The organism is Bradyrhizobium yuanmingense (genome assembly GCF_025200905.1).
Classification (GTDB): Bacteria; Pseudomonadota; Alphaproteobacteria; order Rhizobiales; family Xanthobacteraceae; genus Bradyrhizobium; species Bradyrhizobium yuanmingense.
This window is the reverse complement of record NZ_CP104173.1, coordinates 1872541-2333913: the sequence shown is the minus strand read 5'-3', so window position 1 is coordinate 2333913 and position 461373 is coordinate 1872541. Positions and strand designations below refer to the sequence as shown.

Annotated in this window: 411 protein-coding genes, 1 tRNA gene, 5 pseudogenes and 1 riboswitch (2 of these 418 cut by a window edge); of the genes and pseudogenes, 184 read left to right on the top strand and 233 right to left on the bottom strand. The window is 64.8% G+C overall.

Annotation, left to right across the window (positions count from 1 at the left end; translation table 11 throughout):
- The 7 genes from N2605_RS10880 to N2605_RS10850 all read left to right on the top strand — a co-directional run.
- On the top strand, window positions 1-102 hold the end of the coding sequence (locus N2605_RS10880; RefSeq protein ID WP_109144402.1) for a tripartite tricarboxylate transporter TctB family protein. The gene continues 390 nt to the left of window position 1, outside the view; only the last 102 of its 492 coding nucleotides appear in the window; its start codon lies off the left edge, out of view; its stop codon occupies window positions 100-102.
- Window positions 103-105: 3 nt separating this feature from the next.
- Window positions 106-1617, top strand: coding sequence for a tripartite tricarboxylate transporter permease (locus N2605_RS10875; RefSeq protein WP_036023147.1), 1512 nt, complete (start codon window positions 106-108; stop codon window positions 1615-1617).
- A 94-nt stretch (window positions 1618-1711) separates the two neighbouring features.
- A complete protein-coding gene (locus tag N2605_RS10870; protein WP_036006010.1) occupies window positions 1712-2026 on the top strand; it encodes a nucleotidyltransferase family protein in 315 nt (104 codons plus the stop codon).
- Window positions 2027-2368, top strand: coding sequence for a HepT-like ribonuclease domain-containing protein (locus N2605_RS10865; RefSeq protein WP_260346547.1), 342 nt, complete (start codon window positions 2027-2029; stop codon window positions 2366-2368).
- A 27-nt stretch (window positions 2369-2395) separates the two neighbouring features.
- Window positions 2396-3382 (top strand): methylmalonyl Co-A mutase-associated GTPase MeaB, encoded by a 987-nt coding sequence (meaB, locus tag N2605_RS10860; RefSeq protein WP_260346546.1) that lies wholly within the window; start codon window positions 2396-2398, stop codon window positions 3380-3382.
- A complete protein-coding gene (locus tag N2605_RS10855) occupies window positions 3379-4026 on the top strand; it encodes a pyroglutamyl-peptidase I (RefSeq protein ID WP_225149880.1) in 648 nt (215 codons plus the stop codon). The genes meaB and N2605_RS10855 overlap by 4 nt, the downstream gene beginning before the upstream one ends.
- Before the next feature lie 207 nt (window positions 4027-4233).
- Complete coding sequence (locus N2605_RS10850; RefSeq protein ID WP_260346545.1) at window positions 4234-5604, top strand: TIGR03808 family TAT-translocated repetitive protein; 1371 nt, start codon at window positions 4234-4236, stop codon at window positions 5602-5604.
- Here the strand turns inward: N2605_RS10850 and N2605_RS10845 are convergent.
- From N2605_RS10845 to N2605_RS10830, 4 genes are all read right to left on the bottom strand, one after another.
- Window positions 5601-6362 (bottom strand): TIGR03809 family protein, encoded by a 762-nt coding sequence (locus tag N2605_RS10845; protein ID WP_225152756.1) that lies wholly within the window; start codon window positions 6360-6362, stop codon window positions 5601-5603. The genes N2605_RS10850 and N2605_RS10845 overlap by 4 nt on opposite strands.
- 545 nt (window positions 6363-6907) lie before the next feature.
- Window positions 6908-8617, bottom strand: a complete 1710-nt coding sequence (locus tag N2605_RS10840; protein ID WP_260346544.1) for a S8 family serine peptidase — start codon at window positions 8615-8617, stop codon at window positions 6908-6910.
- 16 nt (window positions 8618-8633) lie between these two features.
- Entirely contained in the window at window positions 8634-9329 is a 696-nt protein-coding gene (locus N2605_RS10835) for a hypothetical protein (protein WP_036006022.1), read from the bottom strand.
- Complete coding sequence (locus tag N2605_RS10830; RefSeq protein ID WP_036006024.1) at window positions 9326-9895, bottom strand: sigma-70 family RNA polymerase sigma factor; 570 nt, start codon at window positions 9893-9895, stop codon at window positions 9326-9328. Before N2605_RS10830 ends, N2605_RS10835 begins: the two co-directional genes overlap by 4 nt.
- Window positions 9896-10332: 437 nt before the next feature.
- Between N2605_RS10830 and N2605_RS10825 the strand changes: the two genes are divergently transcribed.
- Together N2605_RS10825 and N2605_RS10820 are read left to right on the top strand one after the other, a co-directional pair.
- The gene (locus tag N2605_RS10825; RefSeq protein ID WP_260346543.1) at window positions 10333-11490 is read left to right on the top strand and encodes a GGDEF domain-containing protein; all 1158 of its coding nucleotides are present in this window, start codon (window positions 10333-10335) and stop codon (window positions 11488-11490) included.
- A 63-nt stretch (window positions 11491-11553) separates the two neighbouring features.
- A complete protein-coding gene (locus N2605_RS10820; RefSeq protein ID WP_260346542.1) occupies window positions 11554-12657 on the top strand; it encodes a DUF2336 domain-containing protein in 1104 nt (367 codons plus the stop codon).
- Window positions 12658-12766: 109 nt separating this feature from the next.
- Here N2605_RS10820 and N2605_RS10815 read toward each other — a convergent pair whose 3' ends face one another.
- Window positions 12767-13405, bottom strand: a complete 639-nt coding sequence (locus tag N2605_RS10815) for an NrsF family protein (protein ID WP_109144411.1) — start codon at window positions 13403-13405, stop codon at window positions 12767-12769.
- A 2-nt stretch (window positions 13406-13407) separates the two neighbouring features.
- A complete protein-coding gene (locus N2605_RS10810; RefSeq protein ID WP_036006032.1) occupies window positions 13408-13953 on the bottom strand; it encodes a sigma-70 family RNA polymerase sigma factor in 546 nt (181 codons plus the stop codon).
- A 290-nt stretch (window positions 13954-14243) separates the two neighbouring features.
- Here N2605_RS10810 and N2605_RS10805 point away from each other — a divergent pair, with 290 nt between their 5' ends.
- From N2605_RS10805 to N2605_RS10785, 5 genes are all read left to right on the top strand, one after another.
- The gene (locus tag N2605_RS10805) at window positions 14244-14900 is read left to right on the top strand and encodes a hypothetical protein (RefSeq protein WP_225113498.1); all 657 of its coding nucleotides are present in this window, start codon (window positions 14244-14246) and stop codon (window positions 14898-14900) included.
- A gap of 109 nt (window positions 14901-15009) precedes the next feature.
- Window positions 15010-15789 (top strand): enoyl-CoA hydratase, encoded by a 780-nt coding sequence (locus N2605_RS10800; RefSeq protein WP_036006037.1) that lies wholly within the window; start codon window positions 15010-15012, stop codon window positions 15787-15789.
- Window positions 15790-15976: 187 nt separating this feature from the next.
- Window positions 15977-17407, top strand: a complete 1431-nt coding sequence (locus tag N2605_RS10795; RefSeq protein WP_260346541.1) for a TolC family outer membrane protein — start codon at window positions 15977-15979, stop codon at window positions 17405-17407.
- Window positions 17408-17432: 25 nt separating this feature from the next.
- A complete protein-coding gene (locus tag N2605_RS10790) occupies window positions 17433-17990 on the top strand; it encodes a P-loop NTPase family protein (protein ID WP_260346540.1) in 558 nt (185 codons plus the stop codon).
- 52 nt (window positions 17991-18042) lie between these two features.
- Window positions 18043-19005, top strand: coding sequence for an amidohydrolase family protein (locus tag N2605_RS10785; RefSeq protein ID WP_225188184.1), 963 nt, complete (start codon window positions 18043-18045; stop codon window positions 19003-19005).
- A 3-nt stretch (window positions 19006-19008) separates the two neighbouring features.
- Here the strand turns inward: N2605_RS10785 and N2605_RS10780 are convergent, their stop codons facing one another.
- The 3 genes and pseudogenes from N2605_RS10780 to N2605_RS10770 all read right to left on the bottom strand — a co-directional run.
- Window positions 19009-22125 (bottom strand): efflux RND transporter permease subunit, encoded by a 3117-nt coding sequence (locus N2605_RS10780; RefSeq protein ID WP_260346539.1) that lies wholly within the window; start codon window positions 22123-22125, stop codon window positions 19009-19011.
- A gap of 29 nt (window positions 22126-22154) precedes the next feature.
- Window positions 22155-23405 carry an efflux RND transporter periplasmic adaptor subunit gene (locus N2605_RS10775; RefSeq protein WP_225171805.1) on the bottom strand — a complete coding sequence of 417 codons (1251 nt, stop codon included), beginning with the start codon at window positions 23403-23405 and terminating at the stop codon, window positions 22155-22157.
- A 145-nt stretch (window positions 23406-23550) separates the two neighbouring features.
- A pseudogene (locus N2605_RS10770) lies at window positions 23551-23766 on the bottom strand (CoA transferase); the annotation flags it as partial.
- Between the two features lie 90 nt (window positions 23767-23856).
- Here N2605_RS10770 and N2605_RS10765 point away from each other — a divergent pair.
- Window positions 23857-24144 (top strand): hypothetical protein, encoded by a 288-nt coding sequence (locus N2605_RS10765; protein ID WP_057027154.1) that lies wholly within the window; start codon window positions 23857-23859, stop codon window positions 24142-24144.
- 200 nt (window positions 24145-24344) lie between these two features.
- A complete protein-coding gene (locus N2605_RS10760; RefSeq protein WP_260346538.1) occupies window positions 24345-25115 on the top strand; it encodes an SDR family NAD(P)-dependent oxidoreductase in 771 nt (256 codons plus the stop codon).
- Between the two features lie 166 nt (window positions 25116-25281).
- On the opposite strand, the gene N2605_RS10755 is transcribed toward N2605_RS10760, so the two are convergent.
- The 3 genes from N2605_RS10755 to N2605_RS10745 are packed head-to-tail and all read right to left on the bottom strand — an operon-like array spanning window position 25282 to window position 31023.
- Window positions 25282-28746 carry an error-prone DNA polymerase gene (locus tag N2605_RS10755; protein ID WP_260346537.1) on the bottom strand — a complete coding sequence of 1155 codons (3465 nt, stop codon included), beginning with the start codon at window positions 28744-28746 and terminating at the stop codon, window positions 25282-25284.
- Window positions 28743-30338, bottom strand: coding sequence for a Y-family DNA polymerase (locus N2605_RS10750; protein ID WP_260346536.1), 1596 nt, complete (start codon window positions 30336-30338; stop codon window positions 28743-28745). The genes N2605_RS10755 and N2605_RS10750 overlap by 4 nt, the downstream gene beginning before the upstream one ends.
- Window positions 30235-31023: an ImuA family protein gene (locus N2605_RS10745; protein ID WP_225127263.1), complete on the bottom strand. Its 789-nt coding sequence runs from the start codon at window positions 31021-31023 to the stop codon at window positions 30235-30237. Before N2605_RS10745 ends, N2605_RS10750 begins: the two co-directional genes overlap by 104 nt.
- A 162-nt stretch (window positions 31024-31185) precedes the next feature.
- On the opposite strand from N2605_RS10745, the gene N2605_RS10740 reads away from it, so the two are divergent.
- Window positions 31186-32421, top strand: coding sequence for a putative DNA modification/repair radical SAM protein (locus N2605_RS10740; protein ID WP_036006068.1), 1236 nt, complete (start codon window positions 31186-31188; stop codon window positions 32419-32421).
- Window positions 32421-33863: a UdgX family uracil-DNA binding protein gene (locus N2605_RS10735; protein WP_260346535.1), complete on the top strand. Its 1443-nt coding sequence runs from the start codon at window positions 32421-32423 to the stop codon at window positions 33861-33863. Before N2605_RS10740 ends, N2605_RS10735 begins: the two co-directional genes overlap by 1 nt.
- Before the next feature lie 104 nt (window positions 33864-33967).
- Here N2605_RS10735 and N2605_RS10730 read toward each other — a convergent pair whose 3' ends face one another.
- A complete protein-coding gene (locus N2605_RS10730; RefSeq protein WP_036023104.1) occupies window positions 33968-35140 on the bottom strand; it encodes a M20 aminoacylase family protein in 1173 nt (390 codons plus the stop codon).
- Window positions 35141-35311: 171 nt separating this feature from the next.
- On the opposite strand from N2605_RS10730, the gene N2605_RS10725 reads away from it, so the two are divergent.
- A complete protein-coding gene (locus N2605_RS10725; RefSeq protein WP_260346534.1) occupies window positions 35312-36931 on the top strand; it encodes a GMC family oxidoreductase in 1620 nt (539 codons plus the stop codon).
- A 13-nt stretch (window positions 36932-36944) separates the two neighbouring features.
- Window positions 36945-37826 carry an alpha/beta fold hydrolase gene (locus N2605_RS10720; protein ID WP_036023102.1) on the top strand — a complete coding sequence of 294 codons (882 nt, stop codon included), beginning with the start codon at window positions 36945-36947 and terminating at the stop codon, window positions 37824-37826.
- Between the two features lie 38 nt (window positions 37827-37864).
- Here N2605_RS10720 and hpnO read toward each other — a convergent pair whose 3' ends face one another.
- On the bottom strand, window positions 37865-39256 hold the full coding sequence (hpnO, locus tag N2605_RS10715) for an aminobacteriohopanetriol synthase HpnO (RefSeq protein ID WP_036006078.1): 1392 nt from the start codon (window positions 39254-39256) through the stop codon (window positions 37865-37867).
- 141 nt (window positions 39257-39397) lie between these two features.
- Between hpnO and N2605_RS10710 the strand changes: the two genes are divergently transcribed.
- On the top strand, window positions 39398-40060 hold the full coding sequence (locus tag N2605_RS10710; protein WP_036006080.1) for a DUF2147 domain-containing protein: 663 nt from the start codon (window positions 39398-39400) through the stop codon (window positions 40058-40060).
- Here the strand turns inward: N2605_RS10710 and hpnN are convergent.
- The gene (gene hpnN / locus N2605_RS10705) at window positions 40028-42616 is read right to left on the bottom strand and encodes a hopanoid transporter HpnN (protein WP_109144425.1); all 2589 of its coding nucleotides are present in this window, start codon (window positions 42614-42616) and stop codon (window positions 40028-40030) included. The genes N2605_RS10710 and hpnN overlap by 33 nt on opposite strands.
- 457 nt (window positions 42617-43073) lie before the next feature.
- On the opposite strand from hpnN, the gene ispH reads away from it, so the two are divergent.
- Complete coding sequence (ispH, locus tag N2605_RS10700; RefSeq protein WP_036006084.1) at window positions 43074-44000, top strand: 4-hydroxy-3-methylbut-2-enyl diphosphate reductase; 927 nt, start codon at window positions 43074-43076, stop codon at window positions 43998-44000.
- Window positions 44001-44036: 36 nt separating this feature from the next.
- Window positions 44037-45197, top strand: coding sequence for an adenosyl-hopene transferase HpnH (hpnH, locus tag N2605_RS10695; protein ID WP_036006086.1), 1161 nt, complete (start codon window positions 44037-44039; stop codon window positions 45195-45197).
- A 165-nt stretch (window positions 45198-45362) separates the two neighbouring features.
- Here hpnH and N2605_RS10690 read toward each other — a convergent pair whose 3' ends face one another.
- From N2605_RS10690 to N2605_RS10665, 6 genes are all read right to left on the bottom strand, one after another.
- Window positions 45363-46112, bottom strand: coding sequence for a phosphorylase (locus N2605_RS10690; RefSeq protein ID WP_057027145.1), 750 nt, complete (start codon window positions 46110-46112; stop codon window positions 45363-45365).
- Complete coding sequence (shc, locus tag N2605_RS10685) at window positions 46109-48061, bottom strand: squalene--hopene cyclase (protein WP_036006090.1); 1953 nt, start codon at window positions 48059-48061, stop codon at window positions 46109-46111. Before shc ends, N2605_RS10690 begins: the two co-directional genes overlap by 4 nt.
- Before the next feature lie 64 nt (window positions 48062-48125).
- Window positions 48126-49382, bottom strand: coding sequence for a hydroxysqualene dehydroxylase HpnE (gene hpnE, locus N2605_RS10680; RefSeq protein WP_225113510.1), 1257 nt, complete (start codon window positions 49380-49382; stop codon window positions 48126-48128).
- Window positions 49382-50221 carry a presqualene diphosphate synthase HpnD gene (hpnD, locus tag N2605_RS10675; protein ID WP_057027142.1) on the bottom strand — a complete coding sequence of 280 codons (840 nt, stop codon included), beginning with the start codon at window positions 50219-50221 and terminating at the stop codon, window positions 49382-49384. Before hpnD ends, hpnE begins: the two co-directional genes overlap by 1 nt.
- Window positions 50211-51095 carry a squalene synthase HpnC gene (gene hpnC, locus N2605_RS10670; RefSeq protein ID WP_109144429.1) on the bottom strand — a complete coding sequence of 295 codons (885 nt, stop codon included), beginning with the start codon at window positions 51093-51095 and terminating at the stop codon, window positions 50211-50213. Before hpnC ends, hpnD begins: the two co-directional genes overlap by 11 nt.
- 190 nt (window positions 51096-51285) lie before the next feature.
- Window positions 51286-51519 (bottom strand): hypothetical protein, encoded by a 234-nt coding sequence (locus N2605_RS10665; protein ID WP_025035011.1) that lies wholly within the window; start codon window positions 51517-51519, stop codon window positions 51286-51288.
- 458 nt (window positions 51520-51977) lie between these two features.
- Between N2605_RS10665 and N2605_RS10660 the strand changes: the two genes are divergently transcribed.
- Complete coding sequence (locus tag N2605_RS10660) at window positions 51978-52475, top strand: hypothetical protein (RefSeq protein WP_036006098.1); 498 nt, start codon at window positions 51978-51980, stop codon at window positions 52473-52475.
- Window positions 52476-52566: 91 nt separating this feature from the next.
- A complete protein-coding gene (locus N2605_RS10655) occupies window positions 52567-53400 on the top strand; it encodes a hypothetical protein (RefSeq protein ID WP_036006100.1) in 834 nt (277 codons plus the stop codon).
- Between the two features lie 21 nt (window positions 53401-53421).
- On the opposite strand, the gene N2605_RS10650 is transcribed toward N2605_RS10655, so the two are convergent.
- The 4 genes from N2605_RS10650 to N2605_RS10635 form a co-directional block, all read right to left on the bottom strand.
- Window positions 53422-55788: an efflux RND transporter permease subunit gene (locus N2605_RS10650; protein ID WP_225113511.1), complete on the bottom strand. Its 2367-nt coding sequence runs from the start codon at window positions 55786-55788 to the stop codon at window positions 53422-53424.
- Window positions 55789-55996: 208 nt separating this feature from the next.
- Window positions 55997-56782, bottom strand: coding sequence for an ethanolamine ammonia-lyase subunit EutC (eutC, locus tag N2605_RS10645; RefSeq protein ID WP_225152741.1), 786 nt, complete (start codon window positions 56780-56782; stop codon window positions 55997-55999).
- Between the two features lie 6 nt (window positions 56783-56788).
- The gene (locus tag N2605_RS10640) at window positions 56789-58375 is read right to left on the bottom strand and encodes a B12-binding domain-containing radical SAM protein (RefSeq protein WP_225152740.1); all 1587 of its coding nucleotides are present in this window, start codon (window positions 58373-58375) and stop codon (window positions 56789-56791) included.
- A 148-nt stretch (window positions 58376-58523) separates the two neighbouring features.
- A complete protein-coding gene (locus N2605_RS10635) occupies window positions 58524-59906 on the bottom strand; it encodes an ethanolamine ammonia-lyase subunit EutB (protein ID WP_260346533.1) in 1383 nt (460 codons plus the stop codon).
- A 235-nt stretch (window positions 59907-60141) separates the two neighbouring features.
- Here N2605_RS10635 and N2605_RS10630 point away from each other — a divergent pair, with 235 nt between their 5' ends.
- A complete protein-coding gene (locus tag N2605_RS10630; RefSeq protein ID WP_260346532.1) occupies window positions 60142-61881 on the top strand; it encodes a methyl-accepting chemotaxis protein in 1740 nt (579 codons plus the stop codon).
- A 214-nt stretch (window positions 61882-62095) separates the two neighbouring features.
- On the opposite strand, the gene N2605_RS10625 is transcribed toward N2605_RS10630, so the two are convergent.
- The 8 genes from N2605_RS10625 to N2605_RS10590 form a co-directional block, all read right to left on the bottom strand.
- Window positions 62096-62389 (bottom strand): hypothetical protein, encoded by a 294-nt coding sequence (locus tag N2605_RS10625; protein ID WP_225127281.1) that lies wholly within the window; start codon window positions 62387-62389, stop codon window positions 62096-62098.
- Window positions 62390-62545: 156 nt separating this feature from the next.
- Window positions 62546-63760, bottom strand: a complete 1215-nt coding sequence (locus N2605_RS10620; protein ID WP_260346531.1) for an acyl-CoA dehydrogenase family protein — start codon at window positions 63758-63760, stop codon at window positions 62546-62548.
- A 295-nt stretch (window positions 63761-64055) separates the two neighbouring features.
- Window positions 64056-65267 carry an ABC transporter substrate-binding protein gene (locus N2605_RS10615; RefSeq protein ID WP_260346530.1) on the bottom strand — a complete coding sequence of 404 codons (1212 nt, stop codon included), beginning with the start codon at window positions 65265-65267 and terminating at the stop codon, window positions 64056-64058.
- Window positions 65268-65490: 223 nt separating this feature from the next.
- Window positions 65491-66066: an HdeD family acid-resistance protein gene (locus tag N2605_RS10610; RefSeq protein ID WP_036006124.1), complete on the bottom strand. Its 576-nt coding sequence runs from the start codon at window positions 66064-66066 to the stop codon at window positions 65491-65493.
- A 144-nt stretch (window positions 66067-66210) separates the two neighbouring features.
- Complete coding sequence (gene folE / locus N2605_RS10605) at window positions 66211-66837, bottom strand: GTP cyclohydrolase I FolE (RefSeq protein ID WP_036006126.1); 627 nt, start codon at window positions 66835-66837, stop codon at window positions 66211-66213.
- Window positions 66838-67004: 167 nt separating this feature from the next.
- A complete protein-coding gene (locus N2605_RS10600; protein WP_260346529.1) occupies window positions 67005-67898 on the bottom strand; it encodes an alpha/beta fold hydrolase in 894 nt (297 codons plus the stop codon).
- A 133-nt stretch (window positions 67899-68031) separates the two neighbouring features.
- Window positions 68032-68859: an HD domain-containing protein gene (locus N2605_RS10595; protein ID WP_036006127.1), complete on the bottom strand. Its 828-nt coding sequence runs from the start codon at window positions 68857-68859 to the stop codon at window positions 68032-68034.
- 208 nt (window positions 68860-69067) lie between these two features.
- Entirely contained in the window at window positions 69068-69967 is a 900-nt protein-coding gene (locus N2605_RS10590) for a LysR family transcriptional regulator (protein ID WP_225113516.1), read from the bottom strand.
- A 150-nt stretch (window positions 69968-70117) separates the two neighbouring features.
- Between N2605_RS10590 and N2605_RS10585 the strand changes: the two genes are divergently transcribed.
- The 5 genes from N2605_RS10585 (at window position 70118) to N2605_RS10565 (ending at window position 75244) form a co-directional block, all read left to right on the top strand.
- On the top strand, window positions 70118-71269 hold the full coding sequence (locus tag N2605_RS10585; protein WP_260346528.1) for an ABC transporter ATP-binding protein: 1152 nt from the start codon (window positions 70118-70120) through the stop codon (window positions 71267-71269).
- Complete coding sequence (locus tag N2605_RS10580) at window positions 71262-72209, top strand: carbohydrate ABC transporter permease (RefSeq protein ID WP_425248841.1); 948 nt, start codon at window positions 71262-71264, stop codon at window positions 72207-72209. The genes N2605_RS10585 and N2605_RS10580 overlap by 8 nt, the downstream gene beginning before the upstream one ends.
- The gene (locus N2605_RS10575; protein WP_225174846.1) at window positions 72206-73042 is read left to right on the top strand and encodes a carbohydrate ABC transporter permease; all 837 of its coding nucleotides are present in this window, start codon (window positions 72206-72208) and stop codon (window positions 73040-73042) included. The genes N2605_RS10580 and N2605_RS10575 overlap by 4 nt, the downstream gene beginning before the upstream one ends.
- A 28-nt stretch (window positions 73043-73070) precedes the next feature.
- On the top strand, window positions 73071-74351 hold the full coding sequence (locus N2605_RS10570) for an ABC transporter substrate-binding protein (protein WP_057027126.1): 1281 nt from the start codon (window positions 73071-73073) through the stop codon (window positions 74349-74351).
- A 68-nt stretch (window positions 74352-74419) separates the two neighbouring features.
- A complete protein-coding gene (locus tag N2605_RS10565) occupies window positions 74420-75244 on the top strand; it encodes a phosphodiesterase (protein WP_225146053.1) in 825 nt (274 codons plus the stop codon).
- A 142-nt stretch (window positions 75245-75386) separates the two neighbouring features.
- On the opposite strand, the gene N2605_RS10560 is transcribed toward N2605_RS10565, so the two are convergent.
- Window positions 75387-75974, bottom strand: coding sequence for a helix-turn-helix domain-containing protein (locus N2605_RS10560; protein WP_051056896.1), 588 nt, complete (start codon window positions 75972-75974; stop codon window positions 75387-75389).
- Window positions 75975-76648: 674 nt separating this feature from the next.
- Between N2605_RS10560 and N2605_RS10555 the strand changes: the two genes are divergently transcribed.
- From N2605_RS10555 to N2605_RS10545, 3 genes are read left to right on the top strand one after another with little or no spacing between them, the layout of a single operon-like run.
- Window positions 76649-77275, top strand: coding sequence for a (2Fe-2S)-binding protein (locus N2605_RS10555; RefSeq protein ID WP_036006185.1), 627 nt, complete (start codon window positions 76649-76651; stop codon window positions 77273-77275).
- A gap of 2 nt (window positions 77276-77277) precedes the next feature.
- Window positions 77278-78255, top strand: coding sequence for an FAD binding domain-containing protein (locus tag N2605_RS10550; protein WP_036006148.1), 978 nt, complete (start codon window positions 77278-77280; stop codon window positions 78253-78255).
- Complete coding sequence (locus N2605_RS10545) at window positions 78252-80363, top strand: xanthine dehydrogenase family protein molybdopterin-binding subunit (RefSeq protein WP_225146054.1); 2112 nt, start codon at window positions 78252-78254, stop codon at window positions 80361-80363. The genes N2605_RS10550 and N2605_RS10545 overlap by 4 nt, the downstream gene beginning before the upstream one ends.
- 74 nt (window positions 80364-80437) lie before the next feature.
- Here N2605_RS10545 and N2605_RS10540 read toward each other — a convergent pair whose 3' ends face one another.
- The 8 genes from N2605_RS10540 to hpaR form a co-directional block, all read right to left on the bottom strand.
- The gene (locus tag N2605_RS10540; protein ID WP_225146055.1) at window positions 80438-81316 is read right to left on the bottom strand and encodes a transglutaminase family protein; all 879 of its coding nucleotides are present in this window, start codon (window positions 81314-81316) and stop codon (window positions 80438-80440) included.
- Window positions 81313-83826, bottom strand: a complete 2514-nt coding sequence (locus N2605_RS10535; protein ID WP_109144443.1) for a circularly permuted type 2 ATP-grasp protein — start codon at window positions 83824-83826, stop codon at window positions 81313-81315. The genes N2605_RS10540 and N2605_RS10535 overlap by 4 nt, the downstream gene beginning before the upstream one ends.
- 27 nt (window positions 83827-83853) lie before the next feature.
- Window positions 83854-87123 (bottom strand): transglutaminase family protein, encoded by a 3270-nt coding sequence (locus N2605_RS10530; protein WP_225146057.1) that lies wholly within the window; start codon window positions 87121-87123, stop codon window positions 83854-83856.
- A gap of 292 nt (window positions 87124-87415) precedes the next feature.
- Window positions 87416-88720, bottom strand: coding sequence for a methyl-accepting chemotaxis protein (locus N2605_RS10525; protein ID WP_225146058.1), 1305 nt, complete (start codon window positions 88718-88720; stop codon window positions 87416-87418).
- Window positions 88698-89216 (bottom strand): PAS domain-containing protein, encoded by a 519-nt coding sequence (locus N2605_RS10520; RefSeq protein ID WP_036006163.1) that lies wholly within the window; start codon window positions 89214-89216, stop codon window positions 88698-88700. Before N2605_RS10520 ends, N2605_RS10525 begins: the two co-directional genes overlap by 23 nt.
- Window positions 89217-89460: 244 nt before the next feature.
- Window positions 89461-90984, bottom strand: coding sequence for a UxaA family hydrolase (locus tag N2605_RS10515; protein ID WP_225146059.1), 1524 nt, complete (start codon window positions 90982-90984; stop codon window positions 89461-89463).
- A gap of 97 nt (window positions 90985-91081) precedes the next feature.
- On the bottom strand, window positions 91082-91858 hold the full coding sequence (locus N2605_RS10510) for an HpcH/HpaI aldolase family protein (RefSeq protein WP_100230151.1): 777 nt from the start codon (window positions 91856-91858) through the stop codon (window positions 91082-91084).
- Between the two features lie 116 nt (window positions 91859-91974).
- A complete protein-coding gene (gene hpaR / locus N2605_RS10505) occupies window positions 91975-92493 on the bottom strand; it encodes a homoprotocatechuate degradation operon regulator HpaR (protein ID WP_057027114.1) in 519 nt (172 codons plus the stop codon).
- Between the two features lie 111 nt (window positions 92494-92604).
- Between hpaR and hpaH the strand changes: the two genes are divergently transcribed.
- From hpaH to N2605_RS10475, 6 genes are all read left to right on the top strand, one after another.
- Entirely contained in the window at window positions 92605-93411 is an 807-nt protein-coding gene (hpaH, locus tag N2605_RS10500; RefSeq protein WP_036006171.1) for a 2-oxo-hept-4-ene-1,7-dioate hydratase, read from the top strand.
- Between the two features lie 29 nt (window positions 93412-93440).
- Window positions 93441-93839, top strand: a complete 399-nt coding sequence (locus N2605_RS10495; RefSeq protein WP_109144448.1) for a 5-carboxymethyl-2-hydroxymuconate Delta-isomerase — start codon at window positions 93441-93443, stop codon at window positions 93837-93839.
- On the top strand, window positions 93832-95370 hold the full coding sequence (gene hpaE, locus N2605_RS10490; protein WP_036023037.1) for a 5-carboxymethyl-2-hydroxymuconate semialdehyde dehydrogenase: 1539 nt from the start codon (window positions 93832-93834) through the stop codon (window positions 95368-95370). The genes N2605_RS10495 and hpaE overlap by 8 nt, the downstream gene beginning before the upstream one ends.
- A 134-nt stretch (window positions 95371-95504) precedes the next feature.
- The gene (gene hpaD / locus N2605_RS10485) at window positions 95505-96488 is read left to right on the top strand and encodes a 3,4-dihydroxyphenylacetate 2,3-dioxygenase (protein WP_036023035.1); all 984 of its coding nucleotides are present in this window, start codon (window positions 95505-95507) and stop codon (window positions 96486-96488) included.
- A complete protein-coding gene (locus N2605_RS10480; protein WP_260346527.1) occupies window positions 96488-97357 on the top strand; it encodes a fumarylacetoacetate hydrolase family protein in 870 nt (289 codons plus the stop codon). The genes hpaD and N2605_RS10480 overlap by 1 nt, the downstream gene beginning before the upstream one ends.
- A 25-nt stretch (window positions 97358-97382) precedes the next feature.
- The gene (locus N2605_RS10475; protein WP_225145130.1) at window positions 97383-99008 is read left to right on the top strand and encodes a thiamine pyrophosphate-dependent enzyme; all 1626 of its coding nucleotides are present in this window, start codon (window positions 97383-97385) and stop codon (window positions 99006-99008) included.
- Here N2605_RS10475 and N2605_RS10470 read toward each other — a convergent pair.
- The 5 genes from N2605_RS10470 to N2605_RS10450 all read right to left on the bottom strand — a co-directional run bounded on the left by N2605_RS10470 (window position 98986) and on the right by N2605_RS10450 (window position 103999).
- A complete protein-coding gene (locus N2605_RS10470; protein WP_260346526.1) occupies window positions 98986-100227 on the bottom strand; it encodes an MFS transporter in 1242 nt (413 codons plus the stop codon). The genes N2605_RS10475 and N2605_RS10470 overlap by 23 nt on opposite strands.
- Window positions 100228-100280: 53 nt before the next feature.
- On the bottom strand, window positions 100281-100934 hold the full coding sequence (gene alkB, locus N2605_RS10465; RefSeq protein ID WP_260346525.1) for a DNA oxidative demethylase AlkB: 654 nt from the start codon (window positions 100932-100934) through the stop codon (window positions 100281-100283).
- 9 nt (window positions 100935-100943) lie between these two features.
- Window positions 100944-101690 (bottom strand): 2OG-Fe(II) oxygenase, encoded by a 747-nt coding sequence (locus N2605_RS10460; RefSeq protein WP_260346524.1) that lies wholly within the window; start codon window positions 101688-101690, stop codon window positions 100944-100946.
- 280 nt (window positions 101691-101970) lie between these two features.
- Window positions 101971-102657: a DUF2848 domain-containing protein gene (locus tag N2605_RS10455; protein ID WP_260346523.1), complete on the bottom strand. Its 687-nt coding sequence runs from the start codon at window positions 102655-102657 to the stop codon at window positions 101971-101973.
- A complete protein-coding gene (locus N2605_RS10450; protein WP_260346522.1) occupies window positions 102650-103999 on the bottom strand; it encodes an amidase in 1350 nt (449 codons plus the stop codon). Before N2605_RS10450 ends, N2605_RS10455 begins: the two co-directional genes overlap by 8 nt.
- 176 nt (window positions 104000-104175) lie before the next feature.
- Between N2605_RS10450 and N2605_RS10445 the strand changes: the two genes are divergently transcribed.
- The 3 genes from N2605_RS10445 to N2605_RS10435 all read left to right on the top strand — a co-directional run bounded on the left by N2605_RS10445 (window position 104176) and on the right by N2605_RS10435 (window position 106835).
- Window positions 104176-104589 carry a Zn-ribbon domain-containing OB-fold protein gene (locus N2605_RS10445; RefSeq protein ID WP_027558650.1) on the top strand — a complete coding sequence of 138 codons (414 nt, stop codon included), beginning with the start codon at window positions 104176-104178 and terminating at the stop codon, window positions 104587-104589.
- Between the two features lie 4 nt (window positions 104590-104593).
- Entirely contained in the window at window positions 104594-105733 is a 1140-nt protein-coding gene (locus N2605_RS10440; RefSeq protein ID WP_260346521.1) for a thiolase C-terminal domain-containing protein, read from the top strand.
- A gap of 187 nt (window positions 105734-105920) precedes the next feature.
- Entirely contained in the window at window positions 105921-106835 is a 915-nt protein-coding gene (locus N2605_RS10435) for an SDR family NAD(P)-dependent oxidoreductase (protein ID WP_109144458.1), read from the top strand.
- Between the two features lie 70 nt (window positions 106836-106905).
- Here N2605_RS10435 and ppc read toward each other — a convergent pair whose 3' ends face one another.
- Window positions 106906-109704, bottom strand: a complete 2799-nt coding sequence (ppc, locus tag N2605_RS10430; RefSeq protein ID WP_260346520.1) for a phosphoenolpyruvate carboxylase — start codon at window positions 109702-109704, stop codon at window positions 106906-106908.
- A gap of 1225 nt (window positions 109705-110929) precedes the next feature.
- On the opposite strand from ppc, the gene N2605_RS10425 reads away from it, so the two are divergent.
- The 3 genes from N2605_RS10425 to N2605_RS10415 all read left to right on the top strand — a co-directional run bounded on the left by N2605_RS10425 (window position 110930) and on the right by N2605_RS10415 (window position 114114).
- Window positions 110930-112036 carry a TRAP transporter substrate-binding protein gene (locus tag N2605_RS10425; RefSeq protein WP_036006206.1) on the top strand — a complete coding sequence of 369 codons (1107 nt, stop codon included), beginning with the start codon at window positions 110930-110932 and terminating at the stop codon, window positions 112034-112036.
- Between the two features lie 93 nt (window positions 112037-112129).
- Window positions 112130-112693 carry a TRAP transporter small permease subunit gene (locus N2605_RS10420; protein ID WP_085968941.1) on the top strand — a complete coding sequence of 188 codons (564 nt, stop codon included), beginning with the start codon at window positions 112130-112132 and terminating at the stop codon, window positions 112691-112693.
- A 26-nt stretch (window positions 112694-112719) separates the two neighbouring features.
- Window positions 112720-114114, top strand: coding sequence for a TRAP transporter large permease (locus tag N2605_RS10415; protein ID WP_225127319.1), 1395 nt, complete (start codon window positions 112720-112722; stop codon window positions 114112-114114).
- 73 nt (window positions 114115-114187) lie between these two features.
- Here the strand turns inward: N2605_RS10415 and N2605_RS10410 are convergent, their stop codons facing one another.
- From N2605_RS10410 to N2605_RS10400, 3 genes are all read right to left on the bottom strand, one after another.
- Complete coding sequence (locus N2605_RS10410; RefSeq protein WP_025034957.1) at window positions 114188-114592, bottom strand: YccF domain-containing protein; 405 nt, start codon at window positions 114590-114592, stop codon at window positions 114188-114190.
- Window positions 114593-114763: 171 nt separating this feature from the next.
- The gene (locus tag N2605_RS10405; protein ID WP_260346519.1) at window positions 114764-116308 is read right to left on the bottom strand and encodes an acyl-CoA synthetase; all 1545 of its coding nucleotides are present in this window, start codon (window positions 116306-116308) and stop codon (window positions 114764-114766) included.
- A gap of 140 nt (window positions 116309-116448) precedes the next feature.
- Window positions 116449-117258: a crotonase/enoyl-CoA hydratase family protein gene (locus N2605_RS10400; protein WP_260346518.1), complete on the bottom strand. Its 810-nt coding sequence runs from the start codon at window positions 117256-117258 to the stop codon at window positions 116449-116451.
- 116 nt (window positions 117259-117374) lie between these two features.
- On the opposite strand from N2605_RS10400, the gene N2605_RS10395 reads away from it, so the two are divergent.
- Both N2605_RS10395 and N2605_RS10390 read left to right on the top strand, forming a co-directional pair.
- On the top strand, window positions 117375-118247 hold the full coding sequence (locus N2605_RS10395) for an SDR family oxidoreductase (protein WP_036023013.1): 873 nt from the start codon (window positions 117375-117377) through the stop codon (window positions 118245-118247).
- Between the two features lie 297 nt (window positions 118248-118544).
- On the top strand, window positions 118545-120122 hold the full coding sequence (locus N2605_RS10390) for a fatty acid--CoA ligase (protein WP_260346517.1): 1578 nt from the start codon (window positions 118545-118547) through the stop codon (window positions 120120-120122).
- 142 nt (window positions 120123-120264) lie between these two features.
- Here the strand turns inward: N2605_RS10390 and N2605_RS10385 are convergent, their stop codons facing one another.
- On the bottom strand, window positions 120265-121539 hold the full coding sequence (locus tag N2605_RS10385; protein WP_260346516.1) for an acyl-CoA dehydrogenase family protein: 1275 nt from the start codon (window positions 121537-121539) through the stop codon (window positions 120265-120267).
- A 210-nt stretch (window positions 121540-121749) separates the two neighbouring features.
- On the opposite strand from N2605_RS10385, the gene N2605_RS10380 reads away from it, so the two are divergent.
- A complete protein-coding gene (locus N2605_RS10380; RefSeq protein ID WP_036016254.1) occupies window positions 121750-122529 on the top strand; it encodes an enoyl-CoA hydratase-related protein in 780 nt (259 codons plus the stop codon).
- 252 nt (window positions 122530-122781) lie between these two features.
- On the opposite strand, the gene N2605_RS10375 is transcribed toward N2605_RS10380, so the two are convergent.
- From N2605_RS10375 to N2605_RS10365, 3 genes are read right to left on the bottom strand one after another with little or no spacing between them, the layout of a single operon-like run.
- Entirely contained in the window at window positions 122782-123159 is a 378-nt protein-coding gene (locus N2605_RS10375) for a DUF6285 domain-containing protein (RefSeq protein ID WP_260346515.1), read from the bottom strand.
- A gap of 3 nt (window positions 123160-123162) precedes the next feature.
- Complete coding sequence (locus N2605_RS10370) at window positions 123163-124149, bottom strand: phosphotransferase family protein (protein ID WP_036023006.1); 987 nt, start codon at window positions 124147-124149, stop codon at window positions 123163-123165.
- On the bottom strand, window positions 124146-124934 hold the full coding sequence (locus N2605_RS10365) for an enoyl-CoA hydratase/isomerase (protein ID WP_225132208.1): 789 nt from the start codon (window positions 124932-124934) through the stop codon (window positions 124146-124148). The genes N2605_RS10370 and N2605_RS10365 overlap by 4 nt, the downstream gene beginning before the upstream one ends.
- 166 nt (window positions 124935-125100) lie before the next feature.
- Between N2605_RS10365 and N2605_RS10360 the strand changes: the two genes are divergently transcribed.
- From N2605_RS10360 to N2605_RS10345, 4 genes are all read left to right on the top strand, one after another.
- A complete protein-coding gene (locus N2605_RS10360) occupies window positions 125101-125880 on the top strand; it encodes an SDR family NAD(P)-dependent oxidoreductase (RefSeq protein ID WP_036044683.1) in 780 nt (259 codons plus the stop codon).
- A 106-nt stretch (window positions 125881-125986) separates the two neighbouring features.
- The gene (locus N2605_RS10355) at window positions 125987-126367 is read left to right on the top strand and encodes a VOC family protein (protein ID WP_036023004.1); all 381 of its coding nucleotides are present in this window, start codon (window positions 125987-125989) and stop codon (window positions 126365-126367) included.
- Window positions 126368-126743: 376 nt separating this feature from the next.
- On the top strand, window positions 126744-128021 hold the full coding sequence (locus N2605_RS10350) for an acyl-CoA dehydrogenase family protein (RefSeq protein WP_260346514.1): 1278 nt from the start codon (window positions 126744-126746) through the stop codon (window positions 128019-128021).
- 69 nt (window positions 128022-128090) lie between these two features.
- The gene (locus N2605_RS10345) at window positions 128091-128705 is read left to right on the top strand and encodes a flavin reductase family protein (protein ID WP_036023002.1); all 615 of its coding nucleotides are present in this window, start codon (window positions 128091-128093) and stop codon (window positions 128703-128705) included.
- A gap of 188 nt (window positions 128706-128893) precedes the next feature.
- On the opposite strand, the gene yghU is transcribed toward N2605_RS10345, so the two are convergent.
- Window positions 128894-129766 carry a glutathione-dependent disulfide-bond oxidoreductase gene (gene yghU / locus N2605_RS10340; protein WP_036023001.1) on the bottom strand — a complete coding sequence of 291 codons (873 nt, stop codon included), beginning with the start codon at window positions 129764-129766 and terminating at the stop codon, window positions 128894-128896.
- Window positions 129767-130051: 285 nt separating this feature from the next.
- Here yghU and N2605_RS10335 point away from each other — a divergent pair, with 285 nt between their 5' ends.
- Together N2605_RS10335 and N2605_RS10330 are read left to right on the top strand one after the other, a co-directional pair.
- Entirely contained in the window at window positions 130052-131185 is a 1134-nt protein-coding gene (locus tag N2605_RS10335) for a nitronate monooxygenase (protein WP_260346513.1), read from the top strand.
- A gap of 123 nt (window positions 131186-131308) precedes the next feature.
- Window positions 131309-132817 carry an acetyl-CoA acetyltransferase gene (locus N2605_RS10330; protein WP_225139547.1) on the top strand — a complete coding sequence of 503 codons (1509 nt, stop codon included), beginning with the start codon at window positions 131309-131311 and terminating at the stop codon, window positions 132815-132817.
- 141 nt (window positions 132818-132958) lie between these two features.
- Here N2605_RS10330 and N2605_RS10325 read toward each other — a convergent pair whose 3' ends face one another.
- From N2605_RS10325 to ltnD, 6 genes are all read right to left on the bottom strand, one after another.
- Window positions 132959-134653 carry a methyl-accepting chemotaxis protein gene (locus tag N2605_RS10325; RefSeq protein WP_260346512.1) on the bottom strand — a complete coding sequence of 565 codons (1695 nt, stop codon included), beginning with the start codon at window positions 134651-134653 and terminating at the stop codon, window positions 132959-132961.
- A gap of 229 nt (window positions 134654-134882) precedes the next feature.
- Window positions 134883-136571 (bottom strand): methyl-accepting chemotaxis protein, encoded by a 1689-nt coding sequence (locus N2605_RS10320; protein WP_225146076.1) that lies wholly within the window; start codon window positions 136569-136571, stop codon window positions 134883-134885.
- Window positions 136572-136815: 244 nt separating this feature from the next.
- Entirely contained in the window at window positions 136816-138507 is a 1692-nt protein-coding gene (locus tag N2605_RS10315; protein WP_074447503.1) for a methyl-accepting chemotaxis protein, read from the bottom strand.
- Between the two features lie 168 nt (window positions 138508-138675).
- Window positions 138676-139950: a 3-oxo-tetronate kinase gene (otnK, locus tag N2605_RS10310; protein ID WP_260346511.1), complete on the bottom strand. Its 1275-nt coding sequence runs from the start codon at window positions 139948-139950 to the stop codon at window positions 138676-138678.
- Window positions 139947-140729: a 2-oxo-tetronate isomerase gene (gene otnI / locus N2605_RS10305; RefSeq protein WP_260346510.1), complete on the bottom strand. Its 783-nt coding sequence runs from the start codon at window positions 140727-140729 to the stop codon at window positions 139947-139949. The genes otnK and otnI overlap by 4 nt, the downstream gene beginning before the upstream one ends.
- A 13-nt stretch (window positions 140730-140742) precedes the next feature.
- Entirely contained in the window at window positions 140743-141660 is a 918-nt protein-coding gene (gene ltnD, locus N2605_RS10300; protein ID WP_225149915.1) for an L-threonate dehydrogenase, read from the bottom strand.
- A 106-nt stretch (window positions 141661-141766) separates the two neighbouring features.
- On the opposite strand from ltnD, the gene otnC reads away from it, so the two are divergent.
- Window positions 141767-142441, top strand: coding sequence for a 3-oxo-tetronate 4-phosphate decarboxylase (otnC, locus tag N2605_RS10295; RefSeq protein WP_260346509.1), 675 nt, complete (start codon window positions 141767-141769; stop codon window positions 142439-142441).
- Window positions 142442-142621: 180 nt separating this feature from the next.
- On the opposite strand, the gene N2605_RS10290 is transcribed toward otnC, so the two are convergent.
- The 6 genes from N2605_RS10290 to N2605_RS10265 all read right to left on the bottom strand — a co-directional run bounded on the left by N2605_RS10290 (window position 142622) and on the right by N2605_RS10265 (window position 148220).
- On the bottom strand, window positions 142622-143326 hold the full coding sequence (locus N2605_RS10290) for an ABC transporter ATP-binding protein (RefSeq protein WP_061878149.1): 705 nt from the start codon (window positions 143324-143326) through the stop codon (window positions 142622-142624).
- Window positions 143310-144041, bottom strand: a complete 732-nt coding sequence (locus tag N2605_RS10285) for an ABC transporter ATP-binding protein (protein ID WP_036004935.1) — start codon at window positions 144039-144041, stop codon at window positions 143310-143312. The genes N2605_RS10290 and N2605_RS10285 overlap by 17 nt, the downstream gene beginning before the upstream one ends.
- Entirely contained in the window at window positions 144038-145021 is a 984-nt protein-coding gene (locus N2605_RS10280; protein ID WP_260346508.1) for a branched-chain amino acid ABC transporter permease, read from the bottom strand. Before N2605_RS10280 ends, N2605_RS10285 begins: the two co-directional genes overlap by 4 nt.
- Window positions 145021-145854, bottom strand: a complete 834-nt coding sequence (locus tag N2605_RS10275; protein WP_240538114.1) for a branched-chain amino acid ABC transporter permease — start codon at window positions 145852-145854, stop codon at window positions 145021-145023. The genes N2605_RS10280 and N2605_RS10275 overlap by 1 nt, the downstream gene beginning before the upstream one ends.
- Window positions 145855-146070: 216 nt before the next feature.
- Complete coding sequence (locus tag N2605_RS10270) at window positions 146071-147315, bottom strand: ABC transporter substrate-binding protein (RefSeq protein ID WP_260346507.1); 1245 nt, start codon at window positions 147313-147315, stop codon at window positions 146071-146073.
- An 89-nt stretch (window positions 147316-147404) separates the two neighbouring features.
- Window positions 147405-148220 carry a putative hydro-lyase gene (locus N2605_RS10265; protein WP_260346506.1) on the bottom strand — a complete coding sequence of 272 codons (816 nt, stop codon included), beginning with the start codon at window positions 148218-148220 and terminating at the stop codon, window positions 147405-147407.
- A gap of 120 nt (window positions 148221-148340) precedes the next feature.
- On the opposite strand from N2605_RS10265, the gene N2605_RS10260 reads away from it, so the two are divergent.
- The 5 genes from N2605_RS10260 to N2605_RS10240 all read left to right on the top strand — a co-directional run bounded on the left by N2605_RS10260 (window position 148341) and on the right by N2605_RS10240 (window position 153356).
- Window positions 148341-149258, top strand: a complete 918-nt coding sequence (locus N2605_RS10260) for a LysR family transcriptional regulator (protein ID WP_260346505.1) — start codon at window positions 148341-148343, stop codon at window positions 149256-149258.
- Between the two features lie 31 nt (window positions 149259-149289).
- A complete protein-coding gene (locus N2605_RS10255; RefSeq protein WP_260346504.1) occupies window positions 149290-150540 on the top strand; it encodes a Zn-dependent hydrolase in 1251 nt (416 codons plus the stop codon).
- 12 nt (window positions 150541-150552) lie between these two features.
- Window positions 150553-151464 (top strand): NAD(P)-dependent oxidoreductase, encoded by a 912-nt coding sequence (locus N2605_RS10250; RefSeq protein ID WP_260346503.1) that lies wholly within the window; start codon window positions 150553-150555, stop codon window positions 151462-151464.
- Between the two features lie 11 nt (window positions 151465-151475).
- The gene (locus tag N2605_RS10245) at window positions 151476-152549 is read left to right on the top strand and encodes a malate/lactate/ureidoglycolate dehydrogenase (RefSeq protein WP_260346502.1); all 1074 of its coding nucleotides are present in this window, start codon (window positions 151476-151478) and stop codon (window positions 152547-152549) included.
- A 165-nt stretch (window positions 152550-152714) separates the two neighbouring features.
- The gene (locus N2605_RS10240) at window positions 152715-153356 is read left to right on the top strand and encodes a suppressor of fused domain protein (RefSeq protein WP_225174843.1); all 642 of its coding nucleotides are present in this window, start codon (window positions 152715-152717) and stop codon (window positions 153354-153356) included.
- Window positions 153357-153490: 134 nt separating this feature from the next.
- Here the strand turns inward: N2605_RS10240 and N2605_RS10235 are convergent, their stop codons facing one another.
- Window positions 153491-154564 carry a tartrate dehydrogenase gene (locus N2605_RS10235; RefSeq protein ID WP_260346501.1) on the bottom strand — a complete coding sequence of 358 codons (1074 nt, stop codon included), beginning with the start codon at window positions 154562-154564 and terminating at the stop codon, window positions 153491-153493.
- Window positions 154565-154716: 152 nt separating this feature from the next.
- Here N2605_RS10235 and N2605_RS10230 point away from each other — a divergent pair, with 152 nt between their 5' ends.
- Window positions 154717-155493, top strand: coding sequence for an SDR family oxidoreductase (locus tag N2605_RS10230; RefSeq protein ID WP_225155524.1), 777 nt, complete (start codon window positions 154717-154719; stop codon window positions 155491-155493).
- Between the two features lie 116 nt (window positions 155494-155609).
- The gene (locus N2605_RS10225) at window positions 155610-157028 is read left to right on the top strand and encodes an amidase (protein WP_260346500.1); all 1419 of its coding nucleotides are present in this window, start codon (window positions 155610-155612) and stop codon (window positions 157026-157028) included.
- Window positions 157029-157142: 114 nt separating this feature from the next.
- On the opposite strand, the gene N2605_RS10220 is transcribed toward N2605_RS10225, so the two are convergent.
- The 3 genes from N2605_RS10220 to N2605_RS10210 all read right to left on the bottom strand — a co-directional run bounded on the left by N2605_RS10220 (window position 157143) and on the right by N2605_RS10210 (window position 160973).
- Complete coding sequence (locus N2605_RS10220; RefSeq protein WP_260346499.1) at window positions 157143-158483, bottom strand: extracellular catalytic domain type 2 short-chain-length polyhydroxyalkanoate depolymerase; 1341 nt, start codon at window positions 158481-158483, stop codon at window positions 157143-157145.
- A 196-nt stretch (window positions 158484-158679) separates the two neighbouring features.
- Window positions 158680-159789: an amino acid ABC transporter permease gene (locus N2605_RS10215; RefSeq protein WP_260346498.1), complete on the bottom strand. Its 1110-nt coding sequence runs from the start codon at window positions 159787-159789 to the stop codon at window positions 158680-158682.
- A 2-nt stretch (window positions 159790-159791) separates the two neighbouring features.
- Complete coding sequence (locus N2605_RS10210) at window positions 159792-160973, bottom strand: amino acid ABC transporter permease (RefSeq protein ID WP_260346497.1); 1182 nt, start codon at window positions 160971-160973, stop codon at window positions 159792-159794.
- Between the two features lie 87 nt (window positions 160974-161060).
- On the opposite strand from N2605_RS10210, the gene N2605_RS10205 reads away from it, so the two are divergent.
- The 4 genes from N2605_RS10205 to N2605_RS10190 all read left to right on the top strand — a co-directional run bounded on the left by N2605_RS10205 (window position 161061) and on the right by N2605_RS10190 (window position 165116).
- Window positions 161061-161933, top strand: coding sequence for a MurR/RpiR family transcriptional regulator (locus N2605_RS10205; protein ID WP_074447505.1), 873 nt, complete (start codon window positions 161061-161063; stop codon window positions 161931-161933).
- A gap of 3 nt (window positions 161934-161936) precedes the next feature.
- Window positions 161937-163286, top strand: a complete 1350-nt coding sequence (locus N2605_RS10200) for an aspartate aminotransferase family protein (RefSeq protein WP_225127351.1) — start codon at window positions 161937-161939, stop codon at window positions 163284-163286.
- Between the two features lie 12 nt (window positions 163287-163298).
- Window positions 163299-164309, top strand: a complete 1011-nt coding sequence (locus N2605_RS10195) for an amino acid ABC transporter substrate-binding protein (RefSeq protein WP_225127352.1) — start codon at window positions 163299-163301, stop codon at window positions 164307-164309.
- 168 nt (window positions 164310-164477) lie between these two features.
- Window positions 164478-165116, top strand: coding sequence for an aspartate/glutamate racemase family protein (locus N2605_RS10190; RefSeq protein ID WP_225134095.1), 639 nt, complete (start codon window positions 164478-164480; stop codon window positions 165114-165116).
- Here N2605_RS10190 and N2605_RS10185 read toward each other — a convergent pair.
- Window positions 165113-165760: a TetR/AcrR family transcriptional regulator gene (locus N2605_RS10185; protein ID WP_260346496.1), complete on the bottom strand. Its 648-nt coding sequence runs from the start codon at window positions 165758-165760 to the stop codon at window positions 165113-165115. The two genes, N2605_RS10190 and N2605_RS10185, sit on opposite strands and share 4 nt — an antisense overlap.
- 138 nt (window positions 165761-165898) lie before the next feature.
- Between N2605_RS10185 and N2605_RS10180 the strand changes: the two genes are divergently transcribed.
- The 4 genes from N2605_RS10180 to N2605_RS10165 all read left to right on the top strand — a co-directional run bounded on the left by N2605_RS10180 (window position 165899) and on the right by N2605_RS10165 (window position 169383).
- Complete coding sequence (locus N2605_RS10180) at window positions 165899-166108, top strand: ferredoxin (RefSeq protein WP_018648108.1); 210 nt, start codon at window positions 165899-165901, stop codon at window positions 166106-166108.
- 56 nt (window positions 166109-166164) lie between these two features.
- Window positions 166165-167388, top strand: a complete 1224-nt coding sequence (locus N2605_RS10175) for a cytochrome P450 (protein ID WP_036025735.1) — start codon at window positions 166165-166167, stop codon at window positions 167386-167388.
- A gap of 86 nt (window positions 167389-167474) precedes the next feature.
- On the top strand, window positions 167475-168134 hold the full coding sequence (locus N2605_RS10170) for a sulfite oxidase-like oxidoreductase (protein WP_036004844.1): 660 nt from the start codon (window positions 167475-167477) through the stop codon (window positions 168132-168134).
- A 25-nt stretch (window positions 168135-168159) separates the two neighbouring features.
- A complete protein-coding gene (locus N2605_RS10165) occupies window positions 168160-169383 on the top strand; it encodes a bifunctional alpha/beta hydrolase/OsmC family protein (protein WP_260346495.1) in 1224 nt (407 codons plus the stop codon).
- Between the two features lie 10 nt (window positions 169384-169393).
- Here the strand turns inward: N2605_RS10165 and pdxR are convergent, their stop codons facing one another.
- A complete protein-coding gene (gene pdxR / locus N2605_RS10160; protein ID WP_260346494.1) occupies window positions 169394-170839 on the bottom strand; it encodes a MocR-like pyridoxine biosynthesis transcription factor PdxR in 1446 nt (481 codons plus the stop codon).
- 83 nt (window positions 170840-170922) lie between these two features.
- Here pdxR and N2605_RS10155 point away from each other — a divergent pair, with 83 nt between their 5' ends.
- Window positions 170923-171837, top strand: coding sequence for a DMT family transporter (locus tag N2605_RS10155; protein ID WP_225114444.1), 915 nt, complete (start codon window positions 170923-170925; stop codon window positions 171835-171837).
- Here N2605_RS10155 and N2605_RS10150 read toward each other — a convergent pair.
- The 16 genes from N2605_RS10150 to N2605_RS10075 all read right to left on the bottom strand — a co-directional run bounded on the left by N2605_RS10150 (window position 171816) and on the right by N2605_RS10075 (window position 185773).
- Complete coding sequence (locus N2605_RS10150; protein ID WP_036004835.1) at window positions 171816-172871, bottom strand: YeeE/YedE family protein; 1056 nt, start codon at window positions 172869-172871, stop codon at window positions 171816-171818. The genes N2605_RS10155 and N2605_RS10150 overlap by 22 nt on opposite strands.
- Window positions 172872-172873: 2 nt before the next feature.
- Window positions 172874-173875 (bottom strand): quinone oxidoreductase family protein, encoded by a 1002-nt coding sequence (locus tag N2605_RS10145; RefSeq protein ID WP_260346493.1) that lies wholly within the window; start codon window positions 173873-173875, stop codon window positions 172874-172876.
- Between the two features lie 64 nt (window positions 173876-173939).
- The gene (paaK, locus tag N2605_RS10140) at window positions 173940-175271 is read right to left on the bottom strand and encodes a phenylacetate--CoA ligase PaaK (RefSeq protein ID WP_036025742.1); all 1332 of its coding nucleotides are present in this window, start codon (window positions 175269-175271) and stop codon (window positions 173940-173942) included.
- Between the two features lie 39 nt (window positions 175272-175310).
- Window positions 175311-175760, bottom strand: a complete 450-nt coding sequence (gene paaI, locus N2605_RS10135; protein ID WP_225146092.1) for a hydroxyphenylacetyl-CoA thioesterase PaaI — start codon at window positions 175758-175760, stop codon at window positions 175311-175313.
- A gap of 101 nt (window positions 175761-175861) precedes the next feature.
- A complete protein-coding gene (gene paaE / locus N2605_RS10130) occupies window positions 175862-176944 on the bottom strand; it encodes a 1,2-phenylacetyl-CoA epoxidase subunit PaaE (protein ID WP_260346492.1) in 1083 nt (360 codons plus the stop codon).
- A 2-nt stretch (window positions 176945-176946) separates the two neighbouring features.
- The gene (paaD, locus tag N2605_RS10125) at window positions 176947-177447 is read right to left on the bottom strand and encodes a 1,2-phenylacetyl-CoA epoxidase subunit PaaD (RefSeq protein WP_370143314.1); all 501 of its coding nucleotides are present in this window, start codon (window positions 177445-177447) and stop codon (window positions 176947-176949) included.
- Window positions 177441-178217, bottom strand: a complete 777-nt coding sequence (paaC, locus tag N2605_RS10120; protein ID WP_260346491.1) for a 1,2-phenylacetyl-CoA epoxidase subunit PaaC — start codon at window positions 178215-178217, stop codon at window positions 177441-177443. Before paaC ends, paaD begins: the two co-directional genes overlap by 7 nt.
- 13 nt (window positions 178218-178230) lie before the next feature.
- Window positions 178231-178518, bottom strand: a complete 288-nt coding sequence (paaB, locus tag N2605_RS10115) for a 1,2-phenylacetyl-CoA epoxidase subunit PaaB (RefSeq protein WP_015687593.1) — start codon at window positions 178516-178518, stop codon at window positions 178231-178233.
- Between the two features lie 9 nt (window positions 178519-178527).
- On the bottom strand, window positions 178528-179520 hold the full coding sequence (gene paaA / locus N2605_RS10110; protein ID WP_193760390.1) for a 1,2-phenylacetyl-CoA epoxidase subunit PaaA: 993 nt from the start codon (window positions 179518-179520) through the stop codon (window positions 178528-178530).
- A 75-nt stretch (window positions 179521-179595) separates the two neighbouring features.
- Window positions 179596-180462: a phenylacetic acid degradation operon negative regulatory protein PaaX gene (gene paaX, locus N2605_RS10105; protein WP_036025750.1), complete on the bottom strand. Its 867-nt coding sequence runs from the start codon at window positions 180460-180462 to the stop codon at window positions 179596-179598.
- Window positions 180463-180590: 128 nt separating this feature from the next.
- Entirely contained in the window at window positions 180591-181361 is a 771-nt protein-coding gene (locus N2605_RS10100) for an esterase/lipase family protein (protein WP_260346490.1), read from the bottom strand.
- Between the two features lie 200 nt (window positions 181362-181561).
- Window positions 181562-182848 (bottom strand): DUF445 domain-containing protein, encoded by a 1287-nt coding sequence (locus tag N2605_RS10095; RefSeq protein WP_260346489.1) that lies wholly within the window; start codon window positions 182846-182848, stop codon window positions 181562-181564.
- A 195-nt stretch (window positions 182849-183043) separates the two neighbouring features.
- Window positions 183044-183499, bottom strand: coding sequence for a phasin (locus tag N2605_RS10090; protein ID WP_260346488.1), 456 nt, complete (start codon window positions 183497-183499; stop codon window positions 183044-183046).
- A 224-nt stretch (window positions 183500-183723) separates the two neighbouring features.
- The gene (locus N2605_RS10085) at window positions 183724-184317 is read right to left on the bottom strand and encodes a GNAT family N-acetyltransferase (protein ID WP_225127366.1); all 594 of its coding nucleotides are present in this window, start codon (window positions 184315-184317) and stop codon (window positions 183724-183726) included.
- Entirely contained in the window at window positions 184314-185396 is a 1083-nt protein-coding gene (locus N2605_RS10080) for a PHA/PHB synthase family protein (RefSeq protein WP_260346487.1), read from the bottom strand. The genes N2605_RS10085 and N2605_RS10080 overlap by 4 nt, the downstream gene beginning before the upstream one ends.
- The gene (locus N2605_RS10075; RefSeq protein WP_036004795.1) at window positions 185393-185773 is read right to left on the bottom strand and encodes a hypothetical protein; all 381 of its coding nucleotides are present in this window, start codon (window positions 185771-185773) and stop codon (window positions 185393-185395) included. Before N2605_RS10075 ends, N2605_RS10080 begins: the two co-directional genes overlap by 4 nt.
- Before the next feature lie 162 nt (window positions 185774-185935).
- On the opposite strand from N2605_RS10075, the gene N2605_RS10070 reads away from it, so the two are divergent.
- Window positions 185936-186850 (top strand): alpha/beta fold hydrolase, encoded by a 915-nt coding sequence (locus N2605_RS10070; RefSeq protein WP_260346486.1) that lies wholly within the window; start codon window positions 185936-185938, stop codon window positions 186848-186850.
- On the opposite strand, the gene N2605_RS10065 is transcribed toward N2605_RS10070, so the two are convergent.
- From N2605_RS10065 to N2605_RS10040, 6 genes are all read right to left on the bottom strand, one after another.
- Window positions 186847-187521 (bottom strand): polyamine aminopropyltransferase, encoded by a 675-nt coding sequence (locus N2605_RS10065; protein WP_109144507.1) that lies wholly within the window; start codon window positions 187519-187521, stop codon window positions 186847-186849. The genes N2605_RS10070 and N2605_RS10065 overlap by 4 nt on opposite strands.
- A gap of 139 nt (window positions 187522-187660) precedes the next feature.
- On the bottom strand, window positions 187661-190897 hold the full coding sequence (locus tag N2605_RS10060) for a bifunctional cytochrome P450/NADPH--P450 reductase (protein ID WP_260346485.1): 3237 nt from the start codon (window positions 190895-190897) through the stop codon (window positions 187661-187663).
- Between the two features lie 159 nt (window positions 190898-191056).
- Window positions 191057-192052 carry an alpha/beta fold hydrolase gene (locus tag N2605_RS10055; protein WP_260346484.1) on the bottom strand — a complete coding sequence of 332 codons (996 nt, stop codon included), beginning with the start codon at window positions 192050-192052 and terminating at the stop codon, window positions 191057-191059.
- 10 nt (window positions 192053-192062) lie between these two features.
- Window positions 192063-193613 carry a WS/DGAT/MGAT family O-acyltransferase gene (locus N2605_RS10050; RefSeq protein WP_260346483.1) on the bottom strand — a complete coding sequence of 517 codons (1551 nt, stop codon included), beginning with the start codon at window positions 193611-193613 and terminating at the stop codon, window positions 192063-192065.
- A gap of 45 nt (window positions 193614-193658) precedes the next feature.
- Window positions 193659-194459, bottom strand: coding sequence for an esterase/lipase family protein (locus N2605_RS10045; RefSeq protein WP_036025771.1), 801 nt, complete (start codon window positions 194457-194459; stop codon window positions 193659-193661).
- Window positions 194459-194716 carry a DUF6489 family protein gene (locus N2605_RS10040; RefSeq protein WP_036025773.1) on the bottom strand — a complete coding sequence of 86 codons (258 nt, stop codon included), beginning with the start codon at window positions 194714-194716 and terminating at the stop codon, window positions 194459-194461. The genes N2605_RS10045 and N2605_RS10040 overlap by 1 nt, the downstream gene beginning before the upstream one ends.
- A 321-nt stretch (window positions 194717-195037) precedes the next feature.
- On the opposite strand from N2605_RS10040, the gene N2605_RS10035 reads away from it, so the two are divergent.
- The 12 genes from N2605_RS10035 (at window position 195038) to N2605_RS09980 (ending at window position 208761) form a co-directional block, all read left to right on the top strand.
- Window positions 195038-196633 carry an ABC transporter substrate-binding protein gene (locus tag N2605_RS10035; protein ID WP_036025774.1) on the top strand — a complete coding sequence of 532 codons (1596 nt, stop codon included), beginning with the start codon at window positions 195038-195040 and terminating at the stop codon, window positions 196631-196633.
- A 104-nt stretch (window positions 196634-196737) separates the two neighbouring features.
- Window positions 196738-197718: an ABC transporter permease gene (locus N2605_RS10030; protein ID WP_036004888.1), complete on the top strand. Its 981-nt coding sequence runs from the start codon at window positions 196738-196740 to the stop codon at window positions 197716-197718.
- A gap of 10 nt (window positions 197719-197728) precedes the next feature.
- The gene (locus N2605_RS10025; protein ID WP_225139584.1) at window positions 197729-198700 is read left to right on the top strand and encodes an ABC transporter permease; all 972 of its coding nucleotides are present in this window, start codon (window positions 197729-197731) and stop codon (window positions 198698-198700) included.
- A 13-nt stretch (window positions 198701-198713) separates the two neighbouring features.
- Window positions 198714-199700 carry an ABC transporter ATP-binding protein gene (locus tag N2605_RS10020; protein ID WP_057027053.1) on the top strand — a complete coding sequence of 329 codons (987 nt, stop codon included), beginning with the start codon at window positions 198714-198716 and terminating at the stop codon, window positions 199698-199700.
- The gene (locus N2605_RS10015; RefSeq protein ID WP_036025780.1) at window positions 199697-200686 is read left to right on the top strand and encodes an ABC transporter ATP-binding protein; all 990 of its coding nucleotides are present in this window, start codon (window positions 199697-199699) and stop codon (window positions 200684-200686) included. Before N2605_RS10020 ends, N2605_RS10015 begins: the two co-directional genes overlap by 4 nt.
- 87 nt (window positions 200687-200773) lie before the next feature.
- Window positions 200774-202579 (top strand): gamma-glutamyltransferase family protein, encoded by a 1806-nt coding sequence (locus N2605_RS10010; protein WP_260346482.1) that lies wholly within the window; start codon window positions 200774-200776, stop codon window positions 202577-202579.
- Between the two features lie 9 nt (window positions 202580-202588).
- Window positions 202589-203299 (top strand): DUF1028 domain-containing protein, encoded by a 711-nt coding sequence (locus N2605_RS10005; RefSeq protein WP_057027050.1) that lies wholly within the window; start codon window positions 202589-202591, stop codon window positions 203297-203299.
- Window positions 203296-204285 carry an ABC transporter ATP-binding protein gene (locus N2605_RS10000; protein WP_260346481.1) on the top strand — a complete coding sequence of 330 codons (990 nt, stop codon included), beginning with the start codon at window positions 203296-203298 and terminating at the stop codon, window positions 204283-204285. Before N2605_RS10005 ends, N2605_RS10000 begins: the two co-directional genes overlap by 4 nt.
- Window positions 204285-205391: an ABC transporter ATP-binding protein gene (locus N2605_RS09995; protein ID WP_260346480.1), complete on the top strand. Its 1107-nt coding sequence runs from the start codon at window positions 204285-204287 to the stop codon at window positions 205389-205391. Before N2605_RS10000 ends, N2605_RS09995 begins: the two co-directional genes overlap by 1 nt.
- 22 nt (window positions 205392-205413) lie before the next feature.
- Window positions 205414-206922, top strand: coding sequence for an ABC transporter substrate-binding protein (locus N2605_RS09990; protein ID WP_260346479.1), 1509 nt, complete (start codon window positions 205414-205416; stop codon window positions 206920-206922).
- Between the two features lie 10 nt (window positions 206923-206932).
- A complete protein-coding gene (locus N2605_RS09985; protein WP_025034874.1) occupies window positions 206933-207874 on the top strand; it encodes an ABC transporter permease in 942 nt (313 codons plus the stop codon).
- 2 nt (window positions 207875-207876) lie between these two features.
- Window positions 207877-208761, top strand: coding sequence for an ABC transporter permease (locus N2605_RS09980; protein WP_260346478.1), 885 nt, complete (start codon window positions 207877-207879; stop codon window positions 208759-208761).
- A 21-nt stretch (window positions 208762-208782) separates the two neighbouring features.
- Here the strand turns inward: N2605_RS09980 and cnbZ are convergent, their stop codons facing one another.
- The 9 genes from cnbZ to N2605_RS09935 form a co-directional block, all read right to left on the bottom strand.
- The gene (gene cnbZ / locus N2605_RS09975) at window positions 208783-209529 is read right to left on the bottom strand and encodes a 2-amino-5-chloromuconate deaminase CnbZ (RefSeq protein WP_260346477.1); all 747 of its coding nucleotides are present in this window, start codon (window positions 209527-209529) and stop codon (window positions 208783-208785) included.
- A 9-nt stretch (window positions 209530-209538) separates the two neighbouring features.
- Window positions 209539-210789, bottom strand: a complete 1251-nt coding sequence (locus N2605_RS09970; RefSeq protein ID WP_036004735.1) for an adenylate/guanylate cyclase domain-containing protein — start codon at window positions 210787-210789, stop codon at window positions 209539-209541.
- A complete protein-coding gene (locus N2605_RS09965) occupies window positions 210786-211175 on the bottom strand; it encodes a response regulator (RefSeq protein ID WP_025034870.1) in 390 nt (129 codons plus the stop codon). Before N2605_RS09965 ends, N2605_RS09970 begins: the two co-directional genes overlap by 4 nt.
- On the bottom strand, window positions 211172-213766 hold the full coding sequence (locus N2605_RS09960) for an ATP-binding protein (RefSeq protein WP_260346476.1): 2595 nt from the start codon (window positions 213764-213766) through the stop codon (window positions 211172-211174). The genes N2605_RS09965 and N2605_RS09960 overlap by 4 nt, the downstream gene beginning before the upstream one ends.
- Window positions 213767-213897: 131 nt before the next feature.
- The gene (locus tag N2605_RS09955) at window positions 213898-216993 is read right to left on the bottom strand and encodes a MexW/MexI family multidrug efflux RND transporter permease subunit (protein WP_036025801.1); all 3096 of its coding nucleotides are present in this window, start codon (window positions 216991-216993) and stop codon (window positions 213898-213900) included.
- 69 nt (window positions 216994-217062) lie between these two features.
- Complete coding sequence (locus N2605_RS09950) at window positions 217063-218256, bottom strand: efflux RND transporter periplasmic adaptor subunit (protein ID WP_036004727.1); 1194 nt, start codon at window positions 218254-218256, stop codon at window positions 217063-217065.
- Window position 218257: 1 nt separating this feature from the next.
- The gene (locus N2605_RS09945; RefSeq protein ID WP_063822469.1) at window positions 218258-218959 is read right to left on the bottom strand and encodes a TetR/AcrR family transcriptional regulator; all 702 of its coding nucleotides are present in this window, start codon (window positions 218957-218959) and stop codon (window positions 218258-218260) included.
- Between the two features lie 135 nt (window positions 218960-219094).
- Window positions 219095-219685 carry a thiamine pyrophosphate-dependent enzyme gene (locus N2605_RS09940; RefSeq protein ID WP_225184534.1) on the bottom strand — a complete coding sequence of 197 codons (591 nt, stop codon included), beginning with the start codon at window positions 219683-219685 and terminating at the stop codon, window positions 219095-219097.
- The gene (locus N2605_RS09935) at window positions 219682-220224 is read right to left on the bottom strand and encodes a phosphonopyruvate decarboxylase (RefSeq protein WP_036004713.1); all 543 of its coding nucleotides are present in this window, start codon (window positions 220222-220224) and stop codon (window positions 219682-219684) included. Before N2605_RS09935 ends, N2605_RS09940 begins: the two co-directional genes overlap by 4 nt.
- A 105-nt stretch (window positions 220225-220329) precedes the next feature.
- Here N2605_RS09935 and N2605_RS09930 point away from each other — a divergent pair, with 105 nt between their 5' ends.
- Window positions 220330-221550 (top strand): cytochrome P450, encoded by a 1221-nt coding sequence (locus N2605_RS09930; RefSeq protein WP_260346475.1) that lies wholly within the window; start codon window positions 220330-220332, stop codon window positions 221548-221550.
- Window positions 221551-221781: 231 nt separating this feature from the next.
- Window positions 221782-222996, top strand: a complete 1215-nt coding sequence (rocD, locus tag N2605_RS09925; RefSeq protein WP_260346474.1) for an ornithine--oxo-acid transaminase — start codon at window positions 221782-221784, stop codon at window positions 222994-222996.
- Between the two features lie 281 nt (window positions 222997-223277).
- On the opposite strand, the gene N2605_RS09920 is transcribed toward rocD, so the two are convergent.
- Window positions 223278-223421 (bottom strand): hypothetical protein, encoded by a 144-nt coding sequence (locus N2605_RS09920; protein ID WP_260347552.1) that lies wholly within the window; start codon window positions 223419-223421, stop codon window positions 223278-223280.
- A 200-nt stretch (window positions 223422-223621) separates the two neighbouring features.
- On the opposite strand from N2605_RS09920, the gene N2605_RS09915 reads away from it, so the two are divergent.
- The 3 genes from N2605_RS09915 (at window position 223622) to N2605_RS09905 (ending at window position 229018) form a co-directional block, all read left to right on the top strand.
- Entirely contained in the window at window positions 223622-225121 is a 1500-nt protein-coding gene (locus tag N2605_RS09915) for a Spy/CpxP family protein refolding chaperone (RefSeq protein WP_260347435.1), read from the top strand.
- Between the two features lie 101 nt (window positions 225122-225222).
- Window positions 225223-225609, top strand: a complete 387-nt coding sequence (locus N2605_RS09910; protein ID WP_260346473.1) for a YybH family protein — start codon at window positions 225223-225225, stop codon at window positions 225607-225609.
- A 37-nt stretch (window positions 225610-225646) separates the two neighbouring features.
- The gene (locus N2605_RS09905) at window positions 225647-229018 is read left to right on the top strand and encodes an AAA family ATPase (protein WP_260346472.1); all 3372 of its coding nucleotides are present in this window, start codon (window positions 225647-225649) and stop codon (window positions 229016-229018) included.
- Between the two features lie 558 nt (window positions 229019-229576).
- Here N2605_RS09905 and N2605_RS09895 read toward each other — a convergent pair.
- From N2605_RS09895 to N2605_RS09855, 9 genes are all read right to left on the bottom strand, one after another.
- Window positions 229577-230440: a sugar phosphate isomerase/epimerase family protein gene (locus N2605_RS09895; RefSeq protein WP_225123670.1), complete on the bottom strand. Its 864-nt coding sequence runs from the start codon at window positions 230438-230440 to the stop codon at window positions 229577-229579.
- Window positions 230440-231630, bottom strand: a complete 1191-nt coding sequence (locus N2605_RS09890) for a dihydrodipicolinate synthase family protein (protein WP_260346471.1) — start codon at window positions 231628-231630, stop codon at window positions 230440-230442. Before N2605_RS09890 ends, N2605_RS09895 begins: the two co-directional genes overlap by 1 nt.
- Window positions 231631-231759: 129 nt before the next feature.
- Window positions 231760-232911 (bottom strand): Gfo/Idh/MocA family protein, encoded by a 1152-nt coding sequence (locus N2605_RS09885; protein WP_260346470.1) that lies wholly within the window; start codon window positions 232909-232911, stop codon window positions 231760-231762.
- Complete coding sequence (locus tag N2605_RS09880; RefSeq protein ID WP_260346469.1) at window positions 232908-234302, bottom strand: enolase-like domain-containing protein; 1395 nt, start codon at window positions 234300-234302, stop codon at window positions 232908-232910. The genes N2605_RS09885 and N2605_RS09880 overlap by 4 nt, the downstream gene beginning before the upstream one ends.
- 4 nt (window positions 234303-234306) lie before the next feature.
- A complete protein-coding gene (locus N2605_RS09875) occupies window positions 234307-235137 on the bottom strand; it encodes an ABC transporter ATP-binding protein (protein WP_162131154.1) in 831 nt (276 codons plus the stop codon).
- Between the two features lie 14 nt (window positions 235138-235151).
- Window positions 235152-236144: an ABC transporter substrate-binding protein gene (locus N2605_RS09870; RefSeq protein ID WP_225184541.1), complete on the bottom strand. Its 993-nt coding sequence runs from the start codon at window positions 236142-236144 to the stop codon at window positions 235152-235154.
- Window positions 236145-236201: 57 nt separating this feature from the next.
- Window positions 236202-237011: an ABC transporter permease gene (locus tag N2605_RS09865; RefSeq protein ID WP_036025834.1), complete on the bottom strand. Its 810-nt coding sequence runs from the start codon at window positions 237009-237011 to the stop codon at window positions 236202-236204.
- 324 nt (window positions 237012-237335) lie between these two features.
- Entirely contained in the window at window positions 237336-238043 is a 708-nt protein-coding gene (locus N2605_RS09860; RefSeq protein WP_192893462.1) for a TetR/AcrR family transcriptional regulator, read from the bottom strand.
- A gap of 174 nt (window positions 238044-238217) precedes the next feature.
- Window positions 238218-239066, bottom strand: coding sequence for a VOC family protein (locus N2605_RS09855; RefSeq protein WP_260346468.1), 849 nt, complete (start codon window positions 239064-239066; stop codon window positions 238218-238220).
- A gap of 211 nt (window positions 239067-239277) precedes the next feature.
- On the opposite strand from N2605_RS09855, the gene N2605_RS09850 reads away from it, so the two are divergent.
- Window positions 239278-240171, top strand: a complete 894-nt coding sequence (locus N2605_RS09850; RefSeq protein ID WP_057027031.1) for a sugar kinase — start codon at window positions 239278-239280, stop codon at window positions 240169-240171.
- Window positions 240172-240177: 6 nt separating this feature from the next.
- Window positions 240178-241086 (top strand): ribokinase, encoded by a 909-nt coding sequence (locus N2605_RS09845; protein ID WP_260346467.1) that lies wholly within the window; start codon window positions 240178-240180, stop codon window positions 241084-241086.
- 161 nt (window positions 241087-241247) lie between these two features.
- On the opposite strand, the gene N2605_RS09840 is transcribed toward N2605_RS09845, so the two are convergent.
- Window positions 241248-242465 carry an NAD(P)/FAD-dependent oxidoreductase gene (locus N2605_RS09840; RefSeq protein WP_036004678.1) on the bottom strand — a complete coding sequence of 406 codons (1218 nt, stop codon included), beginning with the start codon at window positions 242463-242465 and terminating at the stop codon, window positions 241248-241250.
- Window positions 242466-242692: 227 nt separating this feature from the next.
- Here N2605_RS09840 and N2605_RS09835 point away from each other — a divergent pair, with 227 nt between their 5' ends.
- A complete protein-coding gene (locus N2605_RS09835) occupies window positions 242693-243487 on the top strand; it encodes an enoyl-CoA hydratase/isomerase family protein (protein ID WP_260346466.1) in 795 nt (264 codons plus the stop codon).
- A gap of 12 nt (window positions 243488-243499) precedes the next feature.
- Here N2605_RS09835 and N2605_RS09830 read toward each other — a convergent pair whose 3' ends face one another.
- Window positions 243500-245212 (bottom strand): IlvD/Edd family dehydratase, encoded by a 1713-nt coding sequence (locus N2605_RS09830; RefSeq protein WP_260346465.1) that lies wholly within the window; start codon window positions 245210-245212, stop codon window positions 243500-243502.
- A 220-nt stretch (window positions 245213-245432) separates the two neighbouring features.
- Here N2605_RS09830 and N2605_RS36370 point away from each other — a divergent pair, with 220 nt between their 5' ends.
- The 3 genes from N2605_RS36370 to N2605_RS09820 all read left to right on the top strand — a co-directional run bounded on the left by N2605_RS36370 (window position 245433) and on the right by N2605_RS09820 (window position 247730).
- Entirely contained in the window at window positions 245433-245765 is a 333-nt protein-coding gene (locus N2605_RS36370) for a hypothetical protein (RefSeq protein WP_311735366.1), read from the top strand.
- On the top strand, window positions 245723-246358 hold the full coding sequence (locus N2605_RS09825; RefSeq protein ID WP_311735365.1) for a hypothetical protein: 636 nt from the start codon (window positions 245723-245725) through the stop codon (window positions 246356-246358). Before N2605_RS36370 ends, N2605_RS09825 begins: the two co-directional genes overlap by 43 nt.
- Before the next feature lie 478 nt (window positions 246359-246836).
- Window positions 246837-247730 (top strand): hypothetical protein, encoded by an 894-nt coding sequence (locus N2605_RS09820; protein ID WP_311735364.1) that lies wholly within the window; start codon window positions 246837-246839, stop codon window positions 247728-247730.
- 56 nt (window positions 247731-247786) lie between these two features.
- Here N2605_RS09820 and N2605_RS09815 read toward each other — a convergent pair whose 3' ends face one another.
- Window positions 247787-248200, bottom strand: a complete 414-nt coding sequence (locus N2605_RS09815) for a hypothetical protein (RefSeq protein ID WP_260346463.1) — start codon at window positions 248198-248200, stop codon at window positions 247787-247789.
- A 185-nt stretch (window positions 248201-248385) separates the two neighbouring features.
- Window positions 248386-249522, bottom strand: coding sequence for a LysR family transcriptional regulator (locus N2605_RS09810; RefSeq protein WP_311735363.1), 1137 nt, complete (start codon window positions 249520-249522; stop codon window positions 248386-248388).
- Here N2605_RS09810 and N2605_RS09805 point away from each other — a divergent pair.
- From N2605_RS09805 to N2605_RS09790, 4 genes are all read left to right on the top strand, one after another.
- Window positions 249430-250242 (top strand): SDR family NAD(P)-dependent oxidoreductase, encoded by an 813-nt coding sequence (locus tag N2605_RS09805; RefSeq protein WP_036004628.1) that lies wholly within the window; start codon window positions 249430-249432, stop codon window positions 250240-250242. The genes N2605_RS09810 and N2605_RS09805 overlap by 93 nt on opposite strands.
- A gap of 30 nt (window positions 250243-250272) precedes the next feature.
- Window positions 250273-250806 (top strand): YkgB family protein, encoded by a 534-nt coding sequence (locus N2605_RS09800; protein WP_082641336.1) that lies wholly within the window; start codon window positions 250273-250275, stop codon window positions 250804-250806.
- Between the two features lie 162 nt (window positions 250807-250968).
- Entirely contained in the window at window positions 250969-251421 is a 453-nt protein-coding gene (locus N2605_RS09795; protein ID WP_225155493.1) for a carboxymuconolactone decarboxylase family protein, read from the top strand.
- A gap of 43 nt (window positions 251422-251464) precedes the next feature.
- Window positions 251465-251875 carry a cupin domain-containing protein gene (locus N2605_RS09790; protein ID WP_057027025.1) on the top strand — a complete coding sequence of 137 codons (411 nt, stop codon included), beginning with the start codon at window positions 251465-251467 and terminating at the stop codon, window positions 251873-251875.
- A 7-nt stretch (window positions 251876-251882) separates the two neighbouring features.
- On the opposite strand, the gene N2605_RS09785 is transcribed toward N2605_RS09790, so the two are convergent.
- Window positions 251883-252707, bottom strand: coding sequence for an NAD-dependent epimerase/dehydratase family protein (locus N2605_RS09785; RefSeq protein ID WP_057027024.1), 825 nt, complete (start codon window positions 252705-252707; stop codon window positions 251883-251885).
- Between the two features lie 90 nt (window positions 252708-252797).
- Between N2605_RS09785 and N2605_RS09780 the strand changes: the two genes are divergently transcribed.
- A complete protein-coding gene (locus N2605_RS09780) occupies window positions 252798-253775 on the top strand; it encodes an SMP-30/gluconolactonase/LRE family protein (RefSeq protein ID WP_260346462.1) in 978 nt (325 codons plus the stop codon).
- A gap of 35 nt (window positions 253776-253810) precedes the next feature.
- Here the strand turns inward: N2605_RS09780 and bla are convergent, their stop codons facing one another.
- The 3 genes from bla to N2605_RS09765 form a co-directional block, all read right to left on the bottom strand.
- On the bottom strand, window positions 253811-254692 hold the full coding sequence (gene bla / locus N2605_RS09775; protein WP_260346461.1) for a subclass B3 metallo-beta-lactamase: 882 nt from the start codon (window positions 254690-254692) through the stop codon (window positions 253811-253813).
- A 123-nt stretch (window positions 254693-254815) separates the two neighbouring features.
- A complete protein-coding gene (locus N2605_RS09770) occupies window positions 254816-256246 on the bottom strand; it encodes an aldehyde dehydrogenase family protein (RefSeq protein WP_128263508.1) in 1431 nt (476 codons plus the stop codon).
- Between the two features lie 249 nt (window positions 256247-256495).
- Window positions 256496-258859: a transketolase gene (locus N2605_RS09765; protein WP_260346460.1), complete on the bottom strand. Its 2364-nt coding sequence runs from the start codon at window positions 258857-258859 to the stop codon at window positions 256496-256498.
- Between the two features lie 132 nt (window positions 258860-258991).
- Between N2605_RS09765 and N2605_RS09760 the strand changes: the two genes are divergently transcribed.
- Together N2605_RS09760 and ppk2 are read left to right on the top strand one after the other, a co-directional pair.
- Window positions 258992-259453, top strand: a complete 462-nt coding sequence (locus N2605_RS09760; RefSeq protein WP_036004597.1) for an Lrp/AsnC family transcriptional regulator — start codon at window positions 258992-258994, stop codon at window positions 259451-259453.
- A gap of 91 nt (window positions 259454-259544) precedes the next feature.
- Complete coding sequence (gene ppk2 / locus N2605_RS09755) at window positions 259545-260465, top strand: polyphosphate kinase 2 (protein ID WP_036037707.1); 921 nt, start codon at window positions 259545-259547, stop codon at window positions 260463-260465.
- A gap of 5 nt (window positions 260466-260470) precedes the next feature.
- Here ppk2 and N2605_RS09750 read toward each other — a convergent pair whose 3' ends face one another.
- From N2605_RS09750 to N2605_RS09715, 8 genes and pseudogenes are all read right to left on the bottom strand, one after another.
- Window positions 260471-261550, bottom strand: coding sequence for a zinc-binding dehydrogenase (locus tag N2605_RS09750; RefSeq protein WP_260346459.1), 1080 nt, complete (start codon window positions 261548-261550; stop codon window positions 260471-260473).
- Between the two features lie 56 nt (window positions 261551-261606).
- A complete protein-coding gene (locus N2605_RS09745) occupies window positions 261607-262548 on the bottom strand; it encodes a DMT family transporter (RefSeq protein WP_057027221.1) in 942 nt (313 codons plus the stop codon).
- A 187-nt stretch (window positions 262549-262735) separates the two neighbouring features.
- Window positions 262736-263576, bottom strand: a pseudogene (locus N2605_RS09740) (aldo/keto reductase).
- A gap of 200 nt (window positions 263577-263776) precedes the next feature.
- Entirely contained in the window at window positions 263777-264673 is an 897-nt protein-coding gene (locus N2605_RS09735; protein WP_225134242.1) for an SMP-30/gluconolactonase/LRE family protein, read from the bottom strand.
- 217 nt (window positions 264674-264890) lie between these two features.
- A complete protein-coding gene (locus N2605_RS09730) occupies window positions 264891-267593 on the bottom strand; it encodes a nitrate reductase (protein WP_036025864.1) in 2703 nt (900 codons plus the stop codon).
- Between the two features lies 1 nt (window position 267594).
- Window positions 267595-268812 (bottom strand): NAD(P)/FAD-dependent oxidoreductase, encoded by a 1218-nt coding sequence (locus tag N2605_RS09725; RefSeq protein ID WP_074447509.1) that lies wholly within the window; start codon window positions 268810-268812, stop codon window positions 267595-267597.
- 10 nt (window positions 268813-268822) lie between these two features.
- Complete coding sequence (locus N2605_RS09720) at window positions 268823-269251, bottom strand: globin family protein (RefSeq protein WP_036004577.1); 429 nt, start codon at window positions 269249-269251, stop codon at window positions 268823-268825.
- 129 nt (window positions 269252-269380) lie between these two features.
- Complete coding sequence (locus N2605_RS09715; protein WP_036025866.1) at window positions 269381-270772, bottom strand: MFS transporter; 1392 nt, start codon at window positions 270770-270772, stop codon at window positions 269381-269383.
- A 96-nt stretch (window positions 270773-270868) separates the two neighbouring features.
- On the opposite strand from N2605_RS09715, the gene N2605_RS09710 reads away from it, so the two are divergent.
- Complete coding sequence (locus N2605_RS09710) at window positions 270869-271102, top strand: hypothetical protein (protein WP_141697547.1); 234 nt, start codon at window positions 270869-270871, stop codon at window positions 271100-271102.
- Window positions 271103-271111: 9 nt separating this feature from the next.
- Here the strand turns inward: N2605_RS09710 and N2605_RS09705 are convergent, their stop codons facing one another.
- The 3 genes from N2605_RS09705 to N2605_RS09695 form a co-directional block, all read right to left on the bottom strand.
- A complete protein-coding gene (locus tag N2605_RS09705) occupies window positions 271112-271906 on the bottom strand; it encodes an ABC transporter ATP-binding protein (RefSeq protein WP_036004558.1) in 795 nt (264 codons plus the stop codon).
- Window positions 271907-271917: 11 nt separating this feature from the next.
- Window positions 271918-272814, bottom strand: coding sequence for a nitrate ABC transporter permease (gene ntrB, locus N2605_RS09700; protein ID WP_074447510.1), 897 nt, complete (start codon window positions 272812-272814; stop codon window positions 271918-271920).
- A gap of 64 nt (window positions 272815-272878) precedes the next feature.
- Window positions 272879-274198: a CmpA/NrtA family ABC transporter substrate-binding protein gene (locus N2605_RS09695; protein ID WP_036025871.1), complete on the bottom strand. Its 1320-nt coding sequence runs from the start codon at window positions 274196-274198 to the stop codon at window positions 272879-272881.
- A 675-nt stretch (window positions 274199-274873) separates the two neighbouring features.
- Between N2605_RS09695 and N2605_RS09690 the strand changes: the two genes are divergently transcribed.
- A complete protein-coding gene (locus tag N2605_RS09690; protein WP_036004575.1) occupies window positions 274874-275713 on the top strand; it encodes a formate/nitrite transporter family protein in 840 nt (279 codons plus the stop codon).
- Between the two features lie 60 nt (window positions 275714-275773).
- The gene (locus N2605_RS09685; RefSeq protein ID WP_260346458.1) at window positions 275774-277510 is read left to right on the top strand and encodes a bifunctional protein-serine/threonine kinase/phosphatase; all 1737 of its coding nucleotides are present in this window, start codon (window positions 275774-275776) and stop codon (window positions 277508-277510) included.
- 75 nt (window positions 277511-277585) lie between these two features.
- On the opposite strand, the gene N2605_RS09680 is transcribed toward N2605_RS09685, so the two are convergent.
- Complete coding sequence (locus N2605_RS09680; RefSeq protein WP_057026771.1) at window positions 277586-278455, bottom strand: SDR family oxidoreductase; 870 nt, start codon at window positions 278453-278455, stop codon at window positions 277586-277588.
- A 102-nt stretch (window positions 278456-278557) separates the two neighbouring features.
- Between N2605_RS09680 and N2605_RS09675 the strand changes: the two genes are divergently transcribed.
- Window positions 278558-279448 (top strand): LysR family transcriptional regulator, encoded by an 891-nt coding sequence (locus tag N2605_RS09675; RefSeq protein WP_225139620.1) that lies wholly within the window; start codon window positions 278558-278560, stop codon window positions 279446-279448.
- A 16-nt stretch (window positions 279449-279464) separates the two neighbouring features.
- On the opposite strand, the gene N2605_RS09670 is transcribed toward N2605_RS09675, so the two are convergent.
- The gene (locus tag N2605_RS09670; protein ID WP_225155483.1) at window positions 279465-280382 is read right to left on the bottom strand and encodes a dioxygenase family protein; all 918 of its coding nucleotides are present in this window, start codon (window positions 280380-280382) and stop codon (window positions 279465-279467) included.
- Between the two features lie 160 nt (window positions 280383-280542).
- Between N2605_RS09670 and N2605_RS09665 the strand changes: the two genes are divergently transcribed.
- Window positions 280543-281817, top strand: a complete 1275-nt coding sequence (locus tag N2605_RS09665; RefSeq protein WP_036004538.1) for a serine hydrolase domain-containing protein — start codon at window positions 280543-280545, stop codon at window positions 281815-281817.
- A 50-nt stretch (window positions 281818-281867) separates the two neighbouring features.
- On the opposite strand, the gene N2605_RS09660 is transcribed toward N2605_RS09665, so the two are convergent.
- From N2605_RS09660 to N2605_RS09650, 3 genes are all read right to left on the bottom strand, one after another.
- Window positions 281868-283187, bottom strand: coding sequence for a TRAP transporter large permease (locus N2605_RS09660; RefSeq protein ID WP_260346457.1), 1320 nt, complete (start codon window positions 283185-283187; stop codon window positions 281868-281870).
- A complete protein-coding gene (locus N2605_RS09655; protein ID WP_036025883.1) occupies window positions 283184-283699 on the bottom strand; it encodes a TRAP transporter small permease in 516 nt (171 codons plus the stop codon). Before N2605_RS09655 ends, N2605_RS09660 begins: the two co-directional genes overlap by 4 nt.
- 82 nt (window positions 283700-283781) lie before the next feature.
- Complete coding sequence (locus N2605_RS09650; protein ID WP_036004529.1) at window positions 283782-284780, bottom strand: TRAP transporter substrate-binding protein; 999 nt, start codon at window positions 284778-284780, stop codon at window positions 283782-283784.
- Window positions 284781-285051: 271 nt separating this feature from the next.
- Between N2605_RS09650 and N2605_RS09645 the strand changes: the two are divergent.
- The 7 genes and pseudogenes from N2605_RS09645 to N2605_RS09615 all read left to right on the top strand — a co-directional run.
- A pseudogene (locus N2605_RS09645) lies at window positions 285052-285331 on the top strand (hypothetical protein); the annotation flags it as partial.
- Window positions 285332-285528: 197 nt separating this feature from the next.
- Window positions 285529-286350, top strand: a complete 822-nt coding sequence (locus N2605_RS09640) for a FadR/GntR family transcriptional regulator (protein WP_036025887.1) — start codon at window positions 285529-285531, stop codon at window positions 286348-286350.
- A 154-nt stretch (window positions 286351-286504) separates the two neighbouring features.
- Complete coding sequence (locus tag N2605_RS09635; RefSeq protein WP_225149946.1) at window positions 286505-287326, top strand: ABC transporter permease; 822 nt, start codon at window positions 286505-286507, stop codon at window positions 287324-287326.
- Entirely contained in the window at window positions 287323-288129 is an 807-nt protein-coding gene (locus N2605_RS09630) for an ABC transporter permease (protein ID WP_036004520.1), read from the top strand. The genes N2605_RS09635 and N2605_RS09630 overlap by 4 nt, the downstream gene beginning before the upstream one ends.
- A complete protein-coding gene (locus tag N2605_RS09625; RefSeq protein WP_036025889.1) occupies window positions 288126-288884 on the top strand; it encodes an ABC transporter ATP-binding protein in 759 nt (252 codons plus the stop codon). Before N2605_RS09630 ends, N2605_RS09625 begins: the two co-directional genes overlap by 4 nt.
- Window positions 288881-289213 carry a hypothetical protein gene (locus tag N2605_RS09620; protein WP_036025891.1) on the top strand — a complete coding sequence of 111 codons (333 nt, stop codon included), beginning with the start codon at window positions 288881-288883 and terminating at the stop codon, window positions 289211-289213. The genes N2605_RS09625 and N2605_RS09620 overlap by 4 nt, the downstream gene beginning before the upstream one ends.
- A gap of 4 nt (window positions 289214-289217) precedes the next feature.
- Window positions 289218-290273, top strand: coding sequence for an ABC transporter substrate-binding protein (locus N2605_RS09615; RefSeq protein WP_036037747.1), 1056 nt, complete (start codon window positions 289218-289220; stop codon window positions 290271-290273).
- Window positions 290274-290352: 79 nt separating this feature from the next.
- Here the strand turns inward: N2605_RS09615 and N2605_RS09610 are convergent, their stop codons facing one another.
- The 4 genes from N2605_RS09610 to N2605_RS09595 all read right to left on the bottom strand — a co-directional run bounded on the left by N2605_RS09610 (window position 290353) and on the right by N2605_RS09595 (window position 293773).
- Entirely contained in the window at window positions 290353-291897 is a 1545-nt protein-coding gene (locus N2605_RS09610) for a peroxidase family protein (protein WP_225112664.1), read from the bottom strand.
- Between the two features lie 255 nt (window positions 291898-292152).
- Window positions 292153-292425, bottom strand: coding sequence for a hypothetical protein (locus tag N2605_RS09605; protein WP_036025895.1), 273 nt, complete (start codon window positions 292423-292425; stop codon window positions 292153-292155).
- Window positions 292426-292568: 143 nt separating this feature from the next.
- A complete protein-coding gene (locus tag N2605_RS09600; protein WP_036004503.1) occupies window positions 292569-293300 on the bottom strand; it encodes a cytochrome c biogenesis CcdA family protein in 732 nt (243 codons plus the stop codon).
- Window positions 293301-293506: 206 nt separating this feature from the next.
- Window positions 293507-293773, bottom strand: coding sequence for a hypothetical protein (locus N2605_RS09595; protein WP_025034806.1), 267 nt, complete (start codon window positions 293771-293773; stop codon window positions 293507-293509).
- 485 nt (window positions 293774-294258) lie between these two features.
- On the opposite strand from N2605_RS09595, the gene N2605_RS09590 reads away from it, so the two are divergent.
- The 3 genes from N2605_RS09590 to N2605_RS09580 all read left to right on the top strand — a co-directional run bounded on the left by N2605_RS09590 (window position 294259) and on the right by N2605_RS09580 (window position 296828).
- Complete coding sequence (locus N2605_RS09590) at window positions 294259-295308, top strand: LysR family transcriptional regulator (protein WP_036025896.1); 1050 nt, start codon at window positions 294259-294261, stop codon at window positions 295306-295308.
- 29 nt (window positions 295309-295337) lie between these two features.
- Complete coding sequence (locus N2605_RS09585) at window positions 295338-295709, top strand: helix-turn-helix domain-containing protein (protein WP_020608151.1); 372 nt, start codon at window positions 295338-295340, stop codon at window positions 295707-295709.
- A 297-nt stretch (window positions 295710-296006) separates the two neighbouring features.
- Window positions 296007-296828, top strand: coding sequence for an enoyl-CoA hydratase (locus N2605_RS09580; RefSeq protein ID WP_225112665.1), 822 nt, complete (start codon window positions 296007-296009; stop codon window positions 296826-296828).
- A 33-nt stretch (window positions 296829-296861) separates the two neighbouring features.
- On the opposite strand, the gene N2605_RS09575 is transcribed toward N2605_RS09580, so the two are convergent.
- The 8 genes from N2605_RS09575 to N2605_RS09540 form a co-directional block, all read right to left on the bottom strand.
- Entirely contained in the window at window positions 296862-297941 is a 1080-nt protein-coding gene (locus N2605_RS09575; RefSeq protein ID WP_260346444.1) for an isocitrate/isopropylmalate dehydrogenase family protein, read from the bottom strand.
- A gap of 133 nt (window positions 297942-298074) precedes the next feature.
- The gene (locus N2605_RS09570; protein WP_260346443.1) at window positions 298075-299142 is read right to left on the bottom strand and encodes an alcohol dehydrogenase; all 1068 of its coding nucleotides are present in this window, start codon (window positions 299140-299142) and stop codon (window positions 298075-298077) included.
- Window positions 299143-299217: 75 nt separating this feature from the next.
- Complete coding sequence (locus N2605_RS09565) at window positions 299218-300189, bottom strand: ABC transporter ATP-binding protein (RefSeq protein ID WP_074447511.1); 972 nt, start codon at window positions 300187-300189, stop codon at window positions 299218-299220.
- Window positions 300186-301178, bottom strand: coding sequence for an ABC transporter ATP-binding protein (locus N2605_RS09560; RefSeq protein WP_057026784.1), 993 nt, complete (start codon window positions 301176-301178; stop codon window positions 300186-300188). The genes N2605_RS09565 and N2605_RS09560 overlap by 4 nt, the downstream gene beginning before the upstream one ends.
- Window positions 301175-302047: an ABC transporter permease gene (locus N2605_RS09555; protein WP_036004454.1), complete on the bottom strand. Its 873-nt coding sequence runs from the start codon at window positions 302045-302047 to the stop codon at window positions 301175-301177. The genes N2605_RS09560 and N2605_RS09555 overlap by 4 nt, the downstream gene beginning before the upstream one ends.
- Window positions 302034-302984 (bottom strand): ABC transporter permease, encoded by a 951-nt coding sequence (locus N2605_RS09550; RefSeq protein ID WP_260346439.1) that lies wholly within the window; start codon window positions 302982-302984, stop codon window positions 302034-302036. The genes N2605_RS09555 and N2605_RS09550 overlap by 14 nt, the downstream gene beginning before the upstream one ends.
- A 7-nt stretch (window positions 302985-302991) precedes the next feature.
- A complete protein-coding gene (locus tag N2605_RS09545) occupies window positions 302992-304527 on the bottom strand; it encodes an ABC transporter substrate-binding protein (RefSeq protein ID WP_109144553.1) in 1536 nt (511 codons plus the stop codon).
- 130 nt (window positions 304528-304657) lie between these two features.
- Complete coding sequence (locus N2605_RS09540) at window positions 304658-305854, bottom strand: CaiB/BaiF CoA transferase family protein (RefSeq protein ID WP_225139628.1); 1197 nt, start codon at window positions 305852-305854, stop codon at window positions 304658-304660.
- Window positions 305855-306045: 191 nt separating this feature from the next.
- Between N2605_RS09540 and glgA the strand changes: the two genes are divergently transcribed.
- A complete protein-coding gene (glgA, locus tag N2605_RS09535; RefSeq protein ID WP_260346436.1) occupies window positions 306046-307461 on the top strand; it encodes a glycogen synthase GlgA in 1416 nt (471 codons plus the stop codon).
- Between the two features lie 141 nt (window positions 307462-307602).
- Here the strand turns inward: glgA and N2605_RS09530 are convergent, their stop codons facing one another.
- From N2605_RS09530 to N2605_RS09520, 3 genes are all read right to left on the bottom strand, one after another.
- On the bottom strand, window positions 307603-308550 hold the full coding sequence (locus N2605_RS09530; protein WP_192893281.1) for an oxygenase MpaB family protein: 948 nt from the start codon (window positions 308548-308550) through the stop codon (window positions 307603-307605).
- 90 nt (window positions 308551-308640) lie between these two features.
- The gene (locus N2605_RS09525) at window positions 308641-309786 is read right to left on the bottom strand and encodes a patatin-like phospholipase family protein (RefSeq protein WP_260346433.1); all 1146 of its coding nucleotides are present in this window, start codon (window positions 309784-309786) and stop codon (window positions 308641-308643) included.
- Between the two features lie 58 nt (window positions 309787-309844).
- Window positions 309845-310669: a 3-hydroxybutyrate dehydrogenase gene (locus N2605_RS09520; RefSeq protein WP_260346432.1), complete on the bottom strand. Its 825-nt coding sequence runs from the start codon at window positions 310667-310669 to the stop codon at window positions 309845-309847.
- Between the two features lie 180 nt (window positions 310670-310849).
- Between N2605_RS09520 and N2605_RS09515 the strand changes: the two genes are divergently transcribed.
- Window positions 310850-311737, top strand: coding sequence for a LysR family transcriptional regulator (locus tag N2605_RS09515; RefSeq protein ID WP_225127450.1), 888 nt, complete (start codon window positions 310850-310852; stop codon window positions 311735-311737).
- Between the two features lie 187 nt (window positions 311738-311924).
- Here N2605_RS09515 and N2605_RS09510 read toward each other — a convergent pair whose 3' ends face one another.
- Window positions 311925-312641, bottom strand: coding sequence for a peroxiredoxin-like family protein (locus tag N2605_RS09510; RefSeq protein ID WP_036004431.1), 717 nt, complete (start codon window positions 312639-312641; stop codon window positions 311925-311927).
- 273 nt (window positions 312642-312914) lie between these two features.
- Between N2605_RS09510 and N2605_RS09505 the strand changes: the two genes are divergently transcribed.
- Both N2605_RS09505 and N2605_RS09500 read left to right on the top strand, forming a co-directional pair.
- Window positions 312915-313394 (top strand): cupin domain-containing protein, encoded by a 480-nt coding sequence (locus N2605_RS09505; protein WP_036004428.1) that lies wholly within the window; start codon window positions 312915-312917, stop codon window positions 313392-313394.
- A gap of 222 nt (window positions 313395-313616) precedes the next feature.
- On the top strand, window positions 313617-314819 hold the full coding sequence (locus tag N2605_RS09500) for an MFS transporter (RefSeq protein WP_036004473.1): 1203 nt from the start codon (window positions 313617-313619) through the stop codon (window positions 314817-314819).
- Here N2605_RS09500 and ccoS read toward each other — a convergent pair.
- The 10 genes from ccoS to N2605_RS09450 all read right to left on the bottom strand — a co-directional run bounded on the left by ccoS (window position 314816) and on the right by N2605_RS09450 (window position 324350).
- Window positions 314816-314983, bottom strand: a complete 168-nt coding sequence (gene ccoS, locus N2605_RS09495) for a cbb3-type cytochrome oxidase assembly protein CcoS (RefSeq protein ID WP_008550618.1) — start codon at window positions 314981-314983, stop codon at window positions 314816-314818. The two genes, N2605_RS09500 and ccoS, sit on opposite strands and share 4 nt — an antisense overlap.
- Window positions 314983-317172 carry a cation-translocating P-type ATPase gene (locus N2605_RS09490; protein WP_036004422.1) on the bottom strand — a complete coding sequence of 730 codons (2190 nt, stop codon included), beginning with the start codon at window positions 317170-317172 and terminating at the stop codon, window positions 314983-314985. Before N2605_RS09490 ends, ccoS begins: the two co-directional genes overlap by 1 nt.
- 11 nt (window positions 317173-317183) lie before the next feature.
- Window positions 317184-317669 carry a FixH family protein gene (locus N2605_RS09485; RefSeq protein ID WP_036004419.1) on the bottom strand — a complete coding sequence of 162 codons (486 nt, stop codon included), beginning with the start codon at window positions 317667-317669 and terminating at the stop codon, window positions 317184-317186.
- 15 nt (window positions 317670-317684) lie between these two features.
- A complete protein-coding gene (ccoG, locus tag N2605_RS09480; RefSeq protein WP_036037795.1) occupies window positions 317685-319151 on the bottom strand; it encodes a cytochrome c oxidase accessory protein CcoG in 1467 nt (488 codons plus the stop codon).
- A 121-nt stretch (window positions 319152-319272) separates the two neighbouring features.
- On the bottom strand, window positions 319273-320148 hold the full coding sequence (ccoP, locus tag N2605_RS09475; RefSeq protein ID WP_225143672.1) for a cytochrome-c oxidase, cbb3-type subunit III: 876 nt from the start codon (window positions 320146-320148) through the stop codon (window positions 319273-319275).
- Window positions 320149-320154: 6 nt separating this feature from the next.
- On the bottom strand, window positions 320155-320319 hold the full coding sequence (locus N2605_RS09470; RefSeq protein ID WP_025034779.1) for a cbb3-type cytochrome oxidase subunit 3: 165 nt from the start codon (window positions 320317-320319) through the stop codon (window positions 320155-320157).
- Between the two features lie 13 nt (window positions 320320-320332).
- On the bottom strand, window positions 320333-321067 hold the full coding sequence (gene ccoO, locus N2605_RS09465; protein WP_260346413.1) for a cytochrome-c oxidase, cbb3-type subunit II: 735 nt from the start codon (window positions 321065-321067) through the stop codon (window positions 320333-320335).
- Window positions 321068-321079: 12 nt separating this feature from the next.
- Window positions 321080-322729, bottom strand: coding sequence for a cytochrome-c oxidase, cbb3-type subunit I (gene ccoN, locus N2605_RS09460; protein ID WP_036004408.1), 1650 nt, complete (start codon window positions 322727-322729; stop codon window positions 321080-321082).
- 321 nt (window positions 322730-323050) lie between these two features.
- Complete coding sequence (locus tag N2605_RS09455) at window positions 323051-323476, bottom strand: CBS domain-containing protein (protein WP_036004405.1); 426 nt, start codon at window positions 323474-323476, stop codon at window positions 323051-323053.
- Window positions 323477-323516: 40 nt separating this feature from the next.
- A complete protein-coding gene (locus N2605_RS09450) occupies window positions 323517-324350 on the bottom strand; it encodes a universal stress protein (protein WP_225155465.1) in 834 nt (277 codons plus the stop codon).
- Window positions 324351-324568: 218 nt separating this feature from the next.
- On the opposite strand from N2605_RS09450, the gene fixL reads away from it, so the two are divergent.
- The 4 genes from fixL (at window position 324569) to N2605_RS09430 (ending at window position 327968) form a co-directional block, all read left to right on the top strand.
- Window positions 324569-326086: a sensor protein FixL gene (gene fixL, locus N2605_RS09445; protein WP_225127465.1), complete on the top strand. Its 1518-nt coding sequence runs from the start codon at window positions 324569-324571 to the stop codon at window positions 326084-326086.
- Window positions 326087-326089: 3 nt separating this feature from the next.
- On the top strand, window positions 326090-326707 hold the full coding sequence (gene fixJ, locus N2605_RS09440; protein ID WP_225112679.1) for a response regulator FixJ: 618 nt from the start codon (window positions 326090-326092) through the stop codon (window positions 326705-326707).
- A 43-nt stretch (window positions 326708-326750) separates the two neighbouring features.
- Window positions 326751-327167 carry a response regulator transcription factor gene (locus tag N2605_RS09435; RefSeq protein ID WP_225127469.1) on the top strand — a complete coding sequence of 139 codons (417 nt, stop codon included), beginning with the start codon at window positions 326751-326753 and terminating at the stop codon, window positions 327165-327167.
- Window positions 327168-327269: 102 nt separating this feature from the next.
- Window positions 327270-327968 (top strand): helix-turn-helix domain-containing protein, encoded by a 699-nt coding sequence (locus tag N2605_RS09430; RefSeq protein WP_036004466.1) that lies wholly within the window; start codon window positions 327270-327272, stop codon window positions 327966-327968.
- Between the two features lie 43 nt (window positions 327969-328011).
- Here N2605_RS09430 and N2605_RS09425 read toward each other — a convergent pair whose 3' ends face one another.
- From N2605_RS09425 to N2605_RS09410, 4 genes are read right to left on the bottom strand one after another with little or no spacing between them, the layout of a single operon-like run.
- Window positions 328012-329325: an MFS transporter gene (locus tag N2605_RS09425; RefSeq protein ID WP_260346410.1), complete on the bottom strand. Its 1314-nt coding sequence runs from the start codon at window positions 329323-329325 to the stop codon at window positions 328012-328014.
- Between the two features lie 23 nt (window positions 329326-329348).
- Window positions 329349-329870: a PRC-barrel domain-containing protein gene (locus N2605_RS09420; RefSeq protein WP_260346409.1), complete on the bottom strand. Its 522-nt coding sequence runs from the start codon at window positions 329868-329870 to the stop codon at window positions 329349-329351.
- Window positions 329871-329888: 18 nt separating this feature from the next.
- On the bottom strand, window positions 329889-332093 hold the full coding sequence (locus N2605_RS09415; RefSeq protein ID WP_260346408.1) for an amylo-alpha-1,6-glucosidase: 2205 nt from the start codon (window positions 332091-332093) through the stop codon (window positions 329889-329891).
- 58 nt (window positions 332094-332151) lie between these two features.
- Window positions 332152-333915 carry an ABC transporter ATP-binding protein gene (locus tag N2605_RS09410; protein WP_036025953.1) on the bottom strand — a complete coding sequence of 588 codons (1764 nt, stop codon included), beginning with the start codon at window positions 333913-333915 and terminating at the stop codon, window positions 332152-332154.
- 274 nt (window positions 333916-334189) lie between these two features.
- On the opposite strand from N2605_RS09410, the gene N2605_RS09405 reads away from it, so the two are divergent.
- Window positions 334190-335260 (top strand): glycosyltransferase family 4 protein, encoded by a 1071-nt coding sequence (locus tag N2605_RS09405; protein ID WP_036004379.1) that lies wholly within the window; start codon window positions 334190-334192, stop codon window positions 335258-335260.
- Between the two features lie 241 nt (window positions 335261-335501).
- Here the strand turns inward: N2605_RS09405 and N2605_RS09400 are convergent, their stop codons facing one another.
- The 3 genes and pseudogenes from N2605_RS09400 to N2605_RS09390 all read right to left on the bottom strand — a co-directional run bounded on the left by N2605_RS09400 (window position 335502) and on the right by N2605_RS09390 (window position 338512).
- A complete protein-coding gene (locus tag N2605_RS09400) occupies window positions 335502-336743 on the bottom strand; it encodes a TRAP transporter large permease (RefSeq protein ID WP_050991772.1) in 1242 nt (413 codons plus the stop codon).
- A 303-nt stretch (window positions 336744-337046) separates the two neighbouring features.
- Window positions 337047-337280, bottom strand: a pseudogene (locus N2605_RS36420) (TRAP transporter small permease); the annotation flags it as partial.
- Window positions 337281-337741: 461 nt separating this feature from the next.
- Window positions 337742-338512, bottom strand: a complete 771-nt coding sequence (locus tag N2605_RS09390) for a methyltransferase domain-containing protein (RefSeq protein WP_260346407.1) — start codon at window positions 338510-338512, stop codon at window positions 337742-337744.
- 182 nt (window positions 338513-338694) lie between these two features.
- Between N2605_RS09390 and N2605_RS09385 the strand changes: the two genes are divergently transcribed.
- A complete protein-coding gene (locus N2605_RS09385) occupies window positions 338695-338883 on the top strand; it encodes an SDR family NAD(P)-dependent oxidoreductase (RefSeq protein ID WP_425248840.1) in 189 nt (62 codons plus the stop codon).
- A 244-nt stretch (window positions 338884-339127) separates the two neighbouring features.
- Here N2605_RS09385 and N2605_RS09380 read toward each other — a convergent pair whose 3' ends face one another.
- The 4 genes from N2605_RS09380 to N2605_RS09365 form a co-directional block, all read right to left on the bottom strand.
- Window positions 339128-339745 (bottom strand): DsrE family protein, encoded by a 618-nt coding sequence (locus N2605_RS09380; RefSeq protein ID WP_081494513.1) that lies wholly within the window; start codon window positions 339743-339745, stop codon window positions 339128-339130.
- A gap of 24 nt (window positions 339746-339769) precedes the next feature.
- Entirely contained in the window at window positions 339770-340399 is a 630-nt protein-coding gene (locus N2605_RS09375) for a hypothetical protein (protein WP_074447514.1), read from the bottom strand.
- The gene (locus tag N2605_RS09370; protein ID WP_260346406.1) at window positions 340396-341439 is read right to left on the bottom strand and encodes a TAXI family TRAP transporter solute-binding subunit; all 1044 of its coding nucleotides are present in this window, start codon (window positions 341437-341439) and stop codon (window positions 340396-340398) included. The genes N2605_RS09375 and N2605_RS09370 overlap by 4 nt, the downstream gene beginning before the upstream one ends.
- A 62-nt stretch (window positions 341440-341501) precedes the next feature.
- On the bottom strand, window positions 341502-343112 hold the full coding sequence (locus N2605_RS09365) for a coiled-coil domain-containing protein (protein WP_260346405.1): 1611 nt from the start codon (window positions 343110-343112) through the stop codon (window positions 341502-341504).
- Window positions 343113-344191: 1079 nt separating this feature from the next.
- Here N2605_RS09365 and N2605_RS09360 point away from each other — a divergent pair.
- The 4 genes and pseudogenes from N2605_RS09360 (at window position 344192) to N2605_RS09345 (ending at window position 347946) form a co-directional block, all read left to right on the top strand.
- Window positions 344192-344851, top strand: a complete 660-nt coding sequence (locus N2605_RS09360; RefSeq protein ID WP_260346404.1) for a hypothetical protein — start codon at window positions 344192-344194, stop codon at window positions 344849-344851.
- Window positions 344852-345292: 441 nt separating this feature from the next.
- Window positions 345293-347033, top strand: a pseudogene (locus tag N2605_RS09355) (SulP family inorganic anion transporter).
- Between the two features lie 191 nt (window positions 347034-347224).
- Window positions 347225-347656: a pyridoxamine 5'-phosphate oxidase family protein gene (locus N2605_RS09350; protein WP_036004340.1), complete on the top strand. Its 432-nt coding sequence runs from the start codon at window positions 347225-347227 to the stop codon at window positions 347654-347656.
- Between the two features lie 14 nt (window positions 347657-347670).
- Window positions 347671-347946 carry a hypothetical protein gene (locus tag N2605_RS09345; protein ID WP_260346402.1) on the top strand — a complete coding sequence of 92 codons (276 nt, stop codon included), beginning with the start codon at window positions 347671-347673 and terminating at the stop codon, window positions 347944-347946.
- Between the two features lie 156 nt (window positions 347947-348102).
- Here the strand turns inward: N2605_RS09345 and cax are convergent, their stop codons facing one another.
- The gene (cax, locus tag N2605_RS09340) at window positions 348103-349206 is read right to left on the bottom strand and encodes a calcium/proton exchanger (protein WP_225188056.1); all 1104 of its coding nucleotides are present in this window, start codon (window positions 349204-349206) and stop codon (window positions 348103-348105) included.
- A 423-nt stretch (window positions 349207-349629) separates the two neighbouring features.
- On the opposite strand from cax, the gene N2605_RS09335 reads away from it, so the two are divergent.
- The gene (locus N2605_RS09335; protein WP_036004335.1) at window positions 349630-351018 is read left to right on the top strand and encodes an MFS transporter; all 1389 of its coding nucleotides are present in this window, start codon (window positions 349630-349632) and stop codon (window positions 351016-351018) included.
- 4 nt (window positions 351019-351022) lie between these two features.
- Here the strand turns inward: N2605_RS09335 and N2605_RS09330 are convergent, their stop codons facing one another.
- Window positions 351023-352627, bottom strand: a complete 1605-nt coding sequence (locus tag N2605_RS09330; protein ID WP_260346401.1) for a B12-binding domain-containing radical SAM protein — start codon at window positions 352625-352627, stop codon at window positions 351023-351025.
- Between the two features lie 356 nt (window positions 352628-352983).
- On the opposite strand from N2605_RS09330, the gene N2605_RS09325 reads away from it, so the two are divergent.
- The 7 genes from N2605_RS09325 to soxA all read left to right on the top strand — a co-directional run bounded on the left by N2605_RS09325 (window position 352984) and on the right by soxA (window position 359013).
- Complete coding sequence (locus N2605_RS09325) at window positions 352984-353433, top strand: (2Fe-2S)-binding protein (RefSeq protein ID WP_036004329.1); 450 nt, start codon at window positions 352984-352986, stop codon at window positions 353431-353433.
- Between the two features lie 12 nt (window positions 353434-353445).
- Entirely contained in the window at window positions 353446-355632 is a 2187-nt protein-coding gene (locus tag N2605_RS09320) for a xanthine dehydrogenase family protein molybdopterin-binding subunit (protein WP_225134181.1), read from the top strand.
- Window positions 355633-355736: 104 nt separating this feature from the next.
- Window positions 355737-357008 (top strand): NAD(P)/FAD-dependent oxidoreductase, encoded by a 1272-nt coding sequence (locus N2605_RS09315; protein WP_225139648.1) that lies wholly within the window; start codon window positions 355737-355739, stop codon window positions 357006-357008.
- Window positions 357001-357447, top strand: a complete 447-nt coding sequence (gene soxX / locus N2605_RS09310) for a sulfur oxidation c-type cytochrome SoxX (protein ID WP_036004323.1) — start codon at window positions 357001-357003, stop codon at window positions 357445-357447. Before N2605_RS09315 ends, soxX begins: the two co-directional genes overlap by 8 nt.
- 5 nt (window positions 357448-357452) lie before the next feature.
- Complete coding sequence (locus N2605_RS09305) at window positions 357453-357920, top strand: SoxY-related AACIE arm protein (protein ID WP_260346400.1); 468 nt, start codon at window positions 357453-357455, stop codon at window positions 357918-357920.
- Window positions 357920-358237, top strand: a complete 318-nt coding sequence (soxZ, locus tag N2605_RS09300; RefSeq protein WP_260346399.1) for a thiosulfate oxidation carrier complex protein SoxZ — start codon at window positions 357920-357922, stop codon at window positions 358235-358237. Before N2605_RS09305 ends, soxZ begins: the two co-directional genes overlap by 1 nt.
- Window positions 358234-359013: a sulfur oxidation c-type cytochrome SoxA gene (gene soxA / locus N2605_RS09295; protein ID WP_260346398.1), complete on the top strand. Its 780-nt coding sequence runs from the start codon at window positions 358234-358236 to the stop codon at window positions 359011-359013. The genes soxZ and soxA overlap by 4 nt, the downstream gene beginning before the upstream one ends.
- 53 nt (window positions 359014-359066) lie before the next feature.
- On the opposite strand, the gene N2605_RS09290 is transcribed toward soxA, so the two are convergent.
- The 3 genes from N2605_RS09290 to N2605_RS09280 all read right to left on the bottom strand — a co-directional run bounded on the left by N2605_RS09290 (window position 359067) and on the right by N2605_RS09280 (window position 362723).
- Window positions 359067-360734: a regulator gene (locus tag N2605_RS09290; RefSeq protein WP_260346397.1), complete on the bottom strand. Its 1668-nt coding sequence runs from the start codon at window positions 360732-360734 to the stop codon at window positions 359067-359069.
- A gap of 9 nt (window positions 360735-360743) precedes the next feature.
- Window positions 360744-361442: a cysteine hydrolase family protein gene (locus N2605_RS09285; RefSeq protein ID WP_225139651.1), complete on the bottom strand. Its 699-nt coding sequence runs from the start codon at window positions 361440-361442 to the stop codon at window positions 360744-360746.
- Window positions 361443-361769: 327 nt separating this feature from the next.
- Window positions 361770-362723, bottom strand: a complete 954-nt coding sequence (locus N2605_RS09280) for a hypothetical protein (protein ID WP_057026814.1) — start codon at window positions 362721-362723, stop codon at window positions 361770-361772.
- Window positions 362724-362886: 163 nt separating this feature from the next.
- Between N2605_RS09280 and N2605_RS09275 the strand changes: the two genes are divergently transcribed.
- Window positions 362887-366363, top strand: coding sequence for an indolepyruvate ferredoxin oxidoreductase family protein (locus tag N2605_RS09275; RefSeq protein WP_260346396.1), 3477 nt, complete (start codon window positions 362887-362889; stop codon window positions 366361-366363).
- A 56-nt stretch (window positions 366364-366419) separates the two neighbouring features.
- On the opposite strand, the gene N2605_RS09270 is transcribed toward N2605_RS09275, so the two are convergent.
- The 3 genes from N2605_RS09270 to N2605_RS09260 all read right to left on the bottom strand — a co-directional run bounded on the left by N2605_RS09270 (window position 366420) and on the right by N2605_RS09260 (window position 369586).
- Window positions 366420-367439, bottom strand: a complete 1020-nt coding sequence (locus tag N2605_RS09270) for a S1C family serine protease (protein ID WP_036037885.1) — start codon at window positions 367437-367439, stop codon at window positions 366420-366422.
- A gap of 91 nt (window positions 367440-367530) precedes the next feature.
- On the bottom strand, window positions 367531-367980 hold the full coding sequence (locus N2605_RS09265) for a gluconate 2-dehydrogenase subunit 3 family protein (RefSeq protein ID WP_036037887.1): 450 nt from the start codon (window positions 367978-367980) through the stop codon (window positions 367531-367533).
- Window positions 367981-367987: 7 nt separating this feature from the next.
- Complete coding sequence (locus tag N2605_RS09260) at window positions 367988-369586, bottom strand: GMC family oxidoreductase (RefSeq protein WP_036037888.1); 1599 nt, start codon at window positions 369584-369586, stop codon at window positions 367988-367990.
- A gap of 201 nt (window positions 369587-369787) precedes the next feature.
- On the opposite strand from N2605_RS09260, the gene N2605_RS09255 reads away from it, so the two are divergent.
- Window positions 369788-370576: a thermonuclease family protein gene (locus N2605_RS09255; protein ID WP_109144585.1), complete on the top strand. Its 789-nt coding sequence runs from the start codon at window positions 369788-369790 to the stop codon at window positions 370574-370576.
- A gap of 221 nt (window positions 370577-370797) precedes the next feature.
- On the opposite strand, the gene cyoD is transcribed toward N2605_RS09255, so the two are convergent.
- Genes cyoD through N2605_RS09235 form a run of 4 tightly spaced genes read right to left on the bottom strand, consistent with a single transcriptional unit; the run spans window position 370798 to window position 374645 of the window.
- Window positions 370798-371184, bottom strand: coding sequence for a cytochrome o ubiquinol oxidase subunit IV (gene cyoD, locus N2605_RS09250; RefSeq protein WP_036026014.1), 387 nt, complete (start codon window positions 371182-371184; stop codon window positions 370798-370800).
- Complete coding sequence (locus N2605_RS09245) at window positions 371181-371822, bottom strand: cytochrome (ubi)quinol oxidase subunit III (RefSeq protein WP_036026017.1); 642 nt, start codon at window positions 371820-371822, stop codon at window positions 371181-371183. Before N2605_RS09245 ends, cyoD begins: the two co-directional genes overlap by 4 nt.
- Complete coding sequence (gene cyoB / locus N2605_RS09240; RefSeq protein WP_225127606.1) at window positions 371822-373822, bottom strand: cytochrome o ubiquinol oxidase subunit I; 2001 nt, start codon at window positions 373820-373822, stop codon at window positions 371822-371824. The genes N2605_RS09245 and cyoB overlap by 1 nt, the downstream gene beginning before the upstream one ends.
- Window positions 373812-374645 (bottom strand): cytochrome ubiquinol oxidase subunit II family protein, encoded by an 834-nt coding sequence (locus N2605_RS09235; protein WP_225127494.1) that lies wholly within the window; start codon window positions 374643-374645, stop codon window positions 373812-373814. Before N2605_RS09235 ends, cyoB begins: the two co-directional genes overlap by 11 nt.
- A 243-nt stretch (window positions 374646-374888) precedes the next feature.
- Between N2605_RS09235 and N2605_RS09230 the strand changes: the two genes are divergently transcribed.
- Window positions 374889-375689: an SDR family NAD(P)-dependent oxidoreductase gene (locus N2605_RS09230; protein ID WP_036037896.1), complete on the top strand. Its 801-nt coding sequence runs from the start codon at window positions 374889-374891 to the stop codon at window positions 375687-375689.
- A gap of 157 nt (window positions 375690-375846) precedes the next feature.
- On the opposite strand, the gene N2605_RS09225 is transcribed toward N2605_RS09230, so the two are convergent.
- A complete protein-coding gene (locus N2605_RS09225) occupies window positions 375847-377160 on the bottom strand; it encodes a PQQ-dependent sugar dehydrogenase (protein WP_425248853.1) in 1314 nt (437 codons plus the stop codon).
- 263 nt (window positions 377161-377423) lie between these two features.
- Here N2605_RS09225 and N2605_RS09220 point away from each other — a divergent pair, with 263 nt between their 5' ends.
- The 3 genes from N2605_RS09220 to N2605_RS09210 all read left to right on the top strand — a co-directional run bounded on the left by N2605_RS09220 (window position 377424) and on the right by N2605_RS09210 (window position 379967).
- Window positions 377424-378614: a urate hydroxylase PuuD gene (locus N2605_RS09220; RefSeq protein WP_260347430.1), complete on the top strand. Its 1191-nt coding sequence runs from the start codon at window positions 377424-377426 to the stop codon at window positions 378612-378614.
- A 143-nt stretch (window positions 378615-378757) separates the two neighbouring features.
- Complete coding sequence (locus N2605_RS09215) at window positions 378758-379615, top strand: VOC family protein (protein ID WP_260346395.1); 858 nt, start codon at window positions 378758-378760, stop codon at window positions 379613-379615.
- Window positions 379616-379691: 76 nt separating this feature from the next.
- Entirely contained in the window at window positions 379692-379967 is a 276-nt protein-coding gene (locus N2605_RS09210; RefSeq protein ID WP_036004252.1) for a hypothetical protein, read from the top strand.
- Here the strand turns inward: N2605_RS09210 and N2605_RS09205 are convergent.
- Window positions 379964-381001 (bottom strand): L,D-transpeptidase family protein, encoded by a 1038-nt coding sequence (locus N2605_RS09205; RefSeq protein WP_036004263.1) that lies wholly within the window; start codon window positions 380999-381001, stop codon window positions 379964-379966. The two genes, N2605_RS09210 and N2605_RS09205, sit on opposite strands and share 4 nt — an antisense overlap.
- Before the next feature lie 177 nt (window positions 381002-381178).
- Here N2605_RS09205 and N2605_RS09200 point away from each other — a divergent pair, with 177 nt between their 5' ends.
- Entirely contained in the window at window positions 381179-382141 is a 963-nt protein-coding gene (locus N2605_RS09200; RefSeq protein ID WP_036004248.1) for a lytic transglycosylase domain-containing protein, read from the top strand.
- A 43-nt stretch (window positions 382142-382184) separates the two neighbouring features.
- On the opposite strand, the gene N2605_RS09195 is transcribed toward N2605_RS09200, so the two are convergent.
- Complete coding sequence (locus N2605_RS09195) at window positions 382185-383249, bottom strand: DUF1236 domain-containing protein (RefSeq protein WP_036004245.1); 1065 nt, start codon at window positions 383247-383249, stop codon at window positions 382185-382187.
- Window positions 383250-383355: 106 nt separating this feature from the next.
- Between N2605_RS09195 and N2605_RS09190 the strand changes: the two genes are divergently transcribed.
- Complete coding sequence (locus tag N2605_RS09190; protein ID WP_036004242.1) at window positions 383356-383814, top strand: NUDIX hydrolase; 459 nt, start codon at window positions 383356-383358, stop codon at window positions 383812-383814.
- An 11-nt stretch (window positions 383815-383825) separates the two neighbouring features.
- Here the strand turns inward: N2605_RS09190 and N2605_RS09185 are convergent, their stop codons facing one another.
- A complete protein-coding gene (locus tag N2605_RS09185) occupies window positions 383826-384809 on the bottom strand; it encodes a Bug family tripartite tricarboxylate transporter substrate binding protein (RefSeq protein ID WP_225112708.1) in 984 nt (327 codons plus the stop codon).
- Between the two features lie 428 nt (window positions 384810-385237).
- Between N2605_RS09185 and N2605_RS09180 the strand changes: the two genes are divergently transcribed.
- Together N2605_RS09180 and N2605_RS36365 are read left to right on the top strand one after the other, a co-directional pair.
- Complete coding sequence (locus tag N2605_RS09180; protein WP_036026057.1) at window positions 385238-385882, top strand: hypothetical protein; 645 nt, start codon at window positions 385238-385240, stop codon at window positions 385880-385882.
- The gene (locus N2605_RS36365) at window positions 385879-386148 is read left to right on the top strand and encodes an HGGxSTG domain-containing protein (protein WP_081494512.1); all 270 of its coding nucleotides are present in this window, start codon (window positions 385879-385881) and stop codon (window positions 386146-386148) included. The genes N2605_RS09180 and N2605_RS36365 overlap by 4 nt, the downstream gene beginning before the upstream one ends.
- 113 nt (window positions 386149-386261) lie before the next feature.
- On the opposite strand, the gene N2605_RS09175 is transcribed toward N2605_RS36365, so the two are convergent.
- A complete protein-coding gene (locus tag N2605_RS09175) occupies window positions 386262-386444 on the bottom strand; it encodes a hypothetical protein (protein ID WP_036004233.1) in 183 nt (60 codons plus the stop codon).
- Window positions 386445-386616: 172 nt separating this feature from the next.
- The gene (locus N2605_RS09170; RefSeq protein ID WP_036004230.1) at window positions 386617-386841 is read right to left on the bottom strand and encodes a DUF3606 domain-containing protein; all 225 of its coding nucleotides are present in this window, start codon (window positions 386839-386841) and stop codon (window positions 386617-386619) included.
- A gap of 344 nt (window positions 386842-387185) precedes the next feature.
- Between N2605_RS09170 and N2605_RS09165 the strand changes: the two genes are divergently transcribed.
- The 5 genes from N2605_RS09165 to N2605_RS09145 all read left to right on the top strand — a co-directional run bounded on the left by N2605_RS09165 (window position 387186) and on the right by N2605_RS09145 (window position 393785).
- Complete coding sequence (locus tag N2605_RS09165) at window positions 387186-388427, top strand: MFS transporter (RefSeq protein ID WP_260346394.1); 1242 nt, start codon at window positions 387186-387188, stop codon at window positions 388425-388427.
- Between the two features lie 67 nt (window positions 388428-388494).
- On the top strand, window positions 388495-389688 hold the full coding sequence (locus N2605_RS09160; protein ID WP_036004226.1) for a M20/M25/M40 family metallo-hydrolase: 1194 nt from the start codon (window positions 388495-388497) through the stop codon (window positions 389686-389688).
- Window positions 389689-389955: 267 nt separating this feature from the next.
- The gene (locus N2605_RS09155; protein WP_260346392.1) at window positions 389956-391158 is read left to right on the top strand and encodes a calcium-binding protein; all 1203 of its coding nucleotides are present in this window, start codon (window positions 389956-389958) and stop codon (window positions 391156-391158) included.
- Between the two features lie 166 nt (window positions 391159-391324).
- Entirely contained in the window at window positions 391325-392410 is a 1086-nt protein-coding gene (locus N2605_RS09150) for a mandelate racemase/muconate lactonizing enzyme family protein (protein ID WP_260346391.1), read from the top strand.
- A 226-nt stretch (window positions 392411-392636) separates the two neighbouring features.
- Window positions 392637-393785 carry an amidohydrolase gene (locus N2605_RS09145; RefSeq protein ID WP_260346389.1) on the top strand — a complete coding sequence of 383 codons (1149 nt, stop codon included), beginning with the start codon at window positions 392637-392639 and terminating at the stop codon, window positions 393783-393785.
- 1 nt (window position 393786) lies between these two features.
- On the opposite strand, the gene N2605_RS09140 is transcribed toward N2605_RS09145, so the two are convergent.
- Window positions 393787-394011, bottom strand: coding sequence for a hypothetical protein (locus N2605_RS09140; protein ID WP_260346387.1), 225 nt, complete (start codon window positions 394009-394011; stop codon window positions 393787-393789).
- 90 nt (window positions 394012-394101) lie between these two features.
- Between N2605_RS09140 and N2605_RS09135 the strand changes: the two genes are divergently transcribed.
- Window positions 394102-394824, top strand: coding sequence for a DUF72 domain-containing protein (locus tag N2605_RS09135; protein ID WP_260346386.1), 723 nt, complete (start codon window positions 394102-394104; stop codon window positions 394822-394824).
- Between the two features lies 1 nt (window position 394825).
- On the opposite strand, the gene N2605_RS09130 is transcribed toward N2605_RS09135, so the two are convergent.
- Entirely contained in the window at window positions 394826-396013 is a 1188-nt protein-coding gene (locus N2605_RS09130) for a CaiB/BaiF CoA transferase family protein (protein WP_260346385.1), read from the bottom strand.
- A 182-nt stretch (window positions 396014-396195) separates the two neighbouring features.
- Between N2605_RS09130 and N2605_RS09125 the strand changes: the two genes are divergently transcribed.
- Window positions 396196-396438 (top strand): hypothetical protein, encoded by a 243-nt coding sequence (locus N2605_RS09125; protein ID WP_156446846.1) that lies wholly within the window; start codon window positions 396196-396198, stop codon window positions 396436-396438.
- Window positions 396439-396704: 266 nt separating this feature from the next.
- Window positions 396705-397592: a VOC family protein gene (locus N2605_RS09120; protein WP_260346384.1), complete on the top strand. Its 888-nt coding sequence runs from the start codon at window positions 396705-396707 to the stop codon at window positions 397590-397592.
- A gap of 30 nt (window positions 397593-397622) precedes the next feature.
- Here the strand turns inward: N2605_RS09120 and N2605_RS09115 are convergent, their stop codons facing one another.
- Genes N2605_RS09115 through N2605_RS09090 form a run of 6 tightly spaced genes read right to left on the bottom strand, consistent with a single transcriptional unit; the run spans window position 397623 to window position 403491 of the window.
- Window positions 397623-398672, bottom strand: a complete 1050-nt coding sequence (locus tag N2605_RS09115; protein WP_225155435.1) for a LacI family DNA-binding transcriptional regulator — start codon at window positions 398670-398672, stop codon at window positions 397623-397625.
- Window positions 398669-399313: a ThuA domain-containing protein gene (locus N2605_RS09110; protein WP_036004213.1), complete on the bottom strand. Its 645-nt coding sequence runs from the start codon at window positions 399311-399313 to the stop codon at window positions 398669-398671. The genes N2605_RS09115 and N2605_RS09110 overlap by 4 nt, the downstream gene beginning before the upstream one ends.
- 10 nt (window positions 399314-399323) lie before the next feature.
- Window positions 399324-400421: a Gfo/Idh/MocA family protein gene (locus N2605_RS09105; protein WP_260346382.1), complete on the bottom strand. Its 1098-nt coding sequence runs from the start codon at window positions 400419-400421 to the stop codon at window positions 399324-399326.
- Between the two features lie 21 nt (window positions 400422-400442).
- The gene (locus N2605_RS09100; RefSeq protein ID WP_225139671.1) at window positions 400443-401288 is read right to left on the bottom strand and encodes a carbohydrate ABC transporter permease; all 846 of its coding nucleotides are present in this window, start codon (window positions 401286-401288) and stop codon (window positions 400443-400445) included.
- On the bottom strand, window positions 401281-402222 hold the full coding sequence (locus N2605_RS09095) for a carbohydrate ABC transporter permease (protein WP_225139672.1): 942 nt from the start codon (window positions 402220-402222) through the stop codon (window positions 401281-401283). The genes N2605_RS09100 and N2605_RS09095 overlap by 8 nt, the downstream gene beginning before the upstream one ends.
- Window positions 402223-402225: 3 nt before the next feature.
- Window positions 402226-403491, bottom strand: coding sequence for an extracellular solute-binding protein (locus N2605_RS09090; RefSeq protein WP_260346380.1), 1266 nt, complete (start codon window positions 403489-403491; stop codon window positions 402226-402228).
- A gap of 161 nt (window positions 403492-403652) precedes the next feature.
- Here N2605_RS09090 and N2605_RS09085 point away from each other — a divergent pair, with 161 nt between their 5' ends.
- Both N2605_RS09085 and N2605_RS09080 read left to right on the top strand, forming a co-directional pair.
- Complete coding sequence (locus tag N2605_RS09085) at window positions 403653-404411, top strand: SDR family NAD(P)-dependent oxidoreductase (protein ID WP_260346378.1); 759 nt, start codon at window positions 403653-403655, stop codon at window positions 404409-404411.
- An 809-nt stretch (window positions 404412-405220) separates the two neighbouring features.
- Window positions 405221-405499, top strand: a complete 279-nt coding sequence (locus N2605_RS09080; protein ID WP_036026108.1) for a hypothetical protein — start codon at window positions 405221-405223, stop codon at window positions 405497-405499.
- A gap of 514 nt (window positions 405500-406013) precedes the next feature.
- Here N2605_RS09080 and N2605_RS09075 read toward each other — a convergent pair.
- From N2605_RS09075 to N2605_RS09035, 9 genes are all read right to left on the bottom strand, one after another.
- Window positions 406014-406727, bottom strand: coding sequence for an ABC transporter ATP-binding protein (locus tag N2605_RS09075; protein WP_036004155.1), 714 nt, complete (start codon window positions 406725-406727; stop codon window positions 406014-406016).
- Window positions 406708-407439 (bottom strand): ABC transporter ATP-binding protein, encoded by a 732-nt coding sequence (locus N2605_RS09070; protein WP_036004179.1) that lies wholly within the window; start codon window positions 407437-407439, stop codon window positions 406708-406710. Before N2605_RS09070 ends, N2605_RS09075 begins: the two co-directional genes overlap by 20 nt.
- A 32-nt stretch (window positions 407440-407471) precedes the next feature.
- Window positions 407472-408461: a branched-chain amino acid ABC transporter permease gene (locus N2605_RS09065; RefSeq protein WP_225155736.1), complete on the bottom strand. Its 990-nt coding sequence runs from the start codon at window positions 408459-408461 to the stop codon at window positions 407472-407474.
- 16 nt (window positions 408462-408477) lie between these two features.
- Window positions 408478-409347, bottom strand: a complete 870-nt coding sequence (locus N2605_RS09060) for a branched-chain amino acid ABC transporter permease (RefSeq protein WP_225150007.1) — start codon at window positions 409345-409347, stop codon at window positions 408478-408480.
- On the bottom strand, window positions 409347-409505 hold the full coding sequence (locus N2605_RS09055; RefSeq protein ID WP_157783994.1) for a hypothetical protein: 159 nt from the start codon (window positions 409503-409505) through the stop codon (window positions 409347-409349). Before N2605_RS09055 ends, N2605_RS09060 begins: the two co-directional genes overlap by 1 nt.
- 64 nt (window positions 409506-409569) lie before the next feature.
- Window positions 409570-410745: an ABC transporter substrate-binding protein gene (locus N2605_RS09050; protein WP_128263617.1), complete on the bottom strand. Its 1176-nt coding sequence runs from the start codon at window positions 410743-410745 to the stop codon at window positions 409570-409572.
- A gap of 31 nt (window positions 410746-410776) precedes the next feature.
- Window positions 410777-412219, bottom strand: coding sequence for a glutamine synthetase family protein (locus N2605_RS09045; RefSeq protein ID WP_225123766.1), 1443 nt, complete (start codon window positions 412217-412219; stop codon window positions 410777-410779).
- A 33-nt stretch (window positions 412220-412252) separates the two neighbouring features.
- On the bottom strand, window positions 412253-413611 hold the full coding sequence (locus N2605_RS09040; protein WP_036026089.1) for an aromatic ring-hydroxylating dioxygenase subunit alpha: 1359 nt from the start codon (window positions 413609-413611) through the stop codon (window positions 412253-412255).
- 56 nt (window positions 413612-413667) lie between these two features.
- The gene (locus N2605_RS09035; RefSeq protein WP_425248839.1) at window positions 413668-415353 is read right to left on the bottom strand and encodes an amidohydrolase; all 1686 of its coding nucleotides are present in this window, start codon (window positions 415351-415353) and stop codon (window positions 413668-413670) included.
- Between the two features lie 289 nt (window positions 415354-415642).
- On the opposite strand from N2605_RS09035, the gene N2605_RS09030 reads away from it, so the two are divergent.
- The 3 genes from N2605_RS09030 to N2605_RS09020 are packed head-to-tail and all read left to right on the top strand — an operon-like array spanning window position 415643 to window position 417984.
- Window positions 415643-415894, top strand: a complete 252-nt coding sequence (locus tag N2605_RS09030) for a 2Fe-2S iron-sulfur cluster-binding protein (protein WP_225150123.1) — start codon at window positions 415643-415645, stop codon at window positions 415892-415894.
- Window positions 415891-417129, top strand: a complete 1239-nt coding sequence (locus N2605_RS09025) for an NAD(P)/FAD-dependent oxidoreductase (protein ID WP_260346373.1) — start codon at window positions 415891-415893, stop codon at window positions 417127-417129. Before N2605_RS09030 ends, N2605_RS09025 begins: the two co-directional genes overlap by 4 nt.
- A gap of 60 nt (window positions 417130-417189) precedes the next feature.
- Window positions 417190-417984 (top strand): IclR family transcriptional regulator domain-containing protein, encoded by a 795-nt coding sequence (locus N2605_RS09020; RefSeq protein WP_036026095.1) that lies wholly within the window; start codon window positions 417190-417192, stop codon window positions 417982-417984.
- Between the two features lie 28 nt (window positions 417985-418012).
- On the opposite strand, the gene N2605_RS09015 is transcribed toward N2605_RS09020, so the two are convergent.
- Window positions 418013-418354 (bottom strand): 5-carboxymethyl-2-hydroxymuconate Delta-isomerase, encoded by a 342-nt coding sequence (locus N2605_RS09015; RefSeq protein ID WP_036004140.1) that lies wholly within the window; start codon window positions 418352-418354, stop codon window positions 418013-418015.
- Window positions 418355-418574: 220 nt separating this feature from the next.
- A tRNA-Gln gene (locus N2605_RS09010) sits at window positions 418575-418649 on the bottom strand.
- 243 nt (window positions 418650-418892) lie between these two features.
- Here N2605_RS09010 and N2605_RS09005 point away from each other — a divergent pair.
- On the top strand, window positions 418893-420671 hold the full coding sequence (locus N2605_RS09005; protein WP_260346371.1) for an acyl-CoA dehydrogenase family protein: 1779 nt from the start codon (window positions 418893-418895) through the stop codon (window positions 420669-420671).
- Between the two features lie 107 nt (window positions 420672-420778).
- Here N2605_RS09005 and N2605_RS09000 read toward each other — a convergent pair whose 3' ends face one another.
- Entirely contained in the window at window positions 420779-422011 is a 1233-nt protein-coding gene (locus N2605_RS09000) for an MFS transporter (protein WP_036026102.1), read from the bottom strand.
- Window positions 422012-422241: 230 nt separating this feature from the next.
- Between N2605_RS09000 and N2605_RS08995 the strand changes: the two genes are divergently transcribed.
- The 7 genes from N2605_RS08995 to N2605_RS08965 all read left to right on the top strand — a co-directional run bounded on the left by N2605_RS08995 (window position 422242) and on the right by N2605_RS08965 (window position 430612).
- Entirely contained in the window at window positions 422242-423903 is a 1662-nt protein-coding gene (locus tag N2605_RS08995; protein WP_260346369.1) for a bifunctional metallophosphatase/5'-nucleotidase, read from the top strand.
- Between the two features lie 122 nt (window positions 423904-424025).
- Window positions 424026-424955 carry a histone deacetylase family protein gene (locus tag N2605_RS08990; protein WP_260346368.1) on the top strand — a complete coding sequence of 310 codons (930 nt, stop codon included), beginning with the start codon at window positions 424026-424028 and terminating at the stop codon, window positions 424953-424955.
- 73 nt (window positions 424956-425028) lie between these two features.
- The gene (locus N2605_RS08985) at window positions 425029-425280 is read left to right on the top strand and encodes an exodeoxyribonuclease VII small subunit (protein ID WP_008132970.1); all 252 of its coding nucleotides are present in this window, start codon (window positions 425029-425031) and stop codon (window positions 425278-425280) included.
- A 628-nt stretch (window positions 425281-425908) separates the two neighbouring features.
- Window positions 425909-427837 carry a 1-deoxy-D-xylulose-5-phosphate synthase gene (gene dxs, locus N2605_RS08980; protein ID WP_036004129.1) on the top strand — a complete coding sequence of 643 codons (1929 nt, stop codon included), beginning with the start codon at window positions 425909-425911 and terminating at the stop codon, window positions 427835-427837.
- Between the two features lie 218 nt (window positions 427838-428055).
- Complete coding sequence (locus N2605_RS08975; protein ID WP_036026115.1) at window positions 428056-428610, top strand: nucleoside 2-deoxyribosyltransferase; 555 nt, start codon at window positions 428056-428058, stop codon at window positions 428608-428610.
- Window positions 428611-428637: 27 nt separating this feature from the next.
- Window positions 428638-429372 carry a TlyA family RNA methyltransferase gene (locus N2605_RS08970; protein WP_260346320.1) on the top strand — a complete coding sequence of 245 codons (735 nt, stop codon included), beginning with the start codon at window positions 428638-428640 and terminating at the stop codon, window positions 429370-429372.
- Entirely contained in the window at window positions 429365-430612 is a 1248-nt protein-coding gene (locus N2605_RS08965; protein ID WP_260346319.1) for a class I SAM-dependent RNA methyltransferase, read from the top strand. Before N2605_RS08970 ends, N2605_RS08965 begins: the two co-directional genes overlap by 8 nt.
- Window positions 430613-430618: 6 nt before the next feature.
- Here N2605_RS08965 and N2605_RS08960 read toward each other — a convergent pair whose 3' ends face one another.
- The 5 genes from N2605_RS08960 to N2605_RS08940 are packed head-to-tail and all read right to left on the bottom strand — an operon-like array spanning window position 430619 to window position 435552.
- Window positions 430619-431470, bottom strand: coding sequence for an ABC transporter permease (locus N2605_RS08960; RefSeq protein ID WP_260346318.1), 852 nt, complete (start codon window positions 431468-431470; stop codon window positions 430619-430621).
- Between the two features lie 2 nt (window positions 431471-431472).
- The gene (locus N2605_RS08955; RefSeq protein WP_260346317.1) at window positions 431473-432321 is read right to left on the bottom strand and encodes an ABC transporter ATP-binding protein; all 849 of its coding nucleotides are present in this window, start codon (window positions 432319-432321) and stop codon (window positions 431473-431475) included.
- Window positions 432318-433364 (bottom strand): ABC transporter substrate-binding protein, encoded by a 1047-nt coding sequence (locus N2605_RS08950; protein WP_225112637.1) that lies wholly within the window; start codon window positions 433362-433364, stop codon window positions 432318-432320. Before N2605_RS08950 ends, N2605_RS08955 begins: the two co-directional genes overlap by 4 nt.
- A 41-nt stretch (window positions 433365-433405) precedes the next feature.
- A complete protein-coding gene (locus N2605_RS08945; protein WP_260346315.1) occupies window positions 433406-434620 on the bottom strand; it encodes a CaiB/BaiF CoA transferase family protein in 1215 nt (404 codons plus the stop codon).
- Window positions 434617-435552, bottom strand: coding sequence for a hydroxymethylglutaryl-CoA lyase (locus N2605_RS08940; protein WP_036004099.1), 936 nt, complete (start codon window positions 435550-435552; stop codon window positions 434617-434619). Before N2605_RS08940 ends, N2605_RS08945 begins: the two co-directional genes overlap by 4 nt.
- On the opposite strand from N2605_RS08940, the gene N2605_RS08935 reads away from it, so the two are divergent.
- Window positions 435529-436551: a GntR family transcriptional regulator gene (locus N2605_RS08935; RefSeq protein WP_225143588.1), complete on the top strand. Its 1023-nt coding sequence runs from the start codon at window positions 435529-435531 to the stop codon at window positions 436549-436551. The two genes, N2605_RS08940 and N2605_RS08935, sit on opposite strands and share 24 nt — an antisense overlap.
- An 84-nt stretch (window positions 436552-436635) precedes the next feature.
- Window positions 436636-437715, top strand: a complete 1080-nt coding sequence (locus N2605_RS08930) for an Acg family FMN-binding oxidoreductase (protein WP_260346314.1) — start codon at window positions 436636-436638, stop codon at window positions 437713-437715.
- Here the strand turns inward: N2605_RS08930 and N2605_RS08925 are convergent.
- Window positions 437712-438311 (bottom strand): hypothetical protein, encoded by a 600-nt coding sequence (locus N2605_RS08925; RefSeq protein ID WP_260346313.1) that lies wholly within the window; start codon window positions 438309-438311, stop codon window positions 437712-437714. The two genes, N2605_RS08930 and N2605_RS08925, sit on opposite strands and share 4 nt — an antisense overlap.
- Window positions 438312-438422: 111 nt before the next feature.
- On the opposite strand from N2605_RS08925, the gene N2605_RS08920 reads away from it, so the two are divergent.
- The gene (locus tag N2605_RS08920) at window positions 438423-439262 is read left to right on the top strand and encodes a nucleotidyltransferase domain-containing protein (protein ID WP_260346312.1); all 840 of its coding nucleotides are present in this window, start codon (window positions 438423-438425) and stop codon (window positions 439260-439262) included.
- A gap of 4 nt (window positions 439263-439266) precedes the next feature.
- Here N2605_RS08920 and N2605_RS08915 read toward each other — a convergent pair whose 3' ends face one another.
- Both N2605_RS08915 and N2605_RS08910 read right to left on the bottom strand, forming a co-directional pair.
- The gene (locus N2605_RS08915; RefSeq protein WP_225143580.1) at window positions 439267-439902 is read right to left on the bottom strand and encodes a hypothetical protein; all 636 of its coding nucleotides are present in this window, start codon (window positions 439900-439902) and stop codon (window positions 439267-439269) included.
- A 191-nt stretch (window positions 439903-440093) separates the two neighbouring features.
- Window positions 440094-440957, bottom strand: a complete 864-nt coding sequence (locus tag N2605_RS08910; protein WP_036004084.1) for a DUF1194 domain-containing protein — start codon at window positions 440955-440957, stop codon at window positions 440094-440096.
- A 303-nt stretch (window positions 440958-441260) separates the two neighbouring features.
- Window positions 441261-441337, top strand: a riboswitch (Fluoride riboswitch).
- A gap of 118 nt (window positions 441338-441455) precedes the next feature.
- On the opposite strand from N2605_RS08910, the gene N2605_RS08905 reads away from it, so the two are divergent.
- The 3 genes from N2605_RS08905 (at window position 441456) to clpS (ending at window position 443517) form a co-directional block, all read left to right on the top strand.
- Window positions 441456-442658: an MFS transporter gene (locus N2605_RS08905; RefSeq protein ID WP_260346311.1), complete on the top strand. Its 1203-nt coding sequence runs from the start codon at window positions 441456-441458 to the stop codon at window positions 442656-442658.
- A gap of 28 nt (window positions 442659-442686) precedes the next feature.
- Entirely contained in the window at window positions 442687-443070 is a 384-nt protein-coding gene (gene crcB, locus N2605_RS08900) for a fluoride efflux transporter CrcB (RefSeq protein WP_225143576.1), read from the top strand.
- A 141-nt stretch (window positions 443071-443211) separates the two neighbouring features.
- On the top strand, window positions 443212-443517 hold the full coding sequence (gene clpS / locus N2605_RS08895) for an ATP-dependent Clp protease adapter ClpS (RefSeq protein ID WP_036004073.1): 306 nt from the start codon (window positions 443212-443214) through the stop codon (window positions 443515-443517).
- A 42-nt stretch (window positions 443518-443559) separates the two neighbouring features.
- Here the strand turns inward: clpS and N2605_RS08890 are convergent, their stop codons facing one another.
- The 4 genes from N2605_RS08890 to fabI all read right to left on the bottom strand — a co-directional run bounded on the left by N2605_RS08890 (window position 443560) and on the right by fabI (window position 447513).
- Window positions 443560-444750 (bottom strand): adenylate/guanylate cyclase domain-containing protein, encoded by a 1191-nt coding sequence (locus tag N2605_RS08890; protein ID WP_260346310.1) that lies wholly within the window; start codon window positions 444748-444750, stop codon window positions 443560-443562.
- Between the two features lie 62 nt (window positions 444751-444812).
- Complete coding sequence (gene aroC / locus N2605_RS08885) at window positions 444813-445901, bottom strand: chorismate synthase (RefSeq protein WP_036004068.1); 1089 nt, start codon at window positions 445899-445901, stop codon at window positions 444813-444815.
- A gap of 184 nt (window positions 445902-446085) precedes the next feature.
- Window positions 446086-446685 (bottom strand): histidine phosphatase family protein, encoded by a 600-nt coding sequence (locus N2605_RS08880; RefSeq protein ID WP_036004064.1) that lies wholly within the window; start codon window positions 446683-446685, stop codon window positions 446086-446088.
- Between the two features lie 12 nt (window positions 446686-446697).
- The gene (gene fabI, locus N2605_RS08875; RefSeq protein ID WP_018648668.1) at window positions 446698-447513 is read right to left on the bottom strand and encodes an enoyl-ACP reductase FabI; all 816 of its coding nucleotides are present in this window, start codon (window positions 447511-447513) and stop codon (window positions 446698-446700) included.
- A gap of 172 nt (window positions 447514-447685) precedes the next feature.
- Here fabI and N2605_RS08870 point away from each other — a divergent pair, with 172 nt between their 5' ends.
- Complete coding sequence (locus N2605_RS08870; RefSeq protein WP_036004059.1) at window positions 447686-448174, top strand: RNA polymerase sigma factor; 489 nt, start codon at window positions 447686-447688, stop codon at window positions 448172-448174.
- A gap of 106 nt (window positions 448175-448280) precedes the next feature.
- Window positions 448281-449051, top strand: coding sequence for an anti-sigma factor family protein (locus N2605_RS08865; RefSeq protein ID WP_036004055.1), 771 nt, complete (start codon window positions 448281-448283; stop codon window positions 449049-449051).
- Window positions 449052-449451: 400 nt separating this feature from the next.
- On the opposite strand, the gene N2605_RS08860 is transcribed toward N2605_RS08865, so the two are convergent.
- A complete protein-coding gene (locus N2605_RS08860) occupies window positions 449452-450414 on the bottom strand; it encodes a DnaJ C-terminal domain-containing protein (protein WP_036004047.1) in 963 nt (320 codons plus the stop codon).
- Between the two features lie 166 nt (window positions 450415-450580).
- Window positions 450581-450988: an RT0821/Lpp0805 family surface protein gene (locus N2605_RS08855; RefSeq protein WP_036004044.1), complete on the bottom strand. Its 408-nt coding sequence runs from the start codon at window positions 450986-450988 to the stop codon at window positions 450581-450583.
- A 113-nt stretch (window positions 450989-451101) separates the two neighbouring features.
- Between N2605_RS08855 and pdxH the strand changes: the two genes are divergently transcribed.
- Both pdxH and N2605_RS08845 read left to right on the top strand, forming a co-directional pair.
- Window positions 451102-451743: a pyridoxamine 5'-phosphate oxidase gene (gene pdxH / locus N2605_RS08850; protein ID WP_036004041.1), complete on the top strand. Its 642-nt coding sequence runs from the start codon at window positions 451102-451104 to the stop codon at window positions 451741-451743.
- Window positions 451744-451769: 26 nt separating this feature from the next.
- Complete coding sequence (locus N2605_RS08845) at window positions 451770-452522, top strand: SDR family NAD(P)-dependent oxidoreductase (protein ID WP_036004050.1); 753 nt, start codon at window positions 451770-451772, stop codon at window positions 452520-452522.
- A gap of 213 nt (window positions 452523-452735) precedes the next feature.
- Here N2605_RS08845 and N2605_RS08840 read toward each other — a convergent pair whose 3' ends face one another.
- Together N2605_RS08840 and N2605_RS08835 are read right to left on the bottom strand one after the other, a co-directional pair.
- Window positions 452736-452954, bottom strand: coding sequence for a hypothetical protein (locus N2605_RS08840; RefSeq protein WP_035696491.1), 219 nt, complete (start codon window positions 452952-452954; stop codon window positions 452736-452738).
- Window positions 452955-453158: 204 nt separating this feature from the next.
- A complete protein-coding gene (locus tag N2605_RS08835) occupies window positions 453159-454136 on the bottom strand; it encodes a magnesium transporter CorA family protein (protein ID WP_036004038.1) in 978 nt (325 codons plus the stop codon).
- Window positions 454137-454475: 339 nt separating this feature from the next.
- On the opposite strand from N2605_RS08835, the gene N2605_RS08830 reads away from it, so the two are divergent.
- The gene (locus N2605_RS08830; RefSeq protein ID WP_036031037.1) at window positions 454476-455156 is read left to right on the top strand and encodes a L,D-transpeptidase; all 681 of its coding nucleotides are present in this window, start codon (window positions 454476-454478) and stop codon (window positions 455154-455156) included.
- A gap of 36 nt (window positions 455157-455192) precedes the next feature.
- On the opposite strand, the gene N2605_RS08825 is transcribed toward N2605_RS08830, so the two are convergent.
- The gene (locus N2605_RS08825; RefSeq protein WP_260346307.1) at window positions 455193-456275 is read right to left on the bottom strand and encodes an extensin family protein; all 1083 of its coding nucleotides are present in this window, start codon (window positions 456273-456275) and stop codon (window positions 455193-455195) included.
- A 65-nt stretch (window positions 456276-456340) separates the two neighbouring features.
- On the opposite strand from N2605_RS08825, the gene N2605_RS08820 reads away from it, so the two are divergent.
- Window positions 456341-457969, top strand: coding sequence for a fatty-acid--CoA ligase (locus N2605_RS08820; RefSeq protein WP_260346306.1), 1629 nt, complete (start codon window positions 456341-456343; stop codon window positions 457967-457969).
- Between the two features lie 253 nt (window positions 457970-458222).
- Window positions 458223-459077 carry a DUF1499 domain-containing protein gene (locus N2605_RS08815; protein ID WP_036004020.1) on the top strand — a complete coding sequence of 285 codons (855 nt, stop codon included), beginning with the start codon at window positions 458223-458225 and terminating at the stop codon, window positions 459075-459077.
- Between the two features lie 70 nt (window positions 459078-459147).
- On the opposite strand, the gene N2605_RS08810 is transcribed toward N2605_RS08815, so the two are convergent.
- Both N2605_RS08810 and N2605_RS08805 read right to left on the bottom strand, forming a co-directional pair.
- A complete protein-coding gene (locus N2605_RS08810) occupies window positions 459148-460065 on the bottom strand; it encodes an MBL fold metallo-hydrolase (protein WP_260346305.1) in 918 nt (305 codons plus the stop codon).
- 163 nt (window positions 460066-460228) lie between these two features.
- Window positions 460229-461373, bottom strand: the 3' portion of a protein-coding gene (locus N2605_RS08805; protein WP_260346303.1) for an acyl-CoA dehydrogenase. Its footprint extends 70 nt past the window's final position; 1145 of the gene's 1215 nt are visible here — the last part of the coding sequence; its start codon lies off the right edge, out of view; it ends in the stop codon at window positions 460229-460231.

Genomic DNA, 461373 nt, shown 5'->3' with positions numbered 1-461373 from the left:
GCGCTGCCGCTCGCGATGCTCTCGCCGTTCGCCATTCATCTCATCTTCGGCAAGCTGCTCCGCGTGCCGCTGCCGGTTGGCCTGCTGCCGACGCCCTGGTGATCGATGTTGAAGACCCTGATTGATGCGTTCGCGCTGATCTCCACCTGGGAGGTCATCATCTCCATGTTCGCAGCCTCCGTGTACGGGCTGGTGATCGGCTCGCTGCCGGGCCTGTCGGCGACGATGGCGACAGCCCTGCTCGTCCCCGTCACCTTCTATCTGTCACCGATCGCGGCGATCGCGACCATCGTGGCGGCGTCCTCGATGGCGATCTTCTCCGGCGACATTCCCGGCGCGCTGCTGCGTATCCCGGGCACGCCCGCATCCGCGGCTTACGCGGATGAAGCCTACGCCATGACGCGCAAGGGCCAGGCCGAGCTCGCGCTAGGGGCCGGCGTCTGGTTCTCCGCGGTCGGCGGCATCGCCGGCGTGCTGTCGCTGATGATCCTGGCGCCGCCGCTGGCCGAGATCGCGCTGTCGTTCTCGACCTTCGAATATTTCTGGTTGGCGCTGCTCGGCCTGATGTGCGCCACCTTGGTGGCGCGTTCCTCCCCGGTGAAGGCGATCGCCGGCATGTTCATCGGCCTGCTCGTCGCCTGCATCGGCATCGAGAATCCCGGCGGCATCCCGCGCTTCACCTTTGGGCTTACGGACCTGTTCGGCGGCATCGAGCCGATCCCGGCCCTCGTCGGCGTGTTCGCGGTGGCGCAGGTGATGCGCGCGATGCTGACGCCCGAGCCGCCGCCGCTGCCGCGGCGCAAATTCGGAAGCATCATGGCCGGCCAATGGAAGCTGACCAAGCTCTATCGCTGGCAGATGACGCGCGGGAACATCGTCGGCATCATCATCGGCGTGCTGCCCGGCGCCGGCGCCGACATGGCCGCCTGGGTCTCCTATGCGATGTCGAAGCGTTTCTCCAAGGAGCCGGAAAAGTTCGGCACCGGCCATGTCGAGGGCCTGGTCGAGGCCGGCGCCAGCAACAATGCCAGCATCGCCTCCGGCTGGGTGCCTTCGCTGCTGTTCGGCATCCCCGGCGACACCATCGCCGCGATCGCGATCGGCGTGCTCTACATGAAGGGCCTCAATCCCGGCCCGACGCTGTTCACCGAGAAGGCGTCGAGCATGTACGCGATCTACCTGATGTTCATCATCGCGAATATCCTCATGATCCCGCTCGGCATCGCGATGATCCGCGTCGCCACCTACATCCTGCTGGCACCGCGCTCGGCGATCATGCCGATCATCATGCTGTGCTGCGCGGTTGGCTCGTTCGCGATCGGCAACAACATGTTCGGCGTCGTCACCGTCGCCGCCTTCGGCGTGATCGGCTATGTCATGGAGACGAACGGCTATCCCGTCGCCGCCATGGTGCTCGGCATCGTCATGGGCACCATGGTGGAGCAGGCCTTCGTCACCTCGCTGATCAAGTCGGACGGCAGCATCTTGCCGTTCTTCGAGCGTCCGGTCGCGGCCATCCTCGCCGCGATGGCGATCGGCGCGCTGCTCTGGCCGGTCATGGTGTGGATATGGCGCAAGGTGAAACAGCCGCAGACCGCCGCGGCAACGACCCGGTGATATCGGGCGGGCGGCCCTCGCCTGACCCGCCGGGGCAGGCCGAGCAGGCCCGCTATCGCTGGGCCGGGCCCTCGCCCTGTGCTAATGTCCGGCCATGACCGAGGTCGCAGACATTCCACTCCAGACGATTGTCGGAAAGCTCCGAGAGCTTGCTCCCGCCTTGAGGGCTGCGGGCATCAATCGCCTGTTCCTGTTTGGGTCCCGAGCGCGCGGCGACGCGCGCCCCGACAGCGACCTCGATGTTCTGGTCGAGACGACCCCGCATGGGCAAGAGCCACGTTTCGATTACTTCAAGGCTGTAAAACTGATCGAGGATCACATCGGCCTCGAAACTCAAATATCGATGCGAAACTTACTGAAGCCCCGCATGGCAGAACGCATCGCCGACGATTTGGTCGAGGTGTTCTGAATGCCGCCCACCGTCGAGGACCGGTTGCGAGACATTCTCGAGGTCATTGTCGAGATCGAGGCGTTGCTTGCGGGCTATGACTTCGCGCGATTCACCGCCGACAAGACCAGCCGTATGGCCACTGAACGCTATTTGGAAGTCATTTGCGAGGCCGCACGGCGGTTGCCCGACGAGATGAAGAAAGATGCGTCGAGCATAGATTGGCAAGCAATGGTGAATTTCGGCAATCGTTTGCGTCACGCCTATCATGCAACGGATGTTGGGATTGTATGGGCGACCGTTCAAGATCATCTCTCTCCATTGAAATCTTTCGTCGAAGGGCGCGTGCGACCGTCGAGTTGACGTGGACTCGCGCGCCCATAAGCAATGATGACTGTTCCCAAATCCACCGACATCAGATCCCTCGCCCGTGACCTTCGCTCCGGCAGCCGCGCGGCGCTGGCGCGGGCCATCACGCTGGTGGAGAGCCGGCGCGGCGACCATCAGGCGCTGGCCCGGGAGCTGGTGCAGATGCTGCTGCCGGACACCGGCAAGGCATATCGCGTCGGCATCACCGGCTCGCCCGGCGTCGGCAAATCCACCACGATCGATGCGTTGGGTACGTATCTCATCGAGCAGGGCCACAAGGTCGCGGTGCTCGCGGTCGATCCGTCCTCGGCGCGCAGCGGCGGCTCGATTCTCGGTGACAAAACGCGGATGGCGCGGCTGTCAGCCTCGAACGACGCCTTCATCCGACCCTCGCCGTCCTCGGGCACGCTTGGCGGTGTCGCGGCGAAGACGCGCGAGGCGATGCTGTTGTGCGAGGCCGCGGGCTTCGACGTCGTGCTGGTGGAAACCGTCGGCATCGGCCAGTCCGAGACCGCCGTGTGCGACATGACCGACTTCTTCCTCGCCCTGATGCTGCCGGGCGGCGGCGACGAGCTGCAGGGCATCAAAAAGGGCTTGGTCGAGCTCGCCGACATGATCGCGATCAACAAGGCCGACGGCGACAATTTGAAGCGCGCCAAGATCACCGCGGCCGATTATCGCGGCGCGCTGCATATTCTGGCGCCGCGGTCCGAGCATTGGCATCCGCCGGTCGAGACCTATTCGGCGCTGACCGGCGATGGCATCGCAAAGATCTGGCAAAAGATCCTGGATCACCGTAAGGCGATGAACGCCTCCGGCGATTTCGCCGCGCGGCGGCGCGAGCAGCAGGTGAAGTGGATGTGGTCGATGCTGGAGCAGCGCATGCTGGCGCGGCTGCGCAGCGAGGCCTCGGTGCGGAGCAAGGTTCGAAAGATCGAGGCCGAGGTCGCCGATGGCCATCTCACGCCGGCGCTCGCCGCCGAGCAGATGCTGGAGTTGCTGCAATGAGCGACAAGCTCCGCATTCTCCTCACCGGCTTCGGTCCGTTTCCCGGCGCGCCCCATAATCCGACCCAGCCGCTGGTGGCGCGGCTGGCGCAGTTGCGCCGGCCCGCGCTCGACGATGTCGTGCTCTCGAGCCACATCTTCCCGGTCACCTATGCCGCGGTCGACCGGCAATTGCCCGACGTGCTCGCTGCGCAAAAGCCCGACGCGCTGCTGATGTTCGGCCTCGCCGCCCGCACGCCTTACCTGCGCATCGAGACGCGGGCGCGCAACGCCGTCACCATGCTCTGGCCCGACGCCGCCAACACCCACTCGACCAAGCGCGGTATCGCCGGTCATGCCGACGCGATGATGTTCGGCCCGCACACCGCAAGGCTGCTGCGCGCCGCGCGCCTCACCGGCATCGACGCCCGCCCCTCGCGCGACGCCGGCGCCTATCTCTGCAACTACTTAAGCTGGCGCGCGATCGAGCGCGTGAAGGCGGGCGGACCCAGGCTTGCGGCGTTCATCCACATTCCCCTGCTCGCGCGCAGCGGCGGCGTGCGCCGCAAGGGCGCAGCCCGCATCACGCTCGAGGAGCTGGTGGATGCGGGGGAAGCGATGCTGATGGAGATGGTGCAGTTGGCGCGCAAGGCGCGCGCTTCGTAGGGTGGATTAGCGAAGCGTAATCCACCTCATCTCCATCAACGGTTCCACACTCGCGGTGACATGGTGGGTTGCGCCTACGGCTAACCCACTCTACGCACCGTCTTTTGCGTAAACATTTAACCCTACCGCGAACAATCCTCACGGTCCTCGCCCTGCTGCGCTACGAAACCGCTGCGGACACCTCCCGCGTCCGCCGGAGGACGCGTCATGAACCTCAATCGCCGTCATCTCATCGGGGCTTCGACCGCGGGCATTGCCGGTGCGCTGGCCATGCCGGCCGATGCCGCGCGCGCCGCGCCGCTGACGTCGCTGCTCGGCCGCGAAGCCACGCAATATGGTGTGCGGCCCGGCAGCAGCGAGGACCAGACCCGCGCGCTGCAGCGTGCCATCGACGATGCCGCGCGGGCGCAATTGCCGCTCGCCTTGCCACCCGGCGTGTACCGGACCGGTCTGTTGCGGCTGCCAAACGGCGCGCAGCTGATTGGCGTGCGCGGCGCGACCAAGCTCGTCTTCACCGGCGGCGCCTCGGCGATCCAGAGCGACGGCTCCGATGCGATCGGCCTCACCGGCATCACCTTCGACGGCGGCGGCATCCCGCTGCCGACACGGCGCGGCCTGATCCACGCCCTCGGCGGGCGCGACGTGCGCATCAGCGAATGCGCTATCACGAGCTCGGGCGGCAGCGGCATCTGGCTCGAGCAGGTCGCGGGCGACATTTCCGGCAATATCTTCACCGACATCGCGGTGACAGCGGTCGTGTCGTTCGACGCCAGGGGCCTCAGCGTCTGCCGCAACACGATTCTCGGCACCAACGACAACGGGATCGAGATCCTGCGCACCGCGATCGGCGATGACGGCACGCTGGTCGCCGACAACCGCATCGAGAACATCAAGGCCGGCCCCGGCGGCTCGGGCCAGTTCGGCAATGCCATTAACGCCTTTCGCGCCAGCAACGTGATCGTGCGCGGCAACCGTATCAGGAATTGCGACTATTCGGCGGTGCGCGGCAACTCGGCTTCGAACATCCACATCAGTGGCAACAGCGTCAGCGACGTGCGCGAGGTCGCGCTCTATTCCGAGTTCGCATTCGAGGCCGCGGTGATCGCCAACAACATCGTGGACGGCGCGGCCGTCGGCGTCTCGGTCTGCAATTTCAACGAGGGCGGCCGCATCGCGGTGGTCCAGGGCAACATCATCCGCAACCTGATCCCGAAGCGGCCGATCGGCACCGCGCCCGACGATGATGCCGGCGTCGGCATCTACATCGAGGCGGATTCTTCGGTGACCGGCAACGTGATCGAGAACGCGCCGTCCTACGGCATCGTCGCCGGCTGGGGCAGATATCTGCGCGACGTCGCGATCACGGGCAACGTGATCCGCAAGGCGCTGGCCGGCGTCGGCGTCTCCGTGCTGCCGGGCGCCGGCACCGCGCTCGTCAACAACAACATGATCTCCGAGACGCCGCGCGGCGCCGTGGTCGGCCTCGATCACGCCCGCGCGGTGACGTCGGATCTATCCGGCGACGGCGCACAACGTTTTGCGCAGCTGGTGGTCGGCGGCAATGCGGTGCGGCGCTAGAAGGCGTTCCGCAGCAGCGGGTACTTCGCTTCCAGGCCGTCGAGGCTGAAAGTGAATTCGACGACGCGCTCGGGGGCGGCGACGATTTCCTCGGCGGGCGGGGCGAACTGCGGCAGGAGCGCCGCCATCGCTGCGGGCGCGGTCTTCGGCGGCTTCGCGGCAGGCACCGGCGGCCTCACTTCCGGCGCGGCGAATGGCCGTGTTGCGGCCGGCTCCGCGAGCGGCGATCTCACGGCAGGCGCAGTGAACGGTGCCTTCGCAGCGGGTGCCCTCAGCGGCGGCATCTCGGCAGGCGCGGTGAACGACGGCCAAGCTACGGGCATAGCAAGCGGCGCGATCGGGGCTTCGGTGATCTCCGCGAGCACGTCGGGCTTCGGATCGAGCCTCACCGGCATGACGGTCTCGGGAGCGATGTGAACGGCCTTGGGCTGCATCGTTTGCGCCTGCTGCTCGCGCGGCGCCATGCGAGGCATCGTCGCCGGCGACCAACCGAATGCCGGCGTCACGCTCGCAGCCGCCTCGGCGACGTCCGCCCCCGTCGCAAGGGCGCGCCAAGTCTGGACGGCGCGCTTGGCTTCCTGGATGTTTTCGAGGAAGGCGATCTCGGAATGATAGCGGCGCCAGCGGCCGGTCTCAAACATCTCGGAGAGATGTTGCAGGCGCTGCTCGGCGAGAGCGCACCAGCGCGCTGCGATTTGGCGGCTGCCGGCCGCGTCGCGAACGAACTCTTCGCGAGCAAATTCTTGGCGATGTGTCATGAACCAGCCCGTCAGGAGAAAACACGGACGCGGGGGACGCAACGCACACGAATCAATCTAGACGCGACATGAATATTTTGTGGAAAAGTTTTGACTTGTCCAGCAACGACGCGGCATTCGTCGTCAAACACCGTAGTCGTGCGGTGATTTTCCGTGTTTTCGAGTCAAGCTTCGCACAAGCATGACGGAGTTGCGGCGGGACTCGCTCGCGACGGCGACCGAGGCCACGGCGACCTTCAACTGCAAGCTGAACGGATGCGAAGCTTCGAAAAATCGGACGCCAGAATCTTGTCTTGACGCGTTTTCTTCACGCGAACCGGCACCCACTTCGCTCGAAAACGCTCTGAAAAGAAGAGACCCGTCCGGGGGGACAACCGGACGGGTCGAGCCATATGGGCGCTTGGGGTGGATGGGCGCTCGCGCCTGATATGACTGATGGGGAGGGATGACCGCTCCCACATCAGTTGGTCGGGGCAGCGGGCTGAACGTTCAATCCGGGGTTCGCTTTTTTGACGCCGTCCCGTCGCGCAGATTTGTCGCGACCGCTATCGCGCCGCCGGCCTATCTGCCTGAGAAACCGCGGATTTATCCTCCGCGCTCGACAACGAAGGCTGCTCGATCGCGCGTATGCCCGGCTCGTCGCGACGCTTCGGAGCATCTTCACGTTTTGTTGTACCGGAGGCAGCAGCGACCGGCGTCGCGCTGTCGGCAGGAACAGCCATGACGGCGGCAAACGCGTCGGCCTGGCCGTCGCCGAAGAGGTCGTCGCGCCCGGGAGAGCCGAGGTCGCGTGCGGTCTTCACCAGCGTCATGCGCAGCGCTTCCGGCTTGAGTGTGTGGTTGCGCTCGAGCAGCAGCGCAGCGACGCCTGAGACATAGGCGGCCGAGAACGAGGTTCCCGACGTCACCTGGTATTTGCCGTCGGGTGCCGGCAGGAAGATGTCGACGCCGGGGGCGGCCACTGCGATGTAGTTGCCGCGGTTGGAGGCGGCGAACAGCCTGTCCTGCCGATCCGTCGCGCTGACCGCAATCACGTTGGGGTTGGCCGCCGGATAGAGCGGCGGCGATTTCGCGCCGGCATTGCCGGCGGCCGCGATCAGCACGAGACCACGCGCGGCCGTCGCCGCGATCGCGCGCTCGATCACCGCGTCCTTCGGACCCGCAAAGCTCATGTTGACGATCTGCGCGCCGTGCTCGGCGGCGTAATTCAGGGAACGCAGGATGATATAGGACGAGCTCTCCGCACCGCCATTGGCACCGCCGAAGGCGCGGATGGCGATGATGCGGGCCTCGGGGGCGCTGCCCATCAGACGGGCATGGGCCGCGATCGCCCCTGCGATGCCGGTGCCATGGACGTGCGGCCCTTCGGCACTGCCGAGCGCGTCGAAATTGTCGGCGACGGAATTGGCGAGCTCGGGATGCCGGGCGTCGATGCCGGAATCGATTACGGCGATTGTGACGTTGGCCCCGTGCGCCAACGTATGCGCCTGCGGCAGGCGCAGCTTTGCCAGCGCGTATTGCGCAGGATCGCCCTCGGTGGCGGCCGACGATTTCTGGTCCTGGAGCACGTAGCGGAAGTTCGGCTGCAGCGAGCGCACGCTGCCGTCGGCCGCGAATTCGCGCCGCACGGTCTCATAGGGCCGGCCGTCGGCGATGCGGAACAGGCCGAACGTGGCTCCGATCAGCGGGAAATTCTCGGAAGCGAGGCGGGTCAGGCCGTGGCGACGCGCCAGCTCGTCGGCCTCGGCGGTCGACAGCGCGCCGTCGATCTCGGCGACGAATTCGCCTGCGAAGCTGCGCGAGGTCGCAGCGACCGGCGCGTTGTTGCCGCGCCCTTTGCCGGCGCTCTTCTTGCCGGATTTTCCGGTGCCCTCGCCGCCCGCGTTCGGCTGCGCCAGACATTCGCCGTCGGCACCGCGATGGGCCGCGGTGCAGGCCGGATAGAGGTTCGGCGAGTAACGCGCATGGGGCAGCACCGGCGTCGTCGGCCGGATGCGCGGCGTCGTGGGAATGGTTGCCATCGTCCGCGGGCCGCGGCCAACGCTCACCGCGCGCGCAGCGATGTTCGGGCTGACCCGCGGGTTGATGTTCGGAGAGACGGTCGGCGTGCGCGAGGGAACGCTGATCGTCGGCGTGCGCATGATCGCCTGCGCCTGCGCAACCTCCACGCCGAAACAGGAGGCGACCAGAAGCGCAACGCCGACGGATGAAGCGCGGGCCCCAGTGCGCACCCTGCTCTCGGATTTGCCCGTCATTGGCTCGGCGGCGCGCCTAGGGCGCCGCGACGGCGAGGTTGACGAACTTCTCGCGCTGCATCCTGCCGAGCAGCGAAGCGAGCTCGTCCTGGCTCATCGCCTTGTCGAACTGGAGGCGGAACATGCCGCCCTTGGCATCGCCGATGATCGAAGCCTGGTAGCTGTCGAGCAGCGCGGTGATGTCGGCGACGCGCGCCTCGGGGGTGAAGCGCACCAGCGCGCGCGCCGGCGCGGCGGCGCTACCAAGCTCGCGCGTGATCGGTGCGCTGGTCGAGAGCGAAGCGGTTTGGAAGGTCGCCGGCTGGTTCTTCATCAGCACGGCGCCGATGATGCCGGCCTGCAGCACGAGCGCGACGGCACCGAGGCTCGCCGACCACGCCAGCGTGCGCGGCGACAAGCTCGCGAAGAAGGTCGAGATACGCGCCGACAGCGGCAGCGAGCCGCTCGCCCTCGCCGGCTCGGCATCGATCGCGGCGAACAGCTTCTGCATCGCGCGCGCCGACGGAGCGCCCAGGCTCTCGTTCAGATGAATGGTCTCTTCGTACTCGCCGCGGATCGCCGCATATTGCTTCGCCAGGTCCGGATCGCGCGCCAGCGCTTCCTCGACACGGCGCGCATCGCGCGCGTTCAGCGTGCCGGCAGCGTGCCAGGGCAGCAGCAGTTCAATTTCACTGGGCTCTTGCTCCAGCATCTTCTTGCTCAAAGCCATCATGGCCAGCCTCGCTCGACGCCGGCTGCCTTCAGCAGTTCGGCCAGTTTCTTGCGCGCATAGAACAAGCGCGTCTTCACAGTGTTCTCTGGTATCCCGACGATTTCGGCCACCTCTTCCACGGACTTCTCGTGGTAGTAGACGAGATCGACGATTTCCCGATGATCCGGCGAGAGGCCCGTCAGACACTCCCGCAACGCCTCACTGGTATCCTTCTTCTGCACCACCGTTTCCGGATCGTCGGACGTATCCTCGATCGCGTTGGCGGCGTCTTCGTCCAGCTCGAAATCCTTCCTGCGCCGGAGCGCAGACAGGGCCTTGAATCGGGTGATTGCCAGCAGCCAGGTGGAAACGGCAGATCGGCCCTCGAATTTGCCCGCTTGACGCCAGACGTCGAGAAACACCTCGCTGATGAGGTCTTCCGCCGCCTGCTCGTCCCGCACGAGCCTCAGCCCGAACCGGTAAACCCTGACATGGTGCCGCCCGTACAGCACCTGCATGGCGAGCCGGTCACCTTGAGCGATCCTGGCGATCAGGATCTCGTCTGAAGCCGCCTGTGTCGCGCTCAATGGCCGTCTCGCAAGGTTGGTCGGGTCGATGCGGTGGCCGGTTCGATGTGGGGGGCAAAATTGTTGAACCTACCGCAGTCATACGGGGGCTTGTGTGAGCTACCCCACATCCGGGCATTTTTCTTGTCCCACCCGTGGTGGTCAGCGTCGCTCATCCGAATCGGTACCATAATACTGCGATATTCCCTGCGGAATGCCTGCCCGGACATAGGCAGCCCGGCCTCATCCGGTTCCATAGCAGCCCCGCACCACCTTTGTCGCGCCAAGCCTCGCTTCGGCTCGACCGCAGCGCACACGATGCGTGATCATCGGTAAAATTCTCACGCTAGATGATCGCCTTGTTCCCTGCTGCACGGTTCGGATTCGATTTCAAAGGATACCAAACCTAAAGGCTTGCCACGTAGGTTTTTACGCTGACATCCACCATTGGCGGGACCATGGGTACGGCCGCGACGTCCTTTCCGGAGAGGAATGCCGCAGAGGTCGCGGATCTCGTCCTTGCGCCCGAGACGACGGCGCCCGAGGTCAGGGCGCGCCGCGTCTGGCAGCGTCGCCAGATGTATATCGGCCAGGTCGCGAGCTACTCGCTGGGCGGCGCGGTCCTGCTGCTCTACGCCTATGACGGCGCGGTCTCCATGGCCGTTCCGACGCTGTTCTGGCTCGGCGGCCTTCTGATCATCGGGACTTTCACGGTGCTGTCGGAGGCAGGTTTCGGCGACCGTTTCGACGATCATTACCTCACCGTCTATCAGATCTCGCTGCATATGGCGCTGCAACTGGTGTTCCTGCTCGCGGTGCCCACCATCGGGGTCGCGTTCCTTGCCGTATTGTTTCTGATCTTCGCGTTCGGCACGCTGCGGATGACGTCGAGCCAGGCCATGCTCACCTGGGGCCTCGCCACCTGCGGGCTCACCGTGGTTTTCCTGGGATCGGACCTGCCGATCGGACTGCCGGTCGCGACCCGGTTGCAGCGGACCGCCTCGATGCTCTGCTTCGTGCTGGTGATCGGGCAGTGCGCCTTCCTCGGCCTGTTCGGCGCCACGTTACGCAAGATCCTGTACAAGCGCAGCATCGAATTGAAGGCCGCCTATCGACGCATCGAGGAACTGGCCGAGCTCGACGAGCTCACCGGCTCCTACAACCGCCGCTGCATCATGCGGCTTCTCGACACCGAGATCGAAAAGTCGCGGCGGGCATCCACGCCCTTTGCGATCGTGCTGATCGATCTCGACTGGTTCAAGCGCATCAACGACGCTTACGGCCATCCCATTGGCGATGAGGTGCTGCGCACCTTCGCGATCACCATTTTCGCCAACATCCGCCCGGCCGACAGTTTCGGCCGCTACGGCGGCGAGGAATTCCTGCTGCTGCTGCCGGATACGTCGGGTGACGTCGCGCTCCGCACGCTCCAGCGCTTGCGCGGCATCGTCGCCGATCTCGACTGGGGCGCGTTCTCCCCCAGCATGCGGGTGACCATTTCCGCGGGCGTCGTGACGCTGCGCGACGTCGATACTGCCGACACGTTTCTCGCGCGCGCCGACAGCGCGCTCTATTCCGCCAAGGCGCGAGGGCGCAACTGCATTGCAACGAGCTGACCGATCCATTTTCCTCCGGTGCGACGGAAGCCGCTGCCGGGCCGAACGCTCCAGGACAGAGCAATGAGATCCAATTCCGCAAGACCATCCGAAAGCCTGCTCGAGGAATTGCAGGCCGCCCTCTCGCACGGCACCGTCGCGCGCCGGTTGGAGACGCTCCGCCGCGTCACCGATCTCTTCGTGGGCAACGCGGTCGACTATTCCGACGACCATATCCGCGTGTTCGACGACGTGTTCCAGTGCCTGATCGAGCAGATCGAGACGTCGGCCAAGGCGCTGCTCGCCGAGCGGCTCGCGCCGATCGCAGCTGCGCCGCCGCAGATCATCCGCACGCTCGCGCTCGACGAGGTGATCGAGGTCTCCGGCCCCGTGCTGTCGAAGTCGGAGCGGCTGGATGAGGCAACATTGGTCGAGATTGCGCGCACCAGGAGCCAGGCGCATCTCAAGGCGATCTCGCTGCGGCGGACGCTGTCGGAAGCGCTGACCGACGTGCTGGTGGCGCGGGGCAATGAGGACGTGGTGCAGTCGACGGCCGGCAATCCGGGCGCGCGGTTCTCGGAGGAGAGTCTCGCCGACCTCGTCATCCGCGCCGAGCGCGACCACGACCTCGCCGGCTGCATCGGCCTGCGGCCCGACCTGCCGCGCCATCACTATCTGAGGCTGGTCGCCAAGGCATCCTCGAGCGTGCGCAGGAAGCTCGCGACTGCGCATCCCGAGCTCGCGGACGAGGTGTCGAGGGCCGTCGAGGAAGCGGCCCAACGGGTTCGCGCCGTCGCCAGGACGAAACAGACGGAGATGGCTCGCGCGCTGGTGAAGTCGCTGCACGAGGACGGCCGCCTCAACGAGCTCCAGGTCGCCACCTTCGCCGAGCAGGGCAAGTTCGACGAGACGAACGCGGCGCTGGCCGCGCTCGCGGGGATCGCGGTCGAGACGGCGGAGACCATGATGATCGAGAGCCGCACCGAAGGCGTGATGATCCTCGCCAAGGCCGCGGGCATGCAATGGTCGAGCGTGCGCGCCATCATCGCCTTGCGCGAGAAGCTCTCCGGCGGGTCGCAGACCGACATGCTGAAGCTGCGCGACACCTATGAGGCGCTGCGCTCATCGACCGCGCAACAGGTGCTGCGCTTCCACCGCATGCAGTTGCACGCGACGCCGGCGGCATGAAGCCGTGCGCGCTAAAGCGCGATGAGATTTTGAATCGTCATCGCGCTTTAGGTTGTTGGTTGCGCATGATCTTTCCGGAAAACCGCTTCGCACTTTTCCGGATCATGCTTTAATACCGCAACACCCTCGATCCCACCGCCGCGCCGATCGCCGTCACCAGCGCGGTCGCGAGCGTGTACCAGGTCGCGACGAACAGCGGGGAATCGTCGGTGCAGTGCGAGGCATAGAGGGTCGCCGCAAGTCCCGCCGACACCAGCCCTGCGAGCGCTCCGGCGAGCGCGGGACGAGACGGCGCGCCGTGGCGCAGGCCGAACAGCGCCCCCGCAAGCAGCGGCAGCGCCATTGCGGGGATCGCGACCATGCAGACCCTGGAGTTCTTACCCACCAGGCGCATCGTCATCGGCATCGCCGGCGCCATCATCGCCTCGCTGCCAATCGCCACGGCGAGCAGCCCGACGGGAAGCAGCAGCAGCCAGCCCCAGCCGCGCAGCAGGGCTTCGGGACGCGACAAATGAAGGCTGACGATGATGGCGGGGATCGCGAGCGACAACGTCACCGCGAACTTCATGTCGAAGAACGGGTTGCGCATGGCGCTCATGACGTCGGCGCGCACGCCGAAGAACGTCACAAAGATCAGGATCGACAGCGGCGCAGCCACCAGCAGCGCCATGCTCAGCACGGCGCCGACGCGGGGCGCGCGATGCGGATTGTCGGCGGCGAGCGAGCGAATGAGTTGATCGGTGTCCATGATCAATGGTCCCGCAATTTGGCGGTCAGCGCCGCAAGTCCGCGATGCAGCGCGACCCGGACCGCACCCTCGCTCATCGACAACCTTGCCGCCGTATCCTTGATCGAGGCGGCCTCGACCGCGATCGATTGCAGCACGTCGCGCTGACGCTGCGGCAGGGTTCCGAGCTGGGCGGCGACCTCGCCGGCCGAAGCGGTGTCCTGCGGCGCCTCGCCCGGCAGCGTCTCGGCGAAATCGTCGATGTTGACGAACACGCGCCTGCCGCGCCGCCGGAGCGCATCGATCAGCTTGTTGCGGCCGATCGCAAACAGCCAGGGCGCGAAGGGGGCTTCGCTGTCCCAGGTATGCCGCTTCAGATGTACCGCCAACAGAATCTCCTGCACGATATCCTCGGCCTGGTCGGGCGGCTGACCCGCCCGCGCCAAGCCACGCCTCGCGGCGGCCCGCAGCACCGGCGCGACTGCCTTCAACAGACGATGATACGCCGCATCATCGCCAGCCATGGCCGACCGCATCAGGCCGGTCCACTCGTCCTCACGTCCGCGCACGCGCGCCCCTCACCATGCAATTCGGCCGCTCTTTCAATTTGTTACGCGGGCGCCAAACCTATCACGAATTCGTGATCAAGATCCGGGCCGCGCGACCGATGCGGCCGCAAACATCTGCGACGGCTCTTAACACCGATCGGTGCGTCCTGCATCGGGCGGGCGGCTGCCGGAGGGATCTGCCGCGTTTTTGCCCGGTGTAGCCCGAAGATTCCCATTTTCTGCCCCGCTGTCGTCACGCCCCGGGGTCTCTGTTCGCTGCCGGGACGGGCGGAATTGGGGAGATCGTCGACATGATGAAAACCAGCGCGCGCGCGGCCCTGATCGTTTTGGCCGGGCTTGTCTTGCTATCCGGGGGCCTCGCACAGGCGGCCCCGAACTCGGCCGCAGGCAACAAATCGGAGAGCGCCGACAAAGGGGCCGATACGGCCAAGCACCGGCGCCAAGACTCGCGCCGCACCGACAGCAGGAAGACGGGGCAGAAATCCGAGGACAAGGCCGACAAGAAGGACACGGCGGCCAAGCCCGACGAGGCCAAGAACGACAAGACCGACAGTCAGGTCCCGGCCTCAAGCCAGCTGGCCCCGGAGGTCGCCAACGCCAATGCGCAGCTCGCCGCCGACACGCCGACTGCCGCGGCAGCCTCCGCGATGACGAACCGCGCCAACGACAACGTCCAGGCAGCCGCCGATAATACCAGCACCGAGAACCCTCAAAGCCAGGTCGTCGCGCCCGATCAACTCAACGACATCGATCGGGCCTTGCAGGAGACCCCGCCGCCGCAGAAGGCGGTGATCGCCGCAACCGAGGCGCAGCCGCGGCCGGCGCCGGTGATGGCCAGCAGCCAGCAGAGCTCGGCCTGGGACCAGAGCTCCCTGATCGGCAAGATCTTCATCGGCGTCGGCACATTGCTGACCCTGGCCTCCGCCGCGCGCATGTTCATGGCCTGATGGCCGGTTCCGCCGGGACGCGACCCCGCGCGCGTCCCGCGTCCGTCCCCCTTGAAGGCATCCGCGCCAGCGGGCACATTGCCCGCTCAATCGAAAGCGTGGGTGGAGCATGAGCACGTTCGAACACATCATCGTCGAGAGCGTCGGCGCGGTCGGCATCGTCAAGCTGAACCGGCCGAAGATGCTCAACGCGCTCTCGTTCGGCGTCTTCCGCGAGATCGCAGCTGCGGTCGACGATCTCGAGGCCGATGACGCCATCGGCTGCATCGTCGTGACCGGCAACGAGAAGGCCTTTGCCGCCGGCGCCGACATCAAGGAGATGCAGCCCAAGGGCTTCATCGACATGTTCTCCGAGGATTTCGCCGCGATCGGGGGCGACCGCATCGCGCGCTGTCGCAAGCCAACCATCGCCGCGGTCGCCGGCTACGCGCTCGGCGGCGGCTGCGAGCTCGCCATGATGTGCGATTTCATCATCGCCGCCGACACCGCGAAGTTCGGCCAGCCCGAGATCACGCTCGGCACCATTCCCGGCATCGGCGGCACCCAGCGGCTGACGCGCGCGATCGGCAAGTCCAAAGCCATGGACCTCTGCCTCACCGGCCGGATGATGGACGCCGCCGAAGCCGAGCGCTCCGGCCTGGTCAGCCGTATCGTACCCGCCGACAAGCTGATGGACGAGGTCATGGCGGCCGCCGAGAAGATCGCCGCGATGTCGCGCCCTGCGGCCGCGATGGCCAAGGAAGCGGTGAACCGCGCCTTCGAGACCACGCTCTCCGAAGGCATGAGCGTCGAACGCAACCTGTTCCATTCGACCTTCGCGCTCGAGGACCGCTCGGAGGGCATGGCGGCGTTCATCGAGAAGCGCAAGCCTGTGAACAAGAACCGGTAGCGCACGAGCCGGTCAGGCCGGTGTAAGGCTCTGGCGCTTTCCCGCGCACAGCCTGTGACGCGCCTGCAACAAGCACGGAATACATGGGAGTTTTGCCCGCGGCAGTTTGCCTGCGGGACCTCGGCTGGCTAAACAGTTAAGAGGCCATCGTCGGCGGGGGCGGACAGCCGGGGTTAAGCGAGATTACATGATTGGGCGTACCGCCAGAGCTGGTCGCGGGGTGACGCGACGTCGATCGAGCGCGGGTCATGCGCTTGCGACATGGACCACGCTGGCGTTCTCGTGCGCCCTTCCCTCCGCGGCATGGGCCGAAGCACTGCCGGACGCCTTGGCAAAAGCGTATCAGACCAATCCGCAGCTCAATGCCGAGCGTGCGCGCCAGCGCGCCACCGACGAGAACGTGCCGCAGGCGCTGGCCGGCTACCGGCCGCAGATCGTGGCGAGCCTCAGCGCCGGCCTGCAATCGGTGCGCAATCTGTTGCCGGACAACACCATCCAGACCGGCAATCTGAAGCCCTGGATCATCGGCGTCACCGTGACGCAGAGCCTGTTCAACGGCTTCCGCACCGCCAACGGCGTGCGGGCCGCCGAGCTCCAGGTGCAGTCGGGCCGCGAAGCGCTCCGCAACGTCGGCCAGGGCGTGCTGCTCGATGCGGTCACCGCCTACACCAATGTTCTCGCCAACCAGTCGCTGGTCGAGGCGCAGCGCTCCAACGTCGCCTTCCTGCGCGAGACGCTCTCCGTCACCCAGCGCCGGCTCAATGCCGGCGACGTCACGCCGACCGACACCGCGCAGGCCGAGGCCCGCCTCAATCGTGGCCTTGCCGATCTCAACGCGGCCGAGGTCGCGCTTGCGGTCAGCCAGGCCACCTATGCGCAGGTGATCGGCAATGCGCCCTCGCAGCTCAGGCCTGCCGAGGCCGTCGACCGCTATCTGCCGAAGAGCCGCGAGGATGCCGTGACGATGGCGATCCGCCAGCATCCGGCGGTGATGGCCGCCAGCTTCGACGTCGATGTCGCCTCCACCAACATCCGCATCGCCGAAGGGACGCTGCTGCCGAGCGCGACGATCCAGGGCAGCGCCAGCAAAAGCCGCAACAACGACCCGGCGCTCAGCACCCTCGCCGAGGACCAGGCTTCGATCGTCGCCAATGTCACCGCGCCGATCTACGACGGCGGCCAGGCCGCGGCGCAGACTCGGCAGGCCAAGGAGATCACGGCGCAGAGCCGGCTCGTGCTCGACCAGGTGCGCAATCAAGCGCGTACGGCGGCGGTCAGCGCCTGGGTTGCCAACGAAGGCGCCAAGATCACGGTCTCGGCCTCGGAGTCCGAGGTGAAGGCGGCCACCGTCGCGCTGCAGGGCGTGCAGCGCGAGGCCGCCGGCGGCCAGCGCACGACGGTGGACGTCTTGAACTCGCAGGCCGACCTGATCCAGGCCAAGGCCCGCCTGATCGGCGCGCAACGCGACCGCGTGATCGCCTCCTACACGCTGCTCAGCGCCATCGGCCATCTCGACGTCAAGACGCTTAACCTGAACACGCCGGATTATCTGCCCGAGGTGCACTACCACCAGGTCCGCGACGCTTGGCACGGCCTGCGCACGCCGTCGGGGCAGTAGCCTCAAATCTCTCTGGTGGAGGCCGATGAAAAGCCGCCGCATCCATCTGATGGGAGCCTCGGGCTGCGGCGTGACCGCGATCGGTCGTGCGCTCGCCGGGCAGCTTGCGCTGCCGCATCACGACAGCGACGACTATTTCTGGCTGCCCACCGTGCCGCCCTATCGGACGACCCGCCCGGCCGCCGACCGCCTGCGCCTGATGCACGAGATGTTCTTGCCGCGTCTCGACTGGGTGCTGAGCGGGTCCGTCACCGGCTGGGGCGAAGAGCTCGTTTCGTACTTCGACCTGGTCGTCTTCGTGAGCGTGCCGCGCGAGATCCGGATGATGCGACTGCGCGCCCGCGAGGCCGCCCATTTCGGCGCTGATGCCGTCGCGCCGGGCGGCTGGCGCCATGGCGAGACCGAAGACTTCGTCGAATGGGCCTCCCATTACGAAGCCGGCGATCGCGAAGGCCGCAGTCTCGCCAAGCACGAAGCGTGGCTCTCGGGCCTGCCCTGCCCGGTCGTGCGCGTGGACGGCTCACGTCCGCTTGCGGAGCTTGTCGAGCAGCTATGCAGCGAAGCGGAGCGGTTGCCCGGTTGATGTGATATTCTCCTCCCACTCGCCGATAAAAAAACAAACCGGGAGAGAAACCGTGCTCAGCCGACGGAGCGTCCTGCTTGCCTCCCTTGCGGCCGGAGTAGCCATGACCAGCAAAGCCCATGCCCGCGCGGCGCAGCCTGCGACGCCGATCAATTTCGATTTGCCGGCGCATGCCTGCGACTGCCACACCCACATTCATGGCGATGTCGAAAAGTTTCCGTTCTTCACGGGCCGCGTCTATACGCCGGAGCCGGCTTCGCCGGAAGAAATGGCGGCGCTGCACAAGGCGCTGCATATCGAGCGCGTGGTGATCGTGACGCCGAGCGTCTACGGCACCGACAATTCGTCCACACTGTTCGGCATGAAGGCGCGCGGCGAGACCGCGCGCGGCGTCGCCGTAATCGACGACAAGACGCCGGAGAGCGCGCTCGATACAATGCACCAGGACGGCTTCCGCGGCATCCGCCTCAATCTGGCGACCGGCGGCGTCAATGACCCCAATATCGGCCGGCCGCGCTTCACCGCCGCCGTCGAGCGCATGAAGGCGCGCGGCTGGCACGTGCAGCTCTACACCACGCTGGCCATGATCTCCGCGATCAAGGACCTCGTCGAGACGGCGCCGGTGCCGGTCGTGTTCGACCATTTCGGCGGCCTTCACGCTTCGCTCGGGCTGGAGCAGCCGGGCTTCTCCGACCTCGTCGCGCTGGTGAAGTCCGGCAAGGCCTATGTGAAGATCTCGGGCGCCTATCGCTCGTCGAAGCTGGCGCCCGACTATCAGGACATGGTGCCCTATGCCCGCGCGCTGATCGCGGCCAATGCGGACCGCATCGTCTGGGGCACCGACTGGCCGCATCCGGATTCGAGCCGCGTCGAGGGCCGCAAGCCCACCGACATCGCGCCGCTCTATCAGATCGACGACGGCCGCCTGCTCAACCAGCTTCCGGTGTGGGCGCCGGATGCCGAGGTGCGCAAGAAGATCCTGGTCGACAATCCGGCGCGGCTCTACGGGTTCTGACGGTCAGCGCGCGCGGCGGGAGAAGAAGGAGATCAGCACCGGCAAGGTCACCAGAATCACGACCGGCGCCAGCATCATGCCGGTGACGACGACGACCGCGAGCGGCTTCTGCACCTGCGACCCGATGCCTTCCGACAGCGCTGCCGGCAGGAGGCCGACGCCCGCGACCACACAGGTCATCAGCACGGGCCGGAGCTGCAGCTCGCCGGTGCGCACCACCGCGCTCATGCGGTCCATGCCCTCTTCGATCAGCTGGTTGAACTGCGACAGGATGATGATGCCGTCCATCACCGCGATGCCGAACAGCGCGATGAAGCCGATCGCCGCGGAGACGCTGAACGCGGTGCCCGAGATCAAGAGGCCGAGCACGCCGCCGAAGATCGCCATCGGAATCACGCTCATCGCGAGCAGTGTGTCGGTCATCGAGCCGAAATTAAACCAGAGCAGCACGCCGATCAGCGCCAGCGAGATCGGCACCACGATCGAGAGCCGCCGGATCGCGTCCTGGAGGTTGCCGAACTCGCCGACCCATTCCATGTGCGAGCCCGGCGGCAGCTGCACCTGCGCGGCGATTTTGTCCTGCGCCTCGCGGATCGCGCTGCCGAGATCGCGTTCGCGCACCGAGAACTTGATCGGCAGATAACGCTCCTGCTGCTCGCGATAGATGTAGGCCGCACCCGAGACGAGGCTGATGGTCGCGACCTCGCTTAAGGGGATCTGCGTGACGGAGCCGTTCGGCCCAGGCGCACCGATCCGCAAATTCTGGATCGCCTCGGCGCTGCGGCGGTATTCCGGCGCGAGGCGCACGATAATCGGGAAGTGGTGGTCGCTGCCGGGCTCGTAAAGATCTCCGGCGCTGTCGCCGCCGATCGCGACCTTGATGGTCGCGTTGATGTCGCCAGGGGCTAGGCCGTAGCGCGCAGCCTTGACACGGTCGATGTCGATCTGGACGGTCGGTTGGCCCAGCGAGGTGAACACCGCAAGGTCGGTGACGCCCTGCACGGTCGACAGCACCTGCTTGATCTTGTTGGCGGTGTCGGTGAGCGCCTGAAGGTCGCTGCCGAACAGCTTGATCGAGTTCTCGCCCTTCACGCCGGAGACGGCTTCGGAGACGTTGTCCTGGAGATATTGCGAGAAGTTGAACTCGACGCCGGGGAAGCGATCGTCGAGCTGCTTGAGCAGCTGCGCGGTCAGCTCTTCCTTGTCGCGGGTACCGGGCCACTGGCTCACGGGCTTCAGCGGCGCGAAGAACTCGGCGTTGAAGAAGCCGGCGGCGTCGGTACCGTCGTCGGGACGGCCGTGTTGCGACACGACGGATTCGACCTCGGGCCGGGCGCGGATCACCTTGCGCATCTCGTTGACGTAGCTGTTGCCTTCCTGCAGCGAGATGGTCGGCGGCAGCGTGGCGCGGATCCAGAGGTTACCCTCCTCCAGCTTCGGCAGGAATTCGAGGCCGAGCAGCCGGGCGAGCGCGACCGTCATCAGCACCAAACCGACCGCGGCGCCGAGGACGATGTTGCGGTTGGCGACCGCCCAGTTCAGCACAGGCATGTAGAGCCGGTGCAGGATCAGCATCACCTTCGTCTCGGTCTCCTCGACATGCGCCGGCAGGATGATCGCGGACAGCGCGGGAGTCACGGTGAAGGTGGCAAGCAGGCCGCCGGCCAGTGCGTAGGCATAGGTCCGCGCCATCGGTCCGAAGATGTTGCCCTCGACGCCAGAGAGCGTGAACAGCGGCAGGAACGCCGCGATAATGATCGCCGCGGCGAAGAAGATCGATCGCGAGACGTCGGCCGCCGCGCTGAGGATGGCATGGCTCTTCATGCCGAACAGCGTCTCGGGCGACATATGCTCGGATTCCGACATCGGTGTCGTTTGCGTCAGGCGGCGGAAGATCGCCTCCACCATGATCACGGTGGCATCGACAATGAGACCGAAATCGATCGCACCGACCGACAGAAGGTTGGCCGATTCCCCGCGCAGCACCAGGATGATGACCGCAAAAAAAAGCGCGAACGGGATGGTGGCGCCGACGATCAGCGCGCTCCGGAGATCGCCGAGGAAGATCCACTGCAACAGCACGATCAGCAGGATGCCCACCACCATGTTGTGCAGCACGGTGTGGGTGGTGAGCTCGATCAGGTCGCCGCGGTCGTAGATGCGCTCGATGCGCACGCCGGGCGGCAGGATGCTGGAGTTGTTGATGGATTGAACGAGCTCGTGGACGCGCCTGATGGTCGGCGAGCTCTGCTCGCCGCGCCGCATCAGGACGATGCCCTGCACGATGTCGTCGGAATCGTCGAGGCCGGCAATGCCGAGACGTGGCTTCTGACCGACGGTGACGGTGGCGACGTCCTTCACCAGCACCGGATTGCCGCCGGTCTGCGCCACCATGGTATTGGCGAGGTCGTCGATCGAGCGGATCAGGCCGACGCCGCGCACCACCGCCGATTGCTGGCCGATATCAACGGTGTTACCGCCGACATTGACGTTGGAATTGCCGACCGCCTGCAGCAGTTGCGGCAACGTCAACCCGTTAGCGACCAGCTTGTTGAAGTCGACCTGGATCTCGTAGGTCTTGCTCTTGCCGCCCCAGCCGGTGACGTCGATGACTCCCGGCACGGCGCGGAAGCGGCGCTGCAGGATCCAGTCCTGAATGGTCTTGAGGTCGAGCACGCTGTAGTTCGGCGGCCCGACGAGACGGTAGCGGAATATCTCGCCGATCGGGCTGAGCGGCGAGATCTGCGGCTGCACGTTGCCGGGCAGCGGCGCAAGCTGAGCCAGGCGGTTCAAGACCTGCTGCAACGCCTCGTCATAGGTGTAGGCGAAGGAGAACTGGATCTTGACGTCGGAGAGGCCGTAGAGCGAGATGGTACGGATGGTCGTGACGTTCTTCAGACCGGCAACCTGGGTCTCGATCGGGATCGTGATGTAGCGCTCGATCTCTTCCGCCGACAGGCCCGGGCTCTGCGTCACGATGTCGACCATCGGCGGAGTCGGATCGGGATAGGCTTCGATGTTGAGCCGGTTGAACGCGATCAAGCCGCCGATCAGCACGGCGACGAACATGCCGACCATCAGGAAACGCCGGTTGACGGCAAGGGCAACGAGACGATCCATTCAGGTCTTCAATTTTCTTGGGTCGTCGATCAGCTGCCGGACGCCGCGCGGTCGATGAACAAACTGCCTTTGGTGACGATCTGCTCGCCGGGTTTCAGATTGCTGGTGACCTCGACGAGGTTGCCGTTGATGAGACCGATCTTGATCTGGCGCAGCTCGACCGACTTGTCCTCGCGCGCGACCCAGAGGCGGACCTTGTCGGCCTCGTAGATCAGCGCATGCTTCGGCACCGCCGGCGCGGCGCGGTCGCCGGCCGAATAGATCGTGACGTTCGCGAACATTTCCGGCTTGAGCAGCCCGTCCTTGTTGTCGATCGTGGCGCGGACCTGCAGGCGGCGGGTGGCGGGGTCGATCGCGGCAGCAACGTAGTTGATCTTGGCGCTGAACGGACGGCCCGGCAGCGCCATCACATTGACGGTGATGTCCTGCCCGATGCACACCGCGGCCGCATCGCTCTCGCGCACGAAGGCCGTGAGCCAGACCGTGGAGAGGTCGCCGACCACGAAGACCGGATCGCTGGCGCCGGAATTGACGTATTGGCCCGGGCCGATCTTGCGTTGCACGACCGTGCCGGAGATCGGCGAGTAGATCGTGATCTCCCGATCGATGACGCCCTTTTCCTGGAACGTCTTGGTGGCTTCGTCGGTGAAGCCGAGGATGCGCAGCTTGTTGCGCGCGGCTTCCAGCGCCGCCACCGAGGAGCGCATGTCGTTTTGCGCCTGCACCTGGGCCGCTTCCGCCTGCTGGTAATCCTTGAGCGGAATGGCATGGCCCTCGTAGAGGTCCTTGGCGCGCTTGAACTGGATGTCGGAAAGCTCGAGCGCCGACTTCGCCTTGTTCTGCGAGGTCATCGCCGCGATGAAATCGTTCTGGGCCTGCACGGTGTCGGCGGCCTCGATCGTAAACAGCGGTTGCCCTTGCTTCAGCGTCTCGCCGGGCTTGGCGAGCAGCTTGGTGACACGGCCTGCATAAGGCGAGAACACCGGCGTCGAACGATCCTCGTCGACCGCGACCTTGCCCTCGGTGACATACTCGGCCCGGAAGCTCCTGGCGGCGACCGGTTCAATCGTCAGCGTCGCCCATTCGGACGGTGTCGGCGTGAAGGTCTGCGCGTTCCTGCGCGACTGGCTGGAGATCTCGGAGTGCTTTTTTGCCTTCGGGCCCGAAGAGAACAAGCCGTACGCTCCGACACCGGCGCCGGCGACAGCTAGTAAAACTACGGATGCGATCACCCGTTGTTTTGCAATCACGTGCAATCGCTTGGTAATCTCAACTGCCATGGGGCCCGGTCGTGTCTGCGACGATCTCGGCAAATGATTGCCGCATCGGTCGCGCTAATAGTGCCGAATTGGGAGTTCAAACAACCTAAAAAACGCGTCGGCCCTTTCCGTTTGCGTTAAAATTCTGGGACTTGTCAGCTTCATGTCAGCTTCGGCCCGGCCATTGTGCCGAATGACTGCCGAGCGGCATCGCCGGACGGCTCCAATGCGCCGGCGTCTTCGACAGCCGAGCGGAATGCTGCACCGCCTTCAACGTGCCGAAGCCAGATTGCATGTGCTCTATGAACGCAGCATGTACGGCCTGTCCCGGGACATCGGGGGTATTCAATCCGCCCTCGAGCCGACCGAGATTCCACAGCCAGAATGTCGGCGGGGCTCTGCATCGCTGCTTCTCTCCCCGCTCATTTGCTGTACTTTTCGCGACCGTGTCATGATCGCAGAAAGGATTGCAATGGCCGCCATCGATCCCCTCATCGCAGGTGCCGTGTTCATCGCGACGGCGGCCACCGACGCCGTCTATGTCATGTTCACTTCGGCCGTGATCGCGCGCAAGCGCATCCCTGCGGCGAACTGGAGCGCGGTCTGGTACCTGCTCTCCTCTTATGCCGTGATCAGCTACACCGAGAACGCCTTCTACGTTGCCTTTGCCGCAATCGGCTCCTGGGCCGGCGCCTATGCTTCGTTGACCTTCCTGCACCGCCCGCCCGGCGGCCCGCCGGTGGGAGCGGCGCCGGAGTGAAGTCTCTCTGCGTCATTGCGAGGAGCCCTTGCGACGAAGCAATCCAGGATCCTTCCGCGGATGCATTTCTGGATTGCTTCGCGGAGCCTGTCATCGGGCCGCGCTTTGCGCGGACCCGGTGGCTCGCAATGACGACGTGGAGGCTTCTGGGCGCCTCGCGAAACAGCTACACTCGCAGCACCAACAAAAAGGAGCCAACAATGGATCTCGGTCTCAAAGGCAAGAACGCCGTCGTGCTCGGCGGCACGCGTGGCATCGGGCGGGCGATTGCGGCGACGCTGGCCGGCGAAGGCGCCAATGTCGCGGTGTGCGCGCGAAACGCCGATCAGGTTGCGGCCACCGTCGCGGAGCTGAAGGCGGGCGGCATCCGCGCCACCGGCGGCGCGGTCGACGTCACCGACGGCGCGGCGCTCAAAAGCTGGATCGAGGCTGCAGCAAAAGAGCTCGGCGGCATCGACCTGCTATTCTCCAATGCCGGCGCAATGGCGCAAGGGCACGATCCGGCGTCCTGGGAGCAGAATTTCCGCCTCGACCTGCTCGGCGCCGTGCATGCCTTCGACGCCGCCCGACCGTTCCTCGAGACAAGCGGCGCCGGCAGCGGCGATGCGGCCTTCGTGATCATCTCGTCGATCTCCGCGGCGCAGGCGGACACGGCCAGCTCCTACGGCCCGATCAAGGCCGCGCTGATCCACATGGCCAAGGGACTGGCGCGGCAATACGCGAAGAAGAAGATCCGAGTGAATGTCGTGTCGCCCGGCACCGTCTATTTCAAAGGCGGCGTCTGGGAGATGATCGAGAAGAACATGCCGGAGCGGTACCAGGACGCGATGAAGCGCAACCCGACCGGCCGCATGGCAACGCCGCAGGACATCGCGAGCGCGGCGGTGTTTCTGGCCAGCCCGGTGTCGGGATTCACGACGGGTTCGAATTTCGTCGTGGACGGCGCGATTTCGAACAGGGTGAATTTTTGAGGGCAGCTTGCCGAGCTCTCTCTCCTCCGTCATGGCCGGGCTTGACCGGCCATCCACGCACTGCTGCGCACTCCGAAAGACGTGGATGCCCGGGTCAAGCCCGGGCATGACGACTGAGAATGAGGCGCAATCATCGCAACAAACGTCGGCAGCAGCCCGCGCTCGCTCAATGAAAATCCCGCGAGGGCGGCAGGATACGGACGTTGCGGGGGTGACGGATTTTTTGCGCGGGCATGTCCGTAAGCGCGCGAGGGTCTTCGTTCAGCGGTTCGACCACGGTGGCGCCTGCGGGCAGCGGATGCTTGCGGCCGAGCGCATCGTTGGCCAATCCGACCAGATCGTGCGAGCGATCGATCATGCGCTGGGCGATGAGATGCGTCACCTTCTCCGGGCTGCTCTGGATGTAGCCTTCGACCAGGATGAGGCGCGCGCCCATCACTTCTTTCCGGTACTGCTCCATGATCTTGGGCCACACCACGACATTGGCGATGCCGGTTTCGTCCTCCAGCGTCATGAACACGACGCCGCTGGCGCTGCCCGGCCGCTGCCGCACCAGCACTACGCCGGCGCAGCGGACGCGGCGCCGCTCATTCTCATGGCTGATCTCCTTGCAGGCGACGATACGCTCGCGCGTAAACATCTGGCGCAGGAATTCCATCGGATGGCCCTTCAGCGACAGGCGGATGGTCTGGTAGTCCGCGACCACCTGCTCGGCGCGCGGCATCGCCGGCAGCGGTTTTGCGCCTTCGTCCGGCTGCTCGCGCGCGGTCGCCGCCTCGAACAGCGGTAGCGGCACGTCGTCGGGCAGCCGCCGCACCTGCCACAGCGCTTCGCGGCGGTCGAGCCCGAGCGAGCGGAACGCATCGGCATCCGCCAAGAGGATCAGCGCGCGCTTGGGCAGACCGGTGTCGCGGGCGAAATCCTCCAGCGAGGTGAAGGGACGACGGTTACGCGCGGCGACGATGCGGTCGGCCCAATCGGGTACTCTCTCCACACCGTCATTCCGGGGCGACGCGTCAGCGTCGAGCCCGGAATCCATTCCTCCGCCAGGCGTATGCGACGCGATGGATTCCGGGTTCGCGCTACGCGCGCCCCGGAATGACAGCTGAGAGCGTTTCAGCCTCTCTTCATCCTCGTCCAGCCAGTGGAATCCATCGATCTGGCGAAAGCCGAGGCGCACGGCGCAGAATTTGCCGCTTCCCTCCTCCAGTGTGTTCTGCGCAAAGCTGTAGGACACGTCGATGTCGCGCACCTCGACGCCGTTCTTGCGGGCGTCGCTGACGATCTGCGCCGGCGCATAAAAGCCCATCGGTTGCGAATTCAACAGACCGCAGCAGAAGGCGTCGGGATGGTAGTGTTTCAGCCACGACGAAATGTAGACCAGCTGTGCAAAGCTCGCGGCATGGCTCTCCGGAAAGCCGTAAGAGCCAAATCCCTTGATCTGGTCAAAGCAGCTTTTGGCGAAGTTGGGATCGTAGCCGCGCGCCACCATGTTGCCGATCAGCTTCTCCTCATATTGGCCGATGGTGCCGACATTGCGGAAGGTCGCCATCGAGCGGCGCAGGCCGTTGGCTTCCTCGGAGGTGAAATGCGCGGCCTCGATCGCAATACGCATCGCCTGCTCCTGAAACAGCGGGACACCGAGCGTCTTGTGCAGCACCTTGTAGAGTTCGTCCTTGTCGCCATGCTCCGGTGACGGCGAGGGATAGCTCACCTTCTCGAGTCCGTTCCGCCGCCGCAAGTAAGGATGCACCATGTCGCCCTGGATCGGCCCGGGGCGCACGATCGCGACCTCGATGACGAGATCGTAGAAGGTCCGCGGCTTCAGCCGCGGCAGCATGTTCATCTGGGCGCGGCTCTCGACCTGGAACACGCCGAGCGATTCCCCGCGGCACAGCATGTCGTAGACCCTAGGGTCGTCCTGCGGGACGCTCGCCAGCACAAGACGCTCGCCCTTGTGCTGGTCGATCAAGTCAAAGCACTTGCGGATGCAGGTCAGCATGCCGAGCGCCAGCACGTCGACCTTCATCATATGAAGCGCATCGACGTCGTCCTTGTCCCATTCGATGAAGGTGCGGTCGTCCATCGCGGCATTGCCGATCGGCACATAGGTGTCGAGCCGGTCCTGGGTCAGCACGTAGCCGCCGACATGCTGGGAGAGATGGCGCGGGAATTCGATCAGCTCGGTCGCAAGCTCGACCGCGAGGTTGATCATGGGATTGCCGGGATCGAGTCCGGCCTGCCGGACCTGCATGTCGTTGAGGCCCTTGCCCCAGCTGCCCCAGACGGTGTCGGCGAGCGCGGCGGTGACGTCCTCGGTCAGGCCGAGCGCCTTGCCGACGTCGCGGATGGCGCTGCGCGGGCGATAATGAATGACGGTGGCGATGATCGCGGCGCGGTGGCGGCCGTAGCGGCGATAGACATATTGCATCACCTCCTCGCGGCGCGAATGCTCGAAATCGACGTCGATGTCGGGCGGCTCCAGCCGCTCCTTGGAGATGAAGCGCTCGAACAACAGGTCCACCTTGGTCGGGTCGACCGAGGTGATGCCGAGCACGTAGCACACGGCCGAGTTCGCCGCCGAGCCGCGGCCCTGGCACAAAATGTTCTGGCTGCGCGCGTAGTGGACGATATCGTGCACGGTGAGAAAGTAATGCGCGTATTTCAGCTCGGCGATCAGCGCGAGCTCCTTCTTCAGGGTCGCGCGCAGCTTGTCGTCGATCTTGCCGCCGAAATATTTGTCGACGCCCGCCCAGGTCAGGTCCTCCAGATGCCCCTGCGCGGTCTTGCCCGGCGGTACCGGCTCGTCGGGATATTGATACTTCAGCTGATCGAGCGAGAACTCGATTGCGTCCGCAAAGCGCATGGTCTGCGCAATCGCCTCGGGAAAATCGCGGAACAGCCGCGCCATTTCACGCGGCGTCTTCAGGAAGCGCTCGGCATTGGCCTCTAACTTCCGCCCAATCGCCTCGATCGTGGTCTTTTCCCGGATGCAGGTCAGCACGTCCTGGAGCGGACGGCGGCGGGGATCGTGATACAGCACCTCATTGGTTGCGAGCAGCGGCACCTTTGCCTTTGCGGCGAGATCATCGAGCCGCAAGAGGCGACGCTTGTCGTCGCCGCGATAGAGCAGGCTCGCCGCCAGCCACACGCCCTCGGCACGGCTCGCCTTCAGCTTTGCGAGGACATCCAGCGCCCGCGCCAGCTCGAAACGATGCGGCAGCGTCAACACCAGGAGCTGGCCTTCCGAGAATTCCAGGAGATCGTCAAGCCTGAGATGACACTCGCCCTTTTCGATCCGCGTGATGTCATCGCCACGCTTGCCCCTTGTCAGGAGCTGGCACAGCCGGCCATAGGCCGCGCGATCGCGTGGATAGACCAGGATGTCGGGCGTGCCGTCGATGAAGACGATGCGAGCGCCGATCAACAGTTTCGGCTTGTGCAGCACCTCGTCATTGTCGAGCTCCTGATAGGCGCGCACCACGCCGGCAAGCGTGTTGTGGTCGGCAATGCCGATCGCGGGAATCCCGAGCTTGCTCGCCTGATGCACATAGGCGCGCGGATCCGAGCCGCCGCGCAGGAAGGAGAAATTGGTGGTGATGCCGATCTCGGCATAGCTAAGCGTATTCATGCGAAGAGACCGTGCACATACCAGCCGGGAGACGCAGGCTTGCAGTCACCGTCGAACACCTCGCCTTCATAGAGACCGTCGCGAAAGATCCAGAAGCGCAGGCCTTCGGCATCCTCGATGCGGAAATAATCCCGCGTCAGCTGCTTGCCGTCCTGCCGCCACCATTCCATCGCGATGCGCTCGGGCCCCTCTACCCGCACCACCGCATGCAGCGCGCGCCGCCAGGTGAATTGATGCGGCGGACCGTCTGGCACGGTCGCGAACGGCACCTTGATCGGCTCCGGCTTGTCGAACAGCCGCAAGGGACGCAGCGGCGGCTCGCTCGCGACGCGCGCCGGCCATTCGGCCTGCATGGCAGCAGCGAGATGATGCTGCGCCGATGCGGCCAGCACCGCGCTTTCGGGGATGTGGGTATCCTGCGGCAGGTGCACGACGACACGCCTGCCGCCGATCCGCGCGGCGATGCGGTCGATCAGCGCCGCGAGTTCGTCATTGTCGTGGACATGGGCATCGAGATCGCGCTGCTCCTGCACCACGATCTCGGTGCGGCTCGCCGACAACCGCACCATGTCGAAGCCGAAACCGGGATCGAGGGGATCGGCGAGGGCATCGAGCCGCTCGCGGAACAAGCGGTCGACCACGGCGCTTCGCGTCACCGGACGCCCGGTCTCGACCGTAATCGTACGCACCACACCATCGGTGCGGAAGAACGCCGCTTCAAGCCGCCGCGCGCCTTTGCCCTGCTTCTCCATGGATGCGATCAACGTGTCGGCGAGCCGCGACAGCGTCATCGCGATCATGGTGTCGGTTGCGATCGGCTCGGCAAAGCGCTTCTCGACGATGTAATCGGGCAGCGGTTTGCGCGGGCTGATCGGCGCATCACCCTGCCCCAGCGCATGGGCGAGCAGCGTGGAGAAGCGCGCGCCGAACCGCGCCGTGATCTCGGAGGCGCTGCGCGAGGCGACGTCGCCGATGGTCTTCAGCCCGGCACGGCGCAGGCCGGTGGTGATGGCTTCACCCGCACCGAGCGCGGAGACTGGAAACGACCTGATCGCCTCCGCCTCGCCGCCATCGGCCACGATGGTGCCGGATACCTGCCGCGTCAGCGTGCGGGCGCAGACCGAGGTGCCCGCGATCGCCGCGCTGACGGCAAAGCCTTGCCGGTCGAGCGCCCGGACCAATGTCCGCAACAGCGCGGCCTCGCCGCCGAACAAATGCGCACAGCCGGTGATGTCCAGGAACAGCCCGTGCGGTGGATCGAGCGCCACCAGCGGCGTGAAGCGGTCGCACCAATCGGCGATGTCGCTGAGCGTCTTCGTATCGGCCACGGTATCGGCGTCGAACACACGCAAATCCGGGCACATCGCCCGCGCATTGGCCAGCGGTTGGCCGATATACAGGCCGAGGCGCTCGGCGGCCTCGTCCAGCGCATGGATCACCAGCGCATTGTTGTCCTTGATGACGACAATGCTCGGCTCATGGTTGGTTTTACCCAGCCCGGCGCTGCCAAGGAACCGCTGGATCCTGTCGATGGGCAGGCGCGGCAGCCACAGGCTGAGGATACGTCGACGGTTCACTGAACTGGCACTCATCACAATTCCATTCCATGATCCACCGGCCGCAGGGGCCATGACGATTGCGCAAGAGCTCGGCATCGAACACCGGCGCGCCCCAGGCACTCCACACCGAGTCCGGCGGCGAATGCGCCGCACGCAGCATCCATCGTGTCTCCGCGGTCGAAGGCAGCGGCTGCGCGGCCATCCGCAGCAAGAGGCCGGTGACACCGGAGCCTTGCGCGGCCAGCGTCAGCTTGCGGCTCGCCACCAGATCGAACTGCCTGGTCTCGCCCCAGAGCTCAAGCACGACGGCGCCGAGCGCATCGCAGGCGAGCGCATCGGCCGAGGTGCGCAACGCGCTCTCGACATCGGCGGCGCGCACCATCACCACAGGGCGCGGATCGAGGCCGAGCTCGGCAAGCCCACTCATCGACAACGCACCGGTTTCGAACTCCGAAAAATCCTGCCGCACCCACAATAGCGGCCGGCACGCGCTCACGCGTCGCGCAAGGCCCATGACAAAGCCCGTCGCGGCCGCGCCCTGACGCCCCTCACAAAACACCTCGTGGATCGCCGCGCGCGCGAGCCCGCCCTTCAGCGCGGCGTCGGCCGCGCCATGGCCGAGCGCGATGCGATCGCGCGGATGCACGACCTCCGCCGTCTCGATGCGCTCGATCTGGCTACGCAAGGTCGCAAGCGCGCTCATACGTGCGCCGCTCATGCTCGCCGCTCCTCAGAGGTGATTGCCGATGGCTCTCAAAAAGAGAACCAGCGGCTGGCTCATTTGTTCATGATATGTTCTAATATAAAGCTAACGGCGCCGGCAGAGTCAATCGAATTGGCGCATCCAAAGATTCATGAGCGGAATCAAAGAGATTCAAACATGGACGTACAACGCAAGCTGGAGATTCTGGCGGACGCCGCCAAATACGACGCATCCTGCGCCTCCAGCGGTACCGAGAAGCGGGATTCCAGCGACGGCAAGGGCATGGGCTCGACCGCGCCGGGCATGGGCATCTGCCATTCCTACGCGCCGGACGGACGCTGCATCTCCCTGCTCAAGGTGCTGCTGACCAACGCCTGCAATTACGATTGCCTTTATTGCGTCAACCGCGCCTCCTCGAATGTCCCACGCGCCCGCTTCACCATCGACGAATTGGTCAGGCTCACGCTCGACTTCTACCGGCGCAATTACATCGAGGGCCTGTTTCTCTCCTCCGGCATCATCCGCAGCCCTGATTACACGATGGAGCAAGTGGTGAGCGTCGCGCGAAAACTGCGCGAGGAGCATCATTTCCGCGGCTACATCCATCTGAAGACCATTCCCGAGGCCGACGACGCGCTGATCGCCGAGGCCGGCAAATATGCCGACCGCCTTTCGATCAACATCGAGATGCCTGAGGAGACGAGCCTGCAGCAATTCGCGCCGGAGAAGGACGTGCGCGCGATCCGCCGCACCATGGGCCGGCTGCGGCTGAAGCTGGACGAGGCCGAGGAGAGCCGCAGCGCCAAGACGAAGGCCAAACCGCAGCGCTTCGCGCCCGCCGGACAAAGCACGCAGATGATCGTCGGCGCAGATAGCGCCTCCGATCACACCATTCTCCACACCAGCGCCAATCTCTACGGCGCCTACCGGCTGCGGCGCGTCTATTACTCCGCCTTCAGCCCGATCCCCGATGCCAGCCGCGCGCTGCCCCTGCGCGCGCCGCCGCTGCTGCGCGAGCACCGGCTCTACCAGGCCGACTGGCTGATGCGGTTCTACGGCTTCGACGTTGGCGAAATCGTCGACGACAGCGCGATGCTGCCGCTCGACATCGATCCCAAGCTGGCCTGGGCGCTGCGCCACCGCGACCGCTTCCCGCTCGACGTCAACCGCGCCAGCCGCGAGGAGCTGCTGCGCGTTCCGGGCTTCGGCACCAGGACGGTCGAACGCATCATCGCGACGCGGCGCACCACCACGATCCGCCTCGCCGATCTCGCGCGGCTGCATGTGCCCCGCAACAAGGCGCTGCCGTTCATCGTCCTCAGCGATCACCGCCCCTCACCGCATCGTCTCGATGCCGCCGGGTTGATCGAACGGTTCAAGCCGAAAGCAACGCAACTGGGATTTGGCTTCTGATGCAGTACATCATGCTCGACACCGAAACCGATTACGACGGCTGGCGCAAAGCCGCGCGCAGCCTCGTGCTCCATCACGTGCCGCCCGGCGCGGTCACCTGGACCGTGCAGGGCCACGAAGCCGAGCTGTTCGCACCGTCCTCGCCGTCTCCGATCCTCGAGGTGAACGACGGCACGTTCACCGTCTCGGCAAAATTCGTCGAGCTTGCCAAGGCGGCGATCCTGCATCGCGACGGCGAGCGCTTTGCGATCCTATATCGCCTGCTGTTCCGGCTGAAGGACAATCACGATCTCATTGAGGTCGCGACCGACCCCGATGTCGCGCTTGTCACGGCCATGGCGAAAGCGGTCTATCGCGACGAGCACAAGATGCATGCCTTCGTGCGCTTCCGCGAGATCGGCCGGGAACGCCAGGCGCACTACGTCGCCTGGTTCGAGCCGGAGCATCACGTCGTCGAGCTCGCCGCGCCGTTCTTCGCCAAGCGCTTTGCCGACATGCCCTGGTCGATCCTGACGCCGGACCTCTGCGCGCATTGGGACGGCCATGCGCTCTCGTTCACGCCGGGCGTCAGCAAGAGCGAGGCGCCGGGCGAAGACCGGCTGGAGGAAACCTGGCGGCGCTACTATGCCAGCATCTTCAATCCGGCCCGGCTCAAGGTGAAGGCGATGCAGGCCGAGATGCCGAAGAAATATTGGAGGAACCTGCCCGAGGCTTCGATCATTAAGCCCTTGATCGAGGACGCCGAGCGCATGACCGGCGCCATGATCGCCAATGCCGCAACCGATCCGCACAAGCCTCAGAAGCGGCCGGAGGCTCCGATGAAACGCAAGTCAGCTGCCGACGATCTCGAAACGCTCCGCGAGGAGGCCGCGCATTGCCGCGCCTGCCATCTCTACAAGGACGCGACACAGACCGTGTTCGGCGAAGGGCCGAAGAATGCCAACATCATGCTGGTCGGCGAGCAGCCCGGCGACAAGGAAGACCTCGCCGGCCATCCCTTCGTCGGCCCGGCCGGGCAAATGCTCGATCGCGCACTGGAGGAGGCCGGCGTCGACCGCAAGAAGGTCTATGTCACCAACGCGGTGAAGCACTTCAAATTCGTGCCGCGCGGAAAGATCCGCCTGCACCAGAAGCCGAACACACCTGAGATCCGGGCGTGCCGGCAATGGTATGAGCGGGAAGTTTCGACAATCCAGCCCGATCTCATCGTGGCAATGGGCGCCACTGCCGCGCAGAGCGTGTTCGGCAAGATCACCCCCATCGGCAAGAACCGCGGCCGGCTGATCGAGCTTCCCGAAGGCCGCAAGGCGCTGGTGACCGTGCACCCGTCCTATTTGCTGCGACTGCCTGATCCCGAAGCCAAGGTTCTGGAATATCGGCGCTTCGTCGAAGATCTGAAGATCGCCGCCGGCCTGCAGAAGAAGGCCGCACGGGCTGCGTGAATACAGTGGGAAATGGCTTCACGCCGTTGTCGACGATCCGATTTCTCAAATAGACAAGGACCCGTGGAATGCACGGGCCCTTCATCTGTGCTTCGGACCCGGTCCTACGACGCCGCGAGCTGCTCCTCGACCAGCTTCACCCAATAGGACGTGCCGTAGACGATCGCCTCGTCGTTGAAATTGTAGGCGGGATGATGCAGGCCGGCGCTGTCGCCGTTGCCGCAGAAGATGAAGGCGCCGGGCCGCGCTTCCAGCATGTAGGCGAAATCCTCGCCGCCCATCAGCGGCGCCATCTCGTGGACATGGGCCTCGCCCGCGACCTGCGTGGCGATGCGCCGTGCCACTTCGGTCTCCGCCGCATGATTGTTCACGACCGGATAATTGCGCTTGTAGTGCAGGTCGATCTTGGCGCCGGTGATCTGCGCCATGCCCGCCACGACTTCATGCACGCGCTTCTCGACCAGCTTGCGCACCTCCGGCGACAGCGTGCGGATGGTGCCTCTCAGGGTCGCAGTCTGCGGAATGACGTTGCGGGCGTTGCCGGCGTGGAATTCGCAAATCGATACGACCGCCGATTCCAGGGGATCGACGCTACGCGAGACGATCGACTGCAGGGCCGTGATCACCTGCGCGCCGACCAGCACGGAATCGACGCATTTGTGCGGACGCGCGGCGTGGCCGCCGACACCCTCGATCATGATGTCGACTTCGTCGGTCGCCGCCATGATCGGGCCCGGCCTGATCGCGAACGAGCCGACCGGGATGCCCGGGCCGTTGTGCATGCCGTAGACCTGCTCGATGCCGAACCGCTCCATCAGGCCGTCCTTGACCATGGCCGCGCCGCCGGCGCCACCCTCCTCGGCGGGCTGGAAGATCACCACGGCATCGCCGGCGAAATTGCGCGTCTCGGCGAGATAGCGGGCCGCGCCGAGCAGCATCGCGGTGTGGCCGTCATGGCCGCAGGCGTGCATCTTGCCGGGGATCTTGGAGGCGTAAGGCAGATTGGTCTGCTCCTCGACCGGCAGCGCGTCCATGTCGGCACGCATGCCGATCACCTTGAGCCCCTCGCCGGTTGGCTTGTTGCCCTTGATTACGCCGACGACGCCGGTCTGGCCGAGACCGGTCACGACTTCGTCGCAGCCGAACTCCCGCAACCGGTCAGCAACGAATGCTGCGGTGCGGTGGACATCGTACAACAGCTCGGGGTGCTGATGGATGTCCCGCCGCCAGGCCTGGATATCGGGTTGAAGGTCGGCGACGCGGTTCACGATGGGCATGGAAGGTCTCGAACTGTTGGAAATGCAGGTCTGTCTACCATGCAAGCGTCGGTCCACCCAACCGCCGCCAATCGGGGTCTAGCCCTGTTCACCCGGCATGGCCGGGCTTGTCCCGGTCGGCTGCGTCTGCCTATTAACGGAAAGCAAAGAGACCATCCGGGTGGAAGCAGAATGCCGAGGCGGCTTGAAGGTGAGTTTGACTACATTGTCGTCGGAGCCGGCACCGCGGGCTGCATCGTCGCCAACCGGCTGTCGGCTGTCCCAGGCAACCGCGTTCTCATCCTTGAAGCTGGTGGCGACGACAACTGGATCTGGTTCCATATCCCGGTCGGCTATCTCTTCGCCATCGGCAATCCGCGTTCGGACTGGATGTTCAAGACCGAGGCCGAGCCCGGTCTGAACGGCCGCTCGCTGGCCTATCCGCGCGGCAAGGTGATCGGCGGCTGCTCGGCAATCAACGCCATGATCTCGATGCGCGGACAGGCTGCCGACTACGATCATTGGCGTCAGCTTGGCCTGACCGGCTGGGGCTATGACGACGTGCTGCCGTTGTTCAAGCGCCTCGAGGACCACTTCCTCGGCGCCAGCGAGCATCACGGCGCCGGCGGCGGCTGGCGCATCGAGGCGCCGCGGCTGTCATGGGCCATTCTCGACGCGGTCGGTGACGCCGCCGAGGAGATGGGCATCAAGCGCATCCCGGATTTCAACACCGGCGACAACGAAGGCACCAGCTATTTCCACGTCAACCAGAAGCGCGGCCGGCGCTGGTCCTCGGCGCGCGGCTTCCTCAAGCCGGCCTTGAGGCGCCCCAATCTGCGGCTCGAGAAGCACGTGCTGGTCGACCGCCTCATCATCGAGCAGGGCCGCGCCGTCGGCGTGCGCTTCATCCAGAACGGCGAGATCATCGAGGCGCGCGCAAAGCGCGAGGTGGTGCTCTCGGCAGGCTCCATCGGCTCGGTGCAGGTGCTGCATCGCTCCGGCATTGGACCGGCCGACTGGCTGTCGCCGCTCGGCATCGACATCGTCATGGACAAGCCCGGCGTCGGGCGCAATCTGCAGGATCACCTGCAGCAGCGCGCGATCTACAAGGTCGAGGGCGTGCGCACGCTGAACGAGACCTATTACAATCTGTTGCGCCGCGGCCTGATGGGGCTCGACTACGCTTTCCGCCGCCGCGGCCCGCTCACCATGGCGCCGTCGCAGCTCGGCATCTTCACGCGCTCCGATGCGACGCGCGCCCGCGCCAACATCCAATTCCACGTGCAGCCGCTCTCGCTCGACAAGTTCGGCGATCCCCTGCACCGTTTCCCTGCGATCACGGTGAGCGCGTGCAATCTGCAGCCGACCTCGCGCGGCACCGTGCGGTTGCGCGCGACAGCGCCTGACGAGAAGCCGATCATCGCGCCAAATTACCTGTCGACCGACGACGACCGCCAGGTCGCCGCCGACGCCATTCGCACCACGCGGCGCCTGATGCAGCAGAAAGCGCTGGCCAAATATCGCCCCAGCGAATATCTGCCCGGCCCCTCCGTCGGCGACGACGATGCCTCCCTCGCAAAAGCCGCCGGCGACATCGGCACCACCATCTTCCATCCCGTCGGCACCGCGAAGATGGGCACGGCGAACGATCCAATGGCGGTGGTGGACGAGCGGTTGCGATTCTACGGCCTCGACGGCCTGCGCATCGTCGATGCCTCGATCATGCCGACGATCACCTCGGGCAACACCAACACGCCGACCGCGATGATCGCTGAGAAGGGCGCCACGATGATTCTGGAGGATGCGAAGTAGCATCCCATCGCTCATGATCGATCCGCACCGTTTCTCAATCGGTCCCGCCGACGCAGAGATCGCCATGCTGCAATGGGGCGACAGCGGCAAGCCGCCTGCCCTGCTCGTACACGGCACCGGCTTCGTCGCCGACGTCTGGCACGAGGTCGCGCGCGAGCTCGCATCGACCTACACCGTCTATGCCCTCGACCGACGCGGTCATGGCGCAAGCCACAAACCCGGCGCCTATCACTTCCTTGATTACGCCGACGACATCTGCCGGGTGGTCGATACGCTCGATCTCCGCGACATCTACGGGATCGGCCACAGCGCGGGTGCGACCGATCTCCTTCTCGCGGCGAAACTCCTGCCCGGTCGCTTCGCACGCCTGTTCGTGATGGAGCCGACCGTCATGGACCCGCGCGCGGCGCGCTCCGGAGGATTGAGCGAAGAATCGCTCGCCCGCGTGCAGGGCACGCTACGCCGACGCGCCGAGTTCGACAGTCCCGACGCAGTGTTCGAACGTTACCGCGCAGCACCGGCGTTTGCGGATTGGACCGAAACCTCGCTACGGACGTATGTGCGCCACGGCTTCGCGCCCCTGGATGACGGCCGCGTCCGGCTCTGCTGCACGCCCAAAATCGAAGCCGCGATCTTGCTTCCCATCTACGAGGCGATGGAGCAGGTCTACATTGGGGATGCCCGCGGCAATCCGTTCGCGATGCTCAGCGAGATCGACTGCCCGGTGCGCGTCACGACAGCGGCGAAGTCGGGTCCAATCTACAAGGAGATGGCGCGACGCGCTGTGTCGCTGATCCCGGGTGTGACCACACGGGTTTTCGAGAATGCCGGCCACTGCGTCGCGCAGGAAGTGCCGGAGCACGTGGTGGAAGCCGTGCGCGAGTTTGCCAAATAAGGTTCGGCCGCGGACCGAGGCGGCCTGAGCGAACGTCTCTAAGCCGACCTGCGCACCGCGTTGTCCACCAGCGTCTTGCCGAGCGACCAGATCGCACCGGGGACCTTGTGGCTGCCGGCGATGACGTCGTCGAAGGCGCGCTCGATCCAGGCGCAGTCTTCCTCGGTGATCGTGAGCGGCGGCAAGAGCTTGATGGTGTGGCTGCCGTGGCCGGCGACTTGCGTGAGGATCTTGTGATCCTTGAACAGCGGCACGGTGATGAGCTGGCAGAACAAGCCCTTGTTGGCGGTCTCCAGCACGTTCCAGGAGGCCCGCAGGCGCAGCGACTTCGGGGGGCCGAATTCGATACCGATCATCAAGCCCTTGCCGCGGACTTCCTTGAGCAGCTCGTAGCCTGGCACCATGCGCGTCAGCGCGAGGCGCAGCTCGGCGCCGCGCTTGGCGGCCGCATCGATCAGCTTCTCCGATTCCATGACGTCGAGCGTGGCTATGCCCGCGGCCATCGCGAGGTCGTTCTTGGAGAAGGTGGAGCCGTGCACCACCGCGCGGTCCATCTGGTTGAAGATCTTGTCGAAGATGCTCTTGCGCGTCAGCACGGCGCCGACCGGCACGTGGCCGCCCGACAGCGACTTCGACAGCAGCACCATGTCGGGCTCGACGTTCCAGTGCTCGACCGCGAGGAAGCGGCCGGTGCGGCCCATGCCGGTCTGGATCTCGTCGGCGACGAACAGCGTGCCGTATTTCTTGCAGAGCGCGGCCGCGCCGGGCAGGAACTCGTCAGTGGGCATGTTGACGCCCTTGCCCTGGATCGGCTCGACCACGAAGGCTGCGACCTCGCGCGAGGCCAGCGCCTTTTCCAGCGCCGCCAGGTCGTTGAACGGGATCGCGGTGCAGCCCGGCAGCAGCGGCTCGAAGCCGGTGCGGAAATTGGCATCGCCGGTCAGCGACAGCGCGCCGTAGGTCAGTCCGTGATAGCCGTGCGCGCAATAGACGATGCCGGGACGCCCCGTCGCGCCGCGCGCGAACTTGATCGCGGCCTCGACGCATTCGGCGCCGGAATTGGCGAAGAACGCCTTGTCGAGATAGGGAACGTATTTCAGGAGGCGCTCAGCCAGCACACCTGCGAGCGTCGAGACGTCGAATTGGACGAGGTTGGGCAGGTCGGCATCGAGCACGCTCTTGAGCGCCTCGCGCATGACCGGATGATTGCGCCCGATCGCAAACACGCCGAAGCCGGACAACAGGTCGAGATAGCGCGCGCCCTCACGGTCGTAGAGATACTGCCCATGCCCCTTCTGAAAGCCGACATCGTAGCCGATGGTCTTGAGAACCCGGACGAACTGCTCGTTCAGATACCGGTTATGCAGGGTGCTGCGCTGGGCCTGACGGTCCGCGAATAGCTGAGACATGTCTGGATTTGGGCTGTGCATCCGCTACATACTTCGGTTGAGGGCCGTCTCGTCAACTGAAAACGGACCGTTACTGAAAACGGTCTGTGCGGCCTTTTGCCCTTTTTCGGACCATCTTCGCAAGCACAGCTTTAGACCATGTTGCACTGCCAAGGAACACACATGCGTTTGGCCCTTTACACCGGACTAATACTGGCTGGCGGTTACGCCGGCCTGACGCCCGCGCTCGCCGCGGATCCGACCGGCGACTGGCGGGTCGCCGACGGCGTTGCCAACATTCGCGTCGCCCAATGCTATGGCAGCATGTGGGGCGCGGTTTCCTGGGAAAAACAGCCCGGCGGACGCGACGAGAACAATCCGGACGCCTCGAAAAAGAACAGGCCGACGCTCGGCATGGCAACCCTGATCGACATGAAGAAGAAGCCCGGCGTCGATCAGTGGGAAGGACAGGTCTACAACGCCAAGGACGGCCAGCTCTACAGCGCGACCATCACGCCGGCCGGTCCCGACCAGCTCGAGATCAAGGGCTGCGTCATGGGCTTCCTCTGCGGCGGCGAAACCTGGACCCGGGTCGGCCCGCCGATCCCTTCGAGCCCTGCCAACGCAATGGCCAAGGGCGCAGCGAAATCCAGCGGCACTGCGCCGAAGCCCCAAGGGGGGCAAGCGGGGCAAGGGGCCCAAGCAGCCCAAGCCGGGAGCGGCACCACCACGCCTGCGCCCGCAGCTCCCAAGGCCGCCGGCGCAGCCAAGCCCGGTCAGAAGGGCGCCGCCGACCCGGTCGGCGACATCTGCCTACTCGCTGAGATTGCGGGGTTTGCCCATTAGGGCCGGCTGGAACAGCAGCACGGCGGCGAGCGTCGTCACCAGCGACAGTGCCAGCAGCTTGCCCATGCTGGACGTGCCGGGATGGCTCGACAGCCACAGGCTGCCGAACGCGGTCGCGGTCGTCAGCGCGCTGAAAAAGATCGCGCGCGTCAGGCTGGTCTGGAGCAGGTTCGTCCTGCCCGAGCGCCAGGCCACGACATAATAGATCTTGAAGGCGACGCCGACGCCGAGCAGCAGCGGAAGCGCGACGATGTTGGCGAAGTTGAGCGGCAGGCCGATCAATACGCAGATCTCGAGCGTCACCGCGCCGGCAACCAGCAGCGGCACCAGCGTCATCAGCACGTCGACGAAGCGGCGCAGCGTGATCCACAGCAGGAGCCCGATCACCAGCAGCGCATAGATGCCGGCGTGGATGAACGCCTTCACAACGGTGTCACCGGATTTCAGGATCGAGACCGGACCGCCGATCGCAGTCGGCTCGGCCTGGAGCACCGCCGCCGCGAATTTGCGCAGCGTATCGTTGTCGTTGGGATCGCCCTTGGGCAGCGCCTCGACGCGGATGATGCCGTCCTTGCTCTTCCAGGCGCTGACGAGATCGGGCGGCAGCGAGCTCAGGGTGACGGGACCTGCCTGCATCGCGTTCCTGAGCTGGTCGAACACGATCTTCAATGGCGCGACGAACACGTCCTGCGCCTTGTTGCGCGTGGCCTCGTCGCCGTTGGCGAGCTTCTCGAGCGCGTCGGCAAGACGGCGCGAGGCAACAGCGCCCGGGCCCTTCGCGTCGCCCGCGGTCCGGCGCAGATTGTCGACCGACGATTTCAGCGATTCGACATTCTCCTGGTCCGTCGGCGCCGCGTCGATCTGATCGGGGTTGAGCGCCGGATTCAGCACCTTGGCGCCCTGCGCGATGAGCTTCAGCTTCGGCGGCTGGTCCTGCGGCACGAAGCTGTCGAGCGACATCACCCTGAGCACCTCGGGCACCTTCTCCAGCTTCGCCTCGACCTGCCTTGCCTGCTCCTCGGACGTGGTCATCACGTTGATGGCATTGGCACCAGTATTGGGGTCCTTGCGCAGATCGAGGAAGGTGGCGATCGACTCGGCGTGCGGATTGCGCAGGTTCATCGGGTTGAAGTCGAACTTCATGAAGTAGAGCAGCGGCAGGCCGCCGAGCGCGAGCAGCAGCGTGCCGCCGACGATCAGCACCCGATGCTTTTCCAGGAAGTGATCGAGCGGCGCCAGGAAGGCGTACCCGACAGGCTCCGGCTCGCCGGGCGGGTTCAAAAGCTTGAGCAGCGCCGGCAGCACGGTGATCGACGAGATGAACGCCACCAGCATGCCGACGCCGGCGATCTGGCCGAGCTCTGCGATGCCCTTGTAGTCGGTCGGCATGAAGCAAAGGAAGCCCGCGGCCGTCGCCATCGCCGCCAGCGACAGCGGCACCGCCGAGCGCTTGGCTGCCAGCACCAGCGCGCCCGCGAGATCATCGTGCTTGTAGCGCTCCGAGCGGTAGCGGACGCTGTACTGGATGCCGAAGTCGACCCCTAAGCCGACGAACAGCACCGCGAACGCGATCGACAGCAGGTTGAACGATCCGACCATCATCAGGCCGGCCGCTGTCGTGATCGCCAGACCGACGAACAGATTGACGAACACCGCGAAGATGATCTTCGACGAATGCAGCGCGAGCCATAGGATGACCAGCACGACGAGAATCGTGCCGACGGCGTTGACGACCGCGCCCTCTTGAACGGTCGCGTATTCCTCGTTGGCGATCGGCACCGGACCGGTCAGCCGCACCCGCGCTTGGTATTTGCCAGCAAAATCCAGATCCGCCGCCGCTTTCCGGATCGCGTCGGTCGCATCCTTGCCGGGCTCCAGCGCGTTGTAGTCGAGAATCGGCTTGAACTCGATAAAGGTGCGCTTGTCGGAATCCTTGAGCGGCTCGTCGCTGACGAGTTCGCGCCAGGAGAAGCTGGCGTTGCCCTTGTTGAGCACGGTCTCGACCGTCTGCGCGATCAGGTTGAAGGGCCGCTCGGTGCTATCGAGCTTGACCTGGCCCCGCTTGACGCCGGCAAGGCCGGTCTCCAGCGCCCCGGTCAGGCCGCGGATCGAGGGATCGCCGGCCATGATCTCGATCAGCGGCGCGGCGGCTTCGAACTGGCCGGTGATCTTGCCGACCTCCTCGGTCGGCAGGAACAACAGGCCGTTCCGCTCGAAGAACGCGCCGCTGCCGAGCTGCTGCATCGAGTGGAAGTTGGTCCTGTCGTCCTTCAGCCTGGCATAGAGCGCGTCTGCCGCGGCGCTCGCCATTTCCGGCGTCCTGGCCTCGACCACAGCGAGGATCATTTCGTTCTGATCGAACGCCTTGTCGAATTGCTGGTCACGCTGCCGCCAGTCCAGATTTTGGGCAATCAGCGAGTTGATATCGGTGTTGATGGCGAAGTGGCGCGCAGCGTAATAGCCCGCCCCCACCGACAGCAGGAGCCCGAGAACGACGACGAGGGAGGCAAACCGGGTGCAGGCCCTGACGATGGCAACGACGACGCTTTGCAGCACTTCTTTTCTTTCTGCGGTTAACAGCTTGCCGGAAACGCCCGCTGTTTATCGGAGTTCCCGGCCGAAACCTATTGCTGTTTTGGGTGGTTCTCGCCGCCAGAAGGTTCGAGGTAAACGGCGGGAGACCGTGGCAAAATCATGCGGGGCGGCCGGTATAGCCAGGGAGTTGAGGCGGGAACGTGACGAAGGACTATGCAGGAATGTCGCGCACGCAGGCACACCGCAATCCCCTACTAAAATACCTCATAGACGCCTCCCTCAGCGGTTCCACCTTCCCCTACCGCCGATTTTTTGACACAAAGTATTGCGCCTCCATGCGCCGGAGCCGTCCACAGGGGTGGGTGGCTACCGCAGGCGCGAACCAATGGTGCGGATATTGCAACTCATTGGTCAGTATCGGAGTGCCGCTTGGGGACTGCAAAGAGCGGATTGGTGCAACTTGCGTGATGGGCGTCCAATGGAAGTTTATCTGGCGCAACCGCGCGGCTTCTGCGCGGGGGTGGTACGAGCAATCGAAATCGTGGAGCGGGCGCTGGAGAAGTACGGCCCGCCCGTCTACGTGCGCCATGAGATCGTGCACAACAAATACGTCGTCGAGAGCCTGAAGGCCAAAGGAGCCATCTTCGTCGAGGAACTCTCCGAGGTACCGCCGAAGGCGGTGACGGTGTTCAGCGCGCATGGCGTCGCCCGCAGCGTCGAGGAAGAGGCCGTCGCGCGCGACCTTCCGGTGCTCAATGCCACCTGCCCGCTGGTAACGAAAGTTCACAATCAGGGGAAGCGCTACATCGGCAAGGGCCGCACCCTGATCCTGATCGGCCACGCCGGCCATCCCGAGGTCGAGGGCACGATGGGCCAGGTCCCCGGGCCGGTGCAGCTTGTCCAGAGCGTTGAAGAGGTTAAGGCGCTGACCCTGCCGGCGGATACGCCAGTGGCCTACATCACCCAGACCACCCTGTCGGTCGACGACACCAAGGACATCATCGCGGCCCTTCAGGCCCGCTTTACAGACATTCAAGGTCCGGATATCCGGGATATCTGCTATGCGACACAGAACCGCCAATCTGCGGTAAGGGACTTGAGCAAGCTGGTCGACGTGATCTTGGTGGTGGGCGCTGCCAACAGCTCGAACTCGAACCGGCTCCGCGAAATCGGCACCGAGGCCGGCGTCGCGAGTTATTTGATTGCCGACGGCAGCGAGCTCAATCCGGAGTGGTTGAAGGATGCCAGGACCGTCGGCGTCACGGCCGGCGCTTCGGCGCCCGAGGTACTCGTGGATGACGTGATCGAAGCGATGCGGCGGATCGGACCGGTAAAGGTCTCGGTGTTGCCGGGCCGCGAGGAAAACATCGAATTCCGGCTTCCGGCCCAACTGGCCGCGAGCTGACCCACCCGAATTGAAAAGCCCAGAAAGAAACCTGTAATGGCTATCCCGTTCTTCAAGGAAATGCGTATCGGCGGCTATTTGCTCAAGCAGAAACTGCTTGGCCGCAAGCGCTATCCGCTCGTGCTGATGCTGGAGCCGCTGTTCCGCTGCAACCTCGCCTGCGTCGGCTGCGGCAAGATCGATTATCCCGATGCGATCCTCAACCGCCGCATGACGGCGCAGGAGTGCTGGGACGCCGCCGACGAGTGCGGCGCGCCGATGGTCGCTATTCCCGGCGGCGAGCCGCTGATCCACAAGGAGATCGGCGAGATCGTGCGCGGCCTCGTCGCGCGCAAGAAGTTCGTCTCGCTCTGCACCAACGCGCTGCTGCTGGAGAAGAAGCTCGATCTGTTCGAGCCCTCGCCTTATCTGTTCTTCTCGGTGCATCTCGACGGCCTGCGCGACCACCACGACAAGGCCGTGTCGCAGAAGGGCGTGTTCGACCGCGCGGTGTCGGCGATCAAGGCGGCCAAGGCGCGCGGCTTCACCGTCAACGTCAACGCCACCATCTTCGACGGCCACCCGGCCGAGGAGATCGCCAAATTCCTCGACCTCACCACCGAGCTCGGCGTCGGCGTCTCGATGTCCCCGGGCTACGCCTATGAGCGCGCGCCGGACCAGGAGCACTTCCTCAACCGCACCAAGACCAAGAAGCTATTCCGCGACGTCTTTGCGATGGGCAAGGGCAAGAAGTGGAATTTCATGCATTCCGGACTGTTCCTGGACTTCCTCGCCGGCAACCAGGAATACGAATGCACCCCGTGGGGCATGCCCGCGCGCAACATCTTCGGCTGGCAGAAGCCCTGCTACCTGCTCGGTGAAGGCTACGCGAAGACCTTCAAGGAGCTGATGGAGACCACCGACTGGGATTCCTACGGCACCGGCAAGTACGAGAAGTGTGCCGACTGCATGGCCCATTGCGGCTACGAGCCCACGGCTGCGACCGCAGCGCTCAACAACCCGCTGAAGGCGATGTGGGTGGCGCTGCGCGGCGTGCGGACGAGCGGCCCGATGGCGCCGGAGATCGACCTCTCCAAGCAGCGCCCGGCGCAGTACATCTTCTCCGAGCAGGTCCAGAAGAAGCTCTCGGAGATCCGCAAGGACGAAGCTGCGGCTGCGCAGGCGAAAGCAGCGCAGAAGGCGTCGACGGCGGCGTAAAGCGCAGAGCCCGTAGCCCGGATGGAGCGCAAGCGAAACCCGGGATGGTCTCTCCAAGGCCCCGGGTTACGCTTCGCTCCGTCCGGGCTACGAACGTCGAAACAAAAAGGCCCGGACGCCAATGGCGACCGGGCCCTTTCTTTATTCTCAGATCGAAGCCCCCGCTCACGCCGCCTTCGACACCAAGGCCTCGCTCTCGACGAACTCCGTCCCGATCAGATAATCGCGGCAGCCGCGCAACGACCGCAGGGCGCGGTTGAAGTCGATGCCGGTCGAGACCAGGGCATGCAGCGTTGCCGGATTGCGCACGATGCCGCGCAGCACGGCTCCGAGGTCGATCTGGCCGTTCGGCTTGATCGCCGCGCGGGCGAGCGCCGGCAGCGCGCGGTGGGCGGGGTCGCTGATGACGCGGACGGCGGCGAAGGGCAGCCCGGCCTCGGCGGCGTATGCCGCGGCGATGTGGCTTTCCATGTCGACCGCGGCGGCCCCGGTCTCGGAGTGCAGGGCCGCCTTGCAGGCGCGCTTCGTGACCACTTCCTCGGCACCGGCGAGGCTGCCGCGCACCACGCGGCGGCGACCGGAGGTCAGGCGCTCGATCAGGTCGTCGCCGAGCGACAGGCCAGCGGCCCAGCGTGTGTCGCCGGAGAGCACCTCGGTCGCCAGCACGACGTCGCCGGAGCGCAAGCTTGGGTCGAGCCCGCCGGCCACGCCGAACGAGATCACGCCGCGAATCGTCTCAGGATCCACCACCGTCAGAAGCGCCCGCAACTGGGTCGGGCTGCTGGATGAACAGATGACAGCCATTCCGGGCCCGGCCGCGATGCGGGCCTCCTGAACCAATCCGGTCACGATCAGTATCGGCCGCGGGTCGATGGCCTGACCCGCGGTAACATAGTCCCCCGTCCCCAAAGTCACATTCCGACCCCTACCACCCTGCTGTTGGTGTTCCGCAAGTTCCGATACCGCGCCAACGCCCACAGCGGAAAGAACTTTGGGTAACCATGATAACGTAGATAGAACACGCGGGGGAAGCCTGTGGCGGTGTACCGCTGCTCGTCCCACAGTCCTTTTTTGTCTTGTGTTGCAATCAGGTACTCCACCCCGCGGGCAACGGCCGGGTGATCAACCTCGCCTGCCGCCATCAGGGCAAGCAAGGCCCATGCCGTTTGCGAGGCGGTCGAGGGGGCGGCCTCCCAGCCCTTGTAGTCGAGCCGGTAGCTGACGGCGTCCTCGCCCCAGCCGCCGTCGTCGTTCTGGATCGAGGTCAGCCAGGCCGCCGCCTTGCGGATCATGGGGTCCTTGTGGTCGACGCCGGCCATGTTGAGGGCGCACAGCACCGACCAGGTTCCATAGATGAAGTTCATACCCCAGCGGCCGTACCAGGACCCCTCCGGGTGCTGGGTCTTCCGCAAATAGGCGACCCCGGCGGCCACCTGCTTGCTGGTCTTGGCGGTCTCACCGAGCTGGGCCAGCATCGAGATGCATCGCGCCGTGACGTCCTCAGTCGGCGGATCGAGCAGCGCGCCATGGTCCGAGAACGGGATGTTGTTGAGGTAATATTCGAGGTTGTTGACGTCGAAGGCGGCCCAGCCACCGTCGTCGCTCTGCATGCCCTCGATCCACTCCCGGCCGCGGGCGATCGCGTCGTCATAGCCGGCCGCACCGTGCTCCCGGCGCATGCGGTCCATCGACATCACCACGACGGCGGTGTCGTCGAGATCGGGGTAATGGGCATTGTTGTATTGGAAGGCCCAGCCGCCCGGGCGCACGTCGGGCCGCTTCACCGCCCAGTCGCCCTTCACCTCGAGCTCCTGCCTCGGAATCAGCCAGTCGAGGCCCTGCTTGGCGGCCGGCACCGCCTTGTCACCGCCGGCCTCCAGCAGCGCATGCGCGGTGAGCGTCGTGTCCCACACCGGAGAGACGCAGGGCTGGCAATAAGCTTCGTCGTCCTTGATGACGAGCAACTTGTCGATGCCCCGGCGCGTGATCGCGCGTGGCGGGAAGTTCTCGTCCTTGCCGAGGGCGTCGTACATCATGACGATGTTGGCCATGGGCGGGTAGATCGCGCCCATGCCGTCCTCGCCGTTGAGCCGTTCCTCGGTGAAGGCGAGCGCGGCGTCGATCGCGCGCTTGCGCAGACTCTTCGGAAACAGCGGCTCGATCACGCGCAGGATCGCATCGAGCGAACGAAACAACAGAAACCAGGCCATGCTCTGATGCGGCGCCTTGGCGGTCATGCCGATCGAGCGCGGATCCTGCAGGAACAATTCGTCGATGCCGACGCCCTTCGGATTCCTCGCGCGCGGCTTCAGCGCGGCGATCACCATCAGCGGCACCATCGTGGTGCGCGCCCAGTAGGAGATCTTGTTGAGGTGGAACGGCGACCAGAACGGCAGCAATACGATCTCGATCGGCAGCACCGGCACCGCGCGCCAGGTCACGACACCGAAGGTCGCGAGAAGGAAGCGGGTGAAGACGTTGCTGTTGATCGCGCCGCCGCGGGCATGGATTGCCTCGCGCGCCCGCACCATATGCGGCGCGTCGATGGAGTCGCCGATCATCTTCAGCGCGAAGTACGCCTTCACGCTGGCGCTCATGTCGAACTCGCCGTCATGCACCAGCGGCCAGCCGCCATGGGCGCCCTGGATGCGGCGCAGGTAATTGCCGATCTTGGCCTCGAGCACGGTATCGACTGGCTCGGCGAGATAATGGCGCAGCAGAACGTATTCGGCCGGAATCGTGCAGTCGGCCTCGAGCTCGAACACCCAATGGCCATCGGATTGCTGGAAGCCGAGGAGGCCCTGGGTCGCCGACGCAATGCTCGATTCCAAAGCTTCGCGGCTGGTCGCGGTCACGGAATCCATGTCGCTCGATTGCTCCGATAGTCGATTGAAAGTTGACCGGGAGAATTGCCCGTCGGGCCGCCTTTCAGGATCCTTTGGCGGCCAGAACCAGATCGGCGGCGCGGTCACCCGACCGGACCGATCCCTCGATGGTTGCTGGCAATCCCGTAGCAGTCCAGTCGCCGGCGAGGAACAGGTTTTTCAGCGCAGTGACCGGCCCGGGACGCAGGGCGTTCTGGGCCGGCGTCGCCGCAAATGTGGCGCGGCGCTCGCGCACGATCTGCCAAGGAGGCAGCTCACCGGAGACACCGCCCGCCTCGCAGACCTCGTTCCAGATCGTCTGCGCCAGTTCCTCGCGCGGCATGTCGACCAGGCGGTCGCCATTGCTGATGGTCACCGAGAGCCGGTTCGGGAACGCGAACAGCCATTCCACCACGCCGCCGATCACGCCGAGGATGGGCGCCGAGCCCGGCGGCGGCTCAAAGCGGAAATGCGCGTTCACAATGGCGCGGAATTCGGTCGGCGTCTTCAGCCCCGGGAGCAGGCTAGCGGCCGCGCGCGGCGGCACCGCCATCACGACGACATCGCCCGCACCGAGCTGGATCAAATCCTCGCCGCCGAAATTCAGCGCGGTCACCTTGCCGTCCGTGCTGACGAACGAGCGCAGCTCGTGGCCGAGCTGAACGCTGTGACCACGCTCCTGCAGAAACTTCACGGCGGGTTCGATCAGAACCGCGCTGAGACCGTCGCGCGCGATCAGCGGACGACAGGCCTGCCCGCCCGCAAGCAGCGTCTCCCGCACGATCGCGCCGGCGAGCCCGGCCGAGCCCTCGGGCGGATCGACGTTGAGAGCTGCCAGCAGCAGCGGCTGCACCAGGCGCTGATAGAGGATGCCCTCGGTCGGAATCGACTTGCCGACCAGCGTCTCCTCCGACGCCCAGATCAGTGGCGCCAGCTTGAGATAATCGGAAAGGCCGGTGTCGGGCACGCGGCGGCTTTCGTCGAGCACCCAGGTCGGCCACCGGCCATCGCCGAGATCGATCTGCCAGCGCTGCCCGGTTTTGACATCGACGAACGGAAATTGCGCCCGCTCGGGGCCGACCAGGCCCGCCTCGGTGCCGATCGCGCGCGCATAGGCGCGCGCATGGCTGTTGCCCGACAGCAGCAGATGATTGCCGTTGTCGATGGTGAGATTGGTGGCGCCGTCGAAATAGGACCGGCAGCGGCCGCCGGCCTGGTGCGTCGCCTCGTGCACGGCGACCTTGAAGCCGGCATTGGCGAGCCGCACGGCGGCGGAGAGGCCGGAAATTCCAGCGCCGATGATGTGAGCTGTGTTTTGCATCAGATGAAAGCGTAACGGAGCAGGATCAGGATGCGCGTGATCTTCGACACACGGACCGGCTCGCGCGGCGCGGTGAAGCCGCGCGCGATCAGGAGGTCCAGAATGGAATGGTAGTATTTCGACATGATCCGCGGCGCGCGCACGGCGCGGCGCCTGTTGCGGTTCATGATCTCGTCCGACTTCTCGAAGTGCACCTTGGCGCGCTGCGCCAGCGGCATGCAGACCTTCGGCAGCGCGCGCTCGGCGATCACGCGGTTCGGATCATCAGAGGTGATGCCGGCATGCAGCAGCGCCTCGCGCGGCAGATAGAGCCGGCCAAGGCCGGCGTCCTCGTCGATGTCGCGCAGGATGTTGGTGAGCTGCAGCGCGCGGCCGAGGTGGTGCGCGAGCAGGATGCCGTCTTCCTCGGGCATGCCGAACACGCGCACCGACAGCCGCCCCACGGCGCTGGCGACGCGGTCGCAATACAGATCCAGCGTCGCCATGTCGGGCGCACGGATGTCCTGCGGCACGTCCATCTCCATGCCGTCGACGATGGCGAGGAAATCCTCGCGCTTGAGCCCGAAGGTCTTCACCGAGGCGACGTAGTCCTTCAGCCGCGGCGGCGGATGGCCCTGATAGAGCGCGTCAATATCGTTGCGCCATTCCTGAAGTGCGGCGAGCCGCTCGTCGCGCGGGCCGTCGGAATCGGCGATGTCGTCGACCTGGCGGCAGAAGCTGTAGATCTGAAACATCGCTTCGCGCTGATCACGCGGCAGGATGCGCATCGCGGCATAGAACGAGCTGCCGGATGCGGTCGAGCCGTAATTGGCGCCGGGCGTGGTCGCCTCAAGCGTCATGGGCAGTCCCCGGTCTGGAAATGGCCTTGCGACGGATCGCACGGCGGCCAACTTCGCCGATGATCCCGGCGAGGCTGAAGGCGAGCAGCTCGAATTTGTTCAGATGCACGCGCTCCCGCAAGGGATCGCGTACCTTGAGCAAGCGCACGATGCGGTCGGCATAGGCCTGGATGACGGAGACGTCGACGCCGAGACGGAAATCCCGGATCTCGGCTGCGAGCGACCTGCCCTCTCCGAGCAGCACCTCGTTGCGTGCGGCGAGCGACTGCAGGCAGGCCAGCATCGCCGGCGGCGACTGCGCGAGACCGAGTTGCTCGACGGAGGCGCCGTGCGCTGCCAGCGCATCGCGCGGCAGATAGACGCGGTTGAGCTCGCGATAATCCTTGCCGCAATCCTGCAAGTGATTGTTGATCTGAAGGCCCGCGCAGAGCGCGTCCGAGGCGGCCCATGTCGAGGTGCTCTCGCCGTGAACGTCGAGCATGAAGCGGCCGACCGGCATCGCCGAGTAGCGGCAATAATGGATGACCTCGTCCCAGGTCTCATAGCGCAGCTTGGTCACGTCCATGCGGAAGGCGATCAGCACGTCGAGCGCATGACGTGGCGCCATGCCGCGCTCGGCCAGCGCGCGGCGCAAGCTGACGGCCTCAGGCTGGGTGTCACCCTTGCCGAGCAGTTCCGCCTCGAGCAGATCGAGATAAGCGAGCTTCTGGTCGGGGGGGAGCGTGGCGTGATCGGCGATGTCGTCCGCGGTGCGGACGAAATTGTAATAGGCCAGGATCAGGGCGCGATGACGCGGATGAATGATCCAGGACGCGACGGGAAAATTCTCGTCGCGGTCACCCTTGCCGGATCGCAATTCGCTCGCAGAGGTCATCGAGGGCTGGTTTACAATCGTTTGGACAGGAAGGGCTTTTTCGCTCGGGCGGGCTCACGCCGGCGACGCCGCCGCGGCCCCCATATAGGGGAATACGGCCGCAAAACCAATCCTGTCCGTCGATGGCTGCCCCTTCGAATTGGGCCCGGAAAAGCGGCCGAGGGCCGCCTTTCTAGGCCAATGGCCGAGTTTATTGATTGTGGTTCTTCAGCACCTGGTCGCAGGCCTGCGAGATCTTGGCCCGGTTCTCCTTGAGGCAGGCCAGGATGGTGAAATCGCCCTGGTCGATGACCGGGCGGCAGAACTTCTGCACATCGCGGGTGCAGGCCTTCTGCTCGGCGTCCGTGCCACGCCCTTGTTGGGCGAACGCTGCCGTCGAAAGGGAGGCCGACAGCAGGGTGAGAGCGACGAGAAGATTGCGCATTGTATTCCTTCATTCTGACGGCAGAATCGCACCGATCCCGGACTGCGCAGGGCGGATGGCCGGAACGGATTGGTTCTGATGGCAAGTCGCCGCTTGTAGCGGCCTCAGGGAAGGCACAAGCACTGGCAAATGCGGCCAAATTGGCGCCGCCCCCGCCGAATCAGGTCTTCCCCGCGCCTTCATTGACAGATGTAAGGGATTGATACTACATCATAATTCGGGAGCATTGCGTTTTAATGCAGACCTGTTGCCGCGCTGCATCTCTTCGCCCGTCCTCGGCTGCCGGAAACATGACGAAGCGCGGCAAATCGCGGCCCCTGGAAGCACGGCGCGGCCGCGTGAACCGCCGTCTCTGGCCGCCGGGCTTTGAACCTGCGACTTGCTCGGAGCACTAAACTTTCGATGTGGCGAGACGTTCTCGATCGAAGCGAACGTCGTTCCAAAGCGGGATATTCGAGATGACATTCTTTTGGCGATCTGGACTGGCAATCAGGGCGGCCGGCATCGGGGTGGCGCTGCTCTTCTCGGCATCGGCAAGCCACGCACAGTCGTCCGGACCGTTTGCCGGCTTCGACGGCGCGTGGACCGGAACCGGCACGGTGTCGCTGTCCGACGGCTCCACCGAGCGCATTCGCTGCAAAGCGGACTATAAGGTCGCCGGCAGCGGCCTCAACTTGAAGCAGGCGCTGAGCTGCGCCTCCGACAGCTACAAGTTCAACCTCACCAGCGACGTGACGAGCCAGGGCGACCGCATCTCCGGCAACTGGAGCGAGTCCAGCCGCAACATCTTCGGCAATCTCCAGGGCACCGCCGGCGGCGGCCAGATCGAGGTCTTCGTCGAGGCCAACGGCTTTGCCGCCAACCTGTCGCTGCGCACCAACGGCACCAAGCAGACGGTGCAGATCTCGTCCAAGGGCGAGATCCGTGGCGTCAACATCACGATGACGAAGGGCTGAAGGCCTTTCGCACGCAATGAGGAACATGCCCCCGGTTCTCGCGAGCCGGGGGCTTTTTGCTGACACGAACTGACCGGCTGGATTTGCTGAGATGGACCCGATCCGCAGACATCTGCTGAAGGCCGCCGGGCTCTTCGTGGCCAGCCGCGCCTTCGCCAGCGATCAGCAGGGAGCGAACATGCAGCCTTCGTCCGTGAAGCCGCGTCACGTACTCTGCTTCCTCGGCAAGAATGAAAGCCTGCTGCATCCGCCCAAGGCGGTGGCGAAGACGATCGCCGATTTCGGCTTCGAGATCGACCGCACCTATTCGCAAGCCAAACCCGATCCGCACATGGAGCGCTCTTTCGGTGTGTGCTGGGACCGCGTCTTTCCGAAAGCGTGGTCCGAGGCGGACGAAATGGCCGTACTCAATCACAAAGCGGTCCTCTACGTGCTGAGCCCGCCGATGGAGCAGCACAAGACGGTCGCCTATTCAGCTGCCGCCTTGCGAATTGTCGAGGAGATGATCGAGGCCGGCGCCACGGCCGTGAAAGGAGAAAGCGCGGGCGTTGCCCACGGACTCACGCGATGGCGGCAACTGGCCCGCGAGTGCAAGGCCGCCGCAAACACGAACCAGGGCCTTACCGTCACGCCAGCGATGGGCCGATCCTGTCGCCTCGCCTTCGCCAAGCGTCCGCTTGCCGGCGACACCTACAACGAAAGCGTCGGCTTCCACCTCGTCGGACTGCCGGAAATCTATGTCGCGCGATCGCGCGGCAGCGACCGTAACGCAGCGAATCTGATGGACGAAATCGCGGACGCAATGGCCGAGCGCGGCATCGAGGCAACGCTGCGCGACCGCAAGCTCGCGCTGTCGCGGGAGCAGGACTACGCCGAGGGCGACTTCAAGTTCAATCCTTACGGAATCGTTCGTATCGGCGCGTGAGGGCGGTCCGGCGCCGGCCCCTCAGATCGCCTGCTTGTCCGCGCCATGCAGCTTGGCGTGCAGATTGATTAGCCACATCGCCGTCGGCCGGAGGATGAAGAGATCAGCGACCAATGCCATCACCATCGAGAAGGCGCTGAGCCAGCCGAACAGACGCAGCGATGGCAGGTCGGAGAACACGGTGACGACAAGGCCGCAGGCGAGCACCACCGTGGTCAGGATCAGCGCAGGTCCCACCAGCACGGTGGCCCGCTCCACCGCGAGCGCCGAGCCGACACCCGGCTTGTTCTCCAGCCGCAGGCGGTTGAGGAAGTGGATGGTGGCGGAGAGGCCAAGTCCGAACGAGACGGTCAGCGCGACGACGCTGGCGAATTGCAGTCCCTCGCCCATGGCCCACAGCACCGTGCCCGACATCACCACCGGGAAGATGCCCGGCAGGATGCAGGCGAGTGTCACCACCCAGGAGCGGAAGGCGAGGCCGATGAAGATCGCGACCAGCGCGAATTCGATCGTGAGGCCGTGGTTCAGCTTCTCGATCATGTTGGCCGAGTTACGCGCGGCGATGGCGGCGAGACCCGTCACGGCGATCTCATAGCCCGGATGCTTCTTGCGAACGGCGTCGAGCTCCGAATCGAGCTTGTCGACGATCGGCAGGAGCTGGCTGGAATCCTTGTCCGGCACGCGGCCGGCTACCACGACAGCGTCCTGCTCGGCGTCGATGAAGCGGCGCACCAGGTGCTCGGGGATGACGCTGACATATTCCTTCAGCGTCGCGACGTCGGCACTGCCGGCCTTCTCCGCCAGCCAGCGGCGCAGCGTCTCCAGCGACCACACGTTACCGACCCCTGCGGACTTCTCGACTGTCGCGTGCACCTCGGCGATCGTCTGGAGCGTCTGCGGCGAATAAAGCGATTCACCCTTCGGGAACACGATCAGCACGTTGACGGGATTGGCGCCGGTCAGCTTGGCGTCTAACCGGTCGCTGGCGGCAACCGCCTGGCGCTTGTCCGGCACCTGGTCGGCGAGCCGGTAGCGCGGCTCCAGATTGGCATAGATGACGCCGAGGCCGCCGACGAACAGCACCGCCAGCAGGCTGAACAGGCCGGGCCGGCCGACCATGCGCACCGCAATCCAGTAGCAGAAATTGCGCAGCGCCTGTACGCCGGCATCAGCGCCCTGGAACTTGACTGCAAAGATCTTCTCGTTGCGCACGAACAGCACGCCGAAGACAGGCACCAGCGACAGCACCGCGACCAGCGCGATGATGGTGGCGGCAAGGCCCGCCTCGCCGAACTTGCGGATCAGGTCGGAATCGGAGAATTGCAGCGCGATGAAGGAGATGCCGGCGGTGCCATGCGTCAGCACGCAGGCCGGGCCCACCACCAGCACCGCGTTCTTGAACGCGGTGAACTTGTCCTGGCCCGCGATCAGCCTGTCGCGCGCGGCGAAGGTCAGCTGCATCGAGTCGGAGAAGCTGATCACCATGATGAGCGGCGTCATCACGTTCAGGAACATGTTGAGGTTGAAATTGGCCCAGCCGAGCGCGCCTAGCGCCAGCAGGATAGCGATCATCGGCGGGAATGCCGCCGCGATCATGAACGAGATCTTGCGGAAGAAGATGATGGCGATGATGCAGCCGGCGAGGATGCCGAGGATGTTGTAGGTCAGCCCGTCGCGCTCAACCGCGTTGCGGATCTCGAGCTGCATCACCGGGACGCCGGAGAGCTGCACGTTGAGGCCGGTGTCCCCGAGCGTCTCCTTCATCAGCGCACGGATGTCGGCGACGGTCTTGGTCAACTTGTTGGAAGCGACCACCTCCGGATCGAGCGACAGCACGACCAGCGCCAATGTGCCGTCCTCCGACAGCAGCTTGCCGCGGATGATCTCGTTGTTCTTGACGGTCTCGATGAACTTGTCATAGGCCGCGCCCTCCGGTAGCTCGGGCGGGAACAGGGCCGCCGGCAGCTTGCCGGGGGCCGGCGCCTGGCGCGCCGAGAACAGCGAGACCAGCCCGCGCGTGCCTTCGACCAGCTGCAGGTCGGTGACGAAGTCGCGCAGCTTCTCGAGGTTGCTGCGTTCCAGGAGGGTCTTGCCCTCGACCACGACGAGGACGTCGAACTCCTCCGCCGGGAATTTCTTGGTGACCTCTTCGTACTGGCGAAACTCGCGGGTGTCGGAGCGGAACAGCTGCGACAGCGAATCGTCGATCTTGATCCGGTAGATGCCGAACACCGCGCCGACGATCAGCGCGAGCAGGACGATGCAGGAGACGATCGGGGCCCGAACGGCGATCAGCCCGAGACGCTCCAGCCCGAAGGCGATGGAGGACGTAGATCCCTGCTCGACCTTGTCGACATGAACCTCACTCTCGCTGTGCTTTTCGAGCATGCCTTATCCAGTTCCTAAATCGGCTCGGCCTGTGAGCTTATCGCGCGCCGCGAACGGCTTGAAAACGCCATACCAATGGGAGGCTTGCCCTTTGAAAATGCGCGGAAAATCGCCGGCAGGGGTTTAGCAGGTCGACAGGTCTTTTCGCAAGCAGGCCCGGCGCGGCCGAATCGATCAGAAAAGTGGCGATCCGAGCCTGGAATGACCGTCATCCCGGCGAGGATGTGCCAATCTGGCGCGGCGCGCGGTCCGCACTCTCGTCCTTCAGCGCCACGCCGGTGATCTCCCGGGCCAGCCCCTCGCGGACCAGCCAGGCGATCTTGAACGCCGCCTCCTCGTGGCTCAACCCGGCGTGGTGGATGTTGGAGACGCAATTGCGCTCGGCATCGGTGCGGCCGGGCCTCGGCGCAAAGGTCAAATAGGCGCCGAGGCTGTCGGGCGCGGACAGGCCGGGCCGCTCGCCGATCAGCATCGCGACCATGCGCGCACCGAGAATGGCGCCGATCTCGTCGCCGAGCGCGACGCGCGCGCCCGAGGCGACGACGACATGGCGAACCGCGACAGCATCCCCCTGTGCAAGCGAATGCAACAGGCGCCTTGCCACGATCGCCGCATGGCTATGGACCGCCGCCGCGGACAGGCCGTCTCCGATCACGACCGCGAGCTGGCACGGCGCCGAGATGCTTCGTGCCAGACGCTGAGCCGAGCCGGGGTCGAGCTGTCGTCCCAGATCCGGCCGCCGCAGATAGTCGCCGCGATCGACCGCCCGGCTCCTGACCTCGGTCACCGCAACACCGAGTGCGTCGAGATCGGCGATGAGACGCGGCGTGTCGAAGGCCGCATGCACAGCATCGCGCGCGCGGGCATGGTCCAGCGTGAAATCGAGCAACGCTCTCGTCGGCAGGCTCGCGCCGCTGCGCCCCAGCGCGACGCGCGCAGGCGTAAACGAGCGCAAATCGAGGGTCGGACGGCGCGGCAGGGCCGGGTCAGACATGTGGCATCATTCGGCGGGCACGGAGGCCTCGCGCAGCCGGATCGAATAGTTCGAGGCGTTCTGCTTGCCGCTGGAGGCCGCGCGCGCAAAGGTGATGAGATGGTGCGCGACCAGCGTGCAGCCGATCAGGCCTTCGATGTCGCCGCGCTTGATGCGGCCCAGCGCGAACTTCCAGAACACGCGCCTATAGTCGCCGAGCACGCCGACCTTCCAGAAGATGTTGCGCAGTATGACGAGGCCGCGCCGGATGCTGCGCCAGGTCTTCATCTCGTCCGGCACCGGTACCTTGAGCCGGTTCACATAGACGTGGTCGCATTGGTGCTGATAGCGCGCGTAGACCTTGTCGGGCGCGTAAGCGACTGCCATGGCGTGCTTCCAGGACGCGACGACCTCGTCATAGGGCAGCAGGAAGTCGACGTTGGAATCGCGGCCATCGTCCTCGACCAGCCGCCCCTCGCGCTCAAGCCGGTCCCATAGCGGCGTCTTCGGCAGCGCCTGCAGCAGATTGATGGTGAGCAGCGGAATCCGGGACTCCTCGACGAAGGCGAGCAGCGCCTCCGAGGTGTTCGGCTTGTCGGTGTCGAGCCCCATGATGATGCCCGAGACCACCTCCATGCCATAGGAGTTAATGGTGCGCACGCCCTCCAGGATCGGGACCATCATGTTGTGGTCCTTCTGCATCGCCTTCAACGCGTCGGGATCCGGCGTCTCGATGCCGCAGAAGATGGTGATGAAATAGGCCTCGCGCATCTTCTCGAGGATCTCGGGGCGCTTGGCGATGTTGAGCGTCGCCTCGCAAGCGAGCCGCACCACGTAGCCGGTCCGCTTCTGCCACTCGATCAGGTGCGGCAGCAGGTCCATGGCCGCCTTGCGGTTGCCGATGAAATTGTCGTCGACGAAATAGACCGTGTCGGTCATGCCGCATTCGCGCAGGCGGTCGAGCTCGGCGATGATCTGCTGCGGCGTCTTGATGCGCGGATTGCGGCCGTAAAGGCCGGGGATGTCGCAGAACTCGCACTGGTAGGGACAGCCGCTGGAATATTGGATGCTGCCGAGGAAGTACTTCTTCACGTCGGCGAGCTCGTAGGCCGGGATCGGAAACTCCGTCATCGGCACGCGGTCCTTGGTCGTGAGCACGACCTGCTGTTCGGGCCGCGAGGTGCCGCGCGACAGGATCTCGATCAGCTGGTTGGTGGCATCGCCGAGCTCGCCGACATGCAGATAATCGAAGGACGGGTAATAGTCGGGACAGGCGCTGACAGAAGGCCCGCCGAGCGCGACCGGCAGATCGAACTCATGGGCGCGGCGGCAGATGTCGTTCATCTGCTGGCGCTGGATGTGCATGCCGCTGACGAAGACGGCTTCCGCCCATTCGAACTCCTCCCTCGTCGTGCGGCGCAGGTTCTCGTCGACGAATTTGACCTGCCATTCCTTCGGAAGATAGGCGGAGATCAGCAGCAGCCCTTGCGGCGGCATGAAGGCGCGGACGCCATCGGTCAGGGGATAGGAATGCTCGAACGTGCCGAAGGACGAGGTGTAGCGCGGAAACACGCAGAGAATCCGCCGGGACGTTCCGTTACTTTCAGCTCGCATCAAAGCTCCCCCGCCACACTCAACCGATGGTGCGGAAATTGCCAGCCCGACACATAGCGTAATGCTGTCGCCGGAATTTCTCAATATTGTGGCGTAAGCATAATTCCGAGAGGCGCCGATGGTTTCCCAACCGAGTTGACCTTCCGCCTCATGCGATCAGCCGCGCGGCAAAATCGGGCAGCAGGCCTGCATCGCCGGCAATCCGGAAATCGGCACCTGCAATGCCCGAGCGCGCCAGCCAGTCGTCGAATTCCGGCGCGCGGCGCAGCGCGAAGACGTCCCTGACATAGAGCGCGTCGTGAAAAGACGTCGACTGGTAGTTCAGCATGACGTCGTCGGCACCGGGAACACCCATGATGAAGGTGACGCCGGCGGCGGCGAGCAGCGTCAGGAGATTGTCCATGTCGTCCTGATCTGCCTCGGCGTGGTTGGTGTAGCAGATGTCGACCCCGAGCGGCAGGCCGAGCAGCTTGCCACAGAAATGATCCTCCAGCCCGGCGCGGATGATTTCCTTGCCGTCGTAGAGATATTCCGGGCCGATGAAGCCGACCACGCTGTTGACCAGCAGCGGAGCGAAGGCGCGGGCGACCGCATAGGCGCGCGCCTCGCAGGTCTGCTGGTCGACGCCGTGATGGGCGCCCGCTGACAGCGCCGAGCCCTGGCCGGTCTCGAAATACATCAGGTTCCGCCCGACCGTGCCGCGCGACTGCGACAGCCCGGCCTCTTGCGCCTCCTTCAACAGTGCGAGGTCGATGCAGAAGCTGCGGTTGGCGGCCTCGGTGCCCGCGACCGACTGGAAGACGAGGTCGACCGGCACGCCCTGCCCGATCAGCGACAGCGTCGTCGTGACATGGGTCAGGACGCAGCCTTGCGTCGGGATCTGCAGCCGCGCGATGATCTCGTCGAGCAGCCGCAGCAATTGCGCGATGACGGCGGGGTCATCGCTGGCGGGATTGATGCCGATGCAGGCATCGCCCGCCCCCAGCAGGATGCCGTCGAGGATCGAGGCGGTGATGCCCCTTGCATCGTCGAAGGGATGGTTCGGCTGCAGGCGTGTGCTCATCCGCCCCCTCAGGCCGATAGTGTTGCGAAAGGCGGTGGTGACCTCGCATTTCCGCGCCGCCAGGATCAGATCCTGGTTGCGCATCAGCTTCGACACCGCGGCCGCCATCTCCGGCGTGATGCCGGGCGCCAGCTTGGGCAGGATCTCGGGCGTTGCGGCGTCCGACAGCAGCCAGTCGCGGAAGGCGCCGACCGTCAGCGATGCCACCGGCGCGAACGCCTTGGCGTCATGGCTGTCGATGACGAGGCGGGTGACCTCGTCGGCCTCGTAGGGAACGACGGCTTCCTGCAGGAACTGGCCGAGCGGCACATCGGCGAGCGCCATCCGCGCGGCGATCATCTGCTCGGAGCTGGCAGCGGCAATGCCGGCCAGCCGGTCGCCGGAGCGCGGGGGTGTCGCCTTGGCGAGCAGGTCGCGCAGGTCAGGGAAGCTGTAGGTCGTGGCGTCGATGCTGTGGCGGTAGACCAAGGGTCTCTCCGGGGTTGCTCGGCCAACGGCCGACTCCAAGACTATCCCAAAAGACTATCCTGAAACTAAACCTTCGGATCAAGACGCTGAAATGACTTGCCTTTCCTTCGACCAAGGACGGAGGCGGCCAGGCCGCGCGTTAACGAGGCGTCCATCTTCGTTCTGCATAGTTTTGCAACAATTTGCCTGACCCCGTTCACCGGCCGGTCAGGCCAATCCGGGCTCCTTGAACATCATGACATCCGACCGATCTGGGAATGCCGCCAAGCCGGCAGGCCGCTTCACGCTTGCCAGCAAGCTCTATGCGATCTTCGCGCTGTTCGCGCTGCTCACGGCAGCGATCGCGATCTTGTCCGACTACAACAGCCGCCGCAGCGCGGACCTCGCAGTCGCGATTGAGACGGCCAATGCCGCCGCGCTGAACGTCGAGCGGGTCAACTCCCTCGTCTATGCGGTGGTGATGGAATCGCGCGGCATCTACATGTCGACCGAGCCGGCCGTGGTGAGGAAATACGGCGACGGTCTGCTCAAGTTCAACGCCCAGATCCTCGACGTCGTGAAGCGCTGGGAGACCATCGTCAAGGCCGACGATGCCGAGCAGTTCGCGACCTTCAAGAAGCGCATTGAGCAGTTCGTCGAGTTCCGCAAGGAGCTGGTGCGGCGCGGCGTCGAGATCAACGCGGCAGCGGGCCGCGAATGGGGCGACAACGACGCCAACCGCAGCGTCCGCTCGGCGCTGAACAAGGACCTCGAGGCGCTGTCCAAGGTCTATGCCGAGCGCGGCAGGCAGATCGCGCAGCAGACCGAGACCGCCCGCACATTGTCGTTCATCCTCACCTGCCTCGGCGGCGTGGCGCTGGCCCTCGTCGTCGCTGGCATCGTCATCATTGCCCGCTCGATCGCCCGGCCGCTCGCCGCGATCACCGCAACCATCAAGCAGGTCGCCGACGGCGCCGCCGATGTCGTGGTGCCGCACTCCGACCGCGCCGACGAGATCGGCGCGCTGGCCCGCGCCATCCAGGTGTTCCAGGACTCGATGGGGCGCAACCGCAATCTCGCCTCGCAAGTGTCGCAAGACGCCGCCGCGCGCGAGGAGCGCGCCCGTCACGTCGAGCGGTCCGTCGAGCAATTTCGCGAGGCGATCGGCGCGATCATGCGCGGCCTCAGCGACAACGCCTCCGTCATGCGCGAGACCGCGCAGACCATCACGCGTGTCACTGCGGATGCGAGCAGCCGCGCCGGCACCGCGGCGAACGCCACCGAGCAGGCCTCGCACAACGTCACCGCGGTGGCGGGCGCAGCCGAGGAGCTTTCGGCCTCGGTGGTGGAGATCGGCCGCCAGGTGCGGCAGAGCGCCGGCGCGGTCGAGCAGACCGGCCAGCGCACCGAGAAGTCGATCTCCGAGATCGAGAGCCTCGCTGCAGCCACGCAACGCATCGACGGCGTGCTCAACCTGATCCAGGCGATCGCCGAGCAGACCAACCTGCTCGCGTTGAACGCCACCATCGAGGCGGCGCGCGCCGGCGATGCCGGCCGCGGCTTTGCCGTCGTCGCCCACGAGGTGAAGGCGCTCGCGGGCCAGACCGCCAAGGCCACGGCCGAGATCAGCGAGAACGTCGCAATGATCCAGGCCTCGACGCGGAACGCCGTCGACGCCGTGCGCGAGATCGGCGGGGCGGTGCGCGAGATCAACGAGGTCACGTCCGCGATTGCCGGCGCCGTCAGTCAGCAGGACCAGGCCACGCGCGAGATCTCCTCCAACGCGCAAAGCGCTGCCCAAGGCAACGAGACGCTGGTGGCGAACATCACCTCGCTGCGCGATGCCATCGGCGAGACCGATACCGCGGCGGCTTCGGTGTTCACCGCAGCCAGCAGCCTGACCGAGACGGCGCAGACGCTGTCGCGGGAGGTGGAGACGTTCTTCCAGAATCTGCGCGCGGGGTCGGCGGACGGTCGCATCGCCAAGGCGGGGTAGCGGCCCGCCTGGCGCCGCGAAAACGGTCGCTCCAGCAAAAACGGAAAAACAACCCCATGCACAGTAGACGGGGGTCAGCTTTTTCAATGGCTTGGCGGCCCGGCGCGAAGCCCTGCTGTTGTTACGGACCGATTTTGACTCGTCGGGCAAAACAGGGGCATGATGTCAGCATGCCGAGCGTGGCGCCTGTGCCGCGGCTGGCAACCGAACGGGGTTACCGCTCCGAACCCGATCGAGCGACCAAGATCCGGACGCGGCCGCCGGCATCCTCGAGCTCGCGGTAACGACTTAGTTCGGCCTGGAGCTCCGGATCGGACCTTGCCCAGGCCAGCCAGTCGAACGGGACCGCGCTGAGCAGCCGGGTATCCACGAGGATCACATCCGGACGACCGGCGCGCAGGTCCGCGAGCAAGTGCCGCCGCTCGAAATCGATGATGCTGTCCAGTCTTGCGCGCTCGCCTTCGGCATCGGACGTTTTCTCGCGCAAAAGCGATCTGTGCTCTTTCACCTGGGTGAACCCGCCATGGCGTGCAGGGTCACTCTCGGTCAGCAGTTACTATCGTACTACACTGATCTGAGGCCATACTGCATCGCGGCCAAAAGACTTGCCCGTCGCGGCGCTTCGAAGCGCCGCCGATGCGCAATCCGGCCAAGGGCCACGGCGCTACCCCATCACCCCGCCGCGCCTGATCAGCTCCTTGCCGACGGCCGCGAGATGCACTTGGTCCGGCCCGTCGCCGATGCGGATGAAGCGGGCGTAGACGTAAGCCCGCGCGAGGAACGTGTCCTGCGAGACCCCGGCGGCGCCGTGGATCTGGATGGCGCGGTCGATGACGCGGGCGGCCATGCTGGGGACCACGATCTTGGCCGCGGCGATCAGGTCGCGCGCGGCCTTGTTGCCCTCGCGGTCCATCTTGTCGGCGGCCTGCAAGGTAAGCAGGCGGGCTTGCGCGATCTCGCAGAAGGAATGCGCGATGTCCTCGCGCACCGAGCCCTGCTCTGCGAGCGGCTTACCGAAGGCGACGCGCGAGACCGCGCGCTGGCACATCAGTTCGAGCGCACGCTGGGCGCAGCCGATCAGGCGCATGCAATGGTGGATGCGGCCGGGGCCGAGCCGGCCTTGCGCGATCTCGAAGCCGCGGCCCTCGCCGAGCAAAATGTTCTCGGCGGGCACGCGGACGTTGTCATAGACGATCTCGGGATGGCCGACCGGCGCATCGTCATAGCCGTAGGTGAGCATGTCGCGGACGATGCGCACCCCACGCGTATTCTTCGGCACCAGGATCATGGATTGCTGGCGATGGCGGTCGGGATGGTCGGGTGCGGTCTTGCCCATCACGATCAGGATCTCGCAATCCTCGTTCATCGCGCCCGAGGTGAACCATTTGCGGCCGTTGATCACGTAGTCGTCGCCGTCACGCCGGATCTCGCACTGGATGTTGGTGGCGTCGCTGGAGGCGACCTGCGGCTCCGTCATCGAGAAGCCGGAGCGGATGCGCCCCTCGAGGAGCGGCTTCAGCCAGCGCTCCTGCTGCGCCTTGGTGCCGTAGTTTGCGAGCACCTCCATGTTGCCGACATCGGGCGCGGAGCAGTTGAAGACCTCGGGCGCCCAGAGGATGCGGCCCATGATCTCCTTCACCGGCGCGTATTCGAGATTGGTCAGACCCGGCCCGTGCTCGCCGGACAGGAACAGGTTCCAGAGCCCCTGCTCGCGCGCCCGCCGCTTCAGATCCTGAAGGACTTGCGGAGTCTTGTAGCGTGAAGCTTCCGGCTTGACCTGCTCGTAGTAGAGCTCCTCGACCGGCTCGACATGGGCCTGCATGAACTGGCGAACGCGGTCCTGGAGCTCCAGCGAACGGGCGGAGTGGTGAAAGTCCATGGTGGTCTCCTGTTCGCTACATTTGAGGTCGTCATGCCGGGCTTATCCCGCCTGCGCGGCCGAAGCCGCTTCGGCGAGGCGAAGGCCCGGGCATCCACGTTCTTCGTGCCGCGGGGAAATGCGTGGATGGCCGGGACAAGCCCGGCCATGACGTGATGGAGACATCAGTCTCGTAGGGTGGGCAAAGCGAAGCGTGCCCACGCTCTTTCTCGGTCATCATTGATAGATCGTGGGCACGGCGCAAGTGCGCCTTTGCCCACCCTACGATTTCGCATCCGCCGCGAGAACCCGCCTCTCACGTCCCGCGCAACAGCTCGCTTGCCACCACCCAGTCGTTGCCGTCGAACTGGAGCATGTAGCCGTCCTTGATCGGGCGGAAATCCTGCGGCGTGGTGTTGAGGGTGATGCCGGGCATCAGGAGCGACAGCGGCACGTTCTTCAGATTCACGGCCTGCGCCATGATGTTCTCGCGCGTCAGATTGTCCTTGCACTGCTTCAGCAGCGCCACCAGCGCCTCGGCGACGGTGTAGCCATAGAGGCCGGCGACGTTGTTGATGTCGGCATTGGGCAGGCGCTTCTTCATGAAGTCGATATAGGCCGTCATCGCCGGATCGTCCTTCGGCGCCTCGACGAACGGCTTGAGCGCGCCAAGCGACAGCACACCCTTGCCAGCCTCCAGGCCAGCGGGCGCCATCACGGTAGCCTTGTTGGCGCAGCCGGAGGCCAGAAAGCGCGTCGGCTGCCAGCCGACCTCGTGCGCCTTGCGGATCGCCTGCGCGCAGGCGCGCGGCGTCACCGAATAGATCATGAAGACGTCGGCCTTGGTATTGGCGAGCGTCAGGACCTGGGAATCGACGGTGGGATCGGCGACCTCGAAGCTCGAGGCCATCGCGATCGCCTTGTCGGCGTCGGCACCGAGCGCCTCCTTGACGCCGCGAAGATATTCCTTGCCGGCGTCGTCGTTCTGGTAGAGCACCGCAAAGCGCGCATTCGGGTTCCTGGCGCGGGCATAGGCGACGTCGATCGCAGCCTCGCTGGTGTAGTTCGGCGCCCAGGGCAGCGCGATCGACCAAGGCATGTTGGCGGGATCGTTCCACTTCGAGGCCGAGCTGATCAGGAAGATCTGCGGCACCTTGTTGCTGTTGAGATATTTTGCGATCGCCGAGCTCGGCGCCGTGCCCATGGTGGCAAAGATGAAGGCGACGCCGTCGCCTTCGACGAGGCGCCGCGCGGCTTCCATGGTCTTGGGCGGCGAGAAGGCATCGTCGAGCGAGATCAGGTTGAGCTTGCGGCCGCCAACGCCGCCCTTCTCGTTGATCTCATCGAAATAGGCGGAGATCACCCGTCCCGTGATGCTGAGCGGCGATGCCGGGCCGCTATAGGGCATAGTGTTGCCGATCTTGATCTCGGTGTCGCTAACTCCAGGACCGTAGGATTTTTGCGCGGAGACAGGAGCGGACAAGCAGGCGGCAGCCAGCGCTGCGGCCAGGGCCAAAGCGGCTTTCATGGTTTCTCCCCAATGATTGTCGCCGCGGCGAAACGACCGCGCGGCGCGCTGCTTCTTGTCAGCGCGTCAGATCAGCGGAGTTCATCAAGATGGTCTTGCGTCGAGTTGCTGATGGCATCGCCTGAAGCGCGACGAGATTTTGATGAATCGCCATCGTGCGTCAGGTTGTTCTTGACGCATGAGCTTTCCGGAAAACCGCTTCGGCACTTTTCCGGATCATGCTTTAGCCGCGCCGCTTCAAGGCGAAGCCCAAGCTGACCCATCCGGCACCGGCCATGATCAGGTCGATGCCGAGGAACAGGCCGAGGATGTAGACGCTGTTCACCGGCCAGCGCACCAGGATCAGCAGCCCGAGCAGCAGCGTGACGACGGCCGACACCGCCACCCAGCCCCACGGGCTTTCGCGCTTCATGCTGAAGGCGAGAAACAGCCTGACCGCGCCGGAGGCCAGCAGCGAGGCGCCGAGGAACAGCGTGAGCAGAACCGCGGCGAAGAGCGGGTTCGCGAAGGTGAGGAAGCCGGCAACGATGTAGAGCACACCGAGCAAGGCCCAGATCAGGAACTTTCCCCAGCTCTTCATCTGGAATGCGCCGATCACCTCGGTGACGCCGGCGACGATCATCATTGCGCCGACCACGATCACGCTCGCCACCGTTGCCATCACCATGCTGCCGAGCGCGACGAAGCCGGCAATCAGGTAGACGACGCCGAGCGCGACGATCCAGCCCCATTTGGCGTGTAGCGCAGCCATTCCCGAGCCGAGACCGGACGGATGAGACGTATCTGACGCAGTTGTCATGGGCCACTCCTGCATGCGAAGCCCCCGGGCACACGCCATGATAGCACGCACCCGACCGAGACAACACCCAGCAGAGCAGACCTCGCCTGCCGCAACCTTGACGCAAATCAAGATCGAATGTGGCGGGTCAGCGCCGAGCGCAGGTCAATCGTCCGAACTGGCGAGCCCCAGCAGTTCCTGGCGCGTCAGCGCATTGTCGCGGAACACACCCAGCATACGGCTGGTGACGAGATCGGTCCCGGGCTTGTGCGCGCCGCGCGTGGTCATGCAGTGATGCGTCGCCTTGATGATGACGCCGACGCCTTCGGGCTTGAGCACGTCGTTGATGGTGTTGGCGATCTGTGCGGTCATCTTCTCCTGGATCTGGAGCCGTTTTGCATAGACGTCCACCACGCGTGCGAGCTTGGAGATGCCGACGACGCGCCCCTGCGGAATATAGGCGACCCAGGCGCGACCGACGATCGGCGCCATGTGGTGCTCGCAATGACTCTCGAAGCGAACGCCGCGCAGGACGATCATCTCGTCATAGCCCTCGATCTCCTCGAAGGTCTTTTGCAGGATCTCGGTCGGATCCTGCGCGTATCCGGAAAAATACTCTGCGAACGCGCGTGCAACGCGAGCAGGTGTCTCGCGCAAACCGTCGCGCGCGGGATCATCGCCGGCCCAGCGGATCATGGTCCGGATCGCCTGTTCGACCTCCGCCCTGTCAGGCCGATCGGACGGCGTCTGCGCCACGGCGACACGTTCCAGCTTGCGCACTTGTGACTTCATCAAGCTTCTCCCCTGCAACGAGCCCGCATATGGAAGCGGGCCCACAGCTTGGACCGCCGCAATCGGAAAAGGTTCCTGAAAGTCGGGGAAATTTGGGGAACGGATGGATGGCCTAGTGCCGACCCGCCAATCCCCTCATGATGAGGTGCGCCGAGCCTCGGGGCCGCCTATGACGCAGCCGCTTTCCGCACGTCGATCACGGCCTGCGCCCATTCGGCGGGCCGCTCCTGCGGCAAATTGTGACCGGCATCGGTGAAGACGCGCCGCTCGAAAAATCCCTCGAACTTGCGCGCGTGGTGGGCGGTGCCGGAATTGACGCCGTCGCTGTCGCCGTCGATCGCGATCGTCGGGACGCGGATCGTCGGCTGCGCGGCGAGCTTTGCCTCGATCCCCGCATAGGCGGGATCGCCGGCCACCAGCGCGTAGCGATGGCGGTAGGAATGGATCACGACGTCGACGAAATCAGGATTGTCGAACGACACGGCGCTCGTGTCGAACGTTGCGTCGTCGAAGACCCATTTCGGCGACCACATCGTCCAGAGCTGACGGGCAAAGCCGCGGCGGTTGCGCTGCAGCGCGCGGCGGCCGCGCTCGTTGTGGAATAAATATTGATACCAGAACGCCGCCTCCTCCGGCGGCGAAGCCGGCTCCATGGCGAGGGCGATGTTCTGGATATTGTAGGAATTGCCGGAGACGAGACCGACCACGCGCTCCGGATAGAGCGCCGAGACCACACAGGCGGCACGCCCGCCCCAATCGTAGCCGCCGACGACGGCGCGCCTGATACCGAGCGCATCCATGAAGGCCAGGAGATCGGCACCTAACGCCGCCTGCTCGCCGGAGCGCAGCGTCTCAGCGAAGCGAAACCGCGTCGGCCCGTACCCGCGCAGCCAGGGCACCAGCACGCGTGCGCCGGCCTCGGCGAGGATCGGCGCGGTCTCGGCATAGGCGTTCGCGTCATAGGGAAAGCCATGCCCCATGACGCAGGGCCAGCCGTCCGGCGCACCGTATTCGCGATAAGCGATGTCGAGGATATCAGTGGTGATGGTTTTTTGTTGCATGATTTGCTCACGGATGATCTCGTTGCGCAGAGCTCTTGTAGCCCGCATGGAGCGAAGCGCAATGCGGGGACGCCTGTATCCGCGAATCCCGGATTTCGCTTACGCTCCATCCGGGCTACGGGCTACAAGGGGTCTATTTCTGCGGACCGGACAGCGAGATGTCACGTTCGGCGCGGAACACGTTGCTGTAGAGGTTGGCGATCCATTGCCGGCCGATCTCGGTCTTGTTGAGATAGCCGATCTCGGTCTGGATGTGCGGAGCAACGCTGTTCCAATAGAATTGCGGGTAGCGGTTCACGATGTCGGCGGGCGAGTCGTAGCCGAGCTGGCGGTTGATGCCGACCTCCTCGAACTCGTAATAGAGCGCGTTGGCCTTGCGCAGATAGTTGGGATCGCCGAGCTGGCCGATGAAGTCGGCCGCACGCAGGATCGAGGCTTCGTCGTCGTATTCCTGGCCTTCACGGGCGGGAAAGCGCGTCCCCTCGATGGCGCGGGCAACGCGCTCCGGATCGACTCCCGGGATATGGCGGAGCCGCCGCGTCACATACAGCTTCGAACGGTCGACGTGGTACATCATCAGGCTCGCGTCCGACGCGCCGCGCGGCAACGAGATCTTGGTTTCGGCCGCATCGATGACGAAACCGTCGGCGTCGTCCTCCTCGAACAGCCCGCGGACATAGCCGATGTCGTGGGCGAGGCAGGCGATCAAGACATGAACGTAATCTTCCGCCGAAAGATGGGTATGAAGGCTTCGGCCGCGGAGGATCGCCTGGGCGGCCAGGGTCACCAGCATCGTATGCTCGATATTGTGGTAGAGCGCATCGCTGTTGCCGATGCATTCCATCGCGGTACGGGTTGCGCTGGCAACGATGCTTGCGGAAGTCTCATCGTACCGGCGGCGCATGAAGTTGCCGAGGAACTGCTCCAGCGATTCAGCTGCCAGTCTGGGTAAGGTTATCATGGACGCAGCCCCGTCCGCCGCTGGTATCCCATGCCATCTCCCGACGTCTCATTCTTGTCGTCGACGCAGGGGGAGCATAGCCCATCTTGGGCCGGGTAACCAAACTTCGGGACGGAAAATACGCAAATACCTTACCGTCCCGCTGCGCAACATCACGGTTGCCGTCACAGTTCAGCACAACCCAAAGCGGCGGGAAGGCGGCCGCCGCTCAGGGCGCGGCCAGGATATCGGCGCCGTCGGCCGGGCGCGAAAGGCTTCGGGCCAGGTAGAACAGCTCGACCAGCTTGCCGCGCTTGCCCGCCAGCGAGAAGATGTATTCGGGCGACTCCGCCTCGATTTCCGCGATCGCCACCTTCGCGATCCGGTCGATGCGGCTCGAGCCGTGCTCCCAGACGAAGCCGACGCCAAGCCGGTTGGCGACCGCCTCCAGCATCCCCTCGCGCGTATTGACGATGATCGCCGGACTGGCGCGCAGGTTGAGGGCGCGAAACGCCCGGTCGACGGCGCGCTGGGTCGCGGAATCCCGGGTCCGGAACACCAGCGGATATTGCATGAGGCCGGCGATGGACACGCGCGACTGGCGGCTGAGGTCGTGAACGGGATGGCAGATCGCAACGACGCGCTGCTGCACGCAGGGCTCGCGCCGGAAGCGGTTGTCATGCGGCACCTCCGGCAATACGGCGACGTCGACGCGCTGGTCGACCACCGCGGCCATGATCGCCGACCAGCTGCCGATCTCGATGTTGATCTGGATCTTCGGATAGAGGTTGCGGAACGCCGCGATCAACGCCATGCCGGGCATGGCGTTGCCGAGCCCGATGCGAAGCTCACCTCCCGTGAGCTCGTCGCGCTGCTGCAGGATGGCGAGCGCATCGGCTTCGACCGCCTGCATGCGGCTCGTCGCGGCATAGAGCCGCCGGCACAGCGATGTCGCGATCAGGGTCTGGCCGTGCCGGTCGAACAGCGCCACCCCGAACTCGGCCTCCAGATCCCGCACCAGCTGCGCAACGGCCGGCTGCGACACCCCGAGCCGCCTTGCCGCAGCGGCAAAGCTGCCGGTCTCGAACACCGCATTGACCGCCCGGACACGCGACGACGTCAACGCCACGACAACAACCCCAAGATGATATTCCCCGTCGGACCGGGCGAAAGCAAAACCTGGGATGACCATAAGGAAGGCCATTGACCGTTATGTGAATGTCAGACGCGCTTCCTACTCCTCATGCGCCGCAAACGGGCCAGCAGGGGATCAGCGCGCATGGCGCAAATCGAACTTTCCGCAATCCGCAAGTCCTTTGACGGCACCGACGTCCTGAAAGGCATCGATTTCCGCATCGCCGACGGCGAATTCATCTCGCTGGTCGGCCCGTCCGGCTGCGGCAAGTCGACCCTGCTTCGCATCATTGCCGGGCTCGAGCCGCAGAATTCCGGCGAGGTCCGCATCGACGGCCGCCCCGTGGACGGCATTCGCCCGAGCGCGCGCAACCTCGCGATGGTGTTCCAATCCTATGCGCTTTATCCGCATTTGAGCGCCTTCGACAATATCGCGGTGCCGCTGCGGATGCGGCGCCTCTCCGCGATCGAGCGACTGCCGCTACTGGGTGCGCTGCTGCCGGGCCGGCGCGCCAAGGAACGGCACATTCGCGCCGACATCGAAGGCATCGCCGAGCAGCTCGACATCAGCCCATTGCTGCGGCGCAAGCCCGGACAATTGTCCGGCGGACAGCGGCAACGCGTCGCGGTCGGACGCGCCATGGTGCGCGAGCCGCTGGCCTTCCTGTTCGACGAACCGCTCTCCAATCTCGACGCCAAGCTGCGCGTCCACATGCGCGCAGAGCTCGCCGAGCTGCATCGCCGCCTCAAGGCGACGTTCGTCTACGTCACGCACGACCAGGCCGAGGCGATGACGATGTCGAGCCGGATCGCCGTCATGATGGGCGGTGAGCTGATCCAGGCCGGCACGCCGGCCGAGATCTACAACGAGCCCGGCGACATCCGCGTTGCCGAATTCATCGGCAGCCCCAAGATCAACGTTCTCCCCGGCCGGATCCGAAAGGACGGCGGCGTCGATGTGCTGGGGACCGCCTTGAAACTTACGTGCAATGCGGCGGCCGGCGATTGCCGCATCGGGGTCCGTCCGGAGCGGATCGAGCTCGGCACCGGGCCGTTCTCCGGAACCGTCGTTCACCTGGAGAATCTCGGCGCCGAGGCCTTCGTCCATCTCGCGGTCGAAGGCACCGGGTCGCGCCTGATCGCGCGGCTCGCGGACGTCAAGCATTTGCCGGCGATGGCAAGCTCCGTCGCCTTCGGCTTCGCACCTGACGCGGTGCGGATGTTCGATCCGGCCGGGAAACGGATCGAGCTCAGAGTGGAGCAGGCCGAGCGCATCCGTGAGCCCGCCCATGTCTGACGGCTCCATGACGATCGGGGCGACCATCGCTCCCACGGGCACGACGAGGCGCAGGCTGCCGGCCCATGGCAGCCGACGGACCCATACCGCCTACGCGCTGGTGACCCCGGCCGCCGCGCTCATGCTGGTCATGCTGCTCGGTCCGCTCGCCGGCGTGATCGCTCTCTCCTTCACCGATTATCAGCTCGGCGCGCCGCATTTCTCCTGGATCGGGCTCGCCAACTACCAGGACCTGTTCGCCGACAAGGTGTTCTGGACCGCACTGCGCAACACGCTGACTTACGTCGTGATCGTGGTGCCCGGCGCCGTGATCGCCGGCCTTGCGATCGCGCTTCTGATCCAGAGCGGCACCAGTCTGCGCAGTCTCTACCGGACGATCTATTTCCTCCCCGTGATGGCGACCCTGATCGCGATGGCGGTGGTGTGGGAATTCATGCTGCATCCACAATTCGGCCTGGTGAACGGGCTGCTCCGCGGCGCAGGCCTGCCGGCCTTCGCCTGGCTGCAGGACCGCAACACCGCGCTCTATGCGCTGTGCGCGATCGGCATCTGGCAGGCCGTCGGCTTCAACATGGTGCTGTTTCTCGCCGGCCTCGTCTCCATTCCCAAGCAGCTTTACGAAGCGGCGGAAATCGACGGTGCCTCGAGCGGCTGGGCACGCTTCCGCCTCGTGACCTGGCCGATGCTGGGGCCGGTCACGACCTTCGTCGTCGTGATCTCGGGCATCCGCTCGTTCCAGGTGTTCGACACCGTGCACGTCTTGACCAAGGGCGGCCCGTCGAAGTCCACGGAGGTGCTGATCCACAGCATGTACACGGAAGGCTTCGAGTTCTTCCGCTCGGGCTACGCCGCGGCGATCACCGTGGTCTTCCTGGTCTTCGTCCTCCTGCTCACGCTGATCAAATCGAGGCTCTCCGATCGCGGCGTGCACTACACATGAGCAACGCGCATCCCATCCCGTTCCGGGCGATCCTCCGTCACGTGCTGCTGATCGCGGGCGCCGCGCTCATGCTGGCCCCCTTCATCTGGATGATCTCGACCGCCTCCAAGCCGCAGACCGAGATCTTCTCCGGCGAATTGCACCTGATCCCCTACCGGTTCGCGCTGATGGAAAACCTGCGCGAGGCCTTCGCCAAGGCCAATCTGCTGCGCTTCCTGCTCAACGGAATCATCGTCACGGTCTCGATCTTCGTGCTGCAGGTGATGGTGGCGCTGCCGGCGGCCTACGCGCTGGCAAAACTTCGCTTCCTCGGCCGCGAGACGCTGTTCGCGCTGGTGCTGTTCGGGATCCTGATCCCGCCGCAGGCGACCGCGATCCCGGTCTTCCTGCTGCTGCACAAGATCGGCCTGCTCGACAGCTATGCCGCACTCGTCCTGCCCTTCACGATCTCGGTGTTCGGCATCTTCCTGATGCGCCAGTTCTTCAAGACCGTGCCCGACGATCTCGTCGACGCCGCGCGCATGGACGGCATCTCCGAATTCGGCATCGTCTGGCGGGTGATGCTGCCGGCCGCGATTCCCGCAGTGACCGCCTTCGGCATCTTCTCCGTAGTCGCGCATTGGAACGACTATTTCTGGCCGCTGATCGTGCTCAACAGCGAGCATTTGCGCACGCCGCCGCTCGCGGTCGCCCATTTCCGCAACAGCGAGGCCGGCACCAGCTACGGCCCGCTGATGGCGGCGGCGATGGTGATCATCGCGCCGCTCGTCATCGCTTTCCTCTTTGCCCAGCGCCGTTTCATCGAGGGCATCACCCTCACCGGGATCAAGTAGCCACGTCACCTCAAACAAGGAGTCTATCATGCTGAAGACCATCATCGCCGCGGCGGCTCTGTCGCTTGCGGCCGGATCTGCGCTCGCGCAGACAAAGACCGAGATCGTGATGCAATATCCCTATCCGGAGCTGTTCACCGAGACGCACAAGCGCATCGCCGAGGAATTCGCCAAGGTGCGCCCGGAGATCAAGGTCACGATGCGGGCGCCTTACGAATCCTACGAGGACGGCACCCAGAAGGTGCTGCGCGAGGCCGTGACCAATCAGATGCCTGACGTCTCGTTCCAGGGCTTGAACCGCATCCGCGTCCTGGTCGACAAGAACATCCCGGCCGAGCTCGACGGCTACATCGCCGCGGAGAAGGATTTCGACAAGCAGGGCTTCCACCAGGCGATGTTCGACATCGGCACCGCCAGCGGCAAGGTCTACGCCCTGCCCTTCGCGATCTCGCTGCCGATCGTCTACGTCAACCTCGACCTGGTCAAGCAGGCCGGCGGCGACGTGAACAATCTGCCGAAGAGCTGGGACGAGCTGATCGCGCTGGCCAAGAAGATCAAGGCGCTCGGCAACGACACCAACGGCGTCACCTATGCCTGGGACATCACCGGCAACTGGCTGTGGCAGGCGCCGGTGTTCGCGCGCGGCGGCACCATGCTCAATGCCGACGAGACCAAGGTCGCGTTCGACGGAGCGGAAGGCAAGTTCGCCATCAATACGATCGCGCGGCTCGTCAACGAGGCCGGCATGCCCAATCTCGACCAGCCGTCGATGCGCGCGGCGTTCGCGGCCGGCAAGACCGGCTTCCACGTCACCTCGACCTCGGACCTCAACAAGGTCACGCAGATGACCGGCGGCAAGTTCGCGCTGAAGACGATTCCGTTCCCGGACGTCGCCTCCACCAAGGGCAGGCTGCCGGCCGGCGGCAACGTCGTGCTGATCCTCGCCAAGGACAAGGCCAAGCGCGATGCCGCCTGGGAAGCGGTGAAATTCTGGACGGGCCCCAAGGGCGCCGCGATCATGGCGGAGACCACCGGTTACATGCCGCCGAACAAGGTCGCCAACGAGGTCTATCTGAAGGACTTCTACGTCAAGAACCCCAACAACTACACCGCGGTCAGCCAGCTCGCGCTGCTCACCAAATGGTACGCCTTCCCCGGCGACAACGGCCTGAAGATCACCGACGTGATCAAGGACCATCTCAACTCGATCATCTCGGGCGCGCGCGCCAAGGAGCCGGAGGCCGTCCTCGCCGACATGACGGCTGACGTGCAGAAGCTGCTGCCGAAGACCACAGGCGCGGCGCGCTGACCATCCTCACATCCCCCGGCACGGGACGCCCTCGGCGTCCCGTGCCGCCTCGATGACCGGAGCTGGCGATGAAACTGCTGCATCTGAGCGACATTCACCTGACGGCGCCCGGTGCGACCATCGGCGGCCGCGATCCGCGCGTCAATTTCGAGCGGGCGCTGGCGCATGCGCTGCACGATCATCACGACGCCGAATTGATGGTGATCACCGGCGACCTCTCGGATTGGGGCGATCTCGCCGATTATCAATGGCTCAAGCAGCGCCTCGACGCATATCCGCTGCCGGTGCGGCTGTGCATCGGCAACCACGACCGGCGCGCCGCCTTCCTGAGCGTGTTCCCCGACCTCGCCGACGAGAACGGCTTCGTCCAGGGCATCCACGATACGGCTGCCGGCCGCTGCCTGTTCCTCGACACCGCCCATCCGGAAACGCACGCCGGCCGCTATTGCGACGATCGTCTCGGCTGGCTCGAGGCCCGGCTTACCGAGCATGACGGGCCGTTCCTGCTTTTCATGCACCATAACCCGATGCCTGTGCATCTCGTCCCGTTCGACCAGATCGGCCTGATCGACGAGGCTCCATTCCGGCATCTCGTCAGTCGCCACCGGGCCAAGATCCGCCACGTCTTCTTCGGGCATTGTCACTTGCCGCTTGCAGGCTCGATTGCAGGCGTCCCCGTCTCGTCGCTGCGGGGCACCAACCATGCGAGCTTCCCGCTCTTCTCCGAGACGAAGCTGCTGAGCGCCTGCGACCTGCCGCAATCCTACGGCGTCGCATTTTTCGGGGAGGACTATGTGACCGTGCACATGGTGGAATACGGCTACGACGGTCCGATCCGCATCCAAGGTTCGCCCGACTACAAGGCCTGGGATCGCGAGACCATGGTGCGGTGACGGCGAGCGCCGACCCTTTCCAGGGGCGCGTATTCATAAGCCCGCGCTGCACTCCTTGGAGAGTCCGCTCCACCTCGATAGCAGCGCGCTGGCGTCCTCGCCCGGGTCGGAGATGGGCCAGAAGCTGACATCCGATGTGAGGCTACAAGGATCGGCGGAAATTTCGCGGCGTCGTGCCGACAATTCTGCGGAAAGTCTGGGCGAAAGCCGACGGCGTTGAATATCCGACTGCGAGCGCAACTTCACTGATCGATAGATTTGGATCATTCAGCAGGCGTTGTGCAAGCAACATGCGTTGCCGAGTTAGCCAGACATGCGGCGTCAATCCTGTCGAGAGACGGAACGCCGAGCAAAAATGATAGCGGCTGCGGCCGACCAGGGACGCTAGTTCGTCAAGGCCGATCGGCTTGTCGAGATGCGCCAGCATGTATTCGGTCACACGCCTGAGCTGCCAGCGCGCGAGCCCGCCGCGAGTATAAGCGAGGCTCTGCGGCAGCTGCACTATGCTGTGCGAACGCAATAGCTGGATGCAGAGTAGGTCAACCGCGCGATCGACCAGCAACTTTGCCGAAGGATCGACAATGACGTCGGGGTCGCTGAGGATTGCAAGAAGCTGTGAGGTCACAGCGTCTTCGCTGCCGACGCGTGGCGCCAGCTCTACCTTGCCTCGCCCACCGATGAGTGTTCGGCAATGCTCCAGTCGTTCGTTGGTGAGATAGACATGGGACACGTGGAGCGGTCCTTCAACTTCCCAATCTCCATCATGCCGGTCGGGAATCACAGTGATAGAATTCGGCCGCAGCGGGGCAGAGAGCCGCCGTCGCTCAACCGTCCACGCACTGTGCTGAGGCTCTCCATAGTAGGTGCCGACAAGGTGTCCGGGCATGCCTGGGGCATAGCCATAACGCGTGCCACGAACAAAACGATGAGTGAGTTGTGTGCCGCAGTTTAACTGGATGGGTGCCAAAGGCGGCGGGGCTTCCGATAGCAGCCGGACCATCGTCTGAAAAGGATTTCGATCAGGCATCGCTTTGGTTATGTCATATTTGGCCGCACCCGCGACAGGCGCTTCATCGACATACCATGTTTCACGACATGGCGGGAATGGAAGCTGCGGTCGAAATGTCGCAATGTCTGGCTGATTGCACAAATAGTGCGCATGATTGACTTCGCGGTATCGAGACAACTCCGATGGCAAGTGGCACGTGGGTTGGGCTTGATCTCATTGCGCCCGGTCTACCACTCACAGCTGGGCTGCCTTGGCCGCGATGGGCGAGAAGCAGAGTCCACAGGCGCGGGCGCCACTTCGTCGCAAGATTGCGATAGTCGCCGCAATATCGGAACGGTGCGTCCGTCGGGATCATGGCCTACTGGGCCGGATCATCCGAGGGGATCCCGACCACCATGACAAACCAAGAACCGTTCGCCGCCGGCGCTGCTGAGACCGAAAGCACGCGGGGCGGAGTATCGCGCCGTTCGCTCCTGCTGACTGTCGGCGGAGCGGCTTCCATGGCGGTGGTGCCCCAGGTTACCGCGCAACCCGCATCCGAAAGCAAGCCCGCTGCATCGACGGCACGGGTTCGTCTGAACGTGAACGGAACGAGACAGGAGCTCGACTTGGATACGCGGCAATCCCTGCTCGACCTTCTGCGCGAAGATCTCGGTCTCACCGGTACGAAGAAGGGCTGCAATCAGGGCGCCTGCGGCGCTTGCACCATCCTGCTCAACGGCAGGCGGGTCGTGTCGTGTCTGACGCTGGCTGCGATGCACGACGGGGCCATTGTCGAGACGATCGAGGGTCTCGAGAAGAATGGTGAGCTTCATCCGCTCCAGAGCGCATTCGTCGAGCACGACGGCTTGCAGTGCGGCTTCTGTACCCCCGGGCAGATCATGTCGGCCGTCGGCTGCATCGCCGAAGGCCATGCGGGCTCGCCGGAGGACATTCGGTTCTGGATGAGCGGCAATATCTGTCGCTGCGGGGCGTATCCCGGGATCGTCGCCGCCGTTGCCGACGCCGCCAAGAGGGTCTGACCATGCTCCCGTTCACGATCGAGAAGGTGACCTCCATCGAGGCCGCCGTCGCCGCCGCATCCTCCGGAGGCCGCCTCATCGCCGGCGGCACGACATTGGTCGATCTCATGCGCGACGAGGTGGAGCAGCCACAGCAGCTCGTCGACATCAATGCGCTTCCGCTGTCCGGTATTCGCGTCGACCGGTCCGACCTCGTCATCGGCGCGCTCGCGCGGATGGCCGACATCGCCGCCCATTCCGATGTTCAGCGTCTTTACCCGCTGATCTCCGAGAGCCTGATCGAGGGCGCCTCGCCGCAACTGCGCAACATGGCCTCGATCGGCGGCAACCTGCTCCAGCGCGTGCGCTGCCCCTACTTTCGGATGCTCGACGCATCCTGCAACAAGCGCAGCCCTGGCTCGGGTTGCGCCGCACGCGACGGCCTGAATGCCGGTCACGCCATTCTCGGCACCAGCGATCACTGCGTGGCGACGCACCCCTCGGACGTTGCGGTCGCGCTGGTCGCGCTCGATGCCACTATGCGGGTCAGGGGGCCGAAGGGCGAGCGCACTTTCCCGGTCGAGGAGCTGTTTCGCTTGCCCGGCGACACTCCCCATCTCGAACACACGCTGCTGCCGGGCGAGCTCATCGTTGAAGTGCGGGTCCCCGGGGGGCCTGATAGCCGCCGGGCGCGCTATCTCAAGGTGCGCGACCGCGCGTCCTACGAATTTGCGCTGGTCTCCGCGGCAGCGGCGCTCGACGTCGTGGACGGCGTGATCCGCGGCGCGCGGCTCGCGGTTGGCGGGGTCGGCACCCGACCTTGGCGCATGCGCGCGGTGGAAGCGGCGCTGATCGGCAAGGTACCGGGCCGGCAGGTGTTTGAGGCGGCCGCCCGATCGGCGTTGGAAGGGGCCCGCCCGCTGTCCGGCAATCATTACAAACTCGAACTCCTGCCGCGGACGATCGTCCGCGCCTTCGAAATGACGGGAGGAATTGCATGACCATCAGCGTCATCGGACAGCCGCTGCCCCGCGTGGATGGCCGTGCCAAGGTCACGGGCTCCGCGCGGTACGCGGCCGATTTTAATCAGCCCGGCCAGGCCTATGCCGTGATCGTCAGCGCCACAATAGGGCTTGGACGAGTGACCGGCGTGGACAGCGCGGCGGTCGAGAAGATGCCGGGCGTTCTCGCCGTCCTCTCGCATCTCAACGCGCCACGCCTGGCGTACCGCCCGCACAAGAGCTACATCGATCCGGCGACGGGCGAGCGGCTGCATGTGCTGCAGGACGACCATGTGCGCTTCCACGGACAGCCGGTGGCGCTCGTCGTTGCCGCAACCATTGCGCAGGCGGAGCGCGCCGCCGCGGCGCTGCGCCTCACCTACAAGGCCGAGCGGCCAATCATCGATTCCGCAGGTCCCGAAGCCCGTCCCATCGTGCCCGAGGCTGGCAAACAGCCGGACGCCCGGCTGCCCGCCGACAAGGCGCGCGGAAGTGCGGATAAGGCCCTGGCCGACGCGCCGGTGAAGGTCGATGAGACCTATGACATCGCGCGCGAGAACCACAATCCGATGGAGCCGCATGCGACGATCGCCAGCTGGAACGGCGACCGCCTGACGCTTTGGAGCAAGAGCCAGTTCGTCGTCAACGAGCAGGCCGAGATCGCGGCGATCTTCGGTCTGTCGCCCGAAAAAGTGACGGTCATCTGCCCGTTCATCGGCGGGGCCTTCGGGACCTCGCTCAGAACCTGGCCCCATGTGACGCTCGCGGCCATGGCCGCCCGGCACGTGGGGCGCCCGGTGAAGCTCGTCCTGACGCGTAAGCAGATGTTCTTCACCACCGGACATCGGCCGCGCACGGTGCAGAGGATCGCTCTCGGCGCCACGGCGGACGGAACGCTCATCAGCGTGGTGCACGAAGGCACGGGCGAGACCAGTCGCTACGAAGAATTCATGGAAGCTCTGACCTCGGTCACGACGTTCCTCTACTCCTCGCCCAACGTGCGGACGCGCTACCGTCTGGTCCCGCTCGATACCGGAACGCCAAACCACATGCGTGGCCCTGGCGAGGCCAGCGGCGTTTTCGCGCTCGAATGCGCCATGGACGAGTTGGCTTATAAGCTCCGCCTGGATCCGATCGATCTGCGGCGCCGGAACGAGCCGGAGATCGACGAGGGAGAAAACAAGCCCTTCTCCAGCCGATCGCTGATGAAATGCTACGATCTCGGGGCCGAACGGTTCGGCTGGTCGCGCCGTACGCCCGAACCGCGCTCGATGCGCGACGGCCGCCTGCTGATCGGGATGGGAGTAGCCTCGGCAAGCTATCCGGCCTTTCACGCGCCGGCCACCGCGCGGGCGCGGCTGCTTCGGGACGGGACAGCCGAGGTCGAGATCGCGGCCAGCGACATGGGTCCGGGCACCTATACGTCGATGACGCAGGTCGCCGCCGAGACTCTCGGGCTCCCTGTCGAAAAGGTGCGCTTCAGCCTTGGTCGCTCCGATTATCCGCCTGCCCCATCCCACGGCGGCTCTTGGACCATGGCCTCGGTGGGCTCCGCGATCCGCGCTGCCTGCATCGCCGTGCGAGAACAGGCCGCGAAGAGCCGGAACGATCGGCCGATCGAAGCCACGGCGTCGTCTCAACGGGATCCCGAGGCTGCCGCCAGGTTCTCGATGCACTCGTTCGGCGCCGTCTTCGTCGAGGTCGCCGTCGATCCCGACGTCGGCACGATCCGCGTTCGCCGCGCGGTCGGCGCCTATGGCATCGGCCGCGTCGTCAACCCGCGTCTCGCCCACAGCCAATGCACCGGCGGCATGGTCGGCGGCATCGGTATGGCGCTGATGGAGTGCACCGTTCTCGACGCGCGCGACGGCCGGCCGGTCAACGCTCACATGGCCGACTACCTGATGCCCGTCAACCTGGACATTCCCCAGATCGAAGCGCACTTCGTCGAGGAGGCTGATCCGCACGTCAATGAACTCGGGGTCAAGGGTCTCGGCGAAATCGCCCTGGTCGGTATCGCCCCCGCGATCGCAAACGCCGTCTTTCATGCGACCGGCAAGCGCGTCCGCACCCTGCCGATCCGAATCGAAGACGTGCTGACCGCTTAGCGCTGTAAAGAGGGTGGCATACGCCACTCCTGGGCATGTGGTTGTTCTGCATCGAAGAGGCTGACGTACCCACCCTACTCCACCAGCAGCACGTCGACGGCGACGCCGAGCTTCTGCTTGGGCGAGCCGACGATGATGCCGTCGACCGGCGAGACGTCGGAAAAATCGCGTCCCATTGCGAGCACGATGTGATCGTTGCCGATGAGGAGATCGTTGGTCGGATCGAGATCGACCCAGCCAAGCTCGGCCCCGCACCAGAGCGACACCCAGGCATGGGTGGCGTCGGCCCCTTGCAGCCGCGGCTGGCCCGGCGGCGGAATGGTGCGCAGATAGCCGCTGACATAGGCCGCCGGCAGGCCGAGCCCGCGCAAGCCAGCAATCATGACATGGGCAAAGTCCTGGCAGACGCCGTGACGCTTGTCGAAGACTTCGTCGAGCGGTGTCGAGATCACGGTCGCCTTCGGATCGTAGCGGAATTCGCCGCGGATGCGTCGCATCAGGTCGACGGCGCCGGTGAGGATGCCCACGCCGGGCGGAAAGCTCACCCCGGCGTAGGCGCTGACCGGGCGCAGCACCGGCACCAGGGGGCTGGCAAAGACATAACCGACCGGCGAGGACGGCCCGAGGCTGGTGGCTTCGAACGCGATGTCGCGGACGCTCTCCCAGGGCGGGCTGACCGCATCGCGCGCCGGCGGTCGGCGCGAGATCGAAACCCGCGAGCGCGAGTCGATGCGCAGATTGCGATGCGCGGCTTCGATCGTCACGCTCTCGGTCAGCGTGCCGAAGAAGTCGCGCCGCACATTGCGCTCGGCCGGGCGCGGTTGGATCTCGACCTCGTGCGAGATCAGCTCCTGGCCGACGCCGCTTCTGGGCTCCAGCCGCAGCGTGCAGCGGGCGAAGCTGACGGGATTCTCGTACTCGTAGGTGGTGACGTGGCGGATGTCGTAGATCACGCCAGCCCCGTCAACTTTTCCGGCCGGCTGGCATTGGGACCGTGCGGGAAGTAGTGCTGCCCGATCGCCTCGCCGAGGCTGAGCAGATCCTGCTCCAGGGCGAACAGCGTCTTGACCTCGAGCTTCTCGGCCTCGGCGGTCGCGAGCATCGCCTGCATCGCCACGGCGAGACGCTGCGGTTTCTCGATCAGGCCATGCTCCTTCAGGCTCGGCAGCGCCGCAATGTGCTCGTTCAGCGTCGTCACCTGAAACGCCACCGAACGCGGATTGTAGCCGTCGAGCACCGCGAGGTCGCGCACCGGGGCCAGAATGGGCGCCAGCAGATAACGCGAGCGGTAGGTGATCTGGCAATCCACCAGCGTCAGCAGGATGTCGAGATCCTCGTCGCCGGCCTCGTCATAGGCGAACTGGCGGGTGAAGCGCGTGGTGTTGATGGCGCGCTCGATGCGGCGGCCGATATCGAGAAAGCGCCAGCCCGCGGCGCGATTCATATTCTCCTGCGCGAGCCCTGCGAAGCTCGCCAGCTCCTGCAAGGTCAGCTCGGCGGCGCTCAGCACGCTGTCGTCGTCCTCCACCTCGATGGCGAGGCGCTCGGCCATCTCGGTGATCACCTGCCAGGCATCGGGCGACAGCCGCTCGCGCAAGGAGGTCGCCGTGCGCTGCGCCGCCCTCACCAGCGACAGGGCCGAGCCGAAACGCTCCGCGCCCTGCAGCGCTTCGGCGACGATACGCCCCGCGGCCGTGCGCGAGGATTGCGAGACCGCGCCCCAGGCGACAAGGAGGCGCTGGATGCGTTCGGCCGATTGCACCGAGGCCGCCGTGCCCTTGTTCGGCCCGCTCGGCGAGCCCAAAGCGCGCACCAGCCGCAGCGTCGCCTCGGCGCGCTCGAGATAGCGGCCGAGCCAGAACAGATTGTCGGCGGCGCGGCTCGGCAGCACGCCAGCGATGCGGCGGATGCGCACCTTGTCGGTCGCCGGCAGGAGCGTCGCGGTCGCGACCTGCTTGTCGGAGACGACCCAGACGTCGGCGGCGCGCGCGCCGTCGCCCATCGACACCGCGCGCGCGTCCGGCTGCTCGGCGATGCGGCAGAAGCCGCCGGGCATGATGGCCCAGCCGTCCGGCGTGGCGGCGGCGAACACGCGCAGCACGAAGGGCCGCGGCGTGAGCTGCCCGTGCTCCCACACCGGCATGGTCGAGAGCCGCACCACCTCCTGGCCGACATAGTCCATGCCGCGCGCGCTGATCGCATCGATCAGACGCTGCCGTCCGCTCGCGTCGAGCTCGCTCGCGAGCACCGGACCATTGCTGTCGAAACCGGGAACGCCGCGCCGATAGGCGCCTTCGATCGCGACCTCGTCGAGCCGCGCCAGCACCTCGTCGCGCGCCACGCGCTGGCCGCACCACCAGGTCGCGATGTGCGGCATCTTCAGGTCTTCGCCGAGCAGGCGACGGCTGAGCGCCGGCAGGAAGCCGAGCAGCGCCCGGGCCTCCAAAACGCCCGAGCCCGGCATGTTGGCGACGACGACGCCGTCCTTGCGCAGCACGTCGATCAGGCCGGGCACACCGAGCCGCGAGGAGGCATCGAGCTCGAGCGGGTCGAGCGAGTTGGAATCGACCCGGCGCAACAGCACATCCAGCCGCTTCAGGCCGGCGACGGTGCGGATGTGGACGCGGTCGTCGCTGACCGCGAGATCGTCGCCCTCGACCAGCAGGAAGCCGAGATAGCGCGCTAGCGTCGCGTGCTCGAAATAGGTCTCGCTGAAGCTGCCGGGGGTGAGCACGCCGATCCTGGGCTCGTCGCGATCGGCGCGCGCGCGCAAGCTGTCGCGGAACGCCTCGAAGAACGGCGCGACGCGCGGCACGTTCATCGACTTGTAGAGATCGGAGAAGGCGCGCGACAGCACCAGGCGGTTCTCCAGCGCGTAGCCCGCACCCGATGGCGCCTGGGTGCGGTCGCCGAGCACCCACCAGCGGCCGTCGGGCCCGCGGCCGACATCGGCGGCATAGATCGAGAGATAACGTCCGCCGGGCGGCGGCACGCCGCAGACCGGACGGAGATATTCGGGACTGCCGGCGATCGCCGCGGCCGGGAGCGCGCCTTCGGCCACGAGGCGCCCCTCGCCATAAATGTCGCGCAGCACGCGCTCGAGCAGCTCGGCGCGCTGGGTGATGCCGGCGCAAAGCTGCTGCCAGTCGGCCTCGTCGATCAAAAGCGGCAGATGGCTGATCGACCAGGGCCGGTCGGCGCTATCGCCGGGCGCGCGGTAGGTGACGCCGGCCTCGCGGAGATGGCGATCGGCCATGCCGAAGCGGCGCTCGATCTCGTCGGGCGCCAGCGCGCCGAAGGCGTCGAAGAAGCGGCTCCAGACCGCGCGCGGCGCACCGTCGGGCCCCAGAAACTCGTCGGGGATGCCGGGCAGGCGGCTATAGTCGCGGACCCACTGCGCAATCCGCTGCTGGGCATTTGCCCTGCCCGCCTGGTCGTTGTCTTCGGCTGCGCCCTCGCCCATGGGCCTTTCCCTCCCCCACCATCATACTCATTGCAGGAGCGGGGTCCGCAAGTCGAGGGTCAGCGGAAATTCATTTGTGCGTTCCTCAGGCGGCGGCTGCATCGGACCCGGGGTGTGGCCGTGGTCCTGGAAGCGCGCCAGCCGCCGGGCCTCGGCCTCGTAGGTATTGACCGGCTTGGTGTCGTAGTTGCGCCCGCCAGGATGGGCGACGTGGTAGACGCAGCCGCCGAGCGAGCGGCCGTTCCAGGTATCGATCAGGTCAAAGGTCAGCGGCGCGTGCACGGGGATGGTCGGGTGCAGGCCGGAGGCCGGCTGCCAGGCCTTGAAGCGGACGGCAGCCACAGCCTCGCCGGAGCGGCCGGTCGGGGTCATCGGCAGGCGGCGGCCGTTGCAGGTGACGACGTGGCGGCCCTCGACGAAGCCTTCGGCCTTGACCTGGAGCCGCTCGACCGAGCTATCGACATAGCGCACGGTGCCGCCGGCCGAGCCCTCCTCACCGAGCACGTGCCAGGGCTCCAGCGCCTGCCGCAGCTCCAGCGTCACGCCGCCATGGTGGATGCGGCCGAAAGCGGGAAAGCGGAATTCGAGCTGGGCCAGATACCATTCCGGCTCGAACGGATAGCCCGATTGCTTGAGCTCGCCGAGCACATCGAGAAAATCTTCCCAGATGAAATGCGGCAGCATGAAGCGGTCGTGCAGCGCGGTGCCCCAGCGCACGAACTTGCCGCTCAGCGGCTCACGCCAGAACTTTGCGATCAGCGCGCGGATCAGGAGCTGCTGCGCCAGCGACATGCGTGGATCCGGCGGCATTTCGAGCGCGCGGAATTCGACGAGGCCGAGCCGCCCCGTCGTTCCTTCCGGCGAATAGAGCTTGTCGATGCAGATCTCGGCGCGGTGGGTGTTGCCGGTGATGTCGACCAATAGATGCCGGAACAGCCGGTCCACCAGCCAGAGCGGCGTCTGGTAGCTGGGCGGCGGCACGTGCGAGAGCGCGATCTCGAGCTCGTAGATGCTGTCGTGGCGCGCCTCGTCGATGCGCGGCGCCTGGCTGGTCGGGCCGATAAAAAGACCGGAGAAGAAATAGGACAGCGCCGGATGGCGCTGCCAATACAGCACCAGGCTCTTCAGAAGATCGGGCCGGCGCAGGAACGGCGAGTCCTGCGGTGAGGAGCCGCCGACCACGACGTGATTGCCGCCCCCGGTGCCGGTGTGACGGCCGTCGACCAAGAAACGGTTGGCGCCGAGGCGGACCTTGGCCGCATCCTCGTAGAGGCCGGTGGTGATCTCGACCGCATCGCGCCAGCTCTTGGCCGGCTGGATGTTGATCTCGATGACACCGGGGTCGGGCGTCACCTTGATCACCTCGATGCGCGGGTCGAACGGCGGCGGGTAACCCTCGATATGGACCGGAAGCTGCATCTCCTCGGCGGTGTCTTCCAGCGCCGAGATCAGCTCGAGATAATCCTCGATGCGCTCGACCGGCGGCATGAAGGCGCAGATCAGGCCGTCGCGGATCTCCACGGCCATCGCCGTGCGCACGGGTATAGCGGTGTTGAGATGCTCGGGGGCCGTACGCGGCGGCGATGGCGGACGCGCCATGCGGGTGAACACCGGCAGCCTGCCCCGCGGCTCCATCGGATCCTGCTCGACGATGTAGGGATATTGGTTGGGCGGGACGTGACCGAGCGAGCCGATCGGCAGGCGCAGGCCGAGCGGTGAATCGCCCGGCGTCAGGAACAGATGATTGCGCCGCAGCGGCCAGCGTTCGCTGCGCCAGCGCGGAGGTGCATTCCAGCGCTGGATCGGCAGCACGAAGCCGCGCGGCGTATTCAGGCCCTGGTCGAACACCCGCGCCATGCGTGCGCGCGCTTCGGGATCGGACAGCTTGGAATCGGTGGGATCGACATTGACCGGAAGCTCCGCTTCCTTCTGCAGCCAATAGGCGGGATCCTCATAGGCCGGCATGATGTAGCCGAGGTCGACGCCGAGCCGCGCCGCCGTGCCTTCCATGAAGGCCTCGGCATCCTTGACCTCCGGTCTCCTGGGATTCTCGATCCTGGCGATGAGGTCGGCGTTCTTCCAGATCGGCACGCCGTCCTTGCGCCAATAGAGGCCGAAGGCCCAGCGCGGCAGGCTCTCGCCCGGATACCATTTGCCCTGGCCGTAATGCAGCAGCCCGCCCGGCGCGAAGCGCGTGCGCAGGCGGCGGATCAGATCGTCGCCGAGCGTGCGCTTGGTCGGACCGACGGCCTCCGTGTTCCACTCGCCGGCCTCGAGATCGTCGACCGAGACGAAGGTCGGCTCGCCGCCCATGGTGAGGCGCACGTCCGCGCTGGCGAGATCGCCATCGACCTGCTCGCCGAGATCGTCGAGGCGCGCCCAGGATTCGTCGGAGAACGGCTTTGTGATGCGCGGCGCCTCGCGGATGCGCCTCACGCTCATGTCGAAGGAAAACTCGACCTCGGCAAAGCCGGCCCCACCAGAGATCGGCGCCGCCGAACGGTAGTGCGGCGTGGCTGCGACCGGGATGTGCCCCTCGCCTGCGAGCATGCCCGAGGTCGCGTCGAACCCGATCCAGCCTGCACCCGGCAGATAGACCTCGGCCCAGGCGTGCAGATCGGTAAAATCGTTCTCGACTTCCGGTGGCCCCTCGATCGGATCGATGTCGGGACGGATCTGGACCAGATAGCCCGAGACGAAGCGGGCGGCGAGCCCGAGATGGCGCAAGGTCTGGATCAAGAGCCAGGCGGAGTCGCGGCATGAGCCTGCGCCGGAGACAAGCGTCTCCTCCGGCGTCTGCACGCCCGGCTCCATGCGGATGATGTAGCGGACCTTCTTCTGGATCTCGCGATTGAGGTCGACCAGGAGATTGACGGTGTTCGGGGCCTCGTGCGGGATGGTGTCGAGGAACTTGGCGAACAGGCGATCGGGCTTGATGGTCTCGAGATAAGGCGCGAGCTCCGTCTTCAGATCCTTGGGATAGTCGAACGGAAAGCTGTCGGCATACGGCTCGACGAAGAAGTCGAACGGGTTGACCACCGTCATCTGCGCCGTGAAGTCGACCTCGAATTTCAGCTCGGTGGTCTTCTCCGGAAAGACGTAGCGCGCCAGCCAGTTGCCCTGCGGGTCCTGCTGCCAGTTCACGAAATGATTGGAAGGCGTGACCTTGAGCGAATAGCTCAGGATCGGCGTGCGCGTATGCGGCGCCGGCCGCAGCCGTATCGTCTGCGGGCCAAGGTCGATCGGGCGGTCGTATTTGTAGTGCGTGACGTGGTGTAGCGCGACGTAGATCGACACGGGATGCGGTGCTCCAGCAGCTTTTTTGAGCAGAACACCTGAGGTCAGCGCGATCAAGCACTAACAACGGGCACGGGGTGCCTAGGTAAGATGCGGAGCGGGTGATGGTGGTTGTTATTGGGCCGCGCCGGCGAGGCTCTTCCCTTCTCCCCTTATGGGAGAAGGTGGCGCGAAGCGCCGGATGAGGGGTCTCTCTCAACCCGCAAAACCGCTCGTGAGGATAGAGACCCCTCACCCGGCTTCGCTTTCAGCGAAGCCACCCTCTCCCACAAGGGGAGAGGGTTTGAAAGCCCTACGCCGCCGAGGTCAGCCTTTGCAGGAATTGGGTCACTTCGCGGCGGAGCGTCTCGACTTCGCCGTGGACGCGTTCGGAGGCGTGGTTGACGCGTGCAGCGACGCGGCCGGTGTCGGCGGCGGCCTCGCTGATGCCCGTCACGTTGGAGGAGACCTGCGAGGTGCCGGCGGAGGCTTCGTGAACGTTGCGGGCGATCTCGCGCGTCGCCGCGCCCTGCTGCTCGATCGAGGCGGCAATCGAGGCAGTGATGCCGTTGATCTCGGCGATGGTCTGCGCGATCGCCTCGACGGCCGCGACCGAATTGGTGGTCGATTGCTGCATCTCGCCAACCTTGGCGCTGATCTCTTCGGTCGCCTTGGCGGTCTGGTTGGCGAGGCTCTTGACCTCTGAGGCGACCACCGCGAAGCCGCGGCCGGCGTCCCCTGCCCGCGCCGCCTCGATGGTGGCGTTGAGCGCGAGCAGGTTGGTCTGCGAGGCGATCTCGCTGATCAGCTTGACGACGTCGCCGATCTGCATCGCGGCGTCCGCAAGGCTCCGGATCTCGCTGCCGGCGCGATTGGCTTCGTTCACCGCCCGTCCCGTGCTCGCGGTCGAGCCGGCCACTTGGCGATTGATCTCGGCGATCGACGATGCGAGCTGCTCGGCGGCGCTGGCGACAGTGGCGACGTTGCGCGAGGCCTGGTCGGACGCGGAGAGCACGCCGGAGGTTTGCAGGCTGGTCTTCTCCGCCGCCGCCGCCATCTGGCCGGCATCTGATTCGAGATCGGTCGCGGCGCCCATCAGCGTGCCCGCAACCTGATCGAGATGCGTGCCGAACTGCCGCGCGAGGCCGGCGATCTCCTCGACGCGGCGGCCGAGACTGTCGGTGCCGGCATTGATGACGGTCGCCGAGCGGCGGAACGAGCCGGGCAATCCGCGCGCCAGGATCTTGCGGAAATACTTGCCGCGGCTGGCATACTCCATCGATGCCGAAGCTTCCCGCTGGAACGCATCGGTAATGTCGAGCATGTCGTTGACTGATCTCTGGATGGCGCCGATGCGCCCGGCCTGCCGCTCACTGAGGATGCGCGCCTCGAGATCGCCGCCCGCCGCCTTGCGGCACACAGCGGCGACCTCGTCGACGGCAACCGCGGTGCGGTGCTGGCACCAGACGACATAGCCGGAGAGCGCGATCGTCGCGCCGAGAGAAGCGGCACTCGCGATCCCGGTCATGCCGAGAAGCGAGAGAACGAACGCAAGGACGGCAAGACCACACGCGAGCGCGGTTGCTCCCTGCGCCTTAGAGAGAGAGCACAAATTCATCGTAACCGACACCCTGTTGCTTGAGCAGGCCGACCATCGCCTCGAAGCTCGCCTGCATGCCCTCCTTGGCGTTGGCATGCCGCGCCTCCTCAGTGCACAGCGTCTTGTAGATCGGCTTGATGCGCTCGATCTGCGCGGGATCCGGCTTGCGACGGTTGGAGTGATAGCCGACGATGTTGCCGCGCTCGTCGAATGTCGGCGTGACGTGGGCGAATACCCAATAGTGACTGCCGTCCTTCGCCAGGTTGACGACGTAGGCGAAGATCTCCTGCTTGGACTGCAGCGTGTCCCAGAGCAGCTTGAAGACGGCGCGCGGCATGTCGGGATGGCGGATCAGGCTGTGGGGCGCGCCCATCAGCTCCTTCCACGAGTACTTCGCCATGCGGATGAAGACGTCGTTGGCGTAGGTGATGCGGCCTTTGAGATCGGTCTTCGATACGATCAGCTCCTCCTCACCGAGGAGATTTTCCACCCCAGTGGGACGTATCGCTTGCATCGGCTCGATCCTCAAATCACGCCGGCCCCACCACGCTGTGAAGCCGCATCGCCTCCTGTCTACGGCAACAGTGTTAACCAGATGTAAGCCGGGAACTTCTCACGGGAGGCGCCCACCTCCGTATCATTACTTAGCGAACGGCCGTTGCATTTCGGATCGCCACACGCGTCCCAATTCCGGTTGCGATCATCGGATACCGGCGGCGCTTGATTGGGTTGCGCGGCGATGCTCGCGCGACGCGCGACTACATCGTCGCGCCGAGCACCCAGGGCGCGAACTCGGCGCCGCCGAAATCGAAGCTCTCGCTCTTGGTCGGCTGGCCCGAGGCGGTCTTGAGGATGAGATCGAAGATGCGCTGGCCGCATTGTTCGACGCTCTCCTCGCCTTCGAGGATGGTGCCGCAATTGACGTCCATGTCCTCTTCCATGCGCCTGTACATGGGCGTGTTGGTGGCGAGCTTGATCGACGGCGCCGGCTTGCAGCCGAACACACTGCCGCGGCCCGTGGTGAAGCAGACGAGGTTGGCACCTCCTGCGACCTGCCCGGTCGCGGCCACGGGGTCGTAGCCGGGCGTGTCCATGAACACGAACCCCTTCTTGGTGACGGGCTCGGCGTAGCGCAGCACCTCGACGAGATTGGTGGTGCCGGCCTTCGCCATCGCGCCGAGCGACTTCTCCAGAATGGTGGTAAGGCCGCCGGCCTTGTTGCCGGGGCTCGGATTGGCGTTCATCTCGGCGCCTTCGCGCGCGGTGTACTCATCCCACCAGCGCATCAGGTCGACCAGCTTCTCGCCGACCTCGCGGCTGACGGCGCGGCGCGTCAAGAGATGCTCGGCGCCGTAGGTCTCCGGCGTCTCCGACAGGATCACGGTGCCACCGTGACGCACGATGAGGTCGCTGGCTGCGCCGAGCGCAGGATTGGCCGATACGCCGGAATAGCCGTCCGAGCCGCCACATTGCAGCGCCACGGTGAGCTCGCTCGCCGGCACCGTCTCGCGCTGGACCTTGTTGGCGTCAGTCAGCGCCTCGCGCACGAAGGCGATGCCGGCTTCGACCGTCTTGCGGGTGCCGCCGACCTCTTGGATGTCCATCGCGCGCAGGCGGCCGGCAAGCTTCTGCTCTTCCATCAGGCCGCCGATCTGGTTCACCTCGCAGCCGAGACCGAGCACGATGACGTGGGAGAAATTGACGTGCCGGGCATAGCCGCCGAGGGTGCGGCGGAGCAATGCAAGCGGCTCGTTCTGCGTCATGCCGCAGCCGGTCTTGTGGGTCAGCGCGACCACGCCGTCGACGTTGGGGAAATCGGCGAGCGGATTGTCGCCGGTGAAGGGATTCTTCTTGAAGACGTCGGCGACGAGGCTCGCGACATGCGCGCTGCAATTCACCGAGGTGAGGATGCCGATATAATTGCGCGTCGCGACGCGGCCGTCCGGACGGCGGATGCCTTCGAAGGTCGCCGGCAGGTCGAAGTTCGGCGTGGGCTTGACGTCGGCGCAATAGGCATAGTCCTTGGCGAAATCACCCATTCCGCAATTCTGCACGTGCACGTGCTGGCCCGGCGCAATCGCTTGCGTGGCAAAGCCGATGATCTGACCGTAGCGCCTGATCGGCTCGCCTTCGGCGATCGGCTTGATCGCGACCTTGTGGCCGGAGGGAATGCGATCGACCGCGGTCACGCCGTCGGCCACCAATGTGCCCGGCGGCAAGCTCGCGCGCGCGATCACCACACCATCATCGGGATGCAGGCGGATGACGGGGCTGATGGTCATGGCGGGTCTCCTTTGGAGGCGAATAGCGAATGGCGAGTGGCGAATGGAAAAGGGAGTAGCCCTATTCGCTACTCCCCATTCGCCATCCGCGAGTTTCTCAGGCCTTGCCGCCCGATTCCTTGCGGGTGGCGTTCACCTGCATCTTGGCGTAGGTCGTCATCAGGCCGACTTCATTGGACAGCGTCACCAGCTTGAAGCCCATGTTGATCGCGCGCGCCGCGCCTTCGGCGCCGCTGCAATGGATGCCCGGGTTGAGGCCGCGCTTGCCGCACTCCTTGATGATCTTCTCGTAGATCGCGAGAATCTCGGGCTCGCTGCGGTCGAGCTTGGGCTCGAGGCCATAGGAGAAGCCGAGATCGGACGGGCCGATATAGACGCCGTCGATGCCTTCGACGTCGAGGATCGCTTCCATATTCTCGACGGCGGTCCGCGTCTCCATCATCGGCAGCAGCACGATCTCGTCGTTGGCCGTCTTCTGATAGGAGCCGGCGGTGCCGTACATGCCGGCGCGGATCGGGCCGTTGGAGCGCACGCCCTTGGGCGGATATTTCGAATAGGAGACCAGGTTCCGGGCTTCCTGCGGCGTGTTGACCATCGGGCAAATCACGCCATAGGCGCCGCCATCGAGCACCTTGCCGATGATGCCGGGCTCATTCCAGGGCACGCGGACCATCGGGGTGACCGGATGCTTGTCCATGGCCTGGAAGCACTGCACCATCGAGAGATAGTCCTGCACGCCATGCTGCATGTCGACCGTGACGCTGTCGAAGCCGCATTGCGCGATCATCTCGGCCGAGAAGCCGGAGGGAATGGCAAGCCACGCGTTGACGACCGCCTTGCCCGACTTCCAGATCTCTTTGACTTTATTGGCCACGTTGCCTTTCCTTCCCTGTTGCTCTCACTTCGCCGCGGATCGGGTTGGGCCGCACTTTGAGCGAAAAAAAGCGTCAATGTCCATGGCTCTCGCCGCGCACGCACGCATATCAGGGTTCATCCCTCCGCGAGGGTATCATCGGTGCTGCCGAGCCCCGCAAGGCTCCGTTCGAGTTCGCCGAGCATCTCCTGCAATTCGGCGAGCTTGCGGGCGCCGAAACGCCGCGTGATCTCGGCATAGATCGCCTCCGACGTCGGCGCGACCGAGGCCATCAGCTTCAGCCCCTCCTTCGAGATCGAGACCATGCTGCGGCGCTGGTCCGCTTTCGCCGTCTTGCGCTCGATCAGGCTGCGCGCCTCGAGGTCGCGCAGGATGCGCGACAGGCTCGGCCCGAGCAGGAACGCGGTGCGCGCGAGTTCCGTTACCTCGACCGCCTCGATCGCCGCCAGCGCCCGCAGGATGCGCCATTGCTGCTCGGTCAGGCCGTGCTCGCGCAGCGAGGGACGAAACTGCCGCATCACAGCTTCCCGGGCCCGCAGCAGCGACATCGGCAGCGAACGCGAGAAATCGCGCATCGGCACCTGGCGCGTAGCAGGCGGGTGACCGTTGACGGGATCGGCGGATTTCTTCGTCATGACGCCCTTTCAAGCCGCAAAACGTTTGCAGTGCAGCAAGCCGAATTTGTGTTTGACGCATTCACTTAACATGTTAAGTATCTCGCGGCACCACGATTTGTAAGATCACAAATGGCGCTTTCCAACGACGATATCCAAGCTTGTGCGAGGCGTCTGCACCAGGCGGAGAAGACCCGCACGCAGATCCGGCAGCTCTCGCAGGACTTCCCGGACATCAGCATCGCGGAGGCCTACGCGATTCAGAAGGCCTGGGTGGACGTCAAGATCGCCGAGGGGCGCGTGGTCAAAGGCCACAAGATCGGCCTGACCTCGAAGGCGATGCAGAGCGCGCTTGGCATCGACGAGCCGGATTCCGGCGTGCTGCTCGACGACATGTTCTTCGCCGATGGAGGTTTGGTGCCGACCGAGCGCTTCATCGCGACGCGCGTCGAGGCCGAGCTCGCCTTCGTCATGAGCAAGCGCCTTTCTGGGCCCGACTGCACGCTATTCGACGTGCTCAACGCCACCGACTTCGTGGTGCCGGCGCTGGAGATTTTGGATACACGGATCGAGCGCGTCGATCCCAAGACCAAGGCGACGCGAAAGATCTTCGACACCATCGCCGACAATGCGGCGAATGCCGGCATCGTGCTCGGGGGGCGGCCGATCCGCCCGCTGGATGCTGACCTGCGCTGGATCGGAGCGCTGTGCTTCAAGAACGGCCAGCTGGAAGAGACCGGCCTTGCCGCCGGCGTGCTCAACCATCCCGCGACTGCCGTCGCCTGGCTCGCCAACAAGATCGCCCCGCTTGGGCTGGCGCTCGAGCCGGGCCAGGTCGTGCTCGCCGGCTCGTTCATCCGTCCGATCGAGACCCGCAAGGGCGACACAATCCAGGCCGATTATGGCGCCTATGGCTCGGTGAGCTGCTACTTCGCGTAGAACGAACGAAGACAGGGAGTGAAACCGCGATGCCGCATTTCACCATCGAATATTCGGCCAATCTCGACGGCCACCTCGACATCGCCGCGGTGTGCGAGGTCGTGCGCAAGGCAGCTAGCGAGTCCGGTATCTTCCCGCTCGGCGGCATCCGCGTTCGTGCCATCCGCTGCGAGCACTATGCGATTGCGGATGCAAAGCAGGATTACGGCTTTCTCGACATGGTGCTGCGCATCGGCGAGGGCCGCGACCTGCCTACCCGCCAGAAGGCCGGCGAGCACGTCTTCCAGGCGCTCTCGAGACATCTCGATCCCGTCTTCGCCGCCAGCAAGTTCGCCCTGTCGTTCGACATGCAGATCAACGACAAGGACACCAGCTGGAAGCGCAACAACATTCACGACGCCCTGAAAGCGGAGGCCGCTCATGGATAAGCCCACGCCGAAAGCCGATCTGTTCCAGGCCAACCGTGACCGCCTCGCGCCGCTTTTGAAGACTCTACGCGCGGACGGCATTGGCCACATGATCGACGGCAAGACCGTCGCCTCGATCTCCGGCGAGACGTTCGAGACCAGGTCGCCGGTCGATGGTGCCGTGCTCGCCAGTGTCGCGCGGGGCAAGGCCGAGGATATCGACGCGGCGGCGACTGCGGCTGCGCTCGCCTTCAAGTCCTGGCGCGACATGGGTCCGGCCATGCGGAAGAAGCTGCTGCATCGGGTGGCCGACGCCATCGAGGACAACGCCGACGACATCGCCGTGCTCGAATGCATCGACACCGGCCAGGCCTATCGCTTCATGGCCAAGGCCGCGATCCGCGCCGCCGAGAATTTCCGCTTCTTCGCCGACAAATGCGCTGAGGCGCGCGACGGCCTCAACACGCCGAGCGACGAGCATTGGAACGTCTCCACGCGGGTGCCGATCGGCCCGGTCGGCGTGATCACGCCATGGAATACGCCATTCATGCTCTCGACCTGGAAAATCGCCCCGGCGCTTGCGGCCGGCTGCACGGTCGTGCACAAGCCGGCCGAATGGTCGCCGGTGACGGCCTCCATTCTCGCCAGGCTCGTCAAGGAAGCCGGCGTCCCCGACGGCGTGCTCAACACCGTGCACGGTTTCGGCGAGGAAGCGGGCAAGGCGCTGACCGAGCATCCCGCCATCAAGGCAATCGGCTTCGTCGGCGAGAGCGCGACCGGCTCGGCCATCATGATGCAGGGCGCGCCCACGCTGAAACGCGTGCATTTCGAGCTCGGCGGCAAGAACCCGGTGATCGTGTTCGACGACGCCGATCTCGACCGCGCGCTCGATGCCGTCGTGTTCATGATCTACTCGCTCAACGGCGAGCGCTGCACCTCTTCCAGCCGCCTGCTGATCCAACAGAGCATCGCGAAAGAATTCGTGGAGAAGCTGACGGCGCGGGTGAAGGCGCTCAAGGTCGGCCATCCCCTCGATCCCGCCACCGAGATCGGGCCGCTGATCCATGAGCGGCATCTAGCAAAGGTCTGCTCGTATTTCGACGTGGCGCGCCAGGACGGCGCGACGATCGCGGTCGGCGGCAAGGCCTATGACGGGCCCGGCGGCGGGCATTATGTCGAGCCGACACTGGTGACCGGGGCGCACGGCAAGATGCGGGTGGCGCAGGAGGAGGTGTTCGGGCCGTTCCTCACCGTGCTGCCGTTCCGCGACGAGGCGGACGCGGTCGAGATCGCCAACGACATCCGTTACGGTCTGACCGGCTATGTCTGGACCAATGACATGGGACGCGCGCTGCGCGTTGCCGATGCGCTGGAGGCCGGCATGATCTGGCTGAACTCGGAGAATGTCCGCCACCTGCCGACGCCGTTCGGCGGCATGAAGGCTTCAGGCATCGGGCGCGACGGCGGCGATTATTCGTTCGACTTCTACATGGAAACCAAGCACGTCTCGCTGGCGCGGGGCACGCACAAGATTCAGAAGCTGGGAATTTAGCGGCGGTGTCATTCCGGGGCGGCTCGAAGAGCCGAACCCGGAATCCATCGAGCAGCAGAGTTGGTGGATGAATGGATTCCGGGTTCGTGCTTCGCACGCCCCGGAATGACGAAGCCGAGAGAGGGGAAACGCACATGCCGGTACCGCAACACGTCTTCGAGCCGCCGTTCAACATCATTCGCTCGAGCCACGTCGTGCTCGACGTCACCGATTTGAAGCTGAGCCGCGAGTTCTACGAAAGCATGGTCGGCCTGCATGTCGAGGACGCGGACGACGAGGTCGTGTACCTGCGCGCGGCCGAGGAGCACCAGCATCACTCCCTGGTGCTACGGAAAGCCGCCGCGCCGGCTTGCGCCCGGCTCGGCTTCAAGGTCGGCAACGACAAAGATCTCGACAAGGCCGCCGCGTTCCTGTCCGAGAACGGCCTCGCCTACGCCTTCGTCGACCAACCGTTCCAGGGCCGCACGCTGCAATTCACCGATCCCTTTGGCTTTAGAATCGAGCTCTACGCGGCGATGGAGCGGCGGCCGCATCTCTTGCGCCGCTACGACCTCTATCGGGGCTGCCACCCGCAGCGGCTCGACCATTTCAACGTCTTCGCCGCCGAAGTGCAGGACACCATGGAATTCTACGCCCGGCTCGGCTTTCGCCTCACCGAATATGCCGAGGAGGACGGGCCGGACGGGCGCATCGCCGCGGCCTGGATGCATCGCAAGGGCAATGTCCACGATTTCGCCATCACCAACGGCAAGGGTCCGCGGCTGCACCATTTCGCCTATTGGACGCCGACGGCGATGAACATCATCCATCTCTGCGACGTCATGGCTTCGCGGGGCTTCGTGAAGAACATCGAACGCGGTCCGGGACGCCACGGCATCTCGAACGCGTTCTTCCTCTATGTGCGCGATCCCGACGGACACCGCCTCGAGCTCTACACCAGCGATTATTTCACCGGGGACCACGACCACGAGCCGCTGCGCTGGTCGCTGCGCGATCCGCGCCGTCAGACGCTGTGGGGCGCCCCTGCCCCGCGTTCCTGGTTCGAGCAGGGCTCGCCGTTCACGGGGCAGGCCGTGCGCGAGCCGAAATTCGTGGCCGATGTGCTGGTGGCGGATTGATGAAGCTGCCTCGTCTCGCCACCTATTCCGTCAAGGGTGATGTCAGCTATGGCGCCGTCCTGGAGGGCGGCATCGTCGATCTCTCCGCGCGTCACGCCAGAGACTATCCCACGCTGCGCGAGGTGATCGCTGCGGGCAAGCTGATCAGCTTTGCCGAAGAGGCCGCCGGCCGCAAACCGGATCACGCGCTCACTGAGATCACCTGGCTGCCGCCGGTCCCGGCGCCGGAGAAGATCATCTGCATCGGCGTCAACTATCCCGACCGCAATGCCGAGTACAAGGACGGCCAGGAGGCGCCGAAATATCCGAGCATGTTCATGCGCTCGCCCCGCTCCTTCGTCGGCCACGACACGCCGCTGGTGCGCCCGCGCGCCTCCGCGCAGCTCGACTATGAGGGCGAGATCGTGCTGGTGATTGGCAAGCCAGGCCGGCATATCCCCGAAAGCACAGCGCTCGATCACATCGCGGCGCTGACACTGTGCAACGAGGGCTCGGTGCGCGACTGGCTGCGCCACGCCAAGTTCAACGTGACGCAAGGCAAGAACTTCGATTCCAGCGGCAGCCTCGGCCCGTGGCTCGTGCCCTACACGCGGGAATCGCAGGTCGCCGACATCAGGCTCACCACGCATGTCAACGGCGAGCTCAGACAGGATGATCGCACCAACCGGCTGATGTTTTCGTTCCGCTATCTCCTGAACTATATCTCGACCTTCGCAACCCTCGTCCCCGGCGATATCATCGTCACGGGCACGCCGACCGGCGCGGGTGCGCGGTTCGATCCGCCGCGATATCTGAAGCCCGGCGACATCGTCGAGGTCGAGGCCGAGGGGATCGGACGCTTGCGCAACGGCGTGGTCGACGAAGCCTGAACAACAAGCGAAATGGAATAGCCAAATGACCAGCCTCACCGGCGGCGAAGCGATCGTAAGCGGGCTTGTCGCCCACGGCGTCGACACCGTGTTCGGCCTGCCCGGCGCGCAGGTCTACGGCCTGTTCGACGCCTTCCACCAGGCCCAGCTCAAGGTGATCGGCGCGCGGCACGAGCAGGCCTGCGGCTACATGGCATTCGGCTATGCGCGCTCCAGCGGCCGGCCCGGCGTGTTCAGCGTGGTACCCGGCCCGGGCGTGCTCAATGCCAGCGCGGCGCTGCTCACCGCGTTCGGCTGCAACGAGCCGGTGCTGTGCGTCACCGGCCAGGTGCCGACTTCGTTCCTGGGCAAGGGTCGCGGCCATCTGCATGAGATGCCGGACCAGCTCGCGACGTTGCGCACCTACGTGAAATGGGCCGAGCGCATCGAATATCCGGCCAACGCGCCGACGGTCGTCGCGCGCGCGTTCCAGGAGATGATGTCGGGACGGCGCGGCCCCGCCTCGGTCGAGATGCCCTGGGACGTCTTCACGCAGCGCGCCGACGCGGCGCCTGCGAAGGTGCTGGAGCCGCTGCCGGCGCCGCAGCCCGATCCTGATATGATCAAGCAGGCCGCCGCGCTCATCAGGACCAGCAAGGCGCCGATGATCTTCGTCGGCAGCGGCGCGATCGAAGCGGGTGAGGAGATCCTCGAACTCGCCGAGATGATCGATGCGCCCGTGGTCGCCTTCCGTAGCGGCCGCGGCATCGTCTCCAATGCGCACGAGCTCGGGCTCACCATGGCCGCGGCCTACAGGCTGTGGCCGAACACCGATCTCATGATCGGCATCGGCACGCGGCTGGAGCTGCCGACCATGTCGCGCTGGCCGTATCGGCCCGCTGGCCTGAAGTGCATCCGCATCGACATCGATCCGGTCGAGATGCGGCGGTTCTCGTCCGACACTGCGATCGTCGCCGACGCCAGGGCCGCGACCCGCGATCTCGCTGCCGCCGTGGGCAAGGCCGGCTACAGCAAGACCTCCGGACGGCGCGGCACGATCCGCGAGGCCACCGCGGCCGCGCAAGCCGAGATCCAGCGGGTCCAGCCGCAGATGGCCTATCTCAACATCCTGCGCGAGGTACTGCCGGCGAACGCGATCGTCACCGACGAACTATCGCAGGTCGGCTTCGCCTCCTGGTACGGCTTTCCGGTGTACCAGCCGCGCACCTTCATCACCTCGGGCTACCAGGGCACGCTCGGCTCGGGTTTCCCGACCGCGCTCGGCGCCAAGGTCGCCAATCCCGACAAGCCGGTGGTGGCCATCACCGGGGACGGCGGCTTCATGTTCGGCGTGCAGGAGCTTGCCACCGCCGTGCAGTTCAACATCGGCGTGGTGACGCTGGTGTTCAACAACAACGCCTACGGCAATGTCCGCCGCGACCAACGCCAGCATTTCGATGGCCGCGTAGTGGCGTCCGACCTCGTCAATCCGGATTTCGTAAAGCTCGCGGAGTCCTTTGGCGTGACTGCTGCGCGCGTCACCGCGCCGGAGCAGTTCAAGGCGGCGATGGAGAAGGCGCTTGGCCACGGCGGGCCGGTGCTGATTTCCGTCGAGGTGCCCAGGGATTCCGAAGTCAGCCCGTGGGCCTTCATTCACCCGCCGAAGCCTTGAGGCCGGACCTTCCCTGCAGCCGCGCGGCTGCAATCACCAGCAGACCGGCGCCTGCGACCGACCAGCAGGCGACCGGCGCCCAGTGCAGCAGCGGCGCGTATTCCGGCATCTTCTGCAGGCCGCCGGCAACCGCCGCCATCCGCGCGAAGGTGCCGAGGGCAAGCGCGGAGAAGACGAGGCCCGTGACCTTGCCTTCCGCGCCGGTCGAGCCGATCGCGAGCGCAGCCGAGACCGCGCTCATCAGCATGCAGCCCCAGGCAGCTCCGGCGAGAAATTGCGCGGCGATCAGCGTGTTGAGGTTGCCGGCGAATTCGGCCGCCGCAATCGCCACCGCACCGACCAGGCCGGCGGCGCCCATCACGACGAGGCCGCCGCGATGCTTGACGACGAGGCTTGCCGGAAACATCGCGATGTTGAAGCCGATCCAGAACACCGGCATCAGCCATTGCAGGTCGCCGGGAGCTGCAAAGCGCAGATAGAGCGGCGCGCTGTTCATGGCAAAGTGCAGCTGGTAGCCGAGTGCGAGCGCGACCATCGCGACGATGAAGGCGATCGGGACGAGACCGAGCGGCTCTGCCGCTTCGTCCGGTGTGGGCGGAACGGTGTCGCGCGCCACGTCATGCTCGATCCTGGACAGCCCGAGCGCGGTCAGGAGCAGCACCACGCTGGAGATCACGAACGGTAACCGCGCATCGTGCTCGCGCAGCACCACGCCGAGATAGGGCGAGACCGCCCCGGCGGCACCGTAGCCGAGCATGGCGAGCGCTGCGAGGAACGGCACCTGCGGCTGGGCGCGGTATTTGCCGAGCAAGGTCAGCGGCGGCGCCCGCAACGCGGAGGACGTGATCGACCAGATCACGATCAGCGCAATGAACCAGCCCTGCGCCGCCGCACCGGCTCCGGCAACGAACGGCAGCGCGACGAAGGCGCCGCAGGAGACCGCGGCCACGACGGCGACGAACAGGCCGAGCCTGCCGACATGGGGCGCGAGCCTGTCGGCGGCTACTCCCATCGCGGTGTCGGCAATGGTGAAGATCGCCTGATCCAGCATCAGGATCAGGATCACGGCGGACGGCGCGATGCCGACCTCGGCCGCTAGCTTTGGCAGGTAGACGACATAGGTCGTCCAGCCCAGCGTGAACGCCAATTGCAAGCCTGCGAGATAAAGCCCCGTGCGGTTCGCCGTGCCCGTGCCGGCCGAGCTCTGTGTGGTGGTCATGTCGCCGCCTCCCCGCCCGAAGCTTAGACGAGCGAAGGCGGCGAGGAAACGCGTTAGCGCGTCCTGCGGAAGGTCAGATTGATCCGCTTCCGGCCGAGCAGCGGATGCTCGCCGTCGGCGAGCGGCGCGACGCCGTGATAGGCGAGCCTGCTGGCCCCGCCCCAGACCACGACGTCGCCATGGACGAGGCGGAAGCGGCGCGGCTTGTCGGCGCGCGCAAGGCCGCCGAACAGGAAGGTCGCAGGCAGGCCGAGCGAGACCGAGACGATCGGCGCGGAATAGTCCAGCTCGTCCTTGTCCTGATGGAGCGACAGCCGCGTGCCCGGCTCGTAACGGTTGACGAGGCAGGCATCGGGGGCAAAGCCTTCAAAGCCGCCCTGCTCCGCGGCGCGGCGGGCGAGATCGGTCAGCAGCGGCGGCATCGCCGGCCATGGCGCACCGGTGCGCGGATCGATCGGGTCGTAGCGATAGCCGGTGTGATCGGTGATCCAGCCGCGCTCGCCGCAATTGGTCATCGCCACCGACATCAGATGGCCGCCCGGCGTCGTCATCCGCCGGAACGGCGATTGCGCCACGATGGCGCGCACCGCGTCGATCAGCTCGCTCTCGATCGGCTTGACGAAGCCGCGCAGCAGCACGGCCCCATCGGCGATGTTTTCGCGCGACGGTTGGGCTTCTGCGACGCTATCGAACAAATCAGCCGTCAACGGCTCCGCTCATTTGGCATCGTGAAAAATCACCCCCAGCGTGTGGCGCCGGCCGGACCTGATCCGGCTGACGCCGTGGCGGAGATTAACGCGGTAGGTGCCGCGTGTCCCCTGCACCGGACGATGATGCACAGCGAAGGCGACCGCGTCGCCCTGTGCCAGCGGCACCACCTCGGGCCGCGACTGCATGCGCGGACGCTGCTCGGTCAGCACGAACTCGCCACCGGTGAAATCGCGTCCGGGCTCGGAGAGCAGGATCGCGACCTGGAGCGGGAACACGTGCTCGCCATAGAGGTCCTGGTGCAGGCAATTGTAGTCACCGGCCTCATATTGCAGCAGCAGGGGCGTCGGCCGCGTCTGCCCGGCGTCGTGGCAGCGCTTCAGGAACGCCGCGTGTGCGGCGGGATAGCGGATATCGATCCCCATCGCCTCGTTCCAGCGATTGGCGACGGCTTGAAGGTGCGCGTAGAGCGCCGGGCGAAGCTGCGCGATCAGATCGGGCAGCGGATAGGCGAAGTACTTGTACTCGCCGCGGCCGAAGCCGTGGCGGCCCATGACGATGCGGCTGCGGAAGTACGCATCGTCCGGGTAGAGCGCGGCGATGGCGCGGCATTGGTCCGGCGTCAGCAGGTTCTTCAGGACGGCGCAGCCCTGGGTGTCGAGCTCGGCGGTGATCTGCGGCCAGTCGAGGGCGTCGACATGGGCGGCGAGGTTGGGAACGGAGTCTGGTGCGGAAACGCGTTTCGCGATGGCCATAGCAATCATCCCATTCACATCCGTCATTCCGGGGCGCGACGAAGTCGCGAGCCCGGAATCCATAACCACGATCGGGAGTATGGATTCCGGGCTCGCGCCCAAGTGGGCGCGCCCCGGAATGACGGGAGCGGGAGTCGCAGATCCCGGGCGCCACAACCACCCGATTTCCGATGATCGTCTCCCCGTCATCGCGAGGAGCCCTTGCGACGAAGCAATCCAGACTGGTTCCGCGGAGAGAGCCTGGATTGCTTCGCTTCGCTCGCAATGACGCCGAGAGAGATCAGCCCCTCACCGGCAGCGTCACCAGGTCATAGCCGTGCCTGATGGTCCGCTTCAGCACGGGGTCTTCCAGCTCGAAGTCGAATCGATCCGCCGGGCGGATTCCGCCCTTGGCGGCGAACGTGCCGCCGAACATGGCGCAGCCGTCGGGGAACTTGCCACCGTCAAAGCCGCGCGCGATGAGGTCGGCGACCGGCAGCATCGCATCGAGCGTGCCCTCCTGGTAGAGCACGCGCTCGCCCTTGATGGTGGCATAGGAGCGCAGGATCATCTTGTCCCAATGGCCGATGACGTCCTCGAGCTCCCAGAGCGTCGAGGCGATCGGCTTGTCGCACATCTGCTTGGACACGGTGACGTTGTAGGCCTCGACCTTGCGGTCGGTGTGATCGGAGCCGCAGCCGACGAAGATGCGGCCCTGCCAGCCGATGAGCACGAATTCGACCTCGCCGGAGGAATCGCCACCGGTGCATTCGATGCTGTCTTCCTGGGTCAGCCGCCGCGCCGAGGCGCGGTAGTAGATCGGCGTCGAGGCCGGGCGGGCGATGCCCATCTCCTCCAGCTCGGCGATGTGCTTGTCGCGCGCGACCGCGTCGCGGCCGGTCCAGCCGGCGATGACCAGCTGGTCGATCGCCAGCGTCAGCGGCGTGGTGGTGTCCTGGGCATCGACGGTGAAAGTCAGATCAAACACGAATGACGGCCTCCATGCCGGCAGCAAGCTCGAAGATACGGCGGTCCGAGCCGCCTGCGCCCGCCAGCATCAGGCCGACGGGAACCTCGCCCTCGCGATGACAGGGCAGCGAGATGGCGCAACCGTCGATCAGGTTGATCAGGCTGCAATTGCGCAAGGCGCGGATGTTCTCGCGGGTGAACGCCTGATCGTCGGCGAGGTCGGCGATCTTCGGCGGTGTGTTGGGCGTGGTCGGCAGCACCAGCGCGTCATAGGGCGCGATGCGCGCATTGACGCGCGCGATCAGCGAGCGGCGTTCGTTGAGCAGGTCGATGTAGTCGGCCGCGCTCTGCGCCTCGCCGCGCATGATGCGCACCGCGACCCTGGGATCGTAGACGTCGCCCTTGGCCGTGATCAGATAGCGGTGCCAGGCATAGCTCTCGGACGCCGCGAAACCGCCCTTCGCGTTCATCGGACCGACGTCATGGAACTCCGCCATCTCGATACGCTCGACGATGGCGCCGTGATCGGACAGCGTCTTCAGCGCGCGCTCGAAGGTCTTGGCCACCTCTGCGTCGAGGTCGTCGAGCGCGATCGTGGTGGGCACCGCGAGGCGCATGCCCTGGATCGGCCGCGGCCTCAAGGCGACGATCGGCTCGCCCGCGAGCACGGCATCGAGTATGGCACAGCAGCTGACCGATCGCGCCAGCGGCCCGATGCTGTCGAGCGAGAACGACAGCGGCACCGAGCCGTCGAGCGGCACGCGGCGCTGCGTCGGCTTGTAGCCGACGATGCCGTTGAAGGCGGCCGGAATCCGGCAGGAGCCGCCGGTGTCGGTGCCGAGCGCGCCATGCGCCATGCCGTCGAGCACGGACACCGCCGCGCCGGCGGACGAGCCGCCGGGCACGTGGCCTACGGACCGGTTCCAGACCCCCTTCGGCGTGCCAAAATGCGGATTGATGCCGATGCCGGAATAGGCGAACTCGGTCATGTTGGTGCGGCCAATCACGACGAAGCCGGCCTTGCGCAGCCGCGCCACCGTCGCGGCATCGTGCTCGGCAGGGGCTGAGTCATCCAGCGCGCGCGAGCCGGCGCGCGTCACCTGGCCCTTGATGTCGAACAGATCCTTGATCGAGACCGGGATGCCCGCATAGCGCGACGGCGCCGCCTTGGCCTTGCGCAAGGCATCCATCGCATCGGCGGCGGCGAGCGCGGCGTCCTTGTCGACATGGATGAAGGCGCGCTGGCCCTCGCCCGCGGGGTCGGCGATCCTGGCGAGGCAGGCCTCGACCAATTTGCGGGAGGTGATGCGGCCGCTTTCGAGGTCTTCGGCAAGCTGCGCCAGTGTCGGAAAATCAGGCATGTCTGTCTCACGGAATATTTCGCGCGCAATCTATAGCGCTGGCTCAGCTCGACACAAGCATTGTGCGCATGATGGCATGCATGCGCATTGCTGGACCGTTGACGCGCCATGGTCGATTGTCGCATCAAGTTCGAAACCGGCGGGCGCGAGGCCTGTCTTTGGGAGGAGCCGCCCACATGGCCGAACCGCAGCGCGCGCGACCGAAACCGACGCCGGAGACCCAGCATTTCTGGGACGGCACCAAGGCCGGCGAATTGCGCCTGCAGCGCTGCGATGCCTGCGCCCATGTCTACTTCCCGCCGCGTCCGTTCTGCCCCTCCTGCGCCTCGCGCAAGGTCAGCATCTTCAAGGCCAGCGGCAAGGGCTTTCTCTACAGCTACGTGATCAACCATCGTCCGGCCGCGCCGGGCTTCACGCCGCCTTACGCCATCGCGGTGGTCGAGCTCGACGAGGGCCCGCGGATGATGAGCAACATCATCGACTGCCCGCAGACCCCCGAGGCGCTCGAACTCGACATGAAGCTCGAGGTCGCGTTCCAGGAGCTCGACGACAAGATCACCCTCCCCGTCTTCCGCCCGGCGAAGGGGTAAGGCCATGCGCAAGAACCAGGTTGCCGTCGTCGGCGCGGCCGAGACCACCGAGCTCGGTGTCATTCCCAGCGCCTCGCAGCTCCAGCTGCACGCGGATGCCGCGCTCAACGCCATTGCCGACGCCGGACTGAAACTGTCCGACATCGACGGCTTTGCCACCGCGGTCGAAACGCCGCAGCAGGTCTGCCACTATCTCGGCATCAAGCCGACCTGGGTGGACGGCACCTCGGTCGGCGGCTGCTCCTTCATGCTGCATGTCCGCCACGCCGCGGCGGCGATCGAGGCGGGTCTCTGCAAGACGGTGCTGATCACCCACGCCGAGAGCGGCAAGTCGATGATCGGCAAACTGCCGCGCTCGACGCCGGCCGATAGCCTCAACGGCCAGTTCGAGGCTCCTTTCGGCGTCTACGGCCCGCCCAGCATGTTCCCGATTCCCGTGCTGCGCTTCATGAAGACCTACGGCATCACCCACGAGCAGCTTGCCTCAGTGGCGGTGGTGCAGCGGGAATGGGCGACGAAGAATCCGCGCGCGATGATGAAGGAGCCGATCACGGTCGCCGACGTCCTCAACTCGCGCATGATCGCCTATCCGTTCCGGCTTCTGCAGTGTTGCCTCGTCACTGACGGCGGCGGCGCGCTGATCCTGACCTCGGCCGACCGCGCCAGGGATTTTCCGCGCAAGCCGGTCTACATCATGGGCACCGGCGAGAGCGTCGAGACGCCGATGGTCAGCCAGATGGAGACGTTCAACTCCTCGCGTGCGTTCAAGACCGCCGGGCCGCTGGCGTTCAAGGAAGCCGGCATCGCCCACGGCGACGTCGACCATCTCATGATCTACGACGCGTTCGCGCATCTGCCGCTGTTCGGCCTCGGCGATCTCGGCTTCATGCCCTATGAGGAGACCGGCCAGTTCATCGCCGACGGCAACACGCGTCCCGGCGGGAAACTGCCGCTCAACACCAATGGCGGCGGCCTGTCCTACATGCATTCGGGCATGTACGGCATGTACGCACTGCAGGAGAGTGTGCGTCAGATGCGCGGGATCGCGCCGGCGCAGGTGCCGAACGCGAAGATTTCGGTGTGCCACGGCGTCGGCGGCATGTTCGCGGCGAGTGGCACGATCGTGTTTACGAACGAGAGGTAATGCGCCGCTCGCCTCTCCCTCTCCCCGTTCTTACGGGGAGAGGGTTGGGGTGAGGGGCCTCTCTCCACGGATGAGATGGCCGCGAGACCTGTACCCCCTCACCCGGATCGCATCTTCGATGCGATCCGACCTCTCCCCGCAAGCGGGGCGAGGTAAGAAACGCCGGAACGCATAGCGGAGAACCCACATGAGCAAATCACTGCAAGACAAGGTCATCATCGTCACCGGCGCAGGCCGAGGCATCGGGCGCGAGATTGCGCTTCTGTGCGCGGCCGAGGGCGCCAAGGTCGTCGTCAACGATCCCGGCGGAGCCGCCGACGGCGCCGGCGCGAACGCGGCGCCTGCCGAGGAGGTGGTCGAGGAGATCAAGAAGCGCGGCGGCACGGCGGTCGCCAATTTCGAGAGCGTCGCGGAAGCCATTCCCGCCAGCAAGATCGTGAAGACCGCGACGGATCATTTCGGCCGGCTCGACGGTGTCGTCAACAATGCCGGCATCCTGCGCGACATGATCTTCCACAAGATGAGCGTGGAAGCGTTCGAAGCCGTCATCAAGGTACATCTGATGGGCTCGTTCTACGTCAGCCACGCCGCAGCGCGCATCTTCCGCGAGCAGGAGTCGGGCTCGTTCGTGCACTTCACCTCGACCTCCGGCCTGATCGGCAACTTCGGCCAAGCCAACTACGCCGCGGCCAAGCTCGGCATCGTCGGGCTGTCGAAGTCGATCGCGCTCGACATGGGCCGCTTCAACGTCCGCTCCAACTGCGTCTCGCCGTTCGCCTGGACCCGCATGATCGGCACCATCCCGACCGAGACCGACGCCGAGAAGGCGCGCGTCGAGAAGATCAAGCAGATGGGCCCGGAGAAGATCGCGCCGCTCTGCGGCTACCTGCTCGGCGATTCCGCCAAGGACGTCACCGGCCAGATCTTTGGCGTGCGCATGAACGAGATCTTCCTGTTCAGCCAGAACCGTCCGATCCGCTCGGTGCAGCGGAGCGAAGGCTGGACTCCGCAGTCGATCGCGGAACACGGCATGCCGGCGCTGAAGGGCTCGTTCTACAAGCTCGATCGTTCGGCCGACATCTTCACCTGGGATCCGGTGTGAGATTGCGCGAATAGGGAGTGGCGAATGGCGAATAGGGTTTCTATTCGCTACTCGCCATTCGCAATTCGCCCTACCCCGTATTCCGCAAGCCCGCCGAAATCCCGTTGATCGTCAGCTGGATCCCGCGCAGCACCTGCTCGTCGGGGTTCTGCGCGCGGTGCTCTCTCAAGAGCTCGACCTGCACGTGGTTGAGCGGATCGAGATAGGGGAAGCGGTGGCGCACGGAGCGCTCCAGCAGCGGGTTGCCCTGGAGCAGCCGGTCCTGGCCCATGATGTCGAGCAGCGTCTCGATGCAGGAATGCCATTCGCGGCGGATGCGGCCAAAGATTTTTTCGCGCAAGGCTTCGTCCGGCACCAGTTCGGCATAGCGCGAGGCGATCGCGATCGAGCTCTTGGCCAGCACCATGTCCATGTTCGACAGCAGCATGCGGAAGAACGGCCATTCCTGGTAGAGCTCTTTCAGGAACGGCATGCCCTGCTCTGGATGCTCCGCGATCCACTGCTCGACCGCGCTGCCGAAGCCGTACCAGCCCGGCAGCATCAGGCGACATTGCGCCCACGAGAACACCCAGGGAATCGCGCGCAGATCCTCGATCGCGCGGGTCTTTTTGCGCGAAGCCGGACGGCTGCCGATGTTGAGCGTGGCGATCTCGTTGATGACGGTGGACGACCAGAAGTACTCGACGAAGCCTTCGGTCTCGTAGACGAGGCCGCGATAGGCCTTGAAGGCGAGGTTCGAGAGTTCGTCCATCGCGGTCAGATATTCGCGGCGCGGCGCGCTCTGGCGCGGATGCAGCAGACTTGCCTCCAGCGTCGCCGCGGCGAGGATTTCCAGATTGTTGCGGCCGACCTCGGTGTTGGAATATTTCGACGAGATGATCTCGCCCTGCTCGGTGATGCGGATCTGGCCGTTCACCGCGCCGCCGGGCTGCGCGATGATGGCGTCATAGCTCGGCCCGCCGCCGCGCCCCACCGAGCCGCCGCGGCCGTGGAACAGGCGTAAGCGCACGTGGTGCCGCTCGAACACTTCGACGAGGCCGATCTCGGCCTTGTAGAGCTCCCAGCCCGAGGTGACGAAGCCGCCGTCCTTGTTGCTGTCGGAGTACCCAAGCATGACCTCCTGCACGCTGCCGCGGCTGTCGACGAGCCGGCGGTAATCGTGCAACGACAGCAGGCGGTCCATGATGCTGCTCGAAGCCTGCAAATCCTCGATGGTCTCGAACAGCGGCACGATGTTGATGGCGCTGCGGCCGGAGGGATGGACGAGGCCGACCTCCTTCAGGAGCACGGCGACCTCGAGCATGTCCGACATGCCCTTGCACATCGAGATGATGCATTGAGGAATGGCGTCCGAGCCGAATTTCGCATGCGCTTCCGCGGCGGCATGGAACACGTTGAGCTCGCCCATCGTCTCGTCGCTGTATTTGACGAAGGGCGAGACCAGCGCGCGCGTCGAGCGCAATTCGTTGGTCAGCAGCGAGATGCGAGCGTCCTCGCCAAGCGCGAGATAGGACATGCCGGGATTGGCGGCGTCGATCAACTCGGCGATGGTGCGCTCGTGGACGGCCGAGTTCTGGCGAATGTCGAGCCGGGCCAGGTGAAAGCCGAAGCAATCCACCGCGCGGCGCAAGAGCCGCAGCCGGCCGCGCGCGATGACGCGGGCGTTGTTGGAGATCAGCGAGCGATGCAGCACGTCGAGATCGGCCAGCAGCTCCCTGACGCTCTCGTAAGGCGCCGCTTTGCCGACAGGCCGGCGCGTGATCTCGACTTCGAGCTTTTCGGCCGTCGCGGTGAGGCGGGCATAGATGCCTGAGACTGCCAGGCGATAGGGCTCGCCGCTCCGGTGCGGCGAGGTGTCCGGCGAACGCTCCGCAAGCGTGCGCAGCTCCTCGGAGACGTCGGCGAGATGGGCTGCGATCGACAGCTCCGCGCCGAGCACGTGCAGCTCGTTGAGATAGAACTGCATCACCCGGCTCGACTGCAGCCGCAGCGTGCCGCGCATCACGTCGGCGGTGACGAAGGGATTGCCGTCGCGGTCGCCGCCGATCCAGCTGCCCATGCGCAGGAACGAGGCAAGCTCGCCGGCCGCCTGCTCGCCGCTCTCCTCCAGCCGATCCTCCAGCGCGTTGATGAGCCGCGGCACCTCGCGCAGGAAGGTGTAGTCGTAGAACGACAGGCCGTTGGCGACCTCATCCAGCACGGTGAGCTTGGTCCGGCGCAAGAGGTTGGTCTGCCACAGCGTCAGCACCTCGCGGCGGAGCTGCTCGTCGCTGGCAGCCGCCTCCTCCGCGGTCAGTGCAACCCGCTCGCGGCGATCGAGCAGGGCTGCGATCTCCATCTCGCGGTCCATGGTGCTCTTGCGGCGGACCTCGGTCGGATGCGCGGTCAACACCGGGCTGACCAGCGCGGTCTTGAAGAAGTTGCGGAGCTGGTCGGGACCAATGCCCGCCGCCTTGGCGTGCGCCAGTGTCTCCGCCAGCACGCCGGAGCCGCCATTCTTGGCCGCCGCGCGCGCGCGCATCTGACGGATGTTGTTCTGGTCCTCGGCGATGTTGGCAAGGTGCGAGAAATAGCTGAAGGCGCGGACGATCCGCACCGTCTCGGAGGTCGACATGCTGTCGAGGATCTGCTCGAGCTCGCGGCGGGCGAGCCGGTCCTCGTCGCGGTGGAACCTGATCGAGGTCTGCCTGATGCGCTCGACCAGGTCGAACACGTCGGCGCCCTCCTGGTCGCGCACGGTGTCGCCCAGAATGCGCCCGAGCAGGCGGATATCGTCCCGCAGCCGGGCATCGGCCTCCATCGCCTGGACATCCTCAGGGCGGTTGGGGCGCTGCTCAGTGCTGTCGGATGGTACGGTCTGGAGGGACATGGCTCGCTCCCCTGCTCGCGCCCTTGGCGGCCCGGTCCGGCGGAGTGTGCGATACTTTTCTACCGCAGTGCAAGATGAAGTTGGGGCGACGCACCGTGGATCGGAGTGCGACGACCTCGTGTCCCGGACAAGCAGCAACGCCTTCGAGCGTTGCTGCGCCGAGCGGGGACCCAGGAGCCTCAGAGCACATCGCCGCAATGGGCCCCGGCTCTGCAGCGCACCACGCCGCGAAGGCGCGGCGCACTGCGCTGCGTCCGGGGCACGAGAAAATAGCTAGTCGTATAATAGGCATGCCTTCGCGGTCTCGCGGCGCAGGCGCCCGAAGTTTTGCTTTCCGTTTCGCCCTCATCGAGAAGCAAGGGCGCAGGGAAGGCCGGGCGCCAGCCGGCACCCAAGGTCCGCACGCGACAAGACGCACGCGGGGTGACCACAGGTGATGCCGGAACATCCCGGCCTTCCCTGCGCAATGGTTTTACGGCTTATGGCGCGCTCTCCCCGGGGAGCGATGCACTATTGCCCCCCGTCGCCTTGCGGATCACTGATGCGCGCACCCGGTCGGGCCGCTTCACCACCGCAAGCCTTGACGCACAGACCCCGGGCGTCAGGACCACACGCTTTTGCCGTCCGCGGACGTCTCTCCCGGACTGTCGGAAGCTCGCGCGTGCTCGCCCCCAATGCCGAAAAGCAACGTTGTGACCACACCGTGTCGTGCCGCGGATCGCGATGGCTCACGGGTTTGCCCGCCCTGCCATCCCGTCACGCGCCGGCGCTGCCGCGTCCATCGCATCCTGGCCTACGTATCGTGACGATCGCGAAACGTCCCTTTGACGAGCCGGGATGTGCTGCGGTTTACCCGAAACAGCGAATTCGGTCAATCAGAATATTTGCACTCCCGCCACTTGACCTGCATTGGCGTGTTTTGCCCGTCGGGCAACGCGAGGCATGGTGTGCGCCGCATCGCCTGGCCGCGTCCCGCCGCAGCCAAAGGCGCCCCCGGCGTCTGGTTTGCCACCGACAGCCCGCGCAACAAACGAATGAGGTTCGTGGCCAAGAGCTGACGTCTCGACCATGTCCAATTCCAGCGCTTGCTACGGCCAGAAAGCAAGATGACAACTTGCGGCGATGGTGGCAGAATGATGACAGACGTGGTTTGAAGACTTGGCGACCAAGAACAACGAAGAGAATAGTTCGCCGCGGTCACGTTGTCCAAGGGAGGAGATGGCTCATGAAACGCATGTTTCTGGGACTGGTCGCCGTTGCCCTGATCGCTTCGGCGTTTGTCGTATCCACCACAACAGTCATGGCGCAGACGAAGGTGTTGAAGATGCAGGCCACATGGCCGGCGTCGCTCACGCTCTATGACAACTTCACCTATTTCGTCGATCGAGTGAACAAGCTGTCAGCCGGCGCGCTGAAGATCGAGGCGATGCCCGCCGGCCAGGTCGTGCCGGCGTTCGAGGTGCTGGACGCAACCAACAAGAAGGTGCTCGACGGAGCGCATGCGTGGGCCGGCTACTGGACCGGCAAGAACAAGACCGCGATCCTGTTCACCGGCGGTCCCGGCGGCACCTTCGGCATGGACTTCATGGACGTGATGGGTTGGCTCTATCACGGCGGCGGCCTCGAGCTTTACAACGAGTTTTATCAGAAGGAGCTCAAGCTCAACCTCGTCGTGTTTCCAATCCTGCCTGCAGGGCCGCAGGCGTTCGGCTGGTTCAAGAAGCCGATCCAGACGGTCGAGGACATGAAGGGCATGAAATGCCGCCAGACCGGCATGGCCGGCGAAGTGTGGCAGGCGCTCGGCTTCACGGTGGTCAACATGCCGGGCGGAGAAATCATTCCCTCCGCGCAACGCGGCGTGATCGATTGCGCCGAATGGGTCGGCGGCATCGAGGACATGCAGCTCGGCTTCCACAACGTCTGGAAGTATCACTATTCACCCGGCTTGCATGAGAACGTGACGGTCGGCGAGCTCGTCATCAACGGCGATGTGTGGAAGGAGCTCAGCCCGCAACATCAGGAGATCATCAAGTCGGCGGCCAACGAGACATTCCTCGTCTGGTGGACCAAGTGGCAGCGCCAGAACGCCGATGCGCTGATTGAGATGCAGCAGAAGCACGGCGTACAGATTCTCCGCACGCCGACGGAGATCCTGCTGGCCTTCATCAAGAAATGGGACGAGATCGCGGCCGCCGAGGGCGCCAGGAACCCGTTCTTCAAGAAGGTGCACGACTCGCAGAAGGCGTATGCCAGCGCTGTGGTGCCGTACAAGAGGTCTTACTTCCCGCCATACTCCTTCATGGCGAACTACTATTTCCCAACCGAGAAATAGGACTCCTCCGAGGGCGGCCGATTTGACCGCCCTCAATTCGCACGCAGGCGGCCTGCTTTGCGCCGCACGAATGATCGGCGAAAGGGGCGAGGCATGGCTGAGATAACAGGCGGGCAGCCACCGGCGCTTCTGGCTATCATCAGGATGATCGACGGCTTCACCGACCGGACCGGCACGATCATCTCGTGGCTCTCGGTGCCGCTGGTTCTCGCCGTCGCCTATGAGGTTGGAGCGCGTTACCTGTTCAACGCGCCGACCATATGGGCCTACGACGCAACCTACATGCTGTACGGCTCGCTCTTCATGCTTGGCGCCGCTTACGCGCTGCACAAGGGTGCTCATATCCGTACCGACTTCTTCTGGGAGAAGTTCTCGATCCGTAGGAAGGGCTGGATCGATACGATCTCCTATGTCGTCTTCTTCTTCCCGAGCCTGATCATGCTGTTCCTGATCAGCTGGAACGAATTTCACTACGCCTGGCTGATCAACGAGACTTCGGACCAGACTCCCTGGCGGCCCGTGCTGTGGCCGTTCAAATTCGTCGTGCCGCTCGCCTGCCTCCTGCTGCTGGTCCAGGGCGTGTCCGAGTTGATCAAGAGCATCTACATGGCGCGCACCGGCGTCGAGCTGGAGCATAAGGAGAAAGTCGAGATATGACCGCAGAAGCGCTCATCGGCCTCATCATGCTGCTGGTGCTGCTGGGCGCGATCTTCATCGGTGTGCCGATCTCGTTCACGTTGCTGTTTCTCGCCTTCTCGTTCGGCTACTGGGGCATGGGCGGGACGGTCTTCGAGCTTGGTTACTTCCAGACCATCGGCATGATGAAGGAAGAACTTCTCGCCGCCGTACCGCTGTTCATCTTCATGGGCTTCATCACCGAGCAGGCGGGACTGATGGAGCGCCTTTTTACGGCGTTCCGCATGCTGCTTGCGCCGGTGCGCGGCGCACTCTTCCTCGTCGTCATCCTGACCTCGACCGTGTTCGCGATGGCGACAGGCATCGTCGGCGCAGCCGTCACCGTTCTTGGCATCATGGCATCGCCGATCATGACGAAGGCGGGCTATGATGCCAAGCTTTCAGCGGGCACCATCACGGCGGGCGGCACGCTCGGTATTCTCATTCCCCCGTCGGTCATGCTGATCGTGATGGGGCCGGTGCTCGGGGTTTCGGTCGCCGATCTCTATGCTGCAGCCTTCGGACCGGGCTTTCTGCTGGCCGGCGTCTACATCATCTATCTGATGGGCCGCTCCTTCATCAATCCCAAGCTCGGGCCGCCAGTGCCAAAGGATGAGCGGATCTACTCCGCTGGATACATTGCACGCGAGGTGGCCGTCGGAACGCTGCCGCTGCTCGGGCTCATCACGGCGACGCTCGGCTCGATCATCGGGGGGCTTGCGACGCCGACGGAGGCCGCCGGCATCGGCAGCGTCGGCGCGCTGATCCTGGCCATCGCATATCGCAGGTTCTCGCTCAGCGGACTGCAACGGGCGCTGATCTCGACGATGGCGACGTCGAGCATGGTCCTCCTGCTGGCGGTCACGTCGAACATTTTCGGTGCGGTGTTCGCCCGCCTTGGCTCAGCGAACTGGATCACCGAGACGATGCTCGGCCTGCAGTTGCCGCCGAGCCTCATGCTGATTGTCGTGCTCCTTCTCATTTTCCTGCTGGGGTGGCCGTTTGAGTGGCCGGCCATCATCCTGGTGTTTCTGCCGATCTTCTATCCTGTCGTGAAAGGCATGGGCATCGACCTCATATGGTTCGGAGCGTTGGTTGCGGTGGTGCTGCAGACCGCTTTCCTGTCGCCGCCCGTCGCCATGTCAGCGTACTATCTCAAGCAGGTGGTCAAGGGCTGGAGCCTCGGAACGATCTACGCTGGCATGTTCCAGTTCATGGTGCTGCAGGTGATCTGCGTTGGCCTGATGATTGCCTTCCCCGGCATTGCGACCTGGTTCCCACACACGCTGCATGAAGCATCTCGCAGCCAGGTGATCCCGGAGGAGTACAGAAAAATCCTGGAACAGCAGAAACAAGCACCGTCCCTGGAAGACGAGGACTGGTTGACACCAAAAAAGAAGTAGCCCGCGTGATTGAATCCGCGACGGCGCCGCACGGCTCCGCTCTGCCGCCGAACGCCGACGTTGAGGCAACGTCCTAAGCCGGCACGATCACCTTGCCGATCGGCCAGAGCGCGATGCCGGCGAGCTTCAGATGGGCCCAGGCGAAGGGGATGCCGATGATGGTGACGGCGAGGACCAGCGCGGTCAGGAGGTGACCGAGTGCCAGCCACCAGCCGGCGAGCACGAACCAGACGATGTTGCCGATCACCCCGAGCGGGCCGGTGCCGATATCCTCGACGCCGGTGACATCGTAGCGGTTGACCGCCCGGGAGCCGAACGGCAGCAGCGTGTAGACGGCGATGTTGAACGCCGCCCGCGCCCAGGGCAGGCCGATGATGGTGATCGCCATGACGATCGCGGCGATCAGCCAGCCGAACGCCATCCAGGCGCCGCCGATGAGGATCCAGAGGATGTTGAGCAGGATGGAAACGGGGGCCATGGGACGATCCGGAGGTGGATGATCCCATCCATATAGGCTCGGAATTTGTTCGTGCCAGGACGCTTCCAGCGCGCGGGGCGTAGCCCGGATGGAGCGAAGCGTAATCCGGGATGATCTTTCCACGGCGAGAGATCCCGGATTACGCTTCGCTCCATCCGGGCTACGAAGTAGCTAGATCTTCCGGCCCGCCTGCTCCCAATAGGGATCGCGCAGGCGGCGCTTGAAGATTTTTCCGGAATCTTCGCGCGGCAGGCCGGTGCGGATCTCGATGTGCTTGGGCACCTTGTAGTCGGCCAGATGCGCCTTCAGCGCGGCGCGGACATCGGAAGCAGCGAGCGTGACCCCGGGTTGCGGCTCCACCACCGCCATCAGCGCCTCGCCGAACTCGGCGTCGGGGATGCCGAACACGGCGCAATCATGCACGCCGGGCACCGCATGCAGCACGGATTCGATCTCGGCCGGGTAGATGTTGACGCCGCCTGATATCACCATGTCGCGCTTGCGGTCGCAGATGAAGACGTAGCCGTCTTCATCGATATAGCCGACGTCGCCGGAGGTGATGAAGCCGTCGCGGTCGATCTCGGCGCGCTTCTCCGGCTTGTTGTGATAGGTGAAATCGGCCATCTCGGCCATGCGCGAATAGATCTCGCCGATCTCGCCGACCCCGAGCACGCGTCCGTCGTCGCCGACGAAGCGCAGCTCGGCGCCCGGCGAGATCCTGCCGACGGTGCCGGGCTTCTTCAGCGCATCCTCGGAGGTTGCGAAGGTCACGGCGCTGGATTCGGTCGAGCCGTAGAACTCGTAGATCACCGGCCCCCACCATTCGATCATGGCGCGCTTGACGTCGGCCGGGCACGGCGCGGCGGCGTGGATGACGTGGCGGAGCGAGGAGACGTCGTACGTCCTGCGCACCTCCTCGGGCAGCTTCATCAGGCGGATGAACATGGTCGGCACCATGAAGATGGTGTCGATCTTGTAGTGCTCGATCGCCTGCAGAAATTCCTCCGCCTCGAAGCGCGGCATCAGCACCAGGACGCCACCGAGCTTGCCGGCGCGGATGCCGAACGAGTTCGGCGCGGAATGATAGAGCGGCCCCGGCAGCAGTGCACGGGCGCCGGGCTTAAGCCCATAGATCATCGCACGCATGCGCTCACCGGCAGCCTGCTGCTCCGGCGTCGGCGCGTTGCGGCGGACGCCCTTGGGATGGCCTGTCGTGCCCGACGTGTAGATCATGTTCATGGGCTGCGGCACGATCGGGCCGTCATAGGGCGGGTGTTGCGCAAGCCAGGCTTCGAAATCGATCGCGAAGTCCGGCTTCGTCAGATGATCCGGATCGATCTTGTAGTTGGAGCGGATTTCCGGCGGCGTCGGCACACTGAGCGCGGTGACTCCCTCAGGAATCGCATCGCGCAAACCGTGCAACATGTCGGCATGAGCGATCAGCACGGCGGCGCCGGAATCCTTCAGGATGTAGGTGATCTCCTCCGGCTTGAAGTGCCAGTTGATCGGCACACCATAGGCGCCCAGCCGCATCGCGGCGTAGGAGGCTTCGAGGAAGGCGATGTCGTTGCGCATCAGCATGCAGACGCTATCGCCCTGGCGGACGCCGATCTTGGCGAGGCCGGAGGCGATGCGGTCGGCGCGCTCAGTGACCTCGGCGTGAGAGCGGCGGCGCTCGCCGGAGACGATGCCGAGGAAGGGGTGGGTTTGGCTCATTGTTGTTTTTCTTTGTTGTTGTTTGTGCCGTCATTCCGGGTCGATGCGCAGCATCGAACCCGGAATCCATTTCACAGCGAACGATGCGGCTCGACGGATTCCGGGCCTGCGCCTACGGCGCATCCCGGAATGACCCAAAGCTAATCCGCAAAATTCGGCGCGCGCTTCTCCAGGTTGGCGCGCACGGCCTCGGTCTGGTTGGGGCTGCCGATCAGCTTCTGCTGCTCGACGGATTCGGCGAGCAGCGCCGGGCCCGGATCGACCGAGAGATTGTTCAGCATCCGCTTGGCCGCGCGGATCGCATCGGGGCTTTTCCCTGCGATCTCGCGCGCGACATCAAGCGCCGCAGCGCGCGGATCGTCGCAGATGCGCGTGGCGAGGCCGTAAGCCAGCGCCTCCTGCGCCGAGAAGATCCGCCCGGTGTAGGTGAGATCGCGCAGGATGTCATCGCGCACCAGCGAGGCCAGGATCGGCGTGCCAGCCATGTCGGGCACGAGGCCCCATTTGATCTCCATGATCGACATGCGCGCATCCGAGCTGAGAAAGCGCATGTCGGCGCCGAGCGAGAGCTGGAAGCCGCCGCCGAAGGCGACGCCGTGCACGGCCGCGATCACAGGCATCGGTAGCTGGCGCCAGCCCCACACCGCCTGTTGCGCGAAGTTGGCCTTGCCATATGTGCGCACCGTGAGATCGCGATTTTCGCCACCCGGAATTCCGTTGCCACCCTTCTCCTTCATGGCGGCAAAACGCCCCATGTCCAGCCCGGCGCAGAAGGCGCGGCCTTCGCCCGAGAGCACGACGGCGCGCACGCCCTTCGCCTTCGACAGCCGGTCGGTTGCGGCGACGAGGGCCTCGAACATGGGCTGATCCAGCGCGTTCATCTTGTCGGCGCGCACCAGGCGCACGTCGGCAACGCCTTCCGAGATCGAGATCGAGACGCGATCGTCCATGGACGAATTCTCCCCTAGTTCTTGCCTGTTCTTGTTCAGTGCCGCTTTACAGGACGCCGGCGGCCGGATTTAGTCAATCGACCAATTAACTGACAATCGCGACAGAGGAAACAGCCATGTTCAAGGAAAATCTTCTGGCGGGCCGACGCATTCTCGTGACCGGCGGCGGCACCGGTCTCGGCAAATCGATGGCGGCGCGCTTTCTCCAGCTCGGCGCCGAGGTGCACATTTGCGGTCGGCGCAAGATCGTGTGCGACGAGACCGCAACCGAGCTGATGGATCTCTACGGCGGCCGCGTCACCAGCCACGGCGTCGACATCCGCAACGCGCTCGCAGTCGAGGAGATGATCGAGAGCATCTTCCGCGATGGCCCCCTCACCGATCTCATCAACAATGCGGCCGGCAATTTCATCTCGCGGACCGAGGAGCTCTCGCCGCGCGGCTTCGATGCGGTCGCCAACATCGTCATGCATGGCACGTTCTACGTGACACATGCGGTCGGCAAGCGCTGGATCGCCTTGAAGCAGCCCGGCAACGTCGTCTCGATCACCACGACCTGGGTGCGCAACGGCTCGCCTTACGTGGTGCCCTCGGCGATGAGCAAGTCGGCGATCCACGCCATGACGATGTCGCTTGCCACCGAATGGGGACGACACGGCATCCGCCTCAACACCATCGCCCCGGGCGAAATCCCGACCGAGGGCATGAGCAAGCGCATCAAGCCCGGTGACGAAGCCGGCGCGCGCACCAGGGCGATGAACCCGATGGGCCGGGTCGGCACCATGGAGGAACTGCAGAACGTCGCGGTGTTCCTGATCTCCGGCGGCTGCGACTGGATCAACGGCGAGACCATCGCCATGGACGGCGCCCAGGCGCTCGCCATGGGCGGCAACTTCTACCAGCTCCGCGACTGGAGCGACGACGACTGGAAGACCGCGCGCGAGAGCATCATGGCGCAGAACGAGAAGGACCGCGCGAAGCGGGGATGACGGCGCATTGCAAATGCGCGGACATGTAAGGGGCTGACGTTTTCACCACGCCCCCAGTTGTCGTCCCCGCCTAGTGCGCAAAGCGCACGGGGGCGGGGATCCATAACCACAGGGAGCAGTCGTGGCGCGAGACAGGTAACTGCGTGTCTTCGCCAAACAACTTCCTGTGGCTATGGGTCCGGATCTGCGCGCGCTTGAGGCGCGCGCTTGTCCGGGACGACAGCGGAGCCCATCTTGTCTTCACCGGCGGATGACGCCACACTCCCGGGCATAAAAACAAACGCCTGCGGGAGAAACATGTCCACACAGAAACTGGCGAACCTCGCCGACATGGTGCGCGAGCGTGCAAAGAGCCGCGGCAGCGCCATCGCCTATGAATTCGAGGGCCGCACCACCAGCTTCGCCGAGTTCGACGCCAAGTCCAACAAGGTCGCGAACGCGCTCCTCGCGATGGGCGTGAAGATGGGCGACCGCATCGCCTATCTCGGCAAGAACAGCGACATCTATTTCGAGCTCCTGATGGGTGCGATGAAGGCTGGCGTCGTGATGGCGCCGGTGAACTGGCGGCTGGCAGGGCCCGAGGTCGCCTTCATCGTCTCGGATTGCAGGGCGCCGGTGCTGTTCGTCGGGCCGGAGTTCATCACTCAAGTGCGCCAGATCCGGGAGCAGATACCAAGCGTGCGCACCGTCATCACCACCGAGGGCGGCGCGCCGGAATGGCCGGATTTTACGGCATGGCGCGATGCGCAGAGCGGCGATGATCCGAAGGTGCCGATCGACACCACGGACATCGCGATCCAGCTCTACACGTCGGGCACGACGGGCAAGCCGAAGGGCGCGATGTTGTCGCATGCCAACTTCCTCAACCTGGTGCAATCCGGCAATGCCGAGGACAAGCCGGAGTGGAACCGGTGGTCGACCGACGATGTCTCGCTGGTGGCGATGCCGATCTTTCACATCGGCGGTTCGGGGTGGGGCGTCATGGGGCTCTATCACGGCGCCCGCGGCGTGATCGCGCGCGAGTTCGACCCGACCAAGGTTTTGGATTTCTTCGAGCAGTCCGCCATCACGAAACTGTTCATGGTGCCGGCGGCGATGCAGTTCGTGGTGCGGCAGCCACGCGCCAGGACGGTCGACTTCTCGCGGCTGAAATACATGCTGTACGGCGCCTCGCCGATTCCCGCAGCGCTGCTGAAGGAATGCATCGAGGTCTTCAAATGCGGCTTCGTGCAGCTCTACGGCATGACCGAGACCACCGGCACCATCGTCGCGCTGCCGCCGGAGGATCACGTCGAGGGGCTGGAGCGGATGCGCTCGGCCGGCAAGGCGCTGCCGGGCGTCGAGATCGCGATCCTGGATCCGGAGGGCAAGCCGCTGCCGCCGCGGCAGGTCGGCGAAATCGCAACGCGCTCGGGCTCCAACATGGCCGGCTACTGGAACCTGCCGGAGGCGACCGCATCCACGCTGCGCAGCGACGGCTGGCTGCGCACCGGCGATGCCGGCTACATGGACGAGGACGGCTATCTCTACATCCATGACCGCATCAAGGACATGATCATCTCCGGCGGCGAGAACATCTATCCGGCCGAGGTCGAGAGCGCTCTGTGCGACCACCCCGATGTCGCGGAAGCCGCCGTGATCGGCGTGCCTGACGACAAATGGGGCGAAGCCGTGAAGGCGATCGTGGTGATGAAGCCGGGCAAGCAGGCGACTGCCACCGAGATCATCAACTTCACCCGGACGCGCATCGCCGGCTACAAGACGCCGAAGAGCGTGGAATTCCTGCCTGCGCTGCCGCGGAATCCGTCTGGCAAGATCCTGCGGCGGCAGCTGCGCGAGCCGTATTGGGCGGGGAAGGATCGGCGGGTGAATTGATCCGCGGTGCCGTAGGGTGGGTTAGCCGTAGGCGTAACCCACCTCTTTGCAATCCACGCGGATGGCGCTGGTGGGTTACGCCCTGCGATCGCGCTTCGCGCAATCGCAGCGCTAACCCACCCTACGATAGCAGTGCGAGCCTCTAATGCTTCCCCGGCCCCATATAGCCGAATAAGAACCCCGCCACTTTCCGCATCTGGATCTCCTCGCTGCCTTCGGTGATGCGATATCTCCGGTGGTGGCGGTAGATGTGCTCGAACGGCTTGTGGCGTGAATAGCCCATGCCGCCATGGACCTGCATGGCGCGGTCGGCGGCCTCGCAGCAGAGGCGGTTTGCCCAATAATTGCACATCGAGACCCGGTCGGACAGGGTGCGCTCGATTTGCTCCTCGTCGAGCTGGTCCATCTCCCAGGCGGTCTTGCGGATCAAGAGGCGCAGCATCTCGGCTTGCGTGGCGAGCTCGACCAGCGGGAACTGGATCGCCTGGTTCTCGGCCAGTGCCTTGCCGAACGGTTTGCGCTCACGCGCGTATTTCACACTCTCGTTGATGCAGTAGACCGCGGCGCCGAGTGAGCTTGCCGCCTGGCGAATGCGGTTCTGGTGCACGAAGCATTGCGCCAGCGACAGGCCGCGGCCGACCTCGCCGAACAGCGCATCCTCCGGCACGAAGACGTCGGTGAAGCTGACGCGCGGATGGTCGGTCGGCATGTTGAAGGTCCACATGTACTCCTCGACCTTCACACCATGGGTCTTCGCCGGCACCAGGAAGCAGGTGACGCCGCGGGCGTCGCCATCGTTGCCGCTGGTGCGCGCGAACAGCGCGCAGTGCGTGGCGACATGCATGCCTGTCGTCCACATCTTCTCGCCGTTGATGATCCAGCCCTTGACGTTGTCGCGCGTGGCTGCCACCGCGCGCGTCTCCATGTGGGTGGCATCCGATCCGTGATGCGGCTCGGTCAGGCCAAAGGTGATGCGGTACTTGCCCCTGATCGAGCCGTCGATCATCGCCTTCTGGTCGTCGCGGCCGTAGCGGTCGAGCATGGTGACGACGGGGAAGTTGCCGACGATGGAATGCTCGTTCTGGAGGTCGTTATGCAGGCCGAGGCCCTTTGCGGCAAAATGCTCGCGGATCACGGCCATCCAGAGGTTGGAGCCGTCCTTGCCGCCATATTGCTTCGGCACAGGAAAGCGCAAATGCCCGGCGGCATCCGCAAGATCCTTGGCCTTGCGCAGCAGCGCCTCCCATTCGTGACGCGGCAGGCCGCCATTGTCGAAATCGGTGCGCGCCCATTCGCGGCGATGGTCGAAGAAGCGGATGTTGTCGTCGGCCCGTTCCAGCGGCTTGATCTCGCGTTCGATGAAACGGTCGAGCTCTCCGAGATAGGCGACGAGATCGGCAGGCAATGAGAAATCCACAGGTTCTCTCCCGGATTGATTTTATCGTTTTGCGTTAAGGCGCTGGGCGCATTCTTGCTTGGTGCGATTAAGGTGAGAAGAGCGCGTGCAAGTCAAGCAAGCCGAGATGTGAGGAGCGCAAGGCGCGCCCGCGCAATTCGATGGTGCTCTGGCGCACCCGCACGGTAGTATGGCGCCAATATTCTTCGAAAGAAAATCCGGGAGCGCGCGATGGAGCTGAAATTCTCAAAGGTGGAACGCAAGGGGCCGATCACGATCGTGACGCTGTCGCGGCCCGAGGTCTACAACGCGCTGCACACCGATGCGCACTTCGAGCTTCAGAAGGTGTTTGACGATTTCTCCGCCGATCCCGAGCAGTGGATCGCGATCGTCACGGGCAGCGGCGATAAGGCGTTCTGCGCCGGCAACGATCTGAAGTGGCAGGCAGCGGGGGGAAAACGCGGCTGGGACAAGGGCGGCTTCGCCGGCCTCACCTCACGCTTCGACTGCGACAAGCCGATCATCGCCGCGGTGAACGGCGTTGCCATGGGCGGCGGCTTCGAGATCGCGCTCGCCTGCGACCTCATCATCGCCGCGGAGAACGCGACCTTCGCCCTGCCCGAGCCGCGCGTCGGCCTTGCCGCGCTCGCCGGCGGCTTGCACCGGCTGCCGCGCCAGATCGGACTGAAGCGCGCCATGGGCATGATCCTCACCGCGCGCCATGTCAGCGCCAAGGAAGGGCTCGAGCTCGGTTTCGTCAACGAGGTGGTGCCGCAGGGCGAGGCGCTCGCGGCCGCGCTGCGCTGGGCCGAGATGATCGCCAAGAATTCGCCGATGTCGATCCGGGCCTCGAAGCAGGCGATTCAGAAGGGGCTTGGCGTGTCGCTGGAGCAGGCGATCGCGGAGCAACGGGACTATCCGGCCGTGCAGGCGATGGTCGCCTCGCAGGATTATATCGAGGGCCCGAAGGCGTTTTCCGAGAAGCGGCCGCCGAAATGGGTGGGAAAGTAGGAAACGGGTCTCCCCACTCGTCATTCCGGAGCGCGCCGACAGGCGCGAGCCCGGAATCCATTGAGCGACAGAACGTGCGGATGAATGGATTCCGGGTTCGTCGCTTCGCGACGCCCCGGAATGACGGCGGAGAGAGGAGCGCCCCCTCTCTCAACACTGTCATTGCGAGCGTAGCGAAGCAATCCAGGCTGCCCAGCAGAGACAGTCTGGATTGCTTCGTCGCAAGGGCTCCTCGCAATGAGGGGGAGAGACCTACCCGCTTCGTCCTAGTTCGCGCTTGTACGAGGCATAATTCGGCTGATCGACCGCCAGCTTGTCCATCGTGGTTGCCCACAGGTGCTCGGCGAAGCCTGGGGTCGCGAGATCCATCTCCCCGCTCGCGATGCGATGTGCGAGAACACGGTTGAGCTCCATGACCGAGCCGTCGATGCCGAGCAGCGCGCGCAGGCGCTCCACCTCCTTCGCATCGCTTCCCTCCTCCCGCGTCAGCTGCCGCGTGACGAGGTCGAGGATGTTGATGGCGACGCGCAGCTTGAAGGCTTGGTGGCCGGAGATCAGCGGCGTGATGTCGCTGCGGAGGAAATCGGCGACTGCCTTGGTCAGCTCGATCGGGGTCGGCTCGTCCTGCATGTGTCAGCTCCCGCGCGGCGCCAGAAGCCGCAACAGATCGATCTCGGTCTCGCTGGCGCGGCGGCCGATCATGGCGCGCTCCATGGAATGGTCGGGCCCCTCGCGAAAGCGCTGCATCATGCCGCCGCACATGATGCCCCAGCGCAGCGTGCCCATCACTTCCCAGAACTTGACGCGCTCAGGGTCGACCTTGCGGCCCGAAGCCTCGTAACCGGCGAACAATTCCTCGCGCGAGCCAAAGCCGCCGACGGGCTTGTCGATCTCGCCGAAGCGCCAGGAGTTCACGCAGACCCAGCCGAGGTCCTCCATGGGATCGCCGAGATGGGCGAGTTCCCAGTCGAGCACGGCGCGAACGCCATCCGCGCCGATGATGAGATTGCCGTTGCGGAAATCGCCGTGCACCAGCGTGGTCTCGACTGAGGGACCCGGATCGTGGTCGCGGAGCCAGCGCAGCGCCAGCTCGAACACGGGCTTGGGCCAGTTCAGGCTGCGATAGTCGCGCTCGAACTCGGCGATCTCCTGGGTCGCGCCCCTGCTGCGCAACGCAGGCAATTTGTCCTGCGGCAGCCGATGCAGACCTGCGAGAATGCCGCCGATCTGCCGCGCCAGACGCGGCCGCGCCGCCGCATACTCTTGATCGCGAAGAATCTTGCGCGCGATGGTCTCGCCCTCGACGCGCTGCATGATGAAGCCGGTGCCGAGATCGTCCTCCGGCACCAGCACATGCAGGACGCGGGGCGACGGCACGCCGGCCTCATAGGCGAGCTGCATCAGCTGCGCTTCCGCGGCAAGACCGGCCGCGCGGGTCGGCGCGGCGCCATAGCCCTTTGGTGAGCGCCGCAGGATCGCGCCGATCGGCCCGTCGGGATGGGAGATGTCGAAGCGCCAGGTTTCCTGGCTGGCGCCGCCGGAGAGCTTTGCCGCACAGGTCGCGCCGGTCGCCCCTTTGCACCAGCGCTGGACGCTGCGTGAAAGCGCCGCCTCGATCATTTGCCCTTGAACTGCGCGGGCCGCTTCTCGAGGAAGGCGCCGACGCCCTCGCGGAAATCCTCGGTGTCGCCGGCGCGGAGCTGGCACTGGAATTCCAGATTGAGCTGATCCTCGAAGGAATTTTCCGGGCTGTCCCAATAGAGCTTGCGGATCAGCGACAGCGCCACGGTCGGCCCGCTGGCGAGATCGCGCGCCAGCTTCATCGCTTCCTCCATCAAGACGCCGTCATCATAGACGCGGTTGACAAGGCCCCATTCCAGCGCCTTCTCGGCCGGCAGGCGCTCGCCCATCAACGACAATTCGATCGAGCGCGCGCGGCCGACGAGGCGCGGCAACAGCCAGGTCGAGCCGCAATCCGGCACGAGGCCGATGCGGCGGAAGGCCTGCAGGAAATAGGACGAGCGCGCGCATAGGATCATGTCGCCGAGCAGCGCGAAGCTCATGCCGGCGCCGGCGGCCGGGCCATTGACCGCGGTGACGATCGGGCAGTGCAGGTTGCGGATGCGGCGCAGGAAGGGATGAAAGCCGGTCTCCAGCGTAAGGCCGGCCTTGGTCTTCTTCGCCTGGTTGTTGCGGCCTTGCAGATTGGCGCCCGTGCAGAACGCCCGCCCCGCACCGGTCAGCACCACGCAGCGCACCTCGTCCTTCTTCTCCTCGATCGCATCGAGCGCCTCGGAAAGACCGCCCAGCATGTCGACGGAGACCGCGTTCATCACCTCCTGATGGTCGAGCTTGAGGATCGCGACCGAGCCATCGAAGTCGAGCGTGACGTGTTTGAACTCCATGGTTTCCTCATCAGTTGCGGCCCGCACCAGTTTCGCAGGCCGGAATTCGTTTTGCCGGGGCGCATATTTGATTTTTGGCGCGGTCTTGTCCATGGTGATCGGAGCATAGCAAGCAATCTTGTGCGCAGCGGCTGATGCGCCGCAGTCAAAAAACAGGAAACGCGCCATGAACCTCTTCGACCTTTCCGGCCGCGTGGCCGTGATCACCGGTGGCAATGGCGGCATCGGGCTCGGTATCGCGCAGGCGCTCGCGGGCCAGGGCTGCAACGTCTCGATCTGGGGCCGCAATGCTGACAAGAACAAGGCCGCTGCCGCGAGCATGGAGGGCCTGTCCGGCAAGGTCGACAGCCGCGTCTGCGACGTCACCGATCCGGCCTCGGTCGCTTCAGCGATGAAGGCGACGCTCGACACCTTCGGCCGGGTCGACGGCTGCTTCGCCAATGCGGGCATCGGCGGCGGTGGCCGGCGCGCCTTCATCGAGCGCACCGAGGAGGAATGGCGCACGATGTTCGCGACCAATCTCGACGGCGTGTTCCACGCGTTCCAGGCCGCCGCCAAGCACATGACGGATCGCGCCAATGCCGGCGATCCCTTTGGCCGGCTGGTCGCGACCTCGAGCCTCGCCTCGATCTTCGGCACGGCGCGCAACGAGCATTATGCCGCGACCAAGGCCGCCATCAACGCGCTGGTGCGCGCGCTCGGCGTCGAGCTGGCACGTCACGGCGTCACCGCCAATGCGATCCTGCCGGGCTGGATCAAGAGCGACATGACCGCAGGGCTCATGGCGAACGACAAGTTCGTAGCCAACGTGATGCCGCGGATTCCGATGCGGCGCTTCGGCGAAGCCTCCGATTTCGGCGGCATCGCGGTGTATCTGATGAGCAAGGCGTCGTCGTATCACACCGCGGATACGTTCGTGATCGACGGCGGCTATACCGCGTTTTGATTCTCGTAGCCCGGATGGAGCGCAGCGAATCCGGGACGGCCAAAAGCAAGCAAGACCCGGATTTCGCTCTGCTCCATCCGGGCTACAACACTGAGGGAACGGGCAAATGTTTTCACACGTCATGATCGGTACCAACGACCTGGACAAGGCCAAGGCGTTCTACGACCAACTGCTCGGCACGCTCGAGGTGCGGCCGGCCAGGGTCGACGGCCACCGCATCTTCTACATCACCAAGACCGGAGTGTTCTCGGTATCGAAGCCGATCAACGGCGAGCCGGCGACCTGCGCCAACGGCGGCACGATCGGCTTTGCCGCCAATTCGCCGGAACAGGTCGATGCGTGGCACGCGGCGGGCGTTGCAGCCGGCGCAAAATCGATCGAGGATCCGCCCGGCATTCGCCAGGGCCCGGGCGGCAAGCTCTATCTGGCCTACCTGCGCGATCTCGATGGCAACAAGATCTGCGCGATGCATCGGATGGCGAACTAGCCACATCCACTGCTGTCATTCCCCGCGACCCGGCTACGCCAAGGCTTCGCCAGGGTTGAGGTCCAGGGGCGCCGAAGCTTTAGCGTAGGCGGCAGGCGGGGAATCCAGTACGCCGCAGCTACTCTGTTCAATCACTGCCGTCTCGGAGTACTGGATCGCCCGCCCCAGTGCGCAAGTGCGCACAAGGCGGGCGATGACGGCGGAGAGCGTGGCGCGGGCGTGCCCAGTGCGCCGCGCCCATTCAAACAACATTTCAAACGGCCTTGCGATATTCCATCGCATGGCATGGCCTCACGCGTGAAAATGCGCCCTCGCACTTTGCCGGCGCTGCGACTATTCTTGCGCACAACACATTCTAGCGATCCCGGGAGGACCAATGACAAAACACACCTACATTCCCCGCACCACCAACTACACGCTCAATCCCGGCGACGAGCTCAACGACTTGCGGATGTCGGACCAGGTCCGGCCGCTTTACGATCACGTCAAGAAGTTCATCCGCGATACCGTCGAGCCGATGTCGATCGAGTTCGCCAAGGCCGGCGAGGGCAAGCAAGATCGCTGGAGTTTTACGCCGAAGCAGCTCGAGGTGCTGGAGAAGGCCAAGAACAAGGCCAAGCAGGAAGGCCTCTGGAACTTCTTCCTGCCCGATGACGAGACCGGCCAGGGCCTGAAAAATCTCGACTACGCCTATATCGCGGCAGAGCTCGGCAAGAGTCCGCTGGCCTCGGAGACCATGAACTGCTCGGCGCCCGACACCGGCAACATGGAAGTGCTGGAACGGGTCGGCACCAAGGAGCAGAAGGAGAAATGGCTGAAGCCGCTGCTCAACGGCGAGATCCGTTCGGCCTATGTCATGACCGAGCCGAACGTCGCCTCCTCCGACGCCAAGAACATCTCGACCACCGCAAAGCTCGTCGGCGACGAATGGGTGATCAACGGCGAGAAGTACTACATCTCGGGCCTCGGCGATCCCCGCTGCAAGATCCTCATCGTGATGGTGAAGACCAACCCGGACGCGGCGCCGAGCAAGCAGCAGTCGCAGATCCTGGTGCCGCGCGACACGCCCGGCGTCGAGGTGCTCGGTCCCATGTACGTGTTCGGCCAGGACCACGCCCCGCGCGGCCACATGCACATGCGCTTCAACAATGTGCGCGTGCCGAAGGAGAACATCCTGCTCGGCGAAGGCCGTGGCTTCGAGATCTCGCAGCTCCGCCTCGGCCCCGGCCGCATCCATCACTGCATGCGCACCATCGGCAAGGCCGAGAAGGCGCTCGACCTGATGGTGCAGCGTGGCCTCACCCGTGAGGCCTTTGGCAAGAAGATCGCCCATCTCGGCGGCAACATGCAGATCATCGCGCAGGCGCGCTGCGAGATCGAGGCGATGCGGCTGATGGTGCTGAAAGCGGCGAAGGCAATGGACGTGCTCGGCAACAAGGAGGCCCGCGTCTGGGTCTCCATGGTCAAGGCCATGGTGCCCGAGCGCGCCTGCAAGATCATCGATCAGGCCATCCAGATGCACGGCGCCACCGGCATCTCGCACTGGACCCCGCTCGCCGAGATGTATCAGGACGTGCGGCACCTGCGCTTCGCCGACGGTCCGGACGAGGTGCACTGGATGGTGGTGGGCCGCCACGAGCTGAGCATGGCGTGAGCCGCTCTCTTGGCGCGCGTCGGCCTCTCCCCGCCCACGGGGAGAGGCGCAGAAAGAAACGGAGCCACCATGGACTACGCCGCCAGCGAGCTGACGCCACGCGAGCGCTACAAGGTGCTGACGTCCTTCATTCTGCCGCGGCCGATCGCGTGGGTGACCACGCTCGGGCCGACCGGCGTGGTCAACGCCGCCCCGTTCAGCTTCTTCAACGCCTTCTGCGAGGATCCGCCGCTCTGCATGTTCGCGGCCAACCGCAAGCCGAACGGCGAGGACAAGGACACGTTTCTCAACATCCAGCGCACCGGTGAATTCGTGGTCAATCTCACGGACGAGCCGCTGGCGCGGGCGATGCACGAGTCCAGCGGCGATTTTCCGCCTGAGATCAGCGAACCCGACTATCTCGGGCTAAAGCTCGCGCCCTCGGCGAAGATCGCCGTGCCCCGGCTGGCCGACACGCCCTGGGCCATGGAGTGCAAGCTCTGGAAGCTGATCGACGTCAACGACGATCGTCGCCTGATCATGGGCGAAGGCCTCCACTTCCACATCCGCGACGAGCTCTGGGACGACAAGGCGATGCGGGTGCACATGGACCGCTATCACCCGATCGGCCGCATGTTCGCCGACCGTTACTGCCGCACCGATGACCGCGTGGTGTTTCCGGCGGCGGAGGGCATGAAGAAATAGGCCGCAGCAACGGTGCGCTCCCTCGCCCCATGGGGCCGCGACGAGCTTGGCTCGCGCTGAGAGGGTTGGAGTGAGGGGCTTTCTCCACGCGCGAGACTGTCGAGGGACCTGTACCCCCTCACCCGAATTCGATCTGCGATCGAATTCGACTTCTCCCCACTTGCGGGGAGAGGTGATGAACCCGTTAGCTACGTCGCGGGCACGAGCTTGTCCTGGGTCTTGGTCTCGAAGTCGCTCGCGTCGTGGCGCTCGTGGAGCTGGCTGGCGGGATCGCCGGAGACCCGGTTGACCATGCGGCCGCGCTTCACGGCGGGGCGCTGCGCAATCTGGTCGGTCCAGCGCTGCACGTTCTTGTAGTCCTGCACCGACAGAAATTCGCCGGCGCCATAGACGAGCCCCTTGGCGAGCGCGCCATACCAGGGCCACACCGCCATGTCGGCGATGGTGTAGTCCTTGCCCGCGAGATATTCGTTGTCAGCGAGACGCCGGTCGAGCACGTCGAGCTGGCGCTTGGTCTCCATTGCGAAACGGTCGATGGCGTATTCGATCTTGGTCGGCGCATAGGCGTAGAAGTGGCCGAAGCCGCCGCCGAGATAGGGCGCACTGCCCATTTGCCAGAACAGCCAGGACATCGCCTCGGTGCGGGCCTTGACGTCCTTCGGCAGGAAGGCGCCGAACTTCTCGGCGAGGTAGAACAGGATCGAGCCTGACTCGAACACCCGGACAGGCTCGGGGCCGGAGCGATCCATCAGCGCCGGGATCTTGGAATTTGGATTGATGTCGACGAAGCCGCTGCCGAACTGATCGCCATTGCCAATCTTGATCAGCCAGGCGTCATATTCGGCGCCCTTGTGGCCGAGCGCCAGGAGCTCCTCCAGCATCACGGTGACCTTGACCCCGTTCGGCGTCGCCAGCGAGTAGAGCTGAAGCGGATGCTTGCCGACTGGCAGCTCCTTGTCGTGGGTGGGCCCGGCAATCGGGCGGTTGATGTTGGCGAATTGCCCGCCGTTCTCCTTGTTCCAGGTCCAGACTTTGGGCGGCACGTAAGGGGCGTCGGTCATGCGGGGCTCCGGGCAAAAAGGATGCGTCTGCATTAATTAGCCCGCAAACGGCCGATGACAAGGGCGCCGCAATGCATTGCCGGATGGGACAACTCTGCGTTTTGTCATGGCAGCCCCTCCCCTCCGTCATTCCCGGGTGCCCGCAGGGCCTGCGGCCCGCGGATAGAGCGCGACGTCTGCACACAAGATGCCTCGCCAGATCCGGCATGTCATCGATCGGCTAGCGTCACTTTGCTTTGCCAGCGAAAGCAACGAGAATGCGAAGCCTGCCGCCGGGAGAGAGCCATGAAATCGCCGATCTGCGACATGCTGGGGATCGAATTCCCGCTGCTCGCCTTCAGCCATTGTCGCGACGTCGTTGCCGCCGTCAGCCGCGCCGGCGGCTTCGGCGTGCTGGGCGCGACCGTGCATACGCCGGACACGCTCGAGCGTGAGCTGACGTGGATCGATGATCACGTCGACGGCAAGCCTTACGGCATCGACGTGCTCATCCCGGAAAACATCTCGACGGCCGGCGAGAAGGACGTCACCTGGAAGAGCCTGGAAGCGCGCGTGCCGCAGGAGCACCGCAACTACACGCGCGATCTCCTGGAGAAGTACGACATCGAGCTGACCACCACCGAGGTCGCGGACAACCAGCCGCAGCCGTTCGACGGCAAGACCGCGCTTCAGCTGCTCGAGGTCTCCTTCAATCATCCGATCCGCCTGATCGCCAATGCGCTGGGCGTGCCGCCGAAGGCGATGATCGAGATGGGCAAGAAGCACGGCGTGCCGGTTGCAGCGCTGGTCGGCGCCAAGGAGCACGCGCTGCGCCAGGTCGCGGCCGGCGTCGATATTCTCGTCGTGCAGGGCACCGAGGCCGGCGGCCATTGCGGCGAGGTCTCGACCATGGTGCTGGTGCCGGAGGTGATCAAGGCGATCAAGACTATCCGAGACGTGCCGGTGCTGGCAGCCGGCGGCATCATGACGGGACGGCAGATGGCGGCCTGCATGGCGATGGGCGCGGCCGGCGTCTGGACCGGCTCGGTGTGGCTGGCCACGGTCGAGTCCGAGACAAGCGAGATCTTTCGCGAGAAGATGATCGCGGCATCCTCGCGCGATGCGGTGCGCTCGAAGGGCCGCACCGGCAAGCCGGCCCGGCAGCTCCGCTCAGTCTGGACCGACGCCTGGGACCGCGCGCCGGATAGCCCGGGCGCGCTGCCGATGCCGTTGCAAAGCATCATTAGCCGCGACGCCTTCCATTCGATCGACCGAGCCGCCGCAAGCGGCAACGCCAAGGCGCGCGATCTCGTCAGCTATTTCGTCGGCCAGGGCGTCGGCCTGATCGACAGCGTCAAGTCGGCGGGTGCGGTGGTACAGGAGTTCAAGCAGGATTTCGCCGAAGCCGTCGAGCACATGAATGCGCTGGTGGCGGAGTGACGATCCCACTTGTCATTGCGAGCGCAGCGAAGCAATCCAGACTGCCTCCGCGGAAAGATCCTGGATTGCTTCGCTGCGCTCGCAATGACGAACAACTGACATCGTGAACTGAAGCAAGAAGAAATGACCAATATCCCCGAAGACCGCATCCCCGTCATCGTCGGCATCGGCGAGATCGTCGATCGCCCCAAGGAGATCGCCGAGGGTCTCGAACCGCTCGACCTGCTCGAACAGGCGCTGCGGCGGGCTGAACAAGACGCCGGCGCAAAGCTGCTCGGCGAGGTGCAATCGCTCGACGTCGTCAATTTCCTGAGCTGGCGCTATCGCGATCCGGAGCAGCTTTTGGCTCAGCGCCTCGGCATCTCGCCCGCGCATTGCTATTACGGCCCAGTCGGCGGCGAGAGCCCGATCCGCTACATCCACGAGGCGGCCAAGCGCATCGCGCGCGGCGAGTGCAGCGTGGCGGCGGTGTGCGGCGCGGAAGCGCAATCGAGCGCTACCAAGGCGGAGCGCGCCGGCGTCAAGCTGCCGTGGACGCCGTTCGCCTATGACGTCGAGGAACCCAAGCGCGGCGCGGCGTTCCAGAAGCCGCTGGCGGTGAAGCTCGGCGTGTTTCGACCTGTGACCGTCTATCCATTCTATGAAGCGGCCTCCTCCGCGCATTGGGGTCAGACGCCACGCGAAGCCATGGCGGAGTCAGGCACGCTGTGGTCGCGCTATTCGGAAGCCGCCGCGGAGAACCCGAACGCCTGGCTGAAGCGGCGCTACACGCCGGAGGAGATTACGACGCCGACCGCGGACAATCGCCTGATCGCCTGGCCCTACAACAAGCTGATGGTGGCGAACCCCAGCGTCAACATGGGCGGTGCGCTGCTGCTCACCAGTCTCGCCAAGGCACGCGCAGCCGGGATCGCCGAAGACAAACTGGTCTACCCGCTCGGCGGCGCCTCCGCGGAAGAGCCGCGTGACTATCTGCTGCGCGACCAGTTTTACGAGAGCCACCCGCAGAACGCCGTGCTGAAAGCGGCGATGGACCTCGCCGGCGGCGACGGCAAGTCCTTCGACGCGATCGAGCTCTACAGTTGCTTCCCCTGCGTGCCCAAAATGGCGCGGCGGACACTGGGCTTAGGTGCCGACGTGCAGCCGACCGTGACGGGCGGCCTCACCTTCTTCGGCGCGCCGCTCAACACCTACATGACGCATGCCGCCTGCGCTATGGTGCGGCGGCTGCGCGACGGCGCCAAGCTCGGCCTGCTCTATGGCCAGGGCGGCTTCGTCACCAAGCACCACGCGCTGGTGGTGTCGAAGACGGCGCCGCGCGAGGCGCTGGTGCAGGAAACGAGCGTGCAGGCCGATGCGGACCGCAACAAGCGCGCGGTGCCGGAGTTCGTCGCGGAGGCCACTGGCAAGGGCACGGTCGAGAGCTTCACCGTGCTTTACGGCCGCGGCGGCAATATCGAGCATGGCGTCGTGATGCTGCGGACAGAGGACGATCGCCGCACGCTGGCGCGGGTCCCGGCGAGCGACGGCGCGACGCTGGCGCAGCTGCTCGCCATGGATCGCACCCCGGTCGGCTCGTTCGGCGAAATCGCTATGGCAGAAGATAACGTGCCCGAGTGGCGGGTGGCGTGATCTCGTAGGGTGGGCAAAGCGAAGCGTGCCCACGGCCTTCGTGTGATCCGGAAAGAATGGTGGGCACGGCGCAAGAGCGCCTTTGCCCACCCTACGAGATCTCAGCCCTTCGGCGCCTGTTTTTTCCGACGCGGTCGAGAGTCAGGCGGCGCGAACCGAGTTCAGGAACTTGCCGACCTCGAGCTTGAGGCGGTTGGAATCGCGGGACAGCATCTGGGCCGCCGACAGCACCTGCGTGGACGCTGATCCCGTCTCCGAGGCGCCGCGCTGCACGTCGCCGACGTTGGACGAGACCTGCTGGGTGCCCAGGGCGGCCTGCTGCACGTTGCGGGCGATCTCCTGGGTCGCTGCGCCCTGCTGCTGCACGGCCGTCGCGATGGCCGAAGCGATCTCCGACAGACGCGCGATGGTGCCGCTGATCTCCCCGATGGCGCTGACCGAATCCTGCGTCGCCGCCTGGATGCCGCCGACCTGCTGGCCGATCTCGCCGGTGGCCTTGGCCGTCTGCTCGGCGAGCGCCTTGACCTCGGAGGCCACCACCGCGAAGCCGCGGCCGGCTTCGCCAGCCCGCGCCGCCTCGATGGTAGCGTTGAGTGCCAGGAGGTTGGTCTGGCCGGCAATCGCATTGATGAGCTCGACGACATCGCCGATCCGCGCCGCAGCCCGCGACAGCTCGCTAACACGCTCGGTGGTGGCATGCGCCTGGCTGACCGCCTCGCTCGCGATCCGGGAGGAATCCTGCACCTGCCGCCCGATCTCGCGCACCGAGGACGACATCTCCTCGGCAGCCGAAGCCACCGAATGGACATTGCTGGAGGCGGCCTCCGAGCCGGACGCAACTACCGTGGCCAGCTCCTGCGCCCGGCCCGCGGTCGAGGACAGGGTCGAGGCCGATGCCTCAAGCTCAGTCGCGGCGGCCGATACGGTCTCGACGATTTCCCCGATCGCCGCCTCGAAACCGTCGGCAAGCTTGGTCATGTCGGCCTTGCGCTGCGCCTCGGCGCGGCGCTGCACCGCCTGCACCTCGTCGCGGCTGAAACGGACGATGGTCTGCACGGTCTGAAGGTTGCGCAGCGCCTCGCCGATCTCGTCGTCGCGCTCGATCACGATGCGATTGTCAAGCTTGTCCTGCACGAGGTTGACCAGCGTGTCGTTGAGCTGCCGCATCGGTCCCTGAATAGCACGCATGGTCGCAAGGCCTGCGAAGCCGACGATAGCCGCACCGGCGACAGCCAGCAGCGACAGGATCAGGCTGGTCGAACCGCCGGTGGCGACCGCGCCACCGATGCCGAGCGCGAGCATGAACACCGATTGCAGCACCATCATCGTGATCAGGCGCGCCTTCAGCGTCCCGGTAAAGATGCTGAAGTGGTCGAGCCAGGAGCGGCGGCGGATGATGCCGGCGTCGATGCGATAGCCATGCGGCTTCTTCTCGCGGATGGCGGCATAGACCTCTTCGGCGAGCTTGCGCTGGTCGGCCGGCAGCTTGGTGCGGATCGACGTATAGCCCTTGACCTCGCCGTTCTCGCGGATCGGAGAAGCCGTCGCCAGCACCCAATAGAAGTCGCCGTTCTTGCGGCGGTTCTTGACTGCGCCGAGCCAGGGCTTGCCGGCCTTCAGCGTGTCCCAGAGATTGTCGAATGCCTCCGGCGGCATGTCCGGGTGACGAACGATATTGTGCGGCTGGCCCATCAGTTCCGCGGACGTGAAGCCGGCGGCCGCGAGGAAGTCCTCGTTGAAGTACGTGAGCTTGCCCTTCAGATCGGTCCGCGAAACGATCAACGTCTCATCACTGACCGGATATTCAACGGTGGTGACGGGAAGATTCTTGCGCATCAGAGCCCCCAAACAATGCGATATGCGTTCATTCCAGACAGGACGGCCGCTGTTCGAGGCGTCTTCCCTCAATTCTCGTAAGGCGAATTTAACTATCCATGAAATGGGCGCCCCGTATGTTTACGGTCGGCTCCCCATGATCCTACCGCCAGACGACATCACGCTACCGCAGAAAAAAAGAGCGGCGCTTTTGGCACCGCTCCTGGTTTGATCAATCCACGGCCGCGCCTTACGCGGCGCGGACGTTGGTCAGGAACTTGCTGACCTCGCTCTTCAGCCGGCTCGAATCGTTCGACAACATCTGCGCCGCCGACAGCACCTGCGAGGAGGCCGTGCCGGTCTCGGTTGCGCCGCGCTGCACGTCGGTGATGTTGGACGACACCTGCTGGGTGCCCTGCGCCGCCTGCTGCACGTTGCGGGCAATCTCCTGCGTCGCGGCGCCCTGCTCTTCCACCGCAGCCGCGATGGCCGACGAGATCTCCGACAAGCGCTCGATGGTCGAGGAGATCTCCTTGATGGCGCCGACGGAATCGTTGGTCGCCGCCTGGATACCGGAGATCTGCTGGCCGATCTCGCCGGTCGCCTTCGCGGTCTGCTCGGCGAGCGCCTTCACCTCGGAGGCGACGACGGCAAAACCGCGGCCGGCTTCGCCGGCGCGCGCCGCCTCGATGGTGGCGTTCAGCGCCAGCAGGTTGGTCTGGCCGGCGATGGTGTTGATCAGCTCGACGACGTCGCCGATGCGCGCGGCGGCCTTGGACAATTCGCTGACGCGCTCGGTGGTGGCACGGGCCTGACCGACTGCATCGCCCGCCATCCGCGCCGATTCCTGCACCTGGCGGCTGATCTCGCCGACCGACGAGGCCATCTCCTCGGTCGCCGAGGCCACCGACTGCACGTTGGTGGAGGCTTCCTCCGAAGCGCCGGCCACCGTGGTCGCGAGCTTCTGGGACCGCTCGGCCGTACCTGTGAGGGTGGTGGCCGATGCTTCCAGCTGGGTCGATGCCGACGACACTGTTCCGATGATCTGGCCGACGGCGCTCTCGAAGTCGTCGGCGAGCCTGACCATGTCGCGTTTGCGCTGCTCGGCATTGCGACGCTCGGTTTCAACCTGTTCCGCCTTCAGCCGCTCGACCTCGATGGCATTGGTCTTGAACACCTGGACCGCCTGAGCCATCTCACCGATCTCGTCCTTGCGTTCGATACCCGATACGATCACCGAGGTGTCCCCATTCGCGAGAACACCCATCTCGGTCGTGATGCGCTGGATCGGGCGGGTGACCGCGAAGGCGACGCCGAAGGCGCCCACGAGCGAGAGCAGCAGGGTGACGAGGCCTCCGATCAGCATGGCCATGGTGGCGCTGGACGAGGCGGCGTCGGAGGCAGCCGCCCGCACTGACAACAGCGACCGCTCTTCCCTGTCCATTTCCTGGACGACGGCGCGGAGGCCATCCATCGACTTCTTGCCGGCTCCGGAAGCCTCGAGCTCACGCGCCTTCGCCTGGGTTGCCGGATCCTTCATCAGCGCGATTTCGCGCTGCGCGACGTTGGTTGCCCAGTCGTTGGCAAGCGCCTTGACCTGCTCGAGTCGCTTCTGCTGCGTGGCGTTGTCCGAGGTCAGGCTGCCGACTTTGGCCGCCGCAGTCTGAAATTGTTTCAGCCCGGCTTCGTAAGGAGCGAGAAAGCCGGCATCGCCAGACACGAGATAGCCGCGAACGCCGGTTTCCTGATTGACCATCGCACCGACAAGCTCGGAAAGCTGCTCCAGCACCTGATAGGTATGCACTGTCATCTTCGCCGTGGAATTCATTACGCTCAGCGAGTTGTAGATGGCTGCGGTGCTGCCGGCGACGACGAGACAGATCGCCGCGAATACGGCGGAAACCTTAATGGAAATACGAAGGTTGTTGATCCAAGACATTAAATCCTCCCCAATGCTGACGGTCGGGAGTTGCTGGTCCGGACCGGCTCCGATCGTGCTACGACTTCCGCCACGATCTTACCGTCGCTCAGGATTGTTAGGTTTAACGACGCTACGCAGTAGTACGGAGCTTTCGCTGAAGAGTACGTCGCAATTCTACGGGCATATCGACAGCGCAACGCGCGCAGGAAAAACTATGAGCGGCGCCGATGGCGCCGCCCTTGCTTGTGGAACCCACGTCTGTCTACGCGGCGCGGACGTTGGTCAGGAACTTGCTGACCTCGTTCTTCAGCCGGCCCGAATCATTCGACAGCATCTGCGCCGCGGACAGCACCTGCGAGGAGGCCGTGCCGGTCTCGGTCGCGCCGCGCTGCACGTCCGTGATGTTGGACGACACCTGCTGGGTGCCATGCGCCGCCTGCTGAACGTTGCGGGCGATCTCCTGCGTCGCGGCGCCCTGCTCTTCCACCGCAGCGGCGATGGCCGACGAGATCTCCGACAGGCGCTCGATGGTCGAGGAGATCTCCTTGATGGCGCCGACGGAGTCGTTGGTCGCCGCCTGGATGCCGGAGATCTGCTGGCCGATCTCGCCGGTCGCCTTCGCGGTCTGCTCGGCGAGCGCCTTCACCTCGGAGGCGACGACGGCAAAACCGCGGCCGGCTTCGCCGGCGCGCGCCGCCTCGATGGTGGCGTTCAGCGCCAGCAGGTTGGTCTGGCCGGCGATGGTGTTGATCAACTCGACGACGTCGCCGATGCGCGCGGCGGCCTTGGACAATTCGCTGACGCGCTCGGTGGTGGCACGGGCCTGACCGACTGCATCGCCCGCCATCCGCGCCGATTCCTGCACCTGGCGGCTGATCTCGCCGACCGACGAGGCCATCTCCTCGGTCGCCGAGGCCACCGACTGCACGTTGGTGGAGGCTTCCTCCGAAGCGCCGGCCACCGTGGTCGCCAGCCGCTGCGAGCGGTCGGCGGTCGCGGTCAAGGTCGAGGCGGAGGCCTCTAACTGGGTCGAGGCCGATGACACGGTCTGGACGATCTCGCCGATCATCGTTTCGAATTCGCGGGTGATGTCGTCGACGCGGCGGCCGCGCTCGATCTTGGCTTCGGCGTCGGCCGCGGCGGCTTCGTCGGCGGCCTTCTTGGCGATCAACGCCTCCTTGAAGATCTGGAGCACGTCGGCCATGGCGCCGATCTCGGTCTTCTCGCCGCGATGCGGGACTTCGGCGGAGAGGTCGCCTCGGCCCAGGGCCTGCATCGGCAGGGTGATCGAGTTGATGCCGCTAGACACGTCGCGGACGAGATAGAAACTGACGGCGATGCCGATGACGATGGCGGCGCCGAGAATTGCCGAGACCAGCATGAAGGCGTAGGCGTAGCTGTCGGCGGCGTCCTGAGCGGCCTGTTCTCCGCCTTTGGTGTTGAGCTCGATGTCCTTGGTCAGGACCTCGTCTGCCTGAAGACCGAGCTTGTTGACGGTCTTCGTATTCAGCTCCCGGGCCTCGTGTGGGATCTTGCCGGCTTCCTTGCGCGAGAGCGCCATCACCTCTTCGGTGCCCCTCTTGTAATCGTCCCAGAGCTTTGCCCATTGGGTGTAGAGCGCCCTCTCCTCCGGCGAGGTGATCATCGGCTCGTAGCGGCTGCGGTATTTGGCAAGCGCCTCGAGCACCGTCACGGCCGTCTTTTCGTTGGCGAGCTTCTCGTCCAGCGTGTCGGAAAGCATGTGCTGGCGGACCACGTTGCGATAGGTGATGACGCTCGCCCGAAGCTCGCCCAGCACCCGCACGCTGGGCATCCAATTCATCGTGATGTCGACCGTGTTGGCGTTCATCGACCGCATTTTCATGATGGCGAGCAGGCCCATGCCGGCCATCGCGACGAGCAGGAATGCCACGACACTGATGATCTTGGCGCGGATGGAAATGTTGGCGAACATAATCGGATCTCGTTGTGCTGGCGCGGATGCGCGTCGAAGCTCTAAGAATAAACCAAAGAGGAGCTGCGGCGACATCTGAGCGCAGAGCACCTGCGCAAATGTTAACTGCGGCTCCGTACGAGTACCGAAGCCGAAAGAAATGAACGATGGACTAAGGAGGCTCTGCGCTCAGCGCATGAGCCTAAGCGCGTCGGAGAAGAAGTCCGGACCGCCAAAGTTTCCAGATTTCAAAGCGAGCAACATCTCGCCGGAGCTTGCACCGACCGCGCGCAGCACCGGGACTCCCGCCGCGATTTCTACTCCTACGAGAAATCCAGGAATTTTCAACCGATCGACCACGGCGCCGGATGTCTCGCCACCGGCGACGATCAAGCGACGGACGCCGGCCTGCACCAGACCCTCGGCGATGCCGGCCATGGCCTGCTCGATGGCGTGGCCTGCGGCATCGCGGCCATGGCGTGCCTGCACGGCCGCAACGGCGTCCGACGTCGCGCTCGAAGCGATCAGCACCGGACCTTCCGCAAGCCGCGGCCTCGCCCAGTCCAGCGCACGCTGCGCTTCAGCGGCGCCCGCGACGATCCGCTCCGGATCGAGATGAAGCACCGGCATGATGCGTTCGGCGCTGGCGATCTGCTGAAGCGTCGCCTGCGAGCAGCTGCCGGCAAGGCATGCCGCCAGGCCGCCGACGGCCGCGCCGGTTTCGCCGCTCGGCGCCGGCTTCACCTTGCCCGTCGACACCAGCGCGCGCGCAAGCCCGAGGCCCATGCCGGACGCGCCGACCGACAGAAGATGTTCAGCGGCGACGAGACCGATGGTCTCGAGGTCGCGGTCGAATACGGCGTCGATGATCGCAGCACCGATGCCTCTGGCGGCGAGCTCAGCCAGCCGTGCCCGCACGGCCTCCGCGCCGCGCGCGACGGTGGCGAGATCGACGAGGCCGATCTGCGTGCTGCTCTGGCGCGCCAGCACGCGCACCAGGTTGGAATCATGCATCGGGTTGAGCGGATGGTCCTTCAGCGGGCTCTCGCTGAGCGGCACGGCGCCGACGAACAGATTGCCCTGATAGACGGTGCGCCCGGTCTCCGGAAAGGCAGGCGTCACCAGCACGGCTCCCTCGCCGCAATCGGCGCGCAGCGCATCCATGACCGGGCCGATATTGCCGGCGTCGGTGGAATCGAAGGTCGAGCAGATCTTGAACAGCACGTGGCCCACGCCGCGGCCGCGCAGCCATTTGTCCGCCGCGCGCGAGCGCGACACGGCAAGGCCGGCCTCGATCGAGCGGCTCTTCAGCGACACCACGACGGCATCGACCTCGGGCAGCATCAGATCGTCGGCAGGGATGCCGATGGTCTGGACGGTGCGCAGGCCGGCGCGCGTCAGCGTGTTGGCGAGATCGGAGGCGCCGGTGTAATCGTCGGCGATGCAGCCTAACGCTGGGGTCACGGCTTCACTCCCGCATAGGGCTTGAACCAGGCAAGCCCATCGGTGGTCTTGCCGCGCGGATTGTATTCGCAGCCGACGAAGCCGGCATAGCCGAGCCGGTCGAGCTCATCGAACAGGAACGGATAGTTCAGCTCCTCGCTATCGGGCTCGTTGCGCGAGGGAATGCTCGCGATCTGGATGTGGCCGATGATCGGCATCATCTCGCGCAGCCGCATGGTGACGTCGCCATGGATGATCTGGCAGTGATAGATGTCGAACTGGAGCTTCAGGTTCGCAAGCCTCAGCTCCTGGATCAGATCCCGCGCAAAGCCGAAATCGTTGAGGAAGTAGCCGGGCACGTTGCGCGCATTGATCGGCTCGATCACGATGTCGATGCCGTGCGGCGCGAAGAACTCGGCGGCCCAGGCCACCGATTTGTAGAAGGCCTCGATCGCGACGCGCTCGCCGCGATTGGCGATGCCGGCCATCAGGTGCAGGCGCTTGACGCCCGTCGCCTTGGCATAAGGCAGCGCCGTCTCCAGGCTCGCCTTGAGATCGGAAAAGCGCGATGGCAGCGCCGCAAAGCCCTTCTCGCCGGCGTTCCAGTCGCCCGGCGGCAGGTTGAACAGCGCCTGGGTCAGGCCGTTGCGCTTGAGCCGTTCGCCGACGGCCTCGGCGGCATGCTCGTACGGAAACAGGAATTCCACCGCGGTGAAGCCCGCTTGCGCGGCGGCGTCGAAGCGGTCGAGGAACGGCACCTCGGTGAACATCATCGAGAGATTGGCGGCGAAACGGGGCATTGGAGATCCTCTGTTACTTGTCGCCGGGCAGCTTGACGCCGGTGACCTGCGCATACATGCGCGCGACCGATGCGTCGTCGTCGCGGCCCATGCCGGCGGCCGATGTCATCAGGAACATCTGGAGCGCGGCGGCGGAGACCGGCACGGGGAATCGGGCCGTGCGCGCCATGTCCTGGATGATGCCGAGGTCCTTGACGAAGATCTCCACCGCGCTTCGCGGCGTGTAGTCGCCGTCGAGCACATGCGGCATGCGGTTCTCGAACATCCAGGAATTACCGGCCGAGGCCGTGATCACCTCGTAGACCTTGCGGATGTCGAGGCCCTGCTTGGCTGCGAACGCCATGGCTTCGCTGGCGGCGGCGATGTGAACGCCGGCGAGCAGCTGATTGATCATCTTGAACGCAGCGCCCTGCCCGGCGGCATCGCCGAGCTCGTAGAGCTTTGCAGCCATGGCATCGAGCGCCGGCCGCGCCTTGGCAAAGGCGGCCGAGCTGCCGGAGGCAAGAATCGTCAATTCGCCTTGCGCGGCGCGCTGCGCCCCGCCGGAGATCGGCGCATCCAGATAGTGCCGGCCGGTCGCCTCCAGCTGCTTGGCAAGACGGCGCGCCACGTCGGGATCCATCGTCGCCGAGGAGACGAACACGCTGTCCTTGGGCATGGTCTCGGCGGCGCCATCCTTGCCGAACAGGATGGTTTCGGTCTGCGCGGCATTGACCACCACGCTGACAACGATGTCTGCGTCCTTGGCCGCTTCGGCCGGCGTCTTGGCCCCCGCGCCGCCGTCCTTCACGAAGCGCGCGACGGCATCCGCCGAGACGTCGCAGCCGGTCACGGCATGGCCAGCGCGCTTGAGCGAGGTCGCCATGCCAAATCCCATCGAGCCGAGCCCGACGACGGCGATACGCTGATTTCGTGAGGTGGAGGCGGACATATGCAACTGACCCTTGCGAGCGTTTCCCGGATGGCCGCCCTTTGCGGCAGCTTGGCAACCGAATAACACGGCTTGGCCGCGCTGCCAAAGCGTGAGACAAGCAAGCATGACGGCCATGAGCAATGAAACACGGCTGCGCGAGGACATCTGCCGCTTCGGACGATCCCTGTTCGAGCGTGGGCTGACGCCGGGCTCCTCCGGCAATATCAGCGTCAAGCTGGACGATGGCGGCTGGCTGGTGACGCCGACCAACGCCTCGCTCGGCTTCCTCGATCCCGCAAGACTATCACGGCTGGACCAGCAGGGCCGGCTGGTTTCGGGCGATGCCCCGACCAAGGAAGTTCCGCTGCACAATGCGCTCTACGACACGCGCGGCAGCGCGCGGGCCATCGTGCATCTGCACTCCACGCATTCGGTGGCGCTGTCGATGCTGCCCGAGATCGATCCGCGCGCCGCGCTGCCGCCGATGACGGCCTATTACCTGATGAAATGCGGCGCCACCGCGCTCGTGCCCTATTACCGCCCCGGCGACCCCGCGGTTGCAGATGCGATCAAGGGGCTGGCCGGGAAATATTCATCCGTTCTGCTCGCCAATCACGGCCCGGTCGTCGCCAGCAACACGCTGGAAGCTGCGGTGTTCGCGACGGAGGAGCTGGAGGAGACGGCCAAGTTGTACCTGCTGCTGCGCGGGATGAACCCGCGGTATTTGTCGCCGGCGCAGGTGAAGGATCTGGTGAAGGTGTTCGGGGTGACGTTGCCGGAGCACGGGCACGAGTATTAGCGACTTGCGGTAAGGGGTGGACGAGCGTCGCCTCACCACCGCTGTCATTCCCCGCGAAAGCGGGGAATCCAGTACGCCGCGGCTTCTCCGCATATCTCTGACGTCTCGGAGTACTGGATCGCCGATCAAGTCGGGCGATGACACCGGGTATGTTGCGCGGGCGTGCCCGATACTATTCGGCTACAGCCCCAGATATGCCTTCCGCACATCCGGATTGCCCTTGATCTCGCTGGCTGCGCCCTGCATCAGCACACGGCCGGTCTGCAGGATGTAGGCGCGGTCGGCGATCTCCAGGCATTCGGCCATGCGCTGCTCGACGATGAGGACGGTCATGCCGGAGTCACGGATGAGCTTCACCGCCTGGAAAATTTCGTCGACCAGCTTCGGCATGATGCCCTGCGAGGGCTCGTCCAGCATCAACAGCCGCGGACGCGTCATCAGCGCGCGGCCGATGGCGAGCATCTGCTGCTCGCCGCCGGAGAGCGTCTCGGCGCGCTGCTCCAGGCGCTCCTGAAGGCGCGGAAACAGCTTGAAGACGAGATCGAGCGGCTCTTCGCGGTTCGCTTCGCCCCTGTAGAGATAGCTGCCGAGGCGAAGGTTGTCGCGCACCGACAGACGCGGAAACAAACGGCGGTTTTCCGGCACATAGGCGATGCCGGTGGCCGTGATGTGATGCTGCGCCATGCCGTCGAGGCGCTTGCCGTCGAAGGTCACGCTGCCCGAGCGCGGACGCTCGGCGCCAGCGATTGACTTCAGCAGCGTCGACTTGCCCGCGCCGTTGGCGCCGGCGACGCAGACGATCTCGCCCTTCTGGACCTCGATCGAGACCGCGGAGATCGCGACCAGGCCCTGATAGGCGGTGGTGACTTCACGCACCGACAGCATGACGATCTCCCAGATATGCCTTGATCACCTTGGGATCGCGCACGACGTCGGCGGGCTTGCCCTCGACCAGCACCTTGCCGAGGTCGAGCACGATGGCGCGGTCCACCAGCGGCATCACGATCTCCATGACATGCTCGACCATCAGCACGGTGATGCCGGCATCGCGCACCTTGCGCACCAGGGCGACGCCGGTCTGCGCCTCGGTCGGCGTCAGGCCGGTGAGGACCTCGTCGAGCAGCAGCAGCTTCGGCTCGGTCGCAAGCGCCCGCGCGACTTCGAGGCGGCGCTTCTCGGCCGGCACGAGGTCGCTGGCAAGCACGTCGGCGCGCGCAGCGAGCCCGGTGAACTCCAGTACCTCATGCGCCTTGCGGCGGGCCTCGCGCATCACGGTGTTGCGCACGAGTGCACCGACGATGACGTTGTCGATGACAGTCATGGTCTCGAAGCTCTTGACCACCTGGAAGGTGCGTCCTACCCCGCGCTGGCAGCGCATCGCCGCCGGCATGCGGGTGACGTCCTCGCCATCGAACCAAATCGAGCCTTGCGTCGGCGGCAGCACGCCGGCGATCAGATTGAACAGCGTCGACTTGCCGGCGCCGTTCGGGCCGATCAGGCCGACGATCTCGCCTCGGTCGACCGATATCGAGACGTCGCTGTTGGCGACGAGGCCGCCGAAGCGCTGCCAGACGCCGCGGGTTTCGAGCAGCGCGCTCATCGGGCAGCTCCCGTCTTCTTCGGGCGTGAAAACAGGCTCAGCAGGCCGCGCGGCAGGGCCAGCGAGATCAGAACGATCAGCGTGCCGTAGACAATGAGGTCGACACCCCGCCCCGAGCCGCCGAACTTGAAGCGCGTCAGCTCAGTCAGCGGGATCAGGATGGCCGCCCCTAACACCGGCCCCCACAGGGTGCCGATGCCGCCGAGCACGGCCGGTAGCGCCATCAGCAGCGAGAACTGAAAGCCCATGACGCTTTCCGGATCGATGTAGGAGACGAACTGGGCGTAGAAGCTGCCGCCGACGGCAACAAGGAAGGCGGAGACCGCGGCCGCACCCATCTTGGAATTGAACACGTCGACACCGAGGCTCTCGGCCGCCTCCGGGTTGTCCTTGACCGCGCGCCACCAAAATCCCCATTTGGAGTTTTCCAGCCACCACGTCACGAACCAGGCGAGGCAGCACAGCGCCAGCGCGAAATAGAAATACGGCAGCTTGGTGCGCAAGAACTGGAATTTCAGCCAGCTGTCACCGCGGATCGGAATGGTGATACCCATCGCAGCGCCCGCCCATTCCCAGTTGTGGAACAGAAGCAAGCCGATTTCGGCGATGACGATGGTGGCGATCACAAAATAATGGCCGCGCAGGCGGAAGAAGGGATAGCCGAGCCCCATCGCGATGAGCGCCGACACCGCCCCGCCCGCCAGCATGCCGAACCAGGGCAGCACGCCGAACTTCGTGAACAGCAGCTCGGTGGTGTAGGCACCCAGGCCGAAATACAGCGCGTGTCCGAGCGAGATCTGGCCGCAATAGCCGGACAGGATGTTCCAGCTCTGCGACAAACCCGCATACATCAGCGTCAGGATCAGGATGTTCTGGACGACGACGTCCTTCACGAACAACGGCGTCAGCGCGGCAATAGTGGCGAGCGCTGCGGCGATGATGAGGTCACGGCGGCGCCGCGCTGCAAAATCCTTGTCCATCACATCGATCCGAACAGGCCGCGCGGCCGGATGAAGACGACCAGCAGATAGACCGAGTAGATGCCGACCGATTTCAGCGAGGGCGGCAGCACCAGCGCGGTGACCGCTTCGACGAGACCGACGATGATGCCGCCGGCGAACGCCCCGAACACGCTGCCGAATCCGCCGAGCGCCACCGTGACATAGGCGATCAGCGCAAAGGAGGCGCCGACGTCGGGATAGATGTAGAAGAATACGGCCATGATCGCGCCGGCAAGGCCGACAAGCGCGGCGCCCAGGCCCCAGCCGAATGCGAACACGCGGTTCTTGTCGATGCCGACGAGCGCGACTGCACCGGGATCCTCGCGGGTCGCTTCGATCGCGCGGCCGAAATCAGTGCGGTGGATGAAGAAGTAGAGACCTGCAAAAGCCGCGATCGAGACCAGCGCGCCGACCAGTTGCGGCTCCGGCAGGAAGATGCCGCCGACCGAGATGGTCTTGCCGCCGAGCCAGGATTGCGGGATGCTGCGATAGTCCGGCGTGAAGAAGTATTGCGCGAGGCCGCGCATGACGATGGCAAGCCCGAAGGTGGTGAAGATCTGCACCATGCCGGCATTGGCCTTGGCCCGCATGGCGAAGCGTACAAGGAGCAGGTAGACGACCGCTCCGAATATGAAGAGTGCCGCGGCGACCAACGGCGCCGACAACAGCGGATCGATGGCGAAGAACGCGAACAGGAAGAAAGACAGATACATCGCGATCATCAGGAACTCGCCATGGGCGAAGTTCGTGACGTCCATCAGGCCGAAGATCAGCGCGAGGCCGACCGCGATCAATCCGTAGAGCAGGCCCATCAGAAGGCCGCTCGCGAGACTCTGGATAATGGCTTGGGCTGTCAACTCTGGTCCCCCGTTCCAAACGTCACGACAGGCTTCGTCATTGCGAGCGAAGCGAAGCAATCCAGAAATGTTTCGAAGGAAGCAGTCTGGATTGCTTCGTCGCTTCGCTCCTCGCAATGACGGTGGGAGCAGTTTGCTCCCACCCCGCCTGCTCCGCTGCCCCCGCAGCGCTTACTTCATCGGCCAGATCGCCTCGGCGATCGCGGCCTGCGGCGGGAAGATGGTGACGAACTTGCCGCCGACATATTGCAGCAGCACCGGATCGGCGTCGTTGTTCTGGCCCATCTCGTCGAACTTGACGCGCTTCCAGGGCATGATGGTCTTCTCGCCCGGGATGTCGGTCGCGGCCAGCGCGTCGCGGATCTTCTCGCCGTCGGTCGACTTGGCGCGGCTGATGGCGTCGGCGAGGATGATCAGGCCCATGAACTGCCGCGAGGTGAGGTCGTTGAAATCCTTGCCGGACCTGGCCTTGAACATCTCGTTGATCTTGCCGACCATCGGCCGCTTCTGCGCGAGGTCGAGCGAGAAGGTGCCGCGCGAGATCACGCCTTCGAGCTTGTCGCCGACGGCATCGTAGAGCGCCTTCTCGGAGAAGCCGGCGTCCTGCGCCACGATCGCATTCGGCTTGTAGCCGAGCTCGGCCATGGTCTTGACCAGGAGGATGCCGTCGGTGGTGTAGCTCGACGGCATCAGCACGTCGGCATTGGCGGTCTTGAGCTGCTGCACCTCGGCAGAGAGCGAGGGCGAGTTGGCGCGATACTTGATGTCGGTGACGATCTTGTAGGCGCGCTCGCCGGCGATCTTGGTCTGGGCATTGCCGGAATCGGTGCCGAAGATGGTGTCCTCGTGGAACAGCGACAGCGTCTCGATCTTGATGCCCTTCTTCTTCATGGCGTCGAAGAAGTCGAACATCGCAGCCGAGTACATCTCGTCGTGCGGCGAGGCGCGGAAGTAATATTTCAGGCCGCGGCGGTGCAGGCTCGGCGAGGAATTGTCGGCGGACAGGAACGGGACCTGATAGCGCTCGCAGATCTGGCTGACGGTGACGGCCACCGCGCTCTGGTAAGTGCCGACGACGGCGCAGACCTTCTCCTGCGTGATCAGGCGCTCGGCCTCGGCGCGGCCCTTCTGCGGATCGGCCTGGTGGTCGGCGAACACGAGGCGGATCTTGGCGCCACCGAGGCCCGGCAGGCCTTCGCCCTTCGCCAGCGGCAGGTCGAAATCGCTGTCCTTGTTGATGACTTCGAGCGCGGTCTCATAGGCCTTCTGCGCGTCGACGCCCTGCTGCGCGCTGCCGCCGGAGAAGGGATAGATCACGCCGATCACGACTTCCGAACTCTGTGCGCGCGCCGCCAGCGGCACGAGGGCGGCAGTGGCGGTGGCCCCCAACAACACGTCGCGGCGAGTGATCGTCATGGCAAAGTCCCCTGTTACTGAATTTCGGCTGATCGAATGAAGCGATTGGTGGATGCGGTAAAGCCTGAAGAAGCAGCAGACGCTGCCCACTAAATCACGGCCATGCTTCTGTTCTTGAGATCGGTCACCAGCATCAGGCCGGGCGAATGCGTGATTGCAAACGGCAGCTTCGCGGCGTTGATGACCGATTGCGGCGTCACCCCGCAGGCCCAGAACACCGGAATCTCGTCATCGGCGACCGGCACCGGATCGCCGTAGTCGGGCTTGGCGATATCCTTGATGCCGATCAGATGCGGATGGCCGAGATGCACGGGTGCGCCGTGCACAGCCGGATAGCGCGAGGTGATCTGCACCGCGCGGATCGCATCGGCCGGCTTGAACGGACGCATCGATACCACCATGGGGCCGGCGAACGGACCTGATACACCGCAGGCGATGTTGGTGCGGTACATCGGCACGCGCACGTTCTTCTCGATGTGGCGGATCGGCATGCCCTCCTCGAGCAGCGCCTCCTCGAATGAGAACGAGCAGCCGAGCACGAAGGTGACGAGGTCGTCGCGCCAATAGCTCTTCACGTCGGTCGGCTCGTCCACGACCTCGCCGTCGCGCCAGACGCGGTAGCGCGGCACGTCGGTGCGGATGTCGAGATCGGCGCCGAGCGAGGGGATGTAAGGGCTGCCGACATCGGACATGCCGATGATCGGGCACGGCTTGGGATTGAGCTGGCAAAAGCGGTGGAAGGCACCGGCATAGTCCGCCGGCAGGATCGCCAGATTGCCCTGGACGTATCCGGGGGCAACACCAGCGGTGGAGGCGACCAGCCCCTCGCGATAGGCGAGCCGGGCCCTGCGGCTCGGGAGGGCGTCGGGTGTTTCAGTTTGCTGCGCTGCCACCAAAACAGTCATGTGATCGACCTGCCTATAAACTCGACAAAGACAAGCCAACACCAAGCGTGCTATAAAGTCTAATCTTCGTTTCTAATCAATCTCGATAAATCTGATTTATCGATTGGGAAAATCCTTCCAATGCTGGACTTCAGGTCGATCGAGACGTTCCTATGGGTCGTGAAGCTCGGCAGCTTCCGTGGCGCCGCGCAACGCCTCAACACCACCCAGCCGGCGATCTCCCAGCGCATTGCCCAGCTCGAGCGCGAGATGGGCGTGAAGCTCTTGAACCGCGATCATCGCATCGCCTCCCCGACCCCGAGCGGCCGGCAGATGATGGTCTATGCGGAGAAGCTGATCGGCCTGCGCGCTGCGATGATGGCGGAGATCGGCGATGCTTCGGCGATGCGCGGCGTGATGCGGCTCGGCGTCGCCGAGACCATCGTGCACACCTGGCTGCCGCGGCTCGTCAAGAGCGTGAACGAGGTCTATCCGAACCTGTCGCTGGAGATCGAGGTCGACATCACGCCGAACCTCACCGCGCGCCTGCTCGCGCAGGAGATCGAGCTCGCCTTCGTGGTCGGACCGCTGTCCGCCCCCGGCGTGCACAACCGGGTGCTCGCCGATTATCCGATCGGCTTCCTCGCAAGTCCCTCGCTTGGGCTCGGCAAGGGCCCGTTGACGCCGGCGGACCTCGCGCGGTTTCCGATCATCACCTTCCCACGCAAGACCAAGCCCTACGAGGTCGTGCGCGAGGTGTTCGACCGGCCGGAGCTGCCGCCGATCCGCCTGCACGCGTCCGCTTCGCTGGCGACCGTCATCCACATGGCGGTCGAGGGCCTCGGCATCGCCGTGATCCCCGACGCCATCGTCGAGAACGAGCTTGCCGACGGACGCCTGCAGCTGCTCGACACCGATCTCGCCATCGCGCCGCTGACCTTCACGGCGAGCTGGCTGGCCTCGCCCGATGTCGTCGCCGTGGAGCGCGTCGCGGAGCTTGCACGGCAAATTGCGCAGAGCAGCCTCGCGGTTGACGCGCCCGCACAGGCGCGTCATTGAAAAAGGCGCCGGACAAAAGAGAGACTGACGCATGAGCCGAGCCGCCACCAACCTGCAAATCGATTCGGCCCGCCTGTGGGGCTCCATCCACGAGACCGCGCAATTCGGCGCGACGGCCAAAGGCGGCGTGCGGCGGCTGACGTTGAGCCGTGAAGACAAGCAGGTGCGCGATTGGTTCCGCAAGGCCTGCGAGGATGCCGGACTGGAAGTCCACGTCGACGCGCTCGGATCACAGTTCGGCCTGCGCAAGGGCCGCGACATGTCGAAGCTGCCCGTCGGCATCGGCTCGCACCTAGACACCCAGCCCACCGGCGGCAAGTATGACGGCATCCTGGGGACGCTCGGCGCGCTGGAGGTGATCCGCACGCTGAACGACGCCGGCATCGAGACCGAGGCGCCGATCTGCGTCGTGAACTGGACCAACGAGGAAGGCTCGCGTTTCGCACCTGCGATGATGGCCTCCGCCGCCTATGTCGGCGACTTCACCACCGACGACATTTTGTCGCGCAAGGACGCCGAGGGCACTACCGTCGGCCAGGCGCTCGACGGCATCGGCTATCGCGGCGACAAGCCGGTCGGCTTCCAGAAACTCGGCTGCTTCGTCGAGCTGCACATCGAGCAGGGGCCGATCCTGGAAGCCGAAGGCAAGACCATCGGCGTGGTCGATTCCGGCCAGGGCGTGCTCTGGTACGACGGCAAGATCTCCGGCTTCGAGAGCCATGCGGGCTCCACGCCGATGCCGCTGCGGCGCGATGCGCTGGCGACCTTGTCGGAGATCGTGCTGGCGATGGAGTCGATTGCGAAGAAGCACGGACCGAACGCCGTCGGTACGATCGGCGAAGCCGTGATCGCCAATCCCTCGCGCAACGTCATTCCCGGCGAGATCGCCTTCACCATGGACTGCCGCAGTGCTGATGGTGCCATCATGGACGCGCTCGACCGCGATCTGCGAGCCGCGATTGCCGAGATCGCGGCGCGCCGCAAGGTCGAGGTCGAGATCGATCTGGTCTGGCGCAAGCCGCCGACGCACTTCGATCCGAAGCTGATTGCTGCCGTCGAGAACGCCGCCAAGACGCTCGGCTATTCCTCGCGCCGCATCACCTCCGGCGCCGGCCACGACGCCTGCAACCTCAACACGATCATGCCGGCGGCGATGGTGTTCGTGCCCTGCAAGGACGGCATCAGCCACAACGAGCTGGAGGATGCGACGCAAGGCGACTGCGCCGCGGGCACCAACGTCCTCATGCATACCGTGCTGGCGATCGCCGGCGTCGCATCCTGAGCGGAGAGAGACATGCGCGGAGTTTTCGTCGACGCCAATGAATCGCTGGCCGTGATCATGGAGCGGCTGGAGAAGCCCGGCGATCCCAAGGTGCGGATCAACAGGAACCCCGACATCACGCCGGAGCAATATCCAGAAGTTCTCGACGGCGCCGAGATCGCGATCGTCGACCACACCGCACTTCCGACCGAGGTCGCGAAGAAATGCACCGGGCTGAAGCACGTCGTGTTCCTCGGCACCGGCGCGCGCAGCTACATGAATCCGGAAGAGCTCGCCGAGCTCGGCATTTCCGTGCATCTGATCAAGGGCTACGGCGACACCGCGGTTGCGGAATCCGCGATCGCGCTGATGTGGGCCTCCGCCCGCGTCATCGCGATGATGGACCGCGAGATGCGCGCCGGAAACTGGCTGCGCGAGGACGGCATGCAGCTCACCGGCAAGACGCTCGGCCTGATCGGTTTCGGCGGCATCGCCGCGGAGGTCGCGCGCATCGCGTCCGGAAGCGGCATGAAGGTGATCGCCTGGAATCGTTCGCCGAAGAGCCACGCGAGCGTCGAATTCACCGACCTCGACAGCGTGCTGGCGAGAAGCGACGTGGTGTCGTTGCACCTGCTGCTCAACGACGAGACGCGCGGCATGATCACGCGTGAGAAGATCCTTGCGATGAAGCGCGGCGTCATCCTCATCAACACCGCCCGCGCCGCTGTCGTCGACGAGGCCGCCATGATCGAGGCGCTGAAGTCGGGCCATATCCGCCACGCCGGCCTCGATGTCTTCAACATCGAGCCGCTGCCCGGCGATCATCCGCTGACGAAGCTGCCGAACGTGACGCTGTCGGCGCATTCGGCCTTCCGCACGCCGGAGGCGAGCGAGAACCTGATTGAAGCGGCGTTGGTCCATTGCCGCCGGATCGTGAAGGGATAAGAGCAACAACAATGGCCGACTATCGCATCATCAAGGCAGAGTCGCTCACCAAGGCCATCCATGCCATCGTCAGGGCCGGCGGCTCCTCGGACCGCGAGGCCGAGCTCGTGGCCACCAATCTCGTCGAAGCCAATCTGAAGGGACACGACTCGCACGGCGTCGGCATGATTCCGCGCTACGTCCAGAGCGTCACCAATGGCGGCCTCGCCGTGAACTCGCACGTCAAGATCGTGCTCGACACCGGCCCGCTTCTCACCCTCGACGGCCTCACCGGCTACGGCCAGGTGATCGGCCATGAAGCGATGGAGCTCGCGGCCGAGCGCGCAAAGAAGAACGGTGTTTGCCTTGTCGGCCTCTCAAATTCGCATCACATCGGCCGCATCGGCCACTGGGCCGAGCAGTGCATCGACCACGGGCTGGTCTCGATCCACTTCGTCAACGTGATCTCGCGCCCGATCGTGGCGCCCTGGGGCGGCAGCGACGCACGCCACGGCACCAATCCGTTCTGCGTCGGCATCCCGCGCGCCGGCAAGGATCCGATCGTGCTCGACTTCGCCACCAGCAGGATCGCGCAGGGCAAGACCCGTATTGCCCATAACAAGGGCGTCGAGCTCGAGGTCGGCACCATCATTGATCACGAGGGCAAGCCCACGATCAATCCGCGCTACACCGTGATTCCGCCCTACGGTGCCATCCTCCCGTTCGGCGAGCACAAGGGCTCGGGCCTTGCGCTGGTGTGCGAGATCCTCGGCGGCGCGCTCTCCGGCGGCCAGGTGGTCAAGGGCTCGTCCGACGGCAAGTACAACGTCCTTAACGGCATGCTCTCGATCGTCATCGATCCGGGCAAGCTCGGCACCGGCGAGAACCTTGCACGCGAAGTTGAGAGCTTCGTGAGCTGGCACACCGGCTCGCCGCCTGCCCCCGGCATCGACAAGGTCAGAATCGCGGGCGAGCCGGAGCGCGAGATCAAGAAGAAACGTCTCGCCGAGGGCATCCCGGTCGACCCAACCACCTGGCAGGAGATCCTGGATGCCGGGAAGAAGTTCGGGCTGGAACAGACGGCCATCGAGAAGATCGCGAGCTGATCGGAGCGAGGCGCGTTCCTCGGCGTCGCCTCGCGCCTCATGACCAATCGCGCAAGCGAGACTGGACGGTGGCGAAGATATCGACGTGCTCGCGGCACGGGTTTGAACCGTCCCGCATGACCTTGCGACAATGCGGATATCCGATTGCATCCGCCCGAGGTTCGCATGCTCTCCCGTCTCGCAAAATTCGTGTCCGGCTCAAACCTTCCGTCGCCCGGGTCCGATCTCTACCGGCAACGGCTCGCCATCTACGAGAGCGAGCTTGGCGAGCCCGAGCGCACATTCACTGATAACGCAGAGCGCCGCATCGACATCCACGCCTTCGGCCGCGATTTCGTCCCGGTCTGCCAGGAGGGCTCCGACGAAGGCTATGTCCTTCTCACCAACGGGATGAGCGAGCAACGGATGCACGGCGTCCCCGGCGACGCGAAGCCCCGGGCCGAGCTGATGTGGTACGTCCGCGAGCCGACGCAGGACGTTTGCGCCAATCTGCGCTGGCTGGCCAATCTGCCGTTCATCGACACGACCTGGTTCGGCTTCGGCCATCGCGTCGCGCTTCCGTGGCCGCCGGTTGCAGGAACGGACTTCCAGACGTTCCTGTTGCTCACACCGATCATCGGCCCCGACAAGGAGATCGCCGAGGCGCTGGAGATTGCGGGCGATCCGGTGGAGATCCTGACCGTGAACCTGATCTCGCATCAGGAGCTCGGGCTGATCAAGTCCAGGGGGCTCGATCCGTTTCTCGATCTGCTCGACGAGAACGACTATCCGCCGATATTCGATCCGTCGCGGAGGTCGTATGTGTAGTCGTAGGGTGGGTTAGCCGAAGGCGTAACCCACCGCTGTTCGCATCCCCGGAGGCCGAAGAGGTGGGTTACGCCAGCGGACCACGCTTCGCGCGGCCGCAGGGTTAACCCACCCTACGCAGGATCACTCCCGCGCTAATCCACCATATCCGCAACCGCCTTGCCGCACGCCGTCGTGTCGGCATTGCCGCCGAGATCTTTGGTGCGCAGCGTGCGTTCGGCGAGCGTGCGCTCGATCGCCTCGACGATCGACTTGCCGGCTTCCTTCTCGCCGAGATGCTCGAACATCATCGCGCCGGACCAGATCATGCCGATCGGGTTGGCGATGCCCTGGCCGGCGATGTCGGGCGCCGAGCCGTGCACCGGTTCGAACACGGATGGGAAATCGCCCTCCGGGTTGATGTTGCCGGACGGAGCGATGCCGATGGTGCCGGTGCAGGCCGGGCCGAGGTCGGAGAGGATGTCGCCGAACAGGTTGGAGCCGACCACGACGTCGAACCAGTCCGGATGCAGCACGAAGTTCGCGGTGAGAATGTCGATGTGGTACTTGTCCCACTTCACGCCTGGAAACTTCTTGGCCATCGCCTCCACGCGCTCGTCCCAATAGGGCATGGTGATCGAGATGCCGTTGGACTTGGTCGCCGAGGTCAGGTGCTTCTTGGGCCGCGACTGCGCGAGCTCGAAGGCGAATTTCAGGATGCGGTCGACGCCGGTACGGGTCATCACCGTCTGCTGCGTCACGAACTCGCGGTCGGTGTCCGGGAACATGCGGCCGCCGACCGAGGAATATTCGCCTTCGGTGTTCTCGCGCACCACCCAGAAATCGATGTCGCCGGGCTTGCGCCCCGCCAGCGGCGACGGCACGCCGGGCATCAGCCGCACCGGGCGCAGGTTGACGTACTGGTCGAACTCGCGGCGGAACTTGATCAGCGAGCCCCACAGCGAGACGTGGTCCGGGATCTTGGCCGGCCAGCCGACCGCACCGAAATAGATCGCATCGTGCTCGCCGATCTTCTCCTTCCAGTCGTCGGGCATCATCTGGCCGTGCTTCTCGTAATAGTCGTAAGACGAGAAGTCGAAATGGTCGAAATGCAGCGAGACGTTGTGCTTCTTCGCCGCCGCCTCCAAAACGCGCAGGCCCTCCGGCATCACCTCCTTGCCGATGCCATCGCCGGGAATGACCGCGATCCGGTATTGTTTCTTGCTCATCGAGAACGTCCTTGGTTGGTCCGGCAGTCGCCGCCTTCTGACTGCACTGCAATGGACCAAACGCGGCGGCAGTGCAACGCTGCACTGCAATGTTGACCATGGCGCGGCCAAGCGCCTACTGATTTGATCCTGTTCCCACGAACGAGTACCCCATGGATCTGCATCTGCGCGGCAAGCGCGTCCTGATCACCGGCGCGTCCAAGGGCATTGGCGCAGCCGCCGCCGAGGCCTTCGCCGAGGAAGGCGCGCATCTCCTCCTCGCGGCGCGTAGCGGCGATCAGCTCAAGGCTCTGGCCGACCGCTTGCGCGCCGCGCACCAGATCGACGCCACAACGAGCATCGTCGATCTGCGCAAGGAGGACGACGTGGCCCGGCTGGCGAAGGAAGCCGCCGACATCGACGTCCTCGTCAACAATGCCGGCGACATCCCCGGCGGCTCGATCGACAAGATCGACGAGGCGACCTGGCGGCACGCCTGGGAACTGAAGGTGTTCGGCTATATCAACCTGACGCGCTACGTCTACGCTCAGATGAAAGCCAGGGGGGGCGGCGTCATCGTCAACGACATCGGCGCGGCCGGCGAGAAGTTCGATGCCAACTACATCTGCGGCAGCGCCGGCAATGCCGCGCTGATGGCGTTCACACGGGCGCTCGGCGGCAAGAGCCTGGCCGACAATATCCGCGTGGTCGGCATCAATCCCGGCCCCGTCGGCACCGACCGCCACGTCACCCTGCTCAAGACGCGGGCCAAGCACCAGTTCGGCGACGAGAGCCGCTACAAGGAATTCCAGAAGAGCCTGCCGCTCGGCCGTCCCGCGCATGCGCGCGAGATCGGCGACCTCATGGCGTTCCTGGCCTCGGATCGCGCCGGCTATACGTCGGGCGTGATCTACACCGTCGACGGCGGCATCAGCGCCGGGTGGGGTTAACTCTATTCTCGTCATTGCGAGCGCAGCGAAGCAATCCAGGAATCTTGCCGCAGTGACAGTCTGGATTGCTTCGCTGCGCTCGCAATGACGACACAACAAGCACGGGAGTAAGATAGTTGTCTCAAGACCTGATCCGCGAAACCGCCTGCACCGTCATCGACAAGCTGCGCTCCGGCGACGTCTCGCCGCTCGAGCTCCTGGACGTGCTGGAGAAGCGCATCAAGGAGGTCGACGGCAAGGTCAACGCGCTGCCGACGCTGTGCTTCGATCGCGCGCGGGAGAGTGCGAAGACACTGATGCAGAAGCCGGCGGGCGCGCGCGGGCTGCTCGCCGGGCTGCCGGTGCCGATCAAGGATCTGACCGACGTTGCAGGCGTGTTGAACACGCAGGGCTCGCCGATCTTCAAGGACAACATCCCCGCGAAGTCTGACCTCATGGTCGAGAACCTCGAGGCCAACGGCGCGGTCGTCTACGCCAAGTCGAACACGCCGGAGTTCGGGGCCGGTGCCAACACGTTCAACGAGGTGTTCGGCGCGACGCTCAATCCCTGGGACACGACGAAATCGGCCGCGGGCTCCTCCGGCGGCGCGGCGGTGGCGCTGGCGACCGGCATGGCCTGGCTCGCCCAAGGCTCCGACATGGGCGGATCCTTGCGCAGCCCCGCGGCCTTCTGCGGCGTCGTCGGCATGCGGCCGAGCATCGGCCGCGTCGCGCATACCCCCAAGTCCGGCATCGATCGCAATCTCGGCGTGGTCGGCCCGATGGCGCGCAACGTCGAGGATCTCGCGCTGCTGCTGGATGCCATGAGCGGCGACTATGCCGACGATCCGCTGTCGCTGCCGGCTCCCGCAACCTCATTCCTGTCGGCGGCCCAGGCGGGCAAGCGGCCGAGGCGCATCGCCTATTCGCCCGATCTCGGCATCACCCCGGTCGATCCCGAAGTGAAGGCGATCACACGAAAGGCCGCCGAACGTTTCGCCGAAGCCGGCGCCATCGTCGAGGAGGCGCATCCGGACTGGCGCGAGGCGCATGAATGCTTCCACGCGCTGCGCGCCTTCGACTTTGCGATCACCAAGGCCAATCTGCTGCGCACCAAGCGCGACCTGCTCAAGCCCGAGGTGATCTGGAACATCGAGGAGGGTCTCAAGCTCACAGTCGAGCAGCTCGCGCGCGCCGAGGCGCAGCGCGTCGGCATGACGGCGCGGGCAGTCGAGTTCTTCAAGAGCTACGATCTGTTGCTGACGCCGACCACGATCGTTCCGCCCTTCCCGATCGAGCATCGCTATGTCGCCGAATGCGCCGGCAAGAGGTTTGACAATTACGTCGAGTGGCTCGGCATCGTCTACGCCATCACGCTGGCCTGCTGCCCGTCTCTCTCCCTGCCCTGCGGCTTCACGGCCTCGGGCCTGCCGGTCGGCGTGCAGGTGGTCGGCGCGCCGCGCGCCGACGCGCAGGTGATCGCCGGAGCGAAGGTGCTGGAGGATATTCTGGGCCTGCGCGGTACGACGCCGATCGATCCGAAGGTGAAGGACTAGCCTCACTCTTGTGTCCCGGACAAGGGGCAGCGCGCCAGCGCTGCGTCGCAGAGCCGGGACACGAGACCTCACCTCCCGCTGGCCGCCTCCAGGCTGGGACGGTTGCTCGGTTCGCTATTTGGCGATCGGGCAGGAGCCGGGATTAGCGCAGCGAGGAGGCGTCGATCGCGTGGTGCCGGTCGCCTCCTCGGAGCTCGGGCCCACCGCCCCGTTCAGAATGACCGAGACACGCCATCGATATGTTGTTTGCGGCGTCAGACCGGAATCCCCAAAGCTCGCGCCTGTCACGTCGCCAACCGATTGGAACGCACCATCGGGTCCCGCACGCGAAACCCGGTAGGTTGTTCCGTCGTCTCCTGGAGACCAGGCCAGGTCAGCGCCGCTATCCGACGTATCGATCACCGTGAGCGACTGCGGCGCCGATAGCGAGGGCGCGGTCGCGCCGGCGGGCGCCGCGGCAGCGGTCGTGAGCGCATCCAGCATCGCCTTGATCGCCTTGATTTGCGATCCGGACTTCGTCACGTAGCTATCCTGATGGTTGACGTAACTCCACCAATCCCAACAGGCCTGCGGATTGCTTGGCCAGTATGGGCTGGTCTTGGTCTGCGGATAGAGAATGATCATGCGGTTCGTGTCCGCCCACTCATTGTAGCCGGCCTCATCCACGAATTTGCGTCCGATATCGGCGACGTCCTGCTTGCATCCGTGGAGCGCGACGTGGACTCGACACGGACTGCCCTGCTCGCAATCCCTGGGTACGAACACATAGCCGGTATCGCCCATGCTCAACGCGTCGGGCAGATGCGGCGTGGTATAGATCGATTGATCAAAGGTCTTCACCGAACCTGCAAGCTGCGCGGCATTGGGCGGATTCAGGCGGCCGTAAATATGCTGCAGGATGACGCCGGCCTGGTCATAGCCGCATTGGTCGATATAGGGCGCCGTGTTGGCCTTGCACTCGTTGAGCCCGGGTGCGCCCTGCTTCGCCACGACGAACGAGTGGCCCGCGCCGAGCGTGGCCTGATAGAACAAGTTGCCGCGATTGGCATCCCGCAGATAATGGCGATAGAAATCGGCGGCCGCATCGGTCGCGGCCTTGTCGACGATCGCGTCATTGTAGCCGTGAAAGAGATAGATCTTCTGCCTGCCTACATTGCTGAGAGGGTCGATCTCGCCCGCTGCGGCCTTCGCGTCGGCCTTTGCCGTAAAATCCTTCGGATTCAGATCCGACGCCGGCCCTTTCATGCATGCACCCGTGGCCCGCCGGATCGGCCCCCAGTACCAGGTGACGGCGTCGAACGCGTCCGCCTTTGCGCACCAGTAAGGGCCGCCCGCGACCACACCGACGCCCTTGATCACCGACGACCATGCCGTGCCGAACTGAACGGCCATGAACGCGCCCGACGAAATTCCCGAAATCGAACTCTCACCGATCGGCGCGCGATAGCGCCGCAACCCCTCCGCGGCGCACGATGACACGCCGAGAGCGGTTGTGAAGATCAGGACGCAAATCTGGGCGGCGGTGAATTGCCGCAAAACGGCCACGCGCATGACAGCCTCGCCAAGTCGACCGCAGGAGCAACCTCTGGTATTAGAGATCAAGATCGGAAATCGGCGCAAGCGCAAACAAGCGGCACCAAACGAGAAACCGTCACTTCGGCGTTGTCGGCGCCTCCAGGCTCCGGCTGTAGCGCGACATCGCGAAACAGAAGACGAAGTAGATCGCGGCCACGAAGATGTAGACCTCGACCGAAAACTGCTGCCAGGCGGGATCGATGATCGCGGTCTTCGCCGTCGTCAGCAGGTCGAAGATGCCGATGATCAGCACCAGGCTGGTGTCCTTGAAGAAGGCGATGAAGGTGTTGACCAGCGGCGGGATGACGTGGCGGATAGCCTGCGGCAGGATGATCAGCCGGTGCTTGTGCCAGTAGGACAGGCCGAGCGCGTCGGCGGCTTTATATTGCCCGCGCGGCACGGCCTGAAGCCCGCCGCGGATCACTTCGGCGAGGTAAGCACCGGCGAACAGGATGATCGCGATCTGTGCGCGCAGCAGCTTGTCGATGTTGAATCCGGCCGGCATGAATAGCGGAAACATCACGCTCGCCATGAACAGCAGGCTCACCAGCGGCACGCCGCGGATCAGCTCGACATAGAGCACGCTGAGCGAGCGGATCGCCGGCAGCTTCGAGCGCCGCCCGAGCGCGACCAGGATACCGAGCGGAAAGCCGACAGCGAGGCCGAACGTCGCCAGGATCAGCGTCACGGGCAAGCCGCCCCAGCGGTCCTGCGAGACGAAGGACAGGCCGATCACGCCGCCCCACATCAGCACGCTGATCAGCGCCAGTGCGCCGATCCAGAGATAGACAAGCTCGCGCCGCCATAGCGCGCGGCGGGTCGAGAGGTAGTACAATGCGATGAACAGCACGACCGACAGTGCCGGCCGCCACTGCTCGTCGAACGGATAGGTGCCGAACAGGATGAAGCGATACTTCTCGGGGACGATGGCCCAGCAGGCGCCGAGGCCACGCGCGGCGCGACAGGCGCTGGAATCGTTGGTGGGCGTCAGCCAGACCGCATTGGCGATGCCCCATTGCACGAAGCTGAAAACGCCCTTGGCGAGCAGCACCATTAGCAGGACGGTGATGATCCCATTCGGGATCGAGGAGAACAGGTTCTTGCGCAGCCAGTGCAGCGCCGGATTGCCCAGCTGCGGTCGGCGAGCGGTCCGGGGTGCATCGGGGATGTCCGTGATCGCGGTCATGATCAGCGCTCCACCAGCGCGATGCGCGCATTGTACCAGTTCATGAAGAAGCTGATCGAAAGGCTGATGGTCAGGAACACCGCCATGATCAGCGCGATGGCTTCGATGGCCTGTCCGGTCTGATTCAGCGTGGTGTTGGCGATCGAGACCACGTCCTGGTAGCCGATCGCGACCGCGAGCGAGGAGTTCTTGGTCAGGTTGAGATACTGGCTCGTCATCGGCGGCACGATGACGCGCAGCGCCTGCGGCAGGATGATCTGCCGCAGCATGAAGCTGCGACGCAGGCCGAGTGCGTTGGCGGCATCCCATTGCCCGCGTGGCACCGACTGGATGCCGCTGCGCACGATCTCGGCGATGAAGGCGGAGGTGTAGGTCACCAGTGCGATCAGCAGCGCGAAATATTCCGGCGCGAGCGTCAGCCCGCCGACGAAATTGAAGCCGCGCAGCTGCGGCCACTCGACCGTCCAGGACACGCCGAGCACCAGCGAGACCGCCGCCGGCACCACGACGATGAGGCCGAGCGCAGACGGCAAGGCCGGCCGCGGCTTGCCGTCGCGCATCTGCTGTGCGACCAACCAACGACGGAAGAGGAAGAACACCGCACAGCCCAGCACCGCGGTGCCGAGCACCGTGAGCTGCGGCGGGCCGAACGGGATCGCCGGCAGGATCAGGCCGCGATTGGACAGGAATACGCCCTCGACGGGCCGCCAGGCGGCACGTGCAGCCGGCAGCGCCTGCATCAGCACGTACCAGAACAGTAGCTGGAGCAGCAGCGGGATGTCGCGGAGCGTTTCGACGTAGACGGCCGCAAGCCGCGACAGCAACCAATTGGCCGACAGCCGCGAGATCCCGATCAGGGTGCCGAGGATCGTCGCGAGCACGATGCCGATCACGGCGACGCGCAAGGTGTTGGCGACGCCGACGACGAAGGCCCAGAGGTAGGTATTCCCGGGATTGTAGGCGAGCAGGCTGTCGGCAATCGGCATGCCGGCCTCGCGGCCGAGAAAGGCGAAGCCGGTCGTGATGCGGCGGGCCGACAGATTGGTGACGGTGTTGGACCAGAGGAAGGCGATCACTGCGATCGCGATGCCGACCACCAGGACCTGCCAGAACAGGCCCATCAATTGGTTGCGGCCGAGCACGAAGCGGCGGCGCGGCGGCGGCCTGGGATGATCGGCGGTCACAGCACAACAATCCTTCGTCGAATGCAGCGATTTCCGGCGCGCACGTCAACTGTTGCACCGAATTCGAATTCATGCAACAAATGTTTCATGGCCGAGCCCGCGAAATCCTCGCCCCTGAGCGAACTGCGCATCGCATTGCCGTCGCTCCCCCTGCGCTTACAGGAGGTCGGCCGTTTCGTCGCCGCCAATGATTACGATGCCACCACCCGCTCGATGCGCGATCTCGCGGCGGAAGCCGGTGCCGATCCCGCCGCGTTCACCCGGCTTGCGAAAGCGATCGGCTATTCCGGATGGGACGAGCTGCGTGCGGCGCTGACCGAGGCGCGGCGGCCGTCCCAGACCGCGCCCTTCTCCGGCCGCACAAGAGGCCGCCGTCACGGGCCGAACGCCGATGTTACGCTCATCCTCGACAAGCTCGAGGCCGAGGCCGCCGGCCTTCCGCGCATCCCGGCACAGCCGATCGCGGAAGCGGCGCGCGCGCTGCACGAGTCCAAGCGGATCTGGATCGCGGGCTATCGCAGCTGCCGCAGCGTCGCGGAACTCCTGAACTACGAGCTGCGCCTGTTCCGGCCCGAACAGGTGCAGCTCGTCGGCACGTCCGGGCCCGACGACCTCGATCTCGGCGCGTTCCGGCCCAGCGAAGCCGTCATCGTCATCGGCTTCCTGCCTTACACGCATGCGAGCGTCCGCGTCTCGCAGGCCGCGCATCGCAGCGGCGCGACGCTGATCGCGATTGCGGACAGCCTGTCGGCACCGATGGCCGAAGGCGCCGACCATGTGCTGCTGTTCGAGGCAGCCTCCTCGCCCGGCTTTTTCCCCAGTCTCACGGGCGCGATCGCGATCGCGCAGTCGCTCGCGGCGGTCACGTTCTCGCTCGGCGGCGCCGCCGCGAAGAAGCGGCTGGAAAACACCGAGGCGCGGCTCACTGCTGCCTCCACCTACGTCCCGGAGAAAGGTTGACCCATGAGCACTCGCACCAGCCGCGTGCTGCATCGCTCGCTGCGCGAAACCCCGCCAAAGGCGATCGGCGGCGAGGGCGTTTATCTCTTCGCCGAGGACGGACGTCGCATCATCGATGCCTCCGGCGGGGCGGCGGTCTCCTGCCTCGGCCACCAGCATCCGCGCGTGATCGCGGCGATGGCCAAGCAGGCGTCCACCCTCGCCTATGCGCATACGGCTTTCTTCTCCTCCGAGCCGGCGGAAGCACTTGCTGAAATACTGGTCGGACACGAGCCCGGCGGGCTCGCCTACGCCTATTTCGTCAGCGGCGGATCGGAGGCAATCGAAGCCAGCATCAAGCTGGCGCGGCAATATTTCATCGAGCGCGGCGAGCCGCAGCGGCAGCACTTCATCGCGCGGCGGCAGAGCTATCACGGCAACACCCTCGGCGCGCTCGCCGCCGGCGGCAATGCCTGGCGTCGCGCGCCATATGCGCCGCTGCTCTCGACCGCTTTCAGCCACGTCACGCCGGCCTTCGCCTATCGCGAGAAGCGCGAGGCCGAGTCGGATGCGCAGTTCGTCGCGCGTCTCGCCGCCGAGCTCGAAGCCGAGTTCCAGCGGCTCGGCCCCGACACCGTCGCCGCCTTCCTCGCCGAGCCCGTCGTCGGCGCCACCGCCGGCGCCGTGGCCGCCCCGGACGGCTACTTCAAAGCGATGCGCGAGATCTGCGACCGTCACGGTGCGCTGCTCATTCTCGACGAGGTCATGTGCGGCATGGGCCGCACCGGCACGATGCATGCGTGGGAGCAAGAAGGTGTCGCCCCCGACATCCAGGCGATCGCAAAGGGGCTCGGCGGCGGCTATCAGCCGATCGGTGCGATGCTGGCAAGCGGCAAGATCATCGACACGATCCGCTCGGGTTCGGGCGCGTTCCAGCACGGCCACACTTATCTGGCGCATCCCCTCGCCTGCGCTGCGGCGCTCGCGGTGCAGGATGTGATCCGCGAGGATGGCCTGCTCGACCGCGTGAAGGAGCGCGGCAAGCAGCTCGAGCAGCGCCTGACCCAACGCTTCGGCAATCATCGCCATGTCGGCGACATCAGGGGCCGCGGCCTGTTCTGGGCGATCGAGCTGGTTGCCGATCGCGCTAGCCGCACCTCGTTCGATCCGGCCCTCAAGCTGCACCAGAAGATCAAGGCGGAGGCCTTTGCCGGTGGCCTCGGCTGCTATCCCAGCGGCGGTACCGTCGATGGCGTGCGCGGCGACCACGTGCTGCTGGCACCGCCCTATATCGCCTCGGCGGACGAAATCGACCTGATCGTCGACAAGCTGGGCACGGCCGTCGACAGCGTGTTGCGTAGTGTCAATCAGTGAGGGGAGAGTAGTATGAGGAAAGTGGTTATCGCAGCGGGCCTGCTCGCGGCATCGACGGTGATCGCAGCGGCCGCGACGCTCGATACGGTGAAGAGCCGCGGCACGCTGGTGTGTGGCGTCAGTGCCGGTTTTGCCGGCTTCTCGGCGCCGGACTCGCAAGGCAATTACAGGGGTCTCGACGTCGATTATTGCCGCGCGCTGGCGGCCGGCGTGCTGGGCGATCCTACCAAGGTGCGCTACGTCTCGCTGACGGCTCAGAACCGCTTCACCGCCCTGCAATCGGGCGAGATCGACGTGCTCTATCGCAACTCGACGCAGACCTATTTGCGCGGCGCGACGCTGGGCCTGCGGCAGGGTCCGATCAACTTCTACGACGGCCAGGGTTTTGTCGTGAAGAAGGACCTCGGCGTCAAGGAGCTGAAGGACCTCAAGGGCGCCACCGTCTGCGTCGCGCAGGGCACCACGCACGAGGTCACGCTCGGCGATTACGGCCGCGCCAACGGCATCGACTGGAAGCCCCTGGTGTTCGACCGCGTCGACACCATGTACCAGACCTTCTTCGGCGGCCGCTGCGATGCGATGACCCAGGACGCTTCGGCCCTCGCCGGCGCGGTGACCACGGCCGCGCCGAACGCAGCCGACTACATTGTGCTGCCGCAGACCATCAGTAAGGAGCCGCTCGGACCCTTCACCCGCAACGGCGACGAGGTCTGGAGCGACATCATCACCTGGCTGCATTACGGCCTGATCGAGGCCGAGGAGCTCGGCGTCACGCAAGCCAATGTCGAGGAGATGACGAAGTCGCAAACGCCTGCGATCCAGCGGCTGCTGGGGGCCAGCGGCGACCTCGGCTCGCGGCTCGGGCTCGACAACAAATGGCTGGTCAAGGCGATCAAGGTCGGCGGCAATTACGGCGAGATTTTCGAGCGCAATATCGGCAAGGCGAGCCCGCTCAAGCTCGATCGCGGCCTCAACGGTCTCTGGAGCAAAGGCGGCTTGATGTACGCCATTCCGTTCAAGTAAGGGAGTTCACCTCTCCCCGCTTGCGGGGAGAGGTCGGATTGCGCAGCAATCCGGATGAGGGGGAGTTTCCGCGCGTCCAACTCTCACCTTTTTGTGCCGAGAGAGCCCCTCACCCCCGACCCTCTCCCCGTAAGAACGGGGAGAGGGAGAAGAAGCATCGAGCCCCCCATGCGCATCGCCCTTATCCACGCCCTCAAGCATTCCATCGCCCCGATCGAGGCAGCGTTTGCGCAGGCGTGGCCCGAGGCGCGGCTGATGAACCTGCTTGACGACAGTCTCTCGGCGGATCTCGCCCGCGACGGGCAACTCAACGATGCCATGACGGAACGGTTCCTCGCGCTCGGCGACTATGCAGCGGCGACGGGAGCGGATGGAATCCTGTTCACCTGCTCCGCCTTCGGCCCGTGCATCGAGGCCGTCGCGCGCGCGCATGCGCCGATGCCGGTGCTGAAGCCGAACGAGGCCATGATCGACAGGGCGGTGACCATGGGCCGGCGCATCGGCCTGCTCTCGACCTTTCCGCCGACGCTGGCGTCGATGCCGCCCGAGTTTCCCGCCTCCGTCGAGGTGGTGCCGAAGCTCGCCGACGGCGCGCTGGCCGCGCTCGACCGCGGCGACCGCGCCACGCATGACCGGCTGATCGCGGAGGCCTCACGGAGCTTGCGCGATTGCGACGTCATCGCGCTGGCGCAATTCAGCATCGCCGCGACGGCGCCGCTGGTCGCGGAGGCCGCCGGCCGCCCCGTCGTGACCACGCCGGACAGCGCGGTCGAAAAGCTGATGAAGCTGCTGAAGGCGAAGGGTTAAGCGCCGGCCTTGGTCCGACGTCGCGCATCCTTGATCGCGACCGCAAGCGCAGCCTTCGTCTCGTTGACGAAATCCTCGACCAGCTCCTCGCGCGTGGCATGCGCCGCCTCGCCCGTGAACAGGCCCTGCTCGGCCAGCATCACCACGCCGTGTAGCGCCGCCCAGATCTTGAGCGCCTGCCGTTCGCGCAAATAGCCCACGGCGGGCGCTTCCAGAGCTTCGATGACGAGCGCAAAGGTCTCCCGCGTTGCCTCGTGCAGCTCGCTGCCCTTGGCCGCGCAGGACACCGTGCGCGAGGCGAACATCAGGCGGTAGATGCCATTCCGGCGCAAGCCGAAATCGAGCGTCGCCTGTGCGAGCCGCGAGAGCTTCGATTGCTGCGCCGGCTTTGCCATCGCATCACGCAAGAGCGCCGAGAGCTGCCGGAATGCTTGCGCGGTGACGGCGGCGAGCAGCGCCTCGCGGTCGGCAAAATGCCGGTATGGCGCCGGCTGCGAGACCCCGAGCTTCTTGGCAAGCGCCTTGATGCTGATCGCCTCCGCGCCGCCCCGCTCCGCCTCTTGCAGCGCGGCCTCGATCAGCGCATCGCGAAGATCGCCATGGTGGTAGGTCTTCGCGGGCTTGCGGGCTGGTCGTGAACGCATGTCGGGGCGAAGCCTACAAGTTCCCGCTTGACAAGGGAAGCCCGCCGCGAATGTAATAGTATATAACTTAAATAGAACCGAGATGAGGAAACGCGCCGCCTTCGGGCCCTCGCGCGCACACGACCAAGGAAGCCGAGAATGGCAGAGCGACTGAAGGTTCACGTCGATCCCGACAAATGCCAGGGCCATGCCCGCTGCAAGGCGCTCGCGCCGGAGCTTTTCGAGCTCGACGAATACGGCAACGCGCACGAAGCTGGTGACGGCACCGTCCCTCCGGGACTTGAGGACAAGGCCTGGCTTGCGAAATCCAACTGCCCGGAAATCGCAATCGATGTGATCGAGGAATAGTGCGGCCGTTGCCGCCCCGCTGCGTTCAGCGAATACGAGCCAAGGGATTCCCTGCCATGTCCGACGTCGACCAGCCTGTCGCCCATCCGCCCGTCACCGACTGGGTTCATGATTTCGACCACACCGATCCGCAATGGACCGAGGACCCGTTCCCGATCTGGGACGAGCTGCGAGCCGTAAGCCCCGTGGTGCACACGAAACGCTTCCTCGGCTGCTATTTGCCGACGACCTATGAGGCCGTGCGCGAGATCGCCAACGACACCGAGCACTTCTCCTCCCGCCGCATCATCGTCCGCGACGTACGGCCGGAAATCACCAGCAGGAACGCAGCCCCGCCGATCACCTCCGATCCGCCCGAGCACAAGCCGGCCAAGCAATTGCTGCTGCCGCCGTTCACCCCGGACGCGATGAAGAAGCTCGAGCCGCGCGTCCGCGCCATCTGCAACGAGCTGATCGACGACTTCATCGCCGAGCAGAGGGTGGACGCTGCGGCGCGCTACACCAAGCACATCCCGGTTCGGGCGATCGCGCACATGCTCGGTATTCCCGAGAGCGACAGCGACCTTTTCATCAATTGGATCCACATGATCCTCGAGCTCGGCATCAAGGACGAGAGCAAGCTGCTCCAGGCCGTGCAGGAGATGACGGCCTATTTCGGCGGCCACATCGAAGCGCGCAAGAGCAAGCCCACCGACGACCTGATCTCCTACCTGATGAACGCCAGGGACAAGAACGGCAATCCGCTCGAGGACACCCATGTGATGGGCTCGCTGCGCCTGCTGCTGATCGCCGGCATCGACACCACCTGGAGCGCGATCGGCTCCTCGCTCTGGCATCTTGCGAAGACGCCGGCCGACCGCGAGCGGCTAATCGCCGAGCCCGGACTGATTCCAACCGCCGTGGAGGAGCTGCTGCGCGCCTATTCGCCGGTGACGATGGCGCGCGAGGTGGTCAAGGAGACCACGGTGTCCGGCTGTCCGGTCAAGCCGGGCAACATGGTGCTGCTGTCGTTCCCGGCAGCCAACCGCGACCCCACGATGTTTCCGGACGCTGACAAAGTCGTGATCGACCGGCGCGAGAATCGTCACGCGGCCTTCGGCCTCGGCATCCACCGCTGCGTCGGTTCCAACCTCGCGCGCATGGAAATGCAGGTGGCGCTGGAGGAATGGCTGAAGCGGATTCCCGACTTCCGGCTCGATCCGGCAGGCACTGTGACTTGGTCGCAAGGAACGGTGCGCGGCCCCCGCCAGTTGCCATTTTTGCTCGGAAAGGCGATGTAAGGCCTTCCCAAAGGAAGCGGACAGGCCTTTCATGGCGGGCGCGACACCAAGCACGCCTCCGCCATGCATCGCCACGAGCACAGGCCATGACCGACGAGACGCCATCCGACAGCAAGCTGACGCGCACCAAGGAGAAGTGGGCGCGCGAGGGCCGCTTTCTCACCGGCAAGATGACACGCCCGGAGGATCAAAGGCTTCCGCCCGGGCAGCACCTCACCAAGGACTGGCCGGTACTCGATCTCGGGGTCACGCCGCCGGTCTCGCGCGAGCGCTGGCGGCTCGACGTCTATGGCGCGGTCGAGACCCCCGTTTTCTGGACCTTTGCCGAATTCGCCGCGCAGAAGCAGTCCCGGTTCACCTCGGACATCCATTGCGTCACGACCTGGTCGCGCTATGACAACGAATGGGAAGGGCTCGCCACGCGTGAGCTGCTGGTGGCCTGCCAGCCGCGCGAGGATGCTCGCTTCGTCGTGCTGCATTCCTATGACGGTTACACCACCAATCTCGCGCTGGAGGATTTTGCCGCCGAGGACGCGCTGCTCGCCCACAGCTGGTCCGGCCAGCCGCTGACGGAGGAGCATGGCGGCCCGGTGCGGCTGGTCGTGCCGCACCTCTATTTCTGGAAGAGCACGAAATGGCTCCAGGCCATCGAATTCCTGACCGAGGACGCGCCGGGCTTCTGGGAAGTCCGCGGCTATCATAACCGCGGTGATCCCTGGGCCGAGCAGCGCTATTCGGGCGATTAGGTTCGAGCAAGACGGGGGGAAGCCCATGCCGACGGAACGCTTTCAATTCACCGGCGAAGGCGGCCATCAGCTCGCGGCCGCGCTGGAGCTGCCTGACAGCGAGCCCGCGGCTTTCGCGCTGTTCGCGCATTGCTTCACCTGCGGCAAGGACACGCTGGCGGCCAAGCGCATCTCGGTCGCGCTCGCCGCCAAGGGCATCGCGGTGCTGCGCTTCGACTTCACCGGGCTCGGCTCCAGCGGCGGTGATTTCGCCAATTCGACGTTCTCCTCCAACGTTGCCGATCTCGTGCGCGCGGCCGATCATCTGCGCGAGACCCGCAAGGCGCCTTCGATCCTGATCGGCCATAGCCTGGGTGGCGCCGCGATCCTAGCCGCTGCCGGACAAATTCCCGAGGCACGAGCGGTGGCCACCATCGCGGCGCCCTCGGATCCCGCCCACGTCACCGGCCTGTTCAGGGAGCATCTCGACAACATCCGCGCGCAAGGCGAGGTCGAAGTCTCGCTCGCGGGACGCCCGTTCCGGATCAAGCGCGAATTCCTCGACGACATCGCCGAGCACGAGCTGATGAAGGACGTCACCGGCCTGCACAAGGCGCTGCTGGTGATGCATTCGCCCCTCGACGATACCGTCGGCATCGACAACGCAACGAAGCTCTTCGTTGCAGCAAGACACCCCAAGAGCTTCGTCTCGCTCGACCATGCCGATCATCTTCTGACCAAGCCTGCCGACGCGCTCTACGCCGCCGACGTGATCGTGGCTTGGGCCAGCCGTTACGTCGATGCAGCGACGCCCGCAAAGGCGATGGATCTGCCGGAGGAGCCGCGGAAGGTCGTGGTGCAGGAGACCCGCAAGAGCAAGTTCAACCAGACCATCATCGTCGGCCCGCATCATCTGGTGGCGGACGAGCCCATTGCAGCCGGCGGCGCGGATGCCGGGCCCGGCCCGTACGATTTCCTGCTCGCCGGCTTAGGTGCCTGCACCTCGATGACCATGCGTCTCTATGCCGACCGCAAGTCGCTGCCGCTCGACCGCGTCACGGTCACGCTGAAGCATTCCAAGATCTACGCCAAGGATTGTGCGGAGTGCGAGACCCGCGAGGGCATGCTCGACCAGATCGAGCGCGACATCGCGATCGACGGCGCCCTCGATGCCGAGCAGCGCAAGAAGCTGATGGAGATCGCCGACAAGTGCCCGGTGCACCGGACGCTGACATCGGAGATCCGGATCGTGACGAAAGCGGTGGAGTAGCGATGCCCCGCTAGAAGCACGACGCCATCGTGCGCACGGCCGCGCTGATCTCGTTTTCGCACCACGCCGCAAAGCCGAGCAGCAGGCCGTGATCGCGCGGCTTGCCGAGCGCTAGGCTGGACAAGGCGCGCGTTTCGACGCCCGCCTCGACCAGCCGCTTCACCGCCGCCCGATCAGTGCGGCCGCGCTCGAGACGGGCGACGAGCTGGATACCGCCGGGGGGCACCTCGACCAAGAGCATGCCACCGAGATGCCGCTGCAGCTCCTCGACAAGATGATCGCGGCGCGCGTGATAGAGCCGGCGCATGCGGCGCAGATGCGCGAGGAAGTGCCCATCGGCGATGAATTCGGCCAGCGCCTCCTGAATGTGGCTGGCGGCGATCAGTCCCATGTGCTGCTGCGCGATCTCCAAGGTGCTGACCAGCGCCGCCGGCGCGACCAGATAGCCGAGCCGGATGTCCGACCTCATCGCCTTCGAGAATGTGCCGACATAGAACACACGGCCATGGGCATCTAACCCCTGCAAGGCCGGCACCGGCCGGCTGTCGTAGTGGAATTCGCCGTCGTAATCGTCCTCGACGATCCAGGTCCTGCCGGGCCGGCTTGCCGCGAGAAACTCGGTTCGACGGGCTAGCGACATCAACCGGCCGGTTGGGTGCTGATGCGACGGCGTCATGAAGATCAGCCTGGGAGCTCCAAGGCCTGGCATTCGCTGCATGCCCTGTTCATCCAGGCTGATGCCGGTCAGGCGCGCGCCGGATGCGTGAAAGGCAGCCGCCGCGCCGGGATAGCCGGGGTCTTCAACCCATACATGATCGCCCGGTGAAATGAGTGTGGCAGCAATCAAGGTCAGCGCGGCCTGCGCGCTCGGCAGGATCATGATCTGCTCCGCCGTGGCGCGGACGTCCCGGTTCGTCGCCAGATAATGCGTCAGCGCCTCCCGCAGGCGCAGCCGGTTGACCGGTCCCAGCTCGCGCCTGCCTGCATGCACGGCACTGCGGCGCAGGCAGCGTGCCCAGACCTCGTTCGGAAACTCCCTGAAATCGCCCAGCCCCGGGCGCAGCGGTTTGAGCTCCCCCCGATAAGACATCGGCCAGTCGGCCTGCTGGAGCTTCGTAGCCCAAGGCGAGAGCCGCAGTTTGCCGACGCATTCGCCCGCTGCGACGGCGCCCCGTTCGATGCGTTCGTGGCCGTCGATCATGACCACGGGACGGCGGCCATGAGACGCTGCGACATATCCCTCGGCCGCGAGCTGCTCGAACGCGTATGTGACGGTGTTGCGCGAGACGCCGAGATCGCTCGCAAGCCGTCGACTCGACGGCAGCACGCGGCCTTTGCCGAGGCGGCCGGTCGCGATCAGGCCTCGCAGCTGGCTCGTCAGTTGCGCCACCAGCCCCTCGCCATCGGTCCGCTTCAGCTCGATCAACGCGGAGATCGTCGTGTCGGATACTGGCACTCTCTTCTTCTCCAATCTGGCACTTTTTCAAATGCCAGTCGGGATGCTATCCGGCGGCTCGGACTGCTTCAAGGACCTGCGACATGAACACCCTGTCACCCCGTGCGGCCATCGGCCTGTTCCTCATCGTGGTGCTGGCCTGGGGCGTGAATTGGTCGGTGACCAAGCAGCTCGTGCAGTTCGTCCCGCCGTTGTGGAGCGCGGCAATCCGGAGTTGGATCGCGCTGGCTGGATTGTTCGTGCTGCTCGGACTGAGCAACAATCTCGTGATCCCGGAGCGACGCGACTTTCCCGTGATCCTGAGCGTGGCGCTGCTGCATATGACGCTGTTCTCGATCCTGGTTGCCAGCGGCCTTCGCTTCCTGCCCGCAAGCAAGGGCATCGTGCTCGGCTACACCACGCCGCTCTGGGTCGCACTCGCCGCGCCCCTTTTCGGCAAGGACACGCTGACGGCGCCGAAGCTCGCCGGCGCTCTGCTCGGGCTGATCGGCCTTGCCGTCATCCTGAATCCATCCTCGATCGACTGGACCAACCCAAACGTGCTGCTCGGCGCCGGCATGGTCATCCTGGCCGCGATCTCTTGGGCTGCGAACATCATCTATATCCGCGCGCATCGCTGGATCGGATCTCCGCTTCAGCTTTTGCTTTGGCAGGTGCTCGTGGCAACGATCGTGCTGTCGGTCGGCGCGACAGCTGTGGATGGCCTCCCGCATGTGGAGTGGTCGTGGAGGCGCGTATTGTTGTTTCTCTATTCGGGCCTGGTCGGAACGGTCCTGGCTTATTGGGCGATGTCGATGGTCAACAAGAGCATCTCAGCCCTGACGACGTCGCTCGGCACCACCGGGACACCGCTGGTCGGCATCGCCAGCGCTGCGATCCTTCTGGGTGAACCCATCGACGCGAGCCTTGCCGTCGCGGCCGCGCTGATCGTCTCCGGCATCGGCCTTGCGACGCTGGGCGATCGGTTGTTGCGCAGTCAGGCCACCGCGAGAGGCTGAACCCGCAGAACCCCGCGCAGGCCCGCCGCGGTGCCGAGCAGGATGCCGGCAGCCGCGACGAACGATCCCAGCGCGAGCGTAGACACGCCGGTGAGCCCCTGCCCGATCGAGCAGCCGAACGCCATCACGCCGCCGATCCCCATCAGCGCGGCACCGGTCCCTGAGCGGAGCATGTGGCGCGGCGAGGAATAGCCTTCGAGCTTGAAGCGGCCAGTTGCGAGTGCCGTCACCAGACTGCCGGCGAAGACGCCGGCCACCGTCGCGATGCCGAAGTTGAGCGTCAGTCCAGTCGAGAGCATGGCATATTGCAGGCTATCGGCGATCGGCGCGACGAACGTAAGGGAGGTCACGGGGACCGGATTGAAGTCGTCGGCACCGAGATAGCCGGTGGCCAGCCAGCCGCCGGCGACGAGGAGGCCCACAATGATGCCCGCTACGACCTGACCGGGCGAGCGACGGAACGCAGGATGCGCGAAAGCGAACAGGCTCAGCGCGACGGTTGTCGCGGCCGCGGCGAGCGCGCGTGAAAGCGATTCCGTGAAGCCGAGCGTCGCCAGCAACGACGGCAGCGAATTGGCAGGAGCCGTGGCTTGCGTTGCCTGGACCAGCGCAATGCGCGCCGGTGCGATGAGGCCCTTCAGCGTCATCTGCGCGGCAATCGCGAGCACGATCACGACCACGAAGGAGCGGAGATTGCCGCGGCCGAGCAGCACCAGCGCCCGCGAGCCGCAGCCGTTCGAAAGCACCATGCCGTAGCCGAACAGCAGGCCGCCGAGGAACAGCACCGCCGGCGAAAACGATTGCTGCAGATAGATCGACTTGCCGAGATCGACCGTGCCGCTGCCGGCGAGGAACTGGCTCGCGGCGATCGCAACAGCGATTGCGAGCGCGTAGGTCCGCACCAGCCGCCCGTCGCCCTCAGCCAGTAACCCGCGCATGCTGCTCATCAGGCAGAAACCGCTGAGCAGGCCAACGGCACCGTAGACGAGACCGATGGCCAGGCCGGCGAGGATAACGAGTTGCGTGGATTCCATGGTTACGGCTTCAGGATCACCCGGTCACGCGAGGAGCCGGCGACCGCAACATACGCTTCCTTCGCGCGCTCCAGCGGATAGATCGCATTCGCCCTGATCGGAAACGGCTTCAGATGGCCGCTCGCAAAACCCGGCCCGATGTCGCGCAGCACCGCACCCGTCGCGGCCGAGGATAGACCCAGCGTGTCGATGCCGACATAAGTGTGCTGGCCCCGATAGAATTCGAGGATGTTGAACTGCACGATGCGGTCGATCGCGGCGATCAGGATTTGGCGGCCGCGAAGCGCGAGCGATTTGTGCGCGGCCTGGAAATAGGGATCGCCGACCGTGTTGAAGACGACGTCGGCGCCCTTGCCGCCGGTCAATTCGTGCACGCGCGCGGCGATTTCGGTGGCGGAGGCGTCGATCACCTCGATGGGCGCGTTGGTGTGGCCTTCATAGGCTTCCGCCCTGCGCACCACACCGATCACGCGCGCGCCCTGCCAGGTCGCGATCTGCACCGCGGCCTGACCGACCTTGCCATTCACCCCGAAAACCAGAACGGTCTCGCCGCGCTTCGGCACGCCCGCCCTGCGAAAGCCTTCCATCGCGGTCACGAAGGGCACGCCGATGCCGGCGGCCTCCTCCCAGGACACAGTCTTCGGCTTCTCCACGACCGCATCGGCTTCGGCCACGAGATGGCTCGCATGAGTGCCGTCACGACGAATGCCGAGGTCCCCGGACGAGCCGAACACTTCGTTCCCAATGGTGGCGGCGGGCCCGTCAATCACCACGCCGGCATAGTCGCGGCCGGGGGTCCGGGGGAACACGGCATAGGGCATCAGCCCGGTCGCAGCCTTGACGTCGGAGGGATTGACCGCGGCAGCCTTCACCTCGATCAGAAGATCGTTCGGCCCGCGCGCAAGCATCTGCCGCTCAATTGTCGGCGCAAGCGCAGCGGCATTTTCAGCTTTGGCGCTGAGGCGCACACAGCGCGCTTCGACGGTTTTGGCATCGGCTGACATGAAAAGACCCGCGATTTCTCGCGGGCCTTGTCGCCTCTGGCGCCGGTCGAGTCAATCCGTCCGGTCAGTCCTTTGGCCGCTTGTCGAAGAGCCGCTTGGCCTTGCCGAGCGAGCGCTCCAGCGTGGCCGGCGCAACTACCTGCACCCTGGAGCTGACGCCGATCGTATTCTTGATGTGGGTCGAAATTCGATCCGCATGGTCGACGAGGCCGCGGCCGTCCCAGCTCTCGGGCCGCGCCTCGGCGATGATGGTGAGCTCGTCCATGCGGCCTTCCCGGGTGAGCTCGAGGATGAAATGGCCGCCGCACCAGTCGGTCGCGAGCAGCACCTCCTCGATCTGGGTCGGGAACAGATTGACGCCGCGCAGGATGATCATGTCGTCCGAGCGCCCGGTCACCTTCTCCATCCGCCGCATGCCCGGCCGTGCCGTTCCCGGCAGCAGCCGCGTCAGGTCGCGGGTTCGATAGCGGATCACCGGAAAGGCTTCCTTGGTGAGCGACGTGAAGACCAGCTCGCCCTTCTCGCCGTCGGGCAGCACCGCGCCGGTCTCGGGGTCGATCACTTCCGGGTAGAAATGATCCTCCCAGATGTGCAGGCCATCCTTGGTCTCGATGCATTCCTGAGCGACGCCCGGGCCGATCACCTCGGACAGGCCATAGATGTCGGTCGCGTCCATGTCGAAGGCGTCCTCGATCTCGGCGCGCATCGCGTTGGTCCAGGGTTCCGCGCCGAAGATGCCGATCTTGAGCGAACACTGGCGCGGATCAAGCTTCTGGCGCTTGAACTCGTCGAGGATCGCCAGCATGTAGCTCGGCGTCACCGTGATGATGTCGGGCCGGAAATCATTGATGAGCTGCACCTGCCGCTCGGTCATGCCCCCGGAAATGGGGACAACCGTGCAGCCAAGCTTCTCGGCGCCGTAGTGCACGCCGAGACCGCCGGTGAAGAGTCCATAGCCATACGCATTGTGGATGATCATGCCGGTGCGGCCGCCGGCGGCGCGGATCGAGCGCGCCATCACCTCGGACCAGGTGTCGATGTCGCGCTGCGTATAGCCGACCACGATCGGCTTTCCGGTCGTGCCGGATGAGGCATGCACCCGCACCAGCTTTTCGCGCGGCACGGCGAACATGTCGAAGGGATAATTGTCGCGCAGGTCCGTCTTGACCGTGAACGGGAATTTGGCGAGATCAGAGAGCTCGCGAAAGTCGGACGGATGCACGCCCGCTTTGTCGAACGCCTTGCGGTAATGCGCGACGTTGTCGTAGGCGTGCTTCAGCGACCACGCCAACCGCTGCTTCTGCAGCGCCATGATCTCGCCGCGCGAGGCGCGCTCATGCGCATCCATCTCGGCGCTATAGGCGTTGCCACCTTCCTTGAGCCTCGTCAGAGCCATCCTCGTTTCCCCACATTGCCTGTTCTTTTTTGTTTGGTTTTATTGATCTTGCGCCGGCAGCCATTTGCCGGGAATGACGCGGGAATGTCCGCGGAATTCCGCGATGACGACCTCGCCCACCGTGACACGCACGTCGTAGATGCCGGAGCGGCCGCCGCGGGTGATCTCCCGCGCTCTTGCGATGAGACGATCGCCAAGCTTGCCGGGCTTGATGAAAGTGATCTGGCCCTGCGCCGCGACGACGCGCTCATTGTGCGAGTTGCAGGCGAACGCGAAGGCGGAATCGGCGAGCGTGAAGATGAAGCCGCCATGGGCGATGCGCTGGCCGTTGACCATATCAGGCCGCACCGTCATGGCGAGCGTCGCAAAGCCCGGGCCGATCTCGACGATCTCCATGCCGAGACCCTTGGAGGCATCGTCCTCGGCCCACATCGCCTCGGCGCAGGCACGGGCAATATCCTCAGGCGACAGGGCGGCTTTGACGTTCACGCGCTTCTCCCGGCCAGACGGTTGCTCATGATGTTGTTCTGGTTGGCTCACTCTGTCAAATATTGCGACGCATTTGCATTGCGGAGCCGCAGAACGCCTGATCAGACATGATCATAATCGACCACGACACGCTCGGTGGACGGCTTGGCCTGGCAGGTGAGAACAAAACCGGCCTCGAGCTCCCACGGTTCCAGCGAATAGTTGATGTCCATCGGCGCCTCGCCTTCGACCAGCTTGGCGCGGCAGGTCGAGCACATCCCGCCCTTGCAGGCGAAGGGCAGATCGACGCCGGCGCGCAGCGCGGCATCGAGGATGGCCTCGTCCTCGGCGACGGGCACGTCGCGGCGCTTGCCGTCGATGATCAGCGAGGCGATCGCCTTCGGCGGCGCGTCGGGCGCAACCGCCTTTTTCGGCCGCGGCTTGCCGCCGAACTCGGAAACGAAGCGCTCGACATGGATGCGCTCGTCGGCGATGCCGAGATCGCGGCAGGTCGCCTCGATGTCCTCGCTCATGCCAAGAGGACCGCAGATGAAGACGTGATCGACGCTGGCCGCCGGCACCAGCGCGCGGAGCAGCACCCTCACCTTGTCGCCGTCGAGCCGGCCATGCAGGATCGGAATGTCCTGCTCCTCGCCGGAGAGCACGTAAAAGATCGAGAGACGATCGATGAAGCGGTCCTTGAGCTCCTCGAGCGCTTCGAGGAACATGATGTTGTCGGTGGTGCGGTTGCCGTAGAACAAAAAGAAGCGGCTGCCCGGCTCGCGCGCGAGCACGCCCTTCACGATCGACAGGATCGGCGTGATGCCGGAGCCGGCGGCGAAGCCGACATGAACGCGCGCACGATCTGTCGGCGGGACCAGACCGAAGCGGCCGGTCGGCGTCATCACGTCGAGCTCGTCGCCGCATTTGAGATCTTCGGCTGCCCAGCTCGAGAACGCGCCGCCATCGACCTTCTTCACGGCGATGCGGATCTCGCCATCGTCGGGGCCGGAGCAAATCGAATAGGAGCGGCGCACCTCTTCCCCGTCAAGCATGGCGCGCAACGTCAGATACTGGCCGGGCGTAAAGGCGTAAGCGCCGGCGAGTTCGTTGGGGATGGCAAAGGTCATCGAGACGGCGTCCGTGGCCTCGCGGCGGAGGTCCCTGACAGCGAGGCGATGGAAGCGCGGTGCGGCTGCGGACATGGTCAATGGCACTTGAAATAGTCGAAGGGTTCGCGGCAGGCCTTGCAGCGCCAGAGCGCCTTGCAGGAGGTCGAGCCGAATTCGGACAGCAGCTCGGTCTTGTCCGAGCCGCATTGCGGGCACGCCACCGTCTGATCGCCGAACAGCGCGCGGCGCGAGTTTGAAGCTTGCGGCGGCGCGATGCCGTAGGCGCGCAGCTTCTTGCGTCCGTCCTCGGTCAACCAGTCCGTGGTCCAGGCCGGCGACAGCACGGTCCGTACCTTTGCATGTTGAAAACCGGCGCGCTCCAGCGCAACCTCGATTTCGAGCGCGATCATGTTCATGGCCGGGCAACCCGAATAGGTCGGTGTGATCGCGACCTCGACATGATCGCCGTCGAGAACGACGTCGCGGAGCACGCCGAGATCGCCGATGGTCAGCACCGGGATTTCCGGATCGACCACGCTGGCGGCGGCGTCCCAGGCGCGCTGGCGCAGCGCGGCGTCATCGGTCACCATCACCATGTCAGCCCCGGAAAAGTCCGCTGCATCGATTGCAGCTCCGACAGGAGGTGGCCGAGATGCTCGCTGTGACGACCGGAGCGGCCGCCCTGCTGCATCCACTCGTTCTGCGGCAGCGCGAGCGTTGCTTCACGCGTGACGTCCGAGAGCGTCGCCAGCCAGCGCCCGCGCAAGCTTGCGGGATCGACGGCAATGCCGGCATGGATCAGCGCGCGTTCGCCGTCGTCGACGGCAAACATCTCGCCGGTAAAGGCCCAGAGATGATCGATCGCTCCTTGCGTGCGCGCGTGGCTCTCCTCAGTGCCGTCGCCGAGCCGGATAATCCATTCCGAGGCATGGCGCAGATGGTAGGCGCTCTCCTTCTCCGATTTCGCAGCAATCGCCGCCAGCGTCGCATCGCGCGAATTCATCATCGCGCGCCAGTAGAGATCGGCGAAGGCGGAATAGAAGAATTGCCGCACCAGGGTCTGGGCAAAATCGCCGTTGGGTTGCTCGACTAGGAGAAGATTGCGGTACTGCCGCACGTCGCGCAAGTAAGCGAACTTGTCCTCGTCGTTGTCCCTGCCTTCGACCTTGGCGGCAAAGGTGTAGAGCTCCCGCGCCTGGCCGATCAGGTCGAGCGCGATGTTGGAGAGTGCCATGTCCTCTTCCAGCATCGGCGCATGCCCGCACCATTCCGACAGCCTGTGACCAAGAATCAGCGCATCGTCGGCGCGGCGCAATGCGTAAAGCACCAGCGGCGTTTCGGAGACCTGGATGTTGGCGCAAGACATCACATCATCCCCATCACATGTGCCCCACTTCTTCCGGCACCTCGTAGAATGTCGGATGCCGGTAGATCTTGGATTCCGCCGGCTCGAACATCATGCCCTTCTCGGCGGGATCGCTCGCGGTGATCGCGCTGGAGGGCACGACCCAGATCGACAGGCCCTCGCCGCGCCGGGTGTAGATGTCGCGGGCGGCCTGCAGCGCCATGGTCGCATCGCTTGCATGCAGCGAACCGACATGCTTGTGCGCGAGCCCGTTGCGGCTGCGAATGAAGACTTCCCACAGCGGCGTGTTCGGCGTGGCCATATCGCTCTCCTATTCGGCAGCCTGGGCGGTCTGACGCTGGGCGCGCTTGGCGGCATAGCTAGCTGCCGCCTCGCGCACCCAGGCGCCCTCCTCGTGTGCCTTGCGGCGCGCGGCCATGCGGTCGCGATTGCACGGGCCGTTGCCGGCCAGCACCTGCTTGAATTCGGTCCAGTCGATCTCGCTGTAGCGCCAGTGGCCGTCAGCGTCCTGCGTCATGCCGGGATCGGGAATGGTGAGGCCGAGATATTGCGCCTGCGGCACGGTGGCATCGACGAACTTCTGGCGCAGCTCGTCATTGGAGAAGCGCTTGATCTTCCACTTCGTCGAGGTGTCGCTGTGCTGGCTCGTCGCGTCGGGCGGACCGAACATCATCAGCACCGGCCACCACCAGCGGTTCAGCGCGTCCTGCGCCATCGCCTTCTGCTCCTCCGAGCCGCGGCACAGCGTCACCATGATCTCGTAACCCTGGCGCTGGTGGAAGGACTCCTCCTTGCAGACGCGGATCATCGCGCGCGCATAAGGCCCGTAGGAGCAGCGGCACAGCGGGATCTGGTTCATGATCGCGGCGCCGTCGACCAGCCAGCCGATCGTGCCGATGTCCGCCCAGGTCAGCGTCGGATAGTTGAAGATCGATGAATATTTGGCCTTGCCGGCTAGCATGGCGTCGACCAGCTCCTCGCGCGAGGAGCCGAGCGTCTCGGCGGCGGCATAGAGATAGAGCCCGTGGCCGCATTCATCCTGCACCTTGGCGAGCAGCGCGGCCTTGCGGCGCAAGGTCGGCGCGCGCGTGATCCAGTTGCCTTCGGGCAGCATGCCGACGATTTCCGAATGGGCGTGCTGGGAGATCTGGCGGGTGAGCGTCTTGCGATAGGCCGCCGGCATCCAGTCGTTCGGCTCGATGCGCTCCTCGGCATCGACGCGGGCCTGGAATTGCGCAGCCTTGCCTGCGTCCTCGAGATCGCGATCAGCGGTCTCGGCCGTGTTCAGCGCCTGGGTGTACATGCGCATCCTCCCGTTTATTGGGAGAGAATATATAACAAGATTTACATCATGCAAGATATTTCTGTAACATAATGATCAGGCGCCGAACCTTCGTTCCAGCAGCTTTCGCGCGGCCGGCAACGGCCCTTTTTCATTGGTTCCATGGCTGTCGAGCCATTGTTCGGACGGAGCAAGCAGCGCGCGATAGATCTCGCCGCAGAGTTCGCGGGCCGCCCTGCCCGGCCAATCCGGCGGCAGCAGGCTCTCGGGCAGCAATGGATCGCGCAGCACGACGCGGCGGTAATGGTGGATCAAGAGGATCCGCGCGGTGAAGGCGTCGGCCTCGGACAGATCCGTGCCGCGCGCGATCGCGGCGCGCAGCGGCTCGAACGTCTTCATGAATTTCAGATAGGCATCGGCGGTCCGATCGAGCGGCCAGCTCGCGCTGAGCAGACGGCGGCCGCTGTCGTCTTCCGCCGAGACTTCGAGGCGGATCGCGCCCGCGGCCTCATCCGGCACCGGAACGCCCGATGGCGCGACCCATACGCCCGGCAGCGGGCTGCCGAAGCCGGCATTGCGCAGCGCTTCGCGCGATGCGTCGCGATCCTCGCCATTGCCGATCAGCAGCAGCTCGAAACGTCCGGTCCAGTCGGACGGCGGCGGATCGTAGATGTGGCGCGTCGCGGCCTCGAACGTCTGGCGGCCCTTGTCGGCCAGGCGATAGAAACTGTTGCGACCGACCTTCTCGCGCGTCAGCCAGCCGTCGGCGGCAAGCCGCGACATTGCGGTGCGCACCACGCCGCTGACGATGTCGAGGCTTTCGAAGAATTCCAGAAGCGTGCCGAGCCACACCGAGCCACCACGCGGCACGATGGCATCACCAAACACTGTGATGACGATGGAGCCGGTGCGCGAGGGCTCGCGCTTGAGCTGGTCGATGATACGAGAGAGCGGATGCGCCATGCAGCAGCCTTAGCGCGTTTGGTGCAGGCGCGACAGTGGAGCGGGACGACGGCTCTTCTCCTCCCCGCTATCGCATCTCCGATGCAATCCGACCTCGCCCAGCTTGCAGGGAGAGGTGAAGAGGAGCGCTACCGATGCGGATCGGGATACACCACGCTGCGCCAGCCGCTGCGATCGAACGGGCGCCACTGGCCTTCCTTCTGCGCGAGGCGATCGGCTACGGCATAGACGGCGGCCGGATGATGGCCCATGCCGCAATGGCTGCTCTCGACCTCGATGCTCTCGGTCTGTGCGCCCGTCTTCTCCATGCAGCCTTGCCAGGCGCAGACGCCGTCGGTACGGCTGAAGATGGCGGTGGTCGGCACCGGCGGCGGAGCGGCAAGCTCGCCGCCGAAACGCGGATCAACCTCGTCGGCCTTGCGGCCGCTCGCCCATTCATAGACGCGCCAGGCGTTGGTCGAGCGTGGATCGCCGGCAAAGGGGCTGCCGAGCGTGATCACCTGGCGCACGCTGTCCGGCACCATCTTGGCAAGCTGGCGCGCATAGATGCCACCGAGGCTCCAACCGACCAAGCTGATCTTGCGGCCGTGGGTGTCGTTGAGCTCTCGGATCTGATCGAGCATCGCATCCTGCACGCCGGGCCGCAGGCCGTAGTTGCGGCCTTGGCGCCAACCAGCCACTGCATAGCCCTTGCTGCTCAGAAACGTGCGCAGCGCGCCAGTGGAGGTGTCGGAGGCCACGAGGCCCGGCAGCACCAGCACCGGATGCCCATCGCCGCGCGGCGCAAGGCTCAGCAGCGGCAGCGCGCCGAGGAATGCGCCGAACTCGTGGATCGCGCGTCCTTCCAGAAACATCAAGGTACGGGACGGCGGACGCAGCGTTTGGGCAGTAGCGGTCATCAATGGTCCCCTGGGAAGAATCGCTGAAAAGGAGGCCGGCGAGGCCGGCAAATGCGTAGACAGATTCCAACTCGCCGGCTTCTGGATCGTTCCGCAGCGCAACATGAATCAGCTAGGCGGCCGGTTCCTGGTATTCAAGCGGGAGAGACGCGGGGCGACAATAGGTCCGCGCGTTAATGCTAACGGCCGTGACGCAAAAGTCACAACAATCGGAGCAGGAATTCTACGGTGTAGAGCGCGAGCCCGGCGAGCCCGCCGATCAACGAGCCGTTGAAGCGGATGTATTGCAGGTCGCGGCCGATGTTGATCTCGATCAGCGAAATCAGCTGGGTCATATTCCATGCTTTGACCTGATCGGAGATGAAGGTCGAGACGCCGCTCTTCTGGTCCGCGACGAAGCTGCGCAGCACGGTGACGAGACCCTTGTTGATCTCGCCGCGCAACTCGGCATCGCTGGCGAGCGCCTCGCCGGCTGAGACGAACATCCCGGCGAGATGATGTTGCAGCACCTGCGTCTCGCCGCTCGCGCTGCGCTCGATGAAGGAGCGCGTGTTGGCCCAGACGGTGCGGGCGAGATCGGCGAGCTCCGGCCGCGCCAGGAGATCGCGTTTCAGGCCGTCGATGCGGTCGATATAGGCCTGATCGGTGCCGAGCCTGTCGACGAAGTTCAGCACCATGCGGTCGAACTCGCCGCGGAACGGATGCTTGGGATCGCTGCGCACTTCGTTGAAGAAGGCGGTGGCGGAGGCCACGATCTTGTTCACCAAAAACTTGTCGGCGCGATAGAGCTTGAGCAGGGTCGGCAATTCCGCGCGCACCTTTTCGCGGATCATCGCCATCGTCTCCGTCTGGTTCAAGGTCTCGTGCATCACGCGCAGGAGATCGTCGAACAGGATCTGATGCCGTCCCTCCGCGACGAAGCCGCGCAGCGTGCCGGCCGCGAGCGGCGCGAGGTCGATCGCCTGGAGCTGCGAGGACATGCGGCGGATGATGAAGGTCATCAAGCCGGAGCTCTCGGTCGCGGACACGGCTTCCGGCAACAGCCGCAGCGCAAAGCGCGCGAGGTCGTCGCTGCGCTTGCGGTCGCGCAACCAGTCGGCGACGAAGGAGCCGAAGTCGATCTCCTTCAGCTTGGCTTCGACGGGACCCGCCTCGAGGAAATGCACCTGGATGAATTCGCCGAGCTTGTCGGCGATGCGGGCCTGGTTGCTCTGGATGATCGCGGTGTGCGGGATCGGCAGGCCGAGCGGCCGCTTGAACAGCGCCACCACGGCATACCAGTCGGCGAGCCCGCCGATGGTCGCGGCCTCGGCGAAGGCGGCAATGAAGCCGAACACGGGATGCACGGGCAGCAGCCATTTCGCGACGACGAACAGTGCCAGCGTCGCGGCCAGCACCAAAGTCGCCAGCGCCTTGACGCGGCGCAGCTCGGCCGCGCGTGCGGCATCGCCGGGGGCGTCGAAGGAAAAGGTGACAGACGAGTCCATGACTGCATCACAGTACTCGTCATTGCGAGCGAAGCGAAGCGATCCAGAATCTTTCAGAGGAAAGACTCTGGATTGTTCGTCGCATCAGCGCAAAATTGCCACGCAATTTTGTCGCGAGCTCCTCGCAATGACGGCGGCGCAAAACAAAGGCCCGCCGAAGCGGGCCTCAAATTCAGTTTGTGCTCAGGCGCCAGATCAGGCGGTCTTGCTGTAGACCTTGGCGAAATTGTCCTGAGCGGACTTCGCACCGTTGGCGGCGAGCTTGCCGAGATAGTCGGCGGTCGCCTTGGCGCGCGAGACGAACACTTCGCCGCGGGAGCGGAGCAGGCTCGACTGGATCTCGACGGCTTCGCTGACCGACTTGGCGGACGCGAGCTTGTCGATGCCCGAGAAGAACGCCTCAGCGTCCTCGTAGATCGCCTGCTGGATGTTGCGGCTGATCTTGCCGGCCTCGGTGATGGACTCGGTCACCGCGTTCTCGACGGCGGCGGTCACGCGCTCGGAGCCAGCGAAAACCTCGGCAGCACGGTCCTTGGCAGTGTTGGCAGTCTTCTTGACGAATTCGCGGGCGGCCTCGGGAACTTCCAGGTTCTGGATGCTCTTGAAAGCGTCCTTGAAGCCCTCGAAAGCGGTGTTGGTTTCAGTGGTCATGGGGTTCTCTCCATCCTCAATGGTTTGAGCTATGGGCTCACCCCGTCCGCATTGGCCCGGGGCACGACCTATATGGCACGGTTAATTGTGCATCGCAATATTGATATTGCAGTGCGATATCACGAAATAGTGAACAGCCCTCGCGAGAGGCATCCTTGATGCTTCCGTAGCCATGGGGGCACGGGAATGGGTTCGATCCGGACCCAATGTCGGACGCCCCCTGTTTAGTGCTGCACGGCGCCAGGCAGGCCGTAGGCCTCCATCTGAGCCTGGACCTGCGCGATGTTGTGGCCGAGCACGACGATGTCGTGGGTCTTGCCGTCGACGTCCCGGACATGGTCCCGCAGCAGGGCCTCGGCCTTGAAGCCGAGGCTCTCGAACAGGGCGATCGCCGCCTGCTGATCCACCGTCATCTGGACCGAGAGCTTTTCCAGGCCCGCTCCGAGCGCCAGCGCAAAAGTCTCCTGCGACAGCGCCTTGCCCACGCCCTTGCCGCGGACCTCAGGCGAAACCACCATCCGGATCTCACCGACATGAGGCGACCAGGAATGGGGATCGCGCACCAGCGTGCCGCAACCAACGACCCTGCCCTCTCTCACCGCGAGCAGGCTCTGAATAGCTCCGCGCTCGATTTCCTTGACCCAGGCCGACAGCACCTTCGGCTCGCTGATGTTGCGTGGCAGGAACAACAGGTCATGGGTCGGCAGGCCCTTGCCAAAAGCCAGCACCGCGGCCTCGTCCGCGGGCGACATCAGGCGGATCTCGATAGTGCCGGCGTCGGTCTTGACATGGCGCGGATAGGAACGCTGCTCGCTCATATCGATCTCTTTCCCAGCCAGGAATCCAGTTTCGGCCACAGCCGCTTCACCGCGTTGGCGCCGGCAACGAGCGAAACGTGACCGCCCTTCAGGATCACCTCTTCCTTGTCGGTCGAGCCGACCTTGGCGATCAGGTGCTTGGCCGCCTCATAGGGCACGATATGATCGTGCTCGGCGACGGCATGCAGGATCGGCACCGTGATGTTCTCGAGCTTGGCCGCACGGCCGCCGACCGACATGGTGCCGTCGAACAGCTTGTTGTCCCACATCAGGTCCTTGGTGATGGTGCGGAAATATTCGCCGGCGAGCGGCAGCGTGTCGGTCGCCCAGCGATCGAACATGCGGTACGACTTCACGAACTCGTCGTTCCAGATGTTCTCCCAGAGCTGGATCTGGCTCACCGTACGCGAGGCCGGCCGCAGCATCTCGAACGAGGACAGGATCATCTCCGGCGGCACGTTGCCGACGCTGTCGACGAGGTGGTCGACGTCGAAATAGCGGCGATCGGAGAAGTTCGAGAACAGCTTCATCTCCCGGAAGTCGATCGGCGTGGTGAAGCAGATCAGGTTCTTCATCGGCCCGTCCTTGTGGATCGAGCCGTAGAGCAGCGACAGCACGCCGCCAAAGCAATAGCCGATGACCGAGACGTCCTGCTCGCCGGAATCGGCTTGCACGCGGCGGACGCAGTCCGGAATGAAGTCGAGGACATAGTCCTCCATGCGCAGGCTCTTCTCCTCCGGCCTCGGCGCGCTCCAGTCCAGCATGTAGACGTCGTAGCCGCGTTTCAGCAGGAACTGGATGAAGCTCTGGCCGGGCACGAGGTCGAGGATGTAGCCGCGATTGGTGGTTGCCATTACGATCAGCACCGGCACGCGGTAGATCTCGTCCGACATCGGCCGGTAGTGATAGAGGCTCATGGTGCCGCGCGAGTGCAGCACGTCCTTTGGCGTCGAGCCGAGCGAGGGGCCCGAGGTCGAGAAATATTCGACGCCCTTGATGCTGCGCTGAATCGCGCGCTGCACCTCGGACTGGATGCGCTCCGGGATCGAGGCAAGATCAAGTCCCGCCGGCGCGTTCATTTTTGGTCTCCGCCTTCGGACGGCGGACGCTTGGTTCGCGGTGGCCGCGGCGCGGCGCCGGGTTGCGGCGCGCCCGACGTGGCCGACATCTGGCTCAGCATCGACTTGATCTCGCCGAGCTGGCCTTCGATCGACTGGAGCCGTTCCGCGATGCCGGTCATCTGCTCGCGGCTCGGCAGGTTCATCGAGATCAGGTACCTCTCCATGAGATCGCCGAATTGCTTCTGAGCACCTGCAGCAACGCCGCCGGCGCGGTTCATGGCCTGCGAGAATTCGGGCGTCTCCATCGCCTTGGTCGCGAAGGAGTTGAAACCCTTCTCCATTTCGCCAACCATCTTCTGCCACAAGGCGACCGGATCAGTGATCTTGTCGGTCATCAGCGTCCTCCCAATGCGGAGGGCTTTGCACCCTTCTTGTCCCGCCATACCACACCGTTGCGCGGTGCCGGTCAACCGGCAAGCAACCGACGCAACGTCGGAGACGCGGCTTCTTCGTGAAATGAAACCGTGCGATACAGCATCGGTCAGCAGGAGGAACCCGTGACCGCCCATCAACCGCCCCAGACCGTCCGCGCCAACGGCATCGACATCTGCTACGAGATCTTCGGCAACGACAATGCCGAGCCGCTGCTGCTGATCATGGGCCTCGGGGCGCAGATGATCCATTGGGACGATGCATTCTGCGAGCAGCTCGCCGCACGCGGCTTCCGCGTGATCCGCTTTGACAACCGAGACATCGGCAAGTCGAGCCATCTCACCGGCGGCAAGCGGCTGACGCCGTTCGAGCTGCTGAAGCTGCGCTTCTTGCGGATCCCGGTAGCCGCCACCTACAAGCTGATCGACATGGCCAAGGACACGGTCGGGCTGATGGATGCGCTCGGCATCAAGTCGGCGCATCTCGTCGGGGCGTCCATGGGCGGCATGATCGCGCAGGAGGTGACGCTGTCGTTTCCGCACAGCGTGCGCTCGCTGACCTCGATCATGTCGACGACGGGCAATCCGCGCGTACCGCCGCCGACCCGCGAGGCCGCCGCGGTGCTGATGGCGCCGCCGCCGCGCAGCAAGGAGGAATTCATCGTCCGCTATGGCCAGACCTGGAAGGTGCTGCGCGCCGGGCATTTCCCGGAAGAGGAAGCGCTCGACCCCGGCCGCGCCGAGCGGGTGTTCGCGCGCGGGCTCAATCCGGCCGGCGTCGGCCGTCAGCTCCGCGCCGTGCTTGCCTCGGGCAGCCGCAAGGAGCGGCTGCACACCGTGAAGGTTCCGACGCTCGTGATTCACGGCACCGTCGATCCGTTGGTCCGCCCCGAAGGCGGCAAGGACACGGCCGCGTCGATCCCGAACGCAAAGCTGCTGATGATCGAGGGCATGGGCCACGCGCTGCCCATGCGCTTCTGGCCGGAGATCATCGACGCGATCGACAAGCATGCGCATGGCGCGGCGGCGCAGGCGGCCTAGCCTTTCCGCGCGATCCAGATCACGTGGCGCGCGCCGCCGCCTCTGCCGGTGGCGCGAACGTTGACTTCGTTGACGTCGAAGCCGGCGCGCTTGAGGCGCCCTGTGAACGGCGGATTGGGTCCCGACGACCAGACGGCCAGCACGCCTCCCGCCCGCAGCGCCGTCTTCGCAACCTGCAGCCCGCTCGCATCGTAGAGCGCGTCATTGCCCTTCCGGGTCAGCCCTTCGGGCCCGTTGTCGACGTCGAGCAGGATGGCGTCGAAGGCCGAACGCTTCGCCCGGATGATTTCACCGACATCGATCTCGCGAATGCTCACCCTGGCATCATCGAGGCTATCGCCGAAGACCTCGGCCATCGGGCCTCGCGCCCAGGCGACGACCGACGGCACCAACTCGGAGACCACGATCTTCGCCTGGGCTCCGAGCACGGCCAGCGCCGCGCGTAGCGTAAAACCCATGCCGAGACCGCCGATGAGAACGACGGGCTTTGCGACTTTCTCGATCTGCTTCGCGGCAAGGGTTGCCAGCGCCGCTTCCGACCCCGACAGGCGGCTGTTCATCAGCTCGTTGGTGCCGAGCTTGATGGAGAACTCCTTGCCCCGCCGCATCAGGCGGAGCTCCTCGTCGGAACCGGGGATCTTGGCGGTGTCGATCTTTTCCCAGGGAATCATGGGAATGCTTTAGCACGAACAGGATCGTAGGGTGGGTTAGCCGAAGGCGAAACCCACCGCTCGGACAGAATTGGTGGGTTACGCCTAGCAGTTTGCGCTTCGCGCAATCCGCGGGGCTAACCCACCCTACGATCTGCGGCTACGCTCCCGCCCAGACGTCCAGCACATAGCGGTTGTTCGCGCCCATCTCCTCGATCCAGCGCGCGCTTGCCGCGGCATCACTGCCGATCTTCTCGCGGTGGATCGCAACCAGCGCCGCCTTCACGTCCGGCTCCATCTTGCCGCCGTCGCCGCACACATAGACGATCGCGCCCTGCTCGATCAGCGGCCAGACTTTGTCCTTCTGCGCCGCGAGCACATGCTGCACATAGGTCTTCGGCCCGTCCGCGCGCGAGAACCCCGTGAACAGCTCGGTGATGCCGCTCGCCGCCATCGCCTTCAGCTCCTCCGCGTAGAGAAAATCCTGGTCGGGATGGCGGCAGCCGAAGAACAGCATGGATGGACCGAGGGTGGCTCCCTTCGCCTTGCGCGCCGCGCGCTCCTGGAGGAAGCCGCGGAACGGCGCAAGTCCGGTGCCCGGGCCGATCATGATAACAGGCACGGATGGATCATCCGGCAGGCGAAAGCCCGCCTTGGTCTCGCGCACGGTTGCGTAGATCGTATCGCCCGCCCGCCGGTTGGCGAGATAGTTCGAGCAGATGCCCTTGTAGGTGCCGCGGCCGGAGGCAGCCGGACCTTCGACCACGCCGACCGTGACGCTGCAACGCGCGGGGTCGACCGACGGCGAGGAGGAGATCGAGTAATAGCGCGGCGCCAGCAGCGACAGCATTTCGAGATAGACGTGGAACGGTAGTTCGCAAGCCGGATATTCGAGCAGCAGGTCGAACACCGATTTGCGCTTGGCGAGGATCTCACCGCGATAGCGCTCGAGCGGTTCCGCCTCCTCGCCGACGAAGGCCAATAGCTTCGGCTTGGTGACGGGGCAGCGGGTGTGCTCGGCCATGATCTGGATCTGCTTGCGGGTCGCGACCTGCTGGAGCTCGACGAACTCGCTGAGCAGGCGACCAACCGATACGGCCGCGCCGACCGGCAATTGCGCGCGCCGGCCTTCGGCCACCTGAAGCCTGATCTGATCGGCCGGCAAAAAGCCGAAGCGGCGGGCAACTGAATCAACCAGCGTAGGATCGTTGCGCGGAACGACGCTGAGGTGATCGCCGACGCGGTAGCTGAGGTTGGCCGGCAGCTGCACCTCGATGTGGCGCGTCGAGCGCTCGGAAGCATTCGCGCCGGACTTGTTCTGGAGCTCGTCATTGACCAGCACCTTCATCGCCACTGCGCCGCCCTGGGCGACGATGGTGTTGACGGCGGTCACCGCGACCGGCTCGATTGCATAGAGCGGATCGTCCTCGGCGGTGCGGGTGAAATTCCAGTCGATGCCGAACTCCTTGGTCGCGACTTGCGCGGCGGCGGGGAACCATTTCTGGAACTGGCCGTCGAGATCGCTGCGGGCATCGCCCTCGCCGCGCGGATAGACCGCGCGCGCACCATGCTTCGACAATTGCTCGTCGATGAAGCGCGGCACCGATTGATAGGTCGCGGCCCAGTCGCTGTTGCCGCAGCCGAACACGGCGTAGCGCACACCGGCAAAGGCATCCTTCGGCAGATCCTCACCGAGCCATTTGACGAACTGCGTCGCATTGTCGGGCGGCGCGCCGTTATAGGAGGCGCAGATGATCAGCACGCCGCCCTCCTGCGGCAGCTTGCCGACATAGTCGTCGAGCGGGCCGAGATGCACGGCAAAACCGTTGATCTCGGCAAGATCGGCCATGCGCGTTGCGAGCTCCTCGGCGGTCCCGAGATTGGAGCCGTAGAGCACCAGCATCGGCGTGTTGTGGCCGGGCCGCGTGGTGGGCTGACGCTGCGCCTTTGGTGCCGAGGACGCAGCCGCAACTGGCCCGCCATAGGCGCCGCGCTCGCGGTCGGCACGCGGCCGCACCTTGATCTTGAAGCCTTCCGGCTTGATCGTCAGCGTCTCCTTCAGATGCATCTGGTAGCGCTGGTGGTCGATCAGCTTGAAGCGCTGCAGGATCATGCCGAGTGCGAGCGCTGCTTCATGCATGGCGAAGCCGCGGCCGATGCAGGCGCGCTGGCCGTTGCCGAACGGCTTCCAGGCATTGATCGGCCGTCTTGCCTCCGCCTCGCGGCTGAAATTCTCGGGGTCGAAGGCGTCGGGGTTGGGACCCCACACGCTGGGATCACGATGCAGCGCCGTCACTAGGATGGTGACGAACGTTCCCTTCCTGAGCTTGTACTGCCCGCCGCCGATGGTCTCGTCGTTCAGCGGCGAGATGCCGTAGGCCGGCGCCGGCGGCCACAGCCGCAGCGACTCCTTCAGGATCTGCGTGATGTAGGTGAGCTGCGTCACCTGCTGATAGGTCGGCTTGGCGTTGACGTCGGGGCCGAAGACGCGGTCGACCTCGTCATAGGCCTTCTTGAGAATCTCCGGGTGCTTGAGCAGCGCATAGAGCGTGTAGGACAACAGGCCGCTGGTGGTCTCGTGCCCTGCGATCAGGAAGGTGTTGATCTGGTAGCGGATATTGACGTCGTCGAGCTGCTCGCCGGTGGAACGGTCGACGCCGGTCATCATCGCGGCCAGCATGTCCTTCTTGTCGTCGATGCCTTCCGCGCTCTTGCGGCGTTCGGCGATGATCTCGTCGACCATCTTGTTCATGAAAGCGACGTCTTGGGCCAGCGTCTTCCGCCGCTTCTGCATCCAGAGCTGCTCGAACGGCAGGCCGCGCGTCATCATGATGGTTTCGAGCGATCGTACCAGTGACTCGACGAAAGGATGGTAGTCGCGCCGGTAGAACGAGTTGAAGCGGTACTCGAAGCCGCACAGGCCGATCGTATCCAGCGTCAGCGCGGTCATGTCGTGGACGACGTCGATCTCGTCGTCGGCGTTGAGCCGCTCCCATTTCTGGACGAGCTGCTCGGCGATGTCGACCATGCTCGGGTGATAGGACTGCATGGCGCGGTTGCCGAAAGGCTGCAGCAGGATGTTGTGCGCCTTGCTCCAGTTCGGCTCACGGGTGTCGGCGGTGAAGAGGCCGTCGCCGCCGACCGCACGCACGCGCCGCAGCGCGCCGCGCACCGTCTTGTCGAACCGCTTCTCGTCGGAGAGCTCGTCGACGAGATCGTGGCCGGAGACGACGACGATCGGCGAGCCCATCATGTCAAGCCAGAAGATCGGACCGAGCTCCTTGGCAAGCCGCGTCAGGTGCTGCACGGGAGCGGCCGCGTCCAGCGACAGCATATTGCCGACCACTGGCTTGGTCGGCGGCTGCGGAATCGGGTCCAGACGGTTCTTGGATGACATCGAAATGTAGTCCCCCTGCCTCAATGTCGTCGTTGCGAGCGAAGCGAAGCAATCCAGAAATGTATCCGTGGAGGCAGTCTGGATTGCTTCGTCGCCAGCGCAAATTGCTTGGCAATTTGTCGCGGGCTCCTCGCAATGACGCGTTCCCAATGACGACCGCTAGCCAAACCGCCTTCTCCGCCACTCGATCAGCTTGGCGCTGACCTCCTCCGGCTTCTCCTGTTGCGTCCAATGGCCGCTGTCCTTCACCAGATACTTCTCGAGATCATCGATCAGTTTCTCCATGCCGTCGGCCGCCGAGGGCGGCAGCACGGCATCATTCTCCGCCATGATCATCAACGAGGGCACGTGGATGTGGTGGTCCAGCCCCTCGGCGCGCTCCCAGTTGCGGGTGAAGTTGCGGTACCAGTTGATGCCGCCGGTGAAGCCGGTCTTCGTGAAGGTGTCGACGAACACCTTCTTCTCATCAGCCGACAGGATCGGCGTGCGCGGATCGACCTTGGCGTCGTACGCCGCAATCATCTGCGGGAAAGCCAGGTTGGTCTTCGACGAGGCGCCGACACCCGCGATCGGCGGCTCGTCCGGTTTCGCTGCCGGCTTTGCCAGCGGCTTGCGCATGAAGGCGTCGAAGGTCTGCTCGACGCGGCTGCCGAAGATCTTGTCCGGCTCGCGCGCGGGATCCTGGAACTGGACGATGTACATCTGGTCGCCGTAACGCTGGCGAAACAGCGCGATCGGGTCGATCGGCATGCGGTCCCAATGCGGGGTGTTGACGCCGACGACTCCGGCGACGCGCGTGGGATGCCGCAGCGGCATCTGCCAGACGACGAAGCCGCCCCAGTCGTGGCCGACGAAGATCGCCTTGTCGATCCCGAGATGATCGAGCAGACCGACGAGATCGCCGGTCAGGTGCTCCATGTCATAGGCTTCGACCGGCTCGGGCCGATCGGTCGCGCCGTAGCCACGCTGGTCGGGCGCGATCACGCGGATGCCGGCCTCGCTCAATGCCTTGATCTGGTGACGCCAGGAAAAGGCGAGCTCTGGCCAGCCGTGGCACAGCACGACCGGCGGCTTGTCGTCGGCCGGGCCTGCCTCGTAATAGCCCATGCGGATTCCGTTCGTCGTCGCGAACTTGAGCGGCGGCATTTCAATCATTGCAAAGTCCTTACTCGGCGGCGCCCTTGATATCAGCGGCCGGCGGCGTGTACGCCGCCTCCAGCGCGGCGAATTCCTCAGGCAGCATGTCGCACATCACCTGCACATGCGGAATGATGTTGGCACCGACGATAAAGCCGAAATCGAGCTGGTCGCGATAGCTCTGCACGGTGATGTTGAGTGCCTGCCCGTGGGTCGAGATAGACACCGGGAAGATGTGCAAGAGCTCGGCACCGGCGGCATAGAGCGTCTGCCGTGGCCCGGGCACGTTGGACACGGTGATGTTGGCCGCGGGCGGCAGCACGTCGGAGAGGTTCGAGCGGCTATAGAGCAGCGCCAGAATCTGCACCATGATCGGCGCGCCCAGCATCGAGATGTTGGAGACCTGCGGCATCAAAGCCCGCAAAGGATGCGACATCTCCTTGGACTTGGTTGATTGCGCGATGATCGCTTCCAGCCGCGCCTTGGGATCCTCGATGTTGGTGGCGATCGAGCAGATCATGCCGAACACCTGGTTGTTGGCCTCGGTGTTGCCCTCCTCCCGCAGCGAGATCGGCACCGCTGCGGTCAGGGATTTCGCCGGCAGCGTGCCGTATCGCAGGAGATAGCGGCGGACGACGCCGGAGGCGAGCGCCAGCACCACGTCGTTGAGCTTGCCGCCGGCCTGCTTGGCCAGCGCCTTCGCCCGCGACAGCGGGATCGATACGCCGGCAAAGCTCCGCTCCGAGGAGATCGTCTTGTTGAGCATGGTCGGCGGCGACACCATGCTGGCAAGGCTCTCGCGCGACTTCGGATCGGCGATCTTGCCGAGCACGTCGGAGACGCTCTTGAGCACGGTCGGGATGTTGCCGGCGAAGCGCACCGCGCTCTCGATCTGGTACATAGCGTTGTCGAACAGGATCGAGCCGATATCGCTCTTGCCGGTGCGGGGCAGCTGCAGGTTCTTCGCCGCTTGCGAAGCCTCCAGCGGCTGGCTGAACAGCTGCTGATAGGAGTCGAGCAGGTTGGCGGCGATGTCGCGCGGCTCCTGCCCGGGCTTGCTGCCCGCGGTCGGCGGATCGACCTTCCGCGGGATCGGCGAGATGTCGTAGATCATGTTGGTCAGCGCCGCACCGGCGCCGCCATCGATCGCGGCATGGTGCATCTTGGAATAGAGCCCGACCTCGTTGTCCTTCATGCCCTCGAACACGTAGAACTCCCAGAGCGGACGGGCGCGGTTGAGCAGCTTGGCATGCATCCAGCCGACGATGCGCTCGAGCGTAGCGCGGTCGCGCGGCTGCGGCAGGCTTGCCCGGAAGATGTGGCGGTCGATGTCGAACTGGTCGTCCTCGACCCAGGAGGGATGATCGATGTCGAGCGGCGCCTTCTCCAGCCGCGCCTTGAGAATCGGCGCGATGTGCAGGCGCGAGACGATCATCGCCTTGAACTCTTCGAAGAAATCGCCCTTGTAGTCGTCAGGCAGGCAGAAGATCGCCATGCTGCCGACATGCATCGGCATCTCCGGTGTTTCCAGATAGAGAAACGACGCGTCAAGCGACGACAGCTTCTTACCGTCAGCCATGGTTCCCTCCCGAGTATTCGACGGGCGCCTTGGCGGCGCTTCTCGTCAGGCCGATACTGCCCGGTCCGGCGGGGCATATGCAATGGCAAACGGCCCCGCCCGGTCAAATGGCCGGAAGTCTCCCTCCGGTTGCGCCAGGCGATCCGCCACGGCCCACAGCACCGCCGGGTTCACGCCAAGCCCAATATGGCTCGCCAGGTGCACCTCGATGTTCTCGGCACGGTCGGAGGGGCGCAGCAGACAGGTCCGCCAGTTCACGACGCCGTCGGCGCGCGAATAGATCGACGTTGCCGGCACCGGCAGATCGCCGGCAATCGCCTCGCGCGCTTCCGCATAGTCCTCCACCTTCTCGCCGGATAACGTCTCATAGAGCCGCGTCGCGTGGGTCGCCCGCACATCGTTGGCGAAAGGGCTGCCGAGTGTGACGACGTAGCGGACCTTGTCCGGCGCCCAAAGCGCGAGATCGCGGGCATAGACGCCGCCGAGACTCCAACCGACCAGGCTGACCTTGCGTCCCGTGGCGGCATGGATTTCGGCCAAGCGCATGCGCAGCGAATCCCGCATTCGCCCGAGCCCGCCGAGATTGCGGCCCATCCGCCAGGCATGCGCCGCATAACCGAGCTCGCTGAGATAGCGCCGTATCGGCACCATGGAGAGGTCGCTGGCGAGAAAGCCCGGCAGCGCCAGCACCGGATGGCCATCGCCCCGCGGCGCCCGCATCAGGAGCGGCGACAGCAAGAGGCTCGCATTCAACTCGAATAGCCCACGGGCCTCGGCGAGCAGCAGGCCGAGACCCGGCGGACGAAGCCGGCCTTCTTGCAGCGCCCCGTCCGGCTCGGGCGACACTATTTTTTCTTGTCGCCGCTGCGGGTGCCGCCGAGGCCGGCCATCGCGACGAACATGTCCTGAAACCGCTCGGCGATCTTGGGATCGAAGGTGAACCAGCTCTGGATCAGCGATTCCGGCGAGATCTTCTCAATATTGCTGAGCACCTGCTGCTGCAGCTTGTCCATCACGGCGGTCTGCATCGGCGCCACGTCAGGCAGACCGAAGAACTGACGGGCTTCGAGGGGGGTACAGTCGATTTCGATGTTAACCTTCATGTCCCCTCCGGATGAGATTCGAGCGGCCTGTCGGAGTATCACCGCGAGAAGGTCTGCAAGGCAAGCGACCTGAGGGGAAGCCGCTAGGACCAGCTTCCCCAATCGACGGGTATGGTCAATCAAATTGTCGGCCCGCGCCCCGCGCAGAAGCTCGCCGGCCTGCCGGGGATTGCCGGGCAGCATTGCTGCACAGCGGCGCAACTTGGCGCGTTCCTTGCTGGAATGACGCTTGCACGGGTCGAGAACTCTGGGCAACATGGATCAGTCAGCCTCGCCGAACAATCAAAAATCACCGGCGCGGCAGTGTGGAGAGGGTCAAGAATGTCAGTCGGTCAAAGTCTGTTTGCGGCGACACTCGCCGGTACGCTCGCGTTGGCGGTCTCGCCAGCATCGAGCCAGACGCTACGTTATGCCAACCAGGGTGACCTGAAGTCGCTCGATCCCTATACCCTGAACGAGAGCACCACCCACGCTCATCTCGGCCACGTCTATCAGGGCCTCACGGCGCGCGACAAGGACCTCAAGATCATTCCGGCGCTGGCGGAAAGCTGGGAAACCCCAGAGCCGACGCGCTGGCGCTTCCATTTGCGCAAGGGCGTGAAATTCCACAACGGCAACCCCTTCACCGCCGACGACGTGGTGTTCTCGGCCGATCGCGTCCGCAAGAAGGGGTCGAACATGCAGACTCGCCTTGCGCCGGACGTCAAGGTGGTCAAGGTCGATGACTACACCGTCGACTTCGTCCTGCCCTCGCCAAATCCCATTCTGCATAACGCGTGGGATGTCTGGTACATCATGAACAAGAAATGGGCCGAGGAGAACAACGTCGTCGATCCGACGCCGGTGGCGGCGACCACGCCGAGCTATGCCTCACTGAACGAGAACGGCACCGGTCCCTTCATCATTGAAAGCCATCAGCCCGGCGTGAAGACGGTGTTCAAGGCCAATCCCAATTACTGGGGCAAGGTCGAGGGCAATCTCAAGGAGATCATCTTCACCCCGATCGCTTCCGACGCCACCCGCGTCGCCGCCCTGCTCTCGGGCGAAGTCGACGTCATCGAGCCGGTTCCGATCCAGGACATCTCCCGCGTCGATTCCAGCCCGAACGCCCAGGTGCTGAAGGGACCGGAGCTGCGTACCATCTTCCTCGGCTTTGACCAGATGCGTGACGAGCTGCTCTACTCCAACATCAAGGGCAAGAACCCGTTCAAGGACGTCCGCGTCCGCGAGGCCTTCTACAAGGCGATCGATATCGAGCTGATCAAGACGCGCGTGATGCGCGGGCTGTCGACGCCGTCGGCGCTGATGATCGCACCGGAACTGTTCGTGCTGTCCAAGGAGTTCACGCGGCCGAAATTCGATCCCGACGGCGCCAAGAAGCTCCTGACCGAAGCCGGTTACCCCGACGGCTTCGAGGTCACCATGGACTGCCCGAACGATCGCTACGTCAACGACGCCGCGATCTGCCAGGCCGTGGTCGGCATGCTCGCCCGTATCGGCGTCAAGATCAATCTTCTGGCGCAACCGAAGGCGCAGTACTTCGCCAAGGTGCTGAAGCAGGGCGGCTACCAGACCTCGTTCTATCTGCTGGGCTGGACCCCGAGCACGATGGACTCCCACAACGTGCTCTACGACATCATGGGCTGCCGCGACGATGCGAAATCCTCGCGCGGCGAGGCCAATCTCGGCGGTTATTGCAACAAGGAGTTCGACGCCATCACCGACAAGGTGCTGGTCGAAGCCGACACCACCAAGCGCAACCAGTTGATCAAGCAGGCCTACGAAATCGGCATGAAGGACTGGTCCTACATCCCGCTGCACCAGCAGGCGCTGGCCTGGGGCGTTTCGAAGAAGGTGAACCTGCCGCAGCGCGCCGACAATCTCGTCATGTTCCACTGGGCAACCAAGAAGGAATAGGATCGGTTGAACACGAGGTCCCGGCGGCATCCGCCTTCCGGGACCTTTTCTTTTCCGGCCGCCAAGGACGTCGGCCGTACGCTCACCCAAGGACAGTGGAAGGCATGCTCGCTTTCACGCTTCGCCGCGCCGTTCAGGCCATCGGCGTCATGTTCGCCGTCGGCATCATCGCGTTCTCGATGTTCCGCTTCGCCGGCGACCCCGTCAACCAGATCGTCTCGATCGACACCTCGGCCGCCGAACGCGCGATCGTGCGCAAGTCGCTCGGCCTCGACGACCCCGTGCCGGTGCAGTTCGTGCGCTATTTCGCCGATGCGGCGCAGTTCAAGTTCGGCGTCTCCTACCAGTTCCGCCAGCCGGTCGCGACGCTGTTGATGGAGCGCATGCCCGCGACGCTGGAACTTGCGATCTGTGCGACCGTGTTTGCCATGGTCTTCGGCATCCTCATGGGCGTCTATTCGGCGCTCAAGCGCGATACCGTGCTGGCCAAATTATTCCAGGCGATCTCGCTGATCGGCATCTCGCTGCCGACCTTCCTGATCGGCATTCTCCTGATCTACCTGTTCGCCGTGACATTGGGCTGGTTGCCCTCGTTCGGCCGCGGCGAGGTGGTCAAGCTCGGCTGGTGGACGACCGGCCTGCTCACGGTGTCGGGACTGAAGGCACTGATCATGCCTTCGATCACGCTCGGCCTGTTCCAGATGACCCTGATCATGCGGCTGGTGCGCGCGGAGATGCTGGAAGTGTTGCGGACCGACTATATCCGCTTCGCCCGCGCCAGGGGGCTGACCACGCGCGCCATCCATTTCGGCCACGCGCTGAAGAACACGCTGATTCCGGTGATTACCGTAGCCGGGCTTCAGTTTGGCTCGGTTATTGCATTTTCGATCATCACCGAAACGGTGTTCCAATGGCCGGGCATGGGGCTTCTGTTCGTCCAGGCCGTGCAAAACGTCGACATTCCGATCATGGCCGCCTACCTGCTGATGGTTTCACTAATCTTTGTCACCATCAATCTGGTGGTCGACATTCTCTACACGGTGGTCGATCCGCGCTTGCGCTCGACCGTCGGTCGCGCCGCATAGGACAACCTGCATGTCCGACGCAGTCGTTTCCAATTCCGACAAGCAAAGCGCGCAGCCGGTGCAGGTCGCCCATGGCTGGTTCAGCCGCACGCTCGACAGCGACTTGTTCTATTCGTTCCGCCGCTCCAAGCTCACCATGGTGGCTGCGGCCATCACGGTCCTGTTCTTCCTGCTTGCGATCTTTGCATCCGTGCTCGCGGTGCAGAACCCGTTCGATCCGGCACAGCTGCAATTGATGAATTCGCGGATTTCACCGCTGTGGACTGCGGACGGCCAGAGCCCGTTCCTGCTTGGCACCGACGAGCAGGGCCGCGACGTGTTCTCCGCGATTCTCTATGGCATGCGCATCTCGCTCGCCGTGGGTGTCGCCGGCGTGATCTTCGCCGGCGCGCTCGGCATCGCCCTCGGCCTGATCGCCGGCTATTTCGGCGGCGCAGTGGACGGCGTGATCATGCGGATCGCCGACGTGCAGCTGACATTCCCTGCAATCCTGATCGCGCTGCTGGTCAACGGCATCGCGAAATCAATCCTCGGCAACCGGCTGGACGCCACCAGCATGCTGGTGGTGCTGGTGATCTCGATCGGCCTGAGCTTCTGGGTTGGCTATGCCCGGACGGTGCGCAGCTCCGTGATGGTCGAGAAGAACAAGGACTACGTCGCCGCCGCACAGCTGATCGGCCTGCCGGCGCCGAAGATCATGCTGCGGCACGTGCTGCCGAACACGATGGGCCCGATTCTGGTCATCGCCACCATCAACCTTGCGCTCGCCATCATCACCGAGGCGACGCTGTCCTTCCTCGGCGTCGGCCTGCCCGACACCATGCCCTCGCTCGGCACGCTGATCCGCATCGGCAACAATTATCTGTTCGCCGGCGAATGGTGGATCGTCGCCTTCCCGGGGCTCGCGCTCGCGGCGCTGATCCTGTCGATCAATCTGCTCGGCGACTGGCTGCGCGACGCGCTCAATCCGAAGCTTCGATGAATACGCCTCGTCCATGACCGAACCCGTCCTTTCCGTGCGCGATCTTCACGTGGAGTTTGCCTCCCGCCGCGGCACGCTGCGCGCCATCGACGGCGTCTCCTTCGACATCGCCAAAGGTGAGGTGCTCGGCGTCGTCGGCGAGTCCGGAGCCGGCAAGTCCGTCACCGGCCTCGCGGTGATCGGCCTGATCGATCCGCCCGGCCGCATTGCCGGCGGCGAGATTCATCTCGCGGGCCTGCGCATCGACAATCTGCCGCCGGAGGAGATGCGCCGTATCAGGGGCAAGCGCATCGGCATGATCTTCCAGGATCCGCTGACATCGCTCAATCCGCTGTACAAGGTCGGCGACCAGATCGTGGAGACGATCCGCACCCACCTCAATCTGTCCGAGTCGGCCGCCCGCCGCCGCGCCATCGACCTCCTGGCCGAAGTCGGCATTCCCGCGCCGGAAAAGCGTATCGACGGCTATCCCCACGAGTTTTCCGGTGGCATGCGCCAGCGCGTCGTGATCGCGCTCGCGATCTGTGCCGAGCCCGAGCTGATCATCGCGGACGAGCCGACCACCGCGCTCGATGTCTCCGTGCAGGCCCAGATCATCTCGCTGATCAAGCGGCTCGGACGCGACCACGGCACCGCGGTGATGCTGGTGACGCACGACATGGGCGTGATCGCCGAAACCTCCGACCGCGTCGCGGTGATGTATGCCGGCCGCGTCGCCGAGATCGGCCCGGTGCAGGACGTCGTGAAGAATCCGCTGCACCCTTACGCCAAGGGCCTGATGGGCGCGATCCCGACGCTTGCGGGCGAGGACAAGCGCCTGGTGCAGATCCCGGGCTCGATGCCGCGCCTGTCGGCGATCCCGCGCGGCTGCTCGTTCAATCCGCGCTGCGCCTTCGCCTTCGATCGTTGCCGTGTCGATCGGCCGGAGCCGCTGCCGCGCGGCGCGCAATCGGTGGCCTGCCACCTCTATGACGACGTGCCGGCGGAGAGCGTGGCATGAGTGCTCCCTTCGTCCAGGCCACAAACCTGCGCCGCGTCTTCGACGTCTCGAAACCCTGGCTCAACCGCGTGCTTGAAGGCGGACATCTCGAATATCTCAAGGCAGTCGATCACGTTACCTTCGACATCAGGAAGGGCGAGACGTTTGCCCTGGTCGGCGAGTCCGGCTCCGGCAAGACCACGGTGGCACGCATGGTCGTCGGCCTGCTGCCGCCAAGCGCCGGCGACGTGCTGATCGACGGCGTCTCCATGACCGACCCGCGGCAGGCGCCAGCGCGGCGAAAGCTGCGCCGGCGCATCCAGATGATCTTCCAGGATCCCTATGCGAGCCTGAACCCGCGCTTCCGGGTCGATGCCATCATCTCCGAGCCGATCCGTGCCTTCGACCTGATCCAGGGCGAGCGCGACATCCAGGCTCGCGTCGGCGAGCTGCTCAGCCTCGTCGGCCTGCATCCAGACGACCGGCTGAAATATCCGCACGAATTCTCCGGCGGCCAACGCCAACGCATCGCGATCGCGCGCGCGCTCGCGTCCGACGCCGAATTCATCGTCTGCGACGAGCCGACCTCGGCGCTCGACGTCTCCGTGCAGGCGCAGATCCTGAACCTGATGCGCGACCTCCAGGACAAGTTCGGCCTGACCTACATGTTCATCAGCCACAACCTCGCCGTGGTGCGCCACATGGCGAGCCGCGTCGGCGTGATGTATCTCGGCCGTATCGTCGAGATTGCGGACGGACGCGAGCTGTTCGCCAATCCGCGCATGCCTTACACCAAGATGCTGCTGGGCGCCGTGCCTGATCTTGCCATGAGCGGCCGCCAGCGCATTCCGGTCAAGGGCGAAATTCCGAACCCGATCAATCCGCCCTCCGGCTGCGCCTTCAATCCGCGCTGTCCGCTGGCGTTCGATCTCTGCCGCAAGGAAACCCCGGAACTAATCGACGGCGTCGCCTGCCATGCGGTCAACACCGCGCCGGTCCCGGCGTGACGCGCGCGTGCCATGCAGCCTGCGCATTTGGAAGCGGCGTGGCCCTGTGATCAATTGCGCGCGCCGGAAATAAGGTGGTGAAGTCCCATGGGCAGTAATATCAATCCCGATCCGTTCACGACGAGGCCCGAGATCGAGGGCACGTTCGGGGTCGTCGCCTCGACGCACTGGATTGCGACGGCCGTGGGCATGGCCATCCTGGAAAAGGGCGGCAATGCCTTCGATGCCGGCGTTGCCACCGCCTTCACGCTCCAGGTGGTCGAGCCGCATCTGAACGGTCCCGGCGGCGACGTGCCCGTCATCGTGCATGACGTCAAGCGCGGCCGCACCGAGGTAATCTGCGGCCAGGGCCCGGCGCCGGCGCGGGCCACCATCGCGCATTACAGAAGCGAAGGCCTCGACATGGTGCCGGGCACGGGTCTGCTCGCCGCCTGCGTTCCCGGCACCTTCGAATCCTGGATGATGCTGCTGCGCGACTACGGAACGATGCGCGTGCGCGACGTGCTGGAGCCGGCGATCTTCTACGCCCGCGACGGCTATCCGCTGGTCGAGCGCGCCTGCGCCACGATCCAGACCGTCGAGCAGCTGTTCCGCAAGCACTGGCCGACGTCCGCCGCGGTCTACCTCCCGAACAGTGAAGTGCCGAAGCCAGGCACGCTGTTCACCAACAAGACACTGGCTGCGACCTACGCTCGGATCCTGAGCGAGGCGGAAAGCGGCGGCGGTGGCCGCGATGCGGAGATCGAGCGCGCGCGCAAAGCCTGGTCGCAAGGCTTCGTCGCGGAAGCCGTCGACAAGTTCTGCCGAACCCAGGAGGTGATGGACGTCAGCGGCTCGCCACATCGCGGCGTGCTCTCCGCCGACGACATGGCGCGCTGGCAGCCGACAGTCGAGGCGCCGCTCACCTACGATTACGGCCGCTACACGGTCTGCAAGGCCGGCGTATGGAGCCAGGGCCCGGTCACGCTGCAGCAGCTCGCGCTGCTGAAGGGCTTTGCGCTCGACGGCCTCGACCCGACAGGGCCGGAGTTCATCCATCTCCAGATCGAATGCGCCAAGCTCGCCTTTGCTGATCGCGAAAAATTCTACGGCGATCCCAAGTTCAACGAGATCCCGATCGAAACGCTGCTGTCGGATACCTATAACGACGAGCGCCGCAAGCTCGTCACCGACAAGGCTTCGCTCGATTTCATCCCTGGTTCTGTCGAGGGCTTCGGCGGTGTCGTCAAGCTGCGCCGCGCGGAGGGCCAGCGCGAGGCGGTCGGCGCGCTCGGCGCCGGCGAGCCGACCGTGGGCCGCTTCGGCGAGGTGCGCGGCGACACCGTGCATTTCGACATCATCGATAGGGACGGCAATATGGTGTCGTCGACGCCGTCGGGCGGCTGGCTGCAATCCTCGCCGATCATTCCCGAGCTCGGCTTTTGCCTCGGCAGCCGCGCCCAGATGTTCTGGCTGGAGGAAGGCCATCCCGCCGCGCTCGCGCCGGGCAAGCGGCCGCGCACGACGCTCTCTCCGACCATGGCGCTGCGCGACGGCGAGCCTTACCTCGCCTGGGGCTCGCCGGGCGGCGATCAGCAGGACCAGTGGATCACGCAATTCTTCCTGCGCCACGTCCATTGCAACCTCAATCTCCAGGAAGCGATCGACGCGCCGGCCTGGCATTCCGAGCATTTCCCGATCTCGTTCTGGCCTCGCACCGCGCGTCCCGGGGTGCTCGTGGTCGAGAACCGCGTGCCGAAGGCAACCATCGAGAACCTGCGCGAGCGCGGACATATCGTCGAGGTCGGCCCCGACTGGTCCGAAGGCCGCCTCACCGCGGCCTCACGCGTGGGCCCGCGCCGGCGCGCCGCCGCCAATCCGCGCGGCATGCAGGGCTACGCGGCGGGACGCTGAAGGCAGCACATGACCTGGTCGATCATCGCGCGCGATCCTGCCACCGGCCAGTTCGGAATCGCGGTCGCGACCCGCTTCTTCGCCGTCGGCGCGCGCGTGCCGTATATTGCCGCCGGCCTCGGCGCGATCGCAACACAAGCCTTCGTCAATCCCTATTACGGCATCGACGGCATCAAGTTGTTGCGCGAGGGCCTCAACGCCCACGACGTGCTCGCCACGCTGCTGGCGACCGATGGCGGCCGCGAGAGCCGCCAGGTCCATATCATGGATGCCAGCGGCGCAATCGCCGCGCATACCGGGCGCGACTGCGTTGATTGGTGCGGCCACGTCGCGGGCAGCGGCTTCTCGATCGCCGGCAATATGCTCGCCGGCCCAGACGTGCTCGACGAGACCGCGAAGACATATATCGCAAATGACAGCCTGCCCTTCCCTCGTCGACTAATCGCGGCGATGCGCGCCGGCGAAGCCGCCGGCGGCGACAAGCGCGGCAAACAATCGGCCGCGCTCGTGATCCACGGCGAGGAGGAATGGCCGGCCCTCGACATTCGCGCCGACGACCATTCCGATCCGCTCGGTGAGCTCGAACGGCTCGAGCGCGTCAGCCACGAGCTCTGGGTGCATTTCCGCGCCTCCATGCCGACGCGGCAGAACCCGGCCGGCAACACCGATCGCAGCGTCATCGACGCCAGCATCGAAGCGGCGCGCGCGAGACGATCATGAGCGCCGGCCCCCTCATCGAGATCAAGGATCTGCGTATCCGCTTTCATGGCGACGACGGCCGTATCACCCACGCGGTCGACAGCGTCGATCTCAGCGTCGCCAATGGCGCGACGCTCGGTCTCGTCGGGGAATCCGGCTGCGGCAAGAGCGTGACGTCGCTGGCGATCATGGGCCTGCTGCCGAAGCAGAGCGCGGAAATAAGTGGCGCGATCCGCTTCGACGGTTTCGACCTGCTGACCACGCCGGACCAGACCCTGCGCGATCTGCGCGGCAATCGGTTGGCGATGATCTTCCAGGAGCCGATGACCTCGCTCAATCCGAGCTTTACGATCGGCGACCAGATCATCGAGACGATCCTGCGTCACCGCGGCGGCTCGCGGAGGAGCGCGCGCGACCGCGCGATCGAGCTGCTGCGCCGCGTCCATATCCCTTCGCCTGAGCGTCGCATTGACGACTACCCACACAAGCTCTCCGGCGGCATGCGCCAGCGCGTGATGATCGCGATGGCACTCGCCTGCGACCCGCGGCTGCTGATCGCGGACGAGCCGACCACCGCGCTCGACGTCACCCTGCAGGCCCAGATCCTGGAGCTGATGCGCGAGCTGAAGGCCGCGAGCGGCGCCGCGATCATCCTGATCACCCACGATCTCGGCGTCGTCGCCGAGGTCTGCGACGAGGTCGCGGTGATGTACGCCGGCGAGATCGTCGAGCGGGCGCCGGTCGACGAGTTGTTCTCCGCGCCGCAGCATCCCTACACGGTCGGCCTGCTCGGCTCGATCCCGCGGCTCGACCACCGCGCCGAGCAGCTTGCGACGATCGAAGGCATGGTGCCGAACATGGCACAGCCGCCCGCCGGCTGCCGCTTCGCCGCGCGTTGCCCCTTCGTGCTCGACGCCTGCACCAAGGTGCCGCCGCCACTGGTCGAACTCAGCGACGGCCACCTCTCGCGCTGCATCCGCGCGCCGCTCGAATTGCTGGTGTCGTGATGGCGCTCCTCGAAGTCGAAGGCCTGGTCAAGCATTTCGTCGCTCAGCGCTCGCTGCTCGGCCGCGCGTTGGCGCACGTCAAGGCGGTCGATGGCGTGTCCTTCTCGCTGGAGGCCGGCAAGACGCTGGCCCTGGTCGGCGAATCCGGCTGCGGCAAGTCCACCGTCAGCCGCCTGGTGCTGCGGCTGATCGAGCCAGACGCTGGTATGATCCGCTTCGACGGCCGCGACCTGCTCGCGCTCGACGCCGGGACCTTGCGCGCCTTCCGCCGCGAGGCGCAAATCATCTTCCAGGACCCCTACGCCTCGCTCAATCCGCGCATGACGGTCGGCCAGATCCTGACCGAGCCGCTGGCGCTGCACGATCTGGTGCCGCCGGTGCGGCGGGCCGAGCGCGTTGCCGAACTGCTGCGGCTGGTCGGGCTGGAGCCGCGCCTCGCCCGGCGCTATCCGCATGAATTCTCCGGCGGCCAGCGCCAACGCATCGCGATCGCCCGCGCGCTCGCGGTCGAGCCGAAGCTCATCATCTGCGATGAGCCGGTCTCGGCGCTCGACGTCTCGATCCGCTCGCAGATCCTCAATCTGCTGCGCGAGCTCCAGAACCGGCTTGGCCTCGCCTACATCTTCGTCTCGCACGACCTTGCCGTGGTCAAGCACATCGCCGACCACGTCGCGGTGATGAATCTCGGCCAAATCGTCGAGACGGCGGAAGCCGACGCGCTGTTCGCCGCGCCGCGCCACCCCTACAGCCGCGCGCTGCTGTCGGCGATCCCGCTGCCGCAGCCGAAGGCGAAACGAACGACGGTGCTGCTGGAGGGCGAAATCCCGAGCGCCCTCAATCCGCCCGCCGGCTGCCGCTTTCACACCCGCTGCCCGTTCGTGATCGAGCGCTGCCGCAATGAGGCGCCTGCGCTTCTAGCTGACCGCACCGGCCATGCCACCGCCTGTCACCGCACCGCGGAGCTGCCGTCTGCCGACGCCATTCTACCCACCGCCGGCGGGTTTTCGCCGGCGCTTGCAAAGCTGGTCGCGGCCTTCAGCCAAAAGACGGAAGACAGCAGCCCCGACGGGGTTGGTATACAGTGCGCCGCGTCCGCAACGAAATAGCCGAAGCAATGGGGATTGACCGATGAAGATGTTTCGCCTGGCCGCAACAGCCGCCGCTGTGCTGGTGTCGATCGGGGCCGCGCAGGCCCAGACCACGTTGCGCATCGGCCTCGCCGAAGACCCCGATATCCTCGACCCTACGATGGCGCGCACCTATGTCGGCCGCATCGTGTTCTCCTCCTTCTGCGACAAGCTGTTCGACATCGACGAGAAGCTCAACATCGTGCCGCAGCTGGCGCTCTCGAGCGAAACCGCCGACGACGGCAAGGCGCTGGTCATCAAGCTGCGGCCCGGCGTGAAATTCCACGACGGTGAGCCGTTCGATGCCGAGGCAGCAAAATTCTCGCTGGAGCGGCATCTGACGTTCCCCGGCTCGTTCCGCAAGCCGGAGCTCGCCTCGGTCGATCACGTCGAAATCGTCGATCCCCTCACGGTCAAGCTGGTGTTGAAGTCGCCGTTCTCGCCCCTGCTCGCTCAGCTCACCGACCGCGCCGGAATGATGATGTCGCCGAAGGCGGCCAAGGAGGCCGGCGACAAGTTCGGCCTTCGCCCGGTCTGCGCCGGCCCCTACAAGTTCGTCGAGCGCGTGCAGCAGGACCGTATCGTGTTCGAGAAATTCGCCGACTACTGGAACAAGGACAACGTCTTCATCGACAAGATCGTGTTCCAGCCGATCGTCGATGCGACCGTGCGGCTCGCAAACCTGAAATCCGGCGGCCTCGACCTGATCGAGCGCGTGCTCGCCACCGATCTCAAGGAGGTGCGCGCCGACTCGCGGCTGAAGGTCGCGACCGCCATCGAGCTCGGCTATCAGGGCATCACGCTCAACATCGGCAAGGACAAGGCCAAGGGCCCGCTCAGCCAATCGGCCAAGGTGCGGCAGGCGCTCGATCTTGCCATCGACCGCGAGGCGATCAATCAGGTCGTGTTCAACGGCGAGTTTCAGGTCGGCAATCAATGGGTCAATCCTAATCATCCCTATTATCAGAAATCGCTTCCGATCCGTCCCCGCAACGTCGAGAAGGCCAAGGCGCTGCTGAAGGAGGCCGGCGTGACGCCGCCGATCAGCGTCGACTTCCTGGTGCCCAAGGGCGCGGAAACCGAAACACCGGCGCAGGTGATCCAGTCGATGGCAGCGGAAGCCGGATTCGACATGAAGATACGCCTCACCGAATTCGCAACCGGGTTGAAGCAGGCGGAGACGGGCGACTATCAGGCCTACATGCTCGCCTGGAGCGGCCGCGTCGATCCCGACGGCAACACTTTCGTGTTCCTGCACAACGGCGCACCCCAGAACTATGGTGGGTGGAACAATCCACAGGCCGACAAGGCGCTGGAGGAGGCGCGGCTCGTCACCGATCCCGCCAAGCGCAAGGCGAGCTACGAGGTCCTGGCCAAGCTGGTCCAGGAGGAAGAGCCGCTGCTTTACCTCTACCACCGCCGCATCATCATCGCGCACACGACCAAGCTCGAAGGCTACAGGCAAATGCCGGACGGCCTCGTCCGCGTTGTCGGCCTCAAGCTGAAGTGACGCTGCGAGGATGCTGAACTTCCTCGCTCGCCGCCTTGTGCAGATCGTGCCGACGCTGTTCTTCGTCTCGGTGCTGATCTTCTCGCTGCAGCAATTGCTGCCGGGTGACCCCGCGCTGGTGATGGCGGGCGAGGAGCGCGACCCGGCCGTGATCGAGCAGATCCGCCGCCAGTACCGGCTCGATCAGCCCGTCCCGGTGCAGTACGCCTACTGGATCAAGGGCGTGCTCTCGGGCGATTTCGGCGAGTCGCTGCGCAATAAGATGCCGGTGCGCGAGCTGATCGCGCAGAAGCTGCCGGTGACGCTGCAGCTCGGCTCGATGGCGATTCTGATCGCGCTGCTGATCGGCATTCCCGCCGGCATCGTCGCGGCCGTGAAGAAGGGTTCCGCGTGGGACTACGGCGCCAATCTCTTTGCGCTGTGGGGCATCTCAACGCCGAACTTCTGGCTCGGAATCATGCTGATCTTCCTGTTCTCGATCGAGCTTGGATGGTTGCCGGCTTCCGGCTACGTGCCGCTCACCGAGAACTGGCGCGCAAGCCTGGCCGTCACCATCATGCCGGCCTTCGTGCTCGGCAATGCGATCGCCGCGATCCTGATGCGGCATACGCGAAGCGCCATGCTTCAGGTGCTGGAAAGCGACTACGTGCGCACCGCGCGCGCCAAAGGGCTGTTGGAGCGCACGGTGATCCTCAAGCATGCCATGCGCAATGCGCTGACCCCCGTCATCACGCTCGGCGCGCTCGAGCTCGGTACGCTGCTCTCAGGCGCGGTCCTGACCGAGCAGATCTTCTCCATTCCCGGCTTCGGCAAGCTGATCGTGGATGCCGTATTCAACCGCGATTATGCCGTGGTTCAGGGCGTCGTCCTGGTCACGGCCACGGTCTACATCACGCTGAATCTGGTGGCCGACATCGCCTACATCCTCGTCAATCCGCGGCTTCGGGGCTGATCATGACCGACGCCGCGCTGCCGAGTCCTCTCACGCGAGCCGACGAGCTGGATAGCCCGGCCCGCCGCGCGCGTCGGCGGCTGTTCAAGCGCAAGGCAGCGGTGTTCGGGCTCGTCGTGCTCACGATATTCATCACCCTTGCCGTGCTCGCTCCGCTCATCGTGCCCTATGATCCCATCGCGACGAGCTGGAGCCTGGTGCGCAAACCGCCGACCTCGGCCCACTGGTTCGGCACCGACGAGCTCGGCCGCGACATCCTCAGCCGCGTCGTCTACGGCGCGCGCGCCTCGCTGCTCGCAGGCCTGATCTCGGTGGCGATCGCGCTCAGCATCGGCGTGCCGCTCGGTCTCCTCGCCGGCTACCGCGGCGGCTTCACCGACGCGCTGATCAGCCGCATCACCGATGCGATGCTGGCCTGCCCGTTCCTGATCCTGGCGATCGCGCTCGCCGCGTTCCTCGGCCCGAGCCTCGGCAATGCCATGATTGCGATCGGCATCTCGGCGACGCCGATCTTCATCCGCCTGACCCGCGGCCAGGTGCTCGTCGTCAAAGCCGAAGACTATGTCGAGGCCGCGCGCGCACTCGGCAATCCGCCGTGGCGGATCGCGCTCTCGCACATCCTGCCGAACATCCTCCCCTCGCTTCTGGTGCAGGCGACGCTCTCGATCGCTGCGGCCATCATCGCCGAGGCCGCCCTCTCCTTCCTCGGCCTCGGCCAGCAGCCGCCGGCGCCGTCCTGGGGCAGCATGCTCAACGCGGCACAACGCTTCCTGACCCAGGCGCCCTGGATGGCAATCTGGCCGGGCCTTGCGATCTTCCTCGTCGTGCTGTCGCTGAACCTGCTCGGCGACGGGCTGCGCGACGCACTCGACCCAAGGCAGCGCTGATTATTCCTCTTGGTGAGGAGCTCAGACCACCACCTCCCGCAGCACGCGGCGGCAATCCATCTCGAATTCCAGATCGACCACCGGCGGACGGGCGAAATGCCAGGTCAGCCCGGAGCGGAGCGCGCCGCGACGGACCAGTTCGTCCACCAGCGCATGGTGAAAGTCGTGCACGGAATAGGCCTGCACCCCGGTCGTGTCCTTCCAGCCGAAGCCGAAGGCCGCCATCCGGTTTTCCATCTGCGACGTGGTGGTGAAGCGCACCTTCTCGCGCAGCCCCTCCGGGCTGAGATCGCGGTAGCGCACCGTGCGCTCGACATAGGAGCCGCTGCCCTCGCGCGCCTCGGCGCCGCCGGCGATGACGAAGCTCGGCAAATCTGACCGCGTCGGACGCGTGAAGGAGAACGCATAGAACGACGGTTCGGACGGCGGATCGATCTCGGGGCAGACATTGCTGCGCGCCACCGGATTGGTAGTGCCGTCGAAGATGCCCCATTCGGACAGCGTCTTCACATAGTGCAGATTGAACGCGCGAAAGCCTTCTTCGCTGAAGGCCGCGGGCGAGCGCAGCTCGCAGGCGCAGAATGCCGTCAGCGGACGACCCGCCTCCTGGATGAACTTTGCGGCCAGCGCAAACCCTTCCGCGAGCGGCACCAGGCGGTCGAACCGGACCCGCTCGATCTCGTAGCCCTCATCCGCGGCAGCACCGGCGGAATATTGGAACACGGACGGGATGAAACGATAGTTGCCGGCCGAGAATTCGCGCGTCATGACGGACTCCTATTCCAGTTGCATGCGAGTGCCCTTGGCGCCGTTGAGCAGGCGCTTCAGGTGAAATCCGGCCAGCGGATCGTCGGCGTGCATGCCGACCAGCGCGGCGAAGGACGGCATGGCCGCGGCATCGCCGGCCTCCATCTTGGCAAACGCTTCGGCATATTGCGCCGTCGCTGGCGCCTCGAACCTCGCCTGCGGCAGCGGCTCGAATGCGCGCAGCGGCTCGCTGCGTCCGCGCAGCATCAGGTCGCCCACGGGACGGCCACGAAAGTTTTCGGCCCCATTCGCAACGCTGGCACTAACGCAAATGCGCGTTCCCAGGTGCTTGTTCGCCGCCTCAAGCCGGGCCGCAATATTGATGGTGTCGCCATAGGCCGTGTAGTCGAAGAAACGGTTGCCGCCGAAATTGCCGACCAGCGCCGGACCGGCATGAGCGCCGATGCGGGTAGCTCCGAAATTCACGCCTCTTGCCTTCCAGCGCGCCGAAAAGTCCTCCGCCCAGGCGTCGAGAGCATGGGCACAGGCGACCGCGCGCGTTGCATAGTCCGGCTGGTCGCCGGGGGCGTTGAACAGCACCTGGATCGCATCGCCGATGATCTTGGCGACCGTCCCCTCATGGGCGAAGACGATCTCGGTCATGCCGCCGACATATTCGTTGAGGAGCTCGCCCAGGGTCTGCGGAGGCGCGGTCTCGACCAGCGAGGTGAAGCCGGTAATATCGGTGAACAGGGTGGCGACATCGCGCCACTGCACCTCAATGCCGTCGCCATCGACGTTCGCGGCCAGCCGCCTTGCAATCTCCGGCGAGAAGAAGCGCGACAGCGAGGCATGGGCGCGCTCGGCTTCCATCTGGCGCCGCCGCACCTCGCGCAGCATCTCCACATGGCGGACGGTCTTCTCGATCGTAGCTTCGAGGTCGGCGAAGTCGATCGGCTTGGTCAGGAAGTCGAACGCACCGCGGTTCATGGCGGTGCGGATGTTGCTCATGTCGCCGTAGGCCGAGACGATGATGGTCGACTTCTTCTCCTGGGCCTCCTGGAGCTTCGCGAGTAGCGACAGGCCGTCCATTCGCGGCATGTTGATATCGGAGACCACCATGTCGACATGCGGATTCTGCTCCAGCGCTTCCAGCGCCTCTAGGCCGTCGCGCGCGAAGATCAGCGCGAGCTGCCCATCGCGGATCTGCCTGCGGAATTTCTGCAGGATCAGCGCCTCGAGATCCGGCTCGTCGTCGACGAAGAGGATGGTCGCAGTCATGCGGCTTGCTCGAGCCTCGTGTCGATCTCCTGGCGCAGCAGCGCAAAGTCGATCGGCTTGGTGAGGAGCCCGACGGCGCCCCGTTCGATCGCCTTGCGGCGCGTCTCGGCATCGCCATAGGCCGTGATCATGATGACGGGAACATCGGGATGCGCGGCACGCACCTTCGGCAGCATGTCGAGCCCGCTCATGCCGGGCATGTTGATGTCCGACAGGATCAGGATCAGCGAGGGATCACGGACTTCGGCGGCGCGCTCGAGCGCCTCGGGGGCCGAGAGGGCAAACTCCATCTGAAACCGGCCGGCGCGCAGGTCGCGCCGGAACTGCTGCCGAAACAATGCCTCGACGTCGGGCTCGTCATCGACGACCAGGATGTAAACGTTCAAGACTTTCCTCCGGAAGTGTCGCCCGCTGCCATCGTCCGCGGCAGCGTGATGATGAACTCGGTGAATACACCTTGTGTGGTGTCCACGTCGATCGTGCCGCCGTGTTGTTTCACCACGATGTCGTGGCTCATTGAAAGGCCGAGTCCCGTGCCCTCGCCGGCCGGCTTGGTGGTGAAGAAGGGATTGAACATCTTTTCCTTCACCTCGGCTGGAATCCCGGTGCCGTTGTCGCGAATCCGGATCTGGATCCTGTCGCCGAGATTCTTCGTTGCCGCGCGCAAGGTGGGCTCGAATGCATCGCCCTCGCTCTCCTTGCGCTTGGTCGCGGCATAGAAGCCGTTCGAGATCAGGTTCAGCAAGACGCGCGTGATCTCCTGCGGATAGACGTCGATCATGCCGGCAGCCGGGTCGAAATCGCGCTGGAGCGTGACGTTGAAGGCAGGCCTTTCGGCGCGCGCGCCGTGATAGGCGAGATTGAGGCTCTCCTCGACCACCGCATTGATGTCGACGGCGCGATGCTCGCCGGAACCCTGACGCGAATGCAGCAGCATGTTCCTGACGATGGAATCGGCACGCTTGCCGTGCTGCACCACCTTCTCGAGATTGGCCCTGAGCATGCCGGTCAGCTCGTCGACCTCCTCCTTCGTCTTGCCGTCGAGCGCGGCCGATTGCAGGATCTCGTTGAGCTCGTCGATCAGCTCGGTCGAGACCGCGGAGAAGTTGTTGACGAAGTTGAGCGGGTTCTTAATCTCGTGGGCGATGCCGGCGGTGAGCTGGCCGAGGGAAGCGAGCTTCTCGGTCTGAATCAGGCGGTCCTGCGCGGTGCGCAGATTGTCGAGCGATTGCGATAGCTCGGTCGTACGCTCGCGCAATTGCTTCAGCAGGCGCGTATTCTCGATCGCGATGACGGCTTGCTTGGTAAAGTTCTCCACCAGCGCGACTTGTTTGTCCGTGAAGCCGCGAATCTCTTGTCGAAAAATCGTCATCGCGCCGATCAGATCATCCTCTTTCAGCATGGGTACGGAGAGAAGGGTTCGGGCGCCGGCAACGTCGGCCATTCCGACGACAAAGGGAACACCGGCCTTGTACCCAGGACTTTCCCTCAAGTCATTGATCTGCGCGGGCTGATGCGTCGCGATGATTGCAGCCAGCGTCGTTCCTGGATGTGGGAAGATCGGAGTCCGCTTACGGAAGGCGGAGAAATCGGGCGGAATGTTGTAGTCGGTGACGATGTTGAATTTCTGGCCGTCCCACAGATTCATCGTGCCGAAATTCGCACCGCAGACGCGGGTAGCATTCTCCAACATCTTCTGAAACACCGGCTCTAACTCTCCCGGAGAGGAGCTAATGACTTCGAGCACCTCCGACGTCGCCGTTTGTTGCTCGAGCGACTCGCGCAATTCGGCGGTCCGCTTCTCGACCTTGTTCTCGAGGTCCGCATAGGATTCCTGCAGGCGCGCGCCCATGTCGTTGAACTGGTCGGCGAGCCCTTCGAGCTCGTCGCCGGTCTTGATCGAGATGCGCTGGGAGAAATCACCACCGCCCATTCGTTCCGCGCCGCTCCGCAGCGCCTGAATCGGCCCGACCATGCGGCGCGCCAGGAAGATCCCGGCCAGCACCGCGAAGATGGATGCCGCGAGCAGCACGATTGCAAGGCGCTGCAACGAAGCATAGAGCGCGGCATAGGCTTCCTCGACCGGCAGCTCGACGAACATGGTCCAGCGCAGCGGCTCGATCGGGGCCGATGCGGTCAGCACCTTCTGCCCCTGGATGTTGTGGGCCTCGGAAAGCACGTCAGGCATGGCGCCGCCGGCCTGCACGGCGCGTACCTGCGCAAGGCCGGACATGTCGGTGTTGCGCAGCACGAGACTGATGTCGGGATGCGCGATCAAGCGGCCCTCCGGGCCGACCACGTAGGCGTTGCCGTGCTCGCCGACCTTGATCTGGGACACGACGTCCCAGATCAGCTTGAGATTGACCTCGGCGATGCTGACGCCGGCATCCTTGCGTGCGCCCGCAAGCGCCAGCGTCATGTAGGGCTCGGACTCCCGGCGAAAATAGACCGGCCCGTAATAGACCTTGCGCGCGACCGCCTCGGTGAACTTCGGATCGCTCGACAGGTCGATCCCGCTGTCGAGCGCGTCCATCGCCAGCCGCGAGACCCGCAGCCGCTCCTTGCCGGTCGAATCCACCTGGGCCAGCTCGGTGATCGCAGGGACCTGGCGCAACAGGCGCAGCGCGTCAAACCGGCGCTGCTCGATCGAGCCGCCCGACCAGGGCAGCTGCGTGGTCCAGCCGAGCTGGCTCTCGATCTCCTTGACGAACCGGCCGATCTTGGCAGCGGCCGCCTCGGCCTGCTCGTGCTGGACCCGGATCAGAGCGGCCTTGTGCTCGCGATAATAGAAGTAGACCTCGAACAGGCCATTGGCGAGCAGCGCAATGGCGACGACCGCCACGAAAAGCGCGACGTATTTGGCGAAGAGCCGGGTCCGGATTCCGCGCCCCGCCGTGTCGCCGGAGGCGACCTCGCCTGGGGCCGCGCTCGGCAATGTCCCGGCTCGAGGTGTATCGGGGTGGAGGGACAGGCTCATTCCACGGAACCTAGCAAGAAGACCGGACCTTGTCTCTCGCAAGCGCGGCAAGGAGCTCGCCCGAGACCCAACGAAAAAGGGCGGCAGCGGATCACCGCTGCCGCCCTTTCGGGACTAACCTGCCAGCGGCCTCAGGTCGGCCGTAGCGCCTTTGAATCGAGGTCCAGCTCGCCGATCTGCTTGTTCCGCTCCGAATCGGCCGCCGCGCGATGGTCGGTCGCCAGCACCACATAGACTGCCGGCAGCACGAACAGCGTGAACAGCGTGCCGATCGACATGCCGGCGACGACAACGAGACCGATCGAGAAGCGGCTGGCCGCGCCCGCGCCGGTCGCGGTCAGGAGCGGGATCAGGCCGGTCACCATCGCGGCCGTGGTCATCAGGATCGGCCGCAGACGGATGCGGGCCGACATCTCGATGGCCGAGCGGCGGTCGAGCCGCTCGTTAACCTGGAGCTCGTTGGCGAACTCCACCATCAGGATGCCGTGCTTGGTGATCAGGCCGACCAGGGTGAGCAGACCGACCTGGGTGTAGATGTTTATGGTCGCCATGCCGAAGAACAGCGGGATCAGCGCACCGACGATTGCCATCGGCACCGAGATCATGATGACCAGCGGGTCGCGCAAGCTCTCGAACTGGGCCGCCAGCACCAGGAAGATGATGATCAGCGCGAAGCCGAAGGTGATGGCAAGCTGATTGCCTTCCTGCACGTATTGCCGGGAGTCAGCCAGATAGTCGTGGCTGAAGCCTTGCGGCAGCTTCTTGGCCTCGCCTTCGAGGAAGTCGACCGCAGCGCCGACGGTCACGCCGGGCATCGGCACGGCGGAGAACGTCGCCGAATTGAGCTGGTTGTAGTGCGTCAGCGAATTCGGATCGGTCTTGGTCCTGATCGAGACCACGGTCGACAACGGAAGCTGCTGCCCGGTGTTGGTCGTCACATAGTAGCCACCGAGCGATTCCGGGGACAGCCGCTTGCCGCGCGGCACCTGCGGAATCACCTGATAGGAGCGGCCCTCGAGGTTGAACCGGTTGATGTAATTGCCGCCGAGCAGCACCGCGAGCGTCGAGCCGAGGTTCTGCATGTTGACGCCGAGGTCCTGAGCCTTGGTGCGGTCGATCGTCACCTCGACGTTCGGCTGGTTGTAGGCGAGGTCGCTATCGGAGACGATGAACATGCCGCTCTTGCGTGCAGCCTCCTTCAGCTTCTCCATCTGCTCATAGACGGTCTGGAAGCTGGCCGTGGAATTGATCACCATCTGGATCGGCAGACCGCCGGGTCCGCCCGGCAATGGCGGCAGGTTGAACGCGAACGCCTGCACGCCCTCGATCTTGGAGAGCTCGGCCTGCACCAGCGGCTTCAAGGCGATCGACGAGCGTGTGCGCTCGTCCCAGGGCTTCAAGAGCATGCCGGCAATGCCGCCTTGCGGGCCGTTGATGCCGTTCAGCACGAAACGCAGATCGGTCTCGGGGAATTTCTGGAATTCCTTGTCGAGCTTCTCGCCGTAGAAATCGACATAGTCGATGTTGGCGTATTTCGGCGCCTTGGTCACCGCGAACACGATGCCCTGATCTTCCTCGGGCGCCAGCTCCTTCGAAGTGTTCATGTAGAGGAAGCCGACGAGTCCCAGGATCGTCACGGCGAACAGGCCGGTGATGGCCTTGTAGTCGAGCGAGCGGTCGAGCTTGCGGCCATACCACCGCGTCATGGCGCCGAACACCCGGTTCACCAACTTGGCGAAGCGGCCCTCTTCGGTGTTCTTCAGCAGCACCGAGCACATCATGGGCGACAGCGTCAGCGCGATCACGCCTGATACGATGACCGAGCCTGCGAGGGTAAAGGCAAATTCGCGGAACAGCGACCCGGTGAGGCCACCGAGGAACCCGATCGGCGCGTACACGGCGGCGAGCGTGATGGTCATGGAGATGACCGGCCCGACGATTTCGCGCGCGCCTTGTAGCGAGGCCTGGACCGGCGTCTTGCCCTCCTCCAGATGGCGATGGATGTTCTCCACCACGACGATGGCATCGTCGACGACGAGGCCGATCGCCAGGACCATCGCGAGCAGGGTCAGCAGGTTGAAGCTGAAGCCCAGCGCCAGCATCATCGTGCAGACGCCGATCATCGACAACGGAATGGTGACGACGGGAATGATGACGGAGCGCAGCGAGGCCAGGAACAGGAAAATGACCACGATCACGATGATGACGGCTTCGCCCAATGTATTCCGCACCTCGTCGATCGAAGATTGGATGAACTTGGTCGAGTCGTAGGCGACCTTCATCTTCATCGAGGGCGGGAGGTTGCGTTCGAGCTCGGGGAACAGCGCGCGCACACCCTTGACCAGCGTCAGCGGATTACCCTGTGGCGTCGCCTGCACGCCAATGAAGATCGCGCGCTCGCCGTTAAAGGCGACGCTGGCATCCGTGCTCTGGGCTGCAAGCTCGACGGTGGCGATGTCCTCCATCCGCACGAAGCCGCCGTCCTTGGCCTTGACGATCATCTTCTTGAACTGATCGACGTTGGTCAGGCCCGTGTTGGTCGAGACGTTCGAGACGATCAGATAGCCCTTGGTCTGGCCGGCCGCGGACTGGAAGTTGTTGGCCTGGATCGCCGCCGCAACGTCAGCCGGCGATACGTTGCGGCCCGCCATCTTCACGGGATCGAGCCACAGCCGCATCGCAAAGGTCTGGCCGCCCAAAATGTCGGCCGAGGCGACGCCGTCGACGGTCGACAGCACCGGCTGCACCACACGCGTCAGATAGTCGGAGATGGCCGAGCCGGACAGCTCGTCCGAGGAGAAGCCGAGATACATCACGGCCGTGGTCTGGCCGGTGGTCTTGGTGACGATCGGGTCGTTGGATTCCTTCGGAATCAGGTACTTCACTGAATTGGTCTTCGCCAACACCTCGGTGAGCGCCTGGTTCGGATCGAAATTCAGCTTGATGTAGACCTGGATCGTCGAGGTGCCGAGCACCGAGGACGAGGTGATGTAGTCGACGCCTTCGGCGGACGCGACCGCCTGCTCGATCGGCGTGGTGATGAAGCCCTGGATCAGGTCTGCGGACGCGCCGGGATAGACGGTCGTGATGTTGATGACCGTATTCGACAGCTTCGGATATTGCCGGATCGGCAGCACCATTGCCGCGCGCAGGCCGATCAGCAGGATCAGCAGGCTGACGACGACCGACAGGACCGGTCGTTTGATGAAAATGTCGGTAAAGGCCATCGCGGGCGATCTCGATTTCTTTTTTTCAAGACGCGTGATCCGGCCGGGCCGGATCACGCGAGGATATTGTCAGTAGCGCGGCGGCTGCGCCGGGATCTGCGGGGCCGGATCGGTCGAGATCGATACCGGCGCGCCTGATTGCAGCTTGAGCTGGCCGAGAGCGACGACCTTGTCGCCTACCTTCAGGCCCTTGACGATTTCGACGCGACCCTCGACCCGGTTGCCGGTCTGCACGAAGGTGCGCACCGCCGACAGGCTGGTCTTGCCGTCTTCTTCCTTCTTCTCGGTGATCACGAACACCGAGTCGCCGTACAGCGTGTAATCGACTGCCGTTTCAGGCACCGTGATCACGGCCGGCTTTTCCGGCAGCACCACGGTCGTGGTGACAAACATGCCGGGCTTCAGGATCTTCTCCGGATTGGCAATCGTGGCCTGCACGCGGATGTTGCGAGTATCGGTCGAGATCTGGGGCTCGATCGTGGTGATCTTGCCCTCGAAGGTGCGGCCCGGATAGGCGTCGACCTTCAACCGCACGACCTGGCCGACCTTGAGGCTGCCGGAATCCTTTTCCGTCACCGTGAAGTTGGCCCACAGCTCGGACAGATCGGTCAGCGACACGATCGCCGTGCCGGCGGTCAGATACTGGCCGACCTCGACCTTGCGCATGCCGAGATCGCCGGCGAACGGCGCGCGCACCAGCTTCTGCGAGATTAACGCCTCGGTCTTGGCGATGCCCGCCTGGGCCTGGTCATAGGCAGCCTGCGCGGTATCGACGGTCGCCTGCGGACCGAACTGGCGCGAGGCCAGCTGCTTGGCGCGTTCAAGCGACAGCTGCGCGACGGTCGCTTGCGCCTTGTAATTGGCGAGATCGCCCTGCTCGGGCGCGTCGAACAGTTGCACCAGCGGCGTGCCGGCCTCGACGCGCGTGCCCGGCTCGAACTTGATCGCGGTGACACGGCCGTTGACGTCGGCGCTGACGTCGACCTGATGCACGGCGACGAGGCTGCCGACCGCGGTGAGCAGGTTCGGCACCACCTCGGACTTCGCCTCGGCCGCGCTGACAGCGGTCGGCGGCGGCTTGTTGTTGGCGAAGAATTGCTTGATCATCTGGCCGCGGAAGTAATTGAACCAGACGAGCCCTCCGACGAGCACGGCCAGAAGCGTGCCAACGATGATGAACCAGCGCACTGGCCGGACCGGACGCTTGGGAGCCTTGTTGTCGATCGGTTGCCCCGAAATCTTGTTTTCGGCCACGATGTTCATGTCATGCACTTTCTGCAATCGCCGCCCGGTTCGCATCCGCGGCCTGATTGCGGCCCAGATGCGAAGCAATTGCGGCGTCGTTAAGTCCGATACCCCTCAGGAGAAACTCACAGAGCTGCCGCTCCAGGTCGGTCGCCCTGCCGTAAGCAAGACAGGGCGTGGCCGGCAGCCTGGTCAGCGCCGCGGTCATCACCGCATGATGCGCGAACCAGAACAGGTTGAGCGGATCGCCAGCGCAGGGCCGCGCGTCACCGCTCGCAACCGCACGCTCGAGCGAGGCGACGAAGACAGCGCCGATCAGCGTCTCGATCTTGGCATACAGCAATCGGGCGAATTCGCCGTCATCCAAATGGCTCGTGGCCATTAGCCGCAGGCGCTGGGCCTCTTCCTGATCGGGACCGTCGGCGATCTGGAGGAAGTGTTCGACCATGCCGCGGATCACCTCGACCAGCGTAGCCGTCGACGGCTCGCGCTCGAGCAGCTCCATCAGAGCGGGATCCGCCTCGCATTCGTCGCTGAGGATCTCGGCGTAGAGCGCCGCCTTGGACGGGAAATGCTTGAACAGCAGCGCTTCAGAAATGGCAGCGGCGGCCGCCACGCTCTTGGTCGTGGTGCCGTTATAGCCGTGTCGGGCAAAGCAGCGCTTTGCGGCGCCGAGGATCAATTGACGCCTCAGGTCGCTCGTCATACGCAATGAGCTCATGCTGGGTGAGTAAGCACTCACCCACGCAGGAGTCAAGCACTATGTTGCATCGCAACCTGCGTGCGACCTAGAATCAATGGAAATTGGTCGAGCCTGCACGGCCCGCGTGCAGGCGTTCGGGGATGGACGGACCGCCTAGATCGGCTGGAAGCCGAGGTCAGCACGGATCCGGTTGACGATGTAGGTCCCGTCCCGCGTCGGCAGAATCCGCTCCAGGCCGGCGCTGTCGATCTTCACATTGGCAAAGCGCGGACCCGCAGAGACGTCGTGGACGGCTTTGGCGAAGGCTTCGACTTCGGCCATGGTCGTGACAGCCCGGCTGTCCTTAATGCCGCAAGCCCTGGCGATGCCGACGAGGTCGGCGGCGCCGGAGGTGTGGCTGGTCTGGCCGCCGGTCTCGCCATAGGCCTCGTTGTCGAGCACTGCGATCGAGAGGTTGGCCGGCTTCTGCAGGCCGATGGTGGCAAGGCTGCCCATGCCCATCAGCATCTCGCCGTCGCCGGTGATAACCAATACCGGCAGCTTCGGCTGCGCCAGCGCCAGACCCAGCCCGATCATCGCGGCGCCGCCCATGCCGCCCCAGAGGTAGAAGTTGCGGGCGTGGTCGCCGGCGGCGCACATGTCGTTGGTGGAAGCGCCAAGGCCGCCGATCGCGACGACGTTCTTGCGGTTCGCCAGCAGCGTGGACACCACCTGCCGGCGGTCGAGGAGATTGGCCTTGCTCATTTGGTGAAAACCTTGGCGCCGATCAGGCGCTGCGACAGAAGGACGGCGGTTGGCGTCAGCGCGTTGTAGGCCTGCGCCGCGGCCGCTTCCAAGACGGCAGGCACCTCGGCAGCGTGCGAGGCGCGCAGCACCTTGACGCCGGAGAGCTCGAACACGCCTTGCGTGGTCGAGCCCATCGGCACCTGCCACGGATTGAACTCGCCCCACTCGCCGCGCATCGTCACGAGCGTGAGGAACGGAAAGCGCAGGATCGGGATCAGCGACAGCATGTTGATGCAATTGCCGACGCCGCTCGATTGCATCAGCAGCACGCCGCGCTGTCCGCCCGCCCAGGCGCCGGCGAGCAGCGCCACGCCTTCCTCCTCCGTCGTCAGCGCAATGCCGCGCATGGTGGAGGAGGCCAATACGCGCTGGATCAGCTTGGAATGACCGGCGTCCGGAACGTAAGGCACCTGCCGGACGTCAAAGCGCTGGAGGGTCGCGAAAATATCGTCGGGCCAGTTCGGCGCCGTGTCGGCAGCGTCAGCGCGTGCGTGCATTTTCCTGTCCGGTCGGCTAGCAAGGTAGAAAGACTGTAGACGCATGCATGCGCCGACCAGAACAACAAAAACGGCATATCGGCTTTAACCGGCGAGTATAACGGGATGAACGCAGATGCGAAGGCGCTGGCCGCAAGCTTCGACCTCGAGAAGCTGACGCCGGAGTTCTACGACAACCCCTATCCGACCTATCGTGCACTGCGGGAGAACGAGCCGGTCAAGCGCCTGCGGAGCGGCACCGTGTTCCTGACCCGCTACGATGATCTCGTCACCACCTACAAGAACACCAAGTCGTTCAGCTCGGACAAGAAGCGCGAGTTCGCGCCGAAATACGGCGACACCCTGCTCTACGAGCACCACACCACGAGCCTCGTGTTCAACGATCCGCCGTCCCATACCCGCGTCCGCCGCCTGATCATGGGCGCGCTGTCGCCGCGCGCGATCGCCAGCATGGAGGGGGACCTGATCAAGCTGGTCGACGGCCTGCTCGATGCCATCGAAACCAAGGGCGCTTGCGAACTGATCGAGGATTTTGCCGCTTCGATTCCCATCGAGGTGATCGGCAACCTGCTCGACGTGCCTCACGAGGAGCGCGGGCCGCTGCGCGACTGGTCGCTGGCGATCCTGGGTGCTCTCGAACCCGTAGTGTCGCCCGAAGTAGCTGCGCGCGGCAACAAGGCGGTGGCGGACTTCCTCGCTTATCTGCAGACGCTGGTGTCGCGGCGGCGCGCGAAGCCGGGCAATCCCGAGCGCGACGTGCTGACGCGTTTGATCCAGGGGGAAGAGAACGGCGAGCGGCTGACCGAGAAGGAGCTTCTGCACAATTGCATCTTCCTGCTCAATGCCGGCCACGAGACCACCACCAACCTGATCGGCAACGGCCTCGTGGCGCTCGACCGCCATCCCGACCAGAAGCAGCGCCTGATCGAGAACCCGGACATGATCAAGACTGCGGTCGAGGAGATGTTGCGCTACGAGAGCTCCAACCAGCTCGGCAACCGCATGACCACCGAGAAGGTCGAGCTCGGCGGCGTCATGCTCGATGCCGGCACGTCGGTGACGCTGTGCATCGGGGCTGCCAATCGCGACCCCGCGCAGTTTCCCGACCCCGAGCGTTTCGATATCGCGCGCACGCCGAACCGGCACCTCGCCTTCGCCACAGGCGCGCATCAATGCGCAGGCATGGCCCTGGCGCGGCTGGAAGGGGCGATTGCGATCTCGCGCTTCCTGGCGCGCTTTCCGAACTATGCCGTCAGCGGTCAGCCGGTGCGCGGCGGACGGGTGCGGTTCCGCGGCTTTTTGAGCGTGCCCTGCGCGCTTGGCTGAGGGGCCGGCAACCAAACTGCGAAAACAACCCCATGCACAGTAGAGCCTGGGTCGCGGAACGGTGCCCTGTGGCCCGGCAGAACCACCTGACATTTCGGGACTATCAGGCCGCGCCGCGCCATCGGCGCATCAAGGCTTCCGAGCTGACAAACCGATACCCACATTCATTTGGGCGCGACCCGCTGGTGCAGTCGATTGACGCCCCCGCGCGCAGCAATGGAGTGACGGCAGATGAGCTCGTCGGTCATTGATTTCATCGCGACAGAAGCGCGCTTCGGGGCCCATAATTACGAGCCGATCGGGGTCGTCCTGTCGCGCGGCGAAGGTGTCTGGGTCTGGGACACCCAAGGCAACCGGTACCTCGATTGCCTCTCGGCCTATTCGGCGGTCAGCCAGGGCCACTGCCATCCCAAGATCCTGGCGGCGATGGTCGAACAGGCGCACAGGCTGACGCTCACCTCGCGTGCCTTCCACAACGACCAGCTCGCCTTGTTCTACGAGGAGATCGCCGCGCTCACCGGTTCCCACAAAGTGCTGCCGATGAACAGCGGCGCCGAGGCGGTGGAAAGCGCGATCAAGTCGGTCCGCAAATGGGGCTACGAGGTGAAGGGCGTGCCGGACGGCCAAGCCGAGATCATCGTCTGTGCCAACAATTTCCACGGACGCACGCTGGGCGTCGTCGGCTTTTCAACGGACCCCGAGACACGCGGACACTTCGGGCCGTTCGCGCCGGGCTTCAAGGTCATCCCGTTCGGCGACGCCGCGGCGCTTGCGGGAGCAATCACCCCAAATACGGTCGCCTTTCTGGTCGAGCCGATCCAGGGCGAAGCCGGTGTCGTCATTCCTCCGGCCGGCTATTTCACTGAGGTCCGGGAGCTCTGCACCGCCAAAAACGTGATGCTGGTGCTCGACGAGATCCAGACCGGGCTCGGTCGCACCGGCAAGCTGCTCGCCGAACAGCACGAGGGAATTGAGGCGGACGTGACGCTGCTCGGCAAGGCCCTGTCCGGCGGCTTCTATCCGGTCTCGGCCGTGCTCTCGAACAACGACGTGCTCGGGACATTGCGACCCGGGCAGCACGGCTCCACCTTCGGCGGCAACCCGCTTGCCTGCGCCGTTGCCCGCGCGGCGATGCGCGTGCTGGTCGAGGAAGGCATGATCGAGAACGCGGCGAGGCAAGGCGCGCGCTTTCTGGAGGGCTTGAAGGACATTCGCGCCAATACGATCCGCGAGGTGCGCGGGCGCGGCCTGATGCTGGCGGTCGAGCTGCATCCCGAGGCCGGACGGGCACGCCGCTATTGCGAGGCGCTTCAGAGCAAGGGCATCCTCGCCAAGGATACCCATGAGCATACCATCCGCATCGCCCCGCCGCTCGTGATCACAAGCGACCAGGTCGACTGGGCGCTGGAGCGGTTCGCCGCGATCCTGACGCAGGATTTCTCTTGAGACTGGCTGCGTCGGAAGATCGCAATGCCGGCCGTGGCCAAGGACGAACGATTCCACGGTCTGTGCGTTGAAAGTCGTGGGCGATTACGAGTTGGGAGCTAGGATCATGCTTCCGCGTGGCGTTTGCCTGACGGCTGTTTTGGTTAGCGTCTCGATGCTGACGACGAGTGCGTCGGCTCAGGGACCTCACGGACACGGACGGGGTGGAGGACCACCAGGACCAGCCGCAGCGCCGCCATCAGCACCACCGGCCATGGCACGCCCGGCAGCACCACCACCGGCTATGGCTCGTCCAGCCGCACCGCCAGCAGCACCGCCAGCCATGGCACGTCCGGCGGCTCCGCCAGCCATGGCGCGTCCCGCCGCGCCGCCAGCCATGCCGCAGCGACCGGCGATGGCGCCACGTCCGGCGCCGCACATCGCATCACCGCCACCGCGTCCGACCCCACAAATCAGTGCCCCCCGAGCCGCCCCGCAGGTGGCAGCGCCCCGCCGCGAATTCCAGCGCCCGCCGGCAGCGCCGCAACGTCCGGCGATGGCGCCGCGGCCGGCGCCGCAGATCGCCGCCCCTTCGCGCCCAAGTGCCCCCCCGGCCGTGAGCGAGCGATCGGGACCGCCGCGTGAGATGCTTTCGCGCCAATCCGCGGAACGCCAAGACCGCATCGACCGCTTGCAGCAGCGCGTGCAGCAACTGCAATCGCAGAAACCGGAAGGCGCAAGGGCGCAGCAACAGCAGCAACGGCTGCTGCAGTCGCAGAGCCGTCTTCTTGAGCGCGAGCAACGCGTGCAACAGCGCTCGCAGCACGTCGAGCAGCGGCAGCGCGACATGCTGTCGCGCCAGACGACGGAGCGCCAGGCCCGCATCGAACGCCTGCAGCAGCGGGTGCAGCAATTGCAGTCGCAAAAGCCCGAAGGCGTGCAAGCGCAACGGGCGCAGCAGCGAATGCTCCAGGCGCAAAACCGCTTGCTTGGCCGAGAGCAGCGCGCGCAGCAAATTGACCTGGCGCGCCAGCAGCGGCTTGGGCTGCAGGCTCCGGCGGAGCGCGCTCCGGCACTTGCAGCCGCTGCGCAGGCCGCCGAGCGCGGACGGTTTGCGGAACGCTTCCGCGAGCAGTCCACTGCGCTGACCCAAGCGGCTCTCGTCACGCGCCAAAGCGGCTGGGCACCCCGGCAGGCCTGGCGTCACCGTCATCCCGCGGTGTTCGTGGCTTGGCTTGGGCCCGTGTTCTGGCCTTACGCCTATTCCGACATCTTCAACTACACATTCTGGTCGTATGGCTACGAGCCCGGATATTGGGCGTACGCCTATGACGACTTCGTCGACACCGTGTTCTGGGGCGGTGACGGCCCCTACTCCGCTTATGCCAGCACCAACTCGTATGACTACCCTCAAGCCGGCGGCGGCTACCGCGCGCGCCAGCGTGCCAGCGTGAGCCCGCAGACGCTTCAGCAATTGTGTGCCACGCCGGACAAGGGCGTGACCGCCTGGCCGCTTGCCGATATCGCACAGGCGGTGCGGCCGACGCCGGAGCAACGCGCATTGCTGGACGAGCTGAAGACCGCGGCGGCCAACGCTGCCGGTGTGTTCAAGGACTCCTGCGCGGAGACTTATGCACTGACTCCCCCTGGCCGCTTGCGCGCGATGATGAACCGCATCAGCGCGACGCTTGAAGCCGTCAAGATCGTTCGACCGGCACTGGAGAATTTCTACAACTCGCTCAGTGACGAGCAGCAGGCCCGCTTCAACGCGCTTGGCCCCAATGTCGGCGAGCGCTCGCCGCAGCAGCAGGAGGCGAGTAGCGAGGGCTGTGGCGATCCGAAGTCCGGGCTGACGCAGTTGCCGATCCAGAGGATCGAGGCTGTGCTCCACCCGGCCGGCAAGCAGAAGGAGGCGCTGGACCGCCTCAGCGAAGCGACGGCGAAGGGCGTTGAAAGCCTACAGGCAGCCTGTCCCAACGATGCGCCGCTGACACCTGTCGGACGGCTGGAGACGATGCAGCATCGGCTCGAGGCCATGCTGACGGCCGCCAAGCTGGTCGAACCCGCCCTGGACGAGTTCTATGCCACGCTGAGCAGCGAGCAGAAGGCGCGCTTCAACAGGCTGCAACAGGTCGCAGGCCAATGAGGGCGGCGTCGCGTTCCCTCGTTGCAATTTGCAGCGGTCGAACGACGTCAGTGACGTAATCGTTCTCCAACGAAAGCAAGCCCGCGATTGAGGGAGGGATCATGACAGCCTTAGCTTCCTCCATAAAACACGACATTGCTGCGGCGTACGCCGCGTGGGACTCAGCATTCAACAAAGCAGATGCCAGGGCTATCGCGGCGACTTACGTGCCAGACGCCAAATTGTTGCCGCCGACGCATCAAGTGATATCCGGTCCGACAGAGATCGAGAGCTTCTTTGCTGGGCTGTTTTCAAGCGGATTCACCGATCACAGGTTGGTCGTCATCGACGCCGGCGGAGATGAGAAGATCGTCTACGGCACGGCCCATTGGAGCGCCAACGGTAAGACAGCGGATGGCGCCCGCCAACCTGCAGGCGGGATCGCAACCCACGTGTTTGAGCGACAGGAAGATGGTTCGCTGAAGCTGAAGTTGCATACTTTCAATTGAGCTGACCGTCGCCTGATCCGGCACGAGGAGGCTTCTCGTGGATATCGCGCAATGGCTTCGCGGTCTCGGGCTGGAGCGCTACATAAAGACCTTTTGTGACGCTGAAATCACGTCCGAAATTTTGCCAGAACTGACTGAAGCCGACCTGCGGGAGCTTGGCTTGCCACTCGGCCCGCGCAAGGCTGTGCTAAGAGCAATCCATGCACTCGCTCCACCGATCACCCCGGTGGCGGTCGAGGCCAATCGACCTGCCAACTACGTGAAGCCATCGATTCCTTCGGACGCGGAGCGTCGACAGCTCACGGTCATGTTCGTCGACCTGGTCGGCTCGACGGCACTTGCTTCAGGGCGCGATCCCGAGGAGCTGCGTGACCTCTTGCAGGCCTACCATAACACCGTGGTGGGCGAGATCGACCGATTCGAAGGCCACATAGCCAAATTCCTCGGCGATGGCGTTCTCGCTTATTTTGGCTGGCCGCGGGCGCACGAAGATGAGGCGGAGCGCGCCGTTCGCGCCGGGCTTCGAGTGACCAAGGCGGTCGCATCCCTTACCGAACCGGGTGGTGCAGCGCTCGCCGCTCGCGTCGGCATCGCAACCGGTCTGGTCGTGGTCGGCGAGCTGATTGGCGAGGGAGAGGCTCGCGAGCGCGCAGTAATCGGCGAAACACCAAACCTAGCCGCCCGACTGCAAGATCTGGCCAACCCAAGTGATGTGGTGATTGCGGAATCGACCCGCCGCCTACTCGGCGAAGCTTTCACGTACCGCGACCTCGGCACGGTGCCTCTCAAAGGTTTCCCGGAACTGGTGCAGGCGTGGCTTGTCATTGGTGAAGGCGCGGCAGAGAGCAGGTTCGAGGCTCGGCATGGCTTGGCAACGACCGCACTGGTCGGACGGAATGAAGAACTTGCATTGCTCCTGGATCGCTGGGAGCGGGCGAAAGAGCGGGAAGGACAGATCGTCCTGCTCGGCGGCGAAGCCGGCATTGGCAAGTCGCGGCTCGTGCGAGCCTTACGCGACCAGGTCGCCCGTGTGCCGCACACGCCGCTGAGTCATTTCTGTTCACCATTTCATACCAACACCGCTCTATATCCCGTCGTTGGCCTCCTTGAACGGGCAGCGGCAATACGGCGGGAGGACGCTTCCGACGAACAGCTCGATAAACTCGAGGCCATGCTCGCGCTTGGTGCGGACGATGTGCATGAGAGCGCGCCGGTTCTCGCGGATCTCTTGGCAATCCCGACCGGGGAGAGATACCCGCCTCTTGCACTCAGTCCGCACCAGAAGAAGGAGCGAACCTTCCAGGCCCTTCTGGAACAGATACAAGGCTTGGCGGCAAGACAGCCAGTGCTTGCCGTCTACGAGGACGTCCATTGGGCGGACCCTACTATGCTCGAATTCCTCGATCGGCTCGTCGACGAGGTGCAGCGACTTCCAATTTTGATGATCGTTACCTTCCGGCCCGAGTTCATTCCGCGCTGGACGGGTCATGGACATGTGACAGCGCTCTTTCTAAGCCGGCTGGGACGTCGGCAAGGGGCGGCAGTCGTTGACCGGATCACGGGCGGCAAAACACTCCCTCAGGAGGTGCTTGAGCAGATTCTGGCCAAGACCGACGGCGTGCCGTTGTTCGTCGAGGAGCTCACCAAAGCCGTCGTCGAATCCGGGCTGCTCAAAGACCACGGCAGCCGTTATGAGCTGATCGGCCCATTACCGCCGCTGGCGATCCCGACGACGCTGCAGGACTCCTTGATGGCCCGGCTTGATCGATTGGCGCCGGTCAAGGAAGTTGCCCAGATTGCAGCTTGCATCGGACGCGAATTCGGACACGATCTTCTGCGCCTTGTAACGGCGCTCGACGAGCACGCGCTCCAGCATGCTCTCAATGACCTATTGGCCGCGGAACTGATATTCCGTCGTGGCGTACCTCCGAATGTTGGCTACAGCTTCAAACATGCGCTGGTGCAGGACATCGCGCACGAGAGTCTTCTAAAGAGCAAGCGGCAGCAGATCCATGCCCGCATAGCTGCAGCTCTCGAACAACATTACCCTGCCCGTGCGGAGGCGGAGCCGGAGACGATCGCTCTGCATCTCACCGAGGGTGGACTGGCAGGAAAGGCGGTGGATTATTGGCTGCGGGCCGGCCGCATTGCGGCTGGGCGTTCCGCAAATCTCGAAGCGATCACTCATCTCACAAGGGGGCTGGAGGCGCTCAAGTCAAATCCACCAGGCCCGGAGCGCGATCGTCAGGAACTCGCTCTGCAAACAGCAATCGGAGGTCCACTGATTGCCATCCACGGATACACGGCTCCGCAGCTTGGCACAGCCTTCAGCAGGGCTCATGCGCTCTGCTATGAACTCGACGACACGGGCGCCTTGTTCTCCACCCTTAGCGGCAAATTCATTTTCCACTTCGTGCGCGGCGACTTTGCTGCCATGCAGAGCCTCGTTGCCGAGGCGCAGCGCGCCGCCGAGCGCACCAGTGACACAGCGCTGGAACTAGCTGTGCATCGTCTGGCCGCGCTCACCGCAATGCATGCCGGTGATTTTCTGACCGCACGCTCGGAGTTCGAAACGATCTTGAGTCGCTATCAGCCGGAGGAGCATCGGCCTCCACCTGTGCACTACGTACATGACCCAAAAGCCTCGGCGCTACCCTACTTGGCGATTGTGCTTTGGGTTCTGGGTTACCCCGAACAGGCTCAGCGGACTAGCCGTGCCGCATCCCAATACGCCATGGAGTTGAATCAGACGAACCTTACCGCGCATGTGCAGGTCTATGGCGAGGCGGCTCTTGCGGAGCTCATGGGAAACGTGGCGGCCGTCCATGCGCACGCCGACGCCATCATCGATCTCGCCGATCAGAACAGCTTGAACTATTGGCGCGTGAGCGGCCTCATCCTGCGGGGCTGGGCAATGGCGCAAGAGGGCGACGCGGAGGCCGGCCTGGCCATCATGCGCCTCAGCCTGAACGAGCGGAACAGGCTCGGAGCCAGTTGGTACCAGGTTCGGTACTTATGGATGCTCGCGACCACCTACCTCTACTCAGGTGACTACGACAACGGCGTCGCCGCCCTTGCCGAAGCAAAGGTCCTTGCCGCGCGCAGCGACGAGCATATGTGGGAGGCAGAACTTGCATGCATCGATGGCGAACTGCACCGGATTCGTGGTGCTCCAGCTGACGAGGTCGAGGGGTATTTGCAAACTGCACTCAAGGTCGCCCAAAGCCAGAGCGCAAAGTCCTTTGAATTACGTGCCGCAATGAGTTTGGCTCGGCTTTGGCGCGACCAGGGTAGGATAGCCGACGGGCGGTGCCTTCTTGGCTCGGTTTACGGCTGGTTTACGGAAGGCTTCGAAACGCCGGACCTTCGTTCCGCCAAGGCGCTCATGGAGGAGCTTTCCCGATCATGATCGCGCGCCTTTTCAAGCTTCAGACGTTGCCGCACAGCGAGCACACAGATGATACGGCAACCCTGTACTTGCGTTATTGGATCTGAACACGAGGCAATTCCGCTGTGGGTCACAAGCAGTGCTGCTCTGGACGATCAGCCCGACTTCCTTTTATGAGTACACGGCCTTTCTGTCCTCACGCGGCGGAAATCGTCTTCCGCTCAGCACTTCGCATCTGTGATCGCTTGAGGCTGCTCTACCTCATTCAAGCCAATGGCGTTGCATTGTTGGAAATGGGAAGATAGCTCGAGGTCAGCCAGATGATCCCAGTATTCTGCCTCTGCGAGCAGCTTCCATTTGTTCATGCTGTTGTACGCGGCCTGTTGACGGCACAGTGAGCTCATCGCACGCAAGCGTCGCACTTTCTCCACTGCGAACCTCCCTCCGCGCCTGCTTGGTCGCAAGCGCATTTGTGTCGGCAGAGCTTCGCAGATCGAATTGACGAGTGATAGTCCGGGATTCGACGGTAAAATCGATGATAGCGCAATCGTCTGACTTTTCACGAGACACTCCAGGCAACTACACCACCGTCCGATGTCGCTGGATGCAGGTCTTCAGCACCTCGTCCATCGGCTTGCCCCACCATTCGTTGGAGAAGATCTCGATCTCGGAATAGCCGGCAAAGCCCTGCGCTTCGACCGCTGCACGCACCGATTTGATGTCGATGACGCCGTCGCCCATCATGCCGCGGTCGTTGAGGATGTCCCTGGTCGGCACCAGCCAGTCGCAGACATGGAACGCCAGCAGGCGGTCCCGGCCGGCGCGTGCGATCTGGTCCATCAGCTCCGGATCCCACCAGATGTGATAGACGTCGAGCGCGACGCCGAGCATGCCGGTGCGGCCGGGGTCGAGCCGGTCGCAGATATCGAGCGCCTGCTTGGTTGTGTTTACGCAGGCGCGGTCGGCCGCATAGGCCGGATGCAACGGCTCGATCGCCAACGGCAGCTTGGCTTGCCTCGCGTAGTCGAGCATGTCAGCGAGCGCTTCCTCGACCTGCCCGCGCGCTGCCACCAGATCCTTCGAAGCCTCACTGCCCGGCCGCGAATATTGCGGCAGGCCGCCGACGACGAGGACGATGCAGGGCGCGCCCAGTGCCTTGGCTTCATCGACACAGCGCCTGTTATCGTCGCGCACTTCGCCCCGGCGCGAGACATCCGAGGTGAACATGCCGCCGCGGCAATAGCCTGAGAGATCAAGGCCAGCCTCGCGCACCGCGCGCGCGACGCGGTCGAGACCGACGTTCGCGACCTGGTCGCGCCAGGGATCGATGGCTCGGATGCCGTGCTTCGCGCAGGCCTCGATGATGGCGACGAGGTCACCCTGCTTGCGGACGGTCGCCGTGTTCAGCGACAGCCAGCGGTGGTCGGACGAGAAATCGCGCATCAGGATTCGATCCCGTGGGTGGCCAATACGGTCTTCATCCGTTGCGTCGCGAGTTCAGGGTTGGCGAGCAGACCGGCTTGGTCGGCCAGACGGAACAGCTCGGCGAGATGCAACGTCGAACGCGTGCTCTGCTGTCCGCCGACCATGGTGAAGTGATCCTGGTGTCCGTTGAGATAGGCCATGAACACGACGCCGGTCTTGTAGAAGCGCGTCGGCGCCTTGAAGATGTGACGCGACAGCGGGACAGTCGGGCCAAGCACGTCGTGGAAGCCGGCTTCGTCGCCTGCCGCCAGCCGCGACAGCGCGTAGGACGCCGCCGGCGCGATAGCATCGAAGATGCCGAGCAGCGCATGCGAGAAGCCCTGCTCGTCGCCGGCGATCAGCTCCGCGTAGTTGAAATCGTCGCCGGTGTACATCTTGATGCGGTTGTCGAGGCGGCGACGCATGTCGATCTCGCGCTGCTTGTCGAGCAGCGAGACCTTGACGCCGTCGACCTTGGCGGCGTTGCCGTTGATGATGGCGACCGCAATGTCCATGGCCTTGTCGAGATCGTTGGTGCCCCAATATCCCGCCAGTGCCGGATCGAACATGTCGCCGAGCCAATGGATGATAACGGGCTCACGGACCTGCGAGAGCACGCGGTCATAGACTTTGGCGTAATCGTCGGCATTGCGACCGAGTTTTGCCAGGGCGCGCGAGGCCATCAGGATGATGCGGCCGCCGACTTTCTCCACCGCCGAGATCTGCTCTTCATAGGCACGGATGACGTCGTCGAGGCTCCCAGCGTCCTCCACTGCGAGATGATCCGTGCCGGCGCCGGAGAACACCAGCGCGTTGCGCCGCTTGGCGGCGGCGACCGAGCGCGTGATCAGCTCCAGCGAGGTCGGCCAGTCCAGCCCCATGCCGCGCTGCGCGGTGTCCATGGCTTCGGCAACGCCGAGGCCGAGGTCCCAGACGTGCTCGCGGAAAGCGATGGTCTTGTCCCAGTCGACGGCGGCCGACAGCCAGGGATCGTTCTCGGCAAAGGGATCGGCCACCGTGTGCACGGCCGAGAAGGCGATGCGGTTCAGCGGCCCCTCGAGCTTTGCGGGGAACGTGCGCGAGGCCGCGAGCCGATAGGTCTCGATCGAGCGATCGACTTTGGGCAGCTTCAGCGACAAAGACGACATCGGTTGGACTGGCTTGTTCATGATTTCGAACCTCTCCCCGTCATTGCGAGCGAAGCGAAGCAATCCAGACTGCCTCTGCGGAAAGATTCTGGATTGCTTCGCTTCGCTCGCAATGACGGCTCAGTAGACATCGGGATTATCCGACTGACCTCAAACCTTGATGGGCGCGACGTCGATCCAGCGCCGCTCCTTCCAGCTCTTCAGCGCGCATTCGGCGAGCTGAACGCCCTTGGCGCCTTCGAGCAGTGTGAACTTGTAAGGGGCGTCCTCGTAGACGTGGCGGATGAACATCTCCCATTGCTCCCTAAAGCCGTTGTCGTAGGTGACGTTGTCGGGCAGCTTCTGCCAGTCGCCGTAGAAGTCGTGCAGCCGCTTCTCGTCGGGATTCCACACCGGGCGCGGTGTCGCCTGCCGCGCCTGGATCATGCAATCGGTGAGGCCCGCGACCGCCGAGCCGAGCGTGCCGTCGACCTGAAAGGTGACGAGGTCGTCGCGATAGACCCGCGTCACCCAGGACATGTTGATGTGGGCGATGATGCCACCCTCCAGCTGGAACGTGGCGTAGGCGGAATCGTCCGCGGTTGCCTTGTACTTCTGGCCCTGCTCGTCATAGCGCTCGGGGATGTCGGTGTTGCCGATGCAGCTGACGCTCTGGACGTTGCCGAAGAGGTTGTCGAGCACGTAGCGCCAGTGGCAGACCATGTCGAGGATGATGCCGCCGCCATCCTCATCGCGATAGTTCCAGGACGGCCGCTGCGCCTCCTGCCAGCCGCCCTCGAATACCCAATAGCCGAACTCGCCGCGCACCGAGAGGATGCGCCCGAAGAAGCCGGAATCGCGCAGGAAAGCGATCTTCTTCAGCCCCGGCAGGAACAGCTTGTCCTGCACCGTGCCGTGCTTGACGCCCTTGGCATTGGCGAGCTTGACGACCTGGACGGCCTCCTCGAAATTCGTCGCGATCGGCTTCTCGCAATAGACGTGCTTGCCGGCGTTGATGGCCTGGGTCAGCAGGCCGGGCCGCGCCTGCGTCGTCGCGGCGTCGAAGAACATGGTGTCGTTCTTGTCGGCGAGCGCGGCATCGAGATCGGTGGTCCAGCGGGTAATGTTGTAGCGCTTGGCCAGCGCCTCGACCTTGTCGGCGCTGCGGCCGACCAGGATCGGGTCGGGCATGACACGGTCACCGTTCTTCAGGCGCACGCCGCCCTGGTCGCGGATCGCGACGATCGAGCGGATCAGATGCTGGTTGAGCCCCATCCGGCCGGTGACGCCGTTCATGATGAGGCCGAGGCGTTGGGTGGTCATGCCAATTGCTCCTGAGATCTTGGCTGGGCGAGCGGGCGCAATGCCAACCAGTCCGGATGGACCGACGAGGCGAAGCCCGCGCAATGAAGCGATCCCGTCAGGAGATCGCCGTCGTGAATGGAGAGCCGGATGCCCCGCCTGGCATCGGCATAGAGATCGGGATGCGCGGCGGCGAAGGCCTGAGCTTCTGCTATGGGCGTTTCACCGAAGCCATCGACGTAGTGGTGGCCGTTGCGCTCGGCGTGAGTGACGCCAAGGAAGGCGCCGAGCGCAAGATCCTGCTGCACGGCAAGGCCGGCCTGGCAGGTGAGGTCCTCACCAGTGATGAAGAAGGCTTCGCCTTCCGCGCTCCATTTCGCCGCACGCGTGGCGTTGATGATGGACTTGTAAAGTCCCTTGCAAGATTTCGAGGAGATGCCGCGATAGCCGAGCGCCCGTGCTGCCGGGAACGCGTCGTAGGAATCGTCGGCTTCGTCGATGATGAAGCCACTTGTGCCCAGCGCGCCGAGCGGCGTTCGCCGCGTGATGTCGCGCGGCATCGGCTGCTCGACATAGAGCAGGCGCGCGGCAATCGGGCGCAGCGCGGCGTCGCGATTGAGCCCGTCCATCAGCGCCTGTAACGCGGCGAGATCGGCATACTGCTCGTTGGCATCGAGCGTCACCTTGTAGTCGCGTCCAAGCGTGTCGAGCTGCTTGCCGATCCGGGCGAGCCGCGCCGCATCGGCAGCCGGATCGCCGGACAGCTTGAGCTTGAAATAGCGTGCTCCGGTATTCTCGCGTGGATCGGCAACGCCGCCCTCACCCTCGACGACATCATCAAGGCCGACGGTATGCCTGATGGCAACACGCGCCAGCGGCACCCGGCCGGCGAGAAACGTCCTGATGTCCCGCTCGCTCAGGTCAGGAGAAAGCCGCGCGTCGATGCCGGCGATGTTCGCGGCCATTCCTTCAAAGAAGCTGGTACCTATCGCGCGCAGCAGCGCATCGAGGATGGCCTTGTCGATCTCCGCGGGGCCGTAGGCAGCAGCCAGCGCCGGAATGTTCTTCTTCGCGCAGGTCGCGATCTGGGCACCGATGCAGGAGGCATGCAGATCGAACGCCGTCTGGAAGCCGGTCCGTGCCAGATAGAGTCCGCGCGCGATCTCCAGCGAGCGACGCAACTCGTCCACCGTCTGCGCTGGCGACAGCTCCGGCCGCTTGTCGAACCACTTTGGTACCAGCAGCTCGGCGCTGGCACCGACGGCGGTGCCCCGGCCCTCGACCTCGATCTCGGCCCGCACGAACAGCTGCGGCGTCGCGTTGATCGTGATCGCACCGAAGCGGAACGGCCGCGCGAACTGCACGGGACGTTCGAAGAAGGCGATGTCTCGCAGCTTCAGGCGGGGGGACATGGTTTCAGTCCAACGCCCCTTGCGAGAAGAAATGCTTGCGGATGCGCTGCACCAGCTCCGTAAACACCGGGTCGGCCATCGCGTCGAGCGAGCGCGGGCGCGGCAGCGGCACGTCGTAGATCGCGGCGATCGCGCCGGGGCGCTCGGTCATGACCAGCACGCGGTCGGCGAGGAACACGGCCTCCGGAATCGAATGCGTGATCAGGAGCACGGTCTTCTTCGTCTCGCGCTGGATCCGCATCAATTCGACATTCATGCGCTCGCGTGTCAGCGCGTCGAGCGCGCCGAACGGCTCGTCCATCAGCATGATCTTCGGATCGTGCACCAGCGCGCGGCAGATCGAGGCGCGCTGCTGCATGCCGCCGGAGAGCTGCCAGGGCAACTTCTTCTCGAAGCCTTCGAGGCCGACCAGCTTCAGCAGCGACTTGGCGCGGTCGAGATATTCCTGCCGCGGCAGCCGCTTCATGTCGATCGGCAGCATCACGTTGCCCAGGATGTTGCGCCAGGGCAGCAGCAGCGCGTTCTGGAACACGATGCCGACATTGCCGTGCGGCGTCGTCACCTTCTGGCCCTCGACCAGGATCTCGCCCGTGGTCGGCGCCAGCAGGCCCGAGATCAATTTGAGCAGCGTGGACTTGCCGCAGCCGCTTGGGCCGACCACGACGAAGAACTCGCCGTCATTGATGTGGAAGTCGAGCGGCCGCAGCGACGGCACATCGCCGTCGCGCGTCCGGTAGGTCTTCGACACGCCCGACAGCTTGATGCCCGACGCATCGCCGGCAGCCCGGTCGCTCACCAGTCTCAGATGAGCGGCCGACTGCGCGTTTTCACTCATGACCGTCGCAGGTTTCACGAGCCGCTCTTCGGCAGATAGTCGTTGGTGTAGAAGGCCTTCGGGTTCTCCTTGGCCTTGGCGTCTAGGCCGCCATATTCCACCAGCAGGTTGACGGTCTCGGTCATGTTCTGCTCGGTGACCTGGAACGGACGCTTGCCCTTGGTCTCCGCGGTCCGGTAGAGCGGGATGGTCAGCTCAAAACCCTGCGTCAGCGTGTCGATCTTGCCGCCCTTGGGGTTGGCATCGAGGATCGATTGCGCCGCCACCTTCGGCTCCTTCTCGGCAGCTTCGACCGCCTTGGTCGTCGCCGACATGAAGCGGCGGACGAGGTCCGCATTGGCCTTCACGTAGTCGGTGTTGGCGATGACGCCCGAGGAGACCATGTTGATGCCGTAGTCGGCGAACTTGATCGGATAGACATCCTTGCCGGTGGCGTCCTTGATCTTCATCGACTGGTCCATGACGTAGCCGAGCAACAGATCCGCCTGGCCGTTGATGACGGCGTTGAGCTTGGTCTGGCCGTCGCCGGCGACGGTCTTGAAGTCGCTTTCCTTCAGGCCGGTCTTCTTCAGGAACAGCGGCCAGATCTGCGTCATGGAATCGGCCGGCGTGATCGCCACCGTCTTGCCCTTGATGTCTTCAGGCTTCCTGATGTTCTTGTCGGCGAAGCCCATGGCGGACATCGGGCTCGTTTGCAGCAGCACGCCGGTTGCGACCACGGGCGCGCCCTTGATCGCGGCGCGCATCATGGTGGGGACGTCGACATAGCCGAAGTCCGCGGTCTTGGCGGCAACCGCCTGCGTGGTCGCAGCCGAGCCGCGGCCTTCCTGGATCTCGAGCTCGATGCCTTCGGCGGCGTAGATGCCCTTGGCCTTGCCGTAATAGAACGGCGCGTGCTCGCCATAGACGTACCAGTTCAGCATCAGCACGACCTTGTCGGCTGCCTGCGCCGGCATGGCTGCGAACGCCATCAGTGCTACGGATGCAGCTCCAATCAACCGCTTCATCGTTTCTCTCCCTTGCCGTTGGTTGCGTCGGCCGTTGGTGGCCGCTCGTTGCTTTAGTCAGGATGCAAAGATCACGTCCTCGCGCTGGCTGACATGCCAGGGAATGACCAGCTTCTCGATCCGGTCGACGATCCAGAACAGGACCACGCCGAGCAGCGCCAGGATCACCAGCGCCGCGAACATCGTCGGCAGGTCGAAAGTTCCGATCGAGCGCTGCATCACGTAGCCGATGCCGGAATTGGAGCCGACGAACTCGCCGACCACCGCGCCGACCACGGCTAGCGTCACCGACACTTTGAGGCCGGAGAAGATCGCCGGCAGCGCATGCGGCAGGTTCACCGCGCGGAACACCTGCAGGCGGCTGCCCTGCATGGCACGGGCGAGATCGACCATATCGGGATCGACCGATTTGAAGCCTTGCACCGCGGAGACCACGACCGGGAAGAAGCCGAGCAGGAACGCCGAGATCACCTTGGGAATGATGCCGAAGCCGAACCACACCACGAACAGCGGGGCGATCGCGATCTTCGGCACCGATTGCGAGAACACCAGCAGTGGATAGACGTAGCTCTCCACCGTCTTCGAGCCCGCGATCAACATCGCGACGGGAATGCCGAACAGCGCCGACAGCAGGAAGCCGCAGACGGTCGCATAGGTGGTCGGCCAGGACTGGCGCAGCAGCTCCGGCCATTCGGTGCGCAGCACGGCGACGACGTCGAGCGGCGCCGGTATCTGGTAGGCCGGGATTCTGAACAGCCGGATCGCGAGATCCCAGGCGACGACGATGAAGACCAGGAACAAGAACGGCCGAACCCAGGCTGCATTCAGCAGCTTGGAAACAGCGTTTTGCGGCTTCGGCTCGGCCAATTTTCACTCCCGGCAGTCTTCTTCATTATGGGGGAGAAATTAACCCGTTGGATAAATACTGTCCAGAGCTTTCCCTGTGACGTTTTGTGCTCGGGGTTCCGGGAGCTTTTGGGGACGGGACTATCGCCTTCCGTGTCCCGGACGCGCTGCAATGTAAGCGTTGCTGCGCTGCGTCCGGGGCACGGGGGCGGAGTGAGGTGCACGCCGCTTCCACGTGGTCATTGCGAGCGCAGCGAAGCAATCCAGGATCTTTCCGCGGAGACAGTCTGGATTGCTTCGCTGCGCTCGCAATGACGGAGCAAGGCGCCCCATCATGGCTACGAGCTACACCGCCTGCACGACCGCGGCGCGCGACTTCGGCGTCTTCGCGATCTCGAACAGCGCCGCGGATTGCCCCGTCAGCGCGGCCAGCACCAGGCCCACCATATGCGCCAACCGCTCGTCCTTGGCCTTCTTGTCCAGGAGATCGCGGCCGAAGATCACGCTCAGCGTTGCCGAATTGGAGAGATAGAAGAAGCTGAGCGCTGCGATCGAGATGTAGAGCTGCACGGGGTCGACCGCGACCTGGAAGTCGCCGCTGTCGACGCCGCGGCGCACAACGGTGCGGATCATCTCGACGAAGGGCGAATGCATGGACTTGACCTTGGTCGATTTCTTCAGGTGCTTGGCGCGCGCGAGGTTCTCGGTCTGCAGCAGCGACAGGAATTCGGGATTGCGCAGGAAGTAGTTCCAGGTGAACTCGATCAGGCGGCGGATCGCCTCGGGCGGATCGAGATGTTCGAGGTCCAGCCCGCGCTCCTCGCTGCGGATCTTGTCATAGGCGCCTTCGAGCACGGCGAGATAGAGCTCGTCCTTGTTGCCGACGTGATAGTACAGCATGCGCTTGTTGGCGCCGGCCTTGGCCGCGATGCGGTCGACGCGCGCGCCGGCAAGGCCATGGGCGGAAAACTCCTGCTTGGCGGCTTCGAGAATGCGCAGCCGCATCCCCTCGGGGTCGCGCTGCCATTTCAGAGTTCGCTTTGCCTTCGCCAAACCGGGTGCTCGCTGGGTGCCGACAAGACGCGTGTAGCACGCGAGCGTGAGTTTGAGAATGTTCGTCATTCCGGGGCGCGCCTCTTGGCGCGAGCCCGGAATCCATTGGGCGGCAGAGTCAGCCGCGAAATGGATTCCGGGTTCGATGCTACGCATCGCCCCGGAATGACAGAATCACTCCACCGGCTTCGGCGAACGCTCCAGCAGCACGGTCTGGATTCCGCAGGTGCCGTTGCGCACGGTCATGATGCGCGTCCCCGGCTTGCGGCCGGTGCGCACCTCGCTGACGTCGAGTCCGCTCGCGATCAGGCGGGCGCGGGTGGCGTCGATGTCGCCGACCCGCCAGCTCAGGCCCCAGAGCCGGTCATGCGCGGCATCGCCGCCCGCGACCGGGCGGCGCACCACCTCGACGATGAGATCGCCGCAGCGGAAGAACATCAACTGGCCCCAGTCCTGGTGCGAGCGGTCGAGCGCGAGATCAAGACCGAGCCGGGCGCCGTAGAGCGCGGCGGCGCGCTCGGAATCCTCCGTGGTGACGACGACATGGTCGAGCCCCTCGATCGGCGCGATGTCGGTCACGGCGGACTTCGGACGCTCGTCGGCCAGTTCCAGGAAGAACATGCGCACGCCGCGCGTCAGCTCGGTGGCGGCCCGCGTGCGCTTCCAGTGCAGCACGGCACCCGTGACGGCGTCGTTGCTTTCGACGTCCGCGACCGGATCGGGCCTCAGGGCCACCCGCTCCAGCCGGCGGTGCATCTTGCCGATGTCGGCGACACGAAAGCACAGGCTGGCGAGGATGCCTTCCTGGTTGCCGAGCAGTGCGCGCATACGGTCGGCGGTGACGCTGAAGCCGTGAGGGGCCATCAGCTCGATGGTCATGTTGTCGAGGGTGAACAGCACCCGGTCGGCGCCCTCGCCCGAGTTCTGCCAGGCTGGCGCGCGGGCGAGCAGCGTCTGATAGGCCGCCTTGGCCGCACCGATATCGCCTACGAGAACGACGATGTGATCGAGGCCGATGATCATTCTGCACCCTTTTTGTGGACGGGGAACCCCGGGAGCGAAAGACGGCGTTTGTCCGGGCTTGGCATGGGCCAGTGATGGTCGTATTCCCCCAAGATGCTGACCTCAAGCGCTTCGGGCGGCAGTTTTGCGAATAATTTCAGCGTCCCTCCGGAGCGGAACCGGTGCTAGAGTAATCCGCCGGCCGGGACCACAAGCGCATCACGGACAAGCAATGCAGGCTCTCTTCATCGGACAGACCTATATCGACGTCGTCTTCATCACCGACCACATGCCGACCGGCGACGAGAAGCACGTGGCGCGTGACTACGCGGTCTCCTTCGGCGGCAATGCGGTGACGGCGGCGTTCTGCTGCGCCAAACTCGGCATCGTGCCGGACCTGATCGCGACCGCAGCCAATGACTGGCTGGGGCGCATGTTCCAGGACATGTGCGCGAAGTACGGCATCTCGCTGCATGGGCGCAAGGTCAACCAGTCCTCGCTCTCCTTCATCATGCCCAAGGACGGCAAGCGCGCCATCGTCCGCTGCCGCGACGACGAGCACATCCACCCCTTTCCGATGCTCAATCTCGGCGGCTGCCGCGCGCTGCATGTCGACGGCCACCAGCCGGATGCCGCCATCCACTACGCCAAGGTGTGCCGCGAGGCCGGCATCCTGACCTCGCTCGACGGCGGCGGCCTGCGCACCAACACCCATGAGCTGCTCGAATTCATCGACGTCGCCATCGTCGCCGAGCGCCTGTGCGAGCAGATGGATCTGACGCCGGAGAAGATGCTCGACTATCTCAAGAGCCGCGGCTGCAAGATCGGCGGCGTCACCATGGGCGAGAAGGGCCTGTTCTGGTACGACGAAACCGGGACGGTGCAGGTGATGCCGGCGATGCCGATCCCGCGCGAGCGCGTGATCGACACCAACGGCGCTGGCGACGTCTTCCACGGCGCCTATGTCTATTCCTACCTCGCCCATCCCGGCAAAAGCTGGCGCGAGCATTTCGACTTTGCCCGCGCCGCCTCGACCTACAAGATCCAGCGCCTCGGCAACGAGGCCGGCTTGCCGACGCTGGTCGATATCGCCAAGGTCAGGCACGAGTTCGAGGTCAGGGTCTAGAAAGAGATGGGGCGGGTCTTCGTTGCCGGCAGCATCAACATGGATGTGGTGGCCACGGCCGATCGCCATCCGCGCGTCGGCGAGACCGTCGCCGGCCGCCAGGTCCTGTATTTCCCAGGCGGCAAGGGCGCGAACCAGGCGGTCGCGGCCTCGCGGTTAGGGGCGCGGACCACGCTGATCGGGCGGCTGGGCAGGGATTCGTTGGGCGCTGAGCTGAAGGCCTTTCTCGGCGACCAGGGCATCGACCTCGGCTATGTCGTGGAGACGGCCGAGGCGCACACCGGGACGGCCATCATCACGGTGGCCGAGGCCGACAACACCATCGTCGTCGTTCCCGGAGCGAACGGGCTGGTCGGCGCTGATGACGTCAGCGTCGTACCGCTGCTGAAGGGCGACGTCGCCGTCAGCCAGTTCGAGATTCCGCTGCCGACGATCGCTGCCTTCTTCCACCGCGCCCGCGCGGCGGGGGCAGTGACCGTGCTGAACCCGGCGCCGGCGCAGAAGATGCCGGGCGAGCTGCTGGCGCTGGTCGACATCCTCGTGCTGAACGAAACCGAGCTCGGCTTCCTCGCCGGCGTTGAGCTCTCCGAGAGCGACGCGGCCGGCCGCATCATCGATGTCGCGCGAAAACTTCAGGCGCGCGAGGACCAGACCATCTGCGTCACGCTCGGCAAGCGCGGCGTGCTCGCGCTCGCCGGGCACGAGGAGATCTCGGTGGCCGGCCGTGTGGTGAAGGCACTCGACACCACCGGCGCCGGCGACTGCTTCGTCGGCGCGCTCGCCGCGCAACTGGCCGAGGGCGCAGCCTTGCGCACGGCCCTCGTCTTCGCTAACGCCGCGGCCTCGATCAGCGTGCAGCGCATGGGCGCCGGCCCGTCGATGCCGACGGGGGCGGAAGTGGCGGCGATACTGTAGAGGCCTCTTCGCCTCTCCCCGCTTGCGGGGAGAGGTCGGAATTTGCGAGAGCAAATTCCGGGTGAGGGGGACTCTCCGCGAGTCCGACTGCCATCCTATGCGCGGAGAAAGCCCCTCACCCCAGCCCTCTCCCCGTAAGAACGGGGAGAGGGAGAAGAACTTCATGCCAGCGCGCTCTTGAGGTCGAAGCTCTCGTCCGCGGCCTGCTCCGGCGTGATGGAGCGGTCCATAGCCTGCAATCTCCGGCCAAACATGTGATCGCCGGCGCGGTTGATGGATTCGATTCCGAGCAGCTTGTCGCCGTGATAGCAGAACGCCGAGAATGCCTTCTTGGCGGGATCGCCGCGCAGCACGACGCGGTCGTAGCCGGTCGTCAGCCCCGCGATCTGGAGCTTGTCGTCGCCCTGATCGCTCCAGAACCAGGGATGGCTGTCGTACGGTTTCTTATCCCCGGTCAGCTTTGCTGCGAGGCAGCGGGCCTGATCGGTGGCGTTCTGCACCGATTCCAGCCGCAGCGATCCGCCGAAGCGCGGGCTTGCGAACAGCGCGCAATCGCCAATGGCCGAAATGTTGGGATCAGCCGTCGACAGATATTCATCGACGATGATGCCGGCGGCGACCGGCAGCCCTGCCTCGGCCGCGAGTTCGATGTTCGGCAGCACGCCGACGCCGACCACGACGAGGTCGGCCGGCAGATGCCGCCCGTCGCTCAAGGACACGCCGGTGACCTTGCCGGCCTCGGCTTCGATCGAGGTCGCCTGCACACCGAGATGGATACGGATGCCGGCCTCGCGGTGGCGCGCCTGAAAATATTCGGAGACCTCCGCCGTCACCGCCCGCGCCATCACACGCGGGGCGAGCTCGAGCACGTCGACCTCGAGGCCCTTGATGCGGGCGGTCGCGGCGAATTCGAGGCCGATGAAGCCGGCGCCGATGATCACGGCGCGCGTCTTCGACGGCATGATCGCGCGCAGCGCCTCGCTGTCATCGAGAATGCGCAGATATTTCACGTCGGGCAGATTGGCATTGGGCAGATCGAGCAGGCGATTGCGCGCGCCGGTCGCCAGCACGAGGTGCCAATAGTCCAGCGTCTCGCCGGATGCGAGATGCACCTTACGCGCGGCGCGGTCGATCGAGGCGGCGCGGCCGGCGATCAGCTCGATGCTCTGGTCCTGGTAAAACTTCTCAGGCCTGAACATCAGGCTCTCCGGGCCCGCGGAGCCCTTGATGTAGGCCTTGGACAGCGGCGGCCGCTGATAGGGCAGATGCGGCTCGTCATTGATCAGGCAGATGCGCTCGGCAAAGCCGGCCTGGCGCAGCGATGCCGCGATCTGGTAGCCGCCATGGCCGGCACCGACGATGATCACCGGGCCAGTCATCGGACAGCCCATTTCCGGAAGACACGAGCGTGACCCATGCCGCCTCCTCTCTCGCTGATTTTGCTTGCTGGCCTTGCGAGGAGCCGGCGCTCGTGTCCGTCCCTTGGCGAAAGCGGCTCCATTTGAGCCTATCGTTCCGCCCGGCGCAAGAGCGGTGGTTCGGGGATTGTCACCCCTGCCCTTCTGCGATTTAGTTCGAGCCTCGACCTCCTGCCGGAGAATTTAAGATGACCGCTCCCGTCTCAAAGCCCGACGATCCCGCCCTGCTCAAGGTCGACGGCCCGATCGCGACCATCACGCTGAACCGCCCTGCCGCATTCAACGCGATCGATCTTGCGATTGCGCAGAAGCTCGAGCAGCTCGCAACCTATATCGAAGGCGCCGACGACATCCGCGTCGTGGTGCTCGAAGGCGAAGGCCGCGCGTTCTGCGCCGGCGGCGACCTGCAGACGATCGGGGCCGCCGCCGAAGCCGGCACGGTGACTTCAGTCGTCGGCGAGCTATTGAAGCACTATCACGCCTTCATCGAGATCATCAGGCGCATGCCGAAGATCTCGCTGTCGAGCGTGCACGGCTCGGCCGCCGGCGCCGGCATGGGCCTCGCCTTCGTCACCGATCTCTGCATCGCCGCTGACGATGCCAAGTTCACGCCGGCCTATGCCAAGATCGGGGTGTCGCCGGACGGCGGCTCGACCGTCGGCATCGTCGGCACGGTCGGCTCCCGCCGGGCGCTGCAGATCTTTCTCGTCGAGGACAATTTCACCGCGCAACAGGCCTATGAATGGGGCTTGGTTGCCAAGACCGTCCCCGCGGCCGAGTTGAAGACCGCGACGCAAAAACTTGCCGAGCGTCTCGCGCAGAACCCGCCGGCTTCGATCGCCGGCACCAAGCAGCTGGTCTATCAGGCGGCGACCACGCCGGTGAAGCAGCAGCTCGATGCCGAGGAGCACAAGATCATCATGGCGATGAACACGGAAGCGTTCCGCACCGCCGTGAAGAAGTTCACGAGCAAGGGGAAGTAGCAAGGCGGTGGCTCAGCCCTTCGCGGGGCCCGTTCTCTGCATGAAGTCGAAATCGCAGCCCTCGTCGGCCTGCAGGATGGTCTCGTTGAACAGCCAGGCGTAGCCGCGCCGCGCCTCTTCCGGCGCGGCCACCGGCTTCAACGCAGCGCGGCGCCGCTCCAGCTCGGCGGCGTCAACCAAGAGCTCGATGCTGCGCTTGGCCACATCAAGGCGGATCATGTCGCCGTTCTCAACCAGCGCCAGCGGCCCGCCGACGGCGGATTCCGGGGTGATGTGCAGCACGATGGTGCCGAACGCGGTGCCGCTCATGCGCGCATCCGAGATGCGCACCATGTCCTTGATGCCGCCGCGCGCGAGCTTCTTCGGGATCGGCAGATAACCGGCTTCCGGCATGCCCGGCGCGCCCTTCGGGCCGGCGTTGCGCAGCACCAGCACGTCGTCGGCGTTGACGTCGAGATCGGGATCGTCGACCCGCAAGGTCATGTCCTCGACGGATTCGAACACGACGGCGCGCCCGGTGTGCTGCAGCAGCTTCGGGCTGGCGGCGGATTGCTTGATGACCGCGCCGCGCGGGGCGAGATTGCCGTGCAGGATGGCGAGGCCGCCCTCCTTCTTGATCGGATTATCACGCGGACGAATCGCATCCTGGCCTGGCACGTCCTCCGCATTCGCCGCGATCTCCCGCAACGTCTGGCCGCTGATGGTCTTGGCATCGAGGTCGACGAGATCGCCGAGCTGCGCCAGCAGCTTCGGCACGCCGCCGGCGTGGTGGAAGTGCTCCATATAATGCTCGCCGGACGGCTTGAGATCGACCAGCACCGGCACCTCGCGACCGATCTGGTCGAACGCTGCGAGATCGAGCCGGTGCGGCGAGCGATGCGCCATCGCGGTCAGATGGATCAAGCCGTTGGTCGAGCCGCCGATCGCCTGCAGCACGACTTGCGCGTTCTTGAACGAGGCCGGCGTCAACACGTCGCTCGGCTTCGGGCCCTTGGCCTTGGCCATCTCCGCGGCAACCTTGCCGCTGGCCTCGGCGAGACGGAAACGCTCGGCATGCGGCGCGGGAATCGTCGCGCTCATCGGCAGCGACAGGCCCATCGCCTCGATCATGCAGGCCATGGTCGAGGCCGTGCCCATCACCATGCAGGTGCCGACCGATGGCGCCAGCCGGCCGTTCACCGCCTCGATCTCGGCATCGTCCATATCGCCGGCGCGATATTTCGCCCAGAGGCGGCGGCAATCGGTGCAGGCCCCCAGCACCTCGCCCTTGTGATGACCGACCACCATCGGCCCGACGGGGATGACCACGGTCGGCAGGTCGGCGCTGATCGCGGCCATCACCTGCGCCGGCAGCGTCTTGTCGCAGCCGCCGATCACGATCACCGCATCCATCGGCTGGGCGCGGATCATCTCCTCGGTGTCTATCGCCATCAGATTGCGCAGGTACATCGAGGTCGGATGCGCAAAGCTCTCCGCGATCGAGATGGTCGGGAACACGAAGGGCATCGCGCCCGACAGCATCACGCCGCGCTTGGCGGCTTCGATGATGTCAGGGACGTTGCCGTGGCAGGGATTGTAGTCGCTATAGGTGTTGGTGATGCCGACGATCGGGCGCTCCAGCGCGTCGTCAGAATAGCCCATGGCCTTGATGAACGCCTTGCGCAGGAACAGCGAGAAACCGGCATCGCCATAGCTCGTCAGACCCTTGCGCAAGCCACTCGTCATCAGGTCGCTCCGTCCAGTTTGCCCCGGTGGTACCGCCTCGCCCCGTATTGTCAACAAGGCGCGCAAATGAACCCGGCGCGGCTCATCCGTCCCCGAGGACCATCGTCTGGTAGATCCTCCTCGATCGCACAACCGATTAACGACTTGTTAGAAGTCTCTAGCGCAAATGGTTCTCGAAATAAATAACAACCATGCCGGGTCCGTTGCCCGGAGAAATAGCATGAACGTACCCGGTGTCTTGATCGCAGCGGCTTTCGGCGCAGCTTTTTTTGCCGCCGAGTATGTGTGGTACTACCAGCCTGATTTCATCAACCCTGACGCCCTGATCAGCGCGCTCTCCACTGAACACATGAAAGCTCGCGCAGCCGTTCGACACGCGCTGATCGATCCAGGGACGGCCACATTCGGCGCGTTGCGTCAGTCGAGGCCGGCGCGGCGCGCTATGTTTGCGGCGGCGTCAAGGCAAGGGACAAGTCCGGACAGTTCATCGACGCCCCCTTCGTCTACAGCGTGGCCATCGATTTTGCCCGCATCGATGACGACGGACGCATGACGCATCAGCGTTCGGGATACCGGCCGTGCCCCACTGAGGACGACAAGGTCGCGCAACAGCGGCCGGCTCTGTCGCCCGGCGCGTCGGCGGTCGTCAAGACCGTCCAGAAGATTGCTCCCGACGTGCAGACGTCGATTGCGCCCGTCCTGACAGCGCCTGCGGCCTCGGCCGGGGGATCGTCGTCCGGCGGGACAATGGAGCAGCAGATCCGCGAGCTGGCCGGCCGGACCGTTCCGCCTGATGCCGCACCTGGGCAGGCAAATCCGCCCGCGAGGCGCGAGGCCGCCAAGGAAGGCGACTGGCGCGCCGATCGGCCTCCCACCGCCTGGCCTACATTCCCGCCGGACCACGCATTGGCGAAGCCAACCCGGAAGCGAACCCCCTCGGAAGCACTGGCCCTGGCGAAAGAGGTCGAGGACCGCTGGAAGCGGGCGGAATCATCGGGCGACATCTCCATGCGTCCTTCAGCGGACGACATCGACGAGGCCTGCCGCGCGCTGCTCACGATCGATTCAAAAGACGCCCAATATCCAAACGCGTGGGCTGCCTTTGCACGATTGCAGAAAATGAGCCGGGACATCGCCAGAGGTTGATTCGACGGCTTGACCGGCCCGGCGGTCGTCCTTTTCGCAGCCTCTTGCAGCCAGCGCGGTCGACAGCTCTGGCAGGTACGTGCGGTCGCCAAGCGCGAGCACCGCTCCATCGTCAACCGCACGCGATCCCGACTGGTCTCGCATGGTCGGTGCTGCCAGCTGGTCTGGTATCAATTGGGTCCTGGCCCCCTCGAATGCCGGCCAGGCCCGCCTCCCACCCAGCAACAGCCTTGGAGCTCAGTCCAGCTGCGACATTTGAACGCAACTAAGAATGAGTCGCAAGAATTGCATCGACGGCGATTGCGTGAAATCTTTTGCGAATGACTTGCATTTGCAGGGGGTCGGCGTATGTGCCCGAGACCTTCCGGCAATCAGCGGGTCTCGGCTTAGAGGTGATTTGTTCGTGTCTGGAATATTGAGCTTCCCGCGCGCCCTAGCGGCGGCAACGATCGTGGCCAGTCAGCTGGCGAGCTGCGCCTTGGCCATCGCCGACGACAAGCGGGGACGCACATCTGGTACGCCTCCCGCCCCGCTCAGTCACGCCGCCTCCAAGCCCGCGCAGAACCTGTCGTCAGCTCATTCAGACATCGACACCGAGCACATCTTCGGCTTCAGCATGGGCTCCGATATCGGCAAGCCCGGCGAAATGGAGGTCGAGTTCGAGAATGTCGGCGCATTCGGCAAGCGCTCCGGCACTTACGCAGCCTGGGCCAATCTCAATCAGGTCAAATATACGGTCTCGGACAACTTCCGGATCGCACCCGGATTTGCACTGACGGGACATCACATCAATGGCGTTCCGGGACTTGCCGATCATCGCGACGTCGCTTTCGGCGGGGTGGCGCTCGAACTGCGCTACAAGCTGCTCGATCGTACCGTCGCGCCCTTTGGGCTGACCCTCCATGCGCAGCCCGGCTGGAGCCGGATCGACGACGGCAGCGGCATGCACATCGCGCAATATGGCGCAGAGTTTGCCGCGCTGTTCGATCGCGAGCTGGTGAAGGACAGGTTGTTCGCCGCCTTCAACGTCTGGTACGGGACCGGCGGAACCCGCGAGACCCTGACCAATCTTTGGCGACACGATTCCGAGATGCAGCTCCAGGCCGCGATCTCCTACGCAGTGAATCCCGACCTCCTCTTCGGCCTCGGCGTACGCTACGCGCGGGCCTATGACGGCGGCGGCCTCGACCGCTTTTTGGGAGACGCCGTCTTTGCTGGCCCAACCTTCTCCTACAACATCTCGAAGGAGGTCGGCATCTCCGGCACCTGGCAGATGCAGGTTGCCGGCCAGGCGATCGGCGACGTTCGCAGCCTCAACCTCGATCAGTTCGAGCGGCACCAGGCGCTGCTGAGGATCAACCTGCATTTCTGACGCGCCGGCAAGTGATTCAGGGACGTCGCGCGCAGCGGCCTGATCACGATGACCGTTCAATACCGCCTGAGCAGCCCGCGATCGACACTGGCATCGCCATAATCGGCGCAGGCTCGTTTCGGGTTCCTGATCAACTCCGTCCGGACGCGCCTGAATGTCGTGGCGGCTGCGTCGGACACCTCGGGACGGAATTTACGGGGGTTGTAGCTCGCACCGTCGCGGGCCTGGATGGCGGCAGCATAGGCGTCGATCATGGCCATCGCCGCATCCGGGCTTCCGAGAAGCCGCGCGCCGAGCCGAACGCTGCCCGAGCCGTCGACCTCATAACCGTCGCATCGCTGCTCGAGCACCACCGATGCCGTGACGAGTTGGTCGAGGAACGTCGCCTCGGCCTCGCTGAGCGTTGCGGCTGGCGCCGGCACTGAGACGATCAGCGCGGAGAGTGAGACAATGGGCAGTTTGATCTTCATGCTCGGCCGATCTCTGGATCGATCAGGCGCGTCCCTGACTAACCACGACAAGGCCGTAAGGAACGCCTGATCGTTGAACAGCCTGCCGCCCCCCGCGATAGCGTTGATCTAGATCAATGGACGGAGGCGACCAGACCGAAGCTACGCGGCGCTCGCTGACGCACGGCCCATGACGGCCGCGCCCTCTATCGTTGCGGCGGCTGCTTCCGGGGTGCCGTGTCCCGCGGCATGTCGGCCAAGCGCGACCTCAGGCGCGGCACTGCGAAGTCGAGAAATGCTCGCAGCTTCGCCGGCATGAAGCGGTTGGGCGAGTAGACGAAGCTGACCGGCTGCGGCGGCGGTTGAAAGTCCTGCAGGAGCGCAACGAGCTCTCCAGACCTCAGCGCATCCGACGCCAGATAGGAGAACACGACGGTGATCCCGATGCCTGCGCGCGCGGCATCGATGGCCGATTCCAGATTGCTTGCAATGAAGCGCGACCGAACCGGCACTGCATACTCGGTCTGCCCTCGTTTGAATCTCCACGTGCCCGGCGATTGAAGCGGAGGATAGCTGATGCAGTCGTGGGCGGAGACATCATCGGGAGCCTTCGGCGTTCCCCGCAGCTTCAGATAGGACGGGCTGGCGCAGGCGACGCGGTGAATTTCCCCCACGCGCACGGCGATCAGGCCGCTGTCGGCGAGATCGCCGACACGAAGCGCGACGTCAATGTTCTCGTCCAGAAGGTTGAGCGTCCGGTCCTGCAAGATGAGCTGAACATCCACCTCCGGAAATGCCGCAAGAAACTCGGCAAGGATCGGCTGCAAGCATAGCCGACCGAGCGCGACCAGCGTCGTGATGCTGAGATCACCACGCGGCGTGGTGTATTCGCCGGAGGCAACGCGCTCGGCTTCGGTGAGATCGGCGAGAATTCGCTTGGCCGCGGCGATGTAGGAGCGACCGGCGTCCGTTGGGACGAGCGCGCGGCTCGAGCGATGAAACAGCTTGGTCTGGAGGTGCTCCTCGAGCTCCGAAACCTTCCGGCTCACCGTTGCCAACGGCATTTTCTGACGGCGCGCGGCGGCGGACAGGCTGCCCGCCTCCGCCACCGCCAGGACCACCGACATGCTTTCGAGACGATCCATGGGACACTTCCATATTCTGGAAGGAAAGGTCCCGATTTTGCCAGATACCCACCATTTCCGGAAGTGCCTATTCCTTTCCGCACCCAAACCGAAGGAGAGACGAAAATGACCCAGACCAGAACAGGCACTGCCCTCATCACCGGAGCTTCGACCGGAATCGGCGCGATCTACGCCGATCGCCTGGCGAAGCGCGGCCACGACCTCATCCTCGTTGCGCGCAACAGGCAGCGGCTCGCATCGCTCGCGCGCAGGCTCGGCAACGAAACTGGCCGCAAGGTGGAAACGGTGGAAGCCGATCTCACATCCCCTGCCGACCTCCGCCGCGTCGAGCAACTCATCAGAACCAACGGCGACATTTCGGTGCTGGTCAACAACGCCGGCGTCGGCGCCTCGGCCCCGCTGATCGATTCCGACATCGACAAGATGGAAGACATGATCCGTCTCAACGTCGGTGCACTGACGCGCCTGACCTACGCAGCGGTGCCCGGATTCATCGCCCGCGGCCACGGCACGATCATCAACATCGCTTCCATCGTCGCGATCGCGCCGGAGCTGCTCAACGGCGTCTACGGCGGCTCGAAAGCTTTCGTGCTCGCATTCACCCAGTCACTCGTTCACGAGCTCGCCGGGAAGGGCATCCGCATTCAGGCCGTGCTGCCGGGCGCCACTGCGACGGAGTTTTGGGACATCGCGGGCACGCCGGTTCACCAGCTTCCGGCAGAGATCGTCATGTCGGCCGACGACCTGGTCGACGCCGCCCTCGCCGGTCTCGACCTCGGCGAAGTCGTGACGATCCCGGCGCTGGCCGACAAGTCGGAGTGGGATCGCCACGAGAGCGCGCGGCTTGCCATGACGAACAAGCTCTCGAGCACTATTCCCGCCCCCCGCTACAACCTGCACACGCACGTGAATGCGTGAGCGAACAACCGGCATCAAACGGAGATCACCATGTCACGCATCATCAGCCAATCGTCCACCTTATCCATCGCCCTGCGCCGCACGATCAGTTGGCGCGAACAGTCTGAACGCCTGCTCGCTTACGCCGAACCGATCAGCCGGATCGGTCTCTACGCCTCGCTCGCAATCATCTACGCCTGGTTCGGCGGGATGAAATTCACCGACTACGAAGCACAGGGACTCGTACCCCTGGTCGAGAACAGTCCGCTGCTGCGATGGTTCTACACGCTGTTCTCGGTGCGCGGCTTCTCGACCTTCCTCGGCTTCGTCGAACTCAGCATCGGGCTCCTGATCGCGCTCCGCCTGTCCAGCCCGATCTACTCCGCGGCCGGCGGCCTGTTGTCGGCCGGGCTGTTCGTCACCACGCTGAGCTTCATGATCTCGACGCCCGGCGTCGTCGTGCCGGAGCTCGGGGTCCCCGCGATCACGGTCGCTCCGGGTCAGTTCCTGCTGAAGGACGTCGGCCTGCTCGCCGCTTCGTTCTGGGTGTTCACGGACTCGCTGAAGGCCGTCATCCGCAGGTGAGAGCTCAGCCACAGCGCAATAGCCGAACTCGAACAGGAGCCCCGCCATGAAAATACGATTCAACCTCGGCGGGGCTCACGCTGCTCGCGGTGTTCGCCATCGATAGCAGCGAGAAGGATCTGACCACTGCCATCCGGCAGAATCACCGTCAAGGAGAGAAACATGAGTAAGCGTCTCGACTACAACCAGATCGCGCCGGCAGGCATCAAGGCGCTCGGCGGCGTCTACGGCTACGTCCTGCAGAGCCGGCTTTCCGCCACACTGATCGAGCTGGTTTATCTGCGGATCTCTCAGATCAACAATTGCGCCTACTGCCTGGACATGCACACCCGCGACCTGCTCAAGAAGGGAGAAAAGGTCGAGAAGATTGCGCTGCTGCAGGCATGGCGCGAGGCCGGAAATCTCTTTGACGAACGCGAACAGGCTGCCCTGGCCTGGGCGGAGACGGTGACGCGGGTTGCCGAGACCGGCGTGCCCGACGAGGCATACCAGGCCGCACGCGTCGTGTTCGAAGAGCGTGAGCTCGTGGACCTCACGATCGCGATCAGCCTGATGAACGCCTACAACCGCATGGCCATCAGCTTTCGCGCAACCCCGGCGGCTGCCGCCGGCTGATGCTTCCCCCACAACATCCTGCACAACCCGAAAGGACATTCACATGACGAAACGTGGAATCGTGGTTGCGGCGGCGCTGATCGCCGCAATCAGCCTGGCTTCACTCTCGGCACGATCCGAAGAGCCACGACTGGGCGACATCAAGCGCACACATCTCATGAAGGAAGCGCTGAGTGCGCCCGGGCGCGAGGTCATCCAGGTTCGCGTCGACTTTCCTCCGGGCGTCGTTGCCGTCAGGCACAGCCACCCGGGCGAAGAGCTCGTCTATCTGATCGAAGGCGAGCTGGAATATCGGCTCGACGGCAGGCCGCCCGTCATCCTGAAAGCCGGGGACGTGCTGCTCATTCCTCACGGAGTGCATCACGCCGTGAAGAATGTCGGCAGCGGCAACGCCGCGGAGCTTGCGACCTACATTGTCGAGACCGGCAAGCCGCTGTTGACGCTCGGCCGGTGAACGATCTCTACCGCTTATTCCAGTCGATCACACGATCCGGATCAGCGTCGAACTCCATGCTGCAGAACGTGCCGCCCTGGAAATAGTCGCCGACCGGGTCCGGCTTCAGCTTGGCCTGCTCGGCCATGGCGTGCTCACGGAAATCTTCGGCGCGGCCGGTGGGGCGATAGCCGAATTCGTAGGCGCGATGGTTGTCCCACCAGGCGCGTTCGTTGAAGGAGGCGCCGTAGAATATCTCGAAATGGATGTCGGGATGCTCGAGCCCGATGCGGCAGAGCTGCACGAGATCGTCCGGCTTGAGCCAGATCGAGAGCCGGCGCTTGTCCAGCGGCATGTCGCCGAAATTGCCGATGCGCAGGCACGTCACCTTCATCCCATGCTTGTCGGCGTAGAGCGCGCCGACGGCCTCGCCGAACACCTTGCTGACGCCATAGCGGCCGTCGGGGCGCGGGGTAACGTCGGTGCCGATCTTGTGATGGCGCGGATAGAAGCCGACGGCGTGGTTCGACGAGGCGAACACCACGCGCTTGACGCCCTTGCGGTAGGCCGCCTCGAACAGGTTGTAGCCGCCGATGATGTTGGCCTGGAGGATCTGATCCCAGGTGCCTTCGACCGAATAACCGCCGAAATGCAGGATGCCGTCGACGCCCTCGCAGATCGCCTCGCATTGCGCGAGGTCGGCGAGGTCCGCGGCCTTGAATTTTTCATCGGGGCCGAGATCAGCCGGTGGCTTGATATCGGACAGTAGGAGATCCGGGTAGATCGGCGGCAACAGCTTCCGCAGGCTGGTGCCGATCCCGCCCGAAGCTCCCGTCATCAGAATACGCGGCATGTCGTCCCTCGCCGTTGGTGACCGAATTTGCGATCACGTGTCTCTAATGATAGCAGGATTGTCCAGAGGGAACGAAACGAGAGAACCGGCATGAATGAGGCATCGTCCCACACGGAGGAACGGCCAGGCTGGCGGCCGGCGACCTATTACCCCGATCCCGCGATCAAAGCGCTCGATCCCCGCTTCGAAAAATACTGGCTGAAACTGTCGGCGGTGGAGCGGCTGGCGACCGGCCTGCGCTGGGCCGAGGGGCCGGTGTGGTTCGGCGATGGGCGTTATCTCCTGTGCAGCGACATTCCGAACCAGCGCATCCTCAAGTGGGAGGAAGAGACCGGTGCGGTCAGCGTGTTCCGCAAGCCCTCGAATTTTGCCAACGGCAACACGCGAGACCGGCAGGGCCGGCTGATCACCTGCGAGCACGGCGGCCGGCGCGTGGTGCGCACCGAGTATGACGGCAGCATTACCGTGCTGATGGATCAATTCAACGGCAAGCGGTTGAACTCGCCGAACGATGTCGTTGTCAAATCGGACGGCTCGATCTGGTTCACCGATCCGACCTTCGGCCTGCTCGGCAATTACGAGGGCTACAAGGCCGAGCCCGAGATCGAGCCCAACGTCTACCGGCTCGATCCATCGACCGGCAAGGCGACGATCGTTGCCGAGGGTGTGCTCGGACCGAACGGGCTGTGCTTCTCTCCGGACGAGAAGATCCTCTATGTCGTGGAATCGCGGGGCGTTCCGAACAGAAAGATCCTCGCCTATGACGTCTCGCCCGAGGGCACCACGATCGCGAACAAGCGTATCCATATCGATGCCGGGCCGGGCACGCCCGACGGCATGCGCTGCGACATCGACGGCAATCTATGGTGCGGCTGGGGCATGGGCGATCCCGAGCTCGATGGCGTCGTGGTGTTCGCGCCCGACGGCGTCATGATCGGCCGCATCGCCCTGCCCGAGCGCTGCGCCAACGTCTGCTTCGGCGGCGTCAAGCGCAACCGCCTGTTCATGGCCGCGAGCCAGTCGATCTACGCGCTGTATGTGAACACGCAAGGTGCTGTGGGGGGATAGGTTTTACATACAGCGCGCCCAACCACCGACCGCCTCTATCCCTTCTTCTCCTGTACCGCCGCGGTCTGCTTGACGAGCGCCTCTTCGAACGCCTTTTCCAGCGATGCCGCATAGACCTTGAACTCGCCCGGGTCGACGGGTCCGCCGCCGGCGAGCTTGGCGCGCTTCTCGGCCATCTTGTACATCTCGGGATGAGGAGCCAGCAGGATGTCGACCTTCATGTCCTTGGCACGCGCAAAGGTCTTGCGATAGTCGTCAACGATGCCGGCATAGGTCGGCCTGCCGACAAGCCGGTTCAGCGCGACGGTGCCGCTGCAGAAGATCAACACCGAGCGTGTTGCATCGCCATCCTTCACCGAGAATGCCCAGCTGGTGCAGCCCGGCGAATGGCCGGGCGTCTCGCGCGCCGTTAGCGTGACGCTGCCGACCGCGACGGTCTCGCCCTCACGCACCGTGCGGTCGACTTTCACCGGCGGAAAGTCGAGCGCCTTCTCCTCCTGCGCACCCGGATAATAGCCGCCTTCGAGCAACGGCTTGTCGGCCTCGCCCGCGACCATCTGCGCGCCGCTCGCCCGCTTCAACTCGGCGAAGCCGCCGGTGTGGTCGATATGGGCGTGGGTGTTGATGAGATACTTGATGTCGCTGATCTTGAAGCCGAGCTTCTCGATGCTCGTCCTGATCTGCGACGTCGATTCCGGCATCACGGTATCGACCAGAATATGTCCCTGTGGCGATGTGATCAGGTAGGACGCGAGGCCGTTGGTGCCGACATAGTAGACGTTGTCGATGATCTTGAACGGCTCGGTCGGTTCGTTCCATTTCGCCCTGAGCGTGTTGAGCAGATCCTTCACCGTCTGGGCCTGCGCAGCGCCTGACAGCGCCAGCAGCGCAACGAATGCGATGATCAGTTTTCTCACGTTCCGTCCCTTTGCTTTTCTTGATTTGACGGGCTGTTGTCGCCGTAAAGCGGCTGGTCTCACAGCAAAGATGCCGGCTTCCCTGGAAGCCGGCATCCCCTCGCGGCGCAAGCGCCGTATCAACTACGCCGCGTTGAAGCCGGCGACGGCCTTCACTTCGAGGAAGTCCTCGAGGCCGAACTTGCCCCACTCGCGGCCGTTACCGGACTGCTTGTAGCCGCCGAACGGCGCGGTGCGGTCGTTGGGTACGCCCTGCAGGTTGACGTTGCCGGCGCGGATCTGGCGGCCGACGCGCTTGGCGTCCTCGACCGTCGGGCCGGTGACGTAACCGGCGAGGCCATAGGGCGTATCATTGGCGATCTTGACCGCGTCGGCCTCGTCCTTGGCGCCGATGATGGTCAGCACCGGCCCGAAGATCTCCTCGCGCGCGATCGTCATGTCAGGGGTGACGTCGGCGAAGATGGTCGGGCGGACATAGAAGCCCTTGTTGACGCCTTCGGGCAGGCCCGGGCCGCCGGCGACGAGCGTTGCGCCCTCGTCGATGCCCTTCTTGATCAGGCCCTGGATCTTGTCCCACTGGCCGCGATTGACGACCGGGCCGATGGTGGTGCCTTCGGCGCGGGGATCACCGGCCTTGGTCTTGTCGGCGACGGCCTTGGCGATCGCGGCGACTTCCTTCATCTTCGACAGCGGCACGATCATGCGCGAGGGCGCGTTGCAGGACTGGCCGGAATTGTTGAACATGTGCATCACGCCGCCGGTCACCGCCTTCGTGAGGTCGGCGCCTTCGAGGATGACGTTCGGCGACTTGCCGCCGAGCTCCTGGCTGACACGCTTCACCGTGGGCGCGGCGCGCTTCGCGACGTCGATGCCGGCGCGGGTCGAGCCGGTGAAGGAGATCATGTCGATATCAGGGTGCTCGCTCATGGCGGCGCCGACCTCGGGGCCGAGGCCGTTGACGAGGTTGAACACGCCCTTGGGCACGCCGGCTTCATGGAGGATCTCCGCGAAGATCAGCGCCGAGGTCGGCGTGAACTCAGATGGCTTCAGGATCATGGTGCAGCCGGCGGCGAGCGCGGGCGCGACCTTGCAGGCGATCTGGTTCAGCGGCCAGTTCCAGGGCGTGATCATGCCGACCACGCCGATCGGCTCGCGCAGCACCATGGCGGTGCCGACCGGCTCCTCGAAATGATAGTTCTTGAGCACGTCGAGCGTGGTCATGAGATGGCCGAGGCCGGCGCCGGCCTGCAGCTTCTCCGCCATCGGCAGCGGTGCGCCCATCTCGTCGGAGACGGCGGCGCCGATCTCCTTGAGGCGGCCCTTGTAGACCTCGATGACCTTGCTGAGCAGCGCGACGCGCTCTTCGCGGCTGGTCTGGGAGAAGGTCTCGAAAGCGCGCTTGGCGGCGGCAACCGCCTTGTCGACGTCGGCCTTGGAGCCTAGCGCAACCTCGTACATCGCCTCTTCCGTCGCCGGATTGATCACGGCGGTGGACTTCTTGACGGCGGGGTCGACCCAGGCGCCGTCGATGTAGAATTGCATGCGATTGACCATCGTTAACCTCTTCTTGGGGGCTTGGAGGGGGCGTTTCGGCAGGCATCCTTGCACGAAAGCGCCGGCAATTGAACCCGCCATATGCGGGGCCAGCGTTGCGGCGAGCGGAGGTTATATGAGCCGATGGCGGGAACGAGGCAAGGTGGACGACGGCGTCATTCCGGGGCGCGCATTAGCGCGAACCCGGAATCTCCAGATTCTGGGTTCGATGCTTCGCGTCGCCCCGGAATGACGAGGCAGTTACCTCCGCTACACCGCCATCTTCCGATGCAGCACCGGCGCGCCGGTGGTGAGGCTTTCGGCCGCATCGATGATGGCGTTGGCGTCGATGCCATAGTGCCGATAAAGGTCCGCGATGCTGCCGGTCTGGCCGAACTGCTCGACACCGAGCGCCTCGGCGCGATGGCCACGGACGCTGCCGAGCCAGCCGAGCGCAGACGGATGGCCGTCAATCACGGTCACGATGCCGCAGTCGCGCGACAGCGGCGCGAGCAGCTTTTCGATGTGGCTGAGATGCTGCACGCCGCGGCGGTCGCGCCGCAATTTCCGCGCGGCGGTCCACCCCGAATGCAGACGGTCGGCCGAAGTGATCGCGAGCAGGCCGACGTCACGGCGGCTCTCGCCGATGAAGCCGGTCGCCTCGATCGCTTCGGGCGCGACCGCGCCGGTATAGGCGATCACGACCTCGGCATTCGGGCCCGGCTTGCGCAGCCAATAGGCGCCGTCGGTGATGCCCTGTCGCAGCTCCGGTGTCATGATCCGCTGCGCCTGCTCGATGGCGCGTGTGGAGAGGCGCAAATAGACCGAACCGCCCTCGCCCGGTTCGCGCTGCATGTGCTCGAAGCCGAAAGCCATGATCACGGCGAGCTCGTCGACGAAGGCCGGCTCGAACGAGGCCAGGCCGTCCTGCGCCATGCCGATCAAGGGCGTTGCGATCGACTGATGCGCGCCGCCTTCGGGCGCGAGCGTGATGCCGGACGGCGTCGCCGCCACCATGAAGCGCGCGTCCTGGTAGCAGGCGTAGTTCAGCGCATCGAGGCCGCGCTCGATGAAGGGATCGTAGAGCGTGCCGACCGGCAAGAGCCGCTCGCCGTTGATCTGGTGCGACAGGCCGAGCGCCGAGAGCATGATGAACAGGTTCATCTCGGCGATGCCGAGCTCCAGATGCTGGCCCTTTGGCGAAGCGTCCCAATTGTAGGTCGAGGGAATTTTCTCGCTGCGGAACAAGTCCGCCTTCTCGGCCCGCGCGAACAGGCCGCGGCGGTTGACCCAGGGGCCGAGATTGGTGGAGACGGTGACGTCCGGCGAGGTCGTGACGATGCGCCTGGCGAGCTCGCTGTCGCTGCGCGCGATCTCGTTCAGCACGAGGCCAAAGCCCTGCTGGGTCGACATCTGCGGCGACGGCTTGAAGGCGAGCTGTTGCGGCACCTCGACGACGGGCGCCGTGAGCCGGCGGCCATCCTCGTTGAACGGCACCCGCGCGAGGAAGGCCTCGAGCTCGGCCGCATCCTGCGGCAGCCCTTCGAACTTGTCCCATTCGTGTCCGAGCCGGATGTTCTGGCTGTCGCGATATTTCTCCATCTGCGCGACCGTCATCAGGCCGGCGTGGTTGTCCTTGTGGCCCTGGAACGGCAAGCCGACGCCCTTGATCGTGTAGGCGATGAAGCAGACGGGGCGGTCGTGGTCGATGGAATCGAACGCCTCCAGCACGCTCGCCATGTCGTGGCCGCCAAGGTTCGACATCAGCGCCAGCAGCTCCTCGTCGCTGCGCTTGTCGATCAGTTTTGTGATCGGGCCCTGGTCGCCGATTTCGTCATGGAGGTGCTTGCGGAAGGCCGCGCCGCCCTGGAAGCACAGCGCCGCGTAGAGCGCATTCGAGCAATTGTCGATCCACGTCTTCAGCGCCTCGCCGCCGGGCTCGGCGAAGGCGTCGCGCATCAGGCGGCCGTATTTCACGATGACGACGTCCCAGCCGAAATTGCGGAACATGGTCTCGAACTTTTCCCAGAGACCTTCGCGCACCACGGCATCGAGCGACTGCCTGTTGTAGTCGACCACCCACCAGGTGTTGCGCAGGCCGTGCTTCCAGCCCTCCGCGAGCGCCTCGAAGATGTTGCCCTCGTCCATCTCGGCATCGCCGACGAGGGCGATCATCCGCCCCTCGCGGCGGTCCTTCATCCAGCCATGCGCCTTGACGTAGTCCTGCACAAGCGATGAGAACAGCGTCTGCGCGACGCCGAGGCCGACCGAGCCGGTGGAGAAATCGACGTCGTCGACGTCCTTGGTGCGCGAGGGATAGGACTGCGCGCCCTTGAAGCCGCGAAAGTTCTCCAGCTTCTCGCGGCTCTGCCGGCCGAACAAATACTGGATGGCGTGGAACACCGGGCTCGCATGCGGCTTCACCGCGACGCGATCTTCCGGCCTCAGCACGTGGAAGTACAGCGCCGACATGATGGTGGCGAGCGAGGCGGACGAGGCCTGGTGGCCGCCGACCTTGAGGCCATCCGCATTGGAGCGGATGTGATTGGCGTGGTGGATGGTCCAGGACGACAGCCACAGCGCCTTGCGGCTGAGGGCGGTCAGGATGTCGAGACGGGCGGGGTCAACGGGCATGGCGATGCTCCGGGAAATATGCACCCGATCATACGCCTGCGCGGTGCGTCAAACTTCTCAATTTTTCGCGCCATCCCCGCCGATATTGGGATACTTTACCAACGTAGCGGACAAAATGCAGGTTTCATCCCAATGCCCGAGCTCGACGCCATCGACCGCAAGATCCTCAGCCACCTTCAGAACGACAGCCGCCTAACCATGCAGGAGCTCGCCGACAAGGTCGGGCTCTCGGTCTCGCCCTGCCATCGCCGCGTCAAGCTCCTGGAGGAGCGCGGCGTCATCTCGCGCTATGTCGCGACCGTCGACCAGAAGGCGCTGGGACTGCATGTCAGCGTGTTCATCTCGATCAAGCTGGCACGGCAGAAGGAGGAGGATCTCAACCGCTTTGCCCGCGCCATCTCGAAATGGGACGAGGTGCTGGAATGCTATCTGATGACCGGGAACCGCGATTATCTGCTCCGCGTCGTCGCCGCCGACCTCGCCTCCTACGAGGCGTTCCTGAAGACCAAGCTGACCCGGCTCGACGGCATTGCCTCGATCGAATCGAGCTTTGCGCTGAGCCAAGTGAAATATTCGATCGCGCTGCCGGTGTGACCAAGCGTCCGCCGGATTGCATGTTGTCACATGGGCGCAACAAACCCTGCCGATGGTCGTTGTGCTGGTATCCGAGCCGAGAGAAGAACCCATGACCGCAGCCGATCGCAAATCCGAGATCTCCAAGCGCGAGCGCATCATCCAGGAAATGGCCGACGATCTCGACGAGGAACTTGAGATGGAGCTGGATGATGCCCGTCTCGACGAGCTCCTCGACGAGACCGGAACGCTGAAACCGACGGTCGATCGCAGGCTCTATTTCCGGGAACTGCTTCGCCTCCAGGGCGAGTTGATCAAGCTCCAGGACTGGGTGCAGAGCGAGAGGAAGAAGGTCGTGGTGCTGTTCGAGGGCCGCGACGCCGCCGGCAAGGGCGGCGTGATCAAGCGCATCACGCAACGGCTCAATCCGCGTATCTGCCGCGTCGCGGCGCTCCCCGCGCCGAACGAGCGCGAGCGTACGCAATGGTATTTCCAGCGCTACGTCGCGCACCTGCCGGCCGGCGGCGAGATCGTGCTATTCGACCGAAGCTGGTACAACCGCGCCGGCGTCGAGCGCGTGATGGGCTTCTGCTCGGAGGCGGAGTACCAGGAGTTCTTCAAGACCGTGCCGGAATTCGAGCGCATGCTGATCCGATCCGGCATCATCCTCGTCAAGTACTGGTTTTCGATTACCGACGACGAGCAGCAATTCCGATTCACCATGCGCATCAAGGATCCCCTGAAGCAGTGGAAGCTGAGCCCGATGGACGTCGAGTCCCGCAGTCGCTGGGAGGCGTACACCAAGGCCAAAGAGACGATGCTGGAGCACACGCATCTGCCGGATAGCCCGTGGTGGATCGTCGATGCCGTGGACAAGAAGCGCGCCCGGCTCAACTGCATCGCACACCTATTGACTCAGATCCCGTACCAGGAGGTCGTGCGGGCTCCGGTGACGCTGCCGCCGCGCGTGCGACATCCCGACTATCAGCGAGGCCCGGTCCCGCCAGAGATGTACGTGCCGGCGAAATATTGACACTCCTAACGCCACGGCTGCACGATGATCTTGGTGTGGGCTTCTGGGTTGGCGAGATCGGCAAAGGCCTTTGCGACGCCGTCGAGGCCGACTTCGGCGGTGACCATCGCGGCCGCGTCCACCTGCCCTTCGGCGATCAGGCGCAGCGACGCAGCAAACTCCTCCGGGGTGTAGCCGAGCACGTATTGGACGTTGAGCTCCTTCATGATGCCGAGCATGGGCTCGCTTCTGTCGCTCTCCATGCAGACGCCGACTACGACGATGCGCGCATCGCGCGGGGCACCCTCGAACACCTGTTGCAACAGGCCGGGCACGCCGACGCATTCGAAGATGATCGCGGGCTTCAGCGCGGGCAGCATGGCCTGGAACGGCGGCCGCGCCGCCTTCTCAGCCTCCGACATCTGCGCGTGCTCAGCCCAGGTCGCGTAAGGCTGCGACGTGCGGGGATCGACGACGATGTCGGCACCGAGCTTTGCGGCGAGCGCGCGCCGCGCCGGCGAATAGTCGGCCGCGACGATCGGATGCAGCCGTTTGAGCTTCAGCGCGGCGATCACCGCGAGTCCGACCGGGCCGCAGCCGATCACGAGCGGCACCTCGCCGCCACGGATATTGGCTTTGGCGACGGCATGAACGCCGACGGCGAGCGGCTCGGTCAGCGCGGCATGCTCCGGCGCGAGGCCGTTGGGTACTTCGAGCAGCAGCGCTTCGCTCAGCAGCATCGCCTCGGCATAGCCGCCGATATTGTCGTTGGAATAGCCGATCCCTTCGATGCCCTGCGGCGTCACCAGCGCGGGAAGCGAGCAGACGTGGGTTCCCGGCTTCAGCTTGCGCGATGTGCCGGGGCCGTAATCGACGATCTCGCAGCAGAACTCGTGGCCGAACACGACGTCCCGGCTGAGGTCCATCGGCTTGCGCCCGGTCTTCCGCGCCATCTCCACCATGCGATGGGCGTGCTGGCGCGCGTGCAGATCGGAGCCGCAGATGCCGCAGGCGAGCGTCTTGACCAGAACCTGACCTGGGCCCGGCGTCGGCTCGGCCATCCGGCCAACGACAATCTCACCGTTCCTGAAAATCGCGGCGCGCATCCGGCTCCTCCCCTTTGGAGCGAGTGATAGCACGAAGCAGGACGTGCAAACTTGCGTCAGGGGTTCGGGGACCGCTCTTCCAGCACCAGCAGCTGGGCGCGGCGCACCCGCTCGCGATGGGCGATATAAAGACCGCTGGCGACGATGAAGGCAGCGCCGACGACCGTCCAGATATCCGGGACCTCGCCGAAGATGAAGAAGCCCAGAATGCTGACCCAGAGCAACTGCGTATAGGAGAACGGCGCCAGCACCGAGGCATCGCCGTAGCGATAGGCCAGCACGATGATCCACTGGCCCACGGTCGAGGCGACGCCGATCACGATGCCCAGCCCGATCGCGGTCCAGCTCGGCGTGACCCAGACGAACGGCACCATGACGCTGAGGATCGCAACGCCGGTCAGCGCGGAATAGGCCATGGTGGTGAGCACCGCTTCGCGACCGCTCATCATCCGCGTCAGGATCAGCGCGGCGGCCCAGCAGAACGCCGAGATGATCGGGAAGAATGCGGCGGCATGGAACGCGCTCGTGCCGGGCCTCAGGATGATCAGAACGCCCGTCAAGCCGATCGCGGTCGCGATCCAGCGCCGCATGCCGACCTTCTCGCTCAGGAAGATGATCGACAGTGCGGTGACGAATAGCGGCGAGACGAAGCCGGTGGCGGAGGCTTCGGCGATGGGCAGAAATGCAAGGCCGGTGATGAAGAACAGCGACGAGCCGAGCAGTGCGGCGCCGCGCATCAATTGCAGACCGAGCCGCTCGGTGCGCATCGCATGCAGTGGCGAGCCCGGCAGCATCACGGGCGTGAATAGCAGCGCGAACGTGACGAAGCGGATCCAGGTGATCTCGATCGAAGGCAGGCTGGTCGACAGATATTTCGCGGTGACGTCGGAGCAGCCGAGGAAGATCGTCGAGAGCAACACCAGCGCAATGCCCTTGAAGGGATGATCGACGCGCGCAGGCGCGCGGCGAGCCTGCTGCTTCTTCTCCGGAACGGGCATGGGAATACTGTCGAGCCTTGCGGCTGCGGCGGGCGGCGGTGTCACGGCTGGAACCCGGGCAAAATGCGAATCGAGAACAGCCGTAAAAAACGACATCTGCTCCGCATTCACAACTTCCGAAAACAGGATGCCGATATGCGCGAGCCGCCGCGCGCGTCAATGCTCCGTTAATCTTGCCCGTTGTGCACTACAGCATGGGCAGGCCGCGCGGCTTCGGCCCGCGCGGAAACACCGCGTCGAGCGCCGCAATCTCGTCCTTCGTCAGCACGAGGTCGCCTGCTGCCGCATTCTCGCCGGCATGTTCCGCAGACGAGGCCTTCGGAATGGCGAACACCGTAGTCGCACGGGTGAGAAAGCTCAGCGCAACTTGGCGCGGCGTCGCACGTCGCGCCTCCGCGATGCGCGCCAGCACGGCGCCGCCCTTGCTGCTGCCTGCGGGGAAATCGTCGTGGGCCGAAAGGGGAGTAGGCAACGACGGCAACATTATGCCGTTCACACCACGGGATCACCGCATGCTCGATCGCGCGTTCTTTCAGGTGGTAGAGCACCTGGTTGCAGGCGATCCGCCCCTCGCCGGAGACGTCGAGAATCTCATCGAGATCGTCGGCATCGAAATTGGAGACGCCCCAGGACTTGATCTTGCCTGATTGCACCAGCTCCTCGAACGCAGCGACGGTGTCCTGCAGCGGATAGGAGCCGCGCCAGTGCAACAGATAACAGTCGCGCCGGTCGGTCTTCAGCCGCTTCAGCGAGCGCTCGCAGGCGGTGATGGTGCCGCGGCGCGAGGCGTTGCTGGGCAGCACTTTCGAAACGAGGAACACTTCATCGCGCCGGCCTGCGATCGCATCCGCAATGACGAGCTCGGCATCGCCGTACATCTCGGCGGTGTCGATGTGGGTCATGCCAAGATCGAGCCCGCGCTGCAGCGCCGCGATCGCGCGCTTGCGGTCGCCGTGGTCGAGATACCAGGTGCCCTGCCCGATGACGGAGACGCTGGCGCCGATCTTGCCGAAGGGTTTCTTGTTCATGGTCGCTCCGATCTCCGCTGTTATTTTTCCCTCTCCCCGTTCTTACGGGGCCGCGACGAGCTTCGCTCGCGCTGAGAGGGTCGGGGTGAGGGGCTGCTTCCGCAAACTCGATAACAAAGAGACTCGCGGAGGCCCCCCTCACCCGCCGCGCTTTGCGCGTCGGCCTCTCCCCGCAAGCGGGGAGAGGCGAAGAGTCCGCGCTACAATCCCCCGATATCCGCCACCAGCACGCTGCCGGTCGCGGACTCCGTGATATAGAGCCGATCCTTGTTTTCGCCACCGATCGCGACATTGGTGCAGTTCGGTCCCGCGCACGATTTGATGCGCGCGATCAGTTCCCCGTTCGGCGCGAACACGAAGGCGTGGCCGAGCGAGGGGTGGCCGACGAACAGGCGGCCCTTGGCATCCATGGTCAAGCCGTCGGGGCCGCTGGTGCCGAACAGCGAGCAGAAGCGGCCGACCTTGGACACGCTGCCGTCCTTCATGAACGGCAGCCGCCACACCGCGTTGTCGCGCGTCATCGCAACGAACAGCACGGTTTCGGTTGGGTCGAGCACCAGGCCGTTCGGACTGATGCCGGTGTCGAGCAGGCAGTCGAGCCGGCCGTTCGATGCCAGCCGATAAACCCGCCCGCTCGGATCATGCAGCCCGGTCTGGCCCTGATCGGTGAAGTAGATATCGCCGTTGGAGGCGAGATGCAGATCGTTGCAGCCGCGGAACGATTCCGAATTGCGCCCGGTCAGGACCGGCTTGACGCGGCCGGCTGCGGCATCGAGCTCCATGATGCCATGCCTGTAGTCGGCGACCAGGATGCGTCCGTCGGCTGCGATCTTCAGCCCGTTCGGCCAGCCCTCATATTCGATCACGAGCGACCATTCGCCGTCGGGCGCAATCCGGAAGATGCGGCCGAACGGAATGTCGACGATATAGAGATTACCGTCCTTGTCGAATGACGGCCCCTCGATGAAGCTCTCGGTCGGTATGTTCGGCCGGTTGGCGTCGGCCCAATCGGTTCGCACGCCCTTGCGGCGAAACTTGTCGGGCATGGCGGTGAACAGCCTGGTCTCGATCAGGCGCGGCGGCGTTTCCAGGTACATCATGGTTGTTGTGGATGTTGAAAGGAGCGCGGCACCATACGGCACATTAGCCGGCGCGTCGATTGGGGTGGTCCACATTGCAATGGTGCGGGCGCTGCGTAGGGTGGGTTAGCCCCGGGGGCTGCGCGAAGCGCAGTCCCTTGGCGTAACCCACCTCTTTCGCTTCCGCATTGACGAAGAGTGGTGGGTTACGCTGCGCTAACCCACCCTACGAGACCTATCCCGCCGCGCTCGCGACCTTCGCCTGCTGTGCAGGCACTTCCGTCATCGCAATCAGGCGTTTCAGCTCGGGGATGCAGGAGCCGCAATTGGTGCCGGCCTTGAGCTTGGCGCCGATGTCGGCGGCGGTGCGCGCGCCGCTGGCGATGCTGTCGCAGATGGTGCCGCGGCCGACGCCGAAGCAGGCGCAGACGATGGGGCCGGTCGAGGCCGCGCCTTCGCTTGACCTGCCCGACAGCAGCATGCGGCGCTGCTCGTCGCTGACCTGATCGGCCGCGAACAGACTCTTCACCACCTCCCAGTCGCCGGCATCATGCGCGGGGCCGACGAACAGGCAGGTCTCGATGCGATCGCCTACGAACGAAGCTGCGCGAAAAACCCCGCCGCCGAAATCGCGATATTCGGCAACGTCCTCGCCGGCGACGCTCTCGAGCCAGGCGGGCCAGCGGGCGAGATCCGCGTTGTCGGCGAAAAGATAGCCGAAGCCGCCGCTGACGGTCACGCGCGTCCACAACAGGTTCTGCGGCAGATCGAGCGGCTTGCGCGACAATGCAAAGCCGCGGAAGACAAATTCGTAAGGCGCGATCGCGGCCGGCGTCGCCTTGGCTTCCGGCTGCCCCGAGAACGGATCGGTGAACGGTGCGACCATCGCCCCGACGCGGCCGTGCGAGGCGTTCATCGCGCTCCAGTGGATCGGCACGAACAGCGTGCCGCGCTGCTGCCACTCGCTGACGACGACTTTCAGGATGCACTGGCCGTAATCGGTGGTGATGCGGGCATAGCCGTCATGGACGATGCCGTATTTGCCGGCGTCGTCGGGATGGATCTCGACGAAAGGCTCGGGCAGATGCGCGCCCAGGCGCTGGCTCAGGCCGGTGCGCGTCATGGTGTGCCACTGGTCGCGGATGCGCCCGGTGTTCAGCCTTAAGGGGCGCGACGGACCGGTCTCGCCGCGCAGCGCCGGCACCTCCGGCGCAACGAAGCGGCCCTTGCCGTCATTGGTGAAGAAGCCGCCAGCAGCGAAGAAGCGCTCGCCGGGCACCCCGCCTTCGCGCGCCGGCCATTGCACCGGCTTCAAACCATCGAAGGCTTCGTCCGACAGCGAGGTCAGCGCGCCGATGTCGAAATCGCGGCTGCCATTGTTCTCGAATGCCGAGAGCGCGGCATGCTCTCGGAAGATATCGGCGGCCGATTTGTAGTTGAAGCTGTCGCCGAAGCCGAGGCGCTTTGCGGTCTCACTCAGGATCCACCAGTCGGGACGCGCTTCCCCCGGCGCCGGCAGGAACGCGCGCTGGCGCGAGATGCGCCGCTCCGAATTGGTCACCGTGCCCGACTTCTCGCCCCAGGCCAGCGCCGGCAGGAGCACGTGCGGGCCGGCCGCGACGGTGTCGTTGGAGAGCACGTTCTCGGACACCACGAACAGCTCGAGCTTCTTCAGGGCATCGCGCACCATGTCGGCATCGGGCAGCGACACCGCGGGGTTGGTGCCCATCACCCAGAGCGCCTTGACCTCGCCGCGGTTGATCGCCTCGAACAGCTGCACCGCTTTCAGCCCCTCATGGGTGGCGATGCGCGGCGCCTTCCAGAACCGTCTGACGCGATCGATGTCGGGCGGCGTGAAGCCCATATGGGCGGCGAGCATGTTGGCGAGGCCGCCGACCTCGCGGCCGCCCATCGCGTTGGGCTGGCCGGTCAGCGAGAACGGCGAGGCGCCCGGCTTGCCGATGCGCCCCGTGGCGAGATGGCAGTTCAGGATGGCGTTGACCTTGTCGGTGCCCTGCGCCGACTGGTTGACCCCTTGCGAATAGAGCGTGACGACCTTCTCGGTGTCGCGGAACATCCGGAAGAAGGCGGCAACGTCCTGTTCGGAGAGGCCCGTGGCGAGCGCGGTCGCGGTGACGCTGCCGGCGATGCTGCGCGCGCGCGCCAGCGCATCATCGAAGCCAGACGTGTTCTGCGCGATGTAATCCTGGTCCAGCACGCCATTGTCGGCGAGATGCACGAACAGGCCGGAGAACAGCGCGGTGTCGGTGCCGGGCTTGAGGCCGAGGAACAGGTCGACATCGCTGGCGGTATCGGTGCGGCGCGGATCGATCACGATCATGCGGGCGCCGCGCTCCTGCCTGTTCTTCAGCATGCGCTGGAACAGCACCGGATGGCACCAGGCCGCGTTCGAGCCGACGAAGACGAGCAGATCGGCCTGGTCGAGATCCTTATAACAGCCGGGCACCGTGTCGGCGCCAAAAGCGCGGCGATGGCCCGCAACCGAGGACGACATGCAGAGCCGGGAATTAGTGTCGACATTGGCGGTGCCGACAAACCCCTTCATCAGCTTGTTGGCGACGTAATAGTCTTCGGTGAGGAGCTGGCCGGAGAGATAGAACGCGACCGCGTTGGCGCCATCGCGCGCCACGATGTGCTGCATGCGGTGGGCGACGTGGTCCAGCGCATCGCTCCAGGCGACCCGCTCGAGCACGCCCTTGCAGCGGATCATCGGATAGAGCAGCCGCCCTTCCAGCCCGACGGTCTCGCCGAGCGCGGAGCCCTTTGAGCACAGGCGGCCAAAATTGGCGGGATGATCGGGGTCGCCCGCGATCGCCGCGCCGCCCTTGCCGTCGGGCGTCGCCAGGACGCCGCAGCCGACGCCGCAATAGGGACAGGTGGTCTTGGTGGTGCGGAGATTTGGATCGATCGCCGTCATATCACGCCGCTTTCGAAGGCTGCGCCAGCGCGCGGCCGAACATCATGTCGGTGCGGATCGAAGCGACCTTGTCGCGATTGCGGATCAGCTCGAGGTACCAGAGCGCATCGATCGTATCGCCGATCAGCACCGCCCCGGTGAGCCGACCGTCGGCGATGACGAGCTTCTTGTAAGTGCCGCGCCTGCGATCCGACAGCACGAGGCTCTCGCTGCCCTCCCCGCCCATGAAGTCGCCAGCGGAGAACACGCTGACGCCGGAGACCTTCAGATTGGTCGAGACCACGCTGCCCTGATAGGCGGCGGGCCGGCCGGCCAGATGCCGCGCCAGCACGCGCGCCTGCTCGTAGGCGGGCTCGACCAAGCCATAGCAGGTGCCGCGATGCTCGGCGCATTCGCCGAGCGCAAAGATGTCGGACGCGGAGGTCTGCATCACGTCGTTGACGACGACGCCGCGGTTGACCGCGATCCCCGCCTCTTTCGCCAGCGCGACGTTCGGCTTGATGCCGGCGGCGAAGATCACCGCATCGGCCTCGATGCGGCTGCCATCGGCGAGCTCGACGGCCTGGACGTGGCCCTCGCCGTGGATGCGGGCCGTCGCGGCATTGAGCATGACGCGGATACCCTTGCGCTCGACCAGCGTCTTGAGCAGGTCGGCCGCGGGCGCGTCGAGCTGACGCTCCATCAGCCGATCCATCAGATGCAGCAGCGTCACGGGCGCGCCGGCCTTGGCGAGACCGTAGGCCGCTTCCAGCCCGAGCAGGCCGCCGCCGACCACGACGACGCGCTTCCTAGCCGCGGCCAGTGTCAGCAGCAGGTCGACGTCGCGGGTGTCGCGAAACGTGTGCACGCCGGCAAGATCGGCGCCTGGCACGTTGAGCCGCAGCGGCGTCGATCCCGTGGCGAGCACGAGCTTGGAATATTCCATGCTCTCCTCGCCCGCGATCTTGAGCTCACGGCGGCCGACATCGATCTCGCTGACGCGATAGCCGTAGCGCACCGTGACGCCGCGGTCTCGCCACCAACCGGCCGGCCGCAGCTCGATCTCGTGCGAGCCGGTCTCGCCCGCCAGCACGGAGGAGAGGAGCACGCGATTGTAAGCGAGCCGCGGCTCTTCGCCGATCACGGCGACCGCATAGCGGCCGAGCGCGGTCTTGGCGAGCTCGTCGACCAGACGCGCGGCCGCCATACCGTTGCCGACGATGACCAGCGGTTCACTCACAACGCATCTCCTATTCGGCGGCCTGCGCTTGCGCGCCGTAGGCCTCGGACATCATGTAGCCGGACAGCACGCCATAGGCGTCGGTCCAGGCTGCGGCGAGTTCGGGCGTCCAGGCTTCGCCAAGGCCCTTCTCGAGGGTCCACAGCAAGGTCGCGCCGACCACGGGGTAGTGCTCGGCCTTGGCGCCATAGTCGACGTGACGCTTGGCGAGCGCGGAGGCCGCGGGAAGAATCGATTCCAGGTTCGACAGGCCGCCGACCACGGCGGCGAGCATGCCCATCAGCTTCTTGCGCTGCTCGGTCATGTCCTCGGGAAACATCGCGCGCACGGACGGCGCCACCTCGAACAGTCGGTCGTAGAACAGCACCGCGGCGGCTTCCGAAATCGGGGCGACCTTGGCGAAGCTCTGCTGAATGAGAGTAATCTGCTCGGGCGTCATGATGTTCTCCTGTCTGTTTCGGTCTGCCTTCGTCCGCGCCATTGCGGACAAAGTTCATGGATCAAACGTCATCAGAGAGACTTCTCCCCGCGTACGGGGAGAAGCGACATTCGTGCCAGTTTGTCGTGCTCACACACGCGCCTCGGCGAGGCTTGGCGCGCCTTCGCCCTGCGGGCTGCGACGCAGGTAGAACCACCAGGTCAGAGCGAGGCAGGAGGCGTAGAAGGCGAGATAGACCACGAGCGCGAGCTGCGGCCCGCCGGTCATGGCGATCGACTTGCCGAAGCCGCTCGGGATCAGATAGCCGCCGACGGCACCGACCGCGCCGATGAAGCCGACCGCCGCGCCGCTCTCGATGCTCGCGGTCTTCAGGGCAGCGCTGCGTGCCGCATCGCCCTTGCCGCGCACCTTGAACAGGTTCTCCTCGCGGAAGATCGAGGGGATCATGCGGTAGGTCGAGCCGTTGCCGATGCCCGTCGTCACGAACAGGATCAGGAACATCGACAGGAAGCCGATGAAATCCTTGTGCCCCACGAAGTAGAGCGCGCCGACCGTGGCGCCCGCCATCACGATGAAATTCCAGAACGTGATGATGGAGCCGCCGACCCGGTCTGCGAGCCAACCGCCGAGCGGACGCGACAGCGAGCCGACCAGGGGGCCGAGGAAGGCGATCGAGATCGTCACGGTGGGGAACTGCGTCTTGAGCAGCAGCGGAAACGCCGCCGAATAGCCGATGAAGGACCCGAACGTGCCGATATAAAGATACGCCATGATCCAGGTGTGCTTGCGCTTGACGATCGCGAGCTGGTTCTTCACCGACGATTTCGCCGTGGTGAGGTTGTTCATGAAGAACACCGCGCCGAACACCGCGATTGCGATCGGCAGCACCCACATTAGGCCGGCATTCTGCAGGAAGATGCCGTCGACGGGCGTCGCCTGATACAGGTTGAAGACGGCGAGCGTCATCAGGATCGGGGTCAGGAGCTGCACGCTGGAGACACCGATATTGCCGCCGGCCGCGTTGAGGCCGAGCGCCCATCCCTTCATCCGGTCGGGAAAGAAGAAGGAGATGTTGGTCATGCTGGAGGCGAAATTGCCGCCGCCGAGACCCGCGGTCGAGGCGACCAGCAGCATGAGCCAGAACGGCGTGTCGGGCTGGCTGACGAAATAGGCGAGCGACAAGGTCGGGATGAACAGGATCGCCGCGCTGAAGATGGTCCAGTTGCGGCCGCCGAACGTCGTCACCGCGAAAGTGTAGGGAAAGCGCATGAAGGCGCCGATCAGGCCCGGCACGGCGACGAGCTGGAACAGCTGGTCGGTGGTGTAGTGGAAGCCGGCCTGCGGCAGCTTGGTGGTGACGATGCTCCAGATCAACCAGACCGAGAAGCCGATATGTTCGGCGACGATGGACCAGATCAGATTGCGCCGCGCGATCGACTTGCCGGTATTGTTCCAGAACGCCTCATCCTCGGGGCGCCAGTCTGAAATCCAGCTGGAGTTCAGGGTCGGATTCTTCGTCATTGCGTATCCCTTCCAGGCTCACCGCTGCGTCGTTGCAGGCTCTGCCTCCGGTCACGGAGGCGCGCTCCGAGGCTTCACCCCGGTGGCGAGATCACGATGCTGATTGATGATGTTGAGGGACGTCGTCGTTGGCGTCGCGCAAAGACGTTTCAATTTCCGTGCCAGTTGCGCGCATACGGGAAACACAGGGATTTCAGGATGTTATTCGTATTGCCCGAATTGTTTGCAGGGCTTTTCCGCACGCAAAATTTGCGTTTCGCTCAATCCCTGTGCGACGCACAAGGATTGAGCTTGATGTCGATTAATTGGGCGCGGGCAGATCTCGCGTGAACGCGTGACTTACGCGGCTTCGACGAAGCGATGACGCTCGTAGAGGAATTCGAGCACGCGCTGGCGACACTTCAGATATGTGGCGTTGGTCGCGAGGTCGAGCCGCTTGCGCGGCCGCGCCAGCGGCACTTCCAGCACCTCGCCGATGCGCGCGCTCGGTCCGTTGGTCATCATCACGATGCGGTCGGACAACAGCACGGCCTCATCGACGTCGTGGGTGATCATCAGGATGGTGTTGCCGAGCTTCTGATGCAGCGCCATCACCGAGTCCTGCAAGTGGGCGCGGGTCAGCGCGTCGAGCGCGCCGAACGGCTCGTCGAGCAGCAGCACCTTCGGCTCCATGGCCAGCGCCCGCGCGATGCCGACGCGCTGCTTCATGCCGCCGGAGATCTCCGATGGACGCTTGTCCCTGGCATGGGCCATCTGCACGAGGTTGAGATTGTGCATCACCCAGGCGTCGCGCTCGGCACGGGACTTGGTCTTGGCGAAGACCTTGTCGACGCCAAGCCTGACGTTTTCGTAGACGGTCAGCCACGGCAGCAGGCTGTGGTTCTGGAACACCACGGCACGATCGGGCCCTGGCGAGTTCACCTCGCGGTTTTCCAGCAGCACGCCCCCCATCGTGGCGCCGGTCAGCCCTGCGATGATGTTGAGCAGGGTCGACTTGCCGCAGCCGGAATGGCCGATGATCGAGACGTATTCGCCTTTCTCGATCGTCAGATTGATGTCCTTGAGCACCTCCGTGGTGGCGGTGCCGCGGGTGAAGACCTTGTCGATGTGGTCGAGTTTCAGGTAGGCGGTCATGTCCCCTCTCCTCAGTTCTGCGCCGTGCCGCGGGTGACGACCTTGCCGAGCCCCGCGATCAGGCGGTCAAGCACGAAGCCGATGATGCCGACATAGAACAGCGCCAGGATGATCTCGCTGATATGCGAGGAGTTCCAGGCGTCCCAGATGAAGAAGCCGATGCCGACGCCGCCGATCAGCATTTCGGCGGCGACGATCGCGAGCCACGACAGGCCGATGCCGATGCGCAGGCCCGTGAAGATGTAGGGCGCCGCCGCCGGGATCATGATCTTGGCGAAGAATTCCAGCGGATTGAGCTGCACCACCGCGGCGACGTTGCGATAGTCCTGCGGGATGTTGCGGATGCCGACCGCGGTGTTGATGATGATCGGCCAGATCGAGGTGATGAAGATGACGAAGATCGCGCTAGGCTGGCCGTCGCGGAAGGCCGCGAGCGAGAGCGGCAGCCAAGCCAGCGGCGGAATCGTGCGCAGCACCTGGAACAGCGGATCGAGCCCGCGCATCGCCCAGACCGACTGCCCGACCAGCACGCCGAGCGCGATGCCGGCGATGGCCGAGAGCGAATAGCCGAAGGCGACGCGCTGGAGACTGGCGGACAGATGCCAGAACAGGCCCTTGTCGATGCCGCCACGGTCGAAGAACGGATCGAAGATCAGCTCCTTGGTATCCGCAAACACTTTTGAGGGCGGCGGCAGCGCCGAGCCGGCTCTGCGGCAGACCAGCTCCCACACCAGCGTCAGCAGAGCGATCACGACCAGCGGCGGGATCACGCGCACGGCGGTCTCGCGTGCCATGCGTGCGTAAGCCTCAGTACGCGGGGGACGCTTCGGCGTCAGCGTGACGACCGGCGCAATCGTTGCAGCAGGCGTCGCGGTCTCAACCTCGATCTTCGTGGCAGTCATGTTCATCGCTATCTCTCTCCGGCGTGGCAGGGACGATGCGGCCGCCCCTAAAGGCGGCCGCAGGGCTCCATCAGACTTCGACGCGCTTGATCGCGAGCGACTTCAGATAGGCGGCCGGATTTTCAGGATCGAACACCTTGCCGTCGAAGAAGGTCTCCTTGCCGCGCGAGGCGGAGGCCGGAATGTCGGCGGCGGCGACGCCGAGGGTCTTGGCCGCATCGCGCCACATGTCCTCGCGGTTGACCTTGGCAATCAGCGCCTTGGTATCGAAGTTCGGCTCATACTTGCCCCAGCGGATGTCCTCGGTGAGGAACCAGAGATCGTGGCTCTGGAACGGATAGGAGGCATGATCGCGCCAGTACTTCATGACGTGCGGCGAGTTCTCGACCACCTTGCCGGGGATGCCATAGTCGAACTTGCCGGCGGTGCGATCGTAGACGTCCTCGACCGGGCAGTTGATCCACTGCCGCTTGGCCATGATGGCGGCCAGCTCCTGCTTGTTTTCCGCCTTGTCGGCCCATTGCTGGGCTTCCAGCACGGCCATTAGGATCGCCTTGCTGGCCTTCGGGTATTTGTCGACGAAGGCCGCGCGCATGCCGAAGGACTTCTCCGGATGCTTATTCCAGATCTCGCCGGTGTTGACGGCGGTGTAGCCGATGCCCTGGTGGATGAGCTGGAGATTCCAGGGCTCGCCGACGCAGAAGCAGTCCATGGTGCCGACCTTCATATTCGCCACCATCTGCGGCGGCGGCACCACGATGGTCTCGATGTCCTTGTCGGGATCGATGCCGCCGGCGGCGAGCCAGTAGCGGATCCACAGATCGTGGGTACCGCCGGGGAAGGTCATCGCAGCCTTCACGGCCTTGCCGGACGCCTTCTTCTTCTCAAGCGCCGCCTTGAACGGCGCCGCATCGGTGCCGAGCTTGAGGTCGGCATATTCCTTGGCGACCGAGATGCACTGCGCATCGAGATTGAGCCGCGCCAGGATGTACATCGGCGTCGGCTGGTTGTTCTGCGTCACCTTGCCGGCCGAGATCAGGTACGGCATCGGGGTGAGGATGTGCGCGCCGTCAATGCCGTTGCCTTCGGAGCCGAGCACGAGGTTGTCGCGCGTGGTGCCCCAGGACGCCTGCTTCTGCACGTCGGTGTCAGGCACGCCGTGCTTGGCGAACAGGCCCTTGTCCTTGGCGACGAACAGCGGGCCGGCATCGGAGAGCGCAATGAAACCGAGCTTGGCTCCCTTGACCTCGGGGCCTGCGTCCTGCGCGAAGGCGCCGGCGGGGAAATTCAGCTTGGCGGCGGCGAGCAGTGCGGCGGTCGAGCCGGTGGCTTTCAACAATTGACGGCGGCTGAGGCCAGTCTCGGAGGGCCGGCGAATGCGCTTGGTCATAGGTCGTGTCGTCCTTTTGCGTCGTTGCGGAATGATTGCGTCAGTGCGCACGAGCAGCCCGTCCGTCCGTGACGCCAGAAAAAGGCGCATGCGAACGCGCGACGGGGAGACCCCGTTCGGGTGCGTCAGCAATTCGGATGAGAAGTCTCGCGGGACGGCTTCAATGGCGTCGACCTGGAACTATTCAAGCTTCATGCCAAGCCTGCCACCGCCAAAAATGATGGATAATCAGATGCTTGGTAATTCCGCGCCTGACTAACACAGCCCTGTTCCGCACGCGAAATTTGCGGTCTGCTCAATCCTTGTGCGCCGCACAAACGTTGTGCAGTCGCTCAAGCAAGAGGCGGCGCAGTTCTGCCAATCATCCCCCTGCAGCTGACATCTAGCTGAATTTGCTAGCTTTTTCGATCGACGCGCCACGGCACACAAATTGCTTCTAAGGTTGCGTCAACGACGACTGCGGCTTGGCCGCATTGATGCAGCCTCTGGCGGCTGCATCCCGGAAGCTCACCTGCTTCGCGGTCTCCGGCTTCAGAGTCCTCGTGACGCGATTCCCAAGGCTTCCAAACTTTCCATAGCCCTCGTGCGCGGCAGGCTGCCCGCACGGCCGATGACGTTCAGCCGCGCCCTCGTCGGGGGCGTGTCGATCTCACTTACGAAGCAAAGGAACCATTGATGTCGTATCTCGCGCCTTCGGAATTCGTCACCAAGATGGTGGATGCGGGCGAGTCCAAGATCTTCATGTCCACCCGGGATACCATTATCCGCGCCTACATGGCCGGCGCGATCCTGGCCCTCGCAGCCTGGTTTGCCGTCACGATCACCGTGAACACCGGCCAACCGCTGGTCGGCGCGCTCCTGTTCCCGGTCGGCTTCGTCATGCTCTATCTCCTGGGCTTCGACCTCCTGACCGGCGTGTTCGTGCTCTCGCCGCTCGCGCTGATCGACAAGCGCCCGGGCGTTACGCTCAACGGCGTGCTGCGCAATTGGGGTCTCGTCTTCGTCGGCAATTTCGCCGGCGCCTTCACCGTCGCCTTCATGATGGCCTTCGTCACGACCTTCGGCTTCACGCAGGCGCCCGACAAGGTCGGCGCCGCCATCGGCAATATTGGCGAGGGCCGAACCCTTGGCTATGCCGCGCACGGTGCGGCCGGCATGGCGACGCTGTTCCTGCGCGGCATGCTCTGCAACTGGATGGTCTCGACCGGCGTCGTCGGCGCCATGATCTCGACTTCCGTCCCCGGCAAGGTCATCGCGATGTGGATGCCGATCCTGGTGTTCTTCTACATGGTGTTCGAGCATTCCGTCGTGAACATGTTCCTGTTCCCGTCGGGCCTGCTGCTCGGCGCGAAGTTCTCGATCATGGATTATCTGATCTGGAACGAGATCCCGACCGTGCTCGGCAACCTCGTCGGCGGCCTCGCCTTCACCGGCATGACCCTCTATGCCACCCATGTCATGACCCTGCCGAAGCGCCAGGCGGAGAAGCCCGCGAAGCCCCGCGTCGCGGCCTGATCGAATAGGTCTCGACAGGGGAGCCTCGCCCAAGCACGGTGAGGCTCCCCTCTCCCGGTGATGACGATGCCCCGCGGACTCCAGATTTCGGTCGGCCAGCATTCCGACAAGGGTCGCAAGCCCATCAACCAGGACTTTCACGGCGTCCTGATTCCGGAAGAGCCGCTGCTCAGCCTGAAGGGCATCGCGGCCGTTCTCGCCGACGGAATTTCCTCGAGCACGGTAAGCCAGATCGCCAGCGAGTCGGCGGTCAAGAGCTTCCTGATGGACTATTACTGCACGTCGGAGTCGTGGACGGTGAAGACCTCCGCCCGCCGTGTGCTGGAGGCGACCAATTCCTGGCTGCATGCGCAGACGCGCAAGAGCCAATATGCCTATGACCGCGACAAGGGCTATGTCTGCACGCTCAGCGCCATGGTCATCAAGGCAACCACCGCGCACATCTTCCATGTCGGCGATTGCCGCGTCTATCGCGTCGCCGGCAAGGCGCTGGAGCAACTGACCGACGATCACCGCATCATCGTCTCGTCCGAGCAGACCTATCTCGGCCGCGCGCTCGGCATCAATCCGCAGCTCGAGATCGACTATCAGGCGATCGAAATCGAGGCCGGCGACACCTTCCTGCTGGCAACCGACGGTGCGTACGAGTTCGTCGATGCGCGTTTCGTCACGAGTGCAATCGACGAGCACGCAGCCGAGCTGGACGGGGCGGCGAAGGCGATCGTGGAGGAAGCCTATCGGCGCGGCAGCGACGACAACATCACCGTGCAGATCCTGCGGATCGATGCGGTGCCTCAGCGCGATCCGGCCGGCATCTTCAATCAGAGCTCGGAATTGCCGCTGCCGACGCTGCCGGAGCCGCGGGCGATCTTCGACGGCTACCGGATCGTCCGCGAGATCCACGGCAGCAGCCGCAGCCATATCTACCTCGCCGTCGACACCGAGACCGAGCAGCCGGTCGCGCTCAAGCTGCCGTCGGTCGACCTACGCGACAACGCCGCCTATCTCAAGCGCTTCTTGATGGAAGAATGGATCGCACGCCGGATCGACAGCCCGCATGTGCTCAAGCCGCTGTCGCAGTCGCGGCGACGCGGCTATCTCTACGTCGCGACCGAGTTCGTCGAGGGGCAGACCTTGAAGCAGTGGGTGACCGACAATCCGCGGCCCGATCTCGAAACCGTGCGCGGCCTCATCGAGCAGATCGCCGCAGGCCTGCGCGCCTTCCATCGCATGGAGATGCTGCATCAAGACCTCAGGCCCGACAACATCCTGATCGACAAGACCGGCACCGCCAAGATCATCGACTTCGGATCGGTCAGGGTCGCCGGCGTGGCCGAGGCGGCGCCGCCAGGGGAGGCCGACGAAATCCTGGGCACCGTCCAGTACACGGCGCCGGAATATTTCCTGGGGCAAGGCGGCTCGCCGCGCTCCGACATGTTTTCTCTGGCCGTGATCTGCTACCAGATGCTGACGGGAAAGCTGCCCTACGGCACCCAAATCGCCAAAATCCGGCGCAAGGCGGATGTGCGAAAGCTTAAATATCGCGCCGCCGACGATGACCGCAACGTTCCCGCCTGGGTCGACGGCGCGCTCCGGCGCGCGCTCCATCCCGATCCCTACAAGCGGCACGAGGATCTCTCGGAATTCATCTTCGAGCTTCGCACGCCCAACCCGGCCTATCTCGACACGCGCATCACACCGCTCCTGGAGCGCAGCCCGCTGATGTTCTGGAAGCTGACAACGGCGGCGCTCGCCTGCGCCGTCGTCGTGCTGCTGGCCTTGCTGCATGCGCGCTGATCGAGATTGCCGCTCGCCACATGATTAATAGCGAGCGGCGCAGCCAGCCCGCCTGCGCTTCTGCTCTGGCAAGCCTCAAACGGGGGCCGCGATCTCGGCGACGAAGTCGCGATAGGAGCGCAAGGGACGACCCAGCATGCCGGTCAGACGCTCGACGTCGCCGGGCTCAGGGATCATTCCCTCGGTGAGGAAACGCTCGCCCATCACCCGCATGTCGAAAGCCATCCAGGGCGGCATGAACTGCCTGAGGTTCTTCTCGAACCCCGCGGTGTCGTCTCCGCCGTAGGCGATCGCGCGGCCGAGCACCTCCGACCAGATCGCGGCGGCCTTCGCGCCAGTGAGTGTCTCAGGGCCAACAAGATTGATGCGTTCGAGCGGAAGCGGCGCTGCGGATGTCTCGCGGCGGATCAGTTCGATCGCAGCAATCTCGCCGATGTCGCGCGCGTCGATCATCGCAAGGCCCTTGCTGCCGATCGGCATCGGGTAGACGCCATATCCGGTCACGGCATCCTTGATCATGAGTTCGTTGTTCATGAAATAGGCGGGCCGCAGGATGGTCGCCTTGAAGCCCATCTGCTCGATCATGCGCTCGACCCCGAACTTGCCGGCGAAGTGCGGCACATTCACGTAGAGGTCGCTGTGAATGACCGACAGATAGACGAACCGCTCGATGCCGGCTTCGCGGGCAAGGTTGAGCGCAGTCAGCGCCTGAGTGAATTCGTCCGGCACCACGGCGTTGAGCAGGAACAACGTCGAGACGCCCGAAAACGCAGTGCGCACGGAATCGACGTCCAGCAAGTCGCCCTGGGCGACGGCAACACCTGCCGGAAGGTTGGCCTTCTCGGGATTTCGGACGAGTGCGCGCACATCGGCGCCGCGCTTGACGAGTTGCTCGACGACGTTGCGGCCGATGGTGCCGGTGGCGCCGGTAACGAGGATGGTCATGGGATCACTCCGGTTGGGTTTTGGAAGACACCCGGAAACTAATGATCCACACGCGAGCCGATAGACGCTATATTTGGACAGACCGTCTCACTGGTGGAACAGATGGATTTGCTTGCGCTTGCCGATTTCAATCTCGTCGCCCGTCACGGAGGGTTCGGAAAGGCCGCGCGGGCAGCGGGACGTCCGAAAGCGACCTTGTCTCGACGTGTGTCCGAACTGGAGAGCAGTCTTGATCTGCGTCTGTTTGAGCGCGGCGGGCGCACGCTCAAGCTCACCCAGGAAGGGCGCGCGCTCTATGAACGGACGGGCGCACTTCTCACCGAGCTCGACGAAACCGCGGCCGCGATCGCCTCGGGCGGAGACAAGCCAAAGGGCAGGCTGCGGATCAGCGCACCCCTGCTCTTCTCGCAAACCGCGATGGGCCGTCTCGCGGCCGGCTTCGCCCTTCGACATCCGCAAGTCCGGCTCGAAGTTACGACCGATGACCGCTACGTCGACATGATCGAGGAAGGCTTTGATCTCGTGATCCGGGTCAATCCCGATCCGGATGAAAGCCTGGTCGGCCGCATCTTCTTGCGCGACCGAATGCTGGTCGTCGCCAGCCCCGCTCTGAAGCACCCGAGAGGAAACCTCGCCGTTCCGGCCATCGTGCGCGGCGATGACAAAGCTGCGGTTTGGGACATCAGACGGCCAAGCGGCCCATCGCACATCGCGATCGATCCCGTGCTTCGACTGTCATCCCTGATGATGGTTCGCGATGCCGTGAGAGCCGGTATCGGTGCCGCAAGGCTGCCGCTGTCGCTCGTCAGCCACGATCTTGCCGCCGGCACGCTCGTTCGATGGGGCGACGTCGAGGGAGCCGACATCGCCCTATGGACGCTCTATCCCTCGCGGCGATTGCTCAGTGCGCGCGTCTCCGCTTTCCTCGATTATCTGAGAGACGCCTTTCCAAAGGGAACGCCCGACGAGTTGGCAGCCTATATCGGGGGATGACTGAGATTTCGCATCCTCACGCCGGCTCGGTCGCCTTCATCCCGAGCGGCTTCGGCGCCATGCCGCCGCCCGGCTTGAGGTGGAATTCGTAAGTCATCAAATGCCACCGCCCGTTCGCCGTGGTGCCGTCGGGCATCTCAAGGTCGTTGCGCGGCTCGACCTTGGCGACGAGGTCGTCCTTCACGCCGAACACCACGTCGGAGTCGAGATATTTGTCACCGTCCATGAAGACGTGCGTGATCAGCGGCTCATAGCCTCTGGCATTGACCAGGAAGTGCACATGCGCCGGGCGCATCGGGTGGCGGCCGGTCTGCACGATCATTTCGCCGACCGGACCATCGGTCGGGATCGGATAGCTGCACGGCAGGATGGTGCGGAAGAAGAAGCGGCCATCGTCATCGGTGATGAAGCGCGCCCGCGCCGAGGCGCCGACCTCATCGTAGTTCGGCTTCTGGGAATCGTAGAAGCCGTCGTCATCGGCGTGCCAGACGTCGACGGGAACGCCGGCGAGCGGCTTGCCCTCGAGGTCGGTGACGCGGCTCTGCACGAACATCCGCTCGCCGGTCTGGTTGTTCGGCGAGATGTCGGTGCCGTGCGCAGTCACCTTGTGCTCGCCGACATAGAACGGGCCGAGCACCGTGGTCTCCGTGGCACCGTCGCGATCCCTGTGATTGACGGCGTCGACGAGCATGGAGACGCCGAGCACGTCGGACAAGAGGATGAATTCCTGGCGGGTGTCGGTGCATTTCTGCCCGGTCCGGGTCAGGAAATCGATGGCATATTCCCATTCCGCGAAGGTGAGACCGGTCTTGCTCACGTAATCGTGCAGCGAGCTCACCAATTCCTGCAGCAGAAATTTCGCGCGCGTGTCGGGCGTGTGGTCGAAGCTCCTGACGACGGCTTCGGTGAGTTCGGTCTCGGTGAACTGAGTCATGGTGCGTTTGCCCTCGCGTTCTTCTCGTTGGCCCCGGCGGGCTCCTTGCGTTCCGAGCCCGAGTCTACACCAGCCGGGCCGGCCTCGTTAAGCGCAACCGGCTTGGAATGCGGCCGTCATTTCGGTATCAACTTTCCGACAAAACGCCCCGGAGGAACTGATGCTCGCCCCCACCCCCGCTTCGCCCGAATCCGTCGGCATGTCCAAGGCCGCGCTCGACCGCGTCGATGCGCATCTCAAGCGCCGGTACATCGATGCCGGGCGTTTCCCGGGCACGCATCTCCTGGTCTACCGCCGCGGCAAGGTCGCGCACAGCTCGGTGCAGGGCTTTGCCGATGTCGAGCGCAAGGTGCCGGTGAAGGACGATACGATCTATCGCATCTATTCCATGACCAAGCCGCTCACCAGCGTCGCCTTCATGATGCTGGTCGAGGAAGGCCTCGTCGCCATCGACGAGCCCGTCGCGAAATATATTCCGGAGTGGAAGGACCTCGGCGTGTTCGTCGCCGGCACCTACCCGGCCTTCCTGACCCGGCCGCCGTCGCGGCCGATGCTGATCGTCGACCTCTTGCGCCACACCTCCGGCCTAACCTATGGCTTCCAGCAACGCTCCAACGTCGATGCCGCCTACCGCAGTGAAAAGATCGGCGAGGTCGAAAAATCAGGCACACTCCAGACCATGGTCGAGGGCCTGGCCAAGATCCCGCTGGAGTTTTCGCCGGGCGAGTCCTGGAATTACTCCGTTGCGACCGACGTGATCGGCTATCTCATTGGCAAGATCTCCGGCATGCCGTTCGAGCAGTTCCTGAAACAGCGCATCCTCGATCCACTTGGCATGACCGACACCGACTTCCACGTCCCGGCTTCGAAGGCGCATCGCTTCGCCGCCTGCTATTCCGCCGATCCCGGCGGCGGCATGACCTTCCATGCGGGCCAGCGCCGCGAGGGGCTGACGCTCCAGGACGACCCGGCAACGAGCTCGTTCCTGTCGCCGCCCTCGTTCATCTCCGGCGGCGGCGGGCTGTGCTCGACCGTTGCCGACTATCTGACCTTCTGCCGTGCGCTGCTCAATGGCGGCGAGCTCGGCGGCGTCAGGCTGATCGGGCCGAAGACGCTGGCGCTGATGACGACCAACCACATTCCGGGCGGCCGTGCGCTGCCGGACGTCTCGCGCTCGCTGTTCTCGGAAGCGACCTATAACGGCATCGGCTTCGGTCTCGGCTTCGCCGTGACCATGCGCCCGGCCGAGACATTGATCGCCGGCAGCCCCGGCGAATACAATTGGGGCGGCGCCGCCACGACCTCGTTCTGGATCGATCCGGCCGAGGACCTGATCGCGATCTTCATGACGCAAGTGCTGCCGTCGAGCGCCTATCCGATCCGCCGCGAGCTGCGCAGCATGGTCTACGCCGCGATCACCGAAAGCAATCTGTAGTCCACCGCGACGACCCCGCGACGCCGGCCGCGGGATCACGCCATCGCCCCTCACTTGAGCATTTCCGGCACGATCAGGCGCGGCAGGAACAGCGACACGCTGGGCCAAATGATCACCGCCGCCAGCACGAGTAGCATCGGGATCAGCATGATGACCGTGTCCTTCAGGGCATAGCGCAGCCGCACGCCCGCGATCGAACAGGCGATCATCAGACAGAGGCCGTAGGGCGGCGTCACCAATCCGAAGGCCAGCGAGACGATGGAGATGATCGCGAACTGGACCGGATGCAGATCGACGGACCTGGCGAGCGGCTCCAGCACGGTGCCGACGATGATGATCGCGGGGATGGCGTCGAGAAAGCAGCCCACCACCAGAAAGCAGAAGGCGATGAAGAAGCCGGCCGCGACGGGACCCATGCCCCATGTCGAAACGTTCGCCAGCAGTTCTTGCGGGATCTTGTAATAGGCCAGCAGCCAGCCGAACGCACTGGCGGTGCCGACGCAGAACAGCGCCACGCCGGCGAGGCGCCCAGTGTCGAGCAAGGCTCTGTACAATTCACGGATTCCCGTCTCGCGGTAGAAGAACGCCGAGAGCACGACGGAATAGAGCACGGCAACGCAGGCGGACTCGGTCGCGGTGAACCAGCCGAGCAGAATGCCGCCGACGATGATGAACGGCGTTATTAACGCGGGTATCGACCGCCAGATGGCGCATCGCATGTCGACCCAGGTCGACTTCGGATAGGTCGGGTAGCCGCGGCGCACCGCATAGACGTGCACCGTCGCCATCTGCGCGCCCGCGATCAGCAGCCCGGGCATGATACCGGCCAGATACATCGCCGCTATCGAGGTCGAGATCAGACCGCCCCACACGATCATCAGGATCGAGGGCGGAATGACGACCGCAAGAACCGCGGAGGCCGCCGTGATGGCAATGGAAAACGAGAGATCGTAGCCCTCCTTGGTCTGCGCATCGATGAAGATCTTCGATTGGCTCGCCGCATCCGCAGTGGAGGAGCCGGAGATGCCGGCAAAGAACACCGACAGCACGACGTTGATCTGCGCCAGCGACCCCGGCCAGTGCCCGACCATCGAGCGCGACAGCGCCACCAGGCGATCCGTGATACCGCCGATACTCATCAGGTTCGCCGTCAACAGAAAGAACGGCACCGCGAGCAGGATGAACGAGTTGTACGCGTTGAAAGTCTCCTGCGCGAGCGTCATCAGCGACAGGCGCGGCTCGATCAGAAGGATCGGCACGCAGGCAAGGCCCAGCGCGAAGGCGACCGGCACGCGCACGATCAGCAGGCCGACGAAGACCCCGAACAGCACCATGGCGGCCTGTCCGGCAGAAAGTACAGTGCCGTTCATTGCTGTGCCCCGACCAGAACGCGCAGTTCATCGAGTATCTGTTCGCCCGCAAACACGATCCAGGTCACGCCGGCCACCGGCCAGGCAACGTGGATCAGCCAGAGCGGCAGATCGGCCAGCTCCGACGTCCTGTTCCAGGCGAAGCGTGTGAATTCGATGCCGGCCGACACGAACACGAGGGCCAGTGCCAGCACGCCGATCCGCGCGATGATCCGCACTGCGGCCTCCGACCGCCGCGACAAATCGGGCCACACGTCGACCTCGAAATGCTGAGCCTCGCGGATGCCGACCATGGCGCCGATCATGATCGTCCAGATGAACAGGAATCGCGCCATCTCCTCGGTCCAGATGTAGGAGGGAATGAACGGCGTGTAGCGCGAGACGATCTGCAATGTGACGGGGATGACCAGGATGCCGACGCAGGCGGCAAGCAGGAATTCCAACAATTTCGCATAGGCCGCGGTGACGCGACGCCACAGCGACGGTGTGGACGGGACGTGCATTTCGGACATTGGAGCTCCGTACGGCGCTCATCCGCCATGTCCGGGCAGGAAGCGGGGCCTGCCCGGAATGCTGTCGGCGGACAGGGCGGCCTCAGACGACGTTGATCTTCTCGAAAATGCCCTCCGCGCCGATCTCCTTGGCGTAGGTGGCCATCACGGGGTCGGCGAGCTTCTTCATGGCGTCCCGCTCCTCGAACGGAACGCGCTTGAGCTTGCCGGCCTTCTCCAGCGTGTCGAGCTTGACGACCTCCTCGCTCGACTCGAGCTGGCGGCCGTAATCGCCGGCCTCCTTGCCCGCTTTCATGATCGCGTCCTGCAGATCCTTCGGCAGGGTCTTCAGCGTCTTGACGGAAAAGCAGATCGGCCGGATCGACACGGCGTGCTGGGTCAGGTTGAGATGCGGCGCCACTTCATAGAACTTCATCGCCTCGACGCCGGCCGCTTCGTTCTCGCCGGCTGATATCACCCCGTTCTGGATCGCGTTGTAGACTTCGTTATAGGCGATCACCGTGGGGCTCATGCCAACGGCCGCAAAGGTCTTCGACCAGATCGGCGCGCCCTGCACGCGCACCTTGAGGCCCTTGAGGTCGGCGAGGTTCTTGAGCGGCTTGTTGGCGAAGATGTTGCGGATGCCGCCGCCGGCATAACCGATCAGAACCACGTCCGCCTTGGCCGCGACCTCGTCGGCGACTGGCGCCAGGATATTGGCTTCGACCACCTTGTTCATGTGCTCGATGCCCTTGAACACGAAGGGCGCATCGATGAACGGGGCGGCCTTGGCGAAGGTCGACATGTGAGCCGGCGAGACGATGCCGTAATCGACTGCCTTGCCTTGCGACATGTACTCGAAATACTGCTTCTCGAGGCCGAGCGAGGAGTTCCTGTGCAGGGTGAAGTTGACGGGCTTGCCGTAATATTTCTTCACCAGCTCCTCGAACCGCAGCAGGGCCCGATTGAAGGCATGGTCGTCATTGAACTGCACGGCACCGTTCAGTGTGATCGGGGCTTGCGCCCTCAGGATCGACGGCATGCCGATGGCAGCTGCCGCAGTGGTTGCACCGATCCCAGCGAGAAATGACCTTCGCTTCATCGTCTCCCCTCCCTTTGACCTCCGGCCCTGTCGCCGGGCCGTGAGCGCAGCCGTTATGCGGCTTGCGAGAGGCAAGCGTATGAAAAACCTCGGCGGGACGGAAGTCATTTCGCGTGGGCTGGAGCTACCCCTTCGTCGCAGGACTGCACGTAAGCGCCTGCTGCACTGCAACTCGCCGCTTCGGTATGCGGCGGAGGCGCGAGGTCTCCGGCGATCAGGAGCGCGCTGGACGGACAGCGAAAATTCGTGGCGCAGCACAATTCCTGCGCCTATGGTCTCTTCAAAATCATTGTCCGGTGCTGCCGCGCTGGAACCGGGACGCCTGCGTTCGCCAAAGCTTACCTTGCCCGTTCGGCTCGCCTCCTTGTCGCCGGAACGACGCTACCGCTGATCGTTTTCGCGGTGGGCCTTGCCTGCTACAACTACCATCAGGATCGCAGCGAGGCTGCGCGCCGTTTGCTGGAGCGGTGCGTAGCATGCGCATGGTGCTCGCTGCCGAGGTGCAGCGGATCACGGGGGCTTGCCCCTGCCGCGCGGCGTCGTCTGCACTGTGACCTGCACGCTGGAGGAGACGCTTTGATCCGCGGTCCACGCGCATATCGCAACGCAACACGGGGTGTGCTGCGACAATTGCGCTTGCCCTCATCCATTCATCCGATGTTAAACATCCGATGATTGCAGCTGCCGGGGCGTGGCAGCCAAATACAAACGAACCAGCCGCGACAGGCCGGACGGGAGAAACGTACGAGTGGCAAGAGCGCGCCCGAGCCCCGTCGACAAGCCGATCAAGCCCGGCCGCATTCGCGCCGTGCTGACGACGCTCGGCCGGGAGATCGCGCAGGATCTCATTCCGGTCGGGACAGCCCTGCCGCCGGAACCTGAGCTCGAAGCCCGCTTCGGAGTCGGGCGCGGCGTGGTGCGCGAAGCCATCAAGACGCTCGCCGCTAAAGGTCTGGTCAGCGTGCGGCCGCGCCACGGCACGCACGTGCTGCCGCGCCACGAATGGAGCCTGCTCGACCGCGACGTGCTAAGCTGGCTGGTCGGTCAGGACGAGCCGGATCGGGACCTTCTGCTGGCAATCCAGGAGGTGCGCTCGATCATCGAGCCCGCTGCCGCAGCGCTTGCGGCCGAGCGTGCAACAAAGAACGACCGCTGGCGGATCGACACGGCCCTGGCGGCGATGCAGACTGCAAAGGACCAGGCCAGCGCCCTCGCTGCCGACAAGGCTTTCCATCTCGCCATCCTGGACGCGACCCACAATCCGGTCCTCCAGGGCTTTCGCGGGGCGATCGATACCATTCTGGGCACCGTCTTCACCGTTGCCGTCGGCGGCCCCGGCGGCTGGTTCAAGGACAATCTGCCGAACCACGTCATAGCGGCGCGGGCCATCGAGAGCGGCAACCCGGAGAAGGCGCGCGCCGCGATGGAACGGCTGCTGGGCTACACCCGATCGAAGCTGTCGAACCGAAAGACCATTATCGCCGCGGCGGCTCGCAAGGCGGATGGATCGACCCTGCGCGCCGTCAGGAAGCCGAGCCTCAACCGCAAGAGAAAGCGCCATGCACCGTGACATGAGGGGGCTCGGCCCGGATCCCCGCTCCGCGCGGATCGCGAGGAGGGTCGCAACCGATACAGATATGCGATTGCGCGAGACGCGGCTACGATACCAGCAATGATCAGTGGGAAATGCCGGTACAGGCATAGCTGAGCGTCAGGGAGGTCGAATGCAGCTGACGGGCAGTCTGAAAGGCCGATCGTCGCGGCTGATGCGCAGCGTCAACTCTCTGGCCGGCGCTGCAATGTTCGTCGCGCCGCTGCTTGCGCTGGTCGCGGTCTGGGCCGCCGTGGTCCCGCTGTTCAACGTCAATCCCCGCGTGTTTCCCTCGGTCGGCGCGGTCGGCACCGCCGCGCTTGACTCGATCCGGGACGGCACTTTGTTCGCGCATGTCGGCGCCAGTCTTTTGCGCGTCGGCCTGGGCACACTGATCGGCATCGCCACCGCGGTGCCGCTCGGTATCGCCATGGGCGTCAGCCCGACGGTCGCGGCCTTTCTCACGCCGCTGTTCCGGTTCTTCTCGGTGCTCGCCGGCATTGCCTGGATCCCGATCGCGACGCTGTGGTTCGGTTACGGTTTCGGCGCGATCGTCTTCGTGATCTTCAACGCCGTATTCTTCGTCGTCGCCTACAACACGCTTCTCGGCGTCAGGACCATCCCGCACACGCTGCGCAACGCTGCCGCCTCGCTCGGCGCCGGCCGCTGGGCGCTGCTGACCGAAGTACTGCTGCCGGGCGCGCTGCCCAATATCGTCACCGGCATTCGCACCGGCCTGGGCTTTGCCTGGCGCGGCCTGATCGCCGCGGAGATGATCGCGACCAATGTCGGGCTCGGCTACATGCTGTTCGTCGCGCGCGATTTCTACCGCACCGAGGTGATCGTGTTCGGCATGATCGTGATCGGCGTGCTCTGGCTTCTGATCGACCGTTTGCTGCTGGTCCCGCTGGAACGCGCGACCATCGAGCGCTGGGGCATGGTGAGGCGCGCATGAACGTCCTGCTGCAAATCTGGGCCGGCTATGCCCGCCTGACCCGGCGCTGGCCGGGCATCGCCGCGATCATTCCCTTCATCCCGGTGCTGGCGCTGTGGACCGCGGTCAGCGAGGCCGGGCTGTTTCCACGCGCGTTCTTCCCCGGCCCGGCCGACGTCATCCGCGCATTCTTCACGCTGACCTACAAGGGCATCCTGCCCGACTATCTCCAGGACAGCCTGATCCGGCTCGCGACCGGCGCCGCGGTCGGCATGGCGCTCGGCATACCCTTGGGCATCCTGATCGGCACCAGCCGCTGGGCGCATCGCATCTGCTGGCCGGTGCTGCTGTTCTTCCAGGCCATCGGCGACATCGCCTGGCTGCCGATCCTTCTGATCTGGTTCGGCTTCGGTCTGACGACGATGACCTTCGTCATCGTCTACACCGTGCTGTTCCCCGTCGTGCTCAACACCGTGCTCGGCGTCGAATCGGTACCGCGCGATCTGTCACGCGCCGCCTTGAGCCTCGGGGCTTCGCGGGCGCGCGTGCTGTGGGAGGTGACGCTGCCGGGCGCCCTGCCCAACATCATCACCGGCCTGCGCAACGGACTCGGCTACGGCTGGCGCGCGCTGATCGCGGTCGAGATGATCGTCGGCACGTCGGGCATCGGCTTCATGATGTTCGATGCGCGCCGCGCCGGGTCGACCGTCGAGATCATCCTCGGCATGATCATTCTCGGACTGCTCTGGTACATCGTGGACGCCTGGATTCTCGCCCCGCTCGAGCGTGCGACCGGCCAGCGTTGGGGATTAGTGACATCATGAAGACGCTCTCGCTGCGCAATCTCGGCAAGACCTATTTCGACCCTTATGCAGGCGCGCATGTCACCGCCGTCCACGACGTCTCACTCGACGTCGAGCCCGGCGAGTTCATCTCGGTGGTCGGCCCCTCCGGCTGCGGCAAGACGACGATCCTGAACATGATCGCCGGCTTCATTCCCTATTCGAAGGGGGACATCCTGCTCGACGGCAAGCCGGTGCACGGGCCCGGCCCCGAGCGGGGCGTCGTGTTCCAGTCGTTCGCGCTGTTTCCCTGGAAGACCGTGCTCGACAATGTCGGCTTCGGGCCGAAGATGCGCGGCGTTCCGAAGGCCGAGCGCGACCGCATCGCGCATGAATATCTCGCGCTTGCCGGGCTCTCGCATGCGGCGCACCGCTATCCCAACGAGCTTTCCGGGGGCATGCAGCAGCGCGTCGGCGTGGTGCGCGCACTCGCCAACAACCCTGACGTCCTCTTGATGGACGAGCCGTTTGCCAGCGTCGACGCGCAGACGCGCATGACGCTCCAGGAGGAGCTGACGCGCATCTGGCAGGAGCGCAAGCCGACGGTGATCTTCATCACCCATGACGTGTCGGAAGCGGTGTTTCTCGCCAATCGCGTGGTCGTGCTCTCGAAGGGACGCGTGCTCGACGAGATCGCGGTCGACCTGCCGCGTCCTCGCATCTGGGACGATCTCGTCAGGGATGATGAGTTCAAGCAGCTCTCGGCGCGCGTGCTGCAGATGGTGCGCGCAGCATGAGCATCGCCTCCGAAGCCTTGCGATCACCCAAGCTGCGCATCGCGCTCGGCGCAATTGCGGCATGGGCGCTGTTTCAGCTCTGGCTGACCATCGCGGCGCCCGGAAAGATCTCGCCGCAGCTCACGGGCACGTCGGAAAAGGTGAACGTGCAGATCGAGCTGCCGTTCACGCCGGAGCGTTTCCACGTGCTCGCCTTCCAGCAATACGGACGCGTCTCGGGCACGGACGAGCATTCGATCGAGCTGCGCGGTGTCAAAAGAACGGACCTCAATGCCGTGGCCCGGCCCTATTGGGTGACGGCGGTGGGGCCGATAAAAGAGGGAGGCTGAGACTATGAAACGACTCTTGCTGCTTGGATTGGCGCTTCTGGCCGGCATGGTGCCGGCAAGCGCCCAAACCCTGACGAAACTCAAGGCCGGCATGGTCACCGGCATCGACCAGATCGGCCTGCCCATCGCGCTCGAGCGCGGCTTCTTCGAGAAGTACGGGCTCGACGTCACGATCGCACGCCCCTACGCCACCGGAGTCGACGCGCTGAACGCGTTGCAGGCCGGCGAGAGCGAGATCGTGCAGGTCGGCGTACCCATGATCGGCGCGGTGCTGCGCGGCATGGACCTCGTCGCGCTGGGCAATTACAGCGGCAACGCCACCAAGGCCGGCTCCGATGCCACGATGGCGATCATCGCGCGCGAAGGCTCGGGCATCGTCAAGGGCGACCTGTCGACGTTGAAGGGCAAGAAGATCGCGGCGTCGTTCGGCACGATCAACCATCTCTATATCCTGGCGACGCTGGAGAAGGCCGGACTGAAACCCGACGACGTAACATTGGTCAACACCCCGCCCCCGGACATGACCGTCGCCCTGCTCGCCAAGGGCATCGACGCGTTCTCGGGCTGGGACCCCTGGCCGATCGTCGCGGGCAAGGACGTGCCGGGCGCCGTCGAGATCATTCGGGGCGGCGACGTGATCTCTTATATCGGCTTCAACGTCGCGCTGCGCCCATGGGTGCAGGCCAACGGCGAGACCATCGAGAAATTCCTCGCCGCCGTCTCCGAGGCCGACCAATGGATGCGCAAGAACCCGAAGCTGGCGGCACAAGTCGCGACGCGCTGGATTCCAGGCCTGAAGCAGGAGGTCGCGGAGGCCGCGATGCAGTTCAACATCCAGCAGGCGGACCGCCGGCTGTCGGCGAACAACTACCGCGCGCTGTGGAGCGCCCAGGACCGGCTCACCCGGCTCGGCATCCTCAAATCGACCTTCGATGTCAACGCGCATATTGAGCCGAAGCACATTCTCAAGGTCATGAAAGACCGTCCTGAGCTGTTCGCCGACCTGCCGCCCATCCCGGAGACGGCGGCGATCACGCCGGGCTACGTGTTCAAGCCCTGAGCATTGTTGCAAACGTCCAGACCGGCGCGCCATGCACGCCGGTCCGGCCCATCGTCTGCAACGCTGGCAGGCGTCTGGTCTAGACCGTCGAGATGCCGTCGATCGGGCTGACATCCCCGACGAAACGCAGCAGGTCGGCCATCGTGAATTCGCCCGGCACTTGCGACGGCAGCGTCGGCTTCCAGGTCTTGCCCTTGAGCCAGAGATACGACTGGTGGTCGCCATGGACGAGGCCGACGAAGACTTCGGCAAGCAGGGTCGCGCCGACCGGGCCGAGCCTTTCGCCGCTGCCCCGCTGCTCCGCCTCCTTGAGGATGTAGTACCAGAGCGGGGTGTTTTGGTGCAGGCCATGCTTCTTCGCCACGGCGCCGTCGCTCCCCTTCGAGATTTCCTCCGGCGTCAGCGGATTCTTGATCTTCATGGCCTTGGCGACGTCCTGCCCGGACGGCAATCCGAGCAACACGCCGCGCTTGAGGTTGCGGAACGGCAGGCTGCCGCCGTCACCAGGCAGGGTATGGAGTTGCGGCACGATGAACGGGTCGATCTTGCGGGAGGGATTGAAGCCCACGCCCGCAGGATTGTTCGGCAACAGCTTATAGTAGCGCCGCCAGTCGATGATCCAGTTGCTCGAAAGCACCGGAAGCGGGAGCGGCGGCTGAATCGGGTTTGGTGCCAGATCGCCGATGATGCCGCCCGACAGCCCGGTGAACCTGAACAGCAGGTCCAGGGTCGCCGGCGCGAGGCCACCGGGCGTGAAGATCCGGTTGTGGCTATAGACCTGGCGCACCATGCTGTGGCCGAGACGATAGACGGCGCCCGAAAACTCGACGGGCATGTAGGGGATCTTCTTGAAGCGGTAGAAGCGCCGCCCCTGCTCGAGGATCTTCGCGACGATCCCTTTCTCGGTGATCCGCTCCACGAAATCGTGCAGGACCATCCATTGGTAGTGCCAGGTCACGATCCGGCGCGCTTCCTCGAAGATCTCGCCCGCCGGCTTGCCGGACGCCGCGAGCTGATCGCAGACCTTGTTGTGAAACTTCAGCATCGCAAGGTGGGTTTGCGCGACGACCAGGTTCTCGTCGTTGCGGTGATCGCCGATCAGGGCAAACCCCTCGGGATTGCGCGGCAGGTCGTTGCGATGATCGCCGGTGATGTCATCGACGTTGACGGTCTTGCCGATCAGCAGCTTGGGGCCCGGTGTCTTGCCGCTGTCGCTGGCCGAATTGCGCGCGTAGAGATGACGGCTGCCGTCGGGGCCGAGACCATAGACGCTGTCGAGATCGAGTGCGGGCGTGCGGAAATTCGTGACCGCCGTCGGATCGGCTTCCTTCTCGCCGAAGGAGGTCAGATCGAGCGTAATGTCGTGATCGACGAATTGGCCGAGATAGGTGAAACCCGCGGGGACATTGAGGTTGTTTCCCGCGGCGTCGCCGGGGGCGGGATCCTTCATCGCGTCGGCGAGCTCGCGCAGCGGACCGTCGTCGACAGCCAGCGGCTCCAGGGTCGGAAACATCCGGCCAAACATGCCCGGATCGTCGTGTCCGGAAAGCGTATCCAGAAATTGTCGCGTCGGTTGACGTCCGGCCTTGCCGTGACCGGGATGAACATTCACGTCGGTTCCCATCGCTTGCTCCTGCTCAAATGCTTTAGGGGAGAGGGGCGCCGAAGATGTCGCTTCCAAAATTCTCGTTTCAGTATACGTTCAGAAGAATTGCCCCTCAGGGTGTAGTACCATGAAATATTACTACAGATTGCATTCTCTGGGCGGCTCCTACCGCGAGGCTTTTTGCCCCACCAGCCACACAGGCTTTTGATCGTCCGAAGCTCGAGCAGGAAAGACTAAGGCGCGATCGACGCGTCGGCTGAATCTCTCAGCGCGTCAGCGCTTGGCAGCGAACCGCGACCAGATCTCAGCGTCCGTGTAGAAGTCCACGCCGCCATCGAGATCTCTCACCAGCCACTCGCCGAGATAGACGATCTGGGTGCCGCTGCGCCGCTCGTGCCGAAGCTCGAATTTTCCGTCGGCATCCTTCTGCAGTGAGCAATTCGACTGAACCCAGCTCGGCCACTCCTGCAACGGCTGCCCCAAAAATTGCCAGGCAACCAACGCCGCGTTGTCCGACAGGGGTTCTAAGCGCAGTGTCTTGGTCACGTGATCTCCACCATGCGAGTTGTCCCCCGATGAAACGCCTCGGGACCGGAAAGGTTTGGAATCGTCGTTCCGTGGCAGCATGCCTGACCGATTTCAACGGTTCCTCTACTTTTTCGTCCGTGAAAACCCGGTCCCCGCGCGCCCTAACCGATCGTCTGCAGCACCGGAAACGTCTCCAGCAGCCAGATGCTCACATTCGAGACCGCGCCGGTGAGAAAGCCGATGCCGGTGAGCACCATCAGGACGCCCATGGCGCGCTCGACGTTGACGAGGTGGCCCTTCATGCGCGCGAACAGCGCGGAGAACTGTTCGATCATCAGCGCGGCGATCAGGAATGGGATGCCGAGGCCCGCGGAATAGACCGCGAGCAGGCCGGCGCCCCTCGTCACCGTGGCTTCCGCCGCGGCGACCGAGAGGATCGCGGCGAGGATCGGGCCGATGCAGGGTGTCCAGCCGAACGCGAATGCGAGGCCCATGATATAGGCGCCCCACAGGCCGACCGGTTTGGGGATCGGCAGGCGTCCTTCCCGCATCAGAAAGCCGATGCGCGTCAGGCCGAGGAAGTGCAGGCCCATGATGATGATGACGATGCCGGCGAGGATCGACAGCTCCGCCGACCAGGCACGGATCAGCCCGCCGATCAGCGAAGCGCTGGCGCCGAGCGCCACGAAGATGGTGGAGAAGCCGAGCACGAACAGGAGCGCCGACATCATGATCGCGCGCTTGGAGGCCGCGACCGGCTCGTCGCTCTCGACATGCTCGATCGTGGCGCCCGTGAGGTAAACCAGATAGGGCGGAACCAGAGGCAGGACGCAAGGCGAGAGGAAGCTGACGAGGCCGGCAATCAGTGCGGCCGGAATCGAAACATTTTGCATGATGCAATCGGAGCCATCTCAGGCCCCGTCAGGGCGCGCAGGGAACGCGCCCGGCCCGGAGCCGAACCGGCTCTGGTGTAGCCCATGCCGGAGAATGCGCAACAGAGGCGCACAAAGCCAGGGCTCCGCCCGATGCCCTCCGTGATCACAGATGCGGCATCGGGACGCGCACAAACCTCGCCGGAAAGCGAGATTGGGCGGCGCGGCTACTTCACCACGCGGAGCAGCGGACGCCGGGGCTGGTCCTGCGTCTGCTTGGAAGGGGGCGGCGGCTCGCTGGCAGCGCTCCGCAGCATTTCGTCGCACAGCGCCTTGAGATCGGCACTGTCGATTCCTTTCAGTTTCATCCTGACGTCGAGGATGACGATGGACAGCATCTCGGCCGACTCGCGGCTGTTGCAGGCATTGAGAACCCTGCGGCACTCCTCGAGCGTTTCCAGCACCGACTGCAACTGTTCGTCTGAATGCGACACCGGCGTTCTTTCCGTTAATTCGGCCTGCGAGACGTATCTGTCACGCCCCCTTCGGCCCCCATGGAAGACGATAGATAGCACGAGGCGACTGCGCCTTCGAACCTGATTTCGGTGTGTTTCTGCTGTGGAACCGGGTTCCCGCTCGCATCGCCATGCGGCGCCTTTGGCGACCGCAGCAATGCTCCGGGAGCGAACGCCTGACGCGGTGCGATTGATCCAGCAACGGCGAAGAGCACCGACTCCTGCGCAAGACCGTTCATTGCAGTCAGCGCCGGCACTCCCGCAGCCATCTCGCGGCTCGCAACGGAACTCACGTCATACCCCTCACTCGAGCCGATTAGCCTCGCCCGAATTCCCAGCCCATGGGAGCATCCAAATACCGCCCTAAGGTAGTAAGGATGACGTTCAAAACTCGTCGTTCCCCAACCCGTCGTGGTTGTGGTTTGCGCCAGATTCTGCCAGTTTAGCGTTCCAAAGGGAATTGTATGCACTCCTTGGCGGAAAGGGGCGTTCCTCTGGAGGAACGCCCAAAGACAAATATCAGCGGCCTCTCCGACTGGGACGCCGCCCGCATATTCTTGGAAGTCGTCCGATGCGGAAGCTTTCGCTCGGCGGCCGAGCGCCTGTCTCTGTCGATCAACGCCGTGCGGCGCCGCATCGACGATTTCGAACGCCAGACCGGCACCACGTTATTCACGCGCGACGTCCACGGCACCCATCTGACCGATGAGGGCGCCCTGGTGGTCTCCGCCGTCGAGCGCATGGAGGCAGCCACCTTCGACGTGCTGCGCGCCAGCGATTCGATGGCCAACGCGCTGTCGGGCGAGGTCCGCGTCGCCGTCACCGAGGGGCTCGGCACATTCTGGCTTGCCCCCCGCCTGGTCGAATTCCAGCAGGCCTATCCGAAGATCCTGGTGGACCTGCATTGCGCGATGCGCTCGGCCGACGTCTCGCGCCACGAGGCCGACGTCGCCATTCATCTGTCCCGTCCCTCGGCGCTGGACATCAAGCTGGTGCGGCTCGGCCGCATGCATCTGATGTTCTGGGCCTCGGAGAAATACATCGCAAAGCATGGCGCGCCGCGCTCGGCGGCGGAATTGATCAAGCATCGTCTGGTGCTGCAATTCGCCGACCAGCTCGCCGCCAAGGAATCCTTCGAAAGCTTCTTCCCGGGCGTGTCCGAACGTGACCTTCTGGTCATGAAGACCAACGTCTCGAGCGCCAACTATTGGGCGGTCGCGAATGGCGCCGGCATCGGCGTCTTCCCGAGCTACGCCATTGCGCTCGGCGGGAAATTAATTCCACTGGAGGTCGAGCTGAACCGACCGCTGGATATCTGGCTGTCCTACCACCCTGGTAGCGGCCGTATCCCGCGCGTGCGGCACATGATTGACTGGCTGATCGAGGCTTTCAATCCGGCCCGCTTCCCGTGGTTTAAGGAAGAGTTCGTGCACCCGCATGAATTCAAGGACTCGTATATGGGCGAACCCCTGACCCAGCTCTTCGGGGGATTTTCAACCGAAGAACAAAGGTGAAAACAGAGATGAAAGCAGCGGCCAAAAGAATGAAGCAGCGCAGCGCGGGCAAGCCGGACATCGAGCTTGGCAAGCGGATCCGTCTGCGGCGCGTCGAGATGAAGATCTCGCAGGCCGAGCTCGGCGAGAAGCTCGGCGTCAGCTTCCAGCAGGTGCAGAAATACGAGAAGGGCGTCAATCGCGTCGGCGCGGCCCGGCTTCAGCAGATCGCCTCCGCCCTCGATGTGCCCGTGACCTTCTTCTACGACGGCGACAACAAGGCCCGCGAAGTCGAGAGCCTGCTCTTTCTCGATTCGGCCTTCAGCCTCCGCCTGCTGCGCGCCTACAGCAAGATCAAGGATCAGACGGTGCAGCGTCAGCTCGTCTCGCTGATGGAATCGATCGCGGCGAACGAGAGCTGAGGCCGGTCGACGGTCCGGCCTTCACGGCCGACGTTCAATCCGCCGCGTCACGGGGGCGCGGCCGGATTGCACGAGATCGGCCGAAAGATGTCTGCGCGCAACCGCGCGCGGCCGGTCTCGGGGCGGCATGGCCGCCCCTTTTGTTGGCGGTCTTCCCCCGACCTTTCCGCCTCCGTCGAACGCCGCGCGCCATGCAATCGCAGCACGGGCGGATGCAGGCTCTCCTCTCCCGCGCCGGTTGACCGCGGCGGTGCCTGCGCCGCACATTGCGCCTCGCCACCGAGCAGCGAGCGCGCGATGCCAGACGTTATCAGCACGACCGGAACACCTTACGCCGACGGCAAGATTCTGACGCACACGGCCGATGGCGTCGGCGTGATCACCTTCAACAATCCCGACAAGCGCAACGCGATGTCGCTGGAGATGTGGGAGGGATTTGGCGAGGCGTTGACGGCCTTGCGCGACGACGACACGGTGCGCGTCGTGATCCTGCGCGGCGCCGGCGGCAAGGCGTTCGTCTCGGGTGCCGACATCAGCCAGTTCGAGAAGGTGAGGCACAATGCGGCGGCATCCGAGCAATACGCCAAGCGCAGCGCCGCCCAGCGCGCGCTGCTCGCCGATTATCCCAAGCCGACCATCGCCTGCATCGACGGCTATTGCCTCGGCGGCGGCATGCAGGTCGCCATGCTCGCCGACATCCGCCTCGCCTCGCATGAAAGCCAGTTCGGCATTCCCGCCGCCAAGCTCGGCATCGCCTATGGCTATGACGGCCTGCGGCATCTGGTGTCGCTGGTCGGGCCGTCCTGGGCGCGGCTGCTGATGTATACGGGCATGCGCATCGATTCCGCCGAGGCGCTGCGCATCGGCCTCGTCGAGCGCGTGTTTCCGCAAGGCGAGCTCTGGGGCGAGACCATGGCGATGGCCGAGACGATCGCGCAGAACGCCCCGCTCGCGATCAAGGCGGCCAAGATCACAATCGCGCAGGTGCTGAAGGACGAGAGCCGGCGCGACATGGAGGCGATCAAGGTGATCGGCAATGCCTGCATGGACAGCGCGGATTTCCGCGAGGGCCGGCAGGCCTTCATGGAAAAGCGGAAGCCGCAGTTTAGGGGGAAGTAATTTCGTCGTGGAGAGAGGCCAGGAGCACAGCCCCTACAGCGCTCCCAGCACCGCTTTCGTGATGTCAGCCGTGCCATTGCCGCCGCCGAATTCCATCGGCTTGATGCCGCCGGCATAGACCTGGTCCACCGCACGCTCGATCGTCTCGCCGGCTTCCGCAGCGCTCTCGATGCCGTGCTTGTCGGCGAGCCAATCCAGCATCATCGCGGCGGACAGGATCATGCCGGTGGGGTTGGCCTTGCCCTGCCCCATGATGTCAGGCGCCGTGCCGTGGCACGGCTGGAACACCGCGTACTTGTCACCGATGTCGGCGGACGGCGCCATGCCGAGGCCGCCGATCAGGCTCGCGGTGATGTCGGAGACGATGTCGCCGAACATGTTCTCCATCACCATCACGTCGAAATCCCAGGGACGCTTGACCAGCATCGCCGAGCAGGCATCGACATAGAGCCGGTCGGTCTTCACGTCAGGATGGTTCTTCTCGATCTCGTCGAAGATGCCGCGGAAGAACGCGAACGCCTTGAATACGTTCGCCTTATCGACGCAGGTGAGCGCGCCCGGCTTGCCGCGCGCCTTGCGCCGCTCGGCAAGGCGAAACGAGAACTCGAACAAACGCTCGGAGGTTTTGCGCGTGATCACCATGGTCTCGCGCGCGTCCTCGTGGGTGACGACGCCCTTGCCCATCGAGGCGAACAGGCCTTCGGTGGACTCGCGGATCACGACGAGATCGATGCCGCGCTGGTCGGCACCGACGATCGGGCTCGGTACGCGCGGAATGAGGCGCGCCGGACGCACGCCGGCATAGAGATCGAAGATGAAGCGCAGCTCGATCTGCGGCGCGATCTCGGTGTTGTCGGGGTAGCGCACCGACGGCAGGCCGCAGGCCCCGAGCAGGATCGCGTCCGCCTCCTCGCAGAGCTTGATGGTGCTATCCGGCATCGACTTGCCGGTCGCGAGATAATGGTTGGCGCCGGCCGGCGCCTCGGTGAAGCGGAAGCCGAGGCCGGACTTCTCGCCGACCTTGCGCAGCACCTCTAGCGCCGGCGCCATGACTTCAGGGCCGATGCCGTCACCGGCGAGCACGGCAATGTGGAAGGCGTTGTTTGCGGACATTTAAGGCCTCAAGGAAGGTGTCAACCAGGTCGTCATTGCGCGCGAAGCGAAGCAATCCAGAACTGCATCCACGGAGACATTCTGGATTGCTTCGTCGCTTCGCTCCTCGCAATGACGAGGGAGGGAGCGTTCGTTACGGCGTCAGCACCGTACGCCCGACCACCGCGCCCTGCTGCAATTGCAGCAGGGCGTGGTTGGCCTTGGCGAGCGGTTGCGGCGTCACCGGGATCGGCGGCACCTTCTTGGACCGCACCAGGTCGAGCAGCTCCTGCGTCTCGCGCAAATTGCCGACATAGCTGCCCTGGATCGTCACCGCCTTGATCGGAATCAGCGGCAGGGCCCAGGTCGCGCCGCCGCCGAACAGGCCGACAAGGACGAGCTTACCGCCCTTGGTCAGGCAGTCGAAGCCGAGCTGCGTCGTAGCAGCGTTGCCGACGAGGTCGATCACGGCGCGGATAGGGCCGCCCGCCTTCTTGGCAAGCTGCTCCAGCGCGTCAGGGGCCTTGGGATCGACGGTCGCAAGCGCACCGGCCTTCTCCGCCGCCTCGCGCTTCCTCGCGTCGATATCGACCATGATCGCGCCCTTGCCGCCCATCGCCTTGAGCAGCGACAACGCCATCAGGCCGAGGCCGCCGGCGCCGAACATCACGATCGGCGTGTCGAAATGCTGCTCGACCTTCTTCAGCGCGCTGTAGGTGGTGACGCCCGAGCAGGCATAGGGCGCCGTCGTCGCGGGATCGAGGCCCTTCAGATTGAGCAGGTAGCGCGGATGCGGCACCAGCATGTGATCGGAATAGCCGCCGTCGCAATAGACCCCGAGCGAGCGCGGCGTCAGGCACATGTTCTCGTCACCGGCGAGGCACGTGGCACATTTGCCGCAGCCGATCCAGGGATAGACCAGCCCGACATCGCCGACCTTCAGGTCGCCCTGATCGGTCGGCTTCACGTCGGGGCCGAAGGCGAGGACTTCGCCGACCGTCTCGTGGCCCATGGTCAGCGGCAGATTGATGCCGCGGTCCTTCAACGAGAGCGGCTTGCGGCCATGGCCGAGATCATAGCCGCCCTCCCAGATGTGGAGGTCGCTGTGGCAGACGCCGGCGGCCTTCACCTTGATCAGCACCTGCGTGCCCGAGGGCTGCGGCGTCGCCTCGTCGACCTCCTGCAGCGGCGCCTTGAAATCGGCAACCTTGAAACTCTTCATCGGCGTCCTCCCGCATGCTTCTTGTTGTCGCGCCACCATGCCATGGTCGGCGCGACCAGACAAACCGGTCTTAGTTCAGGCCAGCGGATGATGGCAAGCCGCGAACTGGCCGGGTGCGACCTGGCGCAACTCCGGTATCTCCGCGCTGCAACGCTGATCCGCGCGCGGGCAGCGGGTGCGGAAGCGGCAGCCGGACGGCGGCGCAATCGGCGATGGCGGCTCGCCGGCCGCCACACTTTCGGCGGGTCGCACGTCCGGATCCGGCACCGGGATCGCCTGCAACAGCAGCGCGGTGTAGGGATGCGCAGGCCGCGCGAACAATTGCTCGGAGGGGGCGACCTCGCAGAGCCGGCCGAGATACATCACTGCGACGCGGTCGCTGACCGCTTTGACCACCGCGAGGTCGTGCGCGATGAACAGCAGCGTCAGACCGAAGCGCGCCTTCATCTCCTCCAGCAGGTTGAGGATCTGCGCGCGAATGGAGACGTCGAGGGCCGACACCGGCTCGTCGCAGACGATGAACTCCGGGTTGAGCACCAGCGAGCGCGCGATACAGATGCGCTGGCACTGGCCGCCGGAGAATTCGTGCGGCAGGCGGGTCGCCACGAGATCGGGATCGAGCCCGACCGCGGAGAGCACCTCGTGAACGCGCCGTTTGCGCTCGGCGGCATCCTTGATCCCGGCGATGATCAGCGGCTCGGCGACGATGTCGCCGATGCGCCGGCGCGGATTGAGCGAAGCAATTGGATCCTGGAAGATCAGCTGCACGCGGCGGCGCATCCGGCGCAGCGCCTCGCCCTCCATCGCGGTGAGGTCCTCGCCGTCGAACATCACGCGGCCGGACTTGGCGCGGCGCAGTTGCAGCACCGCGCGCCCGAGCGTCGACTTGCCGCAGCCGGATTCGCCGACCAGCCCAAGCGTCTCGCCGCGCGCGACCTGGAGGCTGACACCGGAAACGGCATGAACAATCTTGTTGCCGAGGCCGTATTCGACCACGAGATTGTCGACGTTGAGAAGCGGCGCGGGGCGCGCGGCAAGCTGCATCATGCCTCGATCCCCTCCGTCATCCGGATCGGATGGAAGCAGGCATAGAGATGTCCCGACACCTCGGCGCTGGTCAGGACCGGTTTGGCCTCATGACAGCGCCCGCCGGCATAACTGCAGCGCGGCGCGAAGGAGCAGCCCTTCAGCGGGCGCGTCGGATCGGGTGGACGGCCCGAGATCGCCGGCAGCGGCGTATGCGGCGCGGTATCGAGCTTCGGGATCGCCGCCAGCAGTGCCTCGGTGTAGGGCATGTGCATGCGCTTGAACAAGGCTTGCGTCGGCGCGCGCTCCACCACCCGGCCGGCATACATCACCGCGACCTCGTCGGCCCGGCCGGCGACGACGCCGAGATCGTGGGTGATGATGATCATCGCCATGTGGCGGCGGCGCTGCTCGCGCGCGAGCAGATCGAGGATCTGCGCCTGGATGGTGACGTCGAGCGCGGTGGTCGGCTCGTCCGCGATCAGGAGCTTCGGCTCGCAGGACAGTGCGATCGCAATCGCGATGCGCTGGCGCATGCCGCCGGAGCATTGATGCGGATATTGCGCGAGCCGCTGCTCCGGGGCGGGAATGCCGACGGCGGCGAGCAGCTCGATGCTGCGGGCCTTCGCGGCGGGAGCGTCAAGCTCGAGGTGCTCCTGGATCGTCTCCATCAGCTGCGTGCCGATGGTGAGCACAGGGTTGAGCGAGGTCATGGGGTCCTGGAATACGACCGCGAGGTCGCGCCCGCGCAGCCGCCGCAGGCTTTCAGGCTCGAGCCGCACCAGATCCTCGCCGTCGAACATCACCCGGCCCGTCAGCTTCGCCTTCTTCGGCAGCAGCTGCAGCACGGCGCGCGAGAGCATGGTCTTGCCGCAGCCGGATTCACCGACGATTCCGAGCGTGCGGCCGGCCTGCAGCGAAAGGTCGACGTGATCGACCGCGCGCAGGTTTCCGCGCGGGGTCGGCAGCTCGACCGCGACATCCTCGATGGCCAGGAGCGGCGCGGTCACAGTGCCCCCTGACGTGGGTCGGTGAGAGCCCGCAAGGTGTCGCCGACGAGGTTGAACGCCAGCACCGTCGCAAACAGTGCTGCCGCCGGCAGAAAGGCGAGGCGCGGCGCGACGTCCAGACTGTCACGTCCCTCCCCGATCATGCTGCCCCAGCTCGGCATCGGCGGCGGCACGCCGAGGCCGAGGAAGGACAGCGCGCCCTCGACCACGATGGTGACCGCGACGCCGAGCAGGAAGAAGGCGAGCAGCGGCAGGATGACGTTCGGCAGCAGCTCGCGCAGCAGGATGCGCGCATGGCTAGCCCCTAACGCCTCGGCGGCGATCACGAACTCGCGCCGCGCCAGCGTCAGCGTCGCCGCGCGCGCCACGCGCATGAAAGCGGGAATGCCGAGCACGCCGAGGACAATAGTGAGGTTGGGGACCGACTGCCCGAGATAGGCGACCACCGCGAGCGCGAAGATCAGCGGCGGAAAGGCGAGCAACACATCCATGCTGCCGACCACCAGCGTCTCGAACCGGCCGCGGAAATAGCCGGCCAGCAGGCCGAGCGCGCCGCCGATGACGAGGCCGATCATGGGCGCGATCAGCCCGACCGTTAGCGACACCCGCGCACCAAAGATCAGCCGGGCGAGCTCGTCGCGGCCGAGCCCGTCGGTGCCGAGCCAATGTTCCCCGGAGAAGGCGGCGCGCCGTTCCAGCATGTCCATATCGGTCGGGTTCTGCAGCGGCAGCACCGGCGCCAGGATCGCTAGCGAAAGGATGATCGCAACCCAGGCGCTTGCGATCCAGAACAACAGGCCGAGCTTGGGCTTGCGGCCGACCGGCGCAGCTACCTCCTCGTCCTGGATCGACAGCTCAAGCGTGGCCATGGCGGATCCTGGGGTCGAGCACGGCATAGAGCATGTCGACGATGAAGTTGACGATGACGAAGCCGCAGGCGACCAGCAGCACCACGCCCTGGAGAATGACGAGGTCCCGGGTGTAGATCGCCCCGACCAGCAGCCGGCCGATGCCGGGCAGCGCGAAGATCGTTTCCACGATCAGCGTGCCGCCGAGCAGGCGACCGATATTGATGCCCGTCACCGTCACCAGGGTCAGCGAAGAAGGCTTCAGCGCATGCACCAACAGGATGCGCGATGGCTTGAGACCCTTTGCTTTCGCCAGCGCGATATAGTCCTCCTGCAACGTCGCGATCATGTCGGAGCGCAGCACCCGCATGATGCCCGGCCATTCCGCCAGCGCCAGCGTCAGCGCCGGCAGCACGAAGAAGCGCAAATTGGCCAGCGGCGCCTCGGTGAACGGCACATAGCCGGTCGCCGGCAGCCAGCGCAGCTCGACCGCGAACAGATAGATCAGCAGGATCGCAGTCAGGAACGACGGCATCGACAGCATCGCGAAAGCGCTGCCGGTCATGAAGCGGTCGAACGCACCGCCGGCGCGCGCGGCACAGGCGATCGCAACGGGAACACCGATCAGGAGCCCGATGAACTCGGCCATCAGCATCAGCTGCAGCGAGACCGGGATGCGCTCGGCCACCGCCTGCAGCACCGTCTGCCCGGTGCGAAACGAGCGGCCGAGATCGCCCTGCACCACGTGGCCGAGCCAGCTCAGGTAACGCCACCACAGCGGCTGGTCGAGTCCCATGTCGCGGCGCAGCGCCGCGACGTTCTCCGGCGTTGCCTGATCGCCCAGGATGACGAGCGCGAGATCGCCCGGCAGCAGCGAGGCGATCAGGAACGTCAGCAACGAGACGGCGAGCAGGACCGGCAGCATGGCAAGCAGCCGCCGCCCGACGAAGTTCAGCATCGCGCGGTCATTCCAGCCAGGTGGTCGAGACGTCGATCACGCCGTTGTAGATCTTCGGAAAGCCCTTCAGCTTGGCGCTGGACAGCGCGTAATAGGTATTCTGGAAGGTCCAGAACCAGATCGCCTCCTTGTTGATCAGACGGCTGATGGCGCAATAATCCTCGGTGCGCTGGCCGATGTCGGCGGTGACGCGCGCATGGTCCAGAAGCTTGTCGAGCTCGGGGTTCGCGTATCCGGCGAGCGCCAGCGGGCTGCCGCTGCGGAAATTCGCGTACATCTGCGGATCGGGATCGGCGAGATCGACGATGCGCCACGGCGTCAGCTGGAACTGCCGGGTGAAGGCGCGCGTCGGAATCGTGGCCTGGTCGACCTGCTCGATCTCCATGTTGGCGCCGACGCGCTTCCAGAATTGCTGCAGCACTTGGCCGACCATGCGGCCGCGCGGCGTCGCCGTCACCAGCATCTTGAACTCGACCGGCTTGCCGTACTCCTTGATCAGCGCCTTGGCCTTCTCAACGTCGAACGGCAGCGCCCCGTCGTCCTTGCACTTGACCCAGGAGCCGTCGCCGTAAGGATTGCTCGCGGGCCGGCTCAGGCCGTTGCTGATCGCTTGCGACATCTTGGGACGGTCGATCGCCATCACCAGGGCCTGCCGCACCCTCACGTCATCGAACGGCGCCACCTTGGTGTTGAAGGCGTAGACCTGCGCGCCCGAGCCCTTGTAGGTGTGCACGGTGAGCTTGGGGTCCTTCTGCGCCCTCATGATGTTGTCGGCGTCGTTCTCGTCGTCCCAGATGATGTCGGCCTCGCCCGATTGCAGCGAGGCAAAGCGCGACTGCGCGTCGGGCAGCGGCTTCAGGACGATGCGGTCGAGATACGGGCGACCCTTGTCCCAGTAGTTCGGGTTCTTCTCCAGCACCATGCGGTCGCCGGCGGTCCATGATTTCAGGATGTACGGGCCGGTGCCGACGGGATTGCGGTTGTAATCGTCGCCCTTGGTCTTCCAGGCGGTCGGCGAATGGATGACGTTGTTCTGGCTCTGGATGGTGATCGTCGCCGGCAGGTTCACGGAAGGATCGGTGAGATTATAGACGATTGTGTATTCGTCCGGCGCCAGCACCTCCTTGACGTTGGTGATGTAGAAGGCGCAGCGGCACTTGTTGGCGGGGTCCTTCTGCCGGTCGAAATTCTCCTTGAAGGCCTGCGCATTGAACGGCGTGCCGTCGTGGAATTTGACGCCTTCGCGGAGCTTGAAGGTCCAGGTCTTGTAGTCCTCGGAATGGCTCCAGGACACCGCGAGCTTCGGCGCGGCCTCGCCCTTGTCATTCAGCGTCGTCAGCGTGTCGAAGATCGCGGCGGCAGCGGTGAAGGTCGAGGTGTCGTAGACGCCGACCTTGAGCGGATCGAAGCCTGCGATCTCCAGCTCCTGACCGACGGTGATGCTGCCGCCTGATTTCTGCGCCTGCGCTGGCGTAGCCAGTGCAAATGCCGCAACGAGGAAAATAGGCACGCGCCTGCGTGCCAAGGCCGCCGCGTTCGTCATGGTTCCTCCCGGGATCCCTCGTCCGATGTTTCGGATCGTGAATGACTCGGAGGCGAGCTTGGCGACAAATGCCCGCCTCGGCAAGAGGAACGAACGAGAGTTCGAACGCCGCATGTGGCGGCGATGAGACTCAGGATGTCGCGGCCGTTTTGCCTGGCGGAATTGCCGTACCGTCCGCAAGGCCGATCTCCTGGCGCAACGCGTCGGTGTGCTCCCCGAGCACGGACACGGTCTTGGCCGGCGCCGTGTCAGCCCCCGACATCCGAAACGGCAGGTTGAGCACCTGGAACGAGCCGCCCTCGTCCCGCACCTCGGAGAGTGCCTGGCGGTGCGCAAGCTGCGGATCGGCCAAGGCCTCGGACACGCTGCGATAGGCCGAGGCCGGCACGCCGGCAGCGCCAAGCACGCGCAAGCACGCATCGGTCGAAAGCTGCCGCGACCAGATTTCGACGCCGTCCATCAACTCGGCCCAGTTCTCGCGGCGCGCGGCATAGGTGGCGAAACGCGGATCGGAGACCCAGTCCGGGCGGCCGATCACCCCCATCAGAGCCTGGAACGTCTTCTCGCTGGCGATCGTGATCATGACGTAGCCGCTTGCCGTCTCGGTCGGTCCGAACATCGGGCGTGGCGGCGGCGGCACCGCGAATTGCGAGCTCTGCAGCTCGGTCAGCGTCAGCGACAGCATGGTTTCCAGCATGGAGACGTCGATGTGCTGGCCGGCGCCCGTCACGCTGCGTTGATAGAGCGCCGACGCGATCGCGCCAAAACCATAGGTCCCGGTGACGACGTCGGCGTGGTAGATACCGCAATAGTCGGGACGGTTGCGGCCCGGCTGGTAGGCGAGATGGGCCATGTCGTAGCCCGAGGCCGCGTGGATCACCGGGGCGTAGGCCGGCAGCTCGGCCGAAGGGCCGGTCTGGCCATAGCCCGAGATCGAGCAGTAGATCAGCCTCGGGTTGACCTGACGCAGGCTGTCGTAGTCGAGCCGAAGGCGGCGCATCACGCCGGGACGGAAGTTCTCGACCAGAATGTCCGACGTCGCGGCCAGCCGGCGCACCGCCTCCTTGCCATCCTCGGACTTGAGGTCGAGGACCACGCTCTTCTTGCCGACATTGAGCTGACCGAACGCGGTGCTGCAGCCGTTGCGGAGGGGAGGCCGGGTCCGCATCGTCTCGCCGCCATCGGTCTCGATCTTGATGACCTCGGCACCCATGTCGGCGAGCATCCGCGTGCAATGGGGCCCGGCGATGGTGGTCGAAAAATCCAGCACCCGCAGGCCCGCGAAGGCCTTTGTCGTCGTCCCCTCATGCTTATCTGCTAGCTGCATGCCTGCCTGCGCCCTTGAACTCGTGGAACCATCGAAGATCTTTGTTGTTGATGCGGCGACCCTAGAGGGCGGCGGCTGAGTAGGAAAGTGTTTACCGAACAGACGTGCCGCGTGGGCGGGCTTTGGATTTCCAGCACAACTGGACCCGTTCTTGCATAGCAGCAAGCGGGGTCGAAAGAGGGCGGTTGTTCTTGAGGGTCTTGTTCGTCACCACAGAGATGGACGACTTCGTTCGCGTCGGCGGATTGGGCGCCGTTTCCGCCGCCCTCCCCCGCGCACTTCGCTCCTTCGCCGATATCCGGATCATGCTGCCCGGCTATCGCGACATCATCGAGCAACTCACGCATATTCAGGTCGTTGGCCGCTGTCCCGCATTCGCGGAGATGCCGGCCTGCTCGCTCGGCCGTGCCGCGACCAAGGACGGCCTGCCGGTCTATGTGCTGTTGTGCTCGCAGCTCTACGACCGACCGGGCAACCCCTATGGCGACGAGCTCGGGCGCGATTGGCCCGACAACGACATCCGCTTCGCGCGCTTGGCCTCGGCCGCGGCTGAGCTCGCCATGGGCAAGCTGGACAAGAATTGGGCAGCAGACCTGATCCATGCCAACGACTGGCAGGCCTCGCTGGTGCCGGCCTATCTCGCCTGGCAGGGCGCCAAGCTGCCGTCCATCCTGACCATCCATAACCTCGCCTATCAGGGCCTCTTCCCGAAGGACTCGTTGCGGCGGATCGGCGCACCGGAGAGCTCCTTCCACATCGACGGCGTCGAGTTCTACGATCAGGTCTCCTTCCTCAAGGCGGGCCTCGTCTACGCCTCGCACCTCACCACGGTCAGCGGCACCTATGCGCGGGAGATCACCACGGCCGAGTTCGGCTGTGGCCTGGAGGGCCTGCTCCGCCTGCGCTCGGACGCCGCCGAGCTCACCGGCATCCTCAACGGCATCGACGAGAGCTGGGACCCGCGCTCCTGCGCCCAGCTCGCCCAGCAATTCGGCGCCGGCGACTGGGTCGGCAAGAAGGCGAATGCGGATTACGTCCGCAAGCAGTTCGGGCTGGCGGTCTCGCGCGGGCCGATGTTCGGCATCGTCGCGCGGCTCGTGCACCAGAAGGGCATCGACCTCGTTCTGTCGGCGGCGGACGAGATCGTCGATGCCGGCGGGCAGATCGTGGTCACCGGCTCCGGCGAGCCGGCGCTCGAGCAGGCCTTGATCGACACGCACCGCCGCCGCCCCGACGCCATCGGAGTTGCGATCGGCTTCAACGACGCCCAGGCGCGGCGCATCTTTGCCGGCAGCGACTTCACCTTGATGCCGTCGCGGTTCGAGCCGTGCGGGCTCAGCCAGATGTACGCCCAGCGCTTCGGCTCGCTGCCGATCGGCCACCAGACCGGCGGCCTCGCCGAGACCATCAGCGACGGCGAGACCGGCTTCCTGTTCTCGAGGCCGTCGCGCGAGTCCTTCCTCGGCGGCGTGCGGCGCGCCTTCTCGGCCTTCATGGCCCACGACCAGCTCGACACGATGCGCCGCAGCGCCATGGGGCGCTCGTTCTCCTGGAGCATCTCGGCCGGCAGCTACAGCGCGCTGTACCGCAAGCTGGCGTCGGTGTGAGGCACCGCTGTCATTCCCGGGCGCGCCGTTTGGCGCGAGCCCGGAATCCATCGTGCGGCCGGAACGCTCGGAGAAATGGATTCCGGGCTCGCGCTCCGCGCGCCCCGGAATGACAAGCTGCAACGAGCTTGCCTCGAGTCCCTATTTCCCGCGCACATCCATCTGCGGACGGCCGATCCAGGCGCGATTAAGACACCGCGTCATCCAGTCGGGCCGCGCTTCGCCCCGCAGCCGCGCCTGCGCTTCCTGGTAGGGACCGACATAGCGCAGCCGGCCAGGCAATTTCGGATAGACGCGCCGGATCCACCGCAGCGCGTGATCGGCGGATCGGATCGCACGCGCGTCGAGCTCGAAGCCGAAGCCCGCGCGCAAGCGCTCGGGCAGCATGCTCGCGGTGAGCGCGCAATACCAGCGCGGCGGCCGCAGCCACGGGCGCGCGCCGCTGAATATCTGCGCGGCGATCTCGCGCGCCGCAGGGCCAACGGTCAGCGTCTCCGACTGCGCCATTGCCTTGGTGTAGGCGACGAAGCCGGACCAGTCCGCCGGCAAATCATCCCCCTTTAATCCGAAGAGGGCGCCGTACAGCCTGGCCTCGCTCCAATAGCGATCGCGCTCCTCCGCCGAGAGTGGCGGCAGCACCAGATCATGTGCCATAAGCGCGGTCTCGACCAGCGTGGCGTGGACCCAGCGCAGCGCGGGGATGTCGTTGGCGCAGTAGCGCGAGCCGGCCGCGAACGGCCCCACGGTCTCGGGCATCTCGCCGACGATCATGCTGTGACGCCGATGTAGCTGCCGGGACGACAGCAGCGCCCGGTCCAGCGAACCGAACACCATCGTAAAGACGATGTCGAAGGTGCGATGGAAGCGGCCGATCGGATCGGCAAGGGTGCGCGAATGCTCGGCGATCGCCGCCGCCACCCAGGGATGGGCCAGTTGCAGCAGCAGCGCACGGCCGGCGCCGAGAAAGAGCACGGCCTCCCGGTCGATCTGCCAGGTCAGTGAGGCCGGACCGAATACGCCCGCGACCGGTCCCGCCGCGTTGGCACGCAGCGTCTCGAGCGACTCCTCCAGATCTTTCTCAGCGACCAATTGCAAGCCTCGCGACGAAGATACGGCGACCATACTCCGGACCGCGCGCCTGCAAAATCGTCGTCGTGCGAGGCTATGACGAACAGAGCCTCACTCCGCCGCCATCGGCATCTCGTCCATATGCTCGTGCAGCACGACGCCGGCGAGCGGATCGAATTCGCCGATCCAGGGCTTGCGCGCCAGCACCGATTTCGTGTGCGCATAGCCGGCGTGCCAGCGCCGCGTGATCCCGGACGGACTGAAGTCGATATCCTTGGTATGGGTCTCGTGCTCGAGCTGAGGCGCCAGCAGCCGCACCACGTGCATGCGGGTCGGGCAGCCGTAGCTCGTCAGTTCCCTCACCGCGGGATCGTTGCGCTCGCTCTCGGGCAGCCGCGCCGCGAGCTGGTTAATGACGTGGCGCAGACGATGGGCCTGCTGCTGTCGCACGATCTGGCTGGCGATGCGGCTGGAATATTGCACGTCCTTGTGCCGGTTCAGCACCTCCGCCATCGTGGTCGGCTCCGGCCCGACCGGATTCCACAGATGCACGGAGAAGATCAGCGAGTTCCTGCGTGGATTGTCGTCGAACACGGCTTCGGTCGGCGTGTTCGACAGGATGCCGCCGTCCCAATAGAGCTCGCCGTCGATGCGCACGGCGGGGAAAGCCGGCGGCAGCGCGCCCGAAGCCATCACATGCTTCACCGTCAGCTCGCCGTCGCGGCTGTCGAAATAGCGCATTTCGCTGGTGCCGACATGAGCCGCACCAACCGTCAGACGCGGCGCGCAGCGGTTGGCGAGATCAAAATCGACGAGCTCGCTCAGCGTCTTCTCCAGCGGCGCGGTCGAATAATAGCCGGCGTGATCGGCGCCCAGCGGATAGGAATCGCCGGCATGGGCCAGCGGATTGGGCCGGAAGAAACCGGCAATGCCGTGGGTCACGGTCGACCAATAGGCCAGCTTCTCGTTGAAGCCGGGAAACGCGGCTCGCCAGTCCCAGACCGGCTGCTGCTCCATCCGCTTCCAGAACTCCCGCAAGCGCGCGAGCCGGTGCTCGGGCGCGTTGCCGGCGATGAGGCTCGCATTGATCGCACCGATCGAGGTGCCGATGATCCAGTCCGGCTCGATGCCGGCTTCGTGCAAGGCCTGGTAGACCCCGGCCTGGTACGAGCCGAGCGCGCCGCCGCCCTGAAGCACGAGCACGACCTGACCCGGCAGGTCGTGCTGCTTATGCTGAGAATTGTCCTGCGTGCCCATGTCTCGCTCCTGGTGAGCTTGCACTGTTCGAGTATTCGACTTGCTGCGCCGGCCCATGTCAATGCGCGGTCCAACCGCCGTCGACCGGCAGCGCAACGCCGGTGATCGAGGCCGCCGCGTCCGTCGACAGGAACACCGCGAGTGCGCCGAGCTCCTCGACCGCAACAAAGCGCTTGTTCGGCTGTTGCGCCAGCAGCACGTCGCGGATCACCTGATCGCGGGAGATGCCATGGGCCTTGGCCTGGCCGTCGATCTGCGCCTCGACCAGCGGCGTATGGACATAACCAGGGCAGATTGCGTTGCAGGTGATGCCCTGCTCCGCCGTCTCCAGCGCCGTCACCTTGGTGAGGCCGACGATGCCATGCTTGGCGGTGACATAGGCTGCCTTGAACGGCGAACCGACCAGGCCGTGCGTGGAGGCAATGTTGATGATCCGGCCGAAACCGTTCTGCCGCATTGCCGGCAACGCGAGCCGCGTGGTGTGGAAGGCCGAGGACAGGTTGATTGCGAGGATCTGGTCCCACTTCTCGACCGGAAACTGGTCGAGCGGCGCGACATGCTGGATGCCGGCGTTGTTGACCAGGATGTCCAGCCGGCCGGATTGGGCCACCGTTGCCGCGATCATCTCGGCGATCGATTTCGGCCTCGTCATGTCCGCCGGCGAATAGCTGGCCTTGACGCCGAACTCGGCGGCGATCTGCTCGCGCGTCCGGCCGATCTCGCTGGCGACACCAAGGCCATTGAGCACGATGTCGGCGCCCGAGGCGGCGAGGGCCCGCGCGATACCGAGACCGATGCCGCTGGTGGACCCGGTGACAAGCGCCACCTTGCCGGCAAGCACGCGTGATGAAGCGGACGTCTGCGTCTTGATGGAAATATTCATGATCCAGACCTCTTCTCAGCGCGACACCGCGCCAGGCTGGAGCGAAATGTGCGGGATCTCCGGGATTTGCGGAAATGCCGGTTGGCTTCCGAGTCGATACGTCCGCGCTATCGCAGGCGGGATGTCATTTTTCGCCCTGATCGGCTAGATTTCCGGTCGATATTTGCTGGGAGCCGATCCATGGAAATGCACCAGGTCCGCTATTTCCTCGCGGTGGCGCAGCTCTTGAACTTCACGCGCGCGGCCGAGGAATGCAACGTCACGCAGCCCTCGCTGACGCGAGCGATCAAGCAGCTCGAGGCCGAGCTGGGCGGCGACCTGTTCCGCCGCGAACGCCCCGCCGCGCAATTGACTGAGCTCGGCCAGCGCATGCATCCACTCCTGAAGCAGTGCTATGACGCGGCCATCGGCGCGCGCTCGCTCGCCTCCTCGTTCAGGAGCGGAGAGATCGGTGCGCTCCGCATTGCGCTGACGCATTCGATCGACCTCGCTTTGCTGATTCCGCATCTCAACGAGATCAAGCGGCAGTTCAACCGGCTCGAATTCCGCTTTCTGCGCGGCTCGGGCCGGGAGGTCGGCGACTTCCTGAAGAAGGGCGAAGCCGAGCTCGGCATTGCGGCCGAGATCGACGAGGCCTGGGACCGGCTGGATGTCTGGCCGCTGTTCACCGAGAGCTTCGAGCTCGTCGTCGGCGACGGGCACCGGCTGGCCGGCCGCAGCTCGGTCGAACTGGACGATCTGCGATCGGAGCTGCTGCTGAGCCGAACTTTCTGCGAGCACGCGCGCCGCATCTCCGCGAGCCTGCGCGAGCACGGCATCGACATCGAACAGGGTCATGAGGTCTCGAACGAGCGCGACTTGATCGAGCTGGTCGAGGCCGAGATGGGCGTCGCCATGGTGCCGCACACCTCGCCCGTGCCGGAGCGGCTGACCCGCGCCGCGGTCACGGGGCTGGACGCCCGCCGCACCGTCAATCTCTATGGGGTCGCCGGCCGGCAACGCACCGCCGTGGGCAACGCCGTGATGCGCATGCTGCGCGGCGCCGACTGGCGCGAGATCGCGGGGTAGTCTTTACAGTGTCGACCGCCCTTCCCCTCTCCCCCTGTGGGAGAGGGTGGCTCGCCGCATAGCGGCGAGACGGGTGAGGGGTATCTCTCCGCGACTCCAATCCTCATTTGTGATTGCGGAGGTACCCCCCCTCATCCGGCGATTCGCGCCACCTTCTCCCACAAGGGGAGAAGGAAGAGAGCGTAGCTCAATTCTCCTGGCTCGCGCGCTCCAGCGCTTCGATCAGATCGTCGATCTCCATGCGCTTGCGGAAATCCGGATCGACGAAGCGGGCTTTCACGATGCCGTCGCGTCCGACCACGAACACGGCCGGGATCGGCAGCATCCAGCCGTCATTGCCGTGGAATTTCGCCATGTCCTGATAGGACAGCAATTGCTGGATCTCGGCACCTAACCAGATCGCGAGGTCGAGCGACAGCGCATAGCCGTTGTCGAGATCCGTCAGGATCGGAAACGGCGCGCCGGATTCGGACTTGAGCTGCCCGGTATATTCCTGCGTCTCCGGCACGATCGCGACGACCTGCGCCCCCATCGCCTTGATGCGGTCCAGCGCCTGGACCACGGCGCGGACATTGAGCCGGCAATAGGGACACCAATGGCCGCGGAAGAACATCACCGCGACGGGGCCTTCCTCCAGCAGCGAGGGCAGCGACACGAGATGCCCCCCCTCGTCGGGCAACATGAAGGGCGGCATCGGGTCGCCCGGCCGCGGCGCGGTCTCGCCGCCGCCGTTGTCGCTCAATCGCGCGACCAGGCGATCGACCGCCTCGCCATAGGCCGGAAAGACCTCGCGGCTGGCATCGGCATAGGCGCGGAGCTGTTCGTTCAGCGTGCTGTCCATGTCGCGGCAGCGCTGGAACGCGAGCCTGAGCTGTTCGGCATCGGCTGGCGAGAGAGACGTCATCTTCCTGCTCCGGCTTCCTTGCGGGCGAATATTAGTTTCCCGGTTCGCCCGCCCGCAAGGGGCGACCACAATCGGGCGTGCTGGCATCGGACGCCGGATGCTGCGAAAGCGGAAATGCCGATGCCCAATCGGTTCGATAGCTGCCGCCTATCGGCATAGCGCGGGGCTATCGCATCGAAAGCAAGCCGGCATTTCAACATGGAAAAGGTCTCGACGAAGCTCCTGCCATAGCCCGCGGCCATCAGGGCTCGCGGCCAACAGAGGAGACTTTCCATGTCTAGCCATCTCACAATGTCGCGCGTGGTTTGGACAGGCGTTGCCGTTCTCGGCGCGCTGACATTTGCGACGCCGGTTTTCGCCGGCGAATGTCCGGCCGGCAAGACCAAGCCGAATGCGCAGCCGATGGTCGACTACAAGCCGGTCGGCGTCACCGACGTGACGCTCGGCACGATCGATCTCGGCAAGCAGCCCGCCCGTATCGAGGGCCGCGAGCTGCGCTTCCGCAAGCTGACCATCGAGCCCGGCGGCATCGTGCCCTGGCACAGCCATGACGACCGTCCGGCCCTGATCTTCGTGCAGCAGGGCGAGATCGTCGAATACGCCTCCAACTGCGTCGACCCGATCGTGCACAAGGCCGGCGACATCCGCCCCGAAGTCCACGGCACCTCGCACTGGTGGAAGAACCTCGGCAAGGAGACCGTCATTCTCTATGTCGGCGACGTCCGCAAGGATCCCAACGACCGCCATATGTAATTCCCTGCGGCCATACTTCGAGACGCCCGCTTCAGGCAGGCTCCTCAGGATGAGGACGGAGTGTGCGGCAGCAGCCTCGGCGGCCACGATGTCGCTTAGCCTCATCCTGAGGAGACCGCCACCGGTTCCGCGCAGAGCGCGGCCCGATGACAGGCTCCGCGGTCGTCTCAAAGGACGAGGCGCGCGCTCGGGGCATGCCAGGGCATGAGGGAGCGCAACGACATGACCGATCTTTCCGCATCGATCAAACCGACCGCGACGACGATGAATGCGCATTCCCCTGGCTTCGCGTTTCGCTCGCTCGTGATCGGCCTCACCGCATTCCTGACGGTCGTCGATCTCTTCGCGACGCAGGCGATCCTGCCCTCGCTGACACGGCACTACGGCGTCACACCCGCGGCAATGGGCTTTGCCGTCAATGCCAGCACCTTCGGCATGGCCGCAGCCAGCCTCGTCGTCGGCTTCTTCAGCCCGCGTATCGACCGGCGAACGGGCATCCTGCTCAGCCTGGCCCTGCTTGCGGTTCCCACCAGCCTGCTTGCTGTCGCGCCCAATCTTGCCGTCTTCACCGCGTTGCGGGTCGCGCAGGGCCTGTGCATGGCGTCCGCCTTCGCGCTCACCCTCGCCTATCTCGGCGAGCAATGCAGCGCCATGGACGCCGGCGGCGCCTTTGCCGCCTACATCACCGGCAACGTCGCCAGCAACCTCGTCGGCCGGCTGATCTCGGCCGCATTGGCCGATGGCCTCGGCCTCGCCTGGAACTTCTACTTCTTCGCGGCGCTCAATCTTACCGGCGCAGCGCTGGTCTATTTCACCGTCAACCGCGTGCGGCCGATGCATGCGATGATGCCGGCGGCTGCGCCGCTCGCCGCCACCATCGCGCATTGGCGCAATCCGCAGCTGCGCGCCTCTTTCGGCATCGGCTTCTGCATCCTGTTCGCCTTCATCGGTACCTTCACCTACGTCAATTTCGTGCTGGTGCGGCCGCCGCTGTCGCTCGGCATGATGGATCTCGGCCTCGTCTATTTCGTCTTCCTGCCGTCGATCGTCACGACGCTTCTGGCCGGCAGGGTGGCGGCCCGGCTGGGAACGCGGCCCACGATCTGGGGCGCGCTCGCTGTTGCCGGGCTCGGCCTGCCCTTGATGCTGTCGCCGCGTCTGGGCGAAGTGCTCGCCGGCATGGTCCTGGTCGGGGTCGGCACATTCTTCGCACAGGCCGCCGCGACGGGTTTCGTCGGACAGGCCGCAGCCGACAATCGCGGCATCGCCAGCGGGACCTATCTTACGTGTTACTTCTGCGGCGGACTGGTCGGTACGGCCGTGCTCGGGCGCCTGTTCGACGCTTTCGGATGGCAGGCGTGCGTATTCGGCGTGGGCGCGGCGCTCGCTGCCGCAGCCCTGCTTACATTCGCCCTGAAACGCTAGCGCTTGGCCGGCGCTTCCTGCGGCGGCTCGTCGTCGGCGATCGCGCGCCAGGCGGCGCCGTCGAGATCGTCGTACTGGCCGCTCCTGAGCGACCACAGGAAAGCGACGAGACCGGCACCTCCGAGCATCAATGCTAGCGGGACCAGGATGACCAGTATCTCCATTACACGATCTCCCGCGAGGCGCTGCGGGCGCGCAGCGAGTTCAGCATCACCAGGATCGACGATCCGCTCATGGCGGCAGCGGCGATCAGGGGCGTCACGACGCCGCTGATCGCAACCGGCACCGCGAGCACATTGTAGCCGATCGCAAGCCAGAGGTTCTGCCGCATCAAATGCAGCGCCTTGCGCGAGGCGTCGATGGCGGCGACGACGGGAGCCAGCGGCCGGCCGAGGAAGACGAGATCGGCGGTGGCCTGGCTGAGATGCGCGGCCGAGATCGGCGACATCGAGACATGGGCCGCCGCGAGCGATGGCGCATCGTTCATGCCGTCGCCGACCATCAGCACTTTCGCACCGCGCCGTTTCAGCTCCTCGATCCGCGCGATCTTGTCGGCCGGGGTGACGCCGGCGCGCCACTCGGGGATGTCGAGCGATCGGGCCGCGGCCTTCACGGCCGGCTCGCGATCGCCGGACAGGATCTCGACGCCGATGTTACGCGCCTTCAGAGCCGCGATCACCGCCTTGGCATCGGGTCGCAGGCCTTGGCGAACCGAGAGGATGAATTTTTCGCTGCCCTTGCTGAACGCGACGATGGAAGCTTCGGGATCGACCAAGGCGCTGGCGACCAGCGCCTCGGCACCGCTGAAGGAGGGACGGCCGAGGCGAAGCTCGAGGCCGTCGACGGTCGCACGGACACCCTGCCCGGCCTCCTCCACCGCATTGAGGATCGGAGACTTCGCACCGGCAGCTTGCGCGACGGCGGCAGCCACCGGGTGATGGCTCGACAGTGCGAGCCGGCCGGCGAGTTCGAAGACATCGGTGGGAATGTCGGCGGCATTCATCACTTCGAGCTCGGGCAGCGTCAGCGTGCCGGTCTTGTCAAAGATCACATGGTCGGCTTCAGCCAGCCGCTCGATCGCATCGCCCGCATTGAGCAGAACACCGGCCTTGAACATCGCGCCCGAGGCCACCGTCTGCACCGTCGGGATCGCAAGCCCTAGGGCGCAGGGACAGGTGATGATCAGCACGGCGACGCCGGTCACGATCGCATCGTGCCAGCTCGCACCGGCGAGGACCCATCCGAGAATGGTCAGGAGCGCGGTCGCATGCACCACCGGCGCATAGAGCCGCGAGGCCCGGTCGGCAAGGCGCATGTAGCGCGAGCGCGCCTGGAGCGCGTTGTCGAGCAGCCGCGTGATCTCGGCGAGCAGCGTCGCCTCGGAGGCAGCCGAGACCCGCACCCGCAAGCTGCCGGAGATGTTCATCGATCCCGCATAGACCGGCGTGCCCTGCTCGGCCGTGACATAGAGCGTCTCGCCGGTGATCAGGCTCTGGTCGATCTCGGAACGCCCTTCGATCACGGTGCCGTCGATCGCGCAGCGCTCGCCGGGCCGGAGCAGCACGATGTCGCCCGGATTGATCGCCGCCACCGGCACCTGCGAGATCTCGTCGGGCCCGATGAACTTCGCGGCCGTCTCAGCCTTCAGCGCGGCGAGATTGCCGGCGACCGCGCGGGTCCGCCGCCGCATGTTCTGGTCGAGGAAGCGGCCGACCAGGAGGAAGGTCAGCAGCATGATCGCGGCGTCGAAATAGGCATGCTCGGCGTGGTGGATGGTCTCGACCACGGACATGCCGAGCGCCAGGATCACGCCGATCGAAATCGGCACGTCCATGTTGGTGGTCTTGGCCGACAGAGCGCGCAAGGCCGAGCGAAAGAACGGCTGGCCGGCATAGGCCGCCGCCGGCAGCGCGATCAGCGCCGACAGCCAGTGGAAGAAATCGCGCTGCTCCGGCAGCATGTCCGAGACGTTGCCGGACCACACTGGGATCGACAGCATCATCACGTTCATGGTGGCGAACGCGGCGACCCCGAGGCAGCGCAGCAGGAAGCGGGATTCGGCGACCTCGGCCACTTCCGCACTCTCGGTCTCGAACGGATAAGCCTTGTAGCCGAGCTCTTCGAGCCGGTCGATGAAACGGCCGGGGTCGAGCGTGCCCGCCTTCCATTCCAGCGCAACGCGGCGGTCGGTGAGGTTGACGCGGGCCAGGGTGACGTCGGGGATGGCCGAGAGCCCGCGCTCGATCTTGGCCATGCAGCCGGCGCAGTGAACGCCCTCGACGGCGAGATCGATGTGCCGGAGGCCCTCGCCCGCATCGCGGACGTAATGAGAGAAATCGCGCGTGACCTGCATGACGGAATCCTTCAGTTCAGGATCACGCGGTTGCGCGACATGAACACGCGCGTCCCCCGCGCCTCGCCCTCGATCACCAGGTCCCATTGGCCCGGCGCGACGGACGCCGCATTGCCGCGATAGAGGCCGATGCCGGCTTCGGTGAGCTCGACGGCGAGGTCGGCGCGCTTGTCGGTCGGCCGCTCCAGCCGGCCGCCGAACTTCAGCCCGGAGATCGGCTGGCCGCCGGCGTCGCGGGCCTCGACCTGGACCGAGGCGCCGCCGTCGTTGCGGCGCTCGACATGGGCGTTGACCTTCCACTTCCGCGCGGCCTGGTCCTGCGCCGCCGAGATCTCGCGATCGTAGACGAGGCCCGCGGCATAGGGGCTGTCGACGTCGGTGCCGGGCAGCGTTGCGATGGCGAGCTTCATCATGGTGGCATTGACGCCGATCACGAGGCCGAAGAAAGCGACCAGCATCAGGAAAACCTTGGTTCCGGTCAGCGGCTTGGATGACATGGTGGTCTCCTGATCTTACGGCGCGACAAAATTGTCGGTGGCACTCGCGGCGACGCCGAGCCCGATGTCCATGACGTGGAAGCGGACCGGAATCGATTTCTCCGGATTGTTTTCGGCCGGCGCGGTGACCAGCAGCCGCAGCTCGCTGGTCGCATCGCGCGGGATCACGATGATCGGACGGTCCGGCGTGACCGAATCGATGCCGACGACGTGCATCGTGGGGTTCACGGGCCCCTCGACGTCGATCGCGATGACGCGGTCGTAGCCGCTCTTGTTCAGCAGCCGCACCGTATAGGCGTTGCGGATCGAGCCGTCGCTCAGCTTGACCGCGACCGGGTTGCGGTCGTGCAGCACGTTGACGTCGAGCAGGCTGCGGGTCGCCAGCGTATAGATCATGAAGCCGCCGACGGCCGCGATAATGGCACTATAGACGACGGTGCGAGGCCGGACGATCCGGTAGATCGGCGCCTTGCCTTCCTGGCGGCGATGGATGTTGATGTCGTTGTCGTAGCCGATCAGCCGCTTCGGCCGGCCGATCTTTGTCATCACGTTGTCGCATGCGTCGATGCAGAGGCCGCACTGGATGCATTCCATCTGCGGCCCGTTGCGGATGTCGATGCCGGTCGGGCAGACCGCGACGCATTGGTAGCAGTCGACGCAATCGCCGACCTGCTGGCCGAGGGCGCGCAGCTCGGCGGCCTTTTTCACCGAGGTGCGCTTCTCGCCGCGGTCATAGCGATAGGTGACGTTGAGCGCCCATTCGTCGGTGAGTGCGGCCTGAATGCGCGGCCACGGACACATATAGGTGCAGACCTGCTCGCGCATGAAGCCGGCGAGCAGATAGGTCGTCGCGGTGAGGATGCCGATCCAGATATAGGCGAGCATCGGCCCCTGGAAGGTGACGAGCTCCTTCACCAGGGTCGGCGCGTCGTTGAAATAGAGCACCCAGGCGCCGCCGGTCCACCAGGCGATCATGAGCCAGATCGAATGCTTGAGCACGATCTCGGAGATGCGCTCCAGCTTCATCGGATCGGACGATTTGTCCTTCTTCATCCGCTCGCGCCGGTCGCCCTCGATCAGGCGCTCGACCGCGTAGAACAGGTCGGTCCACACCGTCTGCGGACAGAGATAGCCGCACCAGATCCGCCCGCCGATGGAGTTCATCAGGAACAGCGCCACCGCGGCGACGATCAACAGGCCCGTGAAGTAATAGACCTCCTGCGGCCACAGCTCGATGAAGAAGAAATAGAAGCGGCTGTTGGGAAGATCGATCAGCACCGCCTGGCTCGGCGCGCCGAGACCGCGATTCCAGCGCACGAAGGGCAGGAAGTAGTAGACGCCGAGGCAGAATGCCATCAGGCCCCATTTGATCCGGCGGAAAGTACCGGAGACGCTCTGGGGATAGACCTTCTTGCGCGCCGCATAGAGCGGCCCGACGTCGTCCGCGGGCTTCAGTTCGTTCGGATTGACGGTCTTGTTCATCGCCTCGAGCTTCTTCAAAGGTGCGATTAAACCTAGACCCGGCACCGCCGCGCAGGTTGATCCAACGCAAACGGGGGCGCTTTTCTTCGCCCCCGCCGGAAGTCGTCGGTCGCGGATCGGCCTATTTGCCGCCGCCGAGCGAGTGGACGTAGACCGCCATCGCCTTGATGGTGGCGGGATCGAGCCGGCCTTCCCAGGCCGGCATCACGCCGGCGCGGCCCTGGCCGATGGTCTCGATCAGGCTCGCCTCGTCGGAGCCGTAGAGCCAGATCTTGTCGGTCAGATCAGGTGCGCCCATCTCCTGGTTGCCCTTGCCGGCGTCGCCGTGGCAGGCGGCGCAATTCTCCGCGAAGATCTTCTGGCCCTTGGCGGCGTCATAGCCGTTGCGGGTCGACAGGCCCGACAGCGACCGCACGTAATTGGCGGCGGTGACGATCTCGTCGCCCTTCAGCACGCCATCCTTGCCGAAGGCGAGCATCTGCCCCTCATGGGTCTTGGCATGGCCCGACCGCACGCCGAACTGGATGGTCTGCATGATCTGGTCGAGCGAGCCGCCCCACAGCCATTCGTCGTCGTTCAGGTTGGGATAGCCCTTGGACCCCGTCGCACCCGTGCCGTGGCACGGCGCGCAATTGTCGCCGAACACCGTCTTGCCCTTGGCGCGCGCAAGCGCCAGCAGAGCCGGATCCTTCTGGATGTCGGCGAGCGAGGCCGAGCCCAGCGCCGCCATCTTGTCACCCCGGATCTTTTCGAGGTTGGCGAGCTCGACCGCGACGTCGGCGCGCGAGGAATAGCCGAACAGGCCGGTGGTGTTGCTTTGGATCAGCGGCCAGGCCGGATAGACGATCCAGTAGCCGATCGACCAGACGATGGTGAGATAGAAGGTGATCACCCACCACCGCGGCAGCGGCGTGTTGAGCTCCTTGATGCCGTCCCACTCGTGTCCGGTCGTGGACTTGCCGGAGACGGAATCGATGTCGCTAGAATGATCGGTCATGGTTTCTCACTCCTCCCGCAAGGGCAGGTGCGCTGCCTTGTCGAACGCAGCCTTGTTACGGGGCCAAAATGCGTAGGCGATGATCGCGAGAAAAATCGCGACGAACACCGGTGTCCAGATCGTCGTCACGAGATCGGACGCAAGATTATGGACGGTCAGGATGGCTTTCATCGTTCATGCCTTCTCAGCGAAGATTGACTTTCTCGTTGTAGATCTTGAAGTCGACCAGCGTGCCGAGCATCTGCAGATACGCAACCAGCGCGTCCATCTCGGTCGGCGTGCCGGTCTTGCCGTCGAAATTGCGTACGACGGCCTTGGCGTAGCGCTTGGTGAAAGCGTCGGTGCCGGCATTGTCCGGATCGGCCTGGGCCTTCAGGTCGGCGGCGGCATTGGCGAGCTGCTCGTCGCTATAGGGGACGCCGACGGTCCTGAGGGCGCGCATGTCGCCGGCGATCGCATCCGGGTCGATCTCGGCCTTGCTGAGAAACGGATAGCCGGGCATCACGGACTGCGGCACGATCGCGCGCGGGTTGGCCAGATGGGTGACGTGCCACTCGTCGGAATATTTGGCGCCGACACGGGCGAGATCCGGGCCTGTGCGCTTGGAGCCCCACTGGAACGGGTGATCGTACATGCTCTCGGCGGCGAGCGAGAAATGGCCGTAGCGCTCGACCTCGTCGCGCAAGGGCCGGACCATCTGCGAATGGCAGAGATAGCAGCCCTCGCGGACGTAGACGTTGCGGCCGGCGAGTTCGAGCGGCGTGTAGGGCCTGACGCCGTCGACCTTCTCGATCGTGCTCTTGAGGTAGAACAGCGGAGTGATCTCGACGAGACCGCCGATCGCAACCACGAGGAGGATACCGACGACCAGGATGATCGAGTTCTTTTCGAAGATTTGGTGGCGTGTCCAGAACGACATTGCTTGAGCTCCTCATTCCGCCGGCTGAAGAGCGACGGGCATCTGGACTTCCTGTTCGCCGACGCGAACCGTCATCCAGAGATTGTAGGCCATGATCAGCGAGCCGATCAGGAACAGGCCGCCGCCTGCGGCGCGGATGATGTAGAAGGGATGCATCGCCTCGACGGTCTCGATGAAGGAATATTCGAGGAAGCCGAGCGAGGTGTAGGCGCGCCACATCAGGCCCTGGAGGATGCCGGACACCCACATCGCCGAGATGTAGAGGACGATGCCAAGGGTGGCGACCCAGAAGTGCCAGTTGACGAGCTTGAGGCTGTAGAGGCCCTTGCGATTCCAGGCCCACGGCACCAGGCAGTACAGCGCGCCGAAGGAGACGAAGCCGACCCAGCCGAGCGCGCCGGAATGCACGTGGCCGATGGTCCAGTCGGTGTAGTGGCTGAGCGAGTTGACCACCTTGATCGACATCATCGGGCCTTCGAAGGTCGACATGCCGTAGAAGGCGACGGAGACCACGAGCATGCGCAGCACGGGATCGGTGCGCAGCTTGTCCCAGGCACCCGACAACGTCATCAGGCCGTTGATCATGCCGCCCCAGGAGGGCATCCACAGCATGATCGAGAAGGTCATGCCGAGCGTCTGCGTCCAGTCCGGCAGCGCCGTGTAGTGCAGATGGTGGGGACCTGCCCAGATGTAGAGGAAGATCAGCGCCCAGAAGTGGATGATCGAGAGCCGGTAGGAATAGATCGGCCGCTCGGCACGCTTCGGGATGAAGTAGTACATGATGGCGAGGAAGCCGGCGGTCAGGAAGAAGCCGACCGCGTTGTGGCCGTACCACCACTGGAACATGGCGTCCTGGATGCCGCCCCAGGCGACGTAGGACTTCGAACCGAACACCGAAACGGGCAGCGCCGGGTTGTTGCCGAGATGCAGCACCGCGATCGTCACGATGAAGGCGAGATAGAACCAGTTCGCAACGAAGATGTGCGGCTCCTTGCGCTTGAAGATGGTGGCAAGGAAGACGAGCAGATAGACGACCCAGACGATCGTCAGCCACAGATCGGCGTACCATTCCGGCTCGGCATATTCCTTCGACTGGGTGACGCCGAGCAGATAGCCGGTGCCGGCGATCAGGATGAAGAAGTTGTAGCCGAGCACGACGAACCACGGCGCGAGGTCACCGGCAAGGCGCGCGCGGCAGGACTTCTGCACCACGTAGAAAGAGGTCGCGATCAACACGTTGCCGCCGAAGGCGAAGATCACGGCGGAGGTGTGCAGCGGACGCAGGCGGCCGAAGCTGATCCAGGGCAGATCGAAGTTCAGCGCGGGCCAGGCCAGCTGCGAGGCGATGATGAGGCCGACGAGGAATCCGGCAATGCCCCAGAACATCGCCATGAAGGCCGAGAACTTGATCGGCCCCATGCTGTAGTTCGGGCGGCCGTTGATCTCCTGGGCCGGCAGCGCCGCCGGCCGCTCGAAGTAGCGGTTGACGATGAAGAACACCGCAGCGAGGCTCGCCGCCGCGCTGAGCGCAGCGTGGAACGCGAAGGGCGCATCGAGCGCCTTGGCCGAGGCGATCACGCAGAGGAAAGCGGTGACTGCGAATACGACAGCCAAGCCGCTTTCACCGATGGTCATGGATTTTGAGATGGAGGGCTGGCTCATGCGGATTCTCTCTGAAAGAACACGCTGCCAGAAACCACATCCACCCTCGCGGCGAATTGATTGAAATCAAGATAGATGGATTTCTGTTAATGTGAGCCGATGCAGTGCCAGTTGAAATGCCCTCTCCCCTTGTGGGAGAGGGCAGCGAGAAAGGTGCGGCAAACTCACTTGGTTGAGGGGTTGGTTCCGCACGAAAAGTTTTTCCGTTGAAGCGGACCCCTCATCCGGCGCTTCGCGCCACCTTCTCCCGCAAGGGGAGAAGGGAAGAAAGATAGATAACCTCCGTGAAATCACGGAGGTTGGAACAGAAGGATCCAGACCTCACTCCCGCGCCGTCGCCTTGAGCGCCGCGATGACGTCCTCGCGCGCGATGATGCCGGCCAGCTTCTGCGCGCCGTCGAGCACGATGATGCTCCTGATGCGGTGCTCGACCATGATCTGGAGCACGCGCGTCAGCCGCGTGTCGGGGCTGACATAGATGAACTCGGGCGTCATGACGTCGCCGATCTTGCGGCTCATCAGGTCGTCGTAGCGCGGCAACATCTGGCTCGGCGTGAAGGCGAAGCACTTCAGGATGTCGAACTTGGTGACGATGCCGACCACCTGCCCGTCGTCTTCGACAGGATAGGAATTGAAATCGTCGGTCTCGAACATCTCGCTGAGCTGGAACAAGTCGAGGCCGCGCTGCACCGTCTTGACGTTGCGCGTCATGTAGCCGTCGACGGTCTGTTCAAGAAATTGGTACACGGCGCGTCCTCCTCGATTCCTCCAACTGGCCGGCCGATGGTCAGTGCGACAGCAGCACGCTGCGGACGGTTTGCGTCACCAGATATTGCGTGACGCCTCCGAGGATCAGTTCGCGAAATCTCGAATGACCATAGGCGCCCGCGACGATCAGGCCCGCGCCGGTGTCGCCGGCGACTTTCTCCAACCGCGCAGCAGGGGTTTCGTTTCCTGCGGCCTCGAGAACCCGCGCAGTCGCGGTGACGCCGTGACGGCCGAGCCAGGCGGCAACGTCGCTGACACCGGCCATCACGGCCGAACGGTCGTCGCCCCGCTCCGGGATTTCAACGATGGTGACGTCCTTCGCCTTGTGCAGCATCGGCAGCGCGCCCGCCACCGCCCGCCGCGCTTCCGGCGTGTCCTTCCACGCCACCAGCACGCTGCGCAGGTCGAGCCAGTTGGCCCGGTCGGGAACGACGAGCAGCGGGCGGCCGGTCTGCATCACCAGGTCCTTGGGGCTCGCCAGCGAGAAAGCATCGGAGAAGGCCGGGCTCTGCCCGCCGCTGACGACGATGTCGGCGCAACGCGCCTGCGCCGTGACGAAGCGGGCCGGATAATCCATCGCGCTGCGCCACTCCGCATGCCCACCGCGATTCTTCACGGCCGCCCGGAATTGCGCTTCGAGCCCGGCCAGCCGCCGCTTGATCGAAGCTTCGCCCTCGTCGATCAGCGCTTGCGCCTCTGCGCCGTCGGTGAAATAGAGCGGCGGGACGAACTGCGCCGCAGCGACCCCGACGATGGCCGCCTCGAATCGTTCGGCGAGCTCGCCTGCGACCTGAAGACGCGCTTCGTTGGGCTGATCGAGCGCCAGGCTGACCATGACGGTCGCGTATGTCATCGGGAATCTCCAGCATTACAGAATTTTTTGAATCCTAGACCCGCTGCCGCGCAACAAGGCTGAGCTAGATCAAATCGAGGTCTCTGGCTGCCCACTCTCCCGGAATGGGGAGTCCGGCAGTGGATTCAACGTCCGCGCTTGCCTCCGGCCGAGCCTTGGGCGACATTGCTGAAGCGGTAACGGCATCCTGCCGGTCCGCCGAGAATAGGAGCAGAACCTTGGCGCCGACCCGCGGGAACCATCCGGCAGACGATGGTCGGGGCGAGCATTTCCGAGTCCGCATCGAGGGATTCGGGGTCGGCACCTGGGACCTCGACCTGCAGACTCGCGAGCTCGACTGGTCGGACACGGCCAGGCGGCTGTTCGGCCTGCAGCCGGACCAGGCCGTCAGCTACGATCTCTTTCTTTCCCTGTTGGAGCCGGGCGATCGGGACCACCTCCTGAAGGCGATCGGGCGCACATCGGAAGGTGGCGGGGGCCTCGACTTGTCCTTCAAGGTCAGCGGCGCGTCCGGAAACGGCCAATGGATCCGGGCCAGGGCCGGCGTGATCCGGGACGATGCGGGCATGCCGCGTCATCTCAGCGGGATATTCCTCGACATCAACGAGGAGAAGCAGCTCGAAGAGGCCCTGCGGTCCCAGGAGAATCATCTTCGCTCGATTCTCGAAACGGTGCCCGATGCCATGATCGTCATCGATTCACGCGGCATCATGCAGCTCTTCAGCAGCGCGGCGGAGCGGCTGTTCGGCTACAGCAAGCAGGAAGCGATCGGCCGGAACGTGAGCATTCTCATGCCGGAGCCCGATCAGTCGCGTCACGACAGCTATCTCACGCGCTATCTCAGGACCAATGATCCGCACATCATCGGCATCGGCCGGATCGTGACGGGCAAACGCCGCGACGGCACGACCTTCCCGATGCACCTGTCCGTCGGGAAGACGCAACGCGCGGGCGAGCCCCATTTCACCGGCTTCGTCCGCGACCTCACCGAGCACCAGCAGACCCAGGCGCGGCTCCAGGAGCTGCAATCCGAGCTCGTGCACGTGTCGCGGCTGACCGCGATGGGCGAGATGGCTTCCGCGCTCGCCCACGAGCTCAACCAGCCGCTGGCGGCGATCAGCAATTACATGAAGGGATCGCGGCGCCTCCTCGCCGGCAGCACCGATCCCAACATGCCGAAGGTCGAAAGCGCGCTGGACCGCGCGGCGGAACAGGCATTGCGCGCCGGCCAGATCATCCGCCGCCTGCGCGACTTCGTCTCCCGCGGCGAGTCCGAGAAGCGGGTCGAGAGCCTGTCCAAGCTGATCGAGGAAGCCGGCGCGCTCGGGCTCGCCGGCGCGCGCGAGCAGAACGTGCAGCTCCGCTTCAGCCTTGATCCCGACGCCGACCTCGTTCTCGCCGACCGGGTGCAGATTCAGCAGGTGCTGGTCAACCTGTTCCGCAACGCGCTCGAGGCGATGGCGCAGTCGCAGCGGCGCGAGCTCGTCGTCGCCAACACCCGTGTCGCCGACGGCATGATCGAGGTGGAGGTCTCCGACACCGGCATCGGCTTCCGCGAAGACATCATTCCAAACCTGTTCCAGACCTTCTTCACCACCAAGGACACCGGCATGGGCGTGGGACTCTCCATCAGCCGCTCGATCATCGAGGCCCATGGCGGCCGCATGTGGGCCGAGAGCAACGCAGCGGGCGGAGCGACGTTCCGCTTCACCCTGCCGGCAACCGACGAGAGCTGATCCATGACGACCAAGGGAAATGTTTACGTCATCGACGACGACGCGGCGATGCGGGACTCGCTGAACTTCCTGCTGGATTCCGCCGGCTTCGCCGTCACTTTGTTCGACGACGCGCTCGCCTTTCTCGAAGCCCTGCCCGGCCTCGGTTTCGGCTGCATCGTCTCCGACGTGCGCATGCCCGGCCTCGACGGCATCGAGCTCTTGAAGCGGATGAAGGCGCAGCAAAGCCCGTTCCCGATCGTGATCATGACCGGTCACGGCGACGTGCCGCTGGCGGTCGAGGCGATGAAGCTCGGGGCGGTCGACTTCCTGGAAAAGCCATTCGATGACGACCGTCTCACCGCCATGATCGAGTCGGCGCTCCGCCAGGCCGAGCCCGCCGCCAAGAACGAGGCCGTCGCGCAGGACATCGCTGCCCGCGTCGCGTCCTTGAGCCCGCGGGAACGCCAGGTCATGGAGGGGCTGGTCGCGGGCCTCTCCAACAAGCTGATCGCCCGCGAATACGACATCAGCCCGCGGACCATTGAGGTCTACCGGGCCAACGTCATGACCAAGATGCAGGCGAGCAGCCTTTCGGAACTTGTTCGCCTCGCGATGCGCGCCGGCATGCTCAACGATTGAGGCAGGTCAAGGCGACTTCACGGCGCAGTGCTAGCCAGACAGCATGGTTGAGGTCAGCCCACATCGTGCGCGGCCGTCGTCCTCCCCACAACCCACCGTCTTTGTGGTCGACGATGATGCCGCAGTTCTCGGATCCCTGCGGTTCCTGCTGGAGACCGACGGCTTCGCCGTGCGGACCTTCAGGAGTGGCACGGCGCTGCTCAATCTCGGCGCCGCGCCCGGGCCGGACTGCTACGTCATCGACTACAAGATGCCCGACATCAACGGCATCGATTTGACCGGCCGGCTTCGCAAATCCCACCGCGACGCGCCCGTGATCCTGATCACCGGCTATCCCGACGAGAACATCTCGGCCCGGGCCGCGATGGCGGGCATCAAGGACGTGGTTTTGAAGCCGCTTCTCGACGAAAACCTGGTCAAGTGCATCCGCCACGCCATCCAGGACCGCCCCGGAGCGTGACCTAGGGACTCTACGTAGGTAAACATCCCTAAGATAACGCGCGAAATTTCCGGATTGCGTGTTTCATCGTAGCAGTGCTCCATCACAACGGAGATGGCGCAGATGCTGACCCAGACGCTCAACACCCAGGCGATCAACACCCAAATCGGTGGCAAGATTGCTCCTGCCCACCCCGTTACCGACCAGTTCGGCGCGATCGCGGGCCATGTCGGCCTGGTCGCCACCGAGTTCTCCTACGGCAAGGACGAGGAGATCTATGGCGAGGAGGAGGCGGCCGAATATGTCTATCAGGTCGTGACCGGCGCGGTGCGCAGCTACAAGCTTCTCTCCGACGGCCGCCGCCAGATCGGCGCCTTCCATCTTCCCGGCGACGTGTTCGGCCTCGAATCCGGTCCCACTCACCGCCTCGCCGCTGAAGCCATCATCGATACCACCGTCCGCCTCGTGAAGCGCGCCAGCCTGGAAAAGGCCGCCGGCACCGACGTGCAGGTCGCCCGCAAGCTCTGGGCCATGACCGCCGGCGAGTTGCGCCATGCCGAGGACCACATGCTGCTGCTGGGCCGCAAGACTGCGATGGAGCGCGTCGCGACCTTCCTGCTCGAAATGGACCGCCGCCTCGCCGTCGCCGGCATGATGGCACTGCCGATGTGCCGCCGCGACATCGGCGACTATCTCGGCCTCACCTTGGAGACCGTGTCGCGCGCGCTGTCGCAGCTTCACGCTCAGGGCATTCTCGGTTTCTCCGGTGCCCGCCAGATCGTGCTGCGCAACCGCCAGCGTCTGCACAATCTCGACGCCTGATCCTCCATCTTCCTCCCGACCCACTTTGGCCGGCTGAATACGTTCAGCCGGCCACTTCTTTGTTGGCTGTCAGACCCGTGCGCCGCGTCTCCGGCATCACAAAGAAGATCAGCAGGAGCCCCGCTGCGGCAACGCCGGACAGCCCGATGAATGCGGTGGCATTGCCGAACTTGTCGCTGACATAGCCGCCAAGCACCGTGCTCAGCGACGCGCCGATGCCCGTTGCGGTGCCGACGATCCCCTGCGCCAGGTTGAAATGCCCGCTGCCGAACGCGACGTCGGCGACGATCAGCGGGATCATCACCGCGAAGACCGCCGCGGTGATGCCGTCGAACACCTGCACCAGCACCAACAGATACGGATCGCGCACGGTCGCAAACAACAGGCCGCGAATCGCCAGAGCCCCGAATCCGATCAGCAGCAGCGGCCGCCGGCCCCACGCTTGCGCCTTGCGCCCGACCGTCGGCGACAGCAGCGCCACGATCGCTTGCGGAACGACGATGCAAAAGGCGACGAGCACGGTCGCCCATTGGCTCGATCGCGCCGTCACCGCGCTCGCCATCAGCGGCATCATCGCGGCGTTCGCGAGCTGCAGCAGCAGCACGCTGAGCGCGAACACGATGAGCGGGCGCTGCCGGATCAGGTGCCAGATATTGGGATCGCCGCGGTCGGCGGCTTCAGGCGGCAGCTCGCCGTGACAGCGCCTGATGTCGACCTCGTTCTCGCGGATGCGCGACAGAGCGATCAGGGTTGGAATCACGAGCAGGAAGGTGACCAGGAAGACCGAGCGGCTCGATAACAGGTAGCCCGCGGTGCCCATCACCGCCGCCGCGACGCCGTTGCCGAGCGAGGCGAAGCGCGCGTTGCGCCCGAGCCGCTCGCCGATCGCGAGCGGGCCGACGAGGCCGAGGCTGATCGCGGCGATCGCCGGCCCGAGCACGCAGCTCGCCATCGCATGCAGCGTGGCGGCGGTCACCACGACGGCGAAGATCGGCATCGCCGCATAGGCCAGCGCGCAGGCGCCGATGGTCGCGATCGCGAGGGCGGCGACGAGGCGCTCCGACTTCGCGGCATCGATGATCGCGCCGCCCGGCATCTGGCCGATCAGGGCGACGATGCCGCCAATCGACAGCACGAACCCGATCTCGACCTGGGTCCATTTCTGCGTCGTCAGATAGACCGCGATGAAGGGACCGAATCCGGTCTGCACGTCGGCGAGGAAGAAGATGAACCAGTCGAGGCCGCGGAGGCTCTGCCGCGACGGGGCCGGAATGCCCGCAGCCGCCGGCTCCGCGACGTTGTCCTGCTCGACGACGCCGCCGCGATCTGCATGGTTCGGCTTCCTCGATAACAGCACGGGCGGTCAGCCCTCCCTGCACCTCACTGGATCACTTGCAGCGGCTGAAGGCTGCCGGACGCGCCGAGCACGACGATCGGCGTGTCCTCCTTGTATTCCGGTGCGGCCGCGACCTGCGCCTTGGTCAATTCCAGCGTGATGCTGTCCTTCTTGTTGGCGATCTTGCCGAAGCGCAGCGCGTTCCAGTCCACGACGATCTTGCGGCTGCCGACGCCGAGGAAGCCGCCGAAATCGATCGCCGCAGCGCGGACATGACCGGTGCGATCGACGATGACGTCGACGATGCGACCCATGTCCTCGCCGGCGGCGCTGCGAACGTCGCGGCCGAGAACGCCGTGGGCCTCGCTCGCGCCGATGATGGTCACCGATGGCGGCGGCGCGGCGTCCTTGGGCGTGACGGGCACCGTGGAAGCCGGCGGTTGCACATTTGCCGGTGCCTTTGCCTCGCTCGGGGATGCAGGCGGCTCCTCGGCCGCGCGCGATTCGGCGACCGTCAAGCCCGCGACGATCGCCACGCCCAAGACCAACCTTCCGATCGCACGCATGACCTCCTCCTCGCGCCTCTAGCGCGCCAGCACGATCGAGACCTGGATCTGACCGCGCGTGCGCAACACTTCCAGCGCCACGTCGTCGCCGTGACGGCTGACGCGAAGATCGACGCTGGATTCGCCAAGGCGCAGATCGCGCAGGATCACCTCGTTGAGGAACGCCGGCAGATGCGGGTTGCGCAGGCGAATCTCGCCGCGCGCGACGTCGAACTCGAGGCCGAGCGCCGCCTCCAGCAACGTGAACGGCGTCGCGCTGGCCCAGGCCTGCGGCGCGCAGGCGACCGGGTACAGCGTCGGCCCGCGCCGCTTCTCGCGCCGGAAGCCGCAGAACAATTCGGGCAGCCGGCGCAAATCCATGTAGGTCGCGGCGTCGAACAGCCCCTTGAAGACATGCGCCACCGAATGCTTGAGGCCGTAGCGCGCCAGCCCCAGCGCGATCAGCGCGTTGTCGTGCGGCCAGATCGATCCGTCATGGTAGGACATCGGGTTGTAGCGCACCTCGCCTTGCGCGACGGTGCGGATGCCCCAGCCCGAGAAGAAATGCGGCCGCATCAGATCGGCGGCGACGAGACGCGCGCGGTCCTCGCGGACCATGCCGCTGAACAGGATCTGCCCGGCATTCGAGGTCCTCACCTTGCAGGGCCGCTTCTTGCCGTCGAGCGCGAGCGCATAGGTGCCGAGCTCCTCGCACCAGAACGCCTGCTCGAAGCGCTCGGCGAGCGCCCTGGCTTCGGCCTTGAGCTTGCGCACGCGGTCCGGCTTGCCGAGCCGCAGCGCGCAACGCGCCGCGAGCTGCTTGGCGGCAAAGACGTAGCCCTGGACCTCCGCGAGCGCGATATTGCCCTCGGCAAGCCGGCCGTCGGCATGGAAGATCGCGTCATAGGAATCCTTCCAGCCCTGGTTCGCCAGCCCTTTCTCGGTCGCGCGCTGGTACTCGACGAAGCCGTCCTGATCGGGATCGCCCGGACCGTCGATCCAGGCGAGCCCCGCCTCGATCGCGGGCCACAGCTCGATCAACGTGGCCTCGTCGCCGGTGCGCTCGAAATAGCTGCCTGCGAGCAGCACGAACAGCGCGGTCGAATCGACGCTGCCGTAGTAATGCGCGAACGGGACTTCCCCGAGCGCCGCCATCTCGCCGCCGCGCATCTCGTGCAGGATCTTGCCGGGCGCGGCGTCCGCGAGCGGATCGACCGCCGCGGCCTGGAAATGCGCGAGCCGGCGCAGGACGCCCTTGGCAATGCGCGGATCGACCCAGAGCATCTGCAGCGCGGTGATGAGGCCGTCGCGCCCGAACGTCGTCGAGTACCAGGGAATGCCGGCATAGGGATAGCGTCCCTGCGGCGTCTCGGTCATCAGCATGTTGAGGTCGGCCATGGCCTGGCACAGCACCTCGTTGAAGATGTTGTTGGAGGTCTCGATGCTGGCCGCGCCCATGGTCGACTGCCGCATCTCGCGGCGATGCGCCAGCAGACCCGGGAAGAACCGCACCGGCTTCTCCGTCAGCGGCCGGTTGCAGGACACGGCCACGAACAGCGATTTGGCCTGGTGCGGCTCAAGGTCGAGTTCCCAGGTCGCAGCGTTGACCGAGAGCCGCGTCGGACGCGGATCGAAATGCAGGCCGGTGGTCCGCTCGGCGTCGTCAAGGCCGCGATACTCGAACAGGACGTCGGTCGGCCCAAGCAGCCGGCCGGTTCCGACCCCGCGGCGCGGCCGCCGCTCGCCGCGAACCTCGAACAGATCGGCGAAGTCGTTGCCGAACAGCAGCGTCAGCTCGAAGCTGGTGCGCCGGTCGCCATGGTTCTGCACGCCGATGCGCTGGTAGGCGGTGCCGCGCCACAGGAAGATGGTGCGCACGACGTGCAACAGGTCCTTTTGCAGAACGAGGTTGCCCTGTCGGTAGATGTCCGGATTGGTGAGATCGACGGTCAATGCTGAATTGTCGTCGCGCAGATTCGAGCCGAGCAGCAGCGGCTGGAGATCGTCGAGCACGAGCTCCAGCCGCGCAAGATAGCGCGTGTCGTGATGGAACAGTCCGTCCGGCCCGCCAGCGGACGCGCCGATGTCGCCGTGGCTGTCGAGCACGATGAAGGTGTCGTCGTGCTTGAGCGAACGCCGCGGCCGGGCCGAGGGCCCGGTCATCGGAATGTAGAAGGGCTGTTCCGCGACCTGTTCCGGGGTCCGCGTCACGGAGACGAACTGGGTTACGGCTTCTGCCGACATGAGCTGCTCCCCTGCGCTTGATTCGAAACGCGACCGACTCGAAAACGCGACTGTTGGTTTACGCGGCGGCTTGCGCGAGCCGGCTCATTTCCTGCGTGACCAGCTCACGATACGGCCCGTGACCCTGCATCAGGCGCTCGGGCGAGCCGTCCTCGATGATCTTACCATTCCTCAACACCACGACACGATCGAAATTGCGCAGCGTCGCAAGGCGATGGGCGATCGCGATCACGGTGCGGCCGCGCATCAGGCGGGACAGCGCCTCGCGGATCGCCTCCTCGGATTCGCTGTCGAGCGCGGCGGTCGCCTCGTCCAGCAGCAGGATCGGCGCGTCCTTCAGGAAGGCGCGCGCGATCGCGATGCGCTGGCGCTGGCCGCCCGACATCTTGACGCCGCGGTCGCCGACCATGGTGTCGAGGCCCTCGGGCAGGGTCTCGACGAAGTCGCAGCGCGCTGCGATCGCCGCGCGCAGCACCTCGTCGTCGGTCGCGTTCGGCCGGCCATAGCGGATGTTCTCGCGAATGGAGCGATGAAACAAGGAAATGTCCTGCGGCACGACGGAAATCGCCTCGCGCAGGCTCAGCTGCGTCACCTTCGAGATGTCCTGGCCGTCAATGGTGATATTGCCCTCGTCGACGTCGTAGAAGCGCTGCAGCAGCGTGAACAGCGTCGACTTGCCGCCGCCGGACTGGCCGACCAGTCCGACGCGCTGGCCGGGCTGGAGGCGCAGGCTGAAGCGCTCGAAGATCTTGTCGCTGCCGGGATAGCCGAAGGTGACGTTGTTGTACGCGATGGCCGCGCCGCTTTTGACCAGGGGCTCGGCCTCGGGATGATCGCGGAGCTCGTGCGGCACCAGCAGCGTGGCGATCGCCTCTGTCAGACGCGCGACGTGCTGGGTGACGTCGACCAGCGCCACCGCGAGATCGCGCGTCGCGCTCAGGATCGAGATGCCGAGCGTACAGACCAGCACGACGTCGCCGGTCGTCGCTTGGCCCTTCTGCCAGAGCGAGATCGCCCAGGCCATCAGCGCAATGGTCAGAAGCACGGTGATGACGGCATGCAACAGCCGCAGCTTCTCCAGATAACGCAGGCTGCGGCTGCGCGCGGTCAGCTCCTGGTTCACGGTCGCGTCGAACCGCTCATGCTCGTGGCTGATGCCGCAGAAGGCGCGCACCAGCGGCATGTTGCTGATGACGTCGATCATCTCGCCGTCGACCAATGCGGCCTTGTCGGCGAAATCGTCATGCAGCGGCTTGCCGGCCGCGGCCAGACGAAACATCGCAACCACCATGCCGCCCGCGATCGCGATCAGGCCGAGCGCCATGTAGGGACTGACGGTTCCAATCAGGATGATTGCCGCAATTGTGGCAATGCACGGCGGCAACACATTCCAGACGAACATGTTCTCGACGGTGAACACCGCGTTCGAGGTCGCGGTGATGCGGCTCGTCAGCATGCCGGGCATCCGGTCCGAGAAGTAGCTCGGGGCGTGCCCGGTCAGATGACGAAATATGTCACGCCGTAAATCGCCGGTGACCCGGACGAAGGTGAAGCTCGCCGTCCAGCTTGCGATCCGCCACAGGAAGTTGTCGGCGGCAATCAGTGACATGAGCAGAATGAATGCCAGCCATACGCCACCGCCATACGAGGGACCGGCCGACAAGGCGTCGACCAGAGCTTTGACGCCATACTGGGTGCCTACGGAGCAGGCAACGGCCCCCACGACCGCGGTCAGGATCACCAAATGCGACGCGAGACGACGCCGGAGATAGCGCAGGACAAAGGCAAATGGCCTACGCGCGTACCCAGAAAGCTGATCCATATGGCTGTCGCCCCGTTATGCTGATTTTTCGTTTCGTTACTGGTCGAGTGAACATCGACCGCTTCGCCTCGGTTCCCGGGCAATCCCATCACGACATGCGGATGCGGACGATGTGCGAAGATGTAGTGGCAGCATCGCGACGCTCCGCCGACGTGTCGAATATGTAACGTTCGGGGGAAGGAACTTCGCAGGTGCGGGAACGTTCCCTCGTCTGGCATTGCCGGTGCCGTTAAGGCGGGGGTTTCAACTTCATGATCGCAGAGGAGATGGTGAGATGCGCATCGCGCAGGTAGCTCCGTTGACGGAGGCTGTTCCACCCAAGCTGTATGGCGGCACCGAGCGGGTGGTGCATTGGTTGACGGAAGAGCTGGTGGCCCTGGGCCATGACGTGACGCTTTTCGCCAGCGGCGACTCGCGGACATCGGCCAAGCTCGATGCATTATGGCCGCGGGCGCTTCGGCTCGACGGTTCCGTGCGCGATCCCAACGCGCTGCACATGGTGCTACTAGAGCGGGTGCGGCAAAAATGTGACGACGAGGAGTTCGATTTCCTCCACTTCCATCTCGACTATTATCCCTGGTCGTTGTTCCACCGCCAGCCGACCCCGTTCGTGACGACGTTGCACGGCCGGCTCGATCTTCCCGAGCATCAGCCGGTCTTCAACACGTTCACCAAGATGCCGGTCATCTCGATCTCCAATGCGCAGCGGCGGCCGGTGCCGCAGGCGAACTGGGTGACGACGATCCACCACGGCCTGCCGGAGAAGCTGCTGACGCCGAAGCCGGCGAAACAGGAATACCTCGCCGTGCTCGGCCGCATCGCGCCCGAGAAGGGCGTCGATCGCGCCATCAAGATCGCGACCCATTGCGGCATTCCGCTCAAGATCGCGGCCAAGGTCGACCGTGCCGACCAGGATTATTACGACGAGCTGATCCGGCCGATGATCGAGAACAATCCGTTGGTCGATTTCATCGGCGAGATCAGCGATCACGAGAAATCGGATTTCCTCAGCGGCGCGCTCGGCCTCTTGCTGCCGATCGACTGGCCGGAGCCGTTCGGCCTCGTCATGATCGAGGCCATGGCGTGCGGAACGCCGGTCGTCGCCTTCAACCGCGGCTCGGTGCCGGAGATCATCGACGAGGGCCTCACCGGCTTCATCGTCGAGGACGTCATCAGCGCCGCGGGCGTGGTGAACCGGCTTCCGCAACTCGACCGCGCCGCGATCCGCAAGCAGTTCGAGACGCGCTTCACCGCGCGGCGCATGGCCCTGGACTACCTCGCCGCATATCGCAGCCTGACCGAGGCGCAGGCACCGCGGATCAAGCTGGTGAGCAGCGCGGAGTAGGAAGGCAACTTAGGCGCAAACTTCATGGCCGGGCCAGTACCGGCCATGATTTGCGTAAGCGCCCGGCCCTATCAATTCGTCATTGCGAGCGCAGCGAAGCAATCCAGGATCTTTCCGCGGAGGGACTCTGGATTGCTTCGCTGCGCTCGCAATGACGGAGGACTTGGCGACGGCCTCCTACCCGACCCTCACCCGCTTCGGCTCGGCGATCTCGAACATCCTTCCTACGCCGCTCACCCCGCTACATCCCCAATAGCCGCGGCAGCCACAGCGACAGGCCCGGCCAATAGGTCACCACCACGAGGAAGCCCAGCATCGTCAGCAGCCACGGCCACACTGCGACCGTGAGCTCGGTGATCCCCATCTTGGCGATGCCCGAGGCGACGTAGAGATTGAGGCCGACCGGCGGATGGCACAGGCCGACCTCCATGTTGACCGTCATCAGGATGCCGAAATGGATCGGGTCGATGCCGAGCTTGACCGCGACCGGAAACAGGATCGGCGCCATGATCAGGATGATCGAGGACGGCTCCATCACGTTGCCTGCGAGCAGCAGCAGGATGTTGACGAGCAGCAGGAAACCGATCCAGCCCAGGCCCTGGTCGATCATCCATTGCGCCAGCGCCTGCGGCACGTTCTCGTAGGTCATCAGGAACGAGAACAGCACGGCATTGGTGATGATGTAGAGCAGCATCGCCGAAAGGTTGGCCGACGACAGCAGCACGCGCGGCACGTCGCGCAGCTTCAGGTCCTTGTAGATGAACACCGCGACGATGAAGGCGTAGACCGCGCTGACGGCGGCAGCTTCAGTCGGCGTGAACAGGCCACTGTAGATGCCGCCGATCACGATCACGATCAGGAGGATGCCCCAGATCGACTTGCGGAACGCATCGAGACGCTCCATGAAGGTCGCCTTCGGCATCCGCGGATAGTCGTTGCGCCAGGCGCGATAGAACGTCGTCATGCCGAGCAGCGTGGCGAGCGCAAGCCCCGGCACGATGCCGGCGATGAAGAGCTTGCCCACCGAACTGTTGGTCGAGACGGCGTAGAGCACCATCGGGATCGATGGCGGAATCAGAATGCCGAGCGAGCCCGACGTCGTGATCACGCCGGCGCCGAACCGCTTCGGAAAGCCTTGCGCGACCATCGCGGGCAGGATCACTGAGCCGATCGCCACCACGGTCGCCGGCGAGGAGCCGGAGATCGCGGCGAACAGCGCGCAGGCGACCACGCCCGACAGCGCGAGCCCGCCGTACCAATGGCCGACCAGCGAGGTTGCGAAGGTGATCATCCGCCGCGCCACGCCGCCATGAGTCAGGAAGTTGCCGGCCAGAATGAAGAACGGGATCGCCATGATCTCGAAATTCTCGATGCCGGTGAACAGCTTTAGCGCCACCGATTCGGTTCGCACGTCAGTCAGCGTGAACATGAAGCTGAGCACGGTCAGACCCAGCGCAATCGAGATCGGCATGCCGGTCAGCATCAGCGAGATCAGCAGCGCGAATACGATGAAGACGCGCAGGCCCTGCGGCAAGGTGATGACATGGGCCGCATGCGCGAAGCACAGCGCGACGATCAGGACCGGCAGCAGCATCAGGATCCAGCCGAGCGGGCTGCGCTCGTCCCGGACCACCTGGGTGGGCGTGACCGGCGCCGGATGCACCGGATCCGCCTCGACGCCCTCGACGCCCGCCATATCGTGATGCGGCAGCTCGCCGGTGCGGTAGAACGACCAGGCGACCTGCAGGAAGCGGAAGCACATCAGGCCGGAGCCGAGCGGGATGGTGAGATACACCATCCACATCGGCGCTTCCAAATCGTTGGACTGTTGGCCGCTGTGCCACATGTGGCTGACGAAGGCGGCTCCGAAATAGCCCACGATGGCGGTGAACAGCGCACCGCACAGCAGGCCGAAGGTGATGATGCGACGGCGCGAGCCGCCGGGCAGGATGTTGACCAGCACGTCGACGCCGACATGGATGCCGGTCCGCACGCCATAGGCGGCGCCGAACTTCGCCATCCAGATGAACATGTAGATGCAGAGCTCCTGCGCCCATGACAAATCGAGCGCGGCAAGCCAGGCGAACGTCGCGCGCGCGGGCACGGCGAGGACGGTGAGGTTGCGGGCTTCCGCCCATTTGGCGAGGTCGATCGACAGCCCGGCGCCGTAACGGTGCACCACCGCGACGAAGATGAGCGACGTCGCAGCCGCGATCATCGTCGCGATCAGCCATTCCTCGAGATGATTGAGAAAACGATTCAGCACACGCAGCAACTTGGTCCCCCCGGATTGGATCATTCAAGCGCAACGGCCGGGAGCGCAATTGCCCCCGACCGTTGGTATTGTTGTTATTGGGCCGCAGCCGTCGGTAACAACGAGAGCTAAGCGCTGCCAAGCTAACGTGATGACCGCCGGATGCGCAAGCCGGCATCCGCGCGTGTCCAAGGCAACGCGTGCTATGCCGCGTTGCGGCAGCGCCATCAGCCTTTCCGTTGCGCGACCATGAAGAGGCGCCGGAACGGGAACAGCGTCTGCCCCGCCGCATTCTTCGGATAGGCCCTTGCGACGCGCATCCCGTAGGCGGCTTCGAACGCGGCCTTCTCCTCGCCTTGGAGCACGTCGAGATAGCGCGTCAGCCAGGTGCCCTTGGTCCATTCCTTCACGGGATTGTCGCCTTCGAGCACTTGCAGATATTCGGTCTCCCAAATGTCGATGTTGGCCGACATCGGCGCGAGCAGATCGTGATAGAAGGCCGGCCCTTCCACCGGCGGCCGGATGACGAGATGCTCCACCTTGGAGCGCCATGGGCCGTCGAGCGCAGTCTCGCCGATCAGCACATGCGAAGGCGCGAGGAAATTGCGCGGCATCTGCACCGCGAGCATGCCCCCGGGTGTCACCTTCTCCATCAGCGACGGAAACAGTGCCGCATGATTGGGCAGCCAATGCAGTGCGGCATTGGAATAGATCAAGTCGTACTGCCCAGCGGGACTCCAATGGCCGAGATCCTCATGTGACCATTCCACGTCAGGCGCGGCCTTGCGTCCTGCCGCGACCATCTCCGCCGAGCCCTCGACCCCGGTCACGCGTGCCTCCGGCCAGCGCTCCGTGATCAATTTGGTGACGTTGCCGGCGCCGGCGCCGAGATCGGCGATCGCGCGTGGGGCAAAATCGGGAATCCGCATCAACAGGTCGACGGCGGGCCGGAGCCGATGGCCGGAGAACTTCAGATATTGCTGCGGATCCCAGACCATCCTTCGACGCCTTTTGTTTTTCGTATTTCCTTCGCCAAGGCTTTTGTCCTTAAACAAGGCTCTTGTCCTTCGGCAAGCCTCTTGGTTACCACTGCTCGTCCCGGTCGGGCAATTCGCAAGCCCGCGGGACAGAGCGGCAAACGAACAACAAAAAGCAGGCAGGACCAAGGGAGCGTGCGACCATGGACCTCGGGCTCAAATCGAAAACCGCTGTCATCACCGGCGCGAGCATCGGCATCGGCCGCGCCATCGCCAGGGGCCTCGCCGCCGAAGGCGTGCGCGTCGTCGGCGTGGCGCGCCGTACCGATCTCCTCGCCGAGCTGGTGAAGGAGATTGCTACAAGGCAAGTACACTCCCTCTCCCGCCTGTGAGAGAGGGCTGGGGAATGTTTCCGCAATGGGATAGCCCCGAGAGGAGAAAGCCCTGACCCGCGCCGGAGCCTGTCGTCGGGCGCGCCGTCGGCGCGAGCCGGTGGCGTGACCTCTCCCGCATCCGCCTTCGCCAAGGCTTCGGCGGACAAGAGCGGGAGAGGTTGCACCGAGCCCGTGGCAATCGATTCAACCTAAAGCCATTCCGCTCTAACTGCGCATCCGACGGCCCCATTGCCGCCGGACCTCACGGTTTGACGTAGCTCCAGCCCTGTTCCTGCAGCTCCATGACGCGGACGACACCCGATTTGACCACCGTCGCCTGCGGAATCAGATTGATGTCCTTGTTCTCCGCCTTCCGCATATTTTCCTGGGTGTTGCCGCAGGCTTTGAAGGAGATTTCGGGATTGCTCATCGCGAGCACCTCGATGCGTGGCTTTACCGGCGAGGTATCATCGCGCAGCATATGAAGACCGGGACCAAAGGTGACAATCTCGATTGAGACTGGTTCACCGAGATCGCGGTAATATTGCGCGACATTGGTGGCATTGTTGAGCGTGAGGTTCATCATCGCAGGTTCGTTGGAATTGACCTGCAATATCAGCTGGTGCGGCTTTTTGACGATCTCGGGTTTTGTCGCCTGAGCCATCGCCGCCCGTGTCGCAGCGGTTTGCTTGCTCGTGTGAGTCTGCCCCGGCTTGCTCACGTGCATCCGTCTAGTCGGTTGCTTCGGATCGCGTGCTTGATTCTTCTCGCTCATCTGCGGGATCAACTGGTTGTCCTGTTGCGCCTGCGCGCTTGGTTCGACCAGAAGCACCATCGCCAGGCCGCCGATGATTGCTATCGTCAACTTCGGATTGATCATCTCGTGTCTCCCGTTCCTTGACCATCACCTTCCCGGTCTGGCGACGCTATGTGGCCATTTGCATGCAGCCGCCATTCTCTTGCGCACGTTCTCGAATCCGCTGAGCAGGAACTGTCCGTCTTGCACCTGACCAGTGCGGGCGAAAAGGCGCACGACGATGTGACCCTCGTCGGGTAGCGCGTTCAGCAACTTTACGACGTCGCCCCCGAAAGCGACGCCGGAGCCGAATGACGGCGACGCCGCCGCGAGTTGCATCGGCGTGTCCGCATTCAGCCGAAAGGAGATGACGTATTCGTTGGCGCTCCGTGACAGCGCCGGTCCGGCGACCGTGACTTCCGTTCGGCCTTTGCGGCAGTGGATTGCGAGTTGCATCGTGGCTCCATCCGAGCCGCCAACCGAAAAGGTGGTGGCGGTGACGACGGGTGAATAGTCGACCGGCGAGGTGGTCTCGCTGATCAGCCAGCCGCCGTCTGACGCCCGCCGCCCGGGCGGCGGAATCTTACGTGACAGTTCTTGCAGGCATTCCAGCCGGCCCCGCCCTTCCATCGCCGAACAAGCCCGAAGTGATTCGACGGCATCGCCCGTGTCTTGCGCGTAAGCGATTCCGCAGGCTACGTTCAAGGCGACGGCGAACGGAGGAACGGCACTCTTCATGGCCTCGCCTGTACGCTGCGTGCCTTGCGATCCAGCCATTCCTGCGCAGCCGGGAAGCGGGTGAGCCCGGGGACGGACGCCGCGAGATTGATGGACTGCCATTTCGGATCGAAGCCTGGTGCCTGCAGGCGGTCAATCCGCGAGAACAGGTACTCGACGAGGCGCGCCACGCGTTGATAGCGGTTTGAGCGTGGCGGCCAGTTGAATGCAACGAGAGCCGTCGGCACGGCAAGAGTCGCAACCCGCTCACCCTGTTTGATCAGATTGGGATACTCGTTGGCGTTCAAGGTCGCCGGCAGATAATAGTCCTCGAACTTCCTGTCGTAATGGACCGGCAGGAACTTGAATCCAGCTTCCCAGCGGCCTCGCACGAAGGCGTCCACGGGCTTCGACGTGATGAACACGACGGCCGACATCTCCCCCTTGCGCATCTGTTCCAGGGCAAGCTGATGCGGAATGAACGTCTTGTCGACGTCGATGCCGAGGCGGCTGAAGATCAGCGGACCGGAATAGGCGGCTGCGGTGCCCTGAGTATTGAAGTTCACCTTCTTGCCGGCAAGGTCCTGCAGGCCGGTGATCTCCGGCCGCACGAAGATGTGCAACTCGGACGGAAACAGATTGAGCAGATAAGTGATGCGGCTTTGGATCTGCGGAACCTGAAGCTTGTACTCCTCGAGCGCGTCGGAATTGATGATCGCGGTATCGACACCACGCAGATAGAGCAGCGCATTCAGATTGTCGGTGGCGCCCCGGGTGACGATCGGCAGGAGATGCAGCTCTGCTCCGTCGTCGACGACACGGGCCATTTCTGCCGCGAGGCGGATCGGCGCGCCCTCGAGCAGGCCGCCGGCGAGCCCGACGGTCCAGGCGTTCATCCGGCCCTTTTCGCTCTCCTGAGGGAGCGGCCGTCGGAGCATTTGTGCATCGGCCTTGTCGGATCTTGCGGTTTGTGCTTCCAGGCAAGTCGTTTGAAGCAGCACGGCAATCGGCACCAGCGCGGCGAGCACGAGCGACGAGAGCGACCTTGGCAGCTTGTTCATGTCGTTCCTTTCCGGATTGCCCACCGTCACCACTCTTCCCGGCATGAATGCAAAGCCCACTCTCAGTGATGCAATGCATCCAGTCGTTCCTTGGCTCCGCGAATGCCGCTCCTCTGTGCCTTCGCGTAGAGCTCGCGCGCCTTGGCCGCCTCGCCGCGCGTTCCATAGGCACCCCAAGCCGATAGAACCGCCGGATCATATGTCTCCGCGAGCATGAAGGTCGCCTGCGCACTGTTCTTCTCAGCCGCAAGCTCGAGCACAATCCGCGCTGCACCGATATTGCCCTGATCGAGCAACGCTCTGGCACGCGGGATCAATCGGGCCTCCACCTCGTCCTGGCCTGGATTCGTCGGCGGCTCCGTTGCGGTCACGTTCTGCGCCGTCGACAAGGTCGGGCCGCCGTTTCTTTGCGCCGCCGGGGCGTGCTGATCGATAAGGCGCGATACCGAGGCGATCTCGCTCTCCCTGGCTTCAGTCCTGCTCCGCTCCCGCTCCAGCGACTGTCGCAGTTCGGCGATCTCCCGGTTCGCTGCCTGTCTCTGCTGCGAGGCTGCATCGTTCGCCTCGCGCAGATGCCCGTTCAGCGATTCGATGACGCCGCGCGTTTGCGCAAGCTTGCTCTCCAGCGCGGCAGCATGAGCCTGGGCCTCTTCGAGGGCACGGCGTTGTTGCTCGGCGTTCGCCGTTCCCGACCGCGCGGCGTCCTCTTGTTGCGCGAGGGCTGCGTTCCTTTCGCGCTCCTGCTGCAAGGACTGCCGCAATTCCGCGATCTCCCCGCCCACCGCCTCGCTTTGCTCCGCCGTCGCACCGTCGGCCGTAGCCGATCCGCCAGTCATGCCGGCAAGCTCGCTCGCGAGGGCGGCGGCGCGTGACTGCGCCTCGTAGCGTTCTTGCTCAGCGCTTGCCGCTATCGCCTGCGCGGCGCTCACTCGCTTCGCCAGGACGGCGCTCTTTTCCCGCTCCTGCTGCAGGGACTGCCGCAGTTCAGCGATCTCCCACGCCGCCGCATCCCTCTGCTGTGCGGCCACCTCGTCCGCCTCGCGCGCCTGCGCGATACGAGCCTCTACTTCGCGGCGGGTTCCGGCAAGTTCGTCCGCGAAGGCGGCGCTGCGGGCTCGCTCAATTTGAAGAGACTGCCGCAGCTCCTCCGTGGCAGTTTCCGCTGCATGCGTGCGCTGGACCGCTTCTTCGAGCTCCCTGCGCGCGCCGGCCAGTTCACCGGAGAGCGCGTCACTGCGCCCGTCGGCGTCGAGCCGTGGTGGCGGGCCCGCCGCGCTTGCGGAGACCGCCTGAATCGGGGCCTCGGACATTTCGCTCTGAAGGAGTGCTGGCGATCCGGTCGCGAAGTCAGGCCGCTGGTCGAGGCCGGCGGCGCTCCCGCCGTCGATTCGAGTTGTTTCGGCAGTCGGTTGTGCGTTGAACGGGTCGAAAGCACCGAGCAGGGTCACCCCAGCGAAGATAAGGGTGACCAGAACGACAGCTGCAATGAGCGAACCACCCGTCTCCTCCGGATCGATATCCTCGGTCTCACCCCACCAATGGGTCCGTGAAGAGCGGAGCGGCGAGCCGCCCCATCTGCCCGTCTCGGGCGACCCGTAACCGAGCTCCTCCGCCGCATCTTCTATTCGGGTGCTTTCTCGGTCCCTGGGTGCAGTATCGATTGATTGGCGCATGCATCACGCCTCTCTCAAGAGCAACTCCAATGGAGCGATCGCCCAGCCTGTTCGCATGGTTTCGGCACCCGATCAGAACACGCGTAGATAATGTGTTGCGGCGCGGCGACACGCCCAAATTAAATATAGCAATTAACTCAAATACATATAATTTTGACCATATTCAAAAGTCAAATTAAATATGCTCGTCGGATGCCGTTAAACAACCTCATACATCGCATGGAATATAGGGCTGGCGCCCCGAATCTGCGTATCTGTCCATGTTCTCGTCGCGTCTAGGCATGGAGGAATGACCATGCGCATTGCATTGCCGTATTTGGGAATTGGCGTCTGTTTGTCTGTTGCCAGCTGGTTGGTGCTCGGGCTTGTGCTCTAGCAGCGGTTTTCCGTAAGAACTCGGAATCGAACTGGGGTGGTCGCGCAAAATCACCGATCCAACGGCGCTTTGATCTTTGGCATGTTCCGATCGCGGTCGGCGACGTCCCTGCCGCGCGTGTCAATCAAATTTCATGAACCTTTGCTATGGTCATCAACACTCATAGGTTTAAGTCCATTCTGTTTCTTGGCCCAGCTGTTCATTTCCTGACAGTCATAGTTTAGGGCGCGTCATGAGTACTCGTGGTCAGTGCGACCGTATTGCGATTCTGCGTCAACGTGTTTTGTCGCTCAGCTCTCAACTGACGGAGCTTCAGAACCTTCGTACCCGCCTGGAAAAGGCTGAGGAACGACGAATGCGCAAACGTTCAAAAGTTACTGGTAGCTTGGCGATGCGGCGCCGATCTTGGCAGTAGGCGAGTCGACAGCCCAAGCCCGCGTTGGGAGCGCCTCAAATTTCGAGGATCGTAACTCCCGGATGCGGGTCCTTCACTTGCCTCATCGCGCCCATGCCCGTTACACACCCAGGCGTGTCCCTTCAGTTGTTCTCGTGCCACCACAGCTGGCTCGAGATCGCCGAAACGGCCCGGCTTGACCGCATGAGTGCGCTCGTAGTGTTTTGGGCCTCGCGGGTGCGATACATCACGGGAGCGGTGATCCCGGTGGATGGGGGGTTTGCGGTATCAGTTCTAGGAATTCATGCGATGCGTTCGACATTGAAGAGCGTGAGGGTTGGGGTCGGTCTCTTGATGCTCCTCGCCGCAGTTCACTTGACCTCCGCCGCGTTCGGCGAGGACAAGCAGAGCGCCGGCAGTCGAGATGAGACTGCCGCCTTCGATCCCATCCGGTTTGGAGGCAGAACGGATTTCCAGGTCTCAGCCCTCGCCGAGGTCCCACGGCAGGTGGCGCGCGCAGCACAACGCGAAAACTGCGACGTCGAAAAAGGCATGAAAGAGATTCCGCTTCGCTTCTTGGTCGAAAGAGAGCGCCGTTTCGTCCTCGTATATTGTCAGTGGATCGTGGGAAGTCATCTCGTCTTCGACCTTAACGACGCGCGCCATCCGAAGCTCGTCGCGTTTCCATTCTTCGCACAGAACACCGGGTTCGGCACCACGCCGCGGCCGGGCCTCATCACCTGGCGAAAGGAGGCCGGCGTGTTCGAGGCTGAGACCGGAACAGACATGTGTCCGAGCTCTCGCCTTCGTCACGTCTACCGCCTGGGAACGACCGAAGGCTATACCAGTGGCACCAGCAGCTTCGTGCTCGTCCGCGTGGATGTCACGGCGCGCGGCTGTGGGGGTGACCAGCCGTGGTCGACGGTGTGGCAAGCACCGAACTGGCCGGAGTCGATGATCGTGCGGTGAGGACGAACGTGAGGGATGGCCAGGTTATCGCACATGACTTGGCCGGTGCGCACGCCTCGTCCTTCGAGACGGCGCTTACGCGCCTCCTCAGGATGAGGCTAATCGGCGTCAGTGTCTTCCGAGACTGCAGCCACACACTCCCTGCTCAGGAGCCCGCCTGAGCGGGCGTCGCGAAGGATGGCACAGAAAAAGGCTCTCGGCCCTTCGGTGGATGGCGGGTTGCGGTATCAGGTCTAGGAGCGAAGGCTCTCGTCCCAAGGATTGCTGCGCCGCGGAATAGTCGGGGTTACGGCAACGTTGATTTGCGTCAAGCGAGTGGTCGAGTCGTTGCGAGATCGTCGCGCGCTATCGGCGAGCCGACACGTGACTGCAGATATCCGTGTTGATCGTCTGTTGACCGGCGATCGCTTCGCATGGCGACCGGCCTTTGGAGTGCGCGCGGTGAACGTTTGGACGCGTTGGGTGCCCGGGATCGATACGCTTCGGTACTACGAAGCGGCCTGGCTTCGGCATGATGTCTTCGCAGGTCTCGTGCTGGCGACCATGCTTGTCCCGGTCGGAATTGCCTATGCCGTGGCGTCCGGTCTGCCGGGCATCCACGGCCTCTACGCGACCATCGTCCCGCTTCTGGCCTACGCGATGTTCGGTCCGAGCCGCATCATCGTGCTCGGACCGGACTCGGCGCTGGCAGCTGTCATCCTCGGCGTCATCGTCCCCCTGTCCGGCGGCGATCCGGTCCGCGCCGCAATGCTTGCCGCCATGATGGCGCTCGTTTCGGGAACGGTGCTCATTGTGGCCGGCATCGCACGGTTAGGGTTCGTGACGGAGCTGCTGTCCAAGCCGATACGGTACGGCTACATGAACGGGATCGCGCTGACCGTTTTGATCAGCCAGTTGCCAAAGCTGCTCGGCTTCTCGATCGAAAGCGAAGGACCGCTGAGAGACCTATGGGCGATCGCCGTTGGGATCGGTGATGGCAAGATCAATTGGGCCGCATTCGCAGTCGGGCTTGGTACGTTGATCGTCATCCTGCTGCTCAAGGACAGCAAGCGACTGCCGGGAATCCTGATTGCCGTCGTCGGAGCGACCCTTGTCGTCTCACTCCTTGATCTGGGAACTGGTTATGGTGTGAAAGTCTTGGGGCCACTTCCACAAGGTCTGCCGGCCTTCTCCATTCCCAGGATCGGCTATGGCGATCTGATCCCCGTGCTGGCCGGCGGCGGCGCCATCGCTCTGGTCTCGTTCGCCGATACCAGCGTGTTGTCGCGAACCTATGCTGCTCGTCTGGGCGACAAGGTCGATCCGAACCAGGAGATGGTGGGCCTCGGCGCGGCCAATTTGGCGACCGGCTTTTTCCAGGGCTTCCCGATCAGCAGCAGTTCCTCGCGCACGCCCGTTGCCGAAGCCGCCGGCGCCCGCACCCAGCTCACATGTGTCGTCGGCGCGTTTGCGATCGCGTTCCTTCTGTTGGCTGCGCCAAACCTGTTGCAGCACCTGCCGAATGCCGCATTGGCCGCCGTGGTGATCGCAGCCGCAAATCGGCCTGATCGAGATCAGTGATCTCAAACGAATCTACCGGATCCAGCGCTGGGAATTCTGGTTGACCGTGCTGTGCTTCGTGGGCGTAGCCGTGCTCGGCGCAATTCCCGGAATCGGCCTCGCCATCGCGGTCGCCATTGCCGAGTTTCTGTGGGACGGCTGGCGTCCGCACTCCGCAATTCTTGGGCGGGCGCAGGGCGTCAAGGGCTATCACGACATCACGAGATATCCCGATGCCCGCCTGATACCCGGACTGGTGCTGTTCCGCTGGGACGCGCCGCTGTTCTTCGCCAATGCCGAGTTCTTCAAGGAACGTATTCTGGCCGCGGTCGAGCAATCGCCGACACCCGTGCGCTGGCTGGTCGTCGCCGCCGAACCGGTCACGAGCGTCGACGTCACCGCCTGCGACACAATTGCCGAACTGGACGAGGCGCTCCACGTCAGGGGCATCGAACTTTGCTTTGCCGAGCTGAAGGATCCCGTGAAGGACAAGCTGAAGCGGTTCGGGTTGTATGCGCAGGTCGGCGAAGCGCAGTTCTTTCCGACCGTCGGCTCGGCCGTCTCGAGCTACCTCCACATCAACAATGTCGAATGGGAGGACTGGGAGGATCAGGTCGAGGTCGGTCGTCACGTCGGGTCGTGACGAGCCGGCCAGCGCGACAACCAGCGCAGGGCCGCACCTGCGGCCATTTTCGGCGAGCATGGCGGCCAACCGCCAGACCGCCGCCGGCAATAAGCGAGTCATTGCTGAACCGCGGGCGCGCACTTCGTCCCCGGCTTCGGGGAACATGGGCCCAATCCAATCGTTGCCTCCGCTCCACTGGAGGAAAGTTCATGCCCAAGAAATCGCTCGCCGAAATCTCAAAGGAAATGGCCGGCATCGACATCGCCATTCTCTCGACGCACACCGAGAACGGCGAGATTGCCAACCGTCCGATGAGCAACAACGGCGACGTCGCCTACGACGGCACCTCGTACTACTTCACCTACGAACAGGCGCGAACGGTATCGGACATCCAACGAAATCCCAAGGTAGCGCTCGGATTCTCATCGGAGGCGGGCCTATTCTCGAAGGGAATCTACCTCGCGGTCGAAGGGACTGCCGAGCTGATCCGCGACAAGGCCGCCTTCCAACAGCATTGGACCAGCGACCTCGACAAGTGGTTCGACAACGGCATCGATACGCCGGGCATCGTCCTGATCAAGGTCAAAGCCAAGCGCATCACTTATTGGACGGGCCGCGAAGAGGGTGAGGTCGTGATCTGACCGACGCGGTGATCGTGCGCCGATTCCTCGATTGGTTCTTCAGGAGCCGCGAAACCGGTGCCATCACCATCGCGCAATGGCCCAACCTCGTCCTATGGATCGTGATCGTCGCGGGCCTTCTGCTTTGGATCTGGCCTTCCGCGGGAAGCGCCAGCGTCGCCCTGACAATCGTCTTTAAAAGCGGACTAGTGATTTGGGGCGCCGATGAGATTATCCGCGGCGTGAATCCCTGGCGGCGCTGTCTCGGCGCTGCGGTCGTCGTCTACGAGCTCATCACGTTTGTGCCGTAAGGTGATTTCGACGAAGCACGCCCAACCTTCGCGGTTTGCTGATCCCTGCGCATCGCGCCGCCATGCACCGGGCTGACGCCGACGATCGCGGCCTGGAACTGGCATTTTCTCGTACGACCAATAGCCTGCCGGAGCGAGATCGAAGGGCACCGAACTTCACCCCTGCCCCGCCGGCGGGACCACGTAGAGCGTCAGCGCGAACACCGCATAGATGAAGATCAGCAGGGCGCCGACGAACCAGGCCGAGCGCCCGCTGGCCGTGATGAAGGCCGACGTCACCGTCGCGATCATCATCATGGTGACGGCGCCCGGCCAGAACTGCAGGTCCATCGGCTTCGGCCCCACGACATAGCTGAGCAGCACCAAAGCGGGTGCGACGAACAGCGCGATCTGCGAGGCACTGCCGAGCGCGATGCTGACGGCCATGTCGAGCCGGTCCTTGCGCGCCGCGGCGAAGGCCACCGCGAATTCCGCGGCGGCGCCGACCAGCGAGACGACGATGAAGCCGACGAAGGCCGGGCTCATTCCGAAGGTTTCCGCCGCCTTCTGCACCGATTCCACGAAGATCTCGCTGACCAGCGCGACCAGCACGGTGACGACCAGCAGCGTGCCGACGGCCGTTCCGATCGGCCAGTGCGCCTCCTTGTCGTCGTCGCCGTGACCGGCGCTTGCGAACAATTCCTTGTGCGTTCGAAGCGAGAACAACAGGCCGAGCCCGTAAGCTGTGATGAGCAGGACCGAAATGCCGAGGCTGAGCTTGTTGAGGATGCCCCCGCCCTGCGGCAGGTGGTCGAGATCGGCGACCGCCGAAGGCGCAAGCAGCGCGACGGTCGCCATCAGCAACAGGCCGGACGAGAGCCGCGCACCGGCGCGGTTATATTCCTGCACATGATAGCGCAGGCCGCCCAGCAACAGGCAGGCGCCCAGCATGAACACCGCGTTGGTGACGATCGCGCCCGCGATCGAGGCCTTCACCAGCATGTACTGGCCGGCGCGCAGCGCCGTGATGGCGATGATCAGCTCGGTCAGATTGCCGAGCGTTGCATTGAGCAATCCGCCCACGGCATCGCCAGTCTTGGCGGCAACCGCCTCGGTGGCGTGGCTGAGCAGCGCCGCCAGCGGAACGATGGCCAGCACCGCGAGCACGAACAGCAGCGTGTGGGAATGCGGCGCCACCGCCTCGGCCACCAGCACGATGGGCACGAAGGCCAGCATCCAGAGCAAAGGGGTATTCCGGATTTCCCTGAGCAGAATCTGCATGTAGCCGCCCTTCCATCGATGCGCTGATGGAAAGTTCGGGCGGCCGCGCAGGTCGAGTGTTGATCTGTCTCAACGCCGGCGTGGTGGAGGCGGCGCGCGCAGGACGCGCATGCGGCCTGCTCCCGGCCGATCGCCGGCACGCTGGCATCCTGCCAGTGTTTTGCCCGACGGGTCAACTTGATTGCGGCTGCGACCGCCGTTTTCGACACGGCAGGAAAATGCCTTGTCGATCAAAGGGCCTCCTACTGTGCATGGGGTTGTTTTTCGACTCTTTTCATTTGGCCCTGCGCTCGCAGCGCAGCCGCATCGCCTGACCTTCGCGCATACACAGCATGCAAGCTTGCGCCTGTGGAAGCCGGCGCCTCCGTAGTACATGCCGAACGTCCCCCATGGCTACGCCGCCGGAGCAGCGCGCCAACAAAAATGACGATCACGTTACCTGCCGCCGCGCGCGAGCCCGACAATCCCACCGCCGACGGTCTTCCGTCGACGCAGCGGCGCTGGGCGGTTGCCGCGATCTTCACTGCGCTCGCGATGGCCTCGCTCGACACTGCCATTGCCAACATCGCCCTGCCCGCCATCGCCGCCGACCTGCACGTCACGCCGGAGCAGTCGGTCTGGGTCGTCAACGTCTACCAGATCGCGCTGGTGGCGACGCTCTTGCCGCTGGGAGCGCTCGGCGAGATCGTCGGGCACCAGCGCATCTATCTCGGGGGACTGATCCTGTTCACCATTGCCTCGCTGTTCTGCGCGGTGGCATGGTCGCTCGACAGCCTGTTGCTGGCGCGCACGCTGCAAGGGCTGGGCGCGAGCGGCATCATGAGCGTCAACACGGCGCTGGTGCGCTTCGTCTATCCCGGCCGCATGCTCGGCCGCGGCTTCGGTCACAACGCGCTCGTGGTCGCGACCGCCTTCACCTTCGGGCCCTCGATCGCCTCCGCCATCCTCGCCTTCGGCCCGTGGCCGTGGCTGTTCGCCGTCAACATCCCCTTCGGCCTCATCGCCATCGGCATCGGCTTTGCCATGCTGCCGAAGACCCCGCGCGCTGATCACGGCTTCGACTTGCTCGGCGCGATCCTGGCCACCGCCTGCCTCGGCCTGTTCATCACCGGCATCGGCAGCGCCGCGCACAATCTGTCGCCATTCGTGGTCGGCATCGAGCTGGTCACAGCCCTCGTGCTCGGCGTGATCCTGACCCGCCGCCACGCCGATCATCCCGCGCCGATGCTGCCGATCGACCTGTTCGCCAGGCCGATGTTCGCGCTGTCGGCGGCGACGGCGGTGTGCTCCTTCGCCGTCCAGGGCCTCGCCTTCGTCTCGCTGCCGTTCTATTTCGAGGATGTGCTCGGCCGCTCGCAGGTCGAGACCGGCTTCTTCATGACGCCCTGGCCGCTGGTGGTCGGCATCATGGCGCCGATCGCAGGCCGCCTCTCCGACCGCCATGCCGTCGGCCTGCTCGGCGGCATCGGGCTCGTGCTGCTCGGTCTCGGCATGGCGCTGCTGGCGACGCTGCCGCCCAATCCCGCCATTGCCGACATCATCTGGCGGATGGTGATCTGCGGCATGGGCTTCGGCTTCTTCCAGGCGCCGAACATGAAGGCGGTGATGGCAAGCGCGCCGCCGCACCGCAGCGGCAGCGCCTCCGGCATCGTCGCGACCGCGCGCCTAACTGGGCAGACCACTGGCGCGGCGCTCGCCGCCGCCTGCTTCGCACTCGCTGGCCACGAGGGCGCGACGCTGGCGCTGGCGCTCGGCGCGGGCTTTGCCGCGCTCGGCAGCGTGATGAGCTTCCTGCGGCTCGCCGTGAAGTAAGCTGTCAGGCCGCCGTCACGCCGACAGCCACCGGAGCGACGGCCTCGCTGTCCAGCGCGGCCAGGCGCTGGTCGATCGCCGCGATGACCTTGCGGGAGTACGGTCCGAGATGCGCATAGGCCGCGATCATCTGCACGGCGATGCGTGCGGACGACGTGTCGCGCTTGGCGCAGTTCATGAAGGTCTGCCAGAGCGGCCCCCGCGCCTCAGGAAGCGCGGACACCACCTTGTGCACGGTCTCCATGGCTCCGAGCTTGGAGCGGATATCGCCTTCGGCAAGCTCGGAACGCTGCCTCGACCGGTCGAGCAGCGTCATCAGGCGGTCGACACGTGCTGCATAGGCCGCCGGGCTGTAGATGTGTTCCAGCACCCGCTTGTAGTCCGTCAGAATGTCGCGCAACGGGCGGACCGGATCGAAATTGATGCCCGCCGTGCACTGATCGGCGCCAATCGTCGGCGCCACGTCGTGCCCGGAATGCAGCCGGCCTTCGCGCTCCAGCCGGCGCGTGAGCTGCGTGTTGGGCAAGGCATAGAGCAGGCCGACCATGGCGACGGGGATTGCCGCCTCCTCGATGAAGTCGATCATCGCCTCCGCCATCGAGACCTTCTCGTTGTCGAAGCCAACGATGAAGCCCGCGGTGACGAGCATGCCGGCGGCGTAGATCTTGTGGATGCTCTCGGCGATGTTGCGCCGCGTGTTCTGCTTCTTGCGCATCGCGACCAGCGTCGCCGGGTCCGGACTTTCGATGCCGACGAAGATGCCGAAGAAATTGGCCGCACCCATCAGCTCCAACAGCTCCGGGTCGTCGGCGAGATTGACCGAGGCTTCCGTGGAGAATTCGAACGGATAGCCGTGCGTGCGCTGCCATTCGGCGAGCTTCGGCAGGAACTGCCGTAGCGACTTCTTGTTGCCGATGAAATTGTCGTCGACGAAGTCGAGATGGCCGCGATAGCCCATCTTGTAGAGCGTCTCGAGCTCGACGAACATCTGCTCGATCGTCTTGGTCCGCGGCACGCGCCCGTAGAGCTCGATGATGTCGCAGAACTCGCAGGTGAAGGGACAGCCGCGCGAATATTGCACACCGAGATAGAGATAGTCCTCGAACTTGAGCAGGTCGAAACGCGGCACCGGCGTCTTGGTGACGTCGGCCTGGAACTTCGGTGCGGTGAAGAGGCCGGATCGCGCGCCGCTCTCCCAGGCCGCGATGAATTCGTTCATGACGCTCTCGGCCTCGCCGAGCACCCGGAAATCGGCCCGTTCATAGATATGGGGGCTCGAGGTGGGGTCGGGTCCGCCGACCACGACCGGCTTGCCGGCAGCGCGGCAGAGCTCGATCAGACGCAACGTGTCGGCCTGCTGGGGCAACATTCCGCCGGTGAAGACGACGTCGGCCCAGGCGAGATCCTCCTCCCCGAACGGCGCGGTGTTGCAATCGATCAGCCGGACGGTCCAGCTCTCGGGCAGCATCGCGGCGACGGTGATCAGGCCCAGGGGGGCGGCCGGGCGCTTGACGCCCAGCACTTTGCAGGATTCGCCGAAGGTCCAGAAGGACTCTGCCGAGAACAGCGGGTAGAGCATCAGTACGTTGCAGGGACTCGGCACGTTCATGGAACTCCTTTTGCGTCGGCGCAGTGTACCAAAGCGCCCGCGACTTGCACCCCGGCAATAGGGACAAACTGTCGCCGCAGCGCAAGCCGCGCGGGGCCCTGGAACCGGCATTCACAGCCGGACGTCGCCTCAAGCCGCGGATTGGCGCCCTCGGAACAAGGCCTCAACCCGAATCGATTGCGAAGGGATGAGCCAAAACGGCGTCCCGGTCCATACCCAGAGCGGGGGCCATGCGCCCTGGTCGCGCTCGGTTTGTTGATTTGAACCTCGGACTATTGATTTGAACCGTTCCAGTTTGCCGCACACATTGCGCCCCTGAGTCCAATCGGTGGATTGGGCCAATCAGGGGACTTGCGATGGCAAACCTAACAATCAACGGAAAACCCTTCACGCTCGACGTCGAGCCGGATACGCCGCTGCTTTGGGCGATCCGCGAGAATGCCGGCCTGACCGGCACCAAATACGGTTGCGGCATTGCACAATGCGGTGCCTGCACGGTTCACCTCGATGGCGTTGCGATGCGCTCCTGCGGCATCTCGGTCAGCGAGGCCGAGGGCAAGCAGATCACCACCATCGAGGGGCTCGCCTCGGGCAATACGCTGCACAAGGTGCAGGAGGCCTGGATCGCCCAGGACGTGCCGCAATGCGGCTATTGCCAGAGCGGCATGATCATGGCGGTGGCCGCGCTCTTGAACGAGAAGCCGAAGCCGACCGACGCCGACATCGACGAGGCCATCACGAATATCTGCCGCTGCGGCACCTTCCAGCAGGTGCGCGAGGCGATCCACACGATCGCGAGCGCGTAAGGAAATCCCCACATGAACAAGCATATATCGCCGCGGCTCAACCGCCGCGCCTTCGTCATCGGCACCGCTGCGGTCGGTGCCGGCCTTGCCATCGGCCTCGACCTGCCCTTCGGCGGCCCCGCCGTGGTCCGCGCCGCCGACGGCTCGCCGGAGATCGGCGCCTGGGTCGTGGTCAGGCCCGACGACACCGTGGTGATCCGCATCGCCCGCTCGGAGATGGGCCAGGGCTCGCTGACCGGCCTCGCCCAGCTCGTTGCCGAGGAGCTCGAATGCGACTGGACCAAGGTCACGACCGAATATCCGACGCCCGGCCAGAGCGTCGCGCGCAAGCGCGTCTGGGGCGATTTCTCGACTGGCGGCAGCCGCGGCATCCGCTCCTCGCAGGACTATGTCCGCAAGGGCGGCGCCACCGCGCGCGTGATGCTGATCCAGGCCGCAGCCGACGCCTGGAAGGTGCCGGCCTCCGAATGCAGGGCCCAGAACAGCGTCATCACCCATACGCCCTCGGGCCGGACCACGACCTATGGCAAGGTCGCCGAAGCTGCGGCGAAGCTGACGCCGCCGGCGGACGTCAAGCTGAAGGATCCGAAGGACTGGAAGCTGATCGGCAAGGGCGTCAATCGGCTCGACACGGTCGACAAGACCACCGGCGCGATGATCTACGGCGTCGACGTCAAGCTGCCGGGCATGCTGAACGCTGCGATCAAGGACTGCCCGGTGTTCGGCGGCAAGCTGAAGAGCTTTGACGAAGCCAAGATCGCCAACATGAAAGGCGTCAAGAAGGTCGTCAGGGTCGGCGACACCGCCGTCGCGGTCGTCGCCGACACCTGGTGGCACGCCAAGACCGCGCTGGAAGCACTGCCGATCGTCTGGGACGAAGGCGACAACGCAAAAGTCTCCAGCGAGTCGATTGCGAAATGGCTGGCCGAGGGCCTCGACAATGCGCAGCCGGCCTATGTCGGCAACAAGAACGGCGACGCGAAGGCCGCGATTGCCGGCGCCGCCAAGAAGGTCGAGGCCGTCTACTCCTATCCCTACCAGAACCACGCCACGATGGAGCCGATGAATGCCACCGCGCTCTACACGGCGGACCGATGCGAGGTCTGGTGCGGCACGCAGAACGGCGAGGCGGCGTTTGCAGCGGTGCTGGAAGCGTCCGGCCTGCCGCCGGAGAAGTGCGACGTGCACAAGGTGATGTTAGGCGGCGGCTTCGGCCGGCGCGGCCAGACCGACTATGTCCGCCAGGCGGTTATGATCGCCAAGCAGATGCCGGGCACGCCGATCAAGCTGCTGTGGTCGCGCGAAGAGGACATGGCGCACGGCAGGTATCACCCGATCACCCAGTGCAAGATGACCGGCGCGTTCGATGCCAACAACAACCTGATCGCGCTGCACTACCGCCTGTCCGGGCAATCGATCCTGTTCTCGCTCCGCCCCGAAGCGTTGCAGAACGGCATGGATCCCGCGGCATTCCAGGGCGTCGCCCAATCCGGCGAAGCCGCATTTGGCTATTCGGTGCCGAACCTTCTGGTCGAGCATGCGATGCGCAACCCGCACGTCCCGCCCGGCTTCTGGCGCGGCGTCAACGTCAACCACAACGCGATCTACATGGAATGCTTCATGGACGAGCTCGCCCATGCCGCAGGCCAGGACCCGCTCGAATTCCGTCGCAAGCTGATGGGCAACCACCCCAAGCACCTCGCGGTGCTCAATGCGGTTGCCGAGAAGATCGGCTGGACCACGCCGGCGCCGCAAGGCGTCTATCGCGGCATCGCGCAGGTGATGGGCTATGGCAGCTATGTCGCCGGCGCCGCCGAGATCTCGGTGACAGAGGGCAGCAAGATAAAGGTGCATCGCATCGTCGCCTCCACCGATCCCGGCTACGTCGTCAATCCGGCGCAGGTGGAGCGACAGGTCGCCGGCTCCTTCGTCTATGGCCTCTCCGCGCTGTTCTACGGCGGCTGCACGGTGAAGGACGGCAAGATCGAGCAGACCAACTTCGACACCTACAACTCGATGCGCATCAACGAGATGCCGAAGGTGGAGGCGGTGATGGTGCCGAGCGGCGGGTTCTGGGGTGGCGTCGGCGAGCCGACCATCGGCATCGCGGCGCCGGCGGTGCTGAACGCGTATTTCGCCGCGACCGGCAAGCGCATCCGCCATGTGCCGCTGCGCGACCAGAACATCACCTTCGCGTAAAGCATGATCCGGAGAAGTGTGGAGCGGTTGTCCGAAAAGATCATGCTCAAAGGACAAATCGCGGCGGCCGTATCGGCCGCCGCAGCATTTTCCGGACAGGTCTCATGAATGCGCCGGTGACGCGGCGGAATGCCGTCCTCGGCATCGCCGTCGCGGCTACATCGCTCGCCGCCCCTTCGATCCTGCGCGCGCAATCGGCGGGCCGCGTCGTCGTGGTCGGCGGCGGCTTCGGCGGCGCGGCTTGCGCCCGCGCGCTCGCGCGCGCCGATGCTAAATTGCAGGTCACCCTGATCGAGCCGAACCAGACCTACATCTCCTGTCCATTCAGCAACGAGGTGATCGCGGGCCTGCGCGAGATCGAGGCGCAGCAGTTCGGCTATGACAAGCTTGCCGCCGGGGGCATCAGCATCGTCATCCAGGCTGCGACGGGCATCGACACGCAAACGCGTCGTGTGACGACGGGGGATGGCACCACGTTCGGCTATGACCGCCTCGTGCTCTCGCCCGGCATCGACTTCCATCTCGAAGCCCTGCCCGGCTACGACGGTGCCGCGCCGGAGACGATGCCGCACGGCTGGAAGGCCGGCGCGCAAACGCTTTTGCTGCGCCGGCAATTGGAAGCGATGGCGGACGGCGGCACGATCGCCATTGCAATCCCGGCCAATCCTTCCCGGTGCCCGCCAGCGCCCTACGAGCGCGCGAGCCTGATCGCGCATTACCTGAAGTCGAGAAAGCCGCGGTCGAAAGTTCTGATCCTCGATGCCAAGGACGCGTTCTCTCAGCAGCGGCTGTTCGAGAAAGCGTGGAAGGAGCTCTATGGCGACATGATCGAGCGCGTCGCACTGTCGCAAGGCGGCCGCGTCACCTCGGTCGATCCGACGATGCGAACCATCGTCACGGAGTTCGGCAACTACACCCCTGACGTCGCCAACGTCATCCCGCCGCAGCGCGCGGGGCGCATCGCCGCCATCGCTGGCGCTGCGGACGCGACGGGCTGGTGCCCGATCGATCCCGTCACGTTCGAGTCGAAACTCGTTTCGAACGTCCACGTCATCGGCGATGCCTGCCTCGGCGGCGGCATTCCCAAATCAGCATCCGCTGCGAGCGCGCAAGGCAAGGCCTGTGCTGGAGCGATCATGAATCTCCTTGCAGGCCGCGCACCGGAGGCGCCACGCCTGACAGGCGTCTGCTACAACGTCGTCGCGCCCGGTTACGGCTTTTCGCTGGCCGGCAACTACGAGCCCAGGGGCGACATCTTCGCCGAGGTCGAGGGCGGCGCCACCAGCCCGGTCGACGCGCCGCGCGAATTGCGCGCCCGCGAGGCGGACGAGGCCGAGCGCTGGTTTGAAACCATCACGGCGGACACCTTTGGCTAGAGCACCGATCCATATCGCAGCGCTGATCTCTGCCAGCCTCGCCTGCAGCGCGAGCGCGGACGAGCTCGTGCCCTACACAATCGTCGGCGACGGCATTCCCGCCTCGCTCACCGGCTCGCCCAGCGATGCCACGCGTGGGCGCGCGCTGGTGCTCGCACGCACGACGACCTGCATCCTCTGCCATTCCGGCCCATTTCCGGAAACGCGGTTCCAGGGCGACCTCGCGCCTGATCTTGCCGGTGCCGGGAACCGGTGGTCCGCGAGCCAGTTGCGGCTTCGACTGGTCGATGCCTCGCGCTTCAATCCGGACACCATCATGCCGTCCTATTATCGCAACGACGGCCTCGTCCGCGTCGGACGCAACTTCGCCGGCAAGCCGATCCTGTCGGCTGCGGAGATCGAGGACATCGTGGCTTTTCTTGCAACGCTTCGGGACTAGGTTTCATGCCAACCACGCGACGACAATTCTTGAACCTCGCCGGAGGCGTGACAGTCGCCGGCACGGTCCCGATCGTGACGCTGCGGCCGCTTCAAGCGACGCCGACGATGCTCAACGCTGCGATCCGTAACCTCGTCGGCGAAGCCCAGATTCGCAACGGCAGGATCAGACTCGACATTCCGCCGCTGGTCGAGAACGGCAATACGGTGCCGATGACGGTCAGCGTTGCAAGCCCGATGACGGCGGACGACCACGTCAAGAGCATCCACGTCTTCAACGAGAAGAACCCGCAGCCGAACATCGGCAATTTCTATCTTGGTCCCTCCTCCGGCCGAGCCCAGGTCTCGACCCGGATCCGGCTCGCCGACACCCAGAAGGTGGTCGCGATCGCGCGCCTGTCCGACGACACGTTCTGGCAGGTTGCCGCCGATGTCGTCGTGACGCTGGCGGCCTGCACCGAGGAGATGAACTGATGGCCGCCCTCATCAACGTTCCCTCGAAAGCCAAACGCGGCGAGATCATCGAGATCCGCACGCTGACCTCGCACATCATGGAAACGGGATTCCGCCACACCGCGGACGGCAAGCTCGTGCCGCGCGACATCATCACGAGCTTCATCTGCCGCTACAACGGGGCCGAGGTCTTTCGCGCCGACCTGTTTCCGGCGATCGCGGCGAACCCATATTTATCGTTCTTCACGGTGGCCAAGGAGAGCGGCAAGTTCGAGTTCGAGTGGATCGGCGACAACGGCTATTCGTCCACCGCATCCGCATCGATCAGGGTCGAATGATCGCTTGGCGCGCGATAGCGGCGGCGATATTCCTCGTCACGGGCCCAGCCCTGCTCGCCGCAGAGATCCCGCCCGATGCGCGCCGCTCCGGCTATGCCTTCATGGGGCCGGACTCCCGGGCGATGCAGGACGACGACACCGCCAATCCCGGCATGCTGTTCGTGCTCGACGGCGAGCAGCTGTGGAAGAAGAAGACCGGCAGCGCCGACAGGGCATGCGCCGATTGTCATGGCGATGCGCGCACCAGCATGAAGGGCGTCGCGGCGCGTTATCCTGCCTTCGACAAGGCCCTCGGCCGTCCCGTCACGCTCGACCAGCGCATCAATCTCTGCCGGGCCAATCATCAGCAGGCGACGCCGCTACCTTACGAGACCCGCGACCTGCTCGCATTGTCCGCCTTCGTCGCCCACCAGTCGCGTGGCAATCCGATCACGGCCGGCGACGATCCGCAACTCAAGCCGTTTGTCGACCAGGGCCGCGACCTCTTCATGCAGCGCGAAGGCCAGCTCAACCTTGCCTGCACCAACTGCCATGACGACAATTTCGACAAGCGCCTCGCGGGCGCTCCGATCACGCAAGGACAGCCGACCGGCTATCCGCTGTATCGACTGAAATGGCAGACGCTGGGCTCGCTGGAGCGACGGCTGCGCAGCTGCATGAGCGGTGTCCGCGCCCAGGCCTATGATTACGGCTCGCCCGAGCTGGTCGCGCTCGAGCTCTATCTGATGTCGCGCGCGCGCGGCCTGCCGATGGAAACGCCGGCGGTGCGGCCCTGAAACAGCAACGGCCGAACCATCCGCCCGGCCGTTCCGCAACAATGAAGCCGGGCCTACTCCGCCGGTGCGGCCGACATCTCCGGATGCGCGGCATAGTGTTCGCTGGCGCCGAGCTTGCTGGCCGCGAACAGGCCGGCGGCCATCACGGCGTAGGCCAGCGCGACCGTGGGGGTCACGCCAAAGCCGCCGCCGATGCCGACGGCCTCGCCATGCATGAAGCCGAAATAGGTCAGGATCGCCCCGACCAGCGCAAAGGCGGAGGCCTTCTCGAAATCGCGCTCGATGATGAAGACACCGATAGCGCCGAGGATGAGGCCGCCGAGGATGGAGCCGCCGCCCATGACTTCGAGGCCGTGATAGAACACGCCCTGCTGCGGCAGCGCCGCCACCGCTGCGGTCTTGACCGCGTCGGCCTTGTCGGCCGCCATCCCGCCGACGGTTGCTGCCGCAGTCATGGTCGAGGCCAGCATCGTATCGATCTGGAGCTTGGCCCAGGCGGCAAGGTGCGGGGTCAGTGCCAGCACGATCGCAGGCGCGTGCTTGACCGGCGTGGTCTGGAACGCCTGCGCGCCGATCAGCATGCCGATGTAGAGCAGGATCGGAGAGATCGCGACCACGGGCACCAGCGCCAGCAGCACCGAGATGATGCCGAACCAGGACAGCACCACCACCATGATGCCGGTCGCAGCCGAATAGCCGATTCGGCCGCCCATCGCCTTCCAGCCGGGATGGCCGATATAGACCGCGTTGATGAAAGGATTGCCCATCAGGCAGCCGATCAGGCTGACGACGCCGTCGGCGGTGAGCACGCGCGTGGTCGGATAGTCGTCGCCGGCCGCTTCCGCGCTCTCGACATTGTCCATGGCCTCGACGAGGTCGTAGATGCCGAACGGAATGGCCGTGACCAGGATGATGCCGAGGAATTCGAAGCCGGAGAAGACGTAGCCAAACGCCGGGATCGGCACCGAGAAGCCGAAATTGGCGAAGGCCGCACCGACGCCCGCGATGCTCAGGCCGCCGAAGCCGAGCCCGAACAGGTTCGAGCCCCAGGCGATGATCATGCCGGCCGCGATTGCGACGAGGCCCGCGGGAATGCCGCGCCAATACTTCACGCCGCCGAACCAGCTCACCAGGATGATGGCGAAGCAGACGAGACCGATCTGCGGCGTCATGTACATCTCTAACGCTGGCCGCATCGAGATGAAGGTGACGGAGACCCCTGCGAGCGTGCCGAGCAGCGCCGCGCGCGGCGTGATCTTGCGGATGAACGGCGCGATGAAGCCGCCGATCATCAGGATGAAGCTCTGGAAGAATACCCAGACGAGGCCCGCCGACCACCCCTTGAGCGGATCGCCGGTCTTGAGCGTGATCGGCAGCATGATCACGAAGGTCACGATGAACATGTGCGGCACGCTGACGCCTGACGGCAGCGCGCAGACGTCGTTGCGGCCGGTCTTCTGGGCCAGGCGATAGGCGAGATAGGCGTAATAGAAGGTGGAGAGACACATCATCAGCCCGAGCGCGGGCAGGATGCGGCCGAACACGAGGCTGTCGGGCATCTTCAGCACGAAGCGCAACAGGCCCGTGAGCACCAACATGTTGACGAGGATGTTGGTGCCGAAGCCGAACAACGCGTTCCAGTCGCCCGACGTCCATAGCGCCGGCTTGAAGTCGAACTTGTTCAGATCAGAACTGCCGGCCGCCCCCGTCAATGTGCTCATGATATACCCCTATGTGGTCGAAACCTTCATTGCCTCCAGAACTGCGGCTGAATCCGCGACCCAACCGAAGATGCCGCCCTGGGCCTTGATCATCTTCAGGCCCATCTCGTGAAACTCGGGGAAGTAGGACGCGCAGCCGTCGGCGATGACGACGCAGCGATAGCCGCGGTCGTTGGCCTCGCGCACCGTGGTGTTGACGCACACTTCGGTGGTGACGCCGCACACCAGCAAATTCTCGATGCCGTATTTTTCCAGGACCTCGCCGAGCTCGGTCGCGTAGAACGCCCCCTTGCCGGGCTTGTCGATGACGATTTCGCTGTCGAGCGGATAGAGCTCGGGAATGATGTCGTGGCCGGCCTCGCCGCGAATGAGGATGCGGCCCATCGGACCGGGATCGCCGATGCGAAGGCTCGGCGCGCCGCGCTCGACCTTGGCCGGCGGCGCGTCGGAGAGATCGGGCAGATGCCCCTCCCGCGTGTGGATGACCAGCATGCCGGTGTCGCGCGCGGCCGTCAGCACCGCGCCAATCGGCTTCACCGCGCGCGCGAGCTGGCTGACGTCGTTGCCCAGCGTCTCGCCGAAGCCGCCGGGCTCCATGAAGTCGCGCTGCATGTCGATGATGAGGAGCGCGGTGGCGGGCCAGTCGAGCGTTATCGGCTCAGGCTCGGCGCTGACGACGCCCCTTGTCGGCTTGGCTGAGTTCAACATGACGGCCCCGCGAGAACTCTCCTGAGCGGGAGTTCTGCAAGCGCCGTGCCATTGTGTACAATTGCGGTTGAGCGCGGGTAGCGAGGGAATTTGTCGTCTGGTCAGAAGGTTACGCCGGCGATCGGCGTCTGCTTATTCCCTGTGCGACGGCTTCGCGCCGTGCATCTGCTTAAAGGATGAGCGGCCTCCGCTCGTCATTCCGGGGCGACGCGAAGCGTCGAGCCCGGAATCCATCGGGCGGCAGTGCGCGAGGTGAGATGGATTCTCTGATGCGCAATTGCGCATCATAGCTCGCGCTGCGCGCGCCCCGGAATGACGGGAGTGGGACTACCGCCCTGCCCCATACAACTGCCGATGCTCTTCCTCATACGGGGCGTAGGACTCCTTCAGCGTCGCCATGTTCAGCAGCATGGCCGCCACCATCGTGCCCGCCTTGTCGAACACGCGCGTCTTGACCCAGGCGCTTTCGGTGCGGCGGCTGCCGGACAGCGCGACCACTTCGCGCTCGACCTCGTATTCCTCGCCCTCGAAAAGTGGACCCTTCAGCAGGCGGATCTCCTGGTCGGCGAACAGGCCGACGGCCGGGCCCTTGGCCGGCAGCGGATCGTCCTTGGAGCGGTACTGGAACAGCACGCTCAGCATCTCCATCGGGATGATGGGCTTGCCCCACGGATTATCCGCGCCCGAATAGTACGGCGAGCTTTCGGTGATGACGGCGAGCTTCTGCCTCAGCGAGAACGGATAGAGGTCGCCCATGTTCTGGTCGAACGCCATGCGCACCGACTGCCGCTTGCTGGTCTGCGCCACCTTCACATCGCGCAAGATCACGGGATCAGTGAGCGGCTTGAGCTCGCCAAGGCGCGCCTCGAGCGCCGTTGCAACCGGCAAATCGCCGACTGATGCCGTGCCGCGCAGCACCTCAGTGCCGTCGCGCTTGACCATCTGGATCTGGCACTGGCGGGTGCCGGGCAACGGCTTCGCCAGGATCGCCTGCACCTCTTCGCCCTCATAGCAGACGCTGCGGTAATGTGCTGAAAGGCAGCCTATCTCGAACCAAGCCTGCCCCCACAGCCGCTCGCCGAGCGGAGCGAACTGGCTGAAATGCGTCGGGCCCTCGATCGTGCCGCCCTTGAAGCCGAGCTTCTGCGCGGTGGCGTCGTCATGGATCGAGGCGTGCGCGTCATAGGTCTGCGCCTGCAGCATCTGGCGTGGCTGACGCCACGGCCCGATCAGGGCCTCGGCCGTCTCCGTGATCTCGGTGTCGAATGCGTTTGCAGTCATGGCGCTCTCCGCGTGCAAGCCATGACTAGCAGGAGCGCCACGGATGCGGCCAGCGATATTGACTTCGCTGGCCCATCCTTTTGACTGTCACAATTCGCATCGCGCAGCCGCGATTCCTCCCGCAGCGCAAACCTCCCGCCGAACGAAAGACGAGGACTTCCGAATGACGCTGTTGCAGGTCGAGCTGGACGACAAATACCGGCTCGAATCGAAGCGGATCTTCCTCTCCGGCACGCAGGCCCTGGTCCGCCTGCCCATGTTGCAGCGCGAACGCGACCGGCTTCAGGGCCTCAACACCGGCGGCTTCATCTCGGGCTATCGCGGTTCCCCGCTCGGCATGTACGACCACGCGTTGTGGCGGGCGAAGTCGCACCTTCAGCAGCACGACATCGCTTTCGTCCCTGGTTTGAACGAGGACCTCGCCGCAACTGCGGTCTGGGGCAGCCAGCAGGTCGGCCTGTTTCCCGGCGCCAAGGTCGATGGCGTGTTCGGCATCTGGTACGGCAAGGGCCCGGGCGTCGACCGCTCGGTCGATGCGCTCAAGCATGCCAATGCCGCCGGCACCTCGCTCAATGGCGGCGTGCTGGCGCTCGCCGGGGACGACCACGGCTGCCAATCCTCGACGCTGGCGCATCAGAGCGAGCAGGTGTTCGCGGCGGCGCTGATTCCCGTGATCAATCCTGCCACGCTCCAGGACTATCTCGACCTCGGCCTCTACGGTTTTGCACTGTCGCGCTTCTCGGGCTGCTGGGTCGGCTTCAAGGCGATCAGCGAGACGGTGGAGAGCTCCGCGTCGATCTATAGCGACCCTGAACGCATCCAGATCGTGGTGCCCGACGATTTCGAGATGCCGCCCGGCGGCCTCAACATCCGCTGGCCCGATCCGCCGCTCGAGGCTGAGAACCGCCTGTTCGGCCCCAAGATGGCCGCGGTGCAGGCCTTCGCCCGCGCCAACCAGCTCGACCGCATGGTGCTAGATTCCAAGCCTGCGCGGCTCGGCATCGTCGCGACTGGAAAAGCCTATCTCGACCTGCGCCAGGCGCTCGTTGATCTCGGCATCACGGACAAGGACGCGCAGGACCTGGGCCTTCGCATCTACAAGGTTGCCTTGACCTGGCCGCTGGAGGAAAGCGGCGCGAAACGTTTCGCTGAAGGTCTTCAGGACGTGCTGGTGGTCGAGGAGAAGCGCGGCTTCATCGAAGACCAGCTGATGCGGATCCTCTACAACGTCGATGCCTCAAAGCGCCCGACCGTCACCGGCAAGCGCGATGAGCGCGGCGCACCGCTGTTGCCGAGCGAGGGCGAGCTGACGCCGACCATCGTCGCTGGCGCGCTGGTGGCGCGCTTGCGCAAGCTCGGCCATCACAGTCCCGTGCTGGAGCAGCGCCTCGCCAGGCTCGAGGCCTTCGACAACCCGGTGACGACCAGCACGCCGATCAAGCTCGCGCGCACGCCGTTCTTCTGCTCGGGCTGCCCGCACAACACCTCGACGCGGGTGCCCGAGGGCAGCCGCGCCATGGCCGGCATCGGCTGCCACGGCATGGCGCTGAGCATGCCGACCCGCCGCACGGATCTGATCTCGCATATGGGCGCCGAGGGCGTGAACTGGATCGGCCAGTCGCCCTTCACGAACGAGAATCACATCTTCCAGAATCTCGGCGACGGCACCTACACGCATTCCGGCCTGCTCGCCCTTCGTGCGGCTTCGGCCGCCGGCATCAACATCACCTACAAGATCCTCTACAACGACGCCGTGGCGATGACCGGCGGCCAGCCCGCCGAAGGCGCCTTCAACGTCGCGCAGATCGCCCATCAAGTCTGGGCCGAAGGCGTCAAGCGGCTTGCGATCGTCTCCGACGATCCCACAAAGTATCCGCAAGGGGGATACTTCCCGCAAGGCGCGACCATCCACCACCGCCGCGAGCTCGATGCCGTGCAGCGCGAGCTGCGCGATATCAAGGGCCTAACGGTCATCATCTACGACCAGACCTGCGCCGCCGAGAAGCGCCGCCGCCGTAAGCGCGGGCTCTATCCCGATCCCGCCAAGCGCGCCTTCATCAACGAGCTCGTTTGCGAAGGTTGCGGCGATTGCTCGCAGGCCTCGAACTGCGTCTCGGTGCAGCCGCTGGAGACCGAATTCGGCCGCAAGCGCCAGATCGACCAGTCGAACTGCAACAAGGACTTTTCCTGCGTCGAGGGCTTTTGCCCGAGCTTCGTCACCGTCCATGGCGGCTCGCTGAAGCGGATGAAGACCTCGGCTGTGGATTCCGGCCAGCTGTTCGCGGATCTGCCGCTGCCGCCGGCGCGTGAGCTGGACGGGCCCTACAACATCCTCGTCACCGGCATCGGCGGCACCGGCGTCATCACCATCGGTGCCCTGCTCGGCATGGCTGCCCATGTCGACGGCCGCGGCTGCTCGGCGCTCGACTTCACCGGCCTGTCGCAGAAGAACGGCGCGGTGATGAGCCATGTCCGCATCGCCCCAAAGCCGGAGGACATCTCCGCCGTCCGCATCACCACCGGCGGCGCCGATGTCATCCTCGGCTGCGACATGATCGTCTCCGCGGGCCCGACGGCGCTGAGCCGCGCCGAGCGCGGCGTGACCAAGGCCTACATCAACGCTGATCTGCAGCCGACCGCGAGCTTCGTGCAAAACCCCGATCTCGATTTCGAGATGGGCGCGATGCAGACCGTGCTCCGCGACGCGATCGGCGACAACAACCTCGACATCATCGACGCAACAGGCATTGCCGCGGCACTGATGGGCGATTCCATCGCCACCAATCCCTTCATGCTCGGCTTTGCGTTCCAGAAGGGCGCGATCCCGCTGTCGCTGGAGGCCCTGCTCCGCGCCATCGAGATCAACGGCGCTGCGATCGAGATGAACAAGCTCGCCTTCACCTGGGGCCGGCTCGCTGCCCACGACATGTCGCGCGTGCGCAGCGTGCTCCAGTTCAAGGCAAGAGCGTCCGCGCCTGCGAAATCGCTCGACGATATCATCGCGACGCGCGCCGAATTCCTGACCTTCTATCAGGACAAGGCCTATGCCGACCGCTACCTCGCAGCCGTCGCCAAGGTGCGCAAGGCGGAGAGCACGGCTTCGGCGGGGTCAACCGAGCTCACCGAAGCGATCGCAAAGAACCTGTTCAAGCTGATGTCCTACAAGGACGAATATGAAGTCGCCCGGCTCTACACCGACGGCAGCTTCGCCAAGAAAGTCTCGGAGAAGTTCGACGGCGACTTCACGCTGAAGTATCACCTCGCACCGCCGATCTTCGCCAAGCGCGACAAGGCAACCGGACATCTGCAGAAGCAGGAGTTCGGCAGCTGGATGACCCACGCCTTCCGCGTGCTCGCCAGGCTGAAATTCCTGCGCGGCACCGCGTTCGATCCGTTCGGCCGCACCGAGGAGCGCCGGACCGAGCGGAAATTGATCGCGGATTATCTGGCGATGATCGACCAGCGGATCACAGGGCTGAAGCCGGATCAAATCCCGCTGCTGGCAAGGCTTGCGCGCGTGCCGGAGACCATCCGCGGCTTCGGCTACGTCAAGGAGGCCAACATCAGGCTGGCGGCGGCCGAGACGGCGCGGCTGGAAGCGGAGCTGGAGAACAGCCGCTTTGCCGCCGCGGCGGAGTAGAGGCTAGGCGCCAGCCCCTCTCCGCGTCAGCCACACACTCGCTGTCATCGCCCGGTTCAGCGCGCCGGCTTGCGCTCGATCGGGTCGATATCGATCGCCCGGAGGCGACCGAGGCGCAGCACGTCCATGGGTAGCCGGCGGCCGATCCGGTCGCGGTCGAGCACGCGGATCAGATCGTCGACGCCGTTGATCTCGACGCCGTCGAGCCTGATCACGACGTCGCCGGGCAACAGGCCTGCCTTCGCCGCTGGTCCATCCGGCTCGATCTGCATCAGAAGCGCGCCCATCTTGTTCTCGACGCCGGCCAGCACCGCGTGCCGCCGCGGGACCGGCGCGGTCTGCCCGGCGACACCGATATAGGCGCGGCGGACATAGCCGTGGCGGATGATCTCCGACAGCACGAATTGCGCGGTGTTGCTGGCGACCGCAAAACAGATTCCTTGCGCGCCATTGATGATCGCGGTGTTGATGCCGATCACCTCGGCATGCGACGACACCAGCGGCCCGCCGGAATTGCCGGGATTGAGGGCGGCATCGGTCTGGATCACGTCCTCGATGGTGCGCCCGCTCACCGAGCGGATCGAGCGGCCGAGCGCCGAGACCACGCCGGCCGTCACGGTCGATTCGAAGCCGAGCGGATTGCCGATCGCGATCACGAGCTGGCCGCGCCGCAGGCTCTTGGAATTGCCGAGCGCGGCATAGGGCAAGTGCCGCACGCCATTGGCACGCAGCAGCGCCAGATCCGTATCGGGATCAACGCCGAGCACCTGGGCGTCGCCGACATGGCCTTCGACGTCGCGCAGCCGGATCTCCTTCGACGTGCCGACCACATGACTGTTGGTGAGCACGAGCCCATCCGGCGAGATCACGATGCCGGAGCCGAGCCCGCCGCGCTCGCGACCGTTCGACACCTTGGGGCCGGTCTCGACGCGCACGACCGCGGGCCCGACCCGGTCGGTCACGTCGATCACGGCATTGGAATAGGCGTCCAGCAGCGCCCGGTCATCGGCCGGGCCAGGCGCCGTCGTTCGCGGTGACGGTGCGTCATCGGCGATATCTGATGTGAAGTCCAACATGGCAAGAGTCCTCGAAGGCTCACACAGATGGTGGCCTGTTCCCGTCGCCGCAAGGGCCCGCCTGGAGCGCAGCGCCGGGCTGCCCAGATGGCTAGGGCGGGCGCCTCAGCGAGCCACCTCTCGCCTTGACCGGATCGAGCAGCGACCAGTCCCCCTCTGGGAGCACATGGCCCTTGGGGAATGGCGCGCGCAACTCGAGCCCCAGCGAGCCCAGCACGCGGTCGTCGCGGTAATAGCATTGCAGCACGACACGGACGAGCGTTGCCGCGGCGGCACCGCCGCTCTTCCGAAACTCGTGCACCACCGCATCGCGTCTGGCGACATCGAGCTCGGCAAGCGGGCCCCCGGCGAGCCGCGCCAAATGATCCAGCGCCGCCGCCACCAATTTGGTATCGCGACCGAGCGTCGCCAGCATGTCGGCCTGGATCGCGGGATCATCGGCGCCCGGCACCTTGTACTCGTCACTGGCCGGGATGATCATCGCGGCGACAGCGCGGAGGTCGTCGCGCTGCCTGCGTGTCAGTTGGTTGTCTGCGGACATCACACCCTCAATCGAACAGATTGGCGAGGCGCTGCTTCATCTGGTCGGCGATGTAGAGCGCGAGGGCCTGGATGGTGGAGGTCGGGTTCACGCCGCCCGAGGTGACGAAGATGCTGCCGTCGACGATGAAGAGGTTCTTCACGTCGTGCGCGCGGCCCCATTCGTTGACGACGGAACGCTCGGGGTCGGTGCCCATGCGCGCGGTGCCGAGCAGGTGCCAGCCGCCCCAGGGGATCGGCGAGTTGACGCAGATGTCGCTCGCGCCGGCAGTCTCGAGGAACTCGCGGCCGCGCGCCAGCGCGTGCTCCATCATCTTCCGGCTGTTCTCGCTGATGGTGTAGTCGACCTTCGGCGCGGGAATGCCGTGACTGTCCTTCAGCACCGGATCGAGCGTGACACGATTGTGCTCCTCCGGCAGATCCTCACAAATCGCGGAGAAACCTAAGCGATGGCCGTTGAGCTTGCGGAACACGCGGTGGTGATCCTCGCCCCACGGCAAGATGCCCTTCTGCTCGCTGACTACGGCCTCGAACACCGGCCCGGCCCCGCGCACGAACTGCACGCCATAGCCGCGCACGAAGCCGCGCGACAGGTCGGTGTCGTACCATTGCTTGCTCCACAGACAGGTCGGCGGCGCGCGGTTAGAGTCGGTCGGCTCCTTCACATAGCCGTAGATCTGCGCATAGGGATGGAACATCAGGTTCTTGCCGACGAGGCCCGACGAATTGGCGAGCCCGTTGGGGAAGCGGCCCGATGCCGAGTTGAGCAGCAGCCGCGGCGTGCCGACGCCGTTGCAGGCGATGACGACGACATGCGCGGGCTGAAACTGCTCGATGCCGTCTTTGTCGTAATAGACCACGCCCGAGGCCATGCCGTTCTCATCGGTGGTGATCTCGCGCACCCGGCAATGCGTGCGCAGCTCGACGCCGGCACGGATCGCATGCGGCCAATAGGTGATGTCGGTGGAGGATTTTGCGCCTTGCGCGCAGGCCGGCGTGCAATGGCCGAGATTAATGCAGCGCGCCCGGCCCTCGTAGTCCATCGTCGCGACCGTGGTGTCCGACGGCCACCAGTGCCAGCCGAGCTTGTTCATGGCCTTGGCGATGATGGCGCCGGACAGGCCCATCGGCTGCTGCGGCATCGGCGGATGCGTCAGCGGCGACAGCGGATCGCCTGACAGGCCCGACGTGCCCATCATGCGGTCGTTCTCTTCGAAGAACGGAGTCAATGCCTCGTAGTCGATCGGCCAGTCGTCGGCGACGCCGTCGAGCGTCTTCACCTTGAAATCGGAGGGATGCAGCCGCGGCCAGTGCGCGGTGTACATCACCGTCGAGCCGCCGACCGCGTTGTAGTTCACGACCTTGATCGGAGAGTTGTCGTCGTTGATCGGGTAGTCCTCGGGCCGGCCGCGCACGTTCGGGCTCGAAGACCATTCGCCGTAGAACTTGGCCTCCCAGTCGCGGCCCGTGCTGGGATATTCCGCCGGGTTCATCCAGCCGCCCTGCTCCAGGCAGAGGATGTGCATCTTGGTCTCGGCCAGCGACCACGCCACCGCCGCGCCCGAAGCGCCGGCGCCGATGATCAGGACATCCACCGGGTCTTTCATCGCAACCTTGTCCTCCCCCTCGCCGCTTACCGGGCGATTCGGCCTTGCGCGGTCAGCGAGGCCGGCGAAACGATACGGGCAGAGCGCCGGCGGAGTAAAGCGGCGGGGCCGGAATGTCGCACTTCGCGAGGCGCAGACCATTGGTCTCGCCACATCCGGATGCTAGGAACGGGGCGCACGAGCCATCGATAGCGAGACCGTATGTCCTTCCAGAAAATCTTTGCAGCCGCCCGCGCTTTTGCGCTCGTTTCGTTTCTCGCCTTGTCCGGATTTCTGGCCTTGTCCGGACCAGTTTCCGCGCTGACCGGCGCCGCGACGGCCCGTGACGGCAACTCGGTCCAGCTCGGCGACGTCACCTACCGGCTCGACGGCGTCGACGCGCCGGAGCTCGACCAGGTCTGCATCGACAATAAAGCCGATGCCTGGACCTGCGGCATCGAGGCCCGCGACCAGCTCGCGAAGCTCATCAACAAACGAACGGTGCGCTGCGACGATGTCGGGCCCGAGAAGAGCTTTGGCAAGCGGCACCGCGCCATCTGCACGGCCGAAGGCGACAAGGCCAGCCTGAACGAGCAGCTGATCAAGCTCGGCTTTGCCCTCGCACGCGAGCCGATGAAGGCCAACGTCAAGCCGGCAGCCACCGAGGCGAAGACGACGGCGGCGGGGATCTGGAAGGGCTGTTTTGTTGCACCGCAAGATTTCCGCAGCGGCAAGAAGGACGGCGCGCTGCTGGGCACCGCCTGCCGCCCGGACCGCGACAAGGAAATCCGCGCCGTGCTGTTTCCGGAGGAGCTGACCATGCCCCCCAACTGCAGCATCAAGGGCAAGCTCGCGGTGCGCGCCCGCGTCACCGGCAATATCGGCATCTACCATCTGCGCGGATGTCCGAGCTATCCCGCGACCACGACACCGGATCGCTGGTTCTGCTCGGAGGACGACGCCCAGGCGGCCGGCTTCCGCAAGGCCTACAATTGCCGCCGGCCAAGGTGAGCAAGCTCCCTCACGCACCCGTCAGTGGTAATCCGAGACCGTATTGATCCGGAATTGAACTTGGTCGGCGGTTGCTGCATTTGTATGCCAACGCAAGCGCCCTTGCGCGAGCGTTTCCTTGGCAGCAATCCGGCTCCGGCCGATTGTCTTTGCTTGGGCGTTTCCTCCCTAGACTTGGGCCGCTTGTCACAAGCAAGCGGCTCTTTCTTTTTGCGCGGCTGTCACTGCATCCGCATGATCTGGTCCATCGGCGGCATGTTGGCGTTGAGATTCGCCATGATCCAGACCGTGCCGCCGACCACCAGGAACACCACCAGCAGCCCGAAGGCGAGCGCCAGCACGTTGTTGGTGTTATCGGGGCCGGTGGTGATGTGCAGGAAGAACACCAGATGCACGCCCATCTGTGCGATCGCGAGCACGATCAGCGCGACGGGAATCGAGGGCTGCCAGACCAGATCCGTGCCGGCGATGAAGAACGACGTCGCCGTGAGCAGCAGCGCGAGCACGAGCCCGACGACGTAACCGAGGATCCTCGCGCCGACGCTATGCTCTTCTTCCTCGCCCGGCGCGAGGTCGCGTTTGACCATCCCATGCGTCTGCTCACTCATGGCGCGCTCCCGAGCAGGTAAACGACGGAGAACACTGCGACCCAGACGATGTCGAGCGCGTGCCAGAACAGCGCAAAGCACGTCATCCGGCGCAAGATGTCTGCGCGAAAGCCCTTGGCGAACACCTGGGCCATCATGGTGAGAAGCCACAGCACGCCGGCGGAGACGTGAAGGCCATGGCAGCCGACCAGCGAGAAGAACGCGGTCAGGAACGCACTGCGTGACGGGCCATAGCCGCGCGCGATGAGGTCGGCAAATTCGCGAAACTCGAGAACGAGGAATATCAGCCCGAGCACGCAGGTCACGGTCATGCTAAGATAAAACCAGAACCGGTTGCGCACGTCGGCGGCGATGCTGGCCATGCCGCAGGTGAAGCTCGACAACAGCAGGCAGACCGTCTCGATCGCCACGTTCCTCTGCTCGAAGATCTCCGCGCCCTTGGGGCCGCCGGCGGTCTGGCCTGACAGCACCGCATAGGCCGCGAAGAAGCAGGAGAACATCACGATGTCGGAGAGCAGGAAGATCCAGAAGCCGTAGGCGGTCACGATCCGCTTCGGCGCGGGGCCGGGATGCTCGATGACGAGGCCGATATGATGGGGATCGGCGTGCGCGTGGCCTGCGGTCGCGGTCATCGCCATCAGACTGCTCCCGCCATGCTGACGAGGTTGCGCCGTTCCTCGATGTTGCTGCGGTCGATGCGGGCGACCTCCTCGGCCGGGATGACGTATTCGTCATGGTCGCGCCAGGCGAACACGACGAAGGTCGCCCAAGCGCCCAAGCCGCCCAGGATCACCATCCACCAGATGTGCCAGATCAGCGCGAATCCCATGATGGTGGCGAAGAAGGCACAGACGAATCCGGTCGGGGAATTCCGGGGCATCTCGATATCCTGATAATCCGGCGTCTCATGCGCGAGCGATTGCTGCTTCGCGCGCGCCTTCATGTCCCAATAGGCGTCCTCGCCGCGCACATCGGGATTGAAGGCGAAGTTGAACACCGGCGGCGGCGACGAGGTTGCCCATTCCAGCGAGCGCCCGTCCCAGGGATCGCCGGTGCGATCGCGCAACGCCTCGCGATTGCGGATGCTGACGACGAGCTGCACGATCTGGCAGATCACCCCGATCGTCAGCACCGCCACACCGACCGCCGCAACGATCATCCAGGGCCGCCAGGCCGCGACGTCGTAGTGCTGCATCCGCCGCGTCATGCCCAGCATGCCGGCAATGTAGAGCGGCATGAAGGTGATGAAGAATCCGACGAAGGTGAACCAGAATGCAGCCTTGCCCCAGCGTTCGTCGAGACGGAACCCGAACGCCTTCGGGAACCAGTACTCGAAGCCGGCAAAAACGCCGAACAGCACGCCGCCGATGATCACGTTGTGGAAGTGCGCCACCAGGAACATGCTGTTGTGGAGGATGAAGTCGGCCGGCGGCACCGCGAGCAGCACGCCGGTCAGTCCGCCGATGAGGAACGTCACCATGAAGCCGACCGACCACAACATCGGTGTCGCAAAACGGATGCGGCCGCCATACATTGTGAACAGCCAATTGTAGATCTTCACGCCGGTCGGTATCGCAATGATCATGCTGGCGATGCCGAAGATGGCATTGACGTTGGGACCTGCGCCCATCGTGAAGAAGTGGTGCAGCCAGACCATGAAGGAGACGACACAGATCGCCATGGTCGCGAGCACCATGGAGCGGTAGCCGAACAGCGCCTTGCCGGAGAAGGTCGAGACCACCTCGGAGAAGATGCCGAAGGCGGGCAGCACCAGGATGTAGACCTCGGGATGGCCCCAGGCCCAGATCAGGTTCATGAACATCATGACGTTGCCGCCGGCCTCGTTGGTGAAGAAGTGGAAGCCGAGATAGCGGTCGAGCAGCAGCATCGCCAGCGTCGCGGTAAGGATCGGGAACGCCGCGACGATGAGGAGGTTCGAGGCCAGCGTGGTCCAGCAGAACATCGGCATGCGCAGGTAGTTCATCCCCTTGGTGCGCAGCTTCAGCACGGTGGTGACGAGATTGATGCCGGCCACCAGCGTGCCGACGCCGGAAATCTGCAGCGACCAGGCGTAATAGTCGACGCCGACGCCGGGCGAATAGGACAGTTGCGACAGCGGCGGAAAGGCGAGCCAGCCGGTGCGCGCGAATTCGCCGACCACGAGCGAGATATTGACCAAGAGCGCACCCGTCGCCGTCAGCCAGAAGCCGACCGAATTGAGCGTCGGGAAGGCGACGTCGCGCACGCCGAGCTGGAGCGGTACGATGAGGTTCATAAGCCCGATCACGAACGGCATCGCCACGAAGAAGATCATGATGGTGCCGTGCGCGGAGAAGATCTGGTTGTAGTGCTCCGGCGGCAGATAGCCCTGCGACTGATACGCCACAGCCTGCTGGATCCGCATCATGATGGCGTCGCTGCCGCCGCGCAGCAGCATGACCGAGGCGAGCAGGATGTACATGACACCGATGCGCTTGTGGTCGACGCTGGTGATCCATTCGCGCCAGAGATAGGGCAGATGTCCCTTCACCACGACCCAGCCCAGCACGCCGAGGATCGCGACAAGCACCACCGCGCCGGCGACGAGCGGAATCGGCTGGTCGAGCGGGATGGCCGACCAATCGAGCTTACCGAGCATCATGGCCTCCACTGTGCGACCGGCCTGCTTCGGACGCGAGGGCCGGCCCGGGCCCCGGCGGAATGTGCTGGGTCGCGATCAAATCGAACAGGCGCGGATCGTCGAGGCGGTAGACCGGCCTGCCCTTCTCAATGCCCTGCTGCATCAGCTTCTTGTAGCTGTCCTCGTTCAGCACCGCGTCCGTCTTCGCCGTATGCGCCACCCAGTCCGGGAAGGCGAGCGGCGAGATCACGTTGACGTCGAACATCATGTCCGGGAAACCGTCGCCGGAGAAATGCGCGGACAGGCCCTGAAGCTTGCCTTCGTTGTCGGCGCGCAGGTTCAGCTTCGTCACCATGCCGTTCATGGTGTAGATCATGCTGCCGAGCTGCGGGATGAAGAACGTGTTCATCACGCTCGATGACGTCAGCTGGAAATTCAGCTCGGCGCCGGCCGGCACCGTCAGCGTGTTGACGGTGGCGATGCGCTGGTCCGGATAGATGAACAGCCATTTCCAGTCGAGCGAGACCGCCTGGATCCGCACTGGGCTGCCGGTGCCCGGCACGGGCGCGGCGGGATCGAGCTGGTGCGAGCCGATCCAGGCGACGCCGCCGAGCAGGATCACGGTGAGCGCCGGAATAGACCACACCACCATCTCGACGCGGCCGGAATAGACGAACTCCGGCTGGTAGCGCGCCCTCGGATTCGAGGCGCGAAACCAGAACGCGAAAGCCAGAATCGCGAAAATGGTCGGCACCACGATCACGAGCATGATGAAGACCGAATCGACCAAAATAGTTCTATTGGCCGCAGCCACGGGCCCTTGCGGATCGAGCAGATTCATCGGCAAGCCACTGGTGGTTGGGAAGCCCCGGGACTGAGCCTAGCGCGGGAAAGGCTCCGCGACAAACGCTGCGAGGCCGGAACGGTTCCTGGACCGCAACGGCCAGCCATGCGCGATGGACCGGCCGCCACATGCAATTCCGTGCGATGTCAATGACATGAACGCGGAAAGCGCGCTCTTCTCTCCCAGGAGCGCGATTGCTAGTCTGCACGAAAATAATGACAAGGACGGGAGTGAACCGAGATGCGCTTGAAGGACAAGGTCGCGATCGTCGTCGGAGCCGGGCAAAGCCCCGGCGAAGGCATGGGCAACGGCCGCGCCACCGCGCTCACCTTCGCGCGCGAGGGCGCCAAGGTCTTGTGTGTCGACCACCATCTGGAATCGGCGCAGGAGACGGTCACGATGATCACCGCGAAAGGCGGCACGGCGGCGGCCTTCAAGGCGGACGTGACCAAGGCTGCGGATATCAAGGCGATGGTTGCGGACGCGCAATCGCGCTGGGAGCGTATCGACGTGCTGCACAACAATGTCGGCGTCAGCCTCGCCGGTGGCGATGCCGAGCTGCTGCAAATAACCGAGGAGGCGTTCGATCGCGTCGTCGCGATCAATCTGAAGAGCTGCATTCTCGCGGCGAAGGAAGTGATCCCGATCATGCGCGCGCAGAGAAGCGGCGCCATTATCAACATCTCGTCGATGGCCGCGATCACCACCTATCCTTACGTCGCCTACAAGGCGACGAAGTCGGCGATGATCGCCTTCACCGAACAGCTCGCCTACCAGAACGCCGAATACGGCATCCGCGCCAACGTCATCCTGCCCGGCCTGATGAACACGCCGATGGCCGTCGACACCCGCGCCCGCGAATGGCACAAGACCCGCGCCGAGGTCGAAGCCGAACGCGACAGCAAGGTGCCGCTGCGCAGAAAGATGGGTACGGGCTGGGACGTCGCCAACGCCGCGCTGTTCCTGGCGAGCGACGAGGCGAATTTCATCACGGGCGTGACGCTGCCGGTGGATGGCGGTGCGAGCGTGAGGCGAGGATGAGGTGCTCTTCTTCCTTCTCCCCTTGTGGGAGTAGGTGGCGCAAAGCGCCGGATGAGGGGTTCTCTCTACACCTGAGACTGCTCGTGACGATAGATACCCCTCACCCGGCTTCGCGTTCGCGAAGCCACCCTCTCCCACAAGGGGAGAGGGTGCAGCGTCACCGCGGCGCGCTTGTCACCCGCCAGATCGTGCCGTTGCCATCTTCCGAGATCAGCAGCGATCCATCCTTCGCCACCGCCACTCCCACCGGCCTGCCCCACACTTCCGTATCGTTCACGACGAACCCCGTCACGAAATCCTCGTACTCGCCGGTCGGCTTGCCGTCCTTCATGCGGATGCGGATCACCTTGTAGCCGGTGCGTTTCGACCTATTCCAGGAGCTGTGCTGGGCGGCGAAGGCGTCGCCCTGGTATTCGGGCGGAAACTGCGCGCCCTGGTAGAAGGTCATGCCGAGTGAGGCCGAGTGCGGCTGGATCAGCACATCGGGCACCGTCACCTTGTCCTTGAGATCCGGCCGCGCGCCGGCATGGCGCGGGTCTTCATTGCCACCGATATAGAACCACGGCCAGCCGTAGAACGCGCCTTCCTTCACGCTCGTGACGTAATCGGGCACGAGGTCGTCGCCGAGACCGTCGCGCTCATTGGTCGAGCACCAGGGCAGACCGGTCTGCGGCTGGATCGCGAGGCCGACGCAGTTGCGGATACCGGTGGCATGGATCTTTCGCTCCTTGCCGTCAGGGTTGAAGGCCAGCACCGCGCCGCGCTCGAGCTCGCTGGCCCATGTGGCGCCGAGCGGCTGCGTCTTCGCCCACGCCTCCATCCCGCCGGGCGGCGTGCCCATGCCTTCGGCGACGTTGCTGAGCGAACCCACCGACACCAGCATACGCTTGTTGTCGGGCGTGAAGACGATATCGCGGGTGGAATGGCCCCCATCCGGCAGGCTTGCGACAACCGTCTCCGCTTTGCCGCGCGCCTTCACATCGCCGGCCTTGTAGGGAAAGCGAACGACGCTGTCGGTGTTGGCGACATAGACCCATTGCGGATTGTCGCCGTTCGGAAAGAAAGCGATGCCGAACGGCTGCCGCAGGCCGCTGGCGAAGATCTCGTTGGTCGCGACCTGGCCGCCCTCGCCCGCGCGCAGCACCCGAACGGTGCCGGCGCGTGTTTCCGCGACGAACACATCGCCATTCGGCGCCGCGCGGATGATGCGCGGCGCACGCACGCCTTCGGCGAACAGCTCGATCTTGAAGCCGGCCGGCACCTGGAGCTGGGCTTCCGGCGGACGCGGCACCACGCGCGACGAGCTCGCAACCGATCGCGTGGCGCCGGGCCTGACCAGATCCTGCGGCCGGATCAGCCTGACCGTGCCGGGCTTGTCGGCGCGCCAATCGCCATAGGCGTCCTTGCCCTGCAACACGGGCTCGGCGTGTGCGCCGGCCGCCGCAGCAGCAGCCAGCAGCGCTGCGAGCATCGCCACGAACGTTATCCTGTCGCTCAATTCGTCGTCCTCCGCCTTGGGCGTGTCGTGCGTCAACGCCGATCACCCGCAAAAGGTCTCTCGGCGAGTTTGGCGCCTGCCGAATCCCACGTCAGTTCATGCCCGCACGATGTGCATCAGCCGCAGTCCATCATACTGGAAAATGCGGTTGAACGGTGCGACACATTGTGAGGGCGGCGATCGCCGGTTACGGTCATGGAGGCTGCGGCATCCAGGTCGCGCCGGATGAGGAGATCATGTGGGGATCCGTCATATCGGAATGGGCGAGCCTGCTGCTGCGCTGGCTGCACGTGGTGGCCGCAATCGCCTGGATCGGCAGTTCCTTCTATTTCATCGCCCTCGACCTCAGCCTGAAGCCGAAGGCCGACCTGCCGGGCGGCGTGCAGGGCGAGGCCTGGCAGGTCCATGGCGGCGGCTTCTACCGGATCATGAAATACCTGGTCGCGCCCAGCCAGATGCCGGACGAGCTGACCTGGTTCAAATGGGAGGCCTACACCACCTGGCTGTCCGGCTTCGCGCTGATGGTGGTGGTGTATTATCTCGAGGCCGACTTGTTCCTGGTCGACAAGTCGATCCTCGACCTCACATCATTCCAGGCCGGACTGTTCAGCTTCTGCAGCCTGGTGCTGGCGTGGCTGCTCTATGAGGCCGCCTGCCGCACCGGGCTCGCCCAGCGCGAACTGCCTTTCGCCATCGGCGGCTATCTGTTCCTGGTCGCACTCACTTACGCCTTCACCCATGTGCTGAGCGGACGCGGCGCCTTCAACCAGATCGGCGCGATCATCGGCACCATCATGGTGGCCAACGTCTTCACGCTGATCATCCCGAACCAGAAGAAGATCGTGGCCAGCCTGATCGCCGGACAGGCGCCTGACCCCAAGCTCGGCAAGGCCAGCAAGGAACGCTCGGTCCACAACAATTACCTGACGCTTCCCGTCGTCGTGCTGATGATCAGCAACCACTATCCCCTGCTCTACGCCACGCGCTTCAACTGGATCATCGTCGCGATCGTCCTGGCGCTCGGGCCGGTGATCCGCCACTTCTTCAACGAGCGTCATGCCGGGCGCAAATCGCCCTGGTGGGTGTGGGGCGTGGCCGCGGCCGGCGTGATTGCGATCCTCCTCCTCTCCGCCGCCGGACCGCGCGAGGTGAAGACGGGCGCATTGTCGGCGCCGGTCACGGCCGCCAATGTCGAGGAGATCGTGATGTCCCGCTGCAGCATGTGCCACGCGGCCGAGCCGGTCTGGGCCGGCATCGTCACCGCACCGAAGGGCATTGTGCTCGACACGCCCGAGCACATCCATCGCAACATTCGCCTGATCGGGCGGGTTGCAGCCTGGTCCAATTCCATGCCGCCCGGCAACATCACCGAGATGACCGGCGAGGAGCGCGCCGTCCTCGCGGCTTACCTCGAGCAGGCGCGCTGAAGCGCGTCGGAGGATGCATCGCGCGGAATGAAATTCCGCATCTCTCGCCGAATTGAAAATGACTTGACGGCCCATCCGGCGTAGACATGGCCGACAGCCGCCGGCGCGGCGCAAAATCAGCTTGCAATCGGGGAATAGCAACAGTGGCCCTCAAGAACGTCATCGGTATCGACCACGCCGTCGTCATGGTGAAGGACCTCGACAAGGCCGCCGAGAACTACAGACGACTCGGCTTCACGGTCTCGCCGCGCGGCACCCACAGCGCGCATATGGGCACCGGCAATTACACCATCATGTTCGACCCCGACTACATGGAGCTGCTCGGCGTGCTCGTGGCAACCGAGCACAATGCGCCGGCCCGCGCCTTCGTCGAGCGCCATGGCGAGGGCATCGAGCGCATCGCTTTCACCGCAGTCGATAGCACCGCCGGCGCCGAGGAGATCCGTGCACGGGGCCTGGAGCCGATCGGCCCGACCGATTTCGAACGCCCCGTCACGCTGCCAGACGGCACGATCTCGGCGGCGAAATTCCGCACCTTCATGTGGCCGACGGCTGAAGCGCCGGGCGGCGTGCGCATCTTCGCCTGCCAGCACAAGACCCGCGAGACTGTGTGGATCCCCGAGCTGATGACCCACGCCAATGCGGCCAAGCGGATCAAGCAGACGCTGATCGCAACGCCGGAGCCCGCCAAGGAGGCCGCGCATCTCGCCCGCCTGATCGACCGCGAGGCGAAGACCGACGCGGACGGCGCCGTCATCGTGCCCTCCGGCGGCGATCGCGCCGACTTCGTCTACCTGACGCTGGACCAACTCGCCAAGCGCTATCCCGGCGTGTCGCTGAATGGCCTCTCAGAGCGCGGTGGCGCCGCGCTGGTGCTGGTCAGCGGCGATCTCGCGGCGACCGAGAAGGCGCTGGGGCCAGCCGCGGTGCGGAGCGGAGCTGCGATCTGCGTGCCGCCGGCCAAGGCCAACGGCACCCTGCTCGCCTTCATTGCCGGCTGATTTGAGCCAATTCTTTAACGGGCGTTTACCCGGCGGCTGTAGACTTCCCGGCCATCAAGCCACCGGGGCCAAACGCATGTTCAAAGAGGGATCGCCGATCGCCTATGACGCGCCGGCCGAGCTGAAGAAATGGCCGTCGCTGAAGGGCGAGCGGCAGAAGGATCGCGGGCCGCCCTATCTCGTCTACAACGGCACGCTCGCCGAATGCGTCCGCGAGCTCATGGGCAAGCCGATCAAGGGCATCTCGCTCTACGACATCATGACGACGCCGCAGGCCGCCTTCGATCAAAACGTGCTGTCGCCCGGCGACGCCGCGGAGATCGCGATGCGGAAGGATTTTCCGAAGGACTAGTTCGCGGCACGCTTCGCAGCGGGCGTGCCCTGCCGCTTCGATGAGGATTCCGTCGGCGCATCGAGGAAGACGACGGGCATGCCGCGCTTCACGTTCTCGCCGAGCACACGCGCGTCCCAATTGGTGAGCCGAACGCAGCCGTGCGACGCCGACTTGCTGACCTTGTCGGGCTCTGCCGTTCCGTGGATGCCGTAGCCCTGCGCCGACAGGCCGATCCAGTATGCGCCCACCGGATTGTTCGGACCCGGCTTGATATCGAACGGTCTCTTGGACTTGACGCTCTTGAACTTGTACTCGGGATTGTAGCGGTAGGTCGGCAGCTCGTGGCTGGCGGTGACCTTCAGCGTTCCCGTTGGCGTCGGGCGATCCGGACTGCCGACTGACGCCGGATAGAACGCCAGCAGAGCGCCGCTTGCATCGAACGCTTTCAAGGTCCCGTTGGTCTTATCGACTTCGAGCCGGGCAATGCGCGGCAGCTCGCGCCGCGCCGGAACATTGGCAACCACGATCGTCTCTCCGGCCTTGTCGAACGCCTTGCCCGGATTGAGCGCCTTGAGCAGGTCCGCGCTCATGTGGAATTTCTCGGCAAGTCCTTCGAGCGGGCTGGTGTAGCTCAGCGCGTCCAGCGACTTCATGTCATCGAGCTTGGCCGGCAGCTTCTTTAAGAACGGTCCCTTCACGTCGGCGTCGGCGATCTTGTAGTCGACGAGAATCGGGCCCTCGCTCGCTGCGGTCAGCTTGTCCCAGAGCTCCGGCGCCACAACCTTGTCGGATGCGATGCCGTTCTGCTCCGCGAACGCCTTGAGCGCCTTCTGCGCGTTCTCGCCGAGCTTGCCGTCAATCTCGCCGGGCGAAAATTGCGCGCGATCGAGCAGCACCTGAAGCTTCACCACGGCTGCATTCAGCTTGTCGGTGGCCGGCGGCTTCGCAGGACGCGCAGCCTCGTTCACCGCAGCAGGCTCGAGATTGCCTGCGAGCGCCGGAGCGATGAGCCACAGCGACATCACCGCGCCTAGTATCCATCGCATCGTCATCGCGCATCCCATTCGCAAACAGCCAGCAAAGCCGCGGAGAGTTTCTCTTCGGGAACACCGTAGTAACACCGAAGGAACCCGAGAGACCGCAGCTTTGCCGCAATCGGACGGTTAAGAACTTCCTGTCGCCGGCGCGTCGCTGGCCGTTCATCCCACAGTTCGAGGTTCTCCCAGCAAATGCGATTTGTCGTCGCGGCTTGCGCCGCGTTTCTGCTTCTGATGTGCGATCTCGATCCGTCGGCATCCCGCCAAGCATCACGTTTCGACACCACTGTTCTCAAGAACAATCATGCCTCGTCACTTGTTCCGGTGGTCGAGCTCTTCGTCGCCAGCGTGCAAGCGATCGAGCTTGCCAACGCGCACGCGGCTTACGAGCAGGTGATCGAGCCACCGCGCGCGGTCGAGCCGTTGGTGCAGGCGGAGCCCTCGCCAACCGAACGATTTTGTCACGCGCTGCGCGAGGCCGCCGAATCCAGCGGCATTCCGGTGCCGTTCTTCGCGCGCCTGATCTGGCAGGAGAGCCGCTTCAAGTCCAACGAGGTCAGCCATGCTGGCGCGCAGGGCGTCGCGCAGTTCATGCCGGGGACGGCCGCCGAGGTCGGGCTCGACGATCCCTTCGATCCGATGAAGGCGCTGCCGGCGTCGGCAAAATTCCTGCGCAAGCTGCGCGACGATTTCGGCAATCTCGGCCTTGCTGCCGCCGCCTACAATGCCGGTCCCGGCCGCATCCAGAAATGGCTTGCCAGGCAGAGCGCGCTGCCGCGTGAGACGCGCGACTATGTCCGGATCATCACCGGTACCAAGGCCGAAGACTGGACCGAACGGTCGGAGGCACTCGCGATCCGCATCGACCTGCCGCGCGAAGCGCCATGCGAAGGCATCGGCAGTCTTTCGAAGGCCAAGGACGTCGCCTGGGTTCCGGTGAACCTGACGCCTTCGGTTGCGAACATCATTCGCAAGGCGGAGCAAGTCGCGGCGCGCGTGACGACGAAGGGCGCCCGCAAGCGGCTCGCCACACTGTTGCGGAAGAATGTCACGGCTCCCGGCAAGGCCCGCAGCATGATCGCGGCACGCGCGGCCGGAAAGAGCGCGAAGGCTCGCGCCGTTCGTCTCGCATCGCGCGAACGGACGTCAGGCTAACGATCGGAGCCGCTCGCTTGCGGCGGCTCCGACCCAAATCGACCTAGTCGATCTCCTCGATCACTCGCCGCTCGCGCGGCTCGATGACATAGGTCCGGGTGTCGCGGTGGATGTAGCGATATTCACGCAAGCCCGGCGCATCGCGGTAGACCGTGGTCGGGAATTCCTCGACCTCGACGCTCTCGGGAAGACGGTCACCGACGCGGATCTCACTGCGCGCTGTGCTGCCGGTGGTCCGCACTTCCTTGCGTCCCTCGGTACGGGTTTTCGCATGCTTGCGGATCACCTCGCGATCGCGATCCGAGAACTTGCTGGCGCTGCGCTCGCGCGTCGTCGTCGTTGTCGCCGTGGACTGGCCTGAGTACGGCAGCACCGTCACGATCTTGTAGGTCGCCGGATCGACCACGACGATCTGATCTTTCACCAGCGCAAAGCTGTAGCCGCGATATTGCGGCACGATCTCGACGACGTCGGGCGGCAGCGTCGAGAGGTGCACGTCGCGCGGCACCACCGTGCCGACGTTCAGCGCGAAATTGACGTTGGTCAGCGGCCGCACGTTGAGGTGCGAGATCGACGCGCTGATCTTGGTCTCCTGCTGCTTGTTGAGGTTGACGTCGGCCTGGGCGGCCGCCTGGTTGCTCGTCGGCGCAGTCGGTGCCTGCTGGGCCTGGTTGGTTCCAGATGCGGCCGGTGCCTGCTGGGCTTGATTGCTGGCCGGCGGCGGATTGGACCGGTCCTGTGCCTGGTTGGTGTTCGCAGCTGGCGGGTTGGCGCTCTGCTGCGTTGCAGGCTGGTTACCGGCTGCATTGGAATTCGCCGTCCCGCTCTGCGACTGCGCAGTCGAGCCCGTATTGGCGGTGCCGGAGCCGGACGATGGTGGATTGGTCTGCGTGGTCTGGGCCGGCGTTCCCGACGACGGGGATTGCTGCGGTTGCGATGTGGTCTGCTGCTTGTCGGTCGCGCTCGACGGCGAGGTCGTGGATGGCGCGGTGGAGTTCGACTGGGACTGCGGCGTCTGCTGAGACGGCGGATTCGTGCTGGGCGATTGCGCAAACGCGGCGCTCGCCAGCACCACCCCCATTGCGGTGGTTGCCAACAGGCGGATCATGGTTCACTCCCTTTCATCAAATGAACATTGGCTACTAACCTGCGCTAGGACGCGCAGTTCCACTTTTTCCCGAGGGAAGGCCGCGGCTCTTTTTGCGGAACCTGCAATGCCATCGAAGAGTGCCGGGATCATCGCCTATCGCAAGCGTGGGAACATCGAGGTGCTCCTGGTCCATCCCGGAGGGCCGTTCTGGCGCAACAAGGATCTCGGCGCATGGTCGATCCCGAAGGGTGAATACACGGACGGAGACGACGCGGAGATCGCGGCGCGACGTGAGTTCGCCGAGGAGCTAGGACAGGAGCTTTCCATGCCGCTGACCCCGCTGGGCCAGGTCAGGCAGCGCGGGGGCAAGCTCGTCACCGCGTTCGCGGCCGAGCTCGATCTCGACGTGCGCAGCATTCGCAGCAACACGTTCGAGATGCAATGGCCGCCGCGCAGCGGCAAGCGGCAGGCCTTTCCGGAAGTCGACCGCGCCGAATGGTTCACGCTCGACGCGGCGCAGGAGAAGATCAATGCAGGACAGCGTCCGCTGCTCGACCGGCTTAAGCTGCTGATCGGCAGATAGCGCGTCGCGCCCTATTCCGCCTTGATGTTCGCGGCCGCAACCACCTCCGCGAGCTCCTTGGTCTCCTTGGCGATCTTCGCGGCGTAGTCGGCTGGGCTGAGCACGCTGACGACGCCTTGCGCGCCGAGCTTCTCCTCGGCCGAGGGATCCTTGGCGGCGGCGACGATCTCCCGATGCAGGGTTTCCAGGATCGGCGCGGGCGTTGCCTTCGGCATGAAGAAGCCGACCCAGAACGAGATGTCGAATCCGGGATAGCCGGCTTCCGCCACGGTCGGCACGTCGGGCAGCGCCGGCAGCCGCTCGGCCGAGGACACCGCCAGCGCGCGCAGCTTGCCGGCCTTGACCAGCGGCACGGCGGAGAGCGGATCGAACACTGCCAGCACCTCCTGCGCGAGAATGCCGACCTCGGCGGCCGAGCCGCCGCGATAGGGCACATGGATCAGCTTGATGCCGGCCTTCTGGCTGAGCAGCTCCATGGCGAGATGGGCGAGATTGCCGTTGCCGCCGGAGCCGTAGGCGAGCGCGCCGGGCGCGGCCTTCGCCGCAGCGACGAGATCGGCCACCGACTTGACGTTCGCCGTCTTGGGATTCTCGGGATTGACGACGAGGACGAGCGGCGCCGAGACCACCGTGGTGAGCGATGCAAAGTCGACTTGCGGATCGTAGCGGATGTCCTTGAACAGCGTCTTGTTCAGCGTGATCGTCGACGAGTTGCAGGCGAGCATGGTGTAGCCGTCCGCCTCGGCGCGCGCGACGGCTTCGGCCGCGATCATGCCGTTGGCGCCGGCGCGGTTCTCGACCACGAAGGGCTGGCCGAGCTTGTTGCTCAAGCGGTCGCCAATGATGCGCGCGACGACGTCGACCGGGCCGCCCGCACTGAAGCCGACCATGATCTTGACCGGCCGCGACGGATATTTCTGCGCGAGAGCCTCTGTCGCCGGCGCCAAGGCGCATAGAGCTGCGATGACTGCCAGCAGGCGGGCGGTTCGTTGCATTCGTTCTCTCCCAGACCTCTTGGCGTCGCTTGTGCATGCTTGTTGGTGCGACGCCGTAGAAGTCATGAATAGCGGCCGTGCCGGATTTCGCAATCGCGTTTGAGCGCCGGCATTCCGCCGCACGGCACGTGCGTGCCGCTTCCAATACAAAAGTGCGAAAACAACCCCATGCACAGTAGACCGCCCCTTTCAGAACAAATGCTTGCGCAGGGCCGAGGAAATTTTTCGGATTTACGAAATAAATTCTGTCGCGTCGGGCAAAACAGTGCCATAATGCCATCATCGCAACAGTCGCGAGCGTCACGGCCTGCCGGTCCGGACCCGTGCCGACGCGGTTGCGTCTAAACCCTTCATCGACATCCGAAATCCGCATTCGCGCGCAGCGGCGAACGGCCGTTCGCGCTTGCGCGCTCAAAGGACACATGCCCATGACGACAGCTCTCGAACGCCACATCCCCTCGCCGCTCGCGGCATCCGATCGCAGCGTCCCCGCCGCGACCCCGCGCGTAAAACTCTACAAGCGGCGCATTGCGATCCGCCATCCCGACCCGCACACCGGCGAGCGGCTGCTGGCCGAGGCGCTCGGCGCCGCCGACCGCGACGCGATGCACGGCATATTGAGGCAATTGGTCAAGGCCAGCGTGGTCGGGCAGAAGCCGGATGAGGCCAATCTCGCCTTCATGATCTCGACCATCAGGAGCATCGCGCCGAAGGATTCCATCGAGGCCTTGCTGGTCTCCCAGATGGTGTCGGTGCACATGGCGGCGATGCGCTGTGCCTGCCGTCTCGCCTGCACCGACGATCTGACGCAGCAGGAGGGCATCGCCCGCGCCTTGACCCGGCTCTCCCGCACCTTCGCCGCCCAGGTCGAAGCGCTGAACCGCCACCGCAACAGCGACGAGCGCGCGATCACGGTGCAGAATTTGTCGGTGCAGGACGGCGGACGGGCGATCGTGGGCAACGTCACGCAGCATGCCAGCATGATCATTGCGGAGGCTGGCGCAATGGAGACGACTTCGAATGCAGAAACGGGCGCAGGCCGCGAGGTCCATACGAGTGGCGCCTGCGTATGACTCGCGATCACATCCGTCATACCGATGCAATGCAGTCGAGCCCGCGCTGCGGGGCGCAGACGCGCCGCGGTCTCGCGTGCCGCGCGCCAGCCGTGCACGGCAAGCGCCGCTGCCGCATGCATGGCGGCGCGCCAAGATCGGGCGCTCCGAAGGGCAACCGGAATGCATATCAACATGGAATGTGCACACCGGACGCCCGCGCCGAGCGACACCGGATGAAGGCCTTGCTGGAGGACGCTTGGAAGCTGCTGATCGAGTTGAAATAGATTGCGGCCCAGGAGCGACGCGGATGACGCCATTCCGGCGCGAGACATGATCTCAAGAAAACGAAGCTCTGATGGAGCCTTAAGCCAGAAAGCTCGGTGCCGCAGCCATAGAACTAGGGCCTTGTGCTCGCCGGAGCCACAGGGACAATCTGCAGCCCAGCTGCGTTCAGCGCTTCAGTGATTTGCTTGGCCAGCAGCTTGGCTTCCTCAGTGCCGATTTGAGCGTCGGGAAGCCGCTCGAAGAACGCACAAAGCGTCGTCGCTATGATGGTATTGACCTGGTGCGCATCAACCATTTGCTGCACGCGACATTAAGAATGACTTCACCGGCGCGGCGGTCGCCTGCCGGGCCGTGGCGGGTCATCGCAAGCCGAAGAACGAAAGAATGACGGCGATCACAACGATGAGCCCTATGAGGTAGATCAGACTGTTCATCGCAATTCTCCTTTCCCACGTGATGGGTTGGATTCATTCGAGGGTCGTCGCTGCGTCCCTGGCACTACCTTGCTGAACGGCCAGCTTTTCGAGCTCCACTTCCTTCTCGATGGCCGCCAGAGAGTTGCCGATCTTGTCGACGATCCTGACCAGATCGGCATTGGAGATGCGAAGCCGCCTGCGGACCGACTTGACCTGCTCAGCGTTCGAAAGATCGAGCGTCGTGCGAATGGGCCGTGGCGGTCTCGAGGACAGCATGATCAGGTCTCCCTAACCTAGGTAAGAGAGACGATGTCTCCTTTGTTCCTACGTTCGCCAACGGAAGCTCCCAAGAGCGAAGATGATGCAACCGTCGCGCGCACCGCGGAGACGCCCACAACACTTTATCCCCGCGGCGCAACGCCATGACTCCCTACCAGGCTGAGTGCCGTCTCGAAGGTGGTGCGTTGCAATGCGGCTAACCTCTCGGCAATGGCATTGCTCGAGAGGTCGAGTACCAGTCCGAGGTCACATTCCGGCATGAGGGGGGCGCGCTGCCGCCATTGGCACCCGCCCCCTCGATCATGTAACTCACCCCAAAACCTTCTCGGGACGGGACGCTCATGGCCAACGCCGACGACGACGCGGGCACCGCCACCCGCGCGCTGATCTTCGCGCTGGTCGCGCTCGCCTGCGGCCACATGCTGTCGACCCTGCTGCGCACCATTCCGGCGGTGAGCCTCGACCTGATGGCGGCGGATTTCCACATCGAGCCGCAGGCGCTGGCGAGCCTCACGTCGGTCTACCACTTTGCCTTTGCAGCCTCGCAGATCCCGGTCGGCGCGGCGATGGACCGGTTCGGCGTGCGGCCGGTGTCGCTCGCCCTGCTGGCGGGAACCGTGTTCGGCGCGATGGCCTCGGGGTTTGCGACGGGGCCCGAGAGCTTCGCCGTCGGGCAACTGCTGCTCGGCGTCGCCACCTCGGGCATGCTGATGTGCCCGATGACGCTCGCAGCCAAGCAATTGTCGGCGGCGCGATTCGGATTGTGGTCGGGCGCCATCCTCTCGATCGGCAATATCGGCATGCTGCTGTCGGCGAGCCCGCTCGCTTTCGTGATCGATACTTACGGCTGGCGCGCCGGGTTCTGGATCTCCGCAATCGGCGGCATCCTCGTCGCGCTGGCGGTGTTCGTACTGGTGCCGCACCAGCCGGCCGAGCACAAGGACGAGTCCTCGCCGCTGTCGCAGATGATCGATGTGGTCAGGCTCGGCCTGTCACGGCCGCTGCGCGGCGTGATCGCGCTGGCGATGGTGTCGCTGGCGAGCACGCTGGTGCTGCGCGGCGTGTGGGGAGGACCCTGGCTGATGGAGATCAAGGGCCTGACGCGGATCGAGGCCGGCAACCAGCTCGGCGCGTTTACGCTGGCGATGATCGCAGGCCCGCTGCTCGTCGGCATGATCGACCGCAGGCTCGGCCGCCGCCGCGAGCTGGTCGCCGGCACGCATGCGATCGCGGCGCTACTGCTCGCGCTGATGGCGCTGGGAGCGCCGCACTTTGCCGTTGCATGGCTGTTCGGCGTGAACGTCATGCCGCCCTCCTACGATCTGGCATTGTTCGTGCTCATCGGGCTCTTCACCTCGGCGCAGCCGCTGCTGTTCGGCATGTCCAGGCAACTCGTCGATGCGCAGGTCGCCGGCAAGGCGCTTGCGGCCGTCAATCTCGCCTTCTTTCTCGGCACTGCGCTGATGCAATCCGTCACCGGCGCGGTGGCCGCACTCGCGGGGCTGCCGGCGGTGCTGCTGTTCATGGCGGCGGCACTGGCGGTCGGCGTGCTGATTTTCTTGATCTACACGCAGCGCGTCTGAGCCCCTTGCGAAATGCGGAAGCGCAGGAGATGCTGCGCCGCCATCCGCATCAAGGGAATTCGAGTCCATGCCTGTCGACACCAAAGCCGCCACCGATCGTCTCATGCGCTTCCTCGCCGTGGAGGGCGTCACCGGGCAGGAGGCGGCGATCGGGCGGGAGCTCACGGCTGCGCTGAAGGAGAGCGGTGTGCCGGCGAAGGCGATCCGGCTCGATGACGCCAACACGCGCATTCCGGTGCCGACCGAGACCGGCAACCTCATCGTCGACCTGCCCGGCCGCGGCGCGCTGCACAACCATCCACGCATCATGTTCATGACCCACATGGACACGGTGCCGCTGTGCGCCGGTGCCAAGCCAAAGTTGATGGGGCGCAAGATCGTCAACGACGCCAAGACCGCGCTCGGCGGCGACAATCGCTGCGGCTGCGGCGTGCTGGTGACGCTGGCCGCCGAGCTCCAAAAGCAGAAGCTCGATCATCCGCCGATCACGCTGTTGTTCTGCGTGCGCGAGGAGAGCGGGCTCTATGGCGCGCGGCACGTCAAGCTCGACGAGCTCGGCAAGCCCGTGATGGCGTTCAACTATGACGGCGGCTCGGCCTCCAACGTCGTGATCGGGGCCGTCGGCGCCGACCGTTGGACCGTCGAGATCTTCGGCCGCGCCTCGCATGCCGGCGTCGCACCCGAGCGCGGCATCTCCTCGACCATGATCATGGCGCTGGCGCTTGCGGACGTGAAGGCCGGCGGCTGGTTCGGCAAGGTCGTGAAGGGCAAGAGGCAAGGCACCAGCAATGTCGGCCCGGTCACCGGCGGCGAAGGCCGCCCCGCGGGCGATGCCACCAATGTCGTCACCGACTACGTGCATGTGCGCGGCGAGAGCCGCAGCCACGACGGAAAATTCTTCAAGGAGATCACCAAGGCCTACAAGGCCGCGTTCGAGAAGGCGGCCAAGAAGGTCACCAACGCGCAAGGCAAGTCCGGCAAGGTCAAGTTCAAGGCCGAGACCGACTATTATCCGTTCCGCATGAAGGAGAACCTGCCGGTGGTCAAACGCGCGATCGAGGCGGTGTCTGCCGTGGGCGGAACGGCGAACGTGCGCGCCGCCAATGGCGGCCTGGATGCCAACTGGATGGTCCGCCACGGCGTTCCGACCGTGACCTTCGGTGCCGGCCAGAACGAGGCGCACACGGTCGACGAATGGATCAATCTCGACGAATACGACCGCGCCTGCGCGCTGGCGGTGCAGCTCGCGACGATGCGGTGAGATGGCAAACGGCACGTCATAGCGCTTTAACCCGGCTCTGATCTAACGGGTCGATCGCGGTTTCCATGAAGTCCGCACCTGTCCCGTGCTGCCATCGATGGCGAGCACCGTCACGCGGTTCCTCGGCCGCAATCAAACCGAGTCAGGAGCAAACCTCCGCCATCAACTCCAAGTAGATTCAGATCCAAGCGTGACCGCAGTGCGTCTCGCCGAGACCTCCGCTGTTTTCAGAGTCACGCGACTGACATGAAATGGGAGTGATGCGCCATGCGCACGATGCCGAACGACACCCTGATCCTCACCTTTCCGGACTTCAGCCAAACCGCGACCATCGTCGGAGATCCCAACTTCCCGATCGACGGCTGGGGCGGGAACGACACGGTGACGGCAACCATCCTCAACACGGACGTGTTCGTTACGCTGATCGGCGAAGACACGGTCATGCAGGGCAATTCCCACGGCGGCAACGACACGCTCACGGCGAACGTGGATTTTCCCTTTAGCGGCGCCACCATTATGGGCGACGCCGAGACCATGTTGGGCAATGCTGCAGGCGGCAGCGACACGCTCACCGCCGACGCCGGCGGCAATTTCCGCTCCAACATCTCCATTTACGGAGATGCCGGAGGCGACATGTCGGGCAACACGCAAGGCGGCAATGACACGCTGACAGGCGTGACCGGTGGGCGCGCCTTCGAGAACGTGTTCAGCGGCGATGCCGGGGGATCCATGAGCGACAACGCGCATGGCGGCAACGACACGCTGAACGTATTCGAATATGCATACGAAAGCACGGCGACCCTCAGTGGGGATGCCATCGGTGCCATGACCGGCAATACAATCGGTGGCAACGACGACCTCACGCTCGGCATCAGCAGCGGCATGGCGATCGGAGGTGGAACGCTGGCCGGCGATTCGCTCACGTCATTGACCGACAATGCCCAGGGTGGCAACGATACCCTGACCTTCGTGACGAATGGCGGCGAGCCGCCGCCGGCCGTCTACGGCTCCCAGCTGATTGGCGACGCCATGAACATGTCCGGCAGTGCGCGTGGCGGCAATGACATCCTCAATGGCGGAGAGTTCACTGATCATCTCTACGGCGATGCGCGGACTTATGCGCCATCTACCCCTGGCTCTATCACCGGCGGCACGGACACGCTGAACGGCGGCGCGGGTAATGATCAGCTGTGGGGCGGACCGAACAACGATGTTTTCGTCTTCACGGCCGGCTCCGGCAACGACGTCATCAACGACTTCAATCAAGGCAACATCGCGGTCGGCAGCACCGCGGGGGAACTCGACGTGATCAACCTGCACGACTACGGTTTTGCCGACTGGGCGACCCTGTCCGGCCTCATCAGCGATGACAGCTCGGGCAATGCGGTGATTCAGCTCACTGCCAATGACACCATCACCCTGAGCGGAGTGCATGCGGCCTCGCTGGAGGCGACTGACTTCATAGTCTAGCGTAAGGTGGGTTAGCCCCGCGGATTGCGCGAAGCGCAAACCGCTAGGCGTAACCCACCATCTTCGTATCCGCGGAGACAGAAGTGGTGGGTTACGCCGAGCATATGCGCTTTGCGCATCCGCTCGGCTAACCCACCCTACGAAGAACAAAAATCAGGGAGGCACCATGCCACGCATCGCAAACATCGAGACCGGGCTCTACCGGATCCCCCTCCCCATCACCCTGTCGGACTCCACGCATGGCGACATGACGGCGTTCGAGCTGATCACCTGCCGCATCCGCGATGCCGATGGCGCCGAGGGCGTCGGCTACACCTATACGGTCGGGCGCAACGGCGGGGCTGTGGCCGACATTCTCAAGCGCGAGATCCCGCCGCTGGTCGAAGGACGCGAGGCCGACGATACCGAGGCGATCTGGCATCATGTCTGGTGGGGGCTGCATTATGGCGGGCGCGGCGGGCCGGCGGTGCTGGCGCTCTCGGCACTCGACATCGCGCTGTGGGATCTGAAGGCGCGGCGCGCCAAGCTGCCGCTGTACCGCCTGCTCGGCGGCTTCGATGCGCATGTGCCGTGCTACGCCGGCGGCATCGACCTCGATCTCTCCGTCGATGCGCTGCTCAAGCAGACCGATGGCAACCTCGCCAAGGGTTTTCGCGCCATCAAGATGAAGGTCGGCCGGCCCGACCTCAAGTCCGATGTCGCGCGCATCTCCGCGATGCGGCAGCATCTCGGCGACGGCTTTCCGCTAATGGCGGATGCCAACATGAAATGGACGGTCGAGGAGGCGATCCGCGCCGCGCGTGCTTTCGTTCCTTTCGACCTCACCTGGCTCGAGGAGCCGATCATCCCCGACGACGTCGCGGGCCATGTGCGTATCATGCAGGCGGGCGGCGTGCCGATCGCAGCGGGCGAGAATCTGCGCTCGCTGTGGGAGTTCAAGAACTACATCGCCAGGGGCGCGGTGTCCTACCCGGAGCCCGACGTCACCAATTGCGGCGGCGTTTCCGCCTTCATGAAGATCGCGCGGCTGGCGGAGGCGTTCAACCTGCCCGTCACCAGCCATGGCGCGCATGACATCACCGTGCACCTGCTCGCGGCCTGCCCGAACCGATCCTATCTGGAGGCGCACGGCTTCGGGCTCGACAAGTATATCGAGCATCCGCTGGTGCTGAAGGACGGGCTGGCGCTGGCGCCCGATCGGCCGGGTCATGGGATTGGGTTCGATTGGAAGGGGCTGGCGAAGCTGGCGTAACACCCATTGCTCGTCATTCCGGGGCGCGACGAAGTCGCGAACCCGGAGTCTGTTGGGCCGCGGAGCTCGCTGCACGATGGATTCCGGGTTCGCGCCAAGAGGCGCGCCCCGGAATGACGGAAAAAGCGCACATTGCTGCACGCGAGGCATTCCAAGGCGCGGGGTGCGTGGCGGTGATAATCCTTTATGGTGACGGCACCCGACACCTTGCGAAAGATCCCCTGCCTTGACCCCCGACCTGCACCAGAAACTGACCGCGTGGCGGCGGCATCTTCACGCCCACCCGGAGCTGTCGCTCCAAGAGAAAGAGACCGCCGCGTTCGTGCAGGACAAGCTCACCGAGCTCGGCATTCCCTTCGAGGCTGGAATCGGCGGCCACGGCATCGTCGCGACCTTGAGGCGGGGCCATGCGCAAAGGCGGGTCGGCCTGCGCGCCGACATGGATGCGCTACCGATCACCGAGGATACCGGACTGCCCTACGCTTCGACGACATCCGGCGTGATGCATGCGTGCGGCCATGACGGCCATACCGCCTCGCTGCTGGGCGCCGCAGCGCTGCTCGCCACTGATACCGATTGGAGCGGCACGGTCGACTTCATCTTCCAGCCGGCCGAGGAAGGCTTTGGCGGCTCGCGCGCGATGGTCGCGGCCGGGCTGTTCGACCGCTTTCCGATGGAGCGGATATTCGGCTTCCACAACTGGCCGGGCCTTGCCGCCGGCACCATCGCCGTGCACGACGGCGTGGTCATGGCCTCCGGCGGACGCATCACCATCACGATCGAGGGCCACGCCGGGCACGCCGGTATGCCGCATCTGACGCGTGATCCCGTGGTGGCGGCCGGGCACCTCATCGTCGCGCTGCAATCGGTCACCTCGCGCGGCGTCGATCCGCTCGACACCGCCGTGCTGTCGCTGTGCACGATCGAAGGCGGCACCGCGCCGAACCAGATCGCCGGACGCGTCACCATCCGCGGCACGCTGCGCTACCACCGCGAAGTGGTCAAGGACGTCATCCTCGATGGCATCACGCGTACCTGCGCCGGGATCGCGACCAGCTTCGGCGTCAAGGTCACGCCTGAGATCGTCTGGGGCGTTGGCGTGGTGATCAACACGCCTGATGAGGCTGACCTCGCGCGCATCGCCGCGGAGAAGGTGCAGGCACCGGTACGGCGTGATCTCGCGCCCAGCATGGCCGGCGAGGATTTTGCCCATTATCTGCAGCAGCGGCCCGGCGCCTTCGTCTGGATCGGCAATGGCGAGTTGCGCGACGGCGCGGAGCTGCACGGCCCGCGCTACGATTTCAACGACGCGATCCTGCCCGTGGCTTCACGCTGGATGGCGGAAGTGGCCAAGGCGGCGCTGGCGACGAATTAACTTAGGAGATCTCGCGCGGCAGCTTCCAGTCCGGCCGCGGCGCGAACGTCTCCTCCGTCTCTTCGATGCGCTCGACGTGATAGCCGGCCGGCACAATGTGGCCGCCCTCCTCGTCCGCAATGGGGACGTCCGTGACGAGGCCCTCGATCAAGGCAGCTTCCCACACTTCCTTCTCGGTCGGAAAGGGATTGCCGATCTGCTTGTTGCCTTCGAACAGCGCGTACATCGGTTCCGGTCCTCGCGTTCACGCTCACGAGAAACGTATCGGCCGCACGGACGTTCCCTCCGGCAAATAACAACGGATGGTACGTGAAACATGGCGCGCGTTCTGATCGGAACTTCGGGCTGGCACTACGCCTCCTGGCGCGGCCCGTTCTTCCCCGAGGGCGTGACGCTGAAGCAGCAGCTCAGCTATTATGCCGGGCAGTTCGACACCACGGAGCTGAACGGGGTGTTCTACCGCACGCCGACGCCGGAGGCGGTGAAGGGATGGCGGGAGCAGACCGGCCGCGATTTCGTGTTCGCCTGGAAGGCGTCCAAGTTCATCACGCACTGGAAGCGCCTGTCGGACCGCTCCGTCAACAGTCTGGAGCTCTTGGAGGAGCGCATCTCCCGGCTCGGCGGCAAGGCCGGCCCGATCCTGTTCCAGCTGCCGCCGCAATTCGAGGCGAACGCGGACCGGCTCGCCTCGTTCTTCAAGCTGCTGTCGCGGAAACGCCGCTACAGTTTCGAATTTCGTCATCCGAGCTGGTATCAGCCGCGCATCCTGCGCATGCTGGCTGAGGAGAACATCTCGCTGTGCCTGTCCGATCATCACGACGCGCCGGCGCCGTGGAAGCGCACAGCGGATTTCGTCTATGTGCGCGGACACGGGCCAAGCGGGCGCTATCACGGGCACTATACCAAACCCACGCTGGCGCAATGGGCCAAGCGCATCAAGTCGTGGAAGCGGCAGGGCTGCGACGTCTATGTCTATTTCGACAACGACCAGAAGAGCGCAGCACCCGCCGATGCAAAGGCGTTAAAGCAGCTGCTGTGAGTTAGATGATGCCGCTCTGCCGAAGCGCCGCGATCTCGTCCGCATCGTAGCCGAGATCGGCGAGGACGCGGTCGGTGTGCTCGCCGAGCGTCGGCGGACGGTGCGCGATCTCGCCCGGCGTTTCCGACAGCCGCACCGCGGCGCGGGCAACCGGTGCCTGTTTCGGCAGGCCCGGATAGTCGACGTCCTGCATGAAGCCGGCCGCGCGGATGTGCGGATGATCCAGCGCCTGTTGCGGCGAGAGCACGGGGCCGGTCGGAATCATCGCGTCGCCTAGCGTGTCGACGGCCTCCTGCGTGGTGCGCTCGGCACACCAGCGCGCCATCCGCTCGCTGATGATGCGGCCGTTATTGCCGCGGCTGATGTCGTCGGCAAAGCGCGGATCGTTCAGCCACACCTCCTCCTCGCCCATCAGCCTCGCCCAGCGCTTGAACAGCGGATGACCGGTGACCTGGCACAGCACCCAGCCGTCCTTGGTGCGGTAGATGTCGGCGGGCGCCGCGGTCTGGCCGAGATTGCCCGTCGGCACGCGGTTGACGTCGATGACGGCCTGCTCGATCAGCGTGGCATTGGTAAAGGACAAAGCTGTTGCGAGCAGCGCGCCCTCGACGATCTGGCCGCGGCCGGACTTGCCGCGCTCGATCAGGGCGGCGAGCGTGCCGAACGCGCAGTGCAGCGCAGTGCCGAAATCGACCCAGTTCACCGCGGCGCGGTACGGCGGATCTCCGCTGCCGGTCATGTACACCGAGCCCGACATCACCTGGCCGACGCCGTCGAAGCCGACGCGGTCGGACCACGGGCCCGGCCCGCCGAACGCAGTCGCCGTGGTCAGGATGATGTCCGGCTTGATCGCCTTCAGCGAGTCGTAGTCGAGCTTCATCGCGCGCAGGGTCTGCGGCGGCAGGTTGGCGACCACGACGTCCGCGGTCGCGATCAGGCGGCGCATCACCTCCTGGCCTTCCGCCTTCATTGGATCGAGTGTGATGCCCTTCTTGTTGCGGTTGATCTGGAGGAACAGCGCGCCCTCGCCGCCTTCGCCCACCGGCGCGACGAACCGATCCTCGCTGCCGTCGCGCTTCTCGACCCGGATGACCTCGGCCCCGAACTCGGCCAGCAAGGTCGCGCAATAGGGCCCGGCGATATAGCGCCCGAAATCGAGCACGCGCACGCCCTCCAGAACTCCTCCCATCGGCTTCTTCCCTGTTGTTCCAAGGAGATTACAGGGACTGGCTGCCACGGCAAGATCAAGACAGGCATGGGCCGGCCCTCAGTATGACGGCGCGGATTCAGGTCTTGCGACAAAGGAGCAGGCGCCAGGAACGATTCGAGCATCGGAGGCTTGGTTTTTTTAGTCCAAACAAGGAGAACCCGATGAAAAAACTAGCGACGATTGCGACTGCTGCTGCGTTGGCTGTGACTTCCACGATTGCTTTGGCCCAAGGTGGCGGCGGCGCCGGGAGCGCGGGCGTTGATCGGACCAATAACAGCATGGCGAATGACGCTGGCAAGGGCGGCCCCAAGACGACGACCGGCGCCGGCAAGACGTCCGGCAGCAAAGTCAAAAGCTCCACCGATCACGGAGAAAAGACCGGGGAAAAACTGCGGGGCCAATAACGGGCAATCCGCAGAAGAAGAGACCGCTCCAGGGCGGCCTCCTCCGATGTGCTTCCGATCACGGTTAGGTGACGACGCGGGAGGAGTATCCCTCCAAAGAACTAGCCGCCGAAAGGCGGCTAGTTCTTGACCTTGTATTTTTCTTATTTCTTCAGGGCGTCAGCCGCACCTCGCATCGCATGGCACGGGGCCGGCGAAAGCATTCGACGGCCGGAATCTATGCTTTAAGATGCACGCGTCTATCCCCCAGCGAGAAGCGCACAACGATGCCGCAGCAATTCGATCGATCCACAGAAGATCTCGGCAACGCCATCCATTTCGAGCACGTCAACATCCAGGTCCCGGACCAGCGCCTCGCCACGCTGTTCTACGTCGCCGGGCTCGGGCTCACCCGCGATCCCTATCTGATGGTGTCCGACACCAACATGTGGATCAATGCCGGGCGGAGCCAGTTTCATCTGCCGAGCGGCCGGCCGCAGGTGCTGCGCGGACATATTGGCCTCGTCATCGAAGGCCGCGAGGCGCTGCTGGCGCGGCTTGCATCGGTCGCGAAGAAGCTCGAGGGCACGACGTTCGCGTTCAGGGAGCACAACGACCATGTCGAGGCGGTTTGCCCCTGGGGTAACCGCGTGCGCTGCTACGAGCCCGACGCGGCGCGGTTCGGCCGGATCGCGCTCGGCATTCCCTATGTCGAGTTCGACGTGCCCAAGGGAACGGCGGCCGGCATCTGCGCCTTCTACCCTGAAGTCATGGGCATGCCCGCGAGCCTGCGGAACGGCGATGGCACTGTGGCCGCCGTGAAGACGGGCCGCAACCAGCATCTGCTGTTTCGCGAGACCGACCGGCCGCAAGCCGACTATGACGGTCACCACGTGCAGATGTACATCACGGACTTCTCCGGCCCCTACCGCAAGCTGCTTGCGCGCAAGCTGATCTCGCGCGAGGACAATCAATACCAGTACCGGTTCTGCGACATCGTCGATCTCGACAGCGGCAAGAAGCTGTTCACGGTCGAGCACGAGGTGCGCTCAGCGACCCATCCGATGTTCATGCGGCCGATGGTCAATCGCAATCCGGCGCTCAACAACCGCAATTACGCGGTCGGCCACGACGAGTCGGCTTGGGCGATGGGGCCGGATCAGTACGAGGGGTAGTCCTCGCGCGGCGCTTCCGTGCGCTTCACGCTACGGCAAATTATCCCGCAGGAAGATGTCGATGCGGATGCGCTCCTGGTCGGGGCTGATCGGCTCGCCCGAACAATGCGCGAGCAGGACTCGCGCCGCAGACCGCGCCTCGTGGCCGGCATCCTGGTTGATGACGGCGTCGAGCGTGCCGCGCACCAGGAACCGCCTGGTGTGCTCGGTCAGCTCATGGGTGATCCAGACCACCTCGCGCGCGCGGCCCGAGGCCTCGAGCGCATCGGCGATGCCGCGGTTTCCGGCGCCGCAACAATAGATGCCGCGGAGATCGGCGTGGCGGGCGAGCAGCGCGGCCGTGAGGTCCCGGGTGCGGTCACTGTCGTCGCGCCCCTCGATGACAGGCAGTGCGGACAGGCTCGCATACTCGCTCGACAGGATCTGGTGGAAGCCGAACTGCCGTTCGGTGTGATCGCGCAGCGACAACGATCCCGCAATCACGGCGACGGTGCCCTCGCGTCCGGCAAGGAAGCGGCCCATCAGCGTGGCGGCGGTGCGGCCCGCGGCCGGATTGTCGATCCCGACATAATGCGCCCGGGACGAGCTCGGGGCGTCCGACACCAGGGTCACCACGGCAACCCCGCGCGCGACGAGCTCGTCGATCGCGGCGCGAACCCGGGGGTGATCGAGCGCGATGACGGCGACGCCCTGATAGGCCGGCGAGAGGTTCTCCAGCGCACCGGCAAGGATGTCGGGGTCAAACACGTCGACATGGTGGATGTCGATGAAGCCGCGATGGCCGGCGAGCCAGTCCGCGGTGCGCGCGACCTGCTCGCTGAGGTTGGTCATGAAGCTGTTGCTGCCGGTCGGCAGCACGAACGCGAAGCGGAAGGTCTGCCCGCGGGCGAGCCGCGCGGCGGCAACATCGGCGCGATAGCCGAGCTTTGCCACCGCGGCCTCGACACGCGCGACGGTCTTGGCGCGGACACCCTCGCGCCGGTTGACGACGCGATCGACGGTGGCGAGCGAAACGCCCGCCGCGCGCGCAACGTCCTCGAGCGTGGCCCGAAGCACCGGCTGGGTCGCGCCTTCAGTCATTCGCGCGCGGCCCATAGCATGCCGCGGGTCATCAACGTCCGGATCTCCGGCACGTCGAGCTCGTAGGCGCGGTGGCCCAGCGAGGAATAGAATACCCTCCCCGCGCCATAGCGCTTCTTCCACACCACCGGCATCACCACGCCCTCGATCCAGGGCGCGTGCTCACCGGTGAAGGTCGTCGTTGCCAGGACCTCGATGGCGGGATCGACATGCATGTAATATTGCTCAGACCGATGCTCGAAGCTCTTCAGACCCGTCATGATCGGATCGTCCGGCTTCGTCAAGTCGACCTTGTAGTCGATGATGTTGCCGGGATGGGCGACCCACTGCCCGCCGCACAGGAATTGGTAATCGACCGATTCGCGGAAAGCATCGCACATGCCGCCATGGTGGCCGGCAAGCCCGACGCCGCTGCGCACCGCATCGCAGAGGTTGAGCGCTTCCGCCTTCTCGATCTTCGACATCGTGTAGATCGGTATGATCAGCGACAGATCGTGGATCGCGGGATCGGCAAAGGCTGCCGTCGTGGTTTCGATCCGCACCTCGAAGCCTTCCGCCTTCAGCCAGCCGCGGATCATCGACGCGCAGAGATCGGGATCGTGTCCCGGCCAGCCGCCCCATACAATCATTGCCTTGCGCATGGTCATACCCTCAATCGATCTGTCCGGTTTCACGCCCCGCGGGCAGCATCGCCGGCCGCTCGACGCGGCTCTCGATCCTGACGCGACGGCCCTCGTCGGCGGAAGTCTGGAACGCCTCCATCACCTCCAGCACGTGGAGGGCGAGCGCGCCGCTGGCGCGATGCGGCCGGTCGTTCAGGATCGCGCCAGCCATGTCGGCGACGCCGATGGAGCGGAACTCGCCCTCGACGTGGCCGTGTGTCAACGGCATCGCCTCCCATTCGCCGCCGGTCTTCGCCACCTGAACCTCGCCGCCGAAGCGATTTGGATCCGGCACCAGCATGCTGCCCTTGTCGCCGTAGATCTCGATCGGCGCATGCCGATGTTTCGGCACGTCGAAGCTCATCGTGATCGACACGACCGCCCCGCTTTCGAACTCCAGCGTCCCCGCGACATGGGTCGGGACCTCGACCGGAATCAGCGCGCCGTTCATCGGCTGGCTGGTGACGAGGCGCTCGGTTTTGGGGCGCGCGGTCGAGCCCATCACGCTGGCGACCGGGCTGAGCAATTGCACGAGATCGGTGATGTAATACGGCCCCATGTCGAGCATCGGTCCGCCGCCGCGCAGGTAATAGAAGCCAGGCGCCGGATGCCAGCGCTCGTGGCCGGGGCAGCCGAAGAAAACGCTGCCCGCGACTGGCGTGCCGATCGCGCCGTCGTCGATCAGCTTGCGCGCGGTCTGATGGCCGCCGCCAAGGAACGTGTCGGGCGCGCAGCCGACGCGCAGGTTCTTCTGTGCGGCAAGCTCCATGACCTTGCGCGCCTCAGCGACATTGATGCCGAGCGGCTTCTCCGAGTGAACGTGCTTGCCGGCGTTCAGGACCGCCAGGCTGACATCGGTGTGGGCGAGCGGCACCGTGAGATTGACGACGATCTCGACATCGTCGCGCTTCAACAATTGGTCGACCCGCATTCCCGGCAAGCCGAAGGCCGCGCCCTGGCGCTCCGCAATCTCGCTGCGCATGTCGGCGAGCGCCCTGACCTCCATGACCGGAAAGCGCTGGGCCGCCTTGAGATAGGCGGTGCTGATCACCCCGCAGCCGATGATTCCGATGCCGACTTTTCTCATGTTATCTCCTCAGAATACGGCTCATCCCTTGACGGCGCCTGCGGTGAGGCCGGCCACGATGTGCTTCTGGGCCAGCAGGAACAGAATGATCGTGGGCAGGATGGTGAGTGTGATGAAGGCCAGGATCAGGTGCCATTCGGACGAGTATTCGCCCTGGTAGACCATGATGCCGAGCGGCCAGGGATACAGCGCATCGGTGTTCAGCATCACCAGCGGCAGCAGGTAGGCGTTCCAGCTGTTGACGAAGGTGATGGTGCCGACCGTCGCCAGGATCGGACGCGACAAGGGCAACGTCACATAGCGGAAGAACTTGATGTAGCTGCAACCGTCGACCAGCGCGGCCTCGAGCAGCTCATATGGAATGTCCTTGAAGAAGCGACGTAGCAGCAGCACGCTCATGGCGAGGCTGAACGCCACCTGCGGCAGCGCGACCCCGAAATAGGTATCGAGCAGGCCGAGATCGCGCACCTTGATGAACAGAGGCAGCACGGCGGTCGCGGCGGGAAACAGCAGGCCCAGCGTCAGATAGCTGAGCAGCATCGATGAGCCGAAGAACCTGACATGGGCGAAGGTGAACGCGGCCATCGAAGCCGTGATCAGGGTCAGCGCCACCGCCAGCGTCGAGATGACAAGCGAATTGCGCAGCAGCTGCCAGTAGCGCGCCGAGAACAGGATGTCTGCGTAGTTCTGCCATTCCCATTGTGCGGGCAGGCCGAACGGATTGACACGGAGCTCGCCGAGCGACTTGAAGCCGCCGAGCAGGGTCGCGAGCAACGGCACCAGGACGAAGATCGCGACCAGGCCAAGGAACAGCGCCTTGAACAGCGCTGCGGGATCGAATGCGCTTCTAGCCCCGACACTATTCATCGCGCATGAACCATCGCTTGTAAGTGAAGGCAAAGGTCACGCAGATCGCGAACAGGATGACGCCGATGGCGCTGCCATAGCCGACGCGCATGCGCGAGATGCCATTGTTGTAGAGAAAGCTCACCAACGTGTTGGAGGAATCGGCCGGTCCGCCGCGCGTCAGCGGCATGACGAGATCGAACAGCTGCAGCGATCCGATGATGGCGAAGAACACCGACAGGCGGATCGTCGGATAGAGCAAGGGGATCACGACGTGGCGCAGCGTCTGCGTCCGCGTCGCGCCGTCGATACGGGCGGCCTCGACCAGGTTTTTGTCGAGGCTCTGGAGCGCGGCGATGAACAGCATCATGTGGAAGCCGAAATATTTCCAGACCACCACGATCAGCACCGCCAGCATCGCCGTGTCGGTCGAGGCCAACAGATGCGGAGGCTCGGCGCCGAAGGTGCGCCAGATCGAGGCGACGAGGCCGTAGTCGCCGTCATAGACGAAGCTGAAGATCAGCCCGGTTGCGATCTCGGCGAGGATATAGGGCATGAAGAACAGCATGCGCAGCGCCACGGCGCCACGAAAGCGTTCGGCCAGCATGAGGGCGAGCGTGAGCGCAAGCGGCAGCTGGACGGCGAGCGAAACGGCGATGATCAGCCCGTTGTTGCGCAGCGCGAGCCAGAAGGCCCGCGTCTCCAGCACGAAGCGGTAATTGTCGAAGCCGATCCAGTTCGTCGGCCTGCCGAACCCGTTCCAGTTGAAGCCCGAGTACCAGGCGGCCTCGCCGATCGGCAGCACCACGAACAGCGTGAACAGCAGCAGCGCGGGCGGCAGGAACAGGATCAGGACCGTGAAGCGGCCATCCCAGCCTGGGCCACGAATCCCGACCTGGGGGGCCGCCTCACCGGCAACGCCGATCGGCGACGACATCGCGATCCGTCGCGCCACCGGTCAGTTACCCTGCTTGTACGCCGCTTCGATGGCTTTCGCTGCGTTCTGCGGGCTCATGCTGCCGCCGGCGATCTCAGCCGTGACGTCGTTGACGACGCGGCCGACCGACGGGCCAAGGCTCTGGTCATAGAAGTTCTGGTGATAGTTGGACTTCGCCAGATTGGCCGCGATCTGCTTCATGAAAGCGCTGTTGAGACCGGCCTCGCCGCCCTTGACGACGGGAACGATGAAGTTGCCGGCGGCAAGCCGCGCCTGCACGTCCTTGGAGATAAAGAATTTCAGGAAGTCGGTGGCTTCCTTGGGCGCCCCCTTGGTGATCAACCAGCCGGTGATGCCGCCGAGCGTGTCTGACGGCTCGCCCTTGCCGCCGGGTACGACCGGAAAATCGAACCAGCCAAGCTTGTCGTCGCCGAGACCAACCTTGTCGGCGGCAAACGCGCGCTGGGTGTGATAGAAGGACGAGATGGCCAGGATCATCGCGGCCTTGCCATCGCCGAAATAGCCGACGGCCTGCGGATTCTTGAAGCCGAGGAAGCCGTTCTGGAAGGGCTGGAGATCGACCAGCTGCTTGAACAGCTCGCCGGATTTCTGAAAGGTTTCGCCGGCGAACCCGCCATTCTCACCCTTCAGTGCTGCATCGAAGGCCGGCTTGCCGCCGATGCGCACTGCGAGATGCGTCCAGTAAAAATGCAGCGGCCATTTGTCGGCACCGCCAACCACAATCGGCGTCACGCCCGCGGCCCTCAGCGTTTTCACTGCGCCGAGCAGATCGTCCCATGTCTTGATCTTGCTCGCGTCGACATTGCCCTTGGCCATCAAGTCCTTGTTGTAGAGGAAGCCGACCTGCGAGAGCGCGGTCGGCAGGCCATAGACCTTGCCGTTGCTGGTGAAAGCCGCGAGCGCCGCCGGCGCGATCGTGTCGCTGTAGCCGCCGCTCTTCACGGAATCGGTGATGTCTGCCAGCACGCCGGCCTCGATCTGGGTCTTCAGCACTCCGCCTGCCCAGCTATAGATGATGTGCGGCCGGTCCTTGGATTGCAGGATGGTCGGCAGCTTGGCCTTGTAGGCCTCGTTCTCGAGGAACTGCATCTCGACCTTCACACCGGGGTGCGACGCCTCATAGCTGCGTGCGACCTCCTCCCAGATCTTCACCTGGGCCGGGTTGACCTCGATGTGCAGCCATTTGACCGTGGTGTCGGCTGACGCGGAACTGGCCCAAAGCAGGCATGCGGCAGCGGCGAGTCCCAGTTTCCCGAGCAATCTCATCACATCCTCCCGACCGTCTTTTATTCTTTGACGCAATCCTGCCCTCAATTTTTGAGGTGCGCAACACAATTTCTGATCTATGCACCTCACCAATGGAATGGCTATGGTTTGCGAAAGAGTCGACGCGGCCTGCCGCGCCGGCCGCAACAAACGAGGTGCCCATGGCTGCGATCTATTCCGACCTCGCCGGCAAGGTCGTGCTCGTCACCGGTGGCGCAGCCGGAATCGGCGCTGCGATCGTGCGGCGCTTTGCGGAGCAGAAATCCAAGGTGGTGTTCTTCGACATCAAGGTCGACGAGGGACAGCGCCTGGCGCGCGAGCTATCCGAGCAGGGATTGGCTGCGCATTTCCAGCATGTCGATCTCACCGACATCCCTGCGCTGCGTGCCGGCGTCGTCGCGGCACGCAAGGCTCATGGCCCGATCAACATCCTGATCAACAATGCCGCGCATGACGAGCGGCACAACACCGAGGAGATGACGCCGGACTATTGGGACAACCGCATCGCGGTGAACCTGAAGCACCAGTTCTTCGCATCGCAGGCCGTGTTGCCGGACATGAAGGCGGCCAATGCCGGCGCCATCGTCAATTTCGGCTCGGTGTCGTGGATCGCAGGACAAGGCGGCATGGCCGCCTACACCGCGAGCAAGTCAGGCGTGATCGGGCTGACGCGCTCGCTGGCGCGCGACTACGGCCCCTACAACATCCGCGTCAATGCGATCGCGCCGGGCTGGATCATGACCGAGCGGCAGCTCGAGAAATGGATGACGCCGGCCGGCGAGATCGAGCTGCAGCAGCGACAATGCCTGAAGCGCCGGCTCATGCCGGACGAGGTTGCGAAGTTCACCGTCTTCCTCGCCTCCGACGAGGCCTCCGCCTGCACCGCCCAGCACTACATCGTCGATGGCGGCTGGGTCTGAGACGCCTTGAGGATCCAGTCGGAAAATCTGATCCGGGCGCGGCCGCGCGAAACTCACGAGGTCAAGGACGCGATGGATCAGGCTGGCCGAGACGGGCTGGCGCCGTGGTCGCGCGAGGCCGACCGATGCCCTCGCTCAAGGTCTTGCCGCTGGCGACATTGACGAAGTGCAGCGAGGCGCAAGCGGGACATCGGACCGGGACGTGCGTGTCCGCGGCGTCGGAGGCTGTGCCGGGAATCCAGTGCTGCACGTTCATGCCCGTGCGGGGGCATTTGAAGATGACGTTGCGCTCCATGCTGGAGATATGCGCCCGGCGCGGCGACCTGGAAATTGCGGGCCAATACTTACGCAGATGTCCTGAACGGATTGACGCGAGCAGCGGTGAAGACATCGCGCAGCGCTTGTAAGCAGGTTGCCGATCGAGAAGCGTTCGGTCGAATACCGCCGCCTCCTTTGAGCTGAATCAAGACATGTTTGCGACGCCGACGATAGTCTTGTGTCGGCATCGGGAACGCTTTTTCGAGGTCCCCTTTGCCGGAGCGAGCGACGTTTGGATTTCGAGGCCTTCCCGGCGCCGCTTTCACGGAGAGTGCAGAAGACCGCGAACATGGAGCAGGCCGGAGAGCGGCTCCGCCGGAGAGTTCGATGGAACGAAGATCGGCAGCGCGGGTTTGCTGGACGAGTTCAGACCCTGGATGGAAGAGCCACGCGAACAATCGGCCTCGGCGCTCCCATCGAGCCCGAGGCCGATTTTCGTCGAAGCCAGTGCATGGTCTGGACAAGGGAGGATGCCGATCAGGAGAACCGACATGCTTGCCGACATTGACACCGACGATCTCACCGAGGTCGTGCGCTACGCCCTGGAGACGACCCGCGCGACGACGGCCTGCCCGTTCCATCGGGACGTGATCGTCCGCATCGGCGATGACGCCGCCGAGAGTCACGCCTTCGAGCGCGCCAAGCGAATCGTCAGATGCGACGGCGCCGAATGGAACAAGGAGGCTCTCAGGGCCGAGCTCGGCCGCCAGCTCGGCGCAGCCGCCGACGGCCGCTGCCCGAAGTGCGATCCGACCGCCTCGTGCACCTAGCGCGCCGCGATTTGCAAAATGTTGCGGCGCCATGCGTCGGCGACGAGCCATGCAGATCGACCCGCTCCGGCGACTTAACTTGTGTGAAGGCCGCAGATGGAATTGGCACCTAGCCTGAACGACGCGCGTCGTGCATCAGAGGTCAGACTTCCCGTGAAAGTGACAAAGCCGATCGCCTCGATCATGCGCGGGAGTTCCAAGACGGATCCTCCGTCGCCGGACGGGAACGACGAATGTCAGCTGCCGCCATCGGCCGAGAGGCGTCAGGTCGTCGATGAGTACGCCGAAAACTTGCGGAAGATCATCCGAAGACTGCTTGGAAGGCTGAACTGACAGCGCTTGCGGTCGTCCTTGAGCGCTTTGCGGCAAGGGAGCAACTTGTCCGGCCCTTTGGCGTGCGATCGTGCTGCCGGTTCGCCTTTCCGGGCGAGCGCTACGGCCAAACCCCGCCGCCCGAAGGGGCAAGGGTGATACGAGCTTGCCCATCGTCTCAATGACAAGGACGTCGCATGCCTCAGTGCACCCCAACACCGAGCAGGCGCTCGACCATCTTGGGGTCGTCGCGCAAGTGCGCGCATTCCCCACTCCAGACCGCTTTGCCGCGTTCAACCACCATGACATGATCGGCAAAGCGCAGCGCTCGTTCGATCTGCTGCTCGACCAAAACGATGGTCATCTCACCAGAACTCGCCAGCGCGGTGATGATTTCCATGATCTGATCGCAGATCACCGGCGCGAGCCCCTCGAGCGGCTCATCCAAGAGGAGAACTGAAGGCCTTCCCAGCAGCGTCCTGGCGAGCGAGAGCATCTGCTGCTCGCCGCCCGATAATTGCGTCCCGAAATGGCGTCGACGTTCGGCCAACCTCGGAAACATCACATAGACCTCTTCAAGTGCCTCTCGACCTCGATCCTTGAGACCCGCGACCAGGTTTTCTTCCACCGTCAGCGACCGAAATATGTCGCGTGTCTGCGGTACGTAACCAAGACCTCGTTGAGCGCGTGTCGATGCCTTGGTGTCCGTGAGATCAGCCTCGCCCAGGAATACTTTTCCCCCATGATGGGTCGTCAGACCCATCAGCGATGCGAGCAAGGTCGTCTTGCCGACTCCGTTTCGACCAAGGATGCTGAGACGGCCTCCGGGCAAGACCTCGAACGACATGTGATCGATGATACGGGTGGGGCCATACCCGGCACTGAGACCTTTGACTTCAAGACGCGTGGCGGGCATCTGCGTAGCTACCTAGATAAGCTCGACGGACTTCCTGATGGTGCGTGACTTCTGCCGGATCGCCCTGGAAGATCAGCTTTCCGTTGGCGAGAACGAGCACACGGCGGGCAAATTTGAACACCAGGTCCATGTCATGCTCGATCATCAAGACCGCGATATCAGATGGCAATCTGTCGATCGCCTCGATGATCTTGGAGGACTCCTCCGACGGAACCCCTGCCGCGGGCTCGTCCAGGAGCAGGACCTTCGGCTCGAGAGCAAGCCCGATTGCCAGGTCAAGAAGGCGCTGCTGACCGTACGCCAGTTGCGAGACCTGCCTGTCGGCCAGATGGGCGATACCGAGCGTTCCAAGGGCCCGCTCCCACTCCCGACGAACGTCCGGCCGATCCATCGGGCAGGAAAACATGCTTCTCGTGAGCCCCTTTCGTTGCATCACGGCGAGCGCGACGTTTTGTGCGACCGTCAGGCTCTTGAAGAGCCTCGTGATCTGAAATGTCCGGATCAAGCCGGCGTCGACGCGATCGGAAATCGGTAGCGCGGTGACATCAACACCAGCGAGGTGGACGGCACCCTGTGAAGGGGTCAAGTCGCCGGAGATGACGTTGACGAGCGTGGTTTTGCCCGCGCCGTTCGGGCCAATCAACGCGACCCTTTCTCCCTTCCCGATACTGAAGGAAATATCATCGTTGACCCGCATCCCGCCGAAGGACATCGAAACGTTTCGCAGTTCGAGCAGCGGCCGGCTCACGGGCGCCTCCTCATCACCGAGGCGGTGCGACCAGCAAGCAAGCCTCCAAGGGACACCAGGCCTTTCGGGGCGAACAAAACGACCCCGATCAGCAACGCACCGACCATGGTCATCCAATGGAATGGATTCGCAGCCGAGACGTAGTGCTCGAACACTTGGAAGACGATGGATCCGATCAGCGCGCCCCAGAGACTGCCTGCGCCACCCAGGACCAGCATGACGAGAGCTTCAGCCGACCGCTCAAATCCGATGCTATCCAGTCCCACGACGCCCGTATTGATGGCATTGAGAGCACCACCAATTCCGCCAACAACCCCCGACACGCCATACATCAGCACGAGCCGGGGATACACGCGGGCACCGATCATCCGAGCTCGCAGGCTGTCATCCTTGATTGCCTGACAAAGCAGGCCGAACGGAGAGTGCACGATTCGAAGCAGCACCACGAACACGACCATAAGCACCGCAACGGAGAACACATAGCCGGTGCGACCATACATGTCGAACGCATAGACCCCGAAGATTCGTCCAGGCGAAATGCCGGACAATCCGTCGCTTCCGCCCGTCAGGCTGGACAGTTTGTTGGCCAGCGCCGCGACGAGCTGTCCGACGGCAATGGATAGCACGAGCTGGGGGAGACCCTTGAACCTCGTGACAAGGACGCCTGAGACCAGCCCCATCACGGCACCGGCCACCGCCCCCACGAGCAACAACAGCAGGGGGTCGGAATGTCCGGCAAGGCAGGCGTTACCCACGACGTAGGCGCTCACACCATAGATCGCCGCATGCCCCAGGGTGGCGACACCGCAATACCCCGTGACCAGATCGAGCGACAGCACCAGAAGCGTGATGCTGATCAGTCGCGTCAGAAACGCGAGGTCCTCCGGAAAAAGCGTGTAGCCGAGCACTCCGAGCGCCAGCGTGATTGCGACAGCGCGCAGCTCAAGCGGCACGGAAAAACGCGGCGGGCTCACGCCATCGACCATGGCTCGATCGGTCACGTCAGTGCCTCCTGCCCAAAAGGCCGTTCGGGAACAGAAACACGACCAGGATGACCGCAAGATAGAAGAAGAACTCACCATATTCGGGTGCAAGATACTTGCCGGTCGTGTCCGCGAGGCCAAGCAATATCGATGCCGCCACGGCGCCCGGGATCGATCCTGCCCCGCCGACCGAGACGACGACAAGGAACGTCACCATATATCTGAGCGCGTAAAAAGGTTCGACGGGCAACAGTTCGGCGCCCACCACGCCCCCGAACGCCGCCAGGCCGACCGCAAGCGCGAAGGTCGCGGAAAAAAGGATCTGCGTCTTGATTCCGAGCGACTCGGCCATGTCACCGTTGTCGACCGCGGCACGCAGCCGGATCCCAAACTCGGTGCGGTCGATCAGTAGCCAGAGCAAGCCCGCGGTGCACACTCCGCAAATCGTCACGAAAATCCGATGAGCCGGGATCATTCGGAAGCCGAGATCGACGGGACCGCTCAGCAGCGGAGGCAGCGGAATGGATTTGGTTGTCGGGCCAAGAATGTAGTTGGCAACGCCAATGATGGCGAACGCGATGCCGATCGTGAGCAATATCTGGGTCAGCTCATCGGACTTGCGATAAATCCGGCGGTAGAGAAGAAACTCGAGCGGAAAGGCGATCGCGATGGTGCCGAGGACCGCTAGGACAATCGCGAGTGGATATCCAACTCCCGCGTTCTTGAGCGCAAAAGACGCGAGATATCCCCCGATCATCGCAAATGCGCCATGAGCGAGGTTCACTACCCTCATCAGGCCCATCATAATGGATAGGCCGATGGAGATGATGAAAAGCACCATGCCGTACGAGAGGGCATCTAGCCCGATGCTGAGACCCGTCCACGCCATTAGTTGAATGCTTCCGCGGCTTTTCGGATCTGGAGCCGCTCGGCAGCCAGCCCGAACAGGTGGATGTGCGCGTCCGTCAAGCCGGGTATCATCCGGTCGCTGGCATCGCGATAGATGCGACCGTTGACGAAGCGAATAGACTGCGACCGACCACTCATTCCGGGCCCTTCTCCGACACGATGAAGAGATCGCTCGCGAGATCTACATCGCGAGCGATCCGCTCTAGTTCTTCGCCAGGCCCCAGTCCGGCTGCGCATCGAACGTTTGCAGTTCCTTGTTGAGGAGCTTGCCGTCCTGCTTCACGACTTCGCGCAGATAAACGTTCTGACGAATATGCCGGGTATCCGGGTCGATCGACACGGGGCCACGCGGACTGACCCATTTCATGCCCTTCACGGCCGCAAGGGCTTTGTCCGGATCCTTTTGACCGTTCGTGGCCTCAACCATCTTGTAGATGAGCCGAGCACCGTCATAGGCCGCGACCGACGCCATGGTGATGTCGTCAGCCTTGGCGCCGGCCTTGATCAGATCGGCCAAGAAGGCTTTGTTCTCTGAAGAGTCATGCGAGACCGCGTAGTGGTAAGTCGACAGGATGCCTACGCCGCTGTCACCGATAGTCGGAAGATCGGGCTCGGTCACGACATCACCCGTGGACAACAACTTCACGCCAGACGCTTTCAGCCCGTTGTCGATATAGGCCTTGACGAACCCCAGGGTTGGTGGACCGGCCGGCAAGAATGTGAAGATCATGTCTGCGCCGGAATCCTTGATCCTTTGCATGATCGGGCCGAAGTCGGTCGTATTGAGCGGCATCCTGATCGATTGGACGATGGTGCCTCCATCTGCCTCGAACGTCTTTTTGAAGGCCGATTCGGCATCGATGCCGGGGCCGTAATCGCTGACGGCGATCGCCACCTTCTTGGCCGCTCTGGCCTTCGCCACCTTCGCCGCGGGGACCGTGTTCTGCCACATCGTAAAGGACGTCCGCACGATGTAGGGGCTCTTCTCGACGATCGCGGACGTCGCGGCGTTCATGACGATCATAGGCACCTTCGCTTCCTCGAGAAGCGGAGCGACGGCCAGGGCGTCCGGAGTGAAGTACAGTCCCGCGATGTACTGAACCTTCTCCTTGACGATCAACTCCTGAGCCAATGATTTCGACTTGGCGGGGTTCGGCGATTCTTCGTCGCGATAGACAAACTCGATCTGATGATCGCCCACTTTCGATCCATGCTTGGCCACCCAGGCGTCAATGCCGTACTTGAAGTTCTGGCCGAACAAGGCATACGGACCGGACATGGTGCCGATGATCCCCACCTTGATGGTGTCGCACTGCGCCGGCGACATCCAGGCAGTGGCAATCGCGACGGCCCCAACAAGTCCAAACCTCAAGCTCATATCTCTCTTCTCCCGCTTCGGTGATGCTGTTTCAGAACATTTCGAAATATTCTCGCTGCTCCCACTCGGTGACCGTCGATTGGAAGCGCTCGATTTCCGCGTTCTTGATGAAAACGTAGTAGTCGACGAATTTCTCTCCCAGAGCCTCGCGGAAGAAGGGGTCATCGCGCAATGCGAACACCGCCTCGCGCAAGGAGGTCGGCAGGAGGTTCGCCTTGGTCTCGTAGGGGGTGTCCGCCGACGGACCGGGATCGAGCTGGCGATCAATGCCGTTGAGGCCGGCCAGAATCTGCGACGCCATGTAAAGATAGGGGTTTGCGGCCGGCTCGCCGATCCTGTTTTCGAGCCGGGTGGCTTTGTCGTCGGGACCGCCCAGCACGCGGATCATGACGCCCCTGTTGTCGCGTCCCCAGATCGCCCGATCCGGAGCCAGCGAATAGGAACGGTAGCGTTTGTAGCCATTGATCGTCGGCGTCGAGAAGACCGCGGATGCCCTGGCATGCTCCAGCAGCCCGGCCATATAGTGCTTGCCAAGGTTCGACAGGCCGGCCGGTTCGCTGGTCATGAACGCGTTGACGCCGTCTGTTCGGGAGACCAGCGATTGGTGAAGGTGCCACCCCGATGACATCACGTTCGGTATCCGCGGCCGGCACATGAAGGTCGCGTGATAGCCGTGGCGGTTGCAGATCTGCTTCACTGCCGTACGAAACAGCACCATGGTGTCCGCCGGCTCAATGCCGACGGTGGGCTGGAACACGAACTCGCACTGGCTCGGGCCGTATTCCAACTCGATCGACCGAAGCGGCAAGCCCAGCGCCACGATGTTTTGCCTGATCAGCTCGAGCGCAGGCTCCATCTGGTCGTAACGTTGCTCCGTCAGGTACTGATAGCCCTGCGAAAGCAGGCTGACCTCCGGAGGCTCACCCGGTTGGCCGGGACTGCCGGCGTCCCAAGGCGCCAGTCGGGGATTCTCGACTCTGAAGATGTGGCATTCGACCTCGAGGCCCGCTTTGAAATCATAGCCCCGGTCTTTGAGCTGCCCCAGCACGGATTGATACAGGCCCCTGGAGGCGAAGGGCACGGGTCGTCCATCGGAGAAGTAGAGGTCGCAAAGCACCCACCCGGTTTTTGATGCCCAGGGGAGAACCTTGAAGGTGGTGGGATCAGCGACCATCAAGATGTCGCCTCCCCCCTGCATCTCGTGCATCCCGAACCCGCCGCCGGCGGTGAAGACGGGAAACACCGTGCGGTGAGAGGTATCTTTCGCGAGCAATGTCGTCGTTATCGAGCAGCCGCTCTCGATCGACGAGAGCGCCTCGGAAGCGACCAGCGCCTTGCCGCGCAAGATGCCGTGCTGGTCCGGAAAGGAGAGCCGGATCGTATGCAACTCCTGCTCCTCCGCCATCCGCCGCATGCGGATGGCAGCCTCCTTCTGTTCGGCCGACCAGAGACCGTGCTTTTCGACGAAACTCAACGACATCTCCTTTGCTGAGCTGGGCGGCCTGGCTTATTCGGCGGCGGTCAGGTGAGGCACCTTCTTGGCGAGCTCGGCGGGCACCGGCGCGGCCCAGGGAGCGCCCCGACGACGCTTGACGTCCACTTCCATCCAGTAGGTTTCCCAGCCCTTCGTCGGACCGATGCCGTCCATTGTGGCCGGCCCCTGGATGCTGCGCGCGCTGGCAGCGTCGAGGAACAACAGCGGCTTGCCCCCGGAGGCCACCTTCTCGATCTCCTGGCGAAGCAGCCGGCGGTACTGAATGATCGCCTTGTCGGATTGGCCGAGATGCTCACGCGTCCGGTCCTGAATAGCGCCCATCGACTCGACGGCCCACTGGTCGTGGACGTTGATGTCCGCACCCATGCCGGTGTAAGTCTCGGTCGCCTGCTCGTGCGGGTCGAAGCCGTAGTCGTTCGACTTGTTCTTCCGCGAGCGGTATTCCGGCAACTCGTAAAGCTCGAGGCGCTGCGCGCGCATTTTCGCCTTGTCGACGGGCGCGGCGTAGCTGGTGAAAATCGCATACCAATAGCAATTCACGTCGTCGACGGGCACGTGCCACTGGGTAATCGTCATCTCCGTGCTCATCGGAATGACGAACGCATGCGGGAATAGCTGGTTGGTGACGCGAACGTGGGTGCGCTGCTCGTCGATTTCTCGCAAGGCGATGAGCCGCAGGCCGTATTCGGTGTGCTCGACGTTGATGATCGGCCGGTCGTACTCGCGCAGGACCTTCGTCATGGGCATTTCCGAGTCGGCCGACGCACCGCGAAACTGCTTGCCATAGGCCGCCGATGTATCCTCATCCTCGAAGAACCGGTGAAGGAACGATGCGTGGGCCGGGTCGATGCCGACTTCCAGCGCCTGCAGCCAATTGCATTCGATCAGGCCCTTGAAGGCGAAGGTGTATTCGTCCGGCGCCGCGAAGCAGTCGATCTCCGGAAACGCGGGCGGCTCGCCTTCACCCAAATACGCCCACAGGATTCCACCCTTCTCCACGACGGGGTAGGACCGCTGCTTGATATTTTTGCAGAGCGAGGAGTTTGCAGGCTCGGCGGGCGTCTCGAGACACTGTCCCGTGACGTCGAACAGCCACCCGTGGAAGGCGCAGCGCAGGCCACCGTTCTCGAGCCGGCCGAAGGCAAGGTCGGCGCCCCGATGCGGGCAGTCGCGATCGAGCAGGCCATAGCGCCCCGTTTCGTCCTTGAACAGAACGAAGTTCTCGCCGAGAAGCTTGACGGCCTTGATGGGGCGCCCCTCCGCGAGTTCGTCGACGAGCGCAGCAGGCTGCCAATACATCCGCATCAGCTTTCCCGCAGGCGCCTTCGGTCCGACGCGGGTAATGAGGTCGTTCTGCTCTTGGCTCATCATGACTTGGATCTCCTCTCTCGGCTTCGAGATGCGTCCTCATGCTATCGGGACGCGGACTAACGCTGAAACACGATCTTGCCGCCGACGATCGTCAGGTCGGCTTTGATGTCTTTGATCTGCTCCTCGGGGACCGTCATGAGGTCCGCCGACAACACGGTCAGGTCCGCGAATTTTCCGGCCTCGATCGTCCCCTTCTCGTTCTCTTCGAACATATAGTGCGATGCCGCGCTGGTGTAGAGGCGCAGCGCCTGCTCGCGGCTGACGGCTTCGTTCGCTCCATAAACGCGTCCGGCGAGATCCTTGCGGGTTACCATGACGTAGATGTTGATGAAGGGATTGATCGTGTTCACCGGGAAGTCGGTGCCTGCGCCGAGGCTGTTCAGCCCCACCTTCTCGATGAGAGTTTTCGTGGGCACGGCCCGATTGGCGACCGCCGCACCCAGGAAGCGCTCGACGGTGGCCGCCTTGTCCCACATGAAAACGTTCTGGAGGTCGACTCTGACACCGAGGCGCTTTGCGCGCTCCATTTGCTCGGGCACTATCAAGCTTCCATGGATCAGGACGAAACGCCGATCCTTGATCGATTTCTCCTTGTCGGCCGCTTCGAATGCATCAAGGACGTGGTCGATGCCCTTGTCGCCGACGGCATGGACACCCACGCGCCAATTGTGGCGATTGCAAATGGACACCAGCTCCTTGAGGCGTTGCGGCGACTGCTGGGCAATGCCGTGGTAGCCATCATGCGAGTCTGGATAGGCCTCGCGCATGAGCGCCGTCTTGAGCGTCATGCCGCCATCGTAAAGGATCTTGATTCCGGCGAACTTCAGCCAGTCATCGCCAAAGCCGGAGGAGGCGCCGTTGCCTCGCATGATGGCCTCCCAGGCCGCGTTCTCGGCGGGGGGCTCCGGGCGCCACATGAGACCGACCCGTAGCGTTGCTTCACCGGCCTGCGCCACGCGCTGCAGGGCCGCGATGTCCCTGGGCGAGGTGGCCCCTTCTACGGCGCTGGTGATCCCGAACGAGTTCAGCACGCCTTCCGCGAGCTTGAATTGGCGAAACTCGTCGTCCGCCGTCCACTCCGGAACGGTCTTTTCGACCTGATCGATCGCCGTCTCGACCAGAACGCCGGTCAGGTCACCGGCACTGTCGCGCTCAAACGATCCGCCGCTTGGGTTTGGCGTGGCCTTGGTTACGCCGGCCCTCTCGAGCGCCATCGAATTGGCCATCGAGAAGTGGCCAACGGTCCGGAGATAGACCGGATTGTTCGGCGCGACGCCGTCGATTTCCTGGCGTGTCAGGTAACGCTTTTCCGCGAGCTGTGACGGGGGATGCCAGGCGCTTCCGATGATCCACTCGCCGGGCTTTTTCTTCGCCACGAACTGCTTGATGCTTGCGAGGGCATCCGCAACAGTCTTGGCGCCGCTCATGTTGACGACGTAGTCGGACAGACCGGCAGCCTTGAAATGCGCGTGCGTGTCGATCAGCCCGGGAACGACAGTCTTGCCCTGCAAGTCGATCGTGCGGGTGCGATTTCCGGCCAACGCCTTGATCGTCGCCGCGTCTCCTACGGCCAAGATTCTTCCGTCGCGAACGGCAAGCGCTTCCGCAACCTTTGACTGACCGTCCATGGTGAGAATCTTGCCGTTGATCAAGGCAAGCGAGGGAGCATTGGCCTCCTGCTGCTGGGCAAACGCCGCGCCTGATGTCAGCACCACTCCCACGATCGCTGTCGTCAGCTTCATTGCATCCTGCCCTGTCGTTCGGTAGTCGAACATTAGTTCGATATCGTTCAGAATGACTCCAATGTGACGCGCAAGCAAGCAAAATATTTCCGCATAACTTGCCTAATGGAACCGCAGCGGCGGCCATCAGGTCGGGATTGAGGGTCCGCCAGAACTAGCGTAACCGTTTAACGAACTTATGTTCTCAGATCGAACAAACTTAGGAAACGGAGGTCGGATGCCGCGAGTGAGATTTGTCCAGCAGGACGGCAGCGGAAAATCCATCGAGGTCGGACGCGACGTGAGCGTGATGCTCGCGGCCGTCCGCAACGGTATTCACGGCATCGACGGCGAATGCGGCGGCTGCCTCGATTGCGCGACCTGTCACGTCTACGTCGATGAAGAACAAGCAAGCTCTCTCCCTCAGCCGAGCGAAGAAGAGCTCGAGTTGCTGTCCGCCGTCTCGGGAGAGCGAAAGCCGAACAGTCGGCTGAGTTGCCAGCTGAAGGTGCCCGCCCCTCTCGACGAGCTGGTGGTCCATGTGCCGGCGAGGCAATCATGACAGGGCTGGTCATCATCGGCGCATCATATGCCGGGGTTCAAGCCGCTCTCACGGCTCGTGACGCCGGCTATTCTCAGCCCATCACCATTGTGTGCGACGAAGAGTGGCTGCCCTATCAGAGGCCGCCGCTATCCAAGGAATTCCTTCTCGGGCGCATCAGCGAGCAAAATCTGATCTTGCGCGACGAGACTTTCTTCGAAGGCAAGCAGATCAATCTCGTTCTTGGGCAGCGCGCCACGCTGCTCGATTTGCACGCGCGACAGGTCACTCTGGCCGGCGGCAACGCTTTGAAGTTTGAAAAACTCCTCTTCGCCACAGGCTCGCGCGCGCGGCGCATCGCGGTTGAAGGCGCGGACTTGGATGGAATTTTCTATCTGCGTTCGGTGACCGATGCGATCGACCTGAAGGCAGGTCTGGCCAATGCTGCGGAGATTGTCATCATCGGGGGCGGCTTCATAGGGCTGGAAGTTGCGGCCTCCGCGGCAAAGCTGGGCAAGAAGGTCACCGTCGTGGAAGCGAGCAGCCGCCTGCTTGAACGTGCCGTCTCGCCGGTCTTGTCGACCTTTCTTCTTGATACGCATTTGCGGGCTGGCGTCGACGTGATGCTCGACGAAACGGTTGCTTCCTTCAAAGGAAACGGTCGAAAAGTTTCCGCTGTTGTGCTGGGCAACGGTGCCGTTGTCCACGCCGACCTGGTGCTGGTGGGGATTGGTGGTGTCGCCAATGACGAGATCGCGCGCTCGGCGGGGCTTAGATGCACGAATGGAATTGTCGTTGACGCGCACGGACAATGCGAAACATCGGACATTTTCGCGGCCGGTGACTGCGCCAACCACTTCAACCGCTTTTGCGAAAGCTGGGTGAGATTGGAATCGGTGCAAAACGCCCAGGATCAAGCGAAGGCCGCTGGACTGGCGATCGCCGGCGCTCGAGCGCCCTATGAGAATGTGCCGAGGTTCTGGTCCGACCAATATGACGTCAAGCTGCAGATCGTCGGGCTGGCCGGTCGATATGATCGGCAGGCGGTCCGAGGTTCGGTCGACGACGGAAGATTCTCGGTCTTCTACTATCGCCAGGGCCGATTGGTCGCGGTGGACAGCGTCAACCGGCCAGGCGAGCAAATGGCAGCCCGACGCCTGATTGCGGCGGGAATCTCCCCTGCACCGGAGCAAGCCGCAGACCCTTCCTTTGACCTCAAATCCCTGGTGACAGCCGGAGACAAGGCTGGCGCCTAGCGCGCGGATTTGTGATGGTTCTCGCTTTCGAGAGGCCACTGAGAGGGACCGCCCAATAGAATGCCGAGGCTGAAGCGTACGGAAGAAGAGGAAAAGGCGCGGGAGGGCAGCGAGTTCATCGAGACCCTGGATCGGGGTCTTCGCGTGATACAGTCGTTCGGTATCGATCGCCGTCCAATGACCCTCAGCGACCTCTCCAAGAGCGCGAATCTTCCGCGGGCGACGGTGCGCCGGATTCTGATGACCCTCGTAAAATCCGGATTCGTCGCGGGCAACGAGCGGTTGTTTTCGCTAACGCCCAGAGTGCTGCTTTTGGCTTCGGCCTATTTGACGTCGAACCAAATCAGCACCGTGATGCAGCCGTTGATGGACGAGGTCGCCGGCAAGGCCAGGGAGGTCTGCTCCCTTGCGGTCCTGGATGGTGAAGAGGTCGTTTTCATCGCCCGCTCGAGTCCGGCGCGGGTATTTTCGACCGGACTGGACATAGGATATCGGCTGCCGGCTTTCTGCACGTCGGTGGGACGCGTTCTGCTGGGCAGATTGGCAAACGACGAGCTGACGAGAACGGTCGACGGCATGAAGCTGGCGGCTCTGACCCAGTCGACGCTGGTCGACAAATCGGCAGTGATTGCGACGATCATTGCCGACCGCACCAAAGGGTATAGCCTTGTCGATCAGGAAGCCGAAGAGGGCTTTCGGTCGATATCGGTGCCAATTCGCCGCTACGATGGCGCCGTCATCGCGGCCGCAAATATCGGCGCTCATGTCGATCGCATCACGACCGGTGAGATGATCGATCGCTTCCTGCCTCTCCTCAAGGAGATGTCCCTCGCCGCGCAGCCCCTGCTCGTCTGAGAAGCTGCCGTCTTTTGGCGAGCACCCGTCATTTTAGCCGTTTCTTGTAGGCGACCGGGTCCATGTCACGGACATCCACGCTTATGCTGGCCACATCCGGGCATCGCTCTGTCATCGTCCGTCGAAGGCTCGTACTCAGCTCGACCTTCTGGTCGGGCGATCGACCTTCGAGCAAATAGACAGACAGATGCACGAAGCTGTCACGCTTCCCGGCAACCAGGAAATCGTTGTAGACGCACGCGCGCACCTTGACGTCCTCCGCCTTCATGATGCCCGTTCGCCAAGCGGCTTCAAAGAGCGCTTCCATCAAGCCTGTTACGTCGTCGCGAGCGAGCGCCCCTTCCGAATATTCGATCACCAAGTGCGGCATGACGTTGTTCTCGTTTTAGGTGGCGTTCATGAGATGACCTCACCGTCGTAGACCGTTCGCCCCTCAACGTCGCCATCTTTGTCGCGGCGGGTCATGGTTCGCATGGGGAAGGCCCGGTCGGCGGAATCTTTGCCGAGAAACGCCCTGTGCAGCGCAGAGCTGTGCAGCAGCTCCCCAGCCGGGCCGGGTCCGTGGGTGATTTCAGGCTGGGCGGAAGATCTGGCTGGGGCGGGAGGGATCGAACCTCCGAATGGCGGAATCAAAATCCGCTGCCTTACCGCTTGGCTACGCCCCAACAGACGACGAACGGAACGGGCAGAACCGGCACCCGCAGATTCCCGTCGGTCGCAGCCGGTCTATAGGGAGCGGCGCGGCATTTCAACCGCCTGGAGGGGCAAAAAGGGCCCGGCGGCCGACACTCTATTCTGGGCTCCGACGGCCCTGCCCGTACCGGCCAGCCCATCCGGCGTCCCGGCAGTTGAGACCGCTCCCGTTTCATGGGAATACGGCGCCAATATTTGTTCTCGGGGAGTGAGCCATGACCTACCGCGCGCCGATTTCTGACATGCTGCTGTCGCTCAACCATGGCGCGGGCCTCAAGGCCGCTCTGGAGGCCGGCCATTACGGCGATTTCGACGCCGACATTGCCGCGGCCGTGCTGGAGGAAGCCGGCAAGTTCGCATCCGACGTGCTGGCGCCGCTCAACAAGGTCGGCGACGAGCACGGCATCAAGCTCGAGGGCGCCAAGGTCACGACCGCGCCGGGCTGGCCTGACGCCTACAAGCGCTGGACCGAGGGCGGCTGGAATGCGGTGTCCGGCCCGGAAGATTTCGGCGGCCAGGGCCTGCCGCTCGCCATCAACGCCGCCTGCACCGAGATCTGGAGCGCGGCCAACGTCGCCTTCGGCCTTTGCCCGCTGCTGACGGCGTCGGCGATCGAGGCGCTGGACGCCCACGGCAGCGACGAGCTGAAGCAGATCTATCTCAAAAAGCTCGTCTCCGGCGAATGGACCGGGACGATGCAGCTGACCGAGCCGCAGGCCGGCTCCGACGTCGGCGCGCTGCGCACCCGCGCCGAAAAGCAGGCGGACGGCACCTATCGCATCAAGGGGACGAAGATCTTCATCACGTATGGCGAGCACGACATGACCGACAACATCGTGCATTTCGTGCTCGCGCGTCTGCCCGATGCGCCCGCCGGCACCAAGGGGATCTCGCTGTTCCTGGTGCCGAAGTTCATGGTCAACGCGGACGGCTCGCTGGGGCCGCGCAACGACATCTATGCGAGCGGCGTCGAGCACAAGCTCGGCATGCATGCCTCGCCGACGTGCACCATGACCATGGGCGATCATGGCGGCGCCATCGGCTATCTGATCGGCGAAGAGAACCAGGGCATGCGCTGCATGTTCACGATGATGAACCAGGCCCGCCTCGGCGTCGGCCTGGAGGGCGTCGGCGTTGCCGACCGGGCCTACCAGCAGGCCCTGTCGTATGCGCAGGAGCGCCGCCAAGGCCGCGCGGTAGGCAAGAAAGGCGGCGGCTCGGATGCGATCTTCGTGCATCCCGACGTCAAGCGCATGCTGATGCGGATGCGGGCCCAGACCGCGGCCGCCCGCACCATCTGCTATGCGACGGCTGTCGCGATCGACGTCTCGACCCGCGCCAAGGATCCGACGGTGCGCGCTGAAGCCGCCGCACGCGCGGCGTTGCTGACGCCGATGGCCAAGGCCTATTCCACCGATATCGGCAACGAGGTCGCCTATCTCGGCGTGCAGGTGCATGGCGGCATGGGCTTCATCGAGGAGACCGGCGCGGCCCAGCACTACCGCGATGCCCGCATCACCGCGATCTACGAGGGCACCAACGGCATCCAGGCGATCGATCTCGTCACGCGCAAGTTAGCTGCCAATGGCGGCGCGTCGGTGTGGGCGCTGCTCGACGAGCTCTCGGCGACCGTCAAGCAGGTGGAGGCCTCCAACGATCCCGCCTTCGGCACCACCGGCACCAAGCTGCGCGAGGCGCTGGAGGCGCTCACGCGCACCAGCAAATGGCTGCTGGAGCGCGTTGCCTCCGCGCCGAACGACGCGCTTGCGGGGGCGACGCCCTATCTGCAGCAATTCGGCTCCACGCTCGGCGGCTGCCTGCTCGCCTCCGAGGCGCTCGCCGCCAAGGCCGAAGGCCTTGGCGACGCGCCACGCTACGTCGCGCTGGCGCGCTTCTTCGCCGAGAACATCGCGGTGCAGGCGGGCGCGCTCGAGCGCACCGTGACCGAGAGCGCGGAATCGGTCGCAGCGGCGGATGCGGCGCTGCTGGGGTAAGGTGAGCGCCGCAAACGCGACATCGTAGCCCGGATGGAGCGTAGCGAAATCCGGGAAAGTCTCACCGCGGATACAGCGGTCCCGGATTGCGCTGCGCTCCATCCGGGCTACAAAGCTGCGACCTGAGCTCTTCTCCCCGGCCGCCACAGCACCACGCCCGCCGCGGCGAGATCGAGCACCACGCAGATCGCAAACGCCGTCGTGTAATTGCCCGTAACGCTCCGCACGAGACCGACGACACCGGGGCCGAAGGCGCTGACGATGCCGCTGATCGAGGTGCCCAAGCCCACCGCGGTCGCGAAGGCCGAAGCACCGATCTCGCGCTGGATGATCAAGGGCGGGAACGTGATCATGTTCCCCATCGAGAAGCCGTAGACGGCGCAGCAGGCCAGCAGCACGGTCGGGCTCGTGCTTTGCAGAGCCACGAACAGCGCAGCCGCCTGGCTCGTCATCGAAACCGCACAGGCGAGCCGGGCATCGAGCCGGTCGACGAACAGGCCGAGCGAGAGGCGCCCGACGATCGCCATCGCCGCCATGATCGTGACGGCAAGCCCTGCGGCGGAGCGGCCGATCAGCGGCTCGAGAAACGTCACCTGGTGGACGATGAAACCCATCTGCGCCAGCAGCGCGAACGCGATCGGCAGCACCATGGTCCAGAACGCCGCGTTGGCGAGCACCGCCTTGCGCGAGCGAACCGGCGCTGAGGAGCCGGAGGAACGTCCGCCCGCTGCAGGCGCCATGCCTGCGGGCCAGCCGATGAAGGTCACGACCGCCGGCAGCACCAGCACCATCATCGCGAGGGTCGCCGCCAGCATCGCGGAACGGAAGCCGATGCTGCCGGTCAGCGACAGCAGCAGCGGGACGAGAATGATGCCGCCGCAAGTCGCGCCGTTGAAGGCAAGGCTGAGCGCAAGCCCGCGCCGCTGCTCGAACCAGGAATTCAGCACGGTCGCGATCACCACCGTGCCCATGCCGGTCCAGCCGACCGACATCAGCGCATAGGCGAGATAAAGCTGCCAGGGCGTCTGCACCAGCGCCAGCAGCACGGTCGAAGCGCCGAGCGCCGACACGCCGCACAGGATCAGCGCGCGCAGCCCGATGCGCTCGAGCAGGTCATCGGTGAAGATGACGAGCACGGAGGTCAGGAGAAACGAGAAGGTGCTGGCCGCGGAGATCAGCGTGCCCGGCCAGCCGTGAGCGCGCTGCAACTCGGCGAGATAGACGCCTTGGCCGTAGAGGCCGAAGCCGAACATGAAGAAGGCCATCAGGAAGCACGCCAGCACGACCCGCCAGCCGCGATAATACGGTGAGGATTCGTCGATCCGGGGGGCGGCAATCATGAATCTGACGGTCTGTCTGAAGCGAACGGGGCCGGATCGTGCCCCACAACCAGCGGTTTTTCAAATGAAACATTGTAGCTAATTGTTGCGGCACGTAGCGGACCTGGCATTCATCGAGCGGCATGGCTCGTGCGATGATGGGATTGTCGGGGGAACGACGCTGCGCGTGCCTCAAAAATGACGACAACAACCTTCGTGAAATCTTCGCGCCGAACGAATAGTCTAACTCCATGCGACATCTTCTCCGCCTGGCTTGCTTCGTCCTCGCTCTCACCGGCACCCTCCCTGCTGCGGCCCAGAGCGCAGCCCCCGTCGAGCTGCGCATTCTCGCGATCAACGATTTCCATGGCCATCTGCGGCCGCCGCCGGGCGGCATCCGCATCAACGACCCCGAGGACAAGTCCAAGAAGGTGACGGTGGTAGCCGGCGGCGCCGAGTACATGGCGACGCTGCTGAAGCAGCTGCGCGACGGGCACAAGAACGCCATCTTCGTCGCCGCGGGCGACCTGATCGGCGCGAGCCCGTTTCTGTCGGCGATGTTTCACGACGAGCCCTCGATCGAGGCGCTCTCGATGATGGGCCTTGCGATCAGCTCGGTCGGCAATCACGAATTCGACGAGGGCAACACCGAGCTTCTGCGCATGCAGAACGGCGGCTGTCATCCCGCCGACGGCTGCCAGGGACCGCATCCCTTCAAGGGCGCCAAATTCCGTTATCTCGCGGCCTCCACCGTCGAGACCGCGACCGGCAAGAGCGTGCTGCCGCCCTACGAGATCAGGGAGTTCGACGGCATCCCCGTCGGCTTCATCGGCCTGACCTTGAAGGAGACCGCCGGCATCGTCTCGCCCGCGGGCATCGCCGGGCTCGAATTCCGCGACGAGGCCGAGACAGTGAACGCGCTGGTGCCGCAGCTGAAGGCGCGCGGCGTCGAAGCGATCGTGGTGCTGATCCACCAGGGCGGCGAGCCCGCCGGCGACTACAATGAATGCCCTGCCATCACCGGGCCGATCGTCGACATCGTCAGGAAATTCGACCGTGCCGTCGACGTCGTCGTCAGCGGCCACACCCATCGCGCCTACATCTGCGATATCGACGGGCGGCTCGTCACTAGCGGCGACAAATACGGCACACTCGTCACCGCGATCGACCTCAAGCTCGATCCTGTGACTCGCGATATCGTCGCCGCCAAGGCCGAGAACGTCATCGTCGCCAATGCTTCGCTGGCCAGGGATCCCGAGCAGACCGCGTTGATCGACGCCTACGACAAGCTCTCCGCGCCGATTGCCAACCGGCCCGCCGGCTCGGTGACGCAGACATTGTCGCGCGTGCCGAACGAGGCCGGCGAAAGCGCGCTCGGCGATATCATCGCCGACGCGCAATTGCTCGCAACGCGCGATGCGAAGGATGGCAGCGCTGTCATCGCGCTCACCAATCCCGGCGGCATCCGGACCGACATCGTTCCGAAGGAGAATGGCGCGATCACGTTCGGCGACGTCTTCGCCAGCCAGCCGTTCCGCAATCGTCTTGTCACCATGACGCTGACGGGCAGCCAGCTCAAGGACTTGCTCGAGCAGCAATGGCTGGACCCGAAGCGGCCGCGGATTCTCCAGGTGTCGAACGGCTTCAGCTATACCTGGGATGCTTCAAAACCGTTCGGCGAGCGCGTCAGCCTGGAGAAGATGACACTCAACGGCAGGCCGATCGAGCCAGGAAGCGGCTACCGCGTCACGCTCAACGATTACCTCGCCGTCGGCGGAGACGGGTTTACCGTCGCCAAACAGGGCACCGCGCCACAATACGGCGGTTACGATGCGGACGCGCTGTTCGCGTTCTTCCGGGCGCACGGGCCGGTCGGTCCGCTGCCGCCCCGGCGCATCCTGCGGGTGAATTGATCCGGATCAAGCGGGCAGCCCTTTGCCATTCCCGGCCAAGCGCTTAGATTGGATTTTGCATTGCGTTTTGGCGCCGGATGCGCCAACGACGGCAAAAGCCCGTTTTCCGTGAGGCCGACCTGATGAGCACGCTTCTCCTTTCCCACAAGGCCTGCCTCGACCATGTCACGCCGCCGGGACACCCTGAGAGGCCGGATCGCCTGCGCGCGGTGGAGGAAGCGTTGTCGCATGAGCGCTTCCAGTTCCTGGCGCGCGAGGAGGCGCCTGAGGGCGATCTCGATCTCGTCACGCTCTGCCACAACGAGCATTACGTCACCGAGCTGCGCCACATCGCGCCCACCAGCGGTCAGGTCTACATCGACGGCGACACCTCGATGTCCCCCGGCACGTGGGAGGCGGTGATGCGCGGCGTCGGCGGTGCGGTTGCGGCGACCGAAGCGGTGATGGCCGGCGAGCATCGCAATGCCTTCGTCGCGGTCCGCCCGCCCGGACATCACGCCGAGATCGGCAAGCCGATGGGCTTCTGCTTCTTCGACAACGTCGCGATCGCCGCGCGCCACGCCCAGCGCAAATACGGCATCAAGCGCGCGGCCATCGTCGACTTCGACGTGCATCACGGCAACGGCACGCAGGGCATCTTCTGGTCGGACCCGACCGTGATGTACTGCTCGACGCACCAGATGCCGCTGTTTCCGGGCACCGGCGCCAAAAGCGAGCGCGGCGATCACGACACCATCGTCAATGCGCCGCTCGCCTCCGAGGACGGCGGCCCGGAATTCCGCGTCGCGTTCGAGAATCTGATCCTGCCGCAGCTCGAGAAATTCAGCCCGGAGCTCTTGATCATCTCGGCCGGCTTCGACGCGCATTATCGCGATCCCCTGGCTTCGCTCAACCTGCGCGCGGAGGACTATGCCTGGGTGACGCGCAAGCTGATGGACCTCGCCGACAAGACCGCCGGCGGCCGCGTTGTTTCGGTGCTCGAGGGCGGCTATGACCTGCAGGGACTGAAAGAATCTGTTACGGCGCATGTCGGCGCCCTGATGGGCGCTTGACCCACCCGCCACATTACGCCCGTAAAACTCTGCTTTCTCAAAGGTGAAGCGAATCGGGCAATCGGAAACGGATATGGCCGAAAACACTCAAGTCGACGTCTCCAGGCTCACCTTCGAGCGCGCGATCGAGGAACTCGAAACGATCGTGAAGCGGCTCGAGGACGGCAAGGTGCCGCTCGAGGAATCCGTGACGATCTACGAGCGCGGCGAGGCCCTGAAGCGGCGCTGCGAGGAATTGTTGCGCCAGGCCGAGGCGCGCGTCGACAAGATCACCACCGATGCCAGCGGCCAGGCCACCGGCACTGCGCCGCTCGACGTCCAGTAATAAGAGTGCTCTCCCGCTCAGTCTTCTGCCCCCGCAGGGCCGCGCAAGACCGCGACGCAGGTCCGCGTAGAATGTCTTCGCGGTAAGCGTGGCCGCTGCGTCCCTTATCGCAGTGCGCAGCTCCCGGCCGGCATGCGGTTCCCTGGCGGTGGATACGTCCCTGCCTTCGAATCGGGTCGTTGAGAGCTAGAAAAGCCCATACTCGGGCCAAAAAGCCTGCCAAGAACCGAGCAAGGCCGGAACCCCTTACCCCGCCCCGAGGTTAACCACTTCTGGTCCGCGAGTTGCACCTGCATACCCCTAATCGGCCCAGCGGGTTGGCTTCGGCCTAAGCTTTGGTGTAAAGCTGCGCGGAGTGTGGCTTTTTGTAAGCCTTGCGTGGGCACCGATTACCGACGACAAGTGCTTCAAACTGCTGATGAAATTGGCTTGGGACGGACGAAGCCGAACTAAGTGACAGGGATCACAGAGACTGAACCGGAGCACACTTAAGCTTACCTAAGCTTGAAGGCGGGGCCTTGCCCCGTGCAGGTGGCTCCGACGGTTATAGGACTCGCGCTGCGCCGATATTGTGCAAACCCATCGCGCACCGGAATGACCTTCCGGTGCTGACAAATTGGAAATCGCCGTGAACGCATACAGTAAGACGCCGCTTCTCGACACCATCCGGACGCCGGAAGATCTGCGCAAGCTCAAGGTCGAGCAGGTTCGCCAGGTTGCCGACGAGCTGCGGCAGGAGACCATCGATGCCGTCTCGGTGACCGGCGGTCACTTCGGCGCGGGCCTCGGCGTGGTCGAGCTCACCACCGCGATCCATTACGTCTTCGATACGCCGCGCGACCGGCTGATCTGGGACGTCGGCCACCAGGCCTATCCGCACAAGATCCTCACCGGCCGGCGCGACCGCATCCGCACGCTGCGCACCGGCGGCGGCCTGTCCGGCTTCACCAAGCGCAGCGAGAGCGACTACGATCCGTTCGGCGCGGCGCATTCCTCGACCTCGATCTCCGCCGGCCTCGGCATGGCCGTGGCGCGCGACCTCTCCGGCGGCAAGAACAACGTTATCGCCGTGATCGGTGACGGCGCGATGTCGGCCGGCATGGCCTATGAGGCCATGAACAATGCGGGGGCGATGAACTCGCGCCTGATCGTCATTCTCAACGACAACGACATGTCGATCGCGCCGCCGGTCGGCGCCATGAGCGCTTATCTGTCGCGCCTCTATTCCGGCAAGACCTATCGCACGCTGCGCGATGCGGCCAAGCAGATCAACAAGCGCCTGCCCAAGATCCTCGCCAACCGCGCCAATCGCGTCGAGGAATATTCCCGCGGCTTCATGATGGACGGCGGCACGCTGTTCGAGGAGCTCGGCTTCTACTATGTCGGCCCGATCGACGGCCACAACCTCGACCATCTCCTGCCCGTGCTGAAGAACGTCCGCGACATGGAGACCGGTCCGATCCTGGTCCACGTCGTGACGCAGAAGGGCAAGGGCTACGGCCCGGCGGAAGCCTCCGCCGACAAGTATCACGCCGTCGTCAAGTTCGACGTCGCGACCGGTACGCAGGCCAAGGCCAAGCCGAACGCGCCGGCCTATCAGAACGTGTTCGGCCAGAGCCTCGTCAAGGAAGCGCAGAAGGACGACAAGATCGTCGCCATCACCGCGGCGATGCCGTCCGGCACCGGTGTCGACATCTTCAACAAGGCCTTCCCCGACCGCACCTTCGACGTCGGCATCGCCGAGCAGCACGCGGTGACCTTTGCCGCGGGCCTTGCGACCGAAGGCTACAAGCCGTTCTGCGCGATCTACTCGACCTTCCTGCAGCGCGGCTACGACCAGATCGTCCACGACGTCGCGATCCAGAGCCTGCCCGTCCGCTTCGCCATCGATCGCGCCGGCCTCGTCGGCGCCGACGGTGCGACCCATGCCGGCTCGTTCGACAACGCCTATCTCGGCTGCCTGCCCAACATGGTGATCATGGCGGCGGCGGATGAAGCCGAGCTGGTGCACATGGTGGCGACCCAGGTTGCGATCGACGACCGTCCGAGCTCGCTGCGCTATCCGCGCGGCGAAGGCCGCGGCATCGAGATGCCCGAGGTCGGCATTCCGCTCGAGATCGGCAAGGGCCGCGTGATCCGCCAGGGCAGCAAGATCGCGCTGCTCTCCTTCGGCACCCGTCTCGCCGAATGCGAGAAGGCCGCCGACGAGCTCGCCGCCCACGGCCTGTCGACCACGATCGCCGATGCGCGCTTCATGAAGCCGCTCGACACCGAGCTGGTCCTCAAGCTCGCGCGCGACCACGAGATCCTGATCACGATCGAGGAAGGCTCGATCGGCGGCTTCGGCTCGCATGTCGCGCAATACCTGACCGATCAGGGCGTGCTCGACACCGGCATGGTCAAGTTCCGCTCGATGGTGCTGCCCGACGTGTTCCAGGATCACGACACCCCGGCCGCCATGTACGCCCGCGCCGGCCTCGACGCCAAGGGCATCGTCGCCAAGGTGTTCGAGGCGCTCGGCAAGGATGTGAAGACCGAGACGGTCAAGCTGGCTTGATTGTCGCGGCAGACGCTGAACCCCACCTCTCCCGTAGGGAGAGGTCGGATTGCTCCTGGCGATGCGAAGCATCGTCCAGTGCAATCCGGGTGAGGGGCTCAGATCCCACGTGAGAACGTAACCCCTCACCCGCGCCTTCGGCGCGACTTCTCCCCTTGGGAGAGGTTTTGCACCGCCAACGTCGCGGCAACTCCGATGCCTTCTCAATCGGTCGTGCGATGAAAATCTATCTGGCAGGCCCCGACGTGTTCCTGCCGGATGCCGTCGAGATCGGCCGGCGCAAGGTCGATATCTGCGCCGCTCATGGCCTCGCCGGCCTTTACCCCCTCGACAATGCGATCGACCTCACCGCGCGCGACGCTTCGCGGCAGATTTTCTGCGGCAACGAGGCGATGATGGACGATGCCGACGCGATCATCGCCAACCTCACCCCGTTCCGGGGCGCCGGCGCCGATCCCGGCACCGTCTACGAGCTCGGCTACATGGCCGGCCGCCGCAAATTCTGCCTGGCTTATTCCAACGATGGCGCCGTCTATGCCGACCGCCTCAGTCGCTTCATGGACGTCGTGTCCGAGGATGGTCGGCTGGTCGATGCCCAGGGGCTGGCGGTCGAAGATTTCGGCCTCGTCGACAACCTCATGATGATCCATGCGCTGGAGCTGCACGGCTGCCCGCTGGTAACGCCGGCCACTATGCCGACCGACGTCTGGCACGATCTCACCGCGTTCGAGACTTGCGTCCGGATGGCGGCCGCGCGATTGATCGCTACATAAGCTTTTTAGTCGTCCGTCGGAGATCCGATGCCCCCTGCCCGCAAGCGCGCGGATGTATTGCTGGTCGAGCGCGGCCTGTTCGAGAGCCGGGCGCGGGCCCGCGCGGCGATCGAGGCCGGCCTCGTCACGGCCGACGACAAGCAGGTCGCAAAGCCGTCGGAGACGATTGCCGAGGACGCGGTGATCCAGGCCGAGCCGGCGCACCCTTACGTCTCCCGCGGCGGCGTCAAGCTCGCCGGGGCGCTGGAGCGGTACAGAATCGAGATCGAGGACCATGTCTGCCTCGACGTCGGCGCCTCCACCGGCGGCTTCAGCGAGGTGCTGCTGGCGAACGGCGCGAGCCTGGTGTTCGCGATCGATGTCGGCACAAGCCAGCTGCATCCCTCGCTGCGCGATCATCCCAAGATCGTGTCGATCGAGGAGACCGACATCCGCAGCTATGAGGGCAAGCGCCTGCCGGCGCGCCCCGATGTCGTCGTCATCGACGTCAGCTTCATCTCGCTGAAAACGGTGCTGCCGGTGGCGCTGTCGCTCGCGGCCGCACCGATGAGCCTGCTGGCGCTGATCAAGCCGCAGTTCGAGGCTGACAGGAAGCACAACAAGAAGGGCGTCATCCGCGATGCTGCCGTGCACCGGGAGATCTGCGACGACATCGCAGCCTTCGCGGCATCGCTCGGCTGCACCGAGATCGACATATTCCCCTCGCCGATCACCGGCGGCGACGGCAATATCGAATTCTTCCTGGGCGCGCGCCGTGGTTGAGCGCATCACGATCGATCATGTCGGCCATCGCGGCGACGGCGTCTGCCTCGATGCCGGCGAAGCGATCTACGTGCCTTACACGCTCGGCGGCGAGACCGTCGAGGTCGATCACGTCGCAGGCCATCATCCCGACCGGCGCAAGCTGCTGGCGGTGGAGGTCGCAAGCCCGGAACGCGTCGAACCATTCTGTCCGCATTTCGGCGTGTGTGGCGGCTGCGCGATCCAGCATTGGGCGAACGAGCCGTATCGGGCCTGGAAGCGCAATATCGTGATCGAAACGCTGACGCAGGCCGGCATCGATTGCGAGGTAGCGCCGCTGGTCGACGCTCATGGCGCCGGGCGCCGGCGCATCACGCTGCACGGCCGCTTCGGCACGCACGATATCCTCAAGGTCGGCTTCTCGGCTGCGAGCTCGCACGACGTCATCCCGATCCATCGTTGCCCGATCCTCGATCCCGCGCTCGAGGGCGCACTCGATGCCGCCTGGGCACTGGCCGAGCCGCTGACGTCCAAGATGCCGGTGACCAAGCCATTGGACATCCAGGTCACCGCGACCGCCAACGGGCTCGATGTCGACGTGCGCGGCTCGGGCCCGCTGCCGACGGCGCTGGTCACCGCGCTGTCGCGGGTCGCCGAGCAGCACCGCCTGGCGCGGCTGACCCGGCATGGCGAGCTGGTGCTGCAACGCTTGCCGCCGACGGTGAGGATGGGCCGCGCCGAGGTGACGCTGCCGCCGGGCTCGTTCCTGCAGGCGACGGTGGCAGGCGAGGAGGCGCTTGCGGCACTCGTCACAGAGCGCATCGGCAAGGCCAAGGAGGTGCTCGACCTCTTCTGCGGCGTCGGTCCGTTTGCGCTCAGGCTCGCGGAGAAGGCGCGCGTTGCAGCCTATGACAGCGACGCCGGCGCCATCGCGGCGCTGGCGAAAGCTGCGCGAACACCTGGCCTGAAGCCGATCAAGTGCGAGCCCCGCGATCTGTTCCGCCGCCCGCTGGTGCCGCAGGAGCTGCGGGACTTCGACGCCGTGGTATTCGACCCGCCGCGCCAGGGCGCGCAGGCGCAGGCTCTGAAGCTTGCGGCGAGCAAGGTGCCGCTCGTGATCGCCGTGTCCTGCAACGCCGCGACCTTTGCCCGCGACGCACGGCTCTTGATCGACGGCGGCTATCGGCTGGAGTCCGTGGTACCGGTCGACCAGTTCCGCCACACGCCGCATGTCGAGCTGGTGGCGCGGTTCAGCCGCTGACGCGGGCTACGCCGAAGCCTCGAATTGCGGCTGCCATCGCAAGAGGTAGGACTGCAGCGAACGCACCGCGATCGCCAGCAGGATGCCGACGAACATCATGACGAAGATGGCCACCATCATCTCGCTGGCATTGGCCCGCGCCTCGGCTTCGATGATGAGCTTGCCGAGACCGCGTTCGGCACCGATGAACTCGCCGACAATGACGCCGATCAGCGCGAAAGAAACGGCCGGCAGGAGCGAGGCAAACACCCAGGCGAGCGCGGACGGGATCACGACCGTGCGCAGCACCGTGAATTCGCTGGCGCCGAGCAGGCGGGCGGCAGCGATCTGGTCACGGTCGACCGCACGCGTTCCTTCGAAGGTATTGAAGAACACCACGAAGAACACGACGAGCCAGGCGGTTGCGATCTTGGAGAGGTCACCGAGGCCAAAGATCAGGATGACGAGCGGGACCAGCGCAATGCGCGGTATGGAGTTGAGCGCCACGATGTAGGGGCTGAACACGCGAGAGAGGAAATCGGAACGGCCGAGCACCAGGCCGGCCGCGATCCCGCTCGCCGAGCCGAACAGAAAGCCCCACCAGGTGTTCTTCAACGTGACGAGTGTGGCAAGCCATAGATTGTTGTCGCTGCCCTTGATGCAGGCGGTAAAGCCGGTCGCGTCTGCGAAGCAGCCAAGCCGCAAGAAACTCTGCCAGATCAGCGACGGCTTGGCGACGAAATAGGGATCGAGGATTTTCGGCACGTAGGCCTTCGGCAGCAACGCCTTGCTCCATTCGAAGCCCCACTGCCAGACGACGAGAACGACTGCGAGAATGGCCAATTGCCAGAACAGGATGACGGTGCGGCTGTTGGACATGATCAGTCGGCCCTGGTGCGGCGGAATTCTTCGCCGAGGGAATGCCAGATGTGGGAATAGAGCCGGGCGAACTCGGCCGTCTCACGCACGGCCACGGGATCGCGCGGACGCGGAATGGCGACGTCGAAGTCTTCCTTGAGACGCCCGGGGCGCGCCGAGAGCAGAATGATGCGGCTCGCCAGCGTCAAGGCTTCGCCGAGATCGTGAGTCACAAACAGAACGGTCTGCCGCTCGCGTTCCCAGATCTCCAGCAGCGTCTTGTGCATCTCGAGCTTCGTGTGGGTGTCGAGCGCGCCGAACGGCTCGTCCATCAGCAGGATCTCGGGCTCCAGGATCAGCGTGCGCATTAAGGCGACACGCTGGCGCATGCCGCCGGACAGCATGCGCGGGAAGCTCTGCGCAAAGCCTGCAAGGCCGGCCTTCTCGATGGCGGTGGCAACGCGCGCGGCGCGCTCGCTCTTTGGCACTCCCGCGATCTCCAGCCCATAGCCGATGTTCTGCTCCACGGTCCGCCACGGAAACAGCGTATCGCGCTGGAAGACATAGCCGACCCTGGGGTTGACCTCGCCGGTCTCGACCGTGTCCTGGTCGATCAGGATGCGTCCGCCGGAGCGCGGCAACAGCCCCGCGACCATATTGAGAATGGTGCTTTTGCCGCAGCCGGATGGACCGAGCAGCGCGACGAACTCGCCCTGCTTGATCTCGAAGGAAACGTCATCCACCGCCACGAACTCGCGTCCGGACGCGTTGAAGCGCTTGGCAAGACCCTGTACGGCGATGCGCGTGCGCGCAGCCGCTGCTCGATCCTCGTCGCGCGCGAGCGCGAGGCTCTGGCTTGGCGCGGCGATCATTTGTATTTCGCCCTGGCCGCCTGAAGGAAGCTCATGTCGACCGCATCCTCGTACCTGGTCTCGGGAATGTCCGTGCCCTTGCGGTACCAGGGCTTGGCGCCGCGCTCGAACGACGCCTTGTCGATGACGCCGTCATAGGCCCAGGTCGACTTGTCGAAGCCGAGCTCGGCGCTGACGGCATCGGGATCTATCCCTGAAAAATACTTCGGCGTGACCAGCGCCTGCACCTCCGCGAGCGGCGCCGCCTTCACAAAAGCCATCGCCCGGTAGATCGCGTTGACGTAGGCCTGCACCATCGCCTTGTCCTGCTGGACCGTGTCCTGGAGCGTGTAGATCACCAGCACGGGCAACGTCCCGCCGAAATCCTTCTCGAACACGCCAGGCTTCGACGTGTCGTAGATCGTCCGGCCAAAACCCTTCTTCTCGACCTCGACGATCCAGCTCGGCGGCGCCACGATGGCGTCGAACTGCTTGGTCTGCAGCGATGGGAACATCGTGTTGGGCCCGCCGCCCGCAACCCAGTTCACCTTGTTGCCGAGCCCACGCGCTTCGAACACATAGGTGCCGTACACCCAGGTGCCTGACCCGATGGCGGTCGCGGCAACGATCGGCTTGGCGCCGTCGGGGCGCTTGTAATCCGCGAGCTTCTCGATCGAATTGATGCCGCTCTCGTAGAGGTCCTGCCGGACCACGATGTTGGCGTAGGAGCATACCATCTCGGTCGCGAGCAGCATCCTGCAGGGCTTGCCGCGCGCACCGAGCTGGAGCGGATGGCTGGCATCGCCGTGCGCGAACAGCGCCTGCCCCGCCGCCAATGTCTGCCGGCCGAACGTACCGGCATTGCCGGTAACGAGCTTGGAGTCGAGCCCTTCGTCCTTGAAGTATCCCTTCAGCTCCGCGATCATGCCGACGGCGTAAACCGGCGACACCGGCCCGAAAGCGAGCGAGACCTGCTTGGCCTCCGCACGCAATGGCCCCGGCAGCAGTGACGCGCCGGCCCATGCAGACCCCGCGAACAGCGCCTGGCGTCTCGAAATGCTCATGTGATCCTCCTCCCTTGGTTCTTGTTCAATCGCGCGGTCCGTCAGGACGGCGGGACCTTGATTGTCCCTGCTTGTCGCAGCTGTTCGATCTCATCCGGCGACATCCCGATCTCGCGCAGGATCTCGCCGCTGTGCTCGCCGATACCGGGTGGATTGTAGCGGTTGGACAGCCGCTTTCCGTCCATGGCAATCGGCAACAGCGGTGTCTTGACCTCATTACCGTCAGGCAAACGGATGTCGGTCAGGCCGCCGGATTGGTTGAGATGCGGATCATCGAAGAGATCGCCGGGCTTGTTCACCGGTGCGTAGGGCAGATCGAGCTGCTCGAGCCGCGCGGCGAGATCGGCCTTGTCCCATTGCTTGAAGATATTTGCGATTTCCGGGATCAACCAGCCGCGATGATCGACCCGGTCATTGCTGGTCGCAAAGCGTGGATCGGAGAGCCAGGCTTCGCGATCGAAGGCGCGGCAGAACGCTTCCCATTGCTCTTCACCGACGATGGTGACGAACAGTTTCGAACCATCCCTGGTGTCGAAGAGGTCGTAGACGGGCCACGGGCTGTCCTTGATCGAATAGGGGATCGATGGCTGCCCGCTGACCACCTCGCACATCATCGCCTGGGCCATCAGGAACACGTTGTTCTCATACAGCGCACTCTGGATGTAGCGGCCCCGGCCGGTACGCTGCCGCTCGGCGAGCGCGGCCTGGATCGCGATCACACCGAACATGCCGCCCATGACGTCATTGACCGAGGCGCCGGCGCGCATCGGCCTGTCAGGCAAACCGGTCATGTAGGCGAGGCCGCCCATCATCTGCACGACTTCGTCGAGCGCCAGGCGGTTCTCGTAAGGACCAGGCAGATAGCCCTTGAGCGAGCAATAGATCAGGCGCGGCGCGAAAGCCGCGACGCTCTCGTAGTCGAGACCAATCCGCTTCAACAGGCCCGGCCGGAAGTTCTCGATCAGCACGTCGCTGTGCTCGATCAGTCTGCGTGCGATGTGCTGGCCCTGTGCTGTCGACGTGTCCAGAGCGATGCTGCGCTTGTTGCGGCTGTAGGTCGCAAAGAAGCCGGCGGCAGGTCCCTTGAAGGCGCGGGTACGGTCACCTTTGGGCGGCTCGACCTTGATCACCTCGGCACCGAGATCGGCCAGGATCAAGCCGCAGCTCGGCCCCATCACCATCTGGCTGAATTCGATGACCCGAAGGCCCGCCAACGGACGAAGCTCAGATCCCGTCTCACGCACAGCCATGGTCATGCCGCGCTCCGCAGGAGCTTGGGAATTCCGGCCTCGTGCAGATGCCCGGTCAGATGGTCTGCGGGGATGTGGCGGGCGAGAATCTCGCGGGTCTGCATCAGGCGGTCGAGGTCGATGCCGGTGGAGAGCCCCATGCGCTCCAGCATGAACACCAGATCCTCGGTGACGATGTTGCCGCGTGCGCCCGGAGCGAAGGGACATCCGCCGAGGCCGGATACGGCGGCATCGAAACGGCGAATGCCCGCTTCAAGGCCGGCGACGGCATTGGCCAGGCCGGCGCCGAGCGTATCGTGCAGATGCAGCCGCAGCGTCATTTGCGACCCGAGCTCGCGCTGCACCGCCCCGACGATCTGCCGGATCGATTTCGGCGTCGCATAACCAACGGTGTCGGCAAGCCCGATCTCGTCGGCACGCGCTTCGGCAAAAGCGCGCGCAACCCGGCACACCGCCGCTTCGCTCACCTCCCCTTCCAGCGAGCAGCCGAAGGAGGTGGAGATCGCCCCCATCAAGCGCGGCCGCTGCCCCAACGGCTGGGCGTCGATCGCAGCGCGGACTGCGCGAAACCCCTCGACCTGCTCGTCGACCGAGCGGCGCACGTTTGCGCGGTTGTGCGTCTCGCTGGCCGAGATGACGAAATAGACGGCGTCGACGCCGGCGCCGATGGCGCGCTCGGCGCCCTTCGGGTTCGGCACCAGCGCACCGATGAGAGTCGATTTGTGCATGAGCGCATGCGCCATCACCGCATCAACGTCGGCGAATTGCGGCACGACCTTCGGCGGGACGAACGACCCGGCATCGATCTCGCGTATGCCCGCGGCGGCGATCATGTCGATCAACGCGCATTTGGCCTCGGTCGGAACGAAGATGTCCAGGTTCTGAAGACCATCGCGGGGCGCGACCTCGCAAATGTGGACATCGGGCTCGCGGGCCATGTGGGTCTCCCTGGGGACGATTGTATATTGTTGCATAAAAGAACAATCCATGAGACAGTCTGTCAAGCCCTAAAACTTGCGTGCACTGCAATGAGCGCCACCGACAGTTCCCGACCGCGCAGCGACAAGAACGGTTCCGAGCGGGCCGAGCAGCTCGCCGGCCTGATCATGGCGCTAGCCCGCCGCGAAGGCATGAAGGCCGGAGACCGCTTGGTCGAACAAAGGCTTGCGGATGCGCTGGATCTTTCACGCGCGCCGATTCGGCTCGGCCTGAAGGCCCTGGAAGCGGCGGGGCTGGCGCGCGGCGAGCCGCATCGCGGCTTCGTGCTGGCGAAGAATCCGACCAGCGGCGCCGCCCAACCGGCGCTCGCGGCCGTCAGGCGCGGCGAGCAGGTTTATACGGCCATCGCAGGGGACGTGCTCGCGAGCCGACTCCCAGCCGACGTCACGGAGGCGGAGCTCTTGCGCCGCTATGATCTGAGCCGCGCGGAGTTGCAGCGGCTGCTGGACCGTATCGCCGCCGAGGGCTGGATCGCACGCCTGCCCGGCTATGGCTGGCGTTTCGCGGAGACGGTCTCGAGCCCCGAAGCGCAGGCGCAGGCCAAGGCGTTTCGCGCAGTGATCGAGCCGGCGGCGATCGCACAGCCCGGCTTTGCGCTGCCCCAGGAGGTGATCACACGCCTGCGCGAGCGCCAACAGCGGGTCTTCGACGGCGAAATCGAGAAGATGACGATTGGCGAGATCTTTCACTCCGGCTGCGAATTCCACGAGGAGATCATCCGCGGAACAGGCAATCCATTCTTCCTCGAAGCGCTCAAGCGCGTGAACTCGATCAGGCGCCTGTTCGCCTATCGCAGCTTCGCCGATCGTGACGGCATGAGGCGGCACGTGCGCGAGCATCTGCGCCTGCTCGACGTTCTGGAAGCGCGGCGCTACAGCGAAGCCGCCGACCTGATGGCCCGGCACCTGCAGCGTCCGCTGGTCGCCGGCGTATCGTGATCCTGCCGACCTTGATTCCGGTCAATCTTCTCGGCGCCGCCTGGCGCTAAGAATGCCTCATCATGGGGTGTGGAGCGGAAGTCCGTGGCCAACCGGCGACAATTCATCACGACCGCGCTCGGGCTTTCTGCGGCAGCGATCGGCAGCCCTTCCGCCGCGCTGGCGGCGATGACCTATGACGAGGCCATCAACGCGTCACGGGCTCCGCTGCGAGCAGCGCCCAGGGATCGCGAGCTGGTCCGGTTTGCGACGCTTGCGGCCAACAGCCACAACACCCAGCCGTGGATCTTCGCCGTCCGCGGCAATGTCATCACGATTGCGCCTGACGTCGCGCGGCGCTGTCCGGCCGTCGATCCCGACGATCATCATCTCTTCGTCAGTCTCGGCTGTGCCGCCGAAAACCTCATCCTCGCCGCGGCCACGCTGGGCTGGCGCGCCGATCCGGTCGTCGACGGCGATCGCATCGTGATCACGCTCGACGAGGCCGCTCCTGCCGCATCGGCCCTGGCCGATGCAATTCCCGTCAGGCAATGCACCCGCGCGGCCTTCGCCGGCAAGCCTGCCGCGCCCGAGATCCTGCGCCAGCTCGAGAACGCCTGCCGGCAACCCGGCGTCGCTGCGATCCTGATCACCGAGCGTGCCGGAATGGCTGAGGTCACCGACTATGTGCTCGAAGGCAATTCGGCGCAGATGCGCGACAAGGCCTTCATGCGCGAGCTCGTCGACTGGATCCGCTTCAACGAGGCAGAGGCGGTCGCGACCATGGACGGGTTGTTCGCGCCCGCATCGGGAAATCCTGCGCTGCCGTCCTGGATAGCCCGGCCGCTTCTGAAGCTGTTCTTCACCGAAAGCGGAGAAAACAAGAAATATCGCGAGCAGCTCGACAGCTCGGCCGGTGTCGTCGTGCTTGCTGCCGATCGCAGCGACACCTCGCACTGGATCGCGGTCGGCCGCGCCTGCCAGCGCTTCGGCTTGCAGGCGACCGCACTGGGACTGAAATATTCCTTCGTCAACCAGCCGGTCGAGGTCGCAGCACTGAGGCAGCAATTCGCGACCCGGCTCGGCCTCGGCGAACGACGCCCCGACATCGTGATGCGCTTCGGCACCGGCCCAAGCCTGCCGCAATCGCTGCGGCGTCCGCCGGAGCTGGTGATGCGACCCTAGCGCCGAAGGCCGCTCAGCGCCGGCGATTCGCCGGGCAGCATGTTCGATCTGATATCGCTGTCCATGCGGCCCGAATCCTGCTGGGCGTAGCCGACACCGAACGACAGGCTGAGATTTGAGGTCGGCTTGAATTCGACACCCGCAAACCCGCCATAGCTGGGCCCGGCGCTGGAGGTGAGCGGCGCCAATGAGCTGCCGATGCCGTTGCCGTATTTCAGCGTGTCGAAGCCGGCAAAGAAGGTGACGGGCATGCCGCCGGCGGTCTTCATCTGATAGCCAAATTGCGTGCTGTCATAAGAGAGCGCGCTGAAATTGCCGAGCGAGCCCGCCTGGTTGAAGCCGCTCAATCCGAGATTTCCGCGTTCGCGACCGATGACGAAGCCGTTCGCAGAGCTCGTACGCCAATCGGCCTCTCCGGCGTTGAAGCCCGCAAAGTTGCCATAGCTGTCGGAGCTCAGGCCGACAGCGCCGCCAAGGCCGAAAGGCCCGCCGGGAATCCAATATCGCAGCGGCGCCACTTGCGCGTGAACCGGCGCTCCGCCGAGGGAGAACACGGCGAGAGCTGCAAGAGCGCATGAGCGTGCAAGGTCGAACATTCTGGCTACCGTCTAAAAGCCCTTAAAACTATACTCCTCGACCATCATCAATGCCAGCGGAGTGACCGCGCCGGCCCTCGCGGCCGCAGGTCTTTCGGGGAACCGCACCTGATGCCGGACGATCCGCTGCTCACCCGCCTGACATCCGTTCTTGCCGATGTACCTGGCGTTCAAGCTGTCGTGCTCGGCGGCTCTCGCGCGCGGGGCCGCGCGCATGCGGCCTCGGACTACGATATCGGACTCTATTTCAAGTCAGCGCTGGACACCGGACGGTTGCTTGCCGCCGCGAAGACGATCGCGGACGATCCCGCCGCCACGACGGTGACGCCCGTCGGTGAATGGGGCCCGTGGGTCGTCGGCGGCGCCTGGCTTTCGGTGGGAGGCCGCAAGGTCGACCTGCTCTACCGCGACGCCGACGCGGTCGAGGCCGTCATGGAATCCTGCGGCGCCGGAGCGGTCACCATGGACTACCAGCCCGGCCATCCCCACGGCTTCTGCTCAGCGATCTGGATGGGCGAGATCGCATATTGTCAGCCGCTGCACGATCCGAACGGAATGATCGCCCGGCACAAATCGATCGCACTTCCCTATCCGGAGCCTCTACGCAGCGCCCTGATCCGGCGCTTCCAATGGGAAGTCCTGTTCAGCATCGAAAATGCCGAGCTCGCGGCCGCACGCAACGAAAGGACCCATGTCGCGGGCTGCCTCTACAGGTCGCTCGCCTGCGTCGCGCAGGTACTGTTCGCGCTGAACGAGCGCTATCTGATCAACGAGAAGGGGGCGCTGCAGGAGGCAGCCGGCCTGCCGCTGACGATTCCACACCTGGTGGAGCAGGCCGACGAAATCTGGCGACTTGTCGCTGATGGCGGTTTCGCGCAGGCCTGCGCAATGCTGCGGCAGGTCGACCGAGAATTGAAGGCGCTGGCTCACCCCGGCGGAACAGCGCCGTAAAGGGTTATGCGGTCTTGTCGACCGAAGACGACGAATCCGCCGGCGGATATTTTGTCACCGGCACCATGAAGGATTTGGTGCCGACCTGGTAGATGATCTTGCCGTTCTGCCCGTCGTCGGTCGCGATCTGCGTCTGTCCGAACATGATGACGTTCTTGTAGACGAAGCCGGTGCCCTTGCGGGTGACGCCGTCGGTGGTGACGCTGACCTCGGCCTCCTTGCCATTGACGGACAGCACCTTGAAGCTCGCGCTCTTGCCGTTCTCGCTGGAATAGCCGCCCCAGCTTCCCATCAGGCGGCTGTCGGACGCGGGCGGGTCCTGCTTTTGCAGATTTGCAGTCTGCTTGCCGACGCCCCCGAACGAGAACAGCATCACCATGTTCTTGCCGTCCTTGGTGCCGACCGTGACCCCGCCGAAGGTGATGAGCGTGCCCTGAACCTCGCCGAAGCCGCGCTCGGTGCGTCCGTTGTGGGTGTACTCGACCTGCGCCCGGGCGCCGCGGATGTTGACGACCTTGAAGCCGACGGGCTGGTTGTTGCCCACCCAATTGCCCTTCCAGTCACCGAGCAGAGCGCTCTGGCGATACAGCCGCTCGTTGGCGGGCGAAATCTGGCTGGTGCTCGATGTGACGATGGCCATTGGATTGCTCGGACGGGCCTCACAAACCCGCTTTCGCTGGCTTGGGCAGGTCAGGATGCCGGCGGGAACGAACAGTAACGATGCGATTAGGGCCACGCACCCGTTAACGAGCCGTTAAGCGCGCGCGTCGGCCGGGCGGGCAAAAGATCTCAGCCGGAACTGGCGTGATGCCACCGGAAAAAACCGCCCCCTCACCGCCCCCAGCGATCGGACCAGATCTTCTCGCCGATGAGGCAATTGACGCGCGGCTCCTTGTCGGCAACCGGCATCACGGGCCGCTCCGGGGTGCGGCCGGCGATTTCCATCAGCAGCTTGGTGCGGATCGCTTCCTTGAACTTGTCGCGCTCCTTGATCGTGATGACGAAGGACCCCGGCCCTCCGATGACGCAGTCCTCGTAATAAAGATCGAGATTGTCGATATCCATGGTCGAATAGGACGGCTCCTTGACCATGATCGGCAGGCCGTTGATGACGATGCCTTTCTCCAGCGCGGCGTCACGCGCCATCGTGACCGGGCCGCCATTGTTGTTCGGACCGTCGCCGGAAATGTCGATGACGCGGCGCAGGCCGCGATAGGGATCCTCGTCGAACAGCGGCATCGCGAAGTTGATCGCGCCTGATATCGAGGTGCGCGAAGCGCGCCGGATCGGCGTCTTCATGATCTCGGCGGCAACCGCGTCCGCCGTCTCCGGACCATCGATCAGCCGCCAGGGAATGATGATCTTCTGGTCGCTGGAGGCGGCCCACTCGAAATAGGTCACCGCGATACGGCCGTTCGGGCCGAGCTTCAGCGCCTGCAGGAACTCCTTCGACTGGATCGCCTGGGCATAGCCCTCGCGCTGGATCGCGAGCTCGTCCATGTCCATCGAGTAGGACACGTCGACCGCGAGGATCAGCTCGACATCGACGCTCTGCGCGTCCTTGTCGGCCGCAAGCCGCTGCGGTTGAGTTCTGGGCGATTCGAATTTGGGTCCTGGTGCCGCGATGCCCGCGACGTCCCCTCCGGCAAACATGCCGGCCACCAGCACAGCCCCGATCGAGAACAGCAAACGCATCGCAGTCTCCCGTCGTATGACGCGATGGTGACATGCAATCGGCTTGCCGCAAAGGCCGAAGATCGCTTGTGCTTCACATTCGAGTTAGGAATTCACACGTTACGCAAGTCTGCCGCCATGTTGCCGCGCTTGCGTCAGGAACAGGCGCGGTCTCAAGAGCCGTCGTTCGGGGACTCGCGAAGCGAGGATCCCGGAATCTGAGAGATTCCGGGTTCGATGCTGCGCATCCCCGGGAATCACAGCTGCCGGCGGAGGCACGCGACCCCGCCCATTTGTCCGGCACGATTTCCATGCTAGGTTGGTCGCACAGATGGGGATGGAGTCCCCCGATAACCGCCCGGCGGTCGATGACCTCATGGGCTGATGACTCCTGCTCGAGGAGAGGCAATCTTGGGCCTCTGCCTTTGGCGGGAGCATGGACGTACCCGCCGATGGCGGGTTTTTTGTTGCCTGCTGGCGGCCGGCGGGCGAATGCGAGGGGACGACGAAGACGTGACGATGACGACACCGAATGCCGTACGTACCACGCTGCCCAGGGGGATCTGGGTGCTCGGCTTCGTCTCGATGTTCATGGACATCTCCTCCGAGATGATTCACGCGCTGCTGCCGGTCTATCTCGTGACCGTGCTCGGCGCCTCCACCCTCACCGTCGGCTTCATCGAGGGCATCGCCGAGGCGACCGCCTCGATCACCAAGATCTTCTCCGGTGCGCTGTCGGACTGGCTCGGCCGCCGCAAGCTGCTCGCCGCGCTCGGCTATGGGCTAGCCGCCTTCACCAAGCCGCTGTTCCCGCTCGCATCCAGCGTCGGATGGCTGGTGGCCGCGCGCTTCATCGATCGAGTCGGCAAGGGCATTCGCGGCGCGCCGCGCGATGCGCTGATCGCCGACATCGCGCCCGTCGGCCTGCGCGGCGCGAGCTTTGGCCTGCGGCAATCGCTCGACACGATCGGCGCCTTCCTCGGGCCGCTCGTGGCAATCGGCCTGATGTGGTGGACGGCCGACAATTTTACCCTCGTGTTCTGGGTCGCGGTGCTGCCGGCCTTCCTGTCCTTCGGGCTGATCGCGTTCGCGGTGAAGGAGCCGGAGCCCGATCCGAGCCGGAAACGTGCGGAAAATCCGCTCAATCTCGCCGCAATGCGCCAGCTCGGAGCGGTCTATTGGCGCGTCGTCGCCGTGGGCGTCGTGTTCACGCTCGCGCGCTTCAGCGAGGCCTTCCTAATCTTGCGCGCACAGAACATCGGGCTCGACGTGATGTGGGTGCCGGCTGTACTGGTGCTGATGAACGTCGCCTATGCACTGTCGGCCTATCCGGCCGGCGTGCTGTCGGACCGGATCAACCGGACCGGCCTGCTCGCGCTCGGCCTGGTCTTCCTCGCCGCGGCCGACCTCGCGCTGGCGCTGCTCCCGAGCCTTGCGGGCCTCGCGCTCGGAGTCGTGCTGTGGGGACTCCATATGGGACTGACGCAGGGCCTGCTCTCGGCCATGGTCGCCGATGCCGCCCCGCCAAGCCTGCGCGGCACCGCCTTCGGCTATTTCAACCTGTTCACCGGGCTTGCCTTGCTGGCTGCGAGCGTGATCGCGGGTGCGCTGTGGGACGCCGATGGACCGGCGGGAACGTTTCTTGCCGGGCTTGGATTCGCGCTGGTTTCGCTGGTGGGGCTGCTCGCCGTCGGCAAAGGTCTGGCCACCGAGGGCAAGTGAAGCAAATGGCGAAGTGGGGAACGAGACATTGAACATTCAATACATTCTCGCCGTTGCCGGCGGCGGAGCGCTCGGCGCGGTCATACGCTATCTCGTTGCGATCGGGTCGGGCCGCGCGTTCGGTACGGATTTTCCGTGGGGCACGCTGATCGTCAACGTCACCGGATCGTTCCTGATCGGCATTTTCGCCGCGCTGTTCGCGACCAAATGGAACCTGCCGCAGGCCGCGCGGATGTTTCTGACGGTCGGAGTTTGTGGCGGATACACGACGTTCTCGACGTTCTCGCTGGATGCCTGGTATCTGATCGAGCGCGGCCAGACATGGGCATCTGCCGCCTACATGATTGCGTCGGTCGTGCTGTCGGTGGGCGCTCTGATCGCCGCATTACAGCTCGTTCGCGCACTTCCGTAACTCGCGCAGGCGCAAGTCGTGCATTCCTGCCCAGCCGCGACGGCATAGTGGCGAGCGGCCGCATATCTTGGAGCGCTCCCCGCTCCTGCGGTATGATGTGTTGGCTGGTGGCTCATTCGAGCCAGGGCGTTTCGGGACACGATGAACGACACCGTCACCAAACCGAAAACCAGGACCAGGACCAAGGTCGAGCGGCCGAAGCTCCACAAGGTCATCCTGATCAACGACGACTACACGCCGCGTGAATTCGTTACCATGGTGCTGAAGGCCGAATTCCGCATGACCGAGGATCAGGCCTACAAGGTGATGATCACCGCGCACAAGCTGGGCGCCTGCGTGGTGGCCGTATTCACCAAGGACGTCGCCGAAACCAAGGCAACGCGCGCCACCGACGCCGGCCGCGCCAAGGGCTATCCGCTATTGTTCACGACGGAGCCGGAGGAATAGGCTTCATCCTGCGACGATGAATGTCCTTCAGCTCAGTGCACATCACGCCATCACCACCGTCGTCTCCTCCGCCAGCCCGTAGACGCGCTGCGCCTTGGAAAATCCTGCGATCGGAAACTCGCCGAGCTGGTGCCAATCATGGCGGCAGACATTGGCAAAACCTTCCGAGGCGACGACGGTCCGCCCCAGGCGCCCCGTGATCTTCTCCAGCCTTGCCGCGAGATTGACCGCCGGGCCGATGCAGGTGAAGTCGAGGCGGTTGCCGCCGCCGATATTGCCGTAAAGGATGTTTCCGACATGCAGCGCGACGCCGAAGCGGAAGCGCTCGACGGCCTCGCCCACCGGAAAGGCGAGCGCCTCGACGCTGGCGCGCGAGTCGCGCGCCGCCTCCAGCACCTGCGCGCAGACATGAGCGGCATCGCCGACATATTCGTCGATCGGGAACACGGCGAGCAGGCCGTCGCCCATGAACTTCAGCACCTCGCCGCCATGGTCTCGGATCGCCGTGACCTGGCAGTCGAAATAATGATTGAGGATCTGGACAACCGTCTCGGGCGGCAGCCGGTCCGACAGCGCGGTGAAGCCGCGCAGGTCCGACAGCCAGATCGCCGCCTGCATGGTGTCGTTGTGACCGCGGCGGATCTGGCCGCCGAGGATGCGCGCGCCGGCGCGATTACCGACATAGGTGTCGAGCAGCATCTCGGCGGTGCGGCGCATAGTGATGATCTCGCTGATGCGTGCGAGAGGCGCTATGAGAGCTCGGATGGCTGCGATGTCGTCGTCGCTGAAGCCGCCGGGCTGCCGCGTGATCCAGCTCGTCGCGTGAATGGAGCCGTCGAGAAAAGGCACCGGCACCGCGATATAATCGGTCGCGCCTTCGGCGTGCATGTCCTCGAGGAACGGAAATCGCTTGCTGTCGGGGTCGCCTGCGCGGCCCCTGACCTCGATGCCCTGCTCGAAAACCACGCGAAGCGGGCTGTGGGCGAATTGGGGCGTGTCCAGGATCTCAAAATCGACGCTGCCGATTTCAACTCCCTCGCCCTGCCGCCAGATGAAGTTGCGGCCGAAGACTTCGGGATGCAGCGTGCGGATGAAGATGCCGAACCGCCACAGCGGCAGGCCGGCCGCGACCAGACGTTCACAGAAATCGGCAATCCCTACGGCCGACTCCTGAGCCGCCCAAGTGCCGTCGATCAGCCAGTTGGAGATGCGCTGAAGCTCGGAGCTGTTCATGGCCGCATTTGCGGACTAAGTTGCAGGGCCGTCAAGCTGCGCGGTGGACTAGTACCGCGAGTTCAACGCCCGACCTGTCCGCGATCGCGCAGGAAGTGATCGGCCAGCACGCAGGCCATCATGGCCTCGCCGACGGGGACGGCGCGGATGCCGACGCAGGGATCGTGGCGGCCCTTGGTGAAGATCTCGGTCTCGGTGCCTTGCCGATCGACGGTGAGACGCGGCTGCAGGATCGACGAGGTCGGCTTCACCGCGAAACGCACCACCACCGGCTGCCCGGTGGAGATACCGCCCAGCACGCCGCCGGCGTGGTTGGAGAGGAAGCGCGTGCCGTCATTGCCGGAGCGCATCTCGTCGGCGTTCTGTTCGCCCGTCAGTTCCGCCGCGCCAAAACCGGCGCCGATCTCGACGCCTTTCACCGCGTTGATGGTCATCATCGCGCCCGCCAGATCGGAATCGAGCTTGGCGTAGATCGGCGCGCCGAGACCTGCCGGCACGCCCTCGGCGACGACCTCGATCACGGCGCCGATCGAGGAGCCGCTTTTGCGGATGCCATCGAGATAGGTCTCGAAGAACGCGGCCTTGTCCTTGTCGGGACAGAAGAAGGGATTCTTGGCGACCTCGTCCCAGTCCCACTTGTCGCGGTCGATCTTGTGCGGGCCGATCTGCACCAGGGCGCCTCGCACCTTCACATCCGGCAGCACTTTCCGCGCGATGGCGCCTGCGGCAACGCGCATCGCGGTCTCGCGCGCCGAGGAGCGCCCGCCGCCGCGATAATCGCGCACGCCGTACTTCGCCTCATAGGTGAAGTCGGCATGACCGGGACGAAACTTGTCCTTGATCTCGGAATAATCCTTCGAGCGCTGGTCGGTGTTCTCGATCAGAAGGCCGATTGGCGTGCCCGTCGTCACCTGAGCGCCGGTCTCGGGATGGGCCATCACGCCGGACAGGATCTTCACCTGGTCCGGCTCCTGGCGCTGGGTGGTGAAGCGCGACTGGCCGGGACGGCGCCGGTCGAGATCCCGCTGGATGTCGGCCTCGGTGAGCGGGATCATCGGCGGGCAGCCGTCAACCACGCAGCCGATCGCCACCCCATGGCTCTCGCCGAAGGTGGTGACGCGGAACATGTGGCCGAAAGTGTTGAAGGACATCGCTGCTCGCGGGTTCGTAAGTCAATGCTGACTTAACTCGCCCTGAAATAGGGGTCAAATATCGGCGAAGCCGTCATGGCCGGGCTTGTCCCGGCCATCCACGTTCTTGGTGGCTGCGAGCACGAAAGTCCGTGGACCCGGGACAAGCCCGGGCATGACGGCGGGGGCGAGGCAGCGCTCCGGGCTAACTAAACTTCTCCAACCGCCCGTCGCGGAACACGTAGACGGCGCCCTGCTCGATATAGAGCTCGGCGGCGCTGGCGGGCGTCTCGAGGCCCAAGGCCACCATCAGGGCTCGGCAGGTCCCGCCATGGGCCACTGCGACGGTGTCGGACAGGAGCTGGTCGTACCAGGTGCGCACGCGGACCTGCACGTCGGCGTAGGTCTCCCCGCCCGCAGGCCCCACGGTCCATTTGTCGGCGAGGCGCCTTGCATAGATGTCCGGATCCCTCGCCTCACTCTCGGCCAGCGTCAGCCCCTCCCAGGTGCCGTAGCCGATCTCGCGCAGACGATCGTCGAGCGCGTAATCGGCAGGCGGCAATTCGAGCTTGCCGCGCGCGAGCTCCATGGTCTGGCGCGCACGGCCGAGCGGGCTCGACACGTAAGCCAGCGCGGCCTTGTCGCGCCCGTCGCGCTTGAACAGTTCGGCGAGAATGCCGCCGGCCTGCACGGCCTGGCTGCAGCCGCGCGCGTTCAGCGGAATGTCCCTGGTGCCCTGAAGCCTGCCGAGCGCATTCCACTCGGTCTCGCCGTGGCGAAGATAGTAGATCGTAGGCTTGGGCATTTCAGTTAGAGGCTAGTCCTTCCCGCCAAGCGAGATATCAGGCGCATCCGGCCGCTTCATGCCGAGCACGTGATAGCCGGAATCGACGTGGTGCACCTCGCCGGTGACGCCGCGCGAGAGGTCGGAAAGGAAATACAGCGCGCTGCCGCCGACGTCTTCGGTGGACACGTTGCGCCGCATCGGCGCGTTGGTCTCGTTCCACTTCAGGATATAGCGGAAGTCGCCGATGCCGGACGCCGCCAGCGTCTTGATGGGACCTGCCGAGATCGCGTTGACGCGAATGTTCTTCTCGCCGAGATCGGCAGCGAGATAGCGCACGCTGGCTTCCAGCGCCGCCTTGGCCACGCCCATGACGTTGTAATGCGGCATCCACTTCTCGGCGCCGTAATAGGAGAGCGTGATCAGCGAGCCGCCATCCGTCATCAGCTTCTCGGCGCGCTGCGCCACCGCCGTGAACGAATAGCAGGAGATCAGCATCGACTTCGAAAAATTCTCCTGCGTGGTGTCGACGTAGCGGCCGTCGAGCTGCTCGCCATAGGCGATCGCATGCACGAGGAAGTCGATCTTGCCCCATTTCTCCTTCAGCACAGCGAAGACGGCATCGATGGTCGCGGCATCGGTGACGTCGCAATGGCCGAGCACGAGGCCGCCGATCTCGGCGGCGAGCGGCTCGACGCGCTTCTTCAGCGCATCGCCCTGATAGGTGAAGGCGAGCTCGGCGCCCGCGGCGTGGCATGCCTTGGCGATTCCCCAGGCGATCGAGCGGTTGTTGGCGACGCCGAGGATAACCCCGCGCTTTCCTTGCATCAGACCCGAATTCTGCGCCATTTTTGCACGTCCCGTCGAACTCTCGTTGAGGTCTGGAGGTACACCAGCCCTCCCCCGCGGTACAGCCCTAATCCGCAGCATTAACGCTGTTTCGAGTGCCGGAATAGCCGTTCCGCTTGGGTGTTATGATCGCTATAGGCGCGCGCCTAACGCCAGGGATGTCAGGACCGCAATGAGTGCGTTTCGCCAGAGTGTGGAAGCCATGATCCCGGCGTTGCGCCGCTACGCCCGCGCGCTCACACGCGATGCGGATGCGGCCGACGATCTGGTCCAGGATACGTTGGTACGCGCGCTGCGTTCGGAGCGGCTGTTTCTCGGAGGCGACGTCAGGAGCTGGCTCTATACGATCCTGACCAACCTCAACAAGAACCGGCGGCGCTCGCTGGCAAGGCGACCGCAATTCATGCCGCTGACGGATAACAACCCCGATGCCAGCGGGACCGAGGCCGAAGGACGCGACATCGAGAAGGCACTGGCTACTCTCGTCGAGGAGCAGCGTTCGGTGCTGCTGCTGGTGATGCTGGAAGGCATGAGCTACCGCGAGGTTGCCGACATCCAGGGCGTGCCGATCGGCACCGTGATGTCGCGCCTGGCGCGCGCAAGAGCCCACGTCAAAGCCTCGCTGGAGGGCGAGCGTACGGCGCTCAGGCGGGTGAAATGATGGCCGGGTCGATGCATCGAACGATCTCCGCCCGCAGCCGGATAGTGAGCTGCGCGAAGCTAACTCGCAGAAGACATTTTGGGCCGCAGAGCCAGAGACGACCGATATGAACGACCGCAAGATTCCAGTAACCGAGGACGAACTGCACGCCTATGTCGACGGCGAGTTGCCGGCCGAGCGACGCGCCGACGTCGAGGCCTTTCTTGCCGCCCACCCCGAGGACGCCGAGCGGGTGCAGTCCTGGCGGACCATGGCCGAGATGCTGCACGCGCGTTACGATTCGATTGCCCATGAACGGGTGCCCGCACGGCTCGAGCTCGAGAGGCTGGAGCGCCGCCCGCGGCAATGGTTTTACGGCGCCGCCGCGGCCGTGCTGGTCGCCTTCGTCGCCGGCGGCACCGCCGGCTGGGTGGCGCATGGCGCCGCCAACGCGCCCTCGACCTTCCGGAGCTTTACGGCGGACGCACTCGACGCCCACCGCCTCTATGTCGTCGAGGTCCGTCACCCCGTTGAGGTCGGCGGCAACGAGCGCGATCACTTGCAGGCCTGGCTGACCCGGCGCTGCGGCTGGACCGTGTTCGCGCCGAACCTGGAGGCGAGCGGGCTGAAGCTGGTCGGCGGCCGGCTGCTACCGGGACCGAACGGTCCGGCGTCGTTCCTGATGTACGAGGGCGCCTCGGGCGAGCGGTACACGATCTACAGCGCCAAGACCGAGAATGGTGCAACGCAAATGCGCTACGCCAAGACGGACAAGGACGGCGCGTTATTCTGGTCCGAGCGCGGCGTCGGCTACGTCGTCAGCGGCAGCAGCGATCGCGAACGGCTGACCAAGGTGGCGCAGGCCGTCTACGACCAAGCAGAGAAAAACGGCACCTAGACAACCGCGCAAGGCCAGTGCCCAGATTCCGTCATCGAAAATTTGGAATCAGGACATCGACACGTCTCATTATCGCACCGGGTGCTCACGCGATTATGAGCGGCGTTCGATCCGCCGATCGACGCGGGCGGCCTCGATTGGGGTTTTTGGTACCGCGCTGGTCCCCCTCTCGAGGCCGCACCTTTTTATCGGCTGCCCCGCCGGACAGCCGACACGTCGAGACCATGAAGCGCTACCACGCCTCAGGCGTATGATGGGCATCATCTCCAGGACGATGCCGTGGTCCTTTAGGAGAACCCCTTCAGTTCGCTCTCGCCCTAAAGCGCGATGGCTCGCGCTTTAGCTCTTTGTTTGCGCATGATCTTTCCGGAAAACCGCTCCACACTTTTCCGGACATGCTTTAGCCGACACCGCCACGTGGATTGTAGGGGTGTTGGTCCCGCCACTTCTCCATCAATGCTTCAAGCTCGGCGTCGTTCCCGTCCGGTAGCATAATCCTGATGATGACGAAGAGATCCCCAGTCCCGCCGGCTTTCGGCAGGCCCTTGCCCTTGAGGCGGAAGGTCCGGCCGCTGGACGTGTTCTTGGGGACCGAGAGCTCCACGGCATTGCCGAGGGTCGGCACGCGGACCCTGCCGCCGAGCACCGCCTCGTAGAGCGTGACCGGCAGGTCGATCCTGAGGTCTGCGCCCTCGACCTTGAAGAACGGGTGCGGTGCAATGTTGATGGTGATCAGGAGATCGCCGGGCGGATGGCCCTGCGCACTTTCTCCCTGCCCCCGCAGCCTGATCTGCTGGCCCTCGGTGACCCCGGCCGGAATCTTGACGTTGAGCTCCTTGCCAGTCGGCAGCCGCACACGCTTCTCGCCGCCCTTGACCGCCTCTTCCAGCGAGACGCTCATGGCGACGTTGACGTCGAGATCGAGCCCGATGCCGCCGGTGTCGAACTCGAACTGGGCGCCGCCGCCGGCTCCGGGCCGTGCGCCGCGCATCCCGCCGCCGAACATGCTGTTGAGGATGTCCTCGAACGCACCGCCGCCCGGGCCGCCCGCACCGCCGCTTCGGAACGTATAGCTTTCGAACCCGCCAGGGCCCGCGCGGCCGCGAGGACCGCCGCCGCCCGGAAAACCCTGGAAGCGCGGCTTGCCCTCGGCGTCGATCTCGCCCCGGTCAAACTGCTTGCGCTTGTCCTCGTCGCCGAGGATCTCGTTGGCCGAGTTGATCTCGGCGAAGCGTTCGGCAGCCTTCGGATCACCCTTGTTGCTGTCAGGATGGTGCTTCTTGGCCAGCTTGCGATAGGCGCTTTTGATCGCGGCAGCGCTGGCGCTCCGCGGCACCCCCAAGACCTCATAGGGGTCGCGCATTCGTCACGTCTCCTTCAAGAAATCGAATTGTTCAAAGGGCTCCCCGCCCCACCTGCGGGTGATGTGGGAAGAGAGTGGCATTTTTGCAACTAGGAACGCGAGCTGAAGCTCTATCTTTGGAGCATGGTCTGATCGGAAAACCGGTTCCCACGTTTCCGGATCATGCTCAGCTCCGCCACGGCTTTAGCGTATGAATCTCCCAACGGCCACGACCGCTTTGGCAGCCGGCGCCCTGGAGCCAGCTTTCGGTATTGCCGTTGACGTAGCTCGCCAGGAAGTCGCGGCATTTGCGCCCGTCCTCGGCGGCATAGGACTGGGCGATGGGCGTCACCGAGCCGCGCGCCCCTGTCTCCGGATTCTCCCAATGCTGGCTGGAATCCTTGTCGCCCTTGCTGAGGACGTCAGAGGCGGCGTTGCGGGTGAAGGCGAGATCGGTCTCGGTCGGGGGAGCGTCCTTCGCCGGCCGCGCGATCGAGCCGGTGAGGTCGCTGTCCTCGGCCTTGGCATAGGCGCTGCCGTCGTTGCGGGAAAAGCTGCAGCCGCCGGCACCAAGCCCGATCAGAATCATCGTCATGACGAAGCCGGACGGCCGGATCGCCGATAGGCCAACGCGTCCCCATGCCCTATATAGGGCGGTAGCGGACAACAACGCGTTTTGGGCCGCGGGACGCAACTCGGACTCCGGACATGACCGACACGACCTCGATGAAACACCAGACACCCTTAACATCCGGTGATTTCACCGCTGCCGACGAGCCATTTGCGTTGTTCGAGGCCTGGCTCAACGAAGCGGTCAAGAGCGAGCCGAACGATCCGAACGCCATGGCGCTCGCAACGGTCGATCCCGACGGGCTGCCTGATGTGCGCATGGTGCTGATGAAGGGCTTCGATACCGAGGGTTTCGTCTTCTACAGCCATATCGCCAGCCAGAAGGGCCGCGAACTCGCCGCAAATCCTAAGGCAGCGTTACTTTTTCACTGGAAGTCGTTGCGCCGTCAGGTGCGCATCCGCGGCAACGTGACGCCGGTGACCGACGCGGAGGCCGACGCCTATTTCGCGACGCGACCGAAGCAGGCCCAGATCGGCGCCTGGGCGAGCAAGCAATCGCAAGAGCTGGAGAGCCGGTTCGCGTTCGAGCAGGCCATCGCCAAGGTCGCGGCCAAATACGTCATCGGCGAAGTGCCGCGGCCGCCGGGCTGGAGCGGCTGGCGCATCACGCCGGTGCGGATCGAGTTCTGGCACGACCGCCCGTTCCGCCTGCACGACCGCATTGAATTTCGCCGTGACGCCGCGGGCCAACCGTGGTCCAAGACGCGGATGTATCCATAAGCTTTGGGCCGACCTGAAAGATGTCCATGCCGCATTCGTCCAATGCGCCGCGCCGCACGCTGCTCCTGACCGGAGCCAGCCGCGGCATCGGCCACGCCACCGTGATCCGTTTCTCCTCGGCGGGCTGGCGCGTCATCACCTGCTCGCGGCATCCTTTCCCGGAGGACTGCCCCTGGGACGCAGGGCCGGAGGACCACATCCAGGTCGACCTCGGCGATCCCAAGGACACCGCGCGCGCGATCTCGGAGATCCGCAACCGGCTCGAGGGCGGCACGCTGCATGCGCTGGTCAACAACGCCGCGATCTCGCCGAAGGGCGCCGGCGGCTCGCGGTTGGGCTCGGTCGACACCGACCTCGATACCTGGACCCACGTCTTCCATGTCAACTTTTTCGCGCCGATCATGATGGCGCGGGGGCTGATCGAGGAATTGAAGGCCGCCAAGGGGTCGGTCGTGAACGTCACCTCGATCGCGGGCTCGCGCGTGCACCCCTTCGCAGGCGCGGCCTACGCCACCTCGAAGGCCGCGCTCGCAGCGCTGACACGCGAGATGGCCTCCGACTTCGGCCGCATCGGCGTCCGCGTCAACGCGATCGCCCCGGGCGAGATCGACACCTCGATCCTGTCGCCGGGCACCGAGAAGATCGTCGAGCAGCAGATCCCGATGCACCGCCTCGGCACGCCCGACGAAGTGGCAAAGATCATCTACGTGCTGTGCACGGACACCAGCTCCTACGTCAACGGCGCCGAGATCCACATCAACGGCGGCCAGCACGTGTAGGCGGGCACTGTCATTGCGAGCGAAAGCGAAGCAATCCAGACTGTCTCCGCAAAGACAGTCTGGATTGCTTCGTCGCGGAGCCTGTCATCCGGCCCGCCGGAGGCGGGACCGGGTGGCTCCTCGCAATGACGGAAGTGGAAATGGCCGCTCAGGGAAGCAAGGCGATCCAGACAACGCCGCCGCAAGACCTGGATCGCCCTTACCTTCCGTTCCTCAATCGAGTCGAATCCGACGTGACCGCTCGCGCGGCCGCGGAGCGGCCGTGCTGAATGCAGTCGAGCAGTCGTCGTCGTTCTCACCATCGAGCAGCGGAGCACCACAGTGCCGGCACATGCGTGCCGACATCGACGGCGCCTTGCCGCTCGCCAGAACCTGACGGTAGTTCGCCAGATCGATGACGTTGCGGGGCGACGTTATGTGTTTCTCAACCATGGCTGTTCCTCGCGGCTACGCCCTGCTTATCGCAGACAAGTTTCGCGCAAACGTTCAGCCCACCGCTCAAATTTTACCGGAGGAATTGCGGCATGACACACGCGTCACCGCGTCGCCGCAATCCCGATCGATTCTGCGACACGATTCATCGTGTCTATGCGAGCGGCGTAAGGTCTCGGTAGGTATCTTTGCTCGCGCACGATCCTACAGCCACTTCTTCCACTTGAAGATCCAGTAGGGGACGATGGCGGCGATCAGCATCATCACCAGCGCCATCGGATAGCCGTGCACCCATTCGAGTTCCGGCATCACCTTGAAGTTCATGCCGTAGATCGAGGCGATCAGGGTCGGCGGCATCAGGACAACGGCCATGACCGAAAATAGCTTGATGATGTTGTTCTGCTCGAGATTGACGACGCCGAGCATGGCGTCGAGCACGAAGGTGATCTTGCTGGAGAGATAGGAGGCGTGATCGGTCAGCGAGGCGACGTCGCGCTGCATGGTCTTGAGCTGCTCGCGCATGTCCTTCGACCACTTCACGCCCTCGACCACGGCGGACAGGAACGTCACGACGCGGCCGATCGACACCAGGCTCTCGCGAACCTTCGAGGTCAAGTCGCCCTTGCGGCCGATCGAGATCAGAATCTGGGAATATCGCTTGGCGTGGCCGTGGCGCTCGCTCTCCGGCTCGAAGATCTCGTGGGAGACCTGGTCGATCTCTGCGCCGCAGCGCTCCAGAATGTCGGCGCAGCGGTCGATCACGGCGTCCAGGAGCTCCATCAGCACCATCTCGCCGGTGATCGAGGGCGTGCAGGAGCGGGCGAGCTTGGCCTCGACCAGCGCAAAGGGCTTGGGCAGGTCGTAGCGGACCGTCACCAGGCGGTGGTCGCCGAGGATGAAGGTCACCGCCGTGGTCCGGGGCATGTCGGTATCGGAGTGGCACATCAGCGTCGCGGTCATGTAGCGCGCGCCGTTCTCCATATAGAGGCGACTGGAGATCTCGATCTCCTGCATGTCTTCCCGGGTCGGGATGGCGATGCCCGCCAGCCGCTCGACCGCCTTGTCCTCGGCAGCCGAGGGGTTGACGAGGTCGATCCAGACTGCGTTCTCCGGCAGCGCTGTGAGATCCTCGACAACCGCCTTCTTGAGGGAGGTCTCGGAGAGAACGAACACCGAAAACATCAAAAGCTCCAGAGATCCTGCGACAGAACGACAGCCCTTAGCGCGATTCTGACAGGTTCACGATGACAACAACATTAACGGAGCGTTTGCATCTGCGGCGGCCCTAGGGCTCAACTGTGGCGCCGGAGGAACAGTCTGGCGCGTCTTACCAAAAAAACCCGCACGACACCCCCAAATTTGCGGCAGAAAAGCCACAGCTGGGGTCTTACAGCCCTGGAAAACGGCTTCGGCGCTGGAATTGTGGCAGATTTCAACCATAATGGGCTTAACGGAGTCGAGGAACTTGGGCGCTACGCTCAGGTCCCTTCCGCACGGTATTGTTTTGATTGGAACCAAACCATGTCGTCGCTGAAAATTATGTTTGGGATTTTGGCCGCTGGCCTGATGCTGTCGGGCTGCATGCAGGCCACGACGCGTTACGAGGCGACGGACACCAAGGCGTTCAAGCCCAAGGACAAAGAACTCCTTGCCAAGGTGAAATACGAGAATACCGCGGTCGCAGAACCGTTCCGCCGCGCCATTGTCGAATTCCACCGCAAGGAAGCGCCGGGCTCGATCGTGGTCGATTCCGACAACCATTACCTCTATTACGTGCTGGAGGGCGGCAAAGCGATCCGCTACGGCATCACTGTCGGCGAAGAGGCCATGGCCTGGTCGGGCATCGCCAAGGTGGCCAGCAAGACCGAGTGGCCGGCCTGGCACCCCACCCCCGGCGAAATCTCGCGCTTGGGCGTGCCGACCTATGTCGCACCCGGACCGGACAATCCGATGGGCTCCCGCGCGCTGTACCTCCATTCTGGGGGCAAGGACACGCTGTTCCGCATCCACGGCACCAACCAGCCGGAATATATCGGCGCCTCGATCTCGTCAGGCTGCATCCGCCTGACCAACGAGGACGCGATCGATCTCTATGATCGCGTCAAGCTCGGCACCCTCGTCGTGGTGCTCGAGCCGAAGCACGGCGATTCGCCCTATAAGCCGCGCCTCGCGCTCCAGGGTGGTTCCAGCTCACCCTACTAAGCAGGCCTTGCCCGAGGCTTTTCAAAGGCGCCGGTTTCACCGGCGCTTTTTTGTTGCCGGCTGGTGCGATCGGGCTTTGTTGCCATCCGCCGCCGGCTTGTCCGTAGGTGCAGCAGGCTTTTCCGTCTCACCGCCGTCGGCGCCCTCCTTTGCCTCGGGCTTGGCCGCGACCTCGCGCGGCGGTGCCTCCTCGGGACGCGGCGCCGGCAGCAGCGGTGCGACCTGAGGCAGCGGATCCCACACGTTCCACTGGCAAATCCGGTAGTCGTTGCGTCGCTGCGCGAGATCGAGATGGATGTGGTCCTCGTGGTACCAGTCCGAACCCGGGCCTAGCACGGTGGAAAAGCGAGTGCAGACCGAGTGCAGCACGCGCTCGCGCACCTCGCGCGAGGTGGTGCGGTCGGTCAGGCCGATCGACTGCCCATTGGCGAGCTTGATGCCGCGGATGTCGATGGCATTGGCCTTGCCGTGCTCGGACAGCATCGCGCCGGCCACGCGGTTGCGGCCGCGGCACTCGAAGCTGTCGAAATTGTCGAGCTCGCTGACGGCGGAGCCGAGGCTGGTCGCCAGCGGCGCCATGTCCTTGCGCACCCAATCGGCGAGCGCGGACGCCATGGTGCAGCGGAGGATGGCCGCCGGCTTGACCGTCACCTTGCGCTTGTCCGGCAGCACGATGGCCTCCAGTCGCACCAGATCCTCGCCGCCGCAGGCACCGGGACCGCGGATATCCGGAATGGACGGCGCGATCGCGATCTCCTCGGTCAGCGCCAGCCGGCAGGCCGAGGCCTGCTTCTCGGGCGGCGGCGCGGACTCGGCGGGCTTGTCCGCGCCTGGCTTGTCGGGGGACGGCGAGCCGTCTGCCTGCGCCGCCCCCTCATCCGACGCTTTGGGGGCCTCCTCGGGACGCGGTTTCGGCAGCGGAATCCTGGCGGCGCGAACGGTTGGGCGGGGCTTCGGTGCTCCAAGGTTGAAGATATCGAGCGGCGCATGATACTTCCGCGCCTCTGCCCTTTCGGCGATCAGCAATAGCCCCGCCGCAGCGGTAACCATTGCCGCCCCGGCGGACATATAGCCGCGACAAGACCATTTGCGACGAAAGTCCGGCAGGCTAAAACTCATGGCAATTCTTTGGCCCAACGCTGAGAGCGATAACGCGCCCAGCGACTTCTCGGAGGAACGTCGGAATGCTTGGTTTGATGCAAGATTGGCCCCTGCTCTGCCACCGGATCATCGAACACGCCGCCAGGATTCATGGCAAGCAGGAGGTGGTCACACGCTCGGTCGAGGGACCGATCCATCGCACCAACTACGCCGAGATCCACAAGCGCGCGCTCAAGGTCTCGCAGAGGCTGGAGCGCGACGGCATCAAGCTCGGCGATCGCGTCGCAACGATCGCCTGGAACACCTGGCGTCATCTGGAGGTCTGGTACGGCATCATGGGGATCGGCGCCATCTGCCATACCGTCAATCCGCGCCTTTTCCCCGAACAGATCGCCTGGATCATCAATCATGCGCAGGATCGCGTCGTGATGACCGATCTCACCTTCATTCCGATCCTGGAGAAGATCGCGGACAAGTTGCCCAGCGTGGAGCGCTACATCGTGCTCACCGACAAGGCTCACATGCCGGAGACCACGCTGAAGAACGCGGTCGCCTACGAGGACTGGATTGCGCAGGCCGACGGCAAATTCAAATGGAAGGACTTTGACGAGAACACGGCGGCGGCGATGTGCTACACCTCCGGCACAACCGGCGATCCCAAGGGTGTGCTGTATTCGCATCGCTCCAACGTGCTGCACGCGCTGATGGCCAACAACGTCGACGCGCTCGGCACCAGTGCGTCCGAGACAATGCTGCCGGTGGTTCCGCTGTTCCATGCCAACAGCTGGGGCATCGCCTTCTCCGCGCCCTCGCAGGGCACCAAGCTGGTGATGCCGGGCGCCAAGCTCGACGGCGCCTCGGTCTACGAACTGCTCTCGACCGAGAAGGTGACGCACACCGCCGGCGTGCCGACGGTGTGGCTGATGCTGCTCCAGCACATGACGGCCAACAATCTCAAACTGCCGGATCTGAAGATGGTGATCTGCGGCGGCTCGGCGATGCCGCGCTCGATGATCAAGGCCTTCCTCGACATGGGTTCGAACGTCCGCCACGCCTGGGGCATGACCGAGATGAGCCCGATCGGAACCGTCGCGGCGCTGAAGCCGCCGTTCCAGAATGCGACCGGCGATGCCAGGCTCGACGTGCTGCAGATGCAGGGTTATGCGCCGTTCGCCGTGCAGATGAAGATCACCGACGATGCCGGCAAGGAGCTGCCCTGGGACGGCAAGACCTTTGGCCGCCTCAAGGTCTCCGGGCCCGCCGTCGCCAAGGCCTATTACCGCGTCGATAGCAACATCCTCGACGAGGACGGCTTCTTCGACACCGGCGACGTCTCGACCATCGACGAGGACGGCTATATGCGGATCACCGACCGCTCCAAGGATGTGATCAAGTCCGGCGGCGAGTGGATCTCCTCGATCGACCTCGAAAACCTCGCGGTGGGCCACCCCGCCGTGGCGGAAGCCGCCGTGATCGGCGTGTTCCACCCCAAATGGGACGAGCGGCCGCTGCTGATCGTGCAGCTCAAGCAGGGCCAGCAGGCCACGCGCGAGGACATCCTGAAGTTCATGGAGGGCAAGATCGCCAAATGGTGGATGCCCGACGACGTCGCTTTCGTCGACGGCATTCCGCACACCGCCACCGGCAAGATCCTGAAGACGGCGCTGCGCGACCAGTTTAAGGATTACCGGTTCCCGAACGCGGCGGCGTGACGGGCTGGGTGCGCCCCTCCTTGGAGGGGCGTCAGCGTCCGACTTGTTGAAGCCTCCACGACGTCATGGCCGGGCTTGTCCCGGCCATCCACGCCTTGCCCCACGGTGCGGTGAACGTGGATGGCCGGGACAAGCCCGGGCATGACGGCTTGGGCGTAGCCGGAACCCTTGAATTTGCTCCCGCGCCGTGGTCTCAACTGCGCATCGTCGCGCCAAATCGGCCGGCATCGCCAACCCCGGCAGAGCTCACCCGATGGCCCGCAGGTTTTCCGCTCCCTACCAGTCGGAGCCCGTGTCCAGCCTCGCGAGCTGGGCGCGCAATCTGGCCGTGTTCGCGGTTCTGGCGGTGGTGGTGTCGATCATCGTCGTCCGTTTCGATTTCCTGGAGCCCAAGCCGGCGCTGGCGACGTTCATCGGCGGGCTCGCGATCGCCGGCCTCTCGATCCTGTTCGGGCTCGCCGGCTTTGCCGCAATCTGGCAGAACGGCTCGCGCGGCATGGCGCGCATCCTGCTCGCCTTCCTGATCGACGGGGCGATCCTCGCCTATCCCGCCTATCTGGCCTTTCAATATCGCAAGCTGCCGTCGATCTACGACATCACCACCAATCCGATTGATCCGCCGCGCTTCGATGCGCTGGCGCGCCTGCGCACCGGCGAGGGCACCAACACCGCGGTCTATGCCGGCCTCTATTCGGCGGAGCAGCAGCGCCATTTCTATCCCGAGATCGAGCCCGTCGAGCTCGAGATCTCGGCCGACCGCGCCTATGCGATCGCGCTTCAGCTCGTCCACAAGCGCAAATGGATCGTGATCGACGAGCGCGCACCGCAGCCGCCGCGCCGCATCGGCCGCATCGAGGCGGTGGCGCGCACGCCGATCATGGGTTTCCGCGAGGACGTTTCGATCAGGGTCGTGCCGGATGGCGATGATTCCCGCGTCGATATCCGCTCTGCGTCGCGCAATTTCGACAGCGACCTCGGCAGCAACGCCGCACGCGTCAAGACATTCATCGACGACCTCAACACCGCCGCCGACGCCGATGCACTCAAGCCGGTGAAGAAGACGCCGGTGACGCCGCCCAAGGCGCCGGCGAAGACGGTGAAGAAGTGACTTGGCGAAAGGGGAGTAGCGAATAGCGAATGGAGCCGCCCATTCGCTATTCCCCATTCGCTATTCGCCCCTAGGCCATCCGATAGGTCCCGCCGATCACGGGATCGCCATCCGTCGCCACCACGCCGCGGGCGACCAGATCTTCCAGATGCGCCAGCACGGAATAGCCGGCAGCTGTCGTCAGGCGCGGATCGATACCGATATAGATCGCGCGGACCATGGTCGGGATGTCGGTCTCGCCCTTGGCGAGGCGGTGCAGGATCGAGGCCTCGCGTGCCTTGCGGTGGCGGATCAGGAAGCGCACGAAGCGCTGGCCCTCGGGAATCTCGGGGCCATGGCCCGAGAAATAGAGATCCTCCTCGCGGGTGGCGAGCCGGTCGAGCGAATCCATGTAGTCGATCATCGAGCCGTCCGGCGGCGCCACGATCGAGGTCGACCAGCCCATCACGTGATCGCCGACGAAGTTGAACTTCCGCTCCGGCCAGGCGAATGCCAGATGGTTGGCCGTGTGGCCGGGCGTCGCGACGGCTTCGAGCCGCCAGCCGTCACCTTCCACGACGTCGCCGTGCACGAGATTGACGTCCGGGGCAAAATCGCGGTCGGCGCCGGATTCCGGATTGTGCTTCTCGCTCTCGAATCGCGGCCGCGAGGCGCGATGCGGGCCTTCGGCATAGACCGGCGCCGCCGTCGCCTGCTTGATCCGCGCGGTGTTCGGCGAATGGTCGCGATGGGTGTGGGTGACGAAGATGTGCGTCACGGTCTCGCCGCGCACGGCATCGAGCAGCGCCGCCGCATGCGCCGCATCGTCTGGACCGGGATCGATGATCGCGACATTGCCCTTGCCGACGATGTAGCTGACCGTGCCCGTGAAGGTGAACGGGCTCGGATTGTTGCAGAGCACGCGCCGCACGCCGGGGCGGACCTCCTCGACGATGCCGGGCTTCAGCGGAAAGTTGCGGTTGAACGGGACGTCGTCGTTGTCGGACATGGGACTTCCTGTGCCACACTCTCTGCCGTCATACCCCGCGAAGGCGGGGTATCCAGTACGCCGCAGCGCCAGTGACAAAAGCGAAGTCTCTGGGATACTGGATCGCCCGCCTGCGCGGGCGATGACAGTTGAGCAAGCTAGCCGCGGCGGAAAAACATAGTGACTAGAAAAACGCCTGAATGCCCGTGATCGCGCGGCCCAGGATCAGGGCGTGGACGTCGTGGGTGCCCTCGTAGGTGTTGACCGTCTCGAGGTTATGGACGTGGCGCATCACGTGATACTCGATCGAGATGCCGTTGCCGCCGTGCATGTCGCGGGCGGTGCGGGCGATGTCGAGGGCCTTGCCGCAATTGTTGCGCTTGATGATCGAGATCATCTCGGGCGCGAACTTGCCCTCGTCCATCAGGCGGCCGACGCGAAGCGAGCCCTGCAGGCCGAGCGCGATCTCGGTCTCCATGTCGGCGAGCTTCTTCTGCACCAGCTGGGTCGCGGCGAGCGGCTTGCCGAACTGCTTGCGGTCGAGCGTGTATTGACGGGCGCGGTGCATGCAGTCCTCGGCGGCGCCAAGCGCACCCCAGGAGATGCCGTAGCGGGCGCGGTTGAGGCAGCCGAACGGGCCCTTGAGGCCGGAGACGTTGGGCAGCAGGGCGTCCTCCGGGACCACGACGCCGTCCATCACGACCTCGCCGGTGATGGAGGCGCGCAGCGAGAGCTTGCCGCCGATCTTCGGCGCGGACAGGCCCTTCATGCCCTTCTCCAGCACGAAGCCGCGGATCTGGTTGTCGTGCGCGGCCGACTTGGCCCAGACCACGAAGACGTCGGCGATCGGCGCGTTCGAGATCCACATCTTGCTGCCGGTAAGGCGATAGCCGTCCGACACCTTCTCGGCGCGGGTCTTCATGCCGGCCGGATCGGAGCCGGCATCGGGCTCGGTCAGGCCGAAGCAGCCGACCCACTCGCCGCTGGCGAGCTTGGGCAGGTACTTCTTGCGCTGGTTCTCATCGCCATAGGCGTAGATCGGGTACATCACCAGCGAGGACTGCACCGAGTTCATCGAGCGATAGCCGGAATCGACCCGCTCGATCTCGCGCGCGACGAGGCCATAGGCGACGTAGCTCGCATTGGCGCAGCCATATTCTTCCGGCAGCGTGATGCCGATCAGGCCGAGCTCGCCCATCTCGTTGAAGATCTCGCGGTCGGTCTTCTCCTCGAGATAGGCCTTGGAGACGCGCGGCAGCAGCTTGTCCTGCGCATAGGCGCGGGCGGTGTCGCGAACCATGCGCTCGTCTTCGGTGAGCTGCTCGTCGA

Bases quoted from the DNA above. Each gene is read 5' to 3' on its own strand.
- N2605_RS10875 (WP_036023147.1), top strand. From the start codon at position 106: ATGTTGAAGACCCTGATTGATGCGTTCGCGCTGATCTCCACCTGGGAG.
- N2605_RS10870 (WP_036006010.1), top strand. From the start codon at position 1,712: ATGACCGAGGTCGCAGACATTCCACTCCAGACGATTGTCGGAAAGCTC.
- N2605_RS10865 (WP_260346547.1), top strand. From the start codon at position 2,027: ATGCCGCCCACCGTCGAGGACCGGTTGCGAGACATTCTCGAGGTCATT.
- meaB (WP_260346546.1), top strand. From the start codon at position 2,396: ATGACTGTTCCCAAATCCACCGACATCAGATCCCTCGCCCGTGACCTT.
- N2605_RS10855 (WP_225149880.1), top strand. From the start codon at position 3,379: ATGAGCGACAAGCTCCGCATTCTCCTCACCGGCTTCGGTCCGTTTCCC.
- N2605_RS10850 (WP_260346545.1), top strand. From the start codon at position 4,234: ATGAACCTCAATCGCCGTCATCTCATCGGGGCTTCGACCGCGGGCATT.
- N2605_RS10845 (WP_225152756.1), bottom strand. From the start codon at position 6,362: ATGACACATCGCCAAGAATTTGCTCGCGAAGAGTTCGTTCGCGACGCG.
- N2605_RS10840 (WP_260346544.1), bottom strand. From the start codon at position 8,617: ATGACGGGCAAATCCGAGAGCAGGGTGCGCACTGGGGCCCGCGCTTCA.
- N2605_RS10835 (WP_036006022.1), bottom strand. From the start codon at position 9,329: ATGATGGCTTTGAGCAAGAAGATGCTGGAGCAAGAGCCCAGTGAAATT.
- N2605_RS10825 (WP_260346543.1), top strand. From the start codon at position 10,333: ATGGGTACGGCCGCGACGTCCTTTCCGGAGAGGAATGCCGCAGAGGTC.
- N2605_RS10820 (WP_260346542.1), top strand. From the start codon at position 11,554: ATGAGATCCAATTCCGCAAGACCATCCGAAAGCCTGCTCGAGGAATTG.
- N2605_RS10815 (WP_109144411.1), bottom strand. From the start codon at position 13,405: ATGGACACCGATCAACTCATTCGCTCGCTCGCCGCCGACAATCCGCAT.
- N2605_RS10805 (WP_225113498.1), top strand. From the start codon at position 14,244: ATGATGAAAACCAGCGCGCGCGCGGCCCTGATCGTTTTGGCCGGGCTT.
- N2605_RS10800 (WP_036006037.1), top strand. From the start codon at position 15,010: ATGAGCACGTTCGAACACATCATCGTCGAGAGCGTCGGCGCGGTCGGC.
- N2605_RS10795 (WP_260346541.1), top strand. From the start codon at position 15,977: ATGATTGGGCGTACCGCCAGAGCTGGTCGCGGGGTGACGCGACGTCGA.
- N2605_RS10790 (WP_260346540.1), top strand. From the start codon at position 17,433: ATGAAAAGCCGCCGCATCCATCTGATGGGAGCCTCGGGCTGCGGCGTG.
- N2605_RS10780 (WP_260346539.1), bottom strand. From the start codon at position 22,125: ATGGATCGTCTCGTTGCCCTTGCCGTCAACCGGCGTTTCCTGATGGTC.
- N2605_RS10775 (WP_225171805.1), bottom strand. From the start codon at position 23,405: ATGGCAGTTGAGATTACCAAGCGATTGCACGTGATTGCAAAACAACGG.
- N2605_RS10765 (WP_057027154.1), top strand. From the start codon at position 23,857: ATGGCCGCCATCGATCCCCTCATCGCAGGTGCCGTGTTCATCGCGACG.
- N2605_RS10760 (WP_260346538.1), top strand. From the start codon at position 24,345: ATGGATCTCGGTCTCAAAGGCAAGAACGCCGTCGTGCTCGGCGGCACG.
- N2605_RS10755 (WP_260346537.1), bottom strand. From the start codon at position 28,746: ATGAATACGCTTAGCTATGCCGAGATCGGCATCACCACCAATTTCTCC.
- N2605_RS10750 (WP_260346536.1), bottom strand. From the start codon at position 30,338: ATGAGTGCCAGTTCAGTGAACCGTCGACGTATCCTCAGCCTGTGGCTG.
- N2605_RS10745 (WP_225127263.1), bottom strand. From the start codon at position 31,023: ATGAGCGGCGCACGTATGAGCGCGCTTGCGACCTTGCGTAGCCAGATC.
- N2605_RS10740 (WP_036006068.1), top strand. From the start codon at position 31,186: ATGGACGTACAACGCAAGCTGGAGATTCTGGCGGACGCCGCCAAATAC.
- N2605_RS10735 (WP_260346535.1), top strand. From the start codon at position 32,421: ATGCAGTACATCATGCTCGACACCGAAACCGATTACGACGGCTGGCGC.
- N2605_RS10730 (WP_036023104.1), bottom strand. From the start codon at position 35,140: ATGCCCATCGTGAACCGCGTCGCCGACCTTCAACCCGATATCCAGGCC.
- N2605_RS10725 (WP_260346534.1), top strand. From the start codon at position 35,312: ATGCCGAGGCGGCTTGAAGGTGAGTTTGACTACATTGTCGTCGGAGCC.
- N2605_RS10720 (WP_036023102.1), top strand. From the start codon at position 36,945: ATGATCGATCCGCACCGTTTCTCAATCGGTCCCGCCGACGCAGAGATC.
- hpnO (WP_036006078.1), bottom strand. From the start codon at position 39,256: ATGCACAGCCCAAATCCAGACATGTCTCAGCTATTCGCGGACCGTCAG.
- N2605_RS10710 (WP_036006080.1), top strand. From the start codon at position 39,398: ATGCGTTTGGCCCTTTACACCGGACTAATACTGGCTGGCGGTTACGCC.
- ispH (WP_036006084.1), top strand. From the start codon at position 43,074: ATGGAAGTTTATCTGGCGCAACCGCGCGGCTTCTGCGCGGGGGTGGTA.
- hpnH (WP_036006086.1), top strand. From the start codon at position 44,037: ATGGCTATCCCGTTCTTCAAGGAAATGCGTATCGGCGGCTATTTGCTC.
- shc (WP_036006090.1), bottom strand. From the start codon at position 48,061: ATGGATTCCGTGACCGCGACCAGCCGCGAAGCTTTGGAATCGAGCATT.
- hpnE (WP_225113510.1), bottom strand. From the start codon at position 49,382: ATGCAAAACACAGCTCACATCATCGGCGCTGGAATTTCCGGCCTCTCC.
- hpnD (WP_057027142.1), bottom strand. From the start codon at position 50,221: ATGACGCTTGAGGCGACCACGCCCGGCGCCAATTACGGCTCGACCGCA.
- hpnC (WP_109144429.1), bottom strand. From the start codon at position 51,095: ATGACCTCTGCGAGCGAATTGCGATCCGGCAAGGGTGACCGCGACGAG.
- N2605_RS10665 (WP_025035011.1), bottom strand. From the start codon at position 51,519: ATGCGCAATCTTCTCGTCGCTCTCACCCTGCTGTCGGCCTCCCTTTCG.
- N2605_RS10660 (WP_036006098.1), top strand. From the start codon at position 51,978: ATGACATTCTTTTGGCGATCTGGACTGGCAATCAGGGCGGCCGGCATC.
- N2605_RS10655 (WP_036006100.1), top strand. From the start codon at position 52,567: ATGGACCCGATCCGCAGACATCTGCTGAAGGCCGCCGGGCTCTTCGTG.
- N2605_RS10650 (WP_225113511.1), bottom strand. From the start codon at position 55,788: ATGCTCGAAAAGCACAGCGAGAGTGAGGTTCATGTCGACAAGGTCGAG.
- eutC (WP_225152741.1), bottom strand. From the start codon at position 56,782: ATGTCTGACCCGGCCCTGCCGCGCCGTCCGACCCTCGATTTGCGCTCG.
- N2605_RS10640 (WP_225152740.1), bottom strand. From the start codon at position 58,375: ATGCGAGCTGAAAGTAACGGAACGTCCCGGCGGATTCTCTGCGTGTTT.
- N2605_RS10630 (WP_260346532.1), top strand. From the start codon at position 60,142: ATGACATCCGACCGATCTGGGAATGCCGCCAAGCCGGCAGGCCGCTTC.
- N2605_RS10620 (WP_260346531.1), bottom strand. From the start codon at position 63,760: ATGGACTTTCACCACTCCGCCCGTTCGCTGGAGCTCCAGGACCGCGTT.
- N2605_RS10615 (WP_260346530.1), bottom strand. From the start codon at position 65,267: ATGAAAGCCGCTTTGGCCCTGGCCGCAGCGCTGGCTGCCGCCTGCTTG.
- N2605_RS10610 (WP_036006124.1), bottom strand. From the start codon at position 66,066: ATGACAACTGCGTCAGATACGTCTCATCCGTCCGGTCTCGGCTCGGGA.
- folE (WP_036006126.1), bottom strand. From the start codon at position 66,837: ATGAAGTCACAAGTGCGCAAGCTGGAACGTGTCGCCGTGGCGCAGACG.
- N2605_RS10600 (WP_260346529.1), bottom strand. From the start codon at position 67,898: ATGCAACAAAAAACCATCACCACTGATATCCTCGACATCGCTTATCGC.
- N2605_RS10595 (WP_036006127.1), bottom strand. From the start codon at position 68,859: ATGATAACCTTACCCAGACTGGCAGCTGAATCGCTGGAGCAGTTCCTC.
- N2605_RS10585 (WP_260346528.1), top strand. From the start codon at position 70,118: ATGGCGCAAATCGAACTTTCCGCAATCCGCAAGTCCTTTGACGGCACC.
- N2605_RS10580 (WP_425248841.1), top strand. From the start codon at position 71,262: ATGTCTGACGGCTCCATGACGATCGGGGCGACCATCGCTCCCACGGGC.
- N2605_RS10575 (WP_225174846.1), top strand. From the start codon at position 72,206: ATGAGCAACGCGCATCCCATCCCGTTCCGGGCGATCCTCCGTCACGTG.
- N2605_RS10570 (WP_057027126.1), top strand. From the start codon at position 73,071: ATGCTGAAGACCATCATCGCCGCGGCGGCTCTGTCGCTTGCGGCCGGA.
- N2605_RS10565 (WP_225146053.1), top strand. From the start codon at position 74,420: ATGAAACTGCTGCATCTGAGCGACATTCACCTGACGGCGCCCGGTGCG.
- N2605_RS10555 (WP_036006185.1), top strand. From the start codon at position 76,649: ATGACAAACCAAGAACCGTTCGCCGCCGGCGCTGCTGAGACCGAAAGC.
- N2605_RS10550 (WP_036006148.1), top strand. From the start codon at position 77,278: ATGCTCCCGTTCACGATCGAGAAGGTGACCTCCATCGAGGCCGCCGTC.
- N2605_RS10545 (WP_225146054.1), top strand. From the start codon at position 78,252: ATGACCATCAGCGTCATCGGACAGCCGCTGCCCCGCGTGGATGGCCGT.
- N2605_RS10535 (WP_109144443.1), bottom strand. From the start codon at position 83,826: ATGGGCGAGGGCGCAGCCGAAGACAACGACCAGGCGGGCAGGGCAAAT.
- N2605_RS10525 (WP_225146058.1), bottom strand. From the start codon at position 88,720: ATGAATTTGTGCTCTCTCTCTAAGGCGCAGGGAGCAACCGCGCTCGCG.
- N2605_RS10520 (WP_036006163.1), bottom strand. From the start codon at position 89,216: ATGCAAGCGATACGTCCCACTGGGGTGGAAAATCTCCTCGGTGAGGAG.
- N2605_RS10515 (WP_225146059.1), bottom strand. From the start codon at position 90,984: ATGACCATCAGCCCCGTCATCCGCCTGCATCCCGATGATGGTGTGGTG.
- hpaR (WP_057027114.1), bottom strand. From the start codon at position 92,493: ATGACGAAGAAATCCGCCGATCCCGTCAACGGTCACCCGCCTGCTACG.
- hpaH (WP_036006171.1), top strand. From the start codon at position 92,605: ATGGCGCTTTCCAACGACGATATCCAAGCTTGTGCGAGGCGTCTGCAC.
- N2605_RS10495 (WP_109144448.1), top strand. From the start codon at position 93,441: ATGCCGCATTTCACCATCGAATATTCGGCCAATCTCGACGGCCACCTC.
- hpaE (WP_036023037.1), top strand. From the start codon at position 93,832: ATGGATAAGCCCACGCCGAAAGCCGATCTGTTCCAGGCCAACCGTGAC.
- hpaD (WP_036023035.1), top strand. From the start codon at position 95,505: ATGCCGGTACCGCAACACGTCTTCGAGCCGCCGTTCAACATCATTCGC.
- N2605_RS10480 (WP_260346527.1), top strand. From the start codon at position 96,488: ATGAAGCTGCCTCGTCTCGCCACCTATTCCGTCAAGGGTGATGTCAGC.
- N2605_RS10475 (WP_225145130.1), top strand. From the start codon at position 97,383: ATGACCAGCCTCACCGGCGGCGAAGCGATCGTAAGCGGGCTTGTCGCC.
- N2605_RS10470 (WP_260346526.1), bottom strand. From the start codon at position 100,227: ATGACCACCACACAGAGCTCGGCCGGCACGGGCACGGCGAACCGCACG.
- N2605_RS10460 (WP_260346524.1), bottom strand. From the start codon at position 101,690: ATGGCCATCGCGAAACGCGTTTCCGCACCAGACTCCGTTCCCAACCTC.
- N2605_RS10450 (WP_260346522.1), bottom strand. From the start codon at position 103,999: ATGCCTGATTTTCCGACACTGGCGCAGCTTGCCGAAGACCTCGAAAGC.
- N2605_RS10445 (WP_027558650.1), top strand. From the start codon at position 104,176: ATGGCCGAACCGCAGCGCGCGCGACCGAAACCGACGCCGGAGACCCAG.
- N2605_RS10440 (WP_260346521.1), top strand. From the start codon at position 104,594: ATGCGCAAGAACCAGGTTGCCGTCGTCGGCGCGGCCGAGACCACCGAG.
- N2605_RS10435 (WP_109144458.1), top strand. From the start codon at position 105,921: ATGAGCAAATCACTGCAAGACAAGGTCATCATCGTCACCGGCGCAGGC.
- ppc (WP_260346520.1), bottom strand. From the start codon at position 109,704: ATGTCCCTCCAGACCGTACCATCCGACAGCACTGAGCAGCGCCCCAAC.
- N2605_RS10425 (WP_036006206.1), top strand. From the start codon at position 110,930: ATGAAACGCATGTTTCTGGGACTGGTCGCCGTTGCCCTGATCGCTTCG.
- N2605_RS10420 (WP_085968941.1), top strand. From the start codon at position 112,130: ATGGCTGAGATAACAGGCGGGCAGCCACCGGCGCTTCTGGCTATCATC.
- N2605_RS10415 (WP_225127319.1), top strand. From the start codon at position 112,720: ATGCTGCTGGTGCTGCTGGGCGCGATCTTCATCGGTGTGCCGATCTCG.
- N2605_RS10410 (WP_025034957.1), bottom strand. From the start codon at position 114,592: ATGGCCCCCGTTTCCATCCTGCTCAACATCCTCTGGATCCTCATCGGC.
- N2605_RS10405 (WP_260346519.1), bottom strand. From the start codon at position 116,308: ATGAGCCAAACCCACCCCTTCCTCGGCATCGTCTCCGGCGAGCGCCGC.
- N2605_RS10400 (WP_260346518.1), bottom strand. From the start codon at position 117,258: ATGGACGATCGCGTCTCGATCTCGATCTCGGAAGGCGTTGCCGACGTG.
- N2605_RS10395 (WP_036023013.1), top strand. From the start codon at position 117,375: ATGTTCAAGGAAAATCTTCTGGCGGGCCGACGCATTCTCGTGACCGGC.
- N2605_RS10390 (WP_260346517.1), top strand. From the start codon at position 118,545: ATGTCCACACAGAAACTGGCGAACCTCGCCGACATGGTGCGCGAGCGT.
- N2605_RS10380 (WP_036016254.1), top strand. From the start codon at position 121,750: ATGGAGCTGAAATTCTCAAAGGTGGAACGCAAGGGGCCGATCACGATC.
- N2605_RS10375 (WP_260346515.1), bottom strand. From the start codon at position 123,159: ATGCAGGACGAGCCGACCCCGATCGAGCTGACCAAGGCAGTCGCCGAT.
- N2605_RS10370 (WP_036023006.1), bottom strand. From the start codon at position 124,149: ATGATCGAGGCGGCGCTTTCACGCAGCGTCCAGCGCTGGTGCAAAGGG.
- N2605_RS10365 (WP_225132208.1), bottom strand. From the start codon at position 124,934: ATGGAGTTCAAACACGTCACGCTCGACTTCGATGGCTCGGTCGCGATC.
- N2605_RS10360 (WP_036044683.1), top strand. From the start codon at position 125,101: ATGAACCTCTTCGACCTTTCCGGCCGCGTGGCCGTGATCACCGGTGGC.
- N2605_RS10355 (WP_036023004.1), top strand. From the start codon at position 125,987: ATGTTTTCACACGTCATGATCGGTACCAACGACCTGGACAAGGCCAAG.
- N2605_RS10350 (WP_260346514.1), top strand. From the start codon at position 126,744: ATGACAAAACACACCTACATTCCCCGCACCACCAACTACACGCTCAAT.
- N2605_RS10345 (WP_036023002.1), top strand. From the start codon at position 128,091: ATGGACTACGCCGCCAGCGAGCTGACGCCACGCGAGCGCTACAAGGTG.
- yghU (WP_036023001.1), bottom strand. From the start codon at position 129,766: ATGACCGACGCCCCTTACGTGCCGCCCAAAGTCTGGACCTGGAACAAG.
- N2605_RS10335 (WP_260346513.1), top strand. From the start codon at position 130,052: ATGAAATCGCCGATCTGCGACATGCTGGGGATCGAATTCCCGCTGCTC.
- N2605_RS10330 (WP_225139547.1), top strand. From the start codon at position 131,309: ATGACCAATATCCCCGAAGACCGCATCCCCGTCATCGTCGGCATCGGC.
- N2605_RS10325 (WP_260346512.1), bottom strand. From the start codon at position 134,653: ATGCGCAAGAATCTTCCCGTCACCACCGTTGAATATCCGGTCAGTGAT.
- N2605_RS10320 (WP_225146076.1), bottom strand. From the start codon at position 136,571: ATGTCTTGGATCAACAACCTTCGTATTTCCATTAAGGTTTCCGCCGTA.
- N2605_RS10315 (WP_074447503.1), bottom strand. From the start codon at position 138,507: ATGTTCGCCAACATTTCCATCCGCGCCAAGATCATCAGTGTCGTGGCA.
- otnI (WP_260346510.1), bottom strand. From the start codon at position 140,729: ATGCCCCGTTTCGCCGCCAATCTCTCGATGATGTTCACCGAGGTGCCG.
- ltnD (WP_225149915.1), bottom strand. From the start codon at position 141,660: ATGTCCGCCTCCACCTCACGAAATCAGCGTATCGCCGTCGTCGGGCTC.
- otnC (WP_260346509.1), top strand. From the start codon at position 141,767: ATGACGGCCATGAGCAATGAAACACGGCTGCGCGAGGACATCTGCCGC.
- N2605_RS10290 (WP_061878149.1), bottom strand. From the start codon at position 143,326: ATGCTGTCGGTGCGTGAAGTCACCACCGCCTATCAGGGCCTGGTCGCG.
- N2605_RS10285 (WP_036004935.1), bottom strand. From the start codon at position 144,041: ATGAGCGCGCTGCTCGAAACCCGCGGCGTCTGGCAGCGCTTCGGCGGC.
- N2605_RS10280 (WP_260346508.1), bottom strand. From the start codon at position 145,021: ATGGACAAGGATTTTGCAGCGCGGCGCCGCCGTGACCTCATCATCGCC.
- N2605_RS10275 (WP_240538114.1), bottom strand. From the start codon at position 145,854: ATGGGCCTGCTCTACGGATTGATCGCGGTCGGCCTCGCGCTGATCTTC.
- N2605_RS10270 (WP_260346507.1), bottom strand. From the start codon at position 147,315: ATGACGATCACTCGCCGCGACGTGTTGTTGGGGGCCACCGCCACTGCC.
- N2605_RS10265 (WP_260346506.1), bottom strand. From the start codon at position 148,220: ATGACTGTTTTGGTGGCAGCGCAGCAAACTGAAACACCCGACGCCCTC.
- N2605_RS10260 (WP_260346505.1), top strand. From the start codon at position 148,341: ATGCTGGACTTCAGGTCGATCGAGACGTTCCTATGGGTCGTGAAGCTC.
- N2605_RS10255 (WP_260346504.1), top strand. From the start codon at position 149,290: ATGAGCCGAGCCGCCACCAACCTGCAAATCGATTCGGCCCGCCTGTGG.
- N2605_RS10250 (WP_260346503.1), top strand. From the start codon at position 150,553: ATGCGCGGAGTTTTCGTCGACGCCAATGAATCGCTGGCCGTGATCATG.
- N2605_RS10245 (WP_260346502.1), top strand. From the start codon at position 151,476: ATGGCCGACTATCGCATCATCAAGGCAGAGTCGCTCACCAAGGCCATC.
- N2605_RS10240 (WP_225174843.1), top strand. From the start codon at position 152,715: ATGCTCTCCCGTCTCGCAAAATTCGTGTCCGGCTCAAACCTTCCGTCG.
- N2605_RS10235 (WP_260346501.1), bottom strand. From the start codon at position 154,564: ATGAGCAAGAAACAATACCGGATCGCGGTCATTCCCGGCGATGGCATC.
- N2605_RS10230 (WP_225155524.1), top strand. From the start codon at position 154,717: ATGGATCTGCATCTGCGCGGCAAGCGCGTCCTGATCACCGGCGCGTCC.
- N2605_RS10215 (WP_260346498.1), bottom strand. From the start codon at position 159,789: ATGACCGCGATCACGGACATCCCCGATGCACCCCGGACCGCTCGCCGA.
- N2605_RS10205 (WP_074447505.1), top strand. From the start codon at position 161,061: ATGGCCGAGCCCGCGAAATCCTCGCCCCTGAGCGAACTGCGCATCGCA.
- N2605_RS10200 (WP_225127351.1), top strand. From the start codon at position 161,937: ATGAGCACTCGCACCAGCCGCGTGCTGCATCGCTCGCTGCGCGAAACC.
- N2605_RS10195 (WP_225127352.1), top strand. From the start codon at position 163,299: ATGAGGAAAGTGGTTATCGCAGCGGGCCTGCTCGCGGCATCGACGGTG.
- N2605_RS10190 (WP_225134095.1), top strand. From the start codon at position 164,478: ATGCGCATCGCCCTTATCCACGCCCTCAAGCATTCCATCGCCCCGATC.
- N2605_RS10185 (WP_260346496.1), bottom strand. From the start codon at position 165,760: ATGCGTTCACGACCAGCCCGCAAGCCCGCGAAGACCTACCACCATGGC.
- N2605_RS10180 (WP_018648108.1), top strand. From the start codon at position 165,899: ATGGCAGAGCGACTGAAGGTTCACGTCGATCCCGACAAATGCCAGGGC.
- N2605_RS10175 (WP_036025735.1), top strand. From the start codon at position 166,165: ATGTCCGACGTCGACCAGCCTGTCGCCCATCCGCCCGTCACCGACTGG.
- N2605_RS10170 (WP_036004844.1), top strand. From the start codon at position 167,475: ATGACCGACGAGACGCCATCCGACAGCAAGCTGACGCGCACCAAGGAG.
- N2605_RS10165 (WP_260346495.1), top strand. From the start codon at position 168,160: ATGCCGACGGAACGCTTTCAATTCACCGGCGAAGGCGGCCATCAGCTC.
- N2605_RS10155 (WP_225114444.1), top strand. From the start codon at position 170,923: ATGAACACCCTGTCACCCCGTGCGGCCATCGGCCTGTTCCTCATCGTG.
- N2605_RS10150 (WP_036004835.1), bottom strand. From the start codon at position 172,871: ATGGAATCCACGCAACTCGTTATCCTCGCCGGCCTGGCCATCGGTCTC.
- N2605_RS10145 (WP_260346493.1), bottom strand. From the start codon at position 173,875: ATGTCAGCCGATGCCAAAACCGTCGAAGCGCGCTGTGTGCGCCTCAGC.
- paaK (WP_036025742.1), bottom strand. From the start codon at position 175,271: ATGGCTCTGACGAGGCTCAAGGAAGGTGGCAACGCCTATAGCGCCGAG.
- paaE (WP_260346492.1), bottom strand. From the start codon at position 176,944: ATGTCCGCAGCCGCACCGCGCTTCCATCGCCTCGCTGTCAGGGACCTC.
- paaD (WP_370143314.1), bottom strand. From the start codon at position 177,447: ATGGTGATGGTGACCGATGACGCCGCGCTGCGCCAGCGCGCCTGGGAC.
- paaC (WP_260346491.1), bottom strand. From the start codon at position 178,217: ATGTCTTGCGCCAACATCCAGGTCTCCGAAACGCCGCTGGTGCTTTAC.
- paaB (WP_015687593.1), bottom strand. From the start codon at position 178,518: ATGGCCACGCCGAACACGCCGCTGTGGGAAGTCTTCATTCGCAGCCGC.
- paaA (WP_193760390.1), bottom strand. From the start codon at position 179,520: ATGTACACCCAGGCGCTGAACACGGCCGAGACCGCTGATCGCGATCTC.
- paaX (WP_036025750.1), bottom strand. From the start codon at position 180,462: ATGGCGCATCCGCTCTCTCGTATCATCGACCAGCTCAAGCGCGAGCCC.
- N2605_RS10100 (WP_260346490.1), bottom strand. From the start codon at position 181,361: ATGACCGCTACTGCCCAAACGCTGCGTCCGCCGTCCCGTACCTTGATG.
- N2605_RS10095 (WP_260346489.1), bottom strand. From the start codon at position 182,848: ATGGACTCGTCTGTCACCTTTTCCTTCGACGCCCCCGGCGATGCCGCA.
- N2605_RS10090 (WP_260346488.1), bottom strand. From the start codon at position 183,499: ATGACCACTGAAACCAACACCGCTTTCGAGGGCTTCAAGGACGCTTTC.
- N2605_RS10085 (WP_225127366.1), bottom strand. From the start codon at position 184,317: ATGAGCGAGCAGCGTTCCTATCCGCGCCATGTCAAGACCGACGCCGGC.
- N2605_RS10080 (WP_260346487.1), bottom strand. From the start codon at position 185,396: ATGAACGCGCCGGCGGGACTTGATCTTGCCTCGATCCCGGAGCGCATC.
- N2605_RS10075 (WP_036004795.1), bottom strand. From the start codon at position 185,773: ATGACCGACAAGATCACTGATCCGGTCGCCTTGTGGCAGAAGATGGTT.
- N2605_RS10065 (WP_109144507.1), bottom strand. From the start codon at position 187,521: ATGATTCCCTGGGAAAAGATCGACACCGCCAAGATCCCCGGTTCCGAC.
- N2605_RS10060 (WP_260346485.1), bottom strand. From the start codon at position 190,897: ATGTCATCCAAGAACCGTCTGGACCCGATTCCGCAGCCGCCGACCAAG.
- N2605_RS10055 (WP_260346484.1), bottom strand. From the start codon at position 192,052: ATGATTGAAATGCCGCCGCTCAAGTTCGCGACGACGAACGGAATCCGC.
- N2605_RS10050 (WP_260346483.1), bottom strand. From the start codon at position 193,613: ATGGCTGACGGTAAGAAGCTGTCGTCGCTTGACGCGTCGTTTCTCTAT.
- N2605_RS10040 (WP_036025773.1), bottom strand. From the start codon at position 194,716: ATGAAGGTTAACATCGAAATCGACTGTACCCCCCTCGAAGCCCGTCAG.
- N2605_RS10035 (WP_036025774.1), top strand. From the start codon at position 195,038: ATGTCAGTCGGTCAAAGTCTGTTTGCGGCGACACTCGCCGGTACGCTC.
- N2605_RS10030 (WP_036004888.1), top strand. From the start codon at position 196,738: ATGCTCGCTTTCACGCTTCGCCGCGCCGTTCAGGCCATCGGCGTCATG.
- N2605_RS10025 (WP_225139584.1), top strand. From the start codon at position 197,729: ATGTCCGACGCAGTCGTTTCCAATTCCGACAAGCAAAGCGCGCAGCCG.
- N2605_RS10020 (WP_057027053.1), top strand. From the start codon at position 198,714: ATGACCGAACCCGTCCTTTCCGTGCGCGATCTTCACGTGGAGTTTGCC.
- N2605_RS10015 (WP_036025780.1), top strand. From the start codon at position 199,697: ATGAGTGCTCCCTTCGTCCAGGCCACAAACCTGCGCCGCGTCTTCGAC.
- N2605_RS10010 (WP_260346482.1), top strand. From the start codon at position 200,774: ATGGGCAGTAATATCAATCCCGATCCGTTCACGACGAGGCCCGAGATC.
- N2605_RS10005 (WP_057027050.1), top strand. From the start codon at position 202,589: ATGACCTGGTCGATCATCGCGCGCGATCCTGCCACCGGCCAGTTCGGA.
- N2605_RS10000 (WP_260346481.1), top strand. From the start codon at position 203,296: ATGAGCGCCGGCCCCCTCATCGAGATCAAGGATCTGCGTATCCGCTTT.
- N2605_RS09995 (WP_260346480.1), top strand. From the start codon at position 204,285: ATGGCGCTCCTCGAAGTCGAAGGCCTGGTCAAGCATTTCGTCGCTCAG.
- N2605_RS09990 (WP_260346479.1), top strand. From the start codon at position 205,414: ATGAAGATGTTTCGCCTGGCCGCAACAGCCGCCGCTGTGCTGGTGTCG.
- N2605_RS09985 (WP_025034874.1), top strand. From the start codon at position 206,933: ATGCTGAACTTCCTCGCTCGCCGCCTTGTGCAGATCGTGCCGACGCTG.
- N2605_RS09980 (WP_260346478.1), top strand. From the start codon at position 207,877: ATGACCGACGCCGCGCTGCCGAGTCCTCTCACGCGAGCCGACGAGCTG.
- cnbZ (WP_260346477.1), bottom strand. From the start codon at position 209,529: ATGACGCGCGAATTCTCGGCCGGCAACTATCGTTTCATCCCGTCCGTG.
- N2605_RS09970 (WP_036004735.1), bottom strand. From the start codon at position 210,789: ATGACTGCGACCATCCTCTTCGTCGACGACGAGCCGGATCTCGAGGCG.
- N2605_RS09960 (WP_260346476.1), bottom strand. From the start codon at position 213,766: ATGAGCCTGTCCCTCCACCCCGATACACCTCGAGCCGGGACATTGCCG.
- N2605_RS09955 (WP_036025801.1), bottom strand. From the start codon at position 216,993: ATGGCCTTTACCGACATTTTCATCAAACGACCGGTCCTGTCGGTCGTC.
- N2605_RS09950 (WP_036004727.1), bottom strand. From the start codon at position 218,256: ATGAACATCGTGGCCGAAAACAAGATTTCGGGGCAACCGATCGACAAC.
- N2605_RS09945 (WP_063822469.1), bottom strand. From the start codon at position 218,959: ATGAGCTCATTGCGTATGACGAGCGACCTGAGGCGTCAATTGATCCTC.
- N2605_RS09940 (WP_225184534.1), bottom strand. From the start codon at position 219,685: ATGAGCAAGGCCAATCTCCTCGACCGCCGGCAGGTGGTGTCCACGCTG.
- N2605_RS09935 (WP_036004713.1), bottom strand. From the start codon at position 220,224: ATGCACGCACGCGCTGACGCTGCCGACACGGCGCCGAACTGGCCCGAC.
- N2605_RS09930 (WP_260346475.1), top strand. From the start codon at position 220,330: ATGAACGCAGATGCGAAGGCGCTGGCCGCAAGCTTCGACCTCGAGAAG.
- rocD (WP_260346474.1), top strand. From the start codon at position 221,782: ATGAGCTCGTCGGTCATTGATTTCATCGCGACAGAAGCGCGCTTCGGG.
- N2605_RS09920 (WP_260347552.1), bottom strand. From the start codon at position 223,421: ATGCGATGTGCGGCGCCGGACGTGGCGCCATCGCCGGTCGCTGCGGCA.
- N2605_RS09915 (WP_260347435.1), top strand. From the start codon at position 223,622: ATGCTTTCGCGCCAATCCGCGGAACGCCAAGACCGCATCGACCGCTTG.
- N2605_RS09910 (WP_260346473.1), top strand. From the start codon at position 225,223: ATGACAGCCTTAGCTTCCTCCATAAAACACGACATTGCTGCGGCGTAC.
- N2605_RS09895 (WP_225123670.1), bottom strand. From the start codon at position 230,440: ATGCGCGATTTCTCGTCCGACCACCGCTGGCTGTCGCTGAACACGGCG.
- N2605_RS09890 (WP_260346471.1), bottom strand. From the start codon at position 231,630: ATGAACAAGCCAGTCCAACCGATGTCGTCTTTGTCGCTGAAGCTGCCC.
- N2605_RS09885 (WP_260346470.1), bottom strand. From the start codon at position 232,911: ATGACCACCCAACGCCTCGGCCTCATCATGAACGGCGTCACCGGCCGG.
- N2605_RS09880 (WP_260346469.1), bottom strand. From the start codon at position 234,302: ATGTCCCCCCGCCTGAAGCTGCGAGACATCGCCTTCTTCGAACGTCCC.
- N2605_RS09875 (WP_162131154.1), bottom strand. From the start codon at position 235,137: ATGAGTGAAAACGCGCAGTCGGCCGCTCATCTGAGACTGGTGAGCGAC.
- N2605_RS09870 (WP_225184541.1), bottom strand. From the start codon at position 236,144: ATGAAGCGGTTGATTGGAGCTGCATCCGTAGCACTGATGGCGTTCGCA.
- N2605_RS09855 (WP_260346468.1), bottom strand. From the start codon at position 239,066: ATGATCATCGGCCTCGATCACATCGTCGTTCTCGTAGGCGATATCGGT.
- N2605_RS09850 (WP_057027031.1), top strand. From the start codon at position 239,278: ATGCAGGCTCTCTTCATCGGACAGACCTATATCGACGTCGTCTTCATC.
- N2605_RS09845 (WP_260346467.1), top strand. From the start codon at position 240,178: ATGGGGCGGGTCTTCGTTGCCGGCAGCATCAACATGGATGTGGTGGCC.
- N2605_RS09840 (WP_036004678.1), bottom strand. From the start codon at position 242,465: ATGACTGGCCCGGTGATCATCGTCGGTGCCGGCCATGGCGGCTACCAG.
- N2605_RS09835 (WP_260346466.1), top strand. From the start codon at position 242,693: ATGACCGCTCCCGTCTCAAAGCCCGACGATCCCGCCCTGCTCAAGGTC.
- N2605_RS09830 (WP_260346465.1), bottom strand. From the start codon at position 245,212: ATGACGAGTGGCTTGCGCAAGGGTCTGACGAGCTATGGCGATGCCGGT.
- N2605_RS36370 (WP_311735366.1), top strand. From the start codon at position 245,433: ATGAACGTACCCGGTGTCTTGATCGCAGCGGCTTTCGGCGCAGCTTTT.
- N2605_RS09815 (WP_260346463.1), bottom strand. From the start codon at position 248,200: ATGAAGATCAAACTGCCCATTGTCTCACTCTCCGCGCTGATCGTCTCA.
- N2605_RS09805 (WP_036004628.1), top strand. From the start codon at position 249,430: ATGACCCAGACCAGAACAGGCACTGCCCTCATCACCGGAGCTTCGACC.
- N2605_RS09800 (WP_082641336.1), top strand. From the start codon at position 250,273: ATGTCACGCATCATCAGCCAATCGTCCACCTTATCCATCGCCCTGCGC.
- N2605_RS09795 (WP_225155493.1), top strand. From the start codon at position 250,969: ATGAGTAAGCGTCTCGACTACAACCAGATCGCGCCGGCAGGCATCAAG.
- N2605_RS09790 (WP_057027025.1), top strand. From the start codon at position 251,465: ATGACGAAACGTGGAATCGTGGTTGCGGCGGCGCTGATCGCCGCAATC.
- N2605_RS09785 (WP_057027024.1), bottom strand. From the start codon at position 252,707: ATGCCGCGTATTCTGATGACGGGAGCTTCGGGCGGGATCGGCACCAGC.
- N2605_RS09780 (WP_260346462.1), top strand. From the start codon at position 252,798: ATGAATGAGGCATCGTCCCACACGGAGGAACGGCCAGGCTGGCGGCCG.
- N2605_RS09770 (WP_128263508.1), bottom strand. From the start codon at position 256,246: ATGGTCAATCGCATGCAATTCTACATCGACGGCGCCTGGGTCGACCCC.
- N2605_RS09765 (WP_260346460.1), bottom strand. From the start codon at position 258,859: ATGCCCGTTGACCCCGCCCGTCTCGACATCCTGACCGCCCTCAGCCGC.
- N2605_RS09760 (WP_036004597.1), top strand. From the start codon at position 258,992: ATGCCCGAGCTCGACGCCATCGACCGCAAGATCCTCAGCCACCTTCAG.
- ppk2 (WP_036037707.1), top strand. From the start codon at position 259,545: ATGACCGCAGCCGATCGCAAATCCGAGATCTCCAAGCGCGAGCGCATC.
- N2605_RS09750 (WP_260346459.1), bottom strand. From the start codon at position 261,550: ATGCGCGCCGCGATTTTCAGGAACGGTGAGATTGTCGTTGGCCGGATG.
- N2605_RS09745 (WP_057027221.1), bottom strand. From the start codon at position 262,548: ATGCCCGTTCCGGAGAAGAAGCAGCAGGCTCGCCGCGCGCCTGCGCGC.
- N2605_RS09735 (WP_225134242.1), bottom strand. From the start codon at position 264,673: ATGTACCTGGAAACGCCGCCGCGCCTGATCGAGACCAGGCTGTTCACC.
- N2605_RS09730 (WP_036025864.1), bottom strand. From the start codon at position 267,593: ATGACGGCGATCGATCCAAATCTCCGCACCACCAAGACCACCTGTCCC.
- N2605_RS09720 (WP_036004577.1), bottom strand. From the start codon at position 269,251: ATGACGCCCGAGCAGATTACTCTCATTCAGCAGAGCTTCGCCAAGGTC.
- N2605_RS09715 (WP_036025866.1), bottom strand. From the start codon at position 270,772: ATGACGAAGAATCCGACCCTGAACTCCAGCTGGATTTCAGACTGGCGC.
- N2605_RS09710 (WP_141697547.1), top strand. From the start codon at position 270,869: ATGCTGATTGATGATGTTGAGGGACGTCGTCGTTGGCGTCGCGCAAAG.
- N2605_RS09705 (WP_036004558.1), bottom strand. From the start codon at position 271,906: ATGACCGCCTACCTGAAACTCGACCACATCGACAAGGTCTTCACCCGC.
- ntrB (WP_074447510.1), bottom strand. From the start codon at position 272,814: ATGAACATGACTGCCACGAAGATCGAGGTTGAGACCGCGACGCCTGCT.
- N2605_RS09695 (WP_036025871.1), bottom strand. From the start codon at position 274,198: ATGACCAAGCGCATTCGCCGGCCCTCCGAGACTGGCCTCAGCCGCCGT.
- N2605_RS09690 (WP_036004575.1), top strand. From the start codon at position 274,874: ATGTCGTATCTCGCGCCTTCGGAATTCGTCACCAAGATGGTGGATGCG.
- N2605_RS09685 (WP_260346458.1), top strand. From the start codon at position 275,774: ATGACGATGCCCCGCGGACTCCAGATTTCGGTCGGCCAGCATTCCGAC.
- N2605_RS09680 (WP_057026771.1), bottom strand. From the start codon at position 278,455: ATGACCATCCTCGTTACCGGCGCCACCGGCACCATCGGCCGCAACGTC.
- N2605_RS09675 (WP_225139620.1), top strand. From the start codon at position 278,558: ATGGATTTGCTTGCGCTTGCCGATTTCAATCTCGTCGCCCGTCACGGA.
- N2605_RS09670 (WP_225155483.1), bottom strand. From the start codon at position 280,382: ATGACTCAGTTCACCGAGACCGAACTCACCGAAGCCGTCGTCAGGAGC.
- N2605_RS09665 (WP_036004538.1), top strand. From the start codon at position 280,543: ATGCTCGCCCCCACCCCCGCTTCGCCCGAATCCGTCGGCATGTCCAAG.
- N2605_RS09660 (WP_260346457.1), bottom strand. From the start codon at position 283,187: ATGAACGGCACTGTACTTTCTGCCGGACAGGCCGCCATGGTGCTGTTC.
- N2605_RS09655 (WP_036025883.1), bottom strand. From the start codon at position 283,699: ATGTCCGAAATGCACGTCCCGTCCACACCGTCGCTGTGGCGTCGCGTC.
- N2605_RS09650 (WP_036004529.1), bottom strand. From the start codon at position 284,780: ATGAAGCGAAGGTCATTTCTCGCTGGGATCGGTGCAACCACTGCGGCA.
- N2605_RS09635 (WP_225149946.1), top strand. From the start codon at position 286,505: ATGCAGCTGACGGGCAGTCTGAAAGGCCGATCGTCGCGGCTGATGCGC.
- N2605_RS09630 (WP_036004520.1), top strand. From the start codon at position 287,323: ATGAACGTCCTGCTGCAAATCTGGGCCGGCTATGCCCGCCTGACCCGG.
- N2605_RS09625 (WP_036025889.1), top strand. From the start codon at position 288,126: ATGAAGACGCTCTCGCTGCGCAATCTCGGCAAGACCTATTTCGACCCT.
- N2605_RS09620 (WP_036025891.1), top strand. From the start codon at position 288,881: ATGAGCATCGCCTCCGAAGCCTTGCGATCACCCAAGCTGCGCATCGCG.
- N2605_RS09615 (WP_036037747.1), top strand. From the start codon at position 289,218: ATGAAACGACTCTTGCTGCTTGGATTGGCGCTTCTGGCCGGCATGGTG.
- N2605_RS09610 (WP_225112664.1), bottom strand. From the start codon at position 291,897: ATGGGAACCGACGTGAATGTTCATCCCGGTCACGGCAAGGCCGGACGT.
- N2605_RS09600 (WP_036004503.1), bottom strand. From the start codon at position 293,300: ATGCAAAATGTTTCGATTCCGGCCGCACTGATTGCCGGCCTCGTCAGC.
- N2605_RS09590 (WP_036025896.1), top strand. From the start codon at position 294,259: ATGCACTCCTTGGCGGAAAGGGGCGTTCCTCTGGAGGAACGCCCAAAG.
- N2605_RS09585 (WP_020608151.1), top strand. From the start codon at position 295,338: ATGAAGCAGCGCAGCGCGGGCAAGCCGGACATCGAGCTTGGCAAGCGG.
- N2605_RS09580 (WP_225112665.1), top strand. From the start codon at position 296,007: ATGCCAGACGTTATCAGCACGACCGGAACACCTTACGCCGACGGCAAG.
- N2605_RS09575 (WP_260346444.1), bottom strand. From the start codon at position 297,941: ATGTCCGCAAACAACGCCTTCCACATTGCCGTGCTCGCCGGTGACGGC.
- N2605_RS09570 (WP_260346443.1), bottom strand. From the start codon at position 299,142: ATGAAGAGTTTCAAGGTTGCCGATTTCAAGGCGCCGCTGCAGGAGGTC.
- N2605_RS09565 (WP_074447511.1), bottom strand. From the start codon at position 300,189: ATGATGCAGCTTGCCGCGCGCCCCGCGCCGCTTCTCAACGTCGACAAT.
- N2605_RS09555 (WP_036004454.1), bottom strand. From the start codon at position 302,047: ATGGCCACGCTTGAGCTGTCGATCCAGGACGAGGAGGTAGCTGCGCCG.
- N2605_RS09550 (WP_260346439.1), bottom strand. From the start codon at position 302,984: ATGCTGAACTTCGTCGGGCGGCGGCTGCTTGCCATGCTGCCGGTCCTG.
- N2605_RS09545 (WP_109144553.1), bottom strand. From the start codon at position 304,527: ATGACGAACGCGGCGGCCTTGGCACGCAGGCGCGTGCCTATTTTCCTC.
- N2605_RS09540 (WP_225139628.1), bottom strand. From the start codon at position 305,854: ATGCAGCTAGCAGATAAGCATGAGGGGACGACGACAAAGGCCTTCGCG.
- N2605_RS09525 (WP_260346433.1), bottom strand. From the start codon at position 309,786: ATGGGCACGCAGGACAATTCTCAGCATAAGCAGCACGACCTGCCGGGT.
- N2605_RS09520 (WP_260346432.1), bottom strand. From the start codon at position 310,669: ATGAATATTTCCATCAAGACGCAGACGTCCGCTTCATCACGCGTGCTT.
- N2605_RS09515 (WP_225127450.1), top strand. From the start codon at position 310,850: ATGGAAATGCACCAGGTCCGCTATTTCCTCGCGGTGGCGCAGCTCTTG.
- N2605_RS09510 (WP_036004431.1), bottom strand. From the start codon at position 312,641: ATGACGTCTCTCTCGCCAGCCGATGCCGAACAGCTCAGGCTCGCGTTC.
- N2605_RS09505 (WP_036004428.1), top strand. From the start codon at position 312,915: ATGTCTAGCCATCTCACAATGTCGCGCGTGGTTTGGACAGGCGTTGCC.
- N2605_RS09500 (WP_036004473.1), top strand. From the start codon at position 313,617: ATGACCGATCTTTCCGCATCGATCAAACCGACCGCGACGACGATGAAT.
- ccoS (WP_008550618.1), bottom strand. From the start codon at position 314,983: ATGGAGATACTGGTCATCCTGGTCCCGCTAGCATTGATGCTCGGAGGT.
- N2605_RS09490 (WP_036004422.1), bottom strand. From the start codon at position 317,172: ATGCAGGTCACGCGCGATTTCTCTCATTACGTCCGCGATGCGGGCGAG.
- N2605_RS09485 (WP_036004419.1), bottom strand. From the start codon at position 317,669: ATGTCATCCAAGCCGCTGACCGGAACCAAGGTTTTCCTGATGCTGGTC.
- ccoG (WP_036037795.1), bottom strand. From the start codon at position 319,151: ATGAACAAGACCGTCAATCCGAACGAACTGAAGCCCGCGGACGACGTC.
- ccoP (WP_225143672.1), bottom strand. From the start codon at position 320,148: ATGACCGATCATTCTAGCGACATCGATTCCGTCTCCGGCAAGTCCACG.
- N2605_RS09470 (WP_025034779.1), bottom strand. From the start codon at position 320,319: ATGAAAGCCATCCTGACCGTCCATAATCTTGCGTCCGATCTCGTGACG.
- ccoO (WP_260346413.1), bottom strand. From the start codon at position 321,067: ATGTCGTTCTGGACACGCCACCAAATCTTCGAAAAGAACTCGATCATC.
- ccoN (WP_036004408.1), bottom strand. From the start codon at position 322,729: ATGAGCCAGCCCTCCATCTCAAAATCCATGACCATCGGTGAAAGCGGC.
- N2605_RS09450 (WP_225155465.1), bottom strand. From the start codon at position 324,350: ATGACATACGCGACCGTCATGGTCAGCCTGGCGCTCGATCAGCCCAAC.
- fixJ (WP_225112679.1), top strand. From the start codon at position 326,090: ATGACGACCAAGGGAAATGTTTACGTCATCGACGACGACGCGGCGATG.
- N2605_RS09435 (WP_225127469.1), top strand. From the start codon at position 326,751: ATGGTTGAGGTCAGCCCACATCGTGCGCGGCCGTCGTCCTCCCCACAA.
- N2605_RS09430 (WP_036004466.1), top strand. From the start codon at position 327,270: ATGCTGACCCAGACGCTCAACACCCAGGCGATCAACACCCAAATCGGT.
- N2605_RS09420 (WP_260346409.1), bottom strand. From the start codon at position 329,870: ATGCGTGCGATCGGAAGGTTGGTCTTGGGCGTGGCGATCGTCGCGGGC.
- N2605_RS09415 (WP_260346408.1), bottom strand. From the start codon at position 332,093: ATGTCGGCAGAAGCCGTAACCCAGTTCGTCTCCGTGACGCGGACCCCG.
- N2605_RS09410 (WP_036025953.1), bottom strand. From the start codon at position 333,915: ATGGATCAGCTTTCTGGGTACGCGCGTAGGCCATTTGCCTTTGTCCTG.
- N2605_RS09405 (WP_036004379.1), top strand. From the start codon at position 334,190: ATGCGCATCGCGCAGGTAGCTCCGTTGACGGAGGCTGTTCCACCCAAG.
- N2605_RS09400 (WP_050991772.1), bottom strand. From the start codon at position 336,743: ATGCTGACCGGCATGCCGATCTCGATTGCGCTGGGTCTGACCGTGCTC.
- N2605_RS09390 (WP_260346407.1), bottom strand. From the start codon at position 338,512: ATGGTCTGGGATCCGCAGCAATATCTGAAGTTCTCCGGCCATCGGCTC.
- N2605_RS09385 (WP_425248840.1), top strand. From the start codon at position 338,695: ATGGACCTCGGGCTCAAATCGAAAACCGCTGTCATCACCGGCGCGAGC.
- N2605_RS09380 (WP_081494513.1), bottom strand. From the start codon at position 339,745: ATGATCAATCCGAAGTTGACGATAGCAATCATCGGCGGCCTGGCGATG.
- N2605_RS09375 (WP_074447514.1), bottom strand. From the start codon at position 340,399: ATGAAGAGTGCCGTTCCTCCGTTCGCCGTCGCCTTGAACGTAGCCTGC.
- N2605_RS09370 (WP_260346406.1), bottom strand. From the start codon at position 341,439: ATGAACAAGCTGCCAAGGTCGCTCTCGTCGCTCGTGCTCGCCGCGCTG.
- N2605_RS09365 (WP_260346405.1), bottom strand. From the start codon at position 343,112: ATGCGCCAATCAATCGATACTGCACCCAGGGACCGAGAAAGCACCCGA.
- N2605_RS09360 (WP_260346404.1), top strand. From the start codon at position 344,192: ATGCGTTCGACATTGAAGAGCGTGAGGGTTGGGGTCGGTCTCTTGATG.
- N2605_RS09350 (WP_036004340.1), top strand. From the start codon at position 347,225: ATGCCCAAGAAATCGCTCGCCGAAATCTCAAAGGAAATGGCCGGCATC.
- cax (WP_225188056.1), bottom strand. From the start codon at position 349,206: ATGCAGATTCTGCTCAGGGAAATCCGGAATACCCCTTTGCTCTGGATG.
- N2605_RS09335 (WP_036004335.1), top strand. From the start codon at position 349,630: ATGACGATCACGTTACCTGCCGCCGCGCGCGAGCCCGACAATCCCACC.
- N2605_RS09330 (WP_260346401.1), bottom strand. From the start codon at position 352,627: ATGAACGTGCCGAGTCCCTGCAACGTACTGATGCTCTACCCGCTGTTC.
- N2605_RS09325 (WP_036004329.1), top strand. From the start codon at position 352,984: ATGGCAAACCTAACAATCAACGGAAAACCCTTCACGCTCGACGTCGAG.
- N2605_RS09320 (WP_225134181.1), top strand. From the start codon at position 353,446: ATGAACAAGCATATATCGCCGCGGCTCAACCGCCGCGCCTTCGTCATC.
- N2605_RS09315 (WP_225139648.1), top strand. From the start codon at position 355,737: ATGAATGCGCCGGTGACGCGGCGGAATGCCGTCCTCGGCATCGCCGTC.
- N2605_RS09305 (WP_260346400.1), top strand. From the start codon at position 357,453: ATGCCAACCACGCGACGACAATTCTTGAACCTCGCCGGAGGCGTGACA.
- soxZ (WP_260346399.1), top strand. From the start codon at position 357,920: ATGGCCGCCCTCATCAACGTTCCCTCGAAAGCCAAACGCGGCGAGATC.
- soxA (WP_260346398.1), top strand. From the start codon at position 358,234: ATGATCGCTTGGCGCGCGATAGCGGCGGCGATATTCCTCGTCACGGGC.
- N2605_RS09290 (WP_260346397.1), bottom strand. From the start codon at position 360,734: ATGAGCACATTGACGGGGGCGGCCGGCAGTTCTGATCTGAACAAGTTC.
- N2605_RS09285 (WP_225139651.1), bottom strand. From the start codon at position 361,442: ATGTTGAACTCAGCCAAGCCGACAAGGGGCGTCGTCAGCGCCGAGCCT.
- N2605_RS09280 (WP_057026814.1), bottom strand. From the start codon at position 362,723: ATGACTGCAAACGCATTCGACACCGAGATCACGGAGACGGCCGAGGCC.
- N2605_RS09275 (WP_260346396.1), top strand. From the start codon at position 362,887: ATGACGCTGTTGCAGGTCGAGCTGGACGACAAATACCGGCTCGAATCG.
- N2605_RS09270 (WP_036037885.1), bottom strand. From the start codon at position 367,439: ATGTTGGACTTCACATCAGATATCGCCGATGACGCACCGTCACCGCGA.
- N2605_RS09265 (WP_036037887.1), bottom strand. From the start codon at position 367,980: ATGTCCGCAGACAACCAACTGACACGCAGGCAGCGCGACGACCTCCGC.
- N2605_RS09260 (WP_036037888.1), bottom strand. From the start codon at position 369,586: ATGAAAGACCCGGTGGATGTCCTGATCATCGGCGCCGGCGCTTCGGGC.
- N2605_RS09255 (WP_109144585.1), top strand. From the start codon at position 369,788: ATGTCCTTCCAGAAAATCTTTGCAGCCGCCCGCGCTTTTGCGCTCGTT.
- cyoD (WP_036026014.1), bottom strand. From the start codon at position 371,184: ATGAGTGAGCAGACGCATGGGATGGTCAAACGCGACCTCGCGCCGGGC.
- N2605_RS09245 (WP_036026017.1), bottom strand. From the start codon at position 371,822: ATGGCGATGACCGCGACCGCAGGCCACGCGCACGCCGATCCCCATCAT.
- cyoB (WP_225127606.1), bottom strand. From the start codon at position 373,822: ATGCTCGGTAAGCTCGATTGGTCGGCCATCCCGCTCGACCAGCCGATT.
- N2605_RS09235 (WP_225127494.1), bottom strand. From the start codon at position 374,645: ATGAATCTGCTCGATCCGCAAGGGCCCGTGGCTGCGGCCAATAGAACT.
- N2605_RS09230 (WP_036037896.1), top strand. From the start codon at position 374,889: ATGCGCTTGAAGGACAAGGTCGCGATCGTCGTCGGAGCCGGGCAAAGC.
- N2605_RS09225 (WP_425248853.1), bottom strand. From the start codon at position 377,160: ATGCTCGCAGCGCTGCTGGCTGCTGCTGCGGCGGCCGGCGCACACGCC.
- N2605_RS09220 (WP_260347430.1), top strand. From the start codon at position 377,424: ATGTGGGGATCCGTCATATCGGAATGGGCGAGCCTGCTGCTGCGCTGG.
- N2605_RS09210 (WP_036004252.1), top strand. From the start codon at position 379,692: ATGTTCAAAGAGGGATCGCCGATCGCCTATGACGCGCCGGCCGAGCTG.
- N2605_RS09205 (WP_036004263.1), bottom strand. From the start codon at position 381,001: ATGACGATGCGATGGATACTAGGCGCGGTGATGTCGCTGTGGCTCATC.
- N2605_RS09200 (WP_036004248.1), top strand. From the start codon at position 381,179: ATGCGATTTGTCGTCGCGGCTTGCGCCGCGTTTCTGCTTCTGATGTGC.
- N2605_RS09195 (WP_036004245.1), bottom strand. From the start codon at position 383,249: ATGATCCGCCTGTTGGCAACCACCGCAATGGGGGTGGTGCTGGCGAGC.
- N2605_RS09190 (WP_036004242.1), top strand. From the start codon at position 383,356: ATGCCATCGAAGAGTGCCGGGATCATCGCCTATCGCAAGCGTGGGAAC.
- N2605_RS09185 (WP_225112708.1), bottom strand. From the start codon at position 384,809: ATGCAACGAACCGCCCGCCTGCTGGCAGTCATCGCAGCTCTATGCGCC.
- N2605_RS09180 (WP_036026057.1), top strand. From the start codon at position 385,238: ATGACGACAGCTCTCGAACGCCACATCCCCTCGCCGCTCGCGGCATCC.
- N2605_RS36365 (WP_081494512.1), top strand. From the start codon at position 385,879: ATGACTCGCGATCACATCCGTCATACCGATGCAATGCAGTCGAGCCCG.
- N2605_RS09175 (WP_036004233.1), bottom strand. From the start codon at position 386,444: ATGGTTGATGCGCACCAGGTCAATACCATCATAGCGACGACGCTTTGT.
- N2605_RS09170 (WP_036004230.1), bottom strand. From the start codon at position 386,841: ATGCTGTCCTCGAGACCGCCACGGCCCATTCGCACGACGCTCGATCTT.
- N2605_RS09165 (WP_260346394.1), top strand. From the start codon at position 387,186: ATGGCCAACGCCGACGACGACGCGGGCACCGCCACCCGCGCGCTGATC.
- N2605_RS09160 (WP_036004226.1), top strand. From the start codon at position 388,495: ATGCCTGTCGACACCAAAGCCGCCACCGATCGTCTCATGCGCTTCCTC.
- N2605_RS09155 (WP_260346392.1), top strand. From the start codon at position 389,956: ATGCGCACGATGCCGAACGACACCCTGATCCTCACCTTTCCGGACTTC.
- N2605_RS09150 (WP_260346391.1), top strand. From the start codon at position 391,325: ATGCCACGCATCGCAAACATCGAGACCGGGCTCTACCGGATCCCCCTC.
- N2605_RS09140 (WP_260346387.1), bottom strand. From the start codon at position 394,011: ATGTACGCGCTGTTCGAAGGCAACAAGCAGATCGGCAATCCCTTTCCG.
- N2605_RS09135 (WP_260346386.1), top strand. From the start codon at position 394,102: ATGGCGCGCGTTCTGATCGGAACTTCGGGCTGGCACTACGCCTCCTGG.
- N2605_RS09130 (WP_260346385.1), bottom strand. From the start codon at position 396,013: ATGGGAGGAGTTCTGGAGGGCGTGCGCGTGCTCGATTTCGGGCGCTAT.
- N2605_RS09125 (WP_156446846.1), top strand. From the start codon at position 396,196: ATGAAAAAACTAGCGACGATTGCGACTGCTGCTGCGTTGGCTGTGACT.
- N2605_RS09120 (WP_260346384.1), top strand. From the start codon at position 396,705: ATGCCGCAGCAATTCGATCGATCCACAGAAGATCTCGGCAACGCCATC.
- N2605_RS09115 (WP_225155435.1), bottom strand. From the start codon at position 398,672: ATGACTGAAGGCGCGACCCAGCCGGTGCTTCGGGCCACGCTCGAGGAC.
- N2605_RS09110 (WP_036004213.1), bottom strand. From the start codon at position 399,313: ATGCGCAAGGCAATGATTGTATGGGGCGGCTGGCCGGGACACGATCCC.
- N2605_RS09105 (WP_260346382.1), bottom strand. From the start codon at position 400,421: ATGAGAAAAGTCGGCATCGGAATCATCGGCTGCGGGGTGATCAGCACC.
- N2605_RS09100 (WP_225139671.1), bottom strand. From the start codon at position 401,288: ATGAATAGTGTCGGGGCTAGAAGCGCATTCGATCCCGCAGCGCTGTTC.
- N2605_RS09090 (WP_260346380.1), bottom strand. From the start codon at position 403,491: ATGAGATTGCTCGGGAAACTGGGACTCGCCGCTGCCGCATGCCTGCTT.
- N2605_RS09085 (WP_260346378.1), top strand. From the start codon at position 403,653: ATGGCTGCGATCTATTCCGACCTCGCCGGCAAGGTCGTGCTCGTCACC.
- N2605_RS09080 (WP_036026108.1), top strand. From the start codon at position 405,221: ATGCTTGCCGACATTGACACCGACGATCTCACCGAGGTCGTGCGCTAC.
- N2605_RS09075 (WP_036004155.1), bottom strand. From the start codon at position 406,727: ATGCCCGCCACGCGTCTTGAAGTCAAAGGTCTCAGTGCCGGGTATGGC.
- N2605_RS09070 (WP_036004179.1), bottom strand. From the start codon at position 407,439: ATGTCCTTCGGCGGGATGCGGGTCAACGATGATATTTCCTTCAGTATC.
- N2605_RS09065 (WP_225155736.1), bottom strand. From the start codon at position 408,461: ATGGTCGATGGCGTGAGCCCGCCGCGTTTTTCCGTGCCGCTTGAGCTG.
- N2605_RS09060 (WP_225150007.1), bottom strand. From the start codon at position 409,347: ATGGCGTGGACGGGTCTCAGCATCGGGCTAGATGCCCTCTCGTACGGC.
- N2605_RS09055 (WP_157783994.1), bottom strand. From the start codon at position 409,505: ATGAGTGGTCGGTCGCAGTCTATTCGCTTCGTCAACGGTCGCATCTAT.
- N2605_RS09050 (WP_128263617.1), bottom strand. From the start codon at position 410,745: ATGAGCTTGAGGTTTGGACTTGTTGGGGCCGTCGCGATTGCCACTGCC.
- N2605_RS09040 (WP_036026089.1), bottom strand. From the start codon at position 413,611: ATGATGAGCCAAGAGCAGAACGACCTCATTACCCGCGTCGGACCGAAG.
- N2605_RS09035 (WP_425248839.1), bottom strand. From the start codon at position 415,353: ATGAAGCTGACGACAGCGATCGTGGGAGTGGTGCTGACATCAGGCGCG.
- N2605_RS09030 (WP_225150123.1), top strand. From the start codon at position 415,643: ATGCTCGCGGCCGTCCGCAACGGTATTCACGGCATCGACGGCGAATGC.
- N2605_RS09025 (WP_260346373.1), top strand. From the start codon at position 415,891: ATGACAGGGCTGGTCATCATCGGCGCATCATATGCCGGGGTTCAAGCC.
- N2605_RS09020 (WP_036026095.1), top strand. From the start codon at position 417,190: ATGCCGAGGCTGAAGCGTACGGAAGAAGAGGAAAAGGCGCGGGAGGGC.
- N2605_RS09015 (WP_036004140.1), bottom strand. From the start codon at position 418,354: ATGCCGCACTTGGTGATCGAATATTCGGAAGGGGCGCTCGCTCGCGAC.
- N2605_RS09005 (WP_260346371.1), top strand. From the start codon at position 418,893: ATGACCTACCGCGCGCCGATTTCTGACATGCTGCTGTCGCTCAACCAT.
- N2605_RS09000 (WP_036026102.1), bottom strand. From the start codon at position 422,011: ATGATTGCCGCCCCCCGGATCGACGAATCCTCACCGTATTATCGCGGC.
- N2605_RS08995 (WP_260346369.1), top strand. From the start codon at position 422,242: ATGCGACATCTTCTCCGCCTGGCTTGCTTCGTCCTCGCTCTCACCGGC.
- N2605_RS08990 (WP_260346368.1), top strand. From the start codon at position 424,026: ATGAGCACGCTTCTCCTTTCCCACAAGGCCTGCCTCGACCATGTCACG.
- N2605_RS08985 (WP_008132970.1), top strand. From the start codon at position 425,029: ATGGCCGAAAACACTCAAGTCGACGTCTCCAGGCTCACCTTCGAGCGC.
- N2605_RS08975 (WP_036026115.1), top strand. From the start codon at position 428,056: ATGAAAATCTATCTGGCAGGCCCCGACGTGTTCCTGCCGGATGCCGTC.
- N2605_RS08970 (WP_260346320.1), top strand. From the start codon at position 428,638: ATGCCCCCTGCCCGCAAGCGCGCGGATGTATTGCTGGTCGAGCGCGGC.
- N2605_RS08960 (WP_260346318.1), bottom strand. From the start codon at position 431,470: ATGTCCAACAGCCGCACCGTCATCCTGTTCTGGCAATTGGCCATTCTC.
- N2605_RS08955 (WP_260346317.1), bottom strand. From the start codon at position 432,321: ATGATCGCCGCGCCAAGCCAGAGCCTCGCGCTCGCGCGCGACGAGGAT.
- N2605_RS08950 (WP_225112637.1), bottom strand. From the start codon at position 433,364: ATGAGCATTTCGAGACGCCAGGCGCTGTTCGCGGGGTCTGCATGGGCC.
- N2605_RS08945 (WP_260346315.1), bottom strand. From the start codon at position 434,620: ATGACCATGGCTGTGCGTGAGACGGGATCTGAGCTTCGTCCGTTGGCG.
- N2605_RS08940 (WP_036004099.1), bottom strand. From the start codon at position 435,552: ATGGCCCGCGAGCCCGATGTCCACATTTGCGAGGTCGCGCCCCGCGAT.
- N2605_RS08925 (WP_260346313.1), bottom strand. From the start codon at position 438,311: ATGTTCGACCTTGCACGCTCATGCGCTCTTGCAGCTCTCGCCGTGTTC.
- N2605_RS08920 (WP_260346312.1), top strand. From the start codon at position 438,423: ATGCCGGACGATCCGCTGCTCACCCGCCTGACATCCGTTCTTGCCGAT.
- N2605_RS08915 (WP_225143580.1), bottom strand. From the start codon at position 439,902: ATGGCCATCGTCACATCGAGCACCAGCCAGATTTCGCCCGCCAACGAG.
- N2605_RS08910 (WP_036004084.1), bottom strand. From the start codon at position 440,957: ATGCGTTTGCTGTTCTCGATCGGGGCTGTGCTGGTGGCCGGCATGTTT.
- N2605_RS08905 (WP_260346311.1), top strand. From the start codon at position 441,456: ATGACGACACCGAATGCCGTACGTACCACGCTGCCCAGGGGGATCTGG.
- clpS (WP_036004073.1), top strand. From the start codon at position 443,212: ATGAACGACACCGTCACCAAACCGAAAACCAGGACCAGGACCAAGGTC.
- N2605_RS08890 (WP_260346310.1), bottom strand. From the start codon at position 444,750: ATGAACAGCTCCGAGCTTCAGCGCATCTCCAACTGGCTGATCGACGGC.
- aroC (WP_036004068.1), bottom strand. From the start codon at position 445,901: ATGTCCTTCAACACTTTCGGCCACATGTTCCGCGTCACCACCTTCGGC.
- N2605_RS08880 (WP_036004064.1), bottom strand. From the start codon at position 446,685: ATGCCCAAGCCTACGATCTACTATCTTCGCCACGGCGAGACCGAGTGG.
- fabI (WP_018648668.1), bottom strand. From the start codon at position 447,513: ATGGCGCAGAATTCGGGTCTGATGCAAGGAAAGCGCGGGGTTATCCTC.
- N2605_RS08870 (WP_036004059.1), top strand. From the start codon at position 447,686: ATGAGTGCGTTTCGCCAGAGTGTGGAAGCCATGATCCCGGCGTTGCGC.
- N2605_RS08865 (WP_036004055.1), top strand. From the start codon at position 448,281: ATGAACGACCGCAAGATTCCAGTAACCGAGGACGAACTGCACGCCTAT.
- N2605_RS08860 (WP_036004047.1), bottom strand. From the start codon at position 450,414: ATGCGCGACCCCTATGAGGTCTTGGGGGTGCCGCGGAGCGCCAGCGCT.
- N2605_RS08855 (WP_036004044.1), bottom strand. From the start codon at position 450,988: ATGACGATGATTCTGATCGGGCTTGGTGCCGGCGGCTGCAGCTTTTCC.
- pdxH (WP_036004041.1), top strand. From the start codon at position 451,102: ATGACCGACACGACCTCGATGAAACACCAGACACCCTTAACATCCGGT.
- N2605_RS08845 (WP_036004050.1), top strand. From the start codon at position 451,770: ATGCCGCATTCGTCCAATGCGCCGCGCCGCACGCTGCTCCTGACCGGA.
- N2605_RS08840 (WP_035696491.1), bottom strand. From the start codon at position 452,954: ATGGTTGAGAAACACATAACGTCGCCCCGCAACGTCATCGATCTGGCG.
- N2605_RS08835 (WP_036004038.1), bottom strand. From the start codon at position 454,136: ATGTTTTCGGTGTTCGTTCTCTCCGAGACCTCCCTCAAGAAGGCGGTT.
- N2605_RS08830 (WP_036031037.1), top strand. From the start codon at position 454,476: ATGTCGTCGCTGAAAATTATGTTTGGGATTTTGGCCGCTGGCCTGATG.
- N2605_RS08825 (WP_260346307.1), bottom strand. From the start codon at position 456,275: ATGAGTTTTAGCCTGCCGGACTTTCGTCGCAAATGGTCTTGTCGCGGC.
- N2605_RS08820 (WP_260346306.1), top strand. From the start codon at position 456,341: ATGCTTGGTTTGATGCAAGATTGGCCCCTGCTCTGCCACCGGATCATC.
- N2605_RS08815 (WP_036004020.1), top strand. From the start codon at position 458,223: ATGGCCCGCAGGTTTTCCGCTCCCTACCAGTCGGAGCCCGTGTCCAGC.
- N2605_RS08810 (WP_260346305.1), bottom strand. From the start codon at position 460,065: ATGTCCGACAACGACGACGTCCCGTTCAACCGCAACTTTCCGCTGAAG.